Here is a 461373-nt window from a genome sequence, read left to right on the forward strand (position 1 = left end):
GCCCTCGTGGCCGTACTGGCCGCCACGCTGCTGGCCGCCGCCTGCGGGTCGGTGGGCGGCCCCGGGACGGTGGGCTCGCCCTCGCCGACCATGAACCAGGAGGACAGGGCGCACCGCGCGGCCCTGATGCTCGACCGGTACGCCGACGCCCGGAAGGCCAGCGACTCAGGCGCCCTGGACCTCGGCGACCAGCTGGAGCAGCAGGACGGCGACTGGGCGCCAGCCGTCGGCGAGAACAACAAGCTGGCCTGGCTGACCGGTCACCTCGTGCAGTTCGCCCCGCTGCCCGGCGCCCCCGGGCCCGGACGAGTGCTCGACGGGACCGTGGGAGGCGTCTCGACGAGCGTCAGCGGGGCCGGCGACGTCCTCGCCGCGATGACGGCTCGGCGCAGCGACTGCGGCGGGTGCACCGACCTGCGGGTCACGGGTGCGGTCCTGACCACGATGGACGTGCGGACCTCCGCAGGGACCGTCACCGTGCCGGCCTGGCGGTTCGCCCTGGAGGGCACCGAGGTGACCCTGCTCCGGGTGGCGGTGCCCGTCTCAGCTCTCGTCCAGACCCCACTGGACTGGACGCAGGCACCCGGGGACGGCGTGCCCGCGGAGTCGTTCGAGCTCGCCCTGGGCGGTCGCGCCCTGAGGGTGGTGTTCACCGGGGCACCGGACGAGCCGGGCGCGTGCGGCGCTGACTACCGCGGCCAGGCGTTCGAGTCGGACCAGGCCGTCGTCGTCGCGGTGCTCCAGGTCCCGCGCGAGCCCAGCGGCCAGGACATCGCCTGCGCGGCCATCGGTGCCGTGCGCACCATCGACGTGCCAATTCAGCGCATGCTCGGCGACCGAGCCGTGCTCAGCCTGGCCGACGGGCACCTGGTCGTGCAGGGTTCGGCGCGCACGATCGGGCCGCCCGCCCGCTGACCCGGGCCCGCGGCATACCTCGGGCGCCGGCTAGAGGATCACGAGGTCGTCGCGGTGGACGACCTCGCGCTCGTACTCCGGGCCCAGCTCCTTGGCGAGCTCACGCGTCGAGCGGCCCAGCATCCCCGGCAGCTCGGCGGAGGTGTAGTTGACGAGCCCGCGGCCGATCACCCGGCCGTCGGGCGCGCAGAGGTCGATCGGGTCGCCGTCGGAGAACGTCCCCTCGACGCCGGTGATCCCCGCCGGGAGCAGGGACGTCCGGCGCTCGGTCACCGCGCGGACGGCTCCCGGGTCGAGCAGCAGCCGGCCCATCGGGGTGGTCGCGTGCGCCAGCCACAGCTTGCGGGAGGTGCGCTTGGAGCCGGTCGGGACGAAGACCGTGCCGACGTCCTCCCCCGCGAGCGCCTGCTCGACCTGCTCGGCGCTGGTCAGCACCGTCGTGATGCCGGCGGCGTTGGCGATCGACGCCGCCTCGACCTTGGTGACCATGCCGCCGCTGCCGACGCTCGAGCCGGTGCCACCGATGACCAGGTCGTCGAGCCCGGCGCCCCCGACCACGGTGGGGACGCGCTTGCTGCCCGCCTTGGTCGGCGGCCCGTCGTACAGCGCGTCGACGTCGGTGAGCAGCACGAGGCCGTCGGCGTGCACGAGGTGGGCCACCAGCGACGCCAGCCGGTCGTTGTCGCCGAACCGGATCTCGTGCGTGGCCACGGTGTCGTTCTCGTTGACGATCGGGACGATCCCGAGCTCCAGCAGCCGGTCGAGGGTGCGGCGGGCGTTGGTGTAGTGCGAGCGGCGCGTCACGTCGTCGGCCGTGAGCAGCACCTGACCCACCGTGAGCCCGTGGGCACCGAAGGCGCGCTGGTAGGCCGCGACGAGGGCTCCCTGCCCCACGCTGGCGGCCGCCTGCTGCGTCGCGAGGTCCCACGGCCGCTTGGTCAGCCCCAGCGGTGCGATGCCCGCGGCGATGGCACCCGAGGACACCAGCACGACCTGCTGGCCGGCGTTCCGGCGCTTGGCGAGCACGTCGACGAGGGCGATGAGCCGCTGCTCGTCGAGCGCTCCTCCGCCGACGTCGGTCAGGCTGGAGGAGCCGATCTTGACCACCAGGCGCCGGGCGCGCGCCACGTCGCCCCGGCGGTCAACCCCGCTCATGCCGCCGCGCTCATTCCTCGGTGTCCTCGTCCTTCGCAGTGGCCCAGTGGCCGGCCCGCCGCTCGGCAGCCAGCTCGTCGCGGGCGACGGTCCGGGCGACCCGGCGCTCGGCATAGTCGGCCCGCTTGTCGTCACGGGTCGGGCGGGTGGCCTCGTCGAGGCGCAGGTCGGTGCCCCGGGCGCCGAGCAGCTCGGCGCCGGCCACCAGCGTGGGCTCCCAGTCGAAGACCACCGCGTTGTCCTTGGGCCCGATGAGCACGGTCGCCCCCGCGACGGCTCCGGCCTTGAAGAGCGCCTCCTCGATGCCGGCCCGGCCGAGCCGGTCGGCGAGGTAGCCGACGGCCTCGTCGTTGGAGAAGTCGGTCTGGCGGACCCAGCGGGTGGGACGCTCCCCCTCGATGCGGAACACCTCACCGTCGGCGGTGTTCTCGCGGATCACCGTGAAGCCCGAGTCGTCGACTGCCTTGGGGCGGATGACGATGCGCTGCGGGGTGGCGGCGGCGACCGCCTCGATCTCGGCGCGGGCCTCGGCGACGTGCCGGGCCATGGCGAAGGTCAGCTCGCGCAGCCCGGTGTGGGCCACCGCCGACACGACGAACACCTCGATGCCGCGCGCCTCGAGGTCGGGCTTGACCATCTCGGCCAGCTCGAGCGCGTCGGGGACGTCGGACTTGTTGAGCACGACGATGCGGGTGCGCTCGGCCAGCGGGCGGCCGCCGAGCGTCGCGTCGGGCACGTACTGCGCCAGCTCGCGCTCGATGACGTCGAGGTCGGTCATGGGGTCACGACCGGGCTCGAGCGTGGCGCAGTCGATGACGTGCACGAGCACCGAGCACCGCTCGACGTGGCGCAGGAACTCCAGGCCCAGGCCCTTGCCCTCGCTGGCGCCGGGGATCAGGCCGGGCACGTCGGCGATGGTGAACCGGCCCTCGCCGGCCTGCACCACTCCGAGGTTCGGCACCAGGGTGGTGAACGGGTAGTCGGCGATCTTCGGCCGCGCAGCGGACAGCACCGACACGAGCGAGGACTTGCCCGCAGAGGGGAAGCCGATCAGCGCGACGTCGGCCAGGGACTTGAGCTCGAGCACGATGTCGAGGGCGTCGCCGGGCTCGCCGAGCAGGGCGAAGCCGGGCGCCTTGCGGCGGGCCGACGAGAGCGCCTTGTTGCCGAGGCCTCCGCGGCCGCCGCGGGCGACGACGAACTCACCGTCGAGCCCGACGAGGTCCTTCAGCACCTCCCCGGACCCGTCCTTGACGACGGTGCCCTCGGGCACTGCCAGGACCAGGTCGCCGCCGTCGGCGCCGTTGCGCTCGTCACCGGCGCCGGGCTTGCCGTTGGTCGCCTTGCGGTGGGGGTGGTGGTGGTAGTCGAGCAGCGTGGTGACGTTCGGGTCGACCCGCAGGATGACGTTGCCACCCCGCCCGCCGTTGCCACCGTCGGGACCGCCGAGCGGCTTGAACTTCTCGCGCTTGACCGAGGCCACTCCGTGTCCGCCATCGCCGGCGGCGACGTGCAGCACGACGCGGTCGACGAACGTGGTCATGGGGGCTCCTCTGTGGTCTGGGTGGAAAGTCTAGGCGGGCCGTCACTCGGCCCCCTTTATCGGGTTTAGGGGGAAGGTTGCGCTTCACCCGAGAAGCGTTCTCGGGTGAAGCGCAACGAAGTCCCTACACCCGATAAACGTGCTGGACGTGCGAAGGGGGCGGGCCCGTATCGGGCCCGCCCCCTCCGGTGCGGTGCGTCACGTGGCCTGGCCACGCGGCATACCGAAAGTTTCTGATCTCCTGCTTCGCCCGGAAGTTCAGCTGGCGTCCGAGGTCTCCAGCGGGACGATGTTGACGACCTTGCGCCGACGCTTCGTGCCGAACTGGACGTTGCCCGCGACCAGCGCGAACAGCGTGTCATCGCCGCCCCGGCCGACGCCGTCGCCGGGGTGGAAGTGCGTGCCGCGCTGGCGGACGAGGATCTCGCCCGCGTTGACGAGCTGGCCGCCGAAGCGCTTCACGCCGAGGAACTGTGCGTTCGAGTCGCGACCGTTGCGGGTCGAGGACGCACCCTTCTTGTGTGCCATGTCAGTACCTGCCTTCTCTGGGTCTCTGGTCCGAAACTCAGGCGTCGATCGAGGTGATCTTGACCTGGGTCAGGTGCTGACGGTGGCCCTGACGCTTGCGGTAGCCGGTCTTGTTCTTGTACTTCATGATCGTGATCTTGGGGCCCTTGGCGGCCTTGACCACCTCAGCCTTGACGGTGACCTTGGCGAGCTTGTCGGCATCGCTGGTCACGGTCGAGCCGTCGACGACGAGAAGGGGGGTCAGGTCGATGCTGTCGCCAGCCTTGCCGCTGACCTTGTCGATGATGAGGACATCGCCGACGGAAACCTTCTCCTGGCGACCACCAGCGCGAACAATCGCGTACACGTGGAACTCTCTTTCCTACTTCGGGCGGCACGCGCTCTCTGTCTGGACCGGCCGGCAGCTACCCGCGCCATGACCGAATCCCGAAGGAACGAGCACAGTTGCGGACGCCGGACGGTGGGCGCACCAAGGAACAAGATTACCGGGTGGAGGGCTTGCCGACCAAACCGGCGGTCGTGCGGCACACCAGCGGTCAACCCACCGGTATGCCGCACGGCTCAGGACTGCTCGGAGGCCGCCTCCGCGCCACCCGACGTGGCGTCCTCCCCGGCGACCGCACGAGGCGGGCCGGCGGGTGCCATGACCCGGCCCCGACGGCGCCGCTTGGGGACGGCAGCGGTCGGCTCGGGCGTCGGCTCGGGCTCGGGGGCGGGCTCGGGCTCGGGGGTCGGCTCGGGCTCGGGCGTCGGCTCGGCGGCCTGCTCCTGCTCGGGGGTCTCCTCGGCCACGGACTCCGCCACGGGCTCGACCCCGAGCTCGATGTCGGGCTGATGGGGCTGCTGCTGGTCGACGTCCTCGTGCACCTCGACGACCGGGGTGTCCTGGCCCGCGACGTCGTCGAAGTCGTGGTCGTGGTCGTGGTCGTGGTCGTGGTCGTGGTCGTGCTCGCCGTGCTCGCGGTGGAGGTCGTCGTCGTGGTGGTGGTCGGCAGACTTCAGTGCGGCGGCGTGGGCCGCTGCGGCGATCTGTGCCGGCGTCGGGCCGGAGTGCACCGGCTGGGGAGCCGGCTCGGGCGTCGTGCCGGGCGCACCGGAGCGGCCACGCCGGCCGCGACCGCGGGCAGCCTGGCCGCCGGCACCGCCGTTGGCACCACTGTCACGACCACTGTCACGACCACTGTCACGACCGCTTTCACGACCACCGTCGCCACCGCCGGACGGCTTCTCGACGGGGTCAGCGTGCACGATGATCCCGCGTCCGCCACAGTGCTCGCAGTTCTCGGAGAAGACCTCGATGAGACCGGAGCCGACCCGCTTGCGGGTCATCTGGACCAGGCCGAGCGAGGTCACCTCGGCGACCTGGTGCTTCGTGCGGTCCCGGCCCAGGCACTCGAGCAGGCGTCGCACGACGAGGTCACGGTTGCTCTCGAGCACCATGTCGATGAAGTCGATGACGATGATCCCGCCGATGTCGCGCAGCCGGAGCTGGCGGACGATCTCCTCGGCGGCCTCGATGTTGTTCTTGGTGACCGTCTCCTCGAGGTTGCCGCCGGACCCGACGAACTTGCCGGTGTTGACGTCGACGACCGTCATGGCCTCGGTGCGGTCGATCACCAGGGAGCCACCAGAGGGCAGCCAGACCTTGCGGTCCATCGCCTTGGCGATCTGCTCGTCCACCCGGTAGTGGGTGAACAGGTCCTCCTCGGAGGTCCACTTCTTCAGCCGCTCGGCGAGGTCGGGTGCGACGTCGCCGAGGTACTCGCTGACCTCTCCCCAGGCCTGGTCGCCGGCCACGACGAGCGAGGTGAAGTCCTCGTTGAACACGTCGCGGATGACCCGCACGGTCAGGTCGGGCTCACCGTGGACCAGGGACGGCGCACCGCCCTTGCCCTTGCTCTTGGAGTCGGCCTTGGCCTTGATCTTGTCCCAGGTCTTGGTGAGCCGCTCGACGTCGGCGCGCAGCTCCTCCTCGCTGGCCCCTTCGGCGGCGGTGCGCACGATGACGCCCGCACTGTCCGGGACGACCTCCTTGAGGATGCCCTTGAGGCGGCTGCGCTCGGTGTCGGGGAGCTTGCGGGAGATGCCGGTCATCGAGCCCTCGGGCACGTAGACCAGGTAGCGACCCGGGAGCGAGATCTGGCTGGTCAGGCGCGCGCCCTTGTGGCCGATCGGGTCCTTGGTGACCTGCACGAGGACCGTGTCGCCGGACTTCAGGGCGTTCTCGATCCGCTTGGGCTGGTTGTTCTCCAGGCCTGCAGCGTCCCAGTTGACCTCACCGGCGTAGAGGACGGCGTTGCGGCCCTTGCCGATGTCGACGAAGGCGGCCTCCATCGACGGGAGCACGTTCTGGACGCGACCGAGGTAGACGTTGCCGGCCATCGACGCGTTGGTCTCGCGCGAGACGTAGTGCTCGACGAGGACGTTGTCCTCGAGGACGCCGATCTGGGTGCGGCCCTCGCGCTCGCGGACGACCATCACCCGCTCGACGCTCTCGCGACGGGCCAGGAACTCGGCCTCGGTGATGATCGTGCGGCGACGACCGGCCTCGCGACCCTCGCGGCGACGCTGCTTCTTGGCCTCCAGGCGGGTCGAGCCCTTGACGCTCTGCGGCTCGTCGCGGCGCGACTCGCGCACCCGCGTCACGGTGCCGGGCGGGTCGTCCCCCTCGGCGGAGGAACCACTGCGACGGCGGCGACGGCGACGGCGGCTCGACGAACCCTCTTCGTCGCCCTGGTCGTCGGACGCCTCGGCGTCCTCGGCGTCGGCGCCGGAGTCCTCGTSCTCGTCGGAGGACGCGGCGGCGTCGGCGTCGCCCTGACCGCGACCACGGCCGCGGCCCTTGCCCCCGCGGCGACGACGACGGCGACCGCCCTCGCCGCCACCGTCGGTGTCGTCGTCGCGGTTCTGGCTCGCGTCGTCCTGGTCGTCCAGGTCGGCCCGCTCGGTGGCTGCGGCGTCGTCGGCGTCGGCGGACTGGCTGGCGTCCGCCTGGGCGCCGCGTCCCCCGCGACCACGACGGCGCCGGGGCGCCGGGGTCTTGTCCTCGGTGCCGTGCGTGTCGGTCCCGACCTCCTCGCCGGGGGCGGCCTCGGCCTCCGCGGAGTCCGTGGTGTCGGCGGGCACGGCGGCGACCTGCGGCGGGCCGGCCGCCTTGGTCGCAGCGCGACGGCGGGTCGGGCGGGCCGCAGCCGGGTCGGGCGCCTGGAACAGCACGCCGAAGCTGGGCACGGTGGCCGCGGTGGGCTGCCCGGCGGCGTCCAGCTCGACCTCGTCCTCGTCCTCAGCCTGCGTGGGCTCGCTGGCGGAGGGGTCGACGGCGGCGTCCACGTCGGCCGGCCCCGCGAGCAGCGCCGCGGCAGCGTCCTCGCTCGACTCGGCGTCGGGCTGGTCCGCGGGGGCGGCCTTGGTCGCCTTCGTGGCGGTGGTCTTCTTCGCGGTGGTCTTCTTCGCGGTCGCCTTCTTGGCGGTGGTCTTCTTCGCGGCGGCCTTCTTGGCCGTCTTCGGAGCCGGGGCGTTCTCCTCGGCCGGCGCGGCCGACTCAGCGGTCGCGGGCTCAGTGGTCTCGGGCGCTGCGGTCGCTGCGGTAGCACCCTCGCCACCCTCGGCGGGGGCCACCGGCGCGGAGGCCTTCTTCGTGGCGCGGCGGGCGCGCTTGCGGGCGGGCGCCGGAGCGCTCTCGGCGCTCTCGGCCCCGGCAGCGCCCTCGGTGGGAGCGTCCTGCGAGGAGGAGTCGGGGTTGAACAGGTCTTCCGTGGAGGCCATCCGTGGCGTCCTTCCGTCACCCACGGGCGAAGGCCACACCGAGAGTCCGGATCGGACTCTCCCCTCGGCCACGTGGTGCGCGGTGTTGCTCGTGTCGGTGGCGGGTGCCGTCGGCACGGAAGTCGGTTGGGCTACGCCTGTCGAGGCTCGCGCAGGTCGCGCGGCACCAGGTCAAGCGCCGTCGTCGTCCTTGTCGGCAGCCAGTGGATCAGCCACCCCAGCGGTTGCGGGTCGCAGCGGGCCTTGCGCCAGTCGGGTCACCAGGGGTGGTGTCGGTGGCGCCAGCTCCGTGGCTGCTCGCAGCGCGGTCAGGACGTCGTCGGGGCGTACGGCCGGTGTGGTGTGCCGTACAACCACCCGAAGTATCGCACAGTCGGGCCGCTCCGACGGCTCGGTGGCCATCGACACGACGGCAGACCGCACGTCGAACGTCTTGGGTCCGGTCTTGAAGGTCCTGGTCACCTCGACCCGGTCGAGCGCGAGCAGCTGGTCGGCAGCGGCCTGGAGCTGCTCGGCGGTGACCCCCGGGAAGTCCATCACCCAGTCGCTGCCCTGGAGGCGGTCGGCCAGCGCGCCCGGGGCGGCCTCGACGACCTCGAGCACGTCGAGCCCCTCGGGGAGCGCCTCGTCCAGAGCCCGGCGCACCGACTCCGGGTCGACCCGCTCGGTCACCGAGATCTCGAAGTACTCCGCCTCGCTCGCGGTCCCGGTCGGCGCCGCGTTGGCGTAGCTGATCTTGGGGTGCGGGTGGAACCCGGCCGAGAACGCCATCGGCACACCGGCCCGGCGCAGGGCACGTTCGAGGGCACGCTGGAAGTCCCGCGTCGACGAGAACCGCAGCCGACCGCGCTTGGCGTACCGGATCCGCAGCTTCTGCACGGCCAGCGCGGGTGGGGGTCCTTCGGGTACGCGTTGCCGGGCCATGGTGGCAGCCTAGGCACTCCCGCGCGAGTGGCTCCAACGGGCCATGGCGGGCCGACGCGGAAGGTGCCACGGTGAGGTCGTGGCAGCGGGCGACCTCCTGCGCGACGTCGTGGAACGCACGGTGGTCTCGGACCACGTGGGCAAGTCCGGAGCGGGCCTGGAGCGGGTCCGGCTCCGTGACGGGCGTGCGCTCGTGGTCAAGCGGGTCGACCCGCAGCACGACGTGACCCTGGCCATGACCGGTGGTGGGCCATCGAGGGAGTACCTCCTCTGGCGCGACGGCGTCCTCGACCAGCTGCCCCCCGGCGTCGGCCACGCCGTGCTGGACGGGTGGGTCGAGGGCGACAGCACCGTGCTCGTGCTTCGCGACCTCGGCGACCGCGTCCTGAGCTGGGCAGACCGGCTCTCGGCCGAGCAGGCCGCCCGGACGATGACGGCGGTCGCCTCGCTCCACCGCACCTTCCTCGGTCAGGCACCGACCGGCCTGGCTCCACTGGACCTCGTCGTGACGCTGTTCACGCCGCGTCGGATCAGGGCGGCCCAGGTCGACCAGGTCGAGCTCATGCGGCTGGCGCTGCGCGGGTGGGAGCTGTTCGCGGACGCCGTCCCCGCCGACGTCGCCGAGCCGGTGCTCGGGCTGCTCGACGACCCCGAGCCGCTCGTCACGGCGCTGCACCGTGCGCCGGCGACGCTGGCCCACGGCGACCTCGCCACCGTCAACATGGCGTTCGAGGGTGACGACCTCGTCCTCCTCGACTGGGCGATGGCGACGGAGGGACCAGGAGCCCTCGACGTCGCCAGGTTCGTGGCGGGGTGCTCCTCGGTGGTCGACGCGACGAGGGAGGACCTGATCGGTTGGTACCGGGCGGCGGCCGGCCCTGCGTGCGACGACCGCACCATGCACCTCGGACTGCTGTCGGCGATGGTCTGGCTGGGGTGGAACAAGGCGCTCGACGCGGTCGAGCACCCGGATCCGGCGATCCGGGCCCGGGAGAGGACGGACCTCGACTGGTGGGTGGACGCCACCCGAACGGCACTGGAGAGCGGAGCGATCTGATGGACCTCAACACGCTGTACCACCGCACGGTCGAGCGCTGGGCCGACGTCGTCGTCGCCGTCCGGGACGACCAGTGGCAGTCCCCCACCCCCTGCAGCGAGTGGAGCGTCCGAGACCTGGTGAACCACGTGACGTCGGAGGACCTGTGGACGGCCGCCCTCCTGGAGGGTGGGACCATCGAGGAGGTGGGCTCCAGCCTGGACGGCGACCTGCTCGGCGACGAACCCATCGCCAGGTCGATCGACGCGGCGAAGGCAGCCACGACCTCCGTGGCGGATCGGCTGCCCCGGGGTGGCACGGTGCCGCTCTCGTTCGGCGACACCGACGTGTCCGAGTACGTGTGGCAGCTCGCGGCCGACCACCTCATCCACTCCTGGGACCTGTCAGCCGCCACGGGGACCGACCGGCGCCTCGACCCGGCCCTCATGGCGGGCGTGGCCGGGTGGTTCACCGACCGCGAGGAGCTGTACCGCGACTCGGGGGCGGTGGCCGCCCGAGCCCTCTCGCACGGCGGACCCCAGGGCGACCTGCTCGCCACCTTCGGTCGCGACTCGGAGTGGGGCCCGAACCACGCCTGCGCCGCGCGATTCCTGCGCGCCTTCGGGAGCGGCGACATGGACGCGGCCCTGCTCGAGATGACGCCCGACTGCGTGTTCGAGGCGACCGGGCCGGCGCCCGACGGGGTCCGCCACGAAGGAGCCGGTGCGGCCCACGCCGTGTGGACCCAGATGTTCGCCGAGACCACCAACCCGCTCTTCTCCACCGAGGAGCAGTTCGTCGCGGGCGACCGGGCCGTGGTCCGGTGGTCCTACAGCTGGACCGACGACCAGGGCGCCCCGGGACACATCCGCGGGGTGGACGTCATCAGGTTCCGGGACGGGCTCATCTGCGAGAAGCTCTCCTACGTCAAGGGCTGAGCAGCACCGGCCCAGACCCCCACCTACGGAATCCGCAGTCGGGTGCGGCCGGCCACCTCCCGGTCCTAGCGTGTCCCCCATGGCAGACCTCGACCGCGCCCGGCTGGCCACGCTCCTCGACGGCGAGCAGGCGGCATACACCGCACGGCACCCACGCAGCCGCGCCCTCTTCGAGGAGGCGGGCAACCTGTTCGGGCGGGTGCCGATGACGTGGATGAACATGTGGTCCGGCGGCTTCCCCCTCTACCTCGACCGGGCCTCGGGCAACCGCGTGACCGACGTCGACGGCCACACCTACGTCGACTTCGCGCTCGGCGACACCGGCGCGATGGCGGGGCACTCCCCCGCCGCGACCGTGGCCGCCGTGCAGCAGCGTGCCGGCGAGCTCGGTGGGATCACGACCATGCTCCCGACCGCTGACGCCCAGTGGGTGGGCGCCGAGCTCGAGCGACGGTTCGGTATGCCGTTGTGGAGCTTCACGCTGTCGGCCACCGACGCGAACCGGTGGGCCATCCGGCTGGCCAGGCTCGCGACCGGGCGGCCCAAGGTCCTCGTCTTCGCCTACTGCTACCACGGGTCCGTGGACGAGGCGTTCGCGCTGCCCGGTCCGGACGGCAAGGCCCAGAGCCGTCCCGGCAACGTCGCGCCCCCGGTCGACCTCGACCTCACCACGCGCGTCGCGACGTGGAACGACCTCGCGTCGGTCGAGGCCGCCCTGGCCCACGGCGACGTGGCGGCGGTGCTCACCGAGCCGGCCCTGACCAACATCGGGATCGTCCTGCCCGAGCCAGGGTTCCTCGAGGGCGTGCGTGCGCTGGCCACGGAGTACGGCTCGCTGCTCATGGTCGACGAGACCCACACCTTCTCGGCGGGCTGGGGCGGCGCGACGACCGAATGGGCCCTGGAGCCGGACGTCCTGGTCATCGGCAAGTCCATCGGTGGTGGGATCCCGTGCGGCGCCTACGGGTTGTCGCGAGAGGTCGCGCAGGCGGTCACCCGACACACCGACGCGGGCGACGCCGACATCGTCGACGTGGGCGGCGTCGGCGGGACCCTCGCCGGCAACGCCCTCTCGACCGCTGCCATGCGGGCCACCCTCGGCGAGGTGCTGACGCCCGACGCCTTCGCGCACATGACCGAGCTCGCGACCGCCTTCACCACAGGCGTCCAGCAGACCCTCGACGAGCTCGACGTCCCGTGGTCGATCAGCCGGCTCGGCGCCCGGGCGGAGTACCGCTTCGCCCGTCCGGCGCCGCGCTCCGGCGAGGAGTCCGCGGCGGCGGCCGACGACGCCCTCGACGCCTACCTGCACCTCGCGATGGCCAACCGGGGCATCCTCATGACGCCGTTCCACAACATGGCGTTGATGTGCCCGGAGACCTCGCGGGACGACGTCGACCTGCACACGCGGGTCTTCCGCGAGGTCGTCGGCGCCCTCTTCGACTGACCGCTCAGCGCAGGGCCCGGTTTGTCCGGTGACGGTGCCCGGCGCCCGGCGTAACTTCGGGAGTCGGACCACTTCGCTGGGAAGCGGCCCCTGCGAGAGAAGCGGAGGGTATGCGGTGTTCATCCAGATCATCCAGGGAAAGTGCCGGGACGCGGACCGAATGCACCGGCTGACCGACGAGTGGCGCGAGCAGCTGGGACCGACGGCCGAGGGCTGGCTGGGTGGGACCTACGGCATCACCGACGACAGCGAGTTCGTGGGTGTGGTGCGGTTCGAGAGCCGCGAGGCCGCCGCCAGGAACTCCACCAGGCCCGAGCAGGGTGAGTGGTTCACCAAGATGCAGGAGTGCTTCGACGGCGACGTCATGTTCCACGACTGCGACAACGCGCAGATGTTCCTCGACGGTGGGTCCGACGAGGCGGGCTTCGTGCAGGTCATGCAGGGCCGGCTCAGCGACCCCGAGCGGTTCCGGCGCTTCATGGACCAGCCGATGGACATGCTCCAGGAGCAGCGGCCCGAGATCATCGGCGGCACCATCGCCATCGACGAGGACGGCTTCTTCACCGAGACGATCGCGTTCCGGAGCGAGGCCGAGGCACGGATGGGCGAGCAGAAGGAGATGCCCGAGGAGAGTCGTCGCGAGTTCGAGTCCGAGATGGCCCAGGTCAGCGACATGCGCTACCTCGACCTGCACCAGCCCTGGTTCGCGAGCCGGATGGGCTAGCTCCGACCACCCGTTCGGGTGGAAACGTAGGCCGCCCGCTCAGCCCTGGCGCGAAGCCTGGGCGAGCGGGCGGCATACCCCAGCCCTCTCCGCACGAGCGGCTGGGGGGTGGCACCAGCAGGCGGGTGAAGGGGACCCGACCACTGGTGCGGCGGTCTGGAGGAGGCGACCGCGGCCACTCACATTGGACAACGCGGCGGGGTCATCCTCCGATGACAAATGTCACCGGTTCCATGTGAGTTCCCTGGGAGTGGAGCACCGACGGGCGGGTGAAGGGACCCACCCGCCGGTGCACGGCGGTCAGGAGGAAGCGACCGCGTCAAGCCACGCCTGCCCGTTGGGGACACCGACGCCGGTGACGTCGTCGTACCCGGGGCGGACGTGGATGGTCAGGGCGGCATCGCTGTCGAAGGTCCGCTCGCTGTAGACGTAGCCCGCCGAGGCGTCCACGCCGTTCACGTAGTCGGACCGGACGTCACCGGGGTAGGTGGCGAGGTCGGTCTTGGTGATGTCGATGCTCGAGCTGCGAGCGCCGTAGAGCACCGGGTTGGCCAGCCCGAACTCGTGTCCGGCCTTCTGCTCGGCCAGCGCGAACATGCCCGCGTAGAGCGGAGAGGCGAGCGAGGTGCCGCCGATCCGGTACTCGGAGTAGTGCTGCGAGCCGTCCGGGAAGGTCTGGGTCTCCCCGACGAGCATGCCCGTGTTGGGGTCACCGAGCGCCGCGACGTCGGGCACCGCACGCATCGCGCCACCACCGTAGGTCTGCGAGATGGCGCCGGGCACGACACCCGCCTGGTAGGACGGCTGCGCGAACAGTCGCGAGGTGCCACCGCCGCTTCCGTAGAGGAAGGCGGGGGTGTTCCAGGTGGTCGTGGCCTTGTTCAGCGTGCCCTTGGCGGTCTCCCACCCGAGCTCGAAGACGCGGCCGTTCGACTGGGAGACACCAGCGCTGGTGCCACCGACTGCCGTGACATAGGGGCTCGAGGCCGGCCAGTCCGGCGTCGGGGTCGCGCCCGCGACAGCGCCGGTCTCGTCGGCGCTGTCACCCGAGGAGAAGAACAGCGTGATGCCCTCGGCGGCGGCCTGGATCTGGGTGTCCAGCGACGGCTTGATGGTGCCGGCCGGGAGGGCCTCACCGCCGTAGCCGTAGGAGTTGCTGACGATGTCGGCCAGGTGCTGGTCGACCACCTTGTTCATGATCGCGTCGAGGTCGCGGTAGTTGTTCGGGGCACCGATGTACGTGATGTCCGCCCCCGGGGCCATCGTGTGGACGGCCTCGACGTCGAGGGTCTCCTCACCGGCCCAGCCCTGCGGGTCCTGCTTCGGGTTCTCCGGGCGGTTGTAGGTGCCCGGTGCCACGACCTGGGTGAAGTGTCCGTTGAGCGACGGAAGGCCGTGTGCCGCGGAGTAGGTGTTCGCGTCCTGCAGGATCGTGGGCGAGGCGTAGGCGTCGATGACGCCGACGGTCACGCCGCGTCCGTCGTTGCCCGAGCCGATCGCCCCGGTCATGCCGTAGAGGCCCTGGAGCTGCGCCCCGGCATACCCCTTGGGCGCGAAGGCGCTCGGCGAGGACGGCAGCGGGGTGCCATCGGGGGTGGGGGTGTTCTGCACCGTCTTCTGGCCCCAGTAGTCGCTGGTCGGCTGGGCGTTGCGGAACAGCGCCGGGCCGGGGGTCACCTTGTCCTGGCGGGCCAGGGTCTGCGACTCGTCGAGCCCGACCACGCCCTCCACTGCGGTGAGGGACGCGGGCACCTTGAGCGCGGTGGTGTTGCCCCGCACCGTCTTGCCCTCGGTGCGGTACTCCGCGAAGGACGTGTCGAACGCCTTGGCTGCCTGGGCGAGCGTCCCCGTGGCCTCGACGTACTTGTGGTTGGCCGGGAGTGCTCCGACGGTGAAGCCTTGGGTCTTGAGCCAGGACGAGACGGTGTCGACATCGGCCTGGGCGGGCGAGAACCTGGCGCGGAACTGCGCCGGGGTCAGGAACTTCTGGTAGCTGGCGCTGCCGGGGGTCGAGACCGAGCTGGCGTATGCCGCGGCGGCGTCACCACCCCGGTAGTTGAGGTACACGCGGAACGTGACCTGCTGGGTGGCGTCGGTGGACGCGGCACGGTTCTTCGCGACGGCCCACGACGGGACGCTGCCGGGCAGGGCGTGGGGCCCGGCAGGGGCGGCCAGCGCGGAGCCGGCCGATGCTGCGGTGACCAGGGCTGCTGCACCGAGGGCGGCGCAGGTGGATCTCGACAGACGGGACATGAAACCTCCGGGACGGGGTGGCCGGGCCGGCCGGGTCTCGGCCGCCCACGGGTGGAGCCGTTTCATTCGACACCGGGGTCTCGGCCCGACCCGATGACAAATGTCACCGGTTTGATGGGAGTTCCCTGAGAGTCGGCCAGGGCGATCTTGCGGCACAGAGGTCCACGGGCAACGCAATCTCTTACTGAAACAACCACTTTGGGCACTTCCTCCTGCGTCATATGGCGGTCACGCACACACCCCGAGGCACCTAGCGTGGGACCCGGCACCCGACGACCGTGCCCGACGACCCCACCGCCCTCGGACCCCCTTCTCGCCTTCTGGGGGGCTCCCCCGACGACGGAGCCGCGGTCCACACCGCCGACGCGATGTCCTGCCCCAGCCCCATCCGGCTGGGGTTCATCAGGAATGGAGGAGTCATGGCGCTACGCATGACCGTCGCACGGGACGGACGCAGGAGCACACGCAGGACGCGCCTGAAGGCGGTCCTCGCCATCACCGGCCTGGTCGTCGCGGGAGCAGTGGCCCTCCCGCAGGTGGCGTATGCCGCCGACGGGCCGTTCACCATCGACGGCACCATCCCCGATCCCAACACCACCGAGCTCCCCGACCCGTTCGGCAACGTCAAGGAGCTCGGACCCAAGAACTCCAACGTCACGAAGATCGGGGTCATCCACGGCGCAGCACTGCCGATGCTCGACACGACCAACCCCAACGGGCAGGTCGACCTGCGTCGTGCGTGGCTGGACACCGAGCGTGACACCGGCACGCAGCACGACTGGCTGTACTTCGCGTGGGAGCGCGATGCCAACAGTGGCAGCGGCTTCATCGCCTACGAGTTCATGCAGAACGCCGCTCCCGCGGGCTGCGCCTACGACACCGCCACCGATGCGCAGCTCATCGCCGCCTGCAACCCGTGGGCGAACCGCAAGGCCGGCGACTTCATGATCCTGTGGGACCAGCAGGGCGGCAGCAAGGACCTGTTCCTGCGCACCTGGTCGGGCACCTCGCCCAACCTCGTCCTGAGCGCCCCGAGCCAGCTCAACGCCGCCGTGTCCCAGGCGGAGTACAGCGCCGACGGGTTCCGCGGCGAGGCTGCGGTCGACCTGACCGCGACCATCTTCGGCGGCAGCACCGCCTGCAAGGTGTTCGCCAACACCATCCCGAGCACAGTGACCGGCAACTCCGACACGGCCGACTACAAGGACACCATCCTCAAGAACGCGCCGCCGATCACCAACTGCAGCTCCACCACCGTCACCACCCCGAAGCAGGGCGATGGTACCGCCATTCCGGCCGGTGGCCTGTCGATCGGCTCCGGTGTCGTGTCCGTCAAGGACTCCGCGCTGGTCAGCCTCACCGGTGGTACCTCCACCCCAGCGGGCTCTGTCGCGTTCTCCCTGTGCAAGGTCGACTCGCCAGGACTGTGCACCTCCGGCGGGACCTCGGTCGGCTCGACGAACCTGACGGGTGCGGCCTATCCCGTGACCGTCGTGTCGCCGATCGTCTACGTGACCTCGGCAGGCCGGTACTGCTGGCGCGCCGTCTTCAGCGGTGACACGGCCAACGGCATCCCCGGGTCGTCCGACTCCTCGGCGGGTGAGTGCTTCACCGTCAACCCGGTGACACCCACCCTGGCGACCACGGCCAGTGCGAGCGTGATCCTCGGTGGCTCGGTCAGTGACAGCGCCACGCTGAGCGGCCTGGCCACCCAGCCGGCCAACCCGGTCATCAACCTGACCGGCACCGGCGGCGCGGCTGCCGGCGGAACGGTGACGTTCACCCTCTTCGGGCCGGGTAACTGCACCACGGTGGCCTACACCTCGGCTGCGGTGACCGTCTCGGGCAACGGGTCGTACTCGACCCCGACACCTCAGTTCGTCCCGACGGCGCCCGGGACCTACCACTGGGCGGCCTCGTACAGCGGCAACCTGCCCAACAACAACGCCACGACGCACAACACCGCGTGTGACGACACCAACGAGGACGTCGTCGTGACGACCGTGCCCTCGTCGCTGACCAGTGCGCAGACCTGGGTGCCGAGTGACTCGGTGACCGTGTCCGCCACCGGTGGCGGCGCCATGGCCGGGACGGTGTCGTTCGAGTTCTTCACCAACGGCACGTGCAACGGCACGAGCGCCTTCTCGACGACGAAGGCCGTCGCCGGCGCCTCGCCGCAGACCGTCCTGTCGGGCAACGCCCCGGCGCAGACGGCCTCGGGGTCGTTCTCGTGGCGGGTCAGCTACGACAGCACCAACCAGGGGCAGCGGGACATCCCCGCCAGCTGCCACGAGACCTCGAGCCTGACCGTCGCCAACGGCGGGACGATCTCGAGCCCGTGACGTACTGAAACGCACTGGTGGGCCCGGCCGCCCGGCGGCCGGGCCCATCACTGCGTCCGGTTCCGGGAAATCACCCAAAGGCATGACGTCATGCCCGGGCAGGGCGAGCACCCTTGAGACGGAGCGCACGCGCTGAAGGGGCACGGGCAATCCGACGCGGTCGTGACCGCGGCCGTGAACCGCGCCCTGAGGAGCACCCATGTCTGGGAAGTCAATGCTGCGACGGCTCGTTCTGGCCGTCATCTCCGTCACCGTCCTCACCATCCCCTTTGCCGTGGGCTCGAATGCCTCGGCGGCGGCCCCCAGCCCCGCCACGTGGCACGTGCGCGTCGGCGCCGAGACCCCCGACATGGCCGTCACCGCGATGGCCTTCCTGCCCAAGGACATCTGGGTCGACGCCGGCGACACCGTGCACTGGACGTCGAACAGTGCGGAGCCGCACACCGTGACCTTGCTCGCGCCCGGGACGGCGCTCCCCGAGTTCAACCCGTTCGACCCCTCCCAAACCGCGGCCCAGGGATCGTCGGCCTACGACGGCACCGCCTACGCCAACTCCGGCATCATGGCCACGCAGCCGATCTTCGTCTTCACGGACCCAGCCACCGCCTATGACCTGACCTTCACGACCACCGGCGACTTCACGTACTACTGCCTCCTGCACGGCCTGATGATGACGGGCACCGTGCACGTCCGTGCGGCTGGGACCGCCTACCCCTACACCCAGCAGGACTACGACCGGGTCGGCACACAGCAGGCCAACGCCGCGATCAACCGCGGACGGGACGCCTGGCGCGAGGCCACCCAAACTCATGCCACGACCGGCTCGCGCGTGCTGGTCGGCATCGACGGAGAAGGCTTCGGGGTCTCGCGGTTCGTCCGCGACCGGCTCGTGGTGCACGTGGGAGACACGGTGTCGTTCTCCGTGGCCGGGCCGGGCGCACCGCACACGGTGACCTTCGGGCAGGAGCCTCCGGGGCTGGCGATCCTGGCACCCTCCGGTGACCCGACCCACTTCGCCGGCGGGGACCTCAACAGTGGGGTGCTCGCTCCTGGCGCGCCGTTCGACGTCACCTTCACCACGGTGGGCAGGTTCCACTACATCTGCGCCATCCACGACGACATGGGCATGGTCGGGGACGTCGTCGTCGTTCCCTGACCGGCGCCGAGGGTGAGCCCACCCGGCTCGCGCCAGCTGGGCTCGCCCTCGACGACCCCTGCGATCCGTCCATCGACGGACCTCAGGCGCCGCGGAGGTGTCACCCGCGAGGTCGGCTCAGTGGGCGTGCGCCTCGGCCATCGCCGCACGCCCTGAGCCCAGAACGGTCAGCGGCAGCAGGGTCTTGCCAGTGGGCCCGACCTCGATGTCGGTGCCCATCTGGGGGCAGACCCCACAGTCGAAGCAGGGCGTCCAGCGGCAGTCGTCGACCTCGGTCTCGTCGAGGGCGTCCTGCCAGTCGGCCCACAGCCACTCCTTGTCGAGACCGGAGTCGATGTGGTCCCAGGGCAGCACCTCGGTCTCGCCGCGCTCGCGCGTGGTGTACCAGGCGACGTCGACGGGCAGGTCGGCCAGGGCGGTCTCGGCAGCGGTCATCCACCGCTCGAACGAGAAGTGCTCGCTCCAGCCGTCGAACCGCCCGCCGTCACGCCAGACCTGCTCGATCACCCGGCCGACGCGACGGTCACCGCGCGACAGCAGTCCTTCGACGATGCCGGGCTTGCCGTCGTGGTAGCGGAACCCGATCGAGCTGCCGTAGCGTCGGTCGGACCTGATCGCGTCGCGCAGCTTGGTGAGCCGGGCGTCGGTCTCCTCGTCGCCGAGCTGCGCGCACCACTGGAAGGGCGTGTGCGGCTTCGGGACGAACCCACCGATCGAGACGGTGCACCGGATGTCGCGGCGACCCGAGACCTGGCGGCCGGTCTCGATGACCTTCTTGGCGAGCTCGGCGATCTGGAGCACGTCCTCGTCGGTCTCGGTCGGGAGGCCGCACATGAAGTAGAGCTTGACCTGGCGCCAGCCCGCTCCGTACGCCGCGGAGACGGTCTTGATGAGGTCTTCCTCGGTCACCATCTTGTTGATGACCTTGCGGATCCGCTCGCTGCCGCCCTCGGGGGCGAAGGTCAGGCCGGAGCGCCGGCCGTTGCGGGTCAGCTCGTTGGCGAGGTCGATGTTGAACGCGTCGACGCGGGTGGACGGCAGCGACAGCCCGGTCTGGGTGCCGTCGTAGCGGTCGGCCAGTCCCTTGGCGATCTCGGCGATCTCGGAGTGGTCGGCGGACGACAGCGACAGCAGGCCGACCTCCTCGAACCCGGTCGCGGCCAGGCCCCGCTCGACCATCTCGCCGATCCCGGTGATGGAGCGCTCGCGCACCGGACGGGTGATCATGCCCGCCTGGCAGAACCGGCAGCCGCGGGTGCAGCCGCGGAAGATCTCGACCGACATCCGCTCGTGCACCGACTCGGCCAGCGGCACCAGCGGCTGCTTGGGGTACGGCCACGCGTCGAGGTCCATGACGGTGTGCTTCGACACCCGCCACGGCACGCCGTGGGCGTCGGGCTTCGGCGCGACCCGCTGGATCCGCCCGTCCGGCAGGTAGGACACGTCGTAGAGCGACGGCACGTAGACCCCGCCCGTGCGCGCCAGGCGCAGGAGCAGCTCGTGCCGGCCACCCGGCATACCCTCGGCCTTCCAGGCGCCGATGTGGTCGGTCACGGCCAGCACGGCTTCCTCACCGTCGCCCACGATCGCGGCGTCGACGAAGTCGGCGACCGGCTCGGGGTTGAACGCGGCGTGGCCCCCGGCGACGACGATCGGGTCGTCGTCGGTGCGGTCGACCGCGTGCAGCGGGATGCCAGCGAGGTCGAGGGCGGTGAGCATGTTGGTGTAGCCCAGCTCGGTCGAGAACGACAGGCCGAGCACGTCGAAGTCACGGATCGAGCGGTGGGCGTCGACGGTGAACTGCGGCACGCCGGACTCGCGCATCAGCGCCTCGAGGTCGGGCCAGACCGCATAGGTCCGCTCGGATAGCGCATCGGGGCGCTCGTTGAGCACTTCGTAGAGGATCATCACGCCCTGGTTGGGCACGCCGACCTCGTAGGCGTCGGGGTACATCAGCGCCCAGCGGGTGGTGAGCTCCTGACCCTGCGGGCCGTGGCCACCGCAGTTCCAGTCCTTGACCGTGGAGTTCAGCTCGCCCCCGACGTACTGGATCGGCTTGCTGACCTGCTCGAGCAACGGCTCGAGCAGCGGGAAGACGGAGGTGCCGGGGGTGGAGTCCATGATGGGACAAGGGTAACGGCGGCACCGCTGCGCACCGAAAACGAGCCGTCCCACGGTCGGGGTGCGGGCTCCCACGCTTCTCCCAGCATCGGTTCCTAGCATCGCGCGGGTGTCTCGTCACCGGGTGCCGCCCACGGTCGTGGCCGGCGGAGTCGCCGTCGCGGCCGTGGTCGTCGCCCTCGCGGCGGTGGTCGGCGTGGTGGGGTGGCGAGCGCCCAGCGGTGCGGCACCGCGGTCGATCCACTCGGCACGCCCCAGCAGCCCCGCGCGCCCCAGCAGCCCCGCGCGTCCCCGCAGCTCCGCAACGCCCCCGCAGAAGGCGACCTCGTCCCTCCCTAGCCCCCTCTCCGTCGTGGGGGTCGGCGACTCGGTGACCGCCGGGTCGAACTGCGACTGCGCACCCTTCATGGAGCGGTTCGCCGATCTGCTCTCGGCCCGCGACGGTCGGTCCGCGACGGCGACCAACCTGGGCACCCCCGGCCTGACGACCGGCTCGCTCGCCACCCAGCTGGCGCAGCCCGGTCCGGCCAGGTCGGTGGCGAGCGCCGACACGGTCGTGGTCACGATCGGGGCCAACGACCTCGTGCCGCTCGAGGACCGGTGGGAGGGGGCCGGCTGCGGCACCGCCTGTGTGGCGCCCGCCGTGGCGTCGATGGCCCGAGGGCTCGCCAGCGACCTGGCCAGGATCAAGGCGCTCGGGTCGGCCGGCCAGAGGGTCGAGGTGACGACCTACTGGAACGTGTTCGAGGACGGTGACGTCGCCGATCGGCAGCGAGGTGTGGGCTTCGCCGACTGGAGCGACGGCGTGACCGTGGCTGCCGACCGGGCGATCTGCGCGACGACACGGACCTTCGGTGACACCTGCGTCGACCTCTACGCGCCGTTCCTCAGTGCCGACGGGAACCGCAACCCCACGCCGCTGCTGTCCTCCGACGGCGACCACCCCGACGCCGCGGGTCACGACCTGATCGCCCGCACCCTCCTGGCGGCCACCCCGCACTGACCCCGCGGTGACACCGGCCCGGGCGACAGCCCTCACGCCGGCCCTGGTGCGAGCCTGACAACCGGCCCTGACGACAGCGGCGGTCAGGACCCGAGGTGGGCGGACAGGAAGTCCAGGGCGCGCGGCATCATGGCCGACCACGCCGTGAAGTTGTGGCCGCCGCCAGGGATCACGACGGTCGTCACGGACATCGGGGCGTGGACCAGGGCCACGAACCTGCGGGTGTCACGGAGGCCGGTGCCGCTGACCTCTCCCGTCCCGATCGTCGCGAAGAGCGAGACCGGCGGTGCCGGCTGGTGCCGCAGCAGCCACTCAGGGTCGTTCAGGTCGCGCAGCACGGCGGAGCCACCCCAGAGGTCGCCGGTCGTGCCGTCCTCGAGCGTGTGGTAGTACCCGGAGAGGGCCGCGCCGGTGGTGAAGACCGAGGAGTGCGTGAGGAGGAGCTTGGCGGCGCAGTAGCCACCGGTGGAGTCGCCCATCGCTCCCCACCCCACGGGTGACACCCGCAGGTCCTGGGCGATCGTCCGCGGGACGTCCTCCCCCAGGAAGGTCAGGACCTGGGGTCCGGCCGGGACATCGGTGCACTCGGTGTCGCGCGGTGGCGCGGCGGTCGGTCGCAGCATCACGAGGACCATTGGCTTCGCCCGGTGCGCCTGGAGCTGCGAGAGGAGGACGTCGGGGTACTGCATCCGCGCGACCATGGCCCGCGTGGCGCCCGGGTAGCCGCTCATCACCTCGACCCCGGGGAACCGCTTGCCCGAGTAGGCCTTCTGGAAGTACTGCGGTGGGAGGTAGACGGCGGCAGCCTCGGACAGCCCGCTGTGAGCGCCTACGACGGTCAGCGCCTCGACCCGCCCGCGGGTCGCCCACTGGGTCGGCGTCGACCACGAGCCGATGCCGGCGAGGGAGGGGTCGAAGCTGGCGGCGCGGGGCGGTCCGCTCTGGTGCCGTGCGACGCGGGTGGTCGCGGCGTGGACGACCGCGCTGCCGGAGACCGACGTGCCGAGGAGCTCGGACCAGGAGCCGTAGAAGTAGCCGTAGTCGTTGAGGCCCGCGGCGACGAACAGCACGGCCGCGAGCTGCCCGGCCACCACGAGTCCTACGCGCTGCCCGGCCCGGGCCGGCTCCGGCCCACGCACGCGCGACCACACGAGCAGGGTGAGGACCGTGCAGGCCACCGTCGCGACACCCAGCGTGACCAGCAGGGGCCATCCCAGCAGGGGCATGTCACGCGACCTCCGACCTGCCCCGACCCCGGAGCTCCGACCCAGCGTGCGCGTCGTGGATGGGAGGCGGCTGCGACCCGGCTGGGGGTTGGCTGGGAGCCAGGCGTGTCGCTACCCCATGCAATAGGCGAGTTAGCGCCGGCGCCAACTCGCCTTTTGCATGAGATGGCGACGGGCGAAAGGGGGGCTCAGGCGGTTCCCAGAGTCGCGTCCTAGCGTAGCCGTCATGCGCGCGTCCTCGGTCCGGATCATCGCCGTCTTCGGCCTGCTGCTGACCCTGGCGGTGTCTGCCCACTGGATCGGTGGCGGCCCCGACCCGGCTCCGTCCAGCCACCCCAGCGCGAGCCACCACGCGGGCCACGCCGCCACCCCGGTCGGCTCCACCGGGTCGGTGCGCTGACCGACCCGCGCCGTCGCACACTGGAGCCGTGCCGAGCCCGGCCGAACGCGTCGCCGCGGCCATGGAGGCGGTGCCCCGCGCCCACTTCCTGCCGCCCGCCCAGCGCGCCCACGCCGACCGCGACGCGCCGCTGTCGATCGGTCACGGCCAGACGAACAGCCAGCCGACCACCGTGCGCCAGATGCTCGAGCTGCTCGATGTCCAGCCAGGTGAGCGCGTCCTCGACGTCGGCTCGGGCTCGGCCTGGACGACCGCGCTCCTCGCGCACCTGACCGGCCCGGACGGCAGCGTCACCGGGGTCGAGCGAGTGCCCGACCTCGTCGCCTTCGGTGCGGCGAACCTCGACGCCGTCGGTATGCCGTGGGCGCACGTCGAGCGCGCCGTGCCGGGCACCCTGGGGTGGCCCACGGGTGGTCCGTACCAGCGCATCCTCGTGTCGGCGCAGGCCTCCGCCCTGCCCGCCGAGCTGGTGGCCCAGCTCTCCCCCGCCGGCGTGCTCGTCCTCCCGGTGGCGGGCCGGATGCTCCGCGTCCGCGCACCGGACGGACCGCCGGGCGACCCGTCGTCGGCGGGCCGTGGCGGACGGACAGCCGACAGCGGGCCGGCGGTCGAGGAGCACGGGTGGTACCGCTTCGTGCCCCTCGTCGCCGACCCGCCGGTGCGGCGTGCCGCCCCGGGTCGGGTGGTCTGACGCCTAGCCGGTGTAGTGGGCGTCGAGCGTCTCCTGGTACTTCTCGCTGACCGCCTTGCGCCGCAGCTTGAGGCTCGGGGTCAGGTCGCCGTCCTCGATGGTGAGGTCGTGGTCGAGGATCGTGAACTTCTTGATCTGCTCCCACCGGTTGAGGTTCACGTTGAGGTTGTCGACGTAGACCTGCACCATGTCGCGGGCCTCCTTCGACGTGACGATGGCCCGGTAGTCGCCGGTCACCCCGTGCACGCCGGCCCACTCCTTGATGGCGTCGGGGTCGAGGGTGACCAGCGCCGTCACGAAGTTGTGGTCGGCGCCGTAGACCATGAACTGGCTGACGTAGGGGCACAGTCCCTTGAAGGTCGACTCGATGAGCGACGGGGCGACGTACTTGCCGCCCGACGTCTTGAAGAAGTCCTTCTTGCGGTCGGTGATCCTGAGGTAGCCGTTGTCGTCGAGCGTGCCGATGTCGCCGGTGTGCAGCCAACCGTCGGCGTCCTTGGTCTCGGCGGTGTCCTGCGGCTTGTCGTGGTAGCCCTCCATGACCCCGGGGCCACGCAGGAGCACCTCGCCGTCCTCGGCGATCCTCACCTCGGTGCCGGGCAGGGCCCAGCCCACGGTGCCGATCGCGTTGCCGTTGGGGCGGTTCACGAACGAGGCCGCACTGGTCTCGGTCAAGCCGTAGCCCTCGAGGATCGTCAGGCCGATCGAGTCGAACCAGTTGGCGATGTCCTTGTTGAGGGCCGCCGACCCGGAGATGAAGAAGCGGATCCGGCCACCGAACCGCTGGCGGACCTTGTGCAGCACCAGCTTGTCGGCGAGGGCGAGCTTCTTGGCGAGCATGCCGGTGGGCTGCTCGCCCCGGGCCCGCATGCCGGCGACCTCGCGGCCGACGGACACCGACCAGAGGAAGAGCTTCTCCTTGAGGCCACCCTCCGCCTTCATCATCATCGTGATCCGGCCGTAGGCCTTCTCGAAGATGCGCGGGGCGGCGCCCATGAAGGTCGGCTGCACGACGGCCAGGTTGTCGACGATCTTGTCGACCCGCCCGTCGATGGCGGTCGGGAAGCCGACCTGCAGCGGCAGGGTCAGCAGCACCTTGCCGAAGACGTGCGCCAGCGGCAGCCAGAGGTACTGGAGGTCGTTGGAGTTGAGGATCCCGATCGAGTCGACCGCGGCCGCCTCGTAGGTCCACGCGTCGTGGGTGAGCCGGACGCCCTTGGGGCGACCGGTGGTGCCCGACGTGTAGATGATCGTCGCGAGCTGGTCCTTGGTGAGCGCGTCGATCCGGTCGTCGACCGTGGAGGAGTTGGTGGCGAGCAGCTCGACGCCCATCTGCTCGAGCTCGTCGAGGCTGATCACCCAGTCGCCGTCGGAGGTGCCGTCGAAGGTCACGACCCGGGTGATCTCGGGCAGGTCGATCCGCCGCTCCCAGAGCTTGGCGATCTGGTCGTCGTCCTCGGCGAAGACGACGACGCTGCCGGAGTTCGCGAGGATGTAGGCGACGTCGGGCGCGATCGTCGTCGGGTAGATCGTCGTGGTCGCGCCTCCCGCACACATCACCGCCAGGTCGGTCAGCGCCCACTCGTACCTGGTCGAGGAGGCGATGGCCACGCGGTCCTCCGGGTGCACCCCGAGCGCGACCAGTCCGGCGGCCAGGCGGTAGGCGCGCTCGCGGACCTGGGTCCACGTCACCGACGACCACGAGTCGTCCTCGGCGAAGCGGAACGCCTCGGCGTTCGGCGACTTGGCCACGCGGTCCCGAAACAGGTGCGCGACCGTCTCAGGGCGCTGCTCCAGGACCGCGTCGTTGACGCGCTCGTTCTGGGCGGTGAAAAGGGGGGTGTGAGTCGACATCGACCGTCCTCGGCTCGGTGCAGGGGTTGCGGGGGATAGTGCCACGCACCGGCAGGCAGTGGGGGTGAACGAGCACGATTGTGGCCAAAAGGTTGGACGTCCTCGTATCGGCCCCGAACGGTCAGCGACGCCGCGCGGCCAGGTGGACGTTGTTGACCAGCCCGATGGCCAGCCAGCACGCGAACATGGCGGACCCCCCGTAGGACAGGAACGGCAGGGGCAGACCCGTGACCGGCATGATCCCGAGGTTCATGCCGACGTTCTCGAAGACCTGGAACAGGAACCAGACGGCCACCCCCGACGCCATCAGCCGTCCGAAGGCGTCCTGGGCCCGGGCGGCCACGAGCACCGCGCGGAGCACCACGAAGCCGAGCAGGAGCAGGAGGCCGGCGGCGCCGAGGAACCCGAGCTCCTCACCCGCCACCGAGAAGACGAAGTCGGTCTGCTGGAAGGGGATGAAGCCGCCCTGGGTCTGCCGACCCTCGAAGAGCCCCTGTCCCTGCCACCCGCCCGACCCGATCGCGATGCGCACCTGGCGGGTCTGGTAGCCGATCCCCTGCGGGTCGGCCTGGGGGTCGGCGAACGCCGTGAGGCGGTCGCGCTGGTAGTCGCTCAGCAGCGGTGTGGTGAGGGCGACGACCACCCCCGCGGCCAGGAGCGCCACGGCTGCGGCCAGCCAGCGCTTGGGCGTGCCGGCCACGGCCACCACGCCGAACGCGAGCGCGCCCAGCACCAGGGCGGAGCCCAGGTCGGGCTGGAGCATGACCAGCCCGATCGGCACGGCGGCCACCAGGACGGCCAGCAGCAGGTCACGCGCGTCCGGCTGCGCCTGCCGGTCGATCCGCTCGCCCAGGATGATCGCCAGCCCGAGGCACAGCGCGGCTTTGGCGAGCTCCGAGGGCTGCACGGAGAAACCGCCCGGCAGCAGGATCCACGAGTGCGAGCCGTTGACGGTCGAGCCGACGGGCGTGAGCACGAGCACCAGGCCCGCCACGGAGACGAGGTAGAGCAGCGGCGCGGCGGCACGCAGCCACTGGTAGCCGGTGCGGGTCACGGCCGCGGCGAGCGCCACCCCCACCGCCGTGTTGAACAGGTGCCTGGCGAGGTAGGCGGTGCCGCTCTGGTGGCGGGTCGCCGAGTAGACGAGGAGGGCACCGATCAGCGACAGGCCCAGCGCGGCCACGACCAGTCCCCAGTCGCTGCGCGACCACCGCGCAGCGCCACCGCTCGCCCTGGCCCACAGCCCGCCGTGGCGGGACCGGGTCAGGACGGGACGATCGAGGCCAGGACCTGTCGGCACGTGGTGATGTCCCCGGCCATCGCCTCGAGCAGCTGCTCGATCGAGTCGAAGCGCAGCGTCGGCCGGATCCGGTGGACGAACTCGACGGTGACCTCCTCGTCGTAGAGGTCGAGGTCGGTGCGGTCCAGGACGTAGGCCTCGACGGTCCGCAGGGTGCCGTCGAAGGTCGGGTTGGTGCCGACCGAGATGGCTGCGGGCAGGGTGCGCTCGGGGTCGTCCTCGGCCTTGGCGACGCGGGTGAGCCACCCGGCATACACACCGTCGGCGGGCACCAGCCCCAGCGAGTCGGGCGAGAGGTTGGCGGTCGGGTAGCCGAGCTCGCGCCCGCGGTGGGCACCGTGCACGACGGTGCCGGTCATGCGGTGCGGCCGCCCGAGGATGGCCGAGGCCTCCGCGATCTCGCCGGCGGCGAGGTGGCGGCGGACGGCGGAGGACGACCACCGCTCGCCGTTGCCCAGGTCCTCCAGCACGATGACGTCGAAACCGTGGGCCTCACCGAGGGCGGCGAGGGTGCCGACGTCACCGGTGTAGCCGCGGCCGAACCCGCGGGCGTCCTCGCCGACCACGATCGCCCGCACGCCGAGGGTCTCGACGAAGGTGTGGACGATGAACTCCTCGGCGGTCTGCTGGGCGAACTCCTCGGTGAAGTCGAGCACGAGCAGCCCGTCGATGCCGGTCGTGGCGAGCACCTCGTCACGCAGCCGCCCGGGCGAGATCAGCTCGAGGGTGTCGGGGTGGAAGATCGTGGCCGGGTGGGGGTCGAAGGTGACGGCGACGCTCGGCACGCCGCGCTCGGTCGCCTCGGTGACGAGCCGCGCCAGCACGGCCCGGTGGCCGAGGTGGACGCCGTCGAAGTTGCCGAAGGTGGCCACACAGGGGCGCAGACCAGCAGGGGTCGCGGCGGGGTCGGTCCAGCGGTGCACGGAGGACACTCTACGAACCGGCCGGGGCGAACACGACGTAGGCCTTGGCGAGGTGACCCGTCTCGTCGAGCATCGCGACCAGCCGGCCGTCCGGGGCGAAGGCGGCGACCGGCTCGGTGCGGCCCTGCTGGGCCGACTCCACCCGCTGGCCGTAGCCCACGGCGGTGGTCTCCTCGGTGGTGAGCTCGCGGACGGCGAACTGCGCCCGGGCGGCGTCGGCCAGGGGCGTGACCGGGATCTGGTCCGGGTCACCCACCTCGCCCAGCGCCTCGAGGCCGTGGGCCCGGTCGAGGGTGAACGCGCCGACCCGCGTGCGCCGCAGGGCGGTGAGGTGGCCGCCCACTCCGAGCGCGGTGCCGAGGTCGCGCGCCAGCGCCCGCACGTAGGTGCCGGAGCTCACCGTCACCTCGACGTCGACGTCGAGCACGGGTATGCCGTCCACGTCGCCCTCGCGGGTCGTCAGGACCTCGAACCGGCTGACCGTGACCGGTCGGGGCGGGAGGTCGACCTCCTCGCCGGCCCGGACGCGGTGGTAGGACCGCTCCCCCTTGACCTTGATCGCCGACACCGAGCTCGGGACCTGTTGGAGGTCGCCGGTGAGCTCGCGCACGGCTGCCTCGAGACGGCCCGTGCTGATGCCGTCGGCGGCGACCGCCGCGGTGACTTCACCCTCGGCGTCGTCGGTGATGGTCGTCTGCCCGAGCCGGATGGTGGCGGTGTAGTCCTTGTCGGACCCCACCAGGAAGGTCAACAGGCGGGTGGCGCGGCCGATGCCCAGGACGAGGACCCCGGTGGCCATCGGGTCGAGCGTGCCGGCGTGGCCGACCTTGCGGGTCGCGCAGAGACGCCGGGCCCGACCGACCACGTCGTGGCTGGTCCAGCCGGACGGCTTGTCCACGACGAGCAGGCCGTCAGGAGCGGGCATCCGCGCCGGAGTCCTGCGAGCCGTCGGTGCCGGCGTCGGTCGAGGCGTCGACCTCCGCAACCCCGTCGAGGTCGTCGTCCTCGGGTTCGGGCTTGCGGTAGGGGTCCGCCTCGCCGGCGTAGGTGGCTCCCGCAGCCGCGGCCGCGACGGCCTCGTCGCGCTCCTTGGCCTCGCGGAGCAGGTCCTCGAGGTGGGCGGCGGTCTCGGGGATGGCGTCGGCGAAGAAGTCCAGGCTCGGCGTCAGCCGGATCTGGATCTGCCCGCCGACGAACGAGCGCAGCCGACCCTTGTTCTTCTCCAGGAGGGCCGCGGTCTTGGCGCGCTGGGTCTCGTCACCGAACACGGTGTAGAAGACCGAGGCGTGCTGCAGGTCACCGGTCACGCGCACGTCGGTGATGGTGACGAAGCCCAGGTCAGGGTCCTTGACGATCGACTCGAGGTTCGCGGCGATCAGGGTCTTGATGCGGTCGGCGATCTTGCGGGCACGTCCGGCGTCAGCCATGCGAGGACTCCTTGCTGCTGCAGAGGGTGGTGGTACACCGGCGAAGCCGGTGGGGACGAGTGCGCGGTGCGGCCGAGGCTCTGCCCCGGCCGCACCGCATACGCATCAGTCGCGCGGCTTCTCGCGCATCTCGGACGTCGCGATGAGGTCACCGATCTGGAGGTCGTTGAACGATCCCAGGTTGATACCGCACTCGAAGCCCTCGCGGACCTCGGTGACGTCGTCCTTGAACCGGCGCAGACCGGCGATCTCGATGTTCTCCGACACGACCACGCCGTTGCGGGTGATCCGCGCACGGGTGCCGCGCTTGATCTCGCCGCTGCGGACGATCGATCCGGCGATGTTGCCGAACTTGCTGGAGCGGAAGATCTCGCGGATCTCGGCGGTGCCGAGCTCCACCTCCTCGAACTCCGGCTTGAGCATGCCCTTGAGGGCTGCCTCGATCTCCTCGATGGCCTGGTAGATCACCGAGTAGTAGCGGATCTCGACGCCCTCGCGCTCGGCGTAGTCGGCGTTCTGACCCTCGGCCCGGACGTTGAACCCGATGATCACCGCGCTGGACGCCATGGCCAGGTTGATGTTGTTCATCGTGATCGCACCGACGCCACGGTCGATGATCCGCAGGTCGACCTCGTCACCGACGTCGATCTGCAGCAGCGCGTCCTCGAGGGCTTCGACGGAACCGGACACGTCACCCTTGAGGATGAGGTTGAGGGTCTCGACCTTGCCTGCTGCGAGGGCCTCGGTGAGGTCCTCGAGCGAGATGCGCTTGCGGGCCTTGGCCAGCGAGGCCTGACGATCCGCAGACTCGCGGCGCTCGGCGATCTGGCGGGCCGTGCGGTCGTCCGGTGCCACCACGAAGGTGTCACCGGCGCGCGGCACCGAGGACAGCCCCAGCACCTGCACCGGCCGGGACGGACCCGCCTCGGTGAGGTTGTTGCCGTGCTCGTCGAGCATCGCGCGGACGCGGCCGTAGGCCGAACCCGTGACGATGGCGTCACCGACGTGGAGCGTGCCGGCCTGGACCAGCACCGTGGCCGTGGCGCCACGGCCACGGTCGAGGTTGGCCTCGATCGCGACACCGCGGGCGTCGCGGTCGGCGTTGGCGCGCAGGTCGAGCGCAGCGTCGGCGGTGAGCAGGACGGCCTCGAGCAGAGCGTCGATGTTCTGGCCGGCCTTGGCCGACACGTCGACGAACATCGTCTCGCCGCCGTACTCCTCGGCGACCAGGTTGTACTCGGTCAGCTGCTGGCGCACCTTGGCCGGGTTCGCACCCTCGACGTCGATCTTGTTGACCGCCACCACGATCGGCACGTCCGCAGCCTGGGCGTGGTTGAGCGCCTCGATGGTCTGCGGCATGACGCCGTCGTCGGCCGCGACCACGAGGATCGCGATGTCGGTCACCTTGGCACCACGGGCACGCATGGCGGTGAACGCCTCGTGACCCGGGGTGTCGATGAAGGTGATCGGACGGTCGACGCCCTCGTGCAGCTTGTGCACCTGGTAGGCACCGATGTGCTGGGTGATGCCACCGGACTCGCCACCGGCGACGTCCTCGTTGCGGATCGCGTCGAGCAGTCGCGTCTTACCGTGGTCGACGTGACCCATGACGGTCACGACCGGCGGACGCGCCTCCAGGTCCTCGTCGTCCTCGCCCTCGATGCCCGTCTCCAGGTCGATGTTGAAGGCGTCGAACAGCTCCTTCTCCTCCTCCTCGGGGGAGACGACCTGGATGTCGTAGCCGAGCTCGGCGCCGAGCAGCTTGAAGGTGTCCTCATCCAGCGACTGCGTGGCCGTGGCCATCTCGCCGAGGTGGAAGAGCACCGTCACGAGGGCACCGGGGTTGGCGTTGATCTTGTCGGCGAAGTCGCTCAGCGACGAGCCGCGGCGGACCCGGATGAGGGTCGTGCCGTTGCCGCGGGGGACGGTGACGCCACCCAGCGACGGAGCCTGCATCTGCTCGAACTCCTGGCGCTTCGCACGCTTGGACTTGCGTCCGCGCACGGGACGGCCACCACCGCGGCCGAAGGCACCTGCGGTCGAACCGCGACCGGCGCCACCGCGGAAGCCACCGCCACCGGGGCGACCGGCGAAGCCGCCGCCACCGCCGGGGCCACCGGGACCACCCGGGCCACGACCGGCACCGGCACCGCCGGGGCCACCGGGGCCACGCGCGCCACCACGGGCGGGACGGTCACCGGGACGACCGACCGCACTGCGGTCGGGCATCATGCCGGGGCTGGGACGGGCACCGGCCGGACGCGGTCCACCGGGGCCGGCCGTGCCACCCGGGCGCGGACCGGCTGCGCCGGGACGGCTCTGGGGACGGGGCATGCCCTGGCTGGGCGCGAACGGGTTGTTGCCCGGACGGGCGCCACCCTCGCGGCCGCCACCCTCACGGGCGCCACCTTCACGGGGCGCGCCTTCACGGGGCGCGCCTTCACGAGCGGCCGGGCCGCCGTCGCGACCGGTGCGCATGCCCTGGCTGGGGGCGAACGGGTTGTTGCCCGGGCGCGGGGCGCCGGGACGAGGTGCCGAGGCACCGGGACGGGGCGCGTTGCCGGGCCGCGGGGACGCCGGCACGCCGGGGCCCTGCTGACCACCGTCACGCGCGGACTGGACGTCTGCCCGGGCCGCGGGGGCCTCGGGAGCGGCCGGAGCAGCGGGAGCCGGTGCGGCGGGCGCGGCTGCGGCGGGCGCGGCCGGGGCGGCGGCTGCGGGAGCCGGCGCAGGGGTGGGCGCTGCTGCGGGAGCAGCAGGCGCCTCGGGGGCAGCAGCCGGGGCCGGCGCAGGTGCGCTGGGCTCGGCAGTCTTGGCTGCGGTCGGGGCCGCCGGGGCGGACGGCCCGGCGGGCTTGGCGGCTGCCTTCTTGGCGGGGGCCTTCTTCAGGTCCTCCGGGAAGGTCTCCGTCGCCTTGCGGACGACGGGTGCCTCAATGGTCGAGCTGGCGGTCTTGACGTACTCGCCAATGCTGTTGAGGTGGGCGATCAGCGTCTTGCTGTCGGTGCCGAGCTCTTTGGCGAGCGCGCTTACACGGACCTTGGCCACGTTTCTCCTGTTCCTGGTCCGCAGTCAGGTGACAGGCGCGGACCGTCGTTAAAGCTGGTTGGAGCTCATTGCTGAGTTCTCATCGGATGCTCATCAGCGTCAAACCCAATCTCGGTTCGATGGACATAGCTGCTTCCATGGACGGCGCCCATGGAAGCGGACGGTCCCCTCTGGAGGAGGGGGATTGCCTTGCGTGACACTGCCTAGCTCGTGGTCTGGTCCAGGCCCTCGACGTATGCCGTGACCGCCGCCGGATCCGGAGCGGCGCCGACACGCAGCGCACGACCGAACGCCCGGCGGCGCAGGGCCTGCTCGAGACAGTCACCCGTGGGGTGCAGCCAAGCGCCGCGCCCCGGCAGGCAACGCCGCGGGTCGGGGCTCAGCCGGATCACTCCGGCCTCATCCGTCTCCGCGACCACTCGCAGGAGTGCCGACCGGCTATCCGTCCTGCGGCACCCCACACACGTCCGGGTCGGTTGCCCGTGCGAGGTGTGGATGGTCGTGCTCGATGCCGCTGGCCGGAGTCCAGTCCGGTCGGTCCCCACCAGTCTAGCCCCTACTGCCGCTCGGCGGCGTCACCAGCACTGCTGGCGGGGGCCTCGACAGGGGTGGCGCGGGGGGTGTCGACGGGCGCGGTGTCCGGCCGGATGTCGATCCGCCAACCGGTCAGCTTGGCCGCCAGGCGGGCGTTCTGGCCCTCCTTGCCGATGGCCAGCGAGAGCTGGTAGTCGGGCACGACCACGCGGGCCGACCGTAGCGTCTGGTCGACGATCGTCACGGACTGCACCCGCGAGGGCGACAACGCGGCTGCCACGAAGGTGCGCGGGTCGTCGGAGTAGTCGACGATGTCGATCTTCTCGCCGTGCAGCTCGGTCATGACGGCGCGCACGCGGGCACCCATCGGCCCGATGCAGGCGCCCTTGGCGTTGAGGCCGGCGACCTTGGAGTGGACCGCGATCTTGGTGCGGTGCCCGGCCTCGCGGGCCAGCGCCGCGATCTCGACCGAGCCGTCGGCGATCTCGGGGACCTCGAGGGCGAAGAGCTTGCGCACGAGGTTGGGGTGGGTGCGGGAGAGCCCGATCTGCGGCCCCTTGGGGCCGCGCCGCACGGAGACGACGAAACAGCGCAGGCGCTCACCGTGGATGTAGCGCTCCCCCGGCACCTGCTCGGCCAGCGGCAGGATGCCCTCGACGGTGCCGAAGTCGACGGTGACGACCCGCGGGTCCGGGCTCTGCTGGATGACGCCGGCGACGACGTCGCCCTCGCGACCCTTGAAGTCGCCCATGATCGCGTCGTCCTCGAGGTCTCGCAGGCGCTGCACGATGACCTGCCGCGCGGTGGCGGCCGCGATGCGGCCGAAGCCCGTCGGGGTGTCGTCGAACTCGGGGCCGTACTCCCGCGGTGCGCGCTCGACCGGTGCCGGAGGCGTGTCGGAGTCGTCGTCCTCGGACTCGCTCGGCTGCGGCTCGGGCTGCTCGATCTCCTCCTTGGCCCAGACCACGACGTGCCCGGACTTGCGGTCGAGCTCGACGCGGGAGTTGCGGTAGGCGCCGTCGGTGCGGTGGTAGGCGACGAGGAGGGCCTGCTCGATGGCGGGGATGAGGATGTCGAGGGAGATGTCGCGCTCCCTCTCGAGGGCCCTCAGTGCGGCCAGGTCGATGTCCATGTCAGTGCTCCTCAGCGGGATCGACGCCGTGGTCGGCGTCGTCGTCGTCGTTCTCGTCGTGGTCGAGGTCGTCGTTCTCGTCGTGGTCGAGGTCGTCGGTCTGGTCGTCGCGGTGCTCGTCGGCGCGGTCGGAGGGCCGCGAGAACTCGACCTGCACCACGGCCCGGGACACGTCGGCATACGCGACGTGGATGGACCGGGCGGGCTCCTTCTTGGTGGCCGGCACCTCGAGGGTGACCCCGGAGTCGCCTGCGGCGGTGATGCGGGCCGTGACCGGCGCACCCTCGACGAGGGTGAGCGTGACCAGCCGCGAGACGTTGCGGCGGAAGTGCCGGGGCTCGGTCAGCGGTCGGTCGATGCCGGGCGACCCCACCTCGAGGGTGTAGGGCTGCTCCCCCATCGCTCCCGTCTCGTCGAGCGCGTCACTCACCGCTCGGGTGGCGTCGGCCACCTCGTCGAGCGTGAGCGGGGGCGTGACGGAGGTCGTGTCACCGGTGTCCTGGAGGACCCGGTCGATCCAGATGCGGACGAGGCGGCGCTTGCCTGCGGGGGTCACGGCGACGTCCTCGACCAGCAGCCCGAGGTCGCCCAATGGCGCCTCGACGGCGGGACGAATCTGTTCTTTGACGCTCACTGACTCGTCCTCTCTGAAGTTCTGGTGGTCGTGCACCGCCACTCTATCGGCGCCCCGAGTGGGCCGCATGCCCGCACCGGTCGGCATGCCATGATCGGCGCATGCCACAGGTCGACCCCGGTATGCCGCCGTGCCCCACGCGGCGCGGCGTCCTCACCGCGGGCGTCGGCCTGGCCCTCGGATCGGTCGCGGCGATGTCGTTGGCGGCGTGCGGGATCCGGCTCGAGGACGACGCGCCGAGGGTCCCCCTCATCCCGACCCGTGCCCCCATCTCCGGTGAGGCGTTCCTCATCGCGCTGTGGCGGCACTCCGACGACCTCGCCGAGCGCGCCACGAGCCTGGGCGGGCCGGCCACCGGCCTGCCGGCCAGGCTGGCCGGGCTGCACCGGCGCCAGGTGGCCGTCCTCCAGTCCGAGCTGCTGCGGCTCGGGGTGCCGCAGAAAGTGCTGGACGACGCCACGGCTCCCTCGACCACCCCCACGCCGGGGGCCACGACCAGCACCGCACCGACGACCGGGGCCTCCACCACGGGCCCGGCCACGGGCAGCGGCACCTCACCCGTGCTGGGCCCGAAGGCCCTCGCCGCGCAGGAGGCCAGCGACCTGGGGCCGACGGCCATCGCCTCCCTCGCCAGGGTGCCCTCGAGCGCGGTCCCGCTCGTCGGCAGTGTGCTGGCCCAGCGGGCCGCCGCGACGATCCTCCTCGGCGCCCCCGCCACGTGGCCCGAGCCGACCTGGTCGGCCCCGTCACTCGCGGCGTCGTACCTCGAGAGCACGCGGGCCGCCGTCTACGCGTTCGAGGTGGTGGCAGCGCAGTCCCCCACGGGCGCCCAGCGAACCCTCGCCCTGGCCACCCTCGCGACGCTCCAGTCGCGGGAGAGCGAGCAGGAGTCCCTGGCCGGCGCCTCGGCTGGTCCGGCGGCCCTGGGCTACCCCCTGCCGTTCGCCGTGACCACGCCGGCCGCCGCGCGCCGGCTCGCCGCCCGGGTGCTGACCGACCTGCGCGCCTCGGTGGCGCGTGACCTCGGCTCCACCAGCGGCGACCTCGGCCCACTCGGCGCCCTCGTGCAGTGGCTCGCCGACACCGAGGTGCTCGGGTCGCGCTGGGGTGTGCAGCTGGCCGCCTTCCCCGGCCTCTCGTGACCCGACCCGAAGACGTGGTCGAGCTCGTCCCCGACGAGTTCCGCACGTTCGTCCACCGCTTCTCGATGCGGGATGGCGGCGTCGGAGGGCCGTCGGGCGCCGACTGGGCGGCCCGGCTCCCCCGGTTGCTGGCCGACGTGCTCGACGACTGGGGCCTCGAGCCCCTGGGCGTCGGTCGCACCGGCTGGACCGCGGTCGTCGTGCCGGTGCGACGGGACGGCGAGCAGCTGGCCCTCAAGCTGGTGTGGCCGCACATCGAGGCGCGCGACGAGCCACTGGTGCTGCGGCACTGGGACGGCCGTGGAGCAGTCCGCCTCGTCGCCGCGGACCCGGGCCGCAGCGCCCTGCTGCTCGAGGCGCTCGACCCGGCCCGCGACCTGCACTCGGTCGACGTCGACACCGCCTGCACGGTCGTCGGCGAGCTGCTGCGCCAGCTGCACGTGCCTGCTCCGGCGGGACTGCGCCGGCTGTCCACCTGCGCCCGCGAGCAGCTCGCCCGACTCGAGGCAGCCGACGGCGCGCTGCCGCGACGCATGCTCGAGCGGACGGCGACGCTGGTGCGCGACCTCACCGCGGACGACCGGTGCGACGCCACCCTCGTCCACACCGACCTGCACTACCGGAACGTGCTGGCCAGCCGGCCCGGATCGGGCCGGCCCGACTGGCTGGCCATCGACCCGCACGCCATGGCCGGGCACCCCGGGTTCGAGGTCCAGCCCCTGTTGCGCAACCGCACGGACGAGCTCGGGACCGGCTCGGCGTTCCGCTACCTCGTGCGCCGACGGCTCGAGATCTGTTGCGAGGCAGCGGGGATCGCCGAGGACGAGGCCCTCGCCTGGACCTACGTGCACACGGCGATGGAGGCGGGCTGGGCGGCCGGAGACGGCGACCGGGACGCGGTGTCGTTCAACGTCGCCCTGCTCAAGGCCCTCGACGGCTGACTCCCCGGCGGACCCATCCGACTTCGGGCCACCCGTGCCGCACCGACCCCCTCCTTTCCGCAGCAGGTGCACCACCCCTGGCCAGAAGTGGGGGTGCGGTCAGTCCACCCAGCGGTACTCGACCTCGGGGCGTCCGGCCCCGGCATACCGCTGCGAGCGCTCGGCGAGTCGACTGTCCGAGAGGTACTCGGCATACCGGCGCGCCGTCACGCGGCTGACGCCGAGCGCCTCGCCGAGCTCGCTCGCGGACAGGCCGGCACCGGCCTCGCGCAGTGCACGGGTGACCTTCGCGAGCAGGTCCGCACCCATCCCCTTGGGCAGCGCCACAGGGGTGCTGGTGCGCACCCCTGCCACGAGGCGGTCGACCTCGGCCTGCGTGGACAGCTGCTGGCTGTCGCCGAGCTGGGCCCGGTAGGCGCGGTAGGCCTCGAGGCGGTCGCGCAGAGTGGCAAAGACGAACGGCTTGAGGAGGTACTGCACGACGCCCAGCGACACTGCGGCGCGGACGACGTCGAGGTCGCGGGCGGACGTCACGGCGATGACGTCGGCCCGGTGGCCGCCGGCCCGCATCGCGCGGATGACGTCGAGCCCGTGCCGGTCGGGCAGGTTCATGTCGAGGAGCACGACGTCGACCTGGGTCGACTGGAGTGCGCGCAGCGCCTCGTGGCTCGTGGCGGCCGTCGCCGCGACGGCGAAGCCGGGGACGCGTTCGACGTATGCCGCGTGGGCCTCCAGCGCGACCGGCTCGTCCTCGACCACGAGGACCCGGAACGTCGTCGCACTCGCGTCGGTCGAGGGCGCGGCACGGTCAGGCATGCGTCCTCGACTCCACCGGCAGCCGCACCGTGAACCGGGCACCGGGCGGTCCGGAGACCTCCATCTGCCCGCCGAGCCGGGCGACCGACTGCGCCACCAGCGCCAGGCCGATCCCCCGGCGGCCGGCACTGCCCTGCTCCTTGGTCGAGAACCCCCGGCGGAACGCCTGGTCGACGGCGTCGGGAGGAAGGCCCGGGCCGGAGTCGACCACGCTGAGCACCACGTGGTCGCCGTCGACCCGTGACGAGACCTCGACCCGGCGCTCGCCCGACTCCGCGGTCACCGCGTCGAACGCGTTGTCGATGAGGTTGCCGACGATCGTCACGACGTCGCGGACGGGCGTCGTGTCCTGGGGCCAGGTGGCGTCCTCGGCGATGCGGAAGTCGATGCCACGCTCGGCCGCCTGCGCGGCCTTGCCGAGGAGCAGCGCCGTCAGCGCCGGCTCGCCCTCCGAGCCGACCACGCTGTCGGTGAGGCGCTGCGAGACCTGGAGCTCGTCGGTGGCGAAGGCCAGCGCCCGCTCGGGGTGGCCCAGCTCGATGAGCGACACGATGGCGTGCAGGCGGTTCGACGACTCGTGGGCCTGCGAGCGCAGCGCCTCGGTGAGGCCACGGGCCGAGTCGAGCTCGCCGGTGAGGTGCTCGAGGTCGGTGCGGTCGCGCACCGTCGCGACGAACCCCAGGGCCCGTCCGTCCCACTGGGCCCGGGCCTTGTTGAGCACCAGCACCCGGGCCGACGTCACGTGGAGCTCGTCCTCCCGAGGCGAGGCGTCCGTGAGGGCGGCCACCAGCGGTGCGGACAGCCCGAGCTCACCGACGGGTCGACCGCGGGCGTCGTCGGGCAGCCCCAGCAGGCGCACGGCCTCGTCGTTCGCGAGCCGCAGCCGACCGTCGAGGTCGGTGAGCAGGAGGCCCTCGGTCACGGCGTGCAGCACCGCGTCGTAGTACTCGACCATCTCGCGCAGCTGCCGCTCGCCGAGACCGTGGGTCTGGCGGCGGATGCGACGGCTCACCAGGGCGGTGCCGAGCCCGGACAGCAGGGCAGCCGCCAGCCCCGCCAGCAGCAGCGCGGGCAGCTGGCTGCGGAGCCGCTCGCTCACGGCGGACTTCCGGATCCCGACGGCGACCAGCCCCACGACCGTCTGAGACCCGTCGGTGACGGGGACGACGACCCGCCGGGAGGCCCCCAGCGTGCCGGTGTAGTCCTCCACCACCGTGCCGCCGGCCTGGGCGGCGGCGATGTGCCCGAGGAACTGGCCACCGATCTGGGCCGGGTCGGGGTGGGTGTAGCGGACTCCCGTTGGGCTCATCACGACCACGAAGTCGGTGCGGGTCTCGCGCCGGACGTCCTCCGCGAACTCCTGCAGGGCCGGCCCGGGAGCGCCACTGCGCACGCCCGCGACCACCGACGGCGTGCTCGCGACCGTCTCCGCGACCGCGGTAGCCCGCGCCGTCGCCTCCTGCGTGCCGGCCCGCTGCGCCTGCGCATAGGCCGCCGCGGTGCCCACCCCGACCACGAGGAGGGCGACCAGCACCTGCAGCGCGAAGGTCTGCGCTGCCACGCTCCACCGCCCCGGTGCGGTGAGCCACCGAGGTGCGCTCACCGGCATACCGGGCGATGCCGCACGCCGGCCCGTCGCACGACGGGCCGTCGCGCGCAGAACTCAATGAACACAAGCGTGACCCTAGTCACTTCCGGGCCCACCCTCGTCCTTGTTCACCCGTCCCGGGCCAGCGCCCCGGACCCGATCCCTTGGAGAGCACCGTGAGCACCAGCGCCGACAGTGTCGTCGATCGCCCCGCACCGAAGCGGGACCGCACCCACTACCTCTACATCGCCGTGCTCGTGGCGATGGGTCTCGGAATCCTCGTCGGGTTCGTCAATCCCGAGTTCGGGGTCAAGCTCAAGTGGCTGGGCACCGGCTTCGTCAACCTCATCAAGATGATGATCACGCCGATCATCTTCTGCACGATCGTGCTCGGGATCGGGTCGGTCCGGAAGGCGACCCAGGTCGGCAAGGTGGGCGGGCTCGCGCTCGGCTACTTCCTCACCATGTCGACCTTCGCGCTCGCGATCGGCCTGCTGGTCGGCAACATCGTCAAGCCGGGCGCAGGGCTGCACCTCACCGACGAGCTGGCCGCCAGCGGCCAGAAGGCGGTGGGTGAGGAGCACACCACGACGGTCGACTTCGTCCTGGGGCTGATCCCCGACACCCTGGTCTCGTCGCTCACCTCGGGCTCGGTCCTCCAGGCCCTGCTCGTCGCCCTGCTCGTGGGCTTCGCGCTGCAGAAGATGGGTCGCGCGGGTGAGCCCATCCTCGTGGGCATCAAGCACCTCGAGCGGCTCGTCTTCCGCCTGATGGCGATGATCATGTACGTCGCGCCGATCGGTGCGTTCGGCGCCATGGCCGCCGTCGTGGGCGCCACCGGGTTCGACGCCCTCAAGAGCCTGGCGCAGGTGATGATCGCGTTCTACATCACGTGTGCGCTCTTCGTGTTCGTCATCCTCGGCACGATCCTCAAGGTCGTCACGGGGGTGAACGTCTTCGCGTTGCTGAAGTACCTCGCCCGCGAGTTCCTGCTCATCCTGTCGACCTCGTCGTCGGAGTCGGCCCTGCCCCGGCTGATCGCCAAGATGGAGCACGCCGGGGTGTCCCGACCCGTCGTCGGCATCACGGTCCCGACCGGCTACTCGTTCAACCTCGACGGCACGGCGATCTACCTGACCATGGCCTCGCTGTTCATCGCCGACGCGCTGGACAAGCCGTTCTCGCTGAGCCAGCAGATCTCCTTGCTCGTGTTCATGATCATCGCGTCGAAGGGTGCGGCGGGCGTGACCGGCGCCGGCCTGGCGACCCTGGCTGGTGGCCTGCAGTCGCACCGCCCCGACCTGGTCGACGGCGTCGGGTTCATCGTCGGCATCGACCGGCTGATGAGCGAGGCCCGCGCCCTGACCAACTTCGCCGGCAACTCGATCGCGACAGTGCTGATCGGCCACTGGGTCGGTGAGCTCGACCGGCCCCGGCTCGACGCGGTGCTCGCGGGCGACCTGCCGTTCGACGAGTCCACCCTGATCGACGACCACGAACCCGACCTCGTCGGCGACCCCGCCTCGGTGACGCAGGGACACTGACGGACGACTGACGGCCCCGCCCTCGGCGGGGCCGTCAGGATGTCCGGCTCTGGTTGGCTCAGGCTGTCAGGTCGGCTCAGGCAGTCAGGTCGGCTCCGGCTCTCGGGTCTGCTGGTCGACGGTGAACAGCGCGCGCAGGTGGCGCGGGGGCGCGAACGGCTGCCACTCGCCCCGGTCCTGCGCCAGCCGGTCCGCGACCACCCACAGCGCCGTCGGGTTGTGCCCGAAACCCAGGTGGGAGGCCGGGATCGCGATGCTCTCGCGCCGCTCGCCCACGTCCTCGCGACAGATCCGCCACGAGACGATCCCGTCCATCCGCGAGTAGAGCGAGGTGGTGGGCACCACGAGCGGAGTGGTCACGTCAGGCCCTCGACGGGTCGCCTCGGCGTAGTGGCGCCCGGACAGCAACCGGTATGCCGCGTCGGCGTGCGTCTGACCCGGAACCGATGAGGCGTAAGGACTTCCGAGCGTGATGACCTGTCGCACCAGCTCGGGCGAGCGGACGCCGAGGGCGCGGGCGAAGATGCCCCCGAGCGACCAGCCGATCACCGAGACCGGTTGGTCGTGCCGGTCGGACAGCTCGCGCAGCCGAATCGGTAGGCGCCGGACGACCCGGCTGGTCGGACCCGTGTTCACCCCCAGTCCCCAGCCGGCGGTGCGGTAGCCGAGCCGGTCGAGGAAGCGTCGCAGGACGACCGTCGAGGTGTCCGACGCCAGCAGGCCCGGGATGACCAGCACGGGATGACCGTCGCCCCTGGGTGCGCGCGCGAGCTGGGGTGCCGACACGGTGAGCGCCCCGAGCTCGAGGACGCTGCGCCACGGTTCGCTCAGGAGCAGCAGCGACGACGGGCGACCCGCGGCGCGCCTGGTGGGCTCAGGGGGCTGGGTCGGCTCGGTCGGCTCGGTCGGCTCGGTCGGCTCGGTCGGCTCGGTCGGCGTCACGGTCGGGGGGTGTCCTCCGCGCTCACGGCGGCCGCGTCCAGCTCGTTGAAGCCGGCCCGGATGCCGTCGGCGATGACGCCCACGTCGGGGAAGCTGTCGAAGTCGGCGGTGATCCCGAAGCTGAAGGTGTCGAGGTAGGAGAAGATCCCGGTCGCGACGCGCACGCCGGCGAAGACCGGCACATAGGGGTGCGACTCCACGAGCTGGTGGCCCAGGAGGTAGAGCGGGATCCGCGGGCCGGGGACGTTCGTCGTCCCGGTCTGCGTGAGCTTGTTGGGCATCCGCGACATCGAGCGCGCGCCGAGGGCCAGCAGGGTGGGGGCCGCGTAGTCCGCGAGCCCGACGATGGCCGCGGCGTCCACGGCACCCATCCCCCGCTTGTTGCGGTCCATCTGCTCACGGATCAGCTGGAGCCGCCGCACGGGGTCGTCCTCGGCCACCGGCAGGTCGACGACGACGCTGGTCACCTGGTTGTTGACCTGCCCCCGCCCGGACGCCTGGCGGGTGGAGACGGGGACGAGCGAACGCACCACCAGGTCGGGCACCAGCTCCCCGCGACCCTGCACCAGGTCGCGGAAGCCCCGGGTCACCGCGGCGAGGATCACGTCGTTGACGGTGCCGCCCAGGGCGGTGCGGATGGTCTTCACCTCACCCATCGTCGCGTCGGTCCAGACCCACCGACGGTTCGGCCCCAGCGGACCGTTCAGGCTCTTCGGGGTCGGCTGGGCGCGCCCGGGCACGAGCTGAGCGATCTGCTGCGGGACGAGCTCCTTGGCGGCGACCGCCACACCAGCCAGCGCCATGGGCAGCTTGGCCAGGTCGTCGAGACTCGGGATCCCGATGGCCTGCAGCGGTTCCTGCACCGTCTCGATGACCGAGCCGGCCGTCAGGGCGAGCGTCGAGGGGGCCGGCGACGGGGTCCAGTCCGAGGGCTCGCGAGGCGCCGGCTCACGCTCGAGGTCGAAGATCACCTGCATGAGGTCGGTGCTGCCCTCACCGTCGATCATGCAGTGGTGCGCCTTCGAGATCAGGGCCCACCGGTCGTCGGCGAGACCCTCGACGAGCCAGGCCTCCCACACCGGCTTGGTCATGTCGAGGCGCTGGGCGAAGACGCGACCCGCGAGGTTGCGCAGCTGCTCGGGGCCGCCCGGCTTGGGCAGCGACGTGTGGCGCACGTGGTAGAGCAGCTGGAAGTGCGGGTCGTCGACCCAGATCGGGCGACCGAGCTGGAACGGCACGGTCTTGATGACCTGGCGGTAGCGCGGGACCTGGTCCATCTTCGCGGCCAGCAGCCGGACGAGGTCGCCGTACGCCGGGGCGGGGCCCTCGAGCACCGAGACACCACCGACGTGCATGGGGGTGTTCTCGCCCTCCATGTAGTAGAACATCGCGTCCATCGCGCTCATCCGGTCCATGACTGCTCCTCGGCTGGGGTGACCGTGACGGGAATGCCGTTGAGGACCGCCGTCCCGGTGAGGGCGTCGACCAGCAGGTCGTCCGCGAGCACGTTGCTGTTGACCCCCGCGTGCGCCGACGCGACCTCGGTGCGGGTGCCCTGGCTCGAGTGGCCCCAGCCGTGCGGGATGCTGACGACACCGGGGCGGACCGAGTCGGTCACCTCGACCGGGACGGTCACCGCGCCCGCCCGCGACCGGACCACTGCCCCTCCCCCGTCCCGGAGCCCCAGCCGGTCGGCGTCGACGGGGTGCACCTGGACGGTGCAGGTGTTCGACCCGCGGACCAGCGGTGCGAGGTTGTGCATCCACGAGTTGTTCGAGCTCAGCTGTCGTCGCCCGATCAGCACCAGCTCGTCGGGCTCTGCGGGCGCGCGCCCCAGGGCCGCCACGAGCCGAGGCACGTCGCGGGTGATCGGCTCGGGCGTCAGCTCGATGTGGCCGCTGGCCGTGCGGAGCAGCTGCGGCACGCGGGGAGTCAGGGGGCCGAGATCCAGTCCGTGCGGGGCAGCCTCGAGGTCGGCCATGGTGAGCTCGTGGGGGCCGCCCCGGAGCATGAGGTCGAGCAGCCGCGCAGGTCCACGACGCTCCCCTGCGACCGCCACGTCCACGCCATACCTCGCGGCGGTCTGGGCCGCCATGAGGTCATCGAGCGCCGCCAGGTCGGCCGACGGCCCCTGACCGGCGGCGATGCCGGCGAGGCGCAGCATGGTCTCCCACTCCTGAGGCTGGTCGGTCTGCAACGCCGCCGGGCTCCAGTTGGCCATGTTGCGCACGGACAGCTGGGTGAACGTGAGGTCGTAGTGGTCGCGCTCCAGGGGGGTCGGCCCGGGCAGGATGACGTCGGCGTGCTCGCTGGTCTCGTTGAGGTAGACGTCGAGCGACACCATGAGGTCGAGGGTCTGGACCGCTTCGCGGAGCCGGTCGGCGTTGGGGGTGCTCAGGCAGGGGTTGCCTCCGACGACCACCAGCGCGCGCACCTGACCGGGGCCTGGGGTGAGGATCTCGTCGGCCAGGGTGGCGACCGGGAGCTCGCCCATCACCTCCGGCAGCCCGCGCACCCGGCTGTGCCATCGGCCGTGTCGCCAGACCCTGTTCGACGAACTGCTTTGACGCGCAGAGCTTTTCGCAGGCGCGGTGCTGTTGGTCTGACCCGCGGCCGCGAGCGGGAACATCGCCCCACCCGGGCGGTCCAGGTTGCCGGTGATGACGTTGAGGACATCGACCAACCAGCTCGCCAGGGTGCCGAACTCCTGGGTCGTGGTGCCGATCCGCCCGTAGACGGCCGCGCTGTCGGCAGCGGCGAGCTCACGCGCCATCCGCTCGATCTCGGCGATCGCGATCCCGGTGTGCGGTGACACCGCCTCGGGGCTGAAGGGCGAGGCCAGCTCGGCGAGGTCGTCGAACCCGGCCACGTGGTCGGCGAGGTGGCCGAGGTCGGCCAGGCCCTCGCGGAGGATCACCTCGACGAGCGCGAAGAGCAGCAGCGCGTCGGTGCCGGGCCTGATCGGATGGTGCTCGTCGGCCAACTCGGCCGTGCGGGTGCGGCGGGGGTCGACGACGACGACCTTGCCACCCCTCTCGCGGATCGCCTTCAGCCGGCCCCGCGCGTCGGGCACCGTCATCAGGGATCCGTTGGACACCAACGGGTTGGCGCCGAGCAGGAGGAGGTGCTGGGTGCGGTCGAGGTCCGGCACCGGGATGCTCAGGGGGTCGCCGAAGAGGTAGCCGGACGAGTAGTGCTTCGGCAGCTGGTCGACGCTGCCGGCGGTGTAGATGTTGGGCGTCCCCACCGCCTTGTAGAAGGCCCGCCCGTAGAGGGTCACGCCGAGGTTGTGGGACGACGGGTTGCCCAGGTAGAACGCAACGGCCTCCGGCCCGTGCTCGGCGACCAGGGGCACGAGGCGGCGGTCGATCTCCGCGAACGCCTCGTCCCAGGTGGCCTGGTGCCACTCGCCATTGCGCTTCACCAGGGGCGCCCGCAGTCGGTCCGGGTCCTCGTGGAGCGCCTTGAGCGAGGCGCCCTTGGGGCAGATGAACCCGTGTGAGAACGCGTCGTCGTCGTCGCCACGCACCGACATGACGGTGTCGCCGTCGAACGTCACGGCCAGGCCGCACGTCGCCTCGCACAGCGGACAGGTCAGGTATGCCGTGGTCATGGCGAGTGCGTCGAGCTCGCCCTGGGAGCGAGGGCGTGGGACTCGAGCCAGGGGATGACCCTGGCACGGACCTGGTCCGGGACCTCGAGCTGCGGGGTGTGGCCGACCCCGGGCAGGAAGTGCGCCTCCCAGTCCGGGTTCTGTGCCGAGACCGCGCGGGCCGCCGCGACGGACACCAGCCGGTCGCGCTCGCCGTGCACCAGGAGCACCGGCCGGTCGATGCTGCGCATGAGGGACTGGTAGCGGCGTGGGTTGGCCAGCACCCTCATGAGCGAGCGGGCGGCACCGAGGAAGGCGGCCTCCTGTCCGGGGACACCACGACGGTGCGCGGCCAGCAGAACACCGGCGTCGACCACATCGGGGTCGGCGCGACGGGGGTCGGCGAAGCAGAGGTTCACGACACCCTGCACCCGTTGGCGGTCGGTGGTCCGCTTGGTCATCAGGGCCAGGTACCGCTCCCCCACGAACGGCGTGGCGTAGACGAGGAACGTCGCGCTGACGGCCAGGTCGGGTCGTTGTCGCGGGACGGGGATCGAGGGGTCGATGAGGACGAGGCCGGCGACCAGCTCCGGATGGGCCGCCGCCAGCAGGATCGACACCATCCCGCCCATCGAGTTGCCGACCAGCACGACGGGCGACCCCACGACCTCCCTGATGAAGCGCGCGACGAGGTCGGCGTTGGCGTGCACCGATGCAGTCCGCGCCGTGCCTGGCGTCAACCCGAAACCGGCCTGGTCCACGGCATACACGTGGTGGCGCTTCGAGAGCTCGGGTGCGAGGCCGACCCAGTTGAGGTGCGACCCGCCGAGCCCGTGCACCATCACCACCGGCACCCCTTGTGTGGTGTCGTCCGGGTCGGGCCCGCCGTAGTCGACCCAGTGCACGGGGCCGTCGAAATCGCTGACCCAGCCGGTGCCGCCCCAGGGTCCCGCCAGCTGGAGTGGTGCGGGTCGAGCGTCGTGCTCTGCAGTCACTGTCCACCCATCTTCCGGGTCGTCGACGTCCGTCTCTCGCCCTTCCCGGAGACATGGAAACACGGCAAGGTGTGCCACGGCCGACAGTAGGACGCGCACGAGGGCCCGGACAAGACCGGGGTTCACACGGTGCGGAACGGAAAGGGTGAGCGAGTGACCGAGGTGACCCGGCTGCATACGGAGCGCTTGGTGTTGCGCGACTGGCGCGAGGAGGACCGCGAGTCCTTCGCGGCGCTCAACGACGACCCGGACGTGATGGACCACTTCCCCTCGCACCTGACGCGGGAGGCGAGCGACGCCATGGTCGACCGCATCACGGCCTTCCTCGCCGACCACGGATGGGGGCTCTGGGCGGTCGAGGTCGCCGAGACACGGGAGTTCATCGGCTTCACGGGGCTGTCGGTCCCCCGGTTCGAGGCGCCGTTCACTCCTTGTGTCGAGGTGGGTTGGCGGCTGGCGCGCTCCGCCTGGGGCCACGGTTACGCGACCGAGGCAGCCCGGGCGTCCGTCGCCCACGCCTTTGGTCCGCTCGCACTCGACGAGATCGTCGCGATGGTGGTGCCTGCGAACGACCGGTCACAGGGCGTCATGCGCAAGCTCGGCATGACCCGTGACGAGACAGCCGACTTCGACCACCCCCTGGTGCCGGAGGGGAGCCCGGGCAGGCGGCACCGGCTCTACCGGCTGCACCGCTGGGAGTGGGAGACACCGTCGTCCTGGTGAGGCCGCGGCGCGCGACGGCAGACCGCCTCGGGCGACTTCTGGCCGGGCCAGCGTGGGACGAGGTGTCCGCGCGGCTCAGTCCTTCGCGGACCTGGCCTTGGCGTGCACGCGCTCGCCCTGCGGACCGAAGAGGCTCAGCACCTCTGCCGCCCCACGGCCGTCGCTGCCGAACCAGTGCGGCACCCGGGTGTCGAACTCGGCGACCTCGCCCGGTCCCAGGACCAGGTCGTGGTCGCCGAGGACCAGCCGCATCCGACCGGACAGCACGAACAGCCACTCGTAGCCCTCGTGCGCCTTCGGCTTCGGGGTGCTGTTGCTCGGGGGGACGATGATCTTCCACGCCTGGACCCCGCCCGGCTGACGCGTCAGGGGCAGCACCGTGCGACCGTTCCGAGTGCTCGCCTTGAGCCGCACCCGGGGGTCCCCGACCTCCGGGGCGCCCACCAGGTCGTCCAGCGGCACGCGGTAGGCCTGGGCCAACGGGAGCAGCAGCTCCAGGCTGGCGCGGCGCTGTCCCGTCTCGAGGCGCGACAGCGTGCTCGTGGAGATGCCGGTGGTCTCAGCCAGCGCGCTGAGGGTCACGCCACGCTGCGCGCGCAGCTGCTTGAGCCTGGGCCCCACCTGGTCCAGAGCCCTCGCGATGGTGGTGGCGGTGTCGTCCATCCCGACATTCTCACCCATTCCTTCCCAGAAACAGCAACGAATGTTGCCAGCGGTTCGGTCCGGGGATCATCCTCGGCTCATGAACACCTACGACGTCCTCATCGTCGGCGGCGGCGCCGCCGGCCTCTCGGCGGCTCTCGTCCTGAGCCGCGCTCGCCGAGATGTCGTGGTCGTCGACTCCGGCCAGCCACGCAATGCACCAGCCGCCCACCTGCAGGGCTTCCTCTCCCGCGACGGGATGGCCCCCTTGGAGCTGCTGGACCTGGGGCGTGCGGAGGTCACCCGCTACGGCGCCAGCATGGTCGCCGGCACCGTCACGGAGCTGGTCCACTGCGGCCCCTCGGGGTTCCAGGCCCTGCTCGACGACGGGCAGCGAGTCAAGGCGCGCAAGGTCCTGGTCACGACGGGACTGCACGACGAGCTGCCCGACGTCCCCGGGCTCGCCGACCGGTGGGCCAGGGACGTCCTGCACTGCCCGTACTGCCACGGGTGGGAGGTCCGCGACCAGCAGCTCGGCGTGCTGTGGAACGGTCCCGACAGCGTTCGCTACGCGCAGGTCGTGCGCCAGTGGACCCACGACCTGGTCCTCTTCGCCCCGGCCGACTCGCTCACCCCGGCCGACCGCACGCAGCTGGTCGCCCGCGCGATCGGCATCGTCGAGGGTGCGGTGGAACAGGTCGTGGTGCAGGACGACCGGGTGACCGCGATCGAGATGACGGACGGTCGCATCATCCCGAGGCAGGCCGTCTTCGTGCCCCCACGGTTCGTCCCGAACCACGCCCTGCTGACCGGTGTCGGCTGCGACGTGGACGAGCAGGGCTGGGTCGTCACCGGTGCCAACGGCACCACCAGCGTCCCGGGCCTGTGGGTCGCCGGCAACGTCGCCAACGCCCGCGCGCAGGTCATCACCGCCGCAGGCGAAGGGTCGGCGGCAGCAATCGCCATCAACGCCGACCTCGTCGCGGACGACGTGCGCACGGCGGTCACGTACTTCAACCAGGGCTTCCCCGCCTGAGGCTCGCGTCACGCACGGAACCCGACCCCGCGGCATACCCGGGGCCACCACTCCGCCCACGCGTGCCGCCAGCCGCACGACACCTATCCGCCCGACACCATCCGCCCGACACGAGGAGCTCCACCATGCCCACTCACACCCACACCCCCGCCCCCGGCACCACCCCGGCAWCCCCGCCCACCGGACCGACGCGACTCGGCCCGCCCAGCAAGCACCTACTGGCCCTGATGATCTGGCTCTGTGTCTTCCCGACCCTCACCGTCATCAACCTCGGTCTGGGCGACTGGCTCCGACCCCTGAACCCTGTGGTGCGCACCTTCGTCCTGGCCACCATCGCCGTGCCGATCGTCATCTACGGGCTAATGCCCCAGCTCCACAAGGTGCGCGCCCACGTGGCCACGCGGTCCACGGCGGGGTAGCAACGCACGGTCAGGCCAACCTCGCCATCGGAGGCGCCGGTCAGCTGTCGCCGACGTGGTCGAACGCCACCACCAACGCGTCCCAGGCAGCCTGGACGTCCGCCCCTTCGGGGAACCGGTCCGCCAGCTCCAGGTCGACCAGCCCATGGGCCGCGGCCCACAGGGCGCGCGCCCGGTCCACGTCCCCGCCGCTCAACGCCACCAGACGAGCTGACGCAGCGGTCTCCACGCCCTCCCTGAGCTGGTCGCGGTGCAAGGGCTTCCTCGTCGTCAGCTCGTACAGACGCGGGTGGACCAGCGCCCACTGGCGGTAGGCGTGGGCGAGGCCGCGCAGATCGGTGGCGGGCTGCAGGGCGGCGGCGAGCTCGGTGAGCGCCCTGTCCTGGAGCTCGGCCTCGATGCGTTCCTTGCCGTCGACGTGCTTGTACAGCGACGGCGCCCGGATCCCCAGCTCGGCCGCCAGACGACGCATCGACAGCGCTTCTGGGCCCTCGTCCTCCAGCAACCTCTGGGCGGCGTCGACGATCTCCTCCACGCGGCTCATGCGGCCATGCCTGCGACCGCTCGCTGCCGAAGGCCGTCGTTCATGGCCTCGAAACCGGCGCGGGTGCGGGCCAGCATCCTGCCGACGAAGGGAACGAGAAGTCCGCTGAACTCCTCGGACTGCGTCAGCCGGGTGCCCTGCTCGCCCAACGACTCCAGGGTGAAGGTGTGTCGGCCGTCGAAGACCCCCCTGACTCCCAAGGTGCCAAGCCACTCCACGCGACGGCCGACCTCGACCTGGGTCACCGTGGGCGTGAACGTCATGGCGCGCCCGCCGGGAGGCGCGATCCTGACCTGCAGCCGCTCGCCAATGGCCAGCTCTCCGGACAGCTTCGTGATGAACGGGTTCCAGTCCGGGTATGCCGCGGTGTCCACGAGCGTGGCCCACACCTGCTCCCGAGGGGCGGGGATGTCGATGACGGTCGTGAGGTTCTTCATGGCAGTGTCCCTTTCGGCGGAGGCTAACGACGTTAGCCTCGGGAACTCAAGAATGGGCTAACGACGTTAGCCTGTCAAGGGCTTGCTGCATTCGCCGTCTCGGGGACCGGTGAGCGAGAGTGGGACGCATGCCGAACCGCGTGGCCGCGCGAGAAGACGAGACAGGCTGGTTACCTGGCCCCTCAGATCGGCCGGAAGAGCTTGGTAACGCCAAGAGCACCGGCGCCGCCCACACCGACCAGTACCGCGACGTCGGCGAGATTGAAGATGACAGTCCCAACCCGAATGAAGTCGATGATTCCGTCGCCCTCTAGGTGGTCAATGAAGTTTCCCAGTGCGCCGCCAAGGAGCGCTGCCAGTGGCCAGAAGGGCAGCCGCCGCTTAGCCGTGCACCACCACGCGAAGAGGCAGTAGACGGCGATGCCCATCCCGGCCGCCAGCATGTGCACCTCGGGTGCGAACGGGGCGTGACCCAAGCTGAGCGCCGGGTTGGTGTGCACCATCGTCTTGTGCAAAAGACTCTGCGCCACGGCTTTGGAGGTGAGGTCCACGGTCGAGATCGCGACTGCTGTCGCGCCGAACAGGCCGGATTGACCATGTGACGCGGTTGGCCCGCCCGTGCGTCTTGTCCCCAGCCCACGTCCCGGCAGCACATCCGGCGACATCGAAGGCAGACCTGAGCAGTTCTCCACAAGCACGGTCGACTCCTACGGCGTGGGTCGCATCATGCACGCCGTCACCGTGTCGCGAGTGTTCCTGCAGGCGCGAAGCCAAAGCTTCCTGGCCAGCATGTGGGCCCTGGTCCAGCCGCGACAATGGCCCGACCGAGCCCCTGCATCCAATAGCCCGCGACCCTGACTCCGTTGCCAGGGTTGACCACAGCCTTTGCGGTTCCGCGGCAAGCTCACTGACAACCTGTGGGCCAGGCCGGCACGGTCCGTTCAGCTTGATCCGCTCGCTTGGCGAGCCGGGCCATGCGCCTTCTTGCCGCTTCGTGGGCAGCCCTTCACGCGTCCTCTCATGCCGGTGGTCCGCGACGGCTCATCGACAGTTCCGATCGCACTGTCCGCGGCATGTCCGGACGTTGCGTCCTCCCGCTGGTGCGAGATTGAATCGCCCGGTGAACGAGCCCGATCCGGACGGCCCCGACGAACTGCGAATCGGGCCGATCGTCATCCCAATCATCGAGGACGATGACCCTCGTTTCGCAGAGGACCGCGCAGCGTGGTCAGCGGCTCGCACCACTGCTCAGAGCATGCACTCCTGGGAGGAGCTGAGCCGAGGTTTGCATCATCAGGATTGGCGTGTCCGGCACGAGAGCATCCCTAGAATCTCGGCGCGGTGGCGCGAAGACCCCCGAACGCTTCCAGCTCTCCTGGGCATGGCTACTGAGGACCCCTCGCCTGACGTCCGGGACGCGGCCGTGATGTCCCTGACCGACTTTCCCGGGGAGGCCGTTCGCGGCACCTTAGAACTGGCTGCACACGATGCGGACGCTGAGGTGCGTTGGTCGGCCAACTTCTGCCTGGCCCAACATGGCTTCGACCACCAACCGTTCTGGGATCAGGACTGACCGGCGGCCAGTGGCAAGCGTCTGACCGAGCGCCCGCTCATCGGCAGATCCGGTTGACCGTGCGTGGCGCGCACCCGTCGTCGGGAAGGCGGGAGGTCAGGCGGCTTGGTGGCCGTGGCGGTCCAGGGGTCGGGTGGTGTGGGTGCGGCCGTCGGGGGCGGTCCAGGTGCAGATGCCGAGCTCGTCCATCTCAACGTGCCAGCCGGCGTGGTGCTTGAACCCGTGGTGGGTGGCGCACAGGGTCTGCAGGTTGCTGACACTGGTCGGCCCGTCGGGATGTCGGACCACGTGGTCGAGCTGGCAGCGTCTGGCGGCGGTCGCGCAGCCCGGGAACCGGCAGGTGCCGTCGCGGGACCGGACGGCTCGCGCGGTGGCGGCGCCGGGGCGGTAGGTGCGCGGGTCCTGCCAGCGGATCGCGCCGGTGACCGAGTCGCTGCGGGCGAGCCGGACGGTGACGTCGGGGTCGGACAGGAGGGCGACGACGTCGGCGGGAAGCAGCGAGCCGAGCAGCGGCACCTCGGTGTGCGAGGACACGAACCACAGGCTGTCGTCGTGGTCGTGCAGGACCCCGTCGTCGAGCTCCTCGCACCCACCCGGGTCGACGTACCCGGCGTCCGGCTCGGGGTCCCATTCATCGCCAGGCTGGGTGAGGCAGTCGCTTGAGACGCCAGCGCCGGGCCTGGTGCCGCCCGTGATGCCACCCGGTGCGCCGGCCTGCGTGCCGGCCTGCGTGCCGGCCTGGGTGCCGGCCTGGGTGCCGGCCTGGGTGTCGATCGGGGTGTCGATCGGGGTGATGATCGGGGCGACGAGCTCGATGGTGGTGCTGATCGTGGTGTTGGCGGCGATCAGGTCGGCCAGGGCGTCGACCCGCAGCGCGCCGATCCGCTGGCCGGGTCGGGCGCGGGCGTACTCGGCCGCCAGCCCGTCCACSGCGTGCCAGACACGCATCGCGACCGGGGTCGGCAGGKCGGCCACCAACCGGGTCATGCCGGTGCACTCCCCGGGCCGGACCCGCACGTCAGCACGCGCCCGGGCCAGCTCRGCCAGGTGGGCGGCGTCGTCCGGGGCGCACCGGTCGGCCGCGCGCCGGGCCCGGCGCCGCAACGCCGCGCAGGAGGTGTGGGTGATRCCGCCCTCCAGGACCCGGGCCTCGAACTCGTGCAACCGCGCCACCGGCGCCGCACCGGACTCCGCGACGACCGCGTCGACCCGGTAGGGCTCCAGGTCACCCGACCAGGCCAGGGCCTGGACCTGCGGCAGYGCGCACACCACCCGGCGGGCGTGGTCGATCCGGGTCGACATGGTCCGCGGCGACACGTGCAGCAGCGCCGCGAGCGACCCCGCCGCGACCGCATGACCGGACAGCCGCTGACGCCGGCCACCGGACGCGACCGCCTCGGCCGCGTCGAGCTCGCTGCGCTCGTCGCACCGCCGCGCGACGGTCTCCATTGCCGAACGCTGCCGCGCCATCGCCGCGCTCACCACCCGCTGCGACGCCAGCACCAGTGCCTCGGCCGCCTCGACGGGCAGCTCGGCGATCTCGTCGTCGGTGAGGGTGAAGAGCGCACCGGCAAGGACCGCCGGGTCGGTCACCTGCACGCCCTTCACGCTCTCGAACATGTATCCCATCGTAGAGACCACCACTGACAGCCGAAGGTCGCCCGTGTGGAAAACGGTTGGGACGAAAGGGGATTGCGAGCCACGTCGCCAAGCGCTGTCGGGACAACAGCCGCACCCTCAGACCCCGCCACCAGTCCGGCCGGGCTTCCCGCGGGCGATCGGCAAGGCTACGGGCTACCCCGAATCTCACGATCGCGCGCCGGCCGCTGCGCGCGGCACCTACCCTTGCCATGTGCCCAGCGTCCAGGTCTCCGAGGAGCTCAACGACCGCCCCCGACAGACCCTCGGATACCAGACACCACCACAAGCACTGGCCGAGGTGTTGCGTTGACCGCCTGAACCCACACCGATGAGCGTGCGGTTCGCAGGTCCTCCGTGAGACCGTCCCGTCGTGACCATGCCGTCATGTCTCTAGCCTTGGGGCGGAGCCGGTCGTGGGTGGAACCTTTCGGTCCGTTCGGGGGTGTTACTGGTGTGAGCGAGTCGCCGAGTCCCGGCAGTGACGCTGTGCGCGCCATCTATGAGCTGTCCTACCCACGCCTCGTCGGGGGGTTGTCAGCGTTGCCGCCGGGGGTCGCGCAGAGGCTGAGGAATGCGTCCAAGAAGCGTTCATCCGCCTGCTGCGCGAGTGGCCAGCCGTGTCCCAGTTCGACAGCCCCGAGGCCTGGACGCGGAAGGTTGCCTTTCGACTGCTGTCGAACCGACACCGCAAGGCCCGAAACGGGGTCAAGGCTCTCCTACGCATGGGCCCACCCAGCTCGGCACCCGCACCTACCGGTGACGCCTTGGACATCCAACGCGCACTGGCGAGTCTTCCGCTGGGCCAGCGCCAGGTGGTCGTCCTGCTGCGAAGCCGCCGCAGGCGGGACCACCGACCTCATCGCCGGAAACCTGATGCTGCTGGCCGTTGCAGGAGTCGCCGTGACGGCAGCGCTCCACGGCCCTGCGCGCTCCACCACGGACACGGCCACACCGCCGTCCGGTCACGAGGCGACGACCAGCACATCGTCACCATCGGTGACCGCTCGCCTGACGCTGTCCGCCACGACCATGCGGGCGGGCGAGTCACTGTCCGGGCAGATCACCGTCGAGAACAACACCGGCCAACCCATCCGTGTGGCGGGGTGCGGATCGACCTACGCGCTCTCCCTCGTCGGTGGCGACCACCAGGGGCCCCCGATTCGTCACGGTTGCTTGCAGAACTTCACGATCCCGGTCGGCCACAGCACGTACCCGGTGGGAGTCCTCGCGGCATACGACACCTGCTCGAGCATCACGAATCAGCCCCGCCCCTGTCCAGACGCCGGGGGCCTGCCGCCGCTTCCCTACGGCGAGTACGCGGCGACCGCGTTCGCTGGGGACGACGACGCCCCGCTGCCGACACCCGTCGTCGTGACCGTAATGCCCTAGGCACCTTGCGCGATCCCATGCTTCTGGTCCGGATGACCACGCCCACGAGTGGCCGAGAGTTCAGCCCGCCCAGACCCGCAGGCCACAGTCGATGGCTGAAGTCCGGGTCCAACAGCGCGGCTCAGACTCCCAGCCATCCGGGCGACGTCCCGTCTTGCGGGGCCCGACGACGTCGACCGAGCGATGCCCCCACGCACTTCACCCGAAGCGGGGGCATTGCTGCTCCCCATCGAGAGCTTGGCCCACCGTGCCGGGGGGGCAGGAGTCCAGCATTCGCCGTCTCGGGGACCGGTGAGCGAGAGTGGGACGCATGCCGAACCGCCTGGCCGAGTCCACCTCGCCCTACCTCCTCCAGCACCGCGACAACCCCGTCGACTGGCAGGAGTGGGGACCGGAGGCGTTTGCCGAGGCCCGTGAGCGTGACGTGCCCGTCCTGTTGAGCGTCGGGTATGCCGCGTGCCACTGGTGCCACGTGATGGCGCACGAGTCGTTCGAGGACGTGGACGTGGCGCGGGCGCTCAACGCGGACTTCGTCGCGGTCAAGGTGGACCGCGAGGAGCGACCTGACATCGACGCGGTCTACATGGCGGCGACGACCGCGCTGACCGGGCACGGCGGCTGGCCGATGACCTGCCTCCTGACGCCGGAGGGCGACCCGTTCTTCGCGGGCACCTACTTCCCCAAGGGACAGTTCCTCCAGCTCCTCGCGGGGGCGAAGGACGCCTGGACCACCCAGCGGGACCGCGTCCTCGACAGCGGCGCGCACATCGCCGCTCGGCTGCGTGAGCTCTCCGCACCCGTCACGGGCCACCCCCTCGACGCAGCCGCTCTCGATGCCGCCGCGACCCAGCTGCGCGGCCAGTTCGACCACGGCGCAGCGGGATTCGGCGGAGCGCCGAAGTTCCCTCCGTCGATGGTGCTCGAGTTCCTGCTCCGCCACCATGCCCGGACCGGCTCTGCGGACGCCCTCGCGATGGCCGCCAGCACCTGCAAGGCGATGGCACGGGGCGGCATCTACGACCAGCTCGGTGGCGGCTTCGCTCGCTACTCGGTGGACGCCCGCTGGGTGGTGCCCCACTTCGAGAAGATGCTCTACGACAACGCCCAGCTGCTGCGGGTCTTCACCCACCTGCACCGCGCGACGGGCGACCCGCTGGCCCGGCGGGTCGCGCTCGGGACCGCCGAGTTCCTCCTGCGCGACCTCCGCACCCCCGAGGGTGGGTTCGCCTCGGCGCTGGACGCCGACACCGACGGGGTCGAGGGACTGACCTACGCGTGGACCCCAGCGCAGCTGGTCGAAGTGCTCGGCGAGGACGACGGCTGCCGCGCTGCGGCACTGCTCTCGGTCACCGACCAGGGCACCTTCGAGCACGGGTCGTCCACCCTCCAGCTGCTCACCGACCCTGACGACGAGGGCTGGTGGGCCGCAACGCGGGACCGGCTGCTCGAGGCGCGGCTGCTGCGACCCCAACCCGGGTGCGACGACAAGGTTGTCACGTCCTGGAACGGTTTGGCGATCGCGGGGCTGGCCGACACGGGGACGCTGCTCGACCGCCCCGACCTGGTCGAGGCCGCCACGCGCTGCGCCGAGTTCGTCGTCGGCACGCACGTGGTCGACGGCCGCCTGCGTCGCACGTCGCGCGCTGGGTCCGTGGGCACCGCGAACGCGGTGGCCGACGACTACGGCAACCTCGCCGAAGGGCTCCTCGCGCTCCACCAGGCCACCGGTGACCAGCGCTGGCTCGCGGCCGCAGGCGAACTGCTGGCCACCGCCGTCGAGCGGTTCGGGGCGGACGACGGCGGCTTCCACGACACCAGCGACGATGCCGAAGCGCTGTTCACCCGTCCCCGCAGTGCGGCCGACAACGCCGAGCCGTCTGGCCAGTCGGCCCTGGCGGGCGCGCTGCTCACCTGCTCGGCCCTCACCGGCGACCCGTCGATGCGCGAGCGAGCCGAGTCCGCCCTCGCCGCGTCCGGTCAGCTCGCGGCCCGCGACCCGCGGTTCGGCGGCTGGGCGCTGGCGGTGGCCGAGGCGGCAGTGGCCGGACCGCTCCAGGTCGCATTGGTCGGGACCGGTCCCGAGGCAGACGCCCTCGTGGCGGCCGTTCGACGGTCAGACTCCCCGGGCCTGGTCCTGGTGCACGGCGAGCCCGACGCCATGGGCATCCCGCTGCTGGCCCAGCGGCCCCTGGTCGGTGGCCACGCGGCGGCATACGTTTGCCGTGGGTTCGTCTGCGACGCACCGGTGACGGACGTCGTCGCGCTCACCGCTGCGCTGAGTCGCTGACCAGGTCGGCGATGCGGGGCCGGTCCCACTCCGGGCCGATGCCGGGTCGTCCGAGGAGGTAGTCGGCGATCTCCGGGTCGGAGAGGTCGTGGGTCTCGCGCAGCCCTGTCACCAACGTCGCGAGATAGGCGGAAGTCGGTGAGTTCCGTTGCAGGACAAGCGGATCAGGTGCGGTGAAGGTGAGGACCGGCAGGCCTTCGAGCTCCCCCACGAGGTGCAGCGCCTCATAGTGGCCGGGGCCCAGGTGGTGCCGCGAGTGCGTGAGGACGTGGGTGAGGTCGAGGTCCTCCCCCGGCAGCTCGCGCCGCTCCTGGGCAGCCACGTCGGCGAACTGCTGCTCGCTCACGAGGTAGGCCCGGGCCAGCGTCGGGCCCGGCGAGTCCGCGTCGTAGAACGCGATGCCCCCGCCCCAGGTCGGTGACGTCCACGCGAAGAACATCTCTCCGGGCAGGGTCAGCGCGCGGTCGTCCTCGGGCTGGGTGCTGTCGCGCGCCCCCGGGTAGGTGCGGCTCGCCCCTTCCGGCCGACCTCCGTCGAGGTAGTGCAGGAAGCGGTCCCGCGACAGGTTGCTGCCGTAGCTCGCGTACCAGACCTGCGCCACAGGACCACTGTCCCAGACCACCAGCAGGGTCAGGTCAGCAGCCGCGCCTGAGGAACCTCGCAGGGGGTCAGAGCACGAGCGAGCGGTATGCCGGGTCGGCACCTTCCAGCGTCGCCGCGCCTGCGGCCGGGTCCACGAAGAGGGCAGTCGCCCACACGTCGGCCCACAGCAGGGTCGGGCCCCAGACCGTGGCCGAACCGGCACGACCGATGGGCGTGCCCGTGCGGGGGTCGACCACGTGCGCGCCACGAGCCGCGGCTCCGGACGTGGCCAGCCCACCGGCCCGGAGCGGGATGGTCGCGGCCACCGCCCCCGGCACCCGCGGGTCCTCGACCCCGATGTGCCAGGTGCTCGGGACGGCGTCTCGACCCGCCCCGGCCAGCAGGTCCCCTCCGGCGTTGACGCACCAGGAGATGCCGGGGACGTGGCGCAGGTGCAGGGCCGCGCGCTCGACCGCCCAGCCCTTCACCAGCCCCGTGGGGTCGTGGTGGGCGCCGTCGAAGGAGGCGCTGAAGAGGCCACCGGTGCGGCGCTCGGCGTCCACACACAGCTGCTCGACCTCGGCCAACCAGGGGTGGACCTGCGCGGCGGACACGTCGCCGCGGCGCAGCCGCATCAGCTCGCTGTCCGGCCGCCAGGTGCTGAACACCGCGTCGGCCCGGTGCAGGACACCCCAGACCTGCTCGACCGCCGTCCCCACCTCGGGCCGGTCGACCTCGCCGCGGACGTGGACCGACACCGGCAGGCCCATCACCTGTTCGACGAAGGCCCGGCGGGGTGCACTGTCGGACGAGCCCGGCTGGACGGTCGACCGCGTCACGGGGCCGGTACCTGCGCGAGTGGTCACGGCACTCACAGGTGGGCCTGGTCGATCGCGGACTGCAGCGAGGAGAGGTATCCCTCGGAGGTCACGGTCGCCCCCGAGACCATGTCGATGGAGGCGCTCTGTGCAGAGACCGCCTCCTGGTTGAGCACCGGGAGGGCGACGGAGTTGATCTGCTCGTCCTCGTGGTTGCCGTTGGGGTAGACGATCGCCTCCGACGCGGTGATCTTGCCGGCCACGACGGTGATCCGCACCTGCACCGGCCCCCAACGGGTCTGCACGGTGTCGCCGTCATAGGTCTTGCTCGCAGTGCTCCCCGAGGTCGTGGCGGAGCCGCTCGTCCCCGAGTCAGTGCTGCTCGAGCCGGAGGTGCCGGAGCCGGTCGTCCCGGAGTCCGTGGTCCCGGAGCCCGTGGTCCCGGAGCCCGTGGTCCCGGAGCCCGTGGTCCCGGAGTCGGTCGTCCCGGAGCCGGTGCCGGCCGCGGCGGGGGCCTGCACCGAGGTGCCGGCGGCCACCGCCGTCCCGGCACCGCCGGTCGACGTGTGGTAGCTGAACAACAGCACGAGGGTGGTCAGGGTGGACAGCGCCCACAAGGTGATGCGTCGCATGGAGGCTCCTAGTACTCGAACCGCTCGAGGTGGACATGGGTGGGCGGGACACCGCAGGCGAGGGCGGCCTGCCGGGCGGCGTCCATCCAGCCGGGGGCGCCGCAGAGGTAGACGTCACGCTCGGCGACGTCCGGCACCAGCTGCGCGAGGGCCTCGGCGTCGCTGAGGTGGGCGGCAGAGGCCGGCAGCCAGGTGTCCCGACCGGGGACGCGGGGACCCTCGACGGTGACGTAGCGCGCTCCGCGGCTGCTGGCGAGGTCGACCAGCTCCTGCCCGAGGACGAGCTGGTCACGGGTGCTGGCGCGGTGGACGACCACCACGTCACCGGGGTCCTGGTCGAGGTCCTCCAGGAGGGCGCGGATCGGCGTGATCCCGATCCCCGCACCCATCAGGAGCACCTTCTGCCGGGTCCGGACCCCTGCGTGGAGACGCCCGTAGGGGCCTTCGACGAGCACCCGGGTGCCGGGTCGCAGGTCGGTGAGCCGACGGGTCCCGTCGCCGACGTGGGCCGCAGTCACCCTGAGGTGCCTCCCGTCAGGGGCGGCCGAGAGCGAGTAGGGGTTGGCCCGCGTCCAGCCCGGTCCGTCGACGAACCGCCACTGGAAGAACTGGCCGGCAGCCGGTCGGAGCGCAGCCACACCGGGCCCGCCGACGACCACCGAGGTGACCCCGGGCGCCTCCTGGTGGACGGCGACGACCCGCAGCGGCGAGCGCAGCGAGCGCACCAGCGGCACCCCGATCCGGAACCCGAGCACGGACGCGGCACACGCGGCATACAGGCTCCACCAGAAGACGGTCGAGGCGGTGGAGGCGAGGAACTCCTGACCGGTCCACAGCTGGTGCGGCAGCGCGAGCCCCGCGCCCAGGTAGCCGTAGAGGTGGATGAGGTGCCACGACTCGTAGCGCAGCCGGCGACGCGCCGTGCGCACCGAGGTCACCACCACGAGGCAGAGCGCCACCGTGCCCGCCACCGCCAGCAGCATGCCGGGGTAGTTGAGGACGAAGTCGACGATCGTGCCCCACAGGCCCAGCGTGGACGCCGCGGCATACCCGAGGGTGATCAGGACGATGTGCGCCCAGAGCAGGTTGAACGAGGTGAAGCCGACGAGGCGGTGGGTGCGGGCGAGCTCGTCCTGGCCCCAGGCCTGCTCGAACCACGGGATGCGCGCCATGAGGAACACCTGGACGAGCAGCAGCGCCGACGCGATGAGCCCCGTGAGGCGGCCGACGGACGTGAGCGCTCCCGAGAGCGAGCCGAGGTCCTGGACCCCGCCGTGGGCGACCCACAGGGCGGTGACCCACAGGAGCACCAGCCAGAACGCCGCGACCGACGCGTCGCGCCACCAGCGCGGGACGAGTCGTGGGGTGCTGCCCCGACGGGGGTGCGACGCGGGCTGGGAGGCCGCGGTCACCGCGGCTGGAGGCAGGTCGATCGTGGTCACAGGAAGACTGTGCGGTCGCAGTCTGGGTGTTTGCTGTGGACCAGCCATGACTGGCCGCTGAACCTCGGCAACCCGCCGTCCGCGGGTCTGCTCAGCGCCAGATGCCGAGCACCGAGCCGCCGATCCTGACGATGAACGCCACCAGGACGACCACGAAGACCACGCGCACGAACCTGCTCCCCCGGGCCACCGCCGTGCGGGCGCCGACATAGCCGCCCGCGATGTTGGCCACCGCCATGACGAGCCCGATCTGCCACATCACGTGGCCACCCGGCACGAACACGGTGAGGGCCCCGAGGTTGGTGGCGAAGTTGGCGATCTTCGCCTTGGCGCTGGCCTCGAGGAAGGCGTAGCCCATCAGCCCGACCAGCGCGAAGACAAGGAACGACCCGGTGCCGGGACCGAGCGCACCGTCGTAGACGCCGATGACGAAACCGGTCAGCATCGCCACCACGGTGTGTCGGTGGCCATCGAACCGCAGCGCGGTCTCGACGCCCAACGAGGGCTTGGCCACCGTGTAGGCACCGACGACGACGAGCATGCCGAGGATGATCGGGTTGAACGCCGACTTGGGGATGTGCAGACCGATCAGTGCGCCACCAACCGCCCCGACATAGGCCACGGCGGCCATTGGGAGCGCAGTGCGCAGGTCGGGACGGACCCTGCGCCAGTAGGTGATCGAGCTGGTCGTGGTGCCGAAGATGGAGGCGATCTTGTTGGTGGCGAGCAGCTGGGCGGGGCTCGCCCCCGGGAAGCCGAGCAGCAGAGCCGGGAGCTGCACCAGTCCCCCGCCACCGACGACGGCGTCGACCCACCCCGCCCCGAAGCCCGCGAGGGCCATGAGGAGGAGCGTGGTCAGGTCGAGGTCGGGCACCTACCTGCCCAACCAGCCGTCGACGATCCCGAGGATGTCGAGCAGCTCGTGGGCCTGTGCGTCGGGGGTGACCTCGACCGGCACCACCTGCGACGCGGGAAGGTCACTGTGGGGCACCCAGATCGCCCGCATGCCGACCTGCTGGGGGCCGTGGACGTCCTCGTACAGCCGGTCGCCGACGTAGGCCGCCTCGGCCGGCTGGACCCCGACCGCCGTGCACGCTGCGAGGAACGCTTCCGGGTGGGGCTTCACGACGTGGATCTCGGAGGAGTAGACGTCGCCGTCGACGAGGTCGAGCACGCCATCGCGCTGGAACACCTCGCGGTGGTATTCACGGCTCCAGATGGTGTTGGACAGCACGCCGATCTTGAGCCCGCGGTCGTGCAGTCCTTCCCAGAGCGGGCGCACCTGCGGGTCGGTGTGGGTGTGCGGCTCCCAGAACCTCCGGTATGCCGCGAGCGCCAGCAGGTGCCGGTCGTGGTCCGCGTCGACCCCGGCGTCCGCGAGGATCGCCTCGATCGAGGCGCTCTCGTGGGTCTGGCGACCGCGCGACCAGGCCCGCTCCTCGGCGGCGTGGATCCGCACCGCCAGCGAGTCGGCCTCGGCCAGGTCCTCGGGCGACATGGCCGGGTCCTCGACCGGAAGACCGTGCACCTCGCGGGCGAAGACCCGCCACTGCTGCGGGAGGTCGACGTCGTGCCACGGGGTGAGCGTGCCGCCCCAGTCGAAGATGACCGCCCGGAGTGGGGCCGTCGAGGGTGCGGCACCCATCAGGACGCGCTGCCGCGGACCTCGCGGATGACCTCGGTGACGACGTCGTCAGCCGAGACCTCGCGGCGTTCGCCGGTGGCGCGGTCCTTGATCTCGACGATCCCCTGCTCGAGCGACTTGCCGACCACCACGATGGTGGGCACCCCGATCAGCTCGGAGTCCTTGAACTTCACGCCGGGGCTGACCTTCTGGCGGTCGTCGTAGAGGACGGAGAGCCCGGCCGCCTCGAGGGCGCGGGTGATCTCCTCGGACTTCGTGAAGACCTCGGGGTCGCGGGTGACGTCCTTGCCGGTGGCGACCACGTGCACGTCGACCGGGCTGATCTCGCGCGGCCAGCGCAGGCCGAGCTCGTCGTGGTTGCCCTCGGCGACGCAGGCGACGGCACGGGAGACCCCGACGCCGTAGGAGCCCATGATCACGGTCTGGAGCTTGCCGTTCTGGTCGAGCACCTTGAGGTCGAGCGCCTCCGCGTACTTGGTGCCGAGCTGGAAGATGTGTCCCATCTCGATCCCGCGGGCCGACTCGAGCCCGTGGCCACAGCTGGGGCAGGCGTCGCCGGGGCGCACGTCCGCGGCCTCGATGGTGCCATCGGCGGTGAAGTCACGACCCGCGACGAGGTCGACCACGTGCTTGCCGGCCTCGTTCGCGCCGGTGACCCAGCGGGTGCCCTCGACGACCCGGGGGTCGAGGAGGTAGCGGACCTTCGACGGGGACTCGGAACCGAGGGCCTCCGGACCGATGTAGCCCTTGACCAGCGCGGGGTTCGCCGCGAAGTCCTTCTCCTCGAAGGCCTCCACGGCGGCGGGCTCGACCTGCGCGCCGAGGCGCTTCTCGTCGATCTCCCGGTCGCCGGGCACGCCGATCGCCAGCGGCTCGCGCGTGCCGTCCGGGTGCACGAGGACGACGAGCACGTTCTTGAGCGTGTCCCCCGCCGCCCAGGGCCGGTCCTCCCGCGGGAAGTGCGCGTTGAGGTGGGCCACCAGGGTGTCGATGGTGGGGGTGTCCGGAGTGGACTCCGCGTGGGCAGCCGGCACGTCGGCATACGGGAGGGCGTCGGGGACCGGGACGCGCACGGCCTCGACGTTCGCCGCGTAGCCGCAGTTGGGGCAATGGACGTAGGTGTCCTCGCCGTTCTCGGCGGTGGCGAGGAACTCCTCGGACTTGCTGCCGCCCATCGCGCCGGCCATGGCCTGGACGATGACGTAGTGGAAGCCGAGCCGGTCGAAGATGCGGATGTAGGCGTCGCGGTGCAGCTGGTAGGCCTTGTCGAGCCCGGCGGGGTCGATGTCGAAGGAGTAGGAGTCCTTCATGACGAACTCACGACCGCGCAGCACCCCGGCCCGCGGACGCGCCTCGTCGCGGTACTTGGTCTGGATCTGGTAGATCGCGAGGGGCAGGTCCTTGTAGGACGAGAACATGTCCTTCACCGCGAGGGTGAACATCTCCTCGTGGGTCGGCCCGAGCAGGTAGTCGGCGCCCTTGCGGTCCTTCAGGCGGAAGATGTTGTTGCCGTACTCGGTCCAGCGACCGCTGGCCTCGAAGGGCTCCTTGGGCAGCAGCGCGGGGAAGAGCAGCTCCTGGGCGCCGATCTCGTCCATCTCCTCGCGCACGATCGTCTCGACCTTGCGCAGCACCCGCAGACCGAGCGGCAGCCAGGTGTAGATGCCGGGGCTGACCCGCCGGATGTAGCCGGCGCGGACGAGCAACCGGTGGCTCGGCACCTCGGCATCGGCCGGGTCCTCGCGAAGGGTTCGCAGGAACAGGGTCGACATGCGCAGGGCCACGTGGCACTCCTCGGTTGGCGGACAACCCCCAGAGGATATCCGCCGGTATGCCGCGGGCTCACCACGGTTTCCCCGCGCACCTGCTCCCGCCCGCCCCGTCGCGGCGTGTGCGCGCCCCGTCGCGTCGGGTGCACGAGCCCGCGCCGGACCGCGGACTGGCGCCCACGACTGCGAGAATGTGGCCATGACCCGCATCGAGACCGTCGACCAGCTGGTCGACCTGCTCGGGGAGCCGCTCCCCCGCGTCCGCGACAAGGCCCGCCCCGCGCTGCACGAGCTCGACCGCGACTGGCTGGCGGCTTCGCCGTTCTGCCTGGTCGCGACCTCGGACGCGCAGGGCCGGTGCGACGTCTCGCCGAAGGGCGACCCGGCCGGCTTCGTGCGGGTGCTGGACGACACGACCATCGCGCTCCCCGAGCGGCTGGGCAACAAACGGGCCGACGGCTACCAGAACATCCTCGCCAACCCGCACGTCGGACTGCTGTTCGTCATCCCCGGGCGCGGCGACACCCTGCGGATCAACGGCCGCGCCCACCTGGTGTCCGACGCGCCGTGGTTCGACGAGATGGTGGTCAAGGGCCACCGTCCGGTGCTGGCGCTGGTCGTCGAGATCGACGAGGTGTTCGGGCACTGCGCCAAGGCGTTCATGCGCAGCAAGCTGTGGCACCCCGAGACGTGGGACCCGATGGCGGTGGGGTCCCGCCCAGAGATCGCGAAGGCCCTCGAGCGACCGGAGGACTCCATCGAGGAGCTCGAGCGCTACTACGGTGAGCAGTACTCGACGGGGCTGTACTGACGCGCTGCCAGGTGCCTGCCAGGGGCGCTGCTGGCTGCAAATCCCGACGGCACTCCTCGCTGCACCGCTAGCTGCGCCCGGCGGCCTTGAGCGCGGTGCGGATCAGCGGCAGCTGGAGCGGGAGCCTGGCCAGCGTCCCGGCGAAGGCGGCCTGCGCCGACGGCGTGCCCCTGCGCTGTGCCCGCTTGCCGTAGTTGGCGCTCATCTGGACGTTGCCCGGCAGGATGGCGACGAGGAGGGCGGCACTGGCCCACCCGGCATACCGACGGGTGCGGGGGTGCAGCAGCCCCGCCGCGCAGGCGAGCTCGGCGACTCCGGACGCGTAGATCAGCTCACGGCGACGCGGGAGGGAGTGCGGCACCAGCGGCTCGAAGACCTCGGGCTTGACCAGGTGGGTCGTCCCGGAGGTGATGAACAGCCCGGCGAGGCCGATGATGTCCTTCGTCAGGGGCGCGACGGTGCGGGGCATGTCGCCATCCTGTCAGCCGGCCCGATGGGCCGGTCAGCCGGCGCGGTGGCGATCGGGCGGCGCGGTGGCGATCGGGCGGCACGGTGGCGGTCAGTCGGCGCGGTGGGCGGTCAGTCGGCGCGGTGCTCGCGGAGGTACGCCCACCTGGCCCGCACCGCGAAGGCGGACGCGATCCCGCCCACGACGAGCAGCACGACGCCGACCCACAACCACGCGCGGCCGGCCGGGTCACGGCCCGGGACCACGACCACGAAGACCCCGAACGCGAACAGGGACAACGTCATCCAGACGAGGGCGTTACCTGCGGCCGGGGTGTCTGGCCTCGGCTCGGACTCCAGTGTCGGATCCATCAGCTGACGCTGTTCACGGGCAGTCAGAGCAGCACGGTCGAGAACGTGCCGACGTCCTCGAACCCGACCCTGGCGTACGTCGCCCGGGCGCTCTCGTTGAAGTCGTTGACGTACAACGTGACCCAGCGCGCCCGCGTCTCCATGACCTGCTCCACCACAGACGCCATCAACGGCACGGCAAGCCCACGGCCGCGCAGGTGCGGCGCGAGCCACACCCCTTGCAGCTGGGCACAGCCGAGGGCGACCGACCCCACGTCGGCCTTGAAGATCACGGCGCCGTCCTCGATCGCCACGAACGTGTGGCCGCGGTCGATGAGCGCCAGGAGGGCGGAGCGGTATGCCGCGCCCGAACCGGTGTAGGGCGGGTAGCCGATCTCGCCCTCGAACATGTGCGCGGCAGCCGGCATGACGAGGTCGACCTCGGCCTCGGTGGCGGGGCGGACCCGGGGGTCGAGCTCGAGCCCGAGGGCTGACGGCCGGTCCATGGTGCTCATGAGCGGCTGTCGCGCGCGCACGGCCCGGGCGGGACCCCAGGCCGGCTCGAGGTGTCGCCACAGCTCGCTCACCTGGTCGGAGGGCCCGAGCACGGACGCGCAGTGGCGACGCCACCGCCGCACCCGGTCGGCGAAGAAGCTGATGGTCTCGTCGTCGGCCTCGACCGGCACGAGGTTGGCGCTCGACCAGCACAGGGACTGCAGCGTGCCGCCGACCTTGTGACCGAGCACCGTGCCGGGCTGGGTGCTGAGGACGCCCTCCAGGAGGCGCGCGGCGACGAAGACGTTCGCGGGGAGGTTTTGCGCGCACACCTCCAACGCGGCGTCGCGGTCCGAGGGCGACAGCGCGTGGACCGGGTTACGGGTGCGCAGCACCCCGTCAGCCTAGGCGGTGAGGTGGCTCTTCCGCCGCCCATCCCCAGAGGTCGTCCTGCGGTCCACAGGCTGTAGCCGGGAGAGCCACACTGTCGGACCCACGGGCGGACGACGTACCTGGGTCAAGAACGAGACCGTCGAGGAGCCGCAGCCCAGTGCGGACCAACGAGCCACCACCGCTCGCGCGAGAACCACGACGCCCACACAGGAGACCATCATGACCACTACCGAACGGGCCCTGGCAGCCTTTCCCCCCATCCATCGCGGCGATGCACGGACCCGTGCCGTGTGGACGCGAGCCGGGTGGACGCGCACCACGGGACGTGCAGCAGCGGCGGCGCTCTTCGCCACCGCGCTCGCCTCATCGCCCAGCAGCGCCACCCCGGGCACCGATGCCCCGGATGCCGCCCCCGACGCATCCACCACGGCCGCACAGTCGCGGCTCATCGGACGTTCGTCCCTCCCGGCGGAGACATATCGACCGGGTTCCGCRCAGTCTGGCTACTTCCAGACCGGGACGACTGCCGTTCCTCGGCCCTACCCTGCCCAACCAGTGCAGGGGTTCTCGGCGACGCACCGCAACGCCGATGGCAGCTACCTCGTCATGACAGACAACGGGTACGGGCAGAAGGGCAACAGCCAGGACTTCGAGCTCGTCGTGAACCGCATCCGACCCGACACCGCGTCGGGAACGACGGCCTACCTCGGCCTGCAGTTCGTCCTCAGCGATCCCGATCACCACGTCGACTGGACGATCTGGCGGGACGGGGGCTGCGCAGCGGCCACCGTCCTACCGGCTGGCTACACGTGCCCTCCCCGGGACCGGGTGCTGACCGGCTGGGACCTCGACCCGGAGTCGATGCAGGTCGCGCCGGACGGGACCTTCTGGTTCGGTGACGAGTTCGGGCCGTTCCTGCTCCACGCGGACGCCCAAGGTCGGCTGCTGGAGTCCCCCATCCCGACGCCTGGCGTGAAGGCGCCGCAGAACCCGAGCCTCGCGGCAGGCGGGGAGCCCAACCTCGCGTCGTCCCGAGGGTTCGAGGGGATGGCGATCTCGCCCAACGGCCAGCGGCTGTATCCGATGCTCGAGGGGTCCCTCGCCGAGGACAAGGCTGCCGGGCTCGCCTCCGACCTTCGCATCTTCGAGGTCAAGGTGAACCAGGACCTCGAGGCACAGTTCACCGGCACCTACTGGCGCTACCGCCTCGAGAGCCCCGGTGACTCGATCGGTGACGCGATCGCCATCGACGACCACCAGCTCCTGGTCGTCGAACGCGATGCCGGGGCAGGCCCGAACGCGCACTTCAAGGCAGTCTTCACCGTGGACCTCAAGGACCGGGACCACGACGGGTATGCCGACAAGCAGCTCCTCGTGAACCTCCTGGCCGTCCCGGATCCTGCCAACGTCGGCAAGCTCGGGGCATTCTTCCCGTTCTCCTTCGAGACCATCGAGGACCTGGCTGTCATCGACGACCACACGATCGCCGTCATGAACGACAACAACTTCCCCAACACCGGTGGCCGGTCGGCCGTCCTGCCCGACCCGAACGAGTACATCGAAGTCGCCCTGGACCAACCGCTGGGTGTCGACCCGCGGCTGCTCCGATAGCGCTGACGGTCAGCCGACGGTGACCGAGGGGGCGCCCGCGCTCTCCTCGGTCATCGGCTCGCCCATCTCCTCGGCGATCCGCATCGCCTCCTCGATCAGGGTCTCGACGATCTGGCTCTCGGGGACGGTCTTGATGACCTCACCCTTGACGAAGATCTGGCCCTTGCCGTTGCCGGAGGCCACACCGAGGTCAGCCTCGCGGGCCTCCCCCGGTCCGTTCACGACGCAGCCCATGACGGCCACCCGGAGCGGCACGGTCATGCCCTCGAGCCCAGCGGTGACCGCGTCGGCGAGCTTGTAGACGTCGACCTGGGCGCGCCCGCAGGAGGGGCACGAGACGATCTCGAGCTTGCGCGGCTTGAGGTTCAAGGACTGGAGGATCTGGTTGCCGACCTTGACCTCCTCCACCGGCGGGGCGGACAGGGACACCCGGATCGTGTCGCCGATGCCCTTGGACAGCAGCGCACCGAAGGCCGTCGCCGACTTGATCGTGCCCTGGAAGGCCGGTCCGGCCTCGGTGACGCCGAGGTGCAGGGGCCAGTCACCGCGTTCGGAGAGCATCTCGTAGGCCTTGACCATGACGACGGGGTCGTTGTGCTTGACCGAGATCTTGAAGTCGTGGAAGTCGTGCTCCTCGAAGAGCGAGGCCTCCCAGACCGCGGACTCGACCAGCGCCTCGGCAGTGGCCTTGCCGTACTTCTCGAGCAGACGGGGGTCGAGAGAACCCGCGTTGACGCCGATTCGGATCGAGACGCCTGCGTCCTTCGCAGCGGCGGCGATCTGCTTGACCTGGTCGTCGAACTTGCGGATGTTGCCGGGGTTGACCCGCACCGCGGCGCAGCCGGCGTCGATCGCGGCGAACACGTACTTCGGCTGGAAGTGGATGTCGGCGATGACGGGGATCTGCGACTTCCGGGCGATCGCGGGCAGCGCGTCGGCGTCGTCCTGGCTCGGGCACGCGACGCGCACGATGTCACAGCCCGAGGCGGTCAGCTCGGCGATCTGCTGCAGCGTGGAGTTGATGTCGGTGGTCGGGGTCGTGCACATCGACTGCACCGAGATGGGCGCGTCACCGCCGACCTCGACCTTGCCGACCTTGATCTTGCGCGTCTTGCGCCGGGGCGCGAGGACGGGCGGGGGCAGGGCCGGCATACCGAGTCCAACAGTCATGGTTGCAGTATCTCCCAAGGGGATGGTGGGTCGGGAGCCGGCCGGGGCCGGTCAGCCGAGCTTGACGGGCTTGACGAAGTCGGCGTAGATCAGCAGGGCCGACATCCCGATGAGCACCATGGACACGGCATACGCCACCGGCAGGGCCTTGGCGACGTCGACGTGGCCGGGGTCGGGGCGCTTGAGCAGGCGGGCGGTGTTGCGCTTCAGCCCTTCCCACAGCGCGCCCGCAACGTGGCCGCCGTCGAGCGGCAGGAGCGGGATGAGGTTGAAGACGAAGAGGGCGAGGTTCAAGCCGACCATCAGGGACAGGATGGTGACGAACCGGCCGACGACGCTGTTGTCGAGCCCCTCCACCTGACCGGAAGCGACCTCACCAGCAGCGCGGCCGACTCCCACGACCGACTGCGGTCCGTTGGGGTCACGCGCCTCGGAGCCGAAGGCGGCTTGCGCGACATCGGTCAACCGCTGCGGCAGGTGCAGGAAGAGCTCACCGACGTGCCCTACGTAGCTGCCGATGATCCCGGGGACGACGGTGAGGGACTGGCGCTCGCGAGCCATGACGGGCGCGGACGTGACGCCGAGGAAGCCTGCGCTCACCACGACGGGGTCCCCGGCGTCGTCGACGAGCGGCGTGCCGTCCTGACCGACCTGCTGGATCGTGTTGCGGATCGGCGTGACCTGCAAGGTCTGCTGCGCGCCGTCCCGGAGCACGACGACGGGGGTCGACTCCCCGATCCGCGGACGGATCAGCTTGCCGACGTCGGAGGTGCGCTTGATGGGCTGCCCGGCGACTGACAGCAGCTTGTCGCCCGCCTTGACGCCGGCGAGGAAGGCGGGGGTCTTGGGGTCCGTGGGAGCGCAGGTGGCCTTGGTGGCGGCGGCGCTGGCCGGCACCACACATTCGGCGACGGTGGCGACGACGGCGCCGTCCTTCTCCACCTCCTGGCCGTAGATGGTGACGATCCCGCTGAGGACCACCACGGCGATGAGCAGGTTCATCACCGGGCCACCCATCATCACGATGACCTTCTTGGGGACCGAGAGCTTGTAGAAGACCCGGTCCTCGTCGCCGGGCTTGATCTCCTCGAGGCTCAGCTGGCGGGCCTCGTCGGCGAGCTGGGTGAACCGCCCGGTGCTCGACACCCGGATCGTCCCCTCGGCGTCACCCGGCCGCGGCGGGAACATGCCGATCATCCGGATGTAGCCGCCGAGCGGGATCGCCTTGATGCCGTACTCGGTCTCGCCACGACGGGTGGACCACACGGTCGGACCGAAGCCGACCATGTACTGGGTCACCTTGACGCCGAACTTCTTGGCGGGCACGAGGTGGCCGATCTCGTGCAGGCCGATCGACAGCCCGACCCCGAGGACCACGAGGAGCACGCCGACCACGTAGAGGAGGACGGTCATCGGTGCATCGCCCCCTCGGTGTCCGCCAGCGGTGTCGCGGTCATCCGTCCAGTCTGCAAAGCCAGCACCTTCCGTGCCTCGTCGCGCGCCCAGCGATCAGCGCGCATCACGTCCTCAACGGACAGTGTCCCTGATTCGATCCCCGCTGCGCTGCCGGATGCGTGTTCCTCGACCACTCGGGCGACCGTGTCCACGATCTCGACGAAGCCGAGGTGACCGTCGTGGAACGCGTCCACCGCGACCTCGTTGGCCGCGTTGTAGACCGCCGGGTACGTGCCTCCGGCCTCCCCCACCTGGCGGGCGAGCCGCACCGCCGGGAACGCCTCGTCGTCGAGCGGCTCGAAGTCCCAGGACTGCGCCTGCGTCCAGTCGACGGGCACGTCGACGTCCGCCAGCCGCTCCGGCCACGACAGCCCGAGTGCGATCGGCACCAGCATCCGCGGCGGACCGGCTTGCGCGATGGTCGAGCCGTCGACGAACTCGACCATCGAGTGGATCATCTGCTGGGAGTGCACGACCACGTCGATCCGGTCGAACGGGATGTCGAAGAGGAGGTGGGCCTCGATCACCTCGAGCCCCTTGTTGACCAGGGTCGCCGAGTTTGTCGTGATGACCCGCCCCATCGAGAAGTTCGGGTGCGCCAGCGCGTCGGCCGGCGTCACGTCGCGCAGCGACTCGCGGCTGCGCCCGCGGAACGGGCCACCGCTCGCCGTCACCACGAGCCTGCGCACCTCCTGGGCGCGCCCGCCCCGGAGCGACTGCGCGATGGCGGAGTGCTCCGAGTCGACCGGCACGATCTGGTCGGGGCGGGCCGCCGCCTTGACCAGCGGGCCCCCGACGATGAGCGACTCCTTGTTGGCCAGCGCGAGCGTCGAGCCCGCCGCGAGGGCCGCGAGGGTCGGCCGGAGCCCGATCGCGCCGGTGATCCCGTTGAGGACGACGTCCGCACCGCACCCGGCGGCCGCGACAGCTGCGTCGTCGCCGACCACCACCTGCGGCCGGTATGCCGCGCGGCCGGCTCGCGCGGCATACGCGGCGATCGCCTCGGCCACCTGCTCGTGGGTGCCCCGCGCGACCGCGACCAGGTCGACGTCGAAGGTGACGGCCTGCTCGGCGACGAGCTCGAGGTTCGAGCCGGCCGAGAGGGCGACCACGCGGAAGCGGTCGGGGTTGCGCGCGATGACGTCCAGGGCCTGGGTGCCGATGGAGCCGGTGGAGCCGAGGACTGCAACGGTGCGCGGGGAAGTCACTGCCCCATTGTCGCTCATGCGGAGCGTGGTGACCGCCGAGCCGGTCCCTTGTCGGCCGCAACCAAGGCAAGACCGAAGATCCCGAAGAGGACGGCGACCCCCGCGAGGGTCGCCGGGTGCACGACCCACCGGGCGGCCTTCACGCGCTCGCGGTGGCGGGAGTCAGCGGTCGAGGACGGTCACGGCGAACGTGTCGTGGTCGTTGCTCACTTCGTCCAGGACGCTCGTGATGTCCGCGTAGCCCTCGGGATGGTCGCGTCGCAGCTGCGCCACGCCGTCCCAGACGAGGTGGCGCGTGCGGCCGTCCTCGTGCGGCTCCTCGGCGTAGTCGTGCAGGCAGTCGGCGAGCGCATCGAGGTTGCGACCGAACCAGTCGGGGAAGTCCAACACCTCGGCGAACAGGTCAATGCTCTCCGCCTTGGTCGACCCGGCGGGCACCACCGACACCTCTCCCCCCTCGCGCTGGGCCTCACGCACCACCTCGGCGATGGCCACCTCGGGCCCCAGGACACGGATCACGGGCCACCTCCCTCCATCACGATGACGCGAAACGACGCATAGTGGTCAGGGGTCCAATAGAGCTCGCCGCCGTCGCCGGTGATGATCCTCCTGGCGCCACGGTCGTCCTCGCCGGGCGTGGGCACGGTGTACTCGTGGTAGTACCCGCCCGCCTTGCGCGGCAAGAGGCGCTCACGGTTCTGGAAGACGACTCCGTCCCTGGCGTAGGGGTACGGGCCGCCGTCCGCGATCAGGTCGAGGGTCCGCTGCGCCTCCTGCGGGAGCTCGGCCAGCTGCACCGTGGGCAGGCCGCTGTCGTCCTTCGGGGCGGAGCCTGCCGCGGAGGGCGCGGACCTGGCGGAGGAGCCTCCTGCGGCGCGCTCCTCGAGCTGGCCGTCGGAGCCGTGGCCGGCCCACCACCACACCACCAGCACGACCGCGACGGCGAGCAGGGCCACCGCGAGCCTGGCGGTCCTGCGCTGGTCAGCGGGCATGGGGTCGACCCTAGGGGGGCGTTCGCGGCCCCGCACCCGGCAGAGGTCCTACTGCCGTGGGGTTACTGCTGGAAGACGCGCTCCTCGATGAGCTGCTCCTCGACGACGCGGCCCTCGGGCTCGAAGCGGCCTTGCTCGAACCGCTTCTGGAACTCCAGCTCGAGGTGGTCGGCGCCGTTGCGGTTCTTCTCGATCGACATGACGACCCAGTGGCGGAACCGCTCGGCGTTGCCGAGGTGGTAGACGAGGTGGTGCTTCGCGACGATGTCGTACTTGTCGTTGAGGATCAGCACGACGTCGGCCTCGTAGGCCAGCGCGGAGGAACCGCGCAGGTCGTTGACCCGCATGCGGCGACCGGCGACCAGGCTGGACTTGTCGGCGGCGACGATGGCGACCACCGGCACGCCGAGCTCGAGCGACATGTCCTTGAGCCGTTCGACGACGACCGAGATGCGGTCCTCCTCGTTGGTCACGCCCGGCACGGGGACCTTCTGGAGGTAGTCCACCAGCACGAGCGGTGGGCGACCGTCGGACTCGACCACCTCGGCGACCGCCGCGCGGATCGCGTCGATCGTGGTGTGCATGCCGCTGGAGGTGTGCACGTGCAGCCGCTGCGCGTAGCCCTCGAGCGCCTCGACGGCCTCGGCGCCCCCGACGGTGTCGGCGAAGCGTTCGCGCATCGACCGCGCGCGGCTGTGCCGGGCCTCGAAGCCCGCGCGAATCTTGGTGAGCCCGACGCCCTCGATGCCCTTGATGGCGCCGGCCTCGATGGCGATGAGCCGCTCGAGGATGCTGTGGGCGTCGTGCTCGTAGGTGAACAACACCGCACTGCGGTTGGCGGCCACCGTGTTGCGCAGCATCTGCAGGGCCATCGCGGTCTTGCCGAGACCCTGCGGTCCGCCGATCAGCACGAGCTCACCCGAGCGGAAGCCACCGGTCAGCGCGAGGTCGAGGGCCTCGAAGCCGGTCGGCCAGACCCGTGCCCCGGCCGTCTCACCCAGGCGGAGCTTCTCGTCGGTCTCGACGAGCACGTCGCTGAGGGAGCGCAACCGCCCGACGTTGCGCGAGTGCGAAGCGAAGTCCTCGGATTCGGACGCGGGGTCAGGCGACAAGCTGCCCGCGACCGACAGGACGGGGGCCGGGTCCGTGGTCATGTGACCGATTCAACAACCCCACGGCCCCCGTTGGGGGAGTTTGACGTGGTTGGCATCCGAACGGATGACATTTGTCTCGCCGTTACGGGGCAATTCCGACATAGGTCGTCTCGAGGTACTCGTCAATCCCCTCGAAGCCGCCCTCCCGGCCGAAGCCAGAGGCCTTCACCCCACCGAACGGAGCGGCCGGGTTGGAGATGATCCCCTGGTTGATGCCGATCATCCCGTACTCGAGTGCCTCGCTGACCCGGATCACCCGGCCCAGGTCGTTGGTGAAGACGTAGGAAGCCAGGCCGAACTCGGTGCTGTTGGCCTTGGTGATCGCCTCGGCCTCGGTGCGGAAGGTCGTGATCGGTGCCACCGGCCCGAAGATCTCCTCGCTCATCATGCGGGCACTCATCGGGACCCCGGTGATCACGGTGGGCTCGAAGAAGTAGCCGCGCCCCTTGACCTGTCCACCGCCGGTGACGACGGTGCCGCCCTTGGCCTTGGCGTCCTCCACGAGCTCGGTCACCCCGTCGCGCGCCTTGGCGTCGATGAGCGGGCCGACGTCGACCCCCTTCTTGGTGCCCTTGCCGATGGTGAGACCAGACATCCGGGCGGCGAACTTCTTCGCGAACTGCTCGGCGATGCTCTCGTGCACGAAGAACCGGTTGGCCGCCGTGCAGGCCTCACCGATGTTGCGCATCTTGGCCAGCATCGCCCCGTCGACGGCGCGGTCGAGGTCGGCGTCCTCGAACACGATGAAGGGCGCGTTGCCGCCGAGCTCCATCGAGACGCGCAGCAGCTGCTCGGCCGACTGCTCCACGAGCTTGCGACCGATCCCCGTGGACCCGGTGAAGGTGAGCTTGCGCAGCCGCGGGTCGCGGATGAGCGGCTCCATCACGTCTCCGGTGTGGGACGTGGTGATGACGTTCAGCACACCGGCGGGCAGGCCGCACTCGCGCAGCAGCTCGGCGAGGGCGAGCATCGTCAGCGGGGTCTGGCTGGCGGGCTTGACGACCATGGTGCAGCCGGCGGCGATGGCCGGGCCGATCTTGCGGGTGCCCATGGCCAGGGGGAAGTTCCACGGGGTGATCATCAGCGTCGGACCGACCGGCTTCTTCATCGTCATCAGCCGGGTCGCGCCGTTGGGTGCGGTGGACCACCGGCCGTGGATACGCACGGCCTCCTCGGAGAACCAGCGGAAGAACTCCGCGCCGTAGGTCACCTCGCCGCGCGACTCGGCCAGGGTCTTGCCCATCTCCAGGGTCATCAGCGTGGCGAAGTCCTCGGCCCGCTCGGTGATCAGCTCGAAGGCCGCCCGGAGGATCTCGCCGCGGTCGCGCGGCGCCGTCGCCGCCCACGCTGCCTGCGCACCGGCTGCCGAGTCGAGGGCGGCCTTGCCGTCCGCGACGCTCGCGTCGGCCACGTGGGCCAGGGTGCTCCCGTTCGAGGGGTCCTCGACCGCGAGCGTGGCACCGCCGGTGGCGTCACGCCACGCGCCGCCGATGAGCAGGCCCTTGGGGACCGAGTCGATGAGGGACTTCTGCGTGGTGGCCATCAGCCCTGTTCCTCCGGTGTGTGGTCGTGCGACTGATCGGGTGCCTGGTCATGGGTCTGGTGGGTGTGCTGGTGCGGGATGTGGCCCTGCGGGATGGCGCCGTTGCGCCCCGACAGCAGTGGCTGGGACGGGTCCCAACGGGTGCCGTCGCGCTCGTCCTGGCGCTTGCGGGCGATCGCCGAGAGCGCCTCGAGGACCACGCGGTTCGCGAGGGCGGCGGTGATGTCGGCGTGGTCGTAGGGCGGGCTGACCTCGACGACGTCCACACCCACCACCGGCAGCTCCAGGCAGATCCGCCGGACGGCGTCGAGGAGCTGTCGGGCCGACAGGCCACCCGGCTCCGGGGTGCCCGTGCCGGGTGCGTGCCCGGGGTCGCACACGTCGATGTCCACCGAGAGGAAGACGCCCTCGCACTCGTCGGTGGCGATCGTGAAGGCCTCGGTCAGCACCTCGTCCAGCCCACGGTGCACGATCTCGGTCATCTCGAACGACCGCATCTGCTGGCCGGCCATCCAGTCGAGGGTCTCGGGCGGTGGCCAATAGCCGCGCAGCCCGATCTGGAGGAACCGGTCGCCGCGCAGGGCCCCCGACTCGATCAGCCGACGCATGGGCTGGCCGTGCCCCCACAGTGACCCGAACTCGATGTCCCCGGTGTCGGCGTGGGCGTCGAAGTGGATCATCGACACCCGTCCGTGGCCGAGCACGTTGGCGACTCCCTTGGCGTCCGGGAAGGCGATCGAGTGGTCACCTCCGAGCACCACCGGTATGGCGCCCGCGCGCGTCACGCGCTCGACGGCGGCCTCGAGCTTCGGCAGGGACCGCTCGATGTCGCCGGAGTACATCTCGACGTCGCCCGCGTCGACCACCCTGAGGTCGACGAGGCCATCGGTGCGCAGCGCCAGCGACGGTCGCGAGCCGTCGTGCGGCAGGTAGTCGGTCATCCGGATCGCCTGGGGACCGAAGCGCGTGCCCGGCCGGTGGGAGGTGCCCCCGTCGAACGGCGCGCCGAGGATGACGACGTCGGCACCGGCATACGTGGCCTCGTCGTCGAGGTCGCAGCGGTCCACGCCGAGGAAGGTGAAGTCCGGGCCGTACTGCTGGCCGTATCTCGTCATGGAACCAACCTAGTCCCGTTGCGGGCCATAGGAATCAGCGGTCTTCCAGGCCCCAGGGCGAGCCGTAGCCCTGCGGCTTCGGGGCCGCGAGCAGGTCGAGGAAAGGCTGCGCGTCGAACGCCTCCGGACCCAGCACGCCACGACCACTCCAGGCACCCGTCGCCACGAGCTCGAGGGCGACGACGGGGTTGACCGCGGTCTGCCACACGACGCACTGCGCGCCGTACTCCGCCATGGTCTCCTCGTTGTCGGAGACGTGGAAGAGATAGGTCTGACGCGGCTTCCCGTCCTTGCCGGTGCCCGTGACGAAGACGCCGGCACAGGTCTTGCCCTTCATCCGCGGCCCGATGGTGGCCGGGTCGGGCAGGACGGCCGCGACGACATCACGAGGTGACACCTCGACGCCCTTGACCCGCACCGGGTCCGTGCCGTCGAGGCCGAGCGTGTGGAGGGTGCGCAGGATGGTGATCAGCTCGTCGCCGAGGCCGTACTTGAAGGTGACCCGCTCGGCGTCCAGCCACCGCGGCATGAGCAGCACCTCCTCGTGCTCGACGTGCACGCACTCCACCGGGCCGATGCCCTCCGGGAACTCGAACACCTCGGGCTCGCTGAAGGCGGGCAGCGTGAAGAAGCCCGACTCGAGCCCTCCCCCGGCGGTGGCCCGGGACTTCTCCCACACCACGGGCGGGTTGAGGCACTCCTCGATGATGGTCCACATCGAGAACCCCGGTGCGAAGGTCTCGTTGCCCTCCTCGTCGAAGACGGCGAGGTTGGCGCCGTCCCGGGTGCCGAGCTCGTCGATGCTCGAGAACAGGTGGTCCGCGGCGTAGCGGGCGAACACGTCGGAGAGCCCGGGCTCGACACCCATGCCGAGCAGGGCCAGCTGGCCGGACTCCTCCCACTCCGAGGCCATCGCGAACTGCTCGTCGCCGAGCTTCACCCCGACCTTGGCGTAGGGCTCGTCGGGGTGGCGCCGCGAGAGGCTCATCGCCATGTCGAGGTAGCCCGCGCCCGCGGCCAGGGCGCCACGGAAGATCGGCATGACGAACCGTGGGTCCACGGCGTTGAACACGTGGGTCGACCGGTGCTCCCGCGCCAGTGCCGCGACCGCCTCCTCGTCGGACGCGTCGACCTGCGCCGCCACGAACCGCTGCTCGCCGTCCCGGCGGGCAGTCGCCGCAGCGACCGTCGCCTGTGCGCGGCCGAGGTCGTAGTCGGTCACGACCCACTGCTCGAAGAAGTCGCGCTCGACGGCGATGCGCGCGGCAGCGTCGCCGACGCCACCGGCGCCGATCATGAGGATGCGCACGGGTATCAGACCGCTTTCTGTCGTCGGTTGCTGAGGACCTGGCCGGCGATCACGAAGAGGAGGGCCGCGAGGAACACGACCGTGCCGATCACGTTGACCTGCACCGGGACACCGCGCTGGGCGGCCCCCCAGACGAACATGGGGAAGGTGATCGAGCTGGGTGAGGCGTTGAAGTTGGTGATGATGTAGTCGTCGAAGCTCAGCGAGAAGGCCAACAGCGCCCCGGCCGCGATGCCGGGAGCCGCCAGCGGCAACGTCACCCTGAGGAACGTCTGGGCCGGGGTCGCACCCAGGTCGGCCGCCGCCTCCTCCAGGCGCGGGTCCAGCGTCGCCACCCGCGCCTTGACCGCCACCACGACGAACGAGACGCAGAACATGATGTGGGCGATGAGGATCGCGAGCCCGCCGGACGGGATGCCCAGCATGAGGAAGAGCGTGAGCAGGCTGGACCCCATCACCACCTCGGGGGTGGCCATGGGTACGAAGATCAGCAGGTTCGTCGCCGCACGCCCGCGGAACTGGTAGCGGCCGAGCGCGAGGGCCACCATCGTGCCGAGCACCGTGGCGACCAGCGAGGCGGTCACGCCGATCCGCAGGCTCAGCCCCAGCGACTCGCAGATCCCCGGCGACCCGCACGGGTGCGCCCAGGCGTCGGTCGAGAACCGGGCCCAGTTGTAGTTGAACTTGCCGACCGGGTCGTTGAACGAGAACACGGCCACCACGACGTTGGGCACGAGCAGCAGCGCCAGGACGGCCAGGGCCGCGAAGGCCAGCAGGTGTCGGCGGATCCAGGACAGCACGGCCACTCAGACCAGCTCCTCGGTGCCGGCCTTGCGCACGTAGAACGTCACGAGGACGATGATCATGGTCAGCAGGATGAACGACAGCGCCGCCGCGAGCGGGTAGTCGAGCACTCGCAGGAACTGGCTGTCGATGACCTGTCCGATCATCACGGTCTCGGTGTTCCCGAGCAGCCTCGAGTTGATGAAGTCGCCCGAGGCAGGGATGAAGGTGAGCAGCGTGCCGGCGACCACCCCCGGCAGGGACAGCGGCCACGTGACCCGCCGGAACGCCTCGCGCGGTGAGGCGTAGAGGTCGCCGGCCGCTTCGACCAGGCGCGGGTCGAGGCGCTCCAGGGAGGCGTAGAGCGGCAGGATCATGAACGGCAGGAAGTTGTAGGTCAGGCCGCAGATCACCGCGAACTTCGACGCGAGCAAGGTGTCGTTGGAGGTCAGGCCGACCGCCTGGAGCAGGCCCGTGAACCCGATCGACTGAGCGAATGCCACCACCGGTCCGTCGTCGGAGAGGATGTTGCGCCAGGCGAGCGTGCGGATGAGGAAGCTGGTGAAGAACGGCGCGATGACGAGGATGAGGAGGATGTTCTTCCAGCGTCCGGCCTTCTGCGCCATGAAGTACGCGAGCGGGTAACCGAGGAGCAGCGCCAGCACCGTGGCGGTCCCGGCGTAGCCGACCGAGCGCAGGAGGTGCGGCCAGTACCGCTGGACCGCGTCGGCGTAGATCGACACGTTCCCCGTGAAGACGTAGCCGTCGTCGATGTTGCCTTCCTGCAGCGACTGCGAGCCCAGCGTGACCATCGGCACGACGAAGAACACGACGAGCCACAGCAGCCCGGGAGCGAGCAGCGCGTAGGGGACCCATCGCCCGCGGCGGACCGGCTTGCGGACCGGCGCACCCGTGCCGACGACGGCAGCGCCCTCGGCCACTAGCTCTCCTCCTCGACGCCGGCGTCCGCCGCTTGGGCGGCGTCGAGGGCGAAGCCGTGCTCGGCGGCCCACGACAGGGTGACGTCCTCGCCGGGGCGCGCGCGGTCGGAGCCGTCGTTCTGCTGGACCACCGTGAGCTCGCGGCCCCACGGCATGCGGACCAGGTACTGCGTGGCCACGCCCGTGAAGGACACGTCGGTCACGGTGCCGCGGAGCCGGTTCGGACCACCGTGCTCGCCCAGCCGCAGCTTCTCGGGGCGCACACCGAGCCAGACCTCCTTGGCGTTGCCAGGCAGGTGGTCGGCCGCGACCGTCAGCGCAGTGTCGTATGCCGTGACCGGCACCTCGCCGTTCTGGGCCGGACCGGACACCGTCGCCTTGAGCAGGTTCGACTGCCCGAGGAAGTTGGCCACGAAGGTGGACGCGGGGCGTTCGTACAGGGTGGCCGGGTCACCCAGCTGCTCGATCCGCCCGGCGTTCATCACCGCGATGGTGTCGGCCATGGTCATGGCCTCCTCCTGGTCGTGGGTGACGTGGATGAAGGTCAGCCCGACCTCCTGCTGGATGCGTTTGAGCTCGATCTGCATCTGGCGTCGCAGCTTGAGGTCGAGGGCCCCGAGCGGCTCGTCGAGCAGGAGCACGTCGGGCCGGTTCACGACGGCCCGGGCCAGGGCCACACGCTGCTGCATCCCGCCGGACAGCTGCGCCGGCCTCTTGTTCGCGACCTCGCTCAGCTGGACCAGCTCCAGCGCCTCCTTGGCCTTGGCCGCGGCGTTCCGGTCGCCCCGACGACGGAGCCCGAACTCGACGTTCTGGAGCACGTTCATGTGCGGGAAGAGGGCGTAGGACTGGAACACCGTGTTGACGTTGCGCTGGTGGGCCTTGGTGTCCGTGATCTCGGTGTCCCCGATGTGGATCCGACCCGCCGTGGGCTGCTCGAGGCCGGCCACCATCCGCAGCGTGGTCGTCTTGCCGCACCCGGACGGTCCGAGCAGGGCGAAGAACGAGCCCTGCGGGATGACGAGGTCCATCGGGTGCACCGCGGTGAAGGTGTCGAACTCCTTGGTCAGACCTGAGAGCTTCAGGTCTCCCGAGGTCTGCGTCGCCGCCATCAGCCCGTCGCCAGGTTGGTGAACAGGCGGGTGAACTCGGACTCCTCCTTGGAGGTGAGGTCGCGGAACTTCTTCGCCTTTGCGAGGGTCTCGGTGGAGGGGAAGATGAGCTGGTTCGCGGCCAGGTCCTTGTCGATGGCTGCCACCGCGTCCTTGGTGCCCGCGACAGGGGCGATGTAGTTGACCCAGGCCTCGACCTCCGCCATCACCTTCGGGTCGTAGTAGTAGTTGATGAGCTTCTCGGCGTTCTTCTTGTGCTTGGCCATGGCGGGGATGACGAAGTTGTCGGACCACAGCGTGTACCCGGCCTCGGGCAGGGTGAGCTCCAGCTCCGGTGCGTCGAGGCTGAGCGACGCCACGTCACCCGACCAGGCGACGCACGCGGCGATGTCGCCGGCGCTCAGCCCGTCGGTGTAGTCGTTGCCGGTGAACTTCTGGATCTGGCCGGCGTCCTTGGCCTTCTGGATCATGGCGATGGCAGCCTTGAAGTCAGCGTCGGTGAAGTTCGACGGGTCCTTGCCCTGGTCGAGCAGCACCAGGCCAACCGTGTCGCGCATCTCGGACAGCAGCGTCACCTTTCCCTTCAACGCCGGGTCGGTCAGCAGCTGGGTGATCGTGGTGACCTTCTTGCCACCAGTCGCCTTGGTGTTGTAGCCGATGCAGGCAAACCCAGCCTGCCAGGGCAGCGAGTACTTGCGACCCGGATCGAACGACACGTCCTGGAACGCCGCCTCGAGGTTCTGGGCGTTGGGGATGTTGGCCTTGTCCAGAGGCTGCACGTAGCCCTGGCGGATGAGCCGGGCCACCATCCAGTCGGTGGAGCACCAGACATCGCGACCGGTGTCCTGTCCACCGGCGAGCAGTGGACGCACCTTCGCGTAGAACTCGTCGTTGTCGTTGTAGTCCTCGGTGTAGTTGACCTTGATCCCGGTCGCCTTCGTGAACGCATCGAGGGTCGGGCGGCTCTTCTCGTCGTCGGAGACGTCGATGTACTGCTGCCAGTTCGACCAGTTGACGAGCTTCTCGGTGTCGGACATGTCCTGGGCGGCCTTGGCCGTCGGCGTGACCGAGCCAGTCGTGCTCGCCGAGGGACTGCGTCCCTTCGATCCGCAGGCAGCCAGTGCCGTCACACCCAGCCCGGCAACGCCGGTCATCAGGGTGCGGCGGCTGAGCGCGCCGCGGATGAAGGCGGCCTGCATGGGGGTCGGGGTCTTGTCGTTCATGGGGGCTCCTGCGGGTGAGAGTGGAATTCTCGGAGAAGTCCGGGTCAGGGTTTCCCGGGTTCTGGGGGGTGGGCCGCCGGCGGCGCTGTCAGCGGCCTCAGGTGGTCGGTCTAGCTGTCGATGTTGGCCATGACGTGCTTGATGCGGGTGTAGTCCTCGAAGCCGTACATGGACAGGTCCTTGCCGTAGCCGGACTTCTTGAACCCGCCGTGGGGCATCTCGGCGACGATCGGGATGTGCGTGTTGATCCAGACGCAGCCGAAGTCGAGGGCCTTGGAGACCCTCATCGCGCGGCCGAAGTCCTTGGTCCAGACACTGGAGGCGAGGCCGTAGTCGACACCGTTCGCCCAGGCGATCGCCTCGGCCTCGTCGGTGAACCGCTGCACGGTGATGACGGGCCCGAAGATCTCGTCCTGGATCGCCTCGTCGTCCTGCTTCAGGCCGGACAGCACGGTGGGCTCGAGGAAGAACCCGTCGCCCAGGGCGTCGAGCCGGTGGCCGCCGGCGGCGATCGAGGCGTGGTCGGGGAGGCGGGACAGGAAGCCCTGGACCCGCTCGAGCTGGTTGCGGTTGTTGACCGGGCCGAGGAGTGCGTCCTCGTCGTCGGGCAGGCCGACCTTCGCCGAGTTCTTGGCGTACTCGCCGAGGGCGGCGACGAAGTCGTCGTGGATGTGGGGGGCTGCCAGCACCCGCGTCGCGGCGGTGCAGTCCTGGCCGGCGTTGAAGTAGCCGGCGACCGCGATGCCCTCGACGGCGGCCTCGATGTCGGCGTCGTCGAACACGATGACCGGCGCCTTGCCACCGAGCTCGAGGTGGACCCGCTTGAGGTCCCGGCTGGCACTCTCGGCCACCTGCATGCCGGCCCGGACGGAGCCGGTGATGGCGACCAGTGCCGGCGTCTTGTGCTCGACGACCGCGCGACCGGTGTCGCGGTCGCCGGTGACGACGTTGAACGTGCCCGGCGGCATGAACTCCGAGGCGATCTCGGCCAGCAGCAGGGTCGTCTCGGGCGTGGTGTCCGACGGCTTGAGGACGATCGTGTTGCCCGCGGCCAGGGCGGGGCCGATCTTCCACACCGCCATCATCATCGGGTAGTTCCAGGGGGTCACCTGACCCACGACGCCGATCGGCTCACGCCGGACCCAGCTCGTGTGTCCCTTCATGTACTCCCCCGCCGCCCGACCCTCGAGCACGCGGGCTGCGCCGGCGAAGAACCGGATCTGGTCCACCATCGGCGGGACCTCTTCGGACGCCGTGAGGGCCCACGGCTTGCCGGTGTTCTCGGCCTCGAGCTTGACGAAGTCGTCGGCCCGCTTCTCGATCGCGTCCGCGAACTTCAGCAGGGCCTGCTGGCGCTCGCTCGGGGTGGTCTGTCCCCACTCGGCGAACGCCTTGCTGGCCGAGGAGTAGGCGGCGTCGACGTCGGCCGCGGTGGAGACCGGGGCCTTGGCGACGACCTGGGCGGTGACGGGGCTGACGAGGTCGGTGGTCGCATCGGTCTGCGCCTCGACGTACTCGCCGTTGATGAAGTTGCGCAGGACGCGGGGGGCCGCGGACGTGGCAGTCACTGATGTGCTCCAATGCGGATCGGGTACTGATTCCGGTGCCTTCGCACTGTAGCCGCCCGACGATGGATTTCAATAGGTTGCGGCTGTCAAGATACGGAAAACGTTGTCGAATGCCGCCGAGTGCGACTGATTCCGTCGTGTGGGGACTTGCTTTATCGGCATCTGGGGACCACCATGACCAGCGTGACCCGACTCCCCAGCACCAGCGCCGATGTGCGCCTCGACGACGTGTCGAAGGCCATCATCGAGCAGCTGCAGGAGGACGGTCGGCAGTCCTACGCCACCATCGCCAAGCGGGTGGGGCTGTCCGAGGCGGCGGTGCGCCAGCGGGTGCAGCGGCTCCTCGACCAGGAGGTCATGCAGATCGTCGCCGTCACCGACCCGTTGCAGGTGGGGTTCCGCCGGCAGGCCATGATCGGCATCCGCGTCGACGGAGACCTCCTGCCGGTGGGTGACGCCCTCACGGCGATGTCGGAGGTGTCCTACGTCGTCACGACGGCGGGGTCCTTCGACCTGCTGGCCGAGGTCGTCTGCGAGGACGACGCCGAGCTGCTCGACCTGCTCACGCGTCGCATCCGCATCCTTCCCGGGGTGCAGACCACCGAGACGTTCGTCTACCTGAAACTCAACAAGCAGCACTACAACTGGGGTACTCGATGACCACTGACCTGTCCATCTTCGAACCGTCCAGCGACACCCACACACCGCTGGGCACGCTGCACAGCGAGGCCGCCAGAGACCACCTGTGGATGCACTTCACGCGCCACTCGGTCTTCGAGGACCGCAGCGAGGGCGGCCTGGGCCACAGCGTTCCGATCATCACCCGCGGCCAGGGCCACAAGATCTGGGACGACCGCGGCAACGAGTACATCGACGGCCTCTCCGGGCTGTTCGTCGTCCAGGTCGGCCACGGGCGCGAGGAGCTCGCGGAGGCGGCCGCGAAGCAGGCGAAGGAGCTCGCGTTCTTCCCGCTGTGGTCCTACGCCCACCCGCGCGCCATCGAGCTCGCCGAGCGTCTGGCCGCCGGCGCCCCCGGCGACCTCAACCGCGTGTTCTTCACGACCGGTGGCGGCGAGGCGGTCGAGAGCGCCTGGAAGCTCGCCAAGCAGTACTTCAAGCTCACCGGCAAGCCCACCAAGCACAAGGTGATCAGCCGTGCAGTGGCCTACCACGGCACCCCGCAGGGAGCCCTGTCGATCACCGGCATCCCGGCCGCCAAGGAGATGTTCGAGCCGCTGGTCCCGGGCGCCTTCAAGGTCCCGAACACCAACTCCTACCGCGCCCCCGAGCACCTGCGCGACGACGACAAGGCCTTCGGTCGTTGGGCCGCAGACCGGATCGCCGAGGCCATCGAGTTCGAAGGCCCCGACACCGTGGCTGCGGTCTTCCTCGAGCCGGTGCAGAACTCCGGCGGCTGCTTCCCCCCACCGCCCGGGTACTTCGAGCGGGTTCGTGAGATCTGCGACGAGTACGACGTGCTGCTCGTGTCCGACGAGGTGATCTGCTCGTTCGGCCGGATCGGCTCGATGTTCGCCTGCGACGACTTCGGCTACGTGCCAGACATCATCACCTGCGCCAAGGGCATGACCTCCGGCTACTCCCCCATCGGCGCGATGATCGCCAGCGACCGGCTGTTCGAGCCGTTCAAGAAGGGGACGACCTACTTCCCGCACGGCTACACCTTCGGTGGCCACCCGGTCAGCGCGGCGGTGGCGATGGCCAACCTGGACATCTTCGAGCGCGAGGGCCTCAACCAGCACGTCAAGGACAACGCCCCGAACTTCCGGGCCACCCTGGAGAAGCTGCTCGACCTGCCGATCGTCGGCGACGTCCGTGGCGCCGGGTACTTCTACGGCATCGAGCTGGTCAAGGACAAGGAGACCCGCGAGACGTTCAACGACGCGGAGTGCGAACGGCTGCTGCGGGGCTACCTGTCCAAGGCGCTCTTCGATGCCGGCCTCTACTGCCGCGCCGACGACCGGGGCGACCCGGTGATCCAGCTCGCGCCGCCGCTGATCATCGGCCAGCCCGAGTTCGACGACATCGAGTCGCGGCTGCGGTCGGTCCTCACCGGCGCCGAGAAGCACCTCTGAGCCAGACCGTCACCCCGTGAGCCACCCGCTCTGGTGGGAGAGCCCGTATGCCGCGTCGCCGGCAGACGGGCTCTCCGCACCTGCACCGTCCGTTCGGTCGCACCCCGTCGTGCCCAGCAAGGCCGACGTCGTCATCGTCGGTGGCGGCTTCACCGGGCTGTGGACCGCTCACTACCTGCTCCTGGCTGACCCGGCCCTCGATGTCGTGGTGCTCGAGGCGGAGCACGTCGGCTTCGGCGCGAGCGGACGCAACGGTGGTTGGGTGTCGGCCCTCTGGCCGGTCGGCCCGCAGACCCTGGCCCGGCGCAGCGGCGCCGAGGCGGCCCGGGCGATGGTCGCCGAGCTGCAGAACACCGTCGACGAGGTAGGCAGGGCAACGGAATCCGCGGCGATCGACTGCGGATTCCGCAAGGGTGGGGCGATCGCGCTGGCCCGCTCACGAGCACAGGCAGCCAGGGCGCGCGCCGAGGTCGACGACGCCAGGGAGTGGGGCACGGGCACCTGCTGGCTCGACGCGGCCGAGGCCTCCGAACGGCTGGCCGCGAGCCGGGTCGAGGGCGCGACGTTCAGCCCGCACTGCGCCAGGATCCACCCGCGGCGGCTGGTCGACGGCCTCGCAGCCACCGTCAGGTCGCAGGGTGCCCAGGTCCACGAGGGTGTGCGGGTGCAGGCGATCGAGCCCGGCCGCGTCGTGCTCGAGGGCGGCGGACAGGTCACGGCTCCCCACGTCGTCCGGGCCACCGAGGCGTGGACCCCCACGCTGCCCGGCCAGCGCCGCACCGTCGCCCCGGTCTACTCGCTGATGGTGGCCACGGAGCCGTTGAGCGCTGAGCAGTGGTCGAGGATCGGGCTCGCGGAGCGGGAGGTCTTCAGCGACCACCGGCACGTCATCATCTACGGTCAGCGGACCGTCGACGACCGGCTCGCCTTCGGTGGACGAGGTGCGCCCTACCACTTCGGCTCCCGGATCAGGCCCGAGTTCGACCACGAGGCAACGGTTTTCGCTGATCTCCGCGCGACCCTCACCGACCTCCTCCCCCAGCTCGGCGACGTGGAGTTCACCCATGCGTGGGGCGGCCCCCTCGGCATCGCCCGCGACTGGCACCCCTCGGTCGGCCACGACCCCAGCACCGGGCTCGGGTGGGCCGGCGGCTACGTCGGTGACGGTGTCGCGGCCACCAACCTCGCGGGACGGACCTTGGCCGACCTGGTCATCGGCCGCTCGACGGCACTCACCCAGCTGCCCTGGGTGGGCCACCGCAGCCGGCGGTGGGAGCCCGAGCCCGCCCGGTGGGCGGGGATCAACGCCGGACTGCGGCTCGCGCACGCCGCCGACCGCGAGGAGGCGCGCACCGGTCGCCCGGCGCGGATCGCCGCACTCCTCGGGGCCCTGACCGGCCACTAGGACCGTTCACTAGGGAAGACTCGGTCCGTGTCGACCGCCCCCGCAGACCTGTCCCCCGCCGCCCTCGACTTCGTGACGGCCCGGCACCTGGCCACGCTGACCACGCTGCGCCCGGACGGGTCGCCCCACGTGGTGCCCGTCGGGTTCACCTGGGACCCCGAAGGGCTCGTGGTCCGGGTCATCACCAGCGGTCCCAGCCGCAAGGCGCGCAACGCCGCGTCGGGCGGGCGCGCGGTCGTGTGCCAGGTCGACGGCCGCCACTGGCTGTCCTTCGAGGGCACGGCCAGGGTGCTGACCGACCCGGACGCCGTGGCCGATGCCGTGCGCCGGTATGCCGCCCGCTACCGCGTACCGCGCGAGAACCCCCAGCGGGTGGTCGTCGAGATCGCCGTCGACCGGGTGCTCGGCAACGTCTGAGCCGGCGGCAGTCCGCTCAGGGACCGTGCTCGGGGTCCAGGGGTGGGAACGGCTCGTGGGCGAGCCGCAGGTAGTAGAGCGCCGAGTCCCCCCACTCGGCGAGCTCCTCCGGCTGCGCGCCCTCGATGGCGCCCAGCCAGGTGAACGAGCGGTTCACCGCATGGGTGACCATGGCTGGCGCCATCAGCGCCTCGAGAGCGGCGCGGTCGAGCAGGTCCGCCCACACCTGCGCGTAGGCGTCCAGCAGCTCTGGCCACGGGTGGTGGGTGACGCGGGTGGAGTAGCCGTAGGGCACCGCCAGCACCTCCAGCACGTGGGCCCACTGGGCATCGCCGAAGTCGAAGAAGCGCATGCTCCCGTCGACGACGAAGACGTTGCCCGGGTGGAGGTCGCCGTGCTGCAGGCTCGCCGGGAGCGGCGCGGCGAGCAGCGTCGCCACGGCCTCGGCGACGACCCCGGCCCGCTCCCTGAGCGAGTCGGCCTCATCGGCCGGCAGGTGCGACGGGTGGTCGGCCGGGAGCGCGGCGAGCTGGTCGACGAGCCAGGCGTACCGCGCCGGGACGGTGGCCGGGGAGCAGTCCGGCAGCCCGGCGCCGACCAGCAGGTCGCCGTGGTCGGCCACCTGGCGCTGCACCCGAGCGGACAGCGCCACGACGGCCTGCCACTCCGCCAGGCTCGCGTCGTGGCTGTCGCCGAGCGTGGTCCCACGGTCGGCGGTCATCATCCAGCCGCGGTCGGCCTCGATCGCCAGCGGAGCCTCCACCTCGCCGGCCTCGAGCTCGGCGAGCGCTCGGTGCACGGCGGGTTCATAGGCCGACGACGGACAGTTCGCCTTGAACCACACGGTGCCCTGGTCGCTCGGCACGACCAGCTGGGTCGACCACGGCCTGATCCGCCGTTGGATGACGTCGCCCGTCACGCGGCGGCCGACACCGGAGAGCTTGTCGCTGATCCACTGCGTCGCCTCGGCACGCCAGGCTTCCGTCGCCACCGTCCGCGAGAACAGGTCTGCCATGGCCCCGACTCTAGAAGGCCGACCACGGACCAGGCGCTCGACGACCTGTCTAGAGTCACACCATGCAGGGCGACCGCGACGGCACCGCAGACCTCCATCCCGAGGTCGAGGACCTCGACGACCTCGATGCCGTGCTCGACTCCGGCCGACCCCTGACCGGGCTTCGCTTCCAGGACCTCGACCTCACGGCACACGAGGACCGCTTGCTCGCCCGCACGGACCTGGAAGGGCTCGTGGTGCTGGGAGGTCGGCTGTCCACCACCCTCAGCGCGCACTTCGGCGCGCACCGCGCGCTGGTGTTCCCGACTGACCCGCATGCGCCCGTCGACCCCTACCGCGCCACGCTCTACACCGCCGCCGAGCTCTACGCCGGCCTCGACGACGGCGGGTACGAGTCCACGCCGGACTTCCTTGCCTACCAGTGGATGCGCGACGGCGCGCTGCACCACGACGCGTTCGTCACGCTCCTGCGCGCCATCCACGACGACTCGATCAGCGACGCCCTCGACGAGTTCACGGCAGGTCGACCGGTCACGGGCGTCATGGGAGGGCACGCGCTGGCTCGGGGCACGACTGCGTATGCCGCGGCGGCACGGCTCGGTCGGTCGCTCGCTGCGGCGGGTCTGGTCGTCGCCACCGGTGGTGGGCCCGGCGCCATGGAGGCCGCCAACCTGGGCGCGCTGGCCGCCGACGAGCAGTCGCTCGGCACGGCCCTCGACCGACTGGCCGCCGTGCCGACCTTCCGCCCGTCGGTCGCCGACTGGGTCTCCCTCGCGTTCGAGGTGCGCACCGAGCTGCCCGTCTCCGACGACCGCCGCAGCCTCGGCATCCCGACCTGGTTCTACGGCCACGAGCCGCCCAACGTCTTCTGCGACGGCATCGGCAAGTACTTCTCCAACGCGATCCGCGAGGACGGCCTGCTGGCCCGCGCCGCCGCCGGGCTCGTCGTGCTGGAGGGGGCAGCCGGGACGGTGCAGGAGATCTTCCAGGCCGTCACGCCGTTGTTCTACGCGCCCGCCGAGTCGACCCTCGCGCCCCTTGTGCTGGTCGGCCAGGAGTACTGGTCGGAGACCGTGCCGGTGTGGGCCGCGGTGCGAGCCCTGGGCCAGGAGCGGGGCATGGACGCCGTGGTGTACCTGGTCGACAGCCCCGAGGAGGCGGCCGCCATCATCCTCGACCGAGCTCCTGGCGGAGCGGCTGACCAGGCGCCCGACCGAGCGGCTGACCACGCGCCCGACCCGGCCGGCCGGGGCGGGTCTTCGTGAGGCTGGCGGACCTGGCCCACCTGGAGCTCACCTACCAGCCGCGCGGCCTGACCCTCGACGGACCTCTCCCGCCCGGGTTTCACCACCTCGAGGTCGAGCGCCGGCTGGGAGCCGGCGACGCGGCATACCGATCGGCCAGTGAGGCGCTGATGACCTATGCGCCGCAACGCGGGCTCGGACTCCGGCCTCGGGCCACGGCCCGTCGGGCCGCCGTCGGGGTCGATGTCCTCAGCCGGCTCGTCGGGCTCGGGGTCCCCTGCCGGATCGTGTGGACGGTCGAGGAGCAGGACCGCACCGGGTTCGGCTACGGCACCCTCGAGGGGCACGTCGAGAGTGGCGAGGAGGGCTTCCTGGTTGAGCGGCGCGGCGACCACGTGTATGCCGTGGTGCGCGCCTACGCGCGCGCCGACCGCTGGCTCACCCGGCTCGGCGGGCCACTGACGTGGCAGCTCCAGCGGGGCGCTGCCCACGGGTACCTGCACGCCCTCCAGCGGGCCGTGCGCCAGGATGGCTGAAGGCCCCAACGCCGGAGCCTCGTGACCCTGCACGTCCGCGACGACTCGATCGTCGGCGTGACCAGCCCGCCGGGCTCAGGCCGCCTGCTCAGTCGAAGACGATCGTGCGGCGACCGCGCAGCACCACCCGGTGCTCGGCGTGCCAGCGCAATGCCCTCGCGAAGGCCATCGCCTCGAGCTCCTGCCCCACCGAGGCGAGCTCGGTCGGGCTCATCCGGTGGTCGACGCGGCGGAAGTCCTGCTCGATGATCGGCCCCTCGTCGAGGTCGGCCGTGACGTAGTGGGCGGTCGCCCCGATCACCTTGACCCCGCGGTCGTGGGCCTGGCTGTAGGGCTTCGCGCCCTTGAAGCTCGGCAGGAGCGAGTGGTGGATGTTGATGATCCGCCCCGGGAAGTCGGCGCACAGCCCGCTCGACAGGATCTGCATGTAGCGCGCCAACGCGATGGTGTCGGCGGCGTAGAGCTCGACCAGGCGGCGCAGCTCCGACTCGGCCGCCGGCTTGGTGTCCGGCGTGACCGGCACGTGGTGGAACGGGATCCCGTGCCACTCGGCGAGGCCGCGGAAGTCCTCGTGGTTCGAGACGATCGCGGGCACGTCGAGGGGCAGCGACCCGCTCTCGACCCGGAACAGCAGGTCGTTGAGGCAGTGACCCTGCTGGCTCACCAGCACGAGCACCCGCCGCCGCTGGGACAGGTCGTGCACGGCATAGGTCATCGCGAAGTCCGTGGCGACGTCACGCATCGCCGCGTCGAGCTCCTCGACCGCGAGCGCTGAACCCTCCCGGGCCAGGTGCATCCGCAGGTGGAACTCCCCCGCCGTCGTGTCGGCGAACTGCTGGCTGTCGAGGATCGTCATCGACTGCTCGAGCATGATCCCCGACACCGCGTGCACGATGCCCCGGCGATCGGCGCACGAGACGGTCAGGACGAACTCGCGTCCCGGCTCGACGGCTCCGACGGGGTGGGCTCTCACGCGGGTCAGCCTAGGTGCGCAGCGATGGCGCTAGGGCCGGGTGACCATGACGATGCCGAGGCACATCTCGTCGGTCGTGCCTTCGCCCCAGACGACGTAGCGCTCCGGCAGCCCCTCGAACGACGGCAGCAGGTCGCGCAGTCGCTGGTCGTGGGTGCAGGAGACGGTGAGCGTGTCGCCCGGACCCACCTTCATCGCGGGCTGCACCGGCCGGCTGCCCTGGTCGTCGAAGTCCCAGATCGGGATGTCGAGGATCGTGCGCTCGTCGGCCTTGCCCTGGTTGACCGTGACCGAGATCTTCGTGCCCAGCAGGTGCATGTGCCCGGCCACCGCGCGGATCGTCGAGGCCTGGGTCACCGGTCGCGTGCAGGTCTGGGTGGGGCCGGCCTTGTTGCCGGGGCAGAGCAGGTGCAGCGCATCGCCGGTGCGGCCCGCGGCGACCCCGAAGCGTTGCTGCACGTCGGCCATCGCAGCCGTCCGGTCGCACAGCGGACCGGGGTGCGCGGGTCGGCACGGGACCTCCACCGGCGCCGGCAGCAGCACCGTCTGGAGCGTCTTGCGCTGCCCGTCGTCGGCCGCCACCCGCAGCTTGGCGGCGCTCTGGTCGGGCGTCTGGCCGGCGAGGAGGTTGTAGTGGACCTGCATGATGATCCGCGAACCGGCCTCGACCGGCATACCGAGGTCGGGGGCGAGCACCCGCTCGCCACCGCCGGGTGCCCACGCACCCAGCCACGGGGCGCCGTTCAGCCCGGCACCCTGGCTCTCGACGCCGGTGCCACCGAAACAGGTCCAGCCCTGGCCCACCTGGAGGCGGTCCATCTCCTCGGCCCGGGCCACCTTGTCGGCCGGCACCCGGAACAGGATGACGTGGTGGACGACGTCGGGGTTGCCCGGCAGGACGTTGATGCCTGTCACGACCGACTTGGCGGTGAGGCCGGGGTCGAGCAGGAAGCAGCGATAGTCGTCGGTGCCCGGCGGCGCCGGCGCCTTCGGGGTGTATGCCGTGGGCATCCGGAGCGTGACGAAGCGCTCCCCCGCGCGCAGCGGGGCCTCGGGCGGCGCCTTCACCGGGACGCTGTGGCCGTGGGGCGAGGTGACCAGCGGGGCGGGGGCAGCCTGGCCCTCTCGACCCGCGAACGCCCCCGTGAGCACGACGGCGAAGGTCGCCGCGACGGCCGTGACAGCCGTGGCAGACACCACCAGCGCCAGTCGGCGTGAGCTCACCTGTCGAGTCTAGGCAGGATCACGCCGTGGAGGCAGCGAGTTGGCCGCAGGCGCCGTCGATGTCCTGACCTCGGGTGTCGCGGATCGTCGTGGGGATGCCGTGGGCGCGCAGCCGCTCGACGAACTGCTGCTCCACGCCCGCCCGGGAGGCGGTCCACTTCGACCCCGGTGTGGGGTTGAGCGGGATCGGGTTGACGTGCACCCAGCCACGGCCGCGGGCATTGAGCTTCTTCCCGAGCAGGTCGGCACGCCAGGCGTGGTCGTTGATGTCCCTGATGAGCGCGTACTCGATGCTCACCCGACGACCGGTGACCTCGTAGTAGCGGTGGGCGGCGTCGAGGGCTTCGTCGACGCTCCAGCGGGTGTTGATCGGCACGAGCTCGTTGCGCAGCTCGTCGTCGGGCGCGTGCAGCGACAGCGCCAGCGTCACCGGGATGCCCTCGGCGGCCAGCTTGTCGATCGCCGGGACGAGGCCCACGGTCGACATGGTGATGCCACGGGCGGACATGCCGAGCCCGTCGGGTGCGGGGTCGGTCAGCCTGCGGATGGCTCCGATCGCCGCCTTGTAGTTGGCCAGCGCCTCGCCCATGCCCATGAAGACGACGTTCGAGATGCGGGTGGGACCGGTCGGCCCGGTGCCGCCCTGCGGGTCCTCGGAGTCGTCCTCCTCGCCCAGCTCGGCGACGTGTCCGTCAGGGGCAGCGTCGGCGAACGCGCCGCGAGGCACCCCGACCGCCGCGAGCTCACCGCTGCGCAGGAGCCTGGCCCCCCTGACGACCTGCTCGACGATCTCGGCGGCACTCATGTTGCGGGTCAGCCCCGCCTGGCCGGTGGCGCAGAACGGGCAGTTCATGCCGCAGCCTGCCTGGCTGGAGATGCAGATCGTGACCCGCTTGGGGTAGCGCATCAGGACCGACTCGACGATGGCTCCGTCGTGCAGCTTCCACGCGGACTTGATGGTCATGCCGTCGTCCGCGGTGCGCTGCACGAGCGGGGTGAGCAGGTTCGGGAGCAGGTCGGCGACGAGGTCGTCGCGGATCGCCTTGGGCAGGTCGGTCATCTCCTCGGGCGACTCGACGAGCCGCTCGAAGTAGTGAGTCGACAGCTGCTTGGCGCGGAACCCCTTGTGCCCCAACGCCTCGACCGCTTCCTTGCGCTCTGCCGGAGAGAGGTCGGCCAGGTGGCGCGGCGGCTTGCCCCGACGCGGGGCGGAGAAGGTCAGCTGTCCCGGCTGGGGACGCTCGCTGGTGGGCGCGGGGAGGTCGGTGGTCATGGTGCGCCCAGTCTCTCAGGTGTGCGCCCTGACCTCACACTCGCAGGACCCGCGGCGGCCTCAGCCCGGGGGGACGACCCAGGCCAGCAGGGCCCACGCGACCGGCGCGACGACCACCAGGGAGTCGAGGCGATCCATCACCCCGCCGTGCCCGGGGAGGATCGTGCTCATGTCCTTGATGCCGAGGTCGCGCTTGACCGTCGACTCGGTCAGGTCTCCCACCGTGGCAGCGATCGCCGTGCAGGCACCGAGCAGGGCACCGCCCCACCAGGGGCCGTCGAGCAGGAGCACGACGACGATGGCGCCGCCCACGACGCAGGTGAGCACCGACCCGGCGAAACCCTCCCAGGACTTCTTGGGGCTCACCGAGGGAGCCATCGGGTGCCGGCCCAGCAGCACGCCGAACGCGTAGCCACCCACGTCGCTGAGCACCGTGACGAGGATGAACACCACGATCCGCCGGGCACCGTCGTCGGCAGCCAGCATCAGGGCGGCGAAGCCGGCCAGGAACGAGGGGTAGACCGCCACGAAGAAGCCACCGGCGATGTCGCGCACCGCGTCGAGCACGCCATCGGCGATCCGCCACAGCAGGATGCCGACGCAGGTCAGCCCGACCGTGATGATGAGGGCCTCTCCCCCACCCACGTAGGCGGACACCAGCATGCTCACGCTGCCGACCAGGCTGGGCACCAGCGGCACGTGGATCGAGACCTGGGCCAGCGCACGCCGCAGCTCCCAGACACCGACGACGATGGCCGCGATGACGATCCCGAGCATCAGCTCCTTGCGCAGGATCAGCGAGCCGATGATGAGGATCCCCAGGCCCACGCCGACACCGATGGCCGCCGGCAGGTTACGGCCTGCCTTCGACGGCTGCTGGGCCGGAGCGCTGGCGGCACGACGGGTGGGCGGCCCCGCAGGCGTGCCGGAACCCCCGGCACCGGGATCCGGGTGGGCGGCCTCGCGCCGCGAGCTACGGGAGTATGGCGTGTTCATTCCTTCGTGGTGGGGCGAGCGGCTCAGACCTCGAGCAGCTCGGCCTCCTTGCCCTTCAACAGCTCGTCGACACTGTCCACGTACTTCTTCGTCGTCGCGTCCAGCTCCTTCTCGCCGCGGGTGCCGTCGTCCTCGCCGACCTCGCCGTCCTTGACGAGCTTGTCGAGCTCGTCCTTGGCCTTGCGGCGGATGTTGCGGATCGACACCTTGGCGTCCTCGCCCTTGTGCCGCGCGAGCTTGATGTAGTCCTTGCGCCGCTCCTCGGTGAGCTGGGGCAGGACGCAGCGGATCATGTTGCCGTCGTTGCTGGGGTTCACGCCCAGGTCGGAGTCGCGGAGGGTCTTCTCGATCTCCGCCATCGCCGACTTGTCGAACGGCGTGATCAGGATGGTGCGGGCCTCAGGGGTCTGGAACGACGCCAGCTGCTGCAGCGGCGTCGGGGCGCCGTAGTAGTCGACCATGAGCTTGTTGAACATGCCCGGCGTCGCGCGACCCGTGCGGATGCCCGCGAAGTCCTCCTTGGCGACCTCGACGGCCTTCTCCATCTTCTCTTCGGCCTCGAGGAGAGTCTCTTCAATCATGTCCTGCTCCTTCTCGGGCGCTCCCCCGGAGGGGCTGCGCCGGTCGTGGTGTGGTCAGTCTGGTGGGTGGGTCGGCGTGCCGCCGACTCAGCCGGGGGTGACCAGCGTGCCGATCCTCTCACCGCGCAGCGCCCGGACGACGTTGCCCTCGCCCTCCATGCCGAAGACGACCATGGGCAGCTTGTTCTCCATGCAGAGGCTGAAGGCCGCGGCGTCGACCACGCGCAGACCCTGCTGGAGGGCCTCGGCGTAGCTGATCTCGTCGAGCTTCTTGGCGTCGGGGTTGGTGCGCGGGTCGGAGTCGTAGACCCCGTCGACGCCGTTCTTGCTCATCAGCACGGCGTCGCACTTGATCTCCAGTGCACGCTGCGCCGACACCGTGTCGGTGGAGAAGAACGGCATCCCGGCTCCGGCGCCGAAGATGACCACGCGGCCCTTCTCGAGGTGGCGGATCGCCCGGCGCGGGATGTAGGGCTCGGCGACCTGACCCATCGTGATCGCGGTCTGGACCCGCGTCTCGATGCCCTCCTTCTCGAGGAAGTCCTGGAGCGCGAGGCAGTTCATCACCGTGCCCAGCATGCCCATGTAGTCGGCGCGGGTCCGGTCCATGCCCTGCTGCTGCAGCTCGGCGCCCCGGAAGAAGTTGCCGCCACCGATCACGACGGCCACCTGGATGCCCTCGTTGACCGACTGCGCGATCTGCTGGGCGATCCCGCGGACGACCTCGGGAGCCAGTCCGACCCGGCCACCGCCGAAGACCTCGCCGGAGAGCTTGAGCAGGACCCGTCGCCGGGGGGTGGTGGATCCGGCTGGGGCGGTCTGCTCGGGGGCAGAAGTCACGACAGATCCTCCTGGAGGTGTGGGGCGGTCACCGAATCCTTCCACACTCCCGCGGGACGCACGCCGCCGGTTGCACGCCTGTCCGTCGTGCGTGGCAGGGTGTCATCGCAAGGTCCATCGACGCACTGAAGGAAGACACGCGCATGAGGTCAGGCATCCTCCCCGGTCACCGTGACGACTCGGTCCGCCCCCAGGACGACCTGTTCGGCCACGCCAACGGCACCTGGGTCCGCGACACCGAGATCCCCTCCGACCGGGGCCGCTACGGCACCTTCGACATGCTGCGGGAGCAGTCCGACGAGCGGGTCCGCACCATCATCGAGCGGGCCGCCGCCGACACCGACGCACCCGCCGGCTCGCCGACCCGCAAGGTGGGCGACCTCTACCGGTCGTTCATGGACGAGGCCAGGGCCGACGAGCTGGGCCTCGCGCCGATCGCCGGCGACCTCGCCGCCGTCGAGCAGATCGGCAGCCTCGACGACCTGTCCCGGGTGCTCGGGCGGCTCCAGCGTGAGGGCGGGCCGGGCCTCTTCGACTTCGGGGTGGCGCCGGACGCGAAGAACCCCGAGGAGTACGTCCTCTACCTCGGCCAGGGCGGGCTCGGCCTGCCCGACGAGTCCTACTACCGCGAGGAGCGGCACGCCGCCATCCTCGCGGCATACCTCCCGCACGTGGCCCGCATGCTCGACTTCGCGGGCATCGGCGACGGGTCCACGGACGAGGGCTCACCTGCAGCGCGGGTGGTCGCCCTCGAGACGCGGCTGGCCGGGCACCACTGGGACAACGTCGCGACCCGCGACGCGGTCAAGAGCTACAACCCCTTTGGGTATGCCGCGCTGCAGGGTCTGGCTCCCACGCTCGGGTGGAACGCGTTCGTCGACTCCCTGGGCGCGCGTGACGCCTTCGCGCAGGTCGTCGTGGGGCAGCCCTCGTACCTCGAGGGACTGTCGGCGCTGCTCGAGGACACCAGCCTCGACGACCTCAAGCACTGGCTCGCCTTCCACGTCGTCCGGTCCGCGGCTCCGCTGTTGTCCACGGAGCTGGTCGACGCCGAGTTCGACTTCACCGGCCGGGTCATCTCGGGCCTCCCGGAGAACCGCGAGCGCTGGAAGCGCGGGGTCTCGCTCGTCGAGGGCTCGATCGGGGAGGCAGTCGGCCAGCTCTACGCCGCCGAGTACTTCCCGCCGGAGGCCAAGCAGCGGATGCTCGACCTGGTCGCCAACCTCGTCGAGGCGTTCCGGCGCTCCTTCGAGGGTCTCGACTGGATGGGCCCGCAGACGCGGGAGCAGGCCCTGGCCAAGCTGGCCTCGTTCACCCCCAAGGTCGGGTACCCGGACCGCTGGCGGGACTACTCCTCGCTGACCATCGACGACGACCTCGTGGGCAACGTCCGTCGCGCCAACGAGTTCGAGCTACGCCGTCAGCTCGCCAAGCTGGGCGGCCCGATCGACCGCGACGAGTGGCTGATGCTGCCGCAGACGGTCAACGCCTACTACCACCCGCTGATGAACGAGATCGTCTTCCCCGCAGGCATCCTGCAGCCGCCCTTCTTCGACATGGACGCCGACGACGCGGTGAACTACGGCGGCATCGGTGCGGTCATCGGCCACGAGATCGGCCACGGCTTCGACGACCAGGGTTCGCGCTACGACTCCACGGGAGCCCTGCGCGACTGGTGGACGGAGGAGGACCGGGCCCGGTTCGACGAGCGCACCCAGGCCCTCATCGCCCAGTTCAGCACGCTGTCCCCGATCGCGGCGCCGGACGAGAAGGTCAACGGCGCGCTCACCGTCGGCGAGAACATCGGCGACCTCGGCGGCCTGGCGATCGGCTACTCCGCCTACCGGATTGCCACCGAGGGCCAGGACGTGCCCGAGCTCGACGGCTACACCGGTCCCCAGCGGTTCTTCCTCGGCTGGGCGCAGGTCTGGTCGGGCAAGGCCAGGACCGAGGAGGCCAAGCGGCTGCTGGCGATCGACCCGCACGCGCCCACCGAGGTGCGGGCCAACGCCGTGCGCAACTGCGACGAGTTCCACGACGCGTTCGCTGTCACCGAGGGTGACGGCATGTGGCTCGACCCCCAGGAGCGCGTGCGCATCTTCTGACTCGGGGCTCAGAACCCCGCGTTGCGCAGCATGAACTCGGTGTCGGTGTCCCGGCCCCCGCGGGGGCCGGGACCCGGGTCGACGTCATGCGTCGTGGTCATGTCCTCGGGCGCGATCCGCTCCGGGAGGTGGGTGAAGTCCGGCTGCACCCGCGCCCGCGCGGGTGCGGGTGGCGTGTGCTTCGTTCGTCTCCCCATGAGGTGAGTATGCGACAGAAGTGATCAGTTTTCGAGAAGCGCTCAAGGGGCCTTGGCTCGGAGAATGGTCTCGACAGCCCACCACGACCTCGGGGAGACATCATGCCGACCACGGCCAAGAAGACCACGGCGAAGAAGGCCACCACGAAGGCGGCGCCCAAGATCGCCGGCAGTAAGAGCGGGTTCACCGCCGACGAACGCGCCGCGATGAAGGAGCGGGCCAAGGAGGCCAAGGGCGCCGTCGGCGAGCAGGACCTGCTCGACAAGATCGCCGAGATGCCCCCGGAGGACCGCCAGCTGGCCGAGCGCCTGCACGAGATCGTCACCCAGGCCGCTCCGGATCTCGAGCCCTCGACCTGGTACGGCATGCCCGCCTACAAGCGCGACGGCAAGGCGGTGGCGTTCTTCAAGCCCGCCAGCAAGTTCAAGGCGCGGTACGCCACGTTCGAGTTCAACGACAGCGCGCAGCTGGACGATGGTGACATGTGGCCCATCGGCTACGCGCTCACGAGGCTGACACCGGCCCTCGAGAAGCAGATCGCCGCCTTGGTCAAGAAGGCGGCCGGCTAGGCGCGAGGCCGGCCACGCGGCATACCGACGACGAGGCCCCTCACCAACCGGTGAGGGGCCTCGTCGTGTGGTGTGTGGTCAGCCGCCGACGCGGAAGCGGACGAAGGAGCTGACCTTCGTGCCGGCCTCGGCCAGGACCTTCTCGACCGTCTTCTTGGCGTCCTTGGCGAACGCCTGCTCGAGCAGGACGTTCTCCTTGAAGAACCCGTTGACGCGACCCTCGACGATCTTGGGGAGGGCGGCCTCGGGCTTGCCCTCCTCCTTCGCGGTGGCCTCGGCGACGCGACGCTCGTTCTCGACCGTCACGGCGTCGACCTCGTCACGGGTCAGCACGGTGGGGCTGAACGCGGCGATGTGCATCGCCACGTCCTTCGCGACCTGCTCGTCGCTGCCCTCTGCGCCGACGAGCACGCCGATCTGCGCAGGCAGGTCGGGGCTGGTCTTGTGCAGGTAGGACACGACGATGGGGGCCTCGACGCGGGCAACGCGCTTGACCTCGATCTTCTCGCCGATGGTCGCGTTGGCGCCGTCGAGCAGCTCCTGGACGGTCGAGCCGTCCTCGAGCGAGCTCTTGAGCAGCGCGTCGGCGTCGGCCGCACCCGAGGCGACGGCCTGGGCCAGCACCTGGGCGGCGAGGGCGATGAACTTCTCGCCCTTGGCGACGAAGTCGGTCTCGCACAGGACCTCGACGAGGGTGCCCACGCCGTCACCGGCCTGGGCGGTGACCAGTCCGTTGGACGTGGTGCGGCCCTCGCGCTTGGTGACGCCCTTGAGGCCCTTCACACGAAGGATCTCGGTGGCCTTGGCACGGTCGCCATCGGCCTCGTCGAGCGCCTTCTTGACGTCGAGCATGCCCGCGCCGGTGGACTCACGCAGGGCCTTGATGTCAGCGGCGGTGTAGTTCGCCATGGGTGATTCTCAGCTCTTCTCTCACGGTTGGGCCTGACGGGCCCTGCCAGACGTGGTCGCGTCTGGCAGGGGCCGTCGGACTAAAGGGCAGGTGCGGCTCAGGCCTTGGCGTCGGCGTCGGCCGGCGTCTCGGCAGCAGCCTCGGGAGCAGCGGTCTCCTCGGCGGCGGGGGCCGGGGTGGCCTCCGCGGCGGGGGCCTCTGCACCCTCGACCGGAGCAGCCTCGGCGGGAGCCTCGACCGGAGCAGCCTCGGCGGGGGCCTCGACCGCAGCGGCCTCGACCGCAGCGGCCTCGGTCGGAGCGGCCTCGGTCGCGTCGGCAGCGGCGGTCGCGCCGGCCTCCGGTGCTGCGGACTCCGCGGCCTGGGCGGCGTCGCCACCGAGCAGCTCGCGCTCCCACTCGGCCAGCGGCTCGTCGCCGGCGACGACACCCTCGGCCGGCTCGCCGGACTTGCCGGAGCTGCGGGCGATGAGGCCCTCGGCGACGGCGTCGGCGATCACGCGGGTGAGCAGGGTGACGGAGCGGATCGCGTCGTCGTTGCCCGGGATCTTGTAGTCGACCTCGTCGGGGTCGCAGTTGGTGTCGAGGATCGCGATGACCGGCAGGCCGAGCTTGCGCGCCTCGTCAACGGCGAGGTGCTCCTTCTTGGTGTCGACGATCCACACGGCCGAGGGGACCTTGGCCATGTTGCGGATGCCGCCGAGGGTCTTCTCGAGCTTGTCCTTCTCCCGCTTGAAGATCAGGAGTTCCTTCTTGGTGTAGCCCGAGCCCGCGACGTTGTCGTAGTCGAGCTCCTCGAGCTCCTTGAGGCGCGTGAGCCGCTTGGAGATCGTGTTGAAGTTGGTGAGCATGCCACCGAGCCAGCGGTGGTTGACATAGGGCATCCCGACGCGCGTCGCCTGCTCGGCGATGGGCTCCTGGGCCTGCTTCTTCGTGCCGACGAAGAGGATCGACCCACCGTGGGCGACCGTCTCCTTGACGAACTCGAAGGCGTTGTTGATGTAGGTCAGCGACTGCTGCAGGTCGATGATGTAGATGCCATTGCGCTCGGTCATGATGAAGCGCTTCATCTTGGGGTTCCAGCGACGGGTCTGGTGCCCGAAGTGGACGCCGCTCTCGAGGAGCTGGCGCATGGTAACGACGGCCATGCCGTGTCTCCTTGTGTCGTTGTCAGTTGCGTCGGTGGGCCGCGTGGGTGCGGCCACCTGCCTGGCGCCTGCAACGCACCCCACCGGCATACTCACCGGACTGCTGTGGTGCGCCCCCGTTTCGTCGGCGAGCCGAGTCAGCGGGCGGAAGACGCGCGAAATAGGTCTGCGTGTGCGAGCACACGTGGACCGCCGACCATCGTACGTGCTGAGGGGCCTGCCGGCGAAATCGGTACTACGGGCAAACCCCGATCCCCGGGGCCGGGCCGGACCGGATGATCGCGGGTATGACCCGTCGCCTCGTGGCGGCCATCGGCGCCGCCTTCTTCGCCGCACTCCTGACCAGTGCGTGCGCTGGCGGGGTCGCTCCCTTGTCCGCCCGATCGAGCACCTCGAGCTCGACCTCCACACCTGCGTCCCCGAGCCTGTCGCCGAGCGCGACCGGGCTGCCCTCGGGGACGATCCTGCTCGGGCTGGGAGACTCGGTGCCCGGAGGGGGAGGCGAATGCCACGACTCGGCTGGATCCTGCCGGAGCTACGTGCTCGTGCTCGCAGACCTGGCCACCACGGCGCTCGGCCGACCTGTCACGGCGGTCAACCTGGCCTACAACAACGACGTGACGTCGGCCTCGATGCTGCTCAGCGTCAGGACCGACGTCGCGATGCGTGCGGCCATCGCCAAGGCGGCCATCATCACCATCCAGGTCGGCAACAACGACTGGCAGGGTCCCTGCAGCTGGCCGGGCGCAGCCACCTGCCTCGAGCGGAACCGGTCGGAGGTCGTCGCCACGATCGGCAGGTCCCTCGACGAGATCGCCACCCTCCGCAGCGGGTCGATGGCCGGCGTGCGGGTCGTGACCTACGCCGACACGACCCGGGAGACCGACGACCTCGCAGGCCAGTGGGGCTTCGACGCGGCCACCCAGACCGCCGCCTTCCACGCGATGTTCACCCGGGCCCTCAAGGCGTTGAACTCCTCCACCTGCGAGGTCGCCAGGGAACACCGGGCCCTCTGTGTCGACCTCCTGCCGGCGCTCAACGGTCCGTCCGGGTCGAGGGCTCCCGGTCTGGGCGGCCTGCACCCCGACACCGCGGGGCACCGGAAGATCGCTGCGGTCATCGCCAAGGCCGGCTTCACGGACGTGCCGTGAGGACGCGAACAACGCGGTCGCGAGGCGGTCGGCAGGCTGGCTAGGTTGGTGGCTCGTGAGTGCACTGAGCCGGGTCGTCGACGTCATCGCACCGCCCCGCATGGGCACCCCCTTCCGGTGGAACCTCTCCTCGTCGTGGGTGGCCCAGCTCGGCGACGGCATCGCCCTCGCTGCGGGGCCCCTGCTCGTCGCCTCCCTGACCCGCAACCCCACGCTGATCGCTGCCGCGGCGATGGTCCAGCACCTGCCTACCCTGCTGTTCGGCCTCTACGCGGGCGCCGTCGCCGACCGGGTCGACCGACGCACCCTCGTCCTGACCGCCAACCTCATCCGCGTGGTCGTCCTGGCCCTGCTCGTGGTGACCATCGCGAGCGGGAAGGTGACGATCGCGCTGCTCCTCGGGGTGCTCTTCGCGGTGGGGGTGGCCGAGCTCTTCGCCGACACCGGATGGCGAGCGGTGCTCCCGATGATCGTGCGGCCCGCTGACCTCGGCATCGGCAACGCCCGGCAGATGTCCGCCTTCCTCGTGGCCAACCAGTTCGTCGGGCCGGCGGTCGGGGCGAGCCTCTTCGCCGTGGGCACGGCCGTGCCGTTCGGCGTCCAGGCGAGCGCCCTGCTGTTGGCGGCCGTGCTGTTCAGCCGGGTGCGCCTCCCCCGCGACCTCGGCGAGGCCCGCCCTGAGCAGCACATCGGCCACGACATCCTCGACGGGCTGCGGTGGATCGCCGGCAACGCCCCGATCCGCACCCTGACCCTCGTCATCTTCATCTTCAACGTCACCTGGGGCGCCCCGTGGGGTGTCCTCGTCTACTGGGCCCAGGAGCGGCTCGGCGTCGGATCCGTCGGCTTCGGACTGCTCACCACCTGCTCCGCCGTCGGTGGCGTGACGGCGGTCTTGGTCTACGACCGCCTCGAGGCCAAGGTCCCCTTGGCCCGGCTGATGAAGGTCTGCTTGTCTCTCGAGGTCGTGACGCACCTGTCCCTGGCGTTGACGACGACTCCCGCCGTGGCGATGGCGATCATGGTCGTCTTCGGCGGCTACGCGTTCGTCTGGGGCTCGTTGTCGTCCGCCGTGCGCCAGCGCGCCACCCCGACTGAGCTGCAGGGCCGCGTCGGAAGCGTCTACTGGGTGGGGCTCATCGTCGGGTTGCTCGTCGGCCAGCTCCTCGGTGGGCTCATCGCGACGCACTTCGGGGCCGCCGCGCCGTTCTGGTTCGCGTTCGTGGGTTCCGGCGTCACCCTGGTCGTGGTCTGGCGCCAGCTCGGGCACATCGCGCACGCCGACGAGGCGCAGGCCGAGGAGCACGGGTAGGTCCGCCGCGGACCCGGCCCCGCGGCATACGCTCGGGCGCATGGCTCGACCACCCGGCAAACCCGCCCTCGCCCCGTTCGGCACCACGATCTTCGCCGAGATGACGGCGCTGGCCACCGAGCACGACGCCGTGAACCTGGGTCAGGGCTTCCCCGACACCGACGGCCCGCGGGAGATGCTCGAGGCCGCCAAGGCCGCGATCGACAGCGGACGCAACCAGTACCCGCCCGGCCCGGGGGTGCCGGAGCTGCTCTCCGCGGTCGCCGCGCACCAGTCCCGGTTCTACGGGCTGGACGTCGACCCGCGCTCCGAGGTGCTGGTCACGGTCGGCGCCACCGAGGCCATCGCCGCCACCATCCTGGCGCTGTGCGAACCCGGTGACGAGGTGGTCACCTTCGAGCCCTACTACGACTCGTATGCCGCGTCGATCGCCCTCGCGGGCGCGGTGCGGCGGACGTCGGTGCTCCGCTTCCCGGACTTCGCGGTCGACGAGGAGTCGCTGCGCGCCGCCTTCTCGACGAACACCCGGATGGTGCTGCTCAACACCCCACACAACCCCACGGGCAAGGTGTTCAGCCGGTCGGAGATCGACCTGATCTGTTCTCTCGCCAAGGAGTTCGACGCCTGGGTCGTGACCGACGAGGTCTACGAGCACCTCGTCTTCGGTGGCGCGGTGCATGTGCCCGTGGCCACCCTGCCGGGGATGTGGGAGCGGACCCTGACCATCTCGTCGGCGGGCAAGACCTTCTCCGCCACCGGGTGGAAGGTCGGCTGGGTGAGCGGCCCGGCGGCCGCAGTGGCGGCGGTGCGCGCCGTCAAGCAGTTCCTCACCTTCGTCGGCTCCGGTCCGTTCCAGCCCGCCGTCGCCCTCGCCCTCGGCCTCGACGACGCCGTGTATGCCGGGCTGTCCAGCTCGTTGGAGGCCAAGCGCGACCTGCTCGTGGCGGGGCTGCAGTCGGCCGGGCTCGAGGTGTCGGTTCCGGCCGGCACGTACTTCGTCGTCGCCGACGCCGCGCCGCTCGGGGCGGTCGATGCCCTCGCCTTCTGCCGGGAGCTGCCCGCGCGGGCCGGAGTCGTCGGGGTGCCGGTGTCGGTCTTCCACGACGACGCGGATGCGGCCCGGACCTTGGTGCGGTTCGCGTTCTGCAAGCGCGACGAGGTGCTGCACGAGGCAGTGAGCCGACTGGGCCGACTCCGACCTGCGTGAGTCAGGTCCGCCCGCGACACCCCGTTGCACGTCCACAGGCGACGGCGGAGGTCATGGTCATCCACAGGACGGCGAGCCCTCCGTCGCGTGACGACGTCAGGACCAGCAGGGTGGCAGGATGCGAAGCGCACTCCTCCTGCCGGTCTCGGCCCTCGTGGTGGCCTCGATCGGTCTGTCGATCCCCACACCGTTAGCGCCGAGGTCGCAGCCCGGGCCGCCGGACACCGGCAGTACAGCCCGAGCGCCTCAGTCGGGGACAGCCACGCGGGTCGGCGCAGCCCAGCTCGCCGTGGGGGCCCCTGCGGTGGCCGTGCCCCGCTCTCCCCCATCGCTGCGGGGACGATGGGCCTGGCCGCTGATGCCGAGACCGAGCATCGTGCGGCCGTTCCTGCGGCCCGCGACCGCGTACGGCTCAGGGCACCGGGGCCTCGACCTCGCCGGGTCGACAGGTCAGGGCGTGCTGGCAGTCGAGGCAGGCACCGTCGCCGACGTGGGCCGGATCGCCGGTCGCGGCACTGTGACCGTGCTGCATCCCTCGGGGGTGCGGTCGACCTACGAGCCGGTCGAGCCTGCGGTCAGCGTGGGTGAGGTGGTCGCGCGAGGGTCACGGCTGGGCGAGCTGGCCGCCACCGGCTCCCACTGCAGGCCGGCCTGTCTGCACCTCGGCGCGGTCCGCGAGCACACCTACGTCGACCCCCTGGTGTTCCTCACGGGTGGGCGACCGGTGCGACTGCTCCCGCTCGCTCAGGTGCCGGATGGGTAGGGCCAGGGCTTGCAGCCACCGAGGTCGAGGGTCTGCTGCACCATCACGGGCGCCCGCTTGCCCTTGCCCGGGCAGAGGCGGTGCTGGTGGCCGAGGCCGTGACCGACCTCGTGGTTGACCTGGTAGATGCGGTAGCGGGCGACGTCGGAGCCGTAGCTGTCGTCGCCGAGGGCCCAGCGGCGGAAGTTGAGCACCGAGCGTTCGCCGTTCCAGCAGGAGACCTGGGACAGCGTCCGCATCGGCGCGCAGAGCTTGTCGGTCAGGCCGGGGCTGGCGAGCGTGACCCGCACGTCGACGTGGGCGCCCCTGGCGGCCTGCGCCGGGGTGACGTTGACGAAGCGGACGCCGTCGACCTTCTGCCAGCCCTTGGGATCCAGCAGGACGGACTCCACGGTGGCGCCGACCTCGGCAGGGTCGACCCCGAGGCCGCCCTCGATCTCGACCGTGTACTTGACCGTGCGGCCGGTGGTCGCGACTGCGGCAGGCGGCACGGACACCACGGTGATCTTGCCGGTGCCGTTCTGCGGGACCGTGGTGGCTCCGGCCTTCGCGGTCTCGGTGGTGGACGAGCCGTCCTCGTTGTTGGGGGTCTGGGACGTGCGCAGGGACGGCGCCGAGGTCGTCGCCTTCGCGGCGGAGCCCGCGGCGTCGAGCAGGGTCGTGTCGTCACCGGTCGTGAGCCGCACGGTGACGACGGCCACGAGGACCAGGATCACGGCGCCCGTGATGGTGCGACGCAGGCGCACCTGACGGCTGGGCCGGCGTCGGTGTCGGCGAGCCCGGCGGGTCGCCGGCAGATCCTCACGCACGCGCTGCACAGCTCCTCTCGGGCCCAGGACCCCCAGGGGTCGGACGAACGTCGTCGGCGTCCATCTTCCTCCTTCGGGCGGTCGGTGCGGGCACGGCACGCCCGACGACCCCGAACCCGGCGGCACCTCCGCGGCGCTCAGGCACGGGGGTGGGCCTGTCGGTAGGAGGCCTTGAGGCGGTCCACGGAGACGTGGGTGTAGATCTGGGTCGTCGCGAGGGAGGCGTGGCCCAGGAGCTCCTGCACGAGGCGGAGGTCCGCCCCGCCCTCGAGGAGGTGGGTGGCGGCGCTGTGCCGCAGGCCGTGGGGTCCCAGATCCGGGGCGTCGGGCAGGTGTGAGAGCAGCTCGTGGACGGCGGCCCGGATCTGCCGGGGGTCGGCCCGTCGGCCGCGTCGCCCCAGGAGAAGGGCCGGACCGCTGCCCGCCACGGCGACCTGGGGACGGCCCAGGGTCAGCCAGGCGTCGACGGCCTCGCGGGCCGGCGCGCCGAAGGGCACGGTGCGCTCCTTGCCGCCCTTGCCCATCACCCGCAGGACCCCTCCGCCGAGGTCGAGGTCGTCGATGTCGAGCGCGGTCAGCTCACCGACCCGGATCCCACTGGCGTACAACAGCTCGACGGCGGCGCGGTCGCGCAGGTGCATCGGGTCCTGGTCGTCGCTGGCCACTGCTGCGAGGTCCATCAGCGCCGTCGCGTCGCCCTGGCGGAGCACCTCCGGGAGGTGACCCGCGCGCTTGGGGGCGGCCAGCCGCAGCGACGGGTCCTGGGCGATCCGACCGGTGCGGGTCGCCCACCCGAGGAAGGTGCGCGCGGCAGCGGATCGGCGAGCGATGGTCGACCGAGCCGCCCCCGACTCCGCCTGGGCCGCGAGCCAGGCCCGCAGCTCGCGCAGGCCCACGTCGGCGAGGTCGGACATGCCGCACTCGTCCTGGAGGAAGCGCAGGAGTCCCCGCAGGTCACCGAGGTAGGCCCGAGTCGTGTGCTCCGAGCGGCCGCGCTCACTGCGCAGGTGGCGCTCGAAAGCCGCCAACGTCTGCGCCAGGGACTCACTCACGCCGTCACCGTCGCAAACGCAGGAGCGGCACACAAGCCGCCACCCCGCGCGTCACGGAGCCGCATCAGAACGGGTGGCGAACGTCCCCGTCGTACGTCTTGACGACAGCGTCCTCCAGGCGGCGAAGCCGCTCCTCGTACTGGGCGATCACCTGCATGCGCACGCGGACCTGCTCGTGCTCGCGGCGGACCGCCTCGACCAGGCTTCGTGCCTCAGCTCGCTCGGCGTCGTCGGCCACGAACTCGGCACCCCGCAGGCCCTCCTCGATCTTGCCGAGTCGCTCCTCGACGATGCCGATCTGGATGGCCAACCCACCGTGCTCGACCTCGCGGTGGCTCGACGCGTGCTCGACGGGGTGCAAGCGCTTGCCCAGGGCCGCGACCGACGCCTTGAGCTCGGCGATCTGGGTCGACTGACGCTCGAGCTGGGCCCGCTGCTTGTCCACCTTCGCGGCCAGGTTGTTGGGGTCCGCGACACTGCGGCGCCACCGCCCGAAGGCACGGCGGGCTCGTCGGTAGGGGCCGGGCGAGGGGGTACCGGTGCCCTCGGGCCGCGCTTCTGTTCCGGACATGTTCTCCTCTTTCAGTGCAGCATCCGCATGGTGCCGTCGTCGATCCATGAGCGGAGCAGTCGTGCCTCCAGGTCCAGCTGGTGCGCCGGGATGACCGGGCTGCCTCCGCCGCTCTGGTAGCGCCACGAGTCCTGCTGCACCCCGTCGAGGAACGAGAAGCCGGTCGCGAACATCTCGGCCTCGGGAAACATCTCGTGGGCCAGGAAGCACGAGATGGTCCCGGAGGTGGGGATCAGCTCGTTGGGCACGTGGTCGGGGTCGAGCTGGTCGAGCAGCCGGGTGATGACCGGGGCGTTCGGGACAGGCATGGTGCCGAGGTCCGAGGGCCAGAAGTACGGCTGCGGATGGAGGATGTAGCGCAGCCCGTAACCGGCCTGCGGAATCAGGTAGGCGCGCTGCCGGTAGTCCTGGAACATCCACGGCGTGACCGGTGCGTACCGCGACACGACCAGGACGTGGCACTTGGTGCCGACGCACGGCGGGGTGCCGGGGTCGTCCAGGGCCATCGAGTTCATCCGGAAGACCAGGTCACTGCTGTCGATCTGCGCCACTCGCTCCGGGTTCGGGCCGAGCGGTGCGTTTCCCACGACCGTCACCTTCCGGACCGGGCGCCGCTCGGCATAGGAGGCGAGGTAGTCGCGGACCAGGTCCCACTGGGCCTGTTGGGAGGAGGCGACCTCGGCTGCGAGCACGGCGTCATTGTGCCAGCCGTCCGCTCCCGCGCAGGGGTCCTGGACGCCGGGGCGCGCCGACGCTCCGGAGGTTTCAGCGACGCGGCGACCTGCGCCAGCCCTCCCCCTGCCGCTGGGCGAGGCCGTCGAGGTCCAGCGCTCCGAGCGCACCCCGGACCTCGGCGCTGCTGAGGCCGCTGAGACGGGCCAGCTCCTCGGCCGTCGCAGGCTTGCGAGCCGGCAGCGCGGCGAGCACGATCCGGTGGGTCGGCTCGAGGTCGTCGCCGGGCAGGGCCGCACCCTCCTTGCGCGGAGCCAGCTCACCGATGGGTCCGACTGCCTCCGCGACCTCGCCGGCGTCGGTGACGAGCGTCGCCCCGGCACGGACGAGCTCGTGGCAGCCGGCCGACACCGCCGACGACACCGGTCCCGGCACCGCACAGACGACCCTCAGGTGTTCCTCCGCGAGGCGGGCCGTGTTGCGCGAACCACTGCGCAGGCCCGCCTCGACCACCACGGTGCCCTGGGTCAACGTCGCGATCACCCGGTTGCGGCTGAGGAAACGCCACCTGGTCGGCGCCGAGCCGGGCGGCACCTCGCTGACCACTAGGCCGTCCTCCTGCACCCGCTGCAGCAGCCCCGCATGCCCCGCTGGGTAGGGCCGGTCGACACCACACGCGAGCACGGCGATGGTGACTCCCTCGAGCGCCATCGCGCCCTCGTGCGCCGCACCGTCGATGCCGTAGGCCGCGCCAGACACCACGGCGAACCCTCGCTCAGCCAGCCCGGCGCCGAGCTCCTTCGCCACGTGGACGCCATAACCGGTGGCAGCCCGAGCACCCACGACCGCGACGCTCCGAGCAGCCACGTCACCCAGGCTCGCGCGGCCGAGCACCCAGAGGCACAGCGGTGGAGCTGCCAGGTCGTGCAGGCCCAGCGGCCACTCCTCGTCGCCCGGCACGAGGAGTCGGGCGCCCAGCCGCCGGGCGATGGCCAGGTCACGGTCGACATCGAGCTCCGCGAGTCGCTCGGCCATCCGCGCGCCGAGGGTGGTCTCGGCCCCGACTCCCTGGAGGGCCTCCTCCGCCCCCACCGCGGCGATCCGTGCGGCGACGTCGGTGTCGCCGGGCTCGGCCAACCTCGCCCACGCCACCCTCGCCGCCCGGTCACCACGCACCGTCGCGATCCCGCTCATGCCGCCACCGGGCCCTGGTTGCGCAGCGTGAGGGCCTGGCCGAGGTCGTCACGGGTCGGCGTCGCACGGCCGGCCAGGTCGGCGACGGTCCACGCCACCCGCATCACCCGGTCGTACCCACGGAGGGTGAGCTGGGCGCGCTCGAGGGCTCGGTCGATGTCCGCGGTGACCCCGGACGGCAGCCGCCACCTCCCCCGGCGCAGGACCGGCCCCGGCACCTCGCTGTTCAGGGCCCACGGGGTCTGGTCCCAGCGTTCGGCCTGCGCTTTCCTCGCGTCGATCACCCGAGCGGCCACGGTCGCGCTGCTCTCTCCGGCGGGTCCGGCCAGCGACGACCGCGTCACGGCCGGCACCTGCACCTGCAGGTCGACGCGGTCGAGCAGCGGGCCGGACAAGCGACCCAGGTAGCCACGCTTGGCCAGCGGGCTGCAGGAACAGCCCACCCCCTTGCCGTAGCCGAGGCCGCACGGACAGGGGTTCGCGGCCATCACCAGCTGGAAGCGGGCCGGGAAGCGCACGCTGGCGCGGGCCCGCGAGACCACCACCTGCCCCGACTCCAGGGGTTGACGCAGGGACTGCAGGGCCGCCGCCTTGAACTCGGGGGCCTCGTCCAGGAAGAGCACCCCGTGGTGGGCCAGGGTGATCGCGCCGGGCCGCACCGCCGTGCTCCCACCCCCGATGATCGCCGCCTGCGTCGCACTGTGGTGCGGCGACACGAACGGCGGCAGCCCTTCGAGGGACAGCTCGGAAGCCGTCACGCCGAGGAGGGACCGCACCGCGAGGACGTCGATCGACTGCTCTCGGCTGAGCCGCGGCAGGATGGACACCAACCGCTCGGCCAGCATCGTCTTGCCGGAGCCCGGAGGGCCGAGCAGGAAGAGGTGGTGTCCGCCCGCAGCCGCCAGCTCGACGGCCGCCCTGGCCTCGTCCTGGCCGACCACGTCGGCGAGGTCCGGCGTGGCCTTCGCCGCCGACAGTCGCGGCGCGCGGTCCGGGGTGCTGACCCCGAAGGACTCGACCCCGGCCGCGTGGGCCACGATGAGGTCGGCCAAGTGGGCCACGGGGTGCACCCGGATGTCGGGCACCAGGCGCGCCTCGGCGGCGTTGTCGACCGGAACAGCCACGTCCCGGCACCCTGCCCGCGCGGCGCACAGGACTGCGGGGAGGACACCACGCACCGATCGGATGGACCCGTCGAGCCCGAGCTCCCCCAGGTGCACCACGTCGCCCACCCGCTCGGGCGGGATCAGTCCGAGGGCGGTCGCGACGGCGATGGCGATCGGCAGGTCGAAACCACTGCCGTTCTTCGGGATCGAGGCCGGCGACAGGTTGACCGTGATCCTGCTCTGCGCCAGGGAGTGCCCGATGCTGGCCGCCGCGGCCTTGACCCGGTTGGGCGACTGCGCACACGCGGTGTCGGGCAGTCCGCCCAGCATGAAGGCGGGCAGGCCCCCCGACAGGTGCGCCTCGACCTCCACGACCGAGCCGGCCAGCCCCTCCAGGGTGACCGACCGGGTGCGGCCGAACGTCATGCCTCGACCCCCTGCAGGTGGCGGACCACGGCGCGCCCCGCTGTCGGTCGCAGGATGCCGATCACGTCGATCCTGATGCGCGCGGGGTGTTCCCCGTGCTCCTGCAGCCAGGCCGACGCGAGCCGGCGCAGCCGCGCCGCCTTGCGCGCGGTGACCGCCTCCACGGGAGAACCGAAGCGCTCGGTCCGGCGGGTCTTGACCTCGCAGAAGACGAGACAGTCGCCGTCCCTGGCCACCAGGTCCAGCTCGCCCCGGGCGCAGCGCCAGTTGCGGTCCACGACCGCCATCCCCCGGTCGGTCAGGTAGCGCTCAGCCAGCCGCTCGCCATACTCCCCCAGCGCCCTGCGCGGATCCGCCCTGTCTGCCATGCGCCCAACCCAAGCCCGCAGGGGCGACCAGCGGCACACCCAGCAGTGCGGCCTGTGGACGGGCCCAGGACGGGCACCCGACCGGGGACAACCGCCGCAGATACGGCTGCAGATGCGGCTGCGGCTGCGGCAGTTGGCAGGCCGAGCCGCCCTGGCTGCCGCAGCTAGAAGCCCTGGTCCTTGGGCAGCTCGAGGTCAGCCTTGGCGAGCTCCTCGACGTTGACGTCCTTGAACGTCACGACGCGGACCTGCTTGGCGAACCGCGCGGGGCGGTAGATGTCCCACACCCAGGCGTCCTGCATGGTGACGTCGAAGTAGACCTCGCCCCCGTCGGAGCGCACCTTCACGTCGACGGAGTTGCACAGGTAGAACCGGCGCTCGGTCTCGACCACGTGCGAGAACAGGCCCACCACGTCGCGGTACTCGCGGTAGAGCTGGAGCTCCATCTCCGACTCGTACTTCTCGAGGTCCTCAGAACTCATCGCGTGCTCATCTCCGGTTGCTCACCCTGCCGAACACTCATCATCCATCGTCACTCCCGGCAGCCGCCACGACCGTCGGTGCAGGTCCGTCGCCCCGAACGCCTCGAGCGCCGCAAGGTGCTCCGGCGCGGCATACCCCTTGTTCTCGTCCCACCCGTAGGCCGGGTGCTCTGGCGCGACGTCGACCATCATCCCGTCCCGCTCCACCTTGGCGAGCACCGACGCGGCGGCGACGGACGAGCACTTGAGGTCGGCCTTGATCATGGTCGTGACCGGCGGGGTGACGGGGGCGTCGTGGGAGGTGAAGGCGAACAGCCCCACCTCGTCGGGCGCGGTGAGCCAGTCGTGGTTGCCGTCGAGGATGACCAGGTCGGGGACCAGGTCGACCGCAGCCAGGGCCCGGCACCCGGCCAGCCGCAGGGCCGCGATGATGCCGATCTCGTCGATCTCCTGGGGGGACGCGTGACCCACGGCGTAGGCCAGGGCCCAGCGCCGGATCCGCGGGACCATGGCCACGCGCGCGGCCGGGGTCAGCAGCTTGGAGTCCTTGACCCCGGTGGGCGCGCTGCGACAGGTCTCGTCGATGAGCACCACGCCGACCGTCACCGGTCCGGCCAGGGCACCACGGCCCACCTCGTCCATGCCGGCCAGGACGCGGTGGCCGTCACGCTGGAGCTGGCGCTCGACCCGAAGGGTGGGCTTGCGACTGCGCACGGGCTGGGCCATTGCTCAGCCCGACCCGGTCGGTGTGTCCGTGCCGCCCACCTCGCCGCCACCGGGACCGTCGCCGGTGACGCCAGCGCCCTGGGAGTCGGTGGTGGCCGTGGCAGGCGAGGGGGCCGGGACCTGGGCGAAGGTCGAGGTCGGGTTGGACAGCCAGGTCAGGTGGTCGAGCGGCCAGACGAGGGCCACGGCGCGGCCGACGACGAGACGCTCGTCGACGGACCCCTGGCTGCCATTGTTCTCGGGGCCGTCGTGGACGCGCGAGTCGGCCGAGTTGGAGCGGTGGTCACCCATGACCCACACCCGCCCGCTCGGCACGGTGATGTCGAAGTCCTGCTCGCTCGCGGCGTCGCCGGGCTTGAGGTAGGGCTCCTTGATCGCGGTGCCGTTGATCGTGATCCGGCCGCCCTCGTCGCAGCACACCACGTGGTCGCCCGGCAGCCCGATGACCCGCTTGATGAGGTGGTTCTCGGCGTTGTCGGGCAGCAGTCCGACGAACGTGAGTGTCTCGGTGACGACGGTCGCGACCGGGCCCTGCTGGGCCTTCGGGGCCTCGTCGAGCCACTGTCCGGGGTCGGCGAACACGACGATGTCGCCGCGCTTGAGGTCGATCGGGCCGGGGGTCAGCTTGCTGACGATCACGCGGTCGTTGAGGACGAGGGTGTCTTCCATCGACCCGGACGGGATGTAGAAGGCCTGGAGCAGCCAGGTCTTGACGATGAAGGACAGCACGAGGGCCATCCCCACGACGATGGCGAACTCCTTGATGGCCGCGCCGAGCACGGCCAGCCCGCTGACCGACTCGTCGTCGTCGCGCCGCCCCTTCGCGCCCTCGTCGTCGCGCCGTCGCTTCGCGCCCTCACCGTCGTCGCGCCGTCCCGTCGCGCCCTCGCCGTCGGCTCCTGCTTCGTCGTCCTGGGGCGCCGACTCGTCACGCGCAGCGGCCACCGGGATCTCCTCGGGCAGGGGTCTGGTCTCGGTGGTCACCCGCGCCGGGGTCGACTCCTCGGCCTGGCCGACGATCGTGGGCGGGACCCCGGTGTCGTGCGCGTCCTCGGGCGTGGGCGTCGGCCGGGCCACCTCCACGTCGGACGGCAACCACGGGGAGTCCGGTGGGTGGGTGGGCGCAGCCGCGCCCGCGTCTGTGGCGACGGTCGGGCTGGGGTCGGGCAGGTCGTGGCGCAGCCAGGCCGGGTCGTGGGAGTCGTGGGCGGCGTCGGTCTCGACCCGGGTGGGGTCCGGCTGGTCGGCCTCGAACCTCAGCCAGCCGTTGTCGCCGTCGCGCGGCGTGCCGCTCACGGCTCACCCACGCGGGGCAGGTCGGCCAGTGCGTCGGGGCGCTCGAAGCGGCCGAGGCGCGACAGCGGCCAGTACGTCGCACTCGCGCGACCGATGACGTCGGACAGCCGCACCGTGCCGCCGCCCGGGTCGCCCAGGTGGGAGCGCGAGTCGGCGCTGTCGCTGCGGTGGTCGCCCATCACCCAGAGCCGTCCGACGGGGACGGTGACGTCGAACTCCAGCTCGCTCGGCTTGTCGCCGGGCATGACGTAGGTCTCGTCGAGCACCGTGCCGTTGACGGTCAGGCTGCCCCGGTCGCAGCAGACCACGCGGTCGCCCGGCAGGCCGATGACCCGCTTCACGAAGTCCTGCTCGCCGAGGTCGACCCCCACCAACGAGGCCGCGTCACCCAGGACCTTGCCGATGGCGCCGTCGTCCTGGTGCGGGGTGAGGTCGGCGGCGGCAAACGTCGTGGTGCCGTCGAAGACGACCACGTCGCCCCGTCGCACCGAGCCGCCGTCGGCCAGCTTGTTGACCAGGATCCGGTCGCCCGGCTCGATGGTCGGCTCCATGGAGCCTGACGGCACGTAGAAGGACTGGACGAGGAAACCCCGGACCAGCAGCATCACCAGCAGTGCGACGCCGCCGAGCAGCAGCCACGAAGGGCCGCCTCGGGGGCGTTCGGACTCGGCCGCCGCGTCAGTCTCGACTGGTGCGGCGGCCGGGTCCTGCTGGGGTGCTTCCGGTCCCGGGTTCATCGCTCCGGAGCCTAACCCTCAGGGCTGTGGCGACGAGCGCCGGGACGCGCTGAGGGGGAGATGATTCCGCCTTACTTGGCGGGGGTCGTCTCGCGCTTCTCCTTGATCTTGGCGGCCTTGCCGCGCAGGTCGCGCAGGTAGTACAGCTTCGCGCGACGGACGTCACCGCGGGTGACGACCTCGATGTGGTCGATGACCGGGGTGTGCAGGGGGAAGGTGCGCTCGACGCCGACGCCGAACGAGACCTTGCGGACGGTGAACGTCTCGCCCAGGCCACCACCGTGGCGACGGATCACGACGCCCTTGAAGACCTGGACACGGGAGCGCGTGCCCTCGATGACCTTCACGTGGACGTTGACGGTGTCACCGGCGCGGAAGGCCGGGATGTCGTCGCGGAGGGACGCCTTGTCGAGCTCGTCGAAACGCTGCATGGCAGATTCGCTTTCTTCTCGGCGCCACAGGTCGCCCAGGGTGTTGGGTGGTGCTGCTGATGATGGTGTGCGCCGTGTGCGTGACCGACCACGTGGCCGGGACCCTGCCCGGACACTCCCCCTGTGGCAGGGGTCGCTGGTCACGCGGGCGCAAGGAGCCATTCTGCCACGCACAGGGGCCGCGACAGAAATCGCCGCCGCCCCTGACGACCGGGTATGCCGCGTGGCCGGGCCACGCGGCATACCCGCGGCTTACCGGCGGCATACCCGCGGCACGCGTCAGGCGCGGGCGGGCGCCGGACGGCCGACCGGGTCGAGCCGGTCAGCCAGGCGACGCTCGACGGCGGCGGCGCCGCGCAGGGTGGTCGCCAACGAACGACGCACGGGCCGGCGAGCCGGACTGGTGCCGAGTCCGTCGTCGACGACGGGGGCGTCCGGTCGGGCCGACCGGGCCAGGGCGGCGCCTGCGTTGCTGTTGATGGTGAGGGCGATGTAGTCGCTCATGTCCTCCTCCCTTCAGGGTGCGGTGGTGCTGTGGACGCTGACGGATCCGTCAGCGCGTCTGTGACGTCGCGGCTGGCCCAGTGCTGGACCTCACGACGAGCTCGGTGGGGAGCACGATGCGGCGCTCGGTGTAATCGGGGTCGAGGAGCATCCGGCCGGCGATGCGCCCGCGCTCGGCGATCGGTTGGCGCACGGTGGTGAGTCCGGCGCCGGCCGCTGCCGGCACGTCGTCGAAGCCGGAGAGCGAGACGTCGCGGCCGGGGGTCAGGCCGCGCTGGCTCATGGCGTCGAGGACCCCGAGGGCCAGCACGTCGCTGACGGTGATGATCGCGGTGGGGCGGTCCTGCCGGTCGAGCAGGTGGGCCCCCGCGGCCCGGCCCGCCTCGACCGAGTTGTGGCCGGGTGGCGCGACCGTCTGCACGGTGACGTCCGGACCGAGGCCCTCGCGGAAGCCGTCGTAGCGGTCCCACGAGAACGACATCGACCGGTGCTCCACGTCGTCGACCTCGACCACGGCGGGTGAGTCGACCTTGCTGTCGACGACGATGCCGACGCTGCGGTGGCCGAGCCGGCGGATGTGCTCGCCCACCTGCCGCGCGGCGCCGCGCTCGTCGATGAGGACGAGCCCGTCCATCCGGGGGTCCTTGTCGTCCGTGGCGACCATCCGGAGCCCCCGGTCGACCGCGATCTCCCGGGCCGGGTGGTCGATGTCGAGGCAGTAGGCCAGGAGCCCGTCGACGACGGCGGCCCGCATGGCCTCGGCGCTCGCCTCGACCTCCTCGGGCCGCTCGGGGTCGAACGGTCGCAGCGGGATGAGCAGCAGCCCGGTCTGGAACTGCTCGGCCACCTCGGCGAGGCCGGCCAGCATGCCCACCGAGTAGGGGTCGGAGAACGCGTAGCTGAGCCGCTCGGTGAAGACCAGCCCGATGGCCCGCGCCCGCTGGGACCGCAGGCTGCGCGCGGCCGGGTTGGGCCCGGCATACCCGAGCGCCTTGGCGGTCTCGAGCACGCGCTGGCGCACCTCGGTGGAGAGCTGGTCGGGCTTGTTGTAGGCGTTCGAGACCGTGGAGACGGAGACCCCGGCGGCCTCGGCGACGGACCTGAGCGTGACGTTACCCATGGCTTCCGGCCTCCTTCTGGGTGCGCTGGACGGCGTTCTGGATCGTTGTACTAAATCGTTCAAGTAGAACGATACAGGAAACATTCCCGAGAACCGCGAACTTTTTTCGCGGCGGGCCCGCTGCGCCCCCGTCGCAGCCCCGCGGCATACGGTGACGCCTGTGAGCATCGACCCCGGCTGGCCCGTCGGCCTCGCGCTGGCCCTGCTGCTGGCACTCGCGATGGCCGCGCACCGCTTCGCCGGCTACGGCCTGGAGCGCCCCGTCCTCGTCGCCGCGGTGCGGGCCATCGTCCAGCTGGGGCTCGCGGCCGTGCTCATCGCCGCCGTGGTCGACAGCCTGCCGTGGTCGGTGGCGCTGGTCTGCGTGATGTTCGCGATGGGGGTCCTCACGACGTCGCGCCGGGTGGAGGCGCCGCGGGCGTGGTCGTGGGCCGCGCTGGCGATGGCCGCCGGCGTGCTCCCGGTGTTGGCGATCGTGCTGGCCACGGGCACGATCCCCCCGACCGGGATCGCCGTCATCCCGGTGGCGGGCATCATCGTCGGCAACGCGATGACGGCACACACCCTCGTCGGGCGCCGCGCCTTCGCCGCCCTGCGCGAGGAGCACAGCCAGTACGAAGCCAGCCTCTCGGTCGGCCTGCTCCCCCGCCAGGCCATCCGCGAGATCGTCCACCGCCGCGCACCCGAGGCGCTCCTCCCGGGGCTCGACCAGGTGAAGACCACCGGGGTGGTCACCCTGCCAGGGGCCTTCATCGGGGTCATGCTCGGCGGCGGCACCCCGGCGCAGGCGGCCACGGCCCAGGTGCTGGTGCTCTTCGGGATCATGGCTGCCCAGACCGTCACCGTGCTCGTGGCGGAACACCTCCTGGCCGGACGCCTCCTGCTCCCCGACGACTTGGCCGCGAGCCTCGTCGACTAGGTCACCACCGACCCGCGGTGACCCGCGGCGGCATACTCGCCTCCATGCCGACCCGCACGCAGCGCGACCTGCGACCGTTCGCGCTGGCCTGCGCCGTCACGGTCGTCTCGGTGGGCCTGCTGTGGCTCGCGGTGCTGCACGGCTGGCTCGGCCCGGACGTCGGTCGCGGCGACCGGTTCTGCGAGGCGGCGCGCGACGCCCTCGTCCGCCAGCCCGCCAACACCTTCAGCAACGCCGGGTTCGTCGTCGCCGGCCTGGCCATTGCCTGGAGGGCGGGATCGCCCGGCACGACCATTGCGGCCAACCCCCGGCTCGCGGCGGCCCTCGGGGTGGTCGTGGTGCTCCTCGGGCCAGCGAGCGCCGCGATGCACGCGACCCAGAGCGCCCTCGGCGGCCACCTCGACCTGCTCAGCATGTACCTCATCGCCGCCTTCGCCTCGTCGTATGCGGTCACGCGGGTGCTGGGCCGCGGCACCGGCTTCTTCGCGGCCTCGTTCGTCGGCGTCGTGCTGGTCTGCGAGCTGGTCGAACGCATCCCGGGGCACGTGCCGATGGTCGACATCGCCGCCAACCTCGCGTTCGGGCTCTTCCTGCTCGTGGCCCTGGCCGGTGAGGCCGTGCTGTGGCGGCGTGGCACGGGGCGGCGCCAGGTCGGCTGGGGGCTGGCCTCGGCCGGGGCCCTCGCGCTGGCGTTCGCGATCTGGAACCTCGCCAAGGACGGGTCGTCCCTCTGCCACCCCGAGTCGCTCCTGCAGGGCCACGCCGCCTGGCACCTGCTGTGCGCCGTGGCGGCCTACGCCCTCTACCGGCTCTACGCCAGCGAGCGCGTCAACGACGCCGCTTGAGCAGGTCGACAGTGCCGGGGAAGGCGCCCTCTCCGGGCTGCACGCGGTAGCCGGCCTTGCGGTAGGTCCGCAGGTTGCGGTCGCTGCGGGTCCCTGTGTTGAGCCAGTATGCCGCCGTGCCCGACGGCGCCTGCGCCTCCGCATGGGCGAGCAGCGCGCGCCCGAGGCCACGGCCCTGGAGGTCGGGGGCGACCATCAGCCGGCCGATCTGCCAGGTGGCGGGGTCGTCCGGGTGCGACCGCGCCCGCACCGAGGCGACCAGCCGGCCGCCCTCGCGCACCACCCAGGTCTGCCACTCCAGCAGGCCGTGCGCCACGTCGTCGAGGGACTCGACGAGTGGTGGGATGTCGTGGGTGTCGTTGGCCTTGGCCTCGCTCACCCAGCAGGCCCGTTGCAGAGTCGTCAGCTCGGCGGCATCTGAGGGCTGGGCGACGGTGATCGCGAGGTCCTGCGTCGTCAGGGCCGCAGCGGAGTGCAGGAGGTCGGGTCTGCGCGCCGCCGTGCGCTCGAGCCGTTGCTGGTGGCGCCACGCGGCGATCGCCCCGTGGTCCCCGGACAGCAGCACCGGTGGCACCGCCCGGGTCACGCCCGCACTCGACTCCCAGGCGGCGGGCTTGGTGTACACGGGGTACTCGAGCAGCCCGTCCTCGTGGGACTCCTCGACGAGGGACTCCGCGTTGCCGATGACGCCGGGCAGCAGGCGGGCCACCGCCTCGACCATCGCGAGCACGGCCACCTCTCCCCCGTTCAGCACGTAGTCGCCGAGCGAGACCACCGACACCTCGAGCCCGAGCTCGTCAGCGGCGTACTCGTAGACGCGCTCGTCGATCCCCTCGTAGCGTCCGCAGGCGAAGGCCAGCCACGGCTCCTCGGCGAGCTCGCGCGCCAGGGCCTGCGTGAACGGCATACCTCCCGGGCCGGGGACGATGAGACGCGGGCGGGCGCCGTCGGCGCCCGAGGCGGCCACGTGGGCGAGGGCCTCGGCCCACGGCTGCGGCTTCATCACCATGCCGGCACCGCCGCCGTAGGGGGTGTCGTCGACCGAGTGGTGCCGGTCGTGGGTGAAGTCGCGCAGGTCGTGCACCCGCAGGTCGAGCAGCCCGTCGCGCCGGGCCTTCCCGATCAGCGAGAGGTCCAGGGGTGCGAGGTACTCGGGGAAGATCGAGACGACGTCGAGGATCACCGGTGGTCCGCCGTCATTCGGCGTTGAGCTCGAGGAGCCCGGGGGGCGGGTCGACGACGACCCGGCCACCCTCGACGTCGACCTCAGGGACGATGGCCTCGACGAACGGCACGAGCGCCTCGGCGCCGCCGGTCAGCCGCAGCACCAGCTGGTCCTGGACCGCACCCGTGCGCAGACCGGTGACCTCGCCGAGGGCGGTCCCGGAGGGGTCCACGGCGGTGAGTCCGACGAGCTCGTCCTCGTACCACGCGTCGTCCTCGTCGGACGCAGCCTCGGCCGCGGCCTCGGCGTCGATGAACAGGCGGGTGCCGCGCAGCGACTCGGCGCCGGTGCGGTCGGGGATCTCCTCGAAGCCGAGCAGCCAGACCTTCTGGTGCAGCCGAGCGGTGCGCAGGGTGAGCGAGCGCGGCACGCCGGACCCGGGGGCGGCCTCGGTCGCGTAGTTGACGCCGGGGGCGAAGCGCGCCTCCGGGTCGTCGGTGTGGGTCTGCACGGTCACCTCACCGCGCAGGCCGTGCGGCTTGCCGATGCGGGCGACGAGCAGTCTGGAGTCGGCAGGCATGTGCCGATCCTCTCAGGTCTCGGAAGTCCCTTGCACCAGGCGGTCGAGGGCGGCGAGCGCGCACCCGGGGTGGTCGAGCCAGAGGAAGTGCCCGGTGCCCGGCTCGACGTGGACCCAGGCGTCGGGGATCCGCTCGGCCGTGGCCCGCGCCGACTCCTCGGCCGGCATCGGGCTGTCGGCACCCGACAGCACCCCGACGGGGACGTCGATGGACGGCAGTGCCGCCTCCAGCGCGGGGAGCTGCTCCACGAGGTCCTCCCACAGCCCGAGGTGGGCGGCGTTCGAGACCGCCAGGGGTGGACGCGGCGTGGCGGCGGCCGGCTCGCTGAAGTAGGACGGCCAGACGATGTCGAGCATCTCCTGCTCGTCGGCGTCAGTGGCGGTGCCGTCGGTGTCCTTGTCGTCCAGCTCCTGGGCCCGGGCCCGCAGGTGTTCCGGCACCCGGCGCATCATCTCCGCGCCGAACGCCTCCGCCCCACCGTCGCCGACCGCGCCGAGCGGGTCGATGCTCAGGACGCCGAGCAGACGCTCGGGGATGGACGCGGCTGCGTGGAACGCCAGGTGACCGCCCCAGCTGTGGCCCACCAGCCAAACCCGCTCCACGCCGATCCCGTCGAGGACCGCGCAGATGTCGGCGACCGCCTGTTCGACGGTGAACGGTCCTTCCTCCGTCGAGGGCGGCAGGCCTCGCTGCTGGAAGAACGCCACGTCGTACGCCGCCGCGAGCTCCTCGGCCAGCGAGTCGAGGTGGCCGTAGGACAGCCCGGGTCCGCCATGGAGCAGCAGGACCGGCGGACCGGCTCCGGCGCGCCACCCGTCGAGGTGCCCCGGGGCTGCCGGCACGGCGAACGGGATGCGATCCACCCGCGGAACGTACTCCCGGGCGCGGGTCCACCGCAGCCGAACGACCGCACGTCCGGGGCTACGACGGGAAGGCACGACCGGACACGACGAAGGGCCACCGGAAACCCGGTGGCCCTTCGTGAGGTGTCAGCGCGAGTGAGCGCTCAGCGGACCTTGTCGGTGTCGACAATGTCGACCCGCACGTTCTGGCCGCCGGCCAGCGCACCCATGACGGTGCGCAGGGCGCTCGCGGTGCGACCGGAGCGACCGATCACGCGACCGAGGTCCTCGGGGTGCACCCGGACCTCGAGCACCTCACCACGGCGGAGCTCCTTGCGTCGCACGGCAACCTCGTCCTTGTGGTCGACGATGCCCTTGACGAGGTGCTCGAGCGCCTCTTCCAGCACGGTCAGGCCTGGTCCGCGGCGTCGGCCGCGGCGGCCGCGGGGGCCTCCTCGGTCTCAGCCTTGGCCTCGTCGGCCACGGGGGCTTCCGCGACAGCCTCGGGCGCCTCGGCCTTGGGGGCCTCGTCAGCCTTGGGCTCCTCGGCCTTGGCCTCGTCGGCCTTGGGGGCCTCGTCGGCCTTCTTGGCAGCGCGCTTCTTCGGGGTGGTCGCCCCGTCGGTGCCGGCCTCGGACTTGCCCGCCGCGGCGATGGCCGCGTCGTACAGCTCCTTCTTGGACGGCTTGGCTGCCTTGACCTTGAGCGTGCCCTCGGTGCCGGGCTCGCCCTTGTACTTCTGCCAGTCGCCGGTCACCTTGAGCAGTGCCGCGACGGCCTCGGTCGGCTGCGCGCCCTGGCCCAGCCAGTACTGCGCGCGGTCCGAGTTGATGTCGATGACCGAGGGCTCCTCGGTGGGGTGGTACTTGCCGATCTCCTCGATGGCCCGGCCATCGCGCTTGGCGCGCGAGTCCATGACGACGACGCGGTAGAACGGTGCACGGATCTTGCCCATGCGCTTCAGACGAATCTTGACGGCCACGGTGGTGGTGTCTCCTGTTTCTGGTTGTGAGCACGGCAAGACCGCGCAGGATTCACGCGGGGTACCGGAACTCGGTGTAGGCGTTCCAGCCAGGAGGCCTCGGTGCGTGACCGGGCCCGTGCCTGGACGGGTACAGCCGACCATTCTGCCAGATCTGTGGGGATGCCCCGACCAGGCAGGGTCAGCCCGCGGCCATGAGGTCGAGCACGACGTCGAGCACGTGCTGGAGTGTGCTCGGGGAGGGCAGCCACAGGAGGCACTCCTGCACCTCGGCCACCGCGTGCCGGCGGTGCGCGTCCTCCGTGGCCGGATCCAGGGCCGCCCCGGCCTGCCGGGCGAGGAAGTTCAGCTCGCCGCTGAGCAGCATGGTGAACGCGTCCAGCCCGCGCACGGCCCCGGTTCCTTGGGCCGCACGGTAGGACGCGACCGTCCGGCGCACGGCCGACGCGTCGACCTCCTCGCCGTCGACGTGCCACTGGACCAGCACCTTGGCCAGCTCTTGGTCGGGGAGCACCGGGCCCACGTCCTCCCAGTCCACGGGGACGAGCTGCCCGTCGGCGGTCACCAGGATGTTGTCGGGGTGCAGGTCGCGGTGGCCGACCACGAACGGCCCGGTCGGAGCGGGCACCCTCCGCACGAGGTCGCAGAGCCCGTCGAGGTCCGCCACCCGCGCCACCAGGGCGTCGTGCCACGGCTGGTCGGCGGCCCGCTCCACCAGGTCGGCCCAGACCTGAGTCTCCGGGACGGTCCGGTACCACCAGCCGATCGGGTCGTCGGTCGCAGGCGCCACGGCGTGCAGCCGACCGAGCAGCGTGCCCAGCTCCGACGCGTGCAGGCCGGGAACGAAGCCGGCCCGCGGAGCCGCCCCGTCCACCCAGGTGCTGAGCCGCACCAGTCCCCCGCCCAGCTCCGCAGGCACCGGCACGAGGAACCGCCCGACCCGGTCGGCGACCGGGACGGGCACCGGTATGCCGGCCCGGGCGAAGTGCTCGAGGTGACCGGCCTCGCGACGGACCGCCTCCTCCCCCGACGCCAGGTCCGGGAAGCCCGCGTATGCCGCGAAGGGTTGCTTCACGGCATACCTGAGCCCGTGGCACTCGAGCCGGCTCACCTGCCCTTCCGCGCCACGGGCCACGAAGGTCAGCCGCGCCGATCCGTCGCCGCCGTCGAGGCCGAAGACGTCGAGCAGGTACGCGGTCAGCTCGTCCATGGCGCGCCTCACCAGGGGCTGGGTTCGAAGTCCTTGACGAAACAGCCGTAGACGTCCTCGCCGGCCTCGCCGCGCACGATGGGGTCGTAGACGCGGGCCGCGCCGTCCACGAGGTCGAGGGGCGCGTGCCAGCCCTCGGCGGCGATCCGCAGCTTCTCGTGGTGCGGTCGCTCGTCGGTGATCCAGCCGGTGTCGACTGCGGTCATGAGGATCTTGTCCGTCTCGAACATCTCGCCGGCGCTGGTGCGGGTCAGCATGTTGAGTGCCGCCTTCGCCATGTTGGTGTGCGGGTGGCCGGATCCCTTGTAGCGCCTGGAGAACTGCCCCTCCATGGCCGAGACGTTGACGACGTACGCGCGACGGGCCCCGGCAGCGACGGCGGCCCGCATCGACGGTCGCAGCCGCGACACGAGGATGAAGGGGGCAGTCGAGTTGCACAGCTGCACCTCGAGCAGCTCGAGCGGGTCGACCTCCTCGACCTTCTGCGTCCAGGAGTTGTTGACCTGGGTGTCGGGCAGCAGGCCGCCTGCGTCGACCGCCGTGCCGGCGAGGTGCGCCTCGAGGCTGGCGTGGCCGGCCGACAGGGCCATCGACGTCATCGACGCGGCCGACCGCTGGGCGAGGGCACGGGCTGCCTCCTGCTCCGACTCCCCCTCGTGGTGGGCGACCTTCTGGGCCTGCAGGGTGCCGAGCAGGTTGGCCGGGTGGGCCTCGCTGATCCGGTCGAACGTGACCAGCTCCGGGTAGGCGACGTCGCCCTCCAGGGGCACCGACTCACCCTCGACGAGGTGGGAGTAGGCGCCCGGCGAGCGGCGCACGGTCTGGGCCGCGTTGTTGACGAGGATGTCCAGCGGACCTGCGGCGGCGACCTCGTCGGCCAGCGCGACGACCTGGGTGGGGTCGCGCAGGTCGATGCCGACGACCTTGAGGCGGTGGATCCAGTCTGACGAATCCTCCTGTGCCGCAAAGCGTCTCGCTGCGTCGTGCGGGAAGCGCGTGGTGATCGTGAGGTGTGCACCGTCGCGCAGGAGCAACAGCGCGATATACATGCCGATCTTCGCGCGACCACCCGTGAGGAGCGCCCGCTTGCCGGTCAGGTCGGTGCGCTGCTCACGCTTGGTGTGGCTCAGCGCGGCGCAGTCGGGGCACAGCCAGTGGTAGAAGGCGTCGACGAGCGTGTACTCGGCCTTGCAGATGTAGCAGTTGCGCGGGTTGATCAGCTCGCCGGCGTGGGCGCCACGGACGGTCGAGACGAGCGAGATGCCCTTGGTCTCGTCGTCGATCCGCATCGGGGAGCCCGTGGCGGTCTTGGCGATGATCGCCTCGTCGTGGTCGATCTCGGGCTGCTTGGCCTCGCGACGACGAGCCTTGCGCACCCGCTTGTACATCCGGCCCGTGGCCCGCTTGACGGTCTGGATGTCGGGGTGGTCGCCATCGATCTCGGCGAGCTGCTCGAGCACCCGCAACGCAGTCGCGAGGTCGTCGGGGTCGATGCCCGGGCCGAGCTCGCCCACGGACTGGTCGGTCGGGTTGGCCTCCGTCATCGACTGCGCCACGCGTCGGGGTCCGCCGCCAGCGTCGACACCCGGTCGGGCAGGTCTCCCGACAGCACGTCCGCCAGGCTGGTCTCGTCGAGCACCGAGCGCAGGCTCGCGCGCAGCGCCACCCACACGGTGGGCAGGTGCGTGGCGACGCCCTCGTATGCCGTCTCGTGCGGCCGCAGGCCCCGCACCTCCGCGAGCGGCCCGTCCACGGCGCGGAACACCTCACCGAGCGAGATGTCGCGGGGCTCCCGGGCCAGCGAGTAGCCACCGCGGGCGCCGCGGGTGCTCTTGACCAGCTCGGCCGTGCGCAGGTCGGCCACGATCGCCTCGAGGAACTTGCGCGGGAGGGTCTGGCGGTAGGAGAGCGTCTCGACGCTCACCGGGCCCGCCGAGGTCGTCGCCGCCTCCGCGAGGATGAGCATGGCCCGGACCGCGTACTCCGTGCGTGCCGAGATGTCCACGAACGCATTCTGTCGCACCGCCGCGGCACGTGAGCACGCGGCATACCCATCGCGGTGGGCGGTCGCCCGCCACCAGCTGCCGGTCGGCCGCGACTCAGATGGCCAGCGCAGGGTGGATCTCGGCGGCGTCCGGCCCGGTCGTGGCCCTGGCGTACACCGTCTCGCCCTCGACGAGGCCAAGGGCGTCGGCCTCCGCGCGGGTGACCTGGGCGGCGAAGCGGGTGCCCGAGTCGGCGCGCAGGTCGATCCGGACCTCGAAGCCCAGGCGGACGACCCGCTCGACCACGGCCTCGACGACACCCGGCGAGCTGCCGACCCGCGCGTCGGCGGCTCGGGCTCGCTCGACGTCGCGGTCGAGGGCGATGTCGTGCGGGCGCACCAGCGCGCCACCGAGCCGGGCCACCGAGCCGAGGAACGACATCACGAAGTCGTTGGCCGGGCGGTCGTAGAGCGTCACCGGGTCGCCGACCTGCTCGATCCGGCCCTTGTTGAGCACGGCGATGCGGTCGGCCACGTCGAGGGCCTCCTCCTGGTCGTGGGTGACCAGGACGGTGGTCACGTGGACCTCGTCGTGCAGCCGCCTCAGCCACTGCCGCAGGTCGGCCCGGACCTTGGCATCGAGCGCGCCGAACGGCTCGTCGAGGAGCAGCACCTCGGGGTCGACCGCGAGCGCCCGGGCCAGCGCCATCCGCTGCCGCTGGCCACCCGACAGCTGGGCCGGGTAGCGGTGCTGGAACCCGTCGAGGCCCACGATCTCGAGCAGGTCGTCGACCTTGCGCGCGATCTCGGCCTTGGACCGCTTGCGGATGGTGAGCCCGAACGCCACGTTGTCGCGCACCGTCATGTGCTTGAACGCCGCATAGTGCTGGAAGACGAAGCCGATCCCCCGCTTCTGGGGCGCCACCCCGGTCACGTCGCGGCCGGCGATGACGATGCGTCCCCCGTCGAGCTGCTCGAGCCCGGCGATGGAGCGCAACAGGGTCGACTTGCCCGAGCCGCTCGGCCCCAGCAGGGCGGTGAGCGAGCCCGCCGGGATGTCCAGGGTGACGTCGTCGAGCGCGGCGAAGTCGCCGTAGCTCCTGCGGGCTCCGATGACGCGGATCATGTCCTGCTCCTCTTGCGGTCGAGTGCTGTCATGCCGAGCAGCGTCAGCACGGCCAGGCCCATGAGCAGGGTGGCCGCGGCATACGCGCCGTAGGTGTTGTGGTCGTCGATGTAGCGCGAGTGGACCAACAGGGTCAGGGTCTGGGACACCCCGGGGAAGCCGGAGCTGACCATGATCACGGCGCCGAACTCACCGAGCGCCCGGGCGATCGTCAGCACGATGCCGTAGGTCAGGCCCCAGCGGATGGCGGGGAGGGTGATCCGCCAGAACGTCTGCCAGGTGCTCGCCCCGAGGGTCGACGCGGCCTGCTCCTGCTCCGTGCCGATCTCGTGGAGGACCGGCTCGACCTCCCGCACGACGAACGGGAGCGTCACGAAGAGCGTGGCGATCACCATGCCGGGCAGGCCGAAGATGACCTTGATGCCGAGTCGCTCGAGACCTCCGAACCACCCGTCGACGCCCCAGAGCAGGATCAGTGAGACACCGACCACGATGGGCGACACCGCGAACGGCAGGTCGACCACCGCCTGCACCAGTCCGCGGCCGCGGAACCGGCCGCGGACCAGGGCCAGCGCGGTGCCCACCCCGAACACCACGTTGAGGGGCACGACGATCGCGACGATGAGCAGCGACAGGTTGAGCGCGGAGATCGCGGCCGGGGTGCGGATGGAGTCGACGAAGGCGCCGACCCCTTCCCCGAAGGTGCGCCAGAGGATGAGCACGATCGGCACCGCGATCAGCAGCACGAGGTAGCCGAGCGCGATGGTCCGCAGACCGATCCTGGCGGTGGTGGAGGTCTTCACTGGGCGTCCTCCTCGCGGCGCAGGCTGCGCCCGGCGAAGAGCCGCAGGACGAACAGCGTGACGAAGGCGATCGCGAGCAGCACCACCGAGACGGCGGCGGCGTTGAGCGGCCGGTCGATCTCGATCTGCTGCTGGATGTACTGCGAGGCCACCTGGGTCTTGCGCGGGATGTTGCCGCCGATGAGGACGACGGAGCCGTACTCGCCGATCGCGCGGGCGAAGGCGAGGCCGGTGCCGCTGATGACGGCCGGGGCCAGGGTCGGCAGCACGACGCGGCGGAAGGTGGTCCAGTTGGAGGCGCCCAGCGACGCCGCTGCCTCCTCCACCTCGCGGTCGGCCTCGATCAGGACCGGCTGCACCGAGCGCACGACGAACGGCAGCGTGACGAAGGCGAGCGCAACGAGCAGACCCGGCTGGGTGGCGTTGAGGTGCACGTGGATCGGGCTGTTGGGGCCGTAGAGGGACAGCAGCACGATGCTCGCCACGATCGTGGGCAGCGCGAACGGCAGGTCGATGAGGGCGTTGACGATGCGCTTGCCGGGGAAGTCGTCGCGCACGAGCACCCAGGCGATGAGGGTGCCCATCACGGCGTTGACGACCGCGACGACGGCGGCCACGAGCACGGTGACCCGCAGGGAGGCGAGTGCGACAGGGGCGGAGACGGCGTGCCAGAAGCCGCCGACTCCTTCGCCGAGCGAGGTGACGGTCAGCGCCGCCAGCGGGAGGAGCACCAGCACGCTGAGCCAGAGGCCCACCAGTCCGACGCCGAGCGGGCGGGCCACGCCGGTGCGGCGACGAGACGCTGGGGCCGGCGGCGGGGAGTCCACGTCGTCGCCGAGGGGCAGGTGCGGGCGCGGTGGCAGGGACGACCCCTCCGTGGAGGTGTCGCCCCTGCGCGCGTGGTTGGTTGTCGTGGTCATCGCCGTCCTACGACGTAGCCTTGTCGTAGATGAGCGCGATCGCGCCGGTCTCCTTCTTGAAGAGCGTCCCGTCGACCGTCTTCCAACCGCCCAGGTCGTCGATCGTCCAGAGCTTGGTCGGCTGCGGGAAGTCGGCCGCGAACTCCTTGGCCACGGTCGGGTCCACCGGGCGGAACCCGGCCTGCGCCCACAGCTTCTGGGCCTCCGGCGTGAAGAGGTAGTCGTTGAACGCCTTGGCCTTGGCGAAGTTCTTGCTCTTGGTCAGGACCGCGGTGGGGTTCTCGATCTTGAAGGTGGTCGGCGGAGTGACGTGCTCGACCGGGTCGCCACTGCGCTCGGCGAACAACGCCTCGTTCTCGTAGCTCAGCAGCACGTCACCGGTGCCCTGCAGGAAGGTCTCGGTCGCCTCGCGGCCCGACTTCGGCTGCACCTTGACGTGACCGGTCACCAGCTTCTCGATGTAGTCGAGGCCCGCCTGGGGGTTCTTCCCGCCGTCGCTCTTGGCGGCGTACGGGGCGAGGAGGTTCCACTTCGCGCTGCCCGAGCTGAACGGGTTCGGGGTGACGATCTCGACCCCGGGCTTGAGCAGGTCGTCCCAGTCCTTGATGCCCTTGGGGTTGCCCTTGCGGACCACGATGGTGACGACCGAGCCGAACGGGATCCCCTTGTACTGGTTGGCGTTCCAGTCCTTGGCGACCAGGCCGGCGTCGACCAGGCGAGTGATGTCCGGCTCGACCGAGAAGTTCACGAAGTCCGCGGTGGCGCCGGCCTCGACCTTGCGCGACTGGTCTCCGGAGGCCCCGTAGGACTGCTGGAACTGCACGCCCTTGCCGGCCTCGGTCTGGTTGAACGCGGGGATGACCTTGTCGTAGCCGACCTTGGGCACGGCATACGCGAAGAGGTTGATGGTGCCGGTCCTGGCGCCGGCGTTCACGGCGTCGCCGCCGACCGTGTCACTGGCTCCGCCGCCACCACAGGCGGTCATCACCAGTGCTCCGACGGTCGCGGCTGCGGCCAGAGCAAGGCGGGTGTGACGGCTCATCGAGGGCTCCTTCTTCGCCGGGACGGCGTGGTGGCGCGGGTGCGCATCTCCTATGTGACAACTAGGAGTTTGGATAGCATTTGGTTATCGGTCAAATAACACGACCTTATGTCTCAGATCGTGGAAGGCCCGAGAGGTAGGCCGCGTCCGCCCTCCCCCGCGCCTCACCTTTATCGGGTCATGGGACAAAGGTGGCCTTCACCCGGGAACCGTTCCGGGGTGAAGGACACCTTTCTCCCTAGACCCGATAAAGGGGGGGACTAGATCAGAGGGTGACGCCGCGCAGCACGATGTGCTCGGGCGCGGCGAGAGCGCGGATCTCGCGCCGGGGGTCTGCGCCATAGACCACGAGGTCGGCGTCGGCCCCCTCGTCCAGCCCGGGGCGGCCCAGCCATTCGCGCGCACCCCACGTCGCGGCATACAACGCCTCGTCGGCGGACAGGCCGGCCTTGGTGAGCTCGAGGGCCTCGTCGGCGACCAGACCGTGCCGCAGCGAGCCACCCGCGTCGGTGCCGAGATAGATCGGTATGCCGGCGTCACGGGCCGCGCCGATCGTCGCGTAACGGCGGTCGTGCAGGGCGTTCATCCGTCGGTGGTAGTCGGGGAACTTCTCCCTGGCCGGCTCCACGAGCGCGGGGAAGGTCGCGATGTTGACCAGGGTCGGCACGATCGCGATCTGCTGCTCCGCGAACTGGGCGATCGTCTCCGCCTCGAGCCCGGTCGCGTGCTCGATGCAGTCGGTGCCGGCCGCGGCGAAGTCGTAGAGCGACGCCTCACCGAAGCAGTGCGCGGTGACCCGGGCCCCCTCCTCGTGGGCCGCCTCGATGGCGTCGGTCAGGACGTCGACCGGCCAGCACGGCGTGAGGTCGCCGGCGTCCCGGTCGATCCAGTCCCCCACCAGCTTGACCCAGCCGTCGCCGGCGCGGGCCTCGAGCCGCACCCGCTCCACCAGCTGGTCGGGCTCGATCTCGTGGGCGAAGTTGCGGATGTACCGGCGGGTGCGGGCGATGTGCCGACCGGCCCGGATCACCTTCGGCAGGTCGTCACGCTGGTCGATCCACCGGGTGTCAGCGGGCGACCCCGCGTCACGGATCAGCAGCGTGCCTGCCTCTCGGTCGGCGAGCGCCTGCGCCTCGGCGGTCGCGTCGTCGACTGCCCCGTGGGCGTCCAGGCCGACGTGGCAGTGCGCGTCGACCAGACCGGGGAGGACGAAACCGCGCAGCGTCTCCACGTCGCCGTCCGGCGCGGTGGGGCGCTCGAAGGTGAGCCGGCCACCGACCACCCATGCCTCGGGTCGCACGTCCTCGGGCCCGACCAGGACCTCACCCTGCAGGTGCAGCACCGATGCCATGCGCCGACCCTAGAGGGACCGACGCTAGGGAGCGACCCCGAGGGTGTAGCGGATGTCCTGCCACACCACGACGCTCCCGTTCTCGTCGCACGCGTTCTCGAGGTGCTCTCCAGCCCTCGCCACGACTCCGGCAACCTCGTCCTCGGACATCCGGGCCCACACGGCGCGCTGGCCCGTCGACCTCGAGAACCGCTCCCACCCGCCGACGTCGCCGAACCGGACCTCCAGCCGGAACCCACCGGTCCGCACGTCGACAGCACCCGCGTTCCTCAGCATCTCCTCCATGCCCGCGTCGGAGGTGAACGGGCTGTCCGGGCCGACGACCCGCGGGTCCTTCATCATCGGCGGCACCCACGGCCCGAACTCCTTGTCGACGGCGTCCCAGACCGGGTCCGGGTCGCCGAAGGTGGCGATCCCGATCCGACCCCCCGGAGCGAGCAGCTCGACCCAGCGGGCCAGCGCAGCGGGAGGGTCGGGCAGGAAGAACAGCACGAGCGACGACGCCACCACGTCGAAGGCACCGCGCGGCAGCGACGGGTCGGCCGCGTCCCCGACCCGGAGGTCGACGTCGAAGCCCCGGGACGCCACCAGCTCGCGGGCGTGCGCGAGCATGCCCCTGCTGACGTCCAGGCCCACGACGGAGCCCTCGGGCAGCACCCGCTCGGCCAGGCCGAGTGTCACGGCGCCGCGCCCGCACCCGAGGTCGACACACGACTCACCGGGCTGCGGGTCGAGCTCGGCGACCAACCCATCGGCGATCGGGGCGAAGAAGTCGACGCCCGTCTGGTCGTAGTCGTCGGCGACGGCGTCGAACAACGCCGCCACGGGGCTCGGCGCGATCGCCTCTTCGAGTCCGGTCATGACCCGAGTGTGGCTTGGCTGGGTATGCCGCGCGAGCCGGGTTCGTGCTCTAGCGCTGACCGGTGTGGGCGAACCGGCGCAGCGCCTCGACGACGATCTCCGGGGCGTCTGTGTGCACCCAGTGCGTGGCGCCCTTCACCGTCAGCTGCCGCACCTTCGGGAACAGCGCACGCATTGCGGGCAGGTCCTCGTCCGTGATGTAGGTCGAGTCCGACCCGGCGACCCACAGGACCGGACCCGGGTAGGGCTGGAGCCGAGCGGCGACGTCGGGCCACGCGGCGATCACCGAGTCGGTCCCCTTCGCCGCGTCGGCAGCGAACAGCTCGAGGTTGGCCTGCCACCGCCACGAGTCGCGGTCCCGGCGCAGGTTCTGGAGGAGGAACGCCTTGACCCCGGCGTTCGGCTCCTCGAACCGCGCCTCGGCGTCGACCCGGTTGGTCAGCTCGGCGAGCGGGAGCCGCTGCATCTCCTCGATGTAGCCGCTGAACCGCTCCAGGCTGCCGTAGCTCTTCGGTGCGATGTCGACGACGACCAGCCGCGACACCAGCTCCGGGTGCTGGAGGGCGAGCAGCATGGCGGTCTTGCCGCCCAGCGAGTGACCCACGACGACCCAGGGCGTCTCGGCGTCGATGCCGCGCAGGGTGTCGGCGACGGCCGCGGCATACCCCTCGAAGGAGAACTCCTGCGACCACGGTGACCGGCCGTGGTCCGGGAGGTCGACCAAGGTGCTGCGCGCACCGGTGCCGTCGGGGCCCGCGAGCGCCTTGGCGATCTGTGACCAGTTGCGGCCCTGCCCGAAAAGCCCGTGCAGGAAGGCGATTCGCGGACCGGCCGTGCCGACCGACAGGGTGTGCAGCCGTGCTGCCGGGCTCACCTGCCGAGGAACTTCTCGAAGCCCGCGGGCAGCTGGTTGGGGTCGAGGTCAGCCGGTATGCCGCCGTCCCCGGCCTGCGCGCCGAAAGCGGAGCCACCGCCACCGGTCTTGGCCGACGACGCCTTCTCGGCAGCCGCCCGCTCCTCGGCGGCCCGCTTGGCGGGGTTGCCGGACTTGGACTTCTTGCGCTGGGGCTGCTGCTGGCGGCCCTTCTTGCCGCCGCCCATGCCCGGCAGGCCGGGCATCCCCGGGATGCCGCCACCACGGGCGAGCTGCTTCATCATCTTCTGGGCCTCGGTGAAGCGCTCGAGCAGCGCGTTGACCTCGGACACCTCGACGCCCGAGCCCTTGGCGATGCGCAGTCGGCGCGAGCCGTTGATCTGCTTGGAGTGGGTGCGCTCGAACGGCGTCATCGACCGCACCATGGCCTCGATGCGGTCGAACTCGCGCGGGTCGAGGTTGTCGAGCTGGGCCTTCATCTGGCCCATGCCCGGCATCATGCCGAGCATCGCCTTCATGCCGCCCATCTTCTTGAGCGCCGACATCTGCTGCAGGAAGTCGTCGAAGGTGAAGTCCTCCTCGGCGAGGAACTTGCGCTGCATCTCCTGCGCGTGGCTGGCGTCGAAGGCCTTCTCGGCCTGCTCGATGAGGGTGAGCACGTCGCCCATGTCGAGGATGCGCGAGGCCATCCGGTCGGGGTGGAAGACCTCGAAGTCCTTCACACCCTCGCCGGTGCTGGCGAACATGATCGGGCGCCCGGTGACGGAGGCGACCGAGAGCGCCGCGCCACCGCGGGCGTCGCCGTCGAGCTTGGACAGGACGACACCGGTGAAGTCGACGCCTTCCTGGAACGCCAGGGCGGTGTCGACCGCGGCCTGGCCGATCATCGCGTCGATGACGAACAGCACCTCGTCGGGCGAGATGGCGGCGCGGATGTCGGCGGCCTGCTGCATGAGGTTCGCGTCGACGGCGAGGCGGCCGGCGGTGTCGACGATGACGACGTCGTGCTGGGCGCGGCGGGCCTGCTCGATTCCGGCTCGCGAGACCGAGACCGGGTCGCCGAAGGACCGCGTCCCCTCCCCCGTCGGGCCGACGGCGTCGTGACCGCCGACGTTGCCGCGCTCGGGGGCGAACACGGGCACGCCGGCCCGCTCACCGACGACCTCGAGCTGGGTCACGGCGTTGGGGCGCTGGAGGTCGGCGGCCACGAGGATCGGGGTGTGGCCCTGCTCCTTGAGCCACCGGGCGAGCTTGCCCGCAAGCGTGGTCTTACCGGCACCCTGCAAACCGGCCAGCATGATCACCGTGGGTGGGTTCTTGGCGAACTGGATCGTCCGAGTCGCGCCGCCGAGGATGCCGACGAGCTCCTCGTTGACGATCTTCACGACCTGCTGCGCCGGGTTGAGCGCACCGGACACCTCGGCCCCGAGGGCGCGCTCGCGCACCGCGGAGGTGAACTTCTTCACGACCGGCAGCGAGACGTCGGCGTCGAGCAGCGCGAGCCGGATGTCGCGAACCGTCGCGTTGACGTCGGACTCGGACAGCCGCCCCTTGCCCCGAAGGTTCTTGAAGGTGGCTGTCAGGCGGTCGGAGAGTGAGGTGAACACGCGCCCAAGGTTAATCGACCCCAGGTCGCGCGCCTGACACGTGTCAGGGGGCCGCGTCAGACGCACGACCTGGGGCGTCTAGGAGGGCGTGGCTCCGTCGCAGGTGTCGATCACCATGGCCACCGTCTGCGCGACCTTGGCCGGCGACAGGAGGCGACCACCGAACTCGGTGACGTAGAACGTGTCCAGCGTCTGGCCGGCATACGTGGCGATGTGCGCGGAGCGCACCGAGAGGCCGGCCTTGGCGAACCCCATGCCGAGCTCGTGCAGCAGGCCGGGACGGTCCTGGGCGCGCACCTCGATGACGGTGGCCTCCTCGGATGCGTGGGGCACCACGAGCGCACGGGCCTGGCCGGGCGACCCGGTGCCGGACTCGGCACTCGGGCGGGCGGCGAACTGGCGGCGGCGTTCGAGCAGGCCTAGCGGGGCCCGGTCACCCTGGGCCAGCCGCTCGAGGCCGCGGACGATGCGCTCCTCGTGCGGCGGCTCACCGCTCGGGCTCTCGACGTGCCACTCGTTGGCGGCCACCCCGTCGATCGTGCGCAGGATCGCGGTGCGGACCACCAGCCCGTATGCAGCGAGCAGCCCTGCGGTGTCGGCGAACAGTCCCAGCCGGTCGCGGTCGAAGACGTCGATGCGGTAGCACCCACCCTGCGGCCGGACGATGACCCGAGGGTCGCCTGCGGCCACGGAGCGCAGGTCGTCCTCGTCGACGGTCGCGGTCTCGGCCGGCGGTGGCACGGCGCCTTCCTCCCAGCCCTTGCGGGCGGCCTCTGCGAGCTGGCTCAACAAGGTCGCTCGCCAGTCGGTCCAGGCCGCCGGCCCGGCGGCGCTCGCGTCGGCCTCGGTGAGCGCGACGAGCAGGTCGAACACCTCGCGCGACCCGCCCACGGCGGCGCGCGCGGCCGTGACCGTGCCGGCGTCCTGGTGGTCGCGGCGGGTGGCGAGGTCGATGAGGGTGAGGTGCTCGCGCACCAGGGTCGTGACGACCTCGACGTCAGCGGCGGGGTAGCCCAGGCGGGTGGCGATCGCCTTGGCCAACGGCGCGCCCGTCGATGAGTGGTCGTGCGCCCCCCGGATCTTGCCGATGTCGTGGAGCAGCGCGGCGAGCAGCAGCAGGTCGGCGCGGGTGACGCTGCGCACCAGTCCCCCGGCCAGGACGACGGTCTCGATGAGGTGGCGGTCGACGGTGTGGCGGTGCACCGCGCTGCGCTGCGGCCGGGAACGCACCGCTGCCCACTCCGGCAGCCACCGGTCGATGATGCCGGCCTGGTCGAGGCCTTCCCAGACCCCGATGAGCCCGGGGCCGGTGGCCAGCAGGTCGGCGAAGAGGTCGCGCGCGATCTCCGGCCACGGCTCACTCAGGGTGGGGGCCTGTCCGGCCAGGTTGGCCAGCGTGGTCGGGGCGATCGGCAGGTTGGCCCGTGCGGCGACCACGGCGGCGCGCAGGGGCAGCAGTGCGTCGGTGGACAGGGTGCTGCGCGGGCCGAGGACGACCTCGCCGTCGTGCTCGAACATGCCGAAGCCCAGGGGGTTCAGCTGCGGGCGGCGCGGACCGACCCTCAGGGTGCGGGCCCGCTGCGACTGCCCGGCGCGGCGGACCGTGCCGTCGAGCGCGTAGGCGATCGTGCGACCGGCATCGGCCACTGACGTCATCAGCTCGTCGGAGTCGGTGTGGCCCAGGAGCGCGGAGACGGCGTCGTGGTCCTCGCGGGTCAGCCGGTCGCGACCCCGGCCGGTGACCACGTGCACGGCGTCGCGCACGTCGAGCAGCGTCTGGTGCGCCTCGTCGACCCCGACGTGCGGGCGGTCGGTCAGCCACGCCGCCACGAGGGCGTTCAGCACCGTCATGTCCCGGAGCCCGCCGTGGGCGTCCTTGAGGTCGGGTTCGAGGCTCTGGGCCAGCTCGCCGTGCCGGGAGTGCCTCGCCTTGAGGCTGTCCACCAGCTGCGGCAGCCGGCGACGGGCGTTCGCGCGCCAGTCGTGCGAGACGGTCGAGCGTGCGGCGGCCACCACCTCGGGGTCGCCCGCGACGCACTGCAGGTCGAGCAGCCCCACGGCTGCCGCCAGGTCGCCCGAGGCCACGGTGCGGCACTGGTTCACCGTGCGGACGGCGTGGTCGAGCTTCACGCCGGCGTCCCAGACGGGGTACCAGACGCGGTCGGCCAGGCCCCTCAGGTCGTCGCCGCTGAGCGAGCGACCGTAGTGCAGGAGCACCAGGTCCACGTCGCTGAGGGGGCCGGCGTCACCGCGGGCCAGGCTGCCGACGGAGGCCAACGCGATGCCGTCGGTGGGCTTGCCGTCCAGGGCCTGCGTCCACACCTGGGAGAGCCAGTCGCGGGTCAGGCTGGCGATGGCGTCGCGGCGGGTCGGCCCTGCTCCGGGGGCGTCGAAGCCCCTCGCCCCCGCCAGGTCCAGGCGGCGGGCCGCCAGGTCGGTCTCCTCGATCGTCACTCCACCACCGTGCCCTCTCGACGTTTCCGAATGTGAGCCCCCGTGTTACGCGCGTGTTAGACGTCTACGGGTGTTTGTGCCGGGTCGGGGCGGTTCGCGTGTGACCACGAGCGGTCGAGGCGACTCGCACTCCTGGCCACTGGCGCTCCATCGCACCCCGGTTTCCGGCCCTCGGTGCCACACCCGTGGCCAGAAGTCGTGGTGGTGGGCCTGCCGTGGGGACGCGACAGTGCCCGGGATCGCGCGCGCGGTCCCGGGCACCGTCGGTGCAGCTGGTCGGTCAGAGGGCGTCGACGCCACGCTCTCCGGTGCGGACCCGGACGACGTCCTCGACCGGGACGGTCCAGATCTTGCCGTCGCCGATCCGGCCGGTCTGGGCGGCCTTGAGGATGACGTCGGCCACGGAGGTGGCGTCGATGTCGTCCACGAGGACCTCGACCCGCACCTTCGGCACGAAGTCGACGGTGTACTCGGCGCCGCGGTAGACCTCGCTGTGGCCACGCTGCCGACCGTAGCCGGACGCCTCGCTGACGGTCATGCCGGAGATTCCGTAGGCCTCGAGGGCCTCCTTCACCTCGTCGAGCTGGTGGGGCTTGATGATCGCGGTCACGAGCTTCATGCGGACGCTCCCTCATGGGTCTTGGCAGGCTTGGCGGACGACGTCGTGACAGCTGACGCGGTGCTGAACCGGCCCGAGGTGAGCCCGGTGAGCTCGTAGGCGGACTCACCGTGCTCGCTCTGGTCGATGCCGTCGGACTCGACGTCCTCGGTGACCCTCCAACCCATCGTGTACTTCAGGGCCAGTGCGATCACCGCGGTCAGGATGCCACTGATGAGCAGGGAGGCGAAGGCGATGAGGATCTGGACCACGAGCTGCTTGGCACCACCGCCGTAGAACAGGCCGGACCCGGTGGCGAGCAGACCCGCACCGATGGTGCCCCAGAGACCGGCGACCAGGTGGACACCGACCACGTCGAGGCTGTCGTCGTAGCCGAAGCGGTACTTCAGGCCGACGGCCAGGGCGGACAGGCCACCGGCGACCACACCGAGGATCAGGGAGCCGACGGGCGACAGCGCGCCACAGGCGGGGGTGATGGCGACCAGTCCGGCGACGACGCCCGAGGCGCCACCGACCGACGTGGCGTGGCCGTCACGGATCTTCTCCACGAGCAGCCAGCCGAGCATGGCGGCACAGGTGGCGGCGGTGGTGTTGAGCCAGACCGTCGAGGCCAGGCCGTCCGCGGCGAGCTCGGAGCCCGCGTTGAACCCGAACCAGCCGAACCACAGCAGTCCGGCGCCGAGCATGACGACCGGCACGTTGTGCGGACGCATCGCCTGCGAGCCGAAGCCGAGCCGCTTGCCGACGATCAGCGCCAGCACCAAGCCGGCGATACCGGCGTTGATGTGCACCACCGTGCCACCGGCGAAGTCGATCGGGAGCACGTTGGCGACCCCGTCGGTCGCGCCGAAGATCTTCGCGGACAGGCCGCCCTCGGCGCCGGAGAGGACGCCACCGCCCCACACCATGTGGGAGATCGGGAAGTAGACGATGGTCGCCCAGACTCCGGAGAAGACGAGCCAGGTGGAGAACTTCACGCGGTCGGCGACGGCACCGCTGATCAGCGCGACCGTGATGACGGCGAAGGTGAGCTGGAACCCGACGAACACGGTCTCGGGGATGAACACGTCGACGCCGAAGACGTCGATCAGGCGCGAGCCATCCTCACCGATGACGTTCTTGAGGCCGAACAGGTGGAAGGGGTTGGTGAACAGGCCACCGACGTCGCCGGTGCCGTCCTGCAGGTTGCCGAAGGACATGGAGTAGCCCCACAACACGTAGATGACACCGACGACGCCGAGGGCGCCGAACGACATCATGATCATGTTGAGGACGGACTTGGCTCGCGTCATTCCGCCGTAGAAGAGCGCGAGACCGGGGGTCATGAGCAGGACCATCGAGGCGGCGACGAGCATGAAGGCGGTCGCGGCCTCGTTGATCGTGGGGTCTGCCGCTGGCAGAAGAGCTGGAGTCATGGCCAGAACTCTGACCGGCGGGCGTTTCAGGGCGTGCCGGGGTTTGTTACAGCCGTGTTAGCGGATCCTCACCTCGGTAAGGATCAGGTTTCGGACCGCAGCCGGTCTCACATGGTGGGAGTTGCTGCCCGCGCGAGGTACCGCCGGCCCAGGGAGGTCAGCTCGTCGTCCTCCACGAGCTCCCCGAACCGGACCAGCGCACCGGCCGGGGCACGAAGCGCCTCCCACTGCCGGCTCTCCACGAGGATGTCGCAGAGCAGGATCTGCAGGTCGGGCGCGACCGGCCGGCCGGTGCGCTCGGACGCCCCGATGGCCTCCCCGAGCAGGGTCGCCGCGGTCTTCGAGTCGCCGCGCTGCCACAGCACGATCGCCTCGACCTCGGCCAGCGCCACGCGCAGCTCGACGGTCGCCAGGGCATGGACGAGTCGACGAGCCCGGTCGAGGGCGTCGTCGGCCCGCGGGTCGCCCGCCGCAGCCAGGGCCCGCGCCGCGAGCACGGCCGCCTCGGCAGCCCAGCCGCCATCACCCGCCTGCTCGTAGAGGTGCGAGGCCCGCAACACGAGCACCGGCCCTTCCTCCGGGGGTGCGACCTGCGCCAGCCCCATCAGTCCGCCGGCGGCGTGAGCCGGCTCGCCCAGGGCCTGCAGCTGCTCGACGTAGCCGCGCCCGGCCGCGAGCGCGTCGGTGTCGCCCAGCAGCACCTCCACCGGCACCAGCGCGACGTGGCAGCGCAGGGTCTCGACCTCGTCGTCGGCGAGTACCGCAGCACCCAGGGCGTCGCTCAGGACCTGCGCCGCCGCGGGATGACCGGCCCCGAACAGGATCTGCCCGAGGCGTCGGTCGAGCACGGCCTGCATGGTCAGCTCGGCCGGGTCGGTGACCGGCAGCAGCTCGGCGCGGGCCTGCGCCCAGCCGTGCACGAGGTGGTCCATCCGGATCGGGTCGTGCGCGTCGGCCGCCGCGAGGAGGGCGTCGTGGTAGCCCGCGACGTCGTCCGGAAGGGGCGCCGCGGCCTCCGCCACCACGGCCGCGGGCAGGTGCTCTTGGTCTGGCTGCACGGCGCCGACGATAGCGCGACGACCGACGAGGTATGCCGCGTGGTGCCCTCGCGTCAGAAGGCCGAGATCGAGCCGGGCGCCCGCTGCGGGCGGCTCAGGCCGCGGACCACGGCGGTCTGCCCGTGTCGCCGCACGGCGACCCCGGTGAGCAGGCCCAGCACCGGCCGGACCACGTCGTCGGGGTAGGTCGGGGTGTCGACCCCGACGCTCGCGGCCAGGTCGTCGCCGTGCACCACCATCTCCATCATCCGCGTGGTGAGGAAGTCCTCGGTGGACAGCGACCAGCCCTGCCACGCGATGAAGATCGTGTCGGGCCGGCGCGGCGCACCGAGCAGCCCGGGCAGCTCCGCGGCCCACTCGCGACCGAGCTCGAGCACGACGTCGGGACCGACGCCCGCCGCCTCGTTGTCGCCCTCACGAATCGACACGTTGACGTCGTCGTCCGGGGCGGCCTCCACCCACGCGGCCCGGGCGTAGTGCTCCTGCAGCCCGATCAGCGGGGCGTCGTCACCAGCCGCGACCGGCGCAGCGCGCAGCCCTGTCACGGTGTTGCCGGTCTGCTTGAGCAGGTGGTGGGCGAGACCTCCCACGGTCATGCCCGCACACGCGCTCTCGCGACCCCAGGCCTCGCGCACCTCGGGCCGCGCGGCCAGGTCGACGCTCAGGTCGACGGCGGAGAGGAAGGCGGCGACGTGCTCGGCTCGGCTCACGGGACGACCCTAACCGGCGGCACCGACGGGGTCACGGCTCGAGCGGTCCGCGTCCACGGGTTCGGGAGGGGGCGCGGGAGGCGACCCCTCGGGTGCCGTGGGCGGTGGGCCGCCACGGAGGCGAGCGAACCGCTCGCGGAGCCACGCGGCATACCGCTCGAGGGGGAGGAAGGCGAGCATCATCACGAGGTGGGGCCAGAAGGCGATGGTGATGGCGCCGTAGGTCATGGCGTGGAAGATGAACCAGCCACCCACGGCACGGCGTCGCCACTTCTCGGACAGCAGGAAGATCACCGGCGAGGTGAGCTCGGCCCCCATCAGCACCCACTGGAACCAGTGCAGGGTCCACGGCACGTCGAGCAGCCACTGGGCCATCGGCGTCCCGCGCCGGACGACGGCCCGGACCATGGTCGCGGAGTTGACCCAGTCCCAGCCACCGAAGCGGACTTTGGCCCACGCGGAGAGGAAGTAGGTCGCCACGGCGGCGAGCTGGACCGCACGCAGGGCGAAGCCGGCCGCTTCATTGCGCCGCTGGTCGGACAGGTGCGCCAGCCCGACCGTCGGCAGCAGGGCGAGGGCCACGACGAAGTCGGCCCGGTCGTGGTCGACCTTGCCGTAGGAGAACGCGACGTACTGGTACCAGACCCAGCCGACGGCCACCGCCCACCCGAGCACCCGTGGTGCGCGACCGGTCATCGCCGCCAGGGCGGCGACGACGCAGCCCCACTTGAGGAGCTGCACGAGCAGCACCGACGCCGCGGGCAGGTGCAGCACCCTGCCCAGGACCAGTGGCTCGTACCAGACCGGGTCGGCGTAGCCGTGGTACCAGCCGGAGGTGTGCAGGAGGACGACGTCGATGATGACGAAGGCGAAGACGAGCACGCGCAGGGCCGCGACCCGCGACAACGGCATGGGGGCGAACAGCCAGCCCGAGATCCGTCGACCGAGGCGTCGCCCCAGCCCGGTCACGTCGTTCGCGGGCGTCCCGACCGACCCTCCGGTGCTCACGGCGCCTGCCACTGGGCGAGCACCTCGGTGCGCACCTCGCCGGTGGGCTTGCGGTCGACCACGACGATGAGTCGGCGCACGACCCGCAGGGCGGTCCACTCCGCGGAGGTGGGGCGCAGCTCGGCATGGCTGCGTGCGAGCGTGCCGAGCCGGGACGGGTCGGCCTCGATCTGTGGGATGCGTCCCTCGACCTCGGCCCGGTTCAGCCCGACGTTTTCCGGGGTCAGCGGGGCACGCACCCACTGCCCCGGTGCGTCAGCGGTCTGCACCTCGATGCCGGTCGACCAGACCGAGCCGGTGGCCGCCTGCGAGGTCGAGAACATCCGCCACGGGCTGAACGGCCACCAGTGGTCGTCACCGACGAGGGACCCCGCGCAGAACACGACGGTGAGGCCGAGGACGACAGCCGCTCGCCACGTCTTCGCTGCCCGACCGAGTCGGTCCACCCCCGTTTCCACCCGCTCAGGCTAGGCCATCGGGGTGGCCGTCCGGCCGACCCGACGGCCGAGGCGGCGACCGGACCAGGCTCAGGCGGTCGCCCACACCCCGAGCTCATTGCCGGCGGGGTCACGGAAGAAGAACCTCCGTCCGCCGGGGAACTCATAGGGCTCGCGCGCGATCGTGCCCCCGGCCGCACGGACCCGGGTGACGGTCGAGTCGAGGTCGTCGGAATAGAGCAGGACCAGGGCACCGCCGGGGCCAGGGCGTCCCTCGGGGTTCAGCCCCCCGACCTCGCCCTCCCCTCCCGGGGCGACGATGCCGGCGTACTCGCCGCCGTAGTCGTTGAACTCCCAGCCGAAGGCGGCGGAGTAGAAGTCGCGCGCGGCGCCGAGGTCGGGCGCCGCGAGCTCGATGTAGTCGATGGTGTGGTGTGTCGGAGCCATGGAGTCACGCTAGCCACGACCCCCGACAGTCACCCAGCCCGCAGGGGGCCCCATGGTGGCGCGTCGTAGACGGTGGACCCGGTCGGCAAGCGTGATGAGGTTCTCGCTGCTCGCCCGGTGGACCGAGCCGACGAGGACCCACAGGGTCAGGTGATCGCGGCCTCGAACAGGTCGCGCCGCTGCCCGAACCACTCGGCGTCGAGCCGGGGCCGCTCGGCGTGCCCTTCGGCGACCATCCGCACGAACGCCGGATCCCCTTGCGCCGCAAGGTCTTCCAGGGTGCGCGATTGCTGCGTCATGCGGCGCAGCACCGCGTCAGGCACCTGCGCGCGCAGGGCCGCGTCGGCGGCATACCCGTCGAGCACCGCCGCGCACTTGTGCAGCCGCTCCGACAGCGACACCCCGCCCATCTCGCGGCCCACCGCTGCCTCGTCGTGCCACAGCGGTGTCCAGGACCAGAGCACGTACGCGATGTCCTCCACGGGTTGTCCGGGCGCGGCGAAGTCGAAGTCGATGACGGCGAACGAGCCGTCAGGTCGCAGCACGGTGTTGTAGGTGCCCACGTCGTGGTGCACCACCACCTCCCCGGCGGCCAGGGCGCGCCCGGGCACGACGCGCCACGGCAGGGCCGGGTCGGGCTCGAACCCCGCCTGTGCATCGTGGAAGGCGCGCAGCCAGGCTCCGATGGCGCGGCACGCCTCGACGGTCCGGAACTCCGGGGCCAGCACGTCCGGCCCCAGCGTCCCCGCCTGCCCGGGGAGGTATGCCGCGACCTCGCGGCCCTGCGCGTCGGTGCCGAGGGCGCGGGGCGCGGCATCGAAGCCGACGGACTCGAGGTGGTCGAGCAGCGCGTGCACTGCCGGGGTCCAGTGCCCGGCCTGCCGGCGGACCGTGTCGCCGACCCGGACCACCACCCCGGTGTTGCCCCCGCTCAACGCCTCCTCGACCATCAGCTCCTCGACCATCAGCTCCTCGACCATCAGCTCCTCGACCATGGGCTCCTCGACCAGTGGCTCTTCGGCGCGTGGCGCCCGGCGACCGCTCACCGTCGGTGCCGGCGCGAGAGCCGGACGACGAGGAGCGCGATCAGCACGAGCCCCGCACTGGCACCGAGCCCGGCGACCAGCTCCCCGCGGTTGACGACCAGCGGTGCGCCGTCGTCGTCACCAGCGCCGTGGCCAGGGGTCGGCGCGGGCGTGGTGGGGACGGTCGACGGAGCGGTGGACGAGTTGGGCGACGAGGTCGTGGGAGTAGCCGTGGCGGTGCCGGTCGAGGTGGTCGGCTGCGGCAGGGCGATCTCCTGGACGCGGGAGCCCCGGCCCTCGCTGCCGACCAGCACACCGGTCCCGCCCGGCGCGACGGCCAGGGTCTCCCCCTGCGGCTGGAGCGGGAGCAGCGCGGTGAGCTGCTCGGTCAACGTGCGCGGGTCGAGCAGGTGGAGCGAGGTGTAGGTCCGGACGGCGAGCGCGGAGCCGTCGGGGAGGTAGACGGCGTCGGTCACGGTCGAGGGCGCCGACCCGACGCGGGTCAGGCGGTTGACCCCCTGACGGCTGGGGGAGGTCGGGAGGGCGTAGACGCTGCCCGGTCGACCCTTGGTGACGACCACCACGCGACCCGACCGCGGGTCGACCGCGATCGCCTCCGCGTCGTGCGGTCCGTCGGGGTAGCGGAGCTCCCACGAGGCCGGTCCCCCACGCGGGCCAGAGGTCCTGCCCAGCTTCGGCTCGTCGAACCAGAAGACCCTCACCACGTCGCGGGAGGCGCCGTTGTCACCGATGTCGGCCACCAGCATCCGCCCCTGGGGCGTGAGCGCCAGGGCTTCGACGTCACGCACCGTGGCGTCGAAGGTGTGCACCCCGACCGTCGCGCCGGTGCGGGTGTCGACGGCGAAGACCCGGGCGGTGTCGCCGGAGTCGTTGACGGTCCAGACCGTGTGCGGGTGGCGGACACTGAGGGCCAGGCCCGACGACTCGCTGATCCGGGCGTCCTCGAACCGGAAGTCCACCTGTCCTGCACCGGCGGCGGCCGCCGGGGCGGTGGCACACGGCATACCCACCGCAGCCGCGGCGAGCACCGCGGTCACGAGCCTGCGAAGGTCAGGCAAGGAGCGCGTCGACGAAGGCCTCGGGGTCGAACGGCGCGAGGTCGTCCGGACCCTCGCCCAGGCCCACGAGCTTGACCGGCACCCCGAGCTTGCGCTGCACCGAGACCACGATGCCGCCCTTGGCCGTGCCGTCGAGCTTGGTCAGCACGATGCCGGTGACGTCGACGACCTCGGCGAAGACCTCGGCCTGACGCAGGCCGTTCTGACCGGTGGTGGCGTCGAGCACCAGGAGCACCTCGTCGATCGGGCTCTGCTTCTCGATGACGCGCTTGACCTTGCGCAGCTCGTCCATGAGGCCGACCTTGTTGTGCAGCCGTCCGGCGGTGTCGATGAGCACCACGTCGGCCTCGAGCTCCGCGCCCGCCTTCACGGCGTCGAACGCCACGGCTGCGGGGTCCGCGCCGTCACGGTCGGAGCGCACGGTCGGCACGCCGACGCGAGCCCCCCAGGTCTCGAGCTGGTCGGCGGCCGCCGCACGGAAGGTGTCGGCGGCGCCGAGCACGACGTCCTTGTCCTCGGCGACGAGCACCCGCGCCAGCTTGCCGACCGTCGTGGTCTTGCCGGTGCCGTTGACGCCGACGACCATGACGACAGCCGGGCGCCCGTCGACGCGGGAGCTGACGACGGTGCGGTCGAGGGTGGGGTCGACGAGCCGCAGCAGGTCCTCACGGAGCCAGCCGCGCACGGTCGACTCGTCGGTCGTGCCCTCGATCTTCACGCGGGCGCGCAGCGACTCGACGAGCTCGGTGCTGGCCTCGACGCCGAGGTCGGAGGCGATGAGGGTGTCCTCGACCTCTTCCCAGGCCTCCTCGTCGAGGTGACCGCGGGACAGCAGGGCGAGCAGCCCCTGGCCGAGGGCGGTGTTCGACCGCGCCAGCCGGGCCCGCAGCCGCTGGAGGCGACCGGCGGGAGCGTCAGGGCGGTCGAGCGTGGTCGCCGGAGTCGGGGACGGGAGGGTCTCGTCGACCGGGGTGGGGAGGGTGTCGACCGAGCCGGCGTCCTCGATCGACCGCTTGGGGGCGTCGCGCGGCGGTTCGGCGTCGTCGCCCACGCCGGGCAGCACGTCGCGGTCGCGAGTCGGGGTCGGTGAGGGCGCTGACTTGGTGCGGCCTGCGCGGCCACGCACGAGTCCGAGCAGCACCCCGCCGAGGATGACGAGGAGCCCGACGATGACGGCAATCCATTCCCACAGCTGATCGATCACGCGCGCCATCCTCCCCCATCACCGCCCCGCGACACGATTCGAGGTGGGCGCACCCGCGATCCGGGTACGCCCACCTCGACTCTCGTGGCCCCGCTACCGCGGAGCCGGGATGCTCCAGATACCCCGGCCGTGGGTGGCGGCGTAGAGGTTGCCGTCCGGCGCGGACTCAAGGTCCATGACCACCGTCAGCGGGAGGCCGGTGCCGAGCACCTGCCACGTCGTCGCGCCCTTGGCCCGGTAGAAGGTGGTCAGGTCGGTGCCGAGGACCACTCCCCCGTTGCCCAGCTGCTTGACGGAGCTCGCCGGCACGTCCGGCAGGTTGCCGCTCGTGTCGGTCCAGCTGGCTCCGCCATCCGTGGTCTCGTAGAGGTGGCCGACCCCGGCGCCCGGACCCTCGGTGAACCGGCGCGAGAAGCCGTTGATGGCGGCATACGCGTGCTGGGTGTTGGTCGGGTCGACGGTCAGGCCCTGCACGAACCGGTTCGGGAAGGTCGAGGACAGCGTCAGCTGGTGCCACGTCCCGCCCGCGTTGGTCGCGATGCCACGAGCGAAACCGTTGTTGTTGCACGGCCCGCACCACGACACGTATGCGGTGCCACCCTGCATCGAGACCGCCGTGGCCTGGTGGCCGGCGCCGAGGTCGAAGACCTTCTTCACGGCCGAGGCGTCGCGAGCGGCCCACACCTTCGGGACGGTGTAGACGAACTGGCCGCCGAAGATGGCGGTGTCCGGGTCGGCGCCATCGAGCCCGACCGGCGCGATGAACCGGGGGTTGGGGTCACCGGGGTCGAGCGACCAGCTGGTCGCCGCGGCCTCGCTCAGGGCGCCGGGGTTCGTGGCGCAGTTGTTCGTGACCTTGACCGCCAGGTAGACGTACTCCTGCAGCTGGTTGCAGCCCTGGCGCGGGTCGGCGGCACTGTCACCACCATCACCGCCGAAGCCAGAACCCATCTCGGTGTCGCCGTTGGTGCCGTTCGTGGCGACCTTGCGCAGGTTGGACGTTCCGTTGTCCTGCAGGCCACCGGAGACGACCACCCCGCTGCCGGCAGTCTCCTTGCCGACGGAGACCGAGTAGTACTGCAGCGCGTCGAGGGTGCCGTCGGTCGAGGTGGACTCGAGGTCGGTGGCGTTCCCGTTGGCGTTGACCGTGCCGTTCACCGGGCGGCGGTAGACGCCGCCGTCGTTGCCGAAGAACACGACGGGGGTGTCGTTGCGGCTGCCGACGGCCACGGAGTGCTGGTCGGGGTGGCCGGCCATCGGGCAGGTGTTCTTGGAGTCGGCGATGTTCCAGCAGGGGAAGTAGAAGTTCCAGTACGGCGACACCGCCGACCAGTGGCTCCCGGCGTCCTTCGTCTCGAAGACCTCTTCCAGGCCGGCCCACACGTGGTTGCTGTTGGCCGGGTCGACGGTGAGGAACTGGTTGTACCAGGCCTGGACGCCGACGCCGTAACCCTTGCGGTCCAAGGCCGATCCGCTGTTGTGCAGCTGCGCGGCGTCGGCGATCTTGTTCCACGGGCCCTTGGGCGAGCCGGTCTTCGACTCGAAGATCCCCGCCAGCGACGACGAGCCGCTGATCTTGCTGGGCTGCTGAACCAGGGCGTACAGCCGGTCACCGGTCTTGCTGAACGCGAAGGTCGTGTACCCCACGTCGGAGGTGTTGGTGATGCTGCCGAGGGTCACCGAGAGCTTGTGCCAGCTCGACGGGCCGGCGGTGAAGTCGTTGGTCTCGTAGAACCCGTTGTAGGTGTCACCCGACCGCCAGCCGATGGCTGCCACGACGTGCTTGGGGTTCTTCGGGTCGACCGCGATGTCGTTGACGATGTTCTTGTATGCCGCGTCGGTGGGTCCCGAGGAGGTGTTGCCTCCCCAGTTGGACCCGGCCGGCACGAGGACGTTGCCCGCGTCGTCCTTGATCTCGGGCATCCACGTGGGGTTGGGCGCGAAGCCGAAGGTCCAGGCCCCGGCCTTGCTGCCTGCCGCGTGGTACCAGATGCCGCGGTTGGTCGCGGCGAAGACGGTCGCCCCGCCGCCGAACCTGATCCGGCCGATGGTGGTGGACTCGAGCTCCTTGCCACCGACCCGGTCGGTCGGGGCGAACGCGCTCGACGTGGGGCTGCCGAGCCGGTAGACGCCGGCCCCCACGAACGAGGTGGCACCGGTGTTGGACTCGCCGGTCGCGAACCACAGCGAGCCGTCACCGGCGAGCTGGAGGTCACCGCCGCTCAGGGAGGGCAGGGTGTCGGCGATCGACGTCCACGCGCCGCCGCCCTGGGAGGAGCGCCAGACACCGCCGTCGGCGCCCGCGGCATACACGTGGTTGGCACTGTCGGCCGCCAGTCCGGTGACCCGTCCGGTCACGTGGCCGGCGCCACCGGAGGAGTTGGAGTAGTAGTCGCGGTAGCGCGGGTCATCGGCGTTGTAGGGGACGCCGGTGACCTCCTTCCAGGTGCCGGCCGAGTGGGTCAGGCCCTGGATCTGGGTGAAGGCGTTGCCATACGCGCCGGGCGCGACGATGCCGGGAGCGGTGCGCGCCTGCGCGAACTGCTCGGCGATCGTCACCGCCTCCTTGGACTCGTTCTGGGCCTCGGTCGGGTTGCCCCCGGCGATCATCAAGGCCTTCTCCATGACGGCAGCGTTGTAGTGCCGGTCACGCCATTGGTACTTCAGCCAGGCCTCGTTCAGCTCGTGCCGACCCAGGAAGCCGGCGGAACCGCCGACGACCAGGGCCAGGCCGCAGCCGGCCGCGATGATGCGACGCGTGCGGGACGTGAGTGGTGTTGCCATCCGCGGTACTCCCTCTGAAAAGGGCCCCGGGTCAGGGCCGTCGCCCAGCATCCTCGCCAGCGGGGTCACTGACCCATGACAAATGTCATGGGTGGGATCGGACGTACCACGCCTGACCTGCGCAGACACCGACGACGAGAGCCGCCCCCATGGACTGGGAAGCGGCTCCGAGGACTACCCGACGCGCAGCGTCAGGGCTTCGCGTCAGCTGGCGCGGTGGCGACCGCTCATGTCGTCGGCGGAGTCTCCGGGGGTGATGGTGTCAGCGACCTTGTCCTTCGCCGTGACGATCGCCTCACCGGTCGTCTCGAGGGTCGACGCGGTCTTCTCCTTGACGACGGCGATGATCTCCTCGCCCTGCGGCGTGAGCAGCTCGCGACCCTCACGGCGCGCCGGGATCGCGACCACGGCGACGACCGCAACGGCCAGTGCGACGCAGATGAGCATGCCGATGATGAGGGGGACCATGCCTCCAAGGGTGCCCTGCCCGGACGCGTTTGCTCAAATCGACGCGCGACCGCCGGTCTGCTACGCGCTCTGGGCAGCCACGTCCCGAATGCGCTGCGAAACCACAGTGGTCACACCGTCACCACGCATCGACACGCCGTAGAGGGCGTCGGCCACCTCCATGGTGCGCTTCTGGTGGGTGATCACGATCAGCTGGCTGGAGTCGCGCAGCTCCTCGAAGAGGGTGATCAGTCGACCCAGGTTGGCGTCGTCGAGCGCCGCCTCGACCTCGTCCATGATGTAGAAGGGGCTGGGCCGCGCCTTGAAGATCGACACCAGGAGGGCCACCGCCACGAGCGACCGCTCGCCACCGGAGAGCAGCGAGAGGCGCTTGATCTTCTTGCCGGGCGGGCGCGCCTCGACCTCGATCCCCGTGGTGAGCATGTTGGCGGGGTCGGTCAGGGTGAGCTTGCCCTCGCCGCCGGGGAAGAGCCGGCTGAAGACACCCTCGAACTGGGCGGCCGTGTCGTGGAACGCCTCGGTGAAGACGCGCTCGACCCGCTCGTCGACCTCGCGGACGATGTCGAGCAGGTCACGCTTGGACTTCTTGAGGTCCTCGAGCTGCTCGGTGAGGAACTTGTGGCGCTCCTCCAGCGCGGCGAACTCCTCCAGGGCCAGCGGGTTGACGCGACCGAGGGCGCCGAGGGCACGCTCGGCCTTGCGCATCCGCTTCTCCTGGACCTCGCGCACGAAGGGCGCCGGCTCCGGCAGGGTGTCGGGGTCGTCGTCAGGGCCGGCGACGAAGGGGACGAGCTGGTGGGGGCCGAACTCCTCCATCAGGGCATCGGGGTCGATGCCCAGCTCCTCGACGGCCTTGGCCTGCATGGCTTCGATGCGCAACCGCTGCTGGGTGCGCGCGACCTCGTCACGGTGGACGGTGTCGGTGAGCTCGCGCAGGTCGTCCTGCAGCACCGAGACCTCGCGGCGCACCTGGGTCAGGGCCTGGTCGCGCTCCGAGCGCTCCGCCTCGGCGCTGGCGCGCTGGCGGGACGCGGTGTCGAGGGCATCGGCGATCAGCGTGGAGGCGTAGGCCGCTCCCCGGCGCACGGCTTCGGCCACGGTCGCCTCGCGCTTGCGCCGCTCCTGGCGGGCGGCGAGCCGCTGACGCGCGGCGAGCTCGTTGCGGGCCGCACCCTCGAGCGAGTCGGCCCGGCCCTTGAGGGCACGCCCACGCTCCTCCTTGGTGCGCAACGTGAGTCGCAGCTCGGTCTCCGCCGTGCGACCACGGCTCGCCTCGAGCTCCAGCCGGTCTCGCTCGTCGGTGTTCGGGTCCTGCGACTCGGTCGGTTCCGCGCTGGCCTCGTCGAGGCGCTCGGTGAGTCCGGCCAGCTCGACCCGGTCACTCTCGAGGGCAGCGGTGGCATCGGCGATGGTGCGCTCGGTGCGCTCGGCCTCGGCCTTGGCGGACCGCACGGTGGCCCCGAGGTGACCGAGGCGCTCGGCCACGGCTGCCATCTTGGCGTCGGAGTCGTGCAGCCGCTCGAGGGCGGCCTCGACGTCGTCGTTCGCCGCACGGTGGCGCTCCAGCGCGGCGGTCAACGCGAAGCGGGCCTGCTCACCCCGCCGGGTCGCGTCGGCGACGCGGTCGCGGGTCTCGTCGACGGCCGACTGGATCTCGATGAGGCTGGGCGCGTGGCTGCTGCCGCCACGGACGAAGCCGGGGGCGAAGACGTCACCGTCGGTGGTGACCGCGGTGATGCCCTCACCGCGCGAGACCAGGGCGGCTGCGAGGGCGGGGTCTGACACGAGGGCCACGCGGTCGAGCAGCTGCTCCACCGCCGGTCGCACCGTGGCGGGAGCCTCGACGACCTCGCGGGCCCAGACGGCCGAGCCCTCGAGGGCCGGCCACGTGGACGGGTCGCTGGAGCTGGCGGTCTGCCCGACGAGGAAGGAGGCCCGGCCCGCGTCCTCGGCGCGCAGCGTGGTGAGCGCGCGAGCCGCGTGGTCGACGGACTCGACGGCGAGCGCGTCACCGGCCCAGCCGAGCGCCGCGGCGATGGCTGCCTCGTGGCCACCCTTGACCTGGAGCAGGGACGCGACCGAGCCGACGATCCCGTGCTGGGAGTCGGCGGCGGCCAGCAGGGTGGCGGCGCCGTCCTTGCGGGACAGGCTCAGCTCGAGGGCCTCGAGCCGCGCGGTGCCACTGGTGCGGTCGCGCTCGGCGAGGCGCTCGGCCTCACGGTGCTGCTCGACCTCGGCCTCGACCTGCTCGAGGACGGCGGCGGCCTTCTCGTAGGCGGAGTCGAGTCCCTCCTCGCCCTCCTCGTCGACGGCGACCGACGCCTCGAGGGTCCGGAACTCCTGCTCCGCCGCTGCGGCGCGCTGGAGTGACTGCTCGATGACGCCGCGCAGGCGGCCGATCTCGGCCTCCCCGGCCTCGAGCCGGCTCCTGCGGGCACCCACCTGGCCGGCGAGCTTGGCCAACCCCTCGCGCCGGTCAGCGGCCGCGCGGGCGAGGCGCTGGAGTCGCTGCTGCTCCGCGGCATACGCCTGCTCGGCGGCCTCGCGGGCCGCGACGGCGACCTCGAGCTCGGCCTTGGCCTCGCGCACCTCGGCGAGCAGGGCCTCTTCCTGCTTGCGCGCCTCGGCGGCCTGCGCGCGCAGCTCCTCGGGGTCACGGCCCGAGGTCTGCTCGTCGTGGGTGTCCTGGCTGAGGAGGCGCACGCGCTCGGCGGCCAGGGACTCCGTGGAGGTGAGCTTGTCGCGGAGCTGCTGCAGGCTGAACCAGCGCTCCTGCGCCTTCGCCAGCTCCGGCGCGGCGTCCTGGGCCTGCTGCTCGAGGGTGGCGAGCCGGCTGCGCAGCGTGGCCAGGCCCTCCTCGACCTCGGTGCGCTTGGCGACCAAGGCGGTCTCGTCGGCGACCTCCTGCTCGAGGGTCGAGGTCAGCTGGACGAGGTCGTCGGCGAGCAGGCGCAGGCGGGCGTCACGGGCGTCGGCCTGGATGACGGCGGCCTTGCGAGCGGCCTCGGCCTGGCGTCCCAGGGGGCCGAGCTGGCGGCGGATCTCACCGGTGAGGTCGTTGACCCGGGTGAGGTTGGCCTCCATCGACTCGAGCTTGCGGAGCGCCTTCTCCTTGCGCTTGCGGTGCTTGAGGACGCCAGCCGCCTCCTCGATGAAGCCGCGGCGCTCCTCGGGGGTGGCGCGCAGCACGGCGTCGAGCTGGCCCTGGCCGACGATGACGTGCATCTCGCGGCCGATGCCGGAGTCGGACAGCAGCTCCTGGACGTCGAGCAGTCGGCAGGACGTGCCGTTGATGGCGTACTCGGAGCCGCCGTTGCGGAACATCGTCCGCGCGATCGTGACCTCGGTGTAGTCGATCGGCAGGGCACCGTCGGAGTTGTCGATGGTCAGCGCGACCTCGGCGCGACCCAGCGGCGCGCGGCCGGACGTACCGGCGAAGATGACGTCCTCCATCTTGCCGCCGCGCAGGCTCTTGGCGCCCTGCTCACCCATCACCCAGGCGAGCGCGTCGACGACGTTGGACTTGCCCGAGCCGTTCGGGCCGACGATGCAGGTGATGCCCGGCTCGAGACGCATCGTGGTCGCCGAGGCGAAGGACTTGAAGCCCTTCAGGGTGAGGCTCTTGACGTACACGAGCGGGTCGGCTCCTGGTGAGATGCGGGGTGGCCTGACTTGCTGTCTGCCTGGGCGGTCTGTGCGTGGGCCACCCTACCCGCGGTCCGCGCGTGGTCCCGGCACCTTCCGCCGCCCTGCGTTGCCTGTGCCTCGTGTGACACAAGTGGCTCCAGAGGTATGCCGCGCCACTCCCTTTCCCCACTTCTGGCCAGCTGTGCGGCAGCAGACCCCCGGAATGAGCACCACGTGCGACACCAGTGGCCAGAAGTGCGCAGGGTCAGGAGCCGGCGATGGCCTCGTGGTGGTGGATGACCTCGGCGATCACGAAGTTGAGGAACTTCTCGGCGAACGTCGGGTCGAGCCCGGCCTGGTCGGCGAGGTCGCGCAGCCGCGCGATCTGGGCCTCTTCGCGCGTGGGGTCAGCGGGCGGCATACCCTCGCGGGCCTTGAGCTCACCCACCTGCTGGGTGCACTTGAAGCGCTCGGCGAGCAGGTGGATCAGGGCCGCGTCGATGTTGTCGATGCTCGCCCGAAGGCGCAGCAGATCGTCAGGGGTCGAACCAGTTGAACGGGACGAACCGGGCGTCGATGCGGTCGAGCTCACCCGGCAATCGTAGGCACGCCGGCTGCGACGGCGTCGGGGTGTCTCAGATCTTCACGCAGCTTGTCGTTGTCGCGCTGCAGTCTGTCGACGAGGAACTCGAGGTCCCGCACCCGGCGACGCAGTTCGATGGTCTCGAGCATCAGTCGCGGGTCAGACGCCACGCGATAGCCCACCAGGGCCTTGGCCATGTCGACTCCTTCTCCGCAGACGTGGGGGTCGCGTCCTGCGGGTGCCCGTTCCGGCATCTCATCCGGCTTCACGTCCGGGCATCTCTCAGGGTGACATCCGGACCACAGCCGGTCAATGCCGCAGTGGGCAAACTGCCGCAACCACGCTCACTCGCGACCCGGTCACTTCCCGGTCAGGTCACTTCCCGGTCAGGTCACTTCCCGGTCAGGTCACTTCCCGGCGCGATCACTTCTCGACGCGGTCACTGCTCGACGCGGTGACTGCTCGAGGCGGTCACTTCTCCACGAACCCGACCAGCCCGTCCTTGGGAGAACCCCACGTGGTCACGCACTGCTGGACCTCGCCCGGCCGCAGGTGCTGGGAGGGTCGCTCCTCGATCAGCGCGACCAGCTCACGGATCCGCTCCTCGTCGCCCTGCGCGACCACCTCGACGCGGCCGTCCCCGGCGTTGCGGGCATGGCCGACGAGGCCGAGCTCGAGCGCCCGCGCGCGGGTCCACCAGCGGAACCCGACACCCTGCACCCGACCGTGCACCCAGACGACTGCCCTGGCCGGACCGTTGTGATCCATCTGCACCACCCTCTCGGTTCAGTTGTACAACCCCGGGGCCCCTGCTGTCAGCCGCGCCGTGGCCGGGGGCGCGGCTGGCACCGCGGGCACGAGAACGACGAGCGGTTCATGAAGGCCTCGCGCCGGATCAGGGTGCCGCAGCGGTCGCACGGACGACCCTCCTGCCCGTACGCGTGGAGCGACCGGTCGAAGTAGCCCGACGCCCCGTTGACGTTGACGTACAAGGCGTCGAAGCTCGTCCCGCCCTCGCCGAGGGCCGCCAGCATCACGTCGTGGGCATGGTCGAGCACGCGTGACAGGGTCGGCTTGGTGAGCGAGGAGCAGAGCCGCTCGCCGTGCACCTGCGCCCGCCAGAGGGCCTCGTCGGCATAGATGTTGCCGATCCCAGCGACGAGCGTCTGGTCGAGCAGCGCCCGCTTCACCGCGGAGTCGCGGGACTTCATCCGACGGACGACGGCGGCCCGGTCGTAGCCCGCCTCGAACGGGTCGGGCGCGATGTGGGCGATCGTCTCGGGGACCAGGTCGTCGGTCAGCTCGGCCAACGCCATCCCCCCGAACGTCCGCTGGTCGACGAAGCGCAGCTCCGGCCCGCGGTCGGCGAAGGTGAACCGCGCGTGCAGGTGCTTCTCCTCCGGCGCGTCGGCCGCCTCGACGAGCAGCTGCCCGCTCATGCCCAGGTGGGCGATCAGCCCGTGCCGGTGGCCGTCGGGCGCGCGCAGCACCAGCCAGAGGTACTTCCCCCGTCGCCGGGCCTGCTCGACGTGGTTGCCCGCGAGCTGGGCGGTGAGGTCGAGCGGGCCGCGCAGGTGCCGGCGGGCCACGCGCTCGCCGCGGAACTCGGCGTCCGCGATCGTGCGCCCGACCACGTGGTCGTCCAGACCACGACGGACCACCTCGACCTCGGGCAGCTCAGGCATGGGGCAACTCAAGCATGCGGGCCCGACACCCTTGCGGGCCGGCTCCGACTGACGTCGGGTATGCCGGGTGCTCGCCTAGGAGGGCGAGCCCGCCACGGCATCCTCGTCGGCCGAGGCGATGGGGTCGCCGGCACCGGTGAGGTCGCCCGCGCGGGCCGTCAGGGCCCGCCAGGCCAGCTCGGCGGCGCGCTGCTCAGCTTCCTTCTTGGAGCGGCCGCTGCCGGCCCCCAGCACCTCCTCGCCGACGACGGCGCGGGCGTGGAAGGTCTTCTCGTGGTCGGGGCCCTCTTCGTCCACGCGGTACTCGGGCACGCCCTTGGCCGTGGCGGCGGACAGCTCCTGGAGGCTGGTCTTCCAGTCGAGCCCGGCGCCGAGGGTGGCGCTGGCGGCCATCAGCGGGTCGAGCAGGTGGTGCACCAGCCGGGCCGCCGCGGGCATGCCGCACGACAGGTAGACCGTCCCGATGACGGCTTCCATCGTGTCGGCGAGGATCGAGGCCTTGTCGCGGCCCCCGGTGCTCTCCTCACCACGCCCCAGCATCACGTGGTCGCCGAGGCCCAGGGTGCGGGCGACATCGGCGAGGGCACGCATGTTGACCACCGCGGCGCGCAGCTTGGCCAGCTGGCCCTCGGGCAGGTCGGGGTGGGTGGCGTAGAGGGTGTCGGTGACGACCAGCCCCAGCACCGAGTCGCCGAGGAACTCGAGGCGCTCGTTGTTGGGCAGTCCGCCGTTCTCGTACGCGTACGACCGGTGCGTGAGGGCACGCAGAAGCAGCGACTCGTCGATCGTTCCGTCCACCACCTCGGTGAGGTGCTGGACGAAGCCGTCGACGGGCCGCTGCATCGCGCTGTCCCCGATGGGGGACTGAGGGGTACTCACGCGAGGTTCAGACCGGCTCAGCCCTGGTGCTCGGTGCGCTCGGCCGGCGTGTAGTGACGGCCCTTGTAGGTGCCACAGGACGGGCAGGCGATGTGGGGCTGCATGGCAGCCTTGCACTGCGGGCACGTGGTGAGCGTGGTCGCCGTCGCCTTCCAGTTCGCACGACGCGAACGGGTGTTGGAGCGCGACGTCTTCCGCTTGGGGACAGCCACGTCAGTTCCTCTTCTCTTCGGTGTTGCTCTGGGTGGTGTCGGGGGACAGCGCGCTGAGCGCGGCCCACCGGGGGTCAAGCACTTCGTGGTGGTGGTCGGGGTCGTCCGCCAGGTGCGCTCCACACTCGGAGCACAGACCCGGACAGTCTTCCCGGCACACGGGCTGGAACGGCAGTGCAGGCACCACCGTGTCCACGAGCACGGGCTCGAGGTCGAACAGGTCGCCCTCCAGCACGTGCTCCTCGGTCTCGTCGTCGTCCGCGCCCACCTCACGGTGGTGGGCCGCGCGATCGGCGTAGGCGAACAGCTCCTGGAAGTGTCCGACAACCTCGTGGCTGACGGGATCCAGGCACCGCACGCAGGCGCCGGTTGCCGTGGCTCGGGCCGAGCCGGTGACCAGCACGCCCTCGACGACGGACTCGAGCCGGAGTTCCAGCTCGATCGGGGCCCCTTCCGGGACCGCGATGACGCCCGTGCCGAAGTCGGCAGGTGCCTCGACGGTGCGCTGGAGGCGTTCCATGGAACCGGGTCGCCGACCGAGGTCCGTGGTGTCGAAGACCAGCGGCGATCGGGGGTTCAGGTGTTCCATGGCTCCAGCAGACGTCGAGTGACTCGGACTTCACCTCGGGCGAGGACAAGACCGACGCACGAGATTACCGGAGCACGGGCCACTCCCCCAAATGCGCGGGTATGCCGCCCGGCCCGGTCCGTCCCAGCCGGCGGGCTTCAGCGTGGCACAGCTGACGGGACGGCGCGCACCAGCGCCTCCCCCAGCACGGGGGCCAGGGTCCGCACGTAGGTGGCCGTGAGGTGGTCACCCGCGCGGTGGATCGACACGTTCCCGATCGCCACGGGGCACTCCTCCACCGGGCAGATCCACGGGGTGAGGTCGACCAGCGGGGTGCCTGACGAGGCCGCCGCCTCGCGTTGGGTGGGGAGCCCGCTCCCGGCCACCGCTGCAGCCCGGTCGAAGGCGCACCGGCTCAGCTGGTGGGGGTGGCGGGCGGTGCACACGTCGAGGTCGTCGGGCGACAGCGGGCTGTCCCCCAGCACCACGACGGACACCCCGGCCTCGCGCAGCTGCGACCAGCGGGCTGCCAGCCCGGAGACCAGGGCCGCCCGGGTGGCGTGGGCGCCGTCCCAGGCCGACGCGGCATACCCGGAGGTGAGGAGGAGGTCGGGCGGGTCCGTGCGCAACCGGTCGGCGACCCGCCGGTTCCACTCGTCGCAGGCCGGGTAGGGCCGGCCCTCGTTCTGGGCGTGGCCGGCGGCCAGCGCGCAGGAGGACTTGCCGTAGGTCACGATCCGCCAGCCACGGGCAGGAGCCAGCCGCTCCAGCGCGGGCAGCCACTGCATGGCCTTGGAGTCACCCACCAGGGCCACCGTGGTCGGGCCGTCGGCGACGCCGAACTCGCACGCCACCGGCTCCTCGACCAACCGGTCCACCTGGCAGCGGTCGACGTCGGCGGCGGGGCGGTCGGTGCCGGCGAGCTGCGGGTCGGGAGTGAGCCAGTCCCAGTCGTCGACGGCATACCTCGCGGGGTCAGTGCTCGGCGGTGACGAGAGGGTCGTGGCGCCCAAGGTGTCGACCGACGGTCTGGCGCCGGCCATCGGCGTCGTGCGGAAGGGCGACTCAGCGGTGACGAGCGGGATGGCCGCCAGCGCGCCCACGGCCGACAGGGCGACGCCGAGGGCGAGCACCGGCCGGGTGCGCGCGGCCAGCGCCCGGCTGTGGTGGATCGGGCTCTCGAGGAACCGGTGGCTCGCCCAGGCGGGCAGCAACGACACCACCAGGACCAGCACCCGCTGGGTCGTCGTGATGCCGTCGAGGGCCCACTCGGTCAGCACCAGCGAGGGCCAGTGCCAGAGGTAGATCGAGTACGAGAGCCCCCCGACCCAGACCATCGGGGCACTGCCGAGCACCCGGACCGGTCCGCCCGGGGCACCTGACCAGCCGGCGAGCAGCACCGCCGCGGCTCCCACCGTCGGGACCAGCGTCCACGGTCCGGGCGTGGTCGCACCGGCCGGCAGCCAGACCGCCGACCCGACGACAGCGGCGAGCCCCGCCCAGCCGAGCACGGCCCACGCGACAGTGCGGGTCCCTGTTCCCGCGCCCACAAGCCCTTCGGTATGCCGCGTGGCCGGCTCCCTGCCGGCGCACCAGACCGCGAGCGCCGCACCCACCCCGAGCTCCCACGCGCGGGTGGTGGTGACGAAGTACGCGCGGTCTGGGTCGACGTGACCCAGCCACACGGCATACCCGAAGGAGGGCAGCGCGATGGCGGCGAGGAGCCCACCCACGACCCCCACCCCGGCTCGGCGGCCCAGCCGCTTCATGACCACGGCGAGTGCGATCAGGGCGAGCGGCCACACGACGTAGAACTGCTCCTCGACGGCGAGCGACCAGAAGTGCTGTACCGGTGAGGGGATGCTGTCGGAGGCGAGGTAGTCGACGGCGCGGTGGGCGAACACCCAGTTCACGACGTAGAGCGCGGCCCCGGCGACGTCGGTGCCGATGTCGCGGCGCCGCAGCCCGGGCACGACGAACCACGCGACCAGCGCGGTCACGACGAGGACGAGGATCGCGGCGGGGAGCAGCCGCCGGATCCGCCGGCCGACGAACCGGGCCCAGCTGATCGTGCCGGTGGTGACGAGCTCCCGCACCAGGATGCCCGTGATGAGGAAACCGGAGATGACGAAGAAGACGTCGACCCCGAGGAAGCCGTTCGGGAGCGGCAGGCCTGCGTGGTAGAGCACCACCAGCAGGACGGCGACGGCGCGCAGCCCTTCGATGTCGGGCCGGAAGCGGGGCGTCCGGGGGTCCGTCGAGGTCAGGTCACCGCTCCAGCAGGCGCGCCAGCAGCGCGTCCCGGACGCGATCGCTGACCAGCCCGGAGATGTCGCCACCGTGGGTCGCGACCTCCTTGACCAGCGAGCTCGAGATGTGTTCGAGGCTTGGGTCGCCGGGCAGGAAGACGGTCTCGATCCCTGTGAGGTGACGGTTCATCAGGGCCATCGGCAGCTCGTAGGCGAAGTCGGTGCCACCCCGCAGTCCCTTGACGATCGCGCTCGCCCCGACCTCACGCGCGACGTCCACCAGCAGCCGGCCGGCGAACAGCTCGACGCGCACGTTCGGGAGGTCGACGCACGAGTCGAGGATGAGGTCGCGCCGCTCCTCGGGGGTGAAGGTGCCGCGCTTGGCCGGGTTGTGCAGGACGGCGACGACGACCTCGTCGTAGAGGGCCGCCGCCCGCCGGATGACGTCGGTGTGACCGAGCGTCACCGGGTCGTAGGAGCCGGGGCACACACACCGCCGGGCCCCTACCTGCACGGGCCCGGCCTGCGTGGTCTCAGCGCTGCTCACACGGGAACGCTAGCAGCGCGGCTGTCCCCGTCGAACTCCGTTGCCGGCTACTCGTCCTCCTCCTCGTCGGCGGGGAGGAGGCCCTCCTGGTGCGCCCGGGCGACGATCTTGCGGACGTTGGTGATCGACCCGGCACCCTCGTCGAGCAGCTCGTTGCGGCGGGCGGCCCACGCGACGCCGAGGTCCTGGCGGACCTGCTCCGACACGTCCTCACGGGCCGGGTTGAGGATCGTCTGCTCCTCCTCACCGATGTGGTGGTTGAGGGCCTTGGCGAGCGCCTCGACCGCGTGGTCGAACTTCTGGGTGTCGGTGCCCTTGCACTCCAGGAGCGCGAGCAGGGCCTCGTTGCCCTCGGCGTGCTCCTCCTCGCCGTGCTCGGCCTCGTGGGCGGTGATGGCGCGCTTGCTCTTCAGCTGGCTGTAGACCTTCTCCTCCTCGGCCTCGCCGTGGGCGATGAGCACGCTGGACAGCGTCTCGCGCGCGGTCTCGCGGTCGGCCGTGGCATCGCGCAGGTCTCGCAGGAGGGCCTCGAACAGGCGGTGGTCGTCGAGGATCAGCTCGACGACGTCGCCGTCGATGGGGCGGGGGATCTCGTAGGTCGTCATGCCCATACCCTCTCCCACCTGCGCTGATGTCACATCTCGGGGCTCGGTGAGACGGCTGGTCCCACCCATCGGACGCCCGTTTTGGTGTCCCTGCGCTGGGTGCGACACGGTGGAGGGGTCCTGACCTCGACGCCTGACTCATTGGCACAGAAGGAGAGCCCCCATGCTCACCCTGACCGAGAACGCCAGCACGATCGTGAAGACCCTCGTCGACCAGAACCTCAGCACCGAGGACGCTGGTCTGCGGTTCAGCCAGGAGGGCGTCGACTCCGGCGGCCTGACCGTCACCACCGCCGAGCAGGCGCTGCCCGGTGACGCCGTCGTCGAGCAGGACGGCGCGAAGGTCTACCTCGACGAGACCGCCGCCGTCGCCCTGGGCGACCAGGTGCTCGACGCCGCGGTGGACGAGACGGGCGGGGTGCAGTTCAGCCTCCTGCCCACCTCCCCCGCGGTCTGACCGACCCGGAACACTGACAGAGCCCGACCGCGGTGCGGTCGGGCTCTGTCGCGTCGTGCGTCGTTGCGTCGTGCGTCGTTGCGTCGTGCGTCGTTGCGTCGTGCGTCGTTGCGTCGTCCGTCGTTGCGTCGTCCGTCGTCCGTCGTCAGGCGTCAGGCGACGACATCAGGGGTGCGTGGCCCAGCGAACCAGATCTTCGTCTCGCCGTAACGGCGCTCGCCCTCGCGCTCCAGGGCCTCGGGCCAGGCCGGCTCCGGTGAGCGGGCCGAACGCTCGACGACCACGAGCGCGTCGGGAGCGAGCCAACCACCCGTCGTCAGCGCCGTGAGGTCGGCGGTGAGCGCCTCCTCGCTGAGCTCGTACGGCGGGTCGAGGAAGACCAGGGTCTGCGGCGCTGAGGGCGGCGTCGCCAGCACGCGCTGCACGGTGGCGTGCCGCACCGTGGCTCCCGGTATGCCGAGGGTGTCGGCGTTCTGTCGGGTCACCTTGGCGGCGGCCTTGTCCGACTCCACGAGCAGCACGGTCGCGGCTCCTCGGCTGGCCGCCTCGAGACCGAGAGCCCCTGAACCGGCATACAGGTCAACGACTCTCGCGCCGAGGAGCACCTCGAGGTGCTCGAGGCGCGAGAACAGCGCCTCCCGGACGCGGTCGCTCGTGGGCCGGGTGCCGGAGCCGGCCGGGGTGGCGAGCCGCATGCCTCCGGCGCGGCCGCTGATGATGCGCGTCACGGCGGCAAGGTAGCAGTGGCGTGGGTCAGGGTGCGTGCACCGTCGGGTCGTCGCGGAGCACGTCGAGCAGCAGCGCGATCACGGCGTCCGGGCGCTCGAGGGCAGGCAGGTGTCCGGCCCAGTCGAGCTCGACCGTCTCCGCGCCCGGGATCTGCTCGCCCAACAGCGCGGCCACCTCAACGAAGTGGTCGAGGTCGTGGGCTCCCGACACCACGACCGTGGGCACGGCGATGGTCGTGGGATCCACGTCGACCCGGCGCGGTTCGGGGCCGGGGTCGGCCTCGTCGGCAGCGAGCTGCACGTCGAAGGCCCGCTTCTGCATCAGCGTCAGGAGGGCCCGCGCCGCTGCATCGCCCTCGGGGCCGAGGAACGTGTCGACGTTGAGCGCCACCGCTCCGTCGACGTCCCCGGCCTCGAGCAGCCGGCCCTCCTCGGCGCCGAACGCCTTCACCAGCTCGGTCGGCTCCAGCCCCCGATAGGCGGTGCACATGAGGACCAGGGAGGACACCCTGGCCGGGTGCAGCGTGGTCAGCTCCATCGCCACACGCCCGCCGAACGACGACCCCACGACTGCGGCATCGACGACCCCGAGCGAGTCGAGCAAGGCGTCCACGTCGTCGGCGTCCGCGTACGGCCCGGGCGGCTGCGGGGTCTGGCCGAAGCCCCGCAGGTCGGGCCTGATCACCCGGAACGCGTGGGTCAGGGCCGGCGTGACGGCGTCCCACATCCTGCGGTCGGCCACCCCCGCGTGCAGCAGCACGACCGCGGGACCAGAACCTTGATCGTCATGCGAGAGCAGCATCCGTCGAGCGTATTGCGCCGCGGGCCAACCGCGCCCCTCTTTAAGGCGGCGTCGGCGCGGTGCTACGACACTGCTCGCTCCGGGCGAGCAGTGTCGTAGCACTAGCCACGGTCGAGGAAGGCTGCCTGCTCGGCGTCGACCCGCTCCGCGACGGCCTTCGCCAGCTCGGGGTGATCCGTGAGCTCTGGGTCGGCCGCCACCAGCTCGGCGGCGTCCTCCCGCGCCTGGAGGATGACCTCCTCGTCGCGCACCAGCGAGAGGAACCGGAAGCTCCCCCGACCCATCGCCCGTCCGGACCGGCCGCCCCCACTCTGCCGGCCGCTGAGGACGTCACCGGTGCCACGCAGCTCGAGGTCGAGGCGGGCCAGCTCGAAGCCGTCGTTGGTGGCCGCCACCGCCTCGAGGCGCTCGACCGACGCCTCCGCCTCGGACGACGTCATGAGCAGGCAGAGCCCGGGGTGGACACCACGCCCGACGCGCCCGCGCAGCTGGTGGAGCTGAGAGACGCCGAACCGGTCGGCGTCCACGACGACCATGACCGTGGCGTTGGGGACATCGACCCCGACCTCGATGACGGTCGTCGAGACCAGGACGTCGATGCGACCCGCGGTGAATGCGCTCATCACGGCGTCCTTGTCCTCGGGGGCCATCCGGCCGTGCAGGACCGCGATCGAGAGCCCCTCGAGCGCGGGGTTGGCACGCAAGGTCGCCTCCACGGCATACACGCTCGCCATCTCGCGCGGCGGTGCGGCGACCTCGCGCTCGTCGCCGTCGTCGTCCCCGGGGGCGACGACGTCGGAGATCTCCTCCTCGTCAGCCGTCCCCGCCGCAGAGCCGGCGGCCTGGGAGTCGCCGTCGCCGATCCGCGGGCAGACGACGTACGCCTGTCGACCCGAGCGCACCTCTTCCGCGACTCGCTCCCAGGTGCGCTGCACCCACCCTCCCCGGTCGGCCGGCACGACGTGCGTCGCGATGGGTGAGCGACCGCGCGGGAGCTCGGCCAGGGTCGAGGTCTCCATGTCGCCGAAGACCGTCATGGTGACGGTGCGCGGGATGGGTGTCGCCGTCATGACAAGCACATGAGGGGGCTGGGATCCCTTCTCCCGCAAGGCATCTCGCTGCTCAACACCGAACCGGTGCTGCTCGTCGACGACGACCAGCGCGAGGTCCTGGAACTGCACCTTCTCCTGGATCAGCGCGTGCGTCCCGATGACGATGCCGGCATCGCCGCTGGCTGCCTGCAGGAGGTTGTCTCGGCGTGCCGCCGTGGCCTGGCTGCCGGTCAGCAGTGCGACCCGCGTGCCGATGGCGCTGCCCCCGAGCAAGCCTCCCTCAGCGAGGTCGCCCAGCATCTGCGTGATCGACCGGTGGTGTTGCGCCGCCAGGACCTCGGTGGGCGCCAGGAGGGCCGCCTGGCCACCGGAGTCGACCGCCGCGAGCATGGCCCGCAGCGCGATGATCGTCTTGCCCGACCCGACCTCGCCCTGGAGCAGGCGGTTCATCGGCACGTCCTTGGCGAGCTCCTCGGCCAGGGTGGCACCGACCGCCTTCTGCCCGTCGGTCAGCTCGAACGGCAGTCGGGCGTCGAACGCCGCGAGCAGCCCTCCCTCCCGCGGAGTGCGCGCGACCGTGCGGTCAGCAGCCTGCCGTGCCCGCCGCTGGGCGAGGAGGGTCTGGAAGACCAGCGCCTCCTCGTAGCGCAGCCGCTGCCTGGCCCGCGGCACCTCGGGGAAGGCCCTGGGGACGTGGATGCCGCGCAGGGCCTCGAGCCGCCCGGGCAGCCCGTGTCGCCTGCGCAGGGTGGCAGGCAACGGCTCGGGCACGTCCTCGAGGTGGTCGAAGACGATCCGCACGCACTCGGCGACGGTCCAGTTCTGCAGTCCCTTGACCTGGAGGTAGACGGGGATCGGACCCCGGTCGGTGGCAGCGACGCCGAGGTCGCCCTCGACCAGCTGGTAGGCGGGGTGGGTGAGCTGCCACCTCCGGCCGTACAGGCCGACCTCACCCGCGAAGACCGCGCGGACACCCGGGACGAGGGCGTCCTTGTGCCCCCACGCCTTGAAGAACGCGATGTCGACCTCGTTGCGGCCGTCGGTGATGGTCACGTTGAGCATCTCGCCGCGTCGCTTCTGCATGCGCCGCGTCACGGCGGTCTTGACCTCGGCGACGGCCACGACGTACTTCCCGACGTGCAGGTCGGACAGGTCGGAGGTGTGCTCGAGGTAGCGACGCGGCCAGAACTCGAGGAGGTCGCCGACCGTCACGAGGTCACGGTGCTTGGCGAGGTTGCCTGCGGTCCGCACGCCGAGCAGCTTGTCCAGCTTGGTGCGCTCGTCGACCACGCCTACTCGACCCCGAGCAGCAGCGGGTAGTGCGGCTGGCCCCCGTCGATGACGCTGACCTCGACGTCGCGGTGTCCCCGCTCGATCCGCGCCCCCAGGGCCTCGGCAAGGCCCTCGGGCGCGTCGGCACCGGCGATCACGGTGACGAGCTCGCCGCCGCTGCTCAGCAGCCGCGCCACCACCTCGACGGCGACGTCCTCGAGGTCGGACCCCACGATGACGACGTCACCGGCCACGGCACCCAGCACGTCGCCGGCCTCGCAGGGGCCGGCGCTCGTGAGGGCCTGCTTGCTGGCGACGGCCACAGCCCCGTGACGGGTGGCCGCGGCGGCGTGCGACATCTGCGCGGCGTTGCGGGAGCCGGAGGCCGTCGCGTCGAAGACGGCGAGCGCCGCCAGTCCCTGCACTGCGGTCCGTGAGCGGACCACGTGGAGGGTGAGGCCCTCCTGCTCGGCGGCGCTGGCTGCCGCCTCGGCCGCCATCACCGTGTCGCCGTCGTTGGGGAGGACGACGACCTCGAGGGCATGCGCCGCGCGGGCGGCGTCGAGGAGCTGGCCCGCCGAAGCACGATGTCCGGGTCCGCTGGACACGACGACTGCACCCGCCTCCTCGAACACCGCGGCCAGCCCCGGACCTGCCGCACACGCCACGACGGCCACCGTGGCCGCCGGCGTCGCCCGACCGATCTGACCCTGGCCACCACCGTGAACGGCACGACCACCCCCAACATCAAAATGGGTGACCCGCACGCGGTAGGGGCGACCGGCGTCGATCCCCGCCTCCACGGCCGCACCCACGTCGTCGACGTGGACGTGGACGTTCCACAGGTCGGGCCCCCCGACCACCAGCAGCGAGTCGCCGAGCCCGTCGAGGGTCGACGTGAGGGTGGCCACCCGCTCCTCGTCGGTGTCGCGCAGCAGGTACATCACCTCGTATGCCGGCCCGCCAAGGACGAAGTCGCCCTCCCCGGTGGGCGCTCCCCCGGTGGCGCCGATCGGCTCGACCACCCCGCCGACCTGGCTCCAGTCCTCGCGGCGGCGCATCGAGTCGTCCGCGAACACCTCCATGCGCTCACCCACGTGCGTGCCGTCCTGGTGCACCACCCGTGCGAGCGCCTCGAGCAGCAGGAGGTAGCCCGCCGCGCCCGCGTCGACCACGCCGGCTCGCTCCAGCGCCGGGAGCTGGGCGGTGGTGGCCCGCAGTGCCTCGGTCGCGGCGTCGAGGGCGTCCTCGGCCACCGCCACGAGCCCGCGGTCGACTGCGGCCGCGCCAGCAGCGGCAGCCGCCCGAGCCACGGTCAGGATCGTGCCCTCGGCGGGGTGGGTGACGCTCGCGTAGGCCCGCTGGCTGGCGCGTTCGAGGCCGTCGGCGATGGTGTCGGCGCCGGCCCGGTCCTGCCCCGACTCGGCGATCGCCTCGGCGAACCCGCGCACGAGCTGGCTGAGGATGACCCCGGAGTTCCCCCGCGCGGTCAGCAGCAGCGAGCGGGCCAGCGCCGAGCACTCCTGCTCCAGGGTGGCCGCCCCGAGGATGCCGGCCTTCTCGTGCTCGGTGCGGACCGAGTCGAGGGCGGCGTCGAGACTGAGGTAGAGGTTGGTGCCGGTGTCGCCGTCCGGGACTGGGTAGACGTTGAGCGCGTCGATCTCGGCCCGCCGGGCGGCGAAGGCGGCGCGAGTGAGCACGGCCCATCGCCTCGCGTCCACGGCGGTGAGGGCTTCGAGCACGGTGGCAGGCTAGCCGCAGACTCCGTCAGCGGCCCCGTTTTGGCCGTTGCGCCACACCTCGGCTACGCTTGACCGGTTCCCGTGGACCTCTGCGTCGCTGGCCTGTGCCCGCGCGAGGAGACTCCACGGACCACCCCATTCTTGTACCAATCGATTTCAGGAGAACACCCGTGGCTGCCAACTGCGATGTCTGCGGCAAGGGACCGGGCTTCGGTCACAACATTTCGCACTCGCACCGCCGCACCAAGCGTCGCTGGAACCCCAACATCCAGCGCGTCAAGGCGCTGGTGGGCGACGCGGGCGTGACCCCGAAGCGTCTCAACGTCTGCACCTCGTGCCTCAAGGCCGGCAAGGTCAAGCGCTGACCCTGCCCCTGCGGCATACCGAAACAAGCCGATCTCCCACCGGGAGGTCGGCTTCTTTCATGCCCCCTAGCCCCGGAAGTATCGATTTTCCTGCTACGCCCGGAAGTATCGATTTCCTGCTACGCCCGGAGGTATCGATCTCCTGCTAGCCCCCGAAATGATCCCAGCCGCGCGGCTGCTGGACGGCTCCGTCGAAGGTGACGCCGTCGCCGGCCTCCACGACGCCGATGGTGCGCCAGCCGTCGGGGACAGACCCCGGGAAGGTCGCGAGCAGGCTGTGCTCCTCACCCCCGGCGAGCACGCACTCCCACGCGGCGTCGCCGACGACGGGCTCGAGGGCCGCGTAGTCGTCGAGGAGGCCCGTCGGGGACAGCGCGAGGCGCACGCCGCTCGCCTCGGCGACGCGGTGACCGTCGCGCAGCAGCCCGTCAGACAGGTCGATCATCGCGGTGGCGCCGGCGCGGGCAGCCTCTGGTCCGGCCGCCAGCGGCGCAACCGGACGCAGGTGGTGAGCCAGGCACGAGCGAGGTATGCCGTCCGCGACGGTCAGCGGGTCGGCGCCACCCTGGAGCAACGCCAGACCGGCCGCTGAGCGGCCGAGGGTGCCGTTGACGGCCACGACGTGCCCGGGGCGAGCGCCGCTGCGCAGCACCGGCTTGCGGTCGCCGAGGTCGCCCAGTGCGGTCACCGACACCAGCAGGACACCGGTCGGGGCCGAGGACAGGTCGCCGCCGGCGACGACGACTCCGGCCGCGGAGGCCCGCTCCCCCAGCACCCGGGCGAACTCCACCGCCCAGCCGAGCGGCGTGGCAGTCTCCGCCACCAGCGACACGAGGATCGCGGTCGACGTCGCGCCCATGGCGGCGACGTCGGCGAGGTTCTGCGTGAGGACCTTGGTCGCCACGTCGCCCGGCGTCGACCACTCGTCGAGCCAGTCACGGCCCCGCACCATCGAGTCGGTCGTGGCCACGGTCGCGGGGCCGGTGCGCAGGACTGCTGCATCGTCGCCGGGCCCGACCGACAGTGCTGCCGACGGAGGGAAGAACGGAAAGATCTCGCGCAGGAGCTCGGACTCGGAGACGTCAGCCAGGGTGCGGGCGGACGTGACCATGACTTGACCTCCTCGTGACGGGTCGGGGGAGACGGGCGGGACACGGGCACGGTAGCGTCTGGCGTGGCCGAGGTGCGCCCCGGCCGCGTGGTTCTCCGGGACTCATGGTCTCGGCAGTACCGCACTCGTCCGTCAAGAACATCCGTTCTGCTCAACAGCTGAACCTTTGAACAGCTGAGCCTTTCAACAGCGGAACCCTTTAACAGAACTGTGAGGTGCCACGTGGTGGTCCAGGCCTACATCCTGATCCAGACCGAAGTCGGCAAGGCGGCGTCCGTTGCCGAGGCCATTGCCGGTATTGCCGGTGTGGTCCTGGCCGAGGACGTCACTGGTCCCTACGACGTGATCGCCCGCGTCGAGGCCAACACCGTCGACGAGCTGGGCAAGCTCGTCATCGCCAAGATCCAGGACGTGCCGGGGATCACCCGCACCCTGACTTGCACCGTCGTCCACGTCTGAGCGTTCGACCGACGTGCGTCGCGCTGCCCGCCTGAGGGCTGCGCGCCCAGTCCGCACCACGACCACCGGCCTCCTCGTCCTCGGGGTGGCCGGTGGTCTGCTGTCTGCGTGCTCCGGCCTCGTCGAGGTCTTTCCTCCGCAGCACACGGCGGAGTGCGAGCCCGCCACCGCACAGTGGCCGGCCGAGGTCGGGGGTCAGGAGGGACGGGGCGTCGACGCCAACGGCGGCGTGAAGGGTGACGCGGCTGCCTGGGGCGACCCGGCCATCATCGCCACCTGCGGCTGGCCCGCGCTCGGCCCCACCGACAAGGAGTGCCTCGACGTCGACGGCATCTACTGGGTCGTCGAGCCGCTCAGTGACGGGGTGCGGTTCATGACCTACGGACGAGAGCCGGCGATCGAGGTCCTGATCCCCCACGCCTACGCACCCGAGCCGCTGCTGCTCCCCGCGTTCGGCCCGGCCGCGAAGGCGTTGCCCACCAACGGCCGCAACTGCGACTGATCCCCGACCTCGCCCGCCCCGGCGGCGAGGACGCGGCGTAGCCCGATGAACACCACCACGACGAGGATCGCCCACAACACTCCGCCGGCGATGACCTCGATCGGCCTGAACGGCTGGCCGTTGGCAACGCCGCTCCAGTCCAGGCCGTGGTTCCAGTCGGCATACACGGCGAAGAGGAACAGCCCGCCGAGGATGTTGTAGACGAGCGCGATCCTGGCCCGGAGGACCAGCGTGGCCGCGGCGGCCCAGGCAAGGTACTGCACGCCGAAGGCAGGTGAGAGGACGAGGAACGCGATGAGGCTGAGGGCAACGCACTCCATGGCGGCCCGCGGCCTGGTCCAGACCAGCACGGCCGGGACGAGCGCACAGCCGAGGAGGATCGCGTAACGCCCCGGCCCGATCAACCAGGCCGACATCGTGGGGAGACTGACCACATCCAGCATCTTCACCAGCCCCCATGGGCGGTCACCAACCCCCGCGTATCCGAGCACGTTGGTCCGCACGCCGTCCCACTCGGACACGAGGGCTGGCCCCCAGACGAGTGCGATGGTGGCGACGAAGCCGGCAGCCGCGCCAAGCAGGAGGCGAAGCTCCCGACGTCCCAGGAGCCACGCCGCCAGAGTCGGCAGCGCCACGATCGGGGCGAGCTTCACGCTGATGGCGAGCGCCAGGGCGATGCCGCCGAGCACCGCCATCCGCCGGTCGACCAGGAGGAAGGCCCCCAGCCAGAGCAACGTCATCATCAGGGGGTCGGTGTTGCCGTGGTAACCGGACACCAGAAGGAGGATGGGACTGGCCGCGAGGGCGATCCCTGCGACCGTCGCCGCTGCCACCGACTTGCGTCGCCGGAGGATCTCGAACAGGACCAGCGCACCCACGACATCGCTGATCGCGGTCGTCGCCCGCAGGGAGAACTGCAGGGGCACGCCGATGCGCTCCAAGGCGGCGAGGGCCTCGAGCAGGTACCCGACCAGCGGCGGATGGTTGTACTGCGTGACGTCGCGGGTGGAGAAGTCGATGGCGTACACCCCCACCGGCCCCTGCTCACGCACCCCGTCGGCGAACGCCTTCCAGGCACCCATGTCCTGGGTCCCGCCCGTGCTGGCCGCGAGCGCGAGCTTGGCGACCAAGGCGAGGAGCGCCGCCACCACCACGGCTCGCCGGCCCGTGGCGGGCGCCAGGGCTGCACGGCTGCCGGGTGGATGCGTCACGGAGGGAGCGTAGGCCCCAACCGGGTTGCACCTGCGTCAATCCCGGGTCGATCGAAGCCGAACGGATGACTCCGCAACGGGCCAGAACCCTCGGACGCGGTGAGCGACGACCCGACCTCGGCTAGTGGGCGGGGACGAGGGTGGCCTCCTGGAGCAGGCTCCACACGTACTCGGCCCATCTGGCCTGGCCACTCAGGTCGAGATGGTTGAGGTCGTCGCTGTAGTCGGATCGACGGATGCTCCAGCCCCGGCCGGTCTGGTCGGTGCTGCAGCGGTCGGTGCGCGAACAGGCCTTCGTCAGCTGGGTCTTGAATCCTGCGATCGCGGCTTCGAGCCGTCTGAGCTCCGTGGGGACGACGTTGCCTTCCGGGTCGAGGAAGGCGCACGGACCCGTGCCCCCGACGCGTGCCCGCTCCGATCGTGAGTACACCGCGGCATCGCGACTGGGTGTGCTGATCTGGGTGGTGATGAAGAATCGGCTGCCGGGCATCTTCGTGGACAGGTCTTCGAGGACCTTCCCGATGGCCTCGCCGTACGCAGCGAAGTCGCCCTGGGTGGCCGGACACGCGATGTCCGCGTCAAGGGTCGCGATGAGGACCAGCTCAGGCTGTGGGTCCTGCGCGATCAGCCCCTCAGCCTGCCCGGCAAGCGACTCGACGTCGGCGCCCCCCGTGCCGAAGTTGACGGCGTGGCCCGCAATCGCAGGGTGTGCGTGCAGGAGGCGACGGTAGATGCTGTTCACCTCAGGATTGCTGCCGGTGGCCCACGAGTTGGCCTTGACCTCCTGGCCGCCCGGCTGGGTGCCTTCGCCCGTCACTGCCGAGTGGCCGATCACCGCGACGGAGTCCGGGTAACCCGTGTACGGAGACGCGGGCTTCGTGGCTGTGGCGGCCCTGCTGGTTGGGTTCGTCGGACTCTCCTCACCAGCGCAACCGGTGCCGAGGAGGACCAAGCAGAGGGCCGAACCGACCCAGACGCGTCTCGAGCATTGACCTGCCACCGTGTTCATCGCGGCCCTCCTCACGGTCACCGTCGTGGACAAGCGTCGGCTCCGCCCTCAGGTCATCGACATGGAGTCGTTTCCGGGGACCATCAGACCGGGGACCGCGTCCGGCGCCACGAGGACCAGCACTCCCAGCACCAACAGGATGAGGGCCGTGCCGTACGTGGCTGTTCGCCCCCACGGCAGCAGCTTCTCCACCGCGATGAAGCCTGCGACGACTGCCATCCAGACCACGCTCATGACTCCCAGCGCGAACAGGGACGCCATCAGGGCCCAGCAGCACCCGACGCACCATGCGCCGTTGGTGGCGCCCATGCAGAGGGCGCCCGACCAGCCGCCGCGCCATGACCCGAGCAGGGTGCCGAGCGGGCTCCGGCACTTGCCGAGACAGACGTTCTTGAGCGGGGTCAGCTCGTAGCCGGCAGCCAAGACCAACACGGCTCCGGCGATGGGGCGCCCGGCGCGGTCCCACGACAGCCCCCCTCCCGCCAGCCGGCTCACCGCTCCCCCGACCAGGAAGGCGACGACGCCGGCGCCAGCCCAGGTCACGAGGTAACCGCCAGTGAAGACGAATGGCCTCAGGCGCGACCTTCCGCTCATCTTGGCGTAGAGGGCGATCGTCGGCGCGACCGACGGGAACATCATCGCGGCCATCATCACGACCCACACGCTGAGGAACCAGCCGAACGTGCCGAGGGCCGTCCACGGTCCGTTGTCCATGCCGCGCATGAGCTCGACCGTCCACCACCACGCGACGCCGGCGAGGGCGAAGAGCAGCACGACCAGCCCCCAGTGCGCGCGGCTGGCCACGAGCGCAGGACGTAGACCCCCGCGGGCTGGTGGAGCCGCCGACGTGATGTCGGTCATCGTCTCAGGCGGTCCACGCGAAGTCCGACTTCGACAGCCCGGTCTTCCCTTCGTACTCGATGCCGAAGGCGCTGATCCGCGACCGCTTGGCCTCGGCCATGGTGAGGTCCGAGCCGACCGGGTGGAACATGCCGGAGAACTTGATCGGCTCCCCCGACTCCACCCCGAACGGCACGATGTCCTCGATCTCGAAGTCGATGGCGTCGCCGATGCGGACGCTGTGTCGCAGACCATCGTCCTCGACGACGATCGTGGCGCGTTCGACGCCCAACATCTCGCCGATCAGCGGCGCGAGACCCGCCATGGGCCCACCCAGCTGGCCACCAAAGACCTGCACGAGCTGGTCGAACTGCGCGTCGGTCGCGCTGTCGTCGACGAAGACGCCCACGCGCCAGTTGCCCTCGGTCATCACCTTGGGGGTGTCGGCGATCAGCGCGACCTTGCATCCCGAGATGTCGGTGCCATCGACGGCTCCCTCGCGGATGTTGAACACGAGCGTCACGCGACAGAAGTCGTAGGTGGCTCCGTGATCGAGAGACAGGTTGCACGGGCACATGAGCTCGCACGAACACGTCTCGACATAGCTTCCAGCCAGATTCCAGGACATCGGTCCTCCCATTGCCCCTCACCAAGGAGTCTCCCGCTGCGTGCCCCGGGCGTCAACGGCCACGAACCTCGTTGGAGGCATTGAAAATCCGGCAAGTTCCGGCCTTCCGGACAAACGGCTCGGGGTACTGATGCTGGACCGAAACCGTCATTCCACCTGAGAGACGACTGCAGGCACGGACATCCACTTCCCCAACTCGGACGCTTCATCGTCGGACAGCACGAGGCCCGCTTCGGCCGCGCGAGCGATGATGGAGGACGACAACGCTCCAGCGATTTCGCCGGCGGTGGGCGCCGGGATGCGGCTGAGCGGAGCCGTGGTCCTTGAGAGCGCCTTGACGACGAAGCCGATCGCAAGACGACCGATCGGCTGCCCCTGGTCAACCAGCCGGTCACGGGTCCACTTGGTCGATTCGATCAGGTTCCACTCCTGCGTCCTGGCATAGGTGGCCAGGACGTCATGCAGCGCCTCCCAGTCCGCCGTCGAGAGGCGTGGCAGACCTGTCACGGCCGACACCTGTCGCACGGCTTGAGGGGCACCTGCCAGCTGGTCGCCCTTCGGTTCGGCGGGTGGGGTGTGTCGGGCGGGATCCCAAACGAAGAGTTGTCCAAAGGTTGCCCCCTCGAGACCGATCCTCGCCAGCGCCGCGGTGAAGCTCCCCGCCCCGAAGTAGTCCGGGGGCACATCGCCCACGGCGTCCCTGACCTCGCTGGCCAGGGCTGCCAGGTTCAGTGGGGCGGAAGCATCGCTGTAGGCGTTTCGCAGGAACTCCTCGAACTGTCTCTGAAGGTCGCCATAGGTTGCGTCCCCGGCACGATCCGAACCAGCCGTGGACGCTTCGGCCACGCTTTGTGTCGCTCGCTCGACAATTGTCGAGTTGATGAGGCCGAGTAGATCGCCGGTCGTGAGAACGTTGTCGACCACGCTGAGATAGGCAGACGAGGAGGTCTCCGCTGCCACCGCGACGACCCGGCGGTCCGCCGCCCGAAGGCGGTGCATCAGTGGGGTGAAGTCTGAGTCACTGGACACGATGACGAACTCGTCGTAGGGAACAGCCGCGTCGAGCGCGTCCACGACGTCCAGGACGATCCGGATGTCCGCCGCATTCTTGCCCCTCGCAGTCAAGGCCGGACAATCGACCACCTCGAACCCAGCGCTCGTCAACAAAGCCCGCAGTCGAGAGAAGTAGATGCGGCTCGGCCGACCGCGCTCGTCCAGACGGCTCGAGTCTGCAATGAACCCATTGGGGTTCAGGTAGCAGCGGCGAACCAGCCATCTGCGGACGCCGTCGTCAGCAGCGCGGCTCAGAAGCTTGGTGAGCCACCCCGCCGGGTCGGAGGCAAACTCGATTGCCGCCAAGGGATCCGTCTCGTTCAAGCCGATGATGAGATTGTCGAAGTCCACGTACAACACCGACGAGTGCGACATGTGTTGCCCCCTTTGGGCAGGCCGTCTACCTGCGCGCCAACGACAGTAGTAGAAGGCCACCCCCACGCGGCGGAAGGCCGTGGGTCTATATGAACCGGTAGATCTCAACCGGGTCGCTCGAGTCAGGCCCCCAGCTGCCGACCTGCACTTGAGGCCCTCAGCGGTGCTGGCTCAGCCGCCTTGCCTGGGCCGCGGCGAGCACACCGACGACCCCAGTGACCACGAGCAGCACGAATCCCCAGACCACTCCCCAGGAGACCCACCCGGCGGACGCGATGTTGCCCCTGAGGTCGCCGTCGAACGACCCGAACAACAGGCTGGTCAGGCAGAACGCGCTGAGTAGCACGGCCGCGGTGAGACCAACACGAGGCCGCACGTTGCGGCCGGCCAACCAAGCCAGGGCGAGCTGCACCACGCCGACTGGGAGCGGCACCGTGGACTCGGTGTCGAAGCCCCATGCGTGGCCCCACGTATCGACCCCCGTTGCGACGGCAATGAAGCCACCGACGACGTCGCACACGAGCAACGTGAGCATGGCGAGGACCAAGGCTCTCCCCAATGGCGTGCGCACCCTTGCCCGCAATCCGTCGGAGGCTTGAGAGGCTTCCTCTCCCAACGGTCGGTTCACGCAGACACCATGGCACCGCGATGGCTCCACCAGCAGATGCAAACGGCGCAGTCCCGCGCCGTCTGACACCATCGCGGGCATACCTCCGACAGCGGCTCGAGACAGGGGACCCCGAATGCCCGACTTCACGTGGCTGCCGGCCAACCAGGCAACGAGCGATGACGTCCAAGCGGTGTTCGGCTCAGGGGGCGCCAGCAAGTGCCGTTGCCAGGCGATGAAGGTGCCAGGGTGGATCTGGCGCGACACCACGCAGGAGCAGAGGGATGCCGCCCTGCTGGAACAGACCGCGTGCGGCAGCACCGGACCGACGTCCGGGCTGATCGGGTACGTCGACGGCGAAGCGGCCGGCTGGGTCGCCGTCGAGCCCCGGGAGAACTACCCCAGACTGTGGAGCCGAAAGCAGCCGTGGATGCGGATGGACCCCGAGCTCGGGGGCGTGTGGTCGGTCACCTGTTTCGTCGTTCGCAAGGGCTGGCGCCAGTCGGGGCTCACCTACGAGCTCGCCGCAGCCACCGTCGAGTACGGCGAGCAGGTCGGCGCCCGCATCCTGGAGGGCTACCCGATCGAGCCACCACCGGGCAAGACCGTGATCTGGGACGAGGCGTCGGTCGGGCTGGTGCAGATATTCCTCGAGGCCGGTTACGAGGTCGTGGCCTCGCCCACCCTGCGTCGGCGGGTGGTGCGTCGACGACTGGAGAAGGACCCCTGACCTCCACTCGCGGGGTGCGGCCGCGGAGTGCGGTCATGACGCGGCTCGTGGAGCTCTGACCCCTCAGTCGCGGGGGCTCGGGGCCACCTCGCGCACCATCACGCAGTTGCCCAGGCCCTTGGGCCGGTCGTAGGTGAAGCCCTCCCGCTCGTACATCGTCCGGGTCCCGTTGTAGAGGAACGACGAGTTCTTCTTCCGCACCCCGCCGGTGTCGTGCGGGTATCCCTCGACCACGCCTCCGCCGGCCTGCGCGATGAGCTCGACGGCTCCCCGCAGTGCGACCGACGCCAGGCCCTTGCCACGATGGACCTTCTCGACCTGGATGCAGGTGACCCGGTAGTCGGGCAGCCGCTCGGCCGTGGCGAGGTACTCCTTGCGGTGGTGGATGCCGGGCAGCTCCTCCGGTGTGCCGTACTCCGCCCAGGCGATGGCGAGGTCGCCGTCGTAGACCAGGGCGGCGTGCGCGATCCCCTCGTCCACGCGGCGCTTCTTGAACGCCCGGTTGTCCTCGATGGTGCTGTCCGGATCACGGTCCTCGGGGTGGAACCACGTGCACCAGCAGTTGGCGAACATGCCCTTGTTCCGCTCGACGAGAGCGGCGAAGTCGTCGAACGTCGCCGGCGTGAGCGCCTTGGTCGTGAAGTCAGACATGCCGGCAAAATACCCCCGATTGCGGACGTTCGGCGTCCGGTCGCTCCTCGCTGCCACAGCGGCCCGGCCCGACGGCGCACCGATCACTCTTGCCCCTGATCGGAGTCCGGAGGACTGTTGTCGGTGACGGTGGCGCCGTCGGGGTGCTGCCCCGAACAGAGGAGTTTCGTCGTGTATGCACGCACCACAACCGTCCAGGCAGACCCCTCCAAGATCGACGCCGGCATCGCCTCCGTCCGTGACGACGTGACCCCTGTCATCACCGGAATGGATGGCTGTGTCGGGATGTCGCTGCTCGCGGACCGCGGGTCCAGCCGTTGCATCGCCACGTCGTCCTGGGAGTCAGAGGCTTCGATGCGGGACAGCGCCGACAAGGTGCGCCCGCTGCGCGATGCGGCGGAGCAGGCCTTCGGCGCCAGCCGCAGCACCGTCGAGACCTGGGAGGTCGCTGTCGTCCACCGCGACCACGCCATGCCGGACGGCGCCTGCGCTCGCGTCACCTGGCTGAGCGGGATGGCTGACCACGCCGACCGCGCCGCCGACGTCTTCAGGATGGCCGTTCTCCCCAAGGCCCAGGAGCTCGAAGGCTTCTGCAGCGGCAGCCTGCTCATCAGCCGCGAGACCGGTCGTGCAGTGGGCACCATCACCTTCGAGCGCCGCGAGCACCTCGATGCCAGCCGCGAGGCTGCTGCCCGCATCCGCGAGGCCGCCAGCAGGGACCTCGGCGCAACCGTCGACGACGTCATGGAGATGGAGGTAGTGCTCGCTCACCTCCACCTTCCCGAGATGGCGTGACCTTCCGAGATGGCGTGACCCTTCCCGAGATGGCGTGACATCGCAGGCAACCGTCCCGGTCCACGGCAGGAGCGTCTTCGTCCCGCACCGTAGCGAGACTCGTTGGTCAGTGCCTGATCCCGCGCTCACTCCCCGAGTGAGCGCGGGGCAGGCAGTGGGCCGGGTGTGCCTCGGCGCGGCCGACTCACGTCGGCCGCCACGTTCCTCAGCGCAGGCCGACGGGCCGGGTGAGGGCGAGCTGGATCAGCTCGTCGATCAGCTGGGGGTAGGGCAGCCCGGTCGCCTCCCACATCTGGGGGTACATCGAGTGCGGGGTGAAGCCGGGCATGGTGTTGATCTCGTTGATGACCACGTCTCCGGTGTCCGTGTAGAAGCAGTCGACCCGAGCCAGCCCCTCACAGCCGAGCGCCTCGAAGGCCGCCCCGGCCAGCCGCTGCACCTCGGCCGAGATCGAGTCAGGCACGTTGGCGGGACAGGACAGGACCGCTCCGTCGTCGAGGTACTTGGCCTCGAAGTCGTAGAACTCGTGTCCACCCTCGGCCGTCACCTCGATCTCGCCGACGTGCGAGACGCGGGGTGCATCGGTGCCGCGGCCCTGGAGGACGGCGCACTCGATCTCGCGACCGACGATGCCCTGCTCCACGATGACCTTGCGGTCGTGCTCGCGGGCAAACTCGATCGCCGCCTCGAGCGCCTCGGGAGACGACACGCGCGAGATCCCCATGCTCGAGCCGGCCCGTGACGGCTTGACGAACACCGGGTAGTCGAGCGCGCCGACGGGGTCCATCGCGGCCGCCTTGTCGCGCCGCCACTGGGAGTCGGTGATCACGACATACGGACCGACCGGGAGTCCGGCCCCGGCGAACAGGACCTTCATGTAGTGCTTGTCCATGCCGGCAGCCGACGCGAAGACCCCTGACCCCACGTAGCGGATGTCGGCCATCTCGAACATGCCCTGGATGGTGCCGTCCTCGCCGAAAGGCCCGTGCAGCAACGGAAAGACGACGTCGACCTCCCCGAGCGACTCGGGGATCTGCTGCGGCTCGAGCGTCGTGAGCGTGCGGTCGGTGGTGGCCAGCGGCACCACCACGGCAGCCCCTCCGGGGGCGACCTCGGGGGTGCTGTCGGACGTCAGCTCGAGCGAGCGCGGGTCGCCGTCGGCGAGCACCCAGTGGCCGTCACGCGAGATCCCGATCGGGATCACGTCGTAGGCATCGCGGTCGATGGCCCGCATCACCCCTGCTGCGGTGGCGCACGACACGGCGTGCTCCGAGGAGCGGCCGCCGAACACGATGGCGACGCGAGGCTTGGAGGGCGCGGGCTGGTCAGTGCTCATCGCCGCCGAGCGTATCCCGCCCATCCGTCGGGCACCTCGCACGGCACGCACGGCGCCCGCCTACGCTGGCGACGTGAGTCACGAGCACCTGTCCCCCGCCTCCCGCGTCGTCGCCCTCGGGCGCCAGCCCCGTATGCCGGGTGCCGGCGTGAACGCGCCCCTCGAGTTCACCTCGACCTACCTGGCCGACGGCCCGGTCAACTACGCGCGGGGGGGCAACCCCACCTGGACGGCGTTCGAGGAGGCGCTCGGCGGTCTCGAGGGCGGCGACGCCCAGGTCTTCTCATCGGGGATGGCCGCCGTGTCGGCAGCCCTCACACTGGTGCCGCACGGCGGCGCGGTCGTGGTCCCGTCGCACGCCTACAACGGCACCACGGCCCTGCTCGACCAGCTCGCGTCCACGGGTGCGGTGGTCGTTCGTCGCGTCGACCCGACCGACCAGCAGCAGGTCCGCGAGGCGGTGCAGGGGGCGGCGATGCTCTGGATCGAGTCGCCCACCAACCCGATGCTCGAGGTCTCCGACATCCGCGCCCTTGCGGTCATGGCGCGCGAAGCCGGGGCGCTGACGGTGTGCGACAACACCTTCGCCACGCCCTTGGTCCAGCAGCCCCTCAGCGACGGCGTCGACGTGGTGCTGCACTCCGTGACCAAGTACCTCTCCGGCCACTCCGACGTCATCCTCGGCGCCCTCGTCACCGCGTCGACCGACTCCGGTCGCGAGCTCGCCGGACGGTTGGCCACCGCCCGCCTGCTCCACGGTGCCATCGCGGGGCCGATGGAGACGTGGCTGGCGCTGCGCGGGCTGCGCACCCTGCACCTGCGCATCGAGCGCGCCACCGCCAACGCCCGGGAGCTCGCCGAGCGCCTGGCGGCCCACCCTGCCGTGCAGACGACTCGCTACCCCGGCTTCGGAGCCGTCATCGCGATCGAGGTCCCTGGAGGAGCGGAGGCCGCCGAGCGCGTCGCCTCGGCCACCGAGCTCTGGACGCACTCGACGAGCCTCGGTGGGGTCGAGTCACAGATCGAACGACGACGCCGCCACCCCGCGGAGCCCGCCACCGTCCCGGAAGCCCTGCTGCGCCTGTCGGTCGGCATCGAGGACGTGGAGGACCTCTGGCACGACCTCGACCGCGCCCTCAGGGACGGCACGGACCCCACCTGACGTCTCAGCTGCAGAGGCTGACGGCGGCAGAGGCTGACGACGGCAGACGCCACGAGCCCTTCCGCGGCGGGCCGTTCGTTGACATTCGGGCTGGTCGGGGAGACCGTGTGAGAAGGCCACCACGATGGCCACAAGGGGAAGGGAGCGAGCGTGCAAACCACGCCACCCCGACTGCTGTGCAGGTGGAACATTCACCACGTATGGGAGAACGCCCATACCTCAGATGGAGTTCGGTTCGTCCGATGCGCTCACTGCCTCAAGGAGCGCTGGATCAACCCTCCCCAGGGCACGACCTTGGCCGGGCCCGGCATGACACCGTTCAGCTGGAAAAAGTGATCGAGCGCGCCTACTAACTGGGCGCGGAAGCCACCCACGGCCCGGCCCGAAATCGGCGCAGGGCCCTTGGCTTGCGCCTACTCGGCTGCCCACCCACGGACCTAGCATGGCCGACCACCGCTCTCATCGGCTGAGCCGATCAGTCGAACCCCAGAGCCGATCAGGCGAGCCGCTTCCACTGGCCCTCGCTCACGACCTCCACCGTGCCGGCGGCCACCTTGATCGCCGTCTGGTCGTCGATGGCGTAGGACGGACCGGCGATGTCGGCGGCCCACGGCTCGGCCTCGGCCAGGGTGTTGCCCGGGAAGACGTCCAGGTGCGGGAAGATCGAGAAGTTGACGACCCCGAGCGTCCGGTCGTCGGGCGCGGACGGCCACTCCACGAAGTAGTCACCGATCCGGGGAGTCATCACCATGCTGCCGGCGCTCACGCCCACCCAGACCAGCTCGGGCAGAGACGGCAGGAGGTCGGCCAGGCCCGACTGCCGCATCCAGTGACACAGGTAGGTCGCATCGCCGCCGTCCACCAGCAGGACGTCGGCCTCGCGGACCCACGGGACCCAGCGCTCCTCGCCGATGCTGGGCAGGGTGGTGAGCTCGAGGACGCCCAGCGACTTCCACCCCAACGTCGACATGCCGCCCCACGGCGGCAGACCGCTGACGAAGCCACGCACGGAGGCCGGGCCGCACATCGGGTGGCCCCACTGTGCCGTGGGGATGCAGAGGGCGGCGGAGTCGGCGATCGGCTTGCCCAACAGGTCGACCAGCGCAGCGCGGATGCTCGGGTTCGTGACGCCCCCCGACGTGAGAAGCAGCTTCACCTCGCCCCCTCCGGCCTACTTCGCCTCGTTCTTCAGCGCACGTCCCATGAGCGCGCCGACGACGTCTTCCGCCCGCCGACCGTCGTGCACCACCGCCGCGACCTGCTCGATGATCGGCACGTCCACCCCGTGGTCGTGCGCGAGCTGCAGGATCGACTCGCAGGACTTCACGCCCTCGGCCGTCTGCTTGGTCACCGCCACGACCTCCTCCACATCCATCCCGCGACCGAGGTTGAGCCCGAAGGTGCGGTTGCGCGAGAGCGGCGACATGCAGGTGGCGATGAGGTCGCCGACCCCGGCCAGTCCCGAGAACGTCACCGGGTCGGCTCCCAGCGCCATGCCCAGGCGCGACGTCTCGGCGAGACCACGGGTGATGATCGACGCCTTGGAGTTGTCGCCCATGCCCAGGCCCTCGGCCATGCCCACCGCGAGCGCGATGACGTTCTTCACCGCCCCGCTCAGCTCCGCGCCGACGACGTCGGTCGTGGTGTACGGGCGGAAGTAGGGCGGGTTCGAGGCCTCGGCGACCATGCCTGCAACGGCCTCGTCGATGCAGGCGACCACGCTGGCGGCCGGCTGCTTGAGGGCGATCTCCTTGGCCAGGTTGGGCCCGGAGACGACGACGATGCGACGTGGCTCGACGCCCCCCGCCTCCGCGATCACCTCGCTCATCCGCTTCGTGGTGCCGAGCTCGACGCCCTTCATCAGCGACACGATCGCGGCGTTGCGGGGCAGCACCCCGCCCCAGTCCGCGAGGTTGGCCCGCAACGTCTGCGAGGGCACGGCGAGGACGATGATGTCGGCGCCCTCGGCCGCCTCGGCCGGGTCGGTGGTGGCCGAGATGCCTGCCGGCAGCGGTATGCCGGGCAGGTAGTCCTCGTTGCTCCCCGCGTTGATCTGGTCCACCACCGCCTGTCGGCGTCCCCACATGCGCACGGTCGTGCCGCTGTCAGCCAGCACCGCGGCATACGCCGTGCCCCAGCTGCCCGTCCCGAACACCGCAGCCGTCGTCATGCGCCTTCTCCTTGCGTGCGGTGGAAGTTACCGGTCTCGGGCAGTCCGTGCTTGCGGGAGTCGAACCTCTCGGTCGGCGCCTTGGCGCCACGGATCGCCTCGAGCTCGGCCGTGATGGCTGCCATGATGCGGTCGGTCGCCTGACGGAGCAGGGCTCCGGTGACGGGCTGGTCGTAGAGGTCGCTGAGGTCGACGGGCGGCCCGGCGCTGACGCGCATCGTCTTGCGGGGGAAGAGCCGCAGCCGCTTGCCGTAGGGCGCGAGCAGCTCCTGCGGTCCCCACTGGGCCACGGGCACGACCGGGCATCGGGTCGCCAGCGCGATCCGCGCCGCTCCGGTCTTGCCGACCATCGGCCAGATGTCGGGGTCACGCGTCAGGGTGCCCTCGGGGTAGACCGCAACGCACTTGCCGCTCTCGACCGCGGCGACGGCCGCGCGGAACGCATCGGCTGCGTGCCCGGTGTTGCGGTAGACCGGGATCTGTTCGGCACCGCGCAGGATCGCGCCCACGACGGGGACGCGGAAGACGCCCTCCTTGCCGAGGAAGAAGGGCGGGTGGTCGTTGTCGACGAGGAAGTGCGCGAAGGCCAGCGGGTCGACATAGGACAGGTGGTTGGGCGCCACGACGAACCCGCCGGAGGTCGGCAGGTTTTCCACGCCTCTCCAGTCGCGCTTGGTGACCACCATCAGCACGGGACGCAGGATCGCCACCACGAACCGGTAGGCGAAGGGCAGAGCTCGTGCGCCGCGGGCGGTCACGTGTCCTCCATATCGACGGGAGCGTGTGAGTGAGCATCCTCGCTGCTCCCGGGGTCGGTGTCGAGCAAGCGCGCCAGCACTGCGACGATCGTCTCGATGACCTCTCGCGTCGACTGGCACCTCGTCGTCCCCGTCAAGGGCGGGGCGACCGCGAAGTCGCGCCTGCACCCTCCGGCCGGGGTCGGACGCGAGGATCTCGCCCTCGCCCTGGCGACCGACTGCCTCACCGCCTGCTGCGCCGGTATGCCGCCGGGCCGGGTCCTCGTCGTGACCTCCGACGACCGGGTGCGAGGGGTCGCCCGCGCGCTCGGCGCGGTGGTCGTGGGGGACCCAGGCGGGGGCCTCGACGCCGCCGTCCGGGCCGGCCGCGACGCAGCCCTCGCGAGGTCTGCGCATGCCCCCGTGGGGGTCCTGCTCGGCGACCTGCCGTCGCTGCTCGCGGCCGACCTGGTGACCGCGCTCGCCGCCGCCGCCGAGCACCCCCGCGTGGTGGTCCCGGACGCATCGGGCGCCGGCACGGTCCTGCTGACGGCGCTCGACGGTGACTCCCTCGTCCCGTCGTTCGGCGTCGGCTCGGCTGCCAGGCACGAGGCCGCGGGGCACCATCGGCTCTCGCTCGACCTCCCCCGGCTGCGCACCGACGTCGACGACGACCGGGCCCTGCGGGCCGCCCGCGCGCTCGGGGTCGGGGCCGCCACCGCGAGCGTGCTCGGCGCGTCGCCGGATACGCTGCCGCCCATGCAGGCGAGCGTGCACACCTTCGACGAGTCGACCGGCGCCGGCTCGGCTCTGCTCGACGACGGGCGCGAGGTCAGGTTCAGCCCAGCGGTGTTCGCGACCAGCGCGCTGCGCCACCTGCGGGTCGGCCAGCGCCTCAGCATCGACCTCGGCGAGGGCACGACGATCGAGCGCTTGTGGATCGTCGGGATCGGCGACGACCAGACGATCGGCTGACGGTCGCGGACGACGCCGTGGGGCGGAACGCGCTGACGCTGTGAGGCGGGCTCAGCCGACCTCGTAGTCGGCCCCGAGGCCGTCGAGCTTCTCGGAGAACCGCTCGTAGCCCCGGTAGATCAGCTCGATGCCGTGCACCTTGGACTGGCCCTCGGCGGCCAGTGCGGCGATCAGGTAGCTGAAGCCGCCCCGCAGGTCTGGGACGGTGATCTCGGCACCCTTGAGGGGCGTCGGACCGGAGATGACCGCACTGTGCTGGAAGTTGGCGCGACCGAACCGACACGGTGACCCACCGAGGCACTCGCGGTAGATCTGGATGTGGGCCCCCATCTCCCCCAGCGCCTCGGTGAAGCCGAGCCGGTTCTCGTAGACGGTCTCGTGGACGATGGACAGGCCGGTGGTCTGGGTCAGGGCCACCACGAGCGGCTGCTGCCAGTCGGTCATGAAGCCGGGGTGCACGTCGGTCTCGAGCACCAGGGAGTTGAGCGGCTTGCCCGCGTGCCAGAAGCGGATGCCCTCGTCATCGATGTCGAAGTCACCGCCGATCTTCCGGAAGACGTTGAGGAACGGCATCATCGCCAGCTGCTGAGCGCCCCGGACGTAGATGTCGCCCCTGGTCGCCAACGCGGCACAGGCCCACGAGCCGGCCTCGATCCGGTCGGGGATCGCGAGGTGGTCGTAGCCACCGAGTCGGTCGACGCCCTCGATCTTGATGACCCGGTCGGTCTCGACGCTGATGATCGCGCCCATCTTCTGGAGCACGGCGATGAGGTCGAGGATCTCCGGCTCGACGGCGGCGTTGCGCAGCTCGGTGACGCCCTGGGCGCGCACGGCGGTCAGGAGCACCTGCTCCGTGGCACCGACGCTCGGGTAGGGAAGCTTGATCCGGGTGCCACGCAGGCCGTCGGGCGCGGTCAGGCGCAACCCCTCGGGGCGCTTCTGGACGTCGGCGCCGAACTGGCGCAGGACGTCGAGGTGGTAGTTGATCGGGCGCTCACCGATGCGGCACCCACCGAGGTCGGGGATGAAGGCCTCGCCGAGGCGGTGCAAGAGCGGGCCGCAGAGCAGCACGGGCACCCGCGAGGAGCCGGCGTGGGCGTCGATGTCGGCCACGTGCGCCTGCTCGACGTTGGTCGGGTCGAGCAGCAGCTCGCCGTCCCGGTCGGTGGAGTCGATCTTGACGCCGTGCAGCTCGAGCAGCCCCGACACGATCTTCACGTCGGAGATCTCGGGGACCCCCCTGAGCCGACATGGCCCCTCCGCGAGCAACGCGGCGACCATCGCCTTGGAGACCAGGTTCTTGGCACCCCGGACCTCGAGGTCGCCGACCAGCGGTACGCCGCCATTCACGGTGAGGATGTCTGCCATGGCCCAAGCATCCCACCCCGCCCTCCCGCGATGCGCCGGAGGCCGACACCCATGTAGGTGCCGGCCTCCGTGATGGGGCTGGTGTGGCTCAGGCCTTCTTCGCCGCGCGCTTCGTCGCGGCCTTCTTGGCCGGTGCCGCCTTCTTCGCGGGAGCCGCCTTCTTGGCCGGAGCGGCCTTCTTCACGACCGCCTTCTTCGCGGGCGCGGCCTTCTTGGCCGGTGCCGCCTTCTTCGCGGGAGCCGCCTTCTTGGCCGGAGCAGCCTTCTTCACGACCGCCTTCTTCGCGGGCGAGGCCTTCTTGGCCGGTGCCGCCTTCTTCGCGGGAGCCGCCTTCTTGGCCGGAGCAGCCTTCTTCACGACCGCCTTCTTCGCGGGCGCGGCCTTCTTGGCCGGTGCCGCCTTCTTCGCGGGAGCCGCCTTCTTGGCCGGAGCGGCCTTCTTCACGACCGCCTTCTTCGCAGGCGCAGCCTTCTTGGCGCCGGCCGCGGCGGCCTTGGTGGCCGTCCCTGCAGCGGCGCGGGCACCGGCGACAGCTGCCTTGGGCAGCGAGCGCGGGTTCTTGACGACATCCTTGAAGGCCGAGCCGGCGCGGAACTTCGGCACCACCGTCTTCTTGATCTTCACGCTGGCACCGGTGCGCGGGTTGCGGCCGGTGCGCGCTGCCCGGGCGGCCTGCTCGAACGTTCCGAAGCCGGTGATGGCGACGCTGCCGCCCTTGGCCACCTCGCGGATGATCACGTCCACGACGGCCGTCAGTGCGTCGCTGGCTGCCTTCCGGCTGCCGAGGCGACTCTCCAGCTCCTTGATCAGTTCTGCCTTGTTCACGTTTTCCCCTTCATAGGGTTGGTGACGCCGGACCCCTTAGCCCGACGAGGGTGAGCGGCCGAGCCAGTGCCCGACTTGGGTCCGACGTTAGGGCGGTTGCGCGCGTGAGTCCACCATCTCGGCGCCCGATCTGTTGTGTCGCAACGGATTGCGGCACGCTCCGAGACGCCGGGTGCGGCGAACGGGAGCTATCGACGCTGGTCCGTGCAGTTGGCAGCTCGCTCGGCTCGATGGCCGGAAAGTGTTGCAGGTCAATGATTTTCGCACGGTCCTGACCGCGCAGCCGCCGTCCTGGAAGCCATGAGACCCCCGACGCACTGCGTCGGGGGTCTGTCCAGCTGGCGCCAGAAGGCGACTTTCGGGGAATTTGTGCTCGTCGGCGCGCCGCGCGCCTCAGGCCACCGTCGTGGAGGGCTTGTATGCCGGTCGGCGCGTCTCGAACTCGGTCACGTCCTGCTCGTGGCGCAGGGTCAGGCTGATGTCGTCGAGGCCCTCGAGGAGCCGCCAGCGCGTGTAGTCGTCGACCTCGAACGGCGCGACGATGTCACCGGCGGTGACGGTGCGCGACACGAGGTCGACCGTGACGGAGGCACCCGGCTCGTTCTCGAGGTACTTCCAGATCAGCTCGATGTCGTCCTGGGCGAGCTGCGCGGTGAGCAGCCCCTGCTTGCCGCTGTTGCCGCGGAAGATGTCGGCGAACCGAGACGACAGGACGACGCGGAACCCGTAGTTCAGCAACGCCCAGACGGCGTGCTCGCGTGAGGAGCCCGTCCCGAAGTCGGAACCCGCGACGAGGACCGACCCCGCGGCATACGAGGGGTGGTTGAGAATGAACGTCTCGTCCTTGCGCCACGCCGCGAACAGGCCGTCCTCGAAGCCGGTGCGGGTCACCCGCTTGAGGTAGACGGCGGGGATGATCTGGTCGGTGTCGACGTTGCTGCGGCGCAGCGGCACCCCGATCCCGGTGTGCGTCGTGAAGGCATCCATCACTTGCTCCCCTCGGAGGTGGCGTCGACGAGGTCGGCCGGGCTGGACAACGTGCCACGCAGGGCGGTGGCGGCGGCGACGAGCGGGCTGACCAGGTGGGTGCGGCCACCCTTGCCCTGCCGGCCCTCGAAGTTGCGGTTCGACGTGGAGGCGCTGCGCTCGCCCGGGGCGAGCTGGTCGGGGTTCATGCCAAGACACATCGAACAGCCTGGCAACCGCCACTCGGCGCCGGCCTCGGTGAAGACCCGGTCCAGCCCCTCCTCCTCGGCCTGCAGCCGCACCCGCGCAGACCCGGGCACGACGAGCATGCGGACGCCCTCGGCGACCCTGCGACCCTTGACCACCTCGGCGGCGGCGCGCAGGTCCTCGATCCGGCCGTTGGTGCAGGAGCCGACGAACACCGTGTCGACGCGGATCTCGCGCAACGGCGTGCCGGCGGTCAGGCCCATGTAGTCGAGGGCGTGCTGGGCGGCGGCCTTCTCGTTGTCGTCGCCCATCGTCTCGGGGTCGGGGACCGACTCGCCGAGCGGCAGTCCCTGGCCGGGGTTGGTGCCCCAGGTGACGAACGGCGTGAGCGTGGTGGCGTCGAGGTCGACCTCCGCGTCGAAGACCGCGTCGTCGTCGCTGCGCAGGGTGCTCCAGTCGGCGACGGCGGCATCCCAGTCGGCCCCGGTCGGGGCGTGCTCGCGGCCCTGGAGGTAGTCGAAGGTGGTCTGGTCGGGGGCGATCATGCCCGCGCGGGCGCCGGCCTCGATCGACATGTTGCACACCGTCATGCGGGCTTCCATGGACAGCGCCCGGATCGCACTCCCCCGGTACTCCAGGACGTAGCCCTGGCCCCCGCCGGTGCCGATCTTCGCGATCACCGCCAGCGTGATGTCCTTGGCCGTCACCCCGGGCTGGAGCTCGCCCTCGACGTTGACCGCCATGGTCCGGAACGGCTTGAGCGGCAAGGTCTGCGTCGCCAGCACGTGCTCGACCTCGGACGTGCCGATGCCGAAGGCCAGCGCGCCGAACGCACCGTGCGTCGACGTGTGCGAGTCGCCGCAGACGATCGTCATGCCCGGCTGGGTGAGGCCACGCTGCGGACCGACCACGTGGACGATGCCCTGCTCGGCGTGACCCATGGGGAAGAGCCGGACCCCGAACTCCTCACAGTTGCGGCGCAACGTGTCGACCTGCGTCTTGCTCACGAGGTCGGTGATCGGGCCGGGCGTGGTCGGGACGTTGTGGTCCTCGGTCGCGAGCGTGAGGTCGGGACGGCGGACGGGACGGCCCGCGAGCCGGAGCCCGTCGAAGGCCTGCGGCGAGGTGACTTCGTGGATCAGGTGGAGGTCGATGTAGAGCAGGTCCGGCTCGCCCTCGGCGCGCCGAACCACATGCGCTTCCCAGACCTTCTCGGCCAGCGTTCCTGACACGTCTTCCACCCTCTTGTCCTGATTGCGGCCCATCGCGGGCACGGCCTGGCCGTGCCCCGTCGTGAGCACGGCACTGTGCTGCAATCCGAGGTTCGCACGCGAGACACGCCCACGGATTTGCGTCTCAGCGAATGAGACGTCAATATCAAGCCATGGACACAACCAGTGGAGTCGGCGTTCTCGACAAGGCAGCCATCGTCCTCGGCGCCCTCGAGGCCGGTCCGTCGACCCTCGCCCAGCTGGTCACCGCGACCGGTCTGGCCCGCCCCACGGCTCACCGGCTGGCCGTCGCCCTCGAACACCACCGCCTCGTCACGCGCGATCTCCAGGGCCGTTTCGTGCTCGGTCCGCGCCTGGCCGAGCTCGCCGCCGCCGCCGGCGAGGACCGACTCCTGGCCGCTGCCGGCCCGGTGCTCGGCGCCCTGCGCGACCACACCAACGAGAGCGCGCAGCTCTTCCGGCGCCAGGGCGACCACCGCATCTGCGTGTCCGCGGCCGAGCGCCCGGTCGGCCTGCGCGACTCGATCCCGATCGGCGCGACCCTGTCGATGCTGGCCGGCTCCGCGGCCCAGGTGCTGCTCGCCTGGGAGGAGCCCGACCGCCTCCACCGCGGGCTGCACGGCGCCAAGTTCACCGCGACCACCCTCTCCGGCGTCCGCCGCCGCGGGTGGGCGCAGAGCGTGGGCGAGCGCGAGGCCGGCGTCGCGTCGGTGTCGGCGCCGGTGCGCGGCCCGTCCGGCCGCGTCGTCGCCGCGGTATCCATCTCGGGCCCGATCGAGCGGCTCTCCCGCCAGCCGGGCCGCCTGCACGCCGCGACCGTGATCGCCGGCGCCAACAAGCTCACCGAGGTGCTCGCGCGCCACCACGCGCAGCAACAGCAGCAGAACCACGCCTGACCCGCGCTTCGGCCCGCCCGCACGACGACTTGGCACGCCTGCACGACGACGAGGTATGCCGCGGGGCCGAGCCGGCCACGCGGCATACCTCGTGGCGTTGGCCGTGGGTAGTGTGACTATCCATGAGGATGTCGGAGCTGTCGGAGCGCAGCGGCACGACGGTGGCGACGCTCAAGTACTACCTGCGGGAGGGACTCGTCCCTGCCGGGGAGAGCCTCGGCGCCACCCGGGCCGACTACTCCGAGGCGCACCTCCAGCGGGTGCGGCTCGTCCGCGCGCTGATCGATGCGGGCGTGTCCGTCGCGCAGAGCAGGCGGGTGGTCCAGACCCTCGACTCTCCCCCGACCTCGCGGCACGACCTCCTCGGCAAGGCGCAGTATGCGCTTCCCGCCACCCACCCCGACATCGCCGTCAGTGCCGAGGTGACCGAGCTCGTGGCCGGGCTCGGCTGGCGCGTCTCACCCGACTCACCCGCGCTCCGCTCCTTGACCGGCGCGATCGCCGCGGCGAGGTCGGCCGGCGTGCCGCTCGAGCCCGACTCGCTGACCGGCTACGCGCGGGCCACCGAGGGCGTGGCCGCGGTCGACGTGGCGGCTGTGCCACGCGACGACCTCGCCGCGGCCCTGCACCGGGTGGTGGCCGGCACCGTCCTGGTCGACCCCGTCCTGGCGGCGCTGCGCCGGCTCGCCCAGGAGCACGTCAGCAGCCAAACCACCTAGGGCCGGCCACGCTCGTTCGGAGCTCGTTCGGAGCGCGTTCGGAGCTCATTCGGACGCGGACATGCGAGAAGCCCCCGTCCGTGGACGGAGGCTTCTACTGGTAGCCCCGACGGGATTCGAACCCGCGCTACCGCCTTGAGAGGGCGGCGTGCTAGGCCGCTACACAACGGGGCCCTAGCTGGTTGCCCGTGCACTCTGCAGTGCGCGGGCAGCGGAGAGAACCATACCGGCAGGAAGTGGATTTCTCCGAATCGGCGTGTGCCACAAGGGCTTGCGCCTGAGCTGGGGTACCAGGACTCGAACCTAGAATGACGGTACCAGAAACCGTAGTGTTGCCAATTACACCATACCCCAAGGGGGTATCACTTCCAGCGCGCCCGAAGGCCTTCATGGGAGTGAACCGAGACGCGATACTACCGGCCCCTCGGTCGCGTTCCCAAATCGGCTGGGCGTGGCCCCCGCCACGTCACGTCGGGTGGGCCCCGACGCCCGGTCCGACGCTCCCTCGCGGTCAGGCGAGGTCGTCGTGCAGCCGGTGCAGGCGGGCCAGGGTCGAGGTCTTGCCGAGGATCTCCATCGACTCGAACAACGGCGGGCTGATGCGCTGGCCGGAGACGGCGGTGCGCAGCGGCCCGAACGCGAACTTGGGCTTGATGCCCATCTCCTCGACGATCGCCGCACGCAGGGCCGCCTCGATGACGGGGGCGTTCCAGCCGCTCTCGGAGCCGAGCACCCCGGACCGGGTGTCGTCGACGTCCTCGAGTGCCTTGATGGCTGCCGCGAGGACCTCGCCCGAGTCGTCCTTGAGCTGGGCGCGCGCGTCCTCGGCGATCTCGATCTCGTCGTCGCCGACGAAGAACGGTCGCACCAGGGCACTCGCCTCGGTGAGCAGGACCATGCGGGTCTGGATCAGCTCGGTGACCTTGCCCAGGCGGGCGAGCTGGCCGAGGCTCGGGTTGTCACCGAGCACCCCATCGGCCTCGAGGAACGGCAGCAGTCGCGACGCGAGCTGCCCGACCTCGAGCCCACGGATGTAGACGCCGTTGAGCCAGTCGAGCTTCTTGAGGTCGAAGATGGGGCCGACCGGGTTGACCTTCTTCCAGTCGAAGTCCTGGCTGAACTCCTCGAACGTGAAGACCTCGACGTCCTCCCCCTCGGCGCCCTGCTTTGGCGGATAGGCAAGCAGCGCAAGGAAGTTCACCAGGGCCTCGGGGAGGTAGCCCTGCTCCTTGAACCAGGTCAGGCGGGCGGCGGGGTTCTTGCGCTTGGAGATCTTGGACTTGTCGGTGTTGCGCAGCAGCGGCATGTGGGCGAACTTCGGCGGCTCCAGCCCGAGGTCCTTGTAGAGCTGGATGTGCTTGGGCGTGCTGGAGATCCACTCCTCACCACGCACGACGTGGGTGATCCCCATCTCATGGTCGTCGACGACGACGGCGAGGTGGTAGGTCGGGAACCCGTCGCCCTTGAGGATCACCTGGTCGTCGGGACGCGGTGCGGACACACGCCCACGGATCAGGTCGTCGAAGGTCAGCTCGACGTCGTCGGGGATGAGCATCCGCACGACCGGCGTCTCGTTGAAGCCCGGCAGCTCGGCCCGCTCCTCGCGGGTCTTGCCGTGGCAGAGGCGGTCGTACCCGGTGGGCTGTTTGAGCTTCTGCTGCATGTCACGCATCTGCGCGAGGCGCTCGGTCGAGCACCAGCAGTGGTAGGCGCGACCGTCGGCCAGCAGCCGCTCGACGTACGGGCGGTAGGTGTCCAGCCGCTCGGACTGTCGGTACGGCGCGAAGGGCCCACCCACGTCGGGCCCCTCGTCCCACTGCAGCCCCAGCCAGTGCAGCGTCTCGAAGACCTGCTGCTCGCTGTCCTCCCGGAACCGGGCGCGGTCGGTGTCCTCGATGCGCAGCACGAACGACCCGCCCTGCTGGCGCGCGAAGGCCAGGTTGAACAGCGACATGTAGGCGGTGCCGACGTGCGGGTCGCCGGTGGGCGACGGCGCGACACGGAGGCGGGGTTCGGAGGAGGGCTTCTCAGTCATGGTGCCCCGATTCTAGGGACCCCAGCCGAGGTGCCGTATGCCGCGTCGCCGGCCCCGCGGCATACCTCGCTTCAGGGAACGGGCGATCGGGCTGAAGTGGTCCTGAAGCGGGTCTTGGGACGGTTCACCTGTCAGCACAACCACCAAGACCTACTCCGAGGAGGAGAGAACGATGACCACCACGACCACCACCCACAGCCCCCAGCACAGCTCGACCGCGGCAACCAGCCACCGGACCCCCCGTCGCCTGCAGCGTCGCCTCGCCGCCCTCGTCCTCGTCCTCGCGGGCGTCGTCGGGCTCGGCACCGCCACCGCCACCTCCGCGTCGGCCGCGACGGTTCCCGGCGGCACGCTCGCGGCGACCTGCAACTACCGCTCGATCTCCGCCCAGGCCCCCGACCTGCACTGGACGGCTCCCGGCTGGGCCGTCTCCTACCGGTTCAAGATCTTCGAGTACAACACCTCCGGCTGGGTCCTCCGGCAGGTCTACCCCTCCAGCGGCTACCTCACCACCCGTAGCGGCTGGGGCATGGGCAACGACGTCTTCACCTTCGCGGCCCGGTCCGGCTACGCCTACAACGCGAGCATCGAGATGTACTGGTACTACAACGGCGTCTACCAGGGCTACCAGTACCAGTCCGAGATCCACTCCACCGCCGGTGCCTGGGTCTCCACCTCCCCCACCTGGTGCCGCGTCCTCTAGCGGCCGAGCGGACGGCGCCGACAGGGTCAACCCCTGTCGGTGCCGTCCGCTGTTTGGTGGTGTCCCGGCCCCGGTGGCAGTGCCACGCTTGAAGGGCTCCGGCGCGGGCCGGGCGGCTGAGCAGCCGGAGGGTCGGTGGAGGTCAAGCTCCTGGGCAGCATGCAGGTCCTCGCGGACGACGGCTCCCCCGTCGAGTGCGGGGGGCCCAAGCAGCGGGCCGTGCTGGCCCAGCTCGCCCTCGAGCCGAACCACACCGTGTCGGTCGACCGCCTCGCCGAAGGCGTCTGGGGAGAACGGGTGCCGCCCCACCACCGGCAGAACCTCCAGGTCTACGTGTCGACCCTGCGCCGGGCCCTCGAACCGGACCGGCCCGCAGGGTCACCGAGCCGCCTGGTCGGGCACGGCGAGGGGTATGAGCTCACCGCGTCCTCCGACGAGGTCGACGTGTCTCGGTTTAGGGCAAGCCTCGCCGGAGGTGGCGACGCCCTCGCTGCCGGTCGCCCGAAGGCAGCGGCCGAGCTCTGCTCGCTGGCCCTGCGGGAGTGGCGTGGTGACCCCTTGGCCGACCTCGTGGGACTGCCGTTCGCCGCCGACTGGCTCGAACCCCTGCACCGTGAGCGGATGCTCGGACGTGAGCTCCTCGCCGAGGCCCACCTCGCGCTGGCCCAGCACCAGGTGGCGCTGCCCGACCTCGAGGAGCTGACCGAGCAGCACCCGGACCGTGAGCACCTCTGGGAGATGCTGGTGACCGCGCTGGCGCGAGCGGGTCGGCAGGCTGATGCCCTCGACGCCGTGCGCCGCGCTCGGCGTCACCTGTCCCGTGAGCTGGGGCTCGACCCCGGACCAGCCCTGGCGGCGCTCGCCGACCGCGTCCTGCACCAGGACCCGACGCTGCTGGGCGCACGGCCCCCGGCGATCCGCGCCGAGCCGGTCCCCGTCCCCCTGGCGCCATCGGTCGGGCGGGACGAGGTGATCGCCGCGACGGCGCAGGCACTGGACTCGCACCGCCTGGTCGTGCTGACCGGGCCGGGCGGGGTCGGCAAGACCCGCACCGCCCAGGAGGCTCTCGCCCTGCGTCACGCGCCCACGGTGCGGTGGGTGTCCTTCGCCACCGAGCCCGGAGGTGCCTCGGTGATCGACACGGTCGCGCGCTCCCTGGGCGTCACGCCCGCCGCCCTCGGCGACGTGCTCGACGACGAGCCGACCGTGCTCGCCCTCGACAACCTGGAACACCTCGTGGACGCGCCCCGTGAGATCCGTGAGCTGCTCGAGCACCACCGCTCGACCCGCGTGCTGGCCACGTCACGCGGGCCGTTGGGCATTCCGGGCGAGCACGTCGTCCCCGTGCCGTTCCTCGACCCCCGAACCACGGCCCGGCAGCTTTTCGTCGAGCGCGCGGCAGCGGTCGTCCCCGGGTACACGGGCGCGTCCGACGGCGAGGCAGTAGTGCGTCTGTGCGAGCGCCTCGACGGACTCCCCCTCGCCATCGAGCTGGCTGCAGCGCGGGTCGCGACGCTTCCTCCTGCCGACCTCCTCACTCGTCTCCCACTCGTCGGGGACGTCAGCGCGGTCGAGGCCGGTGGGCGTCAGTCGTCCCTCACGGCGCTTGTCCGCTGGAGCCTCGACCTGCTGCGGCCGGCCGAGCGTGGCGCGCTCGCCGCCCTCGCGGTGCTGGACGGCTCCCCCGACAGGGGCACCGCGTCTGCGGCCGTGGCCGCCGTGGCCGCCGTGGCCGCCGTGGCAGTCGGGGCCGCCGGTCCCGAGGGGACACCGCCCGAGGATCCCCTTCTGGCCATCGAGGCGCTGGTCCGCCACGCACTGGTCCAACCGCTCGAGTCACCGTCCGGACGGAGGTTCGGACTCCTGCACACCGTTCGCGCGGTGTGCCTGGCCGCTGCCGAGCAGACGGAGGCTGACGCGAGGGACCAGGGCGCGGCGGGCGGTGTCGACCGCGCGACCGTCCGACGCCAGGCCGTCCTGATGGCGGTGGCCGACCAGTGGCTCGAGGAGGCGCAGCGGGTCGACTTCGAGGACCTCGTGCCCGAGGAGTTCGTGGCAGCGACCAAGGATGACCTACCCATCCTGCGTCAGGTGGTCGCCGAACTGGTCGCGACCGGACGACCGGACCGAGCGACCTCACTCCTGGTGAACCGACGTCGCGCGCTCGCCCTGCTCGGGCGCCAGGACGTCCTGCTCGACCTCATGACGACTGTCCTCGGGTCCCCGGATCCGGGCCCGTGGCTACCGAAGGCGCAGATCATCGCGGGAAGTGCGTCCTACGTCGTCGAGGGGCCCGAGCTGGCAGCTCCCCTGCTCGCGGCAGTCGACCAGCTCGAGGTCTCGGACACGGTGCACCGGGTGCTCGCCCACTGCTTCCGTGCCGTGATCGCCTCGGAGCTCGACGACCACGATGTGGCGCGGGCCGAGGGCGACCTTGCCATCGCGGTGGCCACGGCGGCGGGTCACCGCGGGATGAGGCATCGCGCCCACAGCGCCGCAGCCTGGGTGGCGGCCCAGCGGCTTGACCCGGAGCAAGTCGTCCACCATGGGCAGATGGGGCTCGAGCTCGCCCTGGACGACACCGAGGCGATCTCGGCGCTGGTGGACCTGGCCCGAGGTCACCTCATGGCCGACGCACCGGCGCTGGCCATCTCGATCGCCCAGGACGCAGTGCGGCGCAGCCGGCGTATGAGCACCGGATATGCGCTCAGCAACGCACTTCAGATCCTCGGCTTCGCCCTCGTGCGTGACGGTCAGACGGCAAGCGGCCGTGGCGTCCTCGCCGAGTCCATCCAGCACTACGACCCGAGCGACCTCGGTTGGCAGTTGGAGACGATCGCCGCCATGGCCATCGCCACGCTGGTTGAAGGTCCGGACACCGAAGCCCAGGCGCTGTTCCACGACGTCTCGAGAGCGGCCGCCAGGGCGGGGTTGGGCGAGTCGGCCGTCCCGGTGGAGCTGCAGGACCTGGCCGCTGGACTCCCCGTCGCGCCACCCGGACCGGTGGCCGGACCGGCCCCGTCGATCACCGAGCTGAGGGACCGCGCCTTCAACGCGTCCACGACGGTCGCGCCCCCGGGTACCGCGTCACAAGGCTGACGCAGCAAGCCTCGGGTATGCCGCGTGGCCTGCCACACGGCATACCTCGCCTCAGCGGCGCACGAAGGTGTTGCTGAGCGTTCCGATGCCCTCGATCTCGACATCGACCCGCTGGCCGGGCTCGACGAGGCCGACGCCGGCGGGGGTGCCGGTGAGGATGACATCACCGGGGAGGAGGGTGAACGCGGCACTGACGTAGGACACCAAGGTCTCCACGTCGAAGATCATGTCGGCGGTCCGGCCGTCCTGGCGGGTCTCGCCGTCGATCCGGCTCTGGATGCGCAGGTCGGAGACGTCGAGGTCGGTGGTGATCCAGGGTCCGAGCGGCGTGGACGTGTCGAAACCCTTGGCCCTGGCCCACTGCCCGTCGCCCCGCTGCCAGTCGCGGGCGGTGACGTCGTTGGCGCACGTGTAGCCGTAGACGACCTCGGAGACGCGCTCCCGCGGCACGTCCTTGGCGATCCGACCGATGACGACGGCGAGCTCGCCCTCGTAGGAGATCTCCTGCGCCCCGGCCGGCATGACGATGGGGTCGCCGGGACCGACGACCGCGGTGTTGGGGACGAGGAACATCAGCGGCTGCGCCGGGGGTTCGCCGCCCATCTCCTTGGCGTGGTCGGCGTAGTTGCGACCGATGCCGATGACCTTGCTGCGCGGGATGACCGGCGCGAGGAGCCGTGCGTCCTCGAGGGGCACGGTCTCCCCCGTCAGCACGAGCGACTGGTAGAGGGGATCGCCCTGGACCTGGGCGATGAACTCGCGGCCCGGCTCCCCCTCGACGATGCCGTAGGAGGGGTCTTCACCAGTGGTGTATCTCGCGATGCGCACCTGCGGAGCCTATCGGGGCGACGTGGTCGTCCCGGTCGCGGGAGAGGTCGAGGAGGTGTGGCTCAGCGCCGCGAGAACTCGCGACGGTAGCGCTGGGGCGAGGTGCCCACGACGGTCTGGAAGTGGGTGCGCAGCAACGCAGCCGACCCGAACCCGCTGTGCGATGCGACCGACTCCACGGGGAGGTCGGTCGACTCGAGCAGCTCTCGAGCGCGCAGCACCCGTTGCTGGACGAGCCACTTGTGCGGCGTCGTGCCGGTCTCGGCGACGAAGCGCCGGGCGAAGGTGCGCTCGGACATCATCGCGAGGCGTGCGAGATCCGGGACCGTGTGGGGGGCATCGAGGTTCTCGGTGATGTGGTTGAGCACCGGCTGCATGCTCTCGCAGTCGACCTCGGGCAGCGGCGCCTCGACGTACTGGCGCTGGCCGCCGTCGCGCTGCGGAGGGACGACCATGCGGCGGGCGATGCGGGTGGCCACCGTCGACCCCAGCTCGCGACGGACCAGGTGGAGCACGGCGTCGATGCCTGCGGCAGTCCCGGCCCCGGTGACGATCTGGCCGTGGTCGAGGTAGAGCACGTCCATGGAGACCGTGGTCTTGGGGAACCGGCGGGCGAACGACTCGGCGTAGCGCCAGTGCGTCACCGCGGTCAGTCCGTCGAGCAGCCCGGTCTCACCGAGGATGAACGCCCCGGTGCAGATCGACAGGATGGTGGCGCCGCGGGCGTGCGCGCCGCGGATCGCGTCGAGCAGCTCCTCCGGATACGTGTCGCGGATCCCACCGGCAGGCATCACCACGAGGTCGGCGTCCAGGGCGTCCTGCCACTGGTGCGTCGGCGTCAGGGCGCCGCCGCTCGTCGTCGGGACGGCGACGCCGGCGGTCTCGCCGCACATCATGAAGGTGAACGGCGGCACTCCGTCGTCGGTGCGGTCGAGCCCGAAGACCTCGCACGCGATGGCGGTCTCGAACATGGCGACGGGGTCGGTGATGAGCGCTGCAATGGTGGACAGGGCCATGCGAAGCAGTATGGCAGAAAAACTGCCCTCAGCGACAGTTCTGCCACTCGTGTCTGGAATCGGTTGAGCGCATGATTTCAGTCATGGAAATCATTGTTCTCATCGCCCTTGTCACTGCGTTGGTGTTCGCCCTCGAGCGTCACCACCGCCGCACCTGGTCGCTCCCCCACGCACCGCACGGAGCCGACTCGACGATCGCCTTCAGCGACCTCGACCACGACTGGGACCGCGTCCTCCACGACGCCAGTGCAAGGTCGTGACCGCCACACCCACCAGCCACCACGAACGGCCGTTGCTCGGTCGACCGGGAGCCCTGGCGCCCGGGCAGCCGAGCAGCGGCCGTTGTCCATGGCGGTCGAGGGTGCCCACAGGTGGTCCGGGCCGGGCGTGCCGCGCGGCTAGCCTTGGTGCCCATGGTCGCCGGGGTGCTCGAGCAGGCGGCGTGGCAGGCCCTCGAGGCTGACCACGCCGACCGGGTCGACGCCCTCACCGCCGGCCACCGGGAGCGTCGCCAGACCGGCACTCCCCATCCGGTCGAGGACTTCCTCTTCACCTACTACCCGTTCAAGCCGTCCCAGCTGCGTCGCTGGCACCCGGGTCCCGACGTGGTCCTCGAGGGCGCCGCACAGCTGGACCGGGGGTCGTGGCGGTTCTACCGCGACGTGGACGGCGCCAGCGTCCTGGACGGCGCGGCATACCTCGAGGCGCGCGGCGCCACGGTCGAGTTCGTGCGCCGGCTCGTGTCCGCGACGCACTCGCGGCCGGCGCAGCTCGGCTGCTTCGGGCTGCACGAGTGGGCGATGGTCTACCGCCAGTCACCCGTCGAGGTGCGCCATGCCGCCTGGCCGCTGCGGCTCGGGCCGACCGGCACCGACGAGGTCGTCGACGGGCTGCAGATCAGGTGCACCCACTTCGACGCCTTCCGCTTCTACACCCCGCCCGCCCGGTCGCTGAACCTCCTGCAGCCGACCCGCGAGGACCAGGTCGCACTCGAGCAGCCGGGCTGCCTCCACGCCGGCATGGACCTCTACAAGTGGTGCATGAAGCTCGCGCCTGCCGTGCCGAGTGCGTTGACCCTCAAGTGCTTCGAGCTCGCCCGCGAGATCCGCGAGCTCGACATGCGGGCCTCCCCCTACGACCTCAGCGCCCTCGGCTACTCGCCCGTCACCATCGAGACGCCCCAGGGGCGGGCCAAGTATGCCGCCGCGCAGCGCGACTTCGCGACCCGCGGACAGGGCCTGCGGGAGCGACTCCTGCAGGCCCTGGACGCGGTCGACGGTGGTCACTCCACCGGGTCGGCCGAGCTCTCCGTGCCCGTCTCGTCCTCCGCCAGGATGCGGTAGAGCGAGCGACGCGCGTCGGCGAGCACCCGCTGGGCCGCCTCGATCTGGGTCGGCTGGCCGGCCACGACGACCTGTTCGACAGCGACGACGAGCTGACCGATCTCGCGGCGCATCTCGCGGAAGCCCCGCTGCGGCGTCGTCGCGTCGGCGAAGGCCTGGGCGAGCTCGTCACCGTGGGTCTCGGCATGGGCCCGACCGTCGTCGGTCAGGGCGAAGACCTTGCGCCGCGGGTCGTCGTCGGACTCGTCGGGGGCGATCAGGCCCTCCTCCTCGAGCAGACGCAGCGCGGGGTAGACCGATCCGGGACCGGGCTGCCACGAGCCGTCGGAGCGCTCGGCGATGGCGGTGATGATGCCGTAGCCGTTCATCGGCTCCTCGGCGAGCAGGGCGAGGATCGCCCTGCGGACGTCACCTCGACGGCCCCGACGCGGACCGCGTCCGCCGCCGCGGGGACCACGGCCCTCGCCGAGGCCGCCACCGCGCCCGGCGCCGGGCCCGAAGCCCGCTGCGGGTCCGAAGCCTGCGAACTCGCCGCGACCGCGACGGGGCCCGCCGTGGTGGCCGTGGCCGGGCTGGCCGTCCTGGCCGCGGGTGCGACCGGGCTGGCCGTCGATGGACCGGCCCCGGCCGGCGTGGCCACCTCGACGGGGGTGGGACATCTGGATGTTCAGGTTCATGCGGTTCATGGGGTCACTCCTACGAAGTGTGGTGGTGCGGGGGCCGTCACTCTGGTCGGGCGGCTCCCTCTCGCACGGTCGACAGTGTGTTGTCGATATATCGAATGGTGCCCTATCGATATATCGATGTCAAGTCCCCATCTCCACTTCTGGCCACGGATGTCGCACCAACCGCCCGAAACAGCCCCGCGTGCCACACCAGTGGCCAGGAGTGCGGGCGGCCGACCGGTCACGGACCGGACCCGTGCACGCGTCGGTGCGACGGCCCGTAGGCTGACCTACCGTGTCGAAGGTTCTGACGTCCCTGCCTGTTGGTGAGCGTGTCGGGATCGCCTTCTCGGGCGGTCTGGACACCTCTGTCGCTGTTGCCTGGATGCGGGAGAAGGGGGCGATCCCCTGCACCTACACCGCAAACCTGGGCCAGTACGACGAGCCCGAGATCGAGACGGTCCCCGACCGGGCCGGCGCCTACGGCGCAGAGCTCGCCCGGCTCGTCGACTGCCGCTCCGCCCTGGTCGAGGAGGGCCTGTCCGCGATCGCCTGCGGCGCCTTCCACATCCGCAGCGGCGGCAAGACCTACTTCAACACCACTCCCCTGGGCCGCGCGGTCACGGGCACCCTGCTGGTGCGGGCCATGAAGGACGACGGCGTCGACATCTGGGGCGACGGGTCCACCTTCAAGGGCAACGACATCGAGCGCTTCTACCGCTACGGACTCCTGGCCAACCCGTCCCTGCGCATCTACAAGCCGTGGCTCGACGCCGACTTCGTCACCGAGCTCGGCGGCCGCACGGAGATGTCGGAGTGGCTGCAGGCGCGCAACCTGCCCTACCGCTCCAGCACCGAGAAGGCCTACTCGACCGACGCCAACATCTGGGGCGCGACCCACGAGGCGAAGACCCTCGAGTTCCTCAACGAGAGCATGGAGATCGTCGACCCGATCATGGGCGTCCCGTTCTGGGACGAGTCCGTGGCGATCCCCACCGAGGACGTGACCATCCGCTTCGAGCAAGGCCGACCGGTGGCCATCAACGGCCAGGTCTTCCCCGACGCGGTCGCCCTCGTCGACGAGGCCAACACGGTCGGCGGTCGCCACGGTCTCGGCATGTCGGACCAGATCGAGAACCGCATCATCGAGGCCAAGAGCCGCGGCATCTACGAGGCCCCCGGCCTGGCCCTGCTGTGGATCGCCTACGAGCGACTGCTCAACGCGATCCACAACGAGGACACCATCGCCAACTACCACGCGGAGGGCCGGCGGCTCGGCCGCCTGCTCTACGAGGGCCGCTGGCTCGACCCCCAGTCGCTGATGCTGCGCGAGTCGCTCCAGCGCTGGGTGGCCTCCGTCGTCACCGGCGAGGTCACCGTGCGCCTGCGTCGCGGCGACGACTACTCGATCATCGACACGACCGGCCCCGCCTTCAGCTACCACCCCGAGAAGCTCTCGATGGAACGCACCGAGGGCGCGGCCTTCGGCCCCGTCGACCGGATCGGTCAGCTGACCATGCGCAACCTCGACATCGCCGACTCCCGAGCCAAGCTCGAGCTGTATGCCGCGCAGGGCCAGCTCGTCGCGCGTCACCAGGACCTCGTGGGAGACCTCGAGCCCGGCGGCGCCAAGGCGATCTCCTCGAACCCGCGGGCCAACGACGGCGAGGACGACGCCCTCGACCGGGCCGCCATGGAGTCCGGCACCGACTGACGACCCGTGCCGCGACGACCTCGTCGACAGGCAGCTGACGGCTAGCGGACCGGCACCCCGGCGCGCACCAGGCCGTAGGTGACCCCGTCGACCAGGGCCTGCCAGGACGCCTCGATGATGTTGCCGGCCACACCGATCGTCTCCCACGACGTCGAGCCGTCGGAGGTCTCGATGAGCACGCGGGTCACCGCGTCGGTGCCGTGGGCGGCATCGAGGATGCGCACGCGGAAGTCGATCAGCTCGAGCTTGTCGAGCTCGGGGTAGGCCGGCGCCAGCGCTCTGCGCAGGGCGTGGTCGAGGGCGTTGACCGGACCGTTGCCCTCGCCGGTGGCCACGACCCGCTCGCCGCCCGCGACGACCTTCACGGTCGCCTCGGACAGCGCGTCCTCGTCGCCCCGCGCGTCGGTGATGACCCGCCACGACTCGACCTCGAAGAAGTCGTAGCCGCCGCCCTCGACCTCACGTCGGAGCAGCAGCTCGAACGAGGCGTCCGCCGCGTCGAAGGTGTAACCACGCAGCTCGAGCGCCTTGACCCTGGCCAGGACCCGGATGAGCAGGTCGTTGTCGTCCGACAGGTCGTAGCCGAGCTCGCGGCCCTTGAGCTCGATGCTGGCGCGACCGGCCATGTCGGACACCAGCATCCGCATGTCGTTGCCGACGTGCTGGGGGTCGGTGTGCTGGTAGAGATCGGGGTCGACCTTGATCGCGCTGGCATGCAGGCCGGCCTTGTGGGCGAACGCGCTGGCGCCGACGTAGGGCTGGCGGGAGTAGGGCGGGACGTTGGTGATCTCGCTGATCGAGTGGGCGATGCGGGTCGCCTCGCGCAGCCGCTCGGTCTCGAGCAGCGGCAGCCCGCGCTTGATCTGCAGGTTGCTGACGACGGTGAGGAGGTCGGCATTGCCGGTGCGCTCGCCGTAGCCGTTGATGGTGCCCTGCACGTGCGTCGCCCCGGCGTCCACGGCCGCCATCGAGTTGGCCACCGCACAGCCGGTGTCGTTGTGGCAGTGGATGCCGACCCTCGCCGACGTCGCGGCGACCGCGTCGGCCACCACCTGCGCGACCTGGTCGGGCAGCATGCCGCCGTTGGTGTCACAGAGGGCGACGACCTCCGCACCGGACTCCATCGCGGCCCGCACGACCTCGAGCGCGTAGTCGCGGTTCGCGGCATACCCGTCGAAGAAGTGCTCGGCGTCGAGGAAGACCCGCCGCCCCTCCCCCGACAGGAACGACACGGTGTCGCGCACCATGGCGAGGTTCTCCTCCAGGGTGGTCCGCAGTGCCGACTCCACATGGCGCACATGGGACTTCGCCACGAGGGTCACCACGGGGGCCTGGCTGTCGAGCAGGGCGCGCACCAGGGGGTCGGTGGCCGCCTGGCCACCGACCCGCCTGGTCGCGCCGAATGCTGCGAGCGTCGCGTTGCGCAGCCGCAGCTCGGTCTGGGCGCGGGCGAAGAACTCGGTGTCCTTCGGGTTCGCGCCCGGCCAGCCACCCTCGATGAATCCGACTCCGAGCTCATCGAGGTGCATGGCGATGGCGAGCTTGTCCGACACGGAGAGGTTGAGCCCCTCCTGCTGCGCGCCATCGCGCAGGGTGGTGTCGTAGACGTGCAGGTCGCTCATCGTGGTCATTCCTCGCCGAGTCGTCTTCGGTGTCCTGGTGGTCATTCTCCCCGCTGTCGCGCCCTCTGCCCGTCGGGGTGTGCTGGCAGTGGTCCGCTGTCCTGTCCGGCACAGGGCCAGACAAAGCGAAAGACCCCCCGGGTGTGGGAGGTCTGCGCGACGAGGAAGTCTCGTCGCGCTAGTCGATAATCACCATGGTGGTAGCCATGTGCCAGGAGGTCACCCGCTCACTGTGACAGGTCGCGTCCACCGGTTGAACCCCGGGTCCGCATGGTGGTCAGGCCTCAGGGGTGCCGCCCGCCGCGGACTCCTCCCGCCGTGCACGAGCCGCCGCCACCAGCGCCTCGAAGAGCCTGGGGTCGTCGCCGACCTCTGGATGCCACTGGACGCCGAGCCGGAACCGCGCCGCAGGGTCCTCCATCGCCTCCAGGGTGCCGTCCTGCGCCCACGCCGACGGCTCGTAGCCGGGGTGGGTCAGGACCGACTGGTGGTGGTAGCTGGGCACGTCGGTCACCTCGCCGAGCAGGGTCGCGACCCGGGTGCCCGGGACCGTGGTGACCACGTGGTGGCCGTAGACCGCGACACCCGGTGAGTGGTCGACGTGGCCGACGCGGTCGGGCAGGTGCTGCTCCAGGACCCCGCCGGCCGCCACGGCCATCACCTGCATCCCGCGACAGATCCCGAGGAGGGGGAGGTCGGCGGAGGCCGCGGCCCGCGCCAGGGCGGTCTCCGTGGCGTCCCGGTCCGGCCGGGACTCCTGGACGTCCGGGTGGCGCTCGGGCCCGGCGTACAGGCTCGGGTCGACGTCGGCCCCGCCGGCGATCACCAGCCCGTCGATCCGCGACACGATCTCCTGGGCCGCGGCGTCGTCGACATCGGTCCACGGCGGGATGACGATCGGCGTGCCTCCGGCGTCCTTGACCTGCCTGACGTAGTCGTGCGGCAGGACGACGCTCGGCACGTCCTTCCAGTCACCCCGGCTCGCCGGCTCGACGTAGCAGGTGATCCCGATCAGCGGGCGGCTCACGCTGACCTCACAGCGGGGTCACATAGGCGCCGGAGATCCCCCCGTCGACCAGGAACGTGGAGGCGGTCATGAAGCTCGACTCGTCGGAGGCCAGGAAGAGCACGGCGTTGGCCATCTCCTCGGGCTCCCCGAACCGGCCCATGGGCACGTGGACGAGGCGCCGGGCGGCGCGCTCCTCGTCCTTGGCGAAGAGCTCCTTGAGCAGCGGGGTGTTGACCGGCCCGGGACACAGGGCGTTGACCCGGATGCCCTCGCGGGCGAACTGCACCCCGAGCTCGCGCGTCATGGACAGCACGCCGCCCTTGCTGGCGCTGTAGGAGATCTGCGACGTGGCGGCGCCCATCACCGCCACGAACGATGCCGTGTTGATGATCGACCCGGACTTCTGCTCCAGCATGTAGGGCAGCGCCGCCTTGCAGCACAGGTAGACGCTGGTGAGGTTGACCTCCTGCACACGGCGCCACGCATCGAGGTCGGTGTCGAGGATCGAGTCGTCCTCGGGAGGACTGATGCCGGCGTTGTTGAACGCGATGTCGAGCCGCCCGAACTTCTCCTTCGCCGTCGCGAACAGGCGGTCGACGTCGTCCTTGGCGGCGACGTCGCAGTGGACGTAGGCGCCCCCGATCTCCTCGGCCAGCGCCTCCCCCGCCGCGTCGTCGAGGTCACCGACCACGACCTTGGCGCCCTCCTCGGCGAACCGGCGGACAGTCGCCAGACCGATGCCGGAGCACCCGCCCGTGACGACGGCCACCTTGCCCTCGAGCCTGCCTGCCATGTGATGTCCTCTCAGGGTGTGGTGGAGCTGCTGTGGTGTGAAATGAACACGTTCTTGACGTCGGTGAAGGCATCCAGCGCGTCGGGACCGAGCTCGCGGCCGATCCCTGACTGCTTGAACCCGCCGAACGGAGTGGAGTAGCGGACGCTGCTGTGCGAGTTGACCGACAGGTTGCCCGCCTCGACACGCCGGGCGACGCGCAGGGCTCGCCCCACGTCGCGGGTCCAGATCGACCCCGACAGCCCGTATGCCGTGTCGTTGGCCTTGGCGACCGCGTCGGCCTCGTCGTCGAACGGCATGACGGCCACGACCGGTCCGAAGACCTCCTCCTGCCAGACCCGGTCGGTCGTCGCCCTCGGCAGGACCACCGTGGCGGGGTACCAGTACCCGTCACCGGTCGGAGCCTCACCGCGGAACGCGACGTCGACGTCCTCGGTCGCCTCCTCGACGTAGGAGCGCACGGTTTCGCGCTGGCCGGCGCTGATGAGCGGCCCCATCTCGGTGCCCTCGTCGCCGGGATCGGACACGACGACGCCCTTGACGGCCGGCTCGAGCAGCTCCATGAACCGGTCGAACACGCTGCGCTGCACGAGGATCCGACTGCGTGCACAGCAGTCCTGCCCCGCATTGTCGAAGACTCCGTAGGGCGCCGTGGCAGCCGCCGTCTCGAGGTCGCTGTCGTCGAAGACGATGTTGGCGCTCTTGCCGCCGAGCTCGAGGGTGATCCGCTTGACCTGGTCGGCAGCGCCGCGCATGATCCGCTGGCCGACGGCGGTCGACCCGGTGAAGCACACCTTGCGCACCGCTGGGTGGGTGACGAACCGCTCGCCCACGACTGACCCCTTGCCCGGGATCACCGTGAAGACACCCTCGGGGATCCCTGCCTCCAGGGCCAGCTCACCCAGTCGGATCGCCGTCAACGGGGTCAGCTCGGCAGGCTTGAGCACCACCGTGTTGCCCGCGGCCAGGGCGGGGGCGAAGCCCCAGCCGGCGATCGGCATGGGGAAGTTCCACGGGACGATGATGCCCACCGTGCCGAGCGGCTCCTTGAACGTGACGTCCAGTCCGTCCGCCACGGGGATCTGCCGGCCGAACAACCGCTCCGGCGCGGCGGAGTAGTAGGCCAGCACGTCGCGGACGTTGCCGGCCTCCCAGCGGGCGTTACCGATGGTGTGACCGGAGTTGGCCACCTCGAGCTGGGCCAGCTCCTCGCTGTGGGCGTCGACCTGCTCGGAGAACCGTCGCAGCAGGCGCCCGCGGTCGGCGGGCGCCACGGCACGCCAGGCGGGACCAGCAGCCTCGGCGGCTGCGATGGCCGCGTCGGTCTCCTCGACGCCGGCCAGCGAGACCTCCGCAACGACCGCCTCGGTGGCGGGGTTGACGACCTCGTGCAGCATTGAACCTCCTGCTACGCCCCGAGCGTTCACAGTCGCTCGAACCCCCTGACCCGCTCCCAGTCGGTCACCGCTGCGTTGAAGGCGGCCAGCTCGACGTCGGCGGCGTGCGCGTAGTGGTCGACCACGTCGTCGCCGAACGCACCCCGGGCGAACTCCGAGGCTGCGAACAGGTCACGCGCCTCCAAGAGGGTCGACGGCACGCGGTCCTTGTCGGACGCGTAGGCGTTGCCCTCGAAGGCCGGCTCCAGCGCGATCTCCTCGCGGATGCCGTGCAGCCCCGCGGCGAGCATGCCCGCCACCGCGAGGTAGGGGTTCACGTCACCACCGGGCACGCGGTTCTCCACCCGCAGGCCGGCTCCGTGGCCGACGACGCGCAGTGCGCACGTGCGGTTGTCGGTGCCCCACGCGATCGCGGTCGGGGCGAACGACCCCGGCTGGAACCGCTTGTAGGAGTTGACGTTCGGGGCGTAGAGGAGGGTGAGCTCGCGCATCCTGGACTGGATGCCCGCCACGAAGTGCTCGAAGACGGCGCTGCGCCCGCCCTCCTTGTCGTCGTCCGCGAAGACGATCCCCCCGTCGGTGCCGCGCAGCGACAGGTGGATGTGGCACGAGTTGCCCTCGCGCTCGTCGTACTTCGCCATGAAGGTCAGCGACTTGCCGTGGTTGGCTGCGATCTCCTTGGCCGCGGTCTTGTAGACCACGTGGTTGTCACAGGTGCGGACGACGTGGTCGTAGAGGAAGGCGATCTCGTGCTGGCCGAGGTTGCACTCGCCCTTGGCGCTCTCGACGGTGACGCCCCCGGCATACATCTCGTTGCGGATGTCGCGCAGCAGCGGTTCCACGCGGGTGCCGCCGAGGATCGAGTAGTCGACGTTGTAGCGGTTGGCCCCCGTGAGGTCCTGGTAGCGCCGGTCCCAGGCCTGGTCGAAGGAGTCATCGAACACGATGAACTCGAGCTCGGTGCCGGTGAGCGCGGCGAAGCCCAGCTCGGCGGCCGCGTCGACCTGGGCCTTGAGGACCGAGCGTGGCGACTCGCGGACGAGACCACTGCCGTCGAGCCACGAGAGGTCGCACTGCACGGTGGCCGAGTAGGGCTGCCCGGGAGTGCGACGCAGGGTGTCGAGATCGAGGTCGAACATCATGTCCCCGTAGCCGCGCTCCCACGAGCTGATGGCGTAGCCGTCCACGGTGTTCATGTCGACGTCGACCGCGAGCAGGTAGTTGCACCCCTCGGTGCCGTGACCCAGCACGGAGTCGAGGAAGAACTGGGCGTGGATCCGCTTGCCCTGCAAGCGTCCCTGCATGTCGGTGAACGCGACGATGACCGTGTCGACCACCCCGGCGGCGATGTCGGCACGGAGCTGCTCGACGGTGAGCTGTGGTGGAGCGGTCATGCGGGTCTCCTGGTCTGTCGCGTGGTCGTCGTGTCTCGTGTGGTCAGCGTGCGGGTGGTCAGCGTGCGGGTGGTCACGGTGCGGGTGGTCAGCGTGCGCCTGGTCATCCGATCAGGCCCCTCAGCAGGGCGGCCGTGGCGTCACAGTGCTCCTCCATCGCCGCGCGGGCGCGGGCGTCGTCGCCGTCGAGGATGGCGCGCACGATGGCGTCGTGCTGGTCGTTGGAGTGCGCGATGTTGGTGGGGAGCACGGGGATCGCGGACAGCAGCTCGTTGAGGGCCGCCTGGGCGCGCGTGACGGCCTCGATGAGCATCGGCGAGCCCGACAGCGTGGCCACGGCGAGGTGGAAGCGGCTGTCGGCGAGCCGGTGGGCCGCGTTGTCCGGCGCCTCGCGAGCCGCCTTGGCGCTCTCGACCAGCCAGGCCCGCTGGTCGGCAGCGAGGGCCCGCGTCGCGGTGAGCGCGGCGGCGCCGGGCTCGACGACCCGGCGGAAGTCGATGGCGTCCGCGAGTGCCGCGCCGGTCCGCACGGGCACGGCCCCGGCGCGGCTGCCGGGCTCCAGCCCTGCGTAGGTCACAACGCTGCCGCCCCCTCGCCCACGGCGCGTCGTGACCAGTCCCGAGTCGCGCAGCGCCGCGATCGCCTCGCGCAGCGTGCTGCGGCTGACCCCCAGCCGCTCGGCGAGCTCGCGCTCCGGGGGGAGCTGCTCACCGTCGGTGAAGACGCCGAGCCGGATGGCCGTCGCGAGCTGCTCGACGGTCGACTCGAAGGCGTTGCCAGACGCCGGCCGGAGGACGACGTGGGGCAGCGACATCCTCGGCTGGGCGGCGCTCACCGTCCGATCCAATACCCCCGGCCGGATCACGTCAATGGTCTGGGATAGGACCATTAGCTGTTCATGTGGTGGTGTGGTTCATGGAGTGGCGCCGCTCCCCTGGCGCCCGAGCTTGCGGCCCTCCGGGTCGAAGGGGGCGCGCAGCGACACCTGCACCGGCCACCGCTCCCCTGCCAGGTCGACGGTCCACGTCCCACCCTCGAGCCAGTCCTTCGTCGCGGTGCCGGAGGCCCGGTCGCCCACCAGGGCCAGGCCGACCGACGCCCCCACCGTCGCGCCCCACGCCGCGCTGGTGACCTGGCCCGCGGGCTCACCGTCGCGCAGCAGCAGCTCGCCGCCCCAGAGGTATGCCGCGGGGTCACCCACCACGAGTGACACCACCCGGCGGGTCGGCGGGACGAGCCGGGACTCCTCCACGGCCGACCGGCCGAGGAAGTCGACGTCGCCACGCAGCTTGCACGCGAAGGTGAGGCCGGCCGCGACCGGACCGGTGTCAGTGGTGAGCTCACGGGCGAAGGCTCGGTAGCCCTTCTCCAGCCGCATGGACTCGATCGCGGAGTAGCCGGCCGGGACGACGCCCAGGTCGGCGCCGACGCAGAACAGGTCCTCGTAGACCGACCGCGCGAGCTCGGTCGGGACGTAGAGCTCCCACCCGAGCTCGCCCACGTAGGTGATCCGGGTGGCCCGCACGAGAGTCGTCCCCACCACGACCTCCCGACTCGTGCCGAACGGGAACGACGTGTCGTCGAAGGGGTCGGCGCTCAAGGCCTCGAGCAGCTCACGCGAGCGTGGCCCCATGACGCCGAACACGGCATACGAGCCGGTCACGTCGACCACGCCGACGCGGGCGTCGGCGGGCACGTGTCGGCGGATCCAGTCGAGGTCGCGCACCGTCGTCGCCGCGCTGCTGACGAGGAAGAAGTCGGTCGCGGAGGTGCGCGTCACGGTGAGGTCAGCCTCGTAGGTGCCACGCTGGTTGAGCATCGCCGTGTAGACCGCCCTGCCGACGGGGACGTCGACGTCGGCCGAGCAGAGCCACTGCAGCGCCCGCACGGCGTCCGCTCCGGTGACGACGTACTTGGAGAAGGACGTCTGGTCGAAGACCCCCACGGCCTCGCGGGTGGCCCGCTGCTCAGCCACCGACCAGTCCACCCACCGCGGTCGCTCCCAGGCGTAGTCGAGGACGGGCACCACGCCCGGCGGCGCGAAGACGTTGGCCCGCTCCCAGGCGTTCCGGCTGCCGAGGCAGGCACCTTGGGCGACCAGGAGGTCGTGCACCGGCGAGATCCGCTGCGGCCGCGCGGACTCGAGCTCGCGGTTCGGCCAGGGCACGGCGTAGTGCAGCCCCAGCACCTCACCGACCCGGGCCCGCAGCCACGCGTTGCTCCCCGCGAGCGGCGAGAAGCGGCGCAGGTCCACGCCGATCAGGTCGGAGGTGGGCTCCCCCTCGACGATCCATTCGGCCAGCGCCCGACCCGCACCGCCGGCCGACGCGATCCCGACCGAGTTGAAACCGGCACCCACGAAGAAGCCGGGCAGCTCGGGCGCCTCGCCCAAGAGGAACTGGTTGTCGGGCGTGAAGCTCTCGGGACCGTTGTAGAACTTGCGGATCCCCGTGTCGGCGAGCGCCGGGATCCGGTGCACCGCACTGTCCATGAGCACCTCGAAGTGCTCCCAGTCCTCGTCGAGCAGCGCGAACTCAAAGGGGTAGGGGATGGCGTCGGGCGACACCCAGGGCTTGGCCACCGGCTCGAAGCCACCCACTAACAGGCCCCCGACCTCCTCCTTCACGTAGGTGTATCCGTCCGGGTCGCGCAAGATCGGCAGGTCGCGGTGGACCCCGGCGATCTGGTCGGTCACGACGTAGAAGTGCTCCGCGGAGTGCAGGGGCACCGTCACGCCGGCGAGCGCGCCGACCGCCTTGGCCCACTGGCCGGCGCAGTTCACGACGAACTCCGCCTCGATGTCGCCCTGGTCGGTCGACACCCCCGCGACCCGTCCACCGCGGGTGGGGACACCGGTGACGCGGACCCGCTCGACGATCGTGGCGCCCCCCATCCGGGCGCCCTTGGCCAGCGACTGGGTGAGGTCGGTGGGGTTGGCGCGACCGTCACCCGGGAGCCAGATGGCCCCCAGCACGTCATCGACCTGGATGAGGGGAAAGCGGTCGAGCGCCTGGTCGGGGGTGAGCAGCTCACAGTCGAGGTCGTATGCCGCGGCGCTGGCGACGGTGCGCCGCAGCTGCACCATGCGCTCGGGCGTCCGCGCGACGGTGAGGCCACCGCAGACGCGGTAGCCGGTGGTCAGCCCGGTCTCGTCCTCGAGTCTCGCGTAGAGGTCGGTCGAGTACTGCACGAGCCGCGTGCCGGCCTCGCTGGCCCTGAGCTGTCCGACGAGTCCCGCTGCGTGCCAGGTCGTCCCGCAGGACAGCGTGCCCTGCTCGAGGACCACGACGTCGGTCCACCCGAGCTTGGTCAGGTGGTAGGCCACGCTGCAGCCGATCACCCCACCACCGACCACGACGACGCGGGCACGCCCGGGGATCCCGCTCATGCGGGACCACCGGCGGCGTCGAGCAGGTCCTCCAGGCGGGCGCTCGTCATCAGCGGCAGGGCGAGCTCGTGGCGCTCCATCGCGAAGTCCCAGAAGTCGTGGTCGACGTCGGACACCCCGTGCTGGATCGCCCCCCACAGCGTCCAGGCCCACCGCCCGGCCAGGCCCCACAGCTCGGCGCGGGCGAGCAGCCGTGGGGTGACGGTGCCGTGGTACGCCTCCACCAGGGCGACGAGGTGGTCGTGGTCGAGCTGCGACTCGTTGACCAGGTTGCCGAGCTCGAAGGACGCCTCGTTCATCCCCGAGTACTCGTAGTCGATGAACCGCAGGTCTCCCCCGTCGTCGATGACGTTGGCAGCAAGCAGGTCGTTGTGACACGGCACGAGGGGCTCGGGCTGGGCGGCGAGCGCAGCCGCGACGCGTGCGGCGGCCGGCGCCAGCGCGTCGTAACCCTCGGGCACGGCATACCCACGCTCGCGGACGATCCGCAGGTAGCCGCGCTGCACCTCGAACATGTCGAAACGCGAGGCGAACTCGGGCCCGCCGTGGAGCCGGCGCGCGGCCGCGGCGACGCGCGGGAGGTTGACAGCAACGTCGTCCGCGCCGTAGGTGCGTCCCGGGAGGAAGCCGACCACGAGCACCCCCTCGCCGGGCAGGTAGTCGACGACCGGGGCGCCGACCCCGACCGAGGCAGCCACGGCGCTGTTGTGCCACTCGTGCTCGCGGTCGATCGCCAACAGCTCGGTGCCCGGCGGTGAGATCCGGACGACGACGTCGTGCGTCGCCGTCCGGACCCGGTAGTTGTGGTTGGTCAGCCCACCGGGCAGCTCCGTGACTTCCAGAAGCTGCCCCAACTGGGGCAGCCTCTGGAGAGCCTCGTCGAGCGTCAGGCCCGGGGTCACTCCCCGAAGGCCTCCACCACGGCCGGGTCGATGGTGTGCTTCGGTCCCTTGAACCACTTGCGCGCCGAGACCTGCCACCAGATCCACAGGATGATCAGCGAGCCGAAGGTGAGGATGGGCGCGTAGTTGACGAACTTCCAGTCGAAGCCGTCGCTGAACGGCACGCCGGCCGGGACGAAGGGCAGGATGAAGTAGATCGAGATGATCGCGATCTCGATGACGGCGATGATGTTCATCCACTTGTACTTCGCGCCGTTGTTCCAGCTGCCGGGCTGGAAGGCGTCGCCCATCCGCCAGCGCAGCCAGATGGGGATGAGGAACGCCAGGTAGAGGCCGATCACGGCCACGGAGACGACCGCGTAGAAGGCGACCGGCACGACGAGCGGCGACTCCTCCGTGCCGATGTTGACCTCCTTCAGGGCGGGGAGGGTGATCAGCGCGGCCACCACGGCCACGAGCATCACTGCGTTGGCCGGCACCTTGGCGCCGGACAGCGACGACCACAGCCGCGAGCCCGGGATCGCGCCGTCACGACTGAACGCGAACGTCATCCGGGAGGCGCTGGTCATGCACGAGGTGGTGCAGAAGAACTGGCCCACCGCCGAGATCAGCAAGATCGTGCCAGCCCACTTGCTGTCCATGGCGTGGGTGAAGATGTACGCGACGCCGCCGCCACCGACCCCGGCATTGTCAGGCAGTCCCTTGTCGTTGTCGGGGACCGCGAAGAGGAAGCACAGCAACAGGATCCAGCCGCCGATGGCGGAGTAGAAGATCGACTGCCAGATGCCCTTGGCCGCGGCCTTCGACGCGGAGGCCGTCTCCTCGGAGAGGTGGGCCGAGGCGTCGAAGCCGGTGATCGTGTACTGCGTGAGCAGCAGGCCGAAGGGCAGGACGAGGAACCAGTACTTGAGCGAGCTGTTGCTGCCACCGCTGTAGCCGGAGTTGTTGAACCGCTCGGTGAAGACGTAGGACAGGCTCTGGTGGTGGTCGGGGATGAAGATGAGCATCAGGACCACGATCGTCGCGCCCGCGACGTGCCACCACACCGACACGTTGTTCATGATCGCCATGAGGTGGCCGCTGAAGATGTTGAGCACCGACGCCAGCGCGAGCAGGCCCACGAACAACCAGAACACCCGGGTGAGCGAGTAGCCGTCGGCGTAGCCCGACGAGAACGTGCTGAGCGTCAGGTCGAGGAAGGTCGCGCAGCCGTAGGCGACCGACGCCGTCACGGCGATGAGGCCGATCAGGTTGAGCCAGCCGGTGAAGAAGCCGGCGCGCGCCCCGCCCATCTTGCTCGCCCACCAGTAGATGCCACCCGAGGTCGGGTAGGCCGAGACCAGCTCGGACATGGTGAAGCCGATGAGGAGGATGAACGCCGACACGATGGGCCAGCCCCACGAGATCGCGACGGGTCCACCGTTGTTGAAGCCCTGGCCGAAGGTGGTGAAGCACCCGGCCAGGATCGAGATGATCGAGAACGAGATCGCGAAGTTCGAGAACCCGGACCAGGAGCGGTTGAGCTCCTGCTTGTAGCCGAGCTCGGCGAGCCGTTGCTCGTCGTCGGACAGTGATCGCACATCGGACACAGCAAGCTCCTAGTCCACGCAACGAAGGTGAGCGAATGCTTCACCCAGCGGGCCGGGCCTGTCAATGGTCCGAACACAAACCAAAAGGCCGCGCCGCCTGCTCCTGGGAGCGGGCGGCGCGGCCAAGCGTTCGGGCAGCGGTGCTGGTCAGACCAGACGGGTCAGCCAGCCGTGCGTGTCCTCGGTGCGGCCGTACTGGATGTCGAGCAGTCGCTCGCGGATCGATCGGGTGACCTCGCCGTAGTCGACGCCGTTGCGGTGGTCGCACGAGCCGCCGGCCCAGCGCAGCTCGCCCACGGGCGTGATGACCGCGGCAGTGCCGCACGCGAAGATCTCGACGATGTCGCCGCTGGCCGCGCCGTCCTTCCACTCCTGGATGGGGACCCGCCGCTCCTCCGGCTCCAGGCCCATCCCCTTGGCGAGGGCCAGCACCGACGAGCGGGTGACGCCCTCGAGGATCGACCCGGTGAGCTCGGGCGTGACCAGCTTGTTGTCCTTCGTGACGAAGAACAGGTTCATGCCACCGAGCTCCTCGACGTAGGTGTGCGTCGACGCGTCCAGGAAGACGGCCTGGTCGCAGCCGTTCTCGATGCCCTCGAGCTGGCCCGCGAGGCTGGAGGCGTAGTTGCCGCCACACTTTGCGGCGCCGGTGCCACCCTCGCCGGCCCGTGCGTAGTCGGTGGACAGCCACAGGGTCACCGGCTTGATGCCGCCGCTGAAGTAGGCACCCGCGGGCGAGGCGATGACCGAGTAGGTGACCTCCGACGCCGGACGCACCCCGAGGAACGCCTCGGAGGCGTACATGAACGGGCGGAGGTAGAGGCTCGACTCACCGCTGGCGCCGGACGGCACCCAGGCCTGATCGACCTCCACCAGCGCGCGCAGCGAGGCGATGAAGTCCTCCTCGGGCAGCTCGGGGAGAGTCATCCGGCGGGCGCTGCGGATCAGCCGCTGGGCGTTGGCCTCGGGGCGGAACGTCCAGATCGACCCGTCCTCGTGGCGATAGGCCTTCATGCCCTCGAAGATCTCCTGGGCGTAGTGCAGCACCGCTGCCGACGGCATCAGGGTGATCGGCCCGTAGGGGACGACCTTGCCCTCGCTCCACCCCTGCCCCTTGCGCCACGTCGCCGTGACCATGTGGTCGGTGAAGGTGGTGCCGAACCCCGGGTTGGCCAGTACGGCCTCACGCTCCGCGTCCGGCCGCGGGTCGCTGCGGCGGGCGACCTCGAAGGTCAGCGGGGCGGTGGTCTGGCTCATGGAGTCCTCCTGGTGGGTCACCCCCGGTGGGGGCGGGGTTCCTCCTGCCGAGATTACCTGCCCGGCGAACCACCCGGGCAGGAGACGTCGGATGTAGCCAGTCGTCTAGAGGAGGGACGCGATGGCGTCGCCGACCTCGGAGGTGCTGCGTACCGCACTCCCCCGGGCGGCCAGGTCGGCCTCGACCGCACGCTCGACGCGGGCGGCCTCGTCGGTGCGACCCAGGTGCTCGAGGAGCATGCCGACCGAGAGGATGGTCGCGGTCGGGTCGGCCTTGGACTGGCCGGCGATGTCGGGGGCGGAGCCGTGCACCGGCTCGAACATGCTGGGAGCAGTGCGCTCGGGGTTGATGTTGGCGCTGGCGGCCAGCCCGATGCCGCCGACGATCGCCGCCGCGATGTCGGTGATGATGTCGCCGAACAGGTTGTCGGTGACGATGACGTCGAAGCGTCCGGGGTCGCTGGCCAGGAAGATCGTGGCCGCGTCGACGTGCTGGTATGCCGTCGTGACCTCGGGGAACTCGGCACCCACCTCGTCGACGGTGCGGCGCCACAGGTGCCCGGCGTGGGTGAGCACGTTGTGCTTGTGGACCAGCGTGAGGTGCTTGCGGGGACGGGCCTGGGCGCGGGCGAAGGCGTCGCGGACGACCCGCTCGACGCCGAACCTCGTGTTGACACTGACCTCGGTGGCGATCTCGTTCGGGGTGCCGATCCGGAGCGCGCCGCCGTTCCCGACGTACGGCCCCTCGGTGCCCTCGCGGACGACGACGAAGTCGATGCCGTCCGGGGCGACGCGCTCGACCGCGAGGGGGCTCAGCACCCCGGGATAGAGCTTGGCCGGGCGCAGGTTGACGTACTGCTCGAGGGCGAACCGCAGGGGCAGGAGCACCCCGCGCTCGAGGACGCCGCTCGGCACCGTGGGGTCACCGATCGCGCCGAGCAGGATGGCGTCGTGGCCGCGCAGCTCCTCCAGGACGGAGTCGGGGAGGGTCTCGCCGGTGGCGTGCCAGCGCCGCGCCCCGAGGTCGTACTCGGTGGCGTGGAACTTCGTGCCGGTGCCGGCGGTGACCGTCTCGAGGACCTTCAGGCCCTCGGCGACGACCTCCGGGCCGATCCCGTCGCCGCCGATGACGGCGAGGTTGACGGTGTCGTTGCCGGTGCTCTCGGAAGCCATGTGACCAGCCTAAGGACGGTCTTGCGATCTGATACCGGCGTCTCACATGACGAACGGCCCCGAGCAGGTGCCCGGAGCCGTTCGTCGCCGCACCACGCAGGTGCCCAGGTGTGCGTCGCGCTGGTCAGTCGTCGGAGTGACCCTGCTCGCGCAGGTCCATCGACTCCTGCAGTGCCTGACGTGCCTTCTCGGCCTCTTCGCTCATGATGATCAATTCCTCTTCGCATCTCCCTGTGTCGCAACAGGGTTGGGTTTCGGGTGGTTCTCGGTGATCGCACTGGGCACTCGCCGGTTAACGGGGTGCCACTGCCAGCCACGCACGCGGGATCTCCGCGGCGAGTGGGCTGACTACCGGAACTCGCCGCGGCAAATAAGAATTACGACCTGCCGCGTCATGTCTTCGAGGTTACGTGGACGTCCAACTAATTGACACCCGTTTCCCACGCAGTGAGACATGGCTGGACGTGACCCGCCTCTCATGGTGCACCGGTCCCCCTGGACCGCTCTGGCAGGGGTCGCGGCGTCAGTGTCTAGGGTGGCGAGGTGCTCCCCGACGGCTACGCCCTGCGTCCCCTCTCGACCGACGATGCCGGCCCGTTGGCCGATGCGGCTGAGCGCAACCGTGCGCACCTCCGTCCATGGGAGCCCGCGCGGCCCGAGTCGTTCTTCACCGAGGACGGCCAGCGCGAGGTCGTCGAGGGCCGGCTGCGCCAGGTCGACCTCGGGCTCTTCGACTCCTGGGTGCTGTGGCATGGCACCCAGGTGGTCGGGGCCGCCAACCTCCAGAACATCGTCCGCGGCGCGATGCTCGGGGCCGACGTGGGCTACTGGGTCGACCATGCCCACCTGCGACGCGGCCTGGCCGTGACCTTGCTCCAGCACCTCGTCCAGCGTGGGCACGACCTCGGCCTGCACCGCCTCGGTGCGAGCACCATGGTGGCGAACCTGCCGTCGCAGTCGGTGCTGCACCGCTGCGGGTTCGAGGAGATCGGGCGGATCCCGTCGTTCCTCTACCTCGACGGTGACTGGCGCGAGAGCATCCTGTTCAACCTGGTCCTCCACGACGGCCCGCCCCGCAGCTGAGCCGTCGGCCACGTCCCACCCCCCCACCACGAAGCGCCGCTCACTCATGCAAAAGGCGAGTTAGCGCCGGGCGGGCGGCGCTAACTCGCCTTTTGCATGGGATATCTCCGGGTCAGTCGGCGAGGTCGACGACGCTCACGTCGGCCCCGACCTCGGTGACGATCGCAGCGAGGACGTCGGCCGGGATGCGGCTGTCGACGGTGAGGGCCACCAGTGCCTGGCCGCCCTTCTCGTTGCGCGCCACCTGCATGCCCGCGATGTTGATGTCGGCGTCGCCGAGCAGCCGCCCGACCGTGCCGATGACGCCGGGCCGGTCGACGTACGTGAAGAAGGCGAGGTGCTCGGTGAGCGGCACCTCGATGTCGAACCCGTTCACCCCGACGATCTTCTCGATCAGCCGCGGTCCGGTCAGCGTGCCAGCGACGCTGATGGTCGCACCGTCGGCGAGCGTGCCGCGCAGGGTGGTGACGTTGCGGAAGTCCTGCATGGTCGGGTCGGTGAGCAGACGCACCTCGCAGCCACGCTGCTCGGCGAGCAGCGGGGCGTTGACGTAGGTCACCGGGTCCTCGGTCACGTCGGTGAACAGGCCCTTGAGCGCAGCGAGCTTCCAGATCGACACGTCGTGCGCGGTGATCTCGCCCTTCACGTCGACGTCGAGCTGCACCGGCACCGAGCCGGCGAGCGAGGTGAAGATGCGTCCGAGCTTCTCGACCAGGGCGATGCCCGGACGGACCTCCTCGGGCACGACACCGCTGGAGACGTTGACCGCGTCGGGGACGAGGTCGCCGCCCAGGGCGAGCCGCACCGACCTGGCGACCGAGACGCCGGCCTTCTCCTGGGCCTCGTCCGTGGACGCGCCGAGGTGGGGCGTCACGACGACCGACTCGTGCTCGAACAGGGGGCTCTCCGTCGTGGGCTCGGTGGCGAAGACGTCGATGCCCGCGCCGGCCACACGACCCTCGCGCAACGCCTCGGCCAGGGCCTCCTCGTCGACGATCCCGCCCCGGGCGGCGTTGATGATGCGGACGGTCGGCTTGACCTTGGTCAGCGCCTCCTTGCCGATGAGCCCCACCGTCTCGGGGTTCTTCGGCAGGTGCACCGTGATGAAGTCGCTCTGCTCGAGCAGCTCGTCGAGGGTGACGAGCTGCGCCCCGAGCTGGCCTGCACGCTGCGCCGAGACGTAGGGGTCGTAGGCGAGGATCTCCATGCCGAAGCCCTTGAGTCGCTCGGCGACCAGCTGGCCGATCCGGCCGAAACCGACGACGCCGACCTTCTTGTCGAGCAGCTCGACCCCGCCGTACTTGCTGCGCTTCCACGCCCCGGCCTTGAGGGCCTGGTTGGCGGGGGCGATGTTGCGCGCGGTCGCCAGCAGGAGGCCGACGGCCAGCTCGGCCGCGGAGGTGATGTTGGAGGTCGGGGCATTGACGACCATGACCCCCGCGCGGGTGGCCGCGGCGACGTCGACGTTGTCGAGGCCGACCCCCGCGCGGGCGATGACCTTGAGGTTCTTCGCGGCGGCGATGGCCTCGGTGTCCATCTTGGTCGCGGACCGGATGAGGACGGCGTCCACCTCGGCCAGCGCCGGCAGCAGCGCCTCGCGGGAGGCACCGTCGACGTGACGCACCTCGAAGTCCGGCCCGAGGGCGTCGATGGTGGCGGGCGAGAGTTCCTCGGCGATCAGCACGATCGGCTTGCTCACGTGTCAGTCCTTCGGTGGGTCACGATGGTCAATGGGGGTTCCGGCACCACGCTGTGCCCGGCGCACAGCATACGACCCGGCTCAGCATGTGGATGCCGTGGCTCGACATGTGACACAGAGATCACACCTGCCCCCGACCACCGAGCTCGTCGTGCACCACCCGTGTCGACACCGGCTGGCTGGACGACGAAGCCGGCCGGCCCCCTCGTGGGGACCGACCGGCATACGGGTCGTGGACGCCTGGGCGGCGCTGCGGTCTTTCGCGTCAGCGCGCGGCGGACCCCTCGACGTAGTCGGAGTCCGTCTCCTTGATCCAGCTCATCAGCTTGCGCAGCTCCTTGCCGGTGCCCTCGATCGGGTGCTGGGCACCCTTCTCGCGCAATGCCTTGAACTCCGGCGCACCGGCGTCCTGGTCGTCGATGAACCGCTTCGCGAAGACGCCGTTCTTGATGTCGGCGAGGACGGCCTGCATGTTCTCCTTGACGCTCGGGTCGATGACGCGCGGCCCCGAGACGTAGTCGCCGTACTCGGCCGTGTCGGAAACCGACCAGCGCTGCTTGGCGATGCCGCCCTCGACCATGAGGTCGACGATGAGCTTGAGCTCGTGGAGGCACTCGAAGTACGCCACCTCGGGCTGGTAGCCGGCCTCGACCAGGGTCTCGAAGCCGTACTGAACCAGCTGGGAGGCGCCGCCGCAGAGCACGGCCTGCTCGCCGAAGAGGTCGGTCTCGCACTCCTCGGTGAAGGTCGTCCTGATGCCGCCGGCGCGCAGTCCGCCGATGGCCTTGGCGTAGGACTGGGTCAGCGCCCAGGCGTCACCGGAGGCGTCCTGCTCGACCGCCAGCAGCACCGGCACACCGCGACCGTCGACGTACTCGCGACGGACGAGGTGACCGGGGCCCTTGGGGGCGACCATGACCACGTCGGACCCGGCCTCGGGCTTGATGTAGTCGAAGCGGATGTTGAAGCCGTGGCCGAACAGCAGGCCGGCACCCTCCTTGAGGTTGGGCGCGATGTCGTTGGCGTAGACGGTCCGCTGCACCTGGTCGGGCGTGAGGATGACGACCAGGTCGGCCTCCTTGACCGCCTCCGCGACCGACTTCACGGTCAACCCCTCGGCCTCCGCCTTGGCGCGGCTCTTGCTCCCCTCGGCGAGACCGACGCGGACGTCGACCCCCGAGTCGCGCAGGTTGAGCGCGTGCGCGTGGCCCTGGCTGCCGTAGCCGATCACGGCCACCTTCTTGCCCTGGATCACGCTCAGGTCAGCATCGTCGTCGTAGAACATCTCGGCCACGGTGGCCACTCCTTAGGTTGTCTGTCTTCGGGTGTTTGGTCACTCAGGGGGTGTGCAGTGGAAATCAGGCGGACCGCATGGCGCGGTCGGTGATGGAGCGGGTGCCGCGTCCGATGGCGACCATCCCGGACTGGACGAGCTCCTTGACCCCGAACGGCTCGATGACCTCGAGGAAGGCGGCGAGCTTGTCGCGGTTGCCGGTGACCTCGATGGTCAGGGTGTCGCTGGCGACGTCGACCACCTTGGCACGGAAGAGCTGCACCGTCTCCAGCACGTGGCTCCGGCTGTGGATGTCGGTGCGGACCTTGACCAGGAGGATCTCCCGCTGCACCGACGCCGTGGGCTCGAGCTCGACGACCTTGAGCACCTCGATGAGCTTGTTGAGCTGCTTGGTCACCTGCTCCAGTGGGAGCGCGTCGACGTCGACCACGACCGTCATCCGGGAGATCTCGGGGTGCTCGGTCGGACCCACTGCGAGCGAGTCGATGTTGAAGCCGCGCCGCGAGAAGAGCGCCGCGATGCGGGCCAGGACGCCGGGCTTGTTCTCGACGAGGACCGACAGGGTGTGCTTGCTCATCGCCATCACTTCCCGTCCTTGTCCGCGTCCTCGGGCTGCTCGGTGGCCTCGTCCTCTTCGCGGTCCCACTGGGGAGCCGTGTCCTTGGCGACCTGGATGGCGTCGTTGCTCACGCCGGCCGGCACCATCGGCCAGACCATCGCGTCGCGGTGGACCACGAAGTCGACGATGACCGGGACGTCGTTGATCTCCATGGCCTTCTTGATCGTCGCGTCGATGTCCTCCGGCCGCTCACAGCGCAGGCCCACGCACCCGTACGCCTCCGCGAGCTTGACGAAGTCGGGGATGCGGTTGCCGACCGACGTGTGCAGGTCGGTGTTGGAGTAGCGCTTGTCATAGAAGAGCGACTGCCACTGGCGCACCATGCCGAGGCTGCTGTTGTTGATGATCGCGACCTTGATCGGGATGTTGTTGATGACGCAGGTCGCGAGCTCCTGGTTGGTCATCTGGAAACAGCCGTCGCCGTCGATCGCCCAGACCACGCGGTCCGGCTCGGCGACCTTGGCACCCATGGCGGCCGGCACGGCATACCCCATCGTGCCGAGGCCACCGGAGTTCAGCCAGGCGTTGGGGCGCTCGTACTGGACGAACTGGGCGGCCCACATCTGGTGCTGGCCGACGCCTGCGACGTAGATCGACTCGGGACCGCTGATGGCTCCGATCCGCTCGATGACCTGCTGCGGCGACACGGCGTTCTCCTCGCCCTCGGGCGTGGTGTAGCCGAGGGGGAAGGTCGCCTTCCAGCCGGCGGTCTGGTCTCGCCAGGCGGAGTAGTCGCCCTTGGTCCCGGCCGCGTGGTCGGCGGCGACGGCCTTGACCAGCTCGCCGATCACCTCGAGCACGTCACCGACGATCGGGACGTCAGCAGTGCGGTTCTTGGAGATCTCGGCCGGGTCGATGTCGGCGTGGATGACCTTGGCCTCGGGGGCGAACGTCGACAGCTGGCCGGTCACCCGGTCGTCGAACCGTGCACCGAGGGTGATGAGCAGGTCGGACTTCTGCAGGGCGGTGACCGCCGCGACCGACCCGTGCATGCCCGGCATGCCCAGGTGGAGCGGGTGGCTGTCCGGCACCGCACCGCGCGCCATCAGGGTGGTCACGACGGGGATCTGGGTCAGCTCGACGAACTCCCGCAGGGCGTCCGAGGCGCGACCGCGGACGACGCCACCACCGACGTAGAAGACCGGGCGCTTGGCCGCCGCGATGAGGCGGGCGGCCTCCCGGATCTGCTTGTTGTGCGGACGCGCGACGGGCCGGTAGCCGGGCAGGTCGTACTTCGGCGGCCAGGCGAAGGTCGTCTTGGCCTGCAGTGCGTCCTTGGAGATGTCGACGAGCACCGGGCCGGGACGTCCGGTGGAGGCGATGTGGAACGCCTCGGCGATGACGCGCGGGATCTGGTCGGCATCGGTCACGAGGTAGTTGTGCTTGGTGATCGGCATCGTGATGCCGCGGATGTCGGCCTCCTGGAAGGCATCCGTGCCGATGGCGGCCGACGCGACCTGGCCGGTGATGGCGACGATCGGCACCGAGTCCATGTAGGCGTCGGCGATCGCGGTGACCAGGTTGGTCGCGCCCGGCCCGGAGGTCGCCATGCAGACCCCGACCTTGCCGGTGGCGCTGGCGTAGCCCTCGGCCGCGTGCCCCGCACCCTGCTCGTGGCGGACCAGGATGTGGCGGACCTTGACCGAGTCGAGCAGGGGGTCGTAGGCGGGGAGGATCGCCCCACCGGGGATGCCGAAGACGGTGTCGACCTCCATCGCCTCGAGCGAGAGCACCAGGCTCTGGGCGCCGGTCACCGTAGCGGGCACCTTCGCCTTCGCCTGCTCGGCCAGCCGGGACGGGCTGGGGGCTGGACTGCCGGCCGGACTGAAGGCCGGGCTCGAGGTGGGGCTCGGTGCCGGTTTCGCGTCGCTCACGTCACTACCGCTTTCGGTTCTCGCTCGAACTGCTCAGGCTGGATGTGCTCATGAAAAAGCCCTCCAGTCCTCAGGTGAGGACGACGGAGGGCAGCGCGCTGGCTCGAGGAGCCTGCGCGCTAATGAAGTACGAGAATTCGTGCCACACGAGAACTCTCCCGCCGTCCACTGGTGGTGTCAACGTACGAGACAACCGGTCCCACGATCCGGACCAATCGTCTCAGTCACAGCCCCGGTTCGAGGTATTCGGCGACCGGATTCCGGTCGCCGAATACCTCGACCCGCGCGCGAAGGGCGACCTTCAGCCGCAGACGGCTCCGCCGCTCGCGCTGCCGACCAGCTTGCGGTACTTGGCCAGGACGCCGCGCGGGTACTTCGACGCCGGCGGCTCGAAGCCCTCCGCCCGTCGGGCCAGCTCGGCCTCGTCGACGTGGACGTCGAGCACGCCGTTCGCGACGTCGAGCGTGATCCGGTCGCCGTCCTGCACGAACGCGATCGGCCCACCGTCGACGGCCTCGGGGGCGACGTGCCCGACACACAGGCCGGTCGTCCCTCCGGAGAACCGTCCGTCGGTCAGGAGCAGCACCTCCTTGCCGAGGTCCGCTCCCTTGATGGCACCGGTGACGGCCAGCATCTCGCGCATGCCCGGACCACCCTTGGGGCCCTCGTAGCGGATGACGACGACGTCGCCGGCCTTGAGCGAGCCGTCCTCGACGGCGTCCATCGCGGCGCGCTCGCCGTCGAACACCCGGGCCGTGCCCTCGAAGACGTCGGAGTCGAAGCCGGCCGACTTCACGACAGCTCCCTCCGGGGCCAGCGTGCCCTTGAGGATGGTGATGCCACCCGTCTTGTGGATCGGCTGGGTCATCGCGCGGACGACCTTGCCGTCGACGTCGGGCGGGGCGATGTCGGCGAGGTTCTCGGCCATGGTCCGACCGGTGACGGTCAGGCAGTCGCCGTGCAGCAACCCGGCATCGAGCAGCGCCCGCATGACGACCGGCACTCCCCCGACGCGGTCGATGTCGGTCATGACGTACTGACCGAACGGCTTCACGTCGGCCAGGTGCGGGACCTTGGCTCCGACGCGGACGAAGTCGTCGAGGGTCAGGTCGACCTCCGCCTCGTTGGCGATGGCGAGCAGGTGCAGGACGGCGTTGGTGGAGCCACCGAAGGCCATCACGACGGCGATGGCGTTCTCGAACGCCTCCTTCGTCATGATGTCGCGCGCGGTGATGCCGCGACGCAGCAGCTCGACGACGGCCTCACCGGACTTGCGCGCGAACCCGTCACGTCGACGGTCGGTCGCGGGCGGGGCAGCCGAGCCGGGCAGCGACATCCCCATCGCCTCGGCCACGGAGGCCATCGTGTTGGCGGTGTACATCCCGCCGCACGCGCCCTCCCCCGGACAGATCGCGCGCTCGATCGCGTCGACGTCGGCGCGCGACATCAGCCCGGCGGCGCACGCCCCCACGGCCTCGAACGCGTCGATGATCGTCACCGTCCGCTCCGAGCCGTCGGACAGCTTGGCGATGCCCGGCAGGATCGACCCTGCGTAGAGGAAGACCGAGCTGAGGTCGAGGCGCGCGGCGGCCATCAACATGCCCGGCAGCGACTTGTCGCACCCGGCGAGGAGCACCGAGCCGTCGAGCCGCTCGGCGTTCATCACGGTCTCGACGGAGTCGGCGATGATCTCGCGGCTCACCAGCGAGAAGTGCATGCCCTCGTGGCCCATCGAGATGCCGTCACTGACGGAGATCGTGCCGAACTCGAGGGGGTAGCCACCGGCCGAGTGCACGCCGTCCTTGACCGCCTTCGCGAGCCGGTCGAGCGAGAGGTTGCAGGGCGTGATCTCGTTCCACGAGCTGGCCACCCCGATCTGCGGCTTGACCCAGTCGTCGTCGCCCATGCCCACCGCGCGGAGCATCCCGCGGGCCGCGGTCTTCTCGATGCCATCGGTGACGTCGCGGCTGCGCGGCTTGATGTCGACGCCGGAAGGGGTTGCCCCCGAAGTGGGCTCGGTGGTCGTCATGTCCGCAGTCTAGAACTCAGGTCCACAGAGTGGGACGCGGGTCTCACAGGCCGACCAGCGCCCAGACGAGCGCCCGGACCAGGCTGCCCGGGTATGCCGCGTGGTCACCCGCGCGACACGTGGCAGCGTTCGAGCGCCGCAGTGCCGAACTCGAGGCCCGACCACGGTCCCGCGTAGCGCAGCACCGCGATCGCGGACGTCGGGAAGCCATCAGCGAGGCACTCGTGGGCGGCGCTCGAGCCGTCGCCCTCGGACAGCCCGCTGGCCAGCATCGCCATCGTCGGGTTGTGGCCGACCACCATCACGACCTGGACCTCGCCCGGTGCGTCACGCAGCGACCCCAGCACCGTCCCGGCACCCCCGGTGTAGATGCTGTCGGAGAACTCGACCGTCTCGCCGCACGCCCCGCCCTCCTCGGCGGCGGCCCAGGTCTGGCGGGTGCGGGTCGCCGACGAGCACAGCACGAGCTCGGGACCGAGCTCGTGCTCGTGCAGCCAAGCCCCGGCCGCGCGGGCGTCCCGCACGCCGCGACCGGTCAGCTCGCGCTCGTGGTCGGGCTTGCCGAAGACCTGTTCCGCCTTGGCGTGGCGGAAGAGGATGAGCACCTTGTCATCACTGGCGAGGGTCATACCCCGAGCATGGCCCTGATGGCCGCAGACAGCCAGCCCTGCGGGTCCGGCAGCCCAGCCCGGCCGCTAGCCTCGTCCCACACGACGAGGTGACCCGGGGCAGCGCACGAGCGGCCACGGCATACCTCGCTGCGCAGTGAGGAATGACCGATGGAACAGGCGCCCACCCTGATCGACGCCGCGACGTCCAACCCGACCGACCGGGCCTGGCTCGACGAGGCCGTCCGGCGCATCCAGGCCGACGCCAACCGCAGCGCCGACACCCACCTCGTGCACGTGCCCGTCCCCGGCCTGCCCGACGTCGACCTCTACCTCAAGGACGAGTCGACGCACCCGACGGGCAGCCTCAAGCACCGGCTCGCCCGGTCGCTGTTCCTCTACGCGCTCTGCAACGGCGAGCTGCACGAAGGCACCACCGTCATCGAGGCCTCGAGCGGCTCGACCGCCGTGTCCGAGGCGTACTTCGCGCGCATGCTCGGGCTGCCGTTCATCGCTGTCATGGTCAGCACGACGAGCCCAGAGAAGATCGCCCTCATCGAGCGTGAGGGCGGCCAGTGCCACCTCGTCGAGGACGCCTCGGAGGTCTACGACGAGGCGCGCCGGCTGGCCGACGAGCGGGGCGGCCACTACCTCGACCAGTTCACCTATGCCGAGCGCGCGACGGACTGGCGGGGCAACAACAACATCGCGGAGTCGATCTTCGAGCAGATGGCGCGGGAGCGGCACCCCGTGCCGCGGTGGGTCGTCGTCGGGGCCGGGACCGGCGGCACGAGCGCCACGATCGGACGGTTCGTGCGCTACCGGGGACTGGCCAGCGAGGTCTGTGTCGTCGACCCGGAGCGTTCGGCCTTCTTCCCCGGCTTCTGCGGTGACGACGAGGGCGTCACCGCAGCGTGCGGGTCGCGGATCGAGGGCATCGGTCGACCGCGAGTGGAGCCCAGCTTCATCCCGAGCGTCGTCGACCGCATGCTGCTGGTGCCCGACGCCGCGTCGGTCGCGGCGATGCGGTTCCTCACCGAGCGCACCGGCCTGCGCGCCGGCGCCTCGACCGGCACCAACCTCTTCGGGGCACTGCGGCTGGCCTGCGAGATGGCCGAGCGCGGACAGGCGGGGAGCATCGTGTCGCTATTGTGCGACGGGTCGGAGCGGTATGCCGGCACCTACCGCAACGACGACTGGCTCACCGAGCGTGGGTGGGACCTCAGCCCGCACCGTGGCGTGCTGGAGGCGGCGTGGGACCGCGGGACCTGGACCGCCTGAGCGCCTGCCTCCTGACCGCCTGCCTCCTGACCGCTTGCCTCCTGACGGACAGGCCGGTCAGCCGCCGGAGACGGCGTTGATCACGTGGACCGTCGAGGTCGGCGACACGGGCGTCTGGACGCCGTCGGCCCGCTTGGCGTCCTCGCCGTCGATGAACACGTTGACGTGGCGTCGGATCTGGCCGCGCTCGTCGCGGACGCGGGAGGCGAGGATCGGCCACGGCTCGAAGGCGCGGTCGAGCACCTCCGCCAGCGGGGCGGCGGACGCCAGCTCGACGGGGAGCTCGGCTGCCCCCTCGGCCAGGTCGCGCAACAGACCCGGCAGGACGACTCGCGCGGTCATCGGAGCGTGACCGCCCGGACGCAGAGGACGTCGGGGAGCTGCTCGACGATCCGGTCGAAGGACTCGCCGCCGTCGACCGAGGCGTAGACCTCGCCGTTGCGGGTGCCCAGGTAGAGCCCGGGCTCGTCGTGGGTGTCGAGACCAGCCGCGTCGCGCAGGACGTTCGTGTAGGACGGCGACGGCAGGCCCGCGTGCTGGGTGCGCCAGGTCGACCCGGCGTCGTCACTGCGCTGCACCTGCAGCTCGGCCGCAGGCGGGATCCGCTCGCCGTCCGACGCGATCGGCACGAGCCACACCGTGTCGCCCTGGGTCGGGTGGGCCAGTGCGGTCATGCCGAAGTTGGTGGGAAGCCCCGCCTCGATCGAGGTCCAGGTGACCCCGTCGTCGTCCGAGCGGTAGACGCCGCGGTGGTTCTGCGCATAGAGGCGGGTCGGAGTGGCGCCGTCGCGGACCACCTTGTGCACGCACTGACCGAACTCGGGCCACTCGTCGTGGGGCTGGAAGTAGGCGTGGATACCGGTGTTGCCCGGCGTCCAGGACCGTCCGCCGTCGCGGGTGTTGTAGACACCCCCGGTGCTCATCGCGACGAGCATGTGGTCGGGGCTGGCCGGGCTCGGCAGGACGGTGTGGATCGCACCGCCACCGAACCCCTCGCCCCACTCCGGCCGGTGCGGGTGCTCCCACAGCCCCCGGTTGAGCTCGAAGGTCTCGCCGCCGTCGCCGCTGCGCCACAGGCCCTGGGGCTCCGTGCCCGCCCAGACCACCTCGGGGTCGTGCGGGTCGGCGACCAGCTGCCAGGTGGCCTTGAGCGCGGTGTCGGTGTCCTCCGGGAAGCGGATCGAGCCCTCGGGATGCTCCACCCAGGTGGCGCCGAGGTCGTCGGAGTGCTGGAGCGAGGGCCCCCAGTGCGACGACCGGAAGCCCACCAGCAGCCTCGGGGTGTCTCGCCTCGTGTCGAACAGCAGGGACAGCACCTCACTCATCAGGAAGTGCGGCCCCTCGACCGTCCAGGTGCGTCGGTCCGTGCTGCGGGCCAGCCACAGCCCCTTGCGCGTCCCGATCCCGACGATCGTCTCACCAGCAGTCGTCTCACCAGCAGTGTTCTCACCAGCAGTGGTCTCAGCCGTCTGTCCCATGGCTCCCAATATGGCACTGACGACTGACAGTGGCACCCGTCACGATGGGTTCATGACCGCCGAGCGCGCCCAGGACGACCCCCACCACCAGGGCTTCGTCGACGACTTCGCGGGCGCCGACCTCGACCCCGCGGTGTGGGTCCCGTCCTACCTCCCCCAGTGGAGCTCGCGTGCCGCCAGCGCTGCGACCTATGCCGTCCGCGACTCGTGCCTGCACCTCACCATCCCGGCCGAGCACGGCCTCTGGTGCCCCGACGACCACGGTCCGCTCCGCGTGTCCGGCGTGCAGTCCGGCATCTTCTCGGGCCCGGTCGGGAGCACCATCGGCCAGCAGCCGGTGCGGGAGGGCGCCCTGGTCCGTGAGGCCCAGCCGACGATGTGGGGCTGGACGCCACGCTACGGCCGCCTCGAGATGCGGGCCCGGATGGACCTCACGTCGCGGTCGATGGCCGCCTGGTGGCTGGTCGGCCTCGAGGACCAGCCCGACCGGTGTGGTGAGCTCTGTGTCGTGGAGGTCTTCGGCGACGCGATCACCGCGGAGGGAGCCGCGGTGGGCGCGGGGGTGCACCCCTTCCGCGACCCGCGGCTCGTCGACGACTTCGCTGCTCCACGCGTGCCCATAGACGTCAGCGACTTCCACACCTACAGCGTCGACTGGATGCCCGACGGTGCGCGGTTCGCGGTCGACGGCACGGTCATCCGGACGGTCGACCTCGTCCCCGACTACCCGATGCAGTCGATGGTCGCCGTCTTCGACTTCCCCGACCGCGCCGACCCGAGCGATGCGGCGCAGGCCTCTCACGTGCCCACCCTGGTCGTCGACCGCATCGGAGCCGTGCAGGACCAGACCCGCTCACGCTGACGTCAGTCGCGCGCCACGAGGTTGCGCAGTGGTCGCCCTGCCGCAAAGGCGCCGAGCTGCTCCTGGAGCAGGCGGGCGGCCCGCGGCATGAACGCCGTCGACGCACCCCCCACGTGGGGCGTGATGAGCACCCCCGGCAGCCCCCACAACGGGTGGTCGGCCGGCAGCGGCTCGGGGTCGGTCACATCGAGGGCTGCCCGGATCCGGCCGGCCGCGGCATGCCGCACGAGCGCGTCGGTGTCCACGACCCCACCGCGCGCGACGTTGACGAGCAACGAGCCGTCGGGCATCGCCGCGAGGAACTCGTCGTCGACCAGCCCGGCCGTCTGCTCGCTCAGGGGCACGATGATGATGACGACGTCGTGGTGCGGCAGCAGCGCCGGGAGCTCGTCGACCCCGTGCACCGATCGCACCAGCTCGTCGCCCGCCCTGGCCCGGCTGGCGACCGCGGTCACCTGCACCTCGAACGGCGTGAGCCGGGCCGCGACCGCGCGCCCGATCGAGCCGTACCCCAGCACGAGCACCCGCTTGTCAGCCAAGGACTCGTGGAACACCGACGGAAGCCAGGTCCGATCACGTTGCGCCGCAACGAAGTCCGGAAAGTCCCGCAGGCTCGCCAGAGTCAGTGCGACCGCGAGCTCGGCGGTCGAAGCGTCGTGGACGCCGGTGGCGTTGGCCAGGCGCACGCCGTCGGGCAGCACGGCGAGGACGTTGTCGTAGCCGGCGGTGAGCAGCTGCACCAGCTCGAGGTGCGGCAGTCGGGTCAGGGCCGCGAGCCGTTCGCCGCCGCCGATGTAGGGCGGCACCACGATCCGGATCTCGTCGGCACGGTCGGGGACCCCGTCGAGGTCCCAGACCGCCAGCTCGATGCCGGAGACGGGGCCCACGGCCGCGACCCACTCCTGTCCGGGCAGGGTCACGAGAGTCATGTCCAGCACGGTAGCGCCGTCGCGATCGGCGTTCGCAGGGAGCCCATCACGCACAATGGGGTATGCCGCGCGCACCAGTCCATCCACGGCGCAAGGGTCCAGGGCCCACCTCCGCAGGGGCCGCGGCCACCTCCGTGCTGGTCGGTGCGCTGCTCGTCAGCGGGTGCTCCGGTGACGGCCCCGGGACGACCGGCACGGTCTCCGCGCCGGTCATCAGCACCTCGACGAGCACCTCGACGAGCACCTCGACGAGCACGAGTCCGACGACGACCACGGCCCCGAGGAGCGCTCCCGCCACCGCGACCATCGCGAAGGACCTCGACGTCCCGTGGGGCCTGGCGTTCCTGCCCGACGGCTCGGCCCTGGTGACGTTGCGCGACGAGGGACGGCTCCTCCAGGTCCGTGCGGGCCAGGCCCCGACGGCACTCGGCGCGATCCACGGGGTCAGTCCGGACGGTGAGGGCGGGTTGCTCGGAGTCGCGGTCTCGCCCGACTTCGCCAGCGACCAGAGCATCTTCGTGTACTTCACTGCGGCAGACGACAACCGGGTGGTGCGACTGACCTTCGCGGACGGCGCGGCGACCCGGCCCACCGTGGTGCTGCGCGGCATACCCAAGGCGGGGCACCACAACGGCGGGCGACTCGCGTTCGGTCCCGACGGCTATCTCTACGTCACGACCGGTGACGCAGGGAAGTCGGACCGGTCGCAGGACAAGCGGGCCCTCGGGGGCAAGATCCTCAGGATCACCCAGGACGGGAAGCCCGCGCCCGGCAACCCGTTCGGTGGCTCGCCGGTCTGGAGCTACGGCCACCGCAACGTGCAGGGCATCGCGTGGGCACCCGACGGGCGGATGTTCGCCAGCGAGTTCGGCCAGAACCGGTGGGACGAGCTCAACCTCATCCAGCCTGGGCGCAACTACGGCTGGCCCGTCGTCGAGGGCAGCGCCGGACGCTCGGGCCTCACCGACCCCCTCGTCCAGTGGGCGACCTCCGACGCCTCGCCGAGTGGGATCGCCGTGGCCGACGGAGCCGTCTGGGTGGCGGCGCTCAGGGGCGAGTCGCTGTGGCGGATCCCGTTGACCACCAACGGTGTCGGCGCACCCCAGCGGCTTCTCCAGGGCGAGTACGGCCGGCTGCGCGATGCGGTGGCCGCACCCGACGGTCGGCTGTGGGTGCTGACGAGCAACACCTTCCGCGGCACCCCTGCCGCGGACGACGACCGCGTCGTCGCGTTGTCGCTCGACGACTTCTAGGCCTGCCCCGCGGGCGGCTGGGCGGTACGTTGACGCCAGGCGCGGCCACGGCGGCCGACCACCACCCGAAGGGGGCACCCATGTCAGCAGTGGACGAGATCCTGTCGCAGGTCGACCTCGAGCAGCTCGCGCAACAGGTGGGGGCCGACCCCGCGGAGGTCGAGCAGGCTGCCAGGACCGCACTACCGGCCCTGCTCGGTGGACTCGACGCCAACGCCGCCGACCCCGCAGGCGCGGCCTCGCTCGCGGAGGCCCTGGGCCAGCACGACCCGGCGCTGGTCGAGGGCGGCGTCGACCTCAACCAGGTCGACGCGGCCGAGGGCGACAAGATCGCGCAGCACATCTTCGGTGCCAACCGCGACCAGGTGGTGAGCCAGCTCGGGGGCGTCGGCGGGTCAGCAGGCAAGGGGATCATCGCCAAGCTGATCCCGATCCTGGCGCCCATCGTGCTGTCCTGGCTGGCGAAGAAGGTCCTCGGGGGCGCGGCTGACGCCTCCCGGTCGCCCTCCGCGAGCGCCGGCGGCGGCGGGCTCGGCGACATCCTCGGCCAGGTCCTCGGCGGGGCGACCAAGGGCACCCAGTCAGGCGGGGTCGACACCGGGTCGATCATCACCGACGTGCTCGGCGGCCTGCTGGGCGCAGGCCGCCGCTGACTCGCTCAGGCCAGCTTGGCGAGGATCAGCTCGCGGGCCTTGCCGGCATCGGCCTGACCCTTCATCTCCTTCATCACCTGTCCGATGAGCGCACCAGCTGCCTGGACCTTGCCGTCCCGCACCTTCTGGGCGACCTCGGCATTGGCCTCGATGACCTTGTCGACGGCGGCCTCGAGCGCGCCGTCGTCCTGGACCAGCTCCAGGCCGCGGGCGTCCGCCACCTCGGTCGGTGTACCTTCGCCGGCGATCACGCCGTCGAGCACCTGACGGGCCATCGAGTCGTTGAGCCGACCGTCCCGCACCAGACCGTCGAGCTCGGCGATGTGGGCCGGCGTGACGCCGAAGTCCTCGACGCCCTTGCCCTCGACGTTCGCGCGGCGGGCCAGCTCACCGGTCCACCACTTGCGGGCCCCGGCAGGCGTCGCCCCAGCCGCCACGGTCTCCTCGATGAGGGCGACCGCACCGGCGTTCATGACGTCGCGCATCTCGAGATCGCTGTAGCCCCAGTCGTTCTGGAGGCGGCGCCGACGCTCCCCGGGAGGCTCGGGCAGGGTGCCCCGCAGCGTCTCCACGGTCTCGGGGGTCGGGGCCACGGGCACGAGGTCGGGCTCCGGGAAGTATCGGTAGTCCTCGGCGTCGGACTTCTCGCGACCGCTGGTCGTGACGCCGGTGTCCTCATGCCAGTGGCGCGTCTCCTGGGTGATCTTGCCGCCCTTGTCGAGGATCGCCGCGTGACGGGTGATCTCGTAGCGGACCGCCCGCTCGACGCTGCGCAGCGAGTTGACGTTCTTGGTCTCGGTGCGCGTGCCGAGCGGGACGTCGTCCTGCGACTCGCCGCCGGTCGCGCGCGGCCGCAGGGAGACGTTGGCATCGCAGCGGAGCGACCCCTGCTCCATCTTCACGTCCGAGACACCGAGGGCACGGAGCAGCTCGCGCAGGGCGCCGACGTAGGCCTTGGCGACCTCGGGCGCGCGCGCTCCCGCTCCGGTGAGCGGCTTCGTCACGATCTCGATGAGCGGGATCCCCGCCCGGTTGTAGTCGACCAGCGAGTGGTCGGCACCGTGGATCCGACCGGTCGCGCCGCCGATGTGCAGCGACTTGCCGGTGTCTTCCTCCATGTGCGCGCGCTCGATCGCGACCCGGTAGGTCGTGCCGTCCCCGAGCTCGACGTCGAGGTGCCCCTCGAAGGCGATCGGCTCGTCGTACTGGCTGGTCTGGAAGTTCTTCGGCATGTCCGGGTAGAAGTAGTTCTTCCGGGCGAACCGGCACCACTGCGCGATCTCGCAGTTGAGCGCGAGGCCGATCCGGATGGCCGACTCGACGGCCTTCTCGTTGACGACCGGCAGGGCACCGGGCAGGCCGAGGCACACCGGGCAGACCTGGGTGTTGGGCTCGGCGCCGAACCCGGTCGCGCAGCCGCAGAACATCTTCGTCGCGGTGTTGAGCTCGACGTGCACCTCGAGCCCCATCACGGGGTCATAGCGCTCGAGGGCCTCGTCGTAGTCGACGATCTCCTCCGCGACCGACGTGGTGCTGCTCATGGTCAGGCTCCCTTCGCGGTCAGCTGGGGGGCCTTGGCCAGCAGTGGCCCACCCCATCGGTCGACGAGCATCTTCTCCAGCGCGGCGCCCACGCCGTAGAGGCGCTCGTCCTTGGTCGCCGGGGCGAGGATCTGGATGCCGGTGGGCAGCCCGTCCTCGTCGGCCAGGCCGCTGGGCAGCGACATGCCGGGCACGCCAGCGAGGTTGGCCGGGATGGTGGCGACGTCCTGGAGGTACATCGACATCGGGTCGTCCAACTTGTCGCCGAGCTTGAACGCGGTGGTCGGCGCCGTCGGGCTCACCAGCACGTCGACCTGCTCGAATGCCGAGGAGAAGTCGTTGGCGATGAGCCGTCGCACCTTCTGGGCCTGCCCGTAGTAGGCGTCGTAGTAGCCGCTCGACAGGGCGTAGATGCCGAGGATGATGCGGCGCTTGACCTCGTCGCCGAAACCGGCATCCCGCGTGGCCGCCATGACCTGCTCGGCGCTCGGGTCGTCGACGCCCTCGGGCAGCACCCGCAAGCCGTACCGCATGGCGTCGAACTTCGCGAGGTTGGAAGACGCCTCGCTGGGCAGGATCAGGTAGTAGGCGGCGAGCGCGTAGTCGAAGCTCGGGCAGGACACCTCGACGACCTCGGCGCCGGCCTCCTGGAGCAGGGCCACCGACTCGTCGAACCGGGCGCGCACGCCCGCCTGGTAGCCCTCTCCCCCGAGCTCCTTGATGACGCCGACCTTGAGTCCCTTGACGTCGGCCCGCCGGGCGGCCTCGACCACCGCGGGCACCGGGGCGTTGATCGAGGTGGAGTCCATCGGGTCGTAGCCACCGATGACCGAGTGGAGCAGCGCCGCGTCGAGCACCGTCCGCGTGCACGGTCCGGCCTGGTCGAGGCTCGAGGCAAGCGCCACGAGGCCGTAGCGCGAGACGCCACCATAGGTCGGCTTCACGCCGACGGTGCCCGTCACCGAGGCCGGCTGGCGGATCGACCCACCGGTGTCGGTGCCGATGGCCAGCGGTGCCTCGTATGCCGCGACGACGGCGGAGGAGCCGCCTCCCGACCCGCCGGGGATCCGGGTGAGGTCCCAGGGGTTGTGGGTGGGTCCGTAGGCCGAGTGCTCGGTCGAGGAGCCCATCGCGAACTCGTCCATGTTGGTCTTGCCGAGGATCGGCATGCCGGCCGCCTTGAGCCGCGCGACGAGCGTGGCGTCGTAGGGCGGGATCCAGCCCTCGAGGATCTTGGAGCCGCAGGTCGTCGGCAGGCCCTTGGTCGCCATGACGTCCTTGACGGCGATCGGGACGCCCGCGAGGACGTGCAGGTCGTCGCCGGACGCCCGGCGCTCGTCGACGCCTCGGGCCACCTCGAGCGCGCCTTCGCCGTCCACGTGCAGGAACGCGTGCACATCGGCGTCGACTGCCGCGATCCGGTCGAGGTGTGCCTGGACGACTTCGACGGAGCTGAGCTCCTTCGAGGCGATGGCATGGGCCAGCTCAGCGGCGCTGAGGCGGGTGAGGTCGGAGTTCACGAGGGGACGTCCTTGGTCTGTCGCAGGGTCTGTCGCAGGGTCTGTCGCAGCGGTGGGACGCGCGCGTCGGCGCGGTCGGTCAGTCTTCGTCGAGGATGCGGGGCACCGAGAAGCGCTGCAGCTCCCTCTCGGGGGCAGCGGCCAGGGCGGCCTCGGCGCCGAGGGACGGGCGGACCTCGTCCGGACGCGTGACGTTGGTCAGGGGCAGCGGGTGCGACATCGGCTCGATGYCGTCGGCGGCCACCTCCTGCACCTTGGCGACGGACTCGAGGATGACGCCCAGCTCGCCGACCATGCGGTCGAGCTCGGCATCGGACAGGTCGATGCGGGCGAGGCCGGCGAGGTGCGCGACGTCGTCCCGGGACAGTGCGGACATGGGCGTCAGTCTAGGGGCCCTGCGCACGGCCACCCCTTCCCGGGCGTGCTCGGCGGACCACGGCAGGACGCGACCGGGACGCGACCAGCGGGCGGCCCTGCCGCCCCCTGGTGGCGACCGCCACACGACTCACCCCTGTATGCCGAGCGGCCGGGTGCCTACGGTGGTGGCATGACCCGCCTGCCGATCGACCTGTTCACCGCCATCGACCACGTAGGGGTCGCAGTGCGCGACCTCGACGAGGCGATCGCCTTCTACCGCGACACCTACGGCATGACGTTGGCGCACGAGGAGGTCAACGAGGAGCAGGGCGTCCGCGAGGCGATGATGGCGGTGGGCGGCAGCGGCTCGCACATCCAGCTCCTCGCTCCCCTCTCCCCCGAGTCGACGATTGCGAAGTTCCTCGACCGCTCGGGTCCCGGAGTGCAGCAGGTCGCCTACCGGGTCGAGGACGTCGAGGCCGTCAGCCAGGTGCTCCGTGACAGGGGGCTTCGGCTGCTCTACGACGAGCCGCGCCGGGGCACGTCGAACTCCCGGGTCAACTTCATCCACCCCAAGGACGCCGGCGGAATCCTCGTCGAGCTGGTGCAGCCGGCGCACGAGACGCACTGACCGCCAGCGGTGGCCCGTGGCTGGGACCGCGCACGCGGCATACCCGGTCCGCGAGCCCGGCCGGGACCGTCGGCAGGTGAGGTAGGTCACCGCGTGACCGGAGTCTCACCACCCCCCGGATCGCCTTACCCAGCAGTAGTTTCGGCTGCACGTGCCGACGACGCCGAGGAGCCACACCGATGCAGGAAATCCGCGACGCCATCCTCTCCGGGGACCGCACCCCTGAGACGTATGCCGGGCTGTCCATCCCCGAGTCCTACCGCGCTGTGACGGTGCACAAGGACGAGGTCGGGATGTTCGAGGGCCTGGCCAGCAAGGACAAGGACCCACGCAAGTCGCTGCACCTCGACCACGTGCCGGTGCCGGAGCTCGCGCCCGGTGAGGCCCTGGTCGCCGTCATGGCCAGCGCCATCAACTACAACACCGTGTGGACCTCGATCTTCGAGCCGGTGTCGACGTTCGGGTTCCTCGAGCGCTACGGCCGCACGTCGGAGTTCGCCAAGCGGCACGACCTGCCCTACCACGTGGTCGGCTCCGACCTGGCCGGTGTGGTCCTGCGCACCGGGCCCGGGGTGACCAAGTGGGCGCCCGGCCAGGAGGTCGTGGCGCACTGCCTGTCCGTCGAGCTCGAGGACGCCGACGGCCACAACGACACGATGCTCGACCCGCAGCAGCGCATCTGGGGCTTCGAGACGAACTTCGGCGGCCTCGCCGAGCTCGCCATCGTGAAGTCCAACCAGCTGATGCCCAAGCCCGCCCACCTGTCCTGGGAGGAGGCGGCCTCCCCCGGGCTCGTGAACTCCACGGCCTACCGCCAGCTGGTCTCCAAGAACGGCGCGGCCATGAAGCTCGGCGACCGCGTCCTCATCTGGGGCGCCTCCGGCGGCCTCGGGTCCTACGCCACGCAGATGGCCCTGGCCGGTGGCGCGACCCCCATCTGCGTCGTGTCGTCGCCCGAGAAGGCCCAGATCTGCCGCGAGATGGGTGCCGAGCTCATCATCGACCGCAATGCCGAGGGCTACCGGTTCTGGAACGACGACAACACCCAGCAGGACCCGCGTGAGTGGCAGCGGCTGGGCAAGAGGATCCGCGAGCTGACCGGCGGGCACGACGTCGACATCGTCTTCGAGCACCCGGGGCGCGAGACCTTCGGTGCGAGCGTCTACGTCGCACGCAAGGGCGGCACGATCGTCACCTGCGCGTCGACCTCGGGCTACATGCACGAGTACGACAACCGCTACCTGTGGATGAACCTCAAGCGGATCATCTCGAGCCACTTCGCCAACTACCGCGAGGCGTGGGAGGCCAACGAGCTGATCAACCGCGGCCTCATCCAGCCGACGCTCTCGAAGACCTACGCGATGGACGAGGTGGGGCAGGCGGCCCTCGACGTCCACCGCAATGCCCACCAGGGCAAGGTCGGCGTCCTCACCCTGTCGCCCGAGGCGGGACTCGGCGTCACCGACACCGAGAAGCGCGCGGCCCTGCTGCCCCAGATCAACCGCTTCCGCAACGCCTGACCTGCACCTTTCCGTCCTGCGCACCATGCGGTGCCATAGGGTCGTCGCATGTCAGTGCTCGACCGGTGGAGAGAGTTCCGGCGCGCCCAACGGGACGCGTTGCGGGCCAGCAACCATCCCCACGACCGCCCCGAGCAGACCAGTGAGCTCGGCGAGCTGCTCGCCGACATCCTGCCGAGCCGGCGTTCCTCCCGCGACGACGGTGGGTCCGACGAGGGCACCGACGGCCGCACGGAAGGTGCTGGGGTCGCTGGGGTCGCCGAGGGCCACCGGCCCGACGACGGCCCCGGCCAGACCACCCAGGACGAGTCCTCCGCCGACGGCCGTCCCTACGGCCGGGCCGGGCGACCGCTCAACCGCCAGTCGCCGTTCTACATGGGCTTCGTCGGCGCCATCGGGGTCCTCACTGCCCTGCTGCTCTGGCACACCCTCGGCCGGCTGACGACCGTCCTGACCCTGGTGGTCGTGGCGTTCTTCCTGGCCCTCACCCTCAACCCGCTCGTCGAGTTCCTCACCCGCCACGGGCTGAAGCGCGGGGGCGCGGTCGCCCTCGTCTTCGCCGGCGTGGTGGCGGTGTTCACCCTGCTCGGGCTCGTCGTCGTGCCGCCGGTGATCTCCCAGGGCACCGACCTGGCCCAGAAGGCGCCCGACTACCTCGACCAGATCCTCCGGAGCCGCTTCGTCAAGGACCTCGACCGGCACTACGACGTGGTCGACAAGATCCAGACGGAGTTCAACAAGAGGATCACCGACGGCAACTTCCTCAGCCAGGTCTTCGGCGGTGTGCTCGGCGTGGGGGTGGCCGTCATCGGCGGCATCTTCCAGGCCTTCACGGTGCTGGTCCTCACGCTGTTCCTGCTCGCGTCGTTCCCCCGGGTCAAGCAGGGGGCCTACGCCATCGTCCCCGCCTCGCGTCGTCCCCGCGTGATCTCGCTCTCCGAGGAGATCATGCGACGGACGGGCTCCTACGCCATCGGCCAGGTCGCCGTCGCGACGATCAACGCGATCTGCTCGTGGATCATGATGATGATCGTCGGCATCCCGTATGCCGCCGTGTTGGCTGTCGCGGTCGGCTTCCTGGGCCTGATCCCCATGGTGGGTGCGACCGCCGGTGCGGCCGTCGTGTGCCTCGTGGCGATCTTCGACGAGCCCAAGAAGGCGGTCATCGCCCTCATCTACTACGTGGTCTACCAGCAGCTCGAGAACTACGTCGTGGCGCCCAGGATCATGCAGCGCACCGTCTCGGTGCCCGGCGCGGTCACGGTCGTGGCCGCCCTCGCGGGCGGCACCCTGCTCGGCGTGCTGGGCGCCCTGCTGGCCATCCCCGTCGCCGCCGGCCTGCTGCTCCTCTACGAAGAGGTCCTGCTTCCCCGCCAGCGCCGCCACTGACCGGCTGTCGCTGTCGCAGCCGCTCGTGCTGGTGTCGGTGTCGGTGTCGACGCGGGGCATTCCAGTCAGCGGGATGCCAAGAGGGCGGTATGCCGCGCGGCTGGCATCCCTGGCGCGTCAGGGACAGAGAGTCAGCGGGTGGCGCCACGGGTGTGGCGGCGGTCGCGCGCCTCCCAGCAGGGGGTGTGCCAGTGCCGTCGGTCGTCGAGCCCACCCATGCCCTCGGCCGGCCACGCGACCACGTGGGGCGTGCCCATCGGGATGTTCTGCTGGCACCCGGGGCACAGGTACGCCCGGGTCGCCCCGCTGCCGGTGACGCGGCGCACGAACCACTCGCCACCGGCATACATCTCCCGACGCGCGGTCCCCCCGACCGCTCGGTCGAGGTTCAGCGGGGCGTCGTCACGGCGACGCCGGTTGGCGCGGGGCATGGGACCGAGTCTTCCAGAGGAGGCTGCATCTCCCGCAGGGCAGTCGGCGCGGACGTTACCCCGCCGACGCCCCGATCGGGACGTCGGCGGTATGCCGCGCGGGCGGCATACCCATCGCTGGCTCAGGCGTAGGTGCGGAAGCCGCGCCCGGTCTTGCGACCGAGGTAGCCGGCCGTGACCATGTGCTCGAGCAGCGGCGCGGGGGCGAACCCGGGCTCGCGGAACTCGAGGTAGAGCTCGCGCTGGATCGCCAGGGACACGTCGTTGCCCACCACGTCGAGCAGCTCGAACGGCCCCATCGGCAGGCCACAGCCGGTCTTCATGGCCGTGTCGATCGCGTCGGCGGTGGCGTAGTTGGCGCTGAGCATCTTCACGGCGTCGTTGAGGTAGGGGAACAGCAGCGCATTGACGATGAAGCCCGAACGGTCACCACACGTCACGGCGTGCTTTCCGACGGTGGCACAGACGTCCTGGATGGTGGCCACGACGTCGGCGGCGGTCGAGACCGTGTGGACGACCTCGACCAGCTTCATGACCTGGGCCGGGTTGAAGAAGTGCATCCCGATGACGTCCTCGGGCCGCGTCGTGGCGGCAGCGCAGTCGACCACGGGCAGCGACGAGGTGGTCGTGGCCAGGATCGCGCCGGGCTTGCAGATCTCGTCGAGGTTCTCGAAGAGCGCCTTCTTGACCGCCAGGTCCTCGACGACCGCCTCGACCACGAGGTCGACGGTGGCCAGGGCGTCCAGCGAGGTGGTGCCCGTCAGGTGCGAGAGGGCCTCCGCACGGGCCGACTCGTCGAGCTTGCCGCGCTGGACCGCCTTCTCGAGGGACTTGGTGATCGCCGCGGTGACGGCGTCGACCTTGGCCTGGCTGCGGGTCACGTAGGTGACGTCGTAGCCGGCCTTGGCGAAGACCTCGATGATGCCGGTCGCCATGGTGCCGGAGCCCACGACGCCGACCGTGCGCACCTCGCGCAGCGCGGCTCCCGTGTCACCTGCGGGGCGCGGCGTCAGGGAGTCGTCGACGACCTGGCTGCTGCCCGGCTCGGCGTAGGTGTAGAACCCGCGCCCGCTCTTGCGACCCTTGAGGCCGGCGCTGACCATCTGCTTGATGACCGGGCTCGGGGCGTGCAGGCGGTCGCGGCCCTGCTTGTACATCGTGTCGAGGATCTCGTAGGCGGTGTCGAGACCGATGAGGTCCATCAGCGCCAGCGGGCCCATCGGGTAGCCGCAGCCGAGCTTCATGGCCGCGTCGATGTCCTCGCGGCTGGCGTAGCGCGACTCGAACATCGAGACGGCGTGGTTGAGGTAGCCGAACAGCAGGGCGTTGGCGATGAAGCCGGCCTTGTCGCCGACGATGACCGGCTGCTTGCCGAGCCGCAGGGCGAGTGCCTTGACGTCCTCGAAGACCTCGTCCTCGGTGACGACGGTGCGGATGACCTCGACGAACTGCAGGACCGGCGCCGGGTTGAAGAAGTGCATGCCGACGACCCGCTTGGGGTTGCCGGTGGCGACCGCGATCTCCGTGACCGACAGCGACGAGGTGTTGGTCGCGAGGATGGCGTCGGGGCCGACGATCGCGTCGAGCTTGCCGAAGACGTCCTTCTTGAGGTCGAGGTGCTCGGGCACCGCCTCCACCACCAGCTGGCACTCGGCCAGCTCGTCGAGGCTCGAGGTGAACAGCACCCGTGCGTGCAGTGCCGCCTGGTCCTCCTCGCTCAGCTTGCCGCGGCTGACGGCGCGGCCGGTGGAGTGCTCGAGCACCCCTCGACCCTTCTCGACCGCCGCCTCGTCGACCTCGACGGCGACGACATCGATCCCGTTGCGGGCGAACACCTCGACGATGCCGGCACCCATGGTGCCGAGACCGATCACTCCGACCTTGCTGAACTCACGAGCCATGCGGCGAGTCTGGCAGAGCAGGTATGCCGGGTGGACCCCCGGGCAGCGTGACGGTCACCACCCCTGCGGCCGGCGGGCGACCTCGGAGGACCCACCAGCCCGCGAACTCACCACTCGTGGCCGGCGCCGATCAGGGCGGACTCCATGTGGAAGCGCTGCTCGCGGGACAGGCCGCGGATCGCCAGGGGCACGGGGATGTCGACGGCCCGGCAGTAGTCGCGCAGCGCGTGGTCGTAGGCCAGCCTCGCCGCCATGAGCCGTTCGGCCTTGCGGGGCTGGTCACCCGCCTCGACGCGGCGGATGTGGGCGGCCAACCGGCTCAGCTCCATGGCCAGGAGGATGGGCGGGATGGGTTCCGGCACCGGGCGCCGCAGATCACGCCGTGCCTGGTACCTCGTGACGGCTGGCTGCATGACCCTGGGTGGCCGGCCCGTCGTGAGCCAACGCACCCCGCTCACGAGGGTGCCCATCACGAGGACGAGACCGGCGACGTTGCCCAGGACGTTCGGCATACCAGCTCACCTCTGTGCTCCGAGTGTGCGCCACGGACCCCGCACGACGCAACGGTTCGGTGCCCGTAGAGTGACCCCTCGTGCGGCTGGTCATAGCGAAGTGTTCGGTGGACTACGAGGGCCGCCTGACGGCCCACCTCCCCCTGGCGACGAGGTTGCTCCTCGTCAAGGCGGACGGGTCGGTGCTCGTCCACAGTGACGGCGGGTCCTACAAGCCGCTCAACTGGATGTCCCCTCCGTGCGCGATGGCCGAGGCGTCTCCCGAGGAGCACGAGACCGCGGACGGCGTCACGGCCGTCTGGCTGGTGCAGCACGCCAAGTCGGAGGACCGGCTCCGGGTGCTCATCCACGAGGTGCTGCACGACTCGTCGCACGAGCTCGGGGTCGACCCGGGACTGGTCAAGGACGGGGTCGAGGCCCACCTCCAGAAGCTCCTGGCCGAGCACATCCACACCCTCGGCGACGGCTGGAGCCTCGTGCGTCGCGAGTACATGACGGCGATCGGGCCGGTCGACATCCTGTGCCGCGACGCCTCCGGTGCCTCGGTCGCCGTCGAGATCAAGCGACGGGGTGACATCGACGGTGTCGAGCAGCTCACCCGCTACCTCGAGCTGATGAACCGCGACCCGCACCTGTCTCCCGTGATCGGGGTCTTCGCCGCGCAGGAGATCAAGCCGCAGGCCCGCACGCTCGCGACCGACCGGGGCATCCGCTGCGTGACGCTGGACTACGACGCGCTCAAGGGCATCGACAACAGCGAGCACCGGCTGTTCTAGTGGCAGTGCCGGCGCTTACTCAACATTTGCATGGGTGAGCGCCGCGCGGGTCAGACCACGGTGCGGTCGGTCGAGCCGGGCCAGGTCCGCACGTCGAAGCCGTCACCGTCGACTGCCACCTCCGCCACCCCGCAGTTCGGCAGGAACTTGGCCGTCGCGAGGTCGCCGCGGAGGGTGCTGGAGAGCCGTGGCAGGGCGAACGACATGACGCCGCCGTGTGAGAAGACCAGGACGGTCTCGCCCCGGAACTGGTCGGCGATCGAGAGCAGCGCCTCCCGGTAGCGGGCGAGGACCTCCTCCCCCGTCACCCCCCGGGGGATCCTCCTGCGCAGGTCTCCGTGCACCCACGCGTGGAAGATCGACTGCAGCTCGGGGTCGTCATGCGGCCGGCCGGCCAGGGCGCCGACCGAGAACTCCTCGAGCCCCTCGACCGCCCGCGAGTCGACACCGAGGATCTCGGCTGCAACGGCGCCCGACTGGACGGCGCGCGCCAGGATGCTGGTGCGGACCGCGGCCACCCTGCAGCCGGCGAGGGACTCGGCCAGGGCGGTGGTCTGCTCGATCCCCTTGGGCGACAGCCACCCTCCCTCGTCCGACAGGACTGAGGGGTGTCCGTACTCCGCGTCACCATGGCGGGCGACGAGGAGCGTGGCGGCACACTGCAGGTCACTCATGCGTCGAGGGTATGCCGCGCAAGCCCGTCCCTGCCGTGCGGCTGAGACGGGTCAGCGCAGCGCGACCAGCAACAGCAGGCGGGCCGCCTCGGCGCGCACGGCAGCGCGCGCCGGCCCGAGGTACTTGCGGGTGTCGACCAGGGCGTCGTCGGCCGCCAGCCGCTCACGCACGGCTGCGGTGAAGACGGCGTTCAGGTGCGTCGCGATGTTGATCTTGGTCATCCCCGCGCGGACCGCCGCCTCGATCCCGTCGTCAGGCACCCCCGACGAGCCGTGCAGGACCAGCGGAACGGGCACCTGCGCCGCGATCGCCGCGATCAGGTCGAGGTCGAGGACCGCGGTGCGGTGGGTCATCGCGTGCGAGGACCCGACGGCCACCGCGAGCGCGTCCACGCCGGTGTCGCGGGCGAACTGGGCCGCCTCGTCCGGTCGCGTCCGGACTCCCGGCGCGTGCACGCCGTCCTTGCCCCCGATCTCGCCGAGCTCTGCCTCGACGCTCACGCCCGCGGCGTGGCAGCGGTCGACGATCGCCCGCGTGACGGCACGGTTCTCGCTGTCCTCGAGGGTCGAGCCGTCGAACATCACCGACGTGAAGCCCAGACCGAGCGCCTCCTCGACCAGGTCGGTGCTCACCGCGTGGTCGAGGTGGAGCACCACGGGGACGGTGGCCGCCTCGGCCAGCACGCGGGCTGCCGCCGCGAGGGGGGCCAGGGCCCCGTGGAAACGCACGGTGTTCTCACTGACCTGCAGGACGACGGGCAGGCCCACGTCCTCGGCCGCCCCGACCAGGGCCTGCGCATGCTCGAGGTGGATGACGTTGAAGGCCGCCACCCCACGCCCCTGCGCCCGCGCCCCTGCGAGCACTCCTGCCAGGTCAGCCAGCACCTCAGTCCCTCCAGATCGTCACGTCGGGCCCCAGACGGGCGATGTCCTCGGCCGACACGACCCCCGCGACCGGCTGCAGCACCGCAGCCGCAGACCAGGCCACGGCGTTGCGCAGCAGCCGCTCGGGCGGCTCCCCTGACAGCAGGCCCGCGGCGACCGCGGCCACGGCGGCGTCGCCGGCGCCGGTGGGGTTGCCGCGCAGCGAGTGGCCGAGTGCCGCCCGCTGCGCCGGACCCTGCGCCGGGACCCAGACCATGCCGTCCGGCCCCAGCGAGACCAGCACGTCGCGGGCCCCGCGGTCCTGGAGCAGCCGCGCACCCGCGACCGGGTCGTGACTCCCCGTCACCTCGGCGAGCTCGTCACGGTTTGGCTTGACCACGTCGGGACCAGCGGCGACCCCACCGAGCAGCGCGTCGCCGGAGGCGTCGAGGACCACCCGGCAGCCGGCGGCGTGACCGGCCTCCACGAGCTGGACGTACCCGTCGGGCGGAAAGCCCGGTGGAACGCTGCCGGAGGCGACCAGCACCGCGGCACGGTGCTCGACGAGCACCCGACCGGTGTGCGCGACGACCGAGTCCCACTGGCCCGGCGGGCACGGCGAACCGGGCTCGTTGAAGGCGGTCGCGTCCCCGTCGGCCCGCGAGACGACGGTGACCGTGCGCCGGGTCTCGACGGCGCTGGTCAGGCACGAGTGCCGTATGCCGCGTGCGTCGAGGTCCGCGAGCAGCCGTTCGCCGGCGGCTCCCCCGACCAGCGCCACCGCCAGCACGGGCTGTCCCTGGCTGGTGAGGACCGACGAGACGTTCAGCCCCTTGCCGCCCGCCACCTCGCGGACCTCGAGCACGCGGTGGCTGCGGTGGACCGTGAGGCGCTCGACGGCATACGTGACGTCGAGGGCCGGGTTGGGCGTGACGGTGACGATCACGTCCGGTCCCAGGCCAGGCAGGAGGCGCCCAGGCATCCCGCGCGGTCACCGAGCGCGGCCTGGACGATGGTGGGGGGCCGCTGGAACGTGAGGGCCGACTCGACCGCACTGCGCAGCGGGCCCAGCAGCACCTCACCGCTGCGGCTCAGTCCGCCCCCCACGACAACTCGCTCGACCCCGGTCAGCGTGACCGTCGCGACGACCGCCCGGGCCAGCGCGTCGACGGCGCCCTGCCAGACGCTGGTGGCCGGCAGGTCTCCGCCGGCCACGAGCTCCGCGATCGCCGCGGCGTCACGGCGGGTGCCGGTGGTGGCCGCGTAGGCCGACTCGACCGCTGCGGCCGAGGCCACGGCCTCGAGGCATCCCCGCGCTCCGCAGCCACAGAGTGGACCATCCGGCTCCACGACGAGGTGACCCAGCTCGCCGCTCCAGCCGTCGGCCGAGATGACTCGACCGTCGAGCAGCAGGGCGCCGGCCACGCCGGTGCCGATGGCGACGAAGACTGCGTTCGAGGCGTGCCGCGCCGCACCGAACCTGGCCTCGGCCACCAGCCCGGCACGCACGTCGTGGCCGAAGGCGACCGGGAGCGCGAGGATCCGCTCCAGCGGTTCGGCGACGGGCAGGTCGCGCCAGCCCAGGTTGGCCGACCAGCGCGCCAGGCCCCTGCGGTCGTCGACGATCCCCGGCACGACGAGTCCCACCGCGGCGACGGCGACCTCGTGACCGTCTCGGGTCGCGGCGTCCCGTAGCGCGCCCACCGTGTCGGCCGCGGCGTCCACCAGGGCGCCCTCCACGTCGAGGCGCTCGGGAGTGGGTCGAGTGAGGGCCACGACCTCGATTCCTTCGCGGGTCACCAAGGCGGACTTGATCCGCGTGCCACCGACATCGATCGCGGCCACGACGGGGCGATCCACCCTCAGACCACCTGCACCGTGACGCCCGCGGCCCGCAGGTCGGAGACGGCATCGTCGGGAGCGCTGGAATCGGTGACCAGCAACGAGATTCGCTCGGTCGGGCAGATCCGGGCAAAGGCCCGGCGGCCGACCTTGTCGCCCGTCGCGACGACGACGACCCGGTCCGCGCGCTGGACCATGAGCGAGTTGATGCCGGCTTCCCCCTCGTGCTGGCAGCTGGCCCCACCCGCGCTGGAGACCCCGTCGACCCCGAGGACGACCGTGTCGAGCCACAGCTCGCCCAGCACCATGGCGGCGAGCGGACCCGAGAGCTCGTAGGACTCCTGCCGGGCCACGCCCCCCAACGACACGCAACGGATGAAGGGTCGCAGCACCATCTCGGTGGCGATGTTGAGCGCGTTGGTCACGACGGTGACCGCGGGGCGCCTCGAGCTGGCCGCAAGGTCGGCTCGGGCCGCGAGCCGTCGCGCGGTCGCGCTGGTCGTCGTGCCCCCGTTGAAGCCCACCACGGTGCCCTCGGGCACGAGGTCGGCCGCATGGGCTGCGACCCGCTCCTTGGCCGAGTCGCTCCCGGCCAGCTTGTAGCGGGCCGGCAGCTCGTACGCCACGGCGCTGGCCACGACCCCGCCGTGGGTGCGGGTCACCAGCTGCTGGGCGGCGAGCTCGCCGAAGTCGCGCCGCACCGTGGCCTCGGAGACACCGAGCGCCTCCACGACCTGGGCCACGCTCAGCCGGCCGTGCTCGGCGAGGAGGCCGAGCAGGGCACCCCAGCGGGCGCCGCGATCCATGCCGCCGCGCACCTCGAGCTCGCTCACTTGACCGCCCCCGACGTGAGCCCGCCGACGAGGTGCTTCTCGATGAGCGCGAACAACACCACGACCGGCACGATCGCGACGACGGACGCGGCGAACAGCTGGTCCCAGTTCTGCTCATAGCCGGTGACGTAGGAGTTGATGCCGACGGTCAGGGGCTTCTTGTCGTCACTGAGCATCAGGGTCAGCGCGACGACGTACTCGTTCCACGCCGCGATGAACGTGAAGATCGTCGCCGTGACCAGGCCCGGCAGCGTCAGTGGCAGCATGACCCGCCACAGCCGACCGAGCCGACCTGCGCCGTCGAGCTCGGCGGCCTCCTCGATCTCGCGCGGGATCGAGGCGAAGAAGCCGTGCAGGATCCAGATCGCGAAGGCGAGGTTGAAGGCGGCGTTGGTGAGGATCAGCGCCTGGTAGGTGTCGACCAGGGTGAGGGCGTAGAACTCGCGGTAGATGCCCACGACCAGCGAGGTCGGGGCGAACATCTGGGTCACGAGCACGAGGAACAGGAACGCCATCCGGCCGCGGAACCGGAACCGTGCGGTGAAGTAGGCCGCCGGGATCGCCACCACCACGACGATGACGGTCGAGGACAGCGAGATCACCAGCGAGCTCTTGAGCCAGGCGAGGAACCGTTCGTCACCGAGCACCTCGGAGAACGTCGTCCACTTCCACTGCTCCGGGAGCAGCGACGGCGGCGTCTTCACCACGTCGCTGCTCGGGCGGAACGCGTCGAGCAGCATCACGAGGTAGGGCCACAGGAAGGCGAAGGCGACGACCAGGCCGATGATCGGCATGGCCCACGGCCGGATGCCCCGCCACCCACCCGGTCGCGGACGACGGACGGCCCCCGGTGCCGTGGTCGTGGTGCTGCTCATGACTCCTCCTCGCGCCAGCTGGACACCCGGAGGTAGACGAGCACCGCAACCAGGATCAGGCACACGTTGAACAACCCGGCTGCGGCGGACTGGCCCACGTCCTTCTCGGCGCTCTTGAACGCGAGCTTGTACATGAAGGTGATCGTCGTGTCGTGACCGAAACCGGGGTTGGACTCGTTGAGCGTGTAGATGATCGGGAAGCTGTTGAACACGTAGATCATGTTGAGGACGGTCGCGACGAGGATCGCCGGTCGCAGCAGCGGCAGGGTGATCTGCCGCCAGGTCTGCCAGGCCGAGGCACCGTCGATGCGCGCCGCCTCGTAGACGTCACCGGGGATCGCGTTGAGCCCGGCGACGAAGACGTAGGCGGTGAACGGGATCGAGACGAACACGCCTACTGCGATCATCGACGGCATGATCAGTCGGTCGCTGCCGATGAAGTCGATCGGGGTGTCGATGACGTTCAGCTTGAGGAGGACGGCGTTGAGGGTGCCGTAGTAGTAGCTGTAGATGAGGCTGAACAGCCGGGCGGTGATCACGAGGGACGCGGCCCAGGGCACGATCACGGCCCACCTCACGATGCGTCGTCCCCAGAACTCCTTGGTGAGGAACTGCGCGACACCCAGGCTGATGAGGATCGTCAGCGCCACGACGGCGACGACCCACACGATCGTGTTGGTCAGCACCGTCGCGAGGCTGTCGTTGGCGAGGACGTTGCGGAAGTTGTCGAGGCCCGCGTCTCCCTTGCGCAGACCCGTGATCGAGTAGCGCGAGAGGGAGGCACGGACCAGCTCGACTGCCGGCCACACGACGACCCCGAGGATGAGCGCGAGGGCGGGCGCGAGCCACAGCAGGGCGATCCACCCGGACACGCCGGAGGTATGCCGTCGCCGCGCCGGGCGGCGACGGCCACCGGCGGCCGGCGACGAGGGGGCGGCCGGGGCGAGCGCGGCCGGATCCCCGGCCGCACCCGCCCCTGCACCGATGGGCTGGGTCACGCTCAGCCGCCGGCCTCGGCGGACTGCTGCAGCTTGTCCAGCACCGCCTTCGGGTCACCGGTCATGGCCGTGCCGAGGTTCTGCTGCACGGCGAGCTTGACCTTGTCCCACGTCGGGTCGTCGGTCGGCGTGAGGTGCGCGTTCGGCAGCGTGTCGAGGTAGGTCTTGAGCTTGGGGTCGCTCGAGAACTCCTGGATCCCCGACTTGGTCACCGGCAGGAAGCCCTCGGCCTTGATGAACTGGTTGACCTGGTCCTTCTGGTAGTAGAGGTCGTAGAACGCCTTGACCGCGTCCTGGTTCCCCTTCTTCTTGAAGGCCATGAGGTAGTCGGTCACACCGAAGGTCTGGGGCGTGCCGCCGTCGGCCTTGGTCGGCATCGGGACGACGCCGTAGTCGACCTTGGCGTCCTTGTCGAGCGTCGCCGCGAGGGGCGAGAACCCGACGACCATGCCGACCTTGCCCGAGGCGAACAGGTCGAACGCGTCCTGGCGGTTGGTCTTGCCGGGGTTGTTCTGGGTGAGCTTCTTGGTGGCCAGGCCCTTGAGGAAGGTCAGGGTCTCGACGTTCTCAGGGCTGTTGACGGTCCACTTGCCGTCCTTCTTCCAGTCACCGCCGTTGTTGAACGCCCAGATCGAGAACTCCCCCTGCGCCTCCTCGGGGCCAAGTGGCAGGCCGTACCCGATGGCACCGTTGCCGAGGTCGGAGACCTTCTTGGCGTCGGCCTCGAACTCGGCCCACGTCTTCGGCGGCTCGGCGATGCCGGCCTGCTTGAACAGCGCCTTGTTGTAGAACATCGCGCGGGCCGAGGAGAGATCCGGCATGCCGTACATCTTGCCTTCGTAGGTGCCCGACTTGACGAACGCGTCGAGCAGGTCGGACTTGACCGAGTCGGACAGCACGTCGTCGGAGCTGTAGAGCAGGTCGTCCTTGGCATAGCTCGCGTAGGCGTTGAGGTTGAGGATGTCCGGCGGGTTGTTGTTCTGGACCATGGTGGAGCTCTGCTGGTCGATGTCGTCCCAGCTGACGATCTGCACCTGGAGGGTGTTGCCCGTCTTGGTCTTGTAGGCCTGGGCGAACTGGTCCCAGAAGGCCTTCGTGTGGTCCTTGGAGTACTCGGCCGCGACCAGCTTGATGGTCGTCGCCTTGCCCCCGGATCCGCCGCCGTCGGCGGTTCCGGCTCCCTGGCCGCCACCGCAGGCCGCCAACCCGAGGGCGGCTGCCGCAGTCCCTGCGACCAACGCCGCTCCCCGGAGGTGTCGTCTGGTGCTCACGTGTCTACCTCGATCTCTGTCGGTTCTCGTGTCGACCAAGGCCCGTTGCCGTGATCGTTTTGTAGCGGTTGCCGCGCGCTTCGCTCACATCTGCGAGGCTCGACAGCCACAGTGGCCCCGCGATCCCTGCTCGTCAAGGGTTTCGGGGCGACTTTCTCCGGTGGTCAGGATGACTAAACGGGCGAAACAGGGATCAAACACCACTGGTCTTGACTGATCGAATCTGATGGTTAAGGATTCGCATCAGTCTTATTCACTCAACCGAGGAGTCGCACCGTGGTTGACCACCCCGCTGCCCACCTGGCCGCCGAGATCGCCACCCAACCGGACAACTGGCGAGCCGTGCTCGCCCGCGTGGAGGAGGCGCTGGCCGTCCTGCCGCCCCGCGGCGCGCGGGTGGCGGTGACCGGCTGTGGCACGTCCTACTACATGGCGCAGGTCTACGCCGCGCTGCGGGAGACCTCCGGCGCCGGACCCACCGACGCGTTTGCGGCCAGCGAGTTCCCGCTCGGGCGCGGCTACGACCACGTCGTGGTCATCTCGCGCTCGGGCACGACGACCGAGGTCATCGACCTGCTCGAGCAGCTGCGAGGGCAGCCCGGCGGCCCGACCACGACGGCGATCGTCGCCACGGCCGGCACCGCCATCCCCGACCTGGCCACGCACGCGTTCCTGCTCAGCGAGGTCGACGAGTCCTCCGTCGTGCAGACCCGCTTCGCCACGACGACCCTCGCGCTCCTGCGGGCCACGCTCGGCGAGGACCTCAGCGCCGCGATCGCCGACGCCGAGGCAGTGCTCGCCGAGGACGGGTCCACCGCCCTGGACGGCGTCGGCGATGCCGAGCAGATCACCTTCGTCGGCCGCGGGTGGACCGTCGGGCTGGCCCATGAGGCCGCCCTCAAGCTCCGCGAGTCAGCACAGTTCTGGACCGAGTCCTACCCCGCGATGGAGTATCGACACGGCCCGATCAGCATCGCGACGACCGGGCGGGCGACCTGGGCCTTCGGCGAGGTCCCTGCCGGGCTGGACGAGGACGTCCGGGCGACCGGCGCACACTTCGAGCACCGCGCCATCGACCCGCTCGCCGACCTGGTGCGCCTGCACCGGCTCTGCCTGGCCAAGGCCGAGCAGGCGGGCGTGGACCCGGATCGACCTCGACACCTGTCCCGGTCCATCATCCTCACGTGACCTCTTCCGCCACCGACACCGGACGCCTGCTCCTGACCGGGCGAGTCGTCACGCCCGACGGTGTCATCGGCGACGGTGCCGTGGCGGTCACCGATGGCTCCATCGCGTATGCCGGTGAGCGCGGCTCGCTGCCCTCCGACTGGGCCGAGGTGGCCGAGCCGGCCGGCTGGCAGGCCGGCCTGACCCTGCTGCCCGGGCTCGTGGACATCCACTGCCACGGAGGCAACGGGGGCGAGTTCGGTCCCGATGCTGCGAGCGCGCACCGGGCGGCCCGGCACCACCACCAGCAGGGCTCCACGACGATCGTGGGTTCCCTCGTGTCCGCGCCGGCGGCCACCTTGGTCGAGGGTGCCCGGACGCTCGGTGACCTCGTGCGCGCCGGCGAGCTGGCCGGCATACACCTCGAAGGGCCGTTCCTGTCGACCGTGCGGTGTGGTGCGCAGAACCCTGCCGCGCTGGTCGACGCCGACGTCGCACTCGTCGAAACCCTCGGTGACGCCGCGGGCGAGGGAGCGTTCGCGCAGATGACCTGGGCCCCGGAACGCACCGGCGGCGACCAGGTGCCCGCGGCCCTCGCCGCGGTCGGTGCCGTGGGTGCGGTGGGCCACACGGATGCCGACTACGACACCGCCGCCCGCGCCCTCGACGCGGTGGCCGACCGCGGGGTGCGCGGCGGCCTTCCCCTCACGACGCACCTCTTCAACGGTATGCCGCCGCTGCTCTCGCGCGCCCCCGGCGCCGTGGGTGCCGCGATCGCGGCCGCTGCCCGCGGCCGTGCGGTCGTCGAGGTGATCGCCGACGGCGTGCACCTCGACGGCGGCACCGTGCGGATGCTCTTCGACACCGTGGGACCCGAACACATCGCCCTGGTCAGCGACGCGATGTCCGCGAGCGGCCTACCCGACGGGGCCTACACCCTGGGTGGGCTCGACGTGACGGTCAGCGCTCGGGCCGCCCGGCTGACCAGCAACGGCAGTCTCGCCGGCGGGGTGAGCACGCTGCTCGATGAGGTGCGCTGGCTGGTCCGCGACCTGGGCATCCCCCTGTCCGACGCGGTGGCGGCGGCGTCAGCCACACCGGCCCGGGCGCTCGCCCTCACGGGGTCGGGGAGCCTCGCGCCGGGTCAGCACGCCGACCTGTTGGTGGTCGACTCCCAGCTCGTCCTCCACCGGGTCCTGCGTCGCGGCACCTGGCTCTGATCCGACCCCCTCCCCCGACTTCTGGCCAACGGTCCCGCACGAAGGGGCCTTACGGCGGTGCCGGTGGGGCATGGCTGGCCAGAAGTGGGAGAGGAGACGCCTCTACTGCCGGGACGACCCTGGGCCCCTGCCGGTTGGCAGGGGCCCAGGGGTCAGGCGGGGTGGTTCCGGGTCAGCGCACGACCACCGAGAGGGCGCCAGACGTCGCGGGGCTGTAGATCCCCGAGCCGTTGTAGGTCGCCGTCAGGCGGTGCGTGCCACGGGCCAGGACGGGCGCCCTGAAGGTCGCCTTGCCCGAGTAGACCTTGGCCGTGCCGAGCACCCGTGAGCCGTCGCGGAACGTGACCGTTCCCGTGGCGGCCGACGGGGTGACCAGCGACGTCAGGGTCGGGCGGTAGCCGTACCGGTAGTCACGGTCGTTGGAGCTGAGCGAGGCCTTGGTCGCCAGCTTGACCGGCACGACCTGCGCCCGAGCACCGTTGGCGTTCAGGTGGTGGATGAGCAGCAGCCCCTGCGGCTTGTCCGACGCGAACGACGCGTCGGCGCGACGGACCGTGAGCTTCCTACCGGGGAGGTCGGTGTTGAGCAGCGTGCCGAAGTCGCCGTAGGCGGCCAGCGCGGGCGAAGCCACGCTGAGCGTCAACGGAGCGGCCTGCGAGCCCATCGTGTCGACCAGACCGGCCTCCGCGGTGGAGGACTCGACCCAGTACTTGATCTTCGGCGCCGACCCCGCGAGGAGGCCCGCAGCCTTCAGCGCACCGACCGAGACCGGGAGGGCCAGGGAGTCGCTGTTGAAGGCGTTGGTGTCGAAGGAGCCGTCGACGCCGTTGAGCAGCTGGTCATCGATGACCGAGTACTGGTCGTCACCGGGGCGAAGGTCGACCAGCTCCGAGAGGAAGTAGTCGTAGTCGTCCGTGGTGACGAACCGGGTGTTGTAGACCACCGAGTCGGGCCCCGGGTTCGTGGCGTCCGTCTCGAGGAAGACGTCGAACTCGGTGTACGAGGCGGGAGTGCGCCACGGCCCGAAGCTGCTGACCCCGAAGCTGATGAACCGGGGGTCGGGCTTGGTCGGGTCGAGGGTTGCCGGGTTGAACAGCGGCCAGTCCGAAGCGGTGCCGACGAAGCGCAGGTCGGCGGAACGGTCGTCGGCGAACGCGATGCACTTGACCACCAAGGTGGACGAGCAGCTCGGGATCTTCGCGCTGGTGCCCTGCAGCTGGAACGCGGACACCGACGACTCGTAGCCGGTGGAGCCAGTGCCCTGCTGGACGCCCGTGCCCGACAGCGCGAGCGAGCCGGTCTTGACCGCCCCACCCGAGACGGTGGCCGTAGCGGCCGCCTTCATCGCCGAGGCCGGACGCGGAGCAGACCACACCGGCACCCGGAGCTTCGAGCCCGGGGTGGTGCCGGCCGGCGTCAGGACCATGCGGCCACTGGCGTCAGCGCGGTGGTTCTGGTTGATCTCCAGTCCGAGCGGGTCGATCGGCGTGGTCGGGTCGGTGACCGCCCGCAGCGCCGAACGCGTGATGGTGGCCGTGACCTTGACGTCAGCCGACCCGCCAGCCGCGAGGCTGATCTGGGTGGGGCTGAAGGAGTACGTCACACCCGGGGTCGGGTGGGCCGCCTGGTAGCCGATCGTGTAGGACGACGTCCCGGTCGGGCGCTTGTTGACGACCTTGACCGTCTTGGTCAGGGTCGTGGTCGCTGCCGTGACGGCCACCGGCCCGAACGAGACGCTGACCGCACCGGGGGTGTCCTTGACGTAGGCCAGCGTGGTCGTGTCGACGGCCGCGTCGGCCTTGACGCGACCCGAGCCGACCCGCTCCGGGCCGTAGACGGCACCGGTGTGGTTCGCACCCACGAAGACGTCCTGGGTCGCCGTGTTCATGATGGCGGCCTTGACCTCCTCGGAGGTCCAGTTCGGGTGGGCACCACGGACGAGGGCGGCTTCGCCGGCCACGTGCGGGGAGGCCATCGAGGTGCCGCTCTCGGCGATACCCTCGCTGCCCGTGCCGACGGCAACCGAGAAGGTGGTCACACCCGGGGCCGCGACGTCAGGCTTGACGTTGTTGGCGATGCCGACACCCCGCGAGGAGAAGCCGGCGACCTGGTCGATCGCACCGGGGTTGACGACGGTCACGCTGTTGCGCAGTGCGTTCGTCATCGTGACCTTCACCGGGACGCTGCTGTCCAGCTTGGCCTTGATGGCCACGGTCGCCTGGTTGACGGTCAGCATCGCGGGGATGTCCGCGTCACCGGTCACACCGGCCGAGAACGAGTTCACGTCGCTGCCGTAGATGACCCCGAGGGCTCCGGCGTCCTGGGCGAGCTGGGCGCGAGCGGCAGAGCCACAGCGACGACCCGTGCCGTCGAACCACTTGGTCATGACGATCTTGCCGGCCACCTTGGCCGCGTCGCCCACCGACAGGGTCGAGCAGGCGTCGGTGTTGTTGGTCGGGCTGGCTGCCTGGCTCCAGTCGCCGATGGTGACGACGTCGGTGTTGGTCACGCCGGGCTTGGTCGCCCAGTCGTAGGCCACCGACTTCAGCGCCGCGAAGACGTCGTCCTGGTTCTTGTCGACGGTGTTGGCCGGCTCGATGCCGATGGGGCTGTCGACCTGGAGGCCGTCCACGACCGAGTCACGGTCGTCGGAGGCGGCCACGGCCAGCACGCGGGTGGCGTTGCCGGGGGCGCCACCGACCTCGTAGACGTCGCCGCTGTTGCCCATGGAGGCGACGACGACGGTGCCGAGGGCAGCGAGGTTGTTGGAGGCCACGGAGTCCGGGTCGTCCGGGGAGCCGTAGCTGGAGCCCAGCGACATGTTGACCACGTCGAGGCGGTCGGACAGGTTGCCGTCACCGTTGGGGTCGGCGGCCCAGTCGAGTGCCTGGCCGACGACGCTGGTGTCACCTTCGCAGCCGAACACCTTCAGGGCGTAGAGCTTGGCGCCCGGTGCGACACCGGGGCCGATGGCCATGGTGGCAGGGTCGATGGTCACGTCGTAGCCACCGGTGTAGGTGGCACCGGCCTTGGTGACACCAAGACCCGCGGTGGTGCCGGCGACGTGGGAGCCGTGGCCCTCGCAGTCGAGCGGGTTCGGGTCAGGCACGGGCTGCGTGATGCCCTCGCCGGGGTTGTACGCGTCACCCGCGAAGTCGTAGCCACCGACCACCTTGGCGGTGGGGGTGAAGGTGTTGGAGGCCTTGGCGGTGTCGTATGCCGCGGTCGTGCCGGGACCGCCGAAGTCGGCGTGGGTGTAGTCGATGCCCGTGTCGATCACGCCGACCCGGACGCCCTGGCCGGTCTCGCCCTTGGCCTTCCAGACCGCGGGAGCGCCGATGAGCGGCACCGAGGAGGAGTTCGACGGGGACTTCGGCGTGATGCGGTGGACCGCCTTGACGCCGGGAAGGGCTGCGAGTGCCTGCAGCTTGCTCGCGTCGGTGCGGACCGCGACACCCGAGTAGAGGGCGTGCGCGCGGTAGAGCGTGTGCGCCTTGGTCGCGGAGGCGCCGAAACGAGCCTCGACCGCCGCCTGGGCGCGCTTGATCGTGGCCGTCTGGTTGCGTGCTGCGAGCGTCGCTGCCGAGCCGCCGCGGGCGCCGGCCCGGGTGTAGGCAGTCGAGGCGGGAACGGCGTCGAGCTCGATCATCACGTCAACGGCGCCCTTGGCGCCCTTGAGCGAACGGTCGACCTTCTCCGCCTGCGAGCGCTGGGTGCCCAGCCGGAAGGATCCACCACCCGTCAGTCCCTCGGGGACGGTGAACGCCTTGCCGCGGTGCTTGACCGGGCTCGGCGTGGTGCTCGCGATGGCGGGCGCTGCACTCACAGCAGCTGCCGCCACGATCGACAGGGCGCTGACTCCGACGACGGCTGTGTAGCCGCGACGACGCCTTCCCCGAGATTCCATCGACACGAGGTCTCCTTCGCACGTGGCCGCACAACCACTCGCCTCAGGGATCGCCCGAGGCTCGCGGAGGAAACGCTCCCCCACCGGTTCACCACGCCGAGGTGAAGGTAAGCCATCGCGAGCGGCGACGAACAGGGAATTGCCGAGACCCGAACCAGAAATTTGCCTAGGTTTCCGGTGGTTGCCACCGAAATGGCTCACCTGCGCCCGACCGGGGGATTTCCACGCCGCTCCGGCGGGGGCGCGGGAGAGCCGGCGTGGCCCCGGTGGCCGGGGTCCCTGCGGTGTCAGTCCAACCCGCGCGAGACCCTGATGATCGAGACGAACCGGCCCATGATGTCGTTGAGCCCGAAGTCCTTCGGGGTGAAGACCGCGGCCACGCCACGCTCACGCAGCGCGCGGGCGTCCGTGTCCGGGATGATTCCGCCGACGATCACGGGGACGTCGCCGGCACCGGCGTCGCGTAGCCCCGCGAGGATCTCCGGCACCAGCTCCATGTGGGAGCCGGACAGGATGGAGATCCCCACGAGGTGGACGTCCTCCGCCACCGCCGCCGCCACGATCTGCTCCGGGGTCAGCCGGATCCCCTGGTAGACGACCTCGAAGCCGGCGTCGCGAGCCCGGACAGCGACCTGCTCGGCGCCGTTGCTGTGCCCGTCGAGACCCGGCTTGGCCACCAGCACGCGCAACCGCTCCCCTAGCTCTTCCTCCGTGCGGCGGACGTCTGCCCGCACGGCCTTGAGCTCGTCGCTCCCCCCGCTGGAGACGCCGACCGACCCGGAGACGCCGGTCGGCGCGCGGAACTCGCCGAACTCCTCGCGCAGCGCCTGGGCCCACTCTCCCGTCGTGACCCCTGATCGGGCGGCCTCGAGCGAGGCCGCCATGAGGTTGGTGCCGCTGCGGGCGTCCGCAGTCAGCGCGGCGAGCGCCGCGGCTGCGCGCTCGCGCCCCTCGGGGTCGGCGTCCCGACGCTCGCGCCACTCGCGCACCGCGGCGGTGGCCTTGGCCTCGACGTCGTGGTCGACGGTCTGGATGGCGGCATCCAGGTCGGCGGTGAGCGGGTTGGGCTCGGTGGTCTCGAACCGGTTCACCCCGACGACGACGTCCTCGCCGGCCTCGATCCGCTGGCGGCGCAACGAGTGTGAGGCCACGAGCRCAGACTTCATGTAGCCGCTCTCCACCGCGGGCACGGCACCGCCCATCTCCTGCACCCGGGCGATCTCTTCCTGCGCGCCGGCGACGAGCTCGGCGACCTTGGCCTCCACGACCTTCGACCCGGTGAACAGGTCGTCGTACTCGAGCAGGTCGGACTCGAAGGCGAGCACCTGCTGCATCCGCAGCGACCACTGCTGGTCCCACGGACGCGGGAGACCGAGCGCCTCGTTCCACGCGGGCAGCTGGACGGCGCGGGCGCGGGCGTCCTTGGACAGCGTCACCGCGAGCATCTCGAGGACGATGCGCTGCACGTTGTTCTCCGGCTGGGCCTCGGTGAGCCCGAGCGAGTTGACCTGCACGCCGTACCGGAACCGGCGCTGCTTGGCGTCGGTGACGCCGTAGCGCTCACGGGTCAGGTCGTCCCACAGCTGGACGAAGGCGCGCATCTTGCACATCTCCTCGACGAACCGCACTCCCGCGTTGACGAAGAACGAGATGCGGGCGACCACCTCGCCGAACCGCTCGGGTGGCACCTGCCCGGAGTCGCGGACGGCGTCGAGGACGGCGATCGCCGTGCAGATCGAGTAGGCGATCTCCTGCACGGGCGTGGCCCCGGCCTCCTGCAGGTGGTAGCTGCAGATGTTGGTGGGGTTCCACTTCGGGATGTCCGAGACGGTGTAGGCCACCATGTCGGTGATCAACCGCAGCGACGGGCCGGGGGCAAAGACGTAGGTCCCGCGCGACAGGTACTCCTTGATGATGTCGTTCTGGGTCGTCCCGGCCAACGCGCGGACGGCCTCGGCGGGGTCCGCCCCGGTCGCGGCCGCCTGCTCCTCGGCGACGACCTGGTACATCGCCAGCAACCACATGGCGGTGGCGTTGATGGTCATCGAGGTGTTCATCTGGTCGAGCGGGATCTGGTCGAAGAGCGCACGCATGTCGCCGAGGTGCGAGATCGGCACCCCCACCTTGCCGACCTCGCCCCGGGCGAGCGGGTGGTCGGGGTCGTAGCCGGTCTGGGTCGGCAGGTCGAAGGCGACCGAGAGCCCGGTCTGCCCCTTGGCGAGGTTGCGGCGGTAGAGCTCGTTGCTGGCCGCGGCACTGGAGTGACCGGCATACGTGCGCATCACCCAGGGGCGGTCGCGCTCGGGGCGCGCGGGCGCGGCCGCCTCCGGGACACGGGCCGGGGCAGCGTCCACGACCGGCTCCGCGACGGGTCCCGCGTCAGCGGGCGTGGCGAGGTCGGGCGCCTGGACGTCGGTGTGCTCGGCCATAGGGCCGAAGGTACCTGCGCGGGGGGAGGGTCAGGCAGCCGTTCAGGCGGTGACAGCCGCCACAGTCGACGCCCCGACGTCCTCCCGGAGCACCAGCGCGCGGTCGAGGCGTGATGCACGCAACAGCCGCCCGGTGCGCTCGGTCATGTCGATGACGGCCAGCCGGCGCCCCGCGCGGCGGGCCCGGTTGTAGGCCTCGACGAGGACGCCGAGTCCGGTGGCGTCGCCGATCTCGGCCCCCGCGAGCCGCATGTGCACGTCACCGATGCCGGTGTCGATGATCTCGTGGAGGAGCAGTCGCACATCCGGGACGGTGTGCACGTCGATCCGGCCGATGATCGCGACCTCTTGCCCGGTGTGCGTGGCAAGCACTTCCACGGGCAGAGCCCCGATGGTGCTGATCGACATGCGAACCCCCTCGTCCGTGACAGACATTCACTCACAAGGACGCGAGCCATGGGGGTTTCGGTTGTCGCCGTCCAGATCAAGATCTGATAAAGGTCTGGGCAGCGTTCGGTGCCGGAGCGCCGTCCGGCTCAGAAGAACGGGGCGTCGTCGGGCTCGCGGGTGACGTCCGCGCCCAGCCCCTGCATGCTCTCGGCGAACCCTGCGTAGCCGCGGTCGATGTGCTGGGCGCCGCTGACGGTGGTGATCCCGTCGGCCACCAGCCCCGCGATCACCAGGGCTGCACCGGCCCGGATGTCACTCGCCTCGACCGGGGCGCCGGACAGCGTCTCGACCCCGTGGACCATCACGTGGTGGCCGTCGATCCGTGTCTCCGCCCCGAGCCGGTTCAGCTCCTGGACGGTGCGGAACCGTGCCTCGAAGAGGTTCTCGGTGATCATCGCCGAGCCGTCGGCGACCGCGTTGCAGGCCAGGGCGAACGGCTGGAGGTCGGTCGGGAAGCCCGGGTAGGGCAAGGTGGCCACGTCGAAGGCCTTGGGGCGGCGACCACCCGAGTCGACGCGGAAGCCCCGCTCGGTCGTCGTCACGGTGGCACCGCTGGCGCGCACCAGCTCGAGGGCGCTGGTGAGGTGCTCGGGGCGGGCACCGACCACCTCGACGTCGCCACGGGTTGCTGCGGCCGCGAACGCCCAGGTGCCTGCGGCGATCCGGTCGGGGACCACGGCGTGCTCGATGGGCGCCAGTCGGTCGACGCCCTCGATCTCCACCACCGACGAGCCCGCTCCGGTGATCCGCGCGCCCATCGAGATCAGCATCTCCGCGATGTCGACGATCTCTGGCTCGCGGGCGGCGTTCTCCAGCCGCGTGGCACCCCGGGCCAGCACGGCCGCGGTGAGGACGTTCTCGGTCGCGCCGACGCTCGGGAAGTCCAGCCGGATCTCGGCACCGTCGAGGCCCCTCGGCGCCTCGGCGACGAGGAACCCGTGGGTGACGTGCACCCGCGCCCCCAGGGCCTCCAGACCCGCCGCGTGCAGGTCGAGCCCCCGAGAGCCGATCGCGTCGCCACCGGGCACCGCCACGTCAGCGGCGCCGCACCGGGCGACGAGCGGGCCGAGCACCGCGGTGGACGCGCGCAGGGCCCGCACCAGGTCGTAGTCGGCCCGGTGGCCGATCTGCTCCGGCACGTCGATCTCCACGACCCCGCTCGGGGCGTCGTAGTCGACCGTGCAGCCGAGCCGTCGCAGCAGCTCGGCCATGATCGTCACGTCGAGGATGGCCGGCACGTTGGTCAGCCGGGTGCGCCCCACCGCGAGCAGGGCCGCCGCCATGAGCTTGAGGGCGCTGTTCTTGGCGCCCCACACGGCGACCTCACCGTGCAGCGCGGTCCCTCCGACGACTCGGAAACGTTCAGCCACCGCACCACCCTATCGAGGCGCGAGGGGCCCTCGACCCGGCCCTTGACCCGGCCCCTTGACCCGGCCCCTGACCCGGCCCCTGACCCGCCACTGAACCTCGCGGCATACCCTCGTGGCATGGTCAACCTCACGCGCATCTACACCCGCACGGGCGACGACGGCCAGACCCACCTCGGGGACATGAGCCGCACCAGCAAGACCGACGTCCGGCTGCTCGCCTACGCCGACGTCAACGAGGCCAACGCCGCGATCGGCGTGGCCCTGGCGGCGGGTGACCTGCCGGACGAGCTGCGGACCACCCTGCTGCGCGTGCAGAACGACCTCTTCGACGTCGGCGCAGACCTGTGCACGCCGCTGCAGGAGAGCTACGAGTACCCCCCGCTGCGGGTCGAGGCGGCCTGGATCGACGAGCTCGAGGCCGACTGCGACCGCTACCTGGAGCGGGTCGAGAAGCTGCGCTCCTTCATCCTCCCCGGGGGGACGGTCGGTTCGGCCTACCTGCACGTGGCCACGACCGTCGTGCGCCGGGCCGAGCGACAGGCCTGGTCGGCCATCGAGGCCTACGGCGACCAGCCCGGCTCGACCAAGGGTGCCGGTGGCGTCAACCTGCTCACCGCGAAGTACCTCAACCGGCTCTCGGACCTGCTGTTCGTGCTGGCCCGCGTGGCCAACCTGCCCATCGGTGGCGACGTCCTCTGGCAGCCCGGGGGCGGTCGCGCCGAAGGGCCGCCCGGCCGCAGCAGCTAGCTACGCGACGTTGACGTTGAAGCCGGGGGGCGAGCTCTCCAGCCAGCTGCGCATCGCCGTGTAGGCCGATGGCGCCAGGGCGAGCGAGAAGGTGTCGCTGCCGTAGTGGCAGTCGACGGTGACCGCCTCGGGGAGGCCGGCGATGGCCGCGGGTGGCAGCCCCGGCGGACCCAGCTCGAGGCGGGGCCGCTCCCAGGTGCGAGCCGGGCGCGGCGAGGGCCCGATCAGGGTGAACCACTCCAGCGCACTGCCCGAGAACCGCAGCAGCCCCAGGCGGTACTGGGACCGGCCGTGGGGCTGGAGCGCACACAGCATGAGCGGTGCTCCGGAGGCGAGCAGACGCCGCCGCACGAAGATGTAGGTCAGCGCCAGGACGGCAAGCAGGATGAGGGCGCCGGCGACGATCTCCGCGGAGACGACGGGCGACATGCTCACCCCTTCCGAAAGTGACCCTGAGTTGGTCGTGGGCCGCCGTGACCAGCCCGCGGCTAGGCCGTGAACTGCGAGGCGTCGACCGCCTCGGCGACGATGATCACCTTGTCGCGGTCGACGGACAGGAAACCGCTGTCGATGGTGGCGCTCTGCGAGCCCTCCCCCGACTTGATCCTGACCTCACCCTGGACGAGGACCCCGAGCAGCGGCGTGTGTCCGGGCAGGATGCCCAGCTCGCCGTCGACGGTGCGGGCGACGACCATGTCGGCCTCGCCCTCCCAGACCTTGCGGTCCGCTGCGACGAGTTCAACCTGCAGGGTGCTCACGGTGTCCTCCAGTGGTGCGGTGCTTGCAGTCTATCGGCCTGCAGGGTGGTGCCCTGCGGGCCAGTGGTATGCCGTGGGGCCAGCCGTGTCCGGCCGGCCCCACGGGTCACGCGGTGGTGGTCCTGCTCAGAGGTTCTTCTCGATCTCGGCGGCCTGGCGCTCGACGTCGTCGAGTCCACCGCACATGAAGAACGCCTGCTCGGGCACGTGGTCGTACTCGCCGTCGGCGATCTTGGTGAACGCCTCGATGCTGTCGACCAGCGGGACCGTCGAACCCTCGATGCCGGTGAACTGCTTGGCGACGTAGGTGTTCTGCGACAGGAAGCGCTGGATGCGACGGGCGCGGTTGACGAGGATCTTGTCCTCTTCGGAGAGCTCGTCGATGCCGAGGATGGCGATGATGTCCTGCAGCTCCTTGTTGCGCTGGAGGATCTGCTTGACGCGCACCGCGGTGTTGTAGTGGTCCTCGGCGATGTAGCGACGGTCGAGGATGCGCGAGGTCGACGTGAGCGGGTCCACGGCCGGGTAGATACCCAGCGAGGCGATCTCACGGGAGAGCTCGGTGGTCGCGTCGAGGTGCGCGAAGGTGGTGGCCGGGGCCGGGTCGGTGTAGTCGTCGGCCGGCACGTAGATCGCCTGCATCGAGGTGATCGAGTGACCACGCGTGGAGGTGATGCGCTCCTGGAGCACACCCATCTCGTCGGCGAGGGTGGGCTGGTAGCCCACGGCGGACGGCATGCGACCGAGGAGGGTGGAGACCTCGGAACCGGCCTGGGTGAAGCGGAAGATGTTGTCGATGAAGAGCAGCACGTCCTGCTTCTGCACGTCGCGGAAGTACTCCGCCATGGTCAGCGCGGAGAGCGCGACGCGAAGACGCGTGCCCGGCGGCTCGTCCATCTGGCCGAAGACCAGGGCGGTCTGGCCGAGGACTCCGGCCTCCTCCATCTCGACCATGAGGTCGTTGCCCTCACGGGTGCGCTCGCCGACACCGGCGAACACCGACACACCACCGTGGTCGCGGGCGACTCGGGCGATCATCTCCTGGATGAGGACCGTCTTGCCCACGCCGGCGCCGCCGAACAGGCCGATCTTGCCACCCTGGACGTAGGGGGTCAGCAGGTCGATGACCTTGATGCCGGTCTCGAACATCTGGGTCTTGGACTCCAGCTGGTCGAAGGCCGGGGCCTTGCGGTGGATGCCCCAGCGCTCCTTGACCTCGAACGTCTCGCCCTCGGCGAGGTTCATGACCTCACCGGTGGTGTTGAAGACCTTGCCGAGCGTGACATCGCCGACGGGGACCGAGATCGGGCCGCCGGTGTCCTGCACCTTGGTGCCACGGACGAGGCCGTCGGTGGGCTGGAGCGAGATGGCCCGGACCATGTTGTCGCCGATGTGCTGGGCGACCTCGAGGTTGATGTTCTTCTTCTCGCCCGCGAGCTCGACCTCGGTGGTCAGCAGGTTGTACTGCTCCGGCATCGCGTCCGCGGGGAACTCGACGTCGACGACCGGGCCGATGATGCGGGAGATGCGGCCGATGCCACCGGGGGTGGCGGCCTTGGTCTCTTCAGTGACAGTGGCAGTCATTGGTTTCTCTCTACCTTCTCAACTGGCGTCGGCGAGGGCGTCGGAGCCGCCCACGATCTCGCTGATCTCTTGGGTGATCTCGGCCTGGCGAGCCTGGTTGGCCAGCCGGGTGTACTTCTTGATGAGCTCTTCGGCGTTGTCCGTCGCCGACTTCATGGCCCGCTGGCGCGACGCCAGCTCGGACGCGGCGGCCTGGAGCAGGCAGTTGTAGATGCGCGCCGTCACGTACTTGGGCAGCAGCGCGTCGAGCACCTGCTCGGCACTCGGCTCGAACTCATAGAGCGGCAGGACGTCGTCCTCGGCCGGAGCCTCTTCGCCCTCGACGACCTCGAGCGGGAGCATGCGGATGACGTCAGGCTCCTGGTTCACCATGTTGACGAACCGCGTGAAGACGATGTGGACCTCGTCGACCCCACCCTCGGAGTAGTCCTGGTTGAACGCCGCGACGAGCGCCTCGCCGATCTCGCGGGCGACGTCGAAGGTCGGCTGGTCGGTGAACCCGGTCCACTCGTCCGCGTACTCGCGCTTGCGGAACTTGTAGAACCCCACTGCCTTGCGACCGACCAGGAACGGCACGACCTCCTTGCCGTCGGCGCGCAGGTCGCCGATGAGGCGCTCGCTCTCCTTGAGCACGGAGGAGCTGTAGGCCCCCGCGAGCCCACGGTCGGAGGTCACCACGAGGACCGCCGCGCGACGGACGTCGTCGTGCTCGGTGGTCAGCGGGTGGTCGACGTTGGAGAAGGTCGCGACGGCCGAGACCGCACGGGTCAGGGCGCGGGCGTAGGGCGAGGACTCCCGCACCCGTTGCTGCGCCTTGACCACGCGGGAGGCTGCGATGAGCTCCATCGCGCGCGTGATCTTCTTGGTCGCCTGGACGGACCGGATGCGCTGGCGGTAGACCCGCATCTGCGCTCCCATATGTTGCCGCCTCTCTCGTTCGTGTGTCGTCGGGTTCTGCGAGTTCGGTATGCCGGGTGGTCCCGGCACGTTCGCTGCGGTGCCGGGTGCCCACCGCGGTGGGCACCCGGCATACCGGTCAGCGCTTCTGCTTGACGATCTTCTCCTGCTCGACGTCGTGCTCGAGGGCACCCGGGTCGGCCTCGTGGCCCACCGGGGTCTTCTCGGAGCCGGACGCCGCGAACTGCTCCTTGAACTTGCCCACGGCCTCCTCGAGTCCCGAGCGCGTCTCGTCCTCGAACTTCTTGGACTCGCGGATGGCGTCCAGGAGGCCCTTCTTCTCGCGACGCAGGTAGTCGAGGAACTCGGTCTCGAAGCGGGAGACGTCCTCGACGGCGATGGAGTCGAGCTGGCCGGTGGTGCCGGTCCAGATCGAGACGACCTGCTCCTCCACCGGGAACGGCGCGGCCTGCTTCTGCTTGAGCAGCTCGACGAGGCGAGCACCCTTGGCCAGCTGGGCGCGCGACGCCGGGTCGAGGTCGGAGGCGAACATGGCGAAGGCCTCCATCGCGCGGAACTGCGCGAGGTCGAGCTTCAGACGACCGGAGACCTCCTTCATGGCCTTGATCTGCGCGGCGCCACCGACACGGGAGACGGAGACACCCACGTCGATCGCGGGACGCACGTTGGCGTTGAACAGGTCGGCCTGGAGGTAGATCTGGCCGTCGGTGATGGAGATGACGTTGGTCGGGATGTACGCCGAGACGTCACCGGCCTTGGTCTCGATGATCGGCAGGCCGGTCATCGAGCCCGCGCCCAGGTCGTCGGAGAGCTTGGCGCAACGCTCGAGCAGACGGGAGTGCAGGTAGAACACGTCACCGGGGTAGGCCTCGCGGCCCGGCGGACGACGCAGCAGCAGCGACACGGCGCGGTAGGCCTCGGCCTGCTTCGACAGGTCGTCGAACACGATGAGGACGTGCTTGCCCTGGTACATCCAGTGCTGACCGATGGCCGAACCGGTGTAGGGCGCGAGGTACTTGAAGCCGGCCGAGTCGGACGCCGGGGCCGCGACGATGGTCGTGTACTCGAGCGCGCCGGCCTCCTCCAGGGTGCCGCGGACGGCAGCGATGGTGGAGCCCTTCTGGCCCATCGCGACGTAGATGCAGCGGACCTGCTGCTCCGGGTCACCCGAGTCCCAGTTCTGCTTCTGGTTGATGATCGTGTCGACCGCGACCGTGGTCTTGCCGGTCTGGCGGTCACCGATGATGAGCTGGCGCTGGCCGCGACCGATGGGGGTCATGGCGTCGACGGCCTTGAGGCCGGTCTGCAGCGGCTGGTGCACCGACTTGCGCTGGACGACCGTCGGGGCCTGCAGCTCGAGCGCACGGCGCTCGGTCGAGTCGATCTCGCCGAGGCCGTCGATCGGCTGGCCGAGCGGGTTGACCACGCGGCCGAGGAACGCATCGCCGACGGGGACCGAGAGGACCTCTCCGGTGCGCTTGACCTCCTGGCCCTCCTCGATCTTGGAGAAGTCACCGAGGATGACGACGCCGATCTCGTGGACGTCGAGGTTGAGCGCGAGGCCCAACGTGCCGTCCTCGAACTCGAGCAGCTCGTTGGTCATGCACGAGGGCAGGCCCTCGACGTGGGCGATGCCGTCGCCGGCGTCGCTGACGCGGCCGACCTCTTCGCGGGAGGCCGTGCCGGGCTCGTAGGACTGAACGAAGTTGTCCAGCGCGTCCCGGATCTCCTCCGGACGGATCGAAAGCTCCGTCATCTGATCTCTTCTCCTCGATAACCGGCCCGATGAGTCGAACCGAAGTCTGTGGTGTGGTCCTGCATCTTCAGTTGTGGTGGCGCAAGTGGTGCGTATGCGGTGTGGCTGGGTGCCGGTGGTCAGCCGGCGATGTGCCGACGGGCCTCGTCGAGGCGTCGCAGCACGGTGCCGTCGACGACCTCGTCGCCCACCTGCACCCGAATGCCGCCGAGGACCTGGTCCTCGAGGACGACCTGGAGCAGGACCGGCTTGCCGTAGATGCCCTGCAGGGCTGCGGCGAGCCGCTCACGCTGCTGCGGGGTGAGCTCGGTGGCGGCCGTGACGACCGCCGTGATCTGTTCGCGCCGCTGGGCCGCGAGGCCGAGGTAGCGCTCGAGGGTGCGGTCGAGCTTGCGACCACGCGGGGCGAGCACGGCCAGGCGCGCCAGGCGCACGGTCTCCTCGGTGGCCTTGCCCTCCAGCAGCTCGCTGACGACGCCGGCCTTGGCGTCGACGTCGCCCTGGCGGTTGGTCAGGCGGTCCCGCAGCTCGGGGTTGCCTGCGACGATCCGCTCGAACCGGAACAGCTCGTCCTCGACCCGGTCGATCCGGTTGGCCTTCTCGGCACCCGCGAGGATCGACGTGACCGCCAGGTCCTCCAGGGTGTCGGAGAGGTCGCGCTCGGTGGCCCAGCGCTGACCGACGAGGTTCTTGACCACGACGATCGCCTCGGCCGAGACCTTGCCGTCGAGCAGTCGCTCGGCGAGCGCCTGCTTCTCCGAGCCCTCGCGGGACGGGTCGGCGAGGGCGCGGCGCAAGGTGGCCGAGCCGTCGATGACACCGACGACGGCCAGCAGCTCGTCACCGAGCACCCGACGGTCGACCCCACCGGCGAGCGCGGCGTCGAGCGCCTTGCCTCCGGCGATGGCCGCCGCGCGCGAGGACCCACGCATCAGGCGTCCTCCCCGACCTTCTCGGGCTGGATCTCGCCAGCCTCGAGCTCGGCCAGGAACCGGTCGACGATGCCCTTCTGACGGGTCTCCTCGTGCAGCGACTCACCCACGATGCGGCTGGCCAGGTCGGTCGACAGGCGACCCACCTCCGAGCGGAGCGAGACGACCGCCTGCTGGCGCTCGGCCTCGATCTGCTTGTGCGCCGCCTCGGTGATGCGCGCCGCCTCGGCCTGCGCGTGTCCACGCATCTCCACGACGATGGCCGCACCCTGCTCGCGAGCCTCCTCGCGGATCCGGGCCGCCTCGGCACGGGCCTCGGTCAGCTGGGCCTGGTACTGCTCCAGGGCAGCCTGGGCCTGCTGCTGGGCCTCCTCGGCCTGCTGCATCCCGCCCTCGATCGCGGCGGTGCGCTCGGCGTACGCCTTCTCGAGGTTGGGCACGACCTTGGTGGCCACGACCCAGTAGAGGATCGCGAACGCGATGATGCCGAAGATGAGCTCACCCCAGAGGGGCAGGATCGGCAGGCGTTCGCCGGTCTTGTCCTCGGCGGCGGCCGCGACAACCACCTGCGTGATGCCGGTGAAGTGCTGCACGGGTTCTCCTAGTGCTGTGGTGCCAGGGGGCGTTGGGCTGGGTGGTTCGACTTACTTGAAGACGAACGCGAGCACCAGACCGAAGATGGCCAGCGCCTCGGCGAGGGCGAAGCCGAGGATGGCGATGCCCTGGAGGACGCCGCGCGCCTCGGGCTGGCGGGCGACGCCGTTGATGTAGGCCGCGAAGATCAGGCCGATGCCCACACCGGGGCCGATCGCAGACAGGCCGTAGCCGAGGATGGCGATGTTGCCAGTCATGTCAGTGGTCCTCTTTCGGTTATCAGATCCGTCGGCACCTCGCCGAGCGGGAGTTCGTGTGGCGTATTCAGTTGTGGGTGTGGCGGTCCTGCACCGAGCCGGTCATCGGCCCGGACGATCTCAGTGCTCGTCGGCGAGCGAGCCGGCGATGTAGGTGGCTGCGAGCAGCGTGAAGATGTAGGCCTGCAGGAACTCGATCAGTCCCTCGAAGGCGGTCAGCACGAAGGCCATGCCGAACGAGCCGACACCGGCGACCTTGAGGCCCAGTCCACCGTGGATCAGCATGTACTCACCACCGGTGATGAACAGCAGCAGGAGCATGTGCCCGGCGAACATGTTGCCGAAGAGTCGCAGCGCGAGGGTGAGCGGGCGGGTGACGAAGTAGGTCAGCAGCTCCAGCGGGATGATCAGCACGTAGATGCCCTTGGGCAGCCCCGGCGGGATCATGTGCTTGATGTGTCCCCAGGCGCCGTTCTTCCTGATGCCGACGGCGTGGTAGATCACGAAGACCAACAGGGTCAACGCGATCGGGAAGCCGATGCGGCTCATGGTCGGGTACTGGATCGGCGGGATGATGCCGAACAGGTTGTTGACCAGGATCAGCATGAACATGCTGAACAGCAGGGGGACGAACTTGAGGAAGTCGTGGCTGCCGATGATGTCGCGGGCCACGCCGTTGCGCACGAAGTTGTAGGCGTTCTCGGTGACCCACTGGCCCTTGCCGGGAACGACCGCAGCACGCTTGGTGGTGGCGACGAGGAACCACGTGAGGAGCGCGACCGAGATGGCCAGGACGACCATCGGGCGCGTGATCGCGAAGTCACCGTGACCGATCAGCGGCTGGTAGAACTCGGCCGGCGTGGGGGCGTGGAAGCCCTCACCTTCGCCGCCCGCGGCAGCCAGGCTGATGGCACCCAGCACGTTCAGACTCACAGGTTCTCCTTGAGCTTTGCGTTCGGAACAGTCCACGGGCCAACGGGGGCAGCGCCCATAGGCGTGGGCCCGGCATACAGAGGGGGGAGCTGACCTGCGGAAGTCATTGCGTACCGTACCGGAACCACACGAGGTACAGCGACAGTGCCATCCCGCCCACGATCCCCACCGCGACGAGCCAGGTCGTGCCCAGCCAGTGGTCGAGTCCCCAGCCCACCGCACCGAACATCGACGGTCCGGTGATGAGGTAGGAGACGACGTTCCACATCCTCGCCTCGTCGAGCCGTTGATGACCCGAGTCGGCCTTCTGCAACGGCGTCTGCCGGGTGTCCGGCGACGGTCGCGAGGGCGGATTGGTCACGGTGAACTCCTGTGGTCATCTGGCCGAACCCCCATCCTGCCGCGTTTCCTGCGGCGCGTCGAAAGCAAGGCGACGAGAGCGGACGAAGGCGATCACCTGGAACACCTGCCACACCAGTGCGACGGCCAGGACGGTGATGCCGAAGGCGGTGCCGTCGAGCCAGGAGGCGTCCTGCAGCGCGATGATCACCACGAGCAGGAAGATCATCTGGCCCATGAAGACCGCCAGGGCGCTGGCGAGGAAGCGCAACGGGTCGGCAGCGCTGTCCAGCTTGCGCATGACGACCAGACCGAGGGCGAAGAAGGCCAGGGCGATGACGAAGCCGAGCGCGGCACCCAGGGCGGCCTTGCCGCCACCCACGATGGCGGCGACGACCACGGCCACCGGACCCACCGCGACGGTGGGGAGGAAGGCTCCACGCAGCATCACCGCGAACGGGTCGCGGTCGGTGTGCGGAGTTGCGCTCATCGGTCTGGCCTGCCTGATTCGTCGGGGCTGCGGTGCCTGGCGAACGGGGTGGTCTGCACCCACCTTGGGGTGCTTGTGAAAGGTATCACAAGCGCTTCAGGCCCTGCCACCGGGGGGTCCGCCCCTCTCAGGCAGGCCGAGCCGTAGCTGTCAGGACGCGCCTGGACGCGTGCTGACCCACACGACTCGGGGTCGCCGCATCGATAGCCTTCCGCCATGCCAGCCACTCCCCCGACCGGCGCACCCCTGCGGGGCCGGTTCGTCCGGCTCGACGTGATGACCGTGGAGGACGCCCCCGGGCTGCATGCGGTCTACACCGACCCGGCGGTCTACACGCAGGGCTTCATCATGCGCCCGCCGCCGGAGGACCTCGCGGCCACGCGCGCCGACACCGAGGACAACATCGCGGCCGGCGCGAGGGGCCGCACGGCATACACCGTCCGGCTCACGGGCGCGGGCGGTCTCGGCGACGCCGGCACGGTGGTGGGCACCTCGTCGCTCGGCGACGTCGACCTCCAGAACGAGCGGATCCACCTCGGCTGGACCATGTACGGCTCGCGATGGTGGGGCACCCAGGTGAACCCCGAGTGCAAGCTGCTGCTGCTCGGTCACGCCTTCGACTGCGGCTTCGGGCGCGTGAAGATCCAGACCGACGCGGTGAACGAGCGCTCGCAGGCCGCGATCGCCAAGCTCGGCGCGACCCGAGAGGGCGTCCTGCGACGGCACACCCGGCGGGCGGACGGCAGCTTCCGCGACTCGGTCGTGTTCAGCGTGCTGAAGGACGAGTGGCCCACCGTGCGTGCCGGTCTCCGCGCGCGCCTGGGGCTCCCTGACGCCTGAGCCACGCGGTCGCGCGCAAGGTCAGTCCTAGCGCGGACGGTGGCCCGGCACCGACCAGCGCGGCAGCCACAGGGTGAGCACCCCGATCACCACGACGGCGCCCAGCACGCCCGCGCCGGCCACCCGGGCGTCGTCGACGAAGATGAAGCTCACCGAGCCGAGGGCGGCGACCGCAGCCCACAGCCAGAGGAGCAGCACGGCGCGCCGGTGGCCGTGACCGAGCTGGAGCATGCGGTGGTGCAGGTGCTGCTTGTCGGGGTGCCACGGGCGCTCGCCACGGGCGGTGCGCCGCACGACGGCCAGCAGGATGTCGACCAGTGGCAGCAGGATGATCGCGGCCGGCACGACGAGGGGCAGCAGGGTCGCGGCGACGGGGTTGGTGCTGACCTGCGCCGGGGTCACGTYGCCGGTCGTCGAGATCGTCGCGGCGGCGAGCAGCAGGCCCAGCAACAGGGCCCCCGAGTCACCCATGAAGAGCCGGGCCGGGTGGTAGTTGTGCGGCAGGAAGCCCACGCAGCAGCCGATCAGTGCGGCCGAGATGAGGGTCGCCGACGAGAACACGTTCGGTGGGTCGAAGGTGCGCGAGATGCCGTAGCTGTAGATGAAGAACGCCGTGCCCGCGATCACCACGACCCCCGCCGCGAGGCCGTCGAGGCCGTCGATGAAGTTGACCGCGTTGGTGAACAGCACCACGGCGAAAACGGTGAGCCCCACCATGATCGGCTGCGGCAGCACGGTCACGCCGCCGATCGGCAGCTGGTAGAGCAGCACCCCACTGAACGCCATGATCCCGGCGGCGATCATCTGGCCACCCATCTTGGTCAGCCAGTCCATCTCTCGGATGTCGTCGATGGCACCGATCAGGCAGACGATGCCGGCCCCGACCAGCACGCCCTGCAGCTCCGGCCCCAGCCGGAACACCTGGCCCAGGAACGGCAGGTGGCTCGCCGCGATCATGGAGGCCGCGAACCCGAGGTAGATCGCCACTCCCCCGAGGCGCGGGATGGGGGTCGAGTGGACGTCACGGTCGCGCACCGGCGTGAACGCGCCGGCATCAGGACGAGGAGGTACTCGCGCACTTATGGCGCCTCTCGAGTGGGGGGACTCAGCCTCGAGGGTATGCCGGGAAGCGGGTCACGAGGTCCGTGACCCCCGCGCGAACCTCCTTGGAGACGGCGTGGTCGGGGTCCGCGTCACCGCGGATGACCGCTGTGGCGATGAGCTCGGCGATCTCCCGCATCTCGTCGGTGCCCATGCCCTGGGTGGTGACGCAGGGCGTGCCGACCCGGATGCCGCTGGCGATGTTGGGCTTCTGCGGGTCGAACGGGATGGCGTTCTTGTTGAGGACGATGCCGGCCGCGTCGGACCGAGCCTCCGCGTCGGCACCGGTCACACCGACGCCCTGCAGGTCGTGGAGCGAGAGATGGGTGTCGGTGCCACCCGTGGTGGGACGAATACCCTTCTCCCCCAAGGCGGTTGCCAACACCGCCGCGTTCTCGACGACCCGCTTGGCGTAGTCCTGGTAGGCAGTGGTGGCGCACTCCTTGAAGTTCACCGCCTTGGCCGCGATGGTGTGCATCTGCGGGCCGCCCTGCATCATCGGGAAGACCGCCTTGTCGAGCTTGGCGGCGTGCTCCTCCTTGCAGACCAGCGCTCCGGAGCGCGGGCCGCGCAGCACCTTGTGGGTCGTGAAGGTGACGACGTCGGCGTAGGGCACCGGGCTGGGGATCGCCTTGCCTGCGACCAGGCCGATGAAGTGCGCGGCGTCGACCCAGAAGATCGCCCCGACCTCGTCGGCCAGCTTGCGGAAGAACTCGAAGTCGATGAGCCGCGGGATCGCCGACCCGCCGGCGAGGATCACCTTCGGACGGTGCTCCTTGGCGAGCCGCTCGACCTCGGCGTAGTCGATGTCCTCGGTCTGCTTGTCGACGCCGTAGTGCACGGCGTTGAACCACTTGCCCGAGAAGGAGACCTTGGTGCCGTGCGTGAGGTGGCCGCCCATCGGCAGGGCCATCGCGAGGATCGTCTCGCCCGGCTGCATGAACGCGCCGTAGACGGCCTGGTTGGCGCTCGCGCCGGAGTGCGGCTGGACGTTGGCGTGGTCGGCGTCGAACAGCGACGTGCACCGCTCGATCGCGAGCGTCTCGGCCTTGTCGACCTCGGAGCAGCCGCCGTAGTAGCGGCGTCCGGGGTAGCCCTCGGCGTACTTGTTGGACAACGTCGAGCCGAGGGCGGTGAGGACCTCGGGGCTCGACATGTTCTCCGAGGCGATGAGCTGGAGGCCGCCGCGGATGCGGTCGAGCTCGGAGACGAGCACCCCCGCGATCTCGGGGTCGAACGACTCGAGGGCGCCGAAGTCGGAGCCGTAGAAGGTGTCAGCGCTCATGCGGGTCTCCTGGGAGGGTGCTGTCGGTGCCGTCGAAGCTGCGGGTGGCGGGATCCGCGGGCAACTCTATTGCCTGGGTCCCCTCGGCCTCCGGGGTGCCCGACGCGTCGTCGGGCCCGTCGGTGGGCTGGTCTGCCGAGTCGGCCACGGGCTCGTCTGCCGTCTCGGCCACGGGCTCGTCTGCCGTCTCGGCCACTGGTTCGTCCGCCTGGGGCGCGGCGGCCTCGCCGGGCGCCTCGGCCTCCGTGGAGGGGTCCGGCTCCTTCGGCTCGAGCGCAGCCCGGATCTGCGCCTCGGTGACTGCACCGGCCCGCAGCACGACGAACTCCTCGCCCGTGCAGTCGACGATCGTCGACACCTCGGTGCTGGTGGTCGGCCCGCCGTCGAGGTAGACCGACACCGCCGCCCCGAGCTGCGACGCGGCATCCGTGGCCGTCGTGGCCGCGGGCTGCCCGGTGAGGTTGGCGCTGGTCACGGCCATCGGGCCGACCTCGCTCAGCACCGCGAGCGCGATGTCGTCCTGCGGCATGCGCAGCGCCACCGTGCCGTTCGTCTCGCCGAGGTCCCACATCAGCGACGACTGCGCCTTGAAGACCAGGGTCAGTGGCCCGGGCCAGAACTCGCGGATCAGGTCACGGGCCCAGGCGGGCACGTCAGTGGCGAGGCCGTCGACCGTGCGCACGCTGGGCACCAGCACGGGCGGGGGCATCTCGCGTCCGCGGCCCTTCGCGGCCAGCAGGGACGCGACCGCCTCGGCGGAGAAGGCATCGGCGCCCACGCCGTAGACGGTGTCGGTCGGCAGGACGACGATCTCGCCGGCGCGGACGGCCTCGACCGCCTTCGCGACGCCGTCGCGGCGACCCTCGTCGGTGGTGCAGTCGTAGACGGGGCTCATGGTGGCCAGCCTAGGACCCCCTCCCCCAGCCCTCTCACCCGAGTCTTTGAGTCATCCGGCGGACGGGGGCCGTCGGATCACCCAACGACTCGGGTGAGGTGGGGCGGTGCGTCACGTCCCGACGGCTACGTGGTTTCCCGGATCCGAGGAAGCACGCCCCGGTCCTAGCGTGCACACATGACCACAGCACATCGGCCGGCGAGGGTCGCCATCGCCATCGCCGCCGCCGCGGCGCTCACGGCCGCAGCCGCGGGTGCGGCCCAGGCCAACGCCCCGTCGGAACACTCCACGTTCACGATCGACGAGTCCGGGTCGTTCGACGCAGACGTCTGTGGCTTCGCCATGGACTGGCACGACACCGGTCGCGGGAGCGCCCTGCTCCACGAGGACCCGCGGTCGGGGGACGAGCTCATCCTGCAACGACTCGACCTCACCTCCGTCTTCACCAACCCCACCAACGGCGACTGGTTCGGGCTCAGCGGCCACTGGTCCGAGCACCTCTTGCCGGCCACGGTGATGCCCGACGGGACGGTCGTCAGCGTGCTCAAGGAGCCGGGCAACCGCCACAACCTCTTCGACGGGTCAGGCATCATCAGCCGGGACACGGGGCTGACGACGTGGACGTTCACCTACGACCCGGCCACCGACACCGAGGAGGCCGCCGTCGAGGTCCACGGCAGGTTCCCGCTGGCCGGCTCCGACTTCTGCGCGATCGCGCAGGACCTGATCGGCTGACCCGACGCGATGCCGGGCCGCTACGTCGAGTGCACGATGGCGTGCCGTCCGCGCGGGGGGACCATGTCGGGATGACCGAGATCTCCTCGCCGACCACCGACGAGCTGGCCGAGCGGGTCTTCGGCGCCCTCCTGGGCACGGTCGACATCCTGTCGGTCTTCCTGGGCGACCGCCTGGGGTGGTACCGCAGCCTGGTGTCCGACGGCCCGGCGACCCCGCCCCAGCTCGCCGCCCGCACGTCCACCCATGCGCGCTACGCCCGCGAGTGGCTGGAGCAGCAGGCGGTCACCGGTTTCCTCGCCCTCGACCACCCCGACGACGACCCCGACGCGAGGGTCTACTCGATCCCGACGGCCACCGCCGAGGTGATGACCGACGAGGCCAGCCTCAGCTACCTCGCCCCTTTGGCGCGGATGTTCGCCGCCATCGGTCCGCAGCTGCCCGACCTCCTCGAGGCGTACCGCTCGGGCGGCGGGGTCAGCTGGGACCAGCTCGGCACCGAGGCGCGTGAGTCCCAAGCCGATGGCAACCGGCCGTGGTACCAGCACCAGCTCGCCAACGCCCTCGCGGGCGTGCCACAGGTGCACGAGGCGCTGTCCGCACCGGGCGCCGTCATCGCCGACGTCGGCTGCGGGGCCGGCTGGTCGAGCATCGCGCTCGCCAAGGCCTACCCCGACGCGACCGTGGAGGGCTTCGACATCGACGCACCGTCGGTTGCCATGGCCACGGCCAACGCCGCGGAGCAGGGCGTCGACGACCGGGTGCGGTTCACCGCGGGCGACGCAGCCGGTATGCCGCGCAGCCGGTTCACGGCCGCGTTCGCCTTCGAGTGCGTGCACGACATGCCCCAGCCCGTGGCGGTGCTCGCGGCCGCGCGCGCCTCGTTGGCGCCCGGGGGGTTCATGGTCGTCATGGACGAGGCCGTCGCGGAGGAGTTCTCCCCACACGGCGACGAGCTCGAGCGCGTCATGTACGGCTTCAGCCTGCTCGTCTGCCTGCCCGACGGGATGTCTGCTCCCGGCAGTGTGGGGACCGGCACCGTCATGCGCCCGGCCACCCTGCGTCGCTATGCCGAAGCGGCCGGCTTCACCGGGTTCGAGGTCCTCCCCATCGAGGAGTTCGGGTTCTGGCGGTTCTACCTGTTGACGTGAACGCAGCCTGGTGACGGGAGGCAGCTGGTCACGCGCGTGGAGCCCGGCGCGCAGTGGTGGCGCGGGGCCGGCCGGTGAGGTCGTCGTGGTCGGCGACGTCCGTCCACTCACCCGTGCGCCCGAGTCCGTGCGGCAGGCTCACGCCCTGGCTGTCGGCGTGCTCCATCACCAAGAGGCCGCCGGGACGCAAGAGCTGGGCGGCACGACGCGCGACCGCGAGCGGGATGGCCAGCCCGTCAGGGCTTCCGCCGAAGAGCGCGAGCTCCGGGTCGTGGTCGCGCACCTCCGGGTCGAGCGGCACCATCCCCACCGGGATGTAGGGCGGGTTCGACACCACGACGTCGACCGTGCCCTCCAGCTCCGGGAAGGCCTCGGTCGCGTCGCCGAGCCGCAGGTGCACGGCCAGACCGGAGTCGGTGACGTTGCGCTCGGCCCAGGCGTGCGCCTCGCGACCCAGCTCCACGGCATACACCGTCGCGGTCGACACCTCGTCGGCGACGGCGAGGGCGATGGCACCCGAACCGGTGCACAGGTCGACCACGACGGGCACCTCGAGGCCCAGTGCAGCGTCGATCGCCAGCCCGGCCACGAACTCGGTCTCGGGCCGTGGCACGAAGACCCCCGGCCCGACGCTCAGGTCGAGCCGTCGAAACCCGGCGCGACCGGTCAGGTGCTGCAACGGGATCCGCGCCCCGCGGTCCGCGACGAGACCCGCGTAGCGATCGCGGAAGCCGGCGTCGGCCTCGTCGAGCATCACCATGCGACGCCTGACCTCGGCGACATCGGTGCCGAGGGCGAACGCGGCCAGCGCGAGGGCGTCCGCCTCCGGCGACGGCACGCCGTCCTCGGCGAGCGCGACGGTGGCCCGCACCACCTCCGATCGGAGCGTCGTCACTGACCCGAGCCGTCGGCGACCGCGGCCATCTGCGCGGCCTCGTCGGCGTCGACCGCGGACTGCACGACCGCCTCGAGGTCACCGTCGAGCACGGTGTCGAGGTTGTAGGACTTGTAGCCGGTGCGGTGGTCGGAGATGCGGTTCTCCGGGAAGTTGTAGGTGCGGATCCGCTCGCTGCGGTCGACCGTGCGGACCTGCGAACGCCGGGCGGCACTGGCCTCGGCGTCGGCCGCCTCCTTGGCGAGTGCGTGCAGGCGCGCACGCAGCACGCGCATCGCCGACTCCTTGTTCTGGAGCTGGCTCTTCTCGTTCTGGCACGAGACCACCACGCCGGTGGGTAGGTGCGTGATCCGCACCGCCGAGTCGGTGGTGTTGACCGACTGGCCACCGGGCCCGGACGAGCGGTAGACGTCGATCTTGAGGTCGTTGGCGTCGATGGTGATCTCGACCTCCTCGGCCTCGGGCATCACCAGGACGCCCGCCGCGGAGGTGTGGATGCGCCCCTGGCTCTCGGTCACGGGGACGCGTTGCACCCGGTGCACCCCGCCCTCGTACTTCAGCCGGGCCCACGGGGCGTCTCCCGGCTGCGGGGTGCCCTTGGCCTTCACCGCCACCTGGACGTCCTTGTAGCCACCGAGGTCGGACTCGGTCGCGTCGATGACCTCGGTCTTCCACCCGCGCCGCTCGGCGTAGCGCAGGTACATCCGCAGCAGGTCACCGGCGAACAGCGCCGACTCCTCGCCGCCCTCGCCCGCCTTGACCTCGAGGATCACGTCGCGGTCGTCGTCGGGGTCGCGCGGGATGAGCAGGCGCCGCAGCACGTCCTCGGTCTCGGCCAGCCTCGCCTCGAGACCGGGCACCTCGGCGGCAAAGCCCGCGTCCTCGGTGGCGAGCTCGCGGGCGGCCGCCAGGTCGTCGGTCGCCGCGTGCCACGCGTGGTATGCCGCGACGGTGGGTGCCAGCGCGGCATACCGCTTGTTCAGCTTGCGGACGAGGTCCTGGTCGCCGAACACCGCGGGGTCGGCCAGCTGCTTCTCGAGGTCGGCGTGCTCCTGGACGAGGGCTGCGGCGGACTCCAACATGGGGGCTCCCTGAGGCGGTACGGGTGGTGCGGGGGTGGTGCGGGGGCGGTGCGGGGAAAGCAGTGCGCCGGCCCCGACCCCAGGGGGTCAGGACCGGCGCATCGGGAAAGCTACTTGCTCTCGGCAGCGGCCTTCTTGCCGTAGCGGGCCTCGAACCGGGCCACGCGGCCACCGGTGTCGAGGATCTTCTGCTTGCCGGTGTAGAACGGGTGGCACTGCGAGCACACCTCGGCGCGGATGACGCCGGAGGTCGCAGTGCTGCGAGTCGTGAACGTGGACCCACAGGTGCAGCTCACCGTGGTCTCGACGTACTCGGGGTGGATGTCCTTCTGCAAAGCGTGCTCCTTGAGTCAATGTGGCCGGGTCGGCTGGGCGGGCTGCCCTGGAGGTGTCCATGCCGTGAACCGGTCAGCAGTCAAGTGTGCCAGAGAGCGGCGCACATCTCCTAAACGGTGTGGACCAGCCTGCCATTCCCCGCCGGGAGCACCACCGTCATCACCGTGCCCTGGTCCTCGACCGAGGCGACCTGGAGCTCTCCGCCGTGCCCCTCGACGATCGCTCGCACGATCGCCAGGCCCAGTCCGGTGCCGGGGATCGCGGCAGCGGTGGCGTTCGACGCACGGAAGAACCGGGCGAACAGGTCCGGCAGGTCCTTCTCGGGGATCCCGATGCCCGTGTCGGTCACCGTGATCACCACCTGGTCGTCGACCTGGATCGCGGCGATCGTCGCCTGGCCACCCGAGGGGGTGAACTTCACGGCGTTGGAAACGAGGTTGATGAGACTGCGTTCGAGCTGGCCACGGTCAACCCGGATGGTCATCGCCGGGTCGACGGCGTCGACCACCAGGGACACCCCCGCGGCATCGGCCACCGGACGGAGCAGCTCGGCGACGCCGGCGACGAGTGAGTCGACCCCGACGTCCTCGGTCGACGAGTGGAGGCCGGTGACCTCGATCTTGTTGAGGACGAGGAGGTCCTCGATGAGGCCACGCAACCGGTGGGAGTTGCGGCCGATGATGTCGAGCGCGCCGCGCTGACCGCTCGTGAGGTCTCCGTAGTCGCCGTCCTGGAGCAGCTCGAGGTAGCCGTTGATGGAGGTCAGCGGGGTCCGCAGCTCGTGCGACACGGTCGCCATGAAGTCGGTCTTCTGCCGGTCGAGCGCGGTCAGCTGGTCGACCTGGGCCTCCCGCATCTCGCGCAGCCGGAGGTCGACGATCGACTGGGCGACGTAGGCGGCGCACTGCTGCACCGCCTGGATCTCGTAGCGACGCCACCGTCGCGGGCCGTCGACGGTCATCAGCGACAGGACGCCGAGACCCTGCTCGCCGATGCCCACGGGCACCATGAGGAGCGACGTGGCACCGGTCGCCCGGAAGAACCGCTGAGCCCGGTCCTGGGCCTGCACCTCCGGGTGGAGGAAGTCGGAGACCACGAAGAACGTCGCCTGCCGCCGCAGCTCGTCGCCCACGTCCTTGACCTCACCGGCCAGCGAGGCCGGGAGGATCGGCAGCTCGGGCAGGTCGTGACGATGCCACTGGGTCCGCTGGTCTATCACCCCCGACTCGTCGTGGGTGTAGAGGATGACCCGGTCGAGCGACAGACCCTCCCCGAGCATCGTGCACACCGCGTGCAGGGCGGTGTCGATCTCTGGCGCGCCGTGCACCACCCGGGCGACGTCCAGGGCGAGCTGGTGGGCCAGCAGGACCACCGACTGTTGCTCCTGCAGCGCCTGGTTGGAGCGGGTCAGGCCGTTGAAGTCGGCCGCCAGCGCGCGGATCTCCGCGGCCCCCGTTCCGGTGTCAGCCTGGGCGTCGCGGTCACCGTCACGCTGACGCTCGACGACCGATCGGAGCCGCTCCAGGGGACCACTGACCGAGCGCACCAGCAGCCGCCACCCACTGAGCACGATGACCATCGCCAGCAGGACCGTGACGGCCGCGATCCCGACGAGCAGCTGGACGGAGCGCCGCGCCGCGTTCCGGGCCGCGTCACGCTCGACCCGGAGTACGTCGTACAGGCTGCGGTTGCTGTCGCTGAAGGCGCGGAACCGGTCCCTCGCGGCGGTCTCGAGGACCTCGCGCTGCGGCTGGCTGCGCGCCATGCCGTCATCGGCGGCCTCCGCCGACCTGAACCAGGCGTCGATGGCCGCCCGCTGGGTGTCCAGCAAGGCGGCATACCGGGTGCGGTCCTCGGCTGGCAGCGACGGCGAGGACAGGGCACGCTCCATGGCGGCGAGCTCCACGGAAACCAGGTTCTGCGTGCCGCGGTAGCTGGTCGGTGGGGCGGGGCCGCCCAGCAGCTGGCTCCACGTCACATAGGCCCCGGTCATGTCGATGAGGACGGCGTTGTTGGCATCGGAGGCCGGGCTGTACGAGGTCGTCAGCGCGCGGATGTCCCGACTCTGGCTGGTGAGGTTCCACAGCGATGCCGCGGCCACGACCGGGATCAACAGCACCAGGGCCAGGCCGAGGACCTTGAGCTGGCCGGAGACCGATCGGCTCGCGAGCTTGGTCACTCGCCAGCCTCGTCGAAGCCGGTCCGGGTCATGACACCCCACACCTGCTTCTTGCGCCGCAGGCTGGCCCACCAGCCCTCCAGCCGCCACCACACGGTGAGCTGCCGGAAGCCGAAGTTCTCCAGCACCGACGCCAGGAAGGTCAGGCCCAGGTCGCGCCAGCGTTCGTGCCGGTGGAAGGCCCACTCCTCGGCAGCCATCGCCGACAGGGTCACGAGGACGGCCAGGCCGTAGGCCAGCACGAGGAAGAGGATCGCGTAGGGGACGTTCACGACGCCCAGGACGAGGGCCAGCGGGACGATGATGATGCCGAACATCTCCAGCAGCGGCGCGAAGAGCTCGAAGATCCAGAAGTACGGCAGCGCGACGAAGCCGACCTTGCCGTAGCGCGGCCGCAAGAGCATGCCGCGGTAGGCCCACAGGGTCTCCCACAGCCCACGGTGCCAGCGTCGGCGCTGGCTGCGCAGGACGGAGGTGGTTGACGGGACCTCGGTCCAGAGCACCGGCTCGGGCACGAAGGCGACCTGGTAGTCACGGCCCTCGTCGCGCATCGTGCGGTGGATCCGCAGGACCAGCTCGAAGTCCTCGCCGATGCTGTCGGGGTCGAGCCCCCCCACCTCGACGATGACGTCGCGGCGGAAGATGCCGAAGGCCCCGCTGATCAGGATCAGGGCGCCGAACCGCGCCCACCCGGTGCGCCCGAGCAGGAACGCACGCAGGTACTCGACGACCTGGATCCTGGCCAGCCACGACGTGGGCATCTGGACCTTGACGATCCGCCCGGACACCACCCGGCTCCCGTTGACCGGGCGGATCGCGCCGCCCGCCGCCACCATGCGGTTCGGGTCGTCGACGAACGGCTGGGTGACGCGCAGCAGTGCGTCGGGCTCGAGGATGGAGTCGGCGTCCACCATGGCGACCAGGGACTCGGTCGCGGCGTTGACCCCGACGTTGATGGCCTCCGACCGCCCCGAGTTCTCCTTGCGCACGACGATGAGGCGCGTGCGGCCGTCGCGGGGCACGTGCACGTCGATGACCCGCGCCCGGGTCGGCACGTCCTGCGGGATCTCGCGCGGGATGGGGACGAGGTCGAAGGCGTCACGGAGCCGCTCGAACGTGGCGTCGGTGCTGCCGTCGTCGACCGCCACGACCTCGTGCCGCGGATAGCGCAGGGACAGCAGCGCCTGCACTGCCGTGACGATCCCGGCCTCCTCGTTGTAGGCGGGGACGAGGAGTGAGACCCCCGGGGTCAGGGCGCCCCCGAAGGTCTCGACGACCGCTTCACGACGTCGGTGCTGCGCCCGGAAGTCGATGAAGGCCAGCCCGATGAGGGCCAGGTAGGAGAGGTTGATGACCGCGAAGTAGATGAGGATCGGCAACGACGTGATGCTCATGAGCCACACCACGGTCGCCCTCAGGCCGTCGACGAAGCCGTCCCAGCTCATGACAGGGTCCCCTGCAGCCGGGCCACGGCCCGTGCACTCTCGATCGAGGCGCTCGTGGGCGAGCCGTCGACCGCCGATTGACCGACCGGCCCGAGCCTGAGCAGCGAGGTGGCCGCGATCTCGGCGAGCCGGGGGTCGGGGTCGGCCAGCAGGGCACGCAACCCGTCGACGGCGGACGGGTCGCCGAGGTCACCCAGGGCGGCCGCGCAGGCGCGGCGCAGCTCGCTGGGCTGCTGGTCCCCCGTGCCCTCCAGGAGCACGGCGACGTCGGCGGTGCGCCCCATCCGGCCGAGCGCGACGGCCGAGGTGGCCCGGACGACAGGGTCCTCGTCGGTCGTGAGCGAGAGCCGCAACAGGTCGATCGACCGCGTGAAGCTCCCCTCCCCGCTGAGGTATGCCGCGACCGTGCGGGTCGTGGGGCTGGCAGCCAGGAGTCCGTCGCGCAGGGCGTCGGCGATGCCGACCCCCAGCTGCTCCAGGGCGTCGCCGGCCGGGCCGGCCGGGACGGCGCGGTCGGCGCCGACCGCCGCGAGGAGGGGGGCAGCGGCGCTGGGCTCCCTGAGGAGACCGAGGGCGCGGGTCGCTGCGACGCGCACCTCGGGGGCGGGGTCCCGCAGGGCGTCGACGATCAGGGGCAGGGACGCTCCCACGTGGCAGAGCCCGAGGATGTGGGCCGCGCGAGCTCGGCGGATGGTGCTCCGGTGCTTGAGGTCGTGGGGTGCCCGGTCGACCGCCCCGTGCGCCAGGAGGATCGCGGCGAGCTCCTCGGCGGGGACGCCGCGCACCTTGGTGAGCAGGTCGACCAGCGCGTCGTCCAACGCCTCACGGGCCGGTCCGTCCACGGCGATCAGCGCGTCGCGGTGGGTGCCGTCCTCGTCCTCGCCCGAGCCCACGGCGAGCAGGTCGGCGCGATGGGGGGCGACCAGGGCCGAGGTGCGCCGGTCACGCAGGGTGCGCGTCACCTTCGTGGTGACGATCACCAGCACGAGAGCCAGGCACGCCAGCAGGACCAGGGCGCAGGAGCCCCAGAGAATGCCCCGGGTGCTCACCTGACGCGGGCCAGGATCCCGTTGACGCGGTGCAGCAGCTCCCGGGGGCTGAAGGGCTTGATCACGTAGTCGTCGGCTCCGACGGCGAAGCCGGTGTCCACGTCGCTGTCGCGTGACTTGGCGCTCAGCATCAGGACCGGCACCGTGGCCGCGCCGCTCTCGCGGATCTTGCGCAGGACGTCGATCCCGGAGAGGCCGGGCATCATCACGTCGAGGATGACCAGCGCCGGAGGCTCCGTCTGGAACGCCTCCCAGGCGCTCAGGCCGTCACCGACCGCCTCCACGGCATACCCGGCCTGGGTGAGCTTGAACTCCACCAGGTCGCGAATGTCCGGGTCGTCGTCGGCGACGAGCACTCGGATTCCCTCAGCCGCGGTCACTGCCAGTCCTCTCGTCGTCATGCAAATGGATGAGCCCGAACCAAATGTACGTGCTCAGGACCCGTTCTTCGCGCTCATCGGGCACTCCGACGGCACTGCAGAGCAAACCCACAGACCTCGGGGCTCCCCGTCGTCCCACAGAGCGGACGACAGGACAGCGGCCCGGCGCCTGTTCGGCGCCGGGCCGCCGTCGGATTGGCACCGAACCGGGCGTCAGTCCTTGTCGTCGTCGTCGATGCGGATCGAGGAGTTCTGCTGGACCTGCATGAGGAACTCGATGTTGCTCTTGGTCTTCTTGATCCGGTCGATGAGGAGCTCGATGCCCTGCTGCTGGTCGAGCGCGGCCAGCACCCGGCGGAGCTTCCACATGATCTTGAGCTCGTCGCCCGACAGGAGGATCTCCTCCTTGCGGGTGCCCGAGTTGTTGATGTCGACCGCCGGGAAGATCCGACGGTTGGCCAGGCCACGGTCGAGCTTGAGCTCCATGTTGCCGGTGCCCTTGAACTCCTCGAAGATCACCTCGTCCATCCGCGAGCCGGTCTCCACCAGCGCGGTGGCGAGGATCGTGAGCGAGCCACCGTTCTCGATGTTGCGGGCCGCGCCGAAGAACTTCTTGGGCGGGTACAGCGCCGCCGAGTCGACGCCACCGGACAGGATCCGGCCGCTCGCCGGGGCAGCGAGGTTGTAGGCGCGTCCCAGCTTGGTGATCGAGTCGAGGAGCACGACGACGTCGTGGCCCATCTCGACGAGCCGCTTGGCCCGCTCGATGGCCAGCTCGGCCACCGTCGTGTGGTCCTCGGCAGGACGGTCGAAGGTCGAGGAGATGACCTCGCCCTTGACCGCACGCTGCATGTCGGTGACCTCTTCGGGCCGCTCGTCCACGAGGACGACCATGAGGTGGCACTCGGGGTTGTTCGTCGTGATCGCGTTGGCGATCGCCTGCATGACCATCGTCTTGCCGGCCTTGGCGGGCGCGACGATGAGGCCGCGCTGGCCCTTGCCGATCGGGGCGACCAGGTCGATGACCCGAGTGGTCAGGACGCTGGGGTCGGTCTCGAGCCGCAGGCGCTGCTGGGGGTACAGCGGCGTGAGCTTGCCGAACTCGACGCGCTTGCGGGCGTCATCGGGTGACATGCCGTTCACGGTGTCGAGGCGGACCAGCGCGTTGAACTTCTGCCGCTGGTTCTGCTGGGCGTCCTCGCGCTGCGCCTTGACGGCACCGGTGACGGCGTCGCCCTTGCGCATGCCGTTCTTCTTCACCATCCCCAGGGGGACGTAGACGTCGCCCGGACCCGGCAGGTAACCGGAGGTGCGCACGAAGGCGTAGTTGTCGAGGACGTCGAGGATGCCGGCCACGGGCACGAGGACGTCATCCTCCTCGACCATGGGCTCGTTCTCGTAGTCGTTGCCGTAGTCGCCGCGCTGGCCCCGCTTGTCGCGGTTGCGGTTGCGGTTGCGGTTACGACGGCGTCCGCCGCGACCCTCACCGTCGTCGTCGTAGCCCTGGTTGCCCTGCTGGCCCTGCTGGCCCTGCTGGCCCTGGCCGCCCTGGCCCGGGTTGCGGTTGCCGCGGTCGTCACGGTCATCGCGGTCGTCCCGGTCGTTCTGGGGACGGTCGTCGCGGTGCTGGCGGTCGTCGCGGTTCTGGCGGTCGGCCTGCTGGCGGTCCTGCCGGTCCTGCTGGCGCTCGTCGCGGCTCTGGCGCTCGCGACGGTCCCCCTGCTGCCGGTCCTGCTGGCGCTCGTCCCGGTCCGACGCGCCCTGGTCCTGCTGGTCGCGGTGCGAACGGTCACCCTGCTGGCGGTCAGCCGGTTGGCGGTCACCCTGCTGACGGTCTGCCCGGGTGCGGTTCTGGCGGTCACCCTGCTGGCGGTCACCCTGCTGGCGTTCGCCCTGCTGGCGGTCGGCGCGGTCCTGGCGGCCGTCGTCCGAGCCGGACTCGCGACCCTCCGCTGCCCGGCCTTCGGCCAGGTCGACCTGCTCACGGACGGCACGGTCGGCGCGCTCGGCCCGCTGGGCGCGGTCCGGGCGCTCACCGCGGGTCGGCTGCGGCTCGGCGGTCGCGGGCGCCTCGGTCTGCGCCGGGCGGTCCTGCGGCGGGCGGTCCTGCGGCGGAGCGCTGCGGCGCGCGGGCGCGCCGGCACCGGACTGGCGGTCCTTGATGGCGGTGACGAGGTCACCCTTGCGCATCTTGGCGGTACCGGTGATGCCCATGCTCGCGGCCAGGCCCTGCAGCTCGGCCACCTTCATGGTGCCCAGCGCGCCGGAGCGACGCGGCTTCTCGTCCTGCGTACCCGCAGTGTCGAGAGTGGTGGTGTCTGTCACGAAGGATCCTTCCCCCTCGTTCGCGGCCGGTGTTCAGATCCCGGACCGGTGCTTGGGTCAGGCGTGCTGACCGATGGAGCCACATGCAGCACAGCGAGGCGTGGCAGCGCCGAGGCCGCCGACATGTGGTGGGTGCAGTTCGCCACTGGATGCGCAAGAGGAGGCATCGGCTGCGAGTGCGCTCACAATGTAACACCGTTGGGTGCCTCGTCAGTCCAGTGTGCCCAGATCGGCGTCACGTGTCCCGGCCGGGTGGCAGGTCGCTGACCTGCGCCCCGATGGCCGGGATGCCCGGGTCCAACACCGTCCAGTCGTCGCTGGTCAGGGCCTTGACGGCGGGTGCCACGTCCCCGCGGGTGAGGACCAGGACCGACGGTCCCGCCCCGGAGATCACTGCCGCGTGGCCGGCTCCACGGAGCGCGTCGACGAGGTCCATGGATGCGGCGAACGAGTCGCGCCGGGCCTCCTGGTGGAGCCACTCGCGGGTCGCGTCGAGCAGGTGCTCCGGGTGCGCGGTCAGGGCCTGCACGAGCAGGGCGGCGCGAGCCGAGTTCAGCGCGGCGTCACCGTGGCGGATCTGGGTCGGCAGCACCGACCGGGCCTTCGCGGTCGAGAGCTGCGTCGCCGGCACGAGCACCAGCGCGTGCACCTCGGGGTGCGGCTGGAGACGCAGGGTGCGCGTCCCCTCGTCCGGCGAGTCGGACCAGGAGAGGGTGAGCCCGCCATACACCGAGGCCGACGAGTTGTCGGGGTGCCCCTCGAGGCGCGCCGCGAGGTCGTTGGCGAAGGCGAGGTCGGGACCGTCGGCGACCCCGCGGCATACATCGTGAAGTCCTTGTGCCGCAACGATTCCGGTCACGATCGCGGTCGCCGATGACCCAAGGCCCCGGCCGTGCGGCACCTCGTTGACGCAGCTCAGGTGCAGACCACGAGGCGGTGCGACGCCGAGCTCGTCCCAGGCCCGCAGCATGGTGCGCACGACGAGGTGGGTGGCGTCACGGGGGACGTCGGCGGCTCCCTCCCCCTGGACGTCGACCGTGATGCCTGGCTCGTCGGTGACCGTGGCCACGCAGGTGTCCCAGAGCCCGAGGGCGAGCCCGACCGAGTCGAAGCCCGGCCCGAGGTTGGCGCTGCTGGCCGGCACCCGCGCCTGGACGGAGCTGCCGACGACGAGCTCGGCCATCAGTCCTGCAGACCCAGCGCCTGCGCCGCAGTGAACGCGTCGACCTGGACCCGGGTCGGGGTGACGTCCGAGCCGTCGGCGTTGCGCAGCGCCCACTGCGGGTCCTTGAGGCCGTGACCGGTGACGGTGCAGACGATCGTGGCGCCGGCCGGGACCTGGCCCGCCTCGGCGGCCTGCAACAGACCTGCGACCGACGCGGCGGAGCCGGGCTCGACGAAGATGCCCTCCCGGGCGCTCAGGATGCGGTGGGCGATGAGGATCTGCTCGTCGGTGACGGACTCGATGCGGCCACCCGAGTCGTCGCGCGCGGCCTCGGCCTGCTTCCACGAAGCGGGGTTGCCGATGCGGATCGCGGTGGCGATGGTGTCGGGGTCGTCGACGGGGTGACCGAGGACGATCGGTGCCGCGCCGGCCGCCTGGAAGCCCCACATCTGGGGGAGCTTGGTCGCGGGGCCGGGCTGCTCGCTGCCGCGGTGGTACTCGCGGTAACCCTTCCAGTAGGCCGTGATGTTGCCGGCGTTGCCGACCGGGAGGCAGTGGATGTCGGGAGCGTCGCCCAGCGCGTCGACGACCTCGAACGACGCCGTCTTCTGACCCTCGATCCGAGCCGGGTTGACCGAGTTGACCAGCTCGACCGGGTAGGACTCGGCGAGCTTGCGCGCCAAGGTGAGGCAGTCGTCGAAGTTGCCGTCCACCTGGAGCAGGGTCGCGCCGTGCGCGATGGCCTGGCTGAGCTTGCCCATCGCGATCTTGCCGTCGGGCACGAGGACCGCGCAGGCCATGCCGGCCTTCGTGGCGTATGCCGCGGCGCTGGCACTGGTGTTGCCGGTCGACGCGCAGATCACCGCCTTGGCGCCGTTCTTGGCCGCCATCGAGATCGCTGCGGTCATGCCGCGGTCCTTGAACGACGCGGTCGGGTTGAGCCCCTCGTACTTGACGAAGACGACCGCACCGGTCAGCTCCGACAGGTGCTCTGCCGGGATGAGCGGGGTGCCGCCCTCCTGGAGCGTCACCACCGGCGCACCCGCGAGCATCGGGAGGCGGTCGGCATACTCACGGATCACACCGCGCCACAGGGTGGCCATCAGGCGCCCTCCACCCGCATCACGGAGACGACCTCGCGGACGGTGTCGAGTCGCACGAGGGCCTCGACCGTGGCGGACAGCGCGGCATCGGGGGCGGTGTGGGTCACGACGATGAGGTTCGCACGGGTCTCCCCCAGCTCGCCGTCCGGGCCCTGGGGCTCGGCGGCGATGATGTGCTGGCGCACCGTCTCGATCGACACCCCGTGCTCGGCGAACGACGTCGCGACCTGGGCGAGGACGCCCGGACGGTCGGCCACGTCGAGGCTGATGTGGTACCTCGTCAACGCCTGACCCATGTCGAGGACGGGCAGGTCGGCGTAGGCCGACTCGCCGTGCCCTCGGCCGCCACCCACGCGGTGACGGGCCACCGCGACGACGTCACCGAGGACCGCGCTGGCCGTGGGGTCGCCACCCGCGCCCTTGCCGTAGAACATCAGCTGACCCGCAGCGTCGGCCTCGACGAAGACGGCGTTGAACGCGTCACGGACGCCACCGAGGGGGTGCGACCGCGGGATCATCGCCGGGTGCACGCGCACGCTCACCCCGGCGGTCGTCGTGCCGTCGGGGCCGACCGTCTCGGTGCGCTCGCAGATGGCGAGCAGCTTGACGACACAGTCCATCTCGCGCGCGGCCTGGACGTCAGCAGCACTCACCTCGGTGATGCCCTCGCGGTAGACCTGGTCGCTCGACACCCGGGTGTGGAACGCCAGCGAGGCGAGGATCGCGGCCTTGGCCGCCGCGTCGAAGCCCTCGACGTCGGCGGTCGGGTCGGCCTCTGCGTAGCCGAGCGCCTGGGCCTGCTCGACCGCCTCGGCGAAGCCCAGCCCGGTCGAGTCCATCTTGTCGAGCACGTAGTTGGTGGTGCCGTTGACGATCCCGATGACCTTGCGCACCTCGTCGCCGGCGAGGGACTCGCGGATCGGGCGCAGGATGGGGATGGCTCCGGCCACGGCAGCCTCGTAGTAGAGGTCGACGCCGTGGGCGGCGGCCTCGGCGTAGAGCGCCGGGCCGGCCTCGGCGAGCAGCGCCTTGTTGGCCGACACGACGGAGGCGCCGCTCTTCATGGCGAGCTCGATGAGGCTGCGAGCCGGCTCGATGCCTCCGATGACCTCGATGACGATGTCGGCCCCGGTGATGATCGACTCGGCATCGGTGGTGAACAGCGCCGGGTCGACGGGCAGGTCGGAGCGGTCCTTGCCGGGCCGGCGCACGGCGATGCCGACCAGCTCGAGGGGCCGCCCCACCCGGGCGGCGAGGTCGTCGGCGTGCTCGGTGAGCATCCGGGCCACGGACGAGCCGACGACACCGCATCCGAGGAGGGCCACCCTCAGGGGCTCCACCGCCGTCACCTGCTGGCTCTCACTCACACCTGCTCCTCGCGCCCTCGTGGGGCTGTCTCACGGTCGGGCCCATCGTGACGGGTGACCACTTCGTGGACGCCCATTGTTCCGCCATCCGGACTGTAGCCGGGGGTCATCGGCTCAGCCGACGTCGAGGGCCAGCAGGTCGTCCACCGTCTCGCGCCGCACCAGCACCCTCGCCTGCCCGTCCCTGACCGCGATCACCGGGGGGCGTGGGGTGTGGTTGTACTGGCTGGCCATGCTCCGGCAGTAGGCACCGGTGCCCGGGACGGCGACCAGGTCACCGGCCGAGATGTCGTCCGGCAGGTACTCGTCCATGACGACGATGTCGCCGCTCTCGCAGTGCTTGCCGACCACGCGGGCCAGCCGCGGCGCGGCGTCGGAGTGCCGGCTGGCCAGCGTGCAGGAGTAGTCGGCGTCGTAGAGCGCGGTGCGGATGTTGTCGCTCATGCCGCCGTCCACCGAGACATAGGTGCGCTTGGCTCCCCCGCCCAGGTCGACGTCCTTGACGGTGCCCACCTCGTAGAGCGTGAAGGTGCTCGGACCGACGATGGCTCGCCCGGGCTCGATCGAGATGCGGGGGGTCGGGGTGTCCGGACCGCCGTCACCCACCGCCTTCAGCTCGCGTTCGACCAGGTCGGCCATCTGCTCACCGAGCTCTCCGGGGTGCAGCGGCGTGTGCTCCGAGGTGTAGGCGATGCCGTAGCCACCCCCGAGGTCCAGCTCCGGCATGTGGATCCCGTGCACACGGGCCACCTCGGCGTGCAGCCCGATGAGCCGTCGCGCGGACACCTCGAACCCGGACGTGTCGAAGATCTGGCTCCCGATGTGGGAGTGCAGCCCGAGCAGGTCGAGCTGGGTGCTCCGCTCGACGATCCGCGAGACCGCCTCGGCAGCCTGGCCGCCGGCCAGCGAGAACCCGAACTTCTGGTCCTCGTGCGCCGTGGCGATGAACTCGTGGGTGTGCGCCTCCACGCCCACCGTGACGCGCACCATGACCGGGGCGCGCACCCCCAGCTCGCCGGCAACCGCGGCCACCCGGTCGATCTCCTCGAACGAGTCGACGACGATCCGCCCCACGCCGTAGGCCAGGGCCTGACGGATCTCGGCGAGCGACTTGTTGTTGCCGTGCAGGCCGATCCGCGCCGCGGGGAACCCCGCACGCTGCGCCACGGCGAGCTCACCACCGGAGCAGACGTCGAGGCACAGGCCCTCCTCGGCCACCCAGCGGGCCACCTCGGTGCAGAGGAAGGCCTTGCCGGCGTAGAAGACGTCGACCCCACCGAGGGCAGCGAAGGGCGCACCGAACTCGTCGCGGAATGCCCGCGCCCGGGCGCGGAAGTCAGCCTCGTCGACCACGTATGCCGCGGTGCCGAACTCGCGGGCGATGCTCACCACGTCGAGTCCCCCGACCGTCAGGCGGCCCTCCTCGTCACGGCCGACCGTCTGGGGCCACAGCTGCGGCATCAGCTCCATGACGTCGGTGGGCCAGGGCAGCCAGTGGGGTGGTCCGCCATACCCCTCGGCGTGGAGGGCTCCCGCCTCGTGAGCGCGCATGGGCTACATCCTGTCGGGTGCGGAGACTCCCAGGAGGTCCAGTCCGTTGGCCAAGACCTGCCTGGTCGCGTCGTTGAGCCACAGCCTGGTCCGGTGCAGGTCGGTGATCTCCTCGTCGGCGGTCATCGGGCGCACGCGGCAGGTGTCGTACCACTTGTGGAAGTGGCCGGCGAGGTCCTCGAGGTAGCGGGCCACCCGGTGGGGCTCGCGCAGGTGGGCCGCCTGGGCGACGACCCGGGGGAAGTCGCCGAGGATGGCCAGCAGCGACGCCTCGGTCGGGTCGGTCAGCAGGGACGGGTCGAAGCCGTCGCTGCGGACGACGCCGTCCTCACCTGCCAGTCGGGCGACGTTGGAGGTGCGGGCGTGGGCGTACTGCACGTAGAAGACCGGGTTGTCGTTGGTCTGCTTGCGCAGCTCCTCGCCATCGAGCGACAGCGGGCTGTCGGCCGGGTAGCGGGACAGCGAGTAGCGGATCGCGTCGGTGCCGATCCAGTTGATCAGGTCGCGCAGCTCGATGATGTTGCCGGCCCGCTTGGACAGCTTGGCCCCACCGAGGTTGACCAGCTGGCCGATCTGGACCTCGATGTTGCGCTCGGGGTCGTCGCCAGCGCAGGCCGCGATCGCCTTGAGCCGGTTGATGTAGCCGTGGTGGTCGGCGCCGAGCAGGTAGATCTTCTCGTCGAACCCGCGGTCCTTCTTCGACAGGTAGTAGGCGGCGTCGGCTGCGAAGTAGGTGGGCTCCCCGTTGGCCCGGATGAGGACACGGTCCTTGTCGTCGGTGAAGTCGGTGGTGCGCAACCAGATCGCGCCGCCCTCGTCGAAGACGTGCCCCTGCTCGCGCAGCCGGTCGACGGCCTGCTCGACCGCACCGGACTCGTGCAGGGCCGCCTCGGAGAACCACACGTCGAAGTGCACGCCGAAGTCGGCGAGGGTGTCCTTGATGTCCTGCAGCTGCGCCTCGTAGGCCACCGACCGCGCCGCGGCCAGGGCCTCGTCGGCGGGGAGCTCGAGCAGGTCGGGACGGGCGGCGAGCGCCTGGGCTGCAAGGTCGTCGATGTAAGCGCCGGGGTAGCCCCCCTCGGGCGTGGGCTCCCCCTTCGCGCTCGCCAGGACCGAGGTGGCGAACTTGTCCATCTGCGCGCCGGCGTCGTTGATGTAGTACTCGGTCGTGACGGTCGCGCCCGACGTCTTGAGCAGGCGGCTCATGGCGTCGCCGAGCGCGGCCCACCGCGTGTGCCCGAGGTGGAGGGGTCCGGTCGGGTTGGCCGAGATGAACTCGACGTTGATGACGTGTCCGGCCTCGGAGTCGTTGCGGCCGTAAGCAGCACCGGCCTCGACGATGCTGCGGGCCAGCTCACCGGCCGACGCGGCGTCGAGGGTGATGTTGAGGAAGCCCGGCCCCGCGATGTCGACCGCCTTGACGCCCGGGACCTGGGCCAGGCGCTCGGCGAGCCGCGTGGCGACGTCGCGCGGCGGCATACCGGCTCCCTTGGCCAGCTGGAGCGCGACGTTCGTGGACCAGTCACCGTGGTCACGGTTCCTCGGGCGCTCCACGCGGACCTCCGCGGGCACGTCCACGGCGAAGTCGCCGGCGGCGACGGCTTCGGTGAGGGCGGTGCGGATGGCTGCGGAGAGCTCTTCGGGAGTCACCCGGTCAAGTCTAGGGCGCGGGTGAGTGCGCTCGTCCGTCGGCCATGAAGCCCGAGACGAGCTCGATGAGGTGGTCGGGATCGAAGGGCTTGGAGACGAAGGCGTCGAGTCCCGAACCCTGCGCCTGGACCCGGTCGTGCTGCTGCACCGAGGCCGTCACCATGATGACCGGAATGTCCGCCAGCCTCGGGTCGGCCCGGATCTGCGAGATCGTCCACCAGCCGTCGCGCGGGCTCATCTGTGCGTCGAGGGTGACCACCCCCGGGAGCCGGTCGAGCTCGTGCAGGGCAGCGATCAGCTCCTCGCCGTCGCCGGCCTCCCGCACCTCGTAGCCCTCCATCTCGAGGTTGACCCGGATGAGGCGCCTGATCTGCTCCGTGTCGTCGCAGACGTAGACGAGTCCCCCACGTTCCATGGGGGCCACCCTAGGCTGCTAACCTCTGCGGGCGCCTCCTTCACGGAGCGCACGTGTCGGCCCCCGTAGCTCAGGGGATAGAGCACCGCCCTCCGGAGGCGGGAGCGCAGGTTCGAATCCTGCCGGGGGCACCACAGGTCGAGAGGCCCGGAATGACTGTCCAGCCCAGCGCTGGACGTCGCTTCCGGGCCTCTCGTCATTCGGGACCGACTCGAAGTGGTTGCTGCCCTGGTACTCGGCCAGGACGCGGCGCTCACGCCAGACGAAATCGGCCCTGCACAGGAAGCCGCCACCGCGATGGGTGATCACGGCGTTGAGCTCCGGCTCCGGCAGTCCGGCGCGGTGGAAGACCAGTCGACAGCGGGACTCCATGGGTGAGTCGGAGCCAACCCGGATCAGTCCGAGGGCTGACCTGAGGGCGACCGCCCCTCTCGGCCGAACCCGCCGGAGGAGCGCATCCCGCAGCGGCGTGACGTCTGCGAGCCGCCGCGCCACGGCATCTCCGACCACCACCAGGTCGTCGAGCTCGAGAGCCTCGCCCAGGTCGCACCACGTGTCCTCGAGCGAGGTGAGGAGCAGTCCTTGGTTCCTGGCGGTCGCCCTGGACTCCAATCCGCGCCGACCGACGCACCCGCGCCTGCGGACCCGCGCCGCCGACGTCGTCCGCATTGACGTCGATCGGACCGTCCTCCAGCTCACGAGGGAAGGCAGGCCCCACAGCCGGGGAAGGCGCCGCGGTCAGCGCTGGGAGGCGTCGGTCACCTCGCCGACGAGCTCCTCGATGACGTCCTCGAGGAAGACGACGCCGATGTCGGTGCCCTCCGGGTCGACCACGCGTGCGAGGTGTGAGCCGGTGCGCTGCATGGTCCGCAGCACCTCCTCGACCTCGTCGGCGGCCTGCACCGTCGCCAGCTTGCGCACCCGCTTGACCGGGACGGCGATGTCGCGCTCGGTGTCGTCGGCGTAGAGCACGTCCTTGAGGTGCAGGTAGCCGGTGAGCTCGCCCGCGTTGTCCAGCATCGGATAGCGCGAGAACCCGCGCTTGGCGACGAGGCGCTCGACGTCGTCAGGGGTCGCCGTCAGGGGCAACGTCACGAGGTCGGACAGGGGGACGGCGACATCGACGGCGTCCTTGTCGCTGAACTCGAGGGCCGCGCCGACCAGCCCGTGCTGACCTTCCTCGATCAGCCCCTCGTGGCGGCTCTCGGCGAGGATGTGCTCGACTTCCTCGACCGTGAAGGCCGACGTGATCTCGTCCTTGGGCTCCACCCCGAACAGCCGCACCAGCGACTTCGCGATCGCCTCCATGACCGAGATGATCGGGCGCAGGGCCCGGGTGATGAACAGCAGCACCGGCACGAGGATCAGCGCGGAGCGCTCGGGTCCGGCGAGGGCGAGGTTCTTCGGGATCATCTCGCCGACGACCACGTGCAGGTAGACCACGATGAGCAGGGCCAGCGCGAGCGCCAGGCCGTCGGTCACCCCGTCGGGCAGACCGAGGTGGTGGACGACCGGTTCGAGCGCGTGGTGGAGGGCGGCCTCGGAGATGGCACCCAGCAGCACGGAGCAGACCGTGATGCCGAGCTGCGCGCAGGCGAGCAGCGAACCCATCTGCTCGAGGGCGTCGAGGCAGACCTGCGCCCGGCGGGATCCGTGTGCCGCCAGGGGTTCCAGCGTGGAACGCCGCGCCGCCATCGCCGCGAACTCGGCACCGACGAAGAACGCGTTGAGCAGCAGGAGCAGGGCGGTGACCCACACCGCGCCGGCGCTCACTTCGCCCCCTCCGCGTCGCGGCCACCGGCGGTCACCGAGCGACCGGCGCCGCGACCGGGTGCGGCCGGACCCCGCGGGGAACCCTCGACCGAGGTCCCCTCGTGCGAGTCCGAGTCGTCATGTTCCCCTGTCGGGACGAACCGGAGCCGGTCGGCCCGCATGCCGTCCATGGCCAGCACGGTGATCGCCCAGCCGGGGATGTCCACGGTGTCCCCCACGGTGGGGATCCGACCGAGCTCGGCCATGACGAAGCCACCGGTCGTCTCGTAGGCAGGGCCGTCGGGCACGACCGCACCCAGGCGCTCGCGCACCTCGTCGGGGCGCCAGAGGCCCGGCACCGTCCACGACCCGTCGGTGAACTCACGCCCGGTCGTGCGGAACACGTCATGCTCGTCGGACACCTCGCCGACGATCTCCTCGACGACGTCCTCGAGGGTCACGATGCCGGCCGTGCCGCCGTACTCGTCGACGACGATGGCGAGCTGGAGACCGTGCTCGCGCAGCATCAACAACAACGGGTCGAGCCGGATCGTCTCCGGCACCAGGAGGGGCGGCACCATGAGCGCCGACACCGGCACGTCGTCGCGGCGCTCGTGCGGGACGGCGATGGCCCGCTTCACGTGCACCACGCCGTCGATGTCGTCCCAGTCCTCGCCGGTCACCGGGAAGCGCGAGTGTCCGGTGCGCCGGGCGAGCCGGACGACGTCCTCGGCCGTCGCGGTGCGCTCGATGGACGACGCCCGCGCGCGAGGGCTCATGACGTCGGCTGCGGTCTGCTCCCCGAACCCGAGCGACTTGGTGACCAGCCGGGCGGTCCCCTCGTCGAGCGTCCCCGCCTCGGCGGAGCGGCGGACCAGCGAGGCCAGCTCCTGCGGGGTGCGGGCGCCCGACAGCTCCTCGCGGGGGGTGATCCCGAGTGCCCGCAGGAAGAGGTTGGCCGATCCGTTGAGCACGAAGATCAGCGGCCGGGCGACCAGCGCGAAGCCCCGCACCGGCATGGCGACGACCTTGGCGGTGGCGAGCGGGGCCGAGATGCCCAGGAACTGGGGCAGCAGCTCGCCGAACACCATCGAGAACACCGTGGCGATGAGCAGGGCGACGGCGTCAGCGACGGTGTCCAGGGTGGAGCCCCGGAGGCCCAGGGCCTGCAACGGTGTCTCCAGCAGCACCCCGAGTGAGGGGGTGGCGAGGAACCCGAGGATCAGCGTGGTCAGCGTGATGCCCACCTGGGCCGCGGACAGCTGCGTCGAGAGCCGGCGCAGTGACCCCAGCACCACCTCGGCGCGGGCGTCCCCGGCATCCACGGCCTTCTGCACGGTCGGCCGGTCGAGTGCGACCAGCGAGAACTCGGTGGCCACGAAGACGGCCGTCCCGATCGTCAGCCCCACGCCGGTCAGGACCAGCAGCCATTCGGTCATAGTCCGGTCATCCTAGGGCCGCAACCCGGTTGACCCTGACCCCACGTCAGTTGGGAGGATGCCGGCATGACACCGACTCCGGGGGAACGATGACCACGACCACAGCGCCACCACGACCGACCGAGGGCGCCCGCATCGAAGTGCGCGACCTGACCAAGCGGTTCGGCAGCTTCACCGCCGTCGACAACCTCTCCTTCACCGTCGAGCCCGGCCGCATCACCGGCTTCCTCGGTCCCAACGGTGCCGGCAAGACGACCACGCTCCGCATGCTGCTCGGCCTGGTGAACCCGTCCAGCGGCGTCGCAACCATCGGCGGGCGCAGCTACCAGGAGATCACCCAGCCCATGGCGGTCGTGGGTTCGGCGCTCGAGGCCACCAACTTCCACCCCGGCCGCACCGGTCGCGACCACCTGCGCGTCCTGGCCGACACTGCAGGCGTCGGAGCCCAGCGCGTTGACGAGATGCTGGAGCTCGTCGGGATCCCCGCTGCCGCGCGCAAGCGTGCGGGGGGCTACTCGATGGGCATGCGCCAGAGGCTCGGCCTCGCCGCCGCGATGCTGGGCGACCCACAGGTCCTCATCCTCGACGAGCCGGCCAACGGCCTCGACCCCGAGGGCATCCGGTGGCTGCGCGGGTTCCTGCGGCACCTCTCCGCCCAAGGCAAGACGGTGCTGATCTCGAGCCACATGCTCCAGGAGGTGGAGCAGACGGTCGACGACGTCGTCATCATCAACAACGGCCGGCTGATCAAGCAGGGCGCGATGGACGACCTGCACGGCGAGGCCCACACCATCGTCCGGACCACCGACCTCGACGCGCTCGCCGGCGCCCTGCGGGTCGCCGACGTGACGAGCAAGGTCGAGGACGGCACGCTGCTGGCCGAGACCCACGACCTGCGGCTGATCGGCGACGTCGCCCTGCGGGCCGGGCTGCCGATCTACGAGCTGCGCCAGGCCACCACCGACCTCGAGGCGCTCTTCTTCGAGCTGACCGAGGGCACCAACCGCAACCTCGGCGACGGCGCCTCAGGGCAGGCGGCCGCCGAGCGAGACGCCATCGCCGGACAGGAAGGGGGCAACGAATGACCAACGCCATCAAGGCCGAGTTCCGCAAGTTCTTCACGACGCGCATGTGGTGGGGGCTGGCCATCGCCATGTTCGTGGCGGGAGCGGGACTCGCCGTCCTCTTCGGCTTCCTCTTCACCCAGGCCCCGGACCCGAACGCCGCACCCGGCCAGGGTGTCCCCACCGGCACCCCGGAGCAGATCGCCAACAGCGTCTACACCAGTGGCCTCAGCATCGGCTACCTGCTCACCCTGACGATCGGGGTGATGCAGATCGGCTCGGAGTACCGCCACAAGACCATCACGAGCACCTTCCTGGGCACGCCCAAGCGGGCCAAGGTGATGGGCGCGAAGGTCGTCGCCCTGCTCGGGATCGGCGCCATCTACGGGCTCATCTCCCTGGCGGGGTCGATCATCGCCGGCGCCATCGTGCTGAACGCCCGGGGGTTCGCACCGTTCCCGACGTCCGGCGTCTTCCGCACCCTTGCCCTGAGCCTGCTCGTCCTGGGCCTGTGGGCACTGATCGGGCTGGGCGCGGGGATCCTCATCCCCAACCAGGTGGCGGCCCTGCTGATCTCGGTCGGCGTGGCCTGGATCGTCGAGCCCCTGGCCGGCTTCGGGCTGTCGTTCTGGGACTGGGGCCGGGACCACATCGTCCAGTACCTCCCCTCGGCGGCGACGCAGGCCATGGTCAACGGGGTCAACCAGGGCGGCGAGAACGCCGTGACGCCGCTCGCCTGGTGGGCCGGCGCGCTCATCCTGGCCGCCTACGCCGCGGTGCTGGCCGGCTTCGGCTCGTGGCGCACCATCCGGAGCGACATCAGCTAGGTCGCCGAGGTATGCCGCGGGGCCGGGTTCCAGCACGGGACCCGGCCCCGCGGCATACCCGGACCGGGCGCTGGCGCGCCCCCTGAAGGGGCCCTGGGCGACGTGGCGAAGGTCGCTCGGGAAACCTCTTGCCCGCCGCAGCGCGGCGCGACGCACGGGGATAGGCTGGGAACACCTATTGCCCGTCATTGTCGACGCTACGAAAGAGGCGTATCCGCCGTGCCCGACCAGTCCCCGACCAACGACCCCATGGCGGCCTTCGGGCCGAACGAGTGGCTCGTGGACGAGCTGTATGAGCAGTACCAGAACGACAAGAACTCCGTGGACAAGGCGTGGTGGCCCTTCTTCGCCGACTACCAGCCGTCCGACGGCGCCACGACCAACGGGTCTGGAGCCAACGGGAGCACGACCTCAACGCCTGCCGCCCCGGCCGCGTCGGCCCCCGCAGCCGCGCCCGCCCCTGCCGCTGCACCGGCTGCCGCGCCGGCTCCAGCTGCGCCGGCTCCAGCTGCTGCGCCGACTCCAGCCGCTGCGCCCGCTCCGGCCGCACCCCCCGCTGGACCCTCGACCACCTCCGGGCAGACCACCGACAAGCCGGACGCCAACACCGACAAGGCCGTGGCCGACAAGCCCGAGGACAAGGAGGCCGGCACCGGCGGCGAGACCGCCGGCGTCAAGGAGGCTCCCAAGCCGCGCGAGCCCCAGGCCCCCAAGCAGACCGAGGCCACCAACGAGAACCAGGTGAAGCCGTTGCGTGGCGCCAGCGCCCGCACGGTCACCAACATGGAGAGCTCGCTGACCGTCCCCACCGCGACCAGCGTGCGCGCGGTGCCGGCCAAGCTGCTGATCGACAACCGGGTCGTCATCAACAACCACCTGCAGCGCTCGCGCGGCGGCAAGGTGTCGTTCACCCACCTCATCGGCTACGCCCTGGTCAAGGCGCTGGGCCACATGCCCGAGATGAACAACGGGTTCACCGAGGAGAACGGCAAGCCGGCCCTGGTCATCCCTGGCCACGTCAACCTCGGGCTCGCGATCGACATGGCCAAGCCCGACGGCACCCGCCAGCTGCTCGTGCCCTCGATCAAGTCGGCCGAGTCGATGGACTTCGCCCACTTCTGGACGGCCTACGAGGACGTGGTCCGCAAGGCTCGCGGCGGCAAGCTCACCGTCGAGGACTTCCAGGGCACCACGCTCACGCTGACCAACCCCGGCACCATCGGCACCAACCACTCGGTCCCGCGGCTGATGGCCGGCCAGGGCGCGATCATCGGCGTCGGCGCGCTGGAGTACCCCGCCGAGTGGCAGGGCGCGAGCCAGGAGACGCTCAACCGCAACGCCGTCTCCAAGATCCTCACGCTGACCAGCACCTACGACCACCGCATCATCCAGGGCGCCCAGTCGGGTGACTTCCTGCGGATCGTGCACCAGCTGCTGCTCGGCGAGAACGGCTTCTACGACGAGATCTTCGAGAGCCTGCGCCTGCCCTACGAGCCGGTCCGGTGGGTCCAGGACATCTCCGCCCACCACGACGACGACGTCAACAAGACGGCCCGCGTCCAGGAGCTGATCCACGCCTACCGCGTGCGCGGCCACCTGATGGCCGACACCGACCCGCTGGAGTACCGCCAGCGTCGCCACCCCGACCTCGACGTCACGTCCCACGGCCTCACCCTGTGGGACCTCGAGCGCGACTTCGCGACCGGAGGCTTCGGTGGGGCGCCGATGCTGCGGCTGCGCAAGATCCTCGGCATCCTGCGCGACTCCTACTGCCGCACCATCGGCACCGAGTACATGCACATCCAGGACCCCGAGCAGCGCCGCTGGCTGCAGGCCAAGATCGAGGTCGGCTACGCCAAGCCCGGCCCCGACGAGCAGCTCCGGATCCTGCGCCGGCTCAACGCCGCCGAGGCCTTCGAGACGTTCCTGCAGACCAAGTTCGTCGGGCAGAAGCGGTTCAGCCTCGAGGGTGGCGAGTCGGTCATCGCGCTGCTCGACCGGATCCTGTGCCGCGCCGCCGCGGACTCGATGGACGAGGTGTGCATCGGTATGCCGCACCGCGGGCGCCTCAACGTGCTGGCCAACATCGCGGGCAAGTCCTACGGCCAGATCTTCCGTGAGTTCGAGGGCAAGCAGGACCCCAAGTCCGTGCAGGGCTCGGGCGACGTGAAGTACCACCTCGGCACCGAGGGCGAGTTCGTCGCCGAGGACGGCAGCAAGACCAAGGTCTACCTCGCCGCCAACCCGTCCCACCTCGAGGCCGTCAACCCGGTCCTCGAGGGCATCACCCGCGCCAAGCAGGACCGGCTCGACCTCGCCGGCGAGGACTTCACCGTCCTGCCCCTGCTCATGCACGGCGACGCGGCGTTCGCCGGCCAGGGAGTCGTCGCCGAGACGCTCAACCTGTCCCAGCTGCGCGGCTACCGCACCGGCGGCACCATCCACGTGGTCATCAACAACCAGGTCGGGTTCACCACGTCGCCCAGCGCCAGCCGCTCCTCGACCTACTCGACCGACGTCGCCCGCATGATCCAGGCGCCGATCTTCCACGTGAACGGCGACGACCCCGAGGCCTGCGTCCGGGTGGCCGAGCTCGCCTACGAGTTCCGCCAGACGTTCAACAAGGACGTCGTCATCGACATGGTCTGCTACCGGCGCCGCGGTCACAACGAGGGCGACGACCCCTCGATGACCCAGCCGCTGATGTACAACCTCATCGAGGCCAAGCGCTCGGTCCGCAAGCTCTACACCGAGTCCCTCATCGGCCGTGGCGACATCAGCCAGGAGGATGCCGAGGGCGCGCTGCGCGACTACCAGCAGCAGCTCGAGCGGGTCTTCGTCGAGACCAAGGCGGCCCTCAAGCAGGCCACCGAGGAGACCAGCGACCCGACGCTCGTCGGCACCGACGCCGAGGGTCACTCCGGCCTCGAGCCCCCCACCGCCCAGGCGACCGACCAGGCGACCCGGTCGGCCGACCAGACAGCCATCCCGGACGACCAGCTCCAGCACATCGGTGACGCGTTCGTGAACCCGCCGCAGGGCTTCACCGTGCACCCGAAGCTGTTGCAGGCCATGGAGAAGCGCGCCCAGTCCACCCGCGACGGCGGGATCGACTGGGCCACCGGCGAGCTGCTCGCGTTCGGCTCGCTCCTCATGGAGGGCACCCCCGTGCGCCTCGCCGGACAGGACAGCCGTCGCGGCACCTTCGTCCAGCGGCACGCCGTGCTGATCGACAAGCACACGGCCGAGGAGTGGACCCCGCTGCTCTACCTCGGTGAGGGCCAGGCCCGGTTCTGGGTCTACGACTCCCTGCTCTCCGAGTTCGCGGCGATGGGCTTCGAGTACGGCTACTCGGTCGAGCGGCCCGACGCCCTGGTCCTGTGGGAGGCGCAGTTCGGCGACTTCTTCAACGGCGCCCAGACCATCGTCGACGAGTTCATCAGCTCCTCCGAGCAGAAGTGGGGCCAGCGCTCGTCCGTCGTGCTGCTGCTCCCCCACGGCTACGAGGGCCAGGGGCCCGACCACTCCTCCGCCCGCATCGAGCGCTTCCTGCAGATGTGCGCCGAGGACAACATGACGGTCGCCTACCCCTCGACCCCGGCGAGCTACTTCCACCTGCTCCGCCGCCAGGCCTACGCCCGTCCGCGCCGACCGCTGATCGTCTTCACGCCGAAGTCGATGCTGCGGCTCAAGGCGGCCAGCAGCATGCCCGCGGACTTCACCGAGGGCACCTTCCGTCCGGTGCTGTCCGACCGCGCGTCGTTCGACCACGGCGGGGTGACCCGGGTGCTGCTCGCCAGCGGCAAGGTCGTCTATGACCTCGAGGCCGCCCGCGACAAGGCCGAGGACACCTCGACCGCGATCGTGCGGGTCGAGCAGCTGGCTCCGCTGCCGGCCAGGGAGATCGCCGCCGAGCTGGCCAAGTACCCGGACGCCGACGTCGTCTGGGTGCAGGACGAGCCGGCCAACCAGGGTGCCTGGCCGTTCGTGGCCATGAACCTCCCGCAGGCCCTCACCGAGCTCGGCGAGACCCGCCCGCTACGGATCGTGTCGCGCAAGGCCTCGGCCTCGCCGGCCACCGGTTCGAGCAAGCGGCACGCCGAGCAGCAGGCCGAGCTGATCGCGGCGGCCTTCGCCCGCTAGACGCCCACTGGAGAGGTATGCCGCGTGGCTGGCCCAGCCGCGCGGCATACCTGTCTCTGGGGCCGCGTGGACGGACGACCAAGCCACACTGCAGCCGGTATGCCGCGTGGCTGAGCCAGCCGCGCGGCATACCCCCGTTAACCTTGCAGACGTGTACTTCACGGATCGTGGCATCGAGGAGCTGGCTGCTCGCCGAGGGGAAGAGGAAGTCTCCTTCGAGTGGCTGGCCGACCAGCTGCGCACGTTCGTGGACCTGAACCCCGACTTCGAGACCCCCGTCGAGCGCCTGGCCACCTGGCTGGCCCGGCTCGACGACGACGAGGACTGACGCGTGAGCGAGCCCACCTTCACCCCGAGTGCCGAGTTCCAGGTCGCCGCTGACGGTCCACGTGACGTGGGCATCGTCTTCGTCGGTGCCTCGCTCGTGGCCGGTGTCGGCGACCCCAAGGGTCAGGGGTGGGTCTCGCGGGTGGTCGGTCGCACGCACCACTCCGACCTCGAGCTGACCGCCTACAACCTCGGCGTCCGCGGCGACACCACGGCCGACGTGCTGACCCGCTGGCAGGCGGAGTGCGCCCCCCGCTGGCGCGGCAGGGCCGAGAAGCGGCTGGTGATCTCGGTCGGCGGCAACGACGCGGCGACCGGCGTGACCCTGGCCCGGCACCGGCTCAACCTGGCCAACATCCTCGACGACGCGGCGAGCGCGGGCATCGGCACCTTCGTGGTCAGTCCCCCGCCGGGTGACGACGAGGAGCTGAACGCCAAGCTCGACGTGCTCGTGGAGGCCCAGGCCGACGTGTGCGCTCGCCGTGGGGTGCCGTTCGTCGACTGCTTCCGGCCGCTGTTGGGGCACGAGCAGTGGCAGAGTGACCTGGCCGCCAGCCGGGTGCCCCACCACCCCGGCCAGGCGGGGTACGGCCTGATCGCCTGGCTGGTCCTGCACAACGGCTGGTACGACTGGTTGCAGATCTCACCGAGCTGAACCACGCTGACCGAACAGCACGCACCACCACCGACGACCGAGGGGGCCCTCGATGGGTACGTCCGCTGAGCTGATCACCACCCTGCGCGCCGCCGCTTCCGGCACGCCGTATGCCGTGCGCGAGACCCCGCGGGGCTTCGACCTCACGATCGACGTCGCCGACGCCCAGTGGCTGGCCGTCTTCAGGGCCCACGGGCTCACCAAGGTCTTCACCCACCAGGTCCGGCTCAACGAGACCGACCACTCGATGACGATCACCGACGTCAGCAACACGTTCTCGTGGAGCGGTGGGGGCTCGTCACCGCGCCTCCAGGCGTCGGCGTCCACCCAGCGCGGTCGCGTCTACGAGAAGTCGTTCCGCAAGGAGTTCGGGGTCGACCTGACGACCGGCCAGGTCGGCAAGGTCGTCGACTACTCGTTCGACGCCAGCGCCGGCCGCGACCTGATCCGCGACGTCGCCAAGGAGCAGGGCTGGGACGAGAAGATGGGCGGCACCCAGAAGGGCGCGGTCATCTTCGCCGGCGCCACCGTGGCGATCCTCGTGGTGGCCGGAATCGTCTGGCTGGTCTCCTCGCTGCTCTGACGCTTCTGACGCCGGCTGACCCCTCTCGGGGCCCTCCAGCGGCGTCAGCACTCAGGAGACCGTGAAGACGACCTTGCCGAACAGCTCGCCGGCCGCCATGCGGGCGAAGCCGTCCCGGGCCTGGGCCAGCGGCAGGGTCGTGTCGATGACCGGTGCGATGCGCTGCTGCACGACGAACTGGGCCAGCCGCTCGAGCTCGCCGCGGCTGCCCATCGTCGACCCGACGACGCGCAGCTGCTTGAAGAAGATCTTGGTCAGCTCGGCCTTGCTGGGTGCGTCGCCGGACGTCGCACCCGAGATGACGACCGTGCCGCCCGGCTTGAGCGAGTTGACCGAGTGCGACCAGGTGGCGGCACCGACGGTCTCCATGACCGCGTCGACGCGGTCGGGGAGGCGTTCGCCGTTGCCGAAGGCGCGGTCCGCGCCGATCTCGACCGCTCGCTGGCCCTTCTCCTCGTCGCGGCTGGTGACCCACATCCGGTAGCCCGCTGCGGCCCCGAGCTGCACGAGGGCGGTGGACACGCCGCCGCCGGCGCCCTGGACGAGGACGGTGGCACCGGGCGTCAGCCCCGCGTTGGTGAACAACATGCGGTAGGCGGTGAGCCACGCCGTCGAGAGGCAGGCAGCGTGCTCCCACGGGAGCTCGGCGGGCTTGGGCACCAGGTTGGTGGTGGGGACGGCGACCTGCTCGGCGAGGGTCCCGTCGTGCAGCTCGGAGAGCAGCGTGCGCCGCGGGTCGAGGGTCTCGTCACCGCGCCAGCCGTCGCTGGGGATGACCGCGTGGACGATGACCTCGTTGCCGTCCTCGTCGAGGCCCGCGCCGTCACAGCCCAGGATCATCGGCAGCCGGTCTGCGGGCAGGCCCACTCCCCGCAGCGACCAGACGTCGTGGTGGTTGAGCCCGGCCGTCCTGAGCGTGACCGTCGTCCAGCCCTCGCGCGGGGTGGGGTCGGGCCGCTCACCGACCTCCAGCCCTGAGAGCGGGTCGTCGGCGGACTGGCGTGCGGCGTAGACGGCGAGCATCACCCGACCCTAGCCGCACGCCGATCCGGGTGGTTCAGGCGGACTTCTCCATGAGGAACCAGGTCGAGTCGTCGAGGGGGAACCGCGGGTCCCGGTGGTAGGTGAAGCCGTAGTCGACGAGGGTGAGCTCGGGGAACGCGTCGAGGATCTCCCCGGCGAAGTCACGCTTGAACAAGGCCTGCTCGTGACCGCGGTAGCTGACCTCGACCGGGGTGGGGTTGTAGTACTCGCAGACCATCACGTAGCGCTTCGAGGACTCCACGAGGGCGCTGTAGACGTCGCGCACCCGGTCGGGGTTGATGTGGATCAGGACGCCCTTGGTGAAGGTGAGGTCGTAGGCGTGCTGCGCCTGGTACTCCAGGATCGAGGCCACCTCGACGGTCGCGCCGCCCCATCGCTCCACCTCAGCGGCGGCCTGGGTGTTGATCTCCACCCCATGCAGGTCGGCGTCGGGCAGCAGGGTGCGCAGGGCCATCAGGTTGTTGCCGATGTTGCAACCCAGCTCGAGGACGGAGCCCACGCCGTCAGTGGCCGCCAGGACCTTGCGGAAGAGCTCGGTGTTGCTCGCGATGAGGTTGGTGCCCCGGTTCCGCTCGATGTAGTCGGCGCCGAACTCTCCGGCCCAGAGGTCCTCTTGGGAGGTGCGTTGCGTCTCAGTTGCCATGGCGGCCACTCTCGACCAACGGACCCCTCGACTGCAAGGTGACCGGCCGGGCGGACCCGTCAGTTCACCGTCGCGTCGTGCGGCGCTCAGGCCGTGGGCGGCTCGGCCACGACGTCCGGCAGCGCCGCGGCGAGGCTGGCCTCCCAGGGCGGGAGCGGAGCGAGCCGGGCCATCCGCCAGGCGTCGTGGCCGAGCACGCTGTACGCGGGACGCGGGGCCGGCAGCGGGAAGGCGTCGCTCGTGGTGGGCCGCACCCGCTCGGGGTCCAGCCCGAGCTGCCGGAAGATCTCGCGGGTGAGGCCGTACTTCGTGGTGTCACCCTGGCTGGTCGCGTGCCACACCCCGAACGGGGCTGACTCGTCGACCAGCCGCAGCACGGCCCGCGCCACGTCCATGGTCCAGGTGGGTTGGCCGCGTTGGTCATCGACGACGTCGAGCGTGTGGTGGCGCTCGGCCAGCCGAGCCATCGTCTTGACGAAGTTCGGGCCCCCGGCTCCGTAGAGCCACGCGGTGCGGACGATCCACGCCTGCGGGCAGCGGGCCTGCACCGCCCACTCCCCCGCAGCCTTCGTCCGGCCGTAGGCGGACAGCGGCGACAGGGCGGCGTCCTCGGCATACGGCTCGTCGGCGTCGCCGGCGAACACGTAGTCGGTGGAGATGTGCACGAGCCGCGTGCCCACCGAACGGCAGGCGTCCGCGACGTTGGCCGCGCCGATCGCGTTCACCGCAAACGCTTGCCCCTCATGGGTTTCCGCGTCATCAACGGCCGTGTATGCCGCGCAGTTCACCACGACGTCGTGCCCCCGGACCGCGTCGCGGACGGCGTCGGCATCGGTGACGTCGAGGTCCTTGCGGGTGAGCGCCGTGACGTCGTCCCCGTCGACCCCGGCGAGCGCCAGGGCCACCTGCAGGTCGAGCCCGAGCATCCCGCCCGAGCCGGTGACCAGCCACCGCGCCATCAGCGCCCGATCCGGTCGTAGCGCGCCTCGGCGACCACCTTCGCGGTGCGCCACCAGTCCTGGTTGTCCTGGTACCAGGCGATGGTGTCGACCAGGCCAGAGCGGACATCCGGGTGGGAGGGACGCCAGTCGGTCTCGGCCCGCAGCTTCGAGGCGTCGATGGCGTAGCGCAGGTCGTGGCCGGGCCGGTCCGGCACGTGGTCGAACCAGTCGGCCGGCTTGCCCATGAGCTCGAGGATGAGCGCGACGACGTCGCGGTTGTTCATCTCGCCGTCGGCGCCGATGAGGTAGGTCTCGCCCGCGCGGCCCTGCTCGATGATGGCGATGACCGCGTCGTTGTGGTCGTCCACGTGGATCCAGTCGCGGACGTTGAGGCCGGCGCCGTAGAGCTTGGGCCGCACCCCGTCGATGATTCCCGTGACCTGTCGCGGGATGAACTTCTCGGGGTGCTGGCGCGGCCCGTAGTTGTTGGAGCAGTTGGACAGGGTCGCCCTGAGGCCGAACGACCGCACCCACGCACGGACGAGGAGGTCGGCGCTCGCCTTCGACGCCGAGTAGGGGCTCGACGGGTTGAGCGGGGTGTTCTCGGTGAACTTGGCCGGGTCGTCGAGCTCGAGGTCGCCGTAGACCTCGTCGGTGGACACGTGGTGCAGGCGCTTGTCGTGTCGACGCACGGCCTGGATCAGCTGGTAGGTGCCGATGATGTTCGTGTCGATGAAGGGCCAGGGGTCCTCGAGCGAGTTGTCGTTGTGCGAGTCAGCCGCGAAGTGGACGACCAGGTCGTGAGCCGCGACGAGCTCGTCCACGAGGTCCGCGTCGGTGACCGAGCCCTTGACCACGTCGACCTCGCCGGCGACGGGGTCGAGGGAGGTGAGGTTCGCGGCATACGTCATCGAGTCGAGGACGGTGAGCCGCCACTGCGGCCGGAGCGCACGGGCCCTGATCACGAAGTTCGAGCCGATGAACCCGGCGGCGCCGGTGACGAGGACCTTCATGGCGCCGAGGCTATCGCGAGGGGAGGCGCGTCACGGCGGGGCACCTCGCACTATGGTCGTGCACCATGAAGGGGATCATCCTGGCCGGGGGGTCGGGCACACGCCTGCACCCCATCACGCTCGGCATCAGCAAGCAGCTCATGCCGGTCTACGACAAGCCGATGATCTACTACCCGCTCTCGACGCTGATGATGGCCGGGATCCGCGAGGTGCTGGTGATCACGACCCCTGAGGACCAGGCGCAGTTCCAGCGACTCCTCGGTGACGGCTCGCGGTGGGGCATCGAGCTCACCTTCGCCGCGCAGCCCAGCCCCGACGGCCTGGCGCAGGCCTTCATCATCGGCGCGGACTTCATCGGCGACGACGCGGTGGCCCTCGTGCTCGGTGACAACATCTTCTACGGCACCGGGCTCGGCAGCTCGCTGGCCGCGAACACCGACGTCACCGGTGGCCAGATCTTCGCCTACCACGTGACCGAGCCGTCGGCCTATGGCGTCGTCGAGTTCTCGGAGGACGGCCGCGTCATCTCCATCGAGGAGAAGCCGGAGCACCCCAAGTCCTCCTACGCCGTGCCCGGTCTCTACTTCTACGACAACGACGTCGTCCAGATCGCGCGTGACCTCCAGCCCAGCGAGCGCGGCGAGCTGGAGATCACGGGGATCAACGAGGCCTACCTGCGGCGTGGCGACCTCAACGTCACCGTCCTCCCGCGAGGCACTGCGTGGTTCGACACCRGCACCTTCCTGGGACTGATGGACGCGGCCCAGTTCGTCCACGTCGTCGAGGCGCGACAGGGCCAGAAGATCGGCTGCGTCGAGGAGGTCGCCTGGCGCAACGGCTGGCTCAGCGACGAGCAGTTCGCCGCGCTCGCCGAGTCACTGCGCAAGAGCGGCTACGGCACCTACCTGGCCGGGCTCCTCGACGAGGCTGGGGGCCGGTAGTGCAGATCCGCCCGCTCACCATCGCCGACGCGTTCGAGATCACCCCGCGGCAGTTCCCGGACGATCGCGGGGTGTTCCTCGAGTCCTTCCGCGGCGACCTCCTCGCGGAGGCCGTCGGGCACCGGCCCCAGGTCGTCCAGACCAACATCTCGGTGTCGTCCCGCGGGACCGTGCGTGGCATCCACTTCGCCGACGTCCCACCCTCGCAGGCGAAGTACGTCACCGCCCTCTCGGGCTCCCTCATCGACTTCATCATCGACATCCGGGTGGGGTCGCCGACCTTCGGACAGTGGGACTCGGTCCTCCTCGACACCGTCGACCGACGCGCGGTCTACCTCGCCGAGGGTCTGGGTCACGCCTTCGTGGCCCTCGAGGACGACACCACCGCGATGTACCTCTGCAGCGCGGCCTACAACCCCGCCCGTGAGCACGGCATCCACCCGCTCGACGCCGAGGTGGGCCTGGTCTTCCCTGACGGGCTGGAGCCGCTGCTGTCGCCCAAGGACGCCGCTGCGCCCTCGCTGGCAGAGGCGCAGGACCAGGGTCTGCTCCCCTCGTATGCCGCCTGCCGAGAGTTCTACGACTCGTCTCGATGACCCGTAGAGGAGACCCTCGATGACACTCACCACGGGGGGAATCGCCCGACTTGCCGGGTTGTGAGCAGGGCAGATGCACGAGATGGTTGCCATCCACATGTAAACTCTGGCCGTTTGCGGGAACCACAGGGAGGGGAGGGGACATGCCCACTGCGCGCGAGGAACGGCGTCATCGCGTGACGCGCTGGCTGTGGGCCCTGGTCGATGCCGCCATCCTGGTCGGCGCGCTGATGGTCGCCATGTGGCTGCGCTACGACCTCCACCTCGAGCGGGTCTTCATCCCTGACATGGCCTGGCTCAGCGCGGCTGGCGTCGCGACCCTCTGGGTGGCGGGCGCGATCATCGGCCCCTATGCCATCGGACACGATCGTGGCTCCTTCGAAGAGACGGCAGACATCCTCAAGTCCGTCCTGGTCACAGGCATCGTGCTCGGGCTCGTGGTCCTGGCCACCGACTGGCTGACGCTGCCCCGCAGTGTCCCGATCACCGGCTCCGTGTTCGCCCTGGTGGGGATGTTCGCGAGCCGCTTCCTCATCCGGAGCTGGCGGGTGCGCAAGCGCCCGACCGACCTCGACCACGAGCGCGTGATCATCTTCGGGGCGGGTGAGGCAGGCAGCCGCCTGACGCGGAGCATGCGTCGTGACTCCGGGAGCGGCTACCTTCCCGTCGCACTGCTCGACGACGACCGCGCCAAGGCGCGGTTCCGCACGGAGGGCATCCGGGTGCGCGGCACCCGCGCCGACCTGGCCAAGGTCGCGGACAAGTTCACGGCGAACACCCTGGTCATCGCCCTTCCCCAGGCTCACGCAGCCACGATCCGCGAGCTGACCGAGCTGGCCACGACGGCCGGCCTGAACGTGCTGACGCTCCCCCCGGTGGGCGAGATCATCGGTGGGCGACCCACGGCGAGCGACCTGCGCAACGTGGACGTCGCCGACCTGTTGGGTCGTCGACCCATCAGCCTCGACACGGCCGTCATCGCGGAGCAGATTGCCGGAAGGTCGGTGCTGGTGACCGGAGCCGGCGGCTCCATCGGGTCGGAGCTGTGCCGACAGATCGCGCGCTTCGGCCCAGCGAAGCTCTACCTCCTCGACCGCGACGAGTCGGGCCTGCAGACCACGCAGATGTCCCTGGTCGGCAATGGCCTCCTCGACACGGACGAGGTCGTGCTGGCGGACATCCGCGACGCCCCACGGATGCAGCAGGTCTTCAAGCAGACCCGCCCCGACATCGTCTTCCACGCCGCCGCCCTCAAGCACCTCCCCCTGCTGGAGGCCAACCCCCTCGAGGCGTGGAAGAGCAACGTGCTCGGCACCCTCAACGTCCTCGCGGCCGCCTCCGCGGTCGGGGTCGGCACCTTCGTCAACATCTCCACCGACAAGGCTGCGCAGCCCTCGTGCGTCCTGGGCTACAGCAAGCGCGTCGCGGAGCGCCTCACCGCCCACTTCGCCGACCGCGAGCCGGGGCGCTACGTGTCGGTGCGCTTCGGAAACGTGCTCGGGTCGCGCGGGTCGGTCGTCCACGCCTTCACCTCGCAGATCGAGCGCGGTGGCCCGATCACGGTCACCCACCCGGACGTCGAGCGCTACTTCATGCTCATCCCCGAGGCCTGCCAGCTCGTCCTCGAGGCAGCGTCGATCGGCACCGACGGCGAGGTGATGGTCCTCGAGATGGGCGACCAGGTGAAGATCGTCGAGGTGGCCAACACGCTGATCCGCATGTCCGGCCGCAAGGACATCGACATCGTCTACACGGGCCTGCGCCAGGGCGAGAAGATCTCGGAGGAGCTCTTCTCGCCGGATGAGGTCTCGAGGGCGACGCAGCACCCCCTGGTCTCCCGAGTCGACGTGCCGGGGATCGGGGTGTCCGAGGTGCACGGTGCCGAGCACCGCACGGACGACGACGCGGTTCGTTGGCTTCGGCGCCACAGCGCCACGTCCCAGACTGCGAGCGCCGGGCTCCGAGGCGACTGAACCGGTGGTCGAACTCGTCGTGTCCCTGCTCGTGACGACAGGGCTGGCCCCTGTCGTGCGCGCAGGAATGGTGCGAAGCGGGGTCCTGGACCGTCCCAACCACCGCTCATCCCACACCGTGGTCGTGGCGCGGGGTGGCGGGCTCGCCTGCCTCGCCGGCCTGGTCGTGGCCACGAGCGTGGCCACGATCCGTGGCCACGAGGTCCCGTGGGTTGCCGTGACCGCCAGCGTCGCACTGTCGCTGCTCGGCTTCGCAGACGACCGGGTGCAGCTCCCCCCACTGCCGCGGCTGCTCGCCCAGGTCGGGGCCGGCGGAGCAGTGGGCTGGTCGCTCGGGGGCGTCGTCTGGATGCTCGTGGGAGCCTTCGTCACCGCTGCGGTGGTGAATGTCGTGAACTTCATGGACGGCATCAACGGCATCACCTCCACGACGATGACCGTCTGGGGGGTGGTCGCCTGGCTGGTCGGCCGAGATCAGGGCATTGCCTCACTGGCCTTTCTCGGGGCGGTGACGGCGGGCCTCGCCCTGGGGTTCCTCCCCTGGAACGCGCCCACTGCGCGGCTCTTCCTCGGCGACGCCGGCAGCTATCTCTTCGGGGCGCTGGTCGCCAGTGGCGTCCTCATCGGACTGCACGATGGGGCTCGCGGAGCACTCCTGGTCGCCCCCTTGTCGCTCTACCTCGTGGACGAGGCCACCACCATGGTGAGCCGCGTGCGTCGGGGTGAGCGCCTCCTCGAGGCGCACCGCTCCCACGTCTACCAGCGCCTGACGTCAGGTCCCGGGGGCCTACCCCACGCGGTCGTGGCTGCGTATGCCGCCGGGCTCGCGACGCTGGTGACCGCGGGATGGGTGGTGGGCACGGCGACGGGTGTGGCAGCGACGGTGCTGGCGTGCGCCGCCTATCTCTGCTCACCGCGTCTCCTCGCGGCCTACGCACGACCCCCCGTGCAGTCGTGAGCCCAGCGCCCCGACCCGTCCCACCCCCGAAAGGCCGTCCCCCATGCGCATCCTGATCAGCGGAGGTGCGGGCTTCATCGGTCTGCACCTCGCGCGCCAGCTCCAGGCCGACCATGAGCTGGAGGCCCTGGACCTGCTTCACCCGCAGGTCCACCTGGACGCCGAGGCGAGTCGGCGATCATTCCCGGGACCAGTCGTCCTCGGCGACGTGAGTGACGAAGACGTCTGGGCGGGGCTGCAGAGCCCGGACCTGGTCATTCACCTGGCCGCCGAGACCGGGACCGGCCAGTCCATGTACGAGCAGGAGCGCTACCGCCGGGTCAACGTCGAAGGGACCCGCGCCGCCGGAGTCGCCGCCCGCGAATGGGGAGTTCCCCTGATTGCGATGAGCTCGCGAGCCGTCTACGGCAACGGCCGCTCAGAGTGCCCGACCCACGGCACCCGGTTCGGCGAGCCGTGCTGTCAGGAGGCAGCCCCGGCGGCGTCGACGGAGGATGACCCCCACACGCCCGTGTCGTTCTACGGCGAGACCAAGTCGGAGGGCGAGCAGGTCCTGAGCGACACCGCTGCCGCCGTGCCGGTGACCATCATTCGGCCCCAGAACGTCATCGGCCCCGGACAGGCCCTGCACAATCCCTACACGGGCGTGCTTGCGGCCTTCCTGGCACGGCTGCGCGAGGGTCGCTCCCTCGTCGTCTACGGCGACGGCAGCGCCACCCGGGACTTCATCCACGTCGAAGACCTGGCCCGCCTGATCGACTGGTGCGCCCGACACCCAGCGCACCCCGGCTCCGCCCTCGTCCTGAATGCCGGTTCTGGGGTGCGGACCACCTTGGATGAGCTCGCCGAGGCTGCCGCGGCGGGATCTGGTCGGGCCGACGTCCCGATCGAGCACGTCGACGTCCACCGAGCCGGCGACATCGAGCACGCCTGCGCCGACCTCAGCCGCCTCGTGGAGCTGGGCGCACCGATGGCCCAGTGGTCGACCCGAGATGCCATCATCGACTTCGTCCGGCGTTCCTGGGACAAACCCGGAGCAGCCTCGTCTGCCTGGGACCAGGCCTTGGTCGAGCTGGACGAGCGCGGCCTCACCCGATGACGGACTCTGGGCCGATCGGTGGCAGCCCCCAGGCCTCCTCACCGGGCCAGGTACTCGCGGTCGTCGTCACCTTCAACCCCGGGCCCTTGCTACCCCGACTCTGTGCAGACCTGATCGAGGCCGGCATCGCCGTACTCGTCGTCGACAACGCCTCTGTCGAGGGACAGGAGGCACTGGAGGCCAGCGACGCGGCCGGCGCCGACGTCCTGCGGCTCCCCGACAACCGGGGTGTCAGCGGCGCCCTCAATGTCGGCCTCGCTCGGGCCAGCGGCGCGGCCTGGCTCCTCACCTTCGACCAGGACAGCGTGATCGGGCCAGGGTTCGTGCAGGGTCTGCTGGAGTCAGCCCCTGTACGTGACCCACGGGTGGCGGTCGTCGCCCCCCGTATCGTCGATGCCGCCAGCGGCACGGTCCTCCAGGGTGGGAACCACACCCAGCCCGTGGCAGCCCGGATGGTCATCACCTCCGGCGCTCTGTGCCGAGTGGCCGGGCTGACGTCGGTGAACGGCTTTCGTGACGACCTGTTCATCGACCACGTCGACCACGACATCTGCCTGAGGCTGCGCCGTGGGGGCTGGCAGATCTGGACCACACCCGACGCCGTGATGAAACATTCGATCGGGGCGATGCGGGCCAGCCAAGTGGTCCCGGGACTGGCCGTGCGGAACCTCCACCACTCTGCCGACAGGGCCTACTACAAGTACCGCAACTACCTGCTGCTGGTCCGGTCAGGCACGGCAGGTGCAGATCCGCGCTGGGCGCTGCGCACCGGCCTGGCCCTCGCCTGGGGGCCGATCAAGGTCCTCTTCTTCGAGACGGACAGGCGTGCGAAGTTTGCCGCCACCGGCGCGGGACTCCTCGACGGCATGCGAGGACGCGGGGGACGACGCCGGCCGCCCAGACGCTGAGCTCCCGCCCGGGTGGACCACCTGCCTCAGGCCCGGTGCCGCCCGCGTCGCCTCTCTCGCGCCGGTTCGAGCTGAGCAGCCGCCACCAGGAGCACGAGGATGATGATGCCCAAGGTGCTGTTCAGGAACGGGTTGAAGTAGCTCGTGACGGCCACTCCACCCAGTGCGGCCGCCAGTGCGCCCGTCGCGGAGGCTGGTCCGGTCAGCGCACCGCGCGTCCGCAGCAAGGCGATCGGCGTCCAGGCATAGAGAACGAGGAAGAGCACCAGCCCTGGAGCCCCCAGCTTCATGAGGAGATCCCAGTACAGGTACTCGGTGCGGCCGTCATCTCGGATCTCGTCCAGGTTGTAGCCGATGCCCCATCCGGTCAGGGGTCGTTCCCGGATTCTCTCCTTGGTGAGGACCAGGGTCCGGGCCCGGATCTCCACCGCCACCGCGTCCGGGTCGTCGCTGCCGGTAGGCGTCTTCGCCGTGCTCGAGCGGGATGCCGGAGTCGTTGACTGGCTGCCCGTGCTGGGCACCCCCGAGGGAGCAGGGGTCGTCGTCCCCGGACCGGGAACGCCGGGCGTGGTGGTGGTGGTTGGCGACGGTTGAGGCGTGCCCGTAGGGGTTTCGGAGCTCGGCACGAGGTGAGCCAGCCCCGGGCTCAACCGGGCAGCGCCGGCGCGAAGCAGCTCTGGCCCACCGTAGAGAGCCGCTGACAGCGCGACCAGGACAGCCAGGCTGGCTGCAACCAGGCCCAGGGCCCGCAGCAAGGCGCCAAGGTCGCGGGCGCACCACACGAGAAAGATCAGGAGGGCGGCGATGAACCCGATCCACAGGGACCTGGTCAGTGACAGCACGAGTCCCATCGCGACGACTGCCGACCCGATGAGGTATGCCGTCTGGTGTAGTCGTCGGCTGCGGACCTGCGTCTGCCCGACCGTGGCCATGCCCCGGATCCCCAGAAGCAGTGCCGGAATGAACAGGACCTCACTACGAAGGTAGATACGCAGGATCCCGTCACCCACCAGCGCGAGCCCGCCCATCGAGTGGCGGGTGAGCCACTGACCGAGCGCGTTGACGTCGAGTGCCTCTGATGGCGCTGCCACGTGCAGGACCACCACCGCGACCGCCAAGGCAGCCGATCCCCAGAAGAGGATCCTCAGCAGGCGTTCGAGCTCGGGGACGCTCAGCCGCAGCGCCAAGACGGTCGGCACCAGCAGCAGGGCGGAGAACGTGGTCAGGTCGGCAGCGATGAACGCCTTGGAGTTGTGCAGGTGGGTTGCCCATGCGGCGGAAGCACCGAGCAGAACCAGGAAAGCGGCCAGGACCCGGATGAACCCCTGGCGCACCAGGTAGCCACGCTGTTCCCAGACGATGGGAACGGAGGCAAGCAGGCAGCCGATGAACAAGAGCATGCGGATGCTGAGTGGACCGACGACGAGCCAGCGACCGCTGGATCCCACCGTGCACTCGGCGACGAAGGCTGCAAAGAAGCCCGCGGTCAGGCGCCGAGACAAGCGGAGTCCGGTGGGCGCTGCCCTCGATGGCACGCCGTCCACCACCCTCCTGTCGTCCAGGCGTACTGACCGGTGCCTGCGGAACGACCAGCATAGACAGCGTTCGACCCCGTCAGTCGGAGGGGCGCGACGGCAGAGCGCGACCAGGAGTCACCACGTAGGCGAATCCGACCCCACCCGTATACTCGCCGGGACAATTCCGGACGGAAACACCCCTGAGGGGCAAGTGAAGGGGGACCTGTGGGAAGGGTGCTCTTCCTGGGCTCACCGTTCTTCGGCTATCACCAACACATCATCTCGGCGTTCGAGCGACAGGGCTACGCGGTCGACTACTTCAACGACCGGCCCGGCGAGAACCCGTTCATCAAGGGCGCCATCCGGGTACGGCCCGGGCTCGTGGACGGTGTCGTCCAGCGCTATCTGGACGGCATCCTCGACGAGACCCGCGGTCGGGACTACGACCTGGTGTTCGTGATCAACGGCAAGGTGCTCACGCGCGAGTTCGTCCAGGCACTGCGCGCACAGCACCCCCATGCCGAGGCAGTGCTCTACCTCTGGGACTCCATCCAGCTCTACCCGCACGTCCTCGACTTCGCCGACCTCTTCGACCGCCGCTACACCTTCGATGCCGTCGACGCCCGTGAGCGGCCGGACTTCGTGCTTCTTCCACTCTTCTACACCGACGACTACCGGGCCCTCGGCGCCAGGCACGTGGAGCGTTTCGACTTCGACCTCGCGAACGTCTGCACCGCCCACGCCAACCGCTACGCCCTGATGAGCGTCCTGGTGCCGCGTCTGAAGGATGCCGGTCTCCGGGTGTTCTCCTACCTGTACCTGAACCCCCTGCAGTTCGCCTACAACAAGGCGACGTCGCCGGTGTTCAAGCGCGCTCGGTGGAGGGAGTTCGGATTCCGCCCGCTGGACGTCCGTGACTACCTCGACGTGCTGGCTCGGTCGCATGCGGTGCTGGATGTCAGCCACAACGCTCAGTCCGGACTCACGATGCGGACCATCGAGACCGTGGGCGCTCGCCGCAAGCTGGTCACGTCGAACGCCGAAGTCGTCAAGTACCCGTTCTACGACCCCTCGCGGGTGTTGGTCCTGGACACGGCCGAGTTCGACAGCGCGGCCATCAGGGCCTTCATCGAGATCCCGCAGGACAGACTGGACGACGCCACCTATGAGCGTTACGGAATCCATGCCTGGCTCCGCGAGATCGTCATGGGAGAAGGGAGTCACCATGAGTCGGTACTCCACGAGTGAGCTGCTGCGCTCGGCATACTGCCTCGCCCTCACCAAGGTGTTCTTCCGTGGCGCGCGCCTGGTTCGTCGCCCGGTGTTCCTCCGGGGCCGTCGCCACCTGTCCTTCGGGCCCGGCTTCACCACCGGCTTTGGCTGTCGCTTCGACCTCGGGGGCGGTGGAGTGGACGGCACCACCCTCCGCATCGGTCGAAACTGTCGGATGGGAGACAGGGTGCACATCGTCGCCTCCGAACGTGTCGAGGTCGGCGTGAACTGCCTGATGGCCTCGAACATCTTCATCTCGGACACCTCACATGGCAGCTACCAAGGCACCCACCAGTCGGCGCCCGACACCGACCCGAACGACCGGCCACTCTCCTCGCGACCGGTGCGCATCGGCGACAACGTGTGGATTGGTGAGAACGTGTGCATCCTGCCGGGCGTGACCATCGGGGACGGCGCCATCGTCAACGCCAGCGCCGTGGTGACCACGGACGTCCCACCTGCCACCATCGTCGCCGGGGTGCCCGCTCGAGTGCTGAAGCGGTGGGACGAGGCGACCGGGCAGTGGCGCACGGCATGAGGATCTCGGTCTGTCTGGCGACGTACAACGGTGAGGACTTCGTCGTGCAGCAGCTCGAGTCGATCCTCGACCAGCTGGGCCCCGAAGACGAGGTCGTCGTGTCCGACGATGCCTCGACGGACGCCACGGTCGAGCGCATCACCACCCTGGGCGACCCACGGATCACGGTGCACCGCAACGGGAGCAACCTCGGGTACAGCAAGAACTTCGAGAACTCCCTGCGCCGCGCCACCGGCGACCTCGTCTTCATCGCCGACCAGGACGATGTCTGGCTGCCGGACAAGGTCTCGACCATGGTGCAGGCTCTGAGCGTGCACGACCTCGTGGTGTCGGACGTCGCCATCGTCGACGGGGACCTGCGCCAGACCTCCCCGTCGCACTTCGACGAATACCGGGTGCACGCCGGGTTCCTGCACAACTTCCTGCGCACGCGGTACATCGGCGCCGCGATGGCCATGCACCGTCGGGTCCTCGACGTGGCGCTACCACTTCCCGGGCGCTCAGACCTCTGCGCCTACGACTACTGGCTGGCGTGCGTCGCCGAGCTCTACTTCGACGTCGGACTCGTCCGTCAGCCGCTGATGCTCTATCGGCGCCACGACCACACGGCGTCCAGCGGAGGGACGGCGAGCCCCCACTCGGTGGCCCACCGGGTGGCGGTGCGGGCCTACTGCGCCCTTCAGCTGGGGCGACGGTTCAGGCGACGCCGCGCCCTCGCCCCACCTCGGTGACGACTGACGACCCACCACCGTTCCCCGCGTACTCGGCAACTTCCGCGCGCAGACCTGCTCGCAGCGAGCTGGGGGTGTAGCCGAAGGCGGCTGTGGCTGCGTCGTGGGGGAAGCTGCGGTCCTCGCCCATCCGCTGGACCTTCTCGACGTAGTCGACCCGCCCAGCGGTGAGGACGCGGATGACTCTCGCCAGGGCGACACCGACGCCGAGCGGGACACTCACGAATCGCGTGCGACGACCGAGCTCCGAGCGGATCAGCTCGAGCACCTCGCGCAACGCCACAGGGCTCTCCCCGGACAGGATGAAGTCGCCTTCGGTGATCTCGGGATTCGCGAGTACCTGCTGGTAGGCGCGGCCCAGGTCGCGCTGGTGCACTGGCTGGACCAGCCCCCGGCCGCGATCGACCACCGGCATGACCGGCAACCGGTCCACCAGCTTGATGAAGGTGACCATGTTGCCGTCGCTGACCGAGCCGTAGATCATCGTCGGCCGCAGGTAGACGACTCCCAGCCCGGGGTGTTCGCGCGTCACTTCGGCGATGGCGCTCTCGATGCGCGTGTACTCCTCGGAAGCACTCTTGTACGAGGAGTAGATGCCAGTGGTGTGCACGAGGATCGCCCGCCTGACGTTGCGCTTCGCCGCAGCAGTGACGACCTGGAGGCTGAGGAAGATCGAGGCGATGTGCAGGAGCTCGTCGACGCCCTCCATGCAGCGGTCGACGAACCCAGGGTCGTCGAGATCCCCGACCACGAGTTCGATGTCCAGGCCGCAGCCCTCGAGGAAGGCCGTGTCGGAGGTGCTCCGGACGACGCAGCGGATGCGCCCCGAGTACGCGTTGTCCACGAGTGCTTCCACGAAGAAGCGACCACTGCGCCCTGTGGCACCGGTGACGAGAAGCATCCGCCGACCCTATCGTCACGGCTCTGACAGGGGGCCCGCCGGCAACCACCACCGCGGCACTCACCCGCGCCCTCGGAGGAGGAACGGCGCGGTCTTCCTCCACACCCTTGGGCGCCGCCTATACTCGCCGGGCGCGGTCCGGCGTCGTCGCGGTCCCGGACAGGAGGGTCGGCCTTGAGTTCCACAATGGGGCGCCTGCTGACCCCCGCGGTCGCGGCGGTCAGTGCTCGGGCGGTCAGCATGACCGGGGCGTTCGCGCTCACGACGGTCTACCTCCGCTCGATGCAGGTGCGCGAGGCCGGGCTGGTGCTGTTCATCTACACGGTGCTCGCGGTTGCCGCGACCGTCGCCGTTCTGGGCGGCAACACCCTGGCCATGCGCGACAGCGCCCGCGATGCCACCTCGGCGGCAGCCACCATCCGCCACACGGCGGCGCTCAGCGTGCTGGCGTCCCCCGCCGTCTCGGTGCTGCTGGTCATCGCCATCCTCGTGCAGGGCCGCGGGACGACCTCGGTGTGGGTAGCCGTGGTGGCGGGGCTCACGGTCGCACCGTGGGCCCTGTCGACGGTGGCTGGTTCCACCCTCCGCGGGCTGGGCCGGGTGGGCGCCGGCACCCTCGCCGAGGTGGGCCTGAGCGTATGGGTGGCGGCGATCGGCATGGCCGTGATGGCCCTTCTTGGACATGCCACGGCCATCGCGGCCGTCGTCATGTTGCTGGTCGGCAACGTCATCACGATGGTCTGGTCGTGCTGGCTCGTGACGCGGCTCGTGCCGTCCGTGCGCCAGGCATCCCCTGGGCTGGGTCAGTTCCTGCGCCAACAGCGCCACACGCTGTCCTCCTTTCTCACCGCCTCCCTCGGCAGCTATCTCTTCGTCTGGCTGCCGGTCGTGGTCCTCGGGTACGTCAACGCGGACGCAGGGCTCGCACAGCACGATGTCGCCACCTTCAACGCCGGCGCCCGGCCGGCCCAGTTCGTGGCGATCGTCGCCCTCATCCAGGCGTCGTACCTCGGGCCCCGGTTCGCCCGGCTGTTCCACGTGGGCGACCTCGAAGGCCTCGCCAGGGTGTCGCGCCGCTCCGTCCGGTGGGCCGGCGCCTGGGGGGTCCTGTTCTGCGCGGTGGCAGTGGTCCGACCCCAGGCCATCCTTGCGATCTTCGGAGGGTATGCCGACGCGGCACCAATCCTGACCACACTCACCGTGGGTGGCCTGGTGGTCGTGCTCATCGGTCCGGTCAGCCAGGTGATGCTGGTCGCGGGACTCGAGCGGGATGCGCGCACGTTCACCCTGGTCCTGTTGGTGTTGGCCGCCGTCGGCCTGCCCCTGCTCGCCCACTGGGGCACCTTCGCGGTGTCCGTCGGGACGGCAGTGACGGCCGTCGCCTACGCCGTGGCCTGCTGGGTGAGACTCGGTCGCGCCGGGATCGACGTGGGGCCGATCTCCTTACGGCGCGCGCCCACCCGCAGCGGGTCCTGAGCGATCGGGCCCAGGGGGCCCAGCCCCGCGGGGTGCGTGGCGGACCCGAATCGTCAGGTGGGTGGCACAGGGCCGGAGAGTCCGGTCTCAGGCGTCGCTCAGCGCGCCACGACCCTTCGGGCGATGCGTCGGCCTCGACGCGCGGCTCGGCGAGCGAGATCGACGGTCCGCTGCCCCTGCACGACGGCGCCCCTTGTCGTGGACGACAGGAGCATCGAGCGCAGCATCCGGGCCCGTGATCCCGAGTAGTCCTGGACCTGGCGCAGGAGCTGCTCCTGGATTTCCACGTAGTCGTCCAGGTCCCGCCGGGAGGCCTGCACTCCGAGGTGACCAGCCGTCTCGATGACGAGCTTGGCCACCGACTTCCTGGCCAGCTCACCCTGCAGCCCGCCCGTGTCCCGGGCGCGGACGTAGAACATCACCAGCCCGCGGACGACGACACTCTCGAACGCGAGGGGCGAGTCCCAGGACCACTCCTGGTCGATGTAGGTGGTCTCACCCTCGCTGACGATGACGTTGCCCGGCGTCGCATCGAGGAACGAGGGTGGGAGGTGACCCGAGGCGTCCTGGTTGGCGCGAAGGTGCTCGATCCACGGACCGAGGGCGAGCGCCACCGACTCCGTCGTGGCGCTGCGCGCCATGGCGGCGTCCGAAGCCAGCTGGGAGGCGGACTCCCCGACGATCCAGCTCTCCGTCGACGACTCCGTCATGGAGACCGGGCCGGGACGCTGCGGGAGCTGCGTCATCCTCTCTCGGGTGACCTTCGCCGTGCCTGACTCGAGCCCTGAGACACGGGTCGACGCCCAGTACTCGGGCTTCCTGGGGGTCATGTTGAACGCGGCGATGTCCCACGGGGCCGTCACCCTCGACTGCGTGGCCGCCGGGGAGGCCACCACGAGGAAGGAGTTGGCGAGGTCCGGCACCAAACCGTTGCGCTCGGCTTCGTGCCATGCGGCGCGCTGGTTGAACAGTGGGCTCTTCGGGTACGACGAGTAGTCCGTGGCGACCTGCTGGGAGATCAGCTCGGCCAGCTGCGGACCCGCCGTGGTCGCCGCCCTCTCGGAGACCACGGACCGGACGAACTTGTAGTCGGGGAACGGGAAGTAGAAGTCCACTCCCTCGAAACCAGCCTTGCGCAGGCTCTGCTCGAGCTCCACGCGCCCGAGGGTGCGGGGACCGTTCGTGCCGCTGCCCCGGTACCCCTCTATGCCGTCGAACCTCACGCCGGTGTGGTCCTCGGCCGCGCCGGAGAGGTACTTGAGCCCGAACTTGTTCTCGATGGCGAGCACGAGGGCGCCGTCGTCGGCAACCCGCGACCGCAGGTCGGTCAGCATCTCGTGGATGGGGTCGTCGGCCGTGGACGACATCGCCGAGTACTCGAGGACGCCAACGCAGAACACCACGCCGAAGGGCTCGACCGGAGTCAGCTGCTGGAACGGGGCGCAGACGACGGCCACGTTGTCCTGGTCGCGCGAACGGGCCGCGCCGACCGCCGCCCGGTGCACCTCCCCTTCGACACCCACGACCGCCTCGAAGGTCTCGCCCAGCAGTCGCGTGATGGAGCCGCAACCCGAGCCGATCTCCATGACGGTCGAGGACCGGTCGAACTCGAAGGCACGCAGCAGCGTGCTGCGCTCGGCGCTGAGGTAGTAGCGAGCCGGCCAGCTCGCTGCCAGCCCTTCCAGCTCAGGCGACAGCGAGCTGAGGTCCCGGGCGCCGTTGATCAGTCCGAGCAGGGGGCCACGGGCGAAGTCGTCGGAAGGGTAGCCCGTGCCGTCGCTGCGCTCGGGCAGCCAGACGCCGCTGTCGTTGCGGACCAGGTCGGTGTCGAAAATCTGGGCGAGGTCGAGCGGCATGGATGTCCTTGGGTCGCAGGTGGGGCACGTGACGGCCCCCGCTGTTAGCCAAAGACGCCGTTACGGGCGCCCAGACTCTACCTGCGGGTGTCGACGCATGCCACGCGACCGGCGCTCACGCGAGCGCCGACACCGCCGCTGCCACTGCGTCGGCCACACCCGGGGCGAAGACGCTCGGCACGATCTCCTCGGCGGTGGGGTGCTCGACCAGATCGGCGATCGCCTGCGCCGCAGCCAGCTTCATGGCCTCGGTGACCTGCGACGCCCCTGAGTCCAGCGCTCCCCGGAAGATCCCCGGGAAGGCCAGCACGTTGTTGATCTGGTTGGGGAAGTCCGAGCGCCCGGTGGCGACCACCGCGGCATAGCGGGCCGCGACGTCAGGGTGGACCTCGGGAGTGGGGTTCGCGAGCGCGAAGATGATCGCGTCGGGGGCCATCCGGGCGACGTCCTCCTCAGGGACCTGCCCACCAGACACCCCGACGAAGACGTCAGCGCCCGTGAGGGCGTCGGCCAAGCCGCCGGACAGCCCTCGTGGGTTGGTGGTGGCAGCGAGCCGGCGCTTGTGGTCGGCGAGGTCGTCGCGGCTCGGCGAGATGATGCCGCGCGAGTCGCACACCACGAGGTCGGCGACGCCGGCGCGGGCCAGCAGCTTGGTCACGGCCACCCCCGCGGCACCGGCTCCGGAGACGACCACGCGCAGGGACTCGAGCGGGCGGCCCACCACGGTGGCCGCGTTGAGCAGGCCGGCCAGGACCACGATCGCCGTGCCGTGCTGGTCGTCGTGGAACACCGGGATGTCCAGGCGCTCCTGCAGCAGGCGCTCGATCTCGAAGCAGCGCGGCGCCGAGATGTCCTCGAGGTTGATGCCGCCGTAGGTGGGCGCGATCCGGGCGATGGCGTCGACCAGCTCCTCCACCGTGCCGGACTCCATGCACACCGGCACGGCGTCGACGCCACCGAAGTGCTTGAACAGCACCGCCTTGCCCTCCATCACGGGCAAGGCAGCCAGCGGGCCGATGTCGCCGAGCCCGAGGACGGCGGTGCCGTCGGTGACGACCGCCACCGTGTTGGCTCGAGCGGTGTAGCGGGCGGCCAGCGTCGGGTCGACCGCGATCGCACGGGAGACATCCGCAACGCCCGGCGTGTAGAGCAGGGCCAGGTCGGTGCGGTCCCGCAGCGGCTGCGTGGCGTGTACCCCGAGCTTGCCGCCCTCGTGCGCCCGGAAGACCGGGTCGGACGGGTCGAACAGCGGGTACGACGGGATGGCAGACATGGACGAGTCACCTCAAAAGGGAGCCGGAGCTTGCTGACAGAAGAACTGCGTGGGGCACACACCGCGCACGGATCGAGCCGCGCGGTCGAACGACAGCCGGGTGTGGCCTCTCAAACGCAAGGTGCGGGGGTTACCCGCGAGTTCATGGTGGCACAAGAGAGACGGCGAAACCACCGTCGTGACGCGAGTGTGACCCGCGTCGCCCATCGGGGTGGCAGGATGCGCGTCAGTCCCCCACGTGGCGCCGCGCCCCTGCCCGCCACTCGTCATCCGAGGAAGGAACCTCACCGCATGACCCACCGCCTTCGCCCCACCACCCTCCTCATCGCGGGGCTGGCCACCGCTGGACTGGCACTGTCGGCCTGTGGTTCGGACTCGCTGTCCACCAACACGAGCAGCTCGAGCAGCTCCACGACCAAGGCCACGGTCGACCAGGCGCTCGTGGCCAAGCTCCCGGCCAAGATCAAGAGCGCCGGGAAGATCGTCATCGGCACCGACGCGACCTACCAGCCGAACGAGTACCTCGACTCCGACGGCAAGACCGTCATCGGGATGGACGTCGAGCTCTTCGACGCGGTCATGGCCAAGTTCGGCATCAAGACCGAGTGGGTCCCCACCGGCTTCGACCAGATCATCCTCGGCGTGACGAGCAGCAAGTACGACGTGGGCGTGTCCTCCTTCACGGTCAACGCCGAGCGCGAGAAGCAGGCCACCATGGTCAGCTACTTCACCGCAGGCACCCAGTGGGTCACCCAGAAGGGCAACCCCAAGAAGGTCGACCCCGCGAGCGCCTGCGGCCTCAACATCGCCGTGCAGAAGGCCACCGTCCAGGCCGACGAGGACCTGCCGAAGCGCAGCAAGGAGTGCACCGACGCCGGCAAGCCGGCCATCAAGCCCATCGTCGACGCCGACCAGGCCAAGGTGACCTCGGCGGTCCTGACCGGCAAGGCCGACGCCATGCTCGTCGACCTGCCGCCGGCCATCAGCGCCGTCGCCACGACGCAGGGCAAGCTCGAGCTGCTCGGTGAGCAGTACGACTCGGCGCCCTACGGCTACGTGCTCCCCAAGGACCAGACCGACTTCGGGCAGGCCATCGCCGACGCGCTCAAGTCGCTCGAGGCCGACGGCACGTACAAGTCGATCCTCGCGAAGTGGAAGACCGAGGGCGGCGCCATCAGCGACTTCGCTGTGAACCCGCAGCCCTGATGTCCACCACCTCCGCTGCAGCGGACCGGCCGGGCAAGATCCACGCCCGGCCGGTCCGGCACCCCTGGCGCTGGGTCGCGATCGCGGTGATCCTCGTGATCGTCGCGATGATGGTGAGCTCGGTGGTCACCAACCCGAACTGGAACTGGTCCTTCGCGTTCGAGATCATGCAGCAGCGGCCGGTCATCGACGGGCTGTGGAAGGGGACCATCTTCGGCACCATCGGCGCCATGGTCCTCGGCATCGTCCTCGGGATCGCGTTGGCCGTCATGCGGCTGTCGACCAACCCGGTGCTGCGGGGGGTGGCGTTCGTCTACACCTGGTTCTTCCGGGCCATGCCGCGCTACGTCCTGCTGGCCATCCTCGGTGGCGCGATCGCGGTGCTGTACAACCCGATCGACGTCGGCATCCCGTTCGGCCAGCAGCTGTCCAAGGCGCTCGGCCTCGGCAACGACCTGACCTTCTTCAGCTTCAGCTGGAACGACATCTCGTCCTCGATCTGGATCGGCATCCTGGGCCTCGGGCTCTCCGAGGCCGCCTACATGGCCGAGATCGCCCGCGCCGGCATCCTGTCGGTCGACAAGGGACAGGCGGAGGCGGCGCACGCCCTCGGCATGCCCCCCGGCAAGACCATGCGACGGATCGTGCTGCCCCAGGCGATGCGCGTGATCGTGCCCCCGACGGGCAACGAGACGATCGCCATGGTCAAGGACACCTCGCTGTTCATCGCCGCGTCGATCATCACCGAGCTCTACTTCCAGGCCTACGGCTTCGGCTCGCGGAGCTTCCAGATCGTGCCCGGCTTCATGGCCGCCACCTTGTGGTACCTCATCGTGTGCTCGATCCTGATGGTGGGGCAGTACTACCTCGAGCGCTACTACGGACGCGGCTTCGGAGCCCCGTCCAAGGCCACCCGGCGCAAGCTCGACACGATCACGGCAGGTCACTGATGAGCACCGACACCAGCACCGGCTCCACCACGGACACCGGCATGAGCACGGGAGACCCCCTGGTCCACGCCGTCAACGTCACCAAGGCGTTCCACGGCACCGAGGTCCTCAAGGGCATCGACATGGACGTCCACCCCGGTGAGGTGGTCTGCCTGCTCGGACCCTCGGGATCGGGCAAGACCACCTTCCTGCGGTGCATCAACCAGCTCGAGTCGATCGACGGCGGCCGGATCTGGGTGGACGGCGACCTGATGGGCTACGAGGACCGCAGCGGGACGCTGCACCGCCTCACGGACAAGCGGATCGCCGCCCAGCGCCGTGAGATCGGCATGGTCTTCCAGCGGTTCAACCTCTTCCCCCACCTGACGGCGCTCGAGAACATCATGGAGGCGCCGATCCAGGTCAAGGGCGAGAAGAAGAAGGTGGTCCGCGGGCGCGCCCTCGCCCTGCTCGAGCAGGTGGGGCTGAAGGACAAGCCCAACGCCTACCCCGCCCAGCTCTCGGGTGGTCAGCAGCAGCGCGTCGCCATCGCCCGGGCCCTGGCCATGCAGCCCAAGCTGATGCTCTTCGACGAGCCCACCTCGGCCCTTGACCCCGAGCTCGTGGGTGAGGTCCTCCTGGTGATGCGCCAGCTCGCCCAGGACGGCATGACGATGATCGTCGTCACCCACGAGATGGGCTTCGCCCGTGACGTCGCCGACCGGGTCGTCTTCATGGACGGCGGCGTGGTCGTCGAGCAGGGACCGCCGAGCACCGTGATCTCCAACCCCCAGCACGAGCGCACCCGCAGCTTCCTGCGGCGGATGCGGCAGGAGGAGGAAGCGCACGAGAAGGCCCGCGAGGGCGCCGTGGCGCCCTTGGACACCGAGGGCGCCGGCTGATGCCGGTGGGGCTCGGCGTCGTGGTCGTCCGTGGACGGTCCATGGAGCCCACCCTCCACACCGGTGACCGGATGCTCGTGCTGCGGGGCGCACCGCCCCGGCTGGGCCGCCTGGCCATCGTCCGGCTGCCCGACGACGACTCCGGGAACCCCCGACCGCTGGCCATCAAGCGCGTCACGATGCGCGACCCCAGCGACCGACGGCGCTACTGGGTCGAGAGCGACAACCAGAGCGCCACCGGCGTTGCCGACTCGTGGACGCACGGCATCGGCTCACTGGCTCGGGAGCAGATCCGCGCGATCGTGCTCTTCCGGATCCCCCACCGGGTCCGCCTGCCCGGCCCGCGCCGCGGGCGCCCCGACCTCGACTGAGGTGCGGGGGCCCCGCGCAAGCGGGTGCGCGAGAGCCGCCCACGCGGCATACCCGTTCGTATGCCGGGCAGCCCAGGGGGTGCCGTGCGGCTCGCTGACCTGCGGGGTAGGGTCGAAGACGCAGGTGAAGGTTCCTGAACTCCTGCTACGCCCGGAAGTCCACCTCGCAGAAGGGATTCGCATGCTCTCCCGCATTTTCCGCACCACCGAGGTCAGCGCCCACTGCGACCTGCCCTGTGGTGTCTACGACCCCGCCCAGGCGCGCATCGAGGCCGAGTCGATCAAGGCGATCATCGCCAAGGTCGCCGACAACGACGACCCCGACTTCCGCACCCGCGCGGTGGTCATCAAGGAGCAGCGCTCCGAGCTGGTCAAGCACCACCTGTGGGTGCTCTGGACCGACTACTTCAAGCCGCCGCACTTCGAGAAGTACCCCGACCTGCACACGCTGTTCAACCAGGCCACCAAGCTGGCTGGCGCGTCGGGCACCAAGGGTGAGTTCGACGCCGCGAAGGCGGACGAGCTGCTCGCCAAGATCGACGAGATCGACAAGATCTTCAAGGAGACCAAGGCCGCCTGAGGTCCGCTCCAGCCGTTCGCCCGTCCCGCACCGCGGGGCGGGCGTTCGTCGTTGGGGACGCCGACCCTGCCCTGCGCACGCCTGCCACCTGCGGGTTGGTGCGGAAGTGACCCCTGTTTGCTCCCACAGTTACCCACGAGTCGGGCATATCGTACGCACTGGCTGCCGTCCCGCAGTCGCCCACTCTCCATTGGAGGTCACGGTGAGCATCGACACCGACGTCGATCACGACACAGTCCCCCCTGCCAACAAGGGTCTGCTGGCCATTGCCGGCGTCCTGCTCGCCCTCCCACTGGTGGCGCTGGCCTGGGTCGGCAGCTACGCGCGCAAGGACCCCGAGCTGTGGGGTTTCCCCTTCTTCATCTGGTACCAGTTCCTCTGGGTCTTCCTCTGCTCCGCGCTGACGTTCACGGCCTACAAGCTGGTGCTCAGGGCGCGCCCGCACCGCCCGATGCCGGGCCACCGCGACGATGAGACCCGCCGCCGCGACGAGGAGGCCGGCCGATGACCGCGCTCGCCCCCCTCGTGACCGACACCAGCGTCAACGGGGTCGCCCTGACCGTCCTCGTCCTGCTGTTCGCACTGGTGACCGGGATGGGCTTCTGGGCCACCCGGTGGCGCAAGGCCGACAGCATGGAGTCGCTCGACGAGTGGGGTCTGGGCGGTCGCCGCTTCGGCACCTGGGTCACCTGGTTCCTCCTCGGCGGCGACCTCTACACGGCCTACACCTTCGTCGCGGTGCCTGCGGCGATGTTCGCGACCGGTGCGGTCGCCGGGTTCTTCGCGGTCCCCTACACGATCGTGCTCTACCCGATCATCTTCATCTTCATGGCGCGCCTGTGGTCGGTCAGCCACCGGCACGGCTACGTGACGCCGGCCGACTTCGTCCGCGGGCGCTACGGCTCCCGTGGGCTGTCGCTCGCGGTGGCGGTTACCGGCATCCTCGCGACGATGCCCTACATCGCGCTCCAGCTGGTCGGCATCCAGGCCGTCCTCGAGGTCGCCGGTGTGGGTGGCGAGTCGGTCCTCGCCAAGGACCTGCCGCTGTTCATCGCCTTCGCCCTGCTCGCGGCCTACACCTACTCCAGTGGTCTGCGGGCCCCCGCGGTCATCGCGTTCGTCAAGGACGCGCTGATCTACCTCGTCATCATCGTGGCCGTGATCTACCTGCCGACGAAGGTCGGCGGCTGGGACGCGATCTTCGGTGCCGCCGAGAAGAAGATGGCCGCACCCAACCCGATCGACGGCAAGCCCAACGGCGCCTTCATCCCGTCGCAGCAGCAGTTCGTCGCCTACGCCACCTTGGCCTTCGGCTCGGCGCTGGCGTTGTTCATGTACCCGCACTCGATCACGGCCACGCTCTCGAGCTCGAGCCGCAACACGATCCGCCGCAACGCCTCGATCCTGCCGGCGTACTCGTTCGTCCTCGGCCTCCTGGCCCTGCTCGGCTGGGTGGCGATCGCGGCTGGCACCAAGCCGATCGGTCTCGACGGCAAGCCCAATGCCCAGCTGGTCATCCCGCAGCTCTTCGAGGACAAGTTCCCCAGCTGGTTCGCCGGGGTCGCGTTCGCGGCGGTGGCGATCGGGGCGCTGGTCCCGGCGGCGATCATGTCGATCGCAGCCGCGAACACGTTCACCCGCAACATCTACAAGGAATGGCTCAAGCCCGACGCCACCCATGCCCAGGAGGCCAAGGTCGGCAAGCTGATCTCGTTGCTGGTCAAGGCGTTCGCCCTGGTGTTCGTGCTGACCCTCGACAAGCAGAACGCGATCAACTTCCAGCTCCTCGGCGGCATCTGGATCCTGCAGACGCTCCCGTCGATCGTGTTCGGGCTCTACACGCGGTGGTTCCACCGCTGGGCCCTGCTCGCCGGCTGGGCGGTGGGCATGGCCTACGGCACCTATGCGGCGTGGGGCGTGGCCAACCCGCGCAGCAAGGTCGCGCACTTCGGTGGGTCGCTCGACCCGATCCCGGTGCTCGGCGACCTGGGCTACATCGCCATGACGGCGTTCGTCATCAACCTCCTGGTGGCCGTGGTCCTGACCGTCGTGCTGACGGCGATGAAGGTCGACGCCGGTCGCGACGAGACGATCCGGGGCGACTACTTCGCCGATGCGGGTGACCCCCGCGTGGAGAAGAACCGCGAGATGGACGCCCACCTCACCACGGGCACGCCGTAGCGGCGGCCCCTCAGCAAGGTCGGGCGGTGTCGGGACGAGGTCCCGGCACCGCCCACTGCGTTGCCCGGCTGCCCCCGGCCGGTTGCCGTGCGGTCCACCAGGCGACGGCGAGGTATGCCGTGCAGCCTCGGTCGCGTCAGCCGGCCGACATCGGCGTGCGACCCCGACGGCGTTCGAGCACCCGGGTGAGCGAGTCGACCACGCGGGGGTCGTACTCGTAGCCCAGCCCGAGGTGGATCCGCTCCATCGCCCGGTCGTCGTTGCCATTGGGTGCACACAGGTCGTCGTAGGCGTTCGCGACCTTGATGATGCGGCTGGACATCGGCAGCTCCTGACCAAACTCCCGGACCTGTCGGTAGGGGGTCGTCTGGGCCTCCAGGATCGCCGCGACGTTGTCGAGCACCCCGGTGGTGCGGACGATCTCAGCGCCGTCATGGGCGATCCGCTGCTGATCGGCGGGAGCCGCCATCACGGTGGCCCCCTCGGGGATGGGGGCCCTCAGGGCCACCTGGCCGAGGTCGTGCAGCAGCGCGGCATACTCCAGGTCGGTGAGGTCGCGCTGGCCCATGCCCATGTCACGGCCGACGGCCACGGACATGTCGGCGACGCGCTGGGCGTGCGACGTGCGCGTGTAGCCGGCCCGGTCGGTCAGCGAGGAGAGCGCCCCGATGGTCTGCCGGTACGTGGTGCGGATCGAGGCGTAGCGCTGGACGGCGAAGTAGGTCAGCAGCAGCGGGAAGAGGAAGAGCGGCAGGGCGGCCACGCCGACGGCGACCTCGGCCAGGGCGATCAACGCTCCCGACGCGACCAACGCGGTGGCCAGGCCGCCGCTGGACCGGACCTCGTCGACCACCGACCGCAGCAGGGGCGCGTGGTCGCGCCCGGCCCGCACCGCCGCCTCGAGCGCGAGCTCGACGACCATCGCCACGCTGCCGACCAGGAGCATGACGATCGCGACGAGCCAGCGATGCTCGTGCCAGCTGTCCTGCAGGGCGATGAGGGTGTGACCGCTGAAGTCGACCGAGCGGTAGAGCACCGCCGCGCTGGCAGCGGCGAGCAGGCGTGCCGCCGTGCCGCCCCAGTGTCCCGAACCGGTGACGAGCCGCAGGATCAGCAAGCCGGCCAGCATGCCCAGCGAGATGGTCGCCACGACGACGGCGGCATCGACCGGCGGGTCACCGGCCTCCGTCAGGGGCGTGAGCGAGAGGCCCAGCGCAGCTGCCGTCGACATGGGAGCCGTCTCGCGGCCGGTCAGGATGGTGAGCCGCGCGGTCTCGCCCAGGGCGATCGCCACGAGGAAGATCAGCATCTCCAGCCCGACCCCGCCGGCCAGCTCGCCGACCGAGCCCAGCGACAGCCACAGCGAGACCACGATGCAGGCGCCGCAGAGGAGCCCGATGGCGCCCCGCAGGTCGATGCGACGCAGCCGCTCGCGCATCAGCGCACCTCGCCGCTCGCGTGGTGCAGCCCGGCCGCGCGGCCGGTGATCCTCGTGCGCAACCGGTCGGAGAAGGCGATGTGGTCGGACACCTCCGGCTCGTCGTGGTCGAGGGCCACACCTGCCGAGGCCAGCTCGTCGGGGGTGCGGTCCGTCACGGCCCACTCGTGCCGCGACAGCGCCTTGACCAGCAGCTCGACGACCTGGGGGTCGAACTGGGTGCCAGCCTGTCCGCGGACGACGTCCAAGGCCTCCTCAGGGGGCAGCGCGGGCCGGTAGGAACGCGCGGAGGTCAGGCACTCGAACGCGTCCGCCACGGCGATGATGCGGGCGGCCAGGGGGATCGAGTCGCCGCTGAGCCCGTCGGGGTAGCCCCGCCCGTCGAAGCGCTCGTGGTGGTGGGCGATCCCGTCCACCGACCCGGAGAGGAAGTCGACGTCCTTGACCAGCTCGACACCGGCGAGCGCGTGCCCGGCCATGGTGACGTGGTCGTCGTCGGTGTGGGCCTGCCGCGACCCGAGCAGTCGGGTGGGCATGGCCACCTTGCCGACGTCGTGGAGCATCCCTGCGGTGCGGATGTCCTCGATCTCCTTGTGGCCCAGCATCATGGCCCCGGCCATCCACTCGCTCAGCTGGGCGACCCGCTCGCTGTGGCCGGCATTGTGCGGTTCCTTCGTCTCGACGGCGGTGACGAGGGCCCGCAGCGTGCGCTCGTGCGCCTGCAGCTCGTCGCCGTACTGCGCAAACGCCCACCGCGCCACGAACAGCGGGGCGAGCACGAGGACCGAGCTGAACCAGCCCACCTCCGCGGGGATCCAGAGCACGACGAAGAGGAAGCCGATGACGCCGTAACCGATGTAGGCGGGCCCCGTGGTGGCCAGCAGCGCCCAGACCTGCGTGCGCAGCGGGATGGCGCTGACGATGTTCTGGATGCCCGCGAGCAGCAGGGCGTTGACGAGGCACTGGGCGACGTCCGCCGCCACGAGGGGCAGACCGACCTCCAGCAGCAGGGCGGGGGCGTGCAGGGACGCGATCTCGGCCTGGCCGCCGACGGTCAGGTAGACCAGCCCCCCGACGGCGCCGATGAAGGCGAACATGCCGGTGTTGAACACCCGGGCCCGGCGGGGCACCTTGCGGAAACCCACGAGGTTGGCCCCTCCACCCACCAGCGCGGCCCCGACGGGGCCGGTGATGACGATGGAGGCGAGGACGACGATGCTGACGAAGGAGATCCGGATTCGCGTCCCGACCGGGTTGTCGCGACCGACCCAGCCGGCCACCGCGACGAGCAGGAGGAGGGCCACGGCGGGGACATTGGTCGGCGGGCCAGCCACCAGCCATGCCAGGGCGCCGGCCGCCAGGGCAAGGGCACACACAAAAGCGATGAACAGGGTAACTCGGAGCGCACTCGTGCCGGAGCCCTCGGAAGGGCTCGACGGCGAAGGGCTCATGCCGTCAACTTACCGGCCGGAGGGGCCGGTGGAGCGAGGCTCAGCCGTCCCAGTGCCAACCGCGGTTCGCCTCGACGCCGTCCCAGTGCCAGCCCGCGTCCGGCATCGCCTTGGTGGGACCGTCAGCCGGAGTCCAGACGAGCGAGTCGTCCTTGGTGAGGATGGACTCGAAGAGGGTGGTGATCGCCTTCATGGCAGATGCTCCTTCTGTCTGATGCCCGACTCGTCCGTTCGGTTACTTCAGACCATCAATTGTCCCGAGCCGCCAGGGGTGCGGTGCGCGGACAGGACTATGATGCCGGTCAACCTGTATCCTTGGGACTTTCCTTGCCCGTTCTTTGCCAAACCTTGAACAAGGCGTCGCACCTTTTCCCGGCATGCTTGGGCCCTTTGGTCCGTGTTTGCCCGCAGAGATCCCGATTTCGGCTCTGGCGGACGATGGCACCTCGAGGCTGTGAGACAATCGCCGTGCACCTGGTGCACATCGCGCCTCACCACCACTGACGGAGTGACTCCCATGAGCAAGCGCGCCCGCAAGCGCCGCTCGCGCAAGGGCAACGCGGCCAACCACGGCCGCAAGCCCAACGCCTGAGCCAGCGCCACGACGCACGAGACGGGGCGGTCGAATCCACTGGATTCGACCGCCCCGTCTGGCGTCGGCGGCCCCGTCGTCCCCTCGTGGGGTCCGGAGCGCCCCGCTGGCTACTCGGAGATCTGGTACGTGATGGTGGTGATCCGGGCCATGATCGACGTGCGCAGCGCCACCGGGGCCTCCTCGCACGCGCACGACCGCTTGACCAGCGCCTTGAGCGCCTGGTCGAGGTCGTACTCCTGCAGGCAGGGCCCGCACTCCTCGAGGTGGTGCTTGATCTTGACCGTGTCGGCGTGCGTCATCTCGCCGTCGAGGTACTCGTAGACCCGGTGCAGCACCTCGGAGCAGTCCGAGCCCGCAGCCTCTCCCGGTCCCATTTCTCCGCAGCTCATGAGTCCGCTCCCTGGGTCACGAAGCCGCGCTCGGCGGCATACTCCGTCAACAGCTCCCTCAGCTGGCGCCGGCCGCGGTGCAACCGCGACATGACGGTGCCGATGGGGGTGTCCATGATCTCGGCGATCTCCTTGTAGGCGAAGCCCTCGACATCGGCGAGGTAGACCGCCATCCGGAAGTCCTCCGGCAGCTCCTGGAGCGCCCGCTTCACCTGGGTGTCGGGCAGGTGGTCCAACGCCTCCATCTCGGCCGACCGCAGGCCGCTCGAGCTGTGCGACTCCGCACGGGCGAGCTGGTAGTCCTCGATCTCCGCGGCATCGGACTGCAGCGGCTCGCGCTGCTTCTTGCGGTAGGTGTTGATGTAGGTGTTGGTGAGGATGCGGTACATCCACGCCTTGAAGTTCGTGCCGGGGCGGTACTGGTGGAACGCCGCGAAGGCCTTGGTGTAGGTCTCCTGGAGCAGGTCCTCGGCATCCGCCGGGTTGCGCGTGGTGCGCAGCGCCGCGGAGTAGAGCTGGTCGAGCAGCGGCATCGCCTCGCGCTCGAAGCGCCCTTGGCGCTCGGCGGGGGTCTCGCTGGACACGTCGACCGTGGCGTCAGGGGTGGCCTCGTCGATGATGGTGTCGGTGGCGGGTGTCTCAGTCATTGCCCTCCAGCCTAGTCCCGCGGTGGCGTCGACAGGCTTCTCGGTCGTGGCGGACAGGCCCAGTCCGACAGGCGCGGTGAGCGCGGTGCCGCGGACGGGCGGTGCGGTCATGACGGGCACGAACTGGCTCCTGGTGGTGCATCGGTGGGTTTCGACCGCCTCGCGGCCGGTCCCTTGGTCCAACGGGGCGCCTCTCGCCGTCATTCCCAGGCGCTACGGTTTCCGGTATGTCGCGCGCTCCGGAACCCACCTTCGTCCAGCTGCTCACGGACCAGGTCCGCCACGAGTTCACCGCCAGCCAGCAGTACATCGCCATCGCGGTGTGGTTCGACGGGCACGACCTCCCGCGCCTGGCGACGCACTTCTACCTCCAGAGCGTCGAGGAGCGGAACCACGCCATGATGATGGTCCAGTACATGCTGGACCGTGACTGGGCGCTGACCGTCCCCGGCGTCGACGAGGTGCGCAACGAGTTCGGCAAGCCCCACGAGCCGATCGCCCTCGCGCTGGAGCAGGAGAAGTCGGTGACCACCCAGATCGAGGCGCTGTTCCGCGCGGCCCGCACCGAGGGCGACGTCCTGGGTGAGCAGTTCATGCTGTGGTTCCTCAAGGAGCAGGTCGAGGAAGTGGCGGCGATGAACACCCTGCTGACCATCGCGCAGCGAGCCGGTGAGGACTGGTTCCAGATCGAGGACCACCTCGCCCGTGAGGCCGTGGGCGACAGCGGCAACGACGCCTCGGCGCCGGCCGCCGCCGGCGGCGCGCTCTAGCCGCAGGACCGCGACCCGGCCGGGCCTCAGGCGAGCGAGCGCACGAAGGCGACGGCCGCGGCCACCAGGTCGTCCGGCTTCCTGGTGAAACCGTGACCGCCCTTGACCACGGTCACCCACGACGGGTCCGGCAGCTCGGCGCGCACCTCGGCAGGCGTGCCGAACGCGTCGGACTCGCCCTGCACCACGTGCAGCGGTATGCCGTGTGGCACGGGTGCGCGCAGCTCCTCCGCCCGCGAGAGCTCGGGCTTGCCCGGCGGGTGGAGCGGGAAGGCCAGCGCGAGCGCCGCATCGGCGGCCACCTCGTGGGCGGTGCGGAAGGCGACCCGCGCCCCGTTGCTCTTGCCGCCCACGACCAGCGGCCTGGGGAGGGCGCCGCGCCCCCGGGCCAGGTGCGCGACGACCGGCAGCCACGCGGGGTCCTGCGTCGCGGCGGGTGGCGGCAGCTTGCGCCCGGCGACGACCCAGGCCTGCTCGACCAGGGCCACGGCCCACCCGGCCTCGACCAGCCCGGTGGCGACAGCGGTCACGTCGCCGGCGCGGATGCTGCCGCCCGCGCCGTGGGTGAGGACGACCGAGCCGTGCGCCCGGGGCGGTCGGGCCAGGTGGACGCGCGCCGGTCCCAGCGGCGTCTCGACGTCGACGACTCGGGTGGTGCTCATGCGGGGTTGGGCCCTCCGGTCGAGTCGGCGGCACCGGCAGCGTGGCCGCCGATGATCTCGCCGGTCATGGGGTCGACGACGCCGTCGAGCTCGTCGGGGCCGGCCGGCTCGATGAGCTGGGGGCCGTTGCTGCGGTTGGACGAGACCGCCGTCCCGACGGGGTGCGCCTCGAAGCGTCCCGGCGACGCGAAGGCGAGCAGCCGGCCCACGACGGCCGGGTCGGTGACAGCGGGGTCGAGCCAGGTGGCCCAGTCGCCCCGCTCGAGGACGAGCGGCTGCCGGTCGTGGATCCGGTCCAGGCCCGGCTCGGCGTCGGTGGTGATGATCGTGAAGGTCGTCAGCCAGGCCTCGGGGTCGTCCTGGTCCGCGATCTCGCGGTCCCGCCAGAACTCGTAGAGACCGGCGAACGCCACGATGTCGCCGTCGGCCCGGTGCAGGTAGAACGGCTGCTTGCGCGGGTTGCCCTTCGCGTCCGTGCTGACCGGGGACTTCTGCCACTCGTACCAGCCCTGGGCCGGCACCAGGCACCGGCGCGACGCCGCGGCCTTGGCGAACGAGCCCTTCTCCAGGACCGACTCGGCCCGGGCGTTGATCATCCGCATCCCGATCTTGACGTCCTTGGCCCAGCTGGGGACCAGCCCCCACGTCAGCAACCGCAGCTGGCGCACGGGAGCCGGCTCACCGGCATACTCCTCCGCGGTGTCGCGGGGAGCGCGGGCCAGGACGACGGGCGCCTGCTTGCTCGGGGCGAGGTTGTAGTCGGGCGTGCCGGCCGGCGGCGACTGAGGGTTCTTGAGGATGCTGCGGGCCGGCTCCGAGGTGCGGTCCTGCTCCACCTCGAACTCCTCGACCAGCTCGTCGGGGTTTGCTGTCGCTGCGTATCGGCCGCACATGGTGGACAGGGTACGCAGCGACGCTGACCTGCCAATACGGTAGACAGGGAGGCGACGTGCGAACCGACCGACCGCACCCCCCAAGGCATCACCAGGAGTGAACATGACCCTCGTCCGCCGCGTGGCCCGGCCGCTGCTCGCAGCGATCTTCGTCGTCCAGGGCCTCGAGCAGCTCCGGCACCCCTCGGCCCTCAAGCCGAAGGTGGCCCCCTTCGCCGAGCAGCTCGCTCCTCTGGGCCTGCCCAACGACCCCGAGCTCCTCGTGCGGGCCAACGGCGCCACCATGGTCGCGGGCGGTGCGCTGCTCGCCACCGGTCGGGTGCCGCGCCTCGCCGCCCTGGCCCTGGCCGGCGCGCTCGTGCCGACCACCTACGTCGGCCACCCCTTCTGGGCCGAGACCGACCCGGCCGTGAAGCGCACCCAGCGGATCGGCTTCCTCAAGAACCTCGGGCTGCTCGGTGGCCTCCTGCTCGCCAGCGTCGACACCGAGGGCAAGCCCGGCCTTGCCTACCGCGCCGGGCTCGCCGGCGACTCCGCGAAGCGAACCGCCAAGCGGGCCAGGCGCGAGGCGAAGCACGCCGCGCACGCCGCCCGTCGCGAGGCCAAGCTGGCGGCCGCCCAGGCGCACGATGCCCTCACCTGACCCATCGCACGCCGCGCAGGGCGACTGGTCCACGCCCCGCGCGACCCGACCCGTCGACGCCGAGGTCGCCCTGCCGGGCAGCAAGTCCCTGACCAACCGCTTCCTCGTCCTCGCCGCGCTCGCCAACAGCCCGTCGCGGCTGCGTCGGCCGCTGCGGTCACGCGACACGCTCCTCATGGCGCAGGCACTGCGCGACCTCGGTGCGGGTGTCGACGACGCCACCGGGCACGGCGCCCTCGCCCCCGACTGGGTGGTCACGCCGGCGACGCTCAACCGCGGGGCGCACGTCGACTGCGGGCTGGCCGGCACCGTGATGCGCTTCCTCCCACCCGTCGCCGCCCTGGCCGACGGCCTGGTCACCTTCGACGGCGACGTCCAGGCGCGAGTGCGCCCGATGGGGCCGGTGCTCGCCGCCCTGCGAGTGCTCGGGGCGACGGTCGAGGACGAGGGCCGCGGCACGCTGCCCTTCACCGTCCACGGCACCGGGAGCATGCCGGGTGGTGCCGTCACGCTCGACGCGTCCTCGTCGTCCCAGTTCATCTCCGCGCTGCTGCTGGCCGCTCCGCGCTACGACAACGGCGTGACGATCCACCACGTGGGCAAGCCGGTCCCGTCCGAGCCCCACATCGAGATGACGGTCGAGACCCTTCGCGACGCGGGCGCCATCGTGGACGACGGCGACGCCAACACCTGGCGGGTCGAGCCGTCCGAGATCAACGGTCTCGACGTGCAGGTCGAGCCCGACCTGTCCAATGCCGCGCCGTTCCTCGCCGCCGCACTCGTGACCGGCGGACGCGTCACCGTGCCCGGCTGGCCCCAGCACACCACGCAGGCGGGCGACGCGATCCGCGACATCCTCGACGCCATGGGGGCCGACGTCTCCCTCTCCCGCGAGGGGCTGACCGTGGCGGGGAACGGTGAGGTCGGCGGGGTCGACGTGGACCTGCACGACGCCAGCGAGCTCACCCCTGTGGTCGCTGCGCTGGCCGCGCTGGCCGACTCCCCCACCGTGATCCGCGGGGTCGCCCACATCCGGGGACACGAGACCGACCGGCTGGCCGCCCTCTCGCGCGAGCTCGGCGCCGCCGGCACGACCGTCACCGAGACCGACGACGGCCTGCGCATCGTGCCCGGCGCCCTCACCGGAGGGTTGTTCCACACCTACGCCGACCACCGGATGGTCATGGCCGGCGCCGTCCTGGGGCTGCGCGCCCCCGGGCTCGTCGTGAAGGACCCCGGCACCGTGGCCAAGACCCTCCCCGAGTTCGTCGACCTGTGGCACGGCCTGGTGGACCCCGGTGGTGACCGACGATGAGCCGACGCGCGTCGGACTACGACGAGAGCGACGTCCGCATCCGGCCGAGCCGTCGGGGGTCCCGACCGAGGTCCAAGGACCGCCCCGCCCACGAGGACGCCGTGCCCGGGTTCGTCATCGGCGTCGACCGTGGTCGCTACACCGTGCTGGTCGCGGCGGGCGCCGGCGGCAAGCGCCCTGACGGGAGGCCCTGGCCGGAGCGCATCGTCACCGCCATGAAGGCCCGAGAGCTGGGGCGCAAGGGCATCGTCGTCGGCGACGACGTCGAGCTGGTCGGCGACACCACGGGCAACCCCGACGGCCTGGCCAGGGTCGTCCGCCTCACCCCACGGCGATCGGTGCTTCGCCGCACCGCTGATGACACCGACCCGGTCGAGCGCGTCATCGTCGCGAACGCCGACCAGCTCGTCATCGTCTCCGCACTGGCCAACCCCGAGCCGCGTCCCCGCATGATCGACCGCTGCCTCGTGGCCGCCTACGACGCCGGGCTCGACCCGCTGCTGGTGCTCACCAAGGCCGACCTCGCCGACGCCGACGCCTTCCTCGCCAACTACGCCCCGCTCAACGTGCGCAACATCGTGACCGCCACCGGTGAGACCGGCTTCGAGGGTCTCGAGGCACTGCAGGAGCAGCTGGTCGACCGGGTCAGCGTCTTCATCGGCCACTCCGGCGTGGGCAAGTCCACCCTCGTCAACGGGCTGGTCCCCGATGCCCGCCGGGCGACCGGAGTGGTCAACGACTTCACCGGTCGTGGTCGCCACACCTCCAGCTCCGCGGTCGCGCTGCGGCTCCCGGACGGCAGCGGCTGGGTGATCGACACCCCCGGCGTGCGGTCCTTCGGCCTGGCCCACGTGGACCTCGCCCGGATCATCCAGCACTTCCCCGACCTGGAGCCCGGCACGGCCGAGTGCCCGCGCGGATGCACCCACGACGAGGAGGAGTGCGCCCTCGACGCGTGGGTCGCATCCGGTCAGGCGGGGCCGGCCGGCACTTCACGCCTGGAGTCGCTTCGGCGCCTGTTGCGCGCGCGGTCGGGCGACTCGGACTGAACCCGCCGCCCCAGCGGACCCAGCACCAAGTGGCCGGCGAACGCCAATGCCGTTGACAGCACTGGCATCCCGAACAGCAGTCCGAGCTGGACATGCATCGGCGCGGACAACATGGTGTCCTCGTCGAGACGCCCCGACCACCACAGCAACACGCCGGGACCGGCGATGGCCAGGACCGTCACGGCGCGGGCCAGCAGGCCAGGACGACGCAGCAACGGCCCGGCGACGAGCAGTCCGGGAGCCAGCGGCGCGCCCTGTCCGGCGAACAGGATGAGCCCGGGCACGAACAGCAGCCGGAACCACCGCCGAGGCCCGGTGGCGTGGCGCGCCACCCACGAGAGCCCGATCAGCAGCCCAAGGACACCGCTGAGGCCGATGACCATCGACGTGCCGGACCAGCTGAACTCCGGCTCGGTCGACACCAGGCGCATCCAGGCCCGGGCCACCACACCCCACGCCGCCCCCAGGCCGAGGCCGGTGAGGGCGGCGCGGAGCACCGCGTGCCGGGAGCCTGTCATCACCACTCCACGGGCAGGCACGCGAGCCTCGCCCCCGCGGTCCCGTCCGCTGCGGTCGGGTTGGCGTGGATCACCACGGATCGCGGGCCGGCCGCCGGCGCCCAGTCGACCCGGGCCATGCTCTGCCCGTTCCCACCGTCGTTGATGGTCACGTCGAGCCAGATCTCGGTCTGGTCGTTCACCGTGGCGGGTGTCGTCGCGGAGTGGTTGTAGTGGCCGAGGGCTGCCCCGCCGTTTCCCGCCACGCAGGGCCCGCGGTGCAGGTGGGCGCCGAACGTCCGGCCCGCCACCGCGGGGTCCACGCCATGGACGACGAACACGGCCTGCGTCGCGTCCGTGCCGACCAGGGTCAGCTTGGCTGACGCCCCGTCGAACGGTCCGGACGCTGTCGGGGCGAAGTCCCGCAACCCACTGTTGAAGTTCAGTGCCGCCCCCGCAACAGCCGGGGCGACTGCGGCGCCCACGCCCACGATCGCAGCGCAGGCCGCCGCGGTGGCCGTCCTCCGCCAAAGAGGTGATGACTGGATGTGTTCCATGATGCTCTCCTTGCCCTGTGATGCCGTGGTGCTGACACCTCACTGACGCGACACCACGACGCGATGGGTGACACGAGAATTCACCGAAATTCGTTGTCACCCAACGGCTCTGCTCGTTCGTCTGTTGAGGTGATGGAGTCTGTGGGCGTAGTGGACGGTGGCACACGTGAGGCGTTGGCGGTCCCTGCCGCCGACGCCCTCGTGGCCGCGCTCTTCGCCGCGGAGGCGCCACGGCTCGTCTCGCTCGCGAGGTTCTTCGTGGAGGACCGCACGGCCGCGGAGGACCTCGTGCAGGAGGCGTTCATCCGCCTGTCGCGCAGCGCCCACCGGATCCGTGATCCCGAGCGCGCTGCGGCCTACCTGCGGTCGATCGTCATCAACCTGGCCCGCGACCACAACCGGCGCGGTCTCGTCTCGCTGCGCCACCGACCGCCGGCCGTCCTCGACGAGCCCTCCGCGGAGGAGACCGCCGCCGCCCGGGAGTCACGCTCGGAAGTCGTCGAGGCACTGCGCAAGCTGCCGCACCGGCAACGCGACTGCCTCGTCCTGCGCTACTACCTCGACCTGCAGGTCGAGGCGATCGCCACGACCCTTGGCATCTCCACCAACTCGGTCAAGACCCACCTGCAGCGGGGCATGCGTGCCCTCGCGACCACCCTGGAGGAGAGGCAATGAGCACCCTCGAGGAACGCCTGCACGAAGCCCTCGTGAGCGAAGGGACCCGGGCCGAGCCGTCGCCGGACCTCTTCGCCCGCGTAGTCGCCTCGATCGACGACGACCGGGCCCGACGGCGCCGCCTGGCCCGGGTCGGGGCCCTCTGGCTGGTCGGGACCGCTGCCCTGACGGCAGCCGTGCTGACCCTCACACCGAAAGATGGGAAAGGACTGCACATGCCCTGGTGGATCCTGGAGGTGGGTACCAACCTCGCCCTGCTTGCCATCGCCTTGTGGCTCGGCCCGTTCATCAAGCGCTTCGGGCGGGCGTATGCCGCCGACGTCTTCCACGACAACCCGCTCACCGGCAAGAGCTACATCGTGCTCACCGACATCGTCTACTACCTGATCTTCGCCGCGTACATCCTCTTCAGCGTGCACGTCGCGCCCCAGAAGGACTGGCAGAACTCGATCTCGGGCAAGGTCACCGCTGAGCAGGTGACCTTCGAGCTGGGCCGACTCGGCGGCATACTCCTGATCATCGGGATCCTGCACGGTCTCAACATCGTCCTGATGCCGTTGCTCGGGCGGATCTTCTCGCTGAACCGCCGGCTGCCCGGTCGGCAGTAGGGCCCGTCTACGACGCGGTGCCGCCCTCCCGTGAAGGAGGACGGCACCGTGAGGGGTCGTGCGGTCAGGCGCCTGCGGTCTGCGCCTTCGGGTCGACCTCGGTGAGGTCGATCGTCTCGATGATCTCGCGCGGAGAAGCGAAGTGACAGGCCGACAGGTGCTCGGCAACGCCGTCAGGGCGCTGCTCGAGCAGCGGGATGTCGGTCTTGCACTTGTCCTGCGCCTTCCAGCACCGCGTGTGGAACCGGCACCCCGACGGCGGGTTCGCCGGCGAGGGCACATCGCCCTTGAGGACGATCTGCTCGCGCTTGTCACGCAGCGTCGGGTCCGGCACCGGGACGGCGGACAGCAGCGCCTGGGTGTAGGGGTGGGTGGGACGACCGTAGATCTCGTCCTCCTCCCCCAGCTCTGCCATCTTGCCGAGGTACATCACTCCCACGCGGTCCGAGATGTGCCGGACGACGGACAGGTCGTGGGCGATGAAGATGTAGGACAGGCCGAGCTCGTCCTGCAGCTTCTCCATCAGGTTGACGACCTGCGCCTGCACCGACACGTCGAGCGCGGAGACCGGCTCGTCGCAGATCAGCACCTTGGGGTTGAGCGCGATGCCACGGGCGATGCCGATGCGCTGCCGCTGACCACCGGAGAACTGGTGGGGGTAGCGGTTGATGTGCTCCGGGTTGAGGCCCACGAGGTCGAGCAGGTCCTGCACGGCCTTGCGGCGACCCTTCTTCGGCACCACGTCGGGGTGGATGTCGAAGGGCTCCCCCACGATGTCGCCGACCGTCTTGCGAGGGTTGAGCGAGGTGTAGGGGTCCTGGAACACGATCTGGATGTCGCGCCGGAGCCGACGCATCGCACGACCCTGCTGGGCGTACATGTCGACGCCGTCGAAGATCACGCTGCCCGAGGTGGGCTCCTCCAGGCGCATCAGGAGGCGGCCGAGCGTGGACTTGCCACACCCGGACTCACCGACGATGCCCAGCGTCTCGCCCTTGAGGAGCTCGAAGCTGACGCCGTCGACGGCCTTGACGTTGCCCACGGTCCGGCGCAGCACGCCGCCCTTGATGGGGTAGTACTTGACCAGGTCGGTCGCGGTCAGAATGGCCTCAGCCATGGAGGACCTCCTCGGCGAAGTGGCAGGCGCTCTCGCGGCCGGGAGCGACCTCGAGCAGGGCAGGGCGGTCCTCACGGCACACGTCCTGGGCGTACTTGCAGCGCGGGTTGAAGGCGCAGCCCGGGGGGATCCGCATGAGGTTGGGCGGCAGGCCACCGATGGCGGCGAGCTGCTGACCCTTCTGGTCGAGGCGCGGGATCGACTCGAGCAGACCCTTGGTGTAGGGGTGTCCGGGCTGCCGGTAGAGGTCGAAGACGTCCGCCCGCTCGACGATCCGGCCGGCGTACATGACCGCGATCTTGTCGGCGACGTCGGCGACGACACCGAGGTCGTGCGTGATCAGGATGAGCCCCATCTGGCGCTCCTCCTGCAGCTCCTGCAGCAGGGCCATGATCTGCGCCTGGACGGTCACGTCCAGGGCGGTGGTCGGCTCGTCGGCGATGAGCACCGCCGGGTCGAGCGCGATCGCCATCGCGATCATGATGCGCTGGCGCATGCCGCCGGAGAACTGGTGCGGGTAGGCCTTCACCCGCTCCTTGGCGGCCGGGATCTGCACGCGCTGCATGAGCTTGACGGCCCGCTCGAGCGAGTCGGACTTGTTCATGCCGCGGTGCACGCGGAACATCTCGGCGATCTGCCACCCGACCGGGAACACCGGGTTGAGCGACGACAGTGCGTCCTGGAAGACCATCGAGATCTCCGGGCCGCGGGTCCTGCGCCGCTGCTCGTCGGGCATGGTCAGCAGGTCCTGACCGCAGTAGCGGATCTGGCCCTTGGGGATGACCGCAGGCGGCATGTCGAGGATGCCCATGATCGCCTGCGCGGTCACGGACTTGCCCGACCCCGACTCACCGAGGATGGCCAGCGTCTGGCCCTCGTAGAGGTCGAAGTTGACGCCGTTGATCGCCTTGGCGACGCCGTCGGCGGTGTGGAACTCGACGTGGAGGTCGTCCACTTCGAGCAGGAGGCCGTCCTTCGGCGTGTAGGTCTGGCCGGAGGACTTCGCCGACTGGCGGGCCATGGTTTCAGAGGTTGTCATGTGTCGTCTTTCTCCCGCCTCAGCGCGACTTCGGGTCGAAGGCGTCGCGGACTGCGTCACCGAGCATGATGAAGGCCAGCACCGCCAGGCTCAGGAAGAGGCTGGGGAACAGCAGCATGTGCGGAGTGGTCCGCAGCCCGACGAGGGCGTCAGAGATCGCCACGCCCCACGAGATCGCGGGAGGCGTCAGCCCGATACCGAGGAAGCTCAGGGTTGCCTCGACGGCGATGAAGACACCGAGGTTGATCGTGGATACGACGATGACTGGCGCCATGGCGTTGGGGAGCACGTGCGCGCGGATGATCCGCCACGGCGTCGCCCCGAGGGCCCTGGCTGCCTGGACGTAGTCGTTGGGCTTGACCTGCATCACGCTGGACCGCATCAGTCGGGCGATACCCGGCCAACCGAAGATCGCCAAGACGATGACGACCTTGCCGACCACCACGAGGTACGGGGTGTCCTGGTTGTTCGGCTTCACGGACATGAACAGGATGCCGCCGAGCAGCAGCGGGATCGCGAAGAAGATGTCGGTGATGCGCGACACGACGGCGTCCAGCCACCCGCCGTAGTACCCGGCCAGGGTGCCCAGTGCAACGCCGATCAAGGTCGTCAACAACGTGGCGAACAAGCCAACCAGGATCGAGGCACGGGCACCGTAGACGGTGCGCGAGTAGATGTCGTAGCCCTGGATGTCGCGGCCGAACCAGGCGCTTCCGCTGGGCTTCTGCCGGGCCTCCTTCAGGAGGGCGGCGTCGGGGTCGACATGGGTGAACAGCTGCGGCACGGCTGCCATCAGGACGAACAGCAGGATGAGCCCGACCGACACCCAGAAGACTGGGTTGCCCTTCAGGATCCTCCAGGCGTCCGAGGTCAGCGACCGAGCCTCGTCGTGGCCTCCGGCCGGGGCGGCGGTCTCGGCGCCAATGGCAATGGTCGATGACTCAGTCATGGCTGATCCTCGGGTCGAGCACGCCGTACAACAGGTCGACGAAAAGGTTGACGAGCAGGAAGACCAGCACGAGGACGGTGACCGTGCCGACGACGGACACGCCGTCGTGGTTGTGGATGCCCTGGTAGAGGAAGCCTCCCACGCCTGGGATGTTGAAGATTCGCTCGGTGACGATGGCACCACCGAGCAGCCCTCCGAAGTCAGCACCGATGAAGGTGACGACGGGCACCAGCGAGTTGCGCATGGCGTGCACGCCGATGGCGCGTCCGCGCGTCAGGCCCTTGGACACGGCGGTGCGCACGTAGTCGGCCCGGAGGTTCTCCACGAGGTTGGTGCGGGTCAGGCGCGCGACGTAGGCGATCGAGGCACTGCCCAGCACGAAGGCCGGCATGATCAGCGACCTCGTCGGGTGGTCGGCCTGGTAGGTCACGGGGGCGAGGCCCAACTTCACGCCTACGTAGAACTGGAGGAGGAAGCCGATGACGAAGACGGGCACCGAAATCACGAACAAGGTGCTGACGAGGACGAGGTTGTCGATGAATTTGCCCTTGCGAACGCCGGACATGATGCCGGCGATGATGCCGATCACCGTCTCGAAGACGATCGCCATGAGGGCGAGCTTGCCGGTGATCGGGTAGCGCTGTCCGAGCTCGTCGGACACCTTGATCTGGCGGAAGTTGGTGCCCAGGTCGCCGGTGACCACGTTGCCCATGTACTTGGCGTACTGGACCGGGAAGGGATCGTCGAGGTTGTGCTCGAGACGGAACTGCTTCACGAACCCGGGCGCACAGGGTCGGTCACCACACATGCCGGCCGTCGGGTCGCCAGGCATGGAGAAGACCATCCAGAAAATGATGAATGTCGATCCGATGATCACCGGGACCATCTGGAGCATTCGGCGAAGGATGTATTTGTACACGTCACCTCCTTGTTGGACGCCGCGGGGAGGGGTGAGTCCCGCCGGCGTGACTGAGACCAGTCGTGTGGGGCGAGACGTGCACGCCCGTGTGCTGCTCACAACATAGTCGTTTGGATGGTGCGGGTGTCAGGAGGCGGGGGTAACCCCTCGACTGACCCCGGACAGGTCGTGGGGGGGGCGGGGGGTTGGCTTACTTGAGCGCCAGGGTGGAGAAGTCGATCGTGCCGAACGCAGTGACCTTCACGCCGGTGACCTTGTTCGACCATCCGAACTGGGCGGTCGAGTACCACATGGGGATGGAAGCCATGTCGCTCGCGAGAACGCCTTCAGCCTCCTGGTACTTGGCGTTGGCCGCAGCGCCGTCCTTGGCAGCAGCAGCCTCCTTCAGCAGCTGGTCGAACTGGGCGCTGCTGTAGTCGCTGTCGTTCGAGCCCGCGCCCGTGCCGTACAGCGGGGCGAGGAAGTTCTCGATCGACGGGTAGTCCATCTGCCATCCGGCGCGGAACATACCCTTCATCTTGCGGTCCGTGATCTGGCTACGGAACGTGGCGAAGTCGACGACCGGGGTGGCGACACAGTCGACACCGAGGGCGGTCTTGATCGAGTTGCAGGTCGCCTCGACCCACGCCTTGTGAGAAGCGTCGGCGTTGTAGGAGATCGTCATCTTGCCGCCCTTGAAGCCACCGGCCTCGTCGAGCTTGGCCTTGGCCTTGGCAGCGTCGAAGACACAGGACTCGCCACAGGCGTTGGCCTTGTAGCCGTCGACGACCGGGGAGACCCAGCCAGTGGCAGGCTCACGCGTGCCGTTGAAGATCTGCTTCACGATGGTCGGACGGTCGATCGCCATGGAGATCGCCTGACGCAGCTTGACGTCCGAGTAGTTCGGGTCGGTCTTGGCCGGCGGGAAGTTGATCGCCTGGATGACACCGACAGCCTTGGACAGGTTGCGGTCCGGCAGGTCGGTCTTGTACTTGTCGTCGATCAGGGCCGAGGACGGGATCGTGTCGATCACGTCGAGCTGGTTGGCGATGACGTCGTTGTAGGCAGCGTCGTCGTCCTGGTAGATCTTGAACGTGATGCTGTCCAGCTTGCCGGCGAACTTGCCCGAGTAGCCAGCGAACTTGCTGATCTTGATCTCGGTGTTCTTGGTCCAGCTGTCGAACTTGAACGGACCCGCACCGATCGGCTTCTCACCGAAGGCCTTGGGGTCGTTGAAGAAGGAGTCCGGGACCGGCGCGAACGCGGTGTAGCCGAGGCGGACGGGAAGGTTCGAGACCTTCTCCTTCGTCTTGATGGTGAAGGTGTAGTCGTCCTTCACCGCGAGACCGGACAGCTTGTTAGTCTTGGCCTTGCCAGCACCCGCACACGGGTCGTCACCGGAGCCGGTGCACTGCGTCTCGGCGTAACCCTCGATCGGGTCGAAGAAGTAGCTACCCAGCGCGGCGTTCTCGCCAGCAGCCACCCAGTTCCAGGCGTCGACGAAGTTCTTCGCCTTGACCTCGGTGCCGTCCTGGAACTTGTAGCCCTTCTTCAGGGTGATGGTGAAGTTCTGGTTGTCCGTCGTCTCGATCTTGTCCGCGATGTCGTTCTCGGGGGCAGCGGTCTCCGGGTTGTAGTGCACGAGCTTGGCCGCGATGGCGTCAAGCACGTTTCCACCACAGGTCTCGTTCGTGTTGCCCGGGACAAGGGGGTTCTGGGGGTTGCACCCGCGGACCGTGACAGCCCCGCCGGTCTTGCCAGCGGCGCTGGAGCTGGTGTCATCGCTGCCGTTACCGCCACCGCAGGCTGCAGCAAGCAGCGCAACGGAAGAGATACCAGCAACCAGGGCCACCGTGCGAGTAGTTCCTCGCATTGACGTCCTCCTACTTAGGGTCTGCCGCCCAGATGGGCGGTCGGTCCGGGCTGTGCACCGATTGGAGCGCAGCCCTGTAACGCACAGGGCGTTCGTGTTGTGGCACCCATGAAAGGGCAAGGAAGGAGTAAAGGCGACGCTCTGGGCCAACCCGAGACAAAAACGTGATCGTCCTGCCGCCGACTTGAGAGCAGATCTTCGGCGCGAGTGCCTTTTGTCCCTATTTGGTGATGTTTGGTTTGGAATGCCCTACGGTGGTTGACGGAGGCGCAACGCCCTCCGTCCACTCCCGCGGACGCCGCCGTGGAAGCCGGGGTCCACCGTCGTGGCGCCCCGACGGGCTAGCGTGGCCGGGTGCCCTATGACGACGACCTGCGCCTTGCCCATGTCCTGGCCGACGCGGTCGAGCGGATCACCATGTCCCGCTTCCGGGCGCACGACCTCGTCGTCGAGTCCAAGCCCGACCTGTCGCTCGTCAGTGACGCGGACAAGGCCGCCGAGGAGCTCGTCCGGTCGCAGCTCAAACGGACCCGCCCGCGCGACGCCGTCGAGGGCGAGGAGTTCGAGACCACCGGCCACGGTCCGAGGCGCTGGGTCATCGACCCCATCGACGGCACCCACAACTTCGTCCGCGGAGTCCCTGCCTGGGCGACCCTGATCTCGCTGGTCGACAACGACATGCCCGTGCTCGGGCTGGTGGCCGCCCCGGCCCTGGGTCGACGGTGGTGGGCCGCCAACGGCTCAGGAGCCTGGTCCGGGCGCAGCCTCGCGGCGGCGAAGCGGATCCACGTGTCTGCCGTGTCCGACATCGCGGACGCGTCCCTCTCCTACTCCAGCCTCAAGGGCTGGCGCGAGGTCGACCGGCACGAGGAGTTCCTGCAGCTCACCGACGACTGCTGGCGCAGCCGCGCGTTCGGTGACTTCTGGTCCTACATGCTCGTCGCCGAGGGCGCGGTCGACATCGCCGCCGAGCCGGACCTCGCCGTCTATGACATGGCCGCCCTGGTGCCCATCGTCACCGAGGCGGGCGGTCGGTTCACCTCGTTGGCCGGCAAGGACGGCCCGTGGGGCGGCAACGCGCTCGCCACCAACGGCATCCTGCACGACCGGGTGCTCGACCGGCTGGGTACGGGCGCCCGCGCCTGACGCACGCCGGGGCCGGACCGCACCTTGGGTACCTGCCGTCGCTCAGGCGGGGACGATGCTCACGTCGCCGACGCCAAGGGCACGCACGTCCTCGGCATACGAGCTCGCGTCGCCGACCACGACGATGGTCCACTCCCCCTGCACCCACTCGCGGTAGGCCGCGGTGAGCTGGTCGCCGTCGAGCCGGCGCATGGCCTCGAGGGTCTGCGTCGTGAACTCGGTGGTGAGGCCGTCGAGGGCCATCAACACCGCCTCGTCGGCGACCGCGTCGGCGGTGGCGAAGCGGCCCGGAGCCGTCTTGCTGATGAAGTCGACGCCGGCGCGCACTTCCTCGGGGCTGAACCCCTCGCGCCCTGACGCCAGCAGCTCGAGCAGGAGGCGCACCGACTCCACGGTCGCGTCGGCCCGCACCGAGCCGGACGTCAGGAACAGCCCGCCCACCCGGCGGGGACGGAAGGCCGAGCGGATCCCGTAGGTGTAGCCCTTCTCCTCGCGCAGCACCGCGTCGACGCGCGCGTTCGGGGAGCCCCCGACCATGAAGCCCAGGACCGGGTATGCCGCCCAGCCCGTCCTCGTGTGCCGGTCCGGTCCCGCCCAGCCCACGAGGAGCTCGCTCTGCACCGACCCGGGTCGGTCGACGAGCACGACTCGCGCCGCGTCAGTGGCACGCCGCGGGGCCGTGGCGGTCGGGGCCGGCACGTGGGCGGCGTTGCGCCAGCTGCCGAGGGTGTCCTCGGCCAAGGCCACGACGTCGAGGCCGGAGAGGTCGCCGGCCACCACGGCGGTCATGCCGGTCGGGCCGACCCGCACGGCGTGGAAGTCGACGATGTGCTGGCGGGTCAGGGCGGAGATGCTGGCGGTGGTGCCGGCCGTGGGTCGCGAGGCACGGTCGGCCCCGTCGAAGAAGGTCGCGATGAACTCCTGCGCGGCGCGCTGCGGCGCGAGGGCACGCTCCTGCTCGATCTGGGCGAGCCGGGTCTTGCGGTGGCGGTCCACCTCGGCCTCGGGGAAGACCGGCTCGGCCAGCGCCTGGCGGAGCAGGTCGAGGGCCTCGGCGAGACGGCGTTTCGGGACGTCGAGGTCGACCCCGAGCCCACCGTCGGTGACTGAGGCGCCGAGGGCAATTCCCTTGCGCTCCAACAGTTCTGCGAACTCCTCGGGCGAGTGCTCGGCCGTCCCCTCATCCAGGAGCCGGGCCATGATGCTCGCGACGCCCTCGACCTCGCGGGGCTCGACGGACAACGGGAAGGGCAGCACCGTGCGCACCGAGATGACGTACTGCCCCGGGATGTCGTAGGCCAGCAGCTCGATGCCGTTGGACAGCGTGTGCCGCGCCGGGGTCGCGAACTGCCACGCGCCGGGGGCCTGCACCGGGGGTTCGGGCGGGGTGCCGTCGTCGACCGCGCGGTCGACGACGTCGGTCACGTCGCTCATGCCACCTCCTCCTCGTCACGGACGGACAGGTGTCGGACGACGGCCCTGCTCTCGGGCCGCAGCCAGCGGGCGGCGGCGGCACGGACGTCGTCCGGCCCGACCTCGCCGATCCGGTCGAGGAACGTGTTGACGAACTGGCCGTCGCCATGGAGCAGCACGTGCTGGCTGATCAGGTCGGCCCGCTCCTCCTGCCCGGCCAGAGCGGACAGCCACGAGCGCTCGGACTGCGCCAGCGCGGACTCCATCTCGACCTCGGTGGGACCCTCGACGACGAACCGCTCCAGCTCCTCCACCACGGCTGCCTCGACGGCTTCCGGGTCGTGGCCGTCGGCCACGTCGACCATGAGGAACCCCAGCGAGACACCGTCGACGAAGCCCATTGCGTGCGCCTGCACGGAGTTGGCGACCTGCTCGCGCCGGACCAGCCGCTGCACCAGTCGCGACGTCGAGAGACCGCCGAGGGCGTCGATGGCCAGCCCTGCCGCGAAGAACTCAGGGGTGTTGTCGACCGGGAGCCGGAAGGCGATGTGCAGGCGGTCGTTGGGGACGTGTCCCGGTCGGTCCACCCGCACCGGCGCGGCGAGCGGCTCCAGCGGTGGGACTGCCGGTCTGGCCGGCTCGGCCGATGGGGACAGGTGGCCGAAGTAGCGCTCCGCCGCGGCGAACCCCTCCTCCGGGGTCACGTCGCCGACCAGGGTGAGCACGCTGTTGTTGGGGCCGTAGTAGCGGCGGAAGAAGTCGTGCACGTCCGTGAGGCTGGCCGCGTCCAGGTCTTCCATCGACCCGATCGTGGGGTGGTGGTACGGGTGCCCGGCAGGGAACACCGCGGCATACACCTCGATCAGGGCGGTGCCGTAGGGGACGTTGTCGTAGCGCTGGCGCTTCTCCTCCTTGACCACGTCACGCTGGTTGTCGAGGTTCTCCTGCGTGACCGCGTCGAGCAGGTGCCCGTGCCGGTCGGCCTCCATCCAGAGGGCCAGCTCGTAGGCGCCCTTGGGGATGGTCTCGAAGTAGTTGGTGCGGTCGAACCACGTCGTCGCGTTGAGGCGCCCGCCCTCGGCCATCAACCGGGTGAAGTGCTGACCGCTGGCAATGTGTCGGGACCCCTGGAACATCAGGTGCTCGAACAGGTGGGCGAAGCCGGTCCGCCCTGACACCTCGTGGCGCGACCCGACGTTCACCCAGATGTTGACGGTGACGGTGGGCACGGAGGCGTCCGGCGAGACGACGACCCGTAGGCCGTTGGCCAGCGTCTTCTCGTGGATGGGGTAGTCCAGCGGCATGGCGCCACCCTAGGCGAGTCACACGCCGAGCACGCGGCATCTCACGCAGCGGGCACGGTGCAGCGGCTCAGAGGATGCGGCTGCCCTCTTCGCGCGCCTGGGCCACGGACTGGGTCGGAGACTTCTTGTCGGCGGCGACCCGTGGCAGCGACGGGGCGTAGCCCGAGCCCAGCTGCTCGATCGCTGTGCGCGCGAAGACCTGCTGCTCGGTCACGGTGCGCTCCGAGCGACCGCGCCCGAGGAAGCTGACGGCCCAGTGCAGCAGGGTGGTCAGGCGGTGCTTGAAGCCGATGATGTAGACGAGGTGGACCGCCAGCCACAGCAGCCAGGCGACGAACCCCGTGAACCGCAGGTTGCCGATCGAGGCGACCGCGCTGAACCGCGAGATCGTCGCCATCGAGCCCTTGTCGTGGTACTCGAACGGCCCCTTGGGCTCCTTGCCGGCGAGTCGACGCTTGAGCTGCTCGGCGGCGTAGCGCGAACCCTGGATGGCGACCTGCGCGACGCCCGGGTAGCCCTTGAGCGATGCCATGTCGCCGACGACGAAGACCTCGGGGTGCCCCGGCAGCGTCAGGTCGTCGTTCACGGCGACGCGCCCGGCGCGGTCGAGCTGCGCCCCGGACTGCTCGGCCAGCTGGGCGCCGAGCTCGGACGCCTGCACACCGGCCGCCCAGACCTTGCAGACCGACTCGATGCGGCGTTGGGTGCCGTCGGCGTCCTCGACGTCGATGCCGGTGGCGTCGACGCCGGTGACCTTGGCCCCCAGCTGCACCTCCACGCCGATCTCGGCGAGCCGCTTGGCGGCCTTGGCGCCGAGCTGGTCACCGAAGGCGGCCAGCACCGTCGGGGCGGCGTCCAACAGCACGATGCGTGCCCGGCTGGTGTCGATGTTGCGGAAGTCCTTGCGCAGCGTGCGACGGGACAGCTCGGCGATCTGGCCGGCCATCTCCACGCCGGTCGGGCCGGCGCCGACGACGACGAAGGTCATCAGTCGCTCGATCTCCTTGGGCGTGCTCGCGAGCTCGGCCCACTCGAACGACCCGAAGATCCGGCCGCGCAGCTCGAGGGCGTCGTCGATCGACTTCATGCCCGGGGCGAACTGCGCGAAGTGGTCGTTGCCGAAGTAGGACTGGCCCGCGCCGGCTGCCACGAGCAGGGTGTCGTAGGCGGTGACCGTGTCGCGGTCGAGGACGCGGGACGTCACCGTCTTGGCGGCCAGGTCGATGTGCGTGACGTTGCCGAGCAGGACGCGCGCATTGCGCTGGCGCGCAAGGACTTCCCGCGTCGCGGGCGCGATCTCGCCTTCGGAGAGGATGCCGGTCGCGACCTGGTAGAGCAGCGGCTGGAAGAGGTGGTGCGTGGTCTTGGCGATCAGCGTGACGTCGACGTCGGCCCGCTTGAGGGCCTGCGTGCCGAAGAGGCCGCCGAAGCCTGAACCGATGACGACGACCCGGTGACGCGACGGTGTTGTGGGCACCTGCTGCGAGGTCATTCCACCACTCTCCTGTGAAAGGCGAAGGACGGCTACCCCTGTCGGGGTGCCGTCCTCACTGACGTCTGCTGTGCGGACCAGCAGTCACTCTCGTCAACGACGCTAGACCCCGTGGTATGCCGTTCGGCCCCCTACCAGCGTGAAGTGCGACGCGCGTCACGTCGCCGTCCCACCCCCTGGTCAGCCGGCCGGCGACGGCTCGGGGTCGGGCGGCGAAGGGGTGGACGAGGCGGGGGGCGGTGTCGTCGTGGTCGGAGCCGGGATCGTCGGCTCCGGAGTGGGGTCGATCGGTGTCGTCGTGGGTGGCGTCGTGGGTGGTGGGCTGGGCTGCGTCGGCGTGGTCGACGGGCTGGTCGTGACGGGTGCCGTCGGGGTGTCGGTCGCGGTGGGCGGAGGCTGTTTCGCCGGGGTCTTGGTGGGCGTTGCCTTGGCGGGTCCGGTGGCCTGGTCAGCGGCCTGGTCCGCGTCGGGTCCGAGCTCGGCCAACGCGCTCGCTCGGCCGCCTGATCCGACCCGGAAGGCCACACTGGTCAGGGCGGCGAGGCCGTGCTGACGGAAGTACGACACCCACTCCAGCACCGCCGAGTGGTACTGGCCGGACTGGTTGTAGGACAGCACCGCGGACCTCAGGTCGCCGGCGTGCGACAGGTCCCGCCCGCCGAGGCAGAGGTAGCCAGCCGTCGCGAGTGCGGCGTCGAAGACGTTCTGGGGGTCGCGACGCCCGTCCCCGTCGCCATCGCGTCCGGCCCACCGCCAGGTGCCGGGGAGGAACTGCAACGGACCCATCGCCCGGTCGTACTGGCCGTCTCCGTCGTAGCCACCGCCGTCGCTGTCGTGGACCACCGCGAACGGTCCGCCATCCAGCAGCGGGCCGTAGATCGCGGGCGCCACCCGGTGCGCCGAGGTCACCGACCGGCCACCGATCGAGCCCGACTCGACCTGGCCGATGGCTGCGAGGTGCTCGACTCGCAGGTGACAGCTCTTCGGCGAGCCGGAGACGGCCTTGCGGTAGGCGGCCGCCAGCACGGCCTGCGGGGTCCCCGCGGCGGGCGAGCTGCCGTGGGCGCCGGTGCGCGGCGGTCGTGGCGGCATGCGCGGGCCAGCCAGCACCAGGGCCGGTGGCCCGGCATACTCCCGGGCGCCAGCCTCGGTCGGGGCGAGGTCGTCGAACGAGTACTGAGCAGGCACCGCGACGAGGGCCAGCGCCGTGAGGTCTGCGGTGGGTCGCAGGTGAGCGTCGGTCGGCCTGCCTGCCGGGGGCGAGGTGGAGGCACTGAGGAGCACGGTCGCAGCGGCGAGCACCGCCGCACCCGCCCGGCGCCTCCGCATCCACATGGCGCCCCCTTTCCCCGTGGATCCTCGCGGTCGTGACCTCGCCGACACGGGCGCTCCGGGGCAATGCCGGACGAACGGACGACCACCAAACGGACAGGAGTCACACCAGTCACAGTCGCGCGGTCAGAACAGGCGGTGTGCCTCGTCAGCGGGCGGCTCCTCCAGCGCGAGCAGGAAGCGCTTGCGGTCGAGCCCTCCTCCGTAGCCGACCAACGAGCCGTCGGCCCCGATGACCCGGTGGCAGGGCACGATGATGCTGATGGGGTTGCGGCCGTTGGCCCACCCGACCGCCTGGCTGAGGTTGACGTCGCCCAGGACCCGCGCGAGCTGTCCGTAGCTGCGCGTCTCGCCGTAGGGGATCTCCCGCAGCAGGGCCCAGACCTTGAGCTGGAACTCGTCGCCGCGCGGTGCGAGCGGGAGGTCGAACTCGGTGCGCTCCCCCGCGAAGTAGTCGGCGAGCTGGGACTCGGCCTCGCGCAGCACCGGGTCGGCCGACCCCGGCTCGGCGGGCTCACCGAGGGTCTCGTCGGACGGGTCGCGGTCGGGCAAGGCCATGAAGCAGCCGACCAGGGCACCGTCCTCGGCCACGAGGGTCAGCTCGCCGAGGGGCGACGACGTGACGAGGTGGCTGCGCACGGTGCCGATCCTGCCAGTCACCCCCGACAGCCCGACCACGTTGTTCGGAAGATCCACCGGGCCAGGACCCGGTGGATCTTCCGAACACGTCGCGTCAGGCGGGCGGCGGCGGGAGGGCGGCAGCCAGCCGCGCGGCATACTCCTGCGCCTCGTCGTCCGAGGCGTAGGTGGTCCTGGGCCAGAAGAAGCCCCGCAGGCCGTCCCCCTTGGTGCGTGGCACGACGTGGACGTGCAGGTGCGGCACGGACTGCGAGACGACGTTGTTGACCGCGACGAACGACCCCTGCGCGCCGAGGCCCGTCACCACGGCCCCGGACATCCGCTGGGCCGCTCCCATCAGCACGGGGAGCAGCTCAGGGGGCAGGTCGACGAGCGTGTCGACGTGGATCTTCGGCACCAGGAGGACGTGTCCCTTGAACACCGGCCGGGTGTCGAGGAAGCCCAGCGTGAACGGTTCGTCGAGCACCACGGTCGCCGGCAGCGCGCCGTCGATGATCCGGCAGAACAGACAGTCCACGAGCGGACTCTAGCCCGGGCGCACCCACCACGCCGGACCGGTCGCTGCCCCGCACGGCTCGGGGCAGCGACCGGTCAGCGTGGTCCGGAAGGCGGTTCAGTCGTCGCCCTTCGACCCGCCCTCGTCGCCTTGGTCGTCGCCGTGGCCGCTGCCGTGGTCCTCGCCCTGCTCGTCGCCCTGGTCGTCACCCTGGTCGTCGTCGTCACCGTTCTGGTGGGCTGCCGTCGAGTGCTCGGAGTGGTGGTCGACCACGCCTCCGCCGTTGACATCGGCGTGCTCGTCGTCCTTGCCCTTGCCATCGTGGTGGTTGGCCGACGCGGTCGGGTTGGCGGTGTGGGTCTCGGCGTCCTCGGCGTCGTCGTCGGCGGTCTCCGACTCCTCGGGCTCGGCCGTGGCCGTCTCGGTCTCCGGGGTCTCGGTCTCGGTGGACGTCGACGTGGTCGTGTCGCTCGGGTCGTCCTGCTGCACCTGGGCGGGCTCACGGTCCGGGGTGCCACCGGTCGCGGCCACGGCAACGCCGCCGATCGCGGCGAGGGCAAGGGCTGCTCCGACGGCGACGGCGACGCGGCCGGCCCGGCGGATGGGAAGTCGAACAACCTTCACGAGATCTCTCCTTGAGGTGGGGGTGGTGCCCGAACCCAGGACAGCGGGGTCGTCGAGGAATGCCGCCAGCTCTGGGCTGGGCTCGACGGGCCCGTGGGATGCCATGGCGCGCAGCGCGTCGACGGCAGGGCCCGCCGGGTCGTCTGCCGGCAGGTGCAGTCCGCTGGGGGGGAACTCCTCGGATTCAGGCATGTCGAGGGTTCAATCGCGCGAGGGCGTCCCCGGGATACGGCTCTGGCGAAAGTTTTTCACTTCCTGCTGCGCCCGGAAGGTTTCTCCGCAGCCGGGCCAGCGCCCGGTGCTGCAGTGACTTCACGGCGCCAAGGTCCTTGCCGAGCACGGTCGCCGTCTCCTCGAGACTGAGGTCGGCCACCACCCGGAGCAGCAGCACGGACCGCTGGTCGGGTGTGAGAGTGTCGAGCACCTCGGCGACCTGCTTCTCCGCGAGCAGGCCCAGGGCTGCGGCCTCGGCCGACGGCTCGGTCGGGTCAGGTCCGGCCTCGTCGAGGGTCACCCACGTGCCCCAGCGGGTCCGCTGGCGGTGCCAGTCCACCTGCCTGCGGTGCGCGACGGTGAAGACCAAGGCGCGGAAGGCTGCCCCTCCGCCCGAGAACCGCCCCATCTGGCGGAAGACCGCGAGGAACACGTCGCTCGTGACGTCCTCGGCGTCGGCGACACCGTGGGAGCGGAGGTACCCGGCCACGCGGGGCGACAGCTCCCGCCACAGCTGGCCGAAGGCGGCGGGGTCACCGGTCCTCGCGGCAGCGACGGCGTCGTCCATGGCGACACCATCCACGTCGACACCTCCGCTCGACCCAGCTCCGTGGCGCCCTGCTCGCCAATCGAGCACAGTAGCGGGTCAGACCGGGGTTTGTGGCTGTTTGCCCCTGAACTCTCGCGTCAGCGTCGAGGTGGTCGCGGCAGGAAGTAGCTGGTGCGCTGCTGGTACTCCGCATACCCGGGGCGCTCCGCCATGTGCTTCTCGAGCAGCCTTGCGCCGGTTGCGAAAACCAGGAAGTAGGTCATCGCCACGGGCGAGAGGATGGTCAGGACACCGGGCCAGGCGCTCGCCGCCACGAGCCAGATCCCCCACCAGACGCAGGAGTCCCCGAAGTAGTTGGGATGCCGCGTCCAGGACCACAGACCACGGTCCATCACCGTGCCCCTGTTGGCAGGGTCGGCCTTGAAGTCCTTGAGCTGCTTGTCGCCCAGCGACTCGAAGCAGACGCCGAGCAGCCAGAGGGCCAGGCCCACCAGCGCGACGACCACCGCTCCCCCGCCCGCGGCGGCGCTGACCTGGATCGGCAGCGACACGAACCACACCGAGAGCCCCTGTATGCCGTACACCTTCCGGATGGCGACGAGGGTCGGGTTGCCGGTCTCCTTCTCGAGCATGGCGGCGTAGCGCGGGTCCTCGCCCTTGCCACTGTTGCGCTGGTGCATGTGCCACGCCAGCCGCAGCCCCCAGACGGCCACGATGACGAGCAGCGCCACTCGACGCCAGCCGGCCCCGTCACCCACCACCGCGGCCACGGCTGCGACGACGACGAAGCCCAGCCCCCAGGTGGTGTCGACGACGCTGACCCTGCCCTGGCGATGCCCCTCCACGGCCGTGGCGACCATCAGCAGGATGATCGCCAGGAGTGAGAACCCGGTGACAGCAAGGAAGTTCGAGCCGTCGAACATCAGGACCAGCCCGCCGGTCGCACCGGCTCGAGGTCTGACTCCCCGTGGTGGGGGCGGACGGCGAGGATCTGGTCGACCCCCATCCGGCCGTCGCGGAAGGCCATCGCACCACCGACGAGGTAGAGCCGCCAGACGCGCGCGACCTCCTCACCGACGAGGGCGATGACCTGGTCGAGGTTGTCCTCGAAGGTGCGGTGCCAGGCTGCGACGGTGCGCACGTAGTGCTCGCGCAGGGCATGCACGTCACGCACCTCGAGCCCCGAGGCCTCGATGAGGTCGACGGTCTCGCCGACCGGTCGCATGTGCATGTCGGGCGCGATGAAGGACTCGATGAACGGGCCACCACCGGGGTGACGGCCACGGCGGGACATCTGCTGCACGAGGACGCGGCCGCCAGGCCGGACCCGGTCGTGCAGCACCTTCGCGTAGGTCGGGTAGTTGCGCTGGCCGACGTGCTCGCCCATCTCCAGGGACACGACCGCGTCGAAGTCGTCCTCCGGCACGTCGCGGTAGTCCTGCAGCCGGATCTCCACCCGGTCCTGCAGTCCCCGTTCGGCGATGCGGGCATCGATGAACCGCTTCTGCTCCACCGCGATCGTCACCCCGACGACCTGCGCGCCGAAGTGCTCCGCGGCATACAGGCTCATCGAACCCCAGCCACAGCCCACGTCGAGCAGCCGCGATCCCGGGCCCAGCCCGAGCTTGCGGCCGACGAGCTCGAACTTGTCGCGCTGGGCGTCCTCGACGGTGTAGCCGTCCTCCTCGGACCGCCAGTAGCCGCACGAGTAGGCCATGTGGGGGTCGAGGATGAGGCTGTAGAAGTCGTTGGACAGGTCGTAGTGGTGGTGGATCGCCTGACGGTCGCGGCCGAGGCTGTGCCGCCGTCCGCTGAGCGCAGCCTGGCTGGCCGGGGCGGGAAGTGGCAGGCCGATGGCGCCTGCGCCACGGGCGACCTTGAGCACCGCCGCAAGGGCGGCAGGAGTGGGACGTATGCCGGTGAGCCGGCGCTCGCGCGCCACTGACCAGACGTGGGTCAGCGCCTCGTCGAGGTCGCCCTCGACGTCGAGCTCGCCGGTGACGTAGGCCTGGGAGGCTCCGAGCTCGCCCGGGTGGCGCAGCAGCCGGCGCAGCGCGCGCGGCGACCGGAGGATGACGTGGGGGGCACCTGCCGGCCCCGCCTCACTGCCGTCCCACGCGGTGAGGCGCAACGGCAGCTCGCCGCCGACGAACGGGGCAAGCGCGTTGGCGATCTCAGTTGCGACGCCGGATCGCCTTGTCCCGGTTGGGAAATCGACTCTCTCGATGGTGGTCATCAGGCAGCCTTCCTCTCGAGCACGACCTGCTGGACGTCAAGGTAGCCGGAGCGGAAACCGGCTCGCGAGTACTCGAGGTAGAAGTGCCACATCCGGTGGAAGACCGCGTCGAACCCGAGCGCGTGCACCCGGTCGAGGGAGTCGAGGAAGCGCTCGTCCCACAGGCGCAGGGTCTCGGCGTAGTGCTGCCCGAACGAGAGCCGCTCGCTGACGTGGAGGGTGGTCTCCGCCTCGCTGACGTCGATGATCGCCTCGGTCGAAGGAAGGAAGCCGCCGGGGAAGATGTACTTGTTGATCCACGTGTAGGTGTACTTCGTGGCCTGCATCCGGTCGTGCGGCATGGTGATCGCCTGGATGGCGACCTTGCCACCCGGGGCGAGCACGCTGTCGATCTTGCGGAAGTACTCCCCCCAGTACTCGTGGCCGACCGCCTCGATCATCTCGACCGACACGACCGCGTCGAACTCCCCCTCGACCAACCGGTAGTCGAGCAGCTCGACGTCCACGGAGTCGGAGTAGCCGGCGGCGGCGATGCGCTCGCGGGCCAGCGCCTGCTGCTCGCTGGACAGGGTCACGGACAACACCCGGGCACCGCGCGACGCGGCGCGGATGGCCAGTTCGCCCCAACCGGTGCCGATCTCCAGGACCCGGCTCCCGTCGCCCACGCCGGCGGAGTCGAGCATCCGGTCGATCTTCTGCCGTTGGGCGTCGGCCAGCTGCTCCCACGCAGGGACGGTGCTCGGGACGCTGGTCGTGACGGCCTCACCGGCTACGGCCCGACCGGAGTCCTCCGCCCCGTCGAAGAGGGCCGACGAGTAGCTGAGGGTGCCGTCGAGGAAGGTGGCGAACAGGTCGTTGGACAGGTCGTAGTGGCGCGCGATGTTGGTGCGGGTGTTGGTCGTCGTGTTCTTCTCGGTGTGCGGGGCCCGCGCCACGTAGAAGGCGCGGAGCTTCTGCAGGGGCTCGGGGATGAGCGTCCCCATCTGGGCAGCGAAGACCTCGAGCAGGCCGCCGAGGTCGTCGGCGTTCCAGTCTCCGGTCATGTAGGACTCGCCGAAGCCGATCAGCCCACCGGCGCCGAGCGCGGCGAAGAAGCTCTCGGGGCGCTCGATCACCATGAGGGGCGCGGTGGTGTCGGTGGCGGCGCCCCCGACGATCGCCTCACGCCCGAGCTGGATGCGCACGGGCAGCCGTCGCGCGACCGAGAGGAAGATCTTGCGGGCGACGGCGCCCTCGACGGCGCGACGCGCCTTGGCGCGACGGGCGGTGAGGTCGGGCCAGCGGCTGGCGTCGATGGCGGGCCGCGTGGACAGGCCGGCGGTGGCGGTGGTCACTGGACTGCCTCCTGGTGGTGGGAAGGGCGTGGCTGGACCGGCAGGCGGCGCAACCACAGGCGGATGCCGTGCCAGCGGATGCGCGCAGCGACGGCCAGGGGTTCGAGGGGCTGGGTGACGGCCAGGCGCAGCACCGTCGTGGCACGAACGGGCAAGGCGCGTCCGCGCAGGCCGGCCACGAAGGGAGCCTGGTCCGGGCGTTCGAGGACCACCTGCACCTGCACGGTCTCGCCCGGGGTCGGGATGGTCAGCCGGTAGCGGCCCGAGACATCGTTGAAGGGGCTGACGTAGAGGGCCTTGTCGACCTCGGCGTGGCCCTTGTCGTCGGCGTGGACGAGGTAGGCGTGCCGGTCGCCGTAGGTGTTGTGCACCTCGACCACGTTGCAGGCCAACCGTCCGTCGGGGGTGTGGCACCAGTAGACGCTGATGGGGTTGAAGACGGTGCCGAAGACCCGGGGCATGGCCAGCATGAGGATCCGTCCGCCGTCGAGGTCGATCCCCTCGGTGGCGAGGAAGGTGTCGAGGTTCTCACGCAGCGTGTGGTCCGGCGACCCGAGGTGGTCCCGTGACTCGAAGCTCGCGAGCCGACCCAGCAGCCCCAGTCGGGGCAGCTCGTCGAGGTCCACCAGCCAGGTGTGGCTGCGGTGCCGGAAGCTGTGGCGGAGTGGGGTCGTGCGGGCGTGCACGATCGAGGTCGCGTAGATGCGTGTGGCGGCAGGTGCCTTCATCGGGCGCCCACCTCCTCGAGGTCACCCTCGGCCTCGCCGACGAGACCCGTCGCGTCGTCGACCGGCGCGACCTCGCGCGCGTCCAGGGTCACGTCGGCGCGGTGGCGACCGGCAGGTACAGAAGGCTCGTCCTCGGTCCACGGCACCCCGAGCGCCTCGGCGGCGACCGCACCGGACCGCGCCCCGTCCTCGTGGAAGCCCCACCCGTGGTAGGCCCCCGCGAAGGCGATGCGAGCGGTGTTGATCTCGGGAAGGCGACGTTGCGCCGCAACGGATTCGGGAGTGTAGAGCGGGTGCTCGTAGTGCATCGTGTCGATGACGAGACCCTGGTCCACGCAGTCCACGCCGTTCAGGGTGACGAGGAAGCGACGGTCGGTCACGTCGAGTCTCTGCAGCCGGGTGAGGTCGTAGGTGACCAGCACTCCGGTGCCGTCACCCTCGGCCCGACGCCAGTAGTTCCACGAAGCGCGCGCCCCCGACGTCCGAGGGAGCACCGACTCGTCCGTGTGCAGCTGGGCGACGTTGCGCGAGTAGGTGATCGCGCTGAGCACGTCGTGCTGGGCACGGGTCGGCTCGGCGAGCATGGCCAGGGCCTGGTGCGGGTGTGCGGCGATGACCACCGAGTCGAACACGTCCTCGGTGCCGTGGGCGTCCGTCACCACGACACCCTTCGCGGTCTCGACGACCGAACGCACGGGAGTCGACAACCGGATGTCTTCGATCCCGGCAGCGACTGCCTCCACGTAGCGCTTGGAGCCACCGGTCACGGTGCGCCAGGTGGGCGAGCCGAAGACGGTGAGCATGCCGTGGTGGTCGAGGAACTCGAACAGGTAGCGCGCCGGGTAGTGCAACGACACGGACGGGTCGCAGGACCAGACAGCGGCGACGACCGGCTCCAGGAAGTGGCGGGTGAAGTAGGGGCTGAAACCGCAGCGTCCGGCGAAGGAGCCGAGGGTCTCGTCACGGTCGGCGTCGGTGGCCTGCCGGGCGAGGACCGCCTTGGCCTCGCGGTGGAACTTCTTCACCTCGGTGAGCATCCGCAGGTACTTGCCGTTGGTCAGGTTGGCCACTCGTGGGAAGAGTCCCCGGGCAGCCCGCGCACCGGCATACTCCAGGCCCGCCTCGTCGTCGCGGACGGACATGCTCATGTCCGACTCCTGCGTCTCCACGCCGAGCTCACGGAACAGGCGGAGCAGGGTGGGGTACGTGCGGTCGTTGTGGACGATGAAGCCGGTGTCGACGCCGATCGTCCGGCCGTCCACCGTCACCTCGTGGGTGTCGGCGTGGCCGCCGAGGCGCCGGTCGGCCTCGTAGAGGGTCACGGCGCCGCGTGTGCTGAGCACGTGGGCGGCGGTGAGCCCTGCGACTCCGCTGCCGATGACGGCGCGGCGTGGTGCAGACATGGGGGTCCATCCATTCTCGGTGACGGGTCGGCAGTGATTCGGCACGCCTGACCTGCTGGATTGGGTCACCGGAATGGTCCTGCGCCTGCCCTGGGCTCGGGGTCACGGGCAGGGTCCGTCCACGGCGCGGCTGCTGTGCGGGACAGCAGCGCGACGAACGCCTCGAGAGGCCCCCTGAGCGGCACCAGCGCGAAGACGGCTCCCACGCCCAGCACGATGAGCACCTGGTCGGGGTAGCTGCCGGGCGTCTCGAGGTCCGGCCACCAGCCCTCTCCCATGATCAGGACGTGCAGCGTGTAGAGGCTCAGCGTCATCGCCCCGGCGCCGAAGACCGCGGCCCAGACCCGGGGCCGGACCCGCGTCCCCAGCAGGCACAGCCCGAGCACTGCCATGGCGCTGCCGATCGTCTGGGCCAGGTCGAGGGGCGACCCGGAGTGCGGGGCGACCGTGGCCAACCACCACCACGAGTCGGTCGGGGTCGTGCCGTGGAGACCGTGGGTCAGGGCGGCGGCCAGGAGCTCATGGTCCGCACCGACCCCCTGGTCCGGGTAGGTCGCCCCGAGCGCGGCCCAGGCGTCGTCGCGGGACAGGAGCGCCCGCGAGAGCACCATGGCGGCCACCGCGAGGGCAGCGCCGCCGGCGAGGAGCACCACCTCGATGCCCTTGCGGAGCAGGTCTGCGCGACCGATCGCCATCCCGGCCAGCAGGTAGGCCAGCCAGACCGCTGCCGGGTAGTAGCCGACGAAGAGCAGCTCGTTGAGCAGGTGGAGGGGCGAGGCCAGGGAGCCGGGCGTGGGGCTGCCGACCTCGTGGGCGGGAAGGTGCGGTCGCAGCACCAGGGACAGGACCGGCCCGGCCAGGGCCCAGACGCCCGCCAGCACGGCCAGCGCGGGCGCCCGCAGCCCCAGGAAGGGCAGGCCGAGGAGGAAGAGGACGGCGTAGTAGGCCAGGATCACGGCGATCCCGGTCGGCACCAGCCCCAAGGTCAGGCCAATGGCGCCGATGACCAGGCTGCGGACCACCAACCTGGTCGACACGGCATACCGCGCTCGTCCGTGCGCCGGCCGGGTCCGGCCGCTGACGAGGGCGACGCTGACCCCGGCCAGCACCGCGAAGAGGGCCGAGGCGCGGCCGCCGGCCACCTGCTGCGCCCACGGCACGTGGGTGCCGACCAGTCCGGGCAGCATGTGCGTGGCCATCATGCCCACGAGAGCCAGGGCACGGGCCACGTCGACCCCCACGACCCGGCCCGGCGCGACCTCGGGCAGGAGGGGTCCGCTCATGGCGTCATCCTGTCAGCCGCCTCCCCCGATTGGGCCCCTCACCAGCGAACTTGTCCATGCTTTGCGCAACGATGTGGGACCCTGCGGGGGTGTACACGATTGGGCACGCCGCCCGTCTGACCGGCGTCCCGTCCGCCACGATCCGGGCGTGGGAACGCCGCTACGGACTCGTGCGCCCGGTGCGCACCGAGGGCGGTTACCGGCTGTACGACGAGCAGGGCCTGCAGCTGTTGCGGGCGATGGGCGCCCTCGTTGCGGCCGGCTGGTCCCCCAGTCAGGCCGCCGAGCACCTGCGCTCCGACGTCACCTCGGAGGGCGAGCCGCAACACGCGCCCTGGGATCCCTATCTCGCCACCGAGGAGCAGGACGGCGGGGAGATCGCCGACGCTCCCTCGACGGATGACTCCGCAGCCGACCGGGACGCGTCCGGGTCGTGGGACGTCACAGCCCTGGCCCGCGGGGCCGCCGAGCTCGACCCGGCTGCGATCGACGAGGCCATCACGACCGCCTTCGCGGCCGGCCCCCTGGAGGAGGTCGTCGAGGTCTGGCTGATGCCCGCCCTCGAGATGCTCGGGGCGCAGTGGCGGGCCGGGCGGGTGGACGTCGCCGGTGAGCACGTGGTGAGCGCGACCGTGCACCGACGGTTGGCGATCGAGCTGGCGGCGGCCACCCCGAGTGCCGGCGGACCACGGGTGGCCGTGGGGCTGCCGCGAGGGGCCCAGCACGAGCTGGGGATCCTCGCCTTCAGTGTGATGTTGCGGCGGGCCGGCGTCGACGTCCTCTACCTCGGGGCCGACCTGCCCGCCCAGCACTGGGTCCGTGTCGTCCAGCAGCAACGGCCGGCCGCGGTGGTGATCGGGACCCCCACCCCCACCGACGTGTTGTCCACGCGGGAGACGGTCGCCGCCCTGCGCGCCGCCGACCCGGTGTTGCGGGTGCATGTCGGTGGTGGCGCGCAGTTCGAGGTCGGGCAGGGCGCGGTGACCCTCGGGCACTCCGTGGCCACCGCTGCCCACCGCCTCGCCCTGGCCCTCGGCCGCGCCGCCGCCAGCTGACGCGACCTCCCGCGCGGCCATTGCGCGAGCTCCCGCGCGGCCAGCGCGCGAACCACCCCGACCACCCCGACTTCTGGCCAGCCGTGCCGCATCCGCGCCCCCCTTTCACGCCATACCCCGACATGGGTGGCCAGAAGTGCGGCGCTTTCGCCGACGCCGGTGGCCAGAGGTGCGGCGCTTTCGCCGACGCCAATCCAGCGAGGCCGACCGCCCCGAATGTGAGGTGGGTCACGTCAGTCTGGGTGCTCCCGCGCTGACCAGGCCACCACCGCGCGGGATCCCGCTGCCCGCGCACTCTGAAGGAGTGAGCAATGAGCAACACCTCACGGCGAATCTTCCTGGCCGCGGCCGGGTCGAGCGCTGCCGCCGCCGCGGCACTCGCGGCTGCACCGGGGGCCCTGGCCGCCCCCTCCGGCCAGCGGCCGGATGACTCCGCACCGGACGGCGAGCCCCTCGTCGCCTATATCGACGACGTGACCACCGGGCGCGTCGCCATCCTGTTCGGTGAGGACGAGGTCGTCGTGCAGGACGCCGACCTGGTCCGTCGCCTGACCCGAGCAGCGAGGAAGTAGTCATGTCCTCGCACCGCGAAGCACCAGAGGTCTCCAAGGACCCGGTGGCAGACAACACCGACGTCTACGCCTTCGTGAGCCCTGACCAGCCGGACACCGTCACGCTGATCGCCAACTTCATCCCGTTCCAGAACCCCCAGGGCGGACCGAACTTCTACGAGTTCGGCGACGACGTCCTCTACGAGATCCACGTGAGCAACCGCGGCGATGCGCGCGCCGACGTGACCTACCAGTTCCGGTTCCACACGAAGGTCCGCAACGACTCGACCTTCCTGTACAACACCGGGCGCATCACCTCGATCTCCGACCCGGCCTGGAACCGTCCCCAGTCCTACTCGGTGACCCGGCTGGTGCGGGGCGACTACGGCCGACTGCTCGCCAGCCGGCTGTCCTGCCCTCCGGTCAACATCGGCCCGCGCAGCACGCCGAACTACGCCAGCCTGGCCGGCCAGGCGGTCCACTCGATCCAGGGTGGACGCAAGGTGTTCGCCGGCCAGCGGGCCGAGGGGTTCCACGTCGACCTGGGGAGCATCTTCGACCTGGGCACGCTGCGCCCGTTCCAGATGGCTCACCTGATCCCGTCGGCGACGGCAGTCGGGGTCAACGGCACCCAAGGGCTCAATGTCCACAGCATCGCCATCCAGGTGCCGATCTCCGACCTGACCCGCAGGGGCAACAAGCCGAGCGACCCGCTGGACGCCGGGTCCGTCATCGGCGTCTGGGCCACGGCCAGCCGGCAGAAGTCGCGGATCTGGGACGACTACGCCGGGCGCTACGCGTGGCGTGGTCCGTTCAGCCAGGTCTCCCGCCTCGGGAACCCCCTGTTCAACGAGGTCATCACCCCGATGGCCAAGAAGGACCGCTGGAACGCCCGTCAGCCCCACGACGACTCCGACTTCGCCCAGTACGTGGCCAGGCCGGAGCTCGCCAAGCTGCTCCCGGTCCTCTACCCGGGGGTCTTCCCGAAGCTGGCCGCCTACACCAAGGACCGCGCGGACCTGCTCGCGATCCTGCTGACCGGCATCCCCAAGGGCGTCGTCCCGGGCTTCCAGAACTACACCGGGAGCACCCAGGCCGACATGCTGCGCCTCAACGTCGCGGTGCCGCCCACGGCGAACCCCAACCCGATCGGGCTCGTCGCGGGTGACGCCGCCGGGTTCCCGAACGGCCGTCGCCTGATCGACGACGTCGTGGCGATCGAGCTCCGGGCCGTGGCCGGGGCGACCATCCCGCTGGTCGACCCGACCTTCACGCCCGACGCGGCCTCCGGCGGCCTCGCCGACGGCACGTCGAACACGAACGCGCCCTACCTCAGCGCGTTCCCCTACCTCGGCCACCCGGCCGGGGGCTACCAGACGATGCCCGGGACACCCGCGGCCTGAGCCACGTCGTGGCGGCGGCCCGGTCCACCAGCGGCCGCCGTCACGACCTCCTCGGGTGACCACCCGAGCACACCGCGAACAAACGGAACACGAACAGCCAGGAGGCCGCCATGGGCGGAACGATGGAGAACCCGTATGCCGGTCAGGGACCGGTGCTTCTCGACATCGGTGGCGACGTGGGGGCCCTCGTGGTCGTCATGCCACCGGAGACCGACGGCCTGGAGGTGGAGCTGCGCCCGGCCGGCGCGACCGCCGCGGGGCCGACGGCGCAGGGACACCTCCACACCGACGGCCACGACCACCACCGCGAACACCACGAGCACGGCCACTACCTCGAGCACGACCACGACCACGCGGGGACCTCCGGCCACGCTGCGTCACCCGCGCACGCGGCATACCCGCACGTGGGGGTGGTGGCCCGCCCCGATGGTGACGGCGTCGTGCACTCGCTGGTCTACCCGTCGGTGACCGAGGGTGAGTACGAGCTCTACCCGCTGCCCGACGGACCCGTGGTGATGACCGCGTCGGTCATCGGCGGGCAGGTGACCCGGAACCGCTGGCCCGGGTGAGGCACGTCGGGTAGCCGAGGCGACGACCACGGCTACTGCGTGGCGGACATCTCCGGGGTCGAGAAGAGATCGAGCACGGGGGCGGGCGCGGTCGGCGCCACCGCCGGTGACGGCTTCTTCGAGGTGCCCGCGAGGGCAATGTCGTCGAGGGCGTCGAGGCCGTCGTCGGCGGCCCCGAGCTCTTCGGTGAGCGCATCGGTGAGCAGCGCGACCAGGGCCTCGAGCTGCACGTCGGCCGACGACCCGACCTCCTCGTCGGAGCCGTCGAGCGCCCGAGCGGCCAGGCCGGCCTTGGTGTCGATGAGCTGGGCGATCTTGGCGTCGATGGTCTGCGCGGCGATGATCCGCCACGCCGTGACCGGCTCCGACTGACCGATCCGGTGGACGCGGTCGATGGCCTGCGTCTGCTCGGCGGCAGTCCAGGACAGCTCGGCGAGCACGACGTTGGAGGCGACCTGGAGGTTGAGCCCGACGCCCGCCGCCGTCAGCGAGCAGACGACGATGGCGACCTCGGGGTCGTTGATGAAAGCGTCGATGTTGGCCTTGCGAACCTTCGCGGTCTGGTCGCCCCGGATGGAGGAGTACTTGACCCCGCGCTTGGCGAAGGTCTCCTCGGCGACGTCCATGACGTCGATGTGCTTGGCGAAGAAGACGACCTTGCCGACGCTGCGGGCGAGCTGGCCCGCGTAGTCGGCGGCGAGACCGGCCTTGGCCTGGCCGATGCGACGCATGACGGTGAAGACGTTGTCGCCCGACTTGGCCTTGCTGCCCTCCTCGCGCTCCCAGGTCGCGACCCGACGCACGAGGTCGTGGTCGATCCCCTCGACGTCCGGAGCGGCGGTCCGTGCCGCGATGGCTGCGTGGTAGCGCTTGACGAGTCGGCGCGCGAGCTCCTGCTCGGCGGCGCGGATGGAGCGTCCCGCGTCGTCGTCGAGCTCGACCGGCAGGTCGGCCACCCGACGGGCCGGGATGTCGGCGGCGACGTCCACCTTGCGCCGCCGGACGATGCCCTGCTCGATGACGCTGGTGCGGGCTGCTGCGTAGAAGCCCGAGTCGGCCGGGGTCAGGCCGGTCTCCTCCAGGGATGCCATCAGGGCGTGCCGCGGCTTCTTGTCGTCGATCCAGCCGAGGAACTGCCAGATCGCCTTGAAGTCCTCGATGTCGTTGATGAGCGGCGTGCCCGTCAGCGCCATGAGGAGCGGGTTGGGGGTGCGCTGGCGGATCCGCTCGGCCAGCTGCAGGACGTGCTGCGAGCGCTGCGACGTCTTGTTCTTGATGAAGTGGGCCTCGTCGACGACCATGCCGCGGAAGCCGAGGTCTCCCAGCCACCCCACGTGTCGGTCGAGGACCTCGTAGTTGACGACGACGATGTCGGCGAAGCCGTCGATGGTGTCGCCGTTGCCGTGGATGACCGTGGCCGGGTGGCCGGGAGTCCACAGCTCGGCCTCGTGGGCCCAGTTGGCCTTGACCACGTTGGGGACCACGACGAGCAGCGGGTAGGCGTCGGCTGCCCGCGCGGCCAGCAGGGCCTGGGCGGTCTTGCCGAGACCCGGCTCGTCGGCGAGCAGGAAGCTGCGGTGGCCCGCGGCCGCCGCCGCGACGACCTGGCCCTGGTGGCGCATCAGCTGCAGCTGGCCGGCGCCGCGCAGGACGCTGGTGGGTTCGGGCAGGGGCATGCAGGAGGAGTCGCCGCCGTACTCGAACGCCCGGAACAGCGGGCCGAGCAGCTCCCAGCTGGCCAGCCGTCCGGTCGTCGGCTTGCGGGGGGCGACGGCACTGAAGTCGGGAGCCAGGAACGGGTTCGCGAGCTGGCGCGAGACGACCGACTGGGGCACGGCGCGGCGCTCGGGCCCAGGGGTGGCTCCCTCGGGGGCCTCCTCCTCGACCGCCTCGGGCTCGGCCTCGAGACCGGCGGCGCGGAGCATGTCCCGTCGCAGCGTCGCCGCGGTGTCGCTCACGACGGCGTCCTCGGCCAACAGGGCCAGCAGGGAGGTGTCGCGGGCAGCGGTCTTGGCCAGGATCGTGGCGACGCCGTCGAGCCGCTTGAGCTGTCCGTCGCGCTCGGTCACGGTGACGGTGGTGTCGGCCTTGACCCGCGCGCGCTCCTCGCGCACGAGCAGGGCGACGACCTGGAACTTGGCCCGTCCGGACGGCTTCACCCGACCGCGCTGGGCGTCGGTCTCCACCTCGCGCACGGCGCGGGCCAACACGGGGATGATGCCCTCGTTGTCGAGCGCACGCCCGCGGCGCTGGGCGCGCTGGGCAGGGCGCTGACCGCCGGACTGGCGCTGGCCTCGCTGAGCCAAGTACTCCTCCTGAAGGATGCCCGCGACGTGCGGGCCGAGCGAACGACGGGCCACCCCGTCGGACGGTGTGGTCACCGGGCGGAGCGGCCGAGCGGCCGTTCCTTGCTCGTCCCATGGTGCTGGGACTGATCGACGTGCCGTCCCCGACGGCGCGCCCACGGCGCGACCGACAACCACGGTCGCGGGGCCCGCCAGGCGGAGAACCGAGTCGGCGCCAGAAGTGCGGTACGGCCGGGAGCCGGTACGCGTCGATGGTACCGCGCCGCACGCCTGCGCCGCGAACGCCGCGCTCATCACCGTGCTGCGAGCGCCATCGGGCGAGGCCAGCAGCCGCGCGCCGGAGGTATGCCGGGTGGCCACCACCCGGCATACCGCACCGCCCAGCGCGGCGCCTCGCGACCCAGCGCGCCCTCCCCGCGCAGCGCGGCCGACCCGGCTGTCCCCGGGTGCTGACATAGGATCGACGCATGCGCTGCGAGAGCGGACCCGACGCAGCCGACCCCACCTCTGCGGCCGCGATCAAGTGAGCAGTCACCCGCACGGACACCCGGGGGCCATGCACCGGTGGCGGCTGCGGACGGCCTTCGTGCTGGTCGCCGGCTTCTTCGTCGTCGAGCTCGTCACCGGGCTGGTGTCGGGGTCGCTCGCCCTGCTGAGCGACGCCGGACACATGGCGGCCGACGTGGTCGCGCTGGGCGCCGCGCTCGTCGCCACCCGCATCGCAGCGCGGCCCGACAGCAGTGGGCGCCGCACGTTCGGCTCCTACCGCGCCGAGGTGTTCGCCTCGGGGCTGGCGGTCCTGCTCATGCTCGGCGTGGCGGTCTACATCGTCGTCGAGGCAGTCGGCCGGGTCGGCGACTCCCCCGACGTCGCCACCGGCCCGATGCTCGTCGTCGGCGCCGTCGGCCTGGTCGTCAACGTCGTCTGCCTGAGCTTGCTGCGCGGTGGGGCGGCCGAGTCGCTCAACGTGAGGGGCGCCTACCTCGAGGTGGTCGCCGACACCCTGGGATCCGTCGGCGTCATCGTCGCCGGGGTGCTGGTGGCAGCCACGGGCAGCGCCTGGTGGGACACCGGCATCGCGCTCGCGATCGCAGCCTTCGTCGCGGTGCGTGCCGTGCTGCTGGGTCGCGAGGTCCTGGGCGTCCTCGGCCAGCACGCCCCTGCCGGCATGGAAGCCGACACGGTGGCGCACGCCCTCGCCGGGGTCGAAGGGGTCATCGACGTGCACGACCTGCACGTGTGGACGCTGACGTCCGGGATGAACGTCGCCACCGCCCACCTGGTGACCTCGGAGAGCGCGGACGCCCACGGGGTGCTGGACCGCGCCATGCAGGTCATGCGGTCGCAGTTCGGGGTCGAGCACGCCACCCTGCAGGTGGAGCCCGACACGCACACCGGGTGCAGGGAAGTCACCTGGTAGCAGGCCTGCGCGACCCGGTTTCCGGACAGCCCGCTGCGCCCTCTCCGCGGCCGTCGCGTGATTTTACGCTGATGGGCCCGATCCCGCAGGCGAACTGACGGAGTCCAGACCGAACTCCACCGAACGTATACCCGGGGGCTCGGCACATCTGCCCCCTTCACGCCCTTTCGCGGCTCTGCACGCCCTGGCGGGTGTCAGATTGGCGACCTCGAACCCAGTAGGGGGTGGGTGGCATGGTGCCTGAGGTCGTTCGGCTGAAGGAGGCTGGAGTGTGCGGTTGCGGAGTAGTCGTTGCGGCAGGCGAACGCGCGGGCTCGACCCGCCACCCCGGACGCGTCGTGTGCCTGAGCTGCCTCGCTGCGTTCTCGACGGCTCCTGCCGAGGACCTCTCGAGCGTCTACTTCGAGGCGCCGGCGACCGGCCGGGCCGACCGCGACCTGCCCCTCGAGCTGCCCGAGCCCGCCGCCGTGGTCATCCCCGCCGACTGGGGGCCGTCGGCCCCGAGCTCGCTTCCTGCCTGGCAGCGATCGGCGGGCATCACGGTCGACCTGCCCCCCGCGGCGCCCGTGTCGCCGGGTCCGGTCGATCCCCCGGCGCCGTCGGTGGTCGTGCAGTTCGCCCCGCCGTCGCCGACCGACGAGGTCGCCGAGGTCGTCGTTCCTGCGCCCTCGGTCGAGTCCCCTGTTCCCGCAGCGGCACCTAAGGCAACGCAGGCCGCTCCCGCTCCGCTCGCGGACGCCGCCGCACCAGTAACACCTGCGCCCGCGCCCGACGTCATCGCCGTGTCGCACGAGGCCGTCGCGATCGTCGGCCCGTCGCACCGACGCCGCACGTTCCTGCCCGCCGGGCTGTTGGCACTGCGCGCCTCCCGCGGCCGGGACCCGGGCGTGACCGGCAACCCCGACAGCGCCACCCGCGCCCTCCTGGACGCCGCGGCCGACGCGGGTGTCCGGTCGCTGCACGACCGGCGGATGCCGGGTCGGCGCGGCCGCATCGCGCACCTCGCTGTGGGAGCCGGCGGCGTGTACGTCATCGACGTCGTGCGCGCCAAGAACGCCTCGATCGAGGTGCGTCCCGTCGACGAGCCGGCTCCGGTGGCCCGTGAGCTGCTCGTCGGCGGACGCCTCATGACCTCGACGGTGACAGCGACCCAGGGGCGGGTTGCGATCGTGCGCGCGCTGCTCGACGAGGTCGAGCTGTCCGCAGTGCCGGTGATCGGGGTCATGTGCTTCGTCGACGCGGCGGTGCCGACCGATGCGGAGCTCGAGGTCGAGGGTGTCCTGGTCACCGGCAAGACCGGTCTCCCCGGGCTCGTGCGCAGTGCGGGCGCCCTGGACGCAGAGCACCTCGAGACCTTGCTGGAGTACTTGGCCGAGCGCCTGCCCTCCGCCTGACCCTTCCCTTCCCCTCCCCTCCCCTCACCTCGGCGCCGTGTTGCACGTGGTGGTCCCGGACCCACGGTCTTGCGGCCCGGGTGACGCACCAGTCGCGACACGGCGGGCGCGTCGGGACCTTCGACGCTCGACCGGTCGCCTAGGTTTGCTGACCAGCAGGGCATGCGGCGCATCGGGGGACGCGTCACGGCTTGCCCCATCCGGCAGGACCGCCCGGACGGCGAGTCCGCCACGGCCGGTGGCACACGAAGGGAAGCTGATGGTCAACGTCCTGCTCGCCGGCGGGATCTCGATGGCTCTGTCGCTGCTGGGCACCCCGTTCTTCACGCGGTTCCTGGTGCGGCGTCAGTACGGCCAGTTCATCCGGGACGACCTCACCCAGCACCACTACAAGCGGGGAAAGCCCACGATGGGCGGCGCGGTCATCATCGGTGCCACCGTGGTGGGGTACTTCGTCTCCCACCTGCTCCTCATCGCGGTGAGCTCCAGTGGCGCCATCGCGGTCGCGCCGGGTCGACTCTCCCTGAGCGCACTGCTCGTGCTCTTCCTGCTGGTCGGGATGGGCCTGGTCGGCTTCCTCGACGACTACACGAAGATCTCGAAGGCGCGCAGCCTCGGGCTCACGTCGAAGCAGAAGCTCGCCGGCCAGACCCTCGTGACGGTGGTCTTCGCGGTGCTGGCGCTACTCGTGACCGACGGTGCCGGGCGCGCTTCGGCCTCCACCGCCATCTCCTTCATCCGGGACACCCCTGTCGACCTTGCTGTCGCCGGTCCCGTGCTCGGGCTGGTCCTGTTCATCCTGTGGGCCAACCTGCTGATCGCCGGGGCCTCGAACGGCGTCAACATCACCGACGGGCTCGACGGGCTCGCCACCGGTGCGTCGGTCATGGTCTTCGGCGCCTACAGCGGCATCGCGCTGTGGCAGTACAACCAGGCGTGCGCCAGCACTCCCGGCCCCGGCTGCTACGACGTGCGCGACGGGCTCGACCTCGCCGTGGTTGCCTGCGCCATCGCCGGGGCCTGCTTCGGGTTCCTGTGGTGGAACGCCTCCCCCGCCAGCATCATCATGGGCGACACCGGGTCACTCTCCCTCGGCGCCGCCCTGGCCGGCTTGGCGATCCTGACGCGCACCGAGCTCCTGCTGGTCGTCCTCGGCGGTCTCTTCGTGATGATCACGATGTCGGTCGTCATCCAGATCGCCAGCTTCAAGCTGACCGGGAGACGGGTCTTCCGCATCGCACCGATCCACCACCACTTCGAGATGGTCGGGTGGGCCGAGATCACCATCGTCATCCGCTTCTGGATCATCGCCGGCATCTGTGTGGTGTCGGGGCTGGGGCTGTTCTACGCCGAGTGGGTCACGGGCCAGAACAGGTAACAGCCCGAGAGGCTCAGGGCCAACGGTCCTCACACTTTTGCCGGTGGTTTCGGGTGGAGGTCGGGACGACGCTGGGATCGACGTCAGCTGTGGCAGGGGCTGCGACGCCCGCAACGGGGACGTCACCCCGGCGTCACCCGGATCCGACCCGAAGTGGAGGTTGCGGATCATGTTGATGCACGTTGTGTGGGAGTGGGCCGATGCCAGCGAAGCAGGCGGCGCCCGGGCCCTGGAGGTGTTCCAGGGCTGGAAGCCGCCACCCGGCGCCGACTTCCAGGCGTTCTACGGCTTCGCCGACGGGGACGGCGGCGTCGCCCTGATCGAGGTGGACAGTGCGGCAACGCTCGCGCGGTCCGTGAGCGCGTTCACGCCCTGGCTGCGGTTCACGGCCAAACCCATCCTCCCCATCGAGGAGTCGGCCGGGATCGCGGGCGAGGGCATCGCCTTCCGGGCCACGATCGGCTGACGCAAGCCAGTCACTTCGCCCAGCAGACAGCACGACCACCAGGAAGAGGTCAACATGACCGACAAGCAGAACATCGATGCCCCGCACGAGCGCCGGCCCTTCAAGGACCACGGCCACATGGACGTGGTCACGCTCGGCGGGTTCACCCTCGGCCGCGGCGTGTTCGAACCGGGCTGGCGCTGGTCCGACGACGTCAAGCCGATCGCGGGCACGGACTCGTGCCAGACCCACCACACGGGGCTGTGCCTGTCCGGGCAGATGACGGTCCGGTTCGAGGACGGCAGCGAGCTCGCGATCGGACCGGGTGACGTCATGGACATCGACCCCGGGCATGACGCCTGGACGGTCGGCGACGAGCCATGCGTCCTCGTCGACACCGGGGTCGCGGCCTACGCCAAGCCGAGGTAGCCGGACCGTGCCGGGAGCCATGACGCACCTGGCAGTCACCCCGGCCGTGGCCGGGGTGACTGTCCGGGTCAGGGTGCGGGGTATGCCTTTGGCAGGCGCATGCCGCGCTCGGCCATGATGTCGCGGACGCGGTTCGGGTAGTTCGTGATGATGCCGTCGACGCCGAGGTCCATCAGCGCGCGCACGGTGTCGGGGTCGTCGCAGGTCCACGGGATCACCGTGAGGCCACGGGCGTGGGCCTCGGAGACCATCTGCCGGTCGGGGTAGAAGCGGAAGCCGGGGTCGCCGACCTTGCCGCTCTGCGGGAAGCCGTAGTTGGGCGACAGCGCGGTGACGCCGTCGATGGCGTCAGCCGCCTTGACGAAGTCGCCACCGAAGTCGTCGGCGTCGAGGCCACCCAGCCACGGTGAGGCGCCGGGCTTGCCGACCTGCAGGAAGTCGTAGTTGCTGAGGGCGACCAGCGGCCAGCTCGGCGCGAGGGTGTGCATGGTCTTGAGGGCGCCCCAGTCGAACGACTGGATGGTGACCTGACGCTCGATGCCCGAGGCGTGGATCTCCTCGTAGACCCGCCGGACGAACTGCTCGCGCGGGGCGGTCTGCTCCGGTGCGCCGGCCTCGACCTTGGTCTCGATGTTCAGGGTGACCTGGTTGGCGTGGTAGTCCTTCACCAGGCCGAGCACGTCCTTCAGCTCGACCATGCGGAAGCCCTTGACCTGCTCCTGCTCGGGGAAGCCGGGCAGCTGCTGGTAGCCGCAGTCCAGGGTCTTGATCTGGGCCAGGGTCAGGTCCTTGATGTACTTGCCCACGTAGGGGAACTGCGGGTCGCCGGGCGTCACCGGCGCGGTGTCCTGGCACTTCTGGGCGCTGATCTGACGGTCGTGGTTGACGACGACCTTGGCGTCCCTGGTGACCTGGGTGTCGAGCTCGAGGGTGGTCACGCCGAGCCGCAGCGCCTTGGCGAAACCCTGGAGGGACTCCTCGGTGGTCATGCCGATGCCGCCGCGGTGCGCCTGCAGGTCGAAGTGGGTCTTCTGGGGCAGGACCGGGCCGGGCTCGGCGGCGCGTGCGGGCGAGACGCCAGCGGCACCAGCCGCAACCGTGACGAAGGCAGCGAGCAGGGAACCTGTTCGCAGGTGCATGAGAACTCCTGGGGGGAAGGGAGTGGGACGCCTCGAACGGTAGGCACCCATACCGCCCCAAAGGGGACGTGCGCATGACGTCCACGTGAAGCAGCGGGGGACTACCGGGGCGGCCCACCGGCGGCCTCGCCGGAACGGGGCCTGTTCAGCCGATGGGTCGCTGATCGCCCACTGCCGTTCACCCGCGCTGCATAGCGTCGCGAGGCGTCAAACGAACCCCTGCAGGGGCAAGCCGCCCCCGAAAGTGAGACATCCCATGAACCGCACCCGCACCCGAGCACTCGCCTTGAGCGCCACCGCCGCCGTCGCCCTGAGCGGGGCAGCCGTCGCCAGCGCAACCGCTCAGGCAGCCGACGCCCGACCCCGTCACGCCACGAACACGACCCTCGCCGACGACTTCGGGAAGGTCACGCGGAACACGGACTGGCAGCAGACCAGCAAGCTCAAGCTCAACTTCCCCACGTTCCACACCGAAGGCATCGCCTTCACTCCCGACCACATCTTCCTGTCGTCGGTCGAAATCCTCGAGCCCACGGTGAAGTACCCGACCCCGCAGGGCGGCTACGACCGGCCCGCGGGCAAGGGCGTCGGCCACCTGTTCGTCATGGACAAGGCGGGCAACCTGCAGAAGGACATCAAGCTCGGCGAGGGCGACATGTACCACCCGGGAGGCATCGACTTCGATGGCACCAACGTGTGGGTCCCCGTCGCGCAGTACCGCCCCGACTCCAGCGCCATCATCTACCGCGTCGACGCGGCTTCCCTCGCGGTCCACAAACAGTTCGAGGTACCGGACCACTTCGGCGGCATCGTCCTCGACAAGACCACCGGCCACCTCGTCGGCAACACGTGGGGCTCGCGGCGGTTCGCCGAGTGGAACCTGGCCGGCAAGCAGCTGAAGACGTGGGACAACCCGAACTTCTTCGTCGACTACCAGGACTGCCAGTACGTCCCCGACGCCAAGATGCTGTGCGCTGGGGTGACGAACCTTCCCCAGACCCCGACCGCTGGCGGGACCGCGGCAACGTACGAGCTCGGCGGAGTGGCCCTGATCGACCTGCGGACCCACCAGGTCACCCGAGACATCCCGTTCCAGAAGTGGTCGAGCGCCGGGCACGTGGCCACGCGCAACCCGTTCAAGATGACTGCGGACGGCGAACACCTGACGATGCGCGTCGCCCCGGACAACGGCGAAGAGGCCAACGGCACCGAAATCCTCACCTACGAGGCAACCGTCACCCCTTGATGCTGTCCAAGGTTGACGGCTACACCAGAAGGCCCGGACCAGTGGTCCGGGCCTTCTGTCTGTGACGCGTTGGTAGCGGGGGGATCGTTTGAACCCGCGAACCTTGGCTTGTGCATCACGGGCTCCCGCGCTCATTCCCCAGGTGGTGCACCAGGCAATGCCCCATGTTGCTGGTCCAATCCACGATGCGAACCACAATGGCCTCCGAGAATGATGCGGGCCTGCCGCACACTCTCCCTGGCGATGACGTCCGTAGCCCCGTTGGCGCCGTCATGAGTGCATACTACGCTGTCAGCGTAGCCCTGTGTCAGGCCCTGTCGGTCGAGCACTTCAAAATGGCGTTCGTGAACTTGATCTACCTGTCGCAGGAGCAGCCGCGTTTGCAACAGATTCGCCCCAGAGCACCTGACGCCCCGGCAAGGACGCATCAAGGGCGCGCGGTCTGTCCGTTGCCGGGCTGGACCGTAGCCGGTTCCGCGCACCCCACCCCAAAGGGTGGGTTAGGGTGCGTCGGAGCGGAAGTAGCCGGCCAGCAAGGGGAGACGATGACTGTTGTTGCGAGTCGCCCCGCCAGCACCGTCTCCCGCATGGCACACCCCTTCACCGCAGAGGTGCAACTGGCGGCGCCGGTCCAACACTGGCTGGAGACTTTCGACGGCCCCCGCGCTGTCGTCCACGAACTCGACGCCGGATGGGGTGTCGCCGACCTCGTTGCCGCCCGACGCGCCGACGGCAGCACTACTCGCGACCGTCGCGCCGTGAACGACCAGATGCAGCTGCTCGTTCTGGAAGCGTGTCGCGTGACCCGGACGGAATCAGATCTGCGGGAGCTGGCTCCGCACGGATGGCGGTCCCTGCACGTTCGGGCGGTGCGGCCCCTGGTCGAGGCTGGCCTGCTGCGGGAAGGAGCCCGCGGTAAGGACCGAACCTACTTATCCGGTCTGCAGGTCACGGACCCGTTCGCTGACCTCGTGGCAGTGGAACTGAAGTTGAGCAACTGGCGCCGAGCGTTGGCACAGGCCGTCCGCTACCGCATCTTCGCCGAACGCAGCTACGTGGCCATGCCGTACGAACGAGTTGGGGAGCTGCTGATCCGCGAGGCGCGCCGGGTCGGTGTCGGCGTTCTGGCCGTCGCCGTGACCGGCGTTGTCGACGAGGTCGTCGGTACGGCCGCACGTGCCCCACTGCAGCCTGCGCGTCGGCGTTGGGCGGGTGAGCGCACCCTTTCAGCGCTGCAGTCACCGTCACCCAGACCGGCTGGTAGCCCAGTAACGGCGTGAACTTGCCCGCCCCGTTGTCAGGTCCTCGTGGGGTGGCGGAGGGATGAACGAGGGGTTACAGAACGGCCCGCCAAGCGTCGAGGAACGTGCCTGACTCACCCTCCATACCTGGCGGTGGGGCAAGCGAGTACAGGCGACGGGCAGACGACACCCACGACAGGAGAAGCTGCCTGCGGTTCGCCGAAGGTTGTCTTGCAAGCTCAGTTGCCTGCGCTCTCATGGCGAGGAGGTTGTGATGACGCAGCCAGTCCCCTTGCTCTGACGTCAGTTGTTCCATGGTCGGATTCGCCTCTTGCAGGGCGCGGCCTGGTTCGGTGTCCAACTTGATGCCATCAACAGACTCCGAGAATGTCTGGTACGTCGGCGCCGACAACGTGTTCAACAGCTGCGGAACGTACACCCGGTCGTAGCCTCGCCCTCCGTTGTTATCCGCATCAGGGTGGGGACTCATGTTCTGCTGCGTGGCCCGGACCCCAACCGTCCATCCGGCTGCGCCGAGTGCGACGCCCAGCAACCCTTCCGGACCGCGACGACCCAGCACGACGGGCACCTGTGCTTCCCGCATGACCGCGAGAACATCACCAAGCCCTTCCAAGGTGGCGGCGTCTCGCAGCGGCGCGAACGAAGGCTGCGTTGTGGACACCAGCAGGTGCAAGGTCTCGATGTCATGACCAGTGATCAACCCAAGCAGGTTGTCGCGGTGACGTTCGTCGCTGAGCCATGATGCAGTGACGGCGACCGTGGTCCACACCGGCTCAACTTCGCCTGCCCGCTCGGGCGCCAGCTCAGCAAGAACCTCCCGGGTTACCACCGCGCATTCCAAACTCTGCTTCACCCAGTCCAGTTCGCCAAGGCTGGCGTAGAAGTACGGTGCCAGCACCGCCGTTGCCTCGTACTGGACCTGCTCGAGCGTTACCTGCCGGACATAGTCACGGCGAGCGTCCGCAGTGGGGAACACCTGCAGCGCGGGACCGTCGCCGTACGCCAACCCCCTGTAGTACGCCGGCCGATACGGCTGCGGTGACCGCGAGAGGTATGTGAAGGGATCTATGAGCCGTAGAGCACCGGGCGGAGTTAGGTCCAGCATCTCCCGCGTTCTGGACCTCGCCCTGGCGTCGACGATAACCGCATCAGGCGCCAGCTCGTCCATGAATCCCGGCAAAGTCGCGTACGTCTTCAGGTCGCCGATGGCGACGATGAACAAGGGAGGCCGATCGTCCGGGCCCGGGGACTCGACGGCCGCCAGGGCGGCTTGGGCACGCTCGAGGTCAGCCAGAAGGGTCCCAGAACGCAAATACCTGCGATGCGGCGCCTTGGCGGTCATCTTCACAACGATGTCGGCCACGATTGCGGGAATCGTCGGAGCAACATCACGCGGGCTTCGTAGCGTCTGCGTGGCGGGCCCCTGCCACCTCGCCACCACTGACCCCGTGAACGGCGAGGTCCCGGTCAGCAATCGGTATGCGATGAGACCCAGGACGAACTGGTCCGAACGCCAGTCACCGTGCGTCGGCGTCGGGCCCACCTGCTCCGGCGACATCCAGCCGGGCGTTCCGGGAGTGGGCAGGTTGGTGATGGTCTCGTCGTCGAGGTGACGGGCCAACCCCAGGTCGACCACGACGACGTCGTTTGCAGAGGTGATGAGCAGATTGTTCGGCGACAGGTCCCGGTGAGCGGTTCCGGCGTCCCAGAGGGCTGCCGCACCACGAACCGCCTGCAGTAACAGTTCGACCGCCGCCAACGGACTGAATGACTCACCCTCGGCCAACACCGCGGTCAGGGGTCGGCCCTGCACGAAGTCCATGGACAGCCACCTGTACTCGGTGCCTTCGAACTCGACCGTACCGCTGTCGCGGTACGCCACCACGTTCGGGTGCGACACCCGCCGCAACGCGTCTAGTTCACGCTGCACGCGGGCCTCGTCCGAACGGTCTGCATCGACGACCTTCAGGGCATATGTGCCCCAGTCACCCGACACCTTGAACGTGCTCGCGAAACCGCCAGTACCCAAGTGCTCCACCATCGCACCGGCAGCAACTTCCTGCGCGACGCGCTCCAGCACTGTCCTATTCGCAGGCACGTCGTCCCCTGACCCCTCATGCCGCCCGCCACACCAACGCCGCGGTCCTCCCGAGGCACGAATAGTACGCGTCGGGGCACGAAAGCGCTGGTCATTGCGCGCCGACAGACAACGGACCTTTCGCCTACTTCGCTGAAAGCGTAATGTGGGCGGATGGCAGAACGTCAAACCCAAACCCCGGCTGACCGCCACGGGAAGGCTGTGCCCGGTTCGCGCATGTCCAACTCCAAGCCATCGTCCGCATCGTCCGCTGCCCGAGTGGCCAAGAGCCTCAACCACAGTGAGAGGCGCTTGATCGGGCAAATCCTAGAACGCTCATTACGCCGGCAACTTCGAGAAGGATGGGCCCAAGCGCCTGATGACCAAGTTGGATGACACATCCTGGTGGCCGTCTCAAGCCGACGACGGACGGTCCCGAGCATGACCACGATGACGCCCAACACTCAGGACTGCCTCTACCCGCCGTCGATGCTCCGGCGGGCGCCGGCGGCAAAGGAGCCAGCGATGCCGGAGAAGGACTGCTTTGGCCTGACGCCATGTTCGGGGGGGTTCCGTCGCAGTGTCCCCGAGGACGGCGTCGTCTTCTCCAACCGCGGCGAGTGGTTTCTCGTGCGGCCCAGCCGTGCTCTCCGGCGGCAACGGGCGGCGTTGGAGGACGCCGTCATCGCCATGGAAACTTCGAAGGGTCGGAGATTGGCCGCACTGTGGCGTGGGGACGAAGGCTGACCGGACGTCCTTGCCATATCGCGATGCGCACGGACGGTCCCTGCGCATGAGCACAGCCATGACTCGCGCCCAGCGGGAACGACAACGAGCCAGCTCCATCCTCCTTCCCAAGAAGGGCGAGTCGTTCCGCATCGAAGAGCCGAACCGGGAATGCCCCCGGATCAGCATCTACGCACGCCTCTCTATGGAGACCAAAACGTCCGTGTCCATGGACCGTCAGCTTGAGGTCCTTGAGGAGGTCGTCCGAACCAAGCTCAACGGCAAGTATGACCCCGAAGTCGACTACTACGAGGACTACGACCTCTCGGCGAAGGGGGACGTCTTCCGTCCAGGTATGGAAGAGCTCCTCGGAAAGGTCAAGGAGCGTCAGTACGACGGAGTGGTCATCTGGGAGTTCTCCCGCGCATTCCGCAACACCCGTGAGTCCAGCATCGCCATCAACATCATGAGTACCCACAGCTGTGAGCTGTACAGCCACCTCGAGCCACACCTGACGCTGTTCGGACCGATGAAGTACGCGATCGAGTTCGCAGCCGACCAAGCTCAGAAGGAAATCGAGAAGACGTCCGCCCGTGTTGTTGCTGCCCACGAATATCTCGCAAAGTTCGGGGCCACCATGTCAGCACCGGTCTTCGGCATGGAACTGTTCGAGGTTCCCTCCCCTGTGCCGCGCCGCAAGGAACCGATCAAGCGGCTTCGGCCCGACGAGACGCCGTGCGCCCGCTACGCCGGCCACTCCCCTGCTGGGCTCGTTCGCGAGGCAGCCGCACGCGTCGTTGCCGGCGAGTCGATGCGACAGGTCATCCTCGACTGGACCGACCGCGGGATCAAGGGCGTCAAGGCCGAGTCGTGGAGCATCCCGGCGATGGCGGGTGTCCTGCGGAACCCGCGCGTCGCCGGGTACGCCACGTTTCGCGGCGAACTGGTACGCGACGACATGGGCGTCCCCCTTCAGTTGCACGAGCCCGTGCTCGACCAGCAGACCTGGGAGCTGCTCAAATCGCGGCTGAGTAACGGGATGAAGAAGCGGCGAGCCGCGACCGATAGCCTCCTCCGCGGCCTCCTCCGCTGCGGACGGTGCGGCAGCGGCATGATGTTCATGCGCAACAAGTGGGGCGGTTCGTATGCCTGCTGGCGCACTGCTGCCGCGACATCCGGCTGCACCGGCAATGCCGTGTCAGCACCTCGGACAGATGAACTGATCGAAGCCCAGACTGCTGAACTTCTCGCCCACCCAGCGCTTCTCGAACCCATCGTCGGCAGTCTCCGGCCTGAGGAGGTCGATGAAACGCCCATCCTCAACACGATCGCCGGACTCCAGCAGGCGCTGAACCGGCAGGACCTCGAGAAGGCGAAGGGTGCCTACGAGGATCACGACGGGGAACGCAGGTATGCCGCCGTCAAGGCGTCATTGCTTGCTGAGCTCGACAAGGCGCGAGAAGCGCACCGTCGACTCACGATGCATGCCCAACGAGCCCTACCTCCAGCACTCGCACCAGATGGCTCGAACATCATCCCGGCTCTCACCGGGCTCAGCCGGCAGGAAAAGCGAACCGTACTCCTTGAACTCATCGATGAGATCGTCATTCGCCCCGTCGACCGCGACTGGAGGCCACGCAAGGGTAAGAGATTTGACGAGTCCCGGGTACGAGTGAGCTGGCGAACCACTGAATCGACCGCGGCCTAACCCGAGTCTGCTTCGCGGCCCCCAGCCGCCACCTGCTCAAACTTGTCGCCCTTCGACCCGACGCCCATAACTGTTTGCCGTCACGAAGGCTTACTTTGGTTCGAATCTCGCGCCCCCTAAGGCCCTCGACATCTCCACGTCCAAGCTCCGAGAGGGGCGGCCAGGTGCCCCACTCTGGGCGGAATCCGTGGCGGTCGCAGGTCCCCGGTCGGCGGCATTGCCCTCAGCTGCCACCGATGCCGCATCCTGCGTAAGTGCGTCCCACCGGCTCCAGGCCCAGTTTGTGAGCAGGTATGCCGCCTTGAAATGCTCGACAACCGACTCCAAGTCGCCGCCCAGTTCGAACTTGCCTAGATTCCCGGATGACCCTGCGAGCCGAGGACGCCTTGTAAGAGCACCCCACCCTAGGCCGTGTGCATCGCTGGACGACGATCGCCAGTGAGCCTCAATGGTCTCTTGCTTGGCCCGGTCAGAGGGAAAGGCCAGAGCGGCGGCGGCTTTGACAATGGCAGTCGAACTCCGACTCCGCCGGCCGACGGCCGGCAGCGTGCCACGCACAAGCTCCAGCCCCAGGAGGCGCATCCTTGTGACAACTCGGACCCTCGCGAGGGACTCGCGGTCGGAATGGGATGCCTGCGAGCCGATGCCGCCGGCCCACTCCTGCCAGTTGACGTAGTACTCGTTTGCCAGTGCGACACCACGGGCTTGTCGCAGCAGCGGATCCTCCGGACCAAGGCTCCAGACTGCCTGGGCTGCACTGAGCAAGGCGCCTCGGGTGAGAGAGAACGTGGCGAAGGGGTGGATGTCGACCTGCTCCACCTGGGCTCGCACTGTCCTCAAATGGTCGACCGCGCTGCACAGCGAAGACCAGGCCACCGAGCTCAGCGGGTGATACGACCAAGCTTCGTCGTCAATCGCCAGTGCACATCTTGGTCGAAGTTCTGGAAGAGATCGCACGCGCTCCCGCCATGCTTCAAGGTCCGCATCGCAGGCAGCGACCGCCCCGAGCAACTCGGCTTCGGTGAAGGGCACCGGACGATCATGCACCTTGGCGAGGCTGTCAGGGGCGTGAGGAACCATGTCGTCCATGTACTCCGTGATCATCGCTGCAGCCGCCTTGGTGGCCACGTTCCTGCAGACCAAGACTTCGGCAAAGGAGGTCGGCCGCACGAACCACGCCGCGATGGCGTGGTGGAACACCGAGGACGAGCTCGTGTCAGAGCAGCGCTGGTGGTGGCGTCGTTGGATGACCCGTCGCATGTTGCGATCATGGAGGGACCAAGAGATCGCCGAGGGCATACGCCACGTCCAGACGGTGTTGGTCAGCTGGCTGTTACTCCTCGGGATCTCGATCGTTGTCCTCGCCAAGGCCCTCTGGGACATGGAAATCGGCTGAAAACTTCGCTTGATCAGCCACGGCGGTGCAGTCTCTGCTCATGACGCTCTACCACGGGACAAAGCACCCCTACCTTTCTGGCGACTCCCTGGTGTCCGGCGGCATCGTTGCGCCCTGCACGAGGAACGCTGCGGGCGAGCCGACTCCCGGCTGTGATTGTGGTTGCGACGGCCGTCGCATGGTTTGGGCGACTGCCGTGTTGGCCGACGCGATCCACGCCGCAGAGCATCGAGTTTGCAACTGTGGGCAGGTCCTGCTCGAGCACAAGCCACGCGTCTTCGAAGTGGTCTTGGAACTGCCCGAACCTGATCCGAATGGATACGCCTCTGGGTCCGTCATGGCACTTGGAGGAAGGGTCGGTAGGGAGGTCTGGAGTGGATCGTCGTCCGGGAAGCGCCAATAGGATGGCTTCTTCTTTTCGCCCCCATCCCTATGACTCATGAAACCATCCCAGAGTCGACCGGTTGCGTAGCTGTCGCAAGCTCATCAAAGGGGGTCAAGCGGTGAATCGAGATGACTTCCCGCCTGAAGTCAAGCTGCAGTTGGCCAAGAGGGTGGCTTTCAGGTGCTCCATGCCGTCCTGTCGGGCACCCACAGTTGGCCCCTCTGAGACTCGAGCGAGTGGCGTGTCCGAGGTAGGGGCGGCCGCCCACATCACTGCAGCCTCGCGTGGGGGCCCGCGGTGGGATGCCGGCCTCACCAGCGCGGAACGGCGCGCGGCAGCGAACGGCATTTGGCTTTGCGGTACACACGGTCGGTCGGTCGACAACGATGAATCTCGCCACACCGTCGAGCTCCTTCGTGGCTGGAAGGGTCATGCGGAAGAAGCGGCCAGAACTGGCCAGGGTCGCCCGACGGAGTTGTCGACAATGGGGATGCAAGCTGTCTTCGACCATCTGACCGCAATCGCGGCGCCCTTTACGGGCCCAAAACGAAAGCAGATTGAAGAGTTCCTTGAGGACACCTGCTTCTTAGCGAGCGCAGAGCGGGCCGAAGGCGAACTCATTCGCATGTTGCTGCAAGAGTTGGCTGACAACTGGTGCAAGCACGGGTCAGCGAAGTTCCTTCGGCTGGAGACGAGCGCCGGCACACTGACTCTGTCAGGTCCCGATGATGGTTTTTCACTCGCCGATCTGTCTGGTTCAGAGTCGCCGTCGGGGGGTGCGCATGCTTGGAAGATCTTCACGAGGCACTATGCCGACGTCTACTGGGTCCGCGAGGAAGGGGATGACAATCTCCGTAGCATTGCCCTGGGTCGAGTCTCTGCCCTCGGCCCAACGCTCAACCCGTGTGGCGTAGCACTCGAGGACACACGGTCCGACGCCTGGTTCGAGGAGTCGGTCTTCCTTACGTGCTCTGCGCTGCACGTGTACCTTCCCGAACGTCCAATGTTCAGCGACCTCAGCAGTCTTGTCGCACACCTCGAGGCCGGCGCAAGGCAACGGACTGTCATCCTTCACGGCGTGGTCGGGAACCAGTACCTGGCTGAGTTTGTCCTCGACCGATGCCCCTCGGTTCGGCTGGCGTAGTAGGTGTTTGGGCGTCGACATCGTTGGGCGGCAACTGGCCGTGTCCAGATAGAAGACCTTGCGGACCCGGGTCCTCCAGTGGTCATCCGGGCCGATCCTGAGATGCCAGTCCGGCCAGGCACAACGCCCCCGTCAGCATGTGGGTGGGCAAGGAACGGTTCCCCGTCCTTTCCACACCCTCGTTGCAGCCGCAAGGAACGCACCACAGCTGGTGCGCGATGCCGACGACTCCGGTCTGCACGCGACCCTCAAGACTTGAGCGTCGCCCGTCAGGGCGCCTCCTAGCCGTACCTGGCCCGAGTGACGTCGGAAGGTGCACGAGGCGGCGAGCACGCCGGCTAGTAGGAACGCCTAGAGGGTCGCCATGTCTACTTTGCCGGTCGCCCTTCTTGCCACAGATGCAGTACCGACGATCAGGAACGACAGCTGGCCTTTGGCGGACCAGCAGTGTCACCCGGGACCGCCTCGGGCCATACCCTGATCTCATGAGGGACACCGTTGGGGAGATGCGTGCCGTCATGAAACTCGCGGTTTGGGTGCCCGACCGTGACGGCCCGCTCAGCGACTATGCCGCTCAGTACACGAGCCGCGGCCTGCGCTTGATCAAGCTGAGCGCGTTCGAGACGGACGAGGACGGACGTGTTGGTCACGGTTACCAGGTCATAGGTCCACCCAGGCCGTCGGCCTAAGGGTCAGGTCTGGCATCCGTTGGGGCACACTGTCACCCTGGTGGCGACCGGTTGGGGTGAAACACTGTTGGGTCACGGGCATCCGCTTCTCGAGGTGGTCTCGTGGGCCGCCGGACTGCTGGGCGCTGCCGCTGTGACTGTGGCAGCCGTGACATGGTTGAAGGACCGCTGGGTGGATAGCCGAACCAGCCCTTACGGCTTGCGGCTGTCATTGGACGTTGCCGTCGGCGACCCCGGCCACGTCGTGCACGTGCTCAACCAGCGGTCGGGACCGGTCACGATCGAGTGGTGGGGGGTGATGGCGAACCGGGACGCTCCACGCCTGGTTGTCTCGCGTATAGTCCCGGCGCACCGCGTCGACAGCCGGGCGCTGCACGGGGTGGCAGACGTCAACAGCGCCCGTCCGCTCCTTCAGATCGACGCTGGACAGTTCCTGTACCTGCGCACGGTGCGGGTCCCCGAGGACGTCCTAACACGCGAGCAGGCAATGAAGTGGCAGGCCCCCACCATCACCGACGCCGAACGCGACGCACTGTCCCCGATCATGGCTGACCAGTTCTACGCGGATGAGCCGCTCATCTCCCGACTGCCCGGCGGCCCCAAGCTCGTCCCGTTCGTCAAGGTCCCCGGAGTGGGTTACGTGTTTGGCAAAGCTACGACCGGCCCGTTCACCGTCCTCGGCGGCTACGTCGGATACACGTGCACCGGCTGCCAGCACGACTGGGTTGAGCACACTCGGCGCGGACACAGAGCCCGCCGCCGTCTGAGCGTGCGAGCCCATCAGTGCACCATCTGCCCGTGCCCCCAGTTCACAGGGACACCTCCGCCCCCACCGACCCACGACCAGTTCCGGTAGCAGCATCACCGGAACGACCGCGCAACGCCGACTTCGCGTCGACCGACAACATCGCTGCTCGGGCCGAGGTCCCGGTTACCCTGCTCGCGCTGGCGTCCCTAGGCGCGTAAGCATGGCCTGTAGTGAATCCCCGTGCCGCCGCCGGGCTGTCGGATCGATCGTCCTCGCCCACCGGCGTAGGCAGGACCAGCGGCTGGGGGCCCAGGTCGTGGCGCCGCGTGGCCGACAAGTGTCGGCCACGCCATTGGAGGCCGACGCATGCTTCGCCTGTGGCGAAATAGTGATGCACCTGATTCACTGGTGTAGAGGTCTACACCAGTGAATCGAGGCGAAGATGGGCGAGGACATGACGTCGCGGGTGGCAGCAGCCACATGGCCTGCCCGACTCGCGGAACTGGCGACCTCGGCCGAAGCGTTGGCTGACGACATCGCCCTCCTGGCCGAGCAGCGCCAGTACCCCACCGATGGGACTGCCGCCGCCGTTCGTCGCATTGCGACGGTGGCACGTGACCTCCACCTAGGGGCCTCGAGCTTGGCCAGGTTCGCCACAGCACCGTCCTTCGAATCGTTGGTTGAACAGGCGGCACTACTTCACGAAGCGTCGGACCGGTTCGGCACCAGGATTGCCACCCTGGCCGTTGAACAGGACCCTCCTCATCCGGCGGACGCGTTGGCCGCCTCCGGCTTGGCGTTGCAAGCAGAGGCTTTGCGGGAGCTCATCGCCCGACGGGCCGTCGAACATGGCCACGACTGAGCGGGTCGAGTAATGCCTGGATGGGCACCGATGCACTGGACGGTGAGCGCACGTGCGGCTGAGCGATGAGTCATGCCTGACCCTTCGCCTTGCCGATCGGGCGATGCACGTCTTGGTGGGCTCAGCTGACCGCGGAGGGGTCGTCCTGTGTCACGTGCTGCCGGATGAACCGACGGCTGCAGATTCGTACGTCTGCAGAGTGAACCTGCACGGCCAGGTGCAGTTCACGTCGATGCTCAGCGGCAACCCCGCGGAGGCGACCACGGTCCTGGAAGGAGTGCGTAGCGTTGACCCTGCGCTGTGGCGGGTCGGACTCGGCGTAGGTCTGAGAAGACGCGGCGAACTATGGAAGCGCTTGGCCGATCAGCGCACTGGTGCCGACCCAACGCTACTAGCCGAAGCCGCTCGCACCGCGGCGATGGCGTTCACGGTCCGCGTTGATGACGACCTCCAACGTCAGGTGTTTGCTGGGCTGGCCCCATCATGGGCCGGCACCCTCGAGGAACTGCAAAAGGCTGGGCGCGCCGCCGCTCGGTGAGATGCGTGTAGCGCAGTCAGTTGGGCGGATCCACGCGGATGCCAGCAAAGCGCCGGCGGCCTCAGCACCACGAGTCCGAACGCGAGCTAGCTGATTCCGACAGCTCGGCGCGCGTTCACGTTCTTGACCTGCTGAGGCAGCGTGAACACATACACGAGCAGCCCAATCCCGAACAGGCCCAGGGTCAGGAGCCACAGGAGACCGCGACCGACCTTGCCCAGGTAGAAGTGATGGATGCCGCACAGCCCGATGAGGGAGAAGAGCATGAGGGCGTATGCGATGCCGAGTTCCTTCGGCGGGAGCCGAGTCACCGGACTTCCGTGGAGATCGGGTTCAGCTGGAACAGGCATCCGTGTTGAGCGCTGAACTCCCCAACCTCGGCGACAATATGCAGCCGGTCGTCCAAGCCGACAGTGTTTGGGGTGCGACCGGTCAGGTGAAGATCGACTATGCCCACGTTGTTGAACTGGAAGGCTGGGCCAAGGGTTGCCTCTGAGCCCTTCGGTCCCATGCTGACGAGGACGTCGTAGCGGGACTTGTAGTTGTCGTGCGTGTTCATTGCGCTGACGCTGCCGTCGAACTCGACCGTCCGACCTTCGTACTTACCCGCGAATGCAGCGATTTGGTCGCTGCAGTAGTCGCCGTCTTTGGCCAGGGCGGCGAACTCCATGTTGTTCTTCACGGTGATCGGCTTGCCCGTTGCGGATGTTGTCGTCGGGGACGTGTCCGTGGTGGTTGGCGCGCTCGCGCCCTTGTTCGACGGGGGTGTCGCGGCGGTGGAGGACGACGCCGCGGACGAAGAACCAGCGGTCGGGGTGCTTTCGGCTCCGTTCGAGGACACTGCAACGGCCACGATGAGCGCAGCCACAGCAAGACCGGCAGCTGCCCCTGTGGCGGTCTGCACCTTCGGTGGCAGGGTCCGGAACTTCGCCCAACCGCCGGTCAGGTACGCCAGTGGGCCCTTCGGCCTCGCTCGCCGGAAGGTCATCTCGGTGCGCAGTGTCGCCGTGGCCTGCGAGACGAACTCCCAGCCCTCGGCCTCCATCTTTGCCTTCGTGCTGGCTTCCCGACCCCGGACGACCTTGACGACACGGTCCTCGAATAGCGGAATGGCGGGGGCAGTCGGAGAGTGCTCGTTCACTGTCAGTTCCCGATCTGGAGGTTGAAGGAGCTGTACTCGGTCACGCCCGCACCATGCCTCACGGGGTCAGCTCCGAGGCAGAGCTAGACGGCGTCATGTGAGCGGCCTAGTCGATCTTCGCTGCGTCGTTGACGGACTGGTGGTACTCAAACGCCTCGGCGTCCTCGGTGTACTCAAGAAGGTCGCCTGCCACGTCGGCGAGCAGGTCGCGGACCTCGGCAGGGGTGGCGTAGAAGAACTCGCGGCGCAGGTTGACCCGGTTGACGCGCTTGTCGGCCAGGCGGCGGTGCATCTCGGCTTCGACGCCGACGGCGTCGTTGGAGAAGTGGATGGCGTGGACATCGAAGTTGAAGGGGACTGAGGCGTCGGACAGTTCGCGGATGCGGTCAAGGGGTTCGAGGCGGCGGGTCATGCCGACCTTGACCATGTGTTCGCCGAACGCGCCGAGGTTGGAGATGACATAGACGTAGCCGGCGCGGATGTTCGCGGCGCGATAGTCGACGTCCTCGATGGCCCTGTCGATCTCGCCGAGCTCGGCGCGCATCCGTTCCACAGCTGCCGTATCGCCCTTGGCTTCGAGCGCGGCCAAGGCGTTGGCGTAGTGCGTTCGTTCGCGTTCGAGCTTCTCGCGCTGCCGTTGGAACTCGAGCTGCGCTTGACGTTCCTCGCGCAGCCGGGCCTTCTCTTCGCGGTCGCGTTCCTTCTCGGCGGCGACCTTGTCGATGTAGTCGGCGGTCAGTTCCATCTCGGTGATGCGCAGCCGGTGGTAACCGGGGTCGATGACGATTTCCATGCCGCGGCCGAGGCGCTCAATCGTGCCCTTGGCCTTGGTAATGCGGTCCTTGCCGGACTGGAGCTTGTAGGGCCGCATGCCGCGGACGATGTTGTCTGCCTCGTTGTTGTAGGCGCGCAGCAGCAGCTTGGAGAACTCCTTGACCATCTTGCGGCCCTGGACCATGGACCCGTTCATGGTGATGTGCTCGTTGCCGTGGACGGCGCCGCCGCCGACGCGGTTCATGACCTTGATCTGGTCGGTGATGCGGGCGAGCTCGGCTTTGTAGGCGACGGAGTCGTCGAGGGGGTGCGTGTACTGGTAGACGCCGACCTCTTGCAGGACGAGGTGGTCCTGGGTGACGACCAGGCCCTGCTGCATGGCAGCGAGCTCGGCCGAGAGCTCGGCTTTGCGGGATGCAAGGGACGTGAGTTCGGACTGTTGGACCGCCCGGTCCTGCTCAAGCTGGGCGGCCAGTCGAGCGCGGCGCTGCTCGAGCTCGACGATGTCGAGGGCGCCGAGGTCGGTGAGCTGCCGTGTGAGGTCGGCGTTGGCGCGGGTGAGGCGTCCGACTTCAGCGCCCAGCTCGCGGGCCTTGCCCCGCGCACCGAACAGCCCCACCGAGGTGTCGATGGTCGGTGCCGCGGCCGGCGTCCCGAGGCCGCCTGTAATGTGGCTACGAGTTGTAGGAACATTCTCGGGTCGGGCCTGCGGTGCTACGGAGGGCGATGACGCCGGTGGCGGCGCGGTCGCCTGAGGAGGTGTCGTTGCCGAGGCCCGCGCGGAGTTTTCAGGGGCGGTGGGTGCCTGAGCCGGGGGCGTCTCTGCCTGAGGGGTCATAGGAGTGTCTGCCGGGACCCAGAACTGCCAGCCATCCGGGGGTGACGGCCAAGAGGCGTGCGGGGTCCAGCCGGGTTCTGGTCGCCAGTCAGCCGTCGGGGGCGCCGGCCAGTTCGGTGGCGAGTTGTACTGCCAGTGCTCGTTGCTCACGAGACCCCTCTGCTTGCGCTTCTCCGCGCACCCGGCTCAGGGTGCGGTGACCGTTGCACGATGCCATGCGTTCGAGCATCGCGAGTGCGATTTGGGTGAACTTGGGATGCTTCGGGCGGTCAAAGGTCGACGGCGCCCCGGGCTGCGGCGAGCAGCTCTTCGACGGTGCCGGTCCAGGTGGGTGCCATGCGCGCGAGGACCGGTTGTAGCTCGGCGTCGTCGGACTCGGTCGCGGTGAGCTCGGCTCGGGTCTGGGCGAGTGCGTGCGCCTGGTCGTCAGCGGCTGACGGGCCACCCACGTCGAGGGTCGAGAGCATACCGAGTCTGCGTCGGAGGCCGTGTGCGAGGCCGGTTCGCCAGGTGGTGGGGTCAACGTCGGCGAGCCCGTCAAGGACCCCGGCCACCAGGGGGTCTCGTCGACGGGCCAAACGTGTTGGAGGTGGCCGGTGAGGTCGAGCATGGCGAGGTAGGCGTCGTTTGCCGGCGGTTCGCCGAGCAGGTGGCACGAGACGCGGCCGTCGGGGTGGACTGCTCCGACGATGAGGTGCAAGCGGCGACCGGCGACGTGGAGGGCAAGGCTGGACTCCCGCTCAACTCGCATCCTGCACTCCGTATTCCGTCGTGACCCGGCCCGCAGGGAAACGCTAGGTGGATCCTCCGACTGCCGAAGGTCTCGCACCACGGAGGGACAGTCCGGTCCGCCCTCGCCGGCCCGCCTAGATGCTTCCCGGACAAGCCAACTTGCGCACACTCAGACGGCTGACGCGGGCCGTCACGGCTTCTGCGTGTACACCCCAGAGTCGGACTTCTCGTTGAGGAACGAACTCGCCTTCGCCTGTCCGTCCTGCATGACGACGTCGATGATGTCCACCTGGTGCTTACGGTAGTGGCCTACCTTCGCCGTCGTTCCTGGCGCCGGCTTGGCAAGGTCGAGGTCGTGGTCCCATTCCCCTTTGAGGCGGATCGCGGTTGCGCCGGTGGCCTTGTCCTTGACCGGACCGATGACCGTCACCACGTAGTTCGACACCCGGTCGTTCTCGCCCGGCCACGGATGCGGCGAGCTGTCGCTCAGCCCGTAGTACGCCAGACCGGGACCGTCCTGTCCAAGGGTGTCGTTGTACGCCTTGTTTGCCGCAGCGGTGGCGTACATGGCGAAGCGGTCTTTCGACCCGGGGCCGCCCGCGGTCGCGCCCATCCAGCCGGCGGTGGACAGCTGGGCCGCCAACGCGACCGCCTTGTCCACGTTCTCCGCGCCGAACGCGCCCGCCTTGTCCCGTCCTATGACCTTGGGGTTGGTCAGGGTCACCCCGGGACCGGTCTCGACGGCCGGCGTCGTCGTTGTCGTGGAACTAGCCGACGGCATGGGCGCGGCGCTCTGCCCGGAGGCAGACCCGCCGCATGCGGTCAGGGCTACCGCTGAGGTAGTGAGGAGGGCAGCAGCAATGAGCGTTCGCATGGCGTTTCGTTCAGATCCGTTCTTGGTGGGGCAGACCGCACTCGGAGGCGTCGAGCCCCGTTGGGCGTCACGTGCCCGGGCACCCTTGCACAGCAGTGAGACAAGGACCGACCCGCGGACCTGGGATGGCGCCGGAAATGTCCGTTCGGCTGAGGCGCCCACCGCCCAAACGCGTCAGCAGAAGCGGGTGGGACACAGCCACCCGGGGACGTTCACGTCGTCATCGTCATCACCGTCAGGAATGGGGACGTACGGCACGTCGCCGCCGCCCCCAGGCGAGACGGGCACGTCCTTGACCAGGACGACGAGTAGCTGCCCAGGGCGCAAGACCTTGCTGGCGCGGGGAATGCTGCCGACCCCTGCCACGACGCCGTACTCGCCGGCGTCGGCCAGGCCGGCACGGGCTGCGCGTTCCGCCGCTGGTTCGTCAGCCAAGCCCCGCCCGGCCTTGGGTGTGCGTTCGTGGGCCGGCGACGAGTGGTTGGGCGCGGCGCCCTTCGCGTACCGGAACTCAAGCAGCTCCCTGACCGGCTTCAGGTGTCGCTGCACAACCTTGGTCGTGTCCTGGCCGATGGTGAGCTTGGGCATCCTGGGGTGCTCGGCGAACCAGGCTGCTTCCTCGTTCTTGAGCAGGTACAGCGTCACGGACGTGCCAGCGGCGAGCGGCTGGCCTACGGCCGGGTCCGTGGCCACCACCGTCCAGTTCTTCTCTTGGAAGACGCTGCGGTCGCGCGGGGACAGGTCCTCGTGCCAGAAGCGGATGCTGCGCGCGTACAGCACCGACTGGGCCTGGTCGAACGGGTCGCCCACCACGGCCGGAACGACGGCCGGCTGCGTGGTCGTCGTTGTCGTGGTCGATGGCTCCTGGACGGGGGTCGGGTACGTCGGCAGTGCCGCGGGGGCCGTAGGTGTGACGCCTGAGGCGGCGAACGAAGCGGATTGTTTGGGGCCATCGGTGACGGCGGCCGCGACACCCGCCGTGATGACCAATGCCCCGGCGAGGAGCGCTGCTGTCCCCGCCAACGGCCGGCCCACTCTGATGGGTAGGTCGGCGTTGCGCTTCCATCGGATGAGCTCTCGGACCCCCCAGAACACTCCGACAAATGGCAGGACGACCAGCGTTGCAGCTAGGGCCGCGCAGACGGCGGCGGCGGTGAACCATCCGGACGTCGAGGAGTTATTGGGGGCCGCCATCGTTGCGCTGTCCTTTCCCATGGAGCCGGTTCCGGTTCTCTCAGGAGGCCGGCGGGTGTCGTGTGGAGCAGGCAGAAGGTACATGGCACATGGGACGGGCATGTCGGCTGGGTCGCCACCCTGCCGTAGTGCAGCAGGCGCTCGCTAGGGGACCGCCGCAGCCGTTACGTTCTGCCGGTTGTCGGCCGTGTTACATCCCCTAGGGCGGCTGCGGCGGCCAGGCCATGCGCGACGGTCTGTCGCTGCTCTCGCCCGACAAGGTCTCGTCGAGTCACTGCGAAGGGCCTCGGGCGCCGTCGTCCCGCCGACCTCAGCGACAGGTCGAACTGGCGAGGTCGCCGAGGACAACCCGGCCGCTGGGACTGCCCCCACGGCCCGTGTCACGTCGACACCACATCACCCAGCCGGAGCACGTCCGTATAGCAAGAATGCCGCCCGTATAGCAAAAAGCCGCGAAACTAGCGGCGTATAGCAAGTCGCCTGACTGGCGCTCAGACGCCGACGGGAGCGGTGTGACGACACGGCAGCCTTCGCGCCTGCGAGCGTATAGACCTCTACACCGAGTCGGATGAGGTCATGCCACCTCGCACGCGCCGCTCCGGGGCCCGCCGAGGGGCTCTCTCGGACGAGCTGCGAGAGTCCATGCGCACCGAGGCCGCCCGCCTTGAGGGCATAGGCACGGACGTGGAGATCATTCGCGCGGTCGGAGACATGTTCGCGGCCTTGGATGCCGAACTTGAGCGCATCGCCCTGGTGCGACTGCGCGCGGTGCGGCGGTTGCGAGCTCAAGGCTGGTCGTACGACCGGATAGCTGAGGCAACGGACCTGTCGAAGGGTCGGGTAGCGCAACTGTCGAAGGACCCTCGCAGGAAGTGACCGATGGTCCTCGAAGGGCGCCTTTCCGGGGCGCGCCTGACGGCGCGGACTATCGCCCTTCCTCCGCCCACCCAAGTACGTGCGTCCTGACGGCGTGCGCACAGAGGTAAGGGTTGGCGCATCCCAGCCCCCCCGGGCGTCGAAAGTCCCGGCGCGAAGCGCCGCCAACGTAAGGCTCCGCGGCGCGAGCTGCCGCGCAGCCTTGCGCGCGCCTTGGTTCCGTACGGTCCCCCGCTCCCCAACTGACATCGTCAGCACCAAATCGTGCCGTGCAATGGTCTGGGGCACATTTTCGGGGACTGCCGCTTCCGCCCTGGTCGCCCCCCGCGGCCGGTCGACCCTGAAGGCACCTGACCTAGGTGCGACGTGCGGATGAGCGGCACCTAGGGCCCGCCGTCGCGTCAGCCGACACGGTCGTCATGCTGCCGGCGTTTTGGTCATCCGGCTCGTGACGAAATCTGGCATCACGTACGACCTGCACCTCAGCTGGACGCTCCCCCAATCCGAACGGGTAGACCCGCGCCAGGATGTCGACGACCAACATCCCTAGTGCGAGCGCGTACGCGTCAAGCGCCTCCAAGGACATGAGCTTTCGGCCGCGTTCAACCTCTGACAAGTAGCTCAGGGACAGGCCGGCCCGCTCAGCCAGCTCCGAGAGGGTCAAACCCGCGTCTAGGCGCCGCTGGCGCAGTGCGGCACCCAACAAGACCCGGCCCGCCTCCAGGCGCTCCTCGCTCATGGCAGAACAGTACGACGCCAGGTGGACTTCCCAGAAAGACCACTACCGGTGGCCCGCGCAGAAGGTCATCGTGCGAGCGCGTGGCCGTCACCAGAACGGGGGCCGGCCGATCGCAAGGTGAAGACGTCGGTAGGTCGTGGGGCTTGAGGCCGTTCTTCCGGGGCGGGTAGCGGAGAACCTCACTCCTCGTCGCCGGGGTCTCCCCGTCCGCGAAACGAATGGTCGAACGACCACAAGTCCAGGCCCTCATCGGACAACCCAGCCGCACCGAAGATGTTCAGCCGGTCGCCGGAGGGGTCACCGGCCTCCCAGGTGATCTTTTCTCCCAAGATCCAGGTCCACCACGCCAGTTTGGCCGCGGCAAGGCCCTCCTCCAGCGCGTCGACGCGGGCGAAGAGGGCGGTGGGCGCGTCGTGGCCCCACCCGTCCGTGCCGAACATGACCAGGCGTCCGTTGGGGTTGGTCCAGCTGTACTCGCGTTCCACGCTGCCAAGACCGAGCCGTTCATGGTCCGGGTGAAGGCCCACCGCATGGTTCGCTCGGAGTACCTGCAGCAGCAGGGGCGAGGGAAGCAGCCCGTGGGGCAGGTCCGTGCCGGACATGTCGGAGCTGTCGCTGGCGTTTCGGCCGAAGGTGGCCAGGGCCACTGGGTGCAGGGGGAACTCGTGGGTGCTCGGGCGCAGCCAGCCATGGGCTGACGGGTACTGCCCAGCCCCGGTCGCACCGCCACGTGGTTTGCGGTCGTCGTAGGAGTTCTCGTCCATGACCTGCGTGGCCCACGATGTCCACGGTGTCCCGTGGGGGTACTGCCGGTAGTGGCCGGGGCCGTACTGCGGGGGTGTGGGCATCCACAGGCCCATCCAGTCCTTGCCCTTGCTCCAGGCGCGTAAGTCGTCGGCAGCGGACGCGGGCGTCAGGTACGACTGCGTCCGCACCCACAGGTCGCGGCGGTGCGGCGTGTGGGTGCTGCTGGCTCCGGGACGGTCCTGCTCCCAATCGACGTGGGACTCCAGAACCACCCACGTAGTGCCGTCCGGGGCGGTCACCGACAGGTGGGCCACGGGGTCGGGCAGGTCTGTTCCCGAATGCAGCCACGCATCCTCGGTCTCGCGCACGGGTCTCATCGGTGTGGTGAACCCCTCCAGCCACCAGGCGTGTGCTCGCTCTTGGCGGCGGGAGCGGAGCAGCATGCGTGCGGTTGACGACTGGGGCGGCGGCGTGTCGCCGCGCAGCGTGAGGGTGGGGTCGATGTCGGCCCCGTGGGACAGCTGCCAGACGGACTCGTATCGCTCGACCGGGGAACTTGTCCACCGTTGCACGTCGCAATGCTGTGACAGCTGGGCGGCGAGCTCGTGGTACGCAATCCACGAGTACTTCTTGCCGATGGTCTCAACCTTTTCCTGGTCCTCGCGGCTTCGGTGTCCGTGCGGGAAGTGCCGGTCTGGGCCGTCGTGGGAGTCCGGGCGCCATCCGAGCTCGAGAACCCGGCCGATGACGGCAAGCTCGAGCACCTCCTCGTCGAGGAGGACCGGGTCTGTCGACGCCATGGCCTGCGACGCCTGCTGCGCACGGCGTACCAGGTCAGGGTGGGCGTCGCGGAGCGCGTCCAACCGCGAGCGAGCAGGGGCCCGCCATGGTGCGTCATCGTCCATCATCATCCGCAGCCGCCGAAGGCTCAGGGGCCGGGTCTTGTCCGCGAGGATGCCCTCGATCACGTCCTGCGGCTTGCCGGTGGCCACGACCAGCGCCTCCACCGCAGTGCGGAGGCGACGCGTACCGTTGCGGCGCCGGCGGACTTGCAGATCCCGCTGCCCGGGAGGAACGAAGTCCGTGCGCAGCCCCCGGCGCAGCACGTACTCGCCGAAGTCGTAGCCGAACGGCGCGCTGGCGAAGTACTTCTCCCCTGGCTGGCCAAGGTCCTGTGCCACCTGCTGGTGCGTGGGCGGGTCGGGCGGCCAGACGGTGGGTGGTTCGGTCCAGGGGTCGAGCTGACCGTGGGGCAGCCTGCGACGAGTCTCGGCATGCACCTGTGTGATGTAGTGCGAGACAAGCAGGTGCGGGCGGTGGGCCGGGTTCGCCGCCAACGCGGTCGCCGCCTGACACAGACTGGTGAGCTCATCCTGCACCCGAGCGCTCAGGTCGGCTTGGGGTAGTCGGGTGACGTGTCCCAGGCTCACGGCGAGCAGTCGCTCCCGGACGTACGGGTCGTTCACCGTGGCGAAGTCGGTAAGCAGCCGGGCCAGCAGGTCAGTCCGGCCGCTGCTCAGCTCTACCAAGACCTTGGTCGCGCCGTCGCGCAACCGGCGGGCGGTGCACGTCAGCAACCACGTCATCAACTGCGCGGCCAGGGCGGCGGTCTCGTCATCCACGGGCTCGGTGCGTCCCCACAGCCAGTCGAGGGTCCGGGCGAGGGGGTTCTCCCCCGAGCGCCAAAGGCGCAGCACGGGCAGCGACCAAGTGGTGTCACGGTCGACCAGGGTCAGGCCGGTCAGACGTTCGTGAAGGAGGTTCATATTCAGCGGGTGGTGCGGGACGCAGGCGAGGCTGAGGAGCACGGAGAGCCAAGCAGAACCGTCCAGGTGTCCGCTGCCGACGCGGTCACGGACTAGGGTGACCGTGTGCGGGTTGATCGTGGCGGGCTCGCGCCACGGCAGGCTGGCCAGCAGGGCGGCGGCGAGCTGGTGGCTCGCGTCGTCTGCCCACGGTTGGTCACCGACCAGGTCGAGCAGTTCACGCCCGTGATGGTTGGGCACCAGGACGGACAGCGCCTCGAACAGCCCCGAGTGGCGCCAGGTGTGCTCAGCGACCAGGGCGGTGATCGCGGCTGCCAGGTCGGCCGGGTCGGAATGGCGGCGGAGCAGGGTGTGGGCTCGGACGTGGTCCGACATCCGCTGGTAGGTGAACCGGACACGCTCGGTCGCAACTGGTGCTGCAGCGCCGGTTCCGGGCCGTTCCCGGCGGCGTTCCCGAAGGACAATACCCTCGCGTTCCAGCGCCACGATCAGGGTGCGGCTGGCCTGACTGTGGTCGTCGTGGACGGTGCGGCAGGCGGCGCGGGCCTCGTCGTAGGTGAGTTCTTCGGTGCTAGCGTCCAGCATCATCTCGGCGAGTGCGGCGATGGCGCGGTGGGCGACTCGGTCGTGTTCGTCGACGTCGAGGGCGCTCTTGGCGCTGATTCGAGTGTTGACGGCGTCGATGAGGCCCTCGAACACCCACTCTTGGCCAACGGTCGTGCTGGGAAGCGCCGTCAGGCCGCGACCTTGCGCGGCTCGGCAGAGCGAGCGCAGCAGCAGCGGGTTGGTGAACTCCGGGTTGAGCACGGGCAGGTCCGGCACGCTCAGGTGGTAGTGCGCGGCATACAGCTGGACGGCTTCGTCCTCGTGACCGGCCAGTCCCGGGTGGTCGTAGCGGTGCATGGTGGCTTCGGCCGGGTCGGGCACCAGGGACTTGAGGTAGCTGTCGCGGACGGTCAGCACCATCGCGACCATGGGGTACCGCGCGAGCTGGGTCAACAGTCCGGCCACACGAGTGGCCCACAGCTCGGCGCCGGCCCCTTCGTTGACCGCGTCAACAGCAATCAGCGCTCGACCCTTGCCGCACACGCGGGCCGCCACGTCCAGAGCCGGGAGAAGGTCGTTCCAGTCCAACCCGACCTGAAGCGACGTGGCGAGCTCGGCGCCCAGGGAGGCGCTCTGGGTGAGGTTCTGGCCCAGCACCAGCAGTGTCGGGACGCCGCCGCGGACCCGGTCGCGGGCGACGTCAGCCAAGGTGTGGCTCTTCCCGCAGCCGGCGGGTCCGGCGACGAGCAGTGCACCGCGCGCGGCAGCACGCGCCAAAGGACCCCTCAACAGGTCTTGGGCGTCCCCCACGGCGAAGTCCGCGGCGGCGAGCGCATCGGTGGCGCGCTTCTTCGTGTCGGTTGCGCCGTGCCCTGATTCCTTCGCGGGGCTGTCCTTGGCTGGAGTGTCGGGTGGGGCGTCGTCGGAGCCAAGCGGCGCCCGGGGTGGCTGACGGACCGCCCGACCGTCGGCGTCTACGGCCTCGGCGCAGGCGGCCAGGGCGACGAGCACGGCATCCACCTCAGCCGTTTGGCCTCGTTCCAGTGCAGCGTGGGCAGGCTCCACGGCCGCCTTCAGCTGGTCCAGCGCCACGCCGCACGCACTGACTCCCGTGGACCCAAGGTGTGCGCTGACTGCCCGCGCAGCCGAACTGAGCGCGTCCATGGTCGCGGTCAGCTGGCTGGCGACGGCGTCCAGGAAGCCAACGTCGAGGCAGGCGGCGCCGACCACGGAGGGAAAGTCGGTTGCGACGTTCACGACGGGGTCGTACCGGTCCCCGAGGTCCTCGACCGCTTGGGTAACCTGCGCGGCCATGTCGTGGGGGGTCAGGACGGTGGAGTCGAAGAAGTACCGCACCGCCCCCGCATGCTGAGGTTGCATGAGGGCAGCCATCACGTCCGAGTGCCCGTGGAAGGCGACCTCGAGGGTCACGCCCCGTTCGGCTGCGAGGCCCACCCACCGGGCGACATGCTCCTCCCACCTCCTCATCGCGCTGGTGCCGGTCGTCCCAGCGGGCCGGTCGGCCGGCAAGATGAACGTGTAACGCGTCAGGCCCGGGGTGGAGTCCAACGCGTCGAGCAGGCTACGACGCATCTGGCCGAAAGTCCCCGAGGTGAAGTCGAACAGGTACTTTGCCTGCCACGCCCAGGTTCCCCCACCACGACCGGCGGGTGCGGGCGTGCTGAACTCCACTCCCCCATCGGGCGTGCCGTGGCGCCGAAGAACGGTGCCCGCCGGCAACGCGTCCAGATCCGGGGCGAGGATGAACGTGAGCTCCTCCCACGCGCGCTGCTGGGAGCCCTCATGTTCGCGGATGGCAGAGAACTTGATGCGGGTGTTGGCCGTCAAGGTCAGCAGCTGCCTGCGGGTTGGCGGGTCATGACACCACGGTAGTGCGGCCCAGGGACACTGGCGGGGAGGCCGCGAGCGCGGCAGGGCATCCCGGCACGGCCGCCCCAGCGACTCGGACGAGGCTGCCCATTGCCCGCGCTGGCCGCGCCTCAAAGTCCGGGGGTGACGGCCGTCGCGGCCCAACTCGCCAGTGCGTCCTCTGTCGGCGAAGAGGGCTCAGCCGTGTAGATGAGCAGGCTCTGCCTGGGTCGGCCGGAGCGGGGGTCAGCGGCGACCTTCGCCCTGGCTGGAAGTCGTCGTGGCGGCAGCCTCGACCTGGGGCGCGTCGTGGGTGACGGCCCATGAGGCCAGCAGCTTCAACCCGTCCTCGGCACCAGAGCCCGGTCGAGCGGTGTACACGGTCAGGTCCAGGCTCCCCCGGTCACGCGTGGGCAGGTCCATCGAGTGGTACGTCAGCTCGAGCGCGCCGATGTCAGGATGACGGAACGTCTTGACGCCGTTGGCATGCAACCGCACGTTGTGGGCAGCCCACCGAGTGCGGAACTCGTTGCTCACCGTGGACAGCTCACCAACGAGTTCACGGAGGTCCTTGTCATGCGGGTCACGCCCCGCCTCCGTGCGCAGCAGAGCAACCGTCGTGTTGGCCGCCCCGTCCCAGTCCGGGTACATGTTCCGTGCTGCCGGGTCGAGGAACTGGAACCTCGCAATGTTCATCGGGCCTTGCCGACCGGCATACATCGGCGAGTACAGAGCACGACCCAGCATGTTCGTCGCCAGGATGTCCATGCGACCGTTGCGCACCATCGCCGGCGCCGTCGTCATCGAGTCCAGCATCCATTGCACACTCTCGGGGAGCTCGGTGCCCCGACGGCGTCGCTGCACACCCTTGATGGATGGCTTGGCGGCCTGCGCCAGGTCGGACAGGTAGCTCCGCTCTGCATCATCAAGCTGCAACGCGCGTGCCACCGCATCCAGCACGTCCTCCGACACGCCAGCGATGTGCCCCTTCTCCAACCGCGTGTACCACTCGGTGCTGACGCCGGCCAGGACGGCAACCTCCTCACGGCGCAGCCCCTTCACACGCCGGACGCCACCACCGGCAGGCAGCCCAGCCTGCTCCGGGGTGATGCGGGCCCGGCGGATGGTGAGGAAGTCACGAATGTCTGCACGAATCTCCACCCCCTCAAGGTACGACTGAACACCTGACCAAGGGGGGTCGCGTTTGTTCCCCTACAACCTGAACCTGTCCCCGGCATCACAGCTGGAGTTACATGGTTCGCGCACGTGATTTTGACAACCAACGGGCCCAAGCAAAGGACCACTCGCGGCACCTCTAGTGACGCCGGTTCAGCACCAATCACGCGCCGAGCGTTCAGCCAACCAAGGGAGACAACAACATGCGAGGCACAGTCCTGCACGGGCCTGGTGACGTCCGCTTCGAAGAGCGAGACAACCCCACGCTCGTCGAACCCACCGACGCCATCATCCGCCTCGCCGCCAGCTGCGTGTGCGGGTCAGACCTGTGGCCCTACCGCGGCATCGAGGACGTCAACGGCCCTTCGCCAATGGGGCACGAGTACGCCGGATACGTCGAGCAGGTCGGTGACCAGGTCATCACCGTCAAGCCCGGCGACTTCGTCGTCGGATCGTTCTTCGCCTCCGACAACACCTGCGAAATCTGCCAAGCCGGGTACCAGAGCCGGTGCGTGCACGCCGAGCTCATCGGGCCGCTCGGCGCGCAGGCCGAGTACCTGCGGGTCCCGCATGCGGACGGCACCCTCGTCGCCACCCCGGGAACCCCAGACGCAGACCTCATCCCCAGTTTCCTGGCCGCCTCCGACGTCCTGGGTACCGGCTGGTTCGCTGCCATCGCCGCTGAGGCTGGCCCTGGCAAGACCGTTGCCGTCGTCGGTGACGGGGCCGTCGGCCTTCTCGGAATCCTCGCTGCCAAACAGCTTGGCGCCGAACGCATCATCGCAATGAGCCGGCACGAACTGCGGCAGAAGCTCGCCCGCGAGTTCGGCGCCACCGACATCATCGAAGAACGCGGCGATGACGGCGTCGCCAAGGTCAAGGAGCTGACCAACGGGTTGGGTGCCCAGTCGGTCATCGAAGCGGTCGGCACCCAGGAGTCGATGATGCAGGCGATCCGCGCCACCCGTCCCGGCGGTCACGTCGGGTACGTCGGAGTGGCCCACGACGTCGCGCTGCCCGGGGACGAACTCTTCTTCTCCGGGGTGCACCTTCACGGCGGACCCGCACCGGTGCGGCGGTTCCTGCCCGAGCTCATGGACCTCATCTGGACTCGACAGATCAACCCGGGCAAGGTGTTCGACCTCGAGCTGCCCATCGAGCAGGTCGCCGAGGGCTACAAGGCCATGGACGAAAGGCGCGCCATCAAGACGCTGCTCACCTTCTGAGCCAGCCACCAGCCACTCGCAGGCGGCAGGACGCCACGTGACAACTCCGAAGCCGACCCCACCAGGTCGCACGAACCTCACCAGGAGAACTATGAGCACCATCGCCATCGTCGGGGCCGGGCCCGGCCTCGGGGCGGCCGTCGCCCGCCAGTTCGGGTCACACAACCACAACGTTGCCCTCATCTCACGCTCTCTGAACCACGTCACCGCACTTGCCGACCAGCTCACCGACGAAGGCATCACCGCCAAGGGGTACGCGGCTGACGTCAGTGACCGCGGTGCGTTGAAGACAGCTCTGGAGGCTGCGGCCACAGACCTTGGCGCGGTCGAGGTGCTGCAGTACAGCCCCATCCCCGCCCAACAGTTCCTTCGCCCGCTGCTGGAGTCGACCGTGGAGGACCTGGCCGCCGCCCACGCGTTCTCCGTCGCCGGCTCCGTCACCGCCGTGCAAACGGTCCTGCGCCCAATGCAAAAAGCTCAGACGGGCACCGTTCTGTTCGTCAACGGCAGGAGCGCCGTCGCACCCAACGCGTCCGTCGCCGGCACATCCATCGCCTTCGCAGGCGAAAGCGCGTACGCGCAGATGCTGCACACCGTCCTCGCTGACGACGGCATCTACGTGGGCCAGCTCATCGTGCCCGGCGCTATCCGTGACGGGGACCCGGCCTACGGCCCAGACGTCCTGGCGCGCACGCTCTGGGCGATGCACACCGAACGCGGACAGTTCCGCCACACGGCTGGCTAGCCCCGCGCACGGTGGGCCAAAGTCACAGACAAGAGCCCGCATGCTGCGTGCGCGCCGTTCGTGTCCCTCAGGTGGGCTCGGGCACGACCACGCCGGTGTGCTGAGCCAACGCCGCCAGAAGCTGGTCCTGGAACTGCACGTCATGAACGGCAGCGTCTGGGTCACGACGCTGCCGGTGGTACCAGTACCCGCCACTGGTCAGGGCCTGACGATCGTTGCTTGTTGCGAGCCACTCTTGGGTGAAGTGCCCGAGCCGCAGGTCGTCCGGAGCGCCCGGCCCACCCATGCGTGTCGGCACCCACCCCGGATCGACACTGTTGCTGACCACGTCCGGCCACCGGCGCGCCACCGCCGCAGCGAGCGTCGCCACGAACAGTTTGCTGTCGGAGTACGAACCGGCCCGTGCACCCGTCCAGTCGACGCCGGTGACGTCGGCCTTCGCACCACGATGCATGCCGCTGCTCAGGTACACCAGCCGTTCAACCTGCGGCATCAGAGCGGTCAGCACGTACGGAGCAACCACGTTGACGGGCATGATGGCTGGCCCGCGGTACACCCCGGCGTTGTGGATGACCGCATCCACCATTCCCGACGACGCGACCTGCTCGGCAACACTGTGTGTCTGGTCCAGGTCGGCAAGGTCCCCAACGACGGCGTGAGCACCAGCGTCCAGGAGGTCACGCACCGCGTCCAACCGCTTCTCGGTGCGGCCATGGACGACGACTTCATGCCCCCGCTCCAGCAGGGCCTGCGCGGCGGCTCGGCCCAGCCCGTCCACCGACCCGGTAATGAGCACCTTGGTCATGTCGGCACGCTGGTCATGTCCGCGCGACGCTGGCGCCACGGATCACGGTGCACCCACCGTCGAAACCACTGAAGGTGCACGCAGTCGGCGCGTGCTCGCTGCTACTGGTGCGAGTCATCATGGTCCGTCTCCTCTTGTCGGCGCGCGCCACTAGCAGCGGCGCTAAGCCCGAGTCTGCGCGGCGAATCGGTAAGTCAGGCGGGGCGAGCCCGCCTCGACCACGGTAGGCGCCCGCATCAACCGCTGGCAGTCACAACCGGTACCCCCACAAGGTCAACCCCTCAGAGAGGCAATGACATGGACGCGCGCGTGGTTGTCACCAGTGCGGCAGCTACGACGAGGTGGTTCACACCGGCTGCGACCGGGCCGCCCCCCACACCGCCTACTCAGAAAGAACCCCATGTCTTCGCAACCTCGTCCCTCGACCGCCAGGCTTCCCCTGGTCGTCTTCGTCCTCGCCGCCGGCACGTTCCTCATGGGAACGACCGAGTTCATGATCGCCGGGCTCCTGCCCGAGATGGCCGCCGACCTGGGCTCGTCCATCCCGCACACCGGCCTGCTCATTACCGCGTTCGCCATCGGCATGATTGTCGGCTCACCACTCATGGCTGTGGCGACCCTGCGGATGCCGCAACGTCTCACATTGACCCTCGCGCTGTTGCTGTTCGCCGCCGGGCACGTCGTCGTCGCCCTGTCGACCACGTTCGCGGTTGCGCTCGGCGCCCGCGTCCTCACGGCGCTGGCCACCGGCGCGTTCTGGTCAGTCGCAGCCGTCGTCGCCACCCGCGCCGCCGGTGCCGCCAACAGTTCCCGAGCGCTCGGCGCCGTCATCGGCGGTCTCACCCTCGCCAACGTCATCGGTGTCCCCATCGGTTCGTTCGCCGGACAACTCACCGGGTGGCGCGGCCCGTTCTGGGCTTTGGCCATTCTCGCCACCGCCGGCGCCGCAGTCATCGGCCGGTTCATCCCGCACGACACTGACGCCGCCACACCCAGCATCCGCAGTGAGCTCACGGCCCTGCGCAACGGTCGGCTGTGGCTCGCGCTGACCGCGTCCGCCGCCATCATGGGCGGCGTCCTGGCCACGTACAGCTACATCACCCCCATCCTCACTGAGCGCACCGGCATCCCCGGCAGCCTGGTCCCGCTCGTCCTCGTCGGGTTCGGAGCTGGCGCCCTCGCAGGAACCACGTTCGGCGGCCGTATCGGCGACCTGCACCCGATGACGACCACCATCACCGGAGCCATCGCCACCGCCGGCATCCTCGTCCTGTTCACCACCCTCGCAGCCCAGCCCGTCGCCGCGGTCGTTCTCGTCGCTCTCATGGGCCTGGCCGGCTTCGCCGTCAACCCAGTCCTGTCCGCCATGGCCGTCCAGTTCGCCGGCAACGCCCCCACCCTCGCCGCAGCCCTGAGCACGTCCGCGTTCAACGTCGGAATCGCCGCCGGCTCCTGGGTCGCCGGCCTGGCCCTGGGAACGGGCCTTGGCCTGACCGGCCCGTCCGTGGTCGGCGCCGTGGTCGCGCTCACCACCTTGGTGCCGCTCGTCGCCCTGGCCGTCATCGCACGCCGCCACGCACACCCGGACGGCAGCTGGGCAGCCCTGACGAGGCGCCCGCAGCAGGGCACCCCTGCCCGGCCGAACCACCCGGCTCCCCGACCTGCCGTGCAGCTGGAAGCGGTCTGCTGACCCCGCGAACCCGGCCACGAACCACTCCATGTGAACCCGCCCACGGTCGGCGCCTGAGCGAGCCAGATGCACTGAGCCGCCAGCCCTCCTCACGCGTAGGTGATTCGCCTATGTGTCGCCGTGGGTCCGACGGCGCAGCCACGCACCCAGCAACGGGGCGCACAGCAAAGCCAGCATGATGCGCAAGCACTGCATGGTGAGAATCAGTCCGACCTCGTCGCCCGAGTCCACCGCGACAGCGGTCACCGCCGGCAGACCCCCAGGGGTCGTGGCTAGGTACCCGTCCAACGGCGAAACACCAACCATGTGCGCGAACGCAACCCCGATACCGGCACACGCGACCATACCCAGGAGGGCGCTGACCAGGGCCAGCGGCAAGATGCCCGCAAGCGTGCGCAGCTGGTCTCTGGTGAACCCGACCCCGACGTAGAGACCAACCAGCGTGTAGCCCACGGTCAGCAGCCAACCCGGGACGTGAGCCAACCCGAAGATGCCCCATACGGACACCGTGCTCGAGACAACGAGGGGAACGAGGATTCCGGAGCCGCCGAATCTGACGAGACGAGCCAGGACCATGCCGACCAGCAGGCAGATGCCGGTGTACGCAAGGTCTGCCCCCACCGAGGAGCGGGCACCCGTCGAAGCGTCGCTGGCAGTCGACCGCACGCCGCCGAGGAGCGGAGCCACGATGGGGACGCTGACGAGGACGACGATGACCCTCAGGTACTGCGCCGACAGCACCACCTGGGCATCTGCGCCGAACTCCTTGGCCATCAAGCTGACGCCGCTGGCTCCGCCGGCAATGGAGGCAAACACTGCAGTCGTTCCGGACACCCCCGGGTACAGGTTCAGGAGCTGGCCAATCAGCATGGTGGCGCCGAGCGTCAACAGGACCCCCGCCGGTACAGCAATAGGTTCACTCGCCACCGCCTTGAGCACGTCAGCGTTGATCGTGGCGCCCGCGGCCACACCCACGATGGCCATGCCCAGCAGACGCAACACAGGCGGCAGCTGCGGCGCAGTCGGCGAGGTCACTCCTAACACCCCACCGCCCACCAGCGCCGCGAACAAGGCCGGTGTCGGCGCACCTGCCCAACTCAGCAGGCCGGCGACGGCGACGAACGTCAGAACGGCCAACGACGAACGACGACCGGCCTTCACAAGACCACAGCGCGCAACGTGGCAAGCAGCCCGACGGCGAGGCGGTCACCGGGGCAGAAGGTGAACCACCGGTGCACGGCTTCATCAGCCATGGCCGGCGCCGAACCGAGCGACGTGGTGACCCATGTGGTGACACTCGTCCTGGTGAGTGACCTCGAACGACTCGAGGCGCCCATCGTCCAAGAGCACATGAACGGTGTCATCGTCCGCAACAACCATCCGAGGATGGTGACCTAGGACGCTACTCACCACAAACGTGGCCGCAATCTTGGTCACGTCCCGCACGACTCCCAGCCGCAGCAGCGACCGCGTCTCGGCGACCGCTTCCTGCTCACCAGCGCGCAACACGATGCGAGACGACGGTGACACCGCCGACGCCGCGACTGCCACCGCGACGTTGTCTAGGTCGTCCGAACCGACCGCGGCAAGGGCGATGCTGCCGCCAAGGCGGACCCGCTCCAACAGAAGGCGAACACTGCCGTCACCGATGACCACCGGCACCCCCAGCCTGCGCGCCACCGCCACGTGCGACGCGTGCGGCTGACGCTCCACCCCGACAACCGGAACACCCTGCGCCTTCAACGCCACGCACAACCGCAGACCCACCTGCCCGATGCCGACCACCACCACATGATTCTTGCGAGGAAGGGACCGCGGCCCCAGCAGGTGCAGGAACCGCGGCTCCAGAAGCCGGTCGACCAGGCCGGCCGTGAACAGCGCCGTCAACACCACCGTCGCCAGCATCGCCACCGCGGAGAACGTCCCGTACACACCACCGACGTCGACAGGTCCCGGACCCACCGTCGCCACGACCCGCGCCGCATCGACGAACGACTCCAACGGGCCGTGCCCGGCCACCAGCAGCCACGCCCAATCGGCCAGCAGGATGAAGACCAAGCCCAGCAGACCCACCAGCAGAAGGCGCGTGCCCGGGTCATGGTGTCGAGGGTTCAGCGACAGACCAGTCGGGAGCCGTCTCCACCGTCGACGTGGCAACGGTTGGCGAGTCTCCACCGGCTGTCCCGTGCCCGGATTCCGGACCACGTCCACGCACTCGTTACCGTCGACGGACCGAGCCATCAAGTCCCCACCCATGCACGCCCCGATGAGGCTCGGGACCGACAGCGACGCCGGGGAGATGACGACCGCCTGCGGCAGCATGACCCGCAGCTGCTCCGCCATGGTCCGGTCGAACACTGACACGGTCAACGGCAGGCCGGGACGAAGGTGCGCCAACGCCAGCGCGTACCGCAGCGCGGCAACGTCGTCGTGCAGCAGAACGGCCGCAGCGCTGACACCGCCCACGGTGTCGGCCAGCTCCGTGTCGCCGGGACTGTCTAGGTGAACGACCGGTGTGTTCAGCGTTCCGCCGAGAGTGGCGCACACCTTGCGCGCGACCGGGCCGGCGCCGATGACGAGGACCGGCTCGGCCACCGCGCCTGAACGGTCCCCCTCTTGAGCGTCGACGGCCATGGGATGCCGCTAGCAGTCGTCCGACAGGTACGGGTCGCACTTCAGACAGCGAAGCTCACCGCAGCCGACGCAGGAGACCATGGCGTCACCGCAATGGCATGCGAACCCACTGCTGCCCGTAACTGGCTCGACGCGACGCCAGCTCCGCCTTCGCGGCGTCGACCATTGATCCAGGGCTGCGGATTCCGACACCGACTGCGTATCACTGAGCGCCATCATTTCTCCTCTGTCCTTGCGCGCGACTAGGTCAGCGGACCACGCTGATGTGAACGGCTAGCACCGCGCACGGCGCATCGGAACGGTTGCGCCAGGCGTGCCAGGTACCTCTGTGGACGACTGTGTCGCCCGCCTTCACGAGCGTCTCCCCCGTTTCCACGAGGCACCACACTTCGCCCGAGAGCACGGTCACGATGTCCACGGTGTCGGTCTGGTGCATCCCCGGAAGGGACCGCGCATTCTTCGCGGGCGATGCGGACACGCCCGCGTCTGCGTCTGCGTCGTCAACGCCGGCCTGCTCGAGCGCTTGGCCGTACCCGGCCTCGTAGTCCCACTCACTGTCTGGGGGAAACGTGCTGACGTCGCAGTAGTAGCCCGCCGGCGGCGGTGGAATGGTCGCCGCATCCGTCACCGCGTTCTCTGCCATCACCGGCGTTGGCACCGTGTCCGCACCCCAGATGATGTTTCGGGTGAACGCTTGGGTCGCCAGCCGCGTCTCGCTCAGGCCGTCCGAGACAATGGTCGACCGTCCCTGCTCGTCCACGCCCATGACGACCCGGCGGGCGCGAGCCTCAAGGTGTTCTCCAGCCATAATGATGTCCTTTCAACGGTTCGACGGTGCTGCCCGGCGATCTCGACCGTGCCAGACGAGTGGGTCTGACGGAGGCTTCGTCACGGCACCGTCCGACGACGAGCGGGTGTAGTCAGCGCGGGGACGTCCCTCCTGCCGGTGCACCTGAGACGGTCTGCAGCGCGGAGGTCCCTGCCAGCAGCTGGCCGACCGACGTGGTGAAGTCACGCGTGGCCTGAGCCCGGGCACCGGTCAGTGCCCACACGTCATCCCCGGCCTCACGCGCGGGTGCGAGCCCTGCAGCAATCGCATCGAGCACCACACCCCGCAGCTCAGTGTTGATGTTGACCTTGCCAATGCCGACCGAGCCGGCACGCGCAAGGTCCTCCCGCGGAAGCCCGGACGCGCCGTGCAGAACCAAAGGCACCACGGACGCCGCCCTGATTCGCTCCAACCGGTCCCGGTCGATGAGCGGTTCCCCTCGGTAGCGTCCGTGCACATTGCCGACGGCAACCGCCAACAGGTCACACCCCGACAGCGCAACGAACTCGGCAACGTCATCCGGGTTGGTCTTGCCAGCAGAGGCTGGGTCCACCTCAACCGACCGGTCTTCATCCCCCGCGATGTTGCCCAGTTCAGCCTCGACAGTGACGTCGAGGCCGCACAGGTCACGGGCGGCACGAACGAACGCGGCGTTGTCACGCAGCGGCTTCGACGAACCATCAGCCAGAACCGCGTCGGCACCCGCCTTGATGGCCACCTCGATCAGCTGAAGGTCGGTGGCGTGGTCGAGCTGCACCACCACCTCGACCTGCGCAGCGTCGGCAATCGCACACAGAGCACGAATCGTCCGCACTCCCTCCGTCGAGCCGGCGACGACGGGCGGGACGAGGAGGACTACGGGGAAACCGGCTGTCTCAGCCGCCTCGACCACCGACACAGCTGTCGAGGCGTCGTAGCAAGTGATGGCAGGAACGGCCGCGCCTTGGGCCAGTTGCTGTCGAGCGACATCGTGCAGTGAGGACCTCATCGAACAGCCACCTTCACGTCCAGCGCGTCCAGAACCCGCGTGAGCGTGTCTGGTCCACCAACGTTCCCTGGCACGACCACGTAGAGAAGCTCACGCCCGGTCCGATCCTCCAGCTGCCACACGGACACGCCGGGCAGAACCTGCCCCAGCACCAACGCGGATGTGGCGCCGATACCAGTTCGGGCGACCTCAGCCGAGGTGATACCTCCCTTGGCCACGACCACATCCACGTCCGGAAGCAGGTCGGCGACCGCCGTCGTCAGCGCTGACATGACCCGTTCACCGTGGTCGAGAGTGTTGTGCTCCGCCGAGCGCAACCGTTCCGTCGCGAGGAGCACGACCGGAGCCTGGGCAAACTCTTCCCTAGCAGCGCCGGCCGCGGAAGCACCTGCCAAAACAGGGTCCCGCAGCGCTGCCGTGGTGTCGATGAGGGCTGGCGAGCCCCACGCCCGCGCAATGGGCGCCAGCTGTGCACTCGCCCCCATGGTGTGCGAACCACACACCAGCAATGGCCGTACGGGACGGTCAACCAGCGGGGACGGCAACAGTCCGCGGCTGGGGACGCCTGCAAGCTCAGCGGCCAACGGTGCAGCACACCTCACCACCACACGGCGACGACCGGCGGCCGCGTTGACTGCCTGAGCGACAGCGCGAACGTCATCCGCGTCCACCACGTCGGGCAAAACGACGCTGCCCGCGGGCGCATCCACCAGGGCCCGCAGCACGTCACCTGCTCGGACCTTCTCGAGCGGGACAGACACCGCGGAACGACCCGACTTCTCCGCCACGTAATCAACCAAGACGCCTGTGGAGAAGCCGAACACGGGGTCCTGCGCGTACTCGCTCTCGTGTGCGGGCACGTCATCCTCTCCGACACGGACGAAGTGCACGCCGCCGCGAGTGGTGCGTCCACCCTCGGGGAACGCCGGCACGAACAGCAGGACCGCGTCCTCGCCCAGGAAGACGTCCGACTCGGCGAACACGTGCCCGCGCAGAGTGGAGTCGCCACGCAGTACGAACCGAACCTGTTCGCCCAGCTGCTGTGCCGCGGTCTCACCGTCCGCCTTGATCTTCGCGACCAGCGCTTCGGCCTCAGCCTGCGCCAGGGCTCGGCTGTTCGTCTGCACGTACACCGCGTCGGCTGCCTTCAACGCGTTCACCAGCAGGTCAACGCTGGTCTCGAACAGGACCGCCACCCCTGTCGCCGACTGGGTACCGGTGGGGTCGTCGTCCAGGACGATCGTCTTCATGAGGACTTCCTTGTCGAGTGTCACGGATGGAGCGCGCGCCCACTGACGGTGCGGGCCGTCAGGTGCGGACGGGCACCTGCGCCAGTCGCTCGGCGAGGAACTCGACGCCGAGCCGTGGGCTGGTGAGGACGGTCAACCCGGTCTCCCTGGCCAGCACGTCAGCAAGACGCGACATGGAAGCCTGCGCCAGGACAATGAGGTCCACCGACTTCGCCAGGTCCACTGCCTGCTCGATGACTAGCGCGTCATGCTTGTCACGGTCACCGGACATGAGCACGTCGAACGCGCCGGCACACAGGCGCTTCTCGATGGTGACAGTGCGTCCGGCCTCGTCTGCCTTGGACGCAATCAGGTCCGACGTCGGCCCGAGCGTCGTGGGGACGGTCGCCAGCACACCGATGCGGGTGCCGTCGGCAGCCGCGCGAATGGCCATCGCCTCGTCAATCTTCACCACTGGGGTGTGCACATGACTTGCCGCCACGTCCAGAGCGGGGCCTAGGGAGGAGCACGCAGAGAAGATGATGTCGGCCCCGGCGGCCTCGGCCGCCTGCGCCAGGCGCGTCATCCGCTCCGCACTCTTGGCGGAGATTCCCTGCTCACGCACCACCGTGGCCAGGACATCGGAGTCAACGAAGTGGATGACCTCCGCGTCCGGGATGAGCTCAGCGATGAGGTTGTTGATCGCGGGCTCGACCGAGACGAACACGAAACTCGTGTGCAGGATGGCGATTTTCTGGGGCACGGGAACCTCTTCCTCCGGGTGGATGCGGCAGTGAGAATCGCGAGCAGCTCCCGGGTCTGCGGCGAAGCCTGGCGGCCCGCAGGGAAACCAACGACCGGAACTGTTCCTCATACCGTGAATGAAGGATATCCCGTAATATGGGATCAAGTCAACGCCTTTGGTGTTGCGAATGCCCCTTCCCGCGTGCAGGAGGAGTTCCTGCGTGCGCGAGCGGCCCCAGGGGCGCAGGCGCATGCCCCGCAAGACTGCATCGGCATGCGCGCGGAGGGACTGTTCAGGAGCAGTTGGCGGACTGGTTGACCAAGGCGCCCGAGTGAAGCTAGTCCTCGCGCACCAGTCGGCTAGAGATGGTTGCCGCAGCGTCCTTGACCGCTTCGATGGCGCGCTCGACATGGACGTCCTGCCGTTGGCGCTCGTCCCAGGCGACACCGACACTGCCCAACGCGACCCGCTGGCCGTTCAGCACGGGCGCAGCGACACCGATGACGCCAGGATTGAACTCGCCCACCGTCACGTGGTACCCGCGTTTCTTGATGTCCCCCAGGGTGGACCGGAACTCCTTCCACGTGCCCCCGAGCCCCGCCTTCTCGATGGCGGCGGCGTCCCGTGGGTAGATGGCCTTCAGCCGGTAATGCGGAAGGTACGCCAGAATCACCTTGGAGATGGCGCCCTGGAAAAGGGAGCGGCGCTGCCCGCGGATGAACCGGTTCGCGGGGCTGCGCTGGTCACGAAACTCCCCGATGCACAACACCGAATCCCGGTACGCGGTGCACAACGTGGCCGAGTGCCCAATCTGCTCGACGAGGCCCTCGAGGACGCCGTGGCTGGCCAAGAGCAGCGGGTCCGTTAGCCGAAGCTTGAGGTCCATCTCGATGATGCGCGGACCGAGGCTGTACGAACCGCTGTGCACCGACGCCAGCAGGCCCGCATCATGCAACGCCTTGATGTAGCGGTACCCCGTCGAACGCGTTGCGTCCAACGCCTCGATGATTGCGCCCGTCGACCAGATCGGCTCTTCCTCAGTGAAGAGGTCGAGAATCTGGAAGGTCTTCGCCAGCGCCCTGGCCCCATCTTCTGACCCAGCTGCCATGTGGCGAAAATATCCCACTATTTGGGATATTGTCAACCGAATCCACCGGGAGTCGAAGAAAATCAGGAGCATCTCAACCGGACAGGGCGCAGCTCACAGTTGCATGTAAACGCATTTCGTGTACAGGTACGTGTCCATGTGGGCGGAGCTTCCCTTAGCGCCGTACCCGCTCAGCTTGGTGCCGCCGAAGCCAACCAGTGGGTCGATGTAGCCGTAGCAGTTCACCCACATGGTACCGGTGTGAACCCCGTTGACGACGCGCATGGCAGTCGACAGGTTCTGGGACCAGACGGCCCCACCCAGCCCGAAGTCGCTGTCGTTGGCGATGGCGATGGCCTCGTCCAGGTCGTCGAACGGGATGATGGACAGCACCGGCCCGAAGATTTCCTCGCGGGCGATCCGCATCTGGTTCGTCACCCCCGCAAAGACGCTCGGGGCCATGAAGTAGCCGTTCTCCAGGTCGCCGCCCAACCGGTGCCCGCCATGGACGAGTTCAGCCCCTTCGTCCCGGCCGATGTCAATGTACGACATCACCTTGTCCAGCTGTGGCTGGGAGATGACCGGGCCCATGGTCGACGCCACATCCAGCGGGTGGCCCACCTGCAGGGTGTCCATGTACTCGAGGAGCCGCTCGGTGAACTGGTCGACGATGGGCCGCTGCACCAGCACCCGCGTTCCGGCGAAGCAGATCTGCCCCGAGTTGGCGAACACCCCCATGGCCGCGCCGGGTACAGCCACGCTCAGGTCAGCTGAGGAGCACACGATGTCCGCGGACTTGCCACCCAGCTCCAGCTGAAGCTTCTTGATGTTGACCGTGGACGCCTCGATGATGCGACGACCCGTCTCGGTCGACCCGGTGAACGCGATTCGGTCGACGTCCGGGTGGGACGCGAGGGCGTTTCCGGCCACCTGGCCGGTGCCGGTGACGACGTTGACCACACCGGCGGGGACACCGGCCTCGTGCAGCAGCTCTGCCACCCGCAGCACCGACAAGGACGCGTCCTCGGCCGGCTTGAGCACCGTGGTGCAGCCGCTGGCAAGCACGGCGCCGACGATCCAGAACTGGCCACCCAGAGGCCCGTTCCACGGGATGATTCCGCCGACAACGCCGACCGGCGCTCGCAAGGTCATCGTGGCAACGTTGCCCGGGATGCCGTTGGCCAGCGTCTCACCTGAGATGTTCATGGCCTGACCGGCGAAGAAGGCCAGCATCTTCATCAACGCCGTCTTGCTGTTCCGCAGCCGCGACACCGGGGCACCCATGTCGAGGGCCTCAATCTCGATGAGCTCTTCGAACGACTCGTCCAGCACGGCAGCGACGCGGGTGAGCAGAGCCTGACGCTCGTACGGGCTCCAGTTGCTCCACGGCCCGGTGAACGCGTTGCGCGCGGCATGCACGGCGACGTCGATGTCCGCCGCGTTCCCAGCCGCCAGCTGTGCGAGGACCTGGCCCGTGGAGGGGTTGAACGTGGTCATCGTCTCCCCCGACGATGCAGGAACTTGCTGCCCGTCGATGAAGAGCTGGTGGACCTCGCGGGACAGGAACTGCTGGGCCCCCTCACGGGGGGCGAACCTCTGCTGTGTGGTGGTCACTGCTTTCCTCTCAGTTGCGCCGCCGTCGTCTCAGTCGAAGACGAAGACGCCTTTACCGATCTTGCGCTGGTCGAACAGTTCGTAGGCGTGCTCCGCCTCGTCCAGTCGGAACTCGTTCGTGAACAGCGACTCCACGTCCAGGCCCCGCTCGGCAACGAAGGCAGCGCATTCCTCCTGCTCGTTCTTGCTGAACGTCAACGAGCCCAGGATGGTCTTGTGGCGCGAGATGAGTTCATCGCTGTCGACATCGAGCGCACCTGGCGACACACCCACCATGCAGGCGGTGCCCCAAGGGCGCACTGCCGCGATGGCCTGCTGGCGTGCGGACGCGTTGGCGCTGCACTCGAGGGACTTGTCCGCCCCTTCGCCGGTCCACGTCAGCGCGCGCACGGCCGCCACCAAGTCAGGGTCCCGTCCGTCCACGAGGTGGTCAGCGCCGAACTTCTCCGCCATCGCCAGGCGCGAGTCCTCGACGTCCACGGCGATGACGCGGGCTCCGAACGCCTTGGCCAGCAGGGTGGCGCTGAGGCCGACCGGACCCTGACCGAAGACAACGACGGTCTCGTCGGCGGCCAGCGCAACCCGCCTGAGGGCAGCGAAGGCCGTGCCGGTCCCACACGAGACGGCGGCACCGGTCTTGAACGACAACGAGTCCGGCAGCTTGATGAGCGTGTGCGCTGGAACGCGGATGAAGTCCGCATGCCCACCATCCGCGTTCAGGCCACCGAAGACCCGCCGGCCGTTCGTGCAGTACTGCGTCCAACCCCCACGACAGTGCCGGCACGTCCGGCAGCCGTCGTAATGGTGGACCATCACCCGGTCACCCGGGGCGGCCTCGCTCGGTCGAACTGCCGAACCCACGACCTCGACTACACCACAGGGCTCGTGCCCCTCGATGACCAGCTCCGGGCCGGTACGCACCGGTCCGTGCAGGTGGTGAAGGTCGCTGCCGCACATACCGGATGCCTTCATCCGCACCACGACCTCGTCTGGCGCAGGCGTCGGGTCAGGCAACTCGCGGACTTCGAGCTTGCCCTCACCCAGGAAGTAGACGCCCCTCATGACAGCCTTTCGCCTTCAGCAGAACGACTCCGCAGGGCAGCGTCGTAGACCAGGGCCGCGGCCCGCGGAGTCATGAAGTCGTCGACCCGGGGGGCGCGACCGTCAAGACCCAGCAGCACCGGGAGCTTGCCACGGAAGCCTTGGGCGAGCGTGCCGAGGACGAGTCGCAGCCGGTTCATGGACTGTCCTGCGTCATGACCTCAGCACCTTTGCTTTCGATTGACCGCCTAATGAGCCACATCTGCGGGTCAGGGAGGAGTAGGGGTCCGTGTCAATCCATCTATGTTGAGCACTACGATATCCTACAGTGTGGGATATCTACAATAGTCGGATCGTCCGGATGGCGTCGTGCCTGGTGTCTTGCTGTACGCGCGAGCCACTGTGTAGATATTGACGGTATCTCATTTTATGGGATATGTTCAGTTCTACGGACGCTTCTTCTCAGCTCCGACCATTCACCGCGCTTCACGCAACCTGAACGTTCACGGGCAGGTCAGCCTGCGCCGAACGTGCGACGCCTCGAGGACGACAATGACGACGGAACCTTCGACCCACACGCCCCATGACTCCGGCGTTCCGGCCTCCGCGCGAGACTTCAGCGTCCAGGACAGGGTCGTCATAGTGACTGGCGCCGGCCAGGGCATCGGCCGGGAGCTGGCCCGGCAGTTCGCCGCCGCCGGAGCCACCGCCGTGGTCGCCGACCTGGACCTGGGCAACGCCGAAGCGGTCACCAAGGAGATTCACGAGGCCGGCGGCCTGGGCCACGCCGTCCAGGTGGACGTTGCCGAAGAGTCGTCGGTCACGGCCATGGTCGAAGCGGTTCTCGAGCGATGGGGCCGCGTCGACGTGCTCATCAACAACGCTTCCATCTTCGCAACCCTCGAAAAGGGGCCGTTCGACCAGATTCCGCTCACCGAGTGGAACCGGGTCCTGGCAGTCAACGTCACCGGCACGTTCCTGTGCGCTCGAGCAGTCGCCGCCCCGATGCGCGCGGCCGGCTTCGGACGCATCATCAACGTGTCATCCGACGCAGTCACCCGCGGCACCGTCAACTACCTGCACTACGTCACGTCGAAGTCTGCCGTGATCGGCATGACGAACTCCCTGGCGCGTGAGCTCGGCCCGCACGGCATCTCGGTCAACTGCGTGCGGCCCGGCAGTGTCGCCACTGAGGTCGACCGTGCCGTCAACCCCACGACCGAGGTGCGCGAACGCGCCGCGTCCCTCCAGTGCATCCCTCGGGGCATGGTCCCCCCCGACCTCGTCGGAATCATGATGTTCCTGGCCTCGCCGGCCTCGGAGTTCATCACGGGCCAGACCATCGCGTGCGACGGCGGCTACACACACAGCAACTAACGGCACGACTCACAGACACCGCAGCAGGCGAACCACAGGCAGCCCCAGGAGAGCCACCAATGAAGCAGTTCCCGCACCTGTACATCGACGGCGACTGGGTCGAACCCGTCCAACCGCGCCACATCGAGCTCGTCGACCCCACCCGTGAGGAACCGTTCGCCTCCGTCGCCGTGGGTGGCGCGGCCGACGCAGAAATCGCCGTCGCCGCAGCCCGACGCGCGTTCGACACGTTCTCCACCTACTCCGTCGACGACCGCATCGCCCTCATCGACCGCATCGTGCGCGCCTACGAGACCCACCTGGACGAGTTCTCCGAGCTCATCGCCCGTGAAGTCGGCATCCCGGTCAGCAACCGCGCCCAAGTCACCGGACCAGCACAGCACATGCGGGTGGCGCAGCAGGTGCTGCGCGACTACCCATTCGAGTCCCGCATCGGGTCAGCCATCGTTCGACGCGAACCCATCGGGGTCTGCGGGCTCATCTCCCCGTGGAACTGGCCCATCCAGACCGGCGTCATCAAGGCCATCTACGCCCTCGCCGCCGGATGCACCGTCGTCGCCAAGCCCAGCGTGAACTCTGCCGCCAGCGGCGCCCTCCTTGCCCAGGTCATGCACGAGGCCGAGGTCCCGGCAGGAGTGTTCAACCTCGTCAACGGCAGCGGCCGCGACGCCGGCGACGCCCTGTCCCGCAGCGTCGACGTCGACATGATGTCGTTCACCGGGTCCACCACCGCCGGCCGGCAGGTGAGCGCCGCCGCCGCAGAAACGGTCAAGCGGCTGTGCCTGGAGCTCGGCGGCAAGTCAGCCAACGTCGTCCTCCCGGACGCCGACCTCGAGCGGGCCGCGCGCTGGAACATCCAACGGGCCTTCTTCAACGCCGGACAGTCCTGCCACGCCCCCACCCGCATGCTCGTCCACCACAGCCAGGTCGAAGCCGTCACCGAGTACCTCGTCGACGAAGCAACCCAGTTCCGCCTCGGCGACGCGCTCGACACCACCACCACCATGGGCCCAGTAGTCAGCGAGTCCCAGGCCAAGTCCATCCGCAACCTCATCCAGAGCGGCATCGACGAAGGAGCCCGCCTCGTCACCGGCGGAACCGAACAACCTGACGGTCTGGACCGCGGCTACTTCATCAAGCCCACCGTCTTCACCGACGTCACCCCCGACATGACCATCGCCCGTGAAGAGGTGTTCGGACCTGTCCTGGCCGTCATCGGATACAGCGACACCGACGACGCCATCAGCATCGCCAACGACTCCCCGTACGGCCTCGGCGGATACGTCTTCGGCACCGACCACGACCAAGCACGCACCGTTGTGAACGCCCTTCGCGCCGGACGCATCAGCTTCAACGGTGCCTCCACCGACTCCTACTCCCCCATGGGCGGGTACAAGCAGTCAGGTGTCGGCCGCTCCATGGGCCGGTTCGGACTCGAGGAGTACCTCGAGGTCAAGTCCGTGTACGGGTTCGACGAGCAGGCGCAGGCACTGCCGGCCACGTTCAGCTGACGCCGCCCTAGTCACCGAGGAAGAACGGACACCATGAGCAACGACACCGCGCCCTTGCTGCGCAACCACGCCAAGGAAAAGCTGGCCGCGGGGCAACCGGTCTACTCGATGACCGTGCGACTGGTGCGGTCGACCGACATAGCGTCCATCGCGTACACCGCAGGCTTCGACTCCGTCTACATCGACCTCGAGCACAGCGGGTTCCCCCTCGACGCGCTCAGCCAGATCTGCATGGCGTGCAACCACCTGGGCGTGACCCCACTGGTCCGAGTACCCGGACTTGACGCGACCCTGATCGGACGTGTCATGGACCTCGGCGCCATGGGCGTCATCCTGCCCGGCGTCGAGTCCGCCGACGAGGCCCGCGCCGCCGTCAGCGCCGTCAAACACGCGCCCCTCGGCGCGCGCTCGCTGGCCGGAGCCGCCACCCAGCTGCACTACCGGCCACTTCCTCCAGCTCAAACGGTCCGCGAGCTCGACCAGTCCTCCATGGTCGTGGCGATGATCGAGTCGCAGAAGGGCCTCGCTGCTGCGGACGACATCGCAGCAGTCGAAGGCGTGGACATGCTCCTTGTCGGCGCCAACGACCTGAGCGTCGAACTCGGCGTGGCCGGACAGATGGACGACGAACGCATCGACAAGGCATACCGGCGCGTCCTCGACGTGTGCCGCACCCACGGCAAAGCGGTGGGCATCGGCGGCCTTGGCGGTCGACCCGACCTCATCCGCAAGTATCTGCAGCTCGGTGCACAGTACGTCTCCACCGGCAACGACATCTCGTTCCTGCTGGCCGCCGCCACCGAGAAGCGGAGGCAGTTCGACTCGTGACGCCCAACGACGAAACGCATCCGCCTACGATCTGTGTCTACGGGGCGGGAGCCGTCGGCGGCCACCTCGCCGGACGGTTCGCTGCACAGGGCAGTGAGGTGTCCCTGATCGCGCGGGGTGCACAGCTGGCCGCCATTCGCGAACACGGGCTCAGGGTAGAAACCCACAACGGGGTTCTGGTGTCACACCCCTTTGCCACAGATCAGCCCAGCGACCTGCCACAACAGGACATCGTCTTCGTCACGGTCAAGGCGCCAGCGCTGCCAGCGATCGCCGAAAGCCTTGCGTCACTGCTGCACAAGAACAGCCTCGTCGTGTTCGTCGGCAACGGCATCCCCTGGTGGTACTTCCACGACCACGGCGGCCCCCTCGAGGGAACGCGTATCCCTCGGCTGGATCCGGGAGATGGACTGTGGAACCGCATCGGTCCGCAGCGTGCCGTCGGCGCCGTCGCATACACCGCCTGCACAGTCCTGGCGCCGGGCGTGGTCCGGGCTGAGAATCCCATCAACCGCCTTCTGCTGGGGCGCCCCGACGGCCTGCCCGACAAACGCCTCTACCGCCTCTCTTCAATGCTCAGCCCGAGCGGGCTCGACGTTACTGTCACCTCCGACATCCGCAGCGCCATCTGGGCAAAGCTGTCAATGAACCTCATCGGCGGGGCACTGGGAGTTCTGAGCGGCTCGCCAATGAAGGACACGCTTCAACACGCGTCTATCGCAGCCGCCGCCGCGACCATGAGCCGCGAGGGCGAAGCCATCGCACGTGCCCTCGGCTGTGACCCAGGTGACCCAACGCAGGGCCTCGCCAAACTCGCACAGTCGGCGCACCTGCAGAGCGTTGTCCAAGACCTGCAAGCGGGTCGACCGATGGAGATTGACGCGTTATTCCGCGTCCCCCTGGACCTCGCCGACATGGTCGGTGTCCCGACGCCCACGTTGTGCCTCATGACCGAGCTCGCCACGCAACGAGCCCGCTCCGCAGGACTCTACAAAGGCACCGCCGCCTAGCACTCGGCTTGGGAGGGCTTATATCTGCGACAGGTCTGGCCACGGGAGGAACGGCACCTTCTGTCAGCCCCAAAATGGCCGCAAAGACCGCGCGCCATCCACGGCCACCTGCGCGGATTCATATACGGCTCAAAGGCAAATACCCGAGTTGGCTCTGCGGTTGTGAGGTGACGCCAACAGTTGCCAGTCCAGATCCACGGAAAAATGCGTCCCTCAGACTATTGACGGATTCCCATAGTATGGGAATACTCAACTCAGCGGACGACAAGGGTGTCGGTCACCTTGCAGTAGAAAGACACCGGCCCCGGCCCATGCTCCGCGCCACGTCGAATCCGACGGAAGCTGGAGGACTGGAACCATGACTGTCGACCCAATCGCGGCCGAACGCGCCACGAACTCGCGCGGCGACCAGCGCCTGACCGACCTGAAGTACCGGTGGCCGGCCCGCTACCGGGCATCGTGGGCCGCGCTGCTCCTGGTCATCCTGGGCGCCGCGTTTGTTGCCCCCCACGCCCTGAGTGGCGACTCGGTAACCCTGGTCACCGCACTGGCAGGCGTCCTCGCCCTGGCGTCCTTCGGTCAGGTGCTCATCGTGACGACCGGGGCGATCGACCTGTCGATCTCCGCCATCGTCTCCGTCGCGGCGGGCATCGTCGTGCACTACGCAGACTCCGGCACGAACGTATGGGTATTGGCCCTCTTGTCGATCGTGGTGTGCGCAGTGCTGAGCCTCATCAACGGCGTACTCATCGTCATCCTGCGCCTCAACGCCTTGATCGTGACTCTTGCGACCGTGGGCGCGATCACCGGCCTGATCCAGCTATGGACCGGGGTCGCATTGTCCGCCAGCGCCCGGACGCCGCAGCCGCTCGTAGACATCGCTCAGGCCCAGGTCGGAAACATCAACGCCGTGTTCATCGCGGCCGTCATCACCGGAGCTGTGCTGTCGTACGCCCTGAACAAGACCCGCGCGGGAAAGTCCATCGCCCTGGCCGGCTCCAACCCGCGCGCCGCGGAAATGCTGGGCATCAGGGTCAAGCTCGTTCACCTGAGCGCCTTCGCCCTCGCCGGGGTCCTGTACGGCATCGCCGGCGTCATGCTTGCCGGCTACATCAGCTCCCCGGATGTCCTGTCCGGTGCCAGCTACCAACTGCTCGCCATCACCGTGGCCGGCGTCGCGGGAGTGCTCTTTACCGGGGGCCCGGCCAGCGTCGCAAGCGTCATCGGGTCGTGCGTCTTCCTGGTCCTCCTGGACCAGGTGCTCTCCATCAAGGGAATGGACGCGGGCCAACGAGTCGTCATCCAAGGACTCGTGCTCGCAGTAGCCGTCGCGGCGATCACCGTGAGCCAGAAGGGGGCAGCCCGCTTCAACAGGCTGCGGCCACGCCGAACCACCACCTGAGCGGTCGATGGCCGCCACAAGAACGAACCCAAACAACAAAACACCCGGGCGTGATGCGCCAGCAGCGCACCACGCCCTAGCCCCGAAAGGTATCTCCATGTCATCCAACTCCGCACGTCGCTTGGGACGGCGCTCCGGGCGATCCGCCGTCGCGTGCGCCGCCACATCCGTCGCCATGCTCCTGCTCGGCGCTTGCGCGAGCACCACAGGCGGCAGTTCCTCCGGCTCCGCCTCCGGAGGGACCGCTGGCGGCAACTTCAAGGTGCCAGAGGCGTCGGCCGAAGCGCGCCAGACCGCCCTCGAACACGGCTTCCTCAACAAGGACCTGAAGTACGACAGCCTCAACCCGGTCCTTCAGTCGGCCATGAACAAGGTGGCCACCCCGTTGACGGACAAGCAGTGGGCCAAGGTCCAGGAGTGCCTCAAGGCGACGTCCTGCGAAACGGGCAACGGCGGCAAGCTCACGGTCGGGCTCGCGTGGGACGGAATCAACCCGTGGCGGCAGACCTCCCGGGCTGAGACGACCGCGCAGGCTGTGCAGTCCCCCGAGATCGGCAAGATCGTCTACAACCTCGGTGAGGACGTGCCGAAGCTGCTCGCCAACATCAACAGCATGATCGCCCAGCGGGTTGACATCATCATCATCAACACCGTGTATGGCGCGGCCGTTCTGCCCGCCGTGCAGGCCGCCAAGAACGCGAACGTGGCGATCATCCAGGTGGGCTCACCACTGCCCGAGCAGGTCGTCAAGCAGCTGGCAGGCCAGGCAAGCGAGGACCTGTGTTCACCTCAGGAGCTCACTGCTGAGCAGCTGATCARGGACTTCCCCAACGGTGGCACCTACGGCCTGTACACCGGCGTCCCCGGCAACGGCAGCGCCGCCGTCTGGCAGCCCTGCCTGACCAAGAAGCTGGACGCCGCCGGTTGGAAGAAGGCCATCCAAGGCTTCACCCAGTGGACCGAGCAGGGCATGGCCCAGCAGGGCAACGCCCTGTACGCCTCGGGCAAGAACCCCAACTTCGTGGCCTACGACTACACGCTTGAGGACTTCATCTCTCCGTATGTCAAGGCCGGGAAGAACCCTCCGGTGGTGGGGTCCGACGCGGAGAACTACTCCCTCCTTACCGCGACCCAGGAAGCCAAGAAGAAGGGCATCGACGTCAAGGCGTACATCTCCACCGGCCGGTCGTGGTTCCCCCGCGTGGGCGTCGACTACGGCATCGCACTCAAGGCCGGCAAGAAGGTCGACCCCTTCATGATGCCGACCGGTGCCGCTTCCCTTGACGACCTGCTGGCCAACTTCGACCCGGCCATGCCGGCGAACGCACCCATCCCCACGTACTTCACGCCCGCCCAGGAGCAGTGGATCCTCTCCGCTCAGGGCTGACCCCACTCACCCGTTCGGGGTTGTCCCCGCCAGGTCACACAGTCGACTCGGCTGGGGCAACCCCGGACAGTACTTAGGAAGCAGCAGCAGCATGGAGACCACAGCCGTTCTCGAGGACACCCCCGCGACCCAGCAGCGTTCGAAGACCACTGCGCTCGAGGTCATTGGGGTTACCAAGTCCTTCCCAGGCGTGCGCGCGCTAGACAGCGTGAACTTCGACTGCATGGAGGGCGAGGTGCACGCCCTCGTCGGCGAGAACGGCTCGGGGAAATCGACCATGATCAAGGCGGCCTCCGGCGTGTACGACATCGACGAAGGTCGGATCGTCATCGGAGGTGAGGAGCTGGGCCGAGGGGGTGTGCAACGCTCCCGGCGTCTGGGGCTGATCACGGCCTACCAAGACACGTCCCTGGTGAACGAGCTGACCGTCGCAGACAACATTGCGCTGTCCTTCAACGCTATCGGCGAGGCCAAGCCACCGGACCTGATGCGTTACCTGGGGCGCTTTGACCTCCCATTCCGGCAGTCCGACCTCGTGGCCGCGTTGGGTCCCGGCGCCCGCCAGCTGCTCGAGGTGGCTCGTGCCATGGCTCACCGGCCGAAGGTGCTGATGCTTGACGAGCCCACGGCCGCACTCGACATGAAGCTGGCGGAGAAGCTGGAGGAGATCATCCGGCAGGCCCGCGATGACGGCACCGCCATCGTCTACGTGAGCCATCGGCTGGCGGAGGTTCGACGGCTCGCCGACCGCTTGACCGTGATCCGCGACGGTGAGATCCAGGGGACATACGCGCACTCCGACTGGGCTGTCGAGGAGATCGTCGAACTCATGGTGGGCGCCCCCACCTCCCTGGAGTTCCCGGATCGCACGGTGCCGACCGAGCCCGCCACCCGTCTGGAGCTGAAGGCGCTGGAGGGTAATGGTTTCGGCCCAGTGTCCCTCATCGTCGGCTCCGGCGAGATCGTCGGAATCGCCGGTGCCGAGGGCAACGGCCAGCGCCAGCTCCTTCGCGGAATCATCGGCATGGACCTGTCGGGCGGCTCCGTCGCTGTCGAAGGAAAAACCCTGTCCCGAGTCTCCCCCTCCAACGCGCTGAAGTCCGGAATCAGCTTCCAGAGCGGCGACCGCGTCAAGGAGTCCATCTTCCCCGGCGCATCCGTCATGGACAACGCCACGAGCCAGTACGGCGAAGAGTCAGGGCCGTACGGAACCTCTTTGGCCAAGCGGCTGCTGCCCGCCTACCGACGGGCGAGCAAGCGCCTGAACATCGTCGCCGCCTCCCCGTACATGCCCGTCGAGGGCCTATCAGGCGGCAACCAGCAGAAGGTCGTCCTGGCCCGGCCGTGGCTGCGGACGCCAGAAGTGCTCATCGTTGACGAGCCGACCCAAGGGGTTGACGCCCGAGCCCGCCTGGACATCTACGCGACCCTGACCAGTGCAGCGCAAGCCGGGGTTGGAGTCCTGGTCAACTCCTCCGACTCCTCCGAGCTCGCCGGTCTGTGTGATCGCGTGTACGTCATGTCGCGCGGGGTCGTCGTCGAGGAGATCGTCAAACCTGAGTCCGAGGGCCAGATCGTCCGCAGTTTCGTTGCTGCGACCGATGTGTCCGAAACTCAGGTTTCCCTCCGCGAGAATCCCGGCCTGCGCTGGTTCGACCGCTTGGCCGTGCACACTCCCATCATCGTGCTGCTCATCCTCATCGCAGCTCTGGCTCTCTACACGGGAAGCCGGGTACCGGTCTTCTGGAGCACGTTCAACCTCAGCAGCTGGCTGATACTCACGCTGCCACTGGCATTCGTGGCCCTGGCGCAGCAGTACAACCTGATATCAGGGCTCTTTGACATCTCCATCGGGTCCGTGATGAGCCTGACCGTCGTCATCCTGTCCTTCACCCTTCCGGACATGTCGGCCGGCTCCATCCTGAAATCCTTCGTCGCTCTGGTGGCCGCGGTCCTTGCTGTCGGGGCCTTCAACTCCGTCCTCATTGAAAACCTGAAGGTGACGCCCATCGTCGCCACCGTTGCCTCCCTGGGCGTCGTGCAGGGTGTCGCCATCTGGCTGCGACCGGAGTACGGCGGGATCATCGCGCCTGAACTGAACACCATGTTCGCTCAGGGCGTTGCGTTCATCCCCACGACGTTCATCCTGGTCATCGTGCTTTCCGTGGCGCTCGAGTGGTGGCTGTACAAGAGCCGGCTCGGGCTCGCCTTGCGAGCCACGGGGCTTCGTTCAGACTCGGCCCTGCGAGTTGGATGGCGGGTCAACCGGATCCGGACCGGCGCCTTGTTCATCTCGGTCCTCGGTGCCGTGGTGGGCGGGATCGTTCTGGCCAGCCAGGCGGGTGCTGGCTCAAACGGGGTGGGTTCAACCTACGCACTGCCCACGTTCGCCGCTGTGTTCCTCGGTGGTGCCGTGATGACCGGCGGCCGCGGTTCGTTCATCGGGGCGCTGCTCGGGGCGCTGTTCCTGTCTCTCATCAACAACGCGGTGCCGCTTCTGGGCATCCAACCCGCGTGGGCGCAGATCCTCAACGGCCTGGTTCTACTCGTCGCCATCGCCGCGTACGCCGGGCTGGACAAGGCCCGTCTGCGAGCCCTGCGGAGGCCATGATCAAACTCAGATCAGGTGCGCGACGTGTCGGTGCTAGCGACAACCACGTGGCAGCGCCGGACTGCGGCACGACTGCCCCGGACGCACGTTCCGGTGACGACTCGCCCCTCCCGTCCAGCTCAACCATCCTGGCGACCTGGACAACCGGTACTACGCGGGGCGCGACCAACCATTCAGAAGGAGTGCAAGGATGACCGATTCAGGTGAGAACGGGTTCTACAAGGGGAAGGTCGCCTTCGTCACGGGTGCGGGCGGCGGCATAGGCCGAGCCACCGCCGTTGCATTCGCCCAGGCTGGCGCAGACGTCGCGGTGGCCGACCTCTCCGAGGAGGCCGTGAAAGAGACCGCTGCACTGGTGGAGGCCGCTGGGGTCAGAGTCGTTGCCCTGACCCTTGACGTGCGCGATTCCGAGCAGGTCAAGACTGCGCTGGACCGTGTCGTTGAGGAGCTCGGCGGTCTCGACGTCGCGTTCAACAACGCTGGCGTTGAGCAGCCCGGCGCTCCCCTTCACCAGCTGGACGAGGACACCTGGGACCGCATCCTGGCGGTGAACCTGCGCGGCGTCTTCCTGTCCATGAAGCACGAGATTCCCCTGCTGCTCGCCCGTGGAGGCGGGGCCATCGTGAACACGTCATCTGGGGCCGGCCTAAGGGGCTTCGGCAACGGCGGCGCTTACGCTGCCTCGAAGTTTGGGGTCATCGGAGTGACCAAGGACGCCGCGCTGGACTACGCGGACCAGGGCATCCGCATCAACGCCGTCTGTCCCGGCATCATTGACACTGCCATGATCGAGCGCTTCTCCGGCGGCACCGAGGAGGGTTACGCGCGCATGGTGGCGCAGGAGCCGATTGGTCGCCTCGGTCGACCCGAGGAGATTGCCGCCACCGTCCTGTGGCTTTGCTCCGACGCAGCCTCGTTCGTGACCGGGCACGCCATGGTGGCCGACGGCGGCCAGACCGTCTAGGTCGGACTCCCCCAGCTGGCGCGGGGGAGGTTCGATGCTGCTCGCCCCGTCCCCGCTGCCGTTCACCGATGACACGGCTCAGACCACCTGAGACACGCACGTGTGAAGGGTGGACTCGAGCTGTGCGCTGAGTTGTCCCATCGGCCACCGACCCAGAAGCGCTGCCGGGCCTTCGCCACCCGAGAACGGCGCTGCCGAAGTGTCGCCCTGGGTCGGCCAACTACCGGATGCGCAGTGCCTTCAGCAGGCGCGGGTTGTTGGCCACGGCGGAGAAACGACATGGCGAGCCCACCAGCTGCGACCGCGATCTGGTCGTCGCGGTCATCCTCGAGCAGCGATGGCCACGCCTCCGGCTCGTCGCCGAGCCGAGCCAACATGGCGGCCAGCTTCGGGAACTGGTCTAGCGGAAGGGTGACGACGAGTTCGTCGCGCCCGTCGATATTCGTCGTGATGTCCAAGTCGAACGCTGCAGCGGCGGCGCGGAAGTTCGCGGTCTCAATCCAGTCGCCTCGACCGCGTCCACTTCCCCACGTGTCGCACTGCCATGCGACTTCGGTTGCGGAGACTGCTTTGGCGCTGCTGTTCCACTGCGAGTCGAGCCAGTGGGCAGCGCGGAACACGTCACCTGCTGCAGCGGCGATCTCAGATGGGATGACCTGTGAGTCGTTCATGGGTTTGCTCCTTGGTCCACGCGGCGCCTTTCGCGCCACGCCACGGAACCGCTCTCGAGGGGCCAGATTGGGCAACCAGGGCGTCTGCGCGTACGTGCAGCTCAGCCCGGGCCCTGCGCGGTCGCGTTGCCACGCCGCTGCGCAACGTTCCGCGCGGGGGCGGCTCTGCACTGACGAGTAGGCATGAGCGGTGCCGCAAGGGTTCGCGGTCGCCCTTGGACTGGTTCGGGCTGACGGCTGAGATGCCTTCAACGAAGAAGGGCGACCAGGTCCGCGCAGTTCTCCAGGTTCTCGAGGTGTTCGGCCACGTGCAGAGCCTGGCCGGTTCGTTGCGCCGAGGGCGGCGCGATGCTGACGCTGGCGCAGTCGGCGAACTTGCGCCCAAGGTCTTGCCAGGTCAACGGGTACTGGGAGCTTCCGGGGATGTCGTGCCCGGTCCGCACGTAGCGTTGTCCGTTGTGCAGGATGACTTCGACGCGACCCGGGGGCAGGTCCAGCTCCCAGTTCAGTGAGTCATCTGGTTCGGGCAACACTTTTTGTGCCATGTCGAGCACTTCGGGCGAGCGCAGTCCGTCTGCGGAGAAGTCGGCGATGCCAACGCCCCTGCGAACGGCCGCCACCGCGACAAGGAACGGAAGGCTGAACTTCGCGTCGACGAGAGTTGCCGGCTGTCGGCGCGCGTCCAGCGGCTCACACATCAGCTGGTGGTAGTCGCCGACGTGGACACGCAACTGGGCAATCTCGTTGGGGACGATGTTGTGGTCGACCATGAGGCCGATGGTGGCGCTGATGTGGCTGTGCGCTGTTCCGACCGCAGGCCACATCTTGTACAGGGTGGTGGACCCTTGGAAGTCTTTGCCGAGGTCGGTCAGCATTGCGTCCCGGTCGTAGCTGCCTGCGAAGTATGTGGCGAAGACTCCGTACTCGCCTTCGAAGAGCTGGTCGACTCCGGTCACTCCTTTGTCGGCCATGAGCGTGGCGAGAACGGCGCCTTTGGCGGAGAAGCCGGCGTACAGAGCGCGCAAGTTGCTTCCGGTGCCGGCCACGACCTCCATCACTCCGCTGGACTGCATGCTTGCGATGCCCAATGCGTGCTTTACCTGAGTTGCGGTCAGGTTGAGGATGCGGCTGGCGGCGGCTGTGGCGGCGTACACGCCGAGGACGGTTGACAGGTTCCAGTCCTTGCGCCAGCCGACGTTGCGTCGAAGCCGCGCGAACACGTCCTGCCCGACAGCCACTGCCGTGATGAGCTCCTTGCCAGTGACCGTGCCGCGGCGCTCGGCGACGGCGAGGACGGCCGGGACGATGGAGCTCGCACTGTGCTGTCCCCACGGGGTCTGGTCATCGAAGTCGAGGCAGTGAGCCATGGCGCCGTTGGCGAAAGCTGCAGCCACGGCGGGTACCCGGTCCCCGAACGCGAGCACGGTCGACTCGGGTCGCCCACCCGCTTCCCGGACCAGTTCGACGACTCCTTGGACGGCTGGTTCCGTTCCGCTGGCGGCGAGGATGACCCCGACGGTGTCGAGGATGCTCTTCTTGGCTGCATCGACAGCTGCGGCAGGCAGCTGGTCGTAGGTGGAGGCGGCGATGTGAGCAGCGAAGTGCTCGACCAGGTCGGCGTCGGTGGCCATTACGTGGCCGGGGCAGAACCCGCAGCGTTGTCGCGTTCGCGGGCGAGCGCGGCGTCAACGGGGGCGTTGTCCACGTAGATCCGCTGTTCGGTGAACTTTCCCTCGACGATGGTCAGGACCGTGCACGCAGGAATCGAAACCTGCTGCCCGTCAAACAGGTTCCAAACCCCGATCGATTCGTATGCGACTACGCCGTTGTCGAGCTCCCACAGGTTGACCAGGTCGTGATGCAAGGACCGGACAGTGCCGAGGACAGCGGTCATGGTGTCGATGACGTTCTGCCGACCGGTGATCGTGGGGCTGTTGCCGAACGTGAGCGTCATGTTGTCGGCGTAGTAGGAGCCGAACTTGGCTGGGTCGCCTGCTTCCATGGCCGCGTAGTACTCGGTGAGCAGATCCGCAGCCGGCCCGTTCGTGGTCATGTTCGCTCCTTGCAGGCGGTCGGTGTGTCGCCAGGTCTCAGGTCATGGTGTCGTGCCGGTGGAGCCGGTGGTGGGACGTCCGGTGGCGCCATCGCGGGAGCGATCCAGCCTCACCGGGACAGGGGAAGGGACGTGTACACGAACGTGGCGTTCTCGTCGTGAGGGTTCCGCAGGTCGTGCACGCTGGCCGGCAGGACGATGGTGTCGCCTGGGCCCAGGGCGACCTCACCGTCCTCCAGGACGATGTCGAGCCGCCCAGTCAGCATCGTGATGACGTGCATCGAGTCGTCGTAGTGAAGGTCAACCGGCCGGTCGGACGGGGTGGGTGGCACGGTGAGCACCCTGACCACTCCCCCAGCCGGGGGCGCGGCCAGCCCCACAACCTCGTCGCGGGCGCCGTCGTCGTCGAGCCGTGCCGGTACCTCTCCCTGCCACCACACCTCCTCGATGGTGACTCCAGTTGGCGGGTGCGCCAGCGCCATGTCACGGGCGTCGCGCGTCACGGTTGACCGGCCGGCGTCGTCGACACCGACGACAACTCGCCTGTGGGACGAAACCATCGTTGGCTCCTTTCAACGGCAGCCCATCCAGACCACCCCACCAGCCAAGGGGGAGTCTCCCCGAGCTGGCAGATGTGGTCAGGGACGGCAAGCCGCAGCCATGCTTGTTGAACCAGCTGCTGAGTGGGCGGGGCAGGGCAACCCCACGTCGGTCAGAACGTGTGCAGGACAGCCCGGAAGAACTCGGTCGGCTCCAGCGCTTCGATGGCTACGGTGCCCTCGTTCGGCAGGAACTCGTATCCGGTTTGCGGCCCATACTTGGCGTCGTTGGCCGTCACCTGGCCGTCGATCTGGAAGAGAATCTCGATCGACGACTGCTCACCGGCCTGGTACACGGCGCCGGCATCCAGGCGCAGGAAGCCGATCTTGAGGTTGCGCTCGGTGAAGATGCCGACCCACTTCTCCTGTGCTCCGCCGTCGCCGACGGGCAGCCAGTCGAACGCGTTCGGGTTCATCGCGATGACATCGGTGTACCGCGGCTCAGCGAACTCGAGCTTGTGCCCCATCGCCTTCTCGAAAATGGCCAGCGACCCGTCCGCCTCCTGCTCGACCCCGTTCTCATCGACCCAGTGGTACATGCCCTTCTTGAACTCGCCGGTCTCGTTGAGCTCGGCATTGGTGGCTTCGCGCTGGGCGACGCTGAGGTACCCCTGACCGCTGGCGCCGCCGCACTGCAGAACCATGGTGCGAAGACCCTCTTCGCGCTCCTGGGGGCCGTAGTGCACGCTCTCGGGGAAGTATGCGACCCAACCCTGCGGCAGATAGTCCGTCTCCGAGTACGGCAACCTTCCCTCGATCACGTACCGGATCTGGTCGAAGTTGTGCCGGTGCCGCGGCGTGCGCCAACCACCACCGCCGGTGACGCCCAGGTTCAGGTCGTAGTTGTTGGGCGAACCGTCCACCCCGAACAGCAGGTGCTTCTGGTCGAGCTTGCCCTCACGCATGCTCCCAACCGCTTCGCTGCCGGTTTCTGCCGCCGTACTGACTCGCATGTTCGCTCCTTTTCGTCTCGGCGGCATCCGTCCGCACGTGCGTCGCTGCTCGTACGTGGGCCAAACCGACGGAATAACAGTATCCCAGATAGCAGGATATTTTCAATGGCTCGTGGGCGTCGTTTTCCCTGCGATCTAAGCGTTGGTGCGACCGTCAGGTGAGGTAGGGATCGGCCCAGGCGCTGATGATGCGGGCGGCTCGTTTGGCCTGGCCGGGCCCGGTCAGGAGGTGGTCGGCTCCTTCGAGGGACACGAAGCTGCGGGGGTGTCGGGCCGTGCGGAAGATGTCGCTGGCGTTGGCGATGCCGACCGTGTTGTCGGTCGGTGAGTGCATGATGAGCAGTGCACGGCGAAGGGTGCGGATCTGCTCTTTGAGGTCGGCGGCGCGCACGTCCTCGATGAAGTGTCGTCGCAGGGTCAGAGCCTTGCCTCCGATGAGGAATGGGGCTTCACCATCGGCCATGATGCGTTCGACGAGGGCGTCGTAGTTGTGCTCGACGTGGCCGGGGTCGTAGGGCGCGCCGATGCTCACGATCGCTCGGACGTCAGGGAGGGAGGGCGCGGCGGCGATGACCGCGGCCCCGCCGAAGGAGTGGCCGACCAGGAGCCTGACGCTTCGGCCGGTCTCGCTCAGGTAGCGAACGGCCTGTGAAGTGTCGGCGACCTTGTTGGAAAACGAGCCATTGCCCCAGTCGCCCTCGGATGCGCCAAGGCCGAGATTGTCGAATCGGAGCATGCCGATTCCCTCATGGGCGAGCTGTTTGCAGATGCGGCTTGCGGCGGGACTGTCCTTACCCAGGGTGAACCCATGAGAGAAAACACCCCAGCCGCGCACCTTGCCGGCAGGGTGGTCCAGCAGGCCAGCCAGACGCGGTCCGCTGGTGCTCGGGAACGACACGGACTCAGCCACGGCGCCCTTCCTCTCATAGAGTGACGACCCCGGACGGTCAGTCACGGTTGGGGAACCATGTTGCTGCACCTCGAAGCCGCTGGGGGTGTACGCGGTCAGACGTCAGTGGCCGTGAGGTGGGGCCGCTCGGTCCGGTGCGGATGCCCGCCCAGACCGGCCAGCGCGGCAGCACTGGCCACATGGCCGAGGTCGTCCAAACATCGCCGCCACGCCTGCGGGGCGCAATATGACGCGGATCACATCCTCGACTGTTTGCGCATCCTGCACCGCCCCGGACCTTCAAGGGAATGACAGCAAAGGCGCTGTCATTCCTCCCCGGGGCTGACCTAGTGCGCACTAGGTCGGCCACCATCCGGGCACGGCCGGTGTGATTCCCGGCCCAGAGAGGTTGGACCTACCCCGAATCGGAACAATGCCGGTAAGCCAGCCTCACAACAAGCCCCAGTGACTCTGTCACTGGGGCTCTGTTGTTCGTCAGGTGAACCGGCAGGCAGCGCACTGGTCAGTCGGGGACCATCTCGGTTGACCAACGTATGCATCCACATCCACATGATCCTCTTTGCTTCTCCAGCAGCCAGCCTCATTCCGATCCCGGGTCCGCGGGTGTCACGACTGCCGCGCTTCCGCGGCCGCCGCGAGAATCTTCTCCGGGCAGCACTCAACCATGAGGCGCAGCAAACTCGCCTGGGTCACGTACCGCCTCCGGGACTTCCACCGCACTTCCAGCTGACCGCCCTCAGCCCACGCGCGCATCTGCGCATTCGGCGACTCGAGCAACGAGCAAGCCTGTGCCCAGTTCACCAGCGCATCGCAGCGTCGTCCCGGCACCTGCCGCCGCGAGAGTTCGGCGTCCAGGCTTTCCTTGGTCACCATGCGGCGTCCATCCGCAGCCCGGTCGTCCTCTACGAGGACCCCGGTGGTGATCATGTGGATGAGAACAGGCACCTGCATCCCAAGTGCCACGGCGGCCTCCGACGTGGGAACCGCGCGAGCACGCAGGTCGTCCTGCGCCTTGAAGTGCTCACGCACGGCCGTGGCAACGCCCGACGGCACCAGGTAGTCACGCTCACCGCACGGCTCGAGCTCGCGCGCGCCGCCTCGGATGAACCGGTACACCGCGTGGTACGGGCGGTCCAGCTCGTCGGCCAAGTCACGCAAAGTCACCCGCCCGGACAGCTCGTCCTTCACCTTGAGCACATCCTGAAGGCGCGCACGCCTCTCGCTGCCGCGGGCACGCCTCACTTCGAGGACTGACGGGACGTAACCAGAGGCGAGCCAGCGCCGAGCGGCTCCTACGCTCACCCCAAGCTCCACCGCAACCTCCGAAGCGCCGAGCAAGTAGTCGTCGCCGTCGGTAGCAAGCACGAGCCAGCCGCACGCGACGAGCTCGGTGTCGATTCGAACCGCATCGGCGGCGAGTGCCCTCTGGTTGCCCATCGTGCACCGAACCGAGGTGGGCACCGTCAGGCCGCGCCCAACCGCCGCGCGGAGCTCGCGCTCGGAGACGGCTGCAGCCTTGAACTCCTCCTGGAGCTGAGGGTCGTCGAGAAGGTAGTGCCTGTGAAGCACAGCCTCGCCGCCGACGTGGCCAGCAATCCGCTGTGCCGCGCGGTCACTGATGCCCGCGAGATGCAGCTCAGTGAGGATGGTCCGGCGCATGTTGTGTGGCGTCACGGAGAACACCTTGCTGACGTCGAGGACCTCAGGAACGTCAACGCCGAGCTCGTTACGCACCGAAGCCGCAGCTGCCTTCAGGGCAGAACGAAAGCCCTGCTGACCACCCGCGTCCTGGCGCTCCAATCCCGGGATCAGCCTCGCCTCATGCCGGATGCTCCCATCAGAATCAGTGTGGAAGACCGCAATGACGATCCTGACGAGGTCCATCAGGATGGGCGGCGCGACCACAACGCGGTACGAGCTCGTGTTCTTCAGCTGATCGGAGCTGTCGCCTACCTGAACATTGCCAGCTTCGTCCCGGTACTCGAAGCGCCTGCCACCCTGCCTCTCCAGGGCGATCACGCCGGGCAACCCCTCCCCGTGGTCAAGAATGTCACCAACCCGAATGCCGTACGCCTCACCGATGCGCACACCCAGGATCCGCATGAGCCACAAGGCGAACTGATGAACCACGTGCAGCCGCTGAGCGATCTGCACGCAGACCACAAGCGGAACCGGCACCGGGCGGTATTTCCGGTTCCGTGGCGACCTCGGCATCTTCAAGCTGGCACGGTCCTCCGGCACCCGAACGCTCAAGTCCTTGGCGTGCGCGAAAACCGCGTTGAATGCCCACATCGCGTCGGCCGCCACGTCCGGCGACAGCACCCCCTGGGTCTTCGGGCCTCGCCGCAAATGCCCCGTCGGGCCGAAGACCGCCTCGGAGAACACGTCACGAACGCGGAAGACATCTGCACCCTCGACGCGAGCGGCCGGCACAAGCACGCCGTCCTTGATCCGGCGCTTCAGCGTCGACTCAGACGGGCACTCCTCTTTGTAGTTGAGCAACTGCTTCTTGGTCATCAGGGCGTCGGGGTCGAGACCGGACGGCACGGCCACGGAAGTCGCTGCCACGGTCGGCCGCATGAGCGACAGTTCCAGGTCCAGAACGTGACTACGTGTCATCGTCTCCATGACCAAGCCCCTTTCCTCCATGAAGTCAGCGATCCGCGCGATGTGACGCTCGACCGTGCGCTGCCGGGGGACATCGCCGCGCCAGAGAGTCTCGAAGTGCTCGGCGATCCACTTCTCGCCCATGTCGCGGAACGACGTCCCCCCGGTGGTCGCAACACGCTGAATGGACAGCTGCTCAGGACGCGGTGAGGTCACGGGCTCGCCCGCGTTCACCTGGTCGCACGCAGACGCCAACCAAGCGGTTGCATCGGCGCGATTTACGAAGGTGTGCTGCACGCGCTGGGTCGCTCCCCGACGAACTGGCAGGCTCGCTTCCCAAGCGCCGCCGGTCGTCTGCCTGAGCGAGCCGGTCAACGGCCGGCTCATCGCTGCACCTGCGGCTTCGTTGCTACGAGGATGTCGATCATCGACTTCCGCTCGGCGGCAAGCTGCGTCATGGACGACAGCTGCTCCTCCAGGCGGATGACCCGCTCCCGGAGCTCTGCCACCTGCTTGGACTCACGCCGTCCAGCCACCTGGGCCGCGAGAGACGCCACCTGGGCTGCCTCGATGTCTCCGGATGCGACCAAGTCGCTCACCGGGATGCGCCAGGTACCTCGACCACCGGTGTCCTTGACCGCGTTAGGCCAGCGACCGGCGTCCTTCCACCGCTTGATCGTGGACAGGTCCTTGCCGAGGGCATCGGCAACGTCCGCCATCGTGAGGGTCTCGTCGGCGGCGTAGGTGCGCGGGGCCTCGCGGCGAAGCGCTTGCATGGTGTCAGTCATGTGCTGGCACCGTCCGTAGCCCTCGACGGTGCGCAGTCCCCCACCTCCAGCAGGTTCAAGAACCGGCCCTGAGGGGCCGCGGGTGACCCAGAACGACCCAGGTCCCCACTCTTGTGAGCGCCAGGAGGATGCCGCCGGCGCACAGGATGGCCGTGGGGCAGACCTGGTGCGACCTAGGTCATGCCCGCTGAAGCGCCCAGAATGGGGCCAACAATCGGTGAGACAACCCCGGCCACGGCCACTAGATGTATGCGCAAATGCGCTTGGCCCCCACAGTTTGTGGGGGCCAAGGCAACGACACGAGCTATTTCTAGTAGCGGGGGCAGGATTTGAACCTGCGACCTCCGGGTTATGAGCCAGCCCTGCCCACGTCTCACACGTCCCGTGCCATGTCCCCTGCCACACGAGATCTCGGTGTCGCGTCCTGATGGTCGCGCCGCGTCTCAAGCCATCCCGCCACCTCCCGGTTACACATTTGGCTACACCTACCCGCCTTCAAGACACGTCTGGCCGTTGCCTACTTGGAGTACACGCCCACCGGTGCAAAACGTCTCGAGTCGAAGGTCGCCTCAGCCAGCCGTCAGCCGTGGCATTTCGACCACTCGAAGACCGCTCCGGTGGGGATGGCGCTGAAGTGGTCGACGGAGTGGACGCTGATCTGTTGGCCGTCGTCGTAGGCGCCGTTGACGTTGAACGTGAACGTCCCGTTGGCGCTCGTCCCGTTGGCGTTGAAACCGCCCCAGACGGTGAAGTGTCCGGTCGCAGTCCGTCCCGTCTCGAGCGACACCGCTTCGAAGGTCCCGGTCTGGGTAAAGGTGTCGTGCTCTCGCCCGTCGGCGAAGATGGTCTGCTTCTCCACCGAGTTATAGGTGACGGTGATCTCGAAGAGTTCGGTCGAGCCGCACTCGGGACCCACGTCGACAAAGGTCTCCGTGCCCTGGTGCTCGTGGACGACCGTCGTGACAGGGCTGGCAGCAGCAGCCATAGCCGCCGTCCCAGTGAACATCAAGGCCCCAGTCGCGGCAGCAACGAGGGTGGCGCGTGCAATCGCAAAAGCTCTCATAGCTTGTCCCTCCACGCGGACGATGCGCCAGGGCGGCCCACCCGGCCCGCACCACAGCACGTTCCTCCCAGCCCACGGCGGCCGCCTCGCCCGATCGGACTAGTACTCCACCCGCCCTTACGGAGAGGCAACGAAGGCCGCGTATGCGCCCGCTTCAGCGGGTGGCTCAGCTGGGTGTTGAAGTCAGCCGGGCCGGTGAAGGTCCGACCGCGCAGGAACCAGGTTTTCAGGTACCCGTTGGCCCGCTCGAGGATGCTCTTGGCCTCAGGGCCGCGGGTGCAACACTGATGCACCCCGATCCCGGGCGTGCCAGGGAACGCCTTGAAGTCGTCGGTCAGCCTGACCTCCCGACCCGCCATCACCCGACCGTGGCTACCAGGCCGCTCGTCTCGAGGACGGCTATACCGAAAGGGGCCCGCGTCGGCATTCCGGTCGACCTCCCTGAGGCGTGAGAGGGCTCTATTCAAGACTTCTCTTGACAAGTTTCCAGGTCGGGACCATATTCAAGTAATCACTTGAATCTGCGGAGGTTCTGACATGACTGAGACAACGACAACGCCCATCCGGCCGAACCCGGTGGATCGAAGGTCGGCAGGCGGCCAGCTTCTGGAGGCTCTGGCCGCACGCGACTTTGATCGGATGCCCGCGTGCTTCGAGGCCGACGCAACCATGCGGGCCATGCTTCCCAGCGGACCCACCGCGTTTCACGGAGCCGCCCAGATCGTCGAGAACCTTCAGATCTGGTTCGGAGGCGCCCACGAGTTCGAGGTGCTCGACAGTGCCGTCGGCGAGGTCGCTGGCAGGCCGCACGTGGCGTGGCGGCTCCGCATGCATCCGACGCCGTGGGGCGACGATGCCTGGCACGTCATCGAGCAGCAGGCCTACCTGCAAGCCGGCGAGCGCATCGCGTCGATAGACCTCCTGTGCTCCGGATTCCAGCGCGAGAACCGCAACTGACCGACTCCACTGGTAGCGATGTACCACCTCGAAGGGGCACACAATGGACAACAAAGCAGCCATCAGCCTCACCACGGGACTCGAAGACGCCGAGCGCGTCACCGTCGCCCTGCTCGTCGCCGTCGGGGCCGCCGAGAGCGGACGGCCGACCCTGACGTTCCTCACCCAGGAAGCTGTCCCACTCGCACTCGAAGGCGTCGCCGTCGGTAACCGCCTGCGAAGGCTGCCCGAGCATCCCTGACCTCAGGGGACGCTACGCGGCAGCAGGCGGCCGGCTGCTGGTGTGCCCGGTCTGCTTCAACTCCAAGCAACTCAACGCGCCACGCATCTCTGGGTCGGTCTTTACGGGCGGGCGACCGGCAGGTGAGCCTCATTCCATTCTGGGAAACCGTCTTCGAGGCGGGCGGCGCTGAAGCCCTTCCTGCTGAGCAGCCGGACGGCCTCGTCGGCGAAGACGCAGAACGGGCCACGGCAGTAGGCGACCACTTCGGCGCCGTCCGGGATGTCGCCAAGACGCGACCTCAGGTCATGGATCGGGATCGAGATCGCTCCGCGGATATGACCGGCGGCGTACTCGGCCTCGGGTCGCACGTCCAGCACGACCACGTCACCGTCGCGCAGGCGGCTCCGCAGCACGTCGCGGGTGATGGTCCGCAGCTTGCTGCGGTCACCGAGGTAGTCGGCAGCCAGCTGCTCGAGCCCGGAGACATGCTCCTGGGCGGCTCGTCGCATGGTCCGCCACAGGTCACCAACCACCTCGCTGGCCAGGGAGTAGTAGATCCGGGTGCCCTCGCGACGCGACTGCACCAGGCCGGAACGCAGCAGCCGCTGCAGGTGCTGGGACGTGTTGGCGAGGGTCTGGTCGATCTCGGCGGCAAGCTCTTCCACCGATCGCTCGCCCTGAGCGAGCACGTCGACCAACTCCGCACGTCGCCCGTTGGCCAGCGCCTTGGCCGACTCCGCCAGTGCGTCATACAGAGCGGCCTTTGCTGCGTGATCTGCCATCTGTCACCTCTCCCCCCACTCTATTCAAGATTCCCCTTGACAAGGCTCACGCTACAGGAGTTTTATTCAAGTGAATCATTGAATATTGCGAAGAAGGCGAACCGTGACGATCTTGGTGAACACGCAGGAGCTCGAGGGCAAGGTCAAGGAGATGTACCGGCACGTGGCGCAGCAGCCCCACGACCGCTTCCACTTCGAACTCGGTGCACCGCTCGCACTGCGGGTTGGCTACGACGCTGACCGACTGGCAGACATTCCGACGGGGGCGGTCGAGTCGTTCGCCGGAGTGGCTTCTTCTTCGACCTGGCCGACCTCCGGGCCGGTGAGACCGTGGTCGACCTGGGCAGCGGGTCAGGGATGGACGCCTTGTACGCAGCGCGGTTCGTCGGTCCCGCGGGGCGGGTGTGCGGGGTCGACTTCACCCCGGAGCAGCTCGGCAAGGCACGCCGGCTGGCCGACGAGGCCGGGCTCTTACAGGTCGAGTTCCGGGAAGGCCGGATCGAGGCAGTCCCGCTGGGAGATGGCACCGTGGACTGCGTGATCTCCAACGGGGTGATCAACCTCTGCCCCGACAAGAAGGCGGTGTTCGCCGAAGCCGCACGAGTGCTGAAGCCCGGCGGGCGGCTCGCGATCGCCGACATCATCAGCGAGCTACAGCTCAAGGACTCCATCGTCTGCAACGCCGACCTCCGGTGGGAAGCAACGGATTCGACACCCATCACTTCGCCCGGAGGTCCTCCCTCATGTCAACAAGGTCCGTGGTCAGTACACCTAGAGGCCATCGAATCGGCCGGCGTCACCATCACCCGTCACCGCGAGAACGCGTACGCGTTCATATCCGACCAGGCCCGCAATGCCAGCGCCAGGTACGGCGTCAAGAGCATCTCCATCCTCGCCACCCTGACCACCGATTAACCCACACCACCGGAGGAACCCATGTCCGACAAGCAGAACATCGACACCCCGCACGAGCAGCGCCCCTTCAAGGCTCACGGCCACCTGGATGTGGTCACCCTCGGCGACTTCACTCTCGGTCGCGGCGTCTTCGAACCAGGCTGGCGCTGGTCAAACGACGTCAAGCCCATCGCGGGCACCGACTCCTGCCAGACCCACCACACGGGAATCTGCCTTTCGGGAAAGATGACCGTCCGGTTCGACGACGGCAGCGAGGTCTCCATCGGCCCCGGCGACGTCGTGGACCTTGACCCCGGGCACGACGCGTGGACCGACGGCGACGAGCCCTGTGTCCTGCTCGACACCGGAATCAAGGCCTATGCCAAGCCCAGCTGAGGCGTGACACGCAGATGGAGCCGAACAGCACATGACGCACCCCCTCACGCTCCAGATCGCGGACAAGGGACTGGGCAACACGGCATACCTGGTCGACCTCGGCGACGGCCGCGCCCTGGCCGTGGACCCCAGTCGTGACCTGCGCGCCCTGGAGGCGGCCGCCGACGCCCGGGGTCTTCGCGTCGCCGTCGCCGCGGACACCCACCTGCACGCGGACTTCATCTCCGGCGCTCGTCAGCTCGCTGCGACTACGGGCGCGACGGTGCTGGCCTCGGCCGCCGGGAACCGGAGCTTCGGACACCACGGGTTGAGCGACGGTGACGACTTCGACCTCGGGGGTCTGCGGCTGCGCGCCCTCGGGACGCCCGGGCACACCGACGAGCACCTGTCCTACCTTCTGCTGGACGGCTCGCAACCCGTCGGGGTCTTCACCGGGGGCTCACTGCTGGTCGGGGCAGTCGCCCGGACCGACCTCGTCGACCCCGACCGCACGATCGAGCTCGCCCGGGCCCAGTACCGGTCCGTGCATCGACTGCTGGAGCTGCCCGACCACGTCGAGGTGTGGCCAACTCATGGCGCTGGTTCCTTCTGCGCCGCACCCGGCGGCTCCGCCCGCACCAGCACCATCGGCGCCGAACGGGCCAACAACCCGCTGCTGTCCGCCGCAGACGAGAACGCGTTCGTCGCTCGGCTGCTCGCCGGGCTCGGCTCGTTCCCGCCCTACTTCCTGCGGTTGGCCGAGATCAACCGGCGCGGACCAGCGATCCTGCCCCGTCGGCTCGGGCTGGAGCAGCTCACACCGCAGGCGGCTGCCGGTGCGCAGGCAACCGGCGCCGTGATCGTCGACGTGCGCCCAGTGACCGCCTTCGCCGCCGGACACCCCTCGGGCGCCCTCTCGATCCCGCTACGGCCCGCGTTCGCGAGCTGGCTCGGCTGGCTCGCACCCAACGACACACCACTCGTCGTGCTCCGCGAACCCGACCAGAACGTCGACGAGGTGCTCTGGCAGGCCGTCAAGATCGGCTACGACAACATAATCGGCGAACTAGCCGGCGGCCAGGAGGCCTGGTCCGCTGCGTGCCTGCCGACCAATTCGGTGCCGCTGGTCGAGGCAAGCGCCGGGGTGAGCGCCGCGGCCACCGTGCGGGTCTTGGACATCCGTCAGGAGGCCGAGTACCGAGCCGGACACGTCCCTGGTGCCCTCAACATCGAGCTCGGCGACCTCCCTGCCGTGCTCGGCCACCTCGCCAACGTGCCTACCGTGGTCATGTGCGGACACGGCGAACGCGCGATGGGAGCGGCATCGCTGCTGTCCGGAGCCGGATTCACCCAGGTCGCCGTGTTCGCCGGCAGCCCGCAGGACTGGGCCACCGCCCACGGCGAGGACCTCGCCAGCGGCCCGTGAAACGAGCAGGAACGTCGGCGTCTCCCGTCTTCGGCGTACGAGCGAACGCCGCCCAGTTCGGCCTGCTCGTTGCCGTCAACGCTCTGGTCGGCGGAACGCTCGGCCAGGAACGCACCGTCCTGCCCCTCCTTGCCACCCAGGAGTTCGGGCTCGACTCCTACACCGCGGCCCTGACCTACATCCTCGCGTTTGGCCTGGCCAAGGCATGCACCAACTACTTCGCCGGGACCTGGTCGGAGCGCCATGGGCGCAAACCCGTACTAGTCGCAGGCTGGCTGGTCGCCCTCCCCGTCCCCCTGCTCCTCATCTGGGCGCCCCACTGGTGGGTCGTCGTCGCCGCCAACGTCCTGCTCGGCATCAGCCAGGGGCTGACATGGTCCACCACCGTGATCATGAAGATCGACCTTGTCGGGCCCCGACACCGCGGCCTAGCCATGGGCCTCAACGAGTCCGCCGGCTACCTCGCGGTCGCCGTGACCGCCCTGCTCACAGGCACCATCGCAGCGAACGCCGGACTTCGGCCCGAGCCGTTCCTGCTGGGCGTCGCCTACACCGCGCTCGGCCTCGGCCTCTCCACGCTCTGGGTCCGGGAGACCCGTCCCCACTCCGACCACGAGGCGGCGACCCGTGCCGACTCCGAGGACCTGACCGACCGGGAAGTCCTCGTGCTGACAAGCTTCCGCGAGCCCGCCCTCTCGTCGGCCAGCCAAGCCGGCCTGGTCAACAACCTCAACGACGGCCTCGCCTGGGGCCTGTTCCCGGTTCTCTTCACCTCCGCCGGACTGTCGCTCGGCCAGACCGGCATCCTCGTCGCCCTTTACCCCGCCGTCTGGGGCGTGGGGCAACTTGCCACCGGTGCACTGTCCGACCGTTGGGGCCGCAAACACCTCATCACCGGCGGCATGCTGCTCCAAGCCGCCGCTCTGGCGATCATCGCAACCGCCAACTCACAGACGCCATGGGCCCTGGGGTCCGTGCTGCTCGGCGCCGGCACAGCCATGGTCTACCCCACTCTGCTGGCCGCCATCAGCGACGTCGCTCACCCCAGCTGGCGAGCACGCGCCGTCGGCGTCTACCGACTCTGGCGAGACCTCGGATTCGCGGTCGGCGCGCTCCTGACCGGAGTACTCGCCGACACCCTCGGCGTCCGCGCGGCGATCTGGCTGATCGCAGCAATGACCGCTACGTCCGCGCTCGTCGTGGCCCAGCGCATGTACGAAACCCACGACAAGCTCACCCGGGCAAAGCCGGCCTGAGGCCGCCGCGGCCACCAGAGCGCGGGCCCCTGATTGCAGCGACTCGCTCGCCCGAGATCGAAACCGCGTGATGAGAATCAGTGGGGCGAGGTATCGCAGAATCCAGCGATCGCCCGGACACCGACCCGGCGACACCCCGAAACGTGCCCCGCTCCGTTCCAAACGGCCGTCTCATGCGTTTCTGCCTTGTCCCAGCCGTCCCACCGTGTCCGACCCGTTCTCGAGCGTCTCGACCCCGGTTGGCTACACATTTGGCTACACGTGCCAACGCCAGAGGCCCTCTCCCCGAAGGGAAAGGGCCTCTGACCTGCTACTTCAAGTAGCGGGGGCAGGATTTGAACCTGCGACCTCCGGGTTATGAGCCAGCCCAGCCCACGTCTCAGGTGTTCCGCAGCCTCTCCCCCGCCGCACGAAATCTCAGGGTCGCGTCCCCGTCCTCGCACCGCGTCTCAAGCCGTCCCGCCACCTCCCGGTTACACATCTGGCTACATCTCCCAGCCTGCAAGACACGTCTGGTCATTGGCCTGCTTGGGGTACCCGCGCACCGATACACAGGCTGTGTTTCTGGCTTGGTGGCCCGGAACTGGCCAGCGCCTGTTGCACAGAAGGTCGGAGACGCCGAGTGGCCCAGCGATGGCCGCTTCAGGACGTGAGGTGGGCGAAGGCGACGATGTTGTCGACGTAGTGACCGGTGGACTGGTCGAAGGCTCCACCGCACGTGATGAGGCGCAACTCGGCGCGACCCCTGGTGTCGCCGTATACGGTCGAGGTCGGGAAGTCCGCCTTGGAGTAGCGCGCGACGCGGTCGACGACGAAGCGGGCGGTCGAACCGTCCTTGCGGAGGACGCTCACCGTCGCGCCCTTCTGCAACGACCCCAAGCGGTAGAAGACCGCGGGACCGGACTTGCTGTCCACGTGCGCCCCGATGACGGCGGGGCCGAACTCACCCGGGGTGGGGCCGCCGGCATACCAGCCTGCTTTGGCGAAGTCGGTCGGCGCCTGGAGCTTGCCCTTCTTGTCGAGGGTGAGGTCGACGATGCCCTTGGTGTTCACGCCGATGGATGGAATTCGGAGTGCGACAGGCGAACTCGGCTCCATGATCGGACCGAAGTCGGGGGTGGTGGGTGCCGCTGTCTTGCCTGCCCCGGACGTGGGGGAGGACGTCGCGCTCGGTGCCGAGGTCGACGGAGCCGGGGAGGTCGTGAAGGCGGACTGAGCCGCGTCGGGCTGCGGCGGTGCCTGCGTGCCCGAGAAGGACTTCACCACGAGCAGCCCTCCCACGAGGAGGAGCACGACGGTGACCGCCGCGGCAATGCTGCCGCGACGGTCACCGAACTTCGTGGAGAGGGACATCAGGCGCGGTTACGAGCCTTGCGAGCAGTGAAGGCACCGGTACCCGCGGCAGCGAGCAGGAGGCCGCCACCGAGGAGGAGCATGCCCTCGTTGTTCGGGGTGGAGGTGCCGCCGGCGCCCGTGTCCATGCCACCGGCCGGAGCCGCGCTCAGGACGCCACAGATGGCCGGGTCAGTGGCCTCGGTGGGCAGGCTCGGGTCGAGGTCGCTCTTGGTGTCACCGTCGTACTTGCCGTTGTCGTTGTGGTCGACGCCGTGGACGACCACGACGGCCTTGCCCTCCGTGATGGCCTGGGCCACGTCGGAGGAGACCTTGATGCTGCCGCGCTCGTAGTTGATCTTGCCGCCGGGGGCGGTGTCGAACCGGTCAACGGCGAGGCCGCTCTTGGGCGAGGTGTCACCGGTCTTGGTGAGGGAGACGACGATCGGGCCGTAGGCCGGGCCACCGTCGGTGGTGTTGATGGTGCCGTCGCCCTTGGCGTCGTCGCCGGCGGCGGGGCACTCGTGCCTCGCGTCCGCCCCGAAGTGGATGTGGGCCGCGTGCGGCTGGTCGGGAAGGAGGCCGTTCGCCGCCATGGTCACGTCGATGCGGGTGCCGCTGACGGTCACCATCGCGGTGCCGCTGCCCTTGACGCCATTGAGGACCACGGGGCGAAGGGTGGCCATCGTGTTCCCGTCGGCCGCCTGCGCAACGCCTGCACCGAGGAAGGGCAGCAGGGCGGCAGAGCCCAGGGCGATGGTCGCGATCTTGGTGGTGGTACGCATTCGGTAACTCCTTGATCCGCGGCCGCTTCGGGTCGCACTGGAAACACACTTGTGCAGGTACTTCGTCGCCCTTCACGACCCAGATGGGTGCAAAGCTCAACTTTCTGCGCGACTGGCTCGCTCCTACGCAGGTCAGGCGCCTGTGCGGTCGCGACGCGACACCACCAGCCCGGCGGCAGCGCCCACGGCGGCGACCGCCTCGGCGACGGCGCTCAGGGACTTCTCCGTGAACCAGACCGGCTCGTACATCGCGGGTATCGGCCCCAGGGCTGGAACGTCGACATACCTGTAGAGCACCACGGTCACACACGCACTCACCCCGACGGCGAAGGCCGCCAGCAAGGCGGCCCGGCTCCCGCGCCATACCACCCAGACGGCCACCACCAGGGCTGCCGCCGCCTCGATGCGGAAGAGGTTGCCCGCACCGATTCCGCTGGGGGCCGACTGCTGGTAACCGGGCGCGAGGTGGAGGTGGACGACCGTGTCGACGACCAGGGTCACCGCGATCGCTGCCCGCAGCACGAGGTGCAGCACGCGGGGGGCACGATCGGCTTTCGCGTGGCCCGATTGGATGGTCACTTAACCACGAGGGTGCTGGTCATGTTCGCGTGGAAAGTGCAGACGAACGTGTAGCTGCCGGCCTTGTCGGGCGCTTTCAACGTGGCCGTCCCCTTGGGGTCGATCTTCACGTCGAACCCGCCGTCCTTGGAGGTGACCGTGTGGGCCTGCGAGTCGTCGTTGCTGATCGTGATCGTGGCCCCGGGGGCGACCGACACCGGCACCTTGTAGGCGAAGTCCGAGATGGTGATGACCGACTCGGACTCCTGCGCCGGCGACGACGACGACGGCGCCGCTGAGCTGCTGCTCGAGGACGACATGTCCATGCCCGACATGGGGGAGGTGGATGACGAGCCGGCGTCCCCACTCGACGAACCACACGCAGACAAGCCCAGAGCCAGGACCGGGACGACAGCGAGCAGCGAGATCTTGCGGGTCATGTGATGCCTCCAGATCGGGCGGCCGCTTGGGCGACCACGGTCAGGAGTTCGGTGCGACGCTCGATCCGGCTTGGTTCGCGCCGCTCATGACCGCGACGATTCCCGAGGCGCAGCGGCCACCGATGGCGCTGCGCCCAGACGTCAGAGGACGGACTCGAAGGGGATCGTCAGGCTGTGGCCGCAACGTGGTCAAGCGCGCTCGCCAGGCTCCGCAGCCCGTCCCTGATCCGGGTCTTGGCCGTGCTCTGCGGGATTCCGAGCTGGACCGCGACCTCCGGGTACGTCAGTCCGTGGAAGTAGGCCAGCTGGAGGGCGGTGCGCTGCTTCACCGTCAGCGCCGCCAGGGCGCCCCTGACCCGGGCAGCCTCGAAGGAGGAGTGCGCCGACTCTGCCGTGGAGTCGAAGGGCGCATCGGTGACCTTCCGCGACCACACGTCATCACGAGTCCGGCTGGCGCTGATGCTGCGGACTCTGTCCACCGCGCGCCGGTGGGCAATCGTCAGGACCCAGCCGATGGCGGAGCCACGGGAAGGCTCGAAGCGACTCGACTCGGCCCACACGCACGCAAAGACGTCCCGAGTGACCTCTTCAGCGAGGGAATGCTGGACCACGAGGCGCAAGACCAGGCCGAACACCCGGGAAGCCGTGGCGCCGTACAGCCCCTCGAAGGCTCTCTCGTCGCCGGAGGCGCATCGAACCAGCAGGTCTGCCAACGCGGGCGCCGGGTCAGGTTCACCGAGATGACCCGTGCCGCCACCCAGGCGAGCATGCTCGCTCATGGGTGGCGCACGGACATGCGCATCACAAGATCGTGCAGGCCGTCCCTGAGCTCGCCGAGCTCGTCACCGCACAGGCCGGTCTGATCCACCACGTTCAGCTGCGCCCTCGACGCAGCTGACTCCAGGTCAGCGCCCTTGCTGGTGAGCCTGACTCTGACCGCTCGCCCATCGGCGGAGTCCTGGTCCCGCACCACCAAGCCGGCCTCCTCGAGACGGCCGAGGATGGGACTGACTGCGGGCGACGACAGCTGCAGCCGAGCGGCGATCTCGTGGATTAGTGGGCCGTCCGACTCCCACAAGACCAACATCACCAGGTACTGCGGGTAGGTCAGCCCGATGGCCTCGAGCAGGGGCCGGTAGGCCCGAGTCACCTGGTTGGTCGCGGCGTAGAGGGCAAAACACAGCTGGTCGTTCAGTCGCAGATTGCTGGACGTGGCCATGGGGCTCCTTCGTGACATCCATCAATATAGATAACGCGTGAAGTAAACGGGGGCCCGCGCCCGATGCGGTGGGGCGGCAATCCGGATGGCCGGGTTGTGACGAACACCACATCGGGTGTGGTGCATGGGCGCCGAGGGGCACCCCAACGCAATGAAAGGGTTCGACATGAACAAGACCATGAAGGTCGCCTTGGCAGTACCGGCTGCCGTTCTGCTTTCGGCCGGGGCCGCGGCTGCGGTCAGCGCGGGAACCTTCGGTGCATCTTTGGCGCCGGTTCCCCACGACCACGCAGCTGATGGCGGATCGAACGTCACCGGCAACGCCGTGCTGCGGCTCACTGGTCGCACCCTGGACATCAACCTGACTGCCTCGGGCCTGACCCCCAACGAGCCGCATGCCATGCACATTCACGGCCTGACACAGGCCAGGAACGAGTGCCCGGGCATCGAGGCCGACACCAATACCGGCGACCCGATCGACCCCTCTACCTTCGTCGCGGGCCAACCCGACGGGCTCATCTCCCTGGGCGAGGGGGCACCTGACTACGGTCCCATCGACGTGTCCATGACGGTGACCGGCGACACCAGCCCCTCCAGCGGCCTCAGCCTTGAACGGTTCCTGGCCGCCGACGCCAATGGCAACCTCAACTACCACCGCAGCGTCGTGGTTCCCAAGGAGGTCGCCAAGAACCTCGCCAACCTTCACATCGTCATCCATGGCACGGACCTGCCGAGCGACCCGGACCACACCTCGCTGAGCAGCTTGTTCGAAGCGACCCTGCCCGTGGCCTGCGGCGAGATCACTCGCCAGTAGCCAGCCCTGTCACTGCCGAGCCTCTCGTGCTCGGCAGTGACAGGCCCTTGGTTCATCGCGGGGCCGAGGTCACCGCCGTCTTCACCGACGAGCGTGACTCGCTCGACATCTCAAAGAACAGCCCGCCACGGGGGCAAATGCCTGCATGGCTCCTACCATCGCCGCGTCCTGAGGCCAGGCGTCATGCAGACCGAGATCTTGGCCGCACTCGTCGTCGGCCTTCCTTCGGACGGACCTCACCCACCCGCGGCCCGTTCGTGGACCCGCCCCGGCAGACGAGCCTCCGTATGCCGGTTCGCCGACCCGTCGGCCATGCTGCCGGGGGCGGTCGCTTCCGCCCTCCTGACCCGTGGTCGCCGAACCCACTGAGGTCAGCGGTGGGCGGCCTCGAGCAGGGTCTTGAGTCGTGCGAGGTCCTTGGTCGTGGCCTTGCGCATAGCGAGTTCCATGACGGGTGCGGCAAGTCGGGAGAAGCCTGCAGGGTTGCCCCGGTTACGCAGGGTCATCCTTGTGCTGCCGTGGCCAACCGTCTCCCACCTGTACGTCGTTTCCATCGGGAAGGGACCGTCTGCGGTCCTCATCACCAGTCGCACCTGCGGTTCGAGCTCGACCACCTCGTAGGTGTACGCCAAGCGCCTGCCCAGGAAGTGCGCGACGAAGTCCATCCGCGATCCGACCGCCACGGGCGGCTGGGTCTGCCAGACGACGGACGTGATGTTGGTGTACCAGTCCGGAGCGTTTGTGGGGTCGCTCGCAAACGAGGCAACCGCGCTGACCGGCATGTCGATCGTGGTCTGCACCTGCACGTCCACAGTCATGGCGACATCATCTCGCACCCGCGCGGTGGACCTCAGGACGACTGTTCGGGACGCCGGACAAACGTCGAGGAGTAGATCCGGCAGTCAGCCTGTCCGGTCTCCCGTCAGGGCCCGGGCAAGCTCGACCAACGTGGGCGCCTCGACATCGGGCCTGGCAAAGAAGCCGGGGTAGAGCGCGCCTGTGCGATTGATGAGGCCCGAGGCGAGCCCAGCCTTGTGGGCTCCGTGGATATCCCACGGGTGGACAGCCACCAGCATGCTCTCCGAGGCGCTGGCGCGGCATTCCTCCATCGCGTATCGGTAAGCCGCCGCGGCGGGCTTCCATGCCGATGCGTCCTGAACGGACAAGAGTCGCTCGAACCGCTCCAGAATGCCGTTGCGCTCGAGGAGCCCCTCGGCAACAGCTGTCGACCCGTTGCTGAGTGTCACCAAACGCATTCCGGCGTCACTCAGGGCGCGGATCCCGTCCACGACGTCAGGGTGGAGCGGCAGCTGCATGAAGGCGCTCATGACGCGTTCGACTCCACCATCGACATCCGGAACGCCCCGGGCCCGGAGCAGGCCAACGAGCGAATCGGACGCCACCTGCGCGAAGTCCGGGTTCTCACCGGTCACGGTCAGCGCGAACCCGTCCCGCAGCAGTCCGGCGAACCAGGTGGCCGCAAGCTGCGGAGACAGGCCCGCCTCTCCGAAGCGATCCGCAAGAACGCTCATGTCGGACAGCGTCTCGTTGACGTCGAACACGATCAGGCTGGGGCGGCGCGGGCCATCGGACGCAGCCTCGTCGCGCTCGACCAGAGCATTGTGCGAGCGATCTCCTAGGGACGCTTGGTTCATGCGTTTCTCCTTCGTTGGGACTGCGAGTCCATGCGGTCTTCATCCTTCGCTCGTCACCATCATGCGGCCCGTCGCGCCCACCCTCACCTCGAGACTCGTGGCAGGCAGAGTCCGCCGCGTTGGTAACCGTTGACCGATCGCTGTACCGGGAGGTCTTGCCACGGTCGGGCACCCGGCGGCCCTCTGCCCGCACGAAAGCCTGCTGTCGCCCGGAAATCGACCCCGGCGACACCCTGAATGGGCGTCTTGACGCCTCCGGCAGGGCGTCTCATGCGTTTCTGCCTCGTCCCAGCCATCCCGCCGTGTGCCACTCGTCCCGGAGCGTCTCAACGCCGGCTGGCTACGCATTTGGCTACACGTGCCAACGCCAGAGGCCCTCTCCTCGAAAGGAAAGGCCCTCTGACCTGCTACTTCGTGGTAGCGGGGGCAGGATTTGAACCTGCGACCTCCGGGTTATGAGCCAGCCCAGCCCACGTCTCACCCGTCCCGCGCCCTCTCCCCCGGCGCACGAAATCTCAGCGCCGGGTCCCCGTCGTCACGCCGCGTCTGAAGCCGTCCCGCCACCTCCCGGTTACACATCTGGCCACACCTCCACAGTGCGGACACAGTGCGGACACACTGCGGACACAGTGCAGGTCCGTCCGACGTGGCTACCGCCCCAGGATCCATTCACTGCCCTGCACGACGGCCCCTGCGCGGGACGCACTACTGGGCAGTCAGCTCGGCACGGCCTGCGGGAGTTCCTTGATCCAGCCATCTCGGGAGGATTTGAGGCGAGAGCAGGGCGTCCATGACCATGTGAGCGGCGCCGCGCAGACCAGCGCGGTCGCTCAGGCCTGAGCGGACGATCTGGAGTGAGCGGGTCGCGAGGGGCAGCGACCGGCCAATCACGGTCTGCCGAACCTCTGCCAGATAGTAGTCGCCTGCCTCCGACACCCCCCCTCCGACGAGGATGAGAGACGGGTTGAAGAAGTTCACGATCCGGGCCAAGGTCTGCCCGACCAGTCGGGCAGAGCCTGCCAGGAGCTTGATCGCCACGGGGTCGCCGTGGATGGCGGCGTCGCTCACGGCGCGCGCATCGATCGTGTTCCCGTGCGCGAGCACATCGGCGAGATAGGCACTGTCACCTTCTCGGGCGGCGGTCTCGCCGTCCCGCGCCAGCGCTGCGCCCCCAGCCAGCGCCTCGAGGCAGCCGAACTTGCCACACCGGCACAGCACGGTGGACCCCTCCTCCACAGTCACGTGCCCGATGTCGCCCGCGCAGCCCTGAGCCCCCCGGTGCAGGACGCCCTGAGAAATAAGTCCTGCGCCAATACCGGAGCCGATCTTCACGTAGACGACATCGCGCAGGCCCTGAGCTTGCCCAGCACGCAGCTCCCCCAGCGCCATCACGTTGACGTCGTTGTCGACCCAGACCGGCACATGAAACCGTCCCGCGAAGAAGGTGCGCACGTCGAACCCGTCCCAGCCGGGCATGATGGGAGGCGCAACCGGCCGACCAGTGTCGAACTCGACGGGGCCCGGAAGGCCAATCCCCAAGCCCCATATGGGCGGGCTGGCGCCGAGCTGCTGAAGGAGCTCGTCAAAGACTTCGGCCACGCGGGTGAGCACCGCGACCGGCCCCACGGTCACGTCTGCGTCCTCTTCGTATTGGGCCAGAAGAGTCCCCTCTAGGTCGCTCACGGCTGCCCCGATGCTTGTCGCGCCAAGTTCGGCTACCAGAATCCGGCCAGCATCGGCGGGAAACCGCAGTCCACGAGGTGCGCGACCACCGGTCGACCGCAAGGGCGGAGCCTCGACCAGTAGGCCCGAGTCCATCAGACGGGCCACCCGCTGGGTCACGACATTTCTGCCAAGACCCGTGGCGTGGGCGAGTTCCGGCCGTGTGCTGGCCCGGCCGGAGCGCACGGCATCCAGCACACGGACCAGGTCGGCGACGTGATCGGGAGCGAGGGCCCCTTGAGTTCTGGCATCCATGTCAGCCACCTCCTTCTGTCTGTGACGCAAATGTATCAGCACGTTTGCTCTTGACTTTTGCACGCAACATGCAGAAGTATGCATACCACAGTAAAAACCTGGCAGGGGCTGAGACACCCCACACTGCAGACAGAACGGACTCGACGATGAGGCTCGGTTACCACACCATCACCTGGGGTGGCGTCGTGGGCGACGCCACGGGCGTGACCAGCATCAAGGACCTCTTCTACCGCGTGAACGGCCCCATGAACCGTGCCTTCGCGGACATCGCGAGCCTGGGGTACGAGGGCGTCGAGATGTTCGACGGCAACGTGGCGGACTACGCAGACCGGCCCGACGAGCTGCGGGACCTGCTGGCCGACGCCGGCGTGGTGCTGGCAGCCGTCTACACCGGGGGCAACTTCATCTACCCGGACATCCTGAGCGACGAGCTGCACCGGGTGCGTCGGGCAGCGGAGCTCGCTGCTCTCTTCGGAGCCGACAGCCTCGTTGTGGGCGGCGGCGCCCGCAGGGCGTCGGGTACCACAGGCGGGGACTACGCCGCGCTGGGCTCTGCACTCGACCTGGTCACTGACATCGCCGAGGAGCACGGGTTGGTGGCCTGCTACCACCCGCACCTCAGCACCATCGTCGAGAGCCCGGATGAGCTCGACCGCCTCATGCCGCTGACCCGGATCGGCTTCTGCCCCGACACCGCCCACCTGACGGCCGGTGGCGGTGACCCTGCGGACCTGATCCGCCGCTATGCGACGCGCCTGCGTCACGTGCACCTGAAGGACGTGGACGTGGCGACAACGCAATTCCTTCCCCTGGGCCAGGGGGACGTCAACTTCGATGACGTCATCGCGGCCCTAAATGAGAGCGGTTACGACGGCTGGATCGTCGTCGAGCTCGACTCGTTCGAAGGCGACCCTCGTGAAGCGGCCGCCACAAGCAAGAAGTACCTCGACACGCTGCTCGCAACCGCTGGCGGCACCCTCCCCTCAGGAGAAATTCGATGAAGAAGAGCACCTACCGCCTGGCGGGCCTGGCGACCGCCATCGCCTTGGCCACGGCCGGCTGCAGTTCAGCCACCAGCGCGACCACCAGCGTCGACGCCGGAGTGTCGTCCAAGGCCGATGACGCGCTGGCGAAGATCAAGGGCACCGTCCTCAGCAAGGGGCCCCACGGCGAAGACCCGTCCCCTGCCTCGTCTGCGGACCTCAGCGCCGAGGAGATCACGAAGGTCAAGGGCATGAAGGCCAAGGCGGCGATCGTCATGCACTACGGCGGCAACGACTGGGCGAATGCCCAAGTGGCGGGCCTGAAGAGCGAGTTCGGCAAGCTGGGCATTGAGGTCGTCGCAATCACCGACGCCAACTTCAAGCCAGACAAGCAGGTGTCCGACCTGGAGACCGTGCTCAACCTCAAGCCCGACATCATCGTCTCCATCCCCACCGACCCCGTGGCCACGGCTTCTGCGTTCAAGAAGGCCGCCGCTTCAGGAGTCAAGCTCGTCTTCATGGACAACGTCCCGCAGGGGATGAAGGCTGGCACCGACTACGTCTCGGTCGTTTCCGCCGACAACTACGGCAACGGCGTCACCTCCGCCCATCTGATGGCCAAGGCCCTGGGCGGCAAGGGCGAGATTGGCCTCGTCTTCCACGAGGCCGACTTCTTCGTCACGAAGCAGCGCTATGACGGGTTCAAGTCCACCATCACCAAGGACTACCCCGACATCAAGATCGTGGAGGAGAAGGGAATCGCAGGGCCCGACTTCGCTGGCGATGCACAGGGTGCGGCCAATGCGATGCTGAGCAAGCACCCCACCTTGGCCGGCATCTGGGGCGTCTGGGACGTTCCCGCCGAGGGCATCATGGCCGCGGCACGTGCCTCCGGCCGTGCAGACCTGAAGATCGCCACAGAGGACCTGGGCAAGAACGTCGCCATCGCCTTGGCGAAGAACGAGCTCGTGGTCGGTTTGGGCGCGCAGCTGCCCTTCGACCAGGGCGTGGCGGAGGCTCGACTGGGCGCAGGTGCGTTGCTGGGCAAGACGGCCCCGGCGTACGTCGCCCTGAGCTCGCTGCCTGTCGACCACTCGAACATCCTCGAGGCGTGGAAGCAGGTCTACCACCAAGAGGCCCCGGCCGACCTGAAGAGCTCGTACAAGAAGTAGACATCCCGGCGGGGCGGTCCGGCAGCGGCCCGCCCCGCCACTAGAAGGGAGTTCGCGATGGACGAGCAGAGCAGTACCGCGACAGCGGTAGAAATGCACGGCATCAGCAAGGCATTCGACGGCGTCGTCGTCCTGGACAACGTCGACTTCGAGGTCCGCCGCGGCGAGGTCCATGCCCTCGCGGGGGGCAACGGCGCAGGCAAGTCGACGCTCATGAAGATCCTCCAAGGGGTCTACCGGGCCGACGAAGGGGAGATCCGCGTCGACGGTGAGCCCGCGGACATCAACTCCATCCACAGCGCGCGAGCAGCGGGCATCGGCATGGTGTTTCAAGAGTTCAGCCTGGTACCGACTCTGACCGTGGCACAGAACATCTTTCTGGCCGACGAGCCCGCTGGAAGGTTCGGTCTCATCGACGACCGCGCTGCCGTCGCGAAAGCCGCGGACGTCTTTGCGACCATGGAGGTCTCAGTCAACCCGAAGGCCATGGTTGCCAGCCTTGGAACTGCCTACTGGCAGCTCACCGAAATCGCCAAGGCGCTGGCCCAGAACGCCCAGATCTTGATCATGGACGAGCCGACGGCGAGCTTGGCCAAGCACGAGACCGAGGCGCTTTTCGACCTTATCGGTCGGATCAAAGATCGCGGAATCTCGATCATCTACATCTCCCACCGGATGGACGAGATCTACCGAATCGCCGACCGCATCACCATTCTGCGCGATGGGAAGCGCCTTCTCACCGAGCCGCTGGCTGCAGTCACGCCCGAGCAGATCGTCGAGGGGATTGTCGGCAAGAAGATCGAAGGTCAGATGAACTACCGCGAGCGGGAAGGCCTCGACCAGCGTGAGGCCCTGCTGGAAGTATCCGGGCTGACCAGTGGTCCTCTGGTTCAGGACGTCTCATTCACCGTCCACGCAGGCGAGATCATCGGGCTCGCCGGCCTCATGGGTAGTGGACGCACCGAGCTCGCCCGAACCCTCTTCGGGATCGACAAGGCCACGAGCGGAACGATCCGACTCCGCGGCAAGGAGATCACCGTCAATGACCCCCGCGCCGCGATCGGTCACGGACTCGCGCTCATCCCGGAGGACCGTCGCGAACAAGGACTGGTCCTGGACCACTCCGTACGCGAGAACCTGCTGCTTCCCCTGCTAGGGAAACTCAAGAAGGGTCCCCTGCTCGACGGGAAGGCAGGAAAGGCCATGTCCTCCAGCCTCATTCGGCGGTTTGCCATCAAGGCAGCCAACCCGAATCGGCCTATTCGTCTGCTCTCGGGCGGCAACCAACAGAAGGTCGTGATCGCCAAGTGGCTGGGCACCGAACCCGACGTCCTCATCCTTGACGAACCCACCGCGGGAGTAGACATCGGGACCAAGTCCGAGATTCTCGACATGGTCCGCGCCCTCGCTGATGCCGGCAAGGCCGTCATCGTCATCTCCTCGGAGTACCCCGAGCTCCTCGCGGTCAGCGACCGCATCCTCATCTTGCGTGACGGCTCTGTGACCCGCGATCTGCGGCGGAGCGAGATCGCCGACGAAGAATCCCTTCAACTCGCCGTTCAAGGAGTCTGAGCCATGAGCACCATCGCACCGAACAAAGAGACCACCGCAGTGGGCTCATTTCAGAGCCGCATGTCCACGATCGACTGGCGCCGCTACGTCATCTACATCGGCTTCCTGGTCGTCTTTGCCTTCTTCGCCGTCCTGTTGCGCGACCAAGGTTTTCTCTCCTCCAACAACCTGCTCAACATCTTCCGCCAGACGGCGACGATCACGGTCATCGCTGTGGGTATGACCTACGTGATCGCCTGTGCCGAGATCGACCTGTCCGTGGGCTCAGTAGCAGGACTCTCGAGTGTCGTGACTGCCATGGCGCTTTCCAGCTGGGGTCTCATCCCCGGCGTCCTCGCCGGACTCGCGGTGGGCCTTGCCGTGGGCGCGGTAAACGGTGCCCTGGTGAGCCTGCTCGGTATCCCGTCGTTCCTTGTGACGCTGGGCATGCTTGGCATCGCCGCAGGGGTGGCGCAATGGATAACCGACTCGGCGCCCCAGCCCATCCTGAGCGACACGTTCAACCTGATCTTCGGCGGTGGAAACTTCGGTCCAGTCCCCGGCCTGCTCGCGTGGAGCGCCATCTTCGTGACCATCGGCGCCATCGTGCTAGCCAAGACGCGCTTCGGCCGTCAGGTGCTCGCGACCGGTGGCAACCGCACCGCGGCTCAGTTCACTGGGGTGAACACACGCCGGATCAAGTTCCAGGTGCTGCTCCTGTCCGCCACGGTTGCCAGCGTGGCCGGCATGCTCTACGCGGGCCGGCTGCAGTCCGGACGGTTCCAGTGGGGCGCAGGCGACGAGCTGTCCGCCATCGCGGCGGTGATCCTGGGCGGCACCAGCCTCTTCGGGGGCGCAGGATCCGTGGTCGGCACGCTTTTCGGCGCGCTGCTCATCGGCCTCATCAACAATGGCCTGATTCTTGCCGGACTCGACAGCAGCCAGCAGCAGGTCGTCCGCGGCGTCATCATCATCCTGGCCGTCGCACTCGCGCGGAAGAAGTGAGCCGCATGCCCGCACTGCGAGCTGGAATCATCGGCGCCGGCTTCATCGGCGGTGTGCACGCCTATGCCGTGCGAGCAAGCGGAGGAGTGGTGACGCAAGTCGCCGATCACTCCCCCGAGGCAGCGGCCCACGCCGCCGTTCGGCTCGGAGCCCAATCAGGCGCCGAGTCCGCCGAGGCGCTCATCGCCTCGGACGACGTCGACGTGGTGCACATCTGCACACCGAATGACACGCACTACGACCTGGCGCTCGCCGCAATGCAAGCCGGGAAGGCGGTCATCTGCGAGAAGCCGCTGGCCATCAGCGCGGAGCGCGCCGCCCTCTTGGCCCAGACGGCCGAGGCCACCGGCGCGGTCACCGCAGTGCCGTTCGTCTACCGCTTCTACCCCTCCGTCCGTGAGGCGAGGCACCGCATCTCCAGCGGACAGGCGGGAGACCTGTGGATGCTGCACGGCTCCTATCTCCAGGACTGGCTCTCCGGCTCACAGGAAACAAACTGGAGGGTGGACCCGGCCAGAGGCGGTGGGTCGCGAGCATTCGGCGACATCGGTGTCCACTGGTGCGACGTCATGGAGTTCACCACCGGACACCGCATCACACGTCTCGTGTCCCGGATGTCCCAGGCCTATGCCAGCCGAGCAGGCACCGACGGCGGTTCGGTTGTGGGAACCGAGGACGGCGCAACCGTGATGTTCGAGACCGACCGCGGCGCGACCGGCTCGGTGGTAGCCAGCCAAGTGTCGCTGGGCCGCAAGAACCGCCTCTGGTTCTCCTTTGACGGGACCGAGGCGGCCTACGTCTTCGACCAGGAACTCCCGGACTCTCTGTGGATCGGTGGGCGATCCTCCAGCCAGATAGTCCCCCGTGGACCGGATACGTTCGCCGCCGGTGGCGGCGCCGACTACTCGCGCCTGCCTGCCGGACACCCACAGGGATACCAGGACAGCTTCACCGCGTTCATGGCAGATGCGTATGCCGCGGTGTCCGGCCCGCGGCCCGAAGGACTTCCCAGCTTCAGCGACGGCCACCGGGCCGCCGTCATCACCGAGGCCGTCCTGGCCTCGGCTGCCAAGGACTCTTGGGTGGAGGTGCCCTCGTGAAACTCGGATTCCTCACGTCCTGCCTGCCGGACCGGCCCCTCGAAGACATTGCCAGGTGGGCGGCGGAACACGACTATGAGGCGCTGGAGGTGGCAGCTTGGCCAGCACTCGGTGATCGACCGTTCACGGCTAGCCACATCGCGGCCGAGTCGTTCACCGACGGCGACGCCGAGAAGATCCGTGCGCTCTTCGAACAGCACGATCTCTCCCTGTCGTCCCTGGCGTTCTATGACAACAACCTCCACCCCGATCCCCAGGAACGACAGGCGATCAACGACCACGTCATCGCGTGCATCGACGCTGCTGCTCTCCTCGATGTCCCCACCGTCGGGACGTTCATCGGCCGCCATCCCGGCCAGAGCGTGGCGGACAACCTTCGCGAGGCCGAGAGGATCTTCCCGCGACTCGTGGACCACGCCGGCCAGAAGGGCGTCAAACTGGTCATCGAAAACTGCGTCATGGAGGGCTGGCACCCCGATGGCTATCCCGGAAACCTTGCGTACTCCCCCGAGCTCTGGGAGTGGATGTTCGGGCTGGGCCTCTACCTGAACTACGACCCGTCCCACCTGGTCTGGATGGGCATCGACCCCGTGGAGGCGCTGCGCCCCTACGTGGACCGCGTCGCCCACGCCCAGGCCAAGGACATCGAGCTGTTCCCGCACAAGCGGAACCGGTTCGGCTGGCCCGGGATTGCGGACAAGAGCGCGGACCCCTGGAACGTCGGCTGGTGGCGGTACCGCATCCCCGGCCGCGGTCAGGTCGACTGGAACCGCGTCGTGGACACGCTCTACGAGGGCGGGTTCGACGGCGTGCTGTCGGTGGAGCACGAGGACCCCGTCTGGGGTGGCAGCGAGGCCCGGATCGAAACCGGGCTGCTCGTCGCCCACCGCACCTTGCGACCACTCATCATCGCCTGACCCCCACGACTCGAACGGAGGCCTCCATGGCCGACACCTTCCTCGACGCCCACCAGCGGGAGACGATAGAGGCGGCAATGGCCCGTGTCATCCCGACTGACGACACACCCGGAGCACGCGAGGCCGGCACGATCGACTTCCTCGACCGCTACCTCTCTGGCATCGACTACATCTACGCCCTCCCTGACGGGAGCGGGTTCGAGACGCTCACTGGCCCGCGGGCGTTGGCTTGGCAGCAGCGGGTGGACCACGCGCGCAGCGTGTACATGTCCGGGGTCGTCGAGCTCGACAAGCGGGCCGACAACGCCCACGGCAGGCCCTTCGTCGATCTCGACGATGGGCAGCAGGACGACGTCCTTCGCGGCCTTGAGCGCGGCACGACGGCCCCAACCATCAACTATGGCGGTCCCGAAGAGCCGGCACTGCAGCAGACCAACGCCGAGTCCGACCTCGACTTCTTCGGCCTGCTCGTGACGCACACCCGGCAGGGCTTTCTCGCAGATCCGATCTACGGCGGCAACCGCGGCCAGGTCGGCTGGCAGACCATCGGCTTCCCCGGGCCGAAGGATCTCGCGGAGGTGCACACCGGCCAGTACACGACACGCCAGTACTTCTCCGACAACCCGACCCACCGCAGCCTGCAGGAGCCCTCATGACCATCCGCGCGACCAAGCCCGAGAAAGTCGATGCAGTGGTCATCGGGGCGGGCGCCTCGGGGGCGGCCGCGGCGAAGGTGCTCACCGAGGGTGGCATGCGCGTGGTCGCCCTCGAGAAGGGGCCCTGGCGAACCAAGGAGACCTTCGGTGGGGACGAGCTGGCCAACGTCAACCGCTACAACCTCTGGCCGGATCCCCTGCTGAACCCCCGCACATCGCGGCGCGACACCGAGAGCGAAGCGGAGGTCGACCTCTTCTGCCCGGTTCCGCAGATGGTCGGGGGCGGGACGGTCCACTGGCAGGGGTGGCTTCCACGGTTCACCGAGAACGACTTCCGGCTACGCAGCATTGCGGGCGAGCTGCCCGGGACCACGCTTGCTGACTGGCCGATCACGTACGCCGAGCTGGAGCCGTACTATGACAAGGTCGAGTGGGCTTTCGGCGTCTCGGGACAGGCGGGCGCGAACGCGTTCGAGTCCTTCCGCTCCCGGGGCTACCCCTGCCCGCCGATGCCCCAGTCCCGCTACGCCGAGAAGTTCCACCTCGGCTGCGAACACCTCGGCTGGAACTCGTTCCCGACTCCGCAGGCAGCCCTGTCCCAACCGTTCAACGGGCGGCCCGCCACCGTCATCAGCGCCTTCGCGCAACAGCACGGCGATCCCAGCGGCACCCGGTCAAGCGCACTGAACGTGTTCATCCCCGATGCCCTCGCCACGGGCCGATGTGACCTCCGCGCGGATTCATACGTTCGTGAGCTCACCGTCGACTCGCAGGGACGCATCAAGAGCGCCGTCTACGAAGACTCCGCGGGCGTTCTGGTGGAGCAGGAGGCCGATGTCTTCATCCTTGCCTGTGGCGCCGTGGAGACCGCTCGGCTGATGCTGCTCTCGACCTCCTCGAGATTCGCCAACGGACTCGCCAACGGCAGCGACCTCGTAGGCCGCAACGTCACCTTCCATGAGTACAGCGCGTCGGTCGGCACCTTCGAGGATCCGATCAATGCCTGGGCCGGCGGCGGCTACGTCAGCGCGAGCAGTTTCCAGTTCTACGAGCACGACGACTCCCGGGGATTCGTCAGTGGCGGGCACATTGCTGCCGCGGGCGTCGGCATACCCCTCCCTATCAACTGGGGACTGCCGGGTCGACCCACCTGGGGCGCTGAGGCCAAGCAGAACGATCGCGACTACTTCAGCCACAGCATGGCTGTCGCCATGGTCCTGCACGACATGCCGCAGCACGAAAACCGTGTCGACCTCGACCCCAACGTCAAGGATGCCTGGGGGCTGCCGGTCGCCCGCATCACCCTTCAAACCCACCAGAACGATATCGACCAGGGCAGGTTCCTGGTCGACCGGTGCGGGGAGATCCTCGACGCTGCCGGAGCCAAGCAGGTCGACCGCGTCTACGCCGAGAAGGTGACAGGCAACTGTTCTCACCAGCACGGTACCGCCCGGATGGGTGACGACCCCGAGTTGTCAGTTCTGGACCGCAACTGCCGCGCCCACGAGGTCGACAACCTATTCGTCGTCGACGGCTCTCCGTTCCCCACGGCCACAGGAGCGAACCCGACACTCACCATCATGGCCAACGCCTGGCGGGTCTCCGACCACATCTTGTCGAACCGAGCAAGCTAGTCAGAGACACGAGGACTCCGCCCGGGTAATCCCTGCTAGTTCGTGGTATTGGGGGCAGGACTTGAACCAGTGACCTCCGGGTTAGGAGCCAGCCCCACCACGTCTCGCACGTCCCGCAACCTCTCCCCTGCCGCACGAAATCTCGGCGCAGCGTCCCTGACGTCGCGGCACGTCCAAGGCGTCCCGCCACCTCCCGGTACACATCTGGCCACATCCCACAGACGCAAAAAACGCAAATCTTGTGCTTCCAATTTGTGTTTTTGGTGTTTACGGCGGAGGATGGTTGTCATGAGATTGGCGGACGTTCAGCATGCGACGACGACGGAGAGTGAGGACTTGCTCACCACCGGCGAGGTCGCGCGCCTACTTTCGAGCTCACGTCAACACGTAGTCGACCTGTGCAACAGCGGGGAGCTTCCGTTTCAAACTGTCGGCCGGCACCGGCGAATTCGCCGTCGTGACGTGGAGGCCCTGCGGAACCGGACTCTGCGCCCCAGTCGTGACCAGCGCCGCAGCCAGTGGCTCAACATGGCCGTGGCGGGAAAGCTCGTGGCCGAACCGGACCAGGTCCTGGCACTCGCGCGGGAGAACCTCGAGAGGCTGCAGCGCAAGCATTCCCGTGGCCAAGGCGCGTACTGGCTGAGCCAGTGGCAAGAGGTCCTTGAGGGTCCCGTCGACCAGGTCCTGAATGTTCTGACGTCGCCTACCCCCTGGGCGCGCGAGATGAGGCAGAACTCCCCGTTCGCTGGCGTCTTGTCGGACGAGGAACGGACGAAGGTCCTTGAGGCGTTTCGGGACACCGACAGGTCGTCGCGTTGAAGCGCGACGGACTTGAACACATCCTGCGCGCCGCGTCCCGCATCGTCGGCGACCAAGACGTGATCGTGGTGGGCAGCCAGTCAATCCTGGGCACGTTCACTGAGGACGAGTTGCCCGAGGAGGCGCGCGTCCATCGAAGCGGACGTGACTTTCTATGCCGACCCGGACAATGAAAAGTCCGACAGCGTTGACATGCACATCGGTGAGGACTCCGCCTTCCACGACATGTACGGGCACTACGCCCAAGGGGTGAACATCGAGGTGGCGCACCTTCCTGCGAAGTGGCGGTCGCGAATCGTGGTGCATAGCAGTGACGCGACCGAGGGTGCGCGAGGGCACTGCTTGGAGGCACATGACTTGGTCGTGTCGAAGCTGGTCGCTGGTCGCGCGAAGGACGTCGAGTTCGCCAGTGCCCTTCTGTTGGCTGGCCTGGTCAGCCCCCGGCTGTTGGTGTCCCGGGCTGCGGAGTTGGAGGTTCCCGCTGAAATAGGCCGGGTAACCAAGTGGGTCGCGGGCTGGGTGGCCAAGCACGCCGCAGGCAAGCCGGACCAGACCACGTCTCATACATCCTGACTGCCCAGACTTCCGAGCCTCATTGCTCCCGCGGCGAAACCACTAACCGAGCCCCACGCTGCGATCGTCCGGATATCGACCCGGCGACACCCTGAAACGGCGTCCGCCCTCGTCCGTCGCGGCGTCTCATGCGTTCCTGCCTTGTCCAGGCCGTCCCAGTGCGTCCAACCGGCGCACGAGCGCCCCGACCCCGCTGGCTACACATTGGGCCACACGAGCCAACGCCAGAGGCCCCCTCCCCGAAGGGAAAGGGCCTCTGACCTGCTACTTCGTGGTAGCGGGGGCAGGATTTGAACCTGCGACCTCCGGGTTATGAGCCCGGCGAGCTACCGAGCTGCTCCACCCCGCGTCGGTAGACACCACCTTACGGGAAGCCCTGCGCCCGAACCAAATCGGTCCGTGCGCAGGGCTTCCGCAGCAGGTCAGGCGGCGGACGTCACCGCACGAGGGTCACCGCACCCGGGTCATGGCGTGGACGTCGTGGTCGGCG

430 protein-coding genes, 5 tRNA genes and 4 pseudogenes (2 of these 439 cut by a window edge) are annotated in these 461373 nt (G+C 69.9%); 146 read left to right on the forward strand and 293 right to left on the reverse strand.

Annotated elements, in window-relative coordinates; translation table 11 throughout:
• Nucleotides 1-915, forward strand: partial view of a hypothetical protein gene (locus tag ACXJKD_RS04455; protein WP_457253216.1) — the 3' portion only. The gene continues 18 nt to the left of window position 1, outside the view; only the last 915 of its 933 coding nucleotides appear in the window; the start codon falls outside the window, past its left edge; the stop codon is at nt 913-915.
• Nucleotides 916-945: 30 nt separating this feature from the next.
• Here ACXJKD_RS04455 and proB read toward each other — a convergent pair whose 3' ends face one another.
• The 6 genes from proB to ACXJKD_RS04485 all read right to left on the reverse strand — a co-directional run bounded on the left by proB (nt 946) and on the right by ACXJKD_RS04485 (nt 8830).
• Entirely contained in the window at nt 946-2070 is a 1125-nt protein-coding gene (proB, locus tag ACXJKD_RS04460; RefSeq protein WP_457253217.1) for a glutamate 5-kinase, read from the reverse strand.
• Between the two features lie 10 nt (nt 2071-2080).
• Nucleotides 2081-3613 carry a GTPase ObgE gene (gene obgE / locus ACXJKD_RS04465; RefSeq protein ID WP_457253218.1) on the reverse strand — a complete coding sequence of 511 codons (1533 nt, stop codon included), beginning with the start codon at nt 3611-3613 and terminating at the stop codon, nt 2081-2083.
• A 258-nt stretch (nt 3614-3871) separates the two neighbouring features.
• Nucleotides 3872-4141, reverse strand: coding sequence for a 50S ribosomal protein L27 (gene rpmA, locus ACXJKD_RS04470; protein ID WP_179420401.1), 270 nt, complete (start codon nt 4139-4141; stop codon nt 3872-3874).
• A 37-nt stretch (nt 4142-4178) separates the two neighbouring features.
• Complete coding sequence (gene rplU / locus ACXJKD_RS04475) at nt 4179-4487, reverse strand: 50S ribosomal protein L21 (RefSeq protein WP_057377831.1); 309 nt, start codon at nt 4485-4487, stop codon at nt 4179-4181.
• A gap of 215 nt (nt 4488-4702) precedes the next feature.
• On the reverse strand, nt 4703-7906 hold the full coding sequence (locus tag ACXJKD_RS04480) for an Rne/Rng family ribonuclease (protein WP_457253219.1): 3204 nt from the start codon (nt 7904-7906) through the stop codon (nt 4703-4705).
• 171 nt (nt 7907-8077) lie between these two features.
• Nucleotides 8078-8830 carry a TIGR03936 family radical SAM-associated protein gene (locus tag ACXJKD_RS04485; protein ID WP_457253220.1) on the reverse strand — a complete coding sequence of 251 codons (753 nt, stop codon included), beginning with the start codon at nt 8828-8830 and terminating at the stop codon, nt 8078-8080.
• Nucleotides 8831-8909: 79 nt separating this feature from the next.
• Here ACXJKD_RS04485 and ACXJKD_RS04490 point away from each other — a divergent pair, with 79 nt between their 5' ends.
• The 4 genes from ACXJKD_RS04490 (at nt 8910) to ACXJKD_RS04505 (ending at nt 12975) form a co-directional block, all read left to right on the forward strand.
• Complete coding sequence (locus ACXJKD_RS04490; RefSeq protein WP_457253221.1) at nt 8910-9887, forward strand: hypothetical protein; 978 nt, start codon at nt 8910-8912, stop codon at nt 9885-9887.
• Complete coding sequence (locus ACXJKD_RS04495; protein WP_457253222.1) at nt 9887-10804, forward strand: TIGR03086 family metal-binding protein; 918 nt, start codon at nt 9887-9889, stop codon at nt 10802-10804. The genes ACXJKD_RS04490 and ACXJKD_RS04495 overlap by 1 nt, the downstream gene beginning before the upstream one ends.
• Nucleotides 10805-10883: 79 nt before the next feature.
• Nucleotides 10884-12251: a transaminase gene (locus tag ACXJKD_RS04500; RefSeq protein WP_457253223.1), complete on the forward strand. Its 1368-nt coding sequence runs from the start codon at nt 10884-10886 to the stop codon at nt 12249-12251.
• 115 nt (nt 12252-12366) lie between these two features.
• Complete coding sequence (locus tag ACXJKD_RS04505) at nt 12367-12975, forward strand: hypothetical protein (protein ID WP_457253224.1); 609 nt, start codon at nt 12367-12369, stop codon at nt 12973-12975.
• A 300-nt stretch (nt 12976-13275) separates the two neighbouring features.
• On the opposite strand, the gene ACXJKD_RS04510 is transcribed toward ACXJKD_RS04505, so the two are convergent.
• Nucleotides 13276-15228 carry a S53 family peptidase gene (locus ACXJKD_RS04510; RefSeq protein WP_457253225.1) on the reverse strand — a complete coding sequence of 651 codons (1953 nt, stop codon included), beginning with the start codon at nt 15226-15228 and terminating at the stop codon, nt 13276-13278.
• Nucleotides 15229-15659: 431 nt separating this feature from the next.
• Here ACXJKD_RS04510 and ACXJKD_RS04515 point away from each other — a divergent pair, with 431 nt between their 5' ends.
• Nucleotides 15660-17570 (forward strand): hemagglutinin, encoded by a 1911-nt coding sequence (locus ACXJKD_RS04515; RefSeq protein WP_457253226.1) that lies wholly within the window; start codon nt 15660-15662, stop codon nt 17568-17570.
• A gap of 199 nt (nt 17571-17769) precedes the next feature.
• Nucleotides 17770-18726 carry a cupredoxin domain-containing protein gene (locus ACXJKD_RS04520; RefSeq protein ID WP_457253227.1) on the forward strand — a complete coding sequence of 319 codons (957 nt, stop codon included), beginning with the start codon at nt 17770-17772 and terminating at the stop codon, nt 18724-18726.
• Between the two features lie 117 nt (nt 18727-18843).
• On the opposite strand, the gene ACXJKD_RS04525 is transcribed toward ACXJKD_RS04520, so the two are convergent.
• On the reverse strand, nt 18844-20847 hold the full coding sequence (locus tag ACXJKD_RS04525; RefSeq protein WP_457253228.1) for a TIGR03960 family B12-binding radical SAM protein: 2004 nt from the start codon (nt 20845-20847) through the stop codon (nt 18844-18846).
• Nucleotides 20848-20956: 109 nt separating this feature from the next.
• On the opposite strand from ACXJKD_RS04525, the gene ACXJKD_RS04530 reads away from it, so the two are divergent.
• Complete coding sequence (locus ACXJKD_RS04530; protein ID WP_457253229.1) at nt 20957-21850, forward strand: SGNH/GDSL hydrolase family protein; 894 nt, start codon at nt 20957-20959, stop codon at nt 21848-21850.
• An 83-nt stretch (nt 21851-21933) separates the two neighbouring features.
• Here the strand turns inward: ACXJKD_RS04530 and ACXJKD_RS04535 are convergent, their stop codons facing one another.
• Complete coding sequence (locus tag ACXJKD_RS04535; protein WP_457253230.1) at nt 21934-23076, reverse strand: alpha/beta hydrolase; 1143 nt, start codon at nt 23074-23076, stop codon at nt 21934-21936.
• Between the two features lie 226 nt (nt 23077-23302).
• On the opposite strand from ACXJKD_RS04535, the gene ACXJKD_RS04540 reads away from it, so the two are divergent.
• Together ACXJKD_RS04540 and ACXJKD_RS04545 are read left to right on the forward strand one after the other, a co-directional pair.
• Nucleotides 23303-23476 (forward strand): hypothetical protein, encoded by a 174-nt coding sequence (locus ACXJKD_RS04540; protein ID WP_457253231.1) that lies wholly within the window; start codon nt 23303-23305, stop codon nt 23474-23476.
• A gap of 28 nt (nt 23477-23504) precedes the next feature.
• On the forward strand, nt 23505-24167 hold the full coding sequence (locus ACXJKD_RS04545) for a protein-L-isoaspartate O-methyltransferase family protein (RefSeq protein WP_457253233.1): 663 nt from the start codon (nt 23505-23507) through the stop codon (nt 24165-24167).
• A 3-nt stretch (nt 24168-24170) separates the two neighbouring features.
• On the opposite strand, the gene ACXJKD_RS04550 is transcribed toward ACXJKD_RS04545, so the two are convergent.
• The 9 genes from ACXJKD_RS04550 to rimP form a co-directional block, all read right to left on the reverse strand.
• Nucleotides 24171-26021, reverse strand: a complete 1851-nt coding sequence (locus ACXJKD_RS04550; RefSeq protein ID WP_457253234.1) for an AMP-dependent synthetase/ligase — start codon at nt 26019-26021, stop codon at nt 24171-24173.
• Nucleotides 26022-26142: 121 nt separating this feature from the next.
• Nucleotides 26143-27321, reverse strand: coding sequence for a rod shape-determining protein RodA (gene rodA / locus ACXJKD_RS04555; RefSeq protein ID WP_457253235.1), 1179 nt, complete (start codon nt 27319-27321; stop codon nt 26143-26145).
• Nucleotides 27285-28244 (reverse strand): bifunctional riboflavin kinase/FAD synthetase, encoded by a 960-nt coding sequence (locus tag ACXJKD_RS04560; protein ID WP_457253236.1) that lies wholly within the window; start codon nt 28242-28244, stop codon nt 27285-27287. Before ACXJKD_RS04560 ends, rodA begins: the two co-directional genes overlap by 37 nt.
• A gap of 10 nt (nt 28245-28254) precedes the next feature.
• Nucleotides 28255-29169, reverse strand: coding sequence for a tRNA pseudouridine(55) synthase TruB (gene truB / locus ACXJKD_RS04565; RefSeq protein WP_457253237.1), 915 nt, complete (start codon nt 29167-29169; stop codon nt 28255-28257).
• Nucleotides 29156-29671, reverse strand: coding sequence for a 30S ribosome-binding factor RbfA (gene rbfA / locus ACXJKD_RS04570; protein ID WP_457253238.1), 516 nt, complete (start codon nt 29669-29671; stop codon nt 29156-29158). Before rbfA ends, truB begins: the two co-directional genes overlap by 14 nt.
• 105 nt (nt 29672-29776) lie before the next feature.
• The gene (gene infB / locus ACXJKD_RS04575) at nt 29777-32719 is read right to left on the reverse strand and encodes a translation initiation factor IF-2 (RefSeq protein ID WP_457253239.1); all 2943 of its coding nucleotides are present in this window, start codon (nt 32717-32719) and stop codon (nt 29777-29779) included.
• 203 nt (nt 32720-32922) lie between these two features.
• A complete protein-coding gene (locus ACXJKD_RS04580) occupies nt 32923-33264 on the reverse strand; it encodes a YlxR family protein (protein ID WP_457253240.1) in 342 nt (113 codons plus the stop codon).
• A gap of 11 nt (nt 33265-33275) precedes the next feature.
• A complete protein-coding gene (gene nusA, locus ACXJKD_RS04585; RefSeq protein ID WP_457253241.1) occupies nt 33276-34385 on the reverse strand; it encodes a transcription termination factor NusA in 1110 nt (369 codons plus the stop codon).
• 1 nt (nt 34386) lies between these two features.
• Nucleotides 34387-35019 carry a ribosome maturation factor RimP gene (rimP, locus tag ACXJKD_RS04590; RefSeq protein WP_457253243.1) on the reverse strand — a complete coding sequence of 211 codons (633 nt, stop codon included), beginning with the start codon at nt 35017-35019 and terminating at the stop codon, nt 34387-34389.
• A gap of 101 nt (nt 35020-35120) precedes the next feature.
• Between rimP and ACXJKD_RS04595 the strand changes: the two genes are divergently transcribed.
• Nucleotides 35121-36161 carry a DUF4439 domain-containing protein gene (locus ACXJKD_RS04595; protein ID WP_457253244.1) on the forward strand — a complete coding sequence of 347 codons (1041 nt, stop codon included), beginning with the start codon at nt 35121-35123 and terminating at the stop codon, nt 36159-36161.
• Nucleotides 36158-37102: an aminoglycoside phosphotransferase family protein gene (locus tag ACXJKD_RS04600; protein ID WP_457253246.1), complete on the forward strand. Its 945-nt coding sequence runs from the start codon at nt 36158-36160 to the stop codon at nt 37100-37102. Before ACXJKD_RS04595 ends, ACXJKD_RS04600 begins: the two co-directional genes overlap by 4 nt.
• 99 nt (nt 37103-37201) lie before the next feature.
• On the opposite strand, the gene ACXJKD_RS04605 is transcribed toward ACXJKD_RS04600, so the two are convergent.
• Entirely contained in the window at nt 37202-37918 is a 717-nt protein-coding gene (locus ACXJKD_RS04605) for a response regulator (protein WP_457253247.1), read from the reverse strand.
• Nucleotides 37911-39479, reverse strand: coding sequence for a sensor histidine kinase (locus ACXJKD_RS04610; protein ID WP_457253249.1), 1569 nt, complete (start codon nt 39477-39479; stop codon nt 37911-37913). The genes ACXJKD_RS04605 and ACXJKD_RS04610 overlap by 8 nt, the downstream gene beginning before the upstream one ends.
• Nucleotides 39480-39682: 203 nt before the next feature.
• Between ACXJKD_RS04610 and ACXJKD_RS04615 the strand changes: the two genes are divergently transcribed.
• Complete coding sequence (locus ACXJKD_RS04615) at nt 39683-41050, forward strand: cation:dicarboxylate symporter family transporter (RefSeq protein WP_457253250.1); 1368 nt, start codon at nt 39683-39685, stop codon at nt 41048-41050.
• A gap of 84 nt (nt 41051-41134) precedes the next feature.
• On the opposite strand, the gene ACXJKD_RS04620 is transcribed toward ACXJKD_RS04615, so the two are convergent.
• From ACXJKD_RS04620 to ACXJKD_RS04635, 4 genes are read right to left on the reverse strand one after another with little or no spacing between them, the layout of a single operon-like run.
• Complete coding sequence (locus ACXJKD_RS04620) at nt 41135-41992, reverse strand: esterase/lipase family protein (RefSeq protein WP_457253252.1); 858 nt, start codon at nt 41990-41992, stop codon at nt 41135-41137.
• Entirely contained in the window at nt 41989-43407 is a 1419-nt protein-coding gene (locus ACXJKD_RS04625; protein WP_457253253.1) for a WS/DGAT/MGAT family O-acyltransferase, read from the reverse strand. The genes ACXJKD_RS04620 and ACXJKD_RS04625 overlap by 4 nt, the downstream gene beginning before the upstream one ends.
• A complete protein-coding gene (locus tag ACXJKD_RS04630) occupies nt 43395-45605 on the reverse strand; it encodes a molybdopterin-dependent oxidoreductase (RefSeq protein WP_457253254.1) in 2211 nt (736 codons plus the stop codon). The genes ACXJKD_RS04625 and ACXJKD_RS04630 overlap by 13 nt, the downstream gene beginning before the upstream one ends.
• A complete protein-coding gene (locus ACXJKD_RS04635; protein ID WP_457253255.1) occupies nt 45602-46579 on the reverse strand; it encodes an alpha/beta fold hydrolase in 978 nt (325 codons plus the stop codon). The genes ACXJKD_RS04630 and ACXJKD_RS04635 overlap by 4 nt, the downstream gene beginning before the upstream one ends.
• 153 nt (nt 46580-46732) lie before the next feature.
• On the opposite strand from ACXJKD_RS04635, the gene ACXJKD_RS04640 reads away from it, so the two are divergent.
• On the forward strand, nt 46733-47302 hold the full coding sequence (locus ACXJKD_RS04640) for a GNAT family N-acetyltransferase (protein WP_457253256.1): 570 nt from the start codon (nt 46733-46735) through the stop codon (nt 47300-47302).
• Nucleotides 47303-47377: 75 nt separating this feature from the next.
• Here ACXJKD_RS04640 and ACXJKD_RS04645 read toward each other — a convergent pair whose 3' ends face one another.
• Nucleotides 47378-47965 (reverse strand): helix-turn-helix domain-containing protein, encoded by a 588-nt coding sequence (locus ACXJKD_RS04645; protein WP_457253257.1) that lies wholly within the window; start codon nt 47963-47965, stop codon nt 47378-47380.
• A gap of 79 nt (nt 47966-48044) precedes the next feature.
• On the opposite strand from ACXJKD_RS04645, the gene ACXJKD_RS04650 reads away from it, so the two are divergent.
• Together ACXJKD_RS04650 and ACXJKD_RS04655 are read left to right on the forward strand one after the other, a co-directional pair.
• Entirely contained in the window at nt 48045-48980 is a 936-nt protein-coding gene (locus ACXJKD_RS04650) for an NAD(P)/FAD-dependent oxidoreductase (RefSeq protein ID WP_457253258.1), read from the forward strand.
• Nucleotides 48981-49105: 125 nt separating this feature from the next.
• Nucleotides 49106-49399, forward strand: a complete 294-nt coding sequence (locus ACXJKD_RS04655; RefSeq protein ID WP_457253259.1) for a hypothetical protein — start codon at nt 49106-49108, stop codon at nt 49397-49399.
• A 40-nt stretch (nt 49400-49439) separates the two neighbouring features.
• On the opposite strand, the gene ACXJKD_RS04660 is transcribed toward ACXJKD_RS04655, so the two are convergent.
• The 3 genes from ACXJKD_RS04660 to ACXJKD_RS04670 form a co-directional block, all read right to left on the reverse strand.
• Entirely contained in the window at nt 49440-49943 is a 504-nt protein-coding gene (locus tag ACXJKD_RS04660; RefSeq protein ID WP_457253260.1) for a TetR/AcrR family transcriptional regulator, read from the reverse strand.
• On the reverse strand, nt 49940-50380 hold the full coding sequence (locus ACXJKD_RS04665) for an SRPBCC family protein (RefSeq protein ID WP_457253261.1): 441 nt from the start codon (nt 50378-50380) through the stop codon (nt 49940-49942). Before ACXJKD_RS04665 ends, ACXJKD_RS04660 begins: the two co-directional genes overlap by 4 nt.
• 182 nt (nt 50381-50562) lie before the next feature.
• A complete protein-coding gene (locus tag ACXJKD_RS04670; RefSeq protein WP_457253262.1) occupies nt 50563-51078 on the reverse strand; it encodes a signal peptidase II in 516 nt (171 codons plus the stop codon).
• Between the two features lie 422 nt (nt 51079-51500).
• On the opposite strand from ACXJKD_RS04670, the gene ACXJKD_RS04675 reads away from it, so the two are divergent.
• Nucleotides 51501-51953, forward strand: coding sequence for a HEAT repeat domain-containing protein (locus tag ACXJKD_RS04675; RefSeq protein WP_457253263.1), 453 nt, complete (start codon nt 51501-51503; stop codon nt 51951-51953).
• 96 nt (nt 51954-52049) lie between these two features.
• On the opposite strand, the gene ACXJKD_RS04680 is transcribed toward ACXJKD_RS04675, so the two are convergent.
• Nucleotides 52050-53573: a hypothetical protein gene (locus ACXJKD_RS04680; RefSeq protein WP_457253264.1), complete on the reverse strand. Its 1524-nt coding sequence runs from the start codon at nt 53571-53573 to the stop codon at nt 52050-52052.
• 581 nt (nt 53574-54154) lie between these two features.
• Between ACXJKD_RS04680 and ACXJKD_RS04685 the strand changes: the two are divergent.
• The 3 genes and pseudogenes from ACXJKD_RS04685 to ACXJKD_RS04695 form a co-directional block, all read left to right on the forward strand.
• Nucleotides 54155-54280: pseudogene (locus ACXJKD_RS04685) on the forward strand (sigma factor); the annotation flags it as partial.
• Nucleotides 54281-54590: 310 nt separating this feature from the next.
• On the forward strand, nt 54591-54983 hold the full coding sequence (locus tag ACXJKD_RS04690) for a hypothetical protein (protein WP_457253265.1): 393 nt from the start codon (nt 54591-54593) through the stop codon (nt 54981-54983).
• A gap of 310 nt (nt 54984-55293) precedes the next feature.
• Nucleotides 55294-57270: a thioredoxin domain-containing protein gene (locus tag ACXJKD_RS04695; protein WP_457253266.1), complete on the forward strand. Its 1977-nt coding sequence runs from the start codon at nt 55294-55296 to the stop codon at nt 57268-57270.
• On the opposite strand, the gene ACXJKD_RS04700 is transcribed toward ACXJKD_RS04695, so the two are convergent.
• The 7 genes from ACXJKD_RS04700 to ACXJKD_RS04730 form a co-directional block, all read right to left on the reverse strand.
• Nucleotides 57248-57871: a histone deacetylase gene (locus tag ACXJKD_RS04700; protein WP_457253267.1), complete on the reverse strand. Its 624-nt coding sequence runs from the start codon at nt 57869-57871 to the stop codon at nt 57248-57250. The genes ACXJKD_RS04695 and ACXJKD_RS04700 overlap by 23 nt on opposite strands.
• A gap of 67 nt (nt 57872-57938) precedes the next feature.
• Entirely contained in the window at nt 57939-58691 is a 753-nt protein-coding gene (locus ACXJKD_RS04705) for an FAD:protein FMN transferase (RefSeq protein WP_457253268.1), read from the reverse strand.
• Between the two features lie 32 nt (nt 58692-58723).
• Nucleotides 58724-59302, reverse strand: a complete 579-nt coding sequence (locus tag ACXJKD_RS04710; protein ID WP_457253269.1) for an FMN-binding protein — start codon at nt 59300-59302, stop codon at nt 58724-58726.
• An 8-nt stretch (nt 59303-59310) separates the two neighbouring features.
• Entirely contained in the window at nt 59311-60744 is a 1434-nt protein-coding gene (locus ACXJKD_RS04715; protein ID WP_457253270.1) for a ferredoxin reductase family protein, read from the reverse strand.
• 91 nt (nt 60745-60835) lie between these two features.
• Nucleotides 60836-61618 (reverse strand): TSUP family transporter, encoded by a 783-nt coding sequence (locus tag ACXJKD_RS04720; RefSeq protein ID WP_457253271.1) that lies wholly within the window; start codon nt 61616-61618, stop codon nt 60836-60838.
• Nucleotides 61619-62389, reverse strand: a complete 771-nt coding sequence (locus ACXJKD_RS04725) for an HAD family hydrolase (RefSeq protein ID WP_457253272.1) — start codon at nt 62387-62389, stop codon at nt 61619-61621.
• A complete protein-coding gene (locus ACXJKD_RS04730; protein WP_457253273.1) occupies nt 62389-64173 on the reverse strand; it encodes a proline--tRNA ligase in 1785 nt (594 codons plus the stop codon). Before ACXJKD_RS04730 ends, ACXJKD_RS04725 begins: the two co-directional genes overlap by 1 nt.
• A 184-nt stretch (nt 64174-64357) precedes the next feature.
• Here ACXJKD_RS04730 and ACXJKD_RS04735 point away from each other — a divergent pair, with 184 nt between their 5' ends.
• Nucleotides 64358-64969, forward strand: a complete 612-nt coding sequence (locus ACXJKD_RS04735) for a pyridoxamine 5'-phosphate oxidase family protein (RefSeq protein WP_457253274.1) — start codon at nt 64358-64360, stop codon at nt 64967-64969.
• Between the two features lie 67 nt (nt 64970-65036).
• Here the strand turns inward: ACXJKD_RS04735 and ACXJKD_RS04740 are convergent, their stop codons facing one another.
• From ACXJKD_RS04740 to ACXJKD_RS04750, 3 genes are all read right to left on the reverse strand, one after another.
• A complete protein-coding gene (locus ACXJKD_RS04740) occupies nt 65037-65438 on the reverse strand; it encodes a DoxX family protein (protein ID WP_457253275.1) in 402 nt (133 codons plus the stop codon).
• Nucleotides 65439-65548: 110 nt separating this feature from the next.
• Nucleotides 65549-65788, reverse strand: a complete 240-nt coding sequence (locus ACXJKD_RS04745) for a hypothetical protein (RefSeq protein WP_457253277.1) — start codon at nt 65786-65788, stop codon at nt 65549-65551.
• 23 nt (nt 65789-65811) lie between these two features.
• Entirely contained in the window at nt 65812-66657 is an 846-nt protein-coding gene (locus ACXJKD_RS04750) for a GNAT family N-acetyltransferase (RefSeq protein ID WP_457253278.1), read from the reverse strand.
• A 217-nt stretch (nt 66658-66874) separates the two neighbouring features.
• Between ACXJKD_RS04750 and ACXJKD_RS04755 the strand changes: the two genes are divergently transcribed.
• A complete protein-coding gene (locus ACXJKD_RS04755) occupies nt 66875-68266 on the forward strand; it encodes an esterase-like activity of phytase family protein (RefSeq protein WP_457253280.1) in 1392 nt (463 codons plus the stop codon).
• Nucleotides 68267-68275: 9 nt separating this feature from the next.
• Here the strand turns inward: ACXJKD_RS04755 and ispG are convergent, their stop codons facing one another.
• The 14 genes from ispG to ACXJKD_RS04825 all read right to left on the reverse strand — a co-directional run bounded on the left by ispG (nt 68276) and on the right by ACXJKD_RS04825 (nt 83839).
• The gene (gene ispG / locus ACXJKD_RS04760; protein WP_457253281.1) at nt 68276-69436 is read right to left on the reverse strand and encodes a flavodoxin-dependent (E)-4-hydroxy-3-methylbut-2-enyl-diphosphate synthase; all 1161 of its coding nucleotides are present in this window, start codon (nt 69434-69436) and stop codon (nt 68276-68278) included.
• A gap of 51 nt (nt 69437-69487) precedes the next feature.
• On the reverse strand, nt 69488-70849 hold the full coding sequence (locus ACXJKD_RS04765) for a M50 family metallopeptidase (RefSeq protein ID WP_457253282.1): 1362 nt from the start codon (nt 70847-70849) through the stop codon (nt 69488-69490).
• Nucleotides 70846-72099: a 1-deoxy-D-xylulose-5-phosphate reductoisomerase gene (gene dxr / locus ACXJKD_RS04770; protein WP_457253283.1), complete on the reverse strand. Its 1254-nt coding sequence runs from the start codon at nt 72097-72099 to the stop codon at nt 70846-70848. Before dxr ends, ACXJKD_RS04765 begins: the two co-directional genes overlap by 4 nt.
• A gap of 162 nt (nt 72100-72261) precedes the next feature.
• Nucleotides 72262-72618, reverse strand: a complete 357-nt coding sequence (locus tag ACXJKD_RS04775) for a barstar family protein (RefSeq protein ID WP_457253284.1) — start codon at nt 72616-72618, stop codon at nt 72262-72264.
• On the reverse strand, nt 72615-73091 hold the full coding sequence (locus ACXJKD_RS04780; RefSeq protein WP_457253285.1) for a ribonuclease domain-containing protein: 477 nt from the start codon (nt 73089-73091) through the stop codon (nt 72615-72617). Before ACXJKD_RS04780 ends, ACXJKD_RS04775 begins: the two co-directional genes overlap by 4 nt.
• A gap of 62 nt (nt 73092-73153) precedes the next feature.
• Nucleotides 73154-74245 carry a DnaB-like helicase C-terminal domain-containing protein gene (locus tag ACXJKD_RS04785; RefSeq protein WP_457253286.1) on the reverse strand — a complete coding sequence of 364 codons (1092 nt, stop codon included), beginning with the start codon at nt 74243-74245 and terminating at the stop codon, nt 73154-73156.
• Between the two features lie 82 nt (nt 74246-74327).
• Nucleotides 74328-75788, reverse strand: a complete 1461-nt coding sequence (locus ACXJKD_RS04790; protein WP_457253287.1) for an NAD-dependent succinate-semialdehyde dehydrogenase — start codon at nt 75786-75788, stop codon at nt 74328-74330.
• Entirely contained in the window at nt 75788-76903 is a 1116-nt protein-coding gene (gene speB / locus ACXJKD_RS04795; RefSeq protein WP_457253288.1) for an agmatinase, read from the reverse strand. Before speB ends, ACXJKD_RS04790 begins: the two co-directional genes overlap by 1 nt.
• Before the next feature lie 34 nt (nt 76904-76937).
• Nucleotides 76938-78212 (reverse strand): saccharopine dehydrogenase family protein, encoded by a 1275-nt coding sequence (locus ACXJKD_RS04800; protein ID WP_457253289.1) that lies wholly within the window; start codon nt 78210-78212, stop codon nt 76938-76940.
• Between the two features lie 5 nt (nt 78213-78217).
• The gene (locus ACXJKD_RS04805) at nt 78218-79009 is read right to left on the reverse strand and encodes an ABC transporter permease (protein ID WP_457254156.1); all 792 of its coding nucleotides are present in this window, start codon (nt 79007-79009) and stop codon (nt 78218-78220) included.
• A gap of 9 nt (nt 79010-79018) precedes the next feature.
• On the reverse strand, nt 79019-79936 hold the full coding sequence (locus ACXJKD_RS04810; RefSeq protein ID WP_457253290.1) for an ABC transporter permease: 918 nt from the start codon (nt 79934-79936) through the stop codon (nt 79019-79021).
• On the reverse strand, nt 79936-81048 hold the full coding sequence (locus ACXJKD_RS04815) for an ABC transporter ATP-binding protein (protein ID WP_457253291.1): 1113 nt from the start codon (nt 81046-81048) through the stop codon (nt 79936-79938). The genes ACXJKD_RS04810 and ACXJKD_RS04815 overlap by 1 nt, the downstream gene beginning before the upstream one ends.
• On the reverse strand, nt 81048-82271 hold the full coding sequence (locus ACXJKD_RS04820) for a polyamine ABC transporter substrate-binding protein (protein WP_457253292.1): 1224 nt from the start codon (nt 82269-82271) through the stop codon (nt 81048-81050). The genes ACXJKD_RS04815 and ACXJKD_RS04820 overlap by 1 nt, the downstream gene beginning before the upstream one ends.
• A 110-nt stretch (nt 82272-82381) precedes the next feature.
• A complete protein-coding gene (locus ACXJKD_RS04825) occupies nt 82382-83839 on the reverse strand; it encodes a gamma-aminobutyraldehyde dehydrogenase (protein WP_457253293.1) in 1458 nt (485 codons plus the stop codon).
• Between the two features lie 174 nt (nt 83840-84013).
• Here ACXJKD_RS04825 and ACXJKD_RS04830 point away from each other — a divergent pair, with 174 nt between their 5' ends.
• Genes ACXJKD_RS04830 through ACXJKD_RS04845 form a run of 4 tightly spaced genes read left to right on the forward strand, consistent with a single transcriptional unit; the run spans nt 84014 to nt 87754 of the window.
• On the forward strand, nt 84014-84499 hold the full coding sequence (locus ACXJKD_RS04830; protein WP_457253294.1) for an Lrp/AsnC family transcriptional regulator: 486 nt from the start codon (nt 84014-84016) through the stop codon (nt 84497-84499).
• On the forward strand, nt 84496-85932 hold the full coding sequence (locus tag ACXJKD_RS04835) for an aspartate aminotransferase family protein (protein WP_457253295.1): 1437 nt from the start codon (nt 84496-84498) through the stop codon (nt 85930-85932). The genes ACXJKD_RS04830 and ACXJKD_RS04835 overlap by 4 nt, the downstream gene beginning before the upstream one ends.
• Nucleotides 85933-85948: 16 nt before the next feature.
• Nucleotides 85949-87337 carry an NAD(P)/FAD-dependent oxidoreductase gene (locus ACXJKD_RS04840; protein WP_457253296.1) on the forward strand — a complete coding sequence of 463 codons (1389 nt, stop codon included), beginning with the start codon at nt 85949-85951 and terminating at the stop codon, nt 87335-87337.
• A gap of 27 nt (nt 87338-87364) precedes the next feature.
• Complete coding sequence (locus ACXJKD_RS04845; RefSeq protein ID WP_457253297.1) at nt 87365-87754, forward strand: pyridoxamine 5'-phosphate oxidase family protein; 390 nt, start codon at nt 87365-87367, stop codon at nt 87752-87754.
• Nucleotides 87755-87770: 16 nt separating this feature from the next.
• Here ACXJKD_RS04845 and ACXJKD_RS04850 read toward each other — a convergent pair whose 3' ends face one another.
• A complete protein-coding gene (locus ACXJKD_RS04850; protein WP_457253298.1) occupies nt 87771-88769 on the reverse strand; it encodes an aminoglycoside phosphotransferase family protein in 999 nt (332 codons plus the stop codon).
• A 62-nt stretch (nt 88770-88831) separates the two neighbouring features.
• On the opposite strand from ACXJKD_RS04850, the gene ACXJKD_RS04855 reads away from it, so the two are divergent.
• The gene (locus ACXJKD_RS04855) at nt 88832-90034 is read left to right on the forward strand and encodes an LOG family protein (protein WP_457253299.1); all 1203 of its coding nucleotides are present in this window, start codon (nt 88832-88834) and stop codon (nt 90032-90034) included.
• Nucleotides 90031-90549, forward strand: a complete 519-nt coding sequence (locus ACXJKD_RS04860; RefSeq protein WP_457253300.1) for a DUF1990 family protein — start codon at nt 90031-90033, stop codon at nt 90547-90549. Before ACXJKD_RS04855 ends, ACXJKD_RS04860 begins: the two co-directional genes overlap by 4 nt.
• An 88-nt stretch (nt 90550-90637) precedes the next feature.
• Here ACXJKD_RS04860 and purU read toward each other — a convergent pair whose 3' ends face one another.
• From purU to pyrH, 6 genes are all read right to left on the reverse strand, one after another.
• The gene (gene purU / locus ACXJKD_RS04865) at nt 90638-91522 is read right to left on the reverse strand and encodes a formyltetrahydrofolate deformylase (protein WP_457253301.1); all 885 of its coding nucleotides are present in this window, start codon (nt 91520-91522) and stop codon (nt 90638-90640) included.
• A gap of 30 nt (nt 91523-91552) precedes the next feature.
• On the reverse strand, nt 91553-92746 hold the full coding sequence (locus ACXJKD_RS04870) for a monooxygenase (RefSeq protein WP_457253302.1): 1194 nt from the start codon (nt 92744-92746) through the stop codon (nt 91553-91555).
• Nucleotides 92747-92765: 19 nt separating this feature from the next.
• Entirely contained in the window at nt 92766-94019 is a 1254-nt protein-coding gene (gene rlmN, locus ACXJKD_RS04875) for a 23S rRNA (adenine(2503)-C(2))-methyltransferase RlmN (RefSeq protein WP_457253303.1), read from the reverse strand.
• 60 nt (nt 94020-94079) lie between these two features.
• Nucleotides 94080-95015, reverse strand: coding sequence for a phosphatidate cytidylyltransferase (locus ACXJKD_RS04880; RefSeq protein ID WP_457253304.1), 936 nt, complete (start codon nt 95013-95015; stop codon nt 94080-94082).
• 23 nt (nt 95016-95038) lie between these two features.
• Nucleotides 95039-95596, reverse strand: a complete 558-nt coding sequence (gene frr, locus ACXJKD_RS04885; RefSeq protein ID WP_056922567.1) for a ribosome recycling factor — start codon at nt 95594-95596, stop codon at nt 95039-95041.
• 87 nt (nt 95597-95683) lie between these two features.
• A complete protein-coding gene (gene pyrH / locus ACXJKD_RS04890) occupies nt 95684-96436 on the reverse strand; it encodes a UMP kinase (protein WP_056922566.1) in 753 nt (250 codons plus the stop codon).
• A gap of 143 nt (nt 96437-96579) precedes the next feature.
• On the opposite strand from pyrH, the gene ACXJKD_RS04895 reads away from it, so the two are divergent.
• Nucleotides 96580-98541, forward strand: a complete 1962-nt coding sequence (locus ACXJKD_RS04895) for a M13 family metallopeptidase (RefSeq protein WP_457253305.1) — start codon at nt 96580-96582, stop codon at nt 98539-98541.
• An 8-nt stretch (nt 98542-98549) separates the two neighbouring features.
• Here the strand turns inward: ACXJKD_RS04895 and ACXJKD_RS04900 are convergent, their stop codons facing one another.
• The gene (locus tag ACXJKD_RS04900) at nt 98550-98738 is read right to left on the reverse strand and encodes a hypothetical protein (RefSeq protein WP_457253306.1); all 189 of its coding nucleotides are present in this window, start codon (nt 98736-98738) and stop codon (nt 98550-98552) included.
• Nucleotides 98739-98840: 102 nt separating this feature from the next.
• Here ACXJKD_RS04900 and ACXJKD_RS04905 point away from each other — a divergent pair, with 102 nt between their 5' ends.
• Entirely contained in the window at nt 98841-99308 is a 468-nt protein-coding gene (locus ACXJKD_RS04905; protein WP_457253307.1) for an iron chaperone, read from the forward strand.
• Nucleotides 99309-99386: 78 nt separating this feature from the next.
• Here ACXJKD_RS04905 and tsf read toward each other — a convergent pair whose 3' ends face one another.
• Both tsf and rpsB read right to left on the reverse strand, forming a co-directional pair.
• A complete protein-coding gene (gene tsf, locus ACXJKD_RS04910; protein ID WP_457253308.1) occupies nt 99387-100217 on the reverse strand; it encodes a translation elongation factor Ts in 831 nt (276 codons plus the stop codon).
• A gap of 98 nt (nt 100218-100315) precedes the next feature.
• Nucleotides 100316-101365 (reverse strand): 30S ribosomal protein S2, encoded by a 1050-nt coding sequence (gene rpsB / locus ACXJKD_RS04915; protein WP_457253309.1) that lies wholly within the window; start codon nt 101363-101365, stop codon nt 100316-100318.
• 287 nt (nt 101366-101652) lie between these two features.
• On the opposite strand from rpsB, the gene ACXJKD_RS04920 reads away from it, so the two are divergent.
• From ACXJKD_RS04920 to ACXJKD_RS04935, 4 genes are all read left to right on the forward strand, one after another.
• Nucleotides 101653-102516 (forward strand): GDSL-type esterase/lipase family protein, encoded by an 864-nt coding sequence (locus ACXJKD_RS04920; RefSeq protein ID WP_457253311.1) that lies wholly within the window; start codon nt 101653-101655, stop codon nt 102514-102516.
• Between the two features lie 55 nt (nt 102517-102571).
• Complete coding sequence (locus ACXJKD_RS04925) at nt 102572-103828, forward strand: MFS transporter (protein ID WP_457253312.1); 1257 nt, start codon at nt 102572-102574, stop codon at nt 103826-103828.
• 40 nt (nt 103829-103868) lie between these two features.
• Nucleotides 103869-105035: a pyridoxal phosphate-dependent aminotransferase gene (locus ACXJKD_RS04930; RefSeq protein WP_457253313.1), complete on the forward strand. Its 1167-nt coding sequence runs from the start codon at nt 103869-103871 to the stop codon at nt 105033-105035.
• A gap of 358 nt (nt 105036-105393) precedes the next feature.
• A complete protein-coding gene (locus tag ACXJKD_RS04935; protein ID WP_457253314.1) occupies nt 105394-105798 on the forward strand; it encodes a M23 family metallopeptidase in 405 nt (134 codons plus the stop codon).
• On the opposite strand, the gene ACXJKD_RS04940 is transcribed toward ACXJKD_RS04935, so the two are convergent.
• From ACXJKD_RS04940 to ACXJKD_RS05005, 14 genes are all read right to left on the reverse strand, one after another.
• Nucleotides 105780-106607 (reverse strand): DUF3152 domain-containing protein, encoded by an 828-nt coding sequence (locus ACXJKD_RS04940; protein WP_457253315.1) that lies wholly within the window; start codon nt 106605-106607, stop codon nt 105780-105782. The two genes, ACXJKD_RS04935 and ACXJKD_RS04940, sit on opposite strands and share 19 nt — an antisense overlap.
• A gap of 137 nt (nt 106608-106744) precedes the next feature.
• Nucleotides 106745-107659 (reverse strand): tyrosine recombinase XerC, encoded by a 915-nt coding sequence (locus ACXJKD_RS04945; protein ID WP_457253316.1) that lies wholly within the window; start codon nt 107657-107659, stop codon nt 106745-106747.
• Nucleotides 107660-107723: 64 nt separating this feature from the next.
• Complete coding sequence (locus tag ACXJKD_RS04950; RefSeq protein WP_457253317.1) at nt 107724-108230, reverse strand: hypothetical protein; 507 nt, start codon at nt 108228-108230, stop codon at nt 107724-107726.
• 11 nt (nt 108231-108241) lie between these two features.
• On the reverse strand, nt 108242-108922 hold the full coding sequence (locus ACXJKD_RS04955) for a hypothetical protein (protein ID WP_457253318.1): 681 nt from the start codon (nt 108920-108922) through the stop codon (nt 108242-108244).
• 73 nt (nt 108923-108995) lie between these two features.
• Nucleotides 108996-110096, reverse strand: coding sequence for a DNA-processing protein DprA (dprA, locus tag ACXJKD_RS04960; RefSeq protein WP_457253319.1), 1101 nt, complete (start codon nt 110094-110096; stop codon nt 108996-108998).
• Nucleotides 110093-111628, reverse strand: coding sequence for a YifB family Mg chelatase-like AAA ATPase (locus ACXJKD_RS04965; RefSeq protein WP_457253320.1), 1536 nt, complete (start codon nt 111626-111628; stop codon nt 110093-110095). Before ACXJKD_RS04965 ends, dprA begins: the two co-directional genes overlap by 4 nt.
• Complete coding sequence (locus ACXJKD_RS04970; protein ID WP_457253321.1) at nt 111625-111996, reverse strand: YraN family protein; 372 nt, start codon at nt 111994-111996, stop codon at nt 111625-111627. Before ACXJKD_RS04970 ends, ACXJKD_RS04965 begins: the two co-directional genes overlap by 4 nt.
• Before the next feature lie 164 nt (nt 111997-112160).
• Nucleotides 112161-112478, reverse strand: a complete 318-nt coding sequence (locus ACXJKD_RS04975; RefSeq protein WP_091780812.1) for a DUF2469 domain-containing protein — start codon at nt 112476-112478, stop codon at nt 112161-112163.
• 21 nt (nt 112479-112499) lie between these two features.
• The gene (locus tag ACXJKD_RS04980) at nt 112500-113204 is read right to left on the reverse strand and encodes a ribonuclease HII (RefSeq protein WP_457253322.1); all 705 of its coding nucleotides are present in this window, start codon (nt 113202-113204) and stop codon (nt 112500-112502) included.
• A 3-nt stretch (nt 113205-113207) separates the two neighbouring features.
• Complete coding sequence (gene lepB / locus ACXJKD_RS04985) at nt 113208-114500, reverse strand: signal peptidase I (RefSeq protein ID WP_457253323.1); 1293 nt, start codon at nt 114498-114500, stop codon at nt 113208-113210.
• On the reverse strand, nt 114497-115237 hold the full coding sequence (gene lepB, locus ACXJKD_RS04990) for a signal peptidase I (RefSeq protein ID WP_457253324.1): 741 nt from the start codon (nt 115235-115237) through the stop codon (nt 114497-114499). Before lepB (ACXJKD_RS04990) ends, lepB (ACXJKD_RS04985) begins: the two co-directional genes overlap by 4 nt.
• 71 nt (nt 115238-115308) lie before the next feature.
• Nucleotides 115309-115668: a 50S ribosomal protein L19 gene (rplS, locus tag ACXJKD_RS04995; RefSeq protein ID WP_457253326.1), complete on the reverse strand. Its 360-nt coding sequence runs from the start codon at nt 115666-115668 to the stop codon at nt 115309-115311.
• 279 nt (nt 115669-115947) lie between these two features.
• A complete protein-coding gene (locus tag ACXJKD_RS05000) occupies nt 115948-116172 on the reverse strand; it encodes a hypothetical protein (RefSeq protein ID WP_457253327.1) in 225 nt (74 codons plus the stop codon).
• 49 nt (nt 116173-116221) lie between these two features.
• The gene (locus tag ACXJKD_RS05005) at nt 116222-117292 is read right to left on the reverse strand and encodes a LacI family DNA-binding transcriptional regulator (RefSeq protein WP_457253328.1); all 1071 of its coding nucleotides are present in this window, start codon (nt 117290-117292) and stop codon (nt 116222-116224) included.
• Nucleotides 117293-117452: 160 nt separating this feature from the next.
• On the opposite strand from ACXJKD_RS05005, the gene ACXJKD_RS05010 reads away from it, so the two are divergent.
• Nucleotides 117453-118211 carry an ABC transporter permease gene (locus ACXJKD_RS05010; protein ID WP_457253329.1) on the forward strand — a complete coding sequence of 253 codons (759 nt, stop codon included), beginning with the start codon at nt 117453-117455 and terminating at the stop codon, nt 118209-118211.
• Nucleotides 118212-118255: 44 nt separating this feature from the next.
• Complete coding sequence (locus ACXJKD_RS05015) at nt 118256-119056, forward strand: ceramidase domain-containing protein (RefSeq protein ID WP_457253330.1); 801 nt, start codon at nt 118256-118258, stop codon at nt 119054-119056.
• Here the strand turns inward: ACXJKD_RS05015 and trmD are convergent.
• The 41 genes and pseudogenes from trmD to ACXJKD_RS05220 form a co-directional block, all read right to left on the reverse strand.
• Complete coding sequence (gene trmD, locus ACXJKD_RS05020) at nt 119040-120239, reverse strand: tRNA (guanosine(37)-N1)-methyltransferase TrmD (RefSeq protein ID WP_457253331.1); 1200 nt, start codon at nt 120237-120239, stop codon at nt 119040-119042. The two genes, ACXJKD_RS05015 and trmD, sit on opposite strands and share 17 nt — an antisense overlap.
• A gap of 13 nt (nt 120240-120252) precedes the next feature.
• The gene (rimM, locus tag ACXJKD_RS05025) at nt 120253-120801 is read right to left on the reverse strand and encodes a ribosome maturation factor RimM (protein WP_457253332.1); all 549 of its coding nucleotides are present in this window, start codon (nt 120799-120801) and stop codon (nt 120253-120255) included.
• A 12-nt stretch (nt 120802-120813) separates the two neighbouring features.
• Entirely contained in the window at nt 120814-121665 is an 852-nt protein-coding gene (locus tag ACXJKD_RS05030) for an alpha/beta fold hydrolase (RefSeq protein WP_457253333.1), read from the reverse strand.
• Between the two features lie 143 nt (nt 121666-121808).
• Entirely contained in the window at nt 121809-122051 is a 243-nt protein-coding gene (locus ACXJKD_RS05035; RefSeq protein WP_056922545.1) for an RNA-binding protein, read from the reverse strand.
• Nucleotides 122052-122053: 2 nt separating this feature from the next.
• Nucleotides 122054-122626: a 30S ribosomal protein S16 gene (gene rpsP / locus ACXJKD_RS05040; protein ID WP_457253334.1), complete on the reverse strand. Its 573-nt coding sequence runs from the start codon at nt 122624-122626 to the stop codon at nt 122054-122056.
• A gap of 181 nt (nt 122627-122807) precedes the next feature.
• Nucleotides 122808-123836 carry a phosphotransferase enzyme family protein gene (locus tag ACXJKD_RS05045; protein WP_457253335.1) on the reverse strand — a complete coding sequence of 343 codons (1029 nt, stop codon included), beginning with the start codon at nt 123834-123836 and terminating at the stop codon, nt 122808-122810.
• Nucleotides 123837-123844: 8 nt separating this feature from the next.
• On the reverse strand, nt 123845-125380 hold the full coding sequence (locus ACXJKD_RS05050; protein ID WP_457253336.1) for an SDR family NAD(P)-dependent oxidoreductase: 1536 nt from the start codon (nt 125378-125380) through the stop codon (nt 123845-123847).
• Nucleotides 125377-125841 (reverse strand): RrF2 family transcriptional regulator, encoded by a 465-nt coding sequence (locus tag ACXJKD_RS05055; RefSeq protein ID WP_457253337.1) that lies wholly within the window; start codon nt 125839-125841, stop codon nt 125377-125379. The genes ACXJKD_RS05050 and ACXJKD_RS05055 overlap by 4 nt, the downstream gene beginning before the upstream one ends.
• A 94-nt stretch (nt 125842-125935) precedes the next feature.
• Nucleotides 125936-126262 carry a TOBE-like domain-containing protein gene (locus ACXJKD_RS05060; protein ID WP_457254157.1) on the reverse strand — a complete coding sequence of 109 codons (327 nt, stop codon included), beginning with the start codon at nt 126260-126262 and terminating at the stop codon, nt 125936-125938.
• A 30-nt stretch (nt 126263-126292) separates the two neighbouring features.
• Nucleotides 126293-126946 (reverse strand): annotated as a pseudogene (locus ACXJKD_RS05065) (sulfate/molybdate ABC transporter ATP-binding protein); the annotation flags it as partial.
• The gene (gene cysW / locus ACXJKD_RS05070; RefSeq protein ID WP_457253339.1) at nt 126943-127749 is read right to left on the reverse strand and encodes a sulfate ABC transporter permease subunit CysW; all 807 of its coding nucleotides are present in this window, start codon (nt 127747-127749) and stop codon (nt 126943-126945) included. The gene cysW and the pseudogene ACXJKD_RS05065, both read right to left, overlap by 4 nt.
• Nucleotides 127746-128669: a sulfate ABC transporter permease subunit CysT gene (gene cysT, locus ACXJKD_RS05075; RefSeq protein WP_457253341.1), complete on the reverse strand. Its 924-nt coding sequence runs from the start codon at nt 128667-128669 to the stop codon at nt 127746-127748. Before cysT ends, cysW begins: the two co-directional genes overlap by 4 nt.
• Before the next feature lie 7 nt (nt 128670-128676).
• Nucleotides 128677-129711 carry a sulfate ABC transporter substrate-binding protein gene (locus ACXJKD_RS05080; protein ID WP_457253342.1) on the reverse strand — a complete coding sequence of 345 codons (1035 nt, stop codon included), beginning with the start codon at nt 129709-129711 and terminating at the stop codon, nt 128677-128679.
• A 265-nt stretch (nt 129712-129976) separates the two neighbouring features.
• A complete protein-coding gene (locus tag ACXJKD_RS05085; RefSeq protein WP_457253344.1) occupies nt 129977-131062 on the reverse strand; it encodes an amidohydrolase family protein in 1086 nt (361 codons plus the stop codon).
• 24 nt (nt 131063-131086) lie between these two features.
• On the reverse strand, nt 131087-131923 hold the full coding sequence (locus ACXJKD_RS05090) for a class I SAM-dependent methyltransferase (RefSeq protein ID WP_457253345.1): 837 nt from the start codon (nt 131921-131923) through the stop codon (nt 131087-131089).
• Between the two features lie 49 nt (nt 131924-131972).
• Nucleotides 131973-132797 (reverse strand): alpha/beta fold hydrolase, encoded by an 825-nt coding sequence (locus ACXJKD_RS05095; RefSeq protein WP_457253346.1) that lies wholly within the window; start codon nt 132795-132797, stop codon nt 131973-131975.
• Nucleotides 132794-134404: a signal recognition particle protein gene (gene ffh / locus ACXJKD_RS05100; protein WP_457253347.1), complete on the reverse strand. Its 1611-nt coding sequence runs from the start codon at nt 134402-134404 to the stop codon at nt 132794-132796. The genes ACXJKD_RS05095 and ffh overlap by 4 nt, the downstream gene beginning before the upstream one ends.
• 78 nt (nt 134405-134482) lie before the next feature.
• A complete protein-coding gene (locus ACXJKD_RS05105) occupies nt 134483-136858 on the reverse strand; it encodes a [protein-PII] uridylyltransferase (RefSeq protein ID WP_457253348.1) in 2376 nt (791 codons plus the stop codon).
• 280 nt (nt 136859-137138) lie between these two features.
• Nucleotides 137139-137477 carry a P-II family nitrogen regulator gene (locus ACXJKD_RS05110; RefSeq protein ID WP_056922536.1) on the reverse strand — a complete coding sequence of 113 codons (339 nt, stop codon included), beginning with the start codon at nt 137475-137477 and terminating at the stop codon, nt 137139-137141.
• The gene (locus tag ACXJKD_RS05115; RefSeq protein WP_457253349.1) at nt 137474-138892 is read right to left on the reverse strand and encodes an ammonium transporter; all 1419 of its coding nucleotides are present in this window, start codon (nt 138890-138892) and stop codon (nt 137474-137476) included. The genes ACXJKD_RS05110 and ACXJKD_RS05115 overlap by 4 nt, the downstream gene beginning before the upstream one ends.
• 107 nt (nt 138893-138999) lie before the next feature.
• Nucleotides 139000-139950, reverse strand: a complete 951-nt coding sequence (locus ACXJKD_RS05120) for a hypothetical protein (RefSeq protein WP_457253350.1) — start codon at nt 139948-139950, stop codon at nt 139000-139002.
• Nucleotides 139951-140003: 53 nt separating this feature from the next.
• The gene (locus ACXJKD_RS05125; RefSeq protein WP_457253351.1) at nt 140004-140660 is read right to left on the reverse strand and encodes a maleylpyruvate isomerase N-terminal domain-containing protein; all 657 of its coding nucleotides are present in this window, start codon (nt 140658-140660) and stop codon (nt 140004-140006) included.
• Between the two features lie 9 nt (nt 140661-140669).
• Nucleotides 140670-141668 (reverse strand): hypothetical protein, encoded by a 999-nt coding sequence (locus ACXJKD_RS05130; RefSeq protein WP_457253352.1) that lies wholly within the window; start codon nt 141666-141668, stop codon nt 140670-140672.
• Entirely contained in the window at nt 141665-142126 is a 462-nt protein-coding gene (locus ACXJKD_RS05135) for a hypothetical protein (RefSeq protein ID WP_457253353.1), read from the reverse strand. The genes ACXJKD_RS05130 and ACXJKD_RS05135 overlap by 4 nt, the downstream gene beginning before the upstream one ends.
• A 69-nt stretch (nt 142127-142195) precedes the next feature.
• Entirely contained in the window at nt 142196-142552 is a 357-nt protein-coding gene (locus ACXJKD_RS05140) for a VOC family protein (protein ID WP_457253354.1), read from the reverse strand.
• Nucleotides 142553-142698: 146 nt separating this feature from the next.
• Nucleotides 142699-143547, reverse strand: coding sequence for a phosphotransferase (locus ACXJKD_RS05145; RefSeq protein WP_457253355.1), 849 nt, complete (start codon nt 143545-143547; stop codon nt 142699-142701).
• A 47-nt stretch (nt 143548-143594) separates the two neighbouring features.
• On the reverse strand, nt 143595-144656 hold the full coding sequence (locus ACXJKD_RS05150; protein ID WP_457253356.1) for a hypothetical protein: 1062 nt from the start codon (nt 144654-144656) through the stop codon (nt 143595-143597).
• A complete protein-coding gene (gene ftsY / locus ACXJKD_RS05155) occupies nt 144649-145869 on the reverse strand; it encodes a signal recognition particle-docking protein FtsY (RefSeq protein ID WP_457253357.1) in 1221 nt (406 codons plus the stop codon). The genes ACXJKD_RS05150 and ftsY overlap by 8 nt, the downstream gene beginning before the upstream one ends.
• Nucleotides 145870-145953: 84 nt before the next feature.
• A complete protein-coding gene (locus tag ACXJKD_RS05160; RefSeq protein WP_457253359.1) occupies nt 145954-148644 on the reverse strand; it encodes a WD40/YVTN/BNR-like repeat-containing protein in 2691 nt (896 codons plus the stop codon).
• A gap of 204 nt (nt 148645-148848) precedes the next feature.
• Complete coding sequence (locus ACXJKD_RS05165; protein WP_457253360.1) at nt 148849-149112, reverse strand: hypothetical protein; 264 nt, start codon at nt 149110-149112, stop codon at nt 148849-148851.
• A 60-nt stretch (nt 149113-149172) separates the two neighbouring features.
• Complete coding sequence (gene smc / locus ACXJKD_RS05170; protein ID WP_457253361.1) at nt 149173-152745, reverse strand: chromosome segregation protein SMC; 3573 nt, start codon at nt 152743-152745, stop codon at nt 149173-149175.
• Between the two features lie 259 nt (nt 152746-153004).
• A complete protein-coding gene (locus tag ACXJKD_RS05175; protein ID WP_457253362.1) occupies nt 153005-153331 on the reverse strand; it encodes a chorismate mutase in 327 nt (108 codons plus the stop codon).
• Entirely contained in the window at nt 153328-153519 is a 192-nt protein-coding gene (locus tag ACXJKD_RS05180; protein WP_457253363.1) for a hypothetical protein, read from the reverse strand. The genes ACXJKD_RS05175 and ACXJKD_RS05180 overlap by 4 nt, the downstream gene beginning before the upstream one ends.
• Nucleotides 153520-153793: 274 nt before the next feature.
• Nucleotides 153794-154090, reverse strand: coding sequence for an acylphosphatase (locus tag ACXJKD_RS05185; protein ID WP_457253364.1), 297 nt, complete (start codon nt 154088-154090; stop codon nt 153794-153796).
• Nucleotides 154091-154137: 47 nt separating this feature from the next.
• Nucleotides 154138-155007: a bifunctional DNA-formamidopyrimidine glycosylase/DNA-(apurinic or apyrimidinic site) lyase gene (mutM, locus tag ACXJKD_RS05190; protein WP_457253365.1), complete on the reverse strand. Its 870-nt coding sequence runs from the start codon at nt 155005-155007 to the stop codon at nt 154138-154140.
• A gap of 75 nt (nt 155008-155082) precedes the next feature.
• The gene (gene rnc, locus ACXJKD_RS05195) at nt 155083-155850 is read right to left on the reverse strand and encodes a ribonuclease III (protein ID WP_457254158.1); all 768 of its coding nucleotides are present in this window, start codon (nt 155848-155850) and stop codon (nt 155083-155085) included.
• Nucleotides 155851-155903: 53 nt separating this feature from the next.
• Nucleotides 155904-156098: a 50S ribosomal protein L32 gene (rpmF, locus tag ACXJKD_RS05200; protein ID WP_056922518.1), complete on the reverse strand. Its 195-nt coding sequence runs from the start codon at nt 156096-156098 to the stop codon at nt 155904-155906.
• Nucleotide 156099: 1 nt separating this feature from the next.
• Nucleotides 156100-156687, reverse strand: a complete 588-nt coding sequence (locus tag ACXJKD_RS05205; protein WP_457253366.1) for a YceD family protein — start codon at nt 156685-156687, stop codon at nt 156100-156102.
• 137 nt (nt 156688-156824) lie between these two features.
• Nucleotides 156825-159005, reverse strand: a complete 2181-nt coding sequence (locus ACXJKD_RS05210; RefSeq protein ID WP_457253367.1) for an acyltransferase family protein — start codon at nt 159003-159005, stop codon at nt 156825-156827.
• Nucleotides 158935-159462 (reverse strand): pantetheine-phosphate adenylyltransferase, encoded by a 528-nt coding sequence (gene coaD, locus ACXJKD_RS05215; RefSeq protein WP_457253368.1) that lies wholly within the window; start codon nt 159460-159462, stop codon nt 158935-158937. Before coaD ends, ACXJKD_RS05210 begins: the two co-directional genes overlap by 71 nt.
• A 47-nt stretch (nt 159463-159509) precedes the next feature.
• Nucleotides 159510-160067, reverse strand: a complete 558-nt coding sequence (locus ACXJKD_RS05220) for a hemerythrin domain-containing protein (RefSeq protein WP_457253369.1) — start codon at nt 160065-160067, stop codon at nt 159510-159512.
• A gap of 163 nt (nt 160068-160230) precedes the next feature.
• On the opposite strand from ACXJKD_RS05220, the gene ACXJKD_RS05225 reads away from it, so the two are divergent.
• Both ACXJKD_RS05225 and ACXJKD_RS05230 read left to right on the forward strand, forming a co-directional pair.
• Entirely contained in the window at nt 160231-160524 is a 294-nt protein-coding gene (locus ACXJKD_RS05225; RefSeq protein WP_457253370.1) for a hypothetical protein, read from the forward strand.
• Nucleotides 160525-160569: 45 nt separating this feature from the next.
• A complete protein-coding gene (locus ACXJKD_RS05230) occupies nt 160570-160734 on the forward strand; it encodes a pentapeptide repeat-containing protein (protein WP_457254159.1) in 165 nt (54 codons plus the stop codon).
• Here the strand turns inward: ACXJKD_RS05230 and rsmD are convergent.
• From rsmD to ACXJKD_RS05250, 4 genes are all read right to left on the reverse strand, one after another.
• Nucleotides 160677-161252 carry a 16S rRNA (guanine(966)-N(2))-methyltransferase RsmD gene (gene rsmD / locus ACXJKD_RS05235; protein ID WP_457253371.1) on the reverse strand — a complete coding sequence of 192 codons (576 nt, stop codon included), beginning with the start codon at nt 161250-161252 and terminating at the stop codon, nt 160677-160679. The genes ACXJKD_RS05230 and rsmD overlap by 58 nt on opposite strands.
• 25 nt (nt 161253-161277) lie before the next feature.
• Entirely contained in the window at nt 161278-162054 is a 777-nt protein-coding gene (locus ACXJKD_RS05240; protein WP_457253373.1) for an alpha/beta fold hydrolase, read from the reverse strand.
• Nucleotides 162055-162155: 101 nt separating this feature from the next.
• A complete protein-coding gene (locus tag ACXJKD_RS05245; RefSeq protein ID WP_457253374.1) occupies nt 162156-164396 on the reverse strand; it encodes an ATP-dependent DNA helicase RecG in 2241 nt (746 codons plus the stop codon).
• Nucleotides 164397-164398: 2 nt separating this feature from the next.
• Nucleotides 164399-166120 (reverse strand): DAK2 domain-containing protein, encoded by a 1722-nt coding sequence (locus tag ACXJKD_RS05250; protein WP_457253376.1) that lies wholly within the window; start codon nt 166118-166120, stop codon nt 164399-164401.
• A 170-nt stretch (nt 166121-166290) separates the two neighbouring features.
• Here ACXJKD_RS05250 and rpmB point away from each other — a divergent pair, with 170 nt between their 5' ends.
• Complete coding sequence (gene rpmB / locus ACXJKD_RS05255; RefSeq protein ID WP_056922510.1) at nt 166291-166485, forward strand: 50S ribosomal protein L28; 195 nt, start codon at nt 166291-166293, stop codon at nt 166483-166485.
• 145 nt (nt 166486-166630) lie between these two features.
• Here rpmB and thiL read toward each other — a convergent pair whose 3' ends face one another.
• Entirely contained in the window at nt 166631-167596 is a 966-nt protein-coding gene (thiL, locus tag ACXJKD_RS05260) for a thiamine-phosphate kinase (protein ID WP_457253377.1), read from the reverse strand.
• Nucleotides 167597-167821: 225 nt separating this feature from the next.
• Between thiL and ACXJKD_RS05265 the strand changes: the two genes are divergently transcribed.
• Nucleotides 167822-168055 (forward strand): Lrp/AsnC family transcriptional regulator, encoded by a 234-nt coding sequence (locus ACXJKD_RS05265; protein ID WP_056884115.1) that lies wholly within the window; start codon nt 167822-167824, stop codon nt 168053-168055.
• A gap of 13 nt (nt 168056-168068) precedes the next feature.
• Entirely contained in the window at nt 168069-168557 is a 489-nt protein-coding gene (locus ACXJKD_RS05270) for a hypothetical protein (protein ID WP_457253378.1), read from the forward strand.
• On the opposite strand, the gene ACXJKD_RS05275 is transcribed toward ACXJKD_RS05270, so the two are convergent.
• From ACXJKD_RS05275 to ACXJKD_RS05300, 6 genes are all read right to left on the reverse strand, one after another.
• Nucleotides 168476-169768, reverse strand: coding sequence for a glycosyltransferase 87 family protein (locus tag ACXJKD_RS05275; RefSeq protein WP_457253379.1), 1293 nt, complete (start codon nt 169766-169768; stop codon nt 168476-168478). The genes ACXJKD_RS05270 and ACXJKD_RS05275 overlap by 82 nt on opposite strands.
• Before the next feature lie 121 nt (nt 169769-169889).
• Nucleotides 169890-170603: a hypothetical protein gene (locus ACXJKD_RS05280; RefSeq protein ID WP_457253380.1), complete on the reverse strand. Its 714-nt coding sequence runs from the start codon at nt 170601-170603 to the stop codon at nt 169890-169892.
• A gap of 222 nt (nt 170604-170825) precedes the next feature.
• Nucleotides 170826-171638, reverse strand: coding sequence for a DUF2182 domain-containing protein (locus ACXJKD_RS05285; RefSeq protein ID WP_457253381.1), 813 nt, complete (start codon nt 171636-171638; stop codon nt 170826-170828).
• A 4-nt stretch (nt 171639-171642) separates the two neighbouring features.
• Entirely contained in the window at nt 171643-172257 is a 615-nt protein-coding gene (locus ACXJKD_RS05290; protein WP_457253382.1) for a DUF1326 domain-containing protein, read from the reverse strand.
• Nucleotides 172258-172392: 135 nt separating this feature from the next.
• Nucleotides 172393-173673 (reverse strand): NYN domain-containing protein, encoded by a 1281-nt coding sequence (locus tag ACXJKD_RS05295; protein ID WP_457253384.1) that lies wholly within the window; start codon nt 173671-173673, stop codon nt 172393-172395.
• A gap of 157 nt (nt 173674-173830) precedes the next feature.
• Nucleotides 173831-174208, reverse strand: a complete 378-nt coding sequence (locus tag ACXJKD_RS05300) for a hypothetical protein (RefSeq protein WP_457253385.1) — start codon at nt 174206-174208, stop codon at nt 173831-173833.
• A gap of 208 nt (nt 174209-174416) precedes the next feature.
• Here ACXJKD_RS05300 and ACXJKD_RS05305 point away from each other — a divergent pair, with 208 nt between their 5' ends.
• Complete coding sequence (locus tag ACXJKD_RS05305) at nt 174417-175010, forward strand: GNAT family N-acetyltransferase (protein ID WP_457253386.1); 594 nt, start codon at nt 174417-174419, stop codon at nt 175008-175010.
• Nucleotides 175011-175073: 63 nt separating this feature from the next.
• Here the strand turns inward: ACXJKD_RS05305 and ACXJKD_RS05310 are convergent, their stop codons facing one another.
• The gene (locus ACXJKD_RS05310) at nt 175074-175661 is read right to left on the reverse strand and encodes a GNAT family N-acetyltransferase (protein ID WP_457253387.1); all 588 of its coding nucleotides are present in this window, start codon (nt 175659-175661) and stop codon (nt 175074-175076) included.
• A gap of 171 nt (nt 175662-175832) precedes the next feature.
• Between ACXJKD_RS05310 and ACXJKD_RS05315 the strand changes: the two genes are divergently transcribed.
• Nucleotides 175833-176456, forward strand: a complete 624-nt coding sequence (locus ACXJKD_RS05315) for an antibiotic biosynthesis monooxygenase (protein WP_457253388.1) — start codon at nt 175833-175835, stop codon at nt 176454-176456.
• A 205-nt stretch (nt 176457-176661) separates the two neighbouring features.
• Here the strand turns inward: ACXJKD_RS05315 and ACXJKD_RS05320 are convergent, their stop codons facing one another.
• On the reverse strand, nt 176662-177792 hold the full coding sequence (locus ACXJKD_RS05320; protein WP_457253389.1) for a D-alanine--D-alanine ligase family protein: 1131 nt from the start codon (nt 177790-177792) through the stop codon (nt 176662-176664).
• A gap of 73 nt (nt 177793-177865) precedes the next feature.
• Between ACXJKD_RS05320 and ACXJKD_RS05325 the strand changes: the two genes are divergently transcribed.
• Complete coding sequence (locus ACXJKD_RS05325) at nt 177866-178954, forward strand: trans-sulfuration enzyme family protein (protein WP_457253390.1); 1089 nt, start codon at nt 177866-177868, stop codon at nt 178952-178954.
• A gap of 496 nt (nt 178955-179450) precedes the next feature.
• Here the strand turns inward: ACXJKD_RS05325 and ACXJKD_RS05330 are convergent, their stop codons facing one another.
• From ACXJKD_RS05330 to ACXJKD_RS05340, 3 genes are read right to left on the reverse strand one after another with little or no spacing between them, the layout of a single operon-like run.
• Complete coding sequence (locus tag ACXJKD_RS05330) at nt 179451-180110, reverse strand: Type 1 glutamine amidotransferase-like domain-containing protein (RefSeq protein WP_457253392.1); 660 nt, start codon at nt 180108-180110, stop codon at nt 179451-179453.
• A gap of 15 nt (nt 180111-180125) precedes the next feature.
• Nucleotides 180126-181124: an NAD(P)H-dependent glycerol-3-phosphate dehydrogenase gene (locus ACXJKD_RS05335; RefSeq protein WP_457253393.1), complete on the reverse strand. Its 999-nt coding sequence runs from the start codon at nt 181122-181124 to the stop codon at nt 180126-180128.
• Nucleotides 181121-181882, reverse strand: a complete 762-nt coding sequence (locus tag ACXJKD_RS05340; RefSeq protein ID WP_457253394.1) for a lysophospholipid acyltransferase family protein — start codon at nt 181880-181882, stop codon at nt 181121-181123. Before ACXJKD_RS05340 ends, ACXJKD_RS05335 begins: the two co-directional genes overlap by 4 nt.
• Before the next feature lie 96 nt (nt 181883-181978).
• On the opposite strand from ACXJKD_RS05340, the gene cofC reads away from it, so the two are divergent.
• The gene (gene cofC, locus ACXJKD_RS05345) at nt 181979-182836 is read left to right on the forward strand and encodes a 2-phospho-L-lactate guanylyltransferase (RefSeq protein ID WP_457253395.1); all 858 of its coding nucleotides are present in this window, start codon (nt 181979-181981) and stop codon (nt 182834-182836) included.
• A gap of 51 nt (nt 182837-182887) precedes the next feature.
• Here the strand turns inward: cofC and murA (ACXJKD_RS05350) are convergent, their stop codons facing one another.
• From murA (ACXJKD_RS05350) to leuC, 4 genes are all read right to left on the reverse strand, one after another.
• Entirely contained in the window at nt 182888-184204 is a 1317-nt protein-coding gene (murA, locus tag ACXJKD_RS05350) for a UDP-N-acetylglucosamine 1-carboxyvinyltransferase (protein ID WP_457253396.1), read from the reverse strand.
• 88 nt (nt 184205-184292) lie between these two features.
• The gene (locus ACXJKD_RS05355; protein ID WP_457253397.1) at nt 184293-185030 is read right to left on the reverse strand and encodes an HU family DNA-binding protein; all 738 of its coding nucleotides are present in this window, start codon (nt 185028-185030) and stop codon (nt 184293-184295) included.
• A 393-nt stretch (nt 185031-185423) separates the two neighbouring features.
• A complete protein-coding gene (gene leuD, locus ACXJKD_RS05360) occupies nt 185424-186017 on the reverse strand; it encodes a 3-isopropylmalate dehydratase small subunit (RefSeq protein WP_457253398.1) in 594 nt (197 codons plus the stop codon).
• The gene (leuC, locus tag ACXJKD_RS05365) at nt 186017-187435 is read right to left on the reverse strand and encodes a 3-isopropylmalate dehydratase large subunit (protein WP_457253399.1); all 1419 of its coding nucleotides are present in this window, start codon (nt 187433-187435) and stop codon (nt 186017-186019) included. The genes leuD and leuC overlap by 1 nt, the downstream gene beginning before the upstream one ends.
• Nucleotides 187436-187587: 152 nt before the next feature.
• On the opposite strand from leuC, the gene ACXJKD_RS05370 reads away from it, so the two are divergent.
• Both ACXJKD_RS05370 and ACXJKD_RS05375 read left to right on the forward strand, forming a co-directional pair.
• Nucleotides 187588-188331 (forward strand): IclR family transcriptional regulator, encoded by a 744-nt coding sequence (locus ACXJKD_RS05370; protein WP_056922488.1) that lies wholly within the window; start codon nt 187588-187590, stop codon nt 188329-188331.
• Nucleotides 188332-188453: 122 nt separating this feature from the next.
• Nucleotides 188454-189050 carry a MerR family transcriptional regulator gene (locus ACXJKD_RS05375; RefSeq protein ID WP_457253400.1) on the forward strand — a complete coding sequence of 199 codons (597 nt, stop codon included), beginning with the start codon at nt 188454-188456 and terminating at the stop codon, nt 189048-189050.
• Between the two features lie 98 nt (nt 189051-189148).
• Here ACXJKD_RS05375 and ACXJKD_RS05380 read toward each other — a convergent pair.
• From ACXJKD_RS05380 to gltX, 3 genes are all read right to left on the reverse strand, one after another.
• Nucleotides 189149-189224, reverse strand: a tRNA-Glu gene (locus tag ACXJKD_RS05380).
• Between the two features lie 108 nt (nt 189225-189332).
• Nucleotides 189333-189404, reverse strand: a tRNA-Gln gene (locus tag ACXJKD_RS05385).
• Nucleotides 189405-189561: 157 nt separating this feature from the next.
• A complete protein-coding gene (gene gltX, locus ACXJKD_RS05390) occupies nt 189562-191085 on the reverse strand; it encodes a glutamate--tRNA ligase (RefSeq protein ID WP_457253401.1) in 1524 nt (507 codons plus the stop codon).
• Nucleotides 191086-191257: 172 nt separating this feature from the next.
• Here gltX and ACXJKD_RS05395 point away from each other — a divergent pair, with 172 nt between their 5' ends.
• Together ACXJKD_RS05395 and ACXJKD_RS05400 are read left to right on the forward strand one after the other, a co-directional pair.
• Nucleotides 191258-191788, forward strand: a complete 531-nt coding sequence (locus ACXJKD_RS05395; protein ID WP_457253402.1) for a hypothetical protein — start codon at nt 191258-191260, stop codon at nt 191786-191788.
• 135 nt (nt 191789-191923) lie between these two features.
• Nucleotides 191924-194887, forward strand: coding sequence for an AfsR/SARP family transcriptional regulator (locus ACXJKD_RS05400; protein ID WP_457253403.1), 2964 nt, complete (start codon nt 191924-191926; stop codon nt 194885-194887).
• A 51-nt stretch (nt 194888-194938) separates the two neighbouring features.
• Here ACXJKD_RS05400 and ACXJKD_RS05405 read toward each other — a convergent pair whose 3' ends face one another.
• Together ACXJKD_RS05405 and ACXJKD_RS05410 are read right to left on the reverse strand one after the other, a co-directional pair.
• On the reverse strand, nt 194939-195715 hold the full coding sequence (locus ACXJKD_RS05405; protein WP_457253404.1) for a fumarylacetoacetate hydrolase family protein: 777 nt from the start codon (nt 195713-195715) through the stop codon (nt 194939-194941).
• Between the two features lie 62 nt (nt 195716-195777).
• Complete coding sequence (locus tag ACXJKD_RS05410) at nt 195778-196731, reverse strand: GlxA family transcriptional regulator (protein ID WP_457253405.1); 954 nt, start codon at nt 196729-196731, stop codon at nt 195778-195780.
• Nucleotides 196732-196814: 83 nt separating this feature from the next.
• Here ACXJKD_RS05410 and ACXJKD_RS05415 point away from each other — a divergent pair, with 83 nt between their 5' ends.
• Together ACXJKD_RS05415 and ACXJKD_RS05420 are read left to right on the forward strand one after the other, a co-directional pair.
• A complete protein-coding gene (locus ACXJKD_RS05415) occupies nt 196815-196991 on the forward strand; it encodes a hypothetical protein (RefSeq protein WP_457253406.1) in 177 nt (58 codons plus the stop codon).
• 153 nt (nt 196992-197144) lie between these two features.
• Nucleotides 197145-198074, forward strand: coding sequence for a 3-methyladenine DNA glycosylase (locus ACXJKD_RS05420; protein ID WP_457253407.1), 930 nt, complete (start codon nt 197145-197147; stop codon nt 198072-198074).
• On the opposite strand, the gene ACXJKD_RS05425 is transcribed toward ACXJKD_RS05420, so the two are convergent.
• On the reverse strand, nt 198014-198760 hold the full coding sequence (locus ACXJKD_RS05425) for a PadR family transcriptional regulator (RefSeq protein ID WP_457253408.1): 747 nt from the start codon (nt 198758-198760) through the stop codon (nt 198014-198016). The two genes, ACXJKD_RS05420 and ACXJKD_RS05425, sit on opposite strands and share 61 nt — an antisense overlap.
• Before the next feature lie 274 nt (nt 198761-199034).
• On the opposite strand from ACXJKD_RS05425, the gene argG reads away from it, so the two are divergent.
• Nucleotides 199035-200453: an argininosuccinate synthase gene (gene argG, locus ACXJKD_RS05430; RefSeq protein WP_457253410.1), complete on the forward strand. Its 1419-nt coding sequence runs from the start codon at nt 199035-199037 to the stop codon at nt 200451-200453.
• Between the two features lie 41 nt (nt 200454-200494).
• Here the strand turns inward: argG and cimA are convergent, their stop codons facing one another.
• The 11 genes from cimA to ACXJKD_RS05485 all read right to left on the reverse strand — a co-directional run bounded on the left by cimA (nt 200495) and on the right by ACXJKD_RS05485 (nt 214977).
• Complete coding sequence (gene cimA, locus ACXJKD_RS05435; RefSeq protein WP_457253412.1) at nt 200495-202075, reverse strand: citramalate synthase; 1581 nt, start codon at nt 202073-202075, stop codon at nt 200495-200497.
• A 277-nt stretch (nt 202076-202352) separates the two neighbouring features.
• The gene (locus tag ACXJKD_RS05440; protein ID WP_457253414.1) at nt 202353-203102 is read right to left on the reverse strand and encodes a gamma-glutamyl-gamma-aminobutyrate hydrolase family protein; all 750 of its coding nucleotides are present in this window, start codon (nt 203100-203102) and stop codon (nt 202353-202355) included.
• 7 nt (nt 203103-203109) lie between these two features.
• Nucleotides 203110-203877: a 3-oxoacyl-ACP reductase gene (locus ACXJKD_RS05445; protein WP_457253416.1), complete on the reverse strand. Its 768-nt coding sequence runs from the start codon at nt 203875-203877 to the stop codon at nt 203110-203112.
• 11 nt (nt 203878-203888) lie between these two features.
• Nucleotides 203889-205274, reverse strand: a complete 1386-nt coding sequence (locus tag ACXJKD_RS05450) for an aldehyde dehydrogenase family protein (RefSeq protein WP_457253418.1) — start codon at nt 205272-205274, stop codon at nt 203889-203891.
• Between the two features lie 26 nt (nt 205275-205300).
• Nucleotides 205301-206668 carry a glutamine synthetase family protein gene (locus tag ACXJKD_RS05455; protein ID WP_457253420.1) on the reverse strand — a complete coding sequence of 456 codons (1368 nt, stop codon included), beginning with the start codon at nt 206666-206668 and terminating at the stop codon, nt 205301-205303.
• Nucleotides 206669-206771: 103 nt separating this feature from the next.
• Nucleotides 206772-207503, reverse strand: a complete 732-nt coding sequence (locus ACXJKD_RS05460) for a FadR/GntR family transcriptional regulator (protein ID WP_457253422.1) — start codon at nt 207501-207503, stop codon at nt 206772-206774.
• Nucleotides 207504-207581: 78 nt separating this feature from the next.
• Nucleotides 207582-210056 carry a GcvT family protein gene (locus tag ACXJKD_RS05465; RefSeq protein ID WP_457253423.1) on the reverse strand — a complete coding sequence of 825 codons (2475 nt, stop codon included), beginning with the start codon at nt 210054-210056 and terminating at the stop codon, nt 207582-207584.
• Nucleotides 210053-210910, reverse strand: coding sequence for a phosphotransferase (locus ACXJKD_RS05470; RefSeq protein WP_457253425.1), 858 nt, complete (start codon nt 210908-210910; stop codon nt 210053-210055). The genes ACXJKD_RS05465 and ACXJKD_RS05470 overlap by 4 nt, the downstream gene beginning before the upstream one ends.
• A 44-nt stretch (nt 210911-210954) precedes the next feature.
• A complete protein-coding gene (locus ACXJKD_RS05475) occupies nt 210955-212547 on the reverse strand; it encodes an amino acid permease (RefSeq protein ID WP_457253427.1) in 1593 nt (530 codons plus the stop codon).
• Between the two features lie 147 nt (nt 212548-212694).
• Nucleotides 212695-213804, reverse strand: a complete 1110-nt coding sequence (locus tag ACXJKD_RS05480) for a branched-chain amino acid aminotransferase (RefSeq protein WP_457253429.1) — start codon at nt 213802-213804, stop codon at nt 212695-212697.
• A gap of 105 nt (nt 213805-213909) precedes the next feature.
• Entirely contained in the window at nt 213910-214977 is a 1068-nt protein-coding gene (locus ACXJKD_RS05485) for a 3-isopropylmalate dehydrogenase (protein WP_457253431.1), read from the reverse strand.
• 543 nt (nt 214978-215520) lie between these two features.
• On the opposite strand from ACXJKD_RS05485, the gene ACXJKD_RS05490 reads away from it, so the two are divergent.
• Entirely contained in the window at nt 215521-216060 is a 540-nt protein-coding gene (locus tag ACXJKD_RS05490; RefSeq protein WP_457253432.1) for a GNAT family N-acetyltransferase, read from the forward strand.
• A 112-nt stretch (nt 216061-216172) separates the two neighbouring features.
• Here ACXJKD_RS05490 and serA read toward each other — a convergent pair whose 3' ends face one another.
• The 6 genes from serA to ACXJKD_RS05520 form a co-directional block, all read right to left on the reverse strand.
• Nucleotides 216173-217759, reverse strand: a complete 1587-nt coding sequence (gene serA, locus ACXJKD_RS05495; RefSeq protein WP_457253434.1) for a phosphoglycerate dehydrogenase — start codon at nt 217757-217759, stop codon at nt 216173-216175.
• Between the two features lie 265 nt (nt 217760-218024).
• On the reverse strand, nt 218025-219053 hold the full coding sequence (gene ilvC / locus ACXJKD_RS05500; RefSeq protein ID WP_457253436.1) for a ketol-acid reductoisomerase: 1029 nt from the start codon (nt 219051-219053) through the stop codon (nt 218025-218027).
• Between the two features lie 64 nt (nt 219054-219117).
• On the reverse strand, nt 219118-219630 hold the full coding sequence (ilvN, locus tag ACXJKD_RS05505) for an acetolactate synthase small subunit (RefSeq protein WP_056922718.1): 513 nt from the start codon (nt 219628-219630) through the stop codon (nt 219118-219120).
• A 5-nt stretch (nt 219631-219635) separates the two neighbouring features.
• The gene (locus tag ACXJKD_RS05510) at nt 219636-221438 is read right to left on the reverse strand and encodes an acetolactate synthase large subunit (protein WP_457254160.1); all 1803 of its coding nucleotides are present in this window, start codon (nt 221436-221438) and stop codon (nt 219636-219638) included.
• Nucleotides 221439-221847: 409 nt separating this feature from the next.
• The gene (gene ilvD / locus ACXJKD_RS05515; RefSeq protein ID WP_457253438.1) at nt 221848-223575 is read right to left on the reverse strand and encodes a dihydroxy-acid dehydratase; all 1728 of its coding nucleotides are present in this window, start codon (nt 223573-223575) and stop codon (nt 221848-221850) included.
• 104 nt (nt 223576-223679) lie between these two features.
• Complete coding sequence (locus tag ACXJKD_RS05520; protein WP_457253440.1) at nt 223680-224204, reverse strand: SixA phosphatase family protein; 525 nt, start codon at nt 224202-224204, stop codon at nt 223680-223682.
• A 150-nt stretch (nt 224205-224354) separates the two neighbouring features.
• Between ACXJKD_RS05520 and ACXJKD_RS05525 the strand changes: the two genes are divergently transcribed.
• Nucleotides 224355-225464 (forward strand): PLP-dependent cysteine synthase family protein, encoded by a 1110-nt coding sequence (locus ACXJKD_RS05525; protein WP_457253442.1) that lies wholly within the window; start codon nt 224355-224357, stop codon nt 225462-225464.
• A gap of 57 nt (nt 225465-225521) precedes the next feature.
• On the opposite strand, the gene ACXJKD_RS05530 is transcribed toward ACXJKD_RS05525, so the two are convergent.
• Together ACXJKD_RS05530 and ACXJKD_RS05535 are read right to left on the reverse strand one after the other, a co-directional pair.
• Entirely contained in the window at nt 225522-225806 is a 285-nt protein-coding gene (locus ACXJKD_RS05530) for a MoaD/ThiS family protein (protein ID WP_457253444.1), read from the reverse strand.
• The gene (locus tag ACXJKD_RS05535; protein WP_457253447.1) at nt 225803-226942 is read right to left on the reverse strand and encodes a WD40/YVTN/BNR-like repeat-containing protein; all 1140 of its coding nucleotides are present in this window, start codon (nt 226940-226942) and stop codon (nt 225803-225805) included. The genes ACXJKD_RS05530 and ACXJKD_RS05535 overlap by 4 nt, the downstream gene beginning before the upstream one ends.
• 52 nt (nt 226943-226994) lie before the next feature.
• On the opposite strand from ACXJKD_RS05535, the gene ACXJKD_RS05540 reads away from it, so the two are divergent.
• On the forward strand, nt 226995-227804 hold the full coding sequence (locus ACXJKD_RS05540; RefSeq protein ID WP_457253448.1) for a glycoside hydrolase family 16 protein: 810 nt from the start codon (nt 226995-226997) through the stop codon (nt 227802-227804).
• Between the two features lie 2 nt (nt 227805-227806).
• Here the strand turns inward: ACXJKD_RS05540 and ACXJKD_RS05545 are convergent, their stop codons facing one another.
• Nucleotides 227807-228733: a 2-hydroxyacid dehydrogenase gene (locus ACXJKD_RS05545; protein WP_457253450.1), complete on the reverse strand. Its 927-nt coding sequence runs from the start codon at nt 228731-228733 to the stop codon at nt 227807-227809.
• Nucleotides 228734-228795: 62 nt separating this feature from the next.
• Between ACXJKD_RS05545 and ACXJKD_RS05550 the strand changes: the two genes are divergently transcribed.
• Nucleotides 228796-229986: a PQQ-dependent sugar dehydrogenase gene (locus tag ACXJKD_RS05550; RefSeq protein ID WP_457253452.1), complete on the forward strand. Its 1191-nt coding sequence runs from the start codon at nt 228796-228798 to the stop codon at nt 229984-229986.
• 80 nt (nt 229987-230066) lie between these two features.
• Complete coding sequence (locus ACXJKD_RS05555; RefSeq protein ID WP_457253454.1) at nt 230067-230639, forward strand: DUF937 domain-containing protein; 573 nt, start codon at nt 230067-230069, stop codon at nt 230637-230639.
• A gap of 5 nt (nt 230640-230644) precedes the next feature.
• Here the strand turns inward: ACXJKD_RS05555 and gatB are convergent, their stop codons facing one another.
• From gatB to gatC, 3 genes are all read right to left on the reverse strand, one after another.
• Nucleotides 230645-232180, reverse strand: a complete 1536-nt coding sequence (gene gatB, locus ACXJKD_RS05560; protein ID WP_457253456.1) for an Asp-tRNA(Asn)/Glu-tRNA(Gln) amidotransferase subunit GatB — start codon at nt 232178-232180, stop codon at nt 230645-230647.
• 2 nt (nt 232181-232182) lie between these two features.
• Nucleotides 232183-233700, reverse strand: a complete 1518-nt coding sequence (gene gatA, locus ACXJKD_RS05565; protein ID WP_457253458.1) for an Asp-tRNA(Asn)/Glu-tRNA(Gln) amidotransferase subunit GatA — start codon at nt 233698-233700, stop codon at nt 232183-232185.
• Between the two features lie 79 nt (nt 233701-233779).
• The gene (gene gatC, locus ACXJKD_RS05570; protein ID WP_457253460.1) at nt 233780-234076 is read right to left on the reverse strand and encodes an Asp-tRNA(Asn)/Glu-tRNA(Gln) amidotransferase subunit GatC; all 297 of its coding nucleotides are present in this window, start codon (nt 234074-234076) and stop codon (nt 233780-233782) included.
• Between the two features lie 171 nt (nt 234077-234247).
• Here gatC and mce point away from each other — a divergent pair, with 171 nt between their 5' ends.
• From mce to ACXJKD_RS05585, 3 genes are all read left to right on the forward strand, one after another.
• Nucleotides 234248-234688 (forward strand): methylmalonyl-CoA epimerase, encoded by a 441-nt coding sequence (gene mce / locus ACXJKD_RS05575; RefSeq protein WP_056922453.1) that lies wholly within the window; start codon nt 234248-234250, stop codon nt 234686-234688.
• Nucleotides 234689-234867: 179 nt separating this feature from the next.
• Nucleotides 234868-236208 (forward strand): crotonyl-CoA carboxylase/reductase, encoded by a 1341-nt coding sequence (gene ccrA / locus ACXJKD_RS05580; protein WP_457253463.1) that lies wholly within the window; start codon nt 234868-234870, stop codon nt 236206-236208.
• 48 nt (nt 236209-236256) lie between these two features.
• Nucleotides 236257-237597 carry an AI-2E family transporter gene (locus ACXJKD_RS05585; protein WP_457253465.1) on the forward strand — a complete coding sequence of 447 codons (1341 nt, stop codon included), beginning with the start codon at nt 236257-236259 and terminating at the stop codon, nt 237595-237597.
• Nucleotides 237598-237728: 131 nt separating this feature from the next.
• On the opposite strand, the gene ACXJKD_RS05590 is transcribed toward ACXJKD_RS05585, so the two are convergent.
• From ACXJKD_RS05590 to ACXJKD_RS05600, 3 genes are all read right to left on the reverse strand, one after another.
• A complete protein-coding gene (locus tag ACXJKD_RS05590) occupies nt 237729-238028 on the reverse strand; it encodes a hypothetical protein (protein ID WP_457253467.1) in 300 nt (99 codons plus the stop codon).
• 122 nt (nt 238029-238150) lie between these two features.
• Nucleotides 238151-239929 (reverse strand): 3-hydroxyacyl-CoA dehydrogenase family protein, encoded by a 1779-nt coding sequence (locus tag ACXJKD_RS05595; RefSeq protein WP_457253469.1) that lies wholly within the window; start codon nt 239927-239929, stop codon nt 238151-238153.
• A gap of 107 nt (nt 239930-240036) precedes the next feature.
• Nucleotides 240037-240441: a hypothetical protein gene (locus ACXJKD_RS05600; RefSeq protein WP_457253470.1), complete on the reverse strand. Its 405-nt coding sequence runs from the start codon at nt 240439-240441 to the stop codon at nt 240037-240039.
• A gap of 80 nt (nt 240442-240521) precedes the next feature.
• On the opposite strand from ACXJKD_RS05600, the gene nucS reads away from it, so the two are divergent.
• Nucleotides 240522-241217, forward strand: a complete 696-nt coding sequence (gene nucS / locus ACXJKD_RS05605) for an endonuclease NucS (protein ID WP_457253472.1) — start codon at nt 240522-240524, stop codon at nt 241215-241217.
• A 50-nt stretch (nt 241218-241267) separates the two neighbouring features.
• On the opposite strand, the gene ACXJKD_RS05610 is transcribed toward nucS, so the two are convergent.
• Genes ACXJKD_RS05610 through ACXJKD_RS05645 form a run of 8 tightly spaced genes read right to left on the reverse strand, consistent with a single transcriptional unit; the run spans nt 241268 to nt 248574 of the window.
• Nucleotides 241268-241891 carry a histidine phosphatase family protein gene (locus ACXJKD_RS05610; protein ID WP_457253474.1) on the reverse strand — a complete coding sequence of 208 codons (624 nt, stop codon included), beginning with the start codon at nt 241889-241891 and terminating at the stop codon, nt 241268-241270.
• A 51-nt stretch (nt 241892-241942) separates the two neighbouring features.
• Nucleotides 241943-242776, reverse strand: a complete 834-nt coding sequence (locus ACXJKD_RS05615; protein WP_457253476.1) for a class II fructose-bisphosphate aldolase — start codon at nt 242774-242776, stop codon at nt 241943-241945.
• A 1-nt stretch (nt 242777) separates the two neighbouring features.
• Nucleotides 242778-243701, reverse strand: coding sequence for a 1-phosphofructokinase family hexose kinase (locus tag ACXJKD_RS05620; RefSeq protein WP_457253478.1), 924 nt, complete (start codon nt 243699-243701; stop codon nt 242778-242780).
• Entirely contained in the window at nt 243698-244615 is a 918-nt protein-coding gene (locus ACXJKD_RS05625) for an ROK family protein (RefSeq protein ID WP_457253480.1), read from the reverse strand. Before ACXJKD_RS05625 ends, ACXJKD_RS05620 begins: the two co-directional genes overlap by 4 nt.
• A gap of 2 nt (nt 244616-244617) precedes the next feature.
• Entirely contained in the window at nt 244618-245430 is an 813-nt protein-coding gene (locus tag ACXJKD_RS05630; RefSeq protein WP_457253482.1) for a DeoR/GlpR family DNA-binding transcription regulator, read from the reverse strand.
• The gene (locus ACXJKD_RS05635; protein ID WP_457253484.1) at nt 245427-246305 is read right to left on the reverse strand and encodes a carbohydrate ABC transporter permease; all 879 of its coding nucleotides are present in this window, start codon (nt 246303-246305) and stop codon (nt 245427-245429) included. Before ACXJKD_RS05635 ends, ACXJKD_RS05630 begins: the two co-directional genes overlap by 4 nt.
• Nucleotides 246302-247303 (reverse strand): carbohydrate ABC transporter permease, encoded by a 1002-nt coding sequence (locus ACXJKD_RS05640; RefSeq protein WP_457253486.1) that lies wholly within the window; start codon nt 247301-247303, stop codon nt 246302-246304. The genes ACXJKD_RS05635 and ACXJKD_RS05640 overlap by 4 nt, the downstream gene beginning before the upstream one ends.
• 2 nt (nt 247304-247305) lie before the next feature.
• Nucleotides 247306-248574, reverse strand: coding sequence for an extracellular solute-binding protein (locus ACXJKD_RS05645; RefSeq protein WP_457253488.1), 1269 nt, complete (start codon nt 248572-248574; stop codon nt 247306-247308).
• 276 nt (nt 248575-248850) lie between these two features.
• On the opposite strand from ACXJKD_RS05645, the gene ACXJKD_RS05650 reads away from it, so the two are divergent.
• Both ACXJKD_RS05650 and ACXJKD_RS05655 read left to right on the forward strand, forming a co-directional pair.
• The gene (locus ACXJKD_RS05650; RefSeq protein ID WP_457253489.1) at nt 248851-249762 is read left to right on the forward strand and encodes an SIS domain-containing protein; all 912 of its coding nucleotides are present in this window, start codon (nt 248851-248853) and stop codon (nt 249760-249762) included.
• Nucleotides 249759-250961, forward strand: coding sequence for an N-acetylglucosamine-6-phosphate deacetylase (locus ACXJKD_RS05655; protein WP_457253491.1), 1203 nt, complete (start codon nt 249759-249761; stop codon nt 250959-250961). The genes ACXJKD_RS05650 and ACXJKD_RS05655 overlap by 4 nt, the downstream gene beginning before the upstream one ends.
• Before the next feature lie 172 nt (nt 250962-251133).
• Here ACXJKD_RS05655 and ACXJKD_RS05660 read toward each other — a convergent pair whose 3' ends face one another.
• The 4 genes from ACXJKD_RS05660 to murA (ACXJKD_RS05675) all read right to left on the reverse strand — a co-directional run bounded on the left by ACXJKD_RS05660 (nt 251134) and on the right by murA (ACXJKD_RS05675) (nt 259117).
• The gene (locus ACXJKD_RS05660) at nt 251134-254868 is read right to left on the reverse strand and encodes a S8 family serine peptidase (protein ID WP_457254162.1); all 3735 of its coding nucleotides are present in this window, start codon (nt 254866-254868) and stop codon (nt 251134-251136) included.
• A 287-nt stretch (nt 254869-255155) separates the two neighbouring features.
• The gene (locus ACXJKD_RS05665) at nt 255156-257150 is read right to left on the reverse strand and encodes a protein meaA (protein WP_457254163.1); all 1995 of its coding nucleotides are present in this window, start codon (nt 257148-257150) and stop codon (nt 255156-255158) included.
• Nucleotides 257151-257339: 189 nt separating this feature from the next.
• Entirely contained in the window at nt 257340-257705 is a 366-nt protein-coding gene (locus ACXJKD_RS05670; RefSeq protein WP_457253493.1) for an STAS domain-containing protein, read from the reverse strand.
• Between the two features lie 128 nt (nt 257706-257833).
• Nucleotides 257834-259117 carry a UDP-N-acetylglucosamine 1-carboxyvinyltransferase gene (gene murA / locus ACXJKD_RS05675; protein WP_457253494.1) on the reverse strand — a complete coding sequence of 428 codons (1284 nt, stop codon included), beginning with the start codon at nt 259115-259117 and terminating at the stop codon, nt 257834-257836.
• A 117-nt stretch (nt 259118-259234) separates the two neighbouring features.
• On the opposite strand from murA (ACXJKD_RS05675), the gene ACXJKD_RS05680 reads away from it, so the two are divergent.
• Entirely contained in the window at nt 259235-259864 is a 630-nt protein-coding gene (locus ACXJKD_RS05680; RefSeq protein WP_457253495.1) for a cob(I)yrinic acid a,c-diamide adenosyltransferase, read from the forward strand.
• Here ACXJKD_RS05680 and ACXJKD_RS05685 read toward each other — a convergent pair whose 3' ends face one another.
• The 11 genes from ACXJKD_RS05685 to ACXJKD_RS05735 form a co-directional block, all read right to left on the reverse strand.
• On the reverse strand, nt 259865-260293 hold the full coding sequence (locus ACXJKD_RS05685; RefSeq protein WP_457253497.1) for a DUF2550 family protein: 429 nt from the start codon (nt 260291-260293) through the stop codon (nt 259865-259867).
• Between the two features lie 59 nt (nt 260294-260352).
• Nucleotides 260353-260622, reverse strand: coding sequence for a F0F1 ATP synthase subunit epsilon (locus tag ACXJKD_RS05690; RefSeq protein ID WP_457253498.1), 270 nt, complete (start codon nt 260620-260622; stop codon nt 260353-260355).
• Between the two features lie 126 nt (nt 260623-260748).
• Nucleotides 260749-262206, reverse strand: coding sequence for a F0F1 ATP synthase subunit beta (atpD, locus tag ACXJKD_RS05695; RefSeq protein ID WP_457253499.1), 1458 nt, complete (start codon nt 262204-262206; stop codon nt 260749-260751).
• An 18-nt stretch (nt 262207-262224) separates the two neighbouring features.
• Nucleotides 262225-263124: a F0F1 ATP synthase subunit gamma gene (locus ACXJKD_RS05700; RefSeq protein WP_457253501.1), complete on the reverse strand. Its 900-nt coding sequence runs from the start codon at nt 263122-263124 to the stop codon at nt 262225-262227.
• A 118-nt stretch (nt 263125-263242) separates the two neighbouring features.
• On the reverse strand, nt 263243-264880 hold the full coding sequence (gene atpA, locus ACXJKD_RS05705; protein WP_457253502.1) for a F0F1 ATP synthase subunit alpha: 1638 nt from the start codon (nt 264878-264880) through the stop codon (nt 263243-263245).
• Nucleotides 264881-264999: 119 nt separating this feature from the next.
• Nucleotides 265000-265812, reverse strand: a complete 813-nt coding sequence (locus ACXJKD_RS05710) for a F0F1 ATP synthase subunit delta (RefSeq protein ID WP_457253503.1) — start codon at nt 265810-265812, stop codon at nt 265000-265002.
• Nucleotides 265812-266387, reverse strand: a complete 576-nt coding sequence (locus ACXJKD_RS05715; RefSeq protein ID WP_056922710.1) for a F0F1 ATP synthase subunit B — start codon at nt 266385-266387, stop codon at nt 265812-265814. The genes ACXJKD_RS05710 and ACXJKD_RS05715 overlap by 1 nt, the downstream gene beginning before the upstream one ends.
• A 69-nt stretch (nt 266388-266456) precedes the next feature.
• Nucleotides 266457-266663, reverse strand: a complete 207-nt coding sequence (atpE, locus tag ACXJKD_RS05720) for an ATP synthase F0 subunit C (RefSeq protein WP_056883533.1) — start codon at nt 266661-266663, stop codon at nt 266457-266459.
• Nucleotides 266664-266783: 120 nt separating this feature from the next.
• Entirely contained in the window at nt 266784-267596 is an 813-nt protein-coding gene (gene atpB / locus ACXJKD_RS05725; protein ID WP_457253504.1) for a F0F1 ATP synthase subunit A, read from the reverse strand.
• Between the two features lie 103 nt (nt 267597-267699).
• Nucleotides 267700-267957, reverse strand: a complete 258-nt coding sequence (locus ACXJKD_RS05730) for an AtpZ/AtpI family protein (protein ID WP_457253505.1) — start codon at nt 267955-267957, stop codon at nt 267700-267702.
• A 15-nt stretch (nt 267958-267972) separates the two neighbouring features.
• Nucleotides 267973-268425 carry a hypothetical protein gene (locus tag ACXJKD_RS05735; RefSeq protein ID WP_457253506.1) on the reverse strand — a complete coding sequence of 151 codons (453 nt, stop codon included), beginning with the start codon at nt 268423-268425 and terminating at the stop codon, nt 267973-267975.
• Nucleotides 268426-268641: 216 nt separating this feature from the next.
• On the opposite strand from ACXJKD_RS05735, the gene ACXJKD_RS05740 reads away from it, so the two are divergent.
• On the forward strand, nt 268642-269265 hold the full coding sequence (locus ACXJKD_RS05740) for a GNAT family N-acetyltransferase (RefSeq protein WP_457253507.1): 624 nt from the start codon (nt 268642-268644) through the stop codon (nt 269263-269265).
• 27 nt (nt 269266-269292) lie between these two features.
• Here the strand turns inward: ACXJKD_RS05740 and ACXJKD_RS05745 are convergent, their stop codons facing one another.
• The 3 genes from ACXJKD_RS05745 to ACXJKD_RS05755 all read right to left on the reverse strand — a co-directional run bounded on the left by ACXJKD_RS05745 (nt 269293) and on the right by ACXJKD_RS05755 (nt 272546).
• Nucleotides 269293-270300 carry an MraY family glycosyltransferase gene (locus ACXJKD_RS05745; RefSeq protein ID WP_457253508.1) on the reverse strand — a complete coding sequence of 336 codons (1008 nt, stop codon included), beginning with the start codon at nt 270298-270300 and terminating at the stop codon, nt 269293-269295.
• Nucleotides 270301-270370: 70 nt separating this feature from the next.
• Nucleotides 270371-271651 (reverse strand): serine hydroxymethyltransferase, encoded by a 1281-nt coding sequence (locus ACXJKD_RS05750; RefSeq protein WP_457253509.1) that lies wholly within the window; start codon nt 271649-271651, stop codon nt 270371-270373.
• Nucleotides 271641-272546: an L-threonylcarbamoyladenylate synthase gene (locus ACXJKD_RS05755; protein WP_457253510.1), complete on the reverse strand. Its 906-nt coding sequence runs from the start codon at nt 272544-272546 to the stop codon at nt 271641-271643. The genes ACXJKD_RS05750 and ACXJKD_RS05755 overlap by 11 nt, the downstream gene beginning before the upstream one ends.
• Before the next feature lie 177 nt (nt 272547-272723).
• Between ACXJKD_RS05755 and ACXJKD_RS05760 the strand changes: the two genes are divergently transcribed.
• The gene (locus ACXJKD_RS05760; RefSeq protein ID WP_457253511.1) at nt 272724-273281 is read left to right on the forward strand and encodes a hypothetical protein; all 558 of its coding nucleotides are present in this window, start codon (nt 272724-272726) and stop codon (nt 273279-273281) included.
• Nucleotides 273282-273352: 71 nt separating this feature from the next.
• On the forward strand, nt 273353-274432 hold the full coding sequence (locus ACXJKD_RS05765) for a class I SAM-dependent methyltransferase (RefSeq protein ID WP_457253512.1): 1080 nt from the start codon (nt 273353-273355) through the stop codon (nt 274430-274432).
• 28 nt (nt 274433-274460) lie between these two features.
• On the opposite strand, the gene prmC is transcribed toward ACXJKD_RS05765, so the two are convergent.
• From prmC to ACXJKD_RS05835, 14 genes are all read right to left on the reverse strand, one after another.
• A complete protein-coding gene (gene prmC, locus ACXJKD_RS05770) occupies nt 274461-275327 on the reverse strand; it encodes a peptide chain release factor N(5)-glutamine methyltransferase (protein ID WP_457253513.1) in 867 nt (288 codons plus the stop codon).
• The gene (gene prfA / locus ACXJKD_RS05775) at nt 275324-276409 is read right to left on the reverse strand and encodes a peptide chain release factor 1 (protein ID WP_457253514.1); all 1086 of its coding nucleotides are present in this window, start codon (nt 276407-276409) and stop codon (nt 275324-275326) included. Before prfA ends, prmC begins: the two co-directional genes overlap by 4 nt.
• 110 nt (nt 276410-276519) lie before the next feature.
• Nucleotides 276520-276744: a 50S ribosomal protein L31 gene (gene rpmE / locus ACXJKD_RS05780; RefSeq protein WP_056922415.1), complete on the reverse strand. Its 225-nt coding sequence runs from the start codon at nt 276742-276744 to the stop codon at nt 276520-276522.
• Between the two features lie 110 nt (nt 276745-276854).
• A complete protein-coding gene (locus ACXJKD_RS05785; protein WP_457253515.1) occupies nt 276855-278924 on the reverse strand; it encodes an ATP-binding protein in 2070 nt (689 codons plus the stop codon).
• Nucleotides 278921-280369, reverse strand: coding sequence for a glycosyltransferase (locus tag ACXJKD_RS05790; protein ID WP_457253516.1), 1449 nt, complete (start codon nt 280367-280369; stop codon nt 278921-278923). Before ACXJKD_RS05790 ends, ACXJKD_RS05785 begins: the two co-directional genes overlap by 4 nt.
• The gene (locus ACXJKD_RS05795; RefSeq protein ID WP_457253517.1) at nt 280366-281418 is read right to left on the reverse strand and encodes a HEAT repeat domain-containing protein; all 1053 of its coding nucleotides are present in this window, start codon (nt 281416-281418) and stop codon (nt 280366-280368) included. Before ACXJKD_RS05795 ends, ACXJKD_RS05790 begins: the two co-directional genes overlap by 4 nt.
• On the reverse strand, nt 281415-281798 hold the full coding sequence (locus tag ACXJKD_RS05800; protein WP_457253518.1) for a response regulator transcription factor: 384 nt from the start codon (nt 281796-281798) through the stop codon (nt 281415-281417). The genes ACXJKD_RS05795 and ACXJKD_RS05800 overlap by 4 nt, the downstream gene beginning before the upstream one ends.
• 213 nt (nt 281799-282011) lie before the next feature.
• Nucleotides 282012-284123, reverse strand: a complete 2112-nt coding sequence (rho, locus tag ACXJKD_RS05805) for a transcription termination factor Rho (protein WP_457253519.1) — start codon at nt 284121-284123, stop codon at nt 282012-282014.
• Nucleotides 284124-284358: 235 nt separating this feature from the next.
• On the reverse strand, nt 284359-285306 hold the full coding sequence (locus ACXJKD_RS05810) for a homoserine kinase (protein WP_457253520.1): 948 nt from the start codon (nt 285304-285306) through the stop codon (nt 284359-284361).
• Nucleotides 285306-286391 (reverse strand): threonine synthase, encoded by a 1086-nt coding sequence (gene thrC / locus ACXJKD_RS05815; protein WP_457253521.1) that lies wholly within the window; start codon nt 286389-286391, stop codon nt 285306-285308. The genes ACXJKD_RS05810 and thrC overlap by 1 nt, the downstream gene beginning before the upstream one ends.
• Nucleotides 286391-287758 (reverse strand): homoserine dehydrogenase, encoded by a 1368-nt coding sequence (locus tag ACXJKD_RS05820; RefSeq protein ID WP_457253522.1) that lies wholly within the window; start codon nt 287756-287758, stop codon nt 286391-286393. The genes thrC and ACXJKD_RS05820 overlap by 1 nt, the downstream gene beginning before the upstream one ends.
• A gap of 114 nt (nt 287759-287872) precedes the next feature.
• A complete protein-coding gene (gene lysA, locus ACXJKD_RS05825) occupies nt 287873-289309 on the reverse strand; it encodes a diaminopimelate decarboxylase (protein WP_457253523.1) in 1437 nt (478 codons plus the stop codon).
• 3 nt (nt 289310-289312) lie between these two features.
• Nucleotides 289313-290959: an arginine--tRNA ligase gene (gene argS / locus ACXJKD_RS05830; RefSeq protein ID WP_457253524.1), complete on the reverse strand. Its 1647-nt coding sequence runs from the start codon at nt 290957-290959 to the stop codon at nt 289313-289315.
• A gap of 10 nt (nt 290960-290969) precedes the next feature.
• A complete protein-coding gene (locus ACXJKD_RS05835; RefSeq protein WP_457253525.1) occupies nt 290970-291374 on the reverse strand; it encodes a response regulator in 405 nt (134 codons plus the stop codon).
• 59 nt (nt 291375-291433) lie between these two features.
• Between ACXJKD_RS05835 and ACXJKD_RS05840 the strand changes: the two genes are divergently transcribed.
• Nucleotides 291434-291508, forward strand: a tRNA-Arg gene (locus tag ACXJKD_RS05840).
• A gap of 604 nt (nt 291509-292112) precedes the next feature.
• Here ACXJKD_RS05840 and ACXJKD_RS05845 read toward each other — a convergent pair.
• Together ACXJKD_RS05845 and ACXJKD_RS05850 are read right to left on the reverse strand one after the other, a co-directional pair.
• The gene (locus tag ACXJKD_RS05845) at nt 292113-293147 is read right to left on the reverse strand and encodes a hemolysin family protein (RefSeq protein ID WP_457253526.1); all 1035 of its coding nucleotides are present in this window, start codon (nt 293145-293147) and stop codon (nt 292113-292115) included.
• Entirely contained in the window at nt 293144-294565 is a 1422-nt protein-coding gene (locus ACXJKD_RS05850) for a hemolysin family protein (RefSeq protein WP_457253527.1), read from the reverse strand. Before ACXJKD_RS05850 ends, ACXJKD_RS05845 begins: the two co-directional genes overlap by 4 nt.
• Nucleotides 294566-294654: 89 nt before the next feature.
• Here ACXJKD_RS05850 and ACXJKD_RS05855 point away from each other — a divergent pair, with 89 nt between their 5' ends.
• The 6 genes from ACXJKD_RS05855 to ACXJKD_RS05880 all read left to right on the forward strand — a co-directional run bounded on the left by ACXJKD_RS05855 (nt 294655) and on the right by ACXJKD_RS05880 (nt 302164).
• The gene (locus tag ACXJKD_RS05855; RefSeq protein WP_457253528.1) at nt 294655-295650 is read left to right on the forward strand and encodes an ABC transporter ATP-binding protein; all 996 of its coding nucleotides are present in this window, start codon (nt 294655-294657) and stop codon (nt 295648-295650) included.
• Nucleotides 295647-296456, forward strand: coding sequence for an ABC transporter permease (locus ACXJKD_RS05860; RefSeq protein ID WP_457253529.1), 810 nt, complete (start codon nt 295647-295649; stop codon nt 296454-296456). The genes ACXJKD_RS05855 and ACXJKD_RS05860 overlap by 4 nt, the downstream gene beginning before the upstream one ends.
• Before the next feature lie 219 nt (nt 296457-296675).
• Nucleotides 296676-300599 (forward strand): multifunctional oxoglutarate decarboxylase/oxoglutarate dehydrogenase thiamine pyrophosphate-binding subunit/dihydrolipoyllysine-residue succinyltransferase subunit, encoded by a 3924-nt coding sequence (locus ACXJKD_RS05865; protein WP_457253530.1) that lies wholly within the window; start codon nt 296676-296678, stop codon nt 300597-300599.
• Nucleotides 300600-300750: 151 nt separating this feature from the next.
• On the forward strand, nt 300751-300927 hold the full coding sequence (locus ACXJKD_RS05870; RefSeq protein ID WP_157582120.1) for a DUF6104 family protein: 177 nt from the start codon (nt 300751-300753) through the stop codon (nt 300925-300927).
• A gap of 3 nt (nt 300928-300930) precedes the next feature.
• Nucleotides 300931-301581: a GDSL-type esterase/lipase family protein gene (locus tag ACXJKD_RS05875; RefSeq protein WP_457253531.1), complete on the forward strand. Its 651-nt coding sequence runs from the start codon at nt 300931-300933 to the stop codon at nt 301579-301581.
• Nucleotides 301582-301633: 52 nt separating this feature from the next.
• A complete protein-coding gene (locus ACXJKD_RS05880) occupies nt 301634-302164 on the forward strand; it encodes a hypothetical protein (RefSeq protein ID WP_457253532.1) in 531 nt (176 codons plus the stop codon).
• Nucleotides 302165-302215: 51 nt separating this feature from the next.
• On the opposite strand, the gene ACXJKD_RS05885 is transcribed toward ACXJKD_RS05880, so the two are convergent.
• The 4 genes from ACXJKD_RS05885 to rfbB form a co-directional block, all read right to left on the reverse strand.
• Nucleotides 302216-303187: a zinc-binding dehydrogenase gene (locus ACXJKD_RS05885; RefSeq protein WP_457253533.1), complete on the reverse strand. Its 972-nt coding sequence runs from the start codon at nt 303185-303187 to the stop codon at nt 302216-302218.
• A 34-nt stretch (nt 303188-303221) separates the two neighbouring features.
• Entirely contained in the window at nt 303222-303851 is a 630-nt protein-coding gene (locus ACXJKD_RS05890; protein ID WP_457253534.1) for a pseudaminic acid biosynthesis-associated methylase, read from the reverse strand.
• 86 nt (nt 303852-303937) lie between these two features.
• A complete protein-coding gene (rfbD, locus tag ACXJKD_RS05895; protein WP_457253535.1) occupies nt 303938-304810 on the reverse strand; it encodes a dTDP-4-dehydrorhamnose reductase in 873 nt (290 codons plus the stop codon).
• Nucleotides 304810-305805, reverse strand: a complete 996-nt coding sequence (rfbB, locus tag ACXJKD_RS05900) for a dTDP-glucose 4,6-dehydratase (protein WP_457253536.1) — start codon at nt 305803-305805, stop codon at nt 304810-304812. Before rfbB ends, rfbD begins: the two co-directional genes overlap by 1 nt.
• Before the next feature lie 65 nt (nt 305806-305870).
• Between rfbB and rfbA the strand changes: the two genes are divergently transcribed.
• From rfbA to ACXJKD_RS05930, 6 genes are all read left to right on the forward strand, one after another.
• On the forward strand, nt 305871-306746 hold the full coding sequence (gene rfbA / locus ACXJKD_RS05905) for a glucose-1-phosphate thymidylyltransferase RfbA (RefSeq protein WP_457253537.1): 876 nt from the start codon (nt 305871-305873) through the stop codon (nt 306744-306746).
• Nucleotides 306746-307342 carry a dTDP-4-dehydrorhamnose 3,5-epimerase family protein gene (locus ACXJKD_RS05910; protein WP_457253538.1) on the forward strand — a complete coding sequence of 199 codons (597 nt, stop codon included), beginning with the start codon at nt 306746-306748 and terminating at the stop codon, nt 307340-307342. The genes rfbA and ACXJKD_RS05910 overlap by 1 nt, the downstream gene beginning before the upstream one ends.
• A 143-nt stretch (nt 307343-307485) precedes the next feature.
• Entirely contained in the window at nt 307486-309315 is a 1830-nt protein-coding gene (locus ACXJKD_RS05915; RefSeq protein WP_457253540.1) for a polysaccharide biosynthesis protein, read from the forward strand.
• A 4-nt stretch (nt 309316-309319) separates the two neighbouring features.
• Nucleotides 309320-310273: a hypothetical protein gene (locus ACXJKD_RS05920; RefSeq protein WP_457253541.1), complete on the forward strand. Its 954-nt coding sequence runs from the start codon at nt 309320-309322 to the stop codon at nt 310271-310273.
• Between the two features lie 43 nt (nt 310274-310316).
• Nucleotides 310317-311372: an NAD-dependent epimerase/dehydratase family protein gene (locus tag ACXJKD_RS05925; RefSeq protein ID WP_457253542.1), complete on the forward strand. Its 1056-nt coding sequence runs from the start codon at nt 310317-310319 to the stop codon at nt 311370-311372.
• Nucleotides 311369-312280 (forward strand): glycosyltransferase, encoded by a 912-nt coding sequence (locus ACXJKD_RS05930; protein WP_457253543.1) that lies wholly within the window; start codon nt 311369-311371, stop codon nt 312278-312280. Before ACXJKD_RS05925 ends, ACXJKD_RS05930 begins: the two co-directional genes overlap by 4 nt.
• A 26-nt stretch (nt 312281-312306) precedes the next feature.
• Here ACXJKD_RS05930 and ACXJKD_RS05935 read toward each other — a convergent pair whose 3' ends face one another.
• The gene (locus ACXJKD_RS05935; RefSeq protein ID WP_457253544.1) at nt 312307-313680 is read right to left on the reverse strand and encodes a hypothetical protein; all 1374 of its coding nucleotides are present in this window, start codon (nt 313678-313680) and stop codon (nt 312307-312309) included.
• Nucleotides 313681-314022: 342 nt separating this feature from the next.
• Between ACXJKD_RS05935 and ACXJKD_RS05940 the strand changes: the two genes are divergently transcribed.
• From ACXJKD_RS05940 to ACXJKD_RS05950, 3 genes and pseudogenes are all read left to right on the forward strand, one after another.
• Complete coding sequence (locus ACXJKD_RS05940; protein ID WP_457253545.1) at nt 314023-315045, forward strand: hypothetical protein; 1023 nt, start codon at nt 314023-314025, stop codon at nt 315043-315045.
• 373 nt (nt 315046-315418) lie between these two features.
• A pseudogene (locus ACXJKD_RS05945) lies at nt 315419-315580 on the forward strand (DapH/DapD/GlmU-related protein); the annotation flags it as partial.
• Between the two features lie 23 nt (nt 315581-315603).
• Nucleotides 315604-316338 carry a glycosyltransferase family 2 protein gene (locus tag ACXJKD_RS05950; protein WP_457253546.1) on the forward strand — a complete coding sequence of 245 codons (735 nt, stop codon included), beginning with the start codon at nt 315604-315606 and terminating at the stop codon, nt 316336-316338.
• Here the strand turns inward: ACXJKD_RS05950 and ACXJKD_RS05955 are convergent.
• Nucleotides 316304-317239 (reverse strand): NAD-dependent epimerase/dehydratase family protein, encoded by a 936-nt coding sequence (locus ACXJKD_RS05955; RefSeq protein ID WP_457253547.1) that lies wholly within the window; start codon nt 317237-317239, stop codon nt 316304-316306. The genes ACXJKD_RS05950 and ACXJKD_RS05955 overlap by 35 nt on opposite strands.
• A gap of 174 nt (nt 317240-317413) precedes the next feature.
• Here ACXJKD_RS05955 and ACXJKD_RS05960 point away from each other — a divergent pair, with 174 nt between their 5' ends.
• Nucleotides 317414-318715, forward strand: a complete 1302-nt coding sequence (locus tag ACXJKD_RS05960; RefSeq protein ID WP_457253548.1) for a hypothetical protein — start codon at nt 317414-317416, stop codon at nt 318713-318715.
• 98 nt (nt 318716-318813) lie between these two features.
• Here the strand turns inward: ACXJKD_RS05960 and ACXJKD_RS05965 are convergent, their stop codons facing one another.
• A complete protein-coding gene (locus ACXJKD_RS05965; RefSeq protein WP_457253550.1) occupies nt 318814-320571 on the reverse strand; it encodes a class I SAM-dependent methyltransferase in 1758 nt (585 codons plus the stop codon).
• A 115-nt stretch (nt 320572-320686) separates the two neighbouring features.
• Nucleotides 320687-321844 (reverse strand): NAD(P)-dependent malic enzyme, encoded by a 1158-nt coding sequence (locus ACXJKD_RS05970; RefSeq protein WP_457253551.1) that lies wholly within the window; start codon nt 321842-321844, stop codon nt 320687-320689.
• Nucleotides 321845-322135: 291 nt separating this feature from the next.
• Between ACXJKD_RS05970 and ACXJKD_RS05975 the strand changes: the two genes are divergently transcribed.
• The 7 genes from ACXJKD_RS05975 to mctP all read left to right on the forward strand — a co-directional run bounded on the left by ACXJKD_RS05975 (nt 322136) and on the right by mctP (nt 328013).
• Nucleotides 322136-323050 (forward strand): ABC transporter substrate-binding protein, encoded by a 915-nt coding sequence (locus ACXJKD_RS05975; protein ID WP_457253552.1) that lies wholly within the window; start codon nt 322136-322138, stop codon nt 323048-323050.
• Nucleotides 323050-324000: an amino acid ABC transporter permease gene (locus tag ACXJKD_RS05980; RefSeq protein WP_457253553.1), complete on the forward strand. Its 951-nt coding sequence runs from the start codon at nt 323050-323052 to the stop codon at nt 323998-324000. The genes ACXJKD_RS05975 and ACXJKD_RS05980 overlap by 1 nt, the downstream gene beginning before the upstream one ends.
• Nucleotides 324000-324881, forward strand: coding sequence for an amino acid ABC transporter ATP-binding protein (locus ACXJKD_RS05985; RefSeq protein ID WP_457253554.1), 882 nt, complete (start codon nt 324000-324002; stop codon nt 324879-324881). Before ACXJKD_RS05980 ends, ACXJKD_RS05985 begins: the two co-directional genes overlap by 1 nt.
• Entirely contained in the window at nt 324881-325252 is a 372-nt protein-coding gene (locus ACXJKD_RS05990; protein WP_457253555.1) for a S24/S26 family peptidase, read from the forward strand. The genes ACXJKD_RS05985 and ACXJKD_RS05990 overlap by 1 nt, the downstream gene beginning before the upstream one ends.
• Nucleotides 325253-325433: 181 nt before the next feature.
• Nucleotides 325434-325832, forward strand: a complete 399-nt coding sequence (gene sodN, locus ACXJKD_RS05995; protein ID WP_056922388.1) for a superoxide dismutase, Ni — start codon at nt 325434-325436, stop codon at nt 325830-325832.
• 202 nt (nt 325833-326034) lie between these two features.
• Complete coding sequence (locus ACXJKD_RS06000) at nt 326035-326340, forward strand: DUF3311 domain-containing protein (RefSeq protein ID WP_457253556.1); 306 nt, start codon at nt 326035-326037, stop codon at nt 326338-326340.
• Nucleotides 326337-328013, forward strand: a complete 1677-nt coding sequence (gene mctP, locus ACXJKD_RS06005) for a monocarboxylate uptake permease MctP (protein ID WP_457253557.1) — start codon at nt 326337-326339, stop codon at nt 328011-328013. The genes ACXJKD_RS06000 and mctP overlap by 4 nt, the downstream gene beginning before the upstream one ends.
• Nucleotides 328014-328149: 136 nt before the next feature.
• Here mctP and ACXJKD_RS06010 read toward each other — a convergent pair whose 3' ends face one another.
• The 3 genes from ACXJKD_RS06010 to ACXJKD_RS06020 are packed head-to-tail and all read right to left on the reverse strand — an operon-like array spanning nt 328150 to nt 331095.
• Entirely contained in the window at nt 328150-329451 is a 1302-nt protein-coding gene (locus ACXJKD_RS06010) for an HD-GYP domain-containing protein (RefSeq protein WP_457253558.1), read from the reverse strand.
• Entirely contained in the window at nt 329451-330902 is a 1452-nt protein-coding gene (locus tag ACXJKD_RS06015) for an HD-GYP domain-containing protein (RefSeq protein ID WP_457253559.1), read from the reverse strand. Before ACXJKD_RS06015 ends, ACXJKD_RS06010 begins: the two co-directional genes overlap by 1 nt.
• A 40-nt stretch (nt 330903-330942) precedes the next feature.
• Complete coding sequence (locus ACXJKD_RS06020) at nt 330943-331095, reverse strand: hypothetical protein (RefSeq protein WP_457253560.1); 153 nt, start codon at nt 331093-331095, stop codon at nt 330943-330945.
• Between the two features lie 324 nt (nt 331096-331419).
• On the opposite strand from ACXJKD_RS06020, the gene ACXJKD_RS06025 reads away from it, so the two are divergent.
• On the forward strand, nt 331420-331494 hold the full coding sequence (locus tag ACXJKD_RS06025; RefSeq protein ID WP_369791897.1) for a 50S ribosomal protein bL37: 75 nt from the start codon (nt 331420-331422) through the stop codon (nt 331492-331494).
• 110 nt (nt 331495-331604) lie between these two features.
• Here the strand turns inward: ACXJKD_RS06025 and rsrA are convergent, their stop codons facing one another.
• Nucleotides 331605-331886: a mycothiol system anti-sigma-R factor gene (rsrA, locus tag ACXJKD_RS06030; protein WP_457253561.1), complete on the reverse strand. Its 282-nt coding sequence runs from the start codon at nt 331884-331886 to the stop codon at nt 331605-331607.
• Nucleotides 331883-332533: a sigma-70 family RNA polymerase sigma factor gene (locus ACXJKD_RS06035; RefSeq protein ID WP_457253562.1), complete on the reverse strand. Its 651-nt coding sequence runs from the start codon at nt 332531-332533 to the stop codon at nt 331883-331885. The genes rsrA and ACXJKD_RS06035 overlap by 4 nt, the downstream gene beginning before the upstream one ends.
• Before the next feature lie 227 nt (nt 332534-332760).
• Here ACXJKD_RS06035 and ACXJKD_RS06040 point away from each other — a divergent pair, with 227 nt between their 5' ends.
• On the forward strand, nt 332761-333303 hold the full coding sequence (locus tag ACXJKD_RS06040; protein ID WP_457253563.1) for a ferritin: 543 nt from the start codon (nt 332761-332763) through the stop codon (nt 333301-333303).
• Between the two features lie 26 nt (nt 333304-333329).
• On the opposite strand, the gene ACXJKD_RS06045 is transcribed toward ACXJKD_RS06040, so the two are convergent.
• Together ACXJKD_RS06045 and ACXJKD_RS06050 are read right to left on the reverse strand one after the other, a co-directional pair.
• Complete coding sequence (locus ACXJKD_RS06045) at nt 333330-333965, reverse strand: alpha/beta hydrolase family protein (RefSeq protein WP_457253565.1); 636 nt, start codon at nt 333963-333965, stop codon at nt 333330-333332.
• Nucleotides 333962-334858 carry an SOS response-associated peptidase gene (locus ACXJKD_RS06050; RefSeq protein WP_457253566.1) on the reverse strand — a complete coding sequence of 299 codons (897 nt, stop codon included), beginning with the start codon at nt 334856-334858 and terminating at the stop codon, nt 333962-333964. Before ACXJKD_RS06050 ends, ACXJKD_RS06045 begins: the two co-directional genes overlap by 4 nt.
• A 103-nt stretch (nt 334859-334961) precedes the next feature.
• On the opposite strand from ACXJKD_RS06050, the gene ACXJKD_RS06055 reads away from it, so the two are divergent.
• Genes ACXJKD_RS06055 through rsgA form a run of 3 tightly spaced genes read left to right on the forward strand, consistent with a single transcriptional unit; the run spans nt 334962 to nt 337865 of the window.
• Nucleotides 334962-335501 (forward strand): DoxX family protein, encoded by a 540-nt coding sequence (locus ACXJKD_RS06055; RefSeq protein ID WP_457253567.1) that lies wholly within the window; start codon nt 334962-334964, stop codon nt 335499-335501.
• Complete coding sequence (gene aroA / locus ACXJKD_RS06060) at nt 335488-336816, forward strand: 3-phosphoshikimate 1-carboxyvinyltransferase (RefSeq protein ID WP_457253568.1); 1329 nt, start codon at nt 335488-335490, stop codon at nt 336814-336816. Before ACXJKD_RS06055 ends, aroA begins: the two co-directional genes overlap by 14 nt.
• Complete coding sequence (gene rsgA / locus ACXJKD_RS06065; RefSeq protein ID WP_457253569.1) at nt 336813-337865, forward strand: ribosome small subunit-dependent GTPase A; 1053 nt, start codon at nt 336813-336815, stop codon at nt 337863-337865. Before aroA ends, rsgA begins: the two co-directional genes overlap by 4 nt.
• Here the strand turns inward: rsgA and ACXJKD_RS06070 are convergent.
• On the reverse strand, nt 337787-338383 hold the full coding sequence (locus ACXJKD_RS06070; RefSeq protein WP_457253570.1) for a hypothetical protein: 597 nt from the start codon (nt 338381-338383) through the stop codon (nt 337787-337789). The genes rsgA and ACXJKD_RS06070 overlap by 79 nt on opposite strands.
• Entirely contained in the window at nt 338383-338919 is a 537-nt protein-coding gene (locus ACXJKD_RS06075) for a hypothetical protein (RefSeq protein WP_457253571.1), read from the reverse strand. The genes ACXJKD_RS06070 and ACXJKD_RS06075 overlap by 1 nt, the downstream gene beginning before the upstream one ends.
• A 132-nt stretch (nt 338920-339051) precedes the next feature.
• On the opposite strand from ACXJKD_RS06075, the gene ACXJKD_RS06080 reads away from it, so the two are divergent.
• Together ACXJKD_RS06080 and ACXJKD_RS06085 are read left to right on the forward strand one after the other, a co-directional pair.
• Entirely contained in the window at nt 339052-339594 is a 543-nt protein-coding gene (locus ACXJKD_RS06080; protein ID WP_457254165.1) for an RNA polymerase sigma factor, read from the forward strand.
• Complete coding sequence (locus tag ACXJKD_RS06085; protein ID WP_457253572.1) at nt 339591-340202, forward strand: hypothetical protein; 612 nt, start codon at nt 339591-339593, stop codon at nt 340200-340202. Before ACXJKD_RS06080 ends, ACXJKD_RS06085 begins: the two co-directional genes overlap by 4 nt.
• Before the next feature lie 64 nt (nt 340203-340266).
• Here ACXJKD_RS06085 and ACXJKD_RS06090 read toward each other — a convergent pair whose 3' ends face one another.
• The 5 genes from ACXJKD_RS06090 to ACXJKD_RS06110 form a co-directional block, all read right to left on the reverse strand.
• A complete protein-coding gene (locus ACXJKD_RS06090; protein ID WP_457253573.1) occupies nt 340267-341319 on the reverse strand; it encodes an ABC transporter ATP-binding protein in 1053 nt (350 codons plus the stop codon).
• Entirely contained in the window at nt 341312-342340 is a 1029-nt protein-coding gene (locus ACXJKD_RS06095) for an ABC transporter ATP-binding protein (RefSeq protein ID WP_457254166.1), read from the reverse strand. Before ACXJKD_RS06095 ends, ACXJKD_RS06090 begins: the two co-directional genes overlap by 8 nt.
• A 37-nt stretch (nt 342341-342377) precedes the next feature.
• Nucleotides 342378-343307 (reverse strand): ABC transporter permease, encoded by a 930-nt coding sequence (locus ACXJKD_RS06100; protein ID WP_457253574.1) that lies wholly within the window; start codon nt 343305-343307, stop codon nt 342378-342380.
• Nucleotides 343300-344226: an ABC transporter permease gene (locus ACXJKD_RS06105; RefSeq protein ID WP_457253575.1), complete on the reverse strand. Its 927-nt coding sequence runs from the start codon at nt 344224-344226 to the stop codon at nt 343300-343302. Before ACXJKD_RS06105 ends, ACXJKD_RS06100 begins: the two co-directional genes overlap by 8 nt.
• Before the next feature lie 190 nt (nt 344227-344416).
• The gene (locus tag ACXJKD_RS06110; RefSeq protein WP_457253576.1) at nt 344417-345874 is read right to left on the reverse strand and encodes a peptide ABC transporter substrate-binding protein; all 1458 of its coding nucleotides are present in this window, start codon (nt 345872-345874) and stop codon (nt 344417-344419) included.
• Between the two features lie 558 nt (nt 345875-346432).
• Here ACXJKD_RS06110 and hisN point away from each other — a divergent pair.
• Nucleotides 346433-347224 carry a histidinol-phosphatase gene (hisN, locus tag ACXJKD_RS06115; protein WP_457253577.1) on the forward strand — a complete coding sequence of 264 codons (792 nt, stop codon included), beginning with the start codon at nt 346433-346435 and terminating at the stop codon, nt 347222-347224.
• A gap of 42 nt (nt 347225-347266) precedes the next feature.
• On the opposite strand, the gene ACXJKD_RS06120 is transcribed toward hisN, so the two are convergent.
• The 14 genes from ACXJKD_RS06120 to ACXJKD_RS06185 form a co-directional block, all read right to left on the reverse strand.
• Complete coding sequence (locus ACXJKD_RS06120) at nt 347267-348658, reverse strand: M16 family metallopeptidase (RefSeq protein ID WP_457253578.1); 1392 nt, start codon at nt 348656-348658, stop codon at nt 347267-347269.
• Nucleotides 348655-349941, reverse strand: coding sequence for a M16 family metallopeptidase (locus ACXJKD_RS06125; protein WP_457253579.1), 1287 nt, complete (start codon nt 349939-349941; stop codon nt 348655-348657). Before ACXJKD_RS06125 ends, ACXJKD_RS06120 begins: the two co-directional genes overlap by 4 nt.
• 67 nt (nt 349942-350008) lie before the next feature.
• Nucleotides 350009-351433 (reverse strand): NAD(P)/FAD-dependent oxidoreductase, encoded by a 1425-nt coding sequence (locus tag ACXJKD_RS06130; RefSeq protein ID WP_457253580.1) that lies wholly within the window; start codon nt 351431-351433, stop codon nt 350009-350011.
• A gap of 180 nt (nt 351434-351613) precedes the next feature.
• A complete protein-coding gene (locus ACXJKD_RS06135; protein ID WP_457253581.1) occupies nt 351614-352768 on the reverse strand; it encodes a lytic murein transglycosylase in 1155 nt (384 codons plus the stop codon).
• Nucleotides 352769-352891: 123 nt separating this feature from the next.
• A complete protein-coding gene (locus ACXJKD_RS06140; protein ID WP_457253582.1) occupies nt 352892-353404 on the reverse strand; it encodes a methylated-DNA--[protein]-cysteine S-methyltransferase in 513 nt (170 codons plus the stop codon).
• Nucleotides 353405-353498: 94 nt separating this feature from the next.
• Nucleotides 353499-353921 carry an HIT family protein gene (locus tag ACXJKD_RS06145; RefSeq protein WP_457253583.1) on the reverse strand — a complete coding sequence of 141 codons (423 nt, stop codon included), beginning with the start codon at nt 353919-353921 and terminating at the stop codon, nt 353499-353501.
• 96 nt (nt 353922-354017) lie between these two features.
• Nucleotides 354018-354716, reverse strand: coding sequence for a hypothetical protein (locus tag ACXJKD_RS06150; RefSeq protein WP_457253584.1), 699 nt, complete (start codon nt 354714-354716; stop codon nt 354018-354020).
• A complete protein-coding gene (locus ACXJKD_RS06155; RefSeq protein WP_457253585.1) occupies nt 354709-355305 on the reverse strand; it encodes an RNA polymerase sigma factor in 597 nt (198 codons plus the stop codon). The genes ACXJKD_RS06150 and ACXJKD_RS06155 overlap by 8 nt, the downstream gene beginning before the upstream one ends.
• Before the next feature lie 119 nt (nt 355306-355424).
• Entirely contained in the window at nt 355425-356210 is a 786-nt protein-coding gene (locus ACXJKD_RS06160) for a DUF1295 domain-containing protein (protein WP_457253586.1), read from the reverse strand.
• On the reverse strand, nt 356210-357523 hold the full coding sequence (locus tag ACXJKD_RS06165; RefSeq protein ID WP_457253587.1) for a class I SAM-dependent methyltransferase: 1314 nt from the start codon (nt 357521-357523) through the stop codon (nt 356210-356212). The genes ACXJKD_RS06160 and ACXJKD_RS06165 overlap by 1 nt, the downstream gene beginning before the upstream one ends.
• The gene (locus ACXJKD_RS06170; RefSeq protein WP_457253588.1) at nt 357523-358857 is read right to left on the reverse strand and encodes a class I SAM-dependent methyltransferase; all 1335 of its coding nucleotides are present in this window, start codon (nt 358855-358857) and stop codon (nt 357523-357525) included. The genes ACXJKD_RS06165 and ACXJKD_RS06170 overlap by 1 nt, the downstream gene beginning before the upstream one ends.
• The gene (locus ACXJKD_RS06175; RefSeq protein ID WP_457253589.1) at nt 358854-359585 is read right to left on the reverse strand and encodes a DUF1365 domain-containing protein; all 732 of its coding nucleotides are present in this window, start codon (nt 359583-359585) and stop codon (nt 358854-358856) included. The genes ACXJKD_RS06170 and ACXJKD_RS06175 overlap by 4 nt, the downstream gene beginning before the upstream one ends.
• A complete protein-coding gene (locus tag ACXJKD_RS06180; protein WP_457253590.1) occupies nt 359582-360988 on the reverse strand; it encodes an NAD(P)/FAD-dependent oxidoreductase in 1407 nt (468 codons plus the stop codon). Before ACXJKD_RS06180 ends, ACXJKD_RS06175 begins: the two co-directional genes overlap by 4 nt.
• Before the next feature lie 65 nt (nt 360989-361053).
• Complete coding sequence (locus tag ACXJKD_RS06185; RefSeq protein ID WP_457253591.1) at nt 361054-362271, reverse strand: heparan-alpha-glucosaminide N-acetyltransferase domain-containing protein; 1218 nt, start codon at nt 362269-362271, stop codon at nt 361054-361056.
• 89 nt (nt 362272-362360) lie between these two features.
• On the opposite strand from ACXJKD_RS06185, the gene ACXJKD_RS06190 reads away from it, so the two are divergent.
• The 4 genes from ACXJKD_RS06190 to ACXJKD_RS06205 all read left to right on the forward strand — a co-directional run bounded on the left by ACXJKD_RS06190 (nt 362361) and on the right by ACXJKD_RS06205 (nt 365849).
• A complete protein-coding gene (locus ACXJKD_RS06190) occupies nt 362361-363326 on the forward strand; it encodes a MerR family transcriptional regulator (protein WP_457253592.1) in 966 nt (321 codons plus the stop codon).
• Between the two features lie 311 nt (nt 363327-363637).
• A complete protein-coding gene (locus ACXJKD_RS06195) occupies nt 363638-363898 on the forward strand; it encodes a hypothetical protein (RefSeq protein WP_457253593.1) in 261 nt (86 codons plus the stop codon).
• 2 nt (nt 363899-363900) lie between these two features.
• Complete coding sequence (locus ACXJKD_RS06200; RefSeq protein ID WP_457253594.1) at nt 363901-365280, forward strand: DUF4331 domain-containing protein; 1380 nt, start codon at nt 363901-363903, stop codon at nt 365278-365280.
• A 110-nt stretch (nt 365281-365390) separates the two neighbouring features.
• Nucleotides 365391-365849, forward strand: coding sequence for a hypothetical protein (locus ACXJKD_RS06205; RefSeq protein WP_457253595.1), 459 nt, complete (start codon nt 365391-365393; stop codon nt 365847-365849).
• Between the two features lie 383 nt (nt 365850-366232).
• On the opposite strand, the pseudogene ACXJKD_RS06210 reads toward ACXJKD_RS06205, so the two are convergent.
• Nucleotides 366233-368611: pseudogene (locus ACXJKD_RS06210) on the reverse strand (SNF2-related protein); the annotation flags it as partial.
• Nucleotides 368612-368711: 100 nt separating this feature from the next.
• Here ACXJKD_RS06210 and ACXJKD_RS06215 point away from each other — a divergent pair.
• From ACXJKD_RS06215 to ACXJKD_RS06235, 5 genes are all read left to right on the forward strand, one after another.
• Entirely contained in the window at nt 368712-369575 is an 864-nt protein-coding gene (locus tag ACXJKD_RS06215) for a cation diffusion facilitator family transporter (RefSeq protein ID WP_457253596.1), read from the forward strand.
• A 233-nt stretch (nt 369576-369808) separates the two neighbouring features.
• On the forward strand, nt 369809-370969 hold the full coding sequence (locus ACXJKD_RS06220; protein ID WP_457253597.1) for a hypothetical protein: 1161 nt from the start codon (nt 369809-369811) through the stop codon (nt 370967-370969).
• A 259-nt stretch (nt 370970-371228) separates the two neighbouring features.
• Nucleotides 371229-372347: a phospho-N-acetylmuramoyl-pentapeptide-transferase gene (gene mraY, locus ACXJKD_RS06225; protein ID WP_457254167.1), complete on the forward strand. Its 1119-nt coding sequence runs from the start codon at nt 371229-371231 to the stop codon at nt 372345-372347.
• Between the two features lie 169 nt (nt 372348-372516).
• Nucleotides 372517-372813: a DUF3303 domain-containing protein gene (locus ACXJKD_RS06230; protein WP_457253598.1), complete on the forward strand. Its 297-nt coding sequence runs from the start codon at nt 372517-372519 to the stop codon at nt 372811-372813.
• A 54-nt stretch (nt 372814-372867) separates the two neighbouring features.
• A complete protein-coding gene (locus ACXJKD_RS06235; RefSeq protein WP_457253599.1) occupies nt 372868-373221 on the forward strand; it encodes a cupin domain-containing protein in 354 nt (117 codons plus the stop codon).
• A gap of 68 nt (nt 373222-373289) precedes the next feature.
• Here the strand turns inward: ACXJKD_RS06235 and ACXJKD_RS06240 are convergent, their stop codons facing one another.
• A complete protein-coding gene (locus ACXJKD_RS06240) occupies nt 373290-374360 on the reverse strand; it encodes a glycerophosphodiester phosphodiesterase family protein (protein WP_457253600.1) in 1071 nt (356 codons plus the stop codon).
• A 256-nt stretch (nt 374361-374616) separates the two neighbouring features.
• Between ACXJKD_RS06240 and ACXJKD_RS06245 the strand changes: the two genes are divergently transcribed.
• Both ACXJKD_RS06245 and ACXJKD_RS06250 read left to right on the forward strand, forming a co-directional pair.
• Nucleotides 374617-375606: a DUF6454 family protein gene (locus ACXJKD_RS06245; RefSeq protein WP_457253601.1), complete on the forward strand. Its 990-nt coding sequence runs from the start codon at nt 374617-374619 to the stop codon at nt 375604-375606.
• A gap of 587 nt (nt 375607-376193) precedes the next feature.
• Nucleotides 376194-376886, forward strand: coding sequence for a hypothetical protein (locus ACXJKD_RS06250; RefSeq protein WP_457253602.1), 693 nt, complete (start codon nt 376194-376196; stop codon nt 376884-376886).
• 55 nt (nt 376887-376941) lie between these two features.
• Here the strand turns inward: ACXJKD_RS06250 and ACXJKD_RS06255 are convergent, their stop codons facing one another.
• Nucleotides 376942-378948 (reverse strand): serine/threonine protein kinase, encoded by a 2007-nt coding sequence (locus ACXJKD_RS06255; RefSeq protein WP_457253604.1) that lies wholly within the window; start codon nt 378946-378948, stop codon nt 376942-376944.
• A gap of 438 nt (nt 378949-379386) precedes the next feature.
• Here ACXJKD_RS06255 and ACXJKD_RS06260 point away from each other — a divergent pair, with 438 nt between their 5' ends.
• The 7 genes from ACXJKD_RS06260 to ACXJKD_RS06290 all read left to right on the forward strand — a co-directional run bounded on the left by ACXJKD_RS06260 (nt 379387) and on the right by ACXJKD_RS06290 (nt 387141).
• A complete protein-coding gene (locus tag ACXJKD_RS06260; protein ID WP_457253605.1) occupies nt 379387-379692 on the forward strand; it encodes a hypothetical protein in 306 nt (101 codons plus the stop codon).
• A gap of 46 nt (nt 379693-379738) precedes the next feature.
• Complete coding sequence (locus ACXJKD_RS06265) at nt 379739-381379, forward strand: recombinase family protein (RefSeq protein ID WP_457253606.1); 1641 nt, start codon at nt 379739-379741, stop codon at nt 381377-381379.
• 1087 nt (nt 381380-382466) lie between these two features.
• A complete protein-coding gene (locus tag ACXJKD_RS06270) occupies nt 382467-382775 on the forward strand; it encodes a hypothetical protein (RefSeq protein ID WP_457253608.1) in 309 nt (102 codons plus the stop codon).
• Nucleotides 382776-383650: 875 nt separating this feature from the next.
• Nucleotides 383651-384304, forward strand: coding sequence for a hypothetical protein (locus tag ACXJKD_RS06275; RefSeq protein ID WP_457253609.1), 654 nt, complete (start codon nt 383651-383653; stop codon nt 384302-384304).
• An 861-nt stretch (nt 384305-385165) separates the two neighbouring features.
• The gene (locus ACXJKD_RS06280) at nt 385166-385849 is read left to right on the forward strand and encodes a hypothetical protein (RefSeq protein ID WP_457253610.1); all 684 of its coding nucleotides are present in this window, start codon (nt 385166-385168) and stop codon (nt 385847-385849) included.
• Nucleotides 385850-386183: 334 nt separating this feature from the next.
• Nucleotides 386184-386603, forward strand: a complete 420-nt coding sequence (locus ACXJKD_RS06285; RefSeq protein ID WP_457253611.1) for a hypothetical protein — start codon at nt 386184-386186, stop codon at nt 386601-386603.
• A 199-nt stretch (nt 386604-386802) separates the two neighbouring features.
• Nucleotides 386803-387141: a hypothetical protein gene (locus tag ACXJKD_RS06290; protein WP_457253612.1), complete on the forward strand. Its 339-nt coding sequence runs from the start codon at nt 386803-386805 to the stop codon at nt 387139-387141.
• 86 nt (nt 387142-387227) lie between these two features.
• Here ACXJKD_RS06290 and ACXJKD_RS06295 read toward each other — a convergent pair whose 3' ends face one another.
• The 6 genes from ACXJKD_RS06295 to ACXJKD_RS06320 form a co-directional block, all read right to left on the reverse strand.
• Nucleotides 387228-387452, reverse strand: a complete 225-nt coding sequence (locus ACXJKD_RS06295; RefSeq protein WP_457253613.1) for an NINE protein — start codon at nt 387450-387452, stop codon at nt 387228-387230.
• Complete coding sequence (locus tag ACXJKD_RS06300) at nt 387449-388282, reverse strand: DUF4839 domain-containing protein (protein ID WP_457253614.1); 834 nt, start codon at nt 388280-388282, stop codon at nt 387449-387451. Before ACXJKD_RS06300 ends, ACXJKD_RS06295 begins: the two co-directional genes overlap by 4 nt.
• A 106-nt stretch (nt 388283-388388) precedes the next feature.
• Nucleotides 388389-389675, reverse strand: a complete 1287-nt coding sequence (locus tag ACXJKD_RS06305; RefSeq protein ID WP_457253615.1) for a DUF4041 domain-containing protein — start codon at nt 389673-389675, stop codon at nt 388389-388391.
• Nucleotides 389676-390163: 488 nt separating this feature from the next.
• Complete coding sequence (locus ACXJKD_RS06310; RefSeq protein ID WP_457253616.1) at nt 390164-390361, reverse strand: hypothetical protein; 198 nt, start codon at nt 390359-390361, stop codon at nt 390164-390166.
• Between the two features lie 455 nt (nt 390362-390816).
• The gene (locus tag ACXJKD_RS06315) at nt 390817-391350 is read right to left on the reverse strand and encodes a hypothetical protein (protein ID WP_457253617.1); all 534 of its coding nucleotides are present in this window, start codon (nt 391348-391350) and stop codon (nt 390817-390819) included.
• A gap of 324 nt (nt 391351-391674) precedes the next feature.
• On the reverse strand, nt 391675-392778 hold the full coding sequence (locus ACXJKD_RS06320; RefSeq protein WP_457253618.1) for a PASTA domain-containing protein: 1104 nt from the start codon (nt 392776-392778) through the stop codon (nt 391675-391677).
• A 558-nt stretch (nt 392779-393336) separates the two neighbouring features.
• Here ACXJKD_RS06320 and ACXJKD_RS06325 point away from each other — a divergent pair.
• Nucleotides 393337-393570 carry a hypothetical protein gene (locus tag ACXJKD_RS06325; protein WP_457253619.1) on the forward strand — a complete coding sequence of 78 codons (234 nt, stop codon included), beginning with the start codon at nt 393337-393339 and terminating at the stop codon, nt 393568-393570.
• A 355-nt stretch (nt 393571-393925) separates the two neighbouring features.
• Here ACXJKD_RS06325 and ACXJKD_RS06330 read toward each other — a convergent pair whose 3' ends face one another.
• From ACXJKD_RS06330 to ACXJKD_RS06340, 3 genes are all read right to left on the reverse strand, one after another.
• Nucleotides 393926-394309 (reverse strand): helix-turn-helix domain-containing protein, encoded by a 384-nt coding sequence (locus ACXJKD_RS06330; protein WP_457253620.1) that lies wholly within the window; start codon nt 394307-394309, stop codon nt 393926-393928.
• 179 nt (nt 394310-394488) lie between these two features.
• Nucleotides 394489-399216: a hypothetical protein gene (locus ACXJKD_RS06335; RefSeq protein ID WP_457253621.1), complete on the reverse strand. Its 4728-nt coding sequence runs from the start codon at nt 399214-399216 to the stop codon at nt 394489-394491.
• A gap of 267 nt (nt 399217-399483) precedes the next feature.
• Nucleotides 399484-400398 (reverse strand): helix-turn-helix transcriptional regulator, encoded by a 915-nt coding sequence (locus tag ACXJKD_RS06340; RefSeq protein ID WP_457253622.1) that lies wholly within the window; start codon nt 400396-400398, stop codon nt 399484-399486.
• 218 nt (nt 400399-400616) lie between these two features.
• Here ACXJKD_RS06340 and ACXJKD_RS06345 point away from each other — a divergent pair, with 218 nt between their 5' ends.
• Nucleotides 400617-401639: a zinc-dependent alcohol dehydrogenase family protein gene (locus ACXJKD_RS06345; RefSeq protein ID WP_457253623.1), complete on the forward strand. Its 1023-nt coding sequence runs from the start codon at nt 400617-400619 to the stop codon at nt 401637-401639.
• Nucleotides 401640-401730: 91 nt separating this feature from the next.
• Nucleotides 401731-402384 (forward strand): SDR family NAD(P)-dependent oxidoreductase, encoded by a 654-nt coding sequence (locus ACXJKD_RS06350; RefSeq protein ID WP_457253624.1) that lies wholly within the window; start codon nt 401731-401733, stop codon nt 402382-402384.
• Nucleotides 402385-402451: 67 nt separating this feature from the next.
• Here ACXJKD_RS06350 and ACXJKD_RS06355 read toward each other — a convergent pair whose 3' ends face one another.
• The gene (locus ACXJKD_RS06355; protein ID WP_457253625.1) at nt 402452-403189 is read right to left on the reverse strand and encodes an SDR family NAD(P)-dependent oxidoreductase; all 738 of its coding nucleotides are present in this window, start codon (nt 403187-403189) and stop codon (nt 402452-402454) included.
• A gap of 400 nt (nt 403190-403589) precedes the next feature.
• Between ACXJKD_RS06355 and ACXJKD_RS06360 the strand changes: the two genes are divergently transcribed.
• Entirely contained in the window at nt 403590-404879 is a 1290-nt protein-coding gene (locus ACXJKD_RS06360) for an MFS transporter (protein WP_457253626.1), read from the forward strand.
• Between the two features lie 108 nt (nt 404880-404987).
• On the opposite strand, the gene ACXJKD_RS06365 is transcribed toward ACXJKD_RS06360, so the two are convergent.
• The 10 genes from ACXJKD_RS06365 to ACXJKD_RS06410 form a co-directional block, all read right to left on the reverse strand.
• Nucleotides 404988-406016, reverse strand: a complete 1029-nt coding sequence (locus ACXJKD_RS06365) for an AbrB family transcriptional regulator (protein ID WP_457253627.1) — start codon at nt 406014-406016, stop codon at nt 404988-404990.
• Between the two features lie 108 nt (nt 406017-406124).
• On the reverse strand, nt 406125-406952 hold the full coding sequence (locus ACXJKD_RS06370; protein ID WP_457253628.1) for an NAD-binding protein: 828 nt from the start codon (nt 406950-406952) through the stop codon (nt 406125-406127).
• A gap of 808 nt (nt 406953-407760) precedes the next feature.
• The gene (locus tag ACXJKD_RS06375) at nt 407761-408321 is read right to left on the reverse strand and encodes a cupin domain-containing protein (RefSeq protein WP_457253629.1); all 561 of its coding nucleotides are present in this window, start codon (nt 408319-408321) and stop codon (nt 407761-407763) included.
• Between the two features lie 112 nt (nt 408322-408433).
• The gene (locus ACXJKD_RS06380) at nt 408434-409330 is read right to left on the reverse strand and encodes a class II fructose-bisphosphate aldolase (protein ID WP_457253630.1); all 897 of its coding nucleotides are present in this window, start codon (nt 409328-409330) and stop codon (nt 408434-408436) included.
• Complete coding sequence (locus ACXJKD_RS06385) at nt 409327-410580, reverse strand: four-carbon acid sugar kinase family protein (RefSeq protein ID WP_457253631.1); 1254 nt, start codon at nt 410578-410580, stop codon at nt 409327-409329. Before ACXJKD_RS06385 ends, ACXJKD_RS06380 begins: the two co-directional genes overlap by 4 nt.
• Before the next feature lie 58 nt (nt 410581-410638).
• Nucleotides 410639-411556, reverse strand: coding sequence for an aspartate/glutamate racemase family protein (locus tag ACXJKD_RS06390; protein ID WP_457253632.1), 918 nt, complete (start codon nt 411554-411556; stop codon nt 410639-410641).
• 85 nt (nt 411557-411641) lie between these two features.
• Nucleotides 411642-412412 carry an IclR family transcriptional regulator gene (locus tag ACXJKD_RS06395; RefSeq protein WP_457253633.1) on the reverse strand — a complete coding sequence of 257 codons (771 nt, stop codon included), beginning with the start codon at nt 412410-412412 and terminating at the stop codon, nt 411642-411644.
• Nucleotides 412413-412505: 93 nt separating this feature from the next.
• Entirely contained in the window at nt 412506-414005 is a 1500-nt protein-coding gene (locus ACXJKD_RS06400; protein WP_457253634.1) for an aldehyde dehydrogenase family protein, read from the reverse strand.
• 30 nt (nt 414006-414035) lie between these two features.
• Nucleotides 414036-415067 (reverse strand): zinc-dependent alcohol dehydrogenase family protein, encoded by a 1032-nt coding sequence (locus tag ACXJKD_RS06405; RefSeq protein ID WP_457253635.1) that lies wholly within the window; start codon nt 415065-415067, stop codon nt 414036-414038.
• Entirely contained in the window at nt 415064-415246 is a 183-nt protein-coding gene (locus ACXJKD_RS06410) for a hypothetical protein (RefSeq protein WP_457253636.1), read from the reverse strand. Before ACXJKD_RS06410 ends, ACXJKD_RS06405 begins: the two co-directional genes overlap by 4 nt.
• Before the next feature lie 352 nt (nt 415247-415598).
• Here ACXJKD_RS06410 and ACXJKD_RS06415 point away from each other — a divergent pair, with 352 nt between their 5' ends.
• The 8 genes from ACXJKD_RS06415 to ACXJKD_RS06450 all read left to right on the forward strand — a co-directional run bounded on the left by ACXJKD_RS06415 (nt 415599) and on the right by ACXJKD_RS06450 (nt 426136).
• Nucleotides 415599-416423 (forward strand): SDR family NAD(P)-dependent oxidoreductase, encoded by an 825-nt coding sequence (locus tag ACXJKD_RS06415; protein ID WP_457253637.1) that lies wholly within the window; start codon nt 415599-415601, stop codon nt 416421-416423.
• Nucleotides 416424-416482: 59 nt separating this feature from the next.
• Nucleotides 416483-417934 carry an aldehyde dehydrogenase family protein gene (locus ACXJKD_RS06420; protein WP_457253638.1) on the forward strand — a complete coding sequence of 484 codons (1452 nt, stop codon included), beginning with the start codon at nt 416483-416485 and terminating at the stop codon, nt 417932-417934.
• 33 nt (nt 417935-417967) lie between these two features.
• On the forward strand, nt 417968-418762 hold the full coding sequence (locus ACXJKD_RS06425; protein ID WP_457253639.1) for an HpcH/HpaI aldolase family protein: 795 nt from the start codon (nt 417968-417970) through the stop codon (nt 418760-418762).
• Nucleotides 418759-419772 (forward strand): ketopantoate reductase family protein, encoded by a 1014-nt coding sequence (locus tag ACXJKD_RS06430; RefSeq protein WP_457253640.1) that lies wholly within the window; start codon nt 418759-418761, stop codon nt 419770-419772. Before ACXJKD_RS06425 ends, ACXJKD_RS06430 begins: the two co-directional genes overlap by 4 nt.
• Nucleotides 419773-420130: 358 nt before the next feature.
• The gene (locus tag ACXJKD_RS06435; RefSeq protein ID WP_457253641.1) at nt 420131-421174 is read left to right on the forward strand and encodes an ABC transporter permease; all 1044 of its coding nucleotides are present in this window, start codon (nt 420131-420133) and stop codon (nt 421172-421174) included.
• A 97-nt stretch (nt 421175-421271) separates the two neighbouring features.
• Nucleotides 421272-422561: a substrate-binding domain-containing protein gene (locus tag ACXJKD_RS06440; RefSeq protein ID WP_457253642.1), complete on the forward strand. Its 1290-nt coding sequence runs from the start codon at nt 421272-421274 to the stop codon at nt 422559-422561.
• A 91-nt stretch (nt 422562-422652) separates the two neighbouring features.
• Complete coding sequence (locus ACXJKD_RS06445) at nt 422653-425172, forward strand: ATP-binding cassette domain-containing protein (protein WP_457253643.1); 2520 nt, start codon at nt 422653-422655, stop codon at nt 425170-425172.
• Nucleotides 425173-425362: 190 nt separating this feature from the next.
• Nucleotides 425363-426136 (forward strand): SDR family NAD(P)-dependent oxidoreductase, encoded by a 774-nt coding sequence (locus ACXJKD_RS06450; protein WP_457253645.1) that lies wholly within the window; start codon nt 425363-425365, stop codon nt 426134-426136.
• 62 nt (nt 426137-426198) lie between these two features.
• On the opposite strand, the gene ACXJKD_RS06455 is transcribed toward ACXJKD_RS06450, so the two are convergent.
• The 9 genes from ACXJKD_RS06455 to ACXJKD_RS06495 form a co-directional block, all read right to left on the reverse strand.
• Nucleotides 426199-426807, reverse strand: a complete 609-nt coding sequence (locus ACXJKD_RS06455) for a hypothetical protein (protein ID WP_457253647.1) — start codon at nt 426805-426807, stop codon at nt 426199-426201.
• A 248-nt stretch (nt 426808-427055) separates the two neighbouring features.
• The gene (locus tag ACXJKD_RS06460) at nt 427056-428438 is read right to left on the reverse strand and encodes an MmgE/PrpD family protein (RefSeq protein WP_457253648.1); all 1383 of its coding nucleotides are present in this window, start codon (nt 428436-428438) and stop codon (nt 427056-427058) included.
• Nucleotides 428438-428860, reverse strand: coding sequence for a nuclear transport factor 2 family protein (locus ACXJKD_RS06465; RefSeq protein ID WP_457253649.1), 423 nt, complete (start codon nt 428858-428860; stop codon nt 428438-428440). Before ACXJKD_RS06465 ends, ACXJKD_RS06460 begins: the two co-directional genes overlap by 1 nt.
• A gap of 110 nt (nt 428861-428970) precedes the next feature.
• Nucleotides 428971-429420 carry a cupin domain-containing protein gene (locus ACXJKD_RS06470; protein ID WP_457253650.1) on the reverse strand — a complete coding sequence of 150 codons (450 nt, stop codon included), beginning with the start codon at nt 429418-429420 and terminating at the stop codon, nt 428971-428973.
• Nucleotides 429421-429572: 152 nt separating this feature from the next.
• Nucleotides 429573-430412: a hypothetical protein gene (locus ACXJKD_RS06475; protein WP_457253651.1), complete on the reverse strand. Its 840-nt coding sequence runs from the start codon at nt 430410-430412 to the stop codon at nt 429573-429575.
• Nucleotides 430413-430566: 154 nt separating this feature from the next.
• The gene (locus tag ACXJKD_RS06480) at nt 430567-431322 is read right to left on the reverse strand and encodes an alpha/beta hydrolase family protein (RefSeq protein ID WP_457253652.1); all 756 of its coding nucleotides are present in this window, start codon (nt 431320-431322) and stop codon (nt 430567-430569) included.
• Nucleotides 431323-431928: 606 nt separating this feature from the next.
• A complete protein-coding gene (locus ACXJKD_RS06485; RefSeq protein WP_457253654.1) occupies nt 431929-434316 on the reverse strand; it encodes a hypothetical protein in 2388 nt (795 codons plus the stop codon).
• Nucleotides 434313-434717, reverse strand: a complete 405-nt coding sequence (locus tag ACXJKD_RS06490) for a hypothetical protein (RefSeq protein WP_457253655.1) — start codon at nt 434715-434717, stop codon at nt 434313-434315. Before ACXJKD_RS06490 ends, ACXJKD_RS06485 begins: the two co-directional genes overlap by 4 nt.
• Nucleotides 434718-435297: 580 nt before the next feature.
• Nucleotides 435298-435702, reverse strand: a complete 405-nt coding sequence (locus tag ACXJKD_RS06495; RefSeq protein ID WP_057378036.1) for a hypothetical protein — start codon at nt 435700-435702, stop codon at nt 435298-435300.
• 615 nt (nt 435703-436317) lie between these two features.
• On the opposite strand from ACXJKD_RS06495, the gene ACXJKD_RS06500 reads away from it, so the two are divergent.
• Nucleotides 436318-436737 (forward strand): nuclear transport factor 2 family protein, encoded by a 420-nt coding sequence (locus ACXJKD_RS06500; protein ID WP_157582147.1) that lies wholly within the window; start codon nt 436318-436320, stop codon nt 436735-436737.
• A 43-nt stretch (nt 436738-436780) separates the two neighbouring features.
• Nucleotides 436781-436978, forward strand: a complete 198-nt coding sequence (locus ACXJKD_RS06505; RefSeq protein ID WP_200961924.1) for a hypothetical protein — start codon at nt 436781-436783, stop codon at nt 436976-436978.
• A gap of 101 nt (nt 436979-437079) precedes the next feature.
• On the opposite strand, the gene ACXJKD_RS06510 is transcribed toward ACXJKD_RS06505, so the two are convergent.
• Nucleotides 437080-437742, reverse strand: coding sequence for an ArsR/SmtB family transcription factor (locus ACXJKD_RS06510; protein ID WP_057378038.1), 663 nt, complete (start codon nt 437740-437742; stop codon nt 437080-437082).
• Between the two features lie 330 nt (nt 437743-438072).
• Here ACXJKD_RS06510 and ACXJKD_RS06515 point away from each other — a divergent pair, with 330 nt between their 5' ends.
• Genes ACXJKD_RS06515 through ACXJKD_RS06530 form a run of 4 tightly spaced genes read left to right on the forward strand, consistent with a single transcriptional unit; the run spans nt 438073 to nt 441693 of the window.
• Complete coding sequence (locus ACXJKD_RS06515; RefSeq protein ID WP_235543919.1) at nt 438073-438657, forward strand: methyltransferase domain-containing protein; 585 nt, start codon at nt 438073-438075, stop codon at nt 438655-438657.
• 21 nt (nt 438658-438678) lie between these two features.
• Nucleotides 438679-439032: a cupin domain-containing protein gene (locus ACXJKD_RS06520; protein ID WP_057378039.1), complete on the forward strand. Its 354-nt coding sequence runs from the start codon at nt 438679-438681 to the stop codon at nt 439030-439032.
• A 31-nt stretch (nt 439033-439063) separates the two neighbouring features.
• A complete protein-coding gene (locus ACXJKD_RS06525) occupies nt 439064-440437 on the forward strand; it encodes an MBL fold metallo-hydrolase (RefSeq protein ID WP_057378040.1) in 1374 nt (457 codons plus the stop codon).
• Entirely contained in the window at nt 440434-441693 is a 1260-nt protein-coding gene (locus ACXJKD_RS06530) for an MFS transporter (RefSeq protein WP_057378041.1), read from the forward strand. The genes ACXJKD_RS06525 and ACXJKD_RS06530 overlap by 4 nt, the downstream gene beginning before the upstream one ends.
• Nucleotides 441694-442013: 320 nt before the next feature.
• Here the strand turns inward: ACXJKD_RS06530 and ACXJKD_RS06535 are convergent.
• The 7 genes from ACXJKD_RS06535 to ACXJKD_RS06565 form a co-directional block, all read right to left on the reverse strand.
• Nucleotides 442014-442100 (reverse strand) — tRNA-OTHER (locus tag ACXJKD_RS06535).
• 235 nt (nt 442101-442335) lie between these two features.
• Entirely contained in the window at nt 442336-443046 is a 711-nt protein-coding gene (locus tag ACXJKD_RS06540; protein ID WP_057378019.1) for a class F sortase, read from the reverse strand.
• Nucleotides 443046-443810 (reverse strand): CHRD domain-containing protein, encoded by a 765-nt coding sequence (locus ACXJKD_RS06545; RefSeq protein WP_057378020.1) that lies wholly within the window; start codon nt 443808-443810, stop codon nt 443046-443048. The genes ACXJKD_RS06540 and ACXJKD_RS06545 overlap by 1 nt, the downstream gene beginning before the upstream one ends.
• Nucleotides 443811-443942: 132 nt before the next feature.
• Nucleotides 443943-444389, reverse strand: coding sequence for a hypothetical protein (locus ACXJKD_RS06550; RefSeq protein WP_235543917.1), 447 nt, complete (start codon nt 444387-444389; stop codon nt 443943-443945).
• Nucleotides 444386-444808 carry a cupredoxin domain-containing protein gene (locus ACXJKD_RS06555; RefSeq protein ID WP_057378022.1) on the reverse strand — a complete coding sequence of 141 codons (423 nt, stop codon included), beginning with the start codon at nt 444806-444808 and terminating at the stop codon, nt 444386-444388. The genes ACXJKD_RS06550 and ACXJKD_RS06555 overlap by 4 nt, the downstream gene beginning before the upstream one ends.
• A gap of 167 nt (nt 444809-444975) precedes the next feature.
• Nucleotides 444976-445587, reverse strand: a complete 612-nt coding sequence (locus tag ACXJKD_RS06560) for a sigma-70 family RNA polymerase sigma factor (RefSeq protein ID WP_057378023.1) — start codon at nt 445585-445587, stop codon at nt 444976-444978.
• Nucleotides 445584-446027 carry a MarR family winged helix-turn-helix transcriptional regulator gene (locus ACXJKD_RS06565; protein ID WP_082592672.1) on the reverse strand — a complete coding sequence of 148 codons (444 nt, stop codon included), beginning with the start codon at nt 446025-446027 and terminating at the stop codon, nt 445584-445586. Before ACXJKD_RS06565 ends, ACXJKD_RS06560 begins: the two co-directional genes overlap by 4 nt.
• A gap of 166 nt (nt 446028-446193) precedes the next feature.
• Between ACXJKD_RS06565 and ACXJKD_RS06570 the strand changes: the two genes are divergently transcribed.
• A complete protein-coding gene (locus ACXJKD_RS06570) occupies nt 446194-446841 on the forward strand; it encodes a hypothetical protein (RefSeq protein WP_057378025.1) in 648 nt (215 codons plus the stop codon).
• Between the two features lie 371 nt (nt 446842-447212).
• On the opposite strand, the gene ACXJKD_RS06575 is transcribed toward ACXJKD_RS06570, so the two are convergent.
• The 3 genes from ACXJKD_RS06575 to ACXJKD_RS06585 all read right to left on the reverse strand — a co-directional run bounded on the left by ACXJKD_RS06575 (nt 447213) and on the right by ACXJKD_RS06585 (nt 450473).
• Nucleotides 447213-447641 (reverse strand): SRPBCC family protein, encoded by a 429-nt coding sequence (locus tag ACXJKD_RS06575; protein WP_457253659.1) that lies wholly within the window; start codon nt 447639-447641, stop codon nt 447213-447215.
• A 102-nt stretch (nt 447642-447743) separates the two neighbouring features.
• The gene (locus ACXJKD_RS06580) at nt 447744-448496 is read right to left on the reverse strand and encodes a haloacid dehalogenase type II (protein WP_457253661.1); all 753 of its coding nucleotides are present in this window, start codon (nt 448494-448496) and stop codon (nt 447744-447746) included.
• Nucleotides 448497-449201: 705 nt separating this feature from the next.
• Nucleotides 449202-450473 carry an ROK family transcriptional regulator gene (locus ACXJKD_RS06585; RefSeq protein WP_057378027.1) on the reverse strand — a complete coding sequence of 424 codons (1272 nt, stop codon included), beginning with the start codon at nt 450471-450473 and terminating at the stop codon, nt 449202-449204.
• A gap of 146 nt (nt 450474-450619) precedes the next feature.
• Here ACXJKD_RS06585 and ACXJKD_RS06590 point away from each other — a divergent pair, with 146 nt between their 5' ends.
• The 10 genes from ACXJKD_RS06590 to ACXJKD_RS06635 all read left to right on the forward strand — a co-directional run bounded on the left by ACXJKD_RS06590 (nt 450620) and on the right by ACXJKD_RS06635 (nt 460883).
• Nucleotides 450620-451474 (forward strand): sugar phosphate isomerase/epimerase family protein, encoded by an 855-nt coding sequence (locus ACXJKD_RS06590; protein WP_457253663.1) that lies wholly within the window; start codon nt 450620-450622, stop codon nt 451472-451474.
• On the forward strand, nt 451471-452628 hold the full coding sequence (locus ACXJKD_RS06595) for a substrate-binding domain-containing protein (protein WP_057378029.1): 1158 nt from the start codon (nt 451471-451473) through the stop codon (nt 452626-452628). Before ACXJKD_RS06590 ends, ACXJKD_RS06595 begins: the two co-directional genes overlap by 4 nt.
• Nucleotides 452629-452685: 57 nt before the next feature.
• Nucleotides 452686-454200 carry a sugar ABC transporter ATP-binding protein gene (locus ACXJKD_RS06600; RefSeq protein ID WP_457253665.1) on the forward strand — a complete coding sequence of 505 codons (1515 nt, stop codon included), beginning with the start codon at nt 452686-452688 and terminating at the stop codon, nt 454198-454200.
• A gap of 3 nt (nt 454201-454203) precedes the next feature.
• On the forward strand, nt 454204-455184 hold the full coding sequence (locus ACXJKD_RS06605; RefSeq protein WP_057378031.1) for an ABC transporter permease: 981 nt from the start codon (nt 454204-454206) through the stop codon (nt 455182-455184).
• Between the two features lie 5 nt (nt 455185-455189).
• Nucleotides 455190-456284 (forward strand): Gfo/Idh/MocA family protein, encoded by a 1095-nt coding sequence (locus ACXJKD_RS06610; protein ID WP_057378032.1) that lies wholly within the window; start codon nt 455190-455192, stop codon nt 456282-456284.
• Nucleotides 456281-457201 carry a sugar phosphate isomerase/epimerase family protein gene (locus tag ACXJKD_RS06615; RefSeq protein ID WP_457253668.1) on the forward strand — a complete coding sequence of 307 codons (921 nt, stop codon included), beginning with the start codon at nt 456281-456283 and terminating at the stop codon, nt 457199-457201. Before ACXJKD_RS06610 ends, ACXJKD_RS06615 begins: the two co-directional genes overlap by 4 nt.
• 26 nt (nt 457202-457227) lie before the next feature.
• A complete protein-coding gene (locus tag ACXJKD_RS06620) occupies nt 457228-457857 on the forward strand; it encodes a gluconate 2-dehydrogenase subunit 3 family protein (RefSeq protein WP_057378034.1) in 630 nt (209 codons plus the stop codon).
• Nucleotides 457854-459491, forward strand: a complete 1638-nt coding sequence (locus ACXJKD_RS06625) for a GMC family oxidoreductase (RefSeq protein WP_457253669.1) — start codon at nt 457854-457856, stop codon at nt 459489-459491. The genes ACXJKD_RS06620 and ACXJKD_RS06625 overlap by 4 nt, the downstream gene beginning before the upstream one ends.
• A gap of 288 nt (nt 459492-459779) precedes the next feature.
• Nucleotides 459780-460310, forward strand: a complete 531-nt coding sequence (locus ACXJKD_RS06630) for a helix-turn-helix domain-containing protein (protein WP_457253670.1) — start codon at nt 459780-459782, stop codon at nt 460308-460310.
• Between the two features lie 144 nt (nt 460311-460454).
• Nucleotides 460455-460883, forward strand: a complete 429-nt coding sequence (locus ACXJKD_RS06635) for a DUF6036 family nucleotidyltransferase (protein WP_457253671.1) — start codon at nt 460455-460457, stop codon at nt 460881-460883.
• 272 nt (nt 460884-461155) lie between these two features.
• Here the strand turns inward: ACXJKD_RS06635 and ACXJKD_RS06640 are convergent.
• Nucleotides 461156-461232, reverse strand: a tRNA-Met gene (locus ACXJKD_RS06640).
• A gap of 115 nt (nt 461233-461347) precedes the next feature.
• Nucleotides 461348-461373, reverse strand: partial view of a UPF0182 family membrane protein gene (locus tag ACXJKD_RS06645; protein WP_457253672.1) — the 3' end only. Its footprint extends 3049 nt past the window's final position; only the last 26 of its 3075 coding nucleotides appear in the window; its start codon lies off the right edge, out of view; the stop codon is at nt 461348-461350.

The organism is Pedococcus sp. P5_B7 (assembly GCF_054049895.1).

Coding starts and splice junctions, on each gene's coding strand:
- proB (WP_457253217.1), bottom strand. CDS start 2,070: ATGAGCGGGGTTGACCGCCGGGGCGACGTGGCGCGCGCCCGGCGCCTG.
- obgE (WP_457253218.1), bottom strand. CDS start 3,613: ATGACCACGTTCGTCGACCGCGTCGTGCTGCACGTCGCCGCCGGCGAT.
- rpmA (WP_179420401.1), bottom strand. CDS start 4,141: ATGGCACACAAGAAGGGTGCGTCCTCGACCCGCAACGGTCGCGACTCG.
- ACXJKD_RS04485 (WP_457253220.1), bottom strand. CDS start 8,830: ATGGCCCGGCAACGCGTACCCGAAGGACCCCCACCCGCGCTGGCCGTG.
- ACXJKD_RS04495 (WP_457253222.1), top strand. CDS start 9,887: ATGGACCTCAACACGCTGTACCACCGCACGGTCGAGCGCTGGGCCGAC.
- ACXJKD_RS04500 (WP_457253223.1), top strand. CDS start 10,884: ATGGCAGACCTCGACCGCGCCCGGCTGGCCACGCTCCTCGACGGCGAG.
- ACXJKD_RS04510 (WP_457253225.1), bottom strand. CDS start 15,228: ATGTCCCGTCTGTCGAGATCCACCTGCGCCGCCCTCGGTGCAGCAGCC.
- ACXJKD_RS04515 (WP_457253226.1), top strand. CDS start 15,660: ATGACCGTCGCACGGGACGGACGCAGGAGCACACGCAGGACGCGCCTG.
- ACXJKD_RS04520 (WP_457253227.1), top strand. CDS start 17,770: ATGTCTGGGAAGTCAATGCTGCGACGGCTCGTTCTGGCCGTCATCTCC.
- ACXJKD_RS04525 (WP_457253228.1), bottom strand. CDS start 20,847: ATGGACTCCACCCCCGGCACCTCCGTCTTCCCGCTGCTCGAGCCGTTG.
- ACXJKD_RS04535 (WP_457253230.1), bottom strand. CDS start 23,076: ATGCCCCTGCTGGGATGGCCCCTGCTGGTCACGCTGGGTGTCGCGACG.
- ACXJKD_RS04540 (WP_457253231.1), top strand. CDS start 23,303: ATGCGCGCGTCCTCGGTCCGGATCATCGCCGTCTTCGGCCTGCTGCTG.
- ACXJKD_RS04550 (WP_457253234.1), bottom strand. CDS start 26,021: ATGTCGACTCACACCCCCCTTTTCACCGCCCAGAACGAGCGCGTCAAC.
- truB (WP_457253237.1), bottom strand. CDS start 29,169: ATGCCCGCTCCTGACGGCCTGCTCGTCGTGGACAAGCCGTCCGGCTGG.
- rbfA (WP_457253238.1), bottom strand. CDS start 29,671: ATGGCTGACGCCGGACGTGCCCGCAAGATCGCCGACCGCATCAAGACC.
- nusA (WP_457253241.1), bottom strand. CDS start 34,385: ATGGACATCGACCTGGCCGCACTGAGGGCCCTCGAGAGGGAGCGCGAC.
- ACXJKD_RS04595 (WP_457253244.1), top strand. CDS start 35,121: ATGCCACAGGTCGACCCCGGTATGCCGCCGTGCCCCACGCGGCGCGGC.
- ACXJKD_RS04605 (WP_457253247.1), bottom strand. CDS start 37,918: ATGCCTGACCGTGCCGCGCCCTCGACCGACGCGAGTGCGACGACGTTC.
- ACXJKD_RS04625 (WP_457253253.1), bottom strand. CDS start 43,407: ATGGACCGGATGAGCGCGATGGACGCGATGTTCTACTACATGGAGGGC.
- ACXJKD_RS04630 (WP_457253254.1), bottom strand. CDS start 45,605: ATGACCACGGCATACCTGACCTGTCCGCTGTGCGAGGCGACGTGCGGC.
- ACXJKD_RS04645 (WP_457253257.1), bottom strand. CDS start 47,965: ATGGACGACACCGCCACCACCATCGCGAGGGCTCTGGACCAGGTGGGG.
- ACXJKD_RS04650 (WP_457253258.1), top strand. CDS start 48,045: ATGAACACCTACGACGTCCTCATCGTCGGCGGCGGCGCCGCCGGCCTC.
- ACXJKD_RS04660 (WP_457253260.1), bottom strand. CDS start 49,943: ATGAGCCGCGTGGAGGAGATCGTCGACGCCGCCCAGAGGTTGCTGGAG.
- ACXJKD_RS04665 (WP_457253261.1), bottom strand. CDS start 50,380: ATGAAGAACCTCACGACCGTCATCGACATCCCCGCCCCTCGGGAGCAG.
- ACXJKD_RS04695 (WP_457253266.1), top strand. CDS start 55,294: ATGCCGAACCGCCTGGCCGAGTCCACCTCGCCCTACCTCCTCCAGCAC.
- ACXJKD_RS04710 (WP_457253269.1), bottom strand. CDS start 59,302: ATGCGACGCATCACCTTGTGGGCGCTGTCCACCCTGACCACCCTCGTG.
- ACXJKD_RS04725 (WP_457253272.1), bottom strand. CDS start 62,389: ATGGGTGCCGCACCCTCGACGGCCCCACTCCGGGCGGTCATCTTCGAC.
- ACXJKD_RS04735 (WP_457253274.1), top strand. CDS start 64,358: ATGACCCGCATCGAGACCGTCGACCAGCTGGTCGACCTGCTCGGGGAG.
- ACXJKD_RS04740 (WP_457253275.1), bottom strand. CDS start 65,438: ATGCCCCGCACCGTCGCGCCCCTGACGAAGGACATCATCGGCCTCGCC.
- ACXJKD_RS04745 (WP_457253277.1), bottom strand. CDS start 65,788: ATGGATCCGACACTGGAGTCCGAGCCGAGGCCAGACACCCCGGCCGCA.
- ispG (WP_457253281.1), bottom strand. CDS start 69,436: ATGACTGTTGGACTCGGTATGCCGGCCCTGCCCCCGCCCGTCCTCGCG.
- ACXJKD_RS04765 (WP_457253282.1), bottom strand. CDS start 70,849: ATGACCGTCCTCCTCTACGTGGTCGGCGTGCTCCTCGTGGTCCTCGGG.
- ACXJKD_RS04780 (WP_457253285.1), bottom strand. CDS start 73,091: ATGCCCGCTGACCAGCGCAGGACCGCCAGGCTCGCGGTGGCCCTGCTC.
- ACXJKD_RS04785 (WP_457253286.1), bottom strand. CDS start 74,245: ATGACCACGGACCCGGCCCCCGTCCTGTCGGTCGCGGGCAGCTTGTCG.
- ACXJKD_RS04790 (WP_457253287.1), bottom strand. CDS start 75,788: ATGGCCACCACGCAGAAGTCCCTCATCGACTCGGTCCCCAAGGGCCTG.
- speB (WP_457253288.1), bottom strand. CDS start 76,903: ATGACGAGATACGGCCAGCAGTACGGCCCGGACTTCACCTTCCTCGGC.
- ACXJKD_RS04815 (WP_457253291.1), bottom strand. CDS start 81,048: ATGGCGGCGACGCAGACCTCGGGAGACCTGAAGCTCTCAGGTCTGACC.
- ACXJKD_RS04820 (WP_457253292.1), bottom strand. CDS start 82,271: ATGAACGACAAGACCCCGACCCCCATGCAGGCCGCCTTCATCCGCGGC.
- ACXJKD_RS04830 (WP_457253294.1), top strand. CDS start 84,014: ATGACCAGCGTGACCCGACTCCCCAGCACCAGCGCCGATGTGCGCCTC.
- ACXJKD_RS04835 (WP_457253295.1), top strand. CDS start 84,496: ATGACCACTGACCTGTCCATCTTCGAACCGTCCAGCGACACCCACACA.
- ACXJKD_RS04850 (WP_457253298.1), bottom strand. CDS start 88,769: ATGGCAGACCTGTTCTCGCGGACGGTGGCGACGGAAGCCTGGCGTGCC.
- ACXJKD_RS04855 (WP_457253299.1), top strand. CDS start 88,832: ATGCAGGGCGACCGCGACGGCACCGCAGACCTCCATCCCGAGGTCGAG.
- rlmN (WP_457253303.1), bottom strand. CDS start 94,019: ATGACCACCGACCTCCCCGCGCCCACCAGCGAGCGTCCCCAGCCGGGA.
- ACXJKD_RS04880 (WP_457253304.1), bottom strand. CDS start 95,015: ATGAACACGCCATACTCCCGTAGCTCGCGGCGCGAGGCCGCCCACCCG.
- frr (WP_056922567.1), bottom strand. CDS start 95,596: ATGATTGAAGAGACTCTCCTCGAGGCCGAAGAGAAGATGGAGAAGGCC.
- ACXJKD_RS04895 (WP_457253305.1), top strand. CDS start 96,580: ATGAGGTCAGGCATCCTCCCCGGTCACCGTGACGACTCGGTCCGCCCC.
- ACXJKD_RS04900 (WP_457253306.1), bottom strand. CDS start 98,738: ATGGGGAGACGAACGAAGCACACGCCACCCGCACCCGCGCGGGCGCGG.
- ACXJKD_RS04905 (WP_457253307.1), top strand. CDS start 98,841: ATGCCGACCACGGCCAAGAAGACCACGGCGAAGAAGGCCACCACGAAG.
- tsf (WP_457253308.1), bottom strand. CDS start 100,217: ATGGCGAACTACACCGCCGCTGACATCAAGGCCCTGCGTGAGTCCACC.
- rpsB (WP_457253309.1), bottom strand. CDS start 101,365: ATGGCCGTCGTTACCATGCGCCAGCTCCTCGAGAGCGGCGTCCACTTC.
- ACXJKD_RS04920 (WP_457253311.1), top strand. CDS start 101,653: ATGACCCGTCGCCTCGTGGCGGCCATCGGCGCCGCCTTCTTCGCCGCA.
- ACXJKD_RS04930 (WP_457253313.1), top strand. CDS start 103,869: ATGGCTCGACCACCCGGCAAACCCGCCCTCGCCCCGTTCGGCACCACG.
- ACXJKD_RS04935 (WP_457253314.1), top strand. CDS start 105,394: ATGCCGAGACCGAGCATCGTGCGGCCGTTCCTGCGGCCCGCGACCGCG.
- ACXJKD_RS04950 (WP_457253317.1), bottom strand. CDS start 108,230: ATGTCCGGAACAGAAGCGCGGCCCGAGGGCACCGGTACCCCCTCGCCC.
- dprA (WP_457253319.1), bottom strand. CDS start 110,096: ATGAGCGGGATCGCGACGGTGCGTGGTGACCGGGCGGCGAGGGTGGCG.
- ACXJKD_RS04965 (WP_457253320.1), bottom strand. CDS start 111,628: ATGACGTTCGGCCGCACCCGGTCGGTCACCCTGGAGGGGCTGGCCGGC.
- ACXJKD_RS04970 (WP_457253321.1), bottom strand. CDS start 111,996: ATGGCAGACAGGGCGGATCCGCGCAGGGCGCTGGGGGAGTATGGCGAG.
- ACXJKD_RS04975 (WP_091780812.1), bottom strand. CDS start 112,478: ATGAGTTCTGAGGACCTCGAGAAGTACGAGTCGGAGATGGAGCTCCAG.
- ACXJKD_RS04980 (WP_457253322.1), bottom strand. CDS start 113,204: ATGGCCCAGCCCGTGCGCAGTCGCAAGCCCACCCTTCGGGTCGAGCGC.
- lepB (WP_457253324.1), bottom strand. CDS start 115,237: ATGAACCCGGGACCGGAAGCACCCCAGCAGGACCCGGCCGCCGCACCA.
- rplS (WP_457253326.1), bottom strand. CDS start 115,668: ATGCAGCGTTTCGACGAGCTCGACAAGGCGTCCCTCCGCGACGACATC.
- ACXJKD_RS05000 (WP_457253327.1), bottom strand. CDS start 116,172: ATGAGCGACTACATCGCCCTCACCATCAACAGCAACGCAGGCGCCGCC.
- ACXJKD_RS05005 (WP_457253328.1), bottom strand. CDS start 117,292: ATGGGTAACGTCACGCTCAGGTCCGTCGCCGAGGCCGCCGGGGTCTCC.
- ACXJKD_RS05015 (WP_457253330.1), top strand. CDS start 118,256: ATGCCGACCCGCACGCAGCGCGACCTGCGACCGTTCGCGCTGGCCTGC.
- rimM (WP_457253332.1), bottom strand. CDS start 120,801: ATGCCTGCCGACTCCAGACTGCTCGTCGCCCGCATCGGCAAGCCGCAC.
- ACXJKD_RS05045 (WP_457253335.1), bottom strand. CDS start 123,836: ATGGACGAGCTGACCGCGTACCTGCTCGACGTCTTCGGCCTCGACGGC.
- ACXJKD_RS05050 (WP_457253336.1), bottom strand. CDS start 125,380: ATGACGGAGGCCAACCCGACCGACCAGTCCGTGGGCGAGCTCGGCCCG.
- ACXJKD_RS05060 (WP_457254157.1), bottom strand. CDS start 126,262: ATGTCGTTCCTCGGCTCGGTGGCCCGGCTCGGTGGCGCGCTGGTGCGC.
- cysT (WP_457253341.1), bottom strand. CDS start 128,669: ATGACCACGACAACCAACCACGCGCGCAGGGGCGACACCTCCACGGAG.
- ACXJKD_RS05080 (WP_457253342.1), bottom strand. CDS start 129,711: ATGAGCCGTCACACCCGCCTTGCTCTGGCCGCAGCCGCGACCGTCGGA.
- ACXJKD_RS05085 (WP_457253344.1), bottom strand. CDS start 131,062: ATGGCATCGGTGCTGCACCTGCAGGGTGAGGTCCTGGTCGGGCCCGAG.
- ACXJKD_RS05090 (WP_457253345.1), bottom strand. CDS start 131,923: ATGACCGGACTCGAAGAGGCGATCGCGCCGAGCCCCGTGGCGGCGTTG.
- ACXJKD_RS05110 (WP_056922536.1), bottom strand. CDS start 137,477: ATGAAGCTCGTGACCGCGATCATCAAGCCCCACCAGCTCGACGAGGTG.
- ACXJKD_RS05115 (WP_457253349.1), bottom strand. CDS start 138,892: ATGACTCCAGCTCTTCTGCCAGCGGCAGACCCCACGATCAACGAGGCC.
- ACXJKD_RS05140 (WP_457253354.1), bottom strand. CDS start 142,552: ATGGCTCCGACACACCACACCATCGACTACATCGAGCTCGCGGCGCCC.
- ACXJKD_RS05145 (WP_457253355.1), bottom strand. CDS start 143,547: ATGGTCGAGGAGCTGATGGTCGAGGAGCTGATGGTCGAGGAGCTGATG.
- ftsY (WP_457253357.1), bottom strand. CDS start 145,869: ATGGCGCGCGTGATCGATCAGCTGTGGGAATGGATTGCCGTCATCGTC.
- ACXJKD_RS05160 (WP_457253359.1), bottom strand. CDS start 148,644: ATGGCAACACCACTCACGTCCCGCACGCGTCGCATCATCGCGGCCGGC.
- ACXJKD_RS05165 (WP_457253360.1), bottom strand. CDS start 149,112: ATGGTCCCCCTCATCATCGGCATGCTCATCTGCGTCGCACTGGCCGTT.
- ACXJKD_RS05180 (WP_457253363.1), bottom strand. CDS start 153,519: ATGGCCAAGGCCCTGGTGGGCTATCGCGTGGCGTCTGACCCGCGACTG.
- ACXJKD_RS05185 (WP_457253364.1), bottom strand. CDS start 154,090: ATGGATCACAACGGTCCGGCCAGGGCAGTCGTCTGGGTGCACGGTCGG.
- mutM (WP_457253365.1), bottom strand. CDS start 155,007: ATGCCTGAGCTGCCCGAGGTCGAGGTGGTCCGTCGTGGTCTGGACGAC.
- rnc (WP_457254158.1), bottom strand. CDS start 155,850: ATGCAGCGGCCCGTCGACGGCTTCGTCCAGCACCTCACCGAGGTGGTG.
- ACXJKD_RS05205 (WP_457253366.1), bottom strand. CDS start 156,687: ATGGAACACCTGAACCCCCGATCGCCGCTGGTCTTCGACACCACGGAC.
- ACXJKD_RS05220 (WP_457253369.1), bottom strand. CDS start 160,067: ATGACGACCTACGAGATCCCCCGCCCCATCGACGGCGACGTCGTCGAG.
- ACXJKD_RS05225 (WP_457253370.1), top strand. CDS start 160,231: ATGCTCACCCTGACCGAGAACGCCAGCACGATCGTGAAGACCCTCGTC.
- ACXJKD_RS05240 (WP_457253373.1), bottom strand. CDS start 162,054: ATGCTGCTCTCGCATGACGATCAAGGTTCTGGTCCCGCGGTCGTGCTG.
- thiL (WP_457253377.1), bottom strand. CDS start 167,596: ATGGTCACGTCCGCCCGCACCCTGGCTGACGTCTCCGAGTCCGAGCTC.
- ACXJKD_RS05285 (WP_457253381.1), bottom strand. CDS start 171,638: ATGACCGACATCACGTCGGCGGCTCCACCAGCCCGCGGGGGTCTACGT.
- ACXJKD_RS05290 (WP_457253382.1), bottom strand. CDS start 172,257: ATGGGAGGACCGATGTCCTGGAATCTGGCTGGAAGCTATGTCGAGACG.
- ACXJKD_RS05295 (WP_457253384.1), bottom strand. CDS start 173,673: ATGTCGCACTCGTCGGTGTTGTACGTGGACTTCGACAATCTCATCATC.
- ACXJKD_RS05300 (WP_457253385.1), bottom strand. CDS start 174,208: ATGCTCACGTTGCTCGTGTGCGACGTCGTCGGTGGCTTCATTGCCGTC.
- ACXJKD_RS05305 (WP_457253386.1), top strand. CDS start 174,417: ATGCCCGACTTCACGTGGCTGCCGGCCAACCAGGCAACGAGCGATGAC.
- ACXJKD_RS05310 (WP_457253387.1), bottom strand. CDS start 175,661: ATGTCTGACTTCACGACCAAGGCGCTCACGCCGGCGACGTTCGACGAC.
- ACXJKD_RS05320 (WP_457253389.1), bottom strand. CDS start 177,792: ATGAGCACTGACCAGCCCGCGCCCTCCAAGCCTCGCGTCGCCATCGTG.
- ACXJKD_RS05335 (WP_457253393.1), bottom strand. CDS start 181,124: ATGACGACGGCTGCGGTGTTCGGGACGGGCAGCTGGGGCACGGCGTAT.
- cofC (WP_457253395.1), top strand. CDS start 181,979: ATGACCTCTCGCGTCGACTGGCACCTCGTCGTCCCCGTCAAGGGCGGG.
- murA (WP_457253396.1), bottom strand. CDS start 184,204: ATGGCAGACATCCTCACCGTGAATGGCGGCGTACCGCTGGTCGGCGAC.
- leuD (WP_457253398.1), bottom strand. CDS start 186,017: ATGGATGCCTTCACGACGCACACCGGGATCGGGGTGCCGCTGCGCCGC.
- ACXJKD_RS05370 (WP_056922488.1), top strand. CDS start 187,588: ATGGACACAACCAGTGGAGTCGGCGTTCTCGACAAGGCAGCCATCGTC.
- ACXJKD_RS05375 (WP_457253400.1), top strand. CDS start 188,454: ATGAGGATGTCGGAGCTGTCGGAGCGCAGCGGCACGACGGTGGCGACG.
- gltX (WP_457253401.1), bottom strand. CDS start 191,085: ATGACTGAGAAGCCCTCCTCCGAACCCCGCCTCCGTGTCGCGCCGTCG.
- ACXJKD_RS05395 (WP_457253402.1), top strand. CDS start 191,258: ATGACCACCACGACCACCACCCACAGCCCCCAGCACAGCTCGACCGCG.
- ACXJKD_RS05410 (WP_457253405.1), bottom strand. CDS start 196,731: ATGGCCCTGTCCACCATTGCAGCGCTCATCACCGACCCCGTCGCCATG.
- ACXJKD_RS05415 (WP_457253406.1), top strand. CDS start 196,815: ATGGAAATCATTGTTCTCATCGCCCTTGTCACTGCGTTGGTGTTCGCC.
- ACXJKD_RS05420 (WP_457253407.1), top strand. CDS start 197,145: ATGGTCGCCGGGGTGCTCGAGCAGGCGGCGTGGCAGGCCCTCGAGGCT.
- ACXJKD_RS05425 (WP_457253408.1), bottom strand. CDS start 198,760: ATGAACCGCATGAACCTGAACATCCAGATGTCCCACCCCCGTCGAGGT.
- cimA (WP_457253412.1), bottom strand. CDS start 202,075: ATGAGCGACCTGCACGTCTACGACACCACCCTGCGCGATGGCGCGCAG.
- ACXJKD_RS05445 (WP_457253416.1), bottom strand. CDS start 203,877: ATGGCAGGCAGGCTCGAGGGCAAGGTGGCCGTCGTCACGGGCGGGTGC.
- ACXJKD_RS05450 (WP_457253418.1), bottom strand. CDS start 205,274: ATGCTGCACGAGGTCGTCAACCCCGCCACCGAGGCGGTCGTTGCGGAG.
- ACXJKD_RS05455 (WP_457253420.1), bottom strand. CDS start 206,668: ATGACCGCTCCACCACAGCTCACCGTCGAGCAGCTCCGTGCCGACATC.
- ACXJKD_RS05465 (WP_457253423.1), bottom strand. CDS start 210,056: ATGAGCGGGATCCCCGGGCGTGCCCGCGTCGTCGTGGTCGGTGGTGGG.
- ACXJKD_RS05480 (WP_457253429.1), bottom strand. CDS start 213,804: ATGAGCCAGACCACCGCCCCGCTGACCTTCGAGGTCGCCCGCCGCAGC.
- ACXJKD_RS05485 (WP_457253431.1), bottom strand. CDS start 214,977: ATGGCTTCCGAGAGCACCGGCAACGACACCGTCAACCTCGCCGTCATC.
- ilvN (WP_056922718.1), bottom strand. CDS start 219,630: ATGAGCAAGCACACCCTGTCGGTCCTCGTCGAGAACAAGCCCGGCGTC.
- ilvD (WP_457253438.1), bottom strand. CDS start 223,575: ATGACGACCACCGAGCCCACTTCGGGGGCAACCCCTTCCGGCGTCGAC.
- ACXJKD_RS05520 (WP_457253440.1), bottom strand. CDS start 224,204: ATGACCCTCGCCAGTGATGACAAGGTGCTCATCCTCTTCCGCCACGCC.
- ACXJKD_RS05525 (WP_457253442.1), top strand. CDS start 224,355: ATGGAACAGGCGCCCACCCTGATCGACGCCGCGACGTCCAACCCGACC.
- ACXJKD_RS05530 (WP_457253444.1), bottom strand. CDS start 225,806: ATGACCGCGCGAGTCGTCCTGCCGGGTCTGTTGCGCGACCTGGCCGAG.
- ACXJKD_RS05535 (WP_457253447.1), bottom strand. CDS start 226,942: ATGGGACAGACGGCTGAGACCACTGCTGGTGAGAACACTGCTGGTGAG.
- ACXJKD_RS05540 (WP_457253448.1), top strand. CDS start 226,995: ATGACCGCCGAGCGCGCCCAGGACGACCCCCACCACCAGGGCTTCGTC.
- ACXJKD_RS05545 (WP_457253450.1), bottom strand. CDS start 228,733: ATGACTCTCGTGACCCTGCCCGGACAGGAGTGGGTCGCGGCCGTGGGC.
- ACXJKD_RS05550 (WP_457253452.1), top strand. CDS start 228,796: ATGCCGCGCGCACCAGTCCATCCACGGCGCAAGGGTCCAGGGCCCACC.
- ACXJKD_RS05555 (WP_457253454.1), top strand. CDS start 230,067: ATGTCAGCAGTGGACGAGATCCTGTCGCAGGTCGACCTCGAGCAGCTC.
- gatB (WP_457253456.1), bottom strand. CDS start 232,180: ATGAGCAGCACCACGTCGGTCGCGGAGGAGATCGTCGACTACGACGAG.
- mce (WP_056922453.1), top strand. CDS start 234,248: ATGACCCGCCTGCCGATCGACCTGTTCACCGCCATCGACCACGTAGGG.
- ccrA (WP_457253463.1), top strand. CDS start 234,868: ATGCAGGAAATCCGCGACGCCATCCTCTCCGGGGACCGCACCCCTGAG.
- ACXJKD_RS05585 (WP_457253465.1), top strand. CDS start 236,257: ATGTCAGTGCTCGACCGGTGGAGAGAGTTCCGGCGCGCCCAACGGGAC.
- ACXJKD_RS05590 (WP_457253467.1), bottom strand. CDS start 238,028: ATGCCCCGCGCCAACCGGCGTCGCCGTGACGACGCCCCGCTGAACCTC.
- ACXJKD_RS05595 (WP_457253469.1), bottom strand. CDS start 239,929: ATGGCTCGTGAGTTCAGCAAGGTCGGAGTGATCGGTCTCGGCACCATG.
- ACXJKD_RS05600 (WP_457253470.1), bottom strand. CDS start 240,441: ATGCCGAACGTCCTGGGCAACGTCGCCGGTCTCGTCCTCGTGATGGGC.
- ACXJKD_RS05610 (WP_457253474.1), bottom strand. CDS start 241,891: ATGAGTGACCTGCAGTGTGCCGCCACGCTCCTCGTCGCCCGCCATGGT.
- ACXJKD_RS05635 (WP_457253484.1), bottom strand. CDS start 246,305: ATGAGCAGCACCACGACCACGGCACCGGGGGCCGTCCGTCGTCCGCGA.
- ACXJKD_RS05660 (WP_457254162.1), bottom strand. CDS start 254,868: ATGGAATCTCGGGGAAGGCGTCGTCGCGGCTACACAGCCGTCGTCGGA.
- ACXJKD_RS05670 (WP_457253493.1), bottom strand. CDS start 257,705: ATGTCGATCAGCACCATCGGGGCTCTGCCCGTGGAAGTGCTTGCCACG.
- ACXJKD_RS05680 (WP_457253495.1), top strand. CDS start 259,235: ATGGTCAACCTCACGCGCATCTACACCCGCACGGGCGACGACGGCCAG.
- ACXJKD_RS05685 (WP_457253497.1), bottom strand. CDS start 260,293: ATGTCGCCCGTCGTCTCCGCGGAGATCGTCGCCGGCGCCCTCATCCTG.
- atpD (WP_457253499.1), bottom strand. CDS start 262,206: ATGACTGCCACTGTCACTGAAGAGACCAAGGCCGCCACCCCCGGTGGC.
- ACXJKD_RS05700 (WP_457253501.1), bottom strand. CDS start 263,124: ATGGGAGCGCAGATGCGGGTCTACCGCCAGCGCATCCGGTCCGTCCAG.
- atpA (WP_457253502.1), bottom strand. CDS start 264,880: ATGACGGAGCTTTCGATCCGTCCGGAGGAGATCCGGGACGCGCTGGAC.
- ACXJKD_RS05710 (WP_457253503.1), bottom strand. CDS start 265,812: ATGCGTGGGTCCTCGCGCGCGGCGGCCATCGCCGGAGGCAAGGCGCTC.
- atpE (WP_056883533.1), bottom strand. CDS start 266,663: ATGACTGGCAACATCGCCATCCTCGGCTACGGCCTGTCTGCGATCGGC.
- ACXJKD_RS05735 (WP_457253506.1), bottom strand. CDS start 268,425: ATGAGCGCAACTCCGCACACCGACCGCGACCCGTTCGCGGTGATGCTG.
- ACXJKD_RS05740 (WP_457253507.1), top strand. CDS start 268,642: ATGCCAGCCACTCCCCCGACCGGCGCACCCCTGCGGGGCCGGTTCGTC.
- ACXJKD_RS05750 (WP_457253509.1), bottom strand. CDS start 271,651: ATGAGCGCTGACACCTTCTACGGCTCCGACTTCGGCGCCCTCGAGTCG.
- ACXJKD_RS05755 (WP_457253510.1), bottom strand. CDS start 272,546: ATGAGCCCCGTCTACGACTGCACCACCGACGAGGGTCGCCGCGACGGC.
- ACXJKD_RS05760 (WP_457253511.1), top strand. CDS start 272,724: ATGACCACAGCACATCGGCCGGCGAGGGTCGCCATCGCCATCGCCGCC.
- ACXJKD_RS05765 (WP_457253512.1), top strand. CDS start 273,353: ATGACCGAGATCTCCTCGCCGACCACCGACGAGCTGGCCGAGCGGGTC.
- prfA (WP_457253514.1), bottom strand. CDS start 276,409: ATGTTGGAGTCCGCCGCAGCCCTCGTCCAGGAGCACGCCGACCTCGAG.
- ACXJKD_RS05790 (WP_457253516.1), bottom strand. CDS start 280,369: ATGAGCTGGGACGGCTTCGTCGACGGCCTGAGGGCGACCGTGGTGTGG.
- ACXJKD_RS05810 (WP_457253520.1), bottom strand. CDS start 285,306: ATGGCCGAGCTCGTCGTCGGCAGCTCCGTCCAGGCGCGGGTGCCGGCC.
- thrC (WP_457253521.1), bottom strand. CDS start 286,391: ATGGCCACCCTGTGGCGCGGTGTGATCCGTGAGTATGCCGACCGCCTC.
- lysA (WP_457253523.1), bottom strand. CDS start 289,309: ATGCGCGCTCACGAGGCGGGAGCCCTCCACGCCGAGGGGTATGGCGGA.
- ACXJKD_RS05835 (WP_457253525.1), bottom strand. CDS start 291,374: ATGGAACGTGGGGGACTCGTCTACGTCTGCGACGACACGGAGCAGATC.
- ACXJKD_RS05850 (WP_457253527.1), bottom strand. CDS start 294,565: ATGACCGAATGGCTGCTGGTCCTGACCGGCGTGGGGCTGACGATCGGG.
- ACXJKD_RS05855 (WP_457253528.1), top strand. CDS start 294,655: ATGACCACGACCACAGCGCCACCACGACCGACCGAGGGCGCCCGCATC.
- ACXJKD_RS05860 (WP_457253529.1), top strand. CDS start 295,647: ATGACCAACGCCATCAAGGCCGAGTTCCGCAAGTTCTTCACGACGCGC.
- ACXJKD_RS05880 (WP_457253532.1), top strand. CDS start 301,634: ATGGGTACGTCCGCTGAGCTGATCACCACCCTGCGCGCCGCCGCTTCC.
- ACXJKD_RS05885 (WP_457253533.1), bottom strand. CDS start 303,187: ATGCTCGCCGTCTACGCCGCACGCCAGTCCGCCGACGACCCGCTCTCA.
- ACXJKD_RS05890 (WP_457253534.1), bottom strand. CDS start 303,851: ATGGCAACTGAGACGCAACGCACCTCCCAAGAGGACCTCTGGGCCGGA.
- rfbD (WP_457253535.1), bottom strand. CDS start 304,810: ATGGCGCGGTGGCTGGTCACCGGCTCGGGCGGGATGCTCGGGCTCGAC.
- rfbB (WP_457253536.1), bottom strand. CDS start 305,805: ATGAAGGTCCTCGTCACCGGCGCCGCCGGGTTCATCGGCTCGAACTTC.
- ACXJKD_RS05915 (WP_457253540.1), top strand. CDS start 307,486: ATGCCCACTGCGCGCGAGGAACGGCGTCATCGCGTGACGCGCTGGCTG.
- ACXJKD_RS05925 (WP_457253542.1), top strand. CDS start 310,317: ATGCGCATCCTGATCAGCGGAGGTGCGGGCTTCATCGGTCTGCACCTC.
- ACXJKD_RS05930 (WP_457253543.1), top strand. CDS start 311,369: ATGACGGACTCTGGGCCGATCGGTGGCAGCCCCCAGGCCTCCTCACCG.
- ACXJKD_RS05935 (WP_457253544.1), bottom strand. CDS start 313,680: ATGCTCTTGTTCATCGGCTGCCTGCTTGCCTCCGTTCCCATCGTCTGG.
- ACXJKD_RS05950 (WP_457253546.1), top strand. CDS start 315,604: ATGAGGATCTCGGTCTGTCTGGCGACGTACAACGGTGAGGACTTCGTC.
- ACXJKD_RS05955 (WP_457253547.1), bottom strand. CDS start 317,239: ATGCTTCTCGTCACCGGTGCCACAGGGCGCAGTGGTCGCTTCTTCGTG.
- ACXJKD_RS05965 (WP_457253550.1), bottom strand. CDS start 320,571: ATGCCGCTCGACCTCGCCCAGATTTTCGACACCGACCTGGTCCGCAAC.
- ACXJKD_RS05970 (WP_457253551.1), bottom strand. CDS start 321,844: ATGTCTGCCATCCCGTCGTACCCGCTGTTCGACCCGTCCGACCCGGTC.
- ACXJKD_RS05975 (WP_457253552.1), top strand. CDS start 322,136: ATGACCCACCGCCTTCGCCCCACCACCCTCCTCATCGCGGGGCTGGCC.
- ACXJKD_RS05980 (WP_457253553.1), top strand. CDS start 323,050: ATGTCCACCACCTCCGCTGCAGCGGACCGGCCGGGCAAGATCCACGCC.
- ACXJKD_RS05985 (WP_457253554.1), top strand. CDS start 324,000: ATGAGCACCGACACCAGCACCGGCTCCACCACGGACACCGGCATGAGC.
- ACXJKD_RS05990 (WP_457253555.1), top strand. CDS start 324,881: ATGCCGGTGGGGCTCGGCGTCGTGGTCGTCCGTGGACGGTCCATGGAG.
- sodN (WP_056922388.1), top strand. CDS start 325,434: ATGCTCTCCCGCATTTTCCGCACCACCGAGGTCAGCGCCCACTGCGAC.
- mctP (WP_457253557.1), top strand. CDS start 326,337: ATGACCGCGCTCGCCCCCCTCGTGACCGACACCAGCGTCAACGGGGTC.
- ACXJKD_RS06010 (WP_457253558.1), bottom strand. CDS start 329,451: ATGCGCGAGCGGCTGCGTCGCATCGACCTGCGGGGCGCCATCGGGCTC.
- ACXJKD_RS06015 (WP_457253559.1), bottom strand. CDS start 330,902: ATGAGCCCTTCGCCGTCGAGCCCTTCCGAGGGCTCCGGCACGAGTGCG.
- ACXJKD_RS06020 (WP_457253560.1), bottom strand. CDS start 331,095: ATGAAGGCGATCACCACCCTCTTCGAGTCCATCCTCACCAAGGACGAC.
- rsrA (WP_457253561.1), bottom strand. CDS start 331,886: ATGAGCTGCGGAGAAATGGGACCGGGAGAGGCTGCGGGCTCGGACTGC.
- ACXJKD_RS06035 (WP_457253562.1), bottom strand. CDS start 332,533: ATGACTGAGACACCCGCCACCGACACCATCATCGACGAGGCCACCCCT.
- ACXJKD_RS06040 (WP_457253563.1), top strand. CDS start 332,761: ATGTCGCGCGCTCCGGAACCCACCTTCGTCCAGCTGCTCACGGACCAG.
- ACXJKD_RS06045 (WP_457253565.1), bottom strand. CDS start 333,965: ATGAGCACCACCCGAGTCGTCGACGTCGAGACGCCGCTGGGACCGGCG.
- ACXJKD_RS06050 (WP_457253566.1), bottom strand. CDS start 334,858: ATGTGCGGCCGATACGCAGCGACAGCAAACCCCGACGAGCTGGTCGAG.
- ACXJKD_RS06055 (WP_457253567.1), top strand. CDS start 334,962: ATGACCCTCGTCCGCCGCGTGGCCCGGCCGCTGCTCGCAGCGATCTTC.
- aroA (WP_457253568.1), top strand. CDS start 335,488: ATGCCCTCACCTGACCCATCGCACGCCGCGCAGGGCGACTGGTCCACG.
- rsgA (WP_457253569.1), top strand. CDS start 336,813: ATGAGCCGACGCGCGTCGGACTACGACGAGAGCGACGTCCGCATCCGG.
- ACXJKD_RS06070 (WP_457253570.1), bottom strand. CDS start 338,383: ATGACAGGCTCCCGGCACGCGGTGCTCCGCGCCGCCCTCACCGGCCTC.
- ACXJKD_RS06075 (WP_457253571.1), bottom strand. CDS start 338,919: ATGGAACACATCCAGTCATCACCTCTTTGGCGGAGGACGGCCACCGCG.
- ACXJKD_RS06080 (WP_457254165.1), top strand. CDS start 339,052: ATGGAGTCTGTGGGCGTAGTGGACGGTGGCACACGTGAGGCGTTGGCG.
- ACXJKD_RS06085 (WP_457253572.1), top strand. CDS start 339,591: ATGAGCACCCTCGAGGAACGCCTGCACGAAGCCCTCGTGAGCGAAGGG.
- ACXJKD_RS06090 (WP_457253573.1), bottom strand. CDS start 341,319: ATGGCTGAGGCCATTCTGACCGCGACCGACCTGGTCAAGTACTACCCC.
- ACXJKD_RS06095 (WP_457254166.1), bottom strand. CDS start 342,340: ATGGCCCGCCAGTCGGCGAAGTCCTCCGGCCAGACCTACACGCCGAAG.
- ACXJKD_RS06100 (WP_457253574.1), bottom strand. CDS start 343,307: ATGACTGAGTCATCGACCATTGCCATTGGCGCCGAGACCGCCGCCCCG.
- ACXJKD_RS06120 (WP_457253578.1), bottom strand. CDS start 348,658: ATGAGCGACGTGACCGACGTCGTCGACCGCGCGGTCGACGACGGCACC.
- ACXJKD_RS06125 (WP_457253579.1), bottom strand. CDS start 349,941: ATGCCGCTGGACTACCCCATCCACGAGAAGACGCTGGCCAACGGCCTA.
- ACXJKD_RS06130 (WP_457253580.1), bottom strand. CDS start 351,433: ATGACCTCGCAGCAGGTGCCCACAACACCGTCGCGTCACCGGGTCGTC.
- ACXJKD_RS06135 (WP_457253581.1), bottom strand. CDS start 352,768: ATGTGGATGCGGAGGCGCCGGGCGGGTGCGGCGGTGCTCGCCGCTGCG.
- ACXJKD_RS06150 (WP_457253584.1), bottom strand. CDS start 354,716: ATGCCTGAATCCGAGGAGTTCCCCCCCAGCGGACTGCACCTGCCGGCA.
- ACXJKD_RS06155 (WP_457253585.1), bottom strand. CDS start 355,305: ATGGACGACGCCGTCGCTGCCGCGAGGACCGGTGACCCCGCCGCCTTC.
- ACXJKD_RS06160 (WP_457253586.1), bottom strand. CDS start 356,210: ATGTTCGACGGCTCGAACTTCCTTGCTGTCACCGGGTTCTCACTCCTG.
- ACXJKD_RS06165 (WP_457253587.1), bottom strand. CDS start 357,523: ATGACCACCATCGAGAGAGTCGATTTCCCAACCGGGACAAGGCGATCC.
- ACXJKD_RS06175 (WP_457253589.1), bottom strand. CDS start 359,585: ATGAAGGCACCTGCCGCCACACGCATCTACGCGACCTCGATCGTGCAC.
- ACXJKD_RS06180 (WP_457253590.1), bottom strand. CDS start 360,988: ATGTCTGCACCACGCCGCGCCGTCATCGGCAGCGGAGTCGCAGGGCTC.
- ACXJKD_RS06185 (WP_457253591.1), bottom strand. CDS start 362,271: ATGAGCGGACCCCTCCTGCCCGAGGTCGCGCCGGGCCGGGTCGTGGGG.
- ACXJKD_RS06195 (WP_457253593.1), top strand. CDS start 363,638: ATGAGCAACACCTCACGGCGAATCTTCCTGGCCGCGGCCGGGTCGAGC.
- ACXJKD_RS06200 (WP_457253594.1), top strand. CDS start 363,901: ATGTCCTCGCACCGCGAAGCACCAGAGGTCTCCAAGGACCCGGTGGCA.
- ACXJKD_RS06205 (WP_457253595.1), top strand. CDS start 365,391: ATGGGCGGAACGATGGAGAACCCGTATGCCGGTCAGGGACCGGTGCTT.
- ACXJKD_RS06215 (WP_457253596.1), top strand. CDS start 368,712: ATGCACCGGTGGCGGCTGCGGACGGCCTTCGTGCTGGTCGCCGGCTTC.
- ACXJKD_RS06220 (WP_457253597.1), top strand. CDS start 369,809: ATGGTGCCTGAGGTCGTTCGGCTGAAGGAGGCTGGAGTGTGCGGTTGC.
- mraY (WP_457254167.1), top strand. CDS start 371,229: ATGGTCAACGTCCTGCTCGCCGGCGGGATCTCGATGGCTCTGTCGCTG.
- ACXJKD_RS06230 (WP_457253598.1), top strand. CDS start 372,517: ATGTTGATGCACGTTGTGTGGGAGTGGGCCGATGCCAGCGAAGCAGGC.
- ACXJKD_RS06235 (WP_457253599.1), top strand. CDS start 372,868: ATGACCGACAAGCAGAACATCGATGCCCCGCACGAGCGCCGGCCCTTC.
- ACXJKD_RS06240 (WP_457253600.1), bottom strand. CDS start 374,360: ATGCACCTGCGAACAGGTTCCCTGCTCGCTGCCTTCGTCACGGTTGCG.
- ACXJKD_RS06245 (WP_457253601.1), top strand. CDS start 374,617: ATGAACCGCACCCGCACCCGAGCACTCGCCTTGAGCGCCACCGCCGCC.
- ACXJKD_RS06250 (WP_457253602.1), top strand. CDS start 376,194: ATGGCACACCCCTTCACCGCAGAGGTGCAACTGGCGGCGCCGGTCCAA.
- ACXJKD_RS06260 (WP_457253605.1), top strand. CDS start 379,387: ATGACCACGATGACGCCCAACACTCAGGACTGCCTCTACCCGCCGTCG.
- ACXJKD_RS06265 (WP_457253606.1), top strand. CDS start 379,739: ATGAGCACAGCCATGACTCGCGCCCAGCGGGAACGACAACGAGCCAGC.
- ACXJKD_RS06270 (WP_457253608.1), top strand. CDS start 382,467: ATGTACTCCGTGATCATCGCTGCAGCCGCCTTGGTGGCCACGTTCCTG.
- ACXJKD_RS06275 (WP_457253609.1), top strand. CDS start 383,651: ATGCAAGCTGTCTTCGACCATCTGACCGCAATCGCGGCGCCCTTTACG.
- ACXJKD_RS06285 (WP_457253611.1), top strand. CDS start 386,184: ATGGGCGAGGACATGACGTCGCGGGTGGCAGCAGCCACATGGCCTGCC.
- ACXJKD_RS06310 (WP_457253616.1), bottom strand. CDS start 390,361: ATGCTCTCGACCCTCGACGTGGGTGGCCCGTCAGCCGCTGACGACCAG.
- ACXJKD_RS06320 (WP_457253618.1), bottom strand. CDS start 392,778: ATGTACCTTCTGCCTGCTCCACACGACACCCGCCGGCCTCCTGAGAGA.
- ACXJKD_RS06325 (WP_457253619.1), top strand. CDS start 393,337: ATGCGCACCGAGGCCGCCCGCCTTGAGGGCATAGGCACGGACGTGGAG.
- ACXJKD_RS06330 (WP_457253620.1), bottom strand. CDS start 394,309: ATGAGCGAGGAGCGCCTGGAGGCGGGCCGGGTCTTGTTGGGTGCCGCA.
- ACXJKD_RS06345 (WP_457253623.1), top strand. CDS start 400,617: ATGCGAGGCACAGTCCTGCACGGGCCTGGTGACGTCCGCTTCGAAGAG.
- ACXJKD_RS06350 (WP_457253624.1), top strand. CDS start 401,731: ATGAGCACCATCGCCATCGTCGGGGCCGGGCCCGGCCTCGGGGCGGCC.
- ACXJKD_RS06355 (WP_457253625.1), bottom strand. CDS start 403,189: ATGACCAAGGTGCTCATTACCGGGTCGGTGGACGGGCTGGGCCGAGCC.
- ACXJKD_RS06360 (WP_457253626.1), top strand. CDS start 403,590: ATGTCTTCGCAACCTCGTCCCTCGACCGCCAGGCTTCCCCTGGTCGTC.
- ACXJKD_RS06375 (WP_457253629.1), bottom strand. CDS start 408,321: ATGGCTGGAGAACACCTTGAGGCTCGCGCCCGCCGGGTCGTCATGGGC.
- ACXJKD_RS06380 (WP_457253630.1), bottom strand. CDS start 409,330: ATGAGGTCCTCACTGCACGATGTCGCTCGACAGCAACTGGCCCAAGGC.
- ACXJKD_RS06385 (WP_457253631.1), bottom strand. CDS start 410,580: ATGAAGACGATCGTCCTGGACGACGACCCCACCGGTACCCAGTCGGCG.
- ACXJKD_RS06390 (WP_457253632.1), bottom strand. CDS start 411,556: ATGCGCCTGCGCCCCTGGGGCCGCTCGCGCACGCAGGAACTCCTCCTG.
- ACXJKD_RS06395 (WP_457253633.1), bottom strand. CDS start 412,412: ATGGCAGCTGGGTCAGAAGATGGGGCCAGGGCGCTGGCGAAGACCTTC.
- ACXJKD_RS06405 (WP_457253635.1), bottom strand. CDS start 415,067: ATGAGGGGCGTCTACTTCCTGGGTGAGGGCAAGCTCGAAGTCCGCGAG.
- ACXJKD_RS06410 (WP_457253636.1), bottom strand. CDS start 415,246: ATGAACCGGCTGCGACTCGTCCTCGGCACGCTCGCCCAAGGCTTCCGT.
- ACXJKD_RS06415 (WP_457253637.1), top strand. CDS start 415,599: ATGACGACGGAACCTTCGACCCACACGCCCCATGACTCCGGCGTTCCG.
- ACXJKD_RS06420 (WP_457253638.1), top strand. CDS start 416,483: ATGAAGCAGTTCCCGCACCTGTACATCGACGGCGACTGGGTCGAACCC.
- ACXJKD_RS06425 (WP_457253639.1), top strand. CDS start 417,968: ATGAGCAACGACACCGCGCCCTTGCTGCGCAACCACGCCAAGGAAAAG.
- ACXJKD_RS06435 (WP_457253641.1), top strand. CDS start 420,131: ATGACTGTCGACCCAATCGCGGCCGAACGCGCCACGAACTCGCGCGGC.
- ACXJKD_RS06445 (WP_457253643.1), top strand. CDS start 422,653: ATGGAGACCACAGCCGTTCTCGAGGACACCCCCGCGACCCAGCAGCGT.
- ACXJKD_RS06450 (WP_457253645.1), top strand. CDS start 425,363: ATGACCGATTCAGGTGAGAACGGGTTCTACAAGGGGAAGGTCGCCTTC.
- ACXJKD_RS06455 (WP_457253647.1), bottom strand. CDS start 426,807: ATGAACGACTCACAGGTCATCCCATCTGAGATCGCCGCTGCAGCAGGT.
- ACXJKD_RS06460 (WP_457253648.1), bottom strand. CDS start 428,438: ATGGCCACCGACGCCGACCTGGTCGAGCACTTCGCTGCTCACATCGCC.
- ACXJKD_RS06465 (WP_457253649.1), bottom strand. CDS start 428,860: ATGACCACGAACGGGCCGGCTGCGGATCTGCTCACCGAGTACTACGCG.
- ACXJKD_RS06470 (WP_457253650.1), bottom strand. CDS start 429,420: ATGGTTTCGTCCCACAGGCGAGTTGTCGTCGGTGTCGACGACGCCGGC.
- ACXJKD_RS06475 (WP_457253651.1), bottom strand. CDS start 430,412: ATGCGAGTCAGTACGGCGGCAGAAACCGGCAGCGAAGCGGTTGGGAGC.
- ACXJKD_RS06485 (WP_457253654.1), bottom strand. CDS start 434,316: ATGAGCCGGCCGTTGACCGGCTCGCTCAGGCAGACGACCGGCGGCGCT.
- ACXJKD_RS06490 (WP_457253655.1), bottom strand. CDS start 434,717: ATGACTGACACCATGCAAGCGCTTCGCCGCGAGGCCCCGCGCACCTAC.
- ACXJKD_RS06495 (WP_057378036.1), bottom strand. CDS start 435,702: ATGGCTGCTGCTGCCAGCCCTGTCACGACGGTCGTCCACGAGCACCAG.
- ACXJKD_RS06500 (WP_157582147.1), top strand. CDS start 436,318: ATGACTGAGACAACGACAACGCCCATCCGGCCGAACCCGGTGGATCGA.
- ACXJKD_RS06505 (WP_200961924.1), top strand. CDS start 436,781: ATGGACAACAAAGCAGCCATCAGCCTCACCACGGGACTCGAAGACGCC.
- ACXJKD_RS06510 (WP_057378038.1), bottom strand. CDS start 437,742: ATGGCAGATCACGCAGCAAAGGCCGCTCTGTATGACGCACTGGCGGAG.
- ACXJKD_RS06520 (WP_057378039.1), top strand. CDS start 438,679: ATGTCCGACAAGCAGAACATCGACACCCCGCACGAGCAGCGCCCCTTC.
- ACXJKD_RS06525 (WP_057378040.1), top strand. CDS start 439,064: ATGACGCACCCCCTCACGCTCCAGATCGCGGACAAGGGACTGGGCAAC.
- ACXJKD_RS06540 (WP_057378019.1), bottom strand. CDS start 443,046: ATGTCCCTCTCCACGAAGTTCGGTGACCGTCGCGGCAGCATTGCCGCG.
- ACXJKD_RS06545 (WP_057378020.1), bottom strand. CDS start 443,810: ATGCGTACCACCACCAAGATCGCGACCATCGCCCTGGGCTCTGCCGCC.
- ACXJKD_RS06555 (WP_057378022.1), bottom strand. CDS start 444,808: ATGACCCGCAAGATCTCGCTGCTCGCTGTCGTCCCGGTCCTGGCTCTG.
- ACXJKD_RS06560 (WP_057378023.1), bottom strand. CDS start 445,587: ATGAGCGAGCATGCTCGCCTGGGTGGCGGCACGGGTCATCTCGGTGAA.
- ACXJKD_RS06565 (WP_082592672.1), bottom strand. CDS start 446,027: ATGGCCACGTCCAGCAATCTGCGACTGAACGACCAGCTGTGTTTTGCC.
- ACXJKD_RS06570 (WP_057378025.1), top strand. CDS start 446,194: ATGAACAAGACCATGAAGGTCGCCTTGGCAGTACCGGCTGCCGTTCTG.
- ACXJKD_RS06580 (WP_457253661.1), bottom strand. CDS start 448,496: ATGAACCAAGCGTCCCTAGGAGATCGCTCGCACAATGCTCTGGTCGAG.
- ACXJKD_RS06585 (WP_057378027.1), bottom strand. CDS start 450,473: ATGGATGCCAGAACTCAAGGGGCCCTCGCTCCCGATCACGTCGCCGAC.
- ACXJKD_RS06590 (WP_457253663.1), top strand. CDS start 450,620: ATGAGGCTCGGTTACCACACCATCACCTGGGGTGGCGTCGTGGGCGAC.
- ACXJKD_RS06595 (WP_057378029.1), top strand. CDS start 451,471: ATGAAGAAGAGCACCTACCGCCTGGCGGGCCTGGCGACCGCCATCGCC.
- ACXJKD_RS06600 (WP_457253665.1), top strand. CDS start 452,686: ATGGACGAGCAGAGCAGTACCGCGACAGCGGTAGAAATGCACGGCATC.
- ACXJKD_RS06605 (WP_057378031.1), top strand. CDS start 454,204: ATGAGCACCATCGCACCGAACAAAGAGACCACCGCAGTGGGCTCATTT.
- ACXJKD_RS06610 (WP_057378032.1), top strand. CDS start 455,190: ATGCCCGCACTGCGAGCTGGAATCATCGGCGCCGGCTTCATCGGCGGT.
- ACXJKD_RS06620 (WP_057378034.1), top strand. CDS start 457,228: ATGGCCGACACCTTCCTCGACGCCCACCAGCGGGAGACGATAGAGGCG.
- ACXJKD_RS06625 (WP_457253669.1), top strand. CDS start 457,854: ATGACCATCCGCGCGACCAAGCCCGAGAAAGTCGATGCAGTGGTCATC.
- ACXJKD_RS06630 (WP_457253670.1), top strand. CDS start 459,780: ATGAGATTGGCGGACGTTCAGCATGCGACGACGACGGAGAGTGAGGAC.